This is a genomic window from Prochlorococcus sp. MIT 1304 (genome assembly GCF_047305015.1).
Classification (GTDB): Bacteria; Cyanobacteriota; Cyanobacteriia; order PCC-6307; family Cyanobiaceae; genus Prochlorococcus_A; species Prochlorococcus_A marinus_E.
On the sequence record NZ_CP138974.1, the window covers coordinates 57,672 to 519,044 of the forward strand.

The following is a 461,373-nucleotide window of genomic DNA, read 5'->3' on the forward strand; positions in this document are numbered from 1 at the left end:
CTTTCAAATAATGAGAAATAAAAAAATTAGTATGAAAAATTTTTAAATATTTAAAATTAGAAAAATACTTAATTAAGCTACTTTCTTTTATGAAAAAGAATTTCTTTAAAGATGATTATTAATTAATATGAACTAGCATTAATTTGATAAATTATAAATCGATCAAGAATTGGAATCAGTTAAAAATATAAAAAATTTTTGGCCTTTAATATTTTTGCCATTATTACTTTATTTGGGCGATCGTAGTTTAATAAGTACTGACGAAGGATATTATGCACTCCAAGCAAGATGGATACTTGAAACAGGAAACTGGCTTATACCTCAGTGGTGGGGAGAAGTAACTTTTGATAGGACTATTGGCATTCAATTTTTAATTGCTTTATCTCAAAAAGTTTTTGGTAAAAATGAATTTTCAATATCTTTGCCTACTTCATTAGCTGCAATAATTAATATTTATCTTACTTACAAAATCCATAGAGAGATCTTAGATAAAAAATACTCAATTATTTCGCCAATTATATTAAGTACTTTTTTCCTTTGGATTAATTATGCCCATATGGCAACTCAGGATATGATTTTTAGTTCAATGATAACTTTTGGAATTTATTATTCCTTAAAATCCAAAATCCAGAAAAAGAATATTTATTTTTTCTTTTCTGGCTTTTGGATTGGACTCGCCATAATGATGAAAACTTATATGACCGTTTTACCAATAATCGCTATTTTACCATTTTGGATTGAAAATAAAATAATTTTAAGAAGATATTTTTGGATAGGTTCATTACTTGGCATATTACCTTTTCTATTTTGGAGCTATAAAATTATATTGCTATACGGCTTTCCAGTTTATAACGGATTATATGAAAAGGTTCTTACACTTTCCGGAAATAATACATTCACAAAATCTACATTTTATTATTTATGGAATTTACCACTAAATATATTTCCATGGTCTATCTTTTCTACAGTTGGCCTGGCTATAAACCTCAAAACAACAAATCCTAATATAAAATATTTTTTATTTTTTTATCCATTAACTATTTTATTTTTATTGAGTATTTTCTCTACTAAAACACCATATTATCCAATTCAAATACTACCTTTATTAGCAATTAATACATTCTTAGGCATAAAAACCACTATTGAGAACCAAAACATAATTTTCAAATTTATTAAAAATTTTCATTTTAATTTCATTCCAATAATGTTTATTATCTTAGTTATTGGAGTCAGATTTGATTTCATAAACATTAATTTAGATAAGCAGCAAGAGATTTTTTTATATATTAGTTTTTTAACATTTTCAATAATTTGGTACTCTTTTAATTTTACAAAAAATTTAAAACAAAAACTTTTAATAATTATTTTAGGTCCATATTTATTGATGTCACTAATTGTCCAATCAGGATTATTAAATGATAGAAGTAAAGACCTTAGATTGGAAAGTGAGAGATTAGTAAAGGATGAAAAATTAATTGAAGAAAAAATAGAATTTGTTAATCAAGAGGCATCAAACGCTGAATCTCATTCTAAGATTATTAAGATTGCTTTGTTTATGCCCAAAATTGGAAATGGTATAGACGATATTAGTTTTCTAAAGCATAATCAATATGCTTGGACAACTTCAGAAATCATATTAGAAAAAGAAGCTGAATATGAAATTATAACTAAATCAAAAATATTCAAACCTTGGAAATTGATTAAGAAAATTTAATTTTAAATTAGGTTAATATGCAAAAAACATTTTTAATCGTTTTTATTATTTCTTTAAATTAATGCATAAAAAAGATATATTACCCGTAATACTTTGTGGAGGAAGAGGGAGTAGATTATGGCCACTTTCTAGATCAAGTTACCCGAAACAGTTTATTTCTTTTTCAAGTCAATCAAGTTTTTCTCTTTTACAAAAAACAATTAAAAGATTATCTAATTTTGACAATATTGATAATCCAATATTAATTTGTAATGAGGAGCATAGATTTATAACTGCAGAACAAGTTAAGTCTATAGGTGTAAAACCTAAATCAATTTTACTAGAACCATTTGGAAAGGGCACGACTGCTGCTATTGCATTAGCTGCTCTGAAGGCTATAGAGAATAATACTAATCCAAAACTACTAATACTTTCATCAGATCATGAAATTGGTAATTTAAAAAATTTCAAAGAATCCATTAAAGAAGGCTTGTCTTTTGCTGATGATGGCAGGTTGGTAACATTTGGTATTATGCCAACCTATGCTGAAACAGGATTTGGTTATATAAAAACTAATGAAAAATTAGAGGCAGGTATTATCAAAGGATATGAAATAAAAAAGTTTGTAGAAAAACCTAATTATGAAAAAGCCAAAGAGTTTGTGCGAGATAAACACTACGTATGGAATAGCGGCATATTTCTTTTTAAGGCCACAAAAATTTTAGAAGAAATAAAGAATCATGCTCCTAATACCTATGAAATATGTGCCAAATCGATAAATGTCAAAAATTTAGACTTAGATTTTCAAAGAATTGATAGAAAGATTTTTTCAAATTGTAAAGAAAGCTCAATCGATATTTCCATTATGGAGAAAACCAAACTTGGAACGATGATTCCAATGGACGCTAATTGGCGCGACATTGGTAGTTGGGACCAAGTTTGGGAGAATTCTACAAAAGATAAAAATGGAAATTCGAAGAGAGGAAATGTGATTCTAAAAGAAGTAAAAAATAGTCTTTTTATTTCTGAAAATAGACTAGTTGTTGGTCTAGGTGTAGAGGAATTAATCCTTATTGAAACGAGTGATGCTATTTTGGTACTAAATAAGAGATTTTCACAAAAAGTTAAAAATATAGTTGAGCAATTTGATAAGACAAAGAATTTAGAAGGCTTCGAGCATAAGAAAATTTATAGACCATGGGGGAATTATGAATCACTTGTAGAAGATGAAAAATGGAAAGTAAAAAAAATAATCGTAAAGCCAAATCAATCGCTTTCTTTACAATCACATAAGCACAGATCGGAACATTGGATAGTAGTGAGAGGTATTGCTAAAGTTGAAATCAGTGAAAATATTTTTTATCTGAATGAAAATGAGAGTGCTTATATTCCTAAAAAAGCATTGCACAGGCTATCAAATCCAGGTAATGAAATACTGATAATTATAGAAGTTCAGACAGGTTCATATTTGGGAGAAGATGATATTAAAAGAATTGAAGACTATTACGGTAGAGTTACAAATAAAGATTAATTAATTAATAAATGAGGTATTTGCATCTTAAAAGTTAATTTTGTCTCGAATAGAATATCAAATTTTATACTATAGTAAATTTGAATTCTGTTAAAAAGTCCAAGATTAGTCCAAAGATGTTTAGAATATCCATAAACACAAAACTTTAATATGACAGTTTCAAATTTAACAGATGCAATTCCTGGTTTTGAAGATTTTTCAATTAAGTTCAATAGTATTATTCGAACTAAACAATGGGTAAAGGCACAAAAAGATTTCAACCAATCGAAAAATATACTTACTGTGGGAAATGGTGGTAATTTAGCCGTCTGTGACCATGGAGCCATTGATATAGCGCGTTTAACTAATAAAAATTCAAGCGCTCCAGGTAGTGGAATTCTTGCAAGTTCATTGATTAATGATGCATCTCATGATCTTTGGGTAAAAAACTGGCTATCAATATCTATGAGATCTATGACTGAAGAAAATAAAAAAGAAACTATGATAATAGGAGTATCTTCATCTGGATACTCAAAAAACATCTGTCTAGCATTAGATCTTGCTATAGAGAATGACATGTCTGCCTTGCTAATTTCAGCCCAAAAACCAAAAATAGCAGGGAAGTACAATACCATTATTCTCGATGTTAATGAATTTCATACTAGTGAAGTTCTAACACTTTCTCTCTTTTATCAGTTAATTCATGGAGCAGGCTTTAATTGCCCAACAATATGTGAGTCGTCTGAAAGACAATTGATTTCTGATTACAAAAGACACTAAAATTAACATTAAACTTCCATTAAATACGAAAAATTGATTTTTCAATTTAATATTTATAGTGTTATGAGATTATTTCAAAATTCCCTAATCTGCTTATTTCTTTTTAAATTTTAAACGATTAACCATGATATTTTTAAAATACAATATTAAAGGAAGTTAGTTTTTTATGTCTTCATTTGGGGTAATGTTTCATCATTTTCATGGTGATTATCACAAACCTTCTCAAGGAAGTATAAATAAAAATGATTTTGAAAGAATAATTGATTATCTTCAAAGCAAATATCTAATAATTAATGCAAATTCATATCTAAAGAAAATAATAAATAAATCTCTAAAACCAAATGAAATTTGCCTTACTTTTGACGACGCCCTCAGATCACAATATGATATTGCAATCCCAATTTTACGTCAAAGAAATATATCTGCTTTTTTCTTTATTTATTCATCAGTTTTTTCTAATAATCCATCCAAATTGGAAATCTATAGATATTTTCGCTCAAATTATTTTCAAAGTATAGATCAATTTTATAGTCAATTCTTTGATATAGTAAAAACAAATTTTAGAGATAAATACAACTCAGAATTAGAACAATATAAATCTTTAAATTATCTATCACATTTTCCTTTTTATACTAATTCAGATAAATGGTTTAGATATTTAAGAGATGTTGTTTTAAAAGAATATAATTATGATCAAATAATGCTTAAGATTATGAATAAATGCAATTTTGATAAATCTTCAGCATCAAAAAAATTATGGATAAAAACATCACAACTTAAAGAGATGCATCAAGAGGGTCATATTATTGGACTTCATTCTTATAGTCATCCTACTAAGATTGATAATTTACCTTATCAACAACAAAATGAAGAGTATCAAAAAAATCTTTATCATTTAAAGAAAGTTCTTAATGTAGAAAAAATAGAATCCATGTCCCATCCATGTGGCAGATATAATGGAGATACCTTAGATATTTTGAAGGATATAGGGATAAAGGTTGGATTTAGATCAAATATGAGTATTAAAGAAACCAAAAATTCTCTTGAGATACCAAGAGAAGATCATTCTAATATTCTTAGTAGAATTAAATAATAAATTAAATAATAAATTAATTAAAGAAATTTTAAAAATAACTTTCTAATTTACTCTCTCTTACTGTATCTAGGGTTGCGCAATGAATACCACCACCTTGAGTATAAATATGTCTCATTCTAATAGGTACTACATCAAACTTATTACTTTCTAATAATTTTATTAATCCACTTTGCCGTTCATCAACAATCACGGTTTGAGGATCTACAGATAGAAAGTTTAAACCTACCCAGGGAGAAGACATATCATGTAAATTAGTCTGAAATCCCATTTCTTCTAATTCATAGCCTATTGGATCCCTTACCTCTTTTTGATGTTTTAATTCTGCTTCTGATGTAGGAGCTACATCAGAAAAATATAATTTATCCCAACTTTTAAAAATATTTGGACATGATTTTTCATTTACTCTAGTGTCATTTAAAAGAACAAGTCCTGGCTTTAGACACATTACCGTAGAGTCTATATGGCTAGAACGATAAATATCTCTGGTTGTATGAACTTTGTACTCATCTCCAAGTACACTTTGTAGCCATTTTGCTCCTAACTCGTTACCTGAAGAGGAAATAAGGTAAAGAAGATCTTTACCCATTCTTACAGTATTTGCAGCTTCAAAAATTATTTCTTTTTCAGCTAATTTATGCAATTTCTCTAACCTACCTCCAGTCAGTTCAATATGTTTCTTGTCTTCTTCAGTTAACTCTCTATCATCTTCGGACCTATAATAAGGAGGTTTTACTTCATAATTAAGCATGGGTTTTGGACCGGCTATCCATTTAAATCCTGATTCAAAATATTTATACCAAATAGGATAAAGCGCAGTTGGCTCATAATATCTAGATTCTAAATAGGACGGACTTTCAATAACACTATTTCCAACAACTAAATGAAGATCCCGAGTATTATAAATGTTATTACTTGTAGTTTTCCAAAATGGTGTCCCATACATTTCTGTAAGATCAAATGGGTTTGGACGATGAACAATAACTCCTAGAGACTCTAAGGTTGAAGACAAATTATTAAGGTCTTCTTCTACCTCATCATAGAACCATTTTGGACATGCCTTTTGAGCTAAATCATAAGCTTTAGTAAGTAATTCTTCGCTTGGTTGTTTCTTATTTTTCCATGTTAGTGTTGCCATAGTACCTGTAGAAGTTCCTACAATTATTTCTTTTAGTTTGTCCCATTCATTATGCGAGTTTATTTTTGAAAACACTTTTATATAAAAATTATTTTTCATTCTACATGTTTAGCCCAACCAACTTTAAAAAACAGATTTACTGTTAATTTTTATAAAAATTTTTGAAGGGAAAATAATTACACTCTTCTACTAAGTAAAAATTAATAAAAATTTGTCAGATATTTTTTAAATTATCTTTCTAACTAATTGCGACTAGGGATCCATATGCTGTAGCAATTCTAACTGTTCAATATTTTATCAACCTTTTCCCAAATAACTTCGTAACTATCATTTCCTAAATATGATTCAACTAAACTTTTATCTTCAACATTTGCATCATAAACTCCATTATTTAAAAACTCTTGAAGTTTAAATTCTAATTCCATATTATCTTCACACCAACAAACTCTTTTAGAAGAAATTTCATAAAACTCATTTGTATATTCAGATCTACCCTTTATTGCGAAAATCGGAACATTTGTACATGAAGCTTCAATTAAAGTTGTTGCTGGTGTATCTAGGATTACTGCTCTTGTAAGATTTAACAAATCAATAAATCGACTTTTATAGTTTGTATTAAAACTGTTATTTGAATCATAGGGTAAATGATTGAACATAAAAGTATTATTTGCTTTAATTTCAAATTTATATTTTTTGCAATTCCTTTTTGCTATTTTTAAAAAAGATTTATGAATTTTATAAAGTCTTAAATCAGGATCGCCCAAATCCTGAAAGAAACGAGAAACTCCAAAAAATTTTCCAACACAAAGTAGAATTTTTTCATTAAGATTTGGATTTAAAAAAGTTTTTGGTTTTTTATGCACTGAACCAACTGCATAAAAATTTGGTTTGTTTGGAATCTTTAAGAATTTATCAAAATAATTCTCCAGAACTGATGCAATATTTTCCGTGTAAGCAAGGTATTTATTGCATACTCTTAATTCTGACGACTCATTTAATATATCCCTTTCACTTACAAAGCCGTTTTCTCCATGTTGCCATAAAATAACATTTTTACCATAAGATTTAAATAATAAACAAAGATAAGATTCAAACGGATCTACAACACATGAAGTGATTATAGCTTTCTTAGAATTTAACAATTGTATGCAATAATTTTTCTTTGATATTATGTAAATCATTTCAAACGATATTTTGTCTATTAATTCTGATAAGAAATTATCATAAAAATGATAATTAAAAGAAAAATACTTTTTAAACAAATCGAACAAGATTTTTTTTATAAAAAGATATTTATTCTTTTTAATATTGAATTTATAGTCTCTACTGATTCTTGAAAATAATATTTTTCTATTATCAAGATATATAGGCCAATCATATTCTCCACCCAAAAGAAGATATGAAGATTGATTTACTCCTGAAAATTTTTTTGATTTTTTAAAAAATCTTCTTACATACTTCCATAATTTACTTTTCAATATATTCTCAATTTCTTCCTTTAAAATATAAAATTCTGGAAAAAATATAATTTTCTTTATTGAATTTTCGTTTTTTGAATTAACAAATATATTAAATATCAATTTTCTTGGATTTGGTCTAAAGTCATAAATAAATTTTGATAATATGAAAGACTCATAACAAATTATACTTTTAAAATTAAAACTTAAAATTTCTTTTTTAAATTGATTTAAAAAAAATAAATTTCCTAAAATTATCTCAAGTTGAAATCTAAATCCTTCAGCTATATGTTCAAATTTGTTTGATTGTTTGACTAATCTTGAATCTAAATCATATATAAAATTATTAATCTTTTTTATATAAAATTCTTTATAGTATGATTCTTTATTAGTATCCCATAAATCATAAAAATTTAAAAATTTTAAATTCTTTTTTTCTATAGTGTATAAAGCATCAATAGAGATAGGGAAAACTAAATCATTTTTATTTTTACCAAAATTTTTAATATAGTGTTCCGCATGTTTCTTTGTTTGTATTATGTGAAGAGTATATTTAGAGAAATTTTTATCTTTTAACATTCTTATTAAGTATCTATATAAAATTATATTTTTATATTATCAAACAGCTAAACAAATTAAATCTTGACAAATGAATAAAGACTTTATAATAATTGACAAACCTCAACTTGCAGAACTTGTTATAATTATTGATGGTTACTGGGGATCTGGGAAGTCGCTTTTATTCGCTCTTATTGATGATTTAAGAATTTTTGAAAAATCAATAATCGATGAGACAATAGAACATGCATTAGCATTAAATTATTGTGGAGAGATAAGTGACTTGGGATTAAAAACAATAATTAATCAAAGAAAAGATTTATTAATCTTTAACAATCAAATTGCAAGATGTTCGAATATAAGATTATCTGATCTTACTGGCCCTAGAAATTTTTATGACTTTTTCAGAATTATTAAGGATAGTTTTAAAAAATATAACTCAAAAATACTATCTAGAAAAATTATTTCAGGGAAAATAAATTTACCAATTATGATTCACTGCAGCGTAGGTTCATTAAATAAACTACTCGAACTTTATGGAGAAAAGTTATATTATTCCCATTCATCAAGAAACCCTATTGATGTTTTTGAACATACACTTGAATACTATATAAATCTCTATGATAATCCTTCAATGTTTGATATTCTTTTATGTAAAAGTAAAGACAAACTTTCAATTCCTTGGTTTTTAAAGTCTATAGAAAAAGATATATATGATTTAATTGGAAATTCTTTTGAGGAATTAACTCTTTTGACAATTGCTACATATACAAGAATATTAATAGAAAATAAGAAAAAATTTGATAATCATAAAAATATTAAATTTGTTGACTTTGACAAACTTGTCTCCTCTCCAGAATTACAAATTTTTAATTTCAATAAACATTTTTTAAATAAAGAAAAATTTAAAAAAATCAAATATAAAAAATATAATCTTCCAAGAAACCTAAATAAAATTAGGACTTCTAGAGAGGAAAACTTGATGAAGATAAAAAATTTATCTGTTAAAAAAGAAATACTAAATTATTTTCTAAACTATGTTGAAATATATGAAAAAGAATTTGATTTAATATATTGATGACCCCAATTTTTTATAATGATTATTAAATTTTCCAGAATATTTATTTTTTATTCAACTTCAATTAAGTAATTAAATTTAAAAATTATTTTCATAATAGTAACAAAATAAAACCAACTTATTCCAAACTATAAAACTTTAGTTATTCACCACCTGCTATTGTGATATTTGAAAGAGTTTGAAAAGTATTATCTAAAGAACATATTTGATAACAACATTTCGCAATTTCTTTTGGGTCAGCCAATCTTCCTACTGGAATCAATGTTGCTCTTTGATCAATAGACTCATTATTTTTCTTTTTTAAAATTGGTGTATTCGTAGCGCCACAAATTATATTGTTCAAGAATATGTTATCTCTTGCAATATTCTTAAAATCTTTTGGGAAAAACTCAAGCATTCTTTTACTAGTTGTATAGTTGAATTTATCTTCACCACCTCCAAATTTAGATCCAATTGATGATAAAGACAAAAACCTTCCAAACCCTTTTTTTTTCATATAAGGAATACAACCACTAATTAATAACCAATATGCAAAGACATTTACATTAAAAGAATTATGCATACTTTGTAGATCATTTTTAGATAAACTTTTATTGTCCACATATCCTGGTAAATAAATAATATTGTAAGGTTTAAATTTATTGCTAAAAGCTAGTAAATCATTTATTCCAAAAAGTTGCGTTAAATCACATCTTAAAATATTATTGCATTTATTTTTTACATCCTTAGGCGGAGCATTTTTATTGTATGTTCCATAACAAATATATTTTTGTTTCCAATAAAGATCAAGAACTGCCGAGCCAATTTTAGAATTAACACCTACTATAAGTACTTTTTTTAGGTCTTCCACAACTTCCTCCATTCTTTGGCTTGTTCTAAACCCATGAAATCCCCAGGTACATCACATTTTTTGCATGCTTCAGAAACTTCCCTTTTCGACTCAAGTAAGTTGCTCCTTATTTCATTAGCTCTATCAGACAACCAAATATCATTAATAACATGATGATCCTGAATATTGCCTAAAAGCTCCCCTTTACCCCAATCATGAGGACAAATAAGATAATCGCCATTGTAATCTATAAACATGTTGTAGAAGGGATAATAACAAGGTTTTTTAAGCGGTTCCTTTAATGCAGGGATAGAATAAAGGGCATTTTCCATCATACCTGCGCGATTTGAAAGATTTATACCAAATTCACTTAAAGCTTTTTCGCCATCTTTGTCTTTTGAAAAATATCTCGCTCTTAAAGAATATGATGATTTGTCAACGCCACAATCTTCTAATAGTTTCCCAACTTCTTTTAATCTCTCTTCATTATCGTAAATACTGCACCTAATTGAAGTCAAACCACTTTTAAATAAACTTATAATTCTTTCCCTATTTAATAAATCAGTATTTGTATTAATTTCTATTGTGGATTTTTTATGCTTTTTCCTAATAATACCTATAAGATCTTCTAAATGTTTGGTCAATAGGGGCTCAGAAAATCCGGAGAACAAAAAATAAAAATCTTTATTATATGAAGAGAGCTCCTCTGAAATTTTTTCAATATTTTTTATCGATAAATGATTATTTACATGCTCATAGTCTGGAGATGATCTTGGACAAAAAAAACATTTTCTATTGCACAAACCTGAACTACTAAATTCAATTATGGAAGGTAAAAAATCTGATTTATTTTTTTTTACATTTTCCTGACTTATTATTAGATCATTTTTCCTTGATACATTCTGGTCTACAAGTATTTTTTTCACTTTTTTTTTTGATATCATATTATCTATTTTTATCGCTGTCAATAATGTACTTTTAGAAAAATCCAAATCTAGTAAATAATTTCTGATTCTACAGGGAAATTAAGTTTGGATCTTCCATTTAAATCTTTTAATTCAACAACAACACTTAAACCTAAAACATTTTTATCTTTATCTTTTAAAATTTTGCTTACACTATTTACTGTGCCTCCTGTAGCTAATAAGTCGTCAACAATGACAAAATTATCAAGATTTCTTATGGAATCATCTTGAAGAGAAAGAGAATTAGAACCATACTCTAGATCATATTTATAAGTTGATAGTTTGCCTGGTAATTTACCAGGCTTTCTTGCCAAGATAAGTGGTTTTGATAGCTTATATGCGATAACAGATCCAAATAAAAAACCTCTAGCATCAATTGCTAAAATAGCTTCAGATTTTCGATAAATTTTTTTATCTATCATTGATTCAATCAGTTTATTAAAAATACTTGGATTTTGAAAAACCGGAAGTATATCCCTAAATAAAATTCCCTTTTTAGGAAAATCTGGATAACTTTTAATAGTATTTTTAAGATTTTTTTCAAGCATTATGTAAGATTAGTGAAGAGTTTTTTAAATAATTGAAAAATCAATATGCTGAAATTTTGCATATAGGCATTCTTGGAGCAATGCAAGAAGAAATAGGAAATACAATTAATAATCTTTATAATATAGAAAAAAAAAGATATGGTGATTTAACGATAGTCTCAGGTGAAATAAAAATTGATAAAATAACAAAAAAAAAGCTATTTTTGTCGATAGCATGGAGTGGATGGGGGAAGGTAAGTTCTGCTAGAGCATCTACAAGATTAATTGGTCATAAATATAAAAGAACAAATATTGATTTTCTATTATTTACTGGAGTTGCGGGCAGTGTAGATAGTCATGTAAGACAATGGGATATTATTATCGCTGATAGCTTAATTCAACATGACTTAGATGCAAGACCAATATTTGAAAGATTTCATATACCAGTTTTTAATAAAGATGAATTATCTCCCAAGAAAGAATGGTTAGAATGGATTTTCAAGACTTTAAATAAAAATTTTGAAAGTAAAAAATTAAAATTTTTTAAAAACTTATACAAAGGACAAATCGGCACAGGTGATCAATTTATATCTAATAAAAAAGAAATTTTAGAACTAAAAAAGAATTTACCCAATCTAAAAGCAGTGGAAATGGAAGGAGGTTCCGTAGCTCAAGTAGCGATGCAAGAAGGAATTCCTTGGGTAGTTATCAGAGTTATTTCTGATTCAGCAGATGAATCAGCATCTACTGATTTCAGCACTTTTTTGAAGATCTATAACAAAGTATCTTCAAATCTAATAGAAGTAATCGCAGAAAACTATTTGAAATCTCCAAAGTTTTTCAATGAAAATAACTCAATTAGAATTAATTAAGTGTAATTAATAGCTTCTTGACATAAAAAAGTGAAAGCTAAAAAAAATTAGATTTTTATGGAGCCAAGCGGACTCGAACCGCTGACCCCCTGCATGCCATGCAGGTGCTCTACCAGCTGAGCTATGGCCCCTTTTATCGAAACGGAGTTCGTGTAAATCAAATTAATGAATTTTTGTAAAATATTTAAACCCTTATCACTTTAGGAGATTTGATTTTAGAAATGAAACTAAATTTATAATTTTAAATTTTTTATTACTTTCTACAAAAAACCTTTCTTTCCTAAAAGAACTTTTAACAATCTTTTTATATACCTATAAAAACTATTCTTTTTTTCATAACTTTTCTCTTTAATCCTTGAATCTTTTAAAGCTTTTTTTATTTGTTTATAACCAGATTTAGTTTGCTGTGAAGTTCCAAGAGTAAACACTGATCTAATAAATTCATCCCCTTCAATTAACTTGAACCCTCCAAAAGACATTACATTACTCAGAGTTACCAATGAGAAATTATAAACGTGTGCTAGAACATTATAGTTTTGATAACTGTAACCATATTCAACTTTATTTTTTAGGTCAATCAATCCTGGAACTTCTATATAAACTAGTCCATCAGTTTTTATAATTTTTTTTATTTGTTCAAGCGCTTTTTTTAAATCATTCATATGTTCAAAAACATGACTTAAAATTAAAATATCCGCCTTCCCAAAAGTTTCGAGGCTTTCAATACCCCCAATAACAACCTTAATATTGGTTTTTTCAAAATTTTTAATAGCCTCTGTTGAATAATCGCATCCGTATGCCTGATTATTGATTCCAAATTTGTTCAATTCTTTAACTAACTTTTTTACTCTTAAACCTTCTCCACATCCAACTTCAAAAATTCTAATATTCTCTTTTTTTTGTGATAATAGATAAGGTAAAACAAATGATTGACTCTCTTCTTTTTTAGGGGATGTTTTAAATAAATTTTTATAAATATTTTTTTTCTCTACCCCTCTAATTAAAGGCCAATAAATTTGATCATAAAATAATTGCAACGAATTCTCACTTATAGATAATTTTTGGCTTACCAAACCACAACTTTTACAAATCTGAGTTCCAAAAGGCAAACAAAATCTATCAAATGAACTTAAAGTTTCAAATTCTTTCCCCCCACAAAAACATTCTTTTCTTTCATGTATTAATATTTTGCCCTCATAAACCAAACTATTAAATTTTGATATGGTAGATATTTGAACTTCATTAAGCGGGATTTTTAATGAGCAATGATGAAATTTATTTACCATTTCTTAAAAACACGTAATTAATTTTTAAATGCAGCCAATAATTCATATTACCTTATTGATAGATTACATAAATTAGAAATTTAACTACTGATAAAACAAGAACTTAATTTTAATCAATTAATATGCATTAATTTTTGAAAAATTATATGAAATTTAAAAATTTTTAAATCTTAAAAAGAAAATAATTAAATTAATTCCTTTTTGAGGGAAATTAATATATTAAATACTTTAATCACATATAATTTGATAATGACTAAAAAAGTTGCTCTTATTACGGGAATAACTGGACAGGATGGAAGTTATCTTGGTGAATTCTTGTTATCAAAAGGTTACGAAGTACATGGAATTAAAAGAAGATCTAGTTCTTTCAATACTGAAAGAATTGATCATCTTTACCAAGATCCACACAAAAGCAAATGTAGGTTTTTCTTGCATTATGGAGATTTAACTGACAGCACAAATATTCTAAAGTTAATAGAAAAAATCCAACCAGATGAAATATATAATCTTGGAGCACAAAGCCACGTCGCAGTTAGTTTCGAATCTCCTGAATATACAGCTAATAGCGATGCACTGGGGACCTTAAGAATTTTAGAAGCAGTAAAAATTTTAAAGTTAATAAATAAAACTAAGGTTTATCAGGCAAGTACTTCAGAATTATTTGGTAAAGTACAAGAAATTCCTCAAACAGAATCCACTCCTTTTTATCCTGCAAGTCCATATGGTGTGGCAAAGTTATATGCTTATTGGATTACTGTTAACTACAGAGAATCTTATGGGATGTTTGCATCAAACGGAATATTATTTAATCATGAAAGTCCCAGGAGAGGTGAAACATTTGTTACGAGAAAAATCACAAGAGGTTTAGCAAGAATAGATCAAGGATTAGACGAAATATTATATTTAGGTAATCTAGATGCAAAACGAGATTGGGGACATGCAAAAGATTACGTCGAAGTTCAATGGAAAATATTGCAACATTCTAAACCTGATGATTTTGTAATCGCTACTGGTAGACAAGAAAGTGTTAGAAGATTTGTTGAACTTGCATCAATTGAACTTGGATGGGGAGGCATTATTTGGGAAGGTGAAGGAGAGAATGAAATTGGCAAAAGAAAAGATAGTAGTAAAATTGTTATTAAGGTAGATAAACGATATTTCAGGCCTAGCGAGGTACAAGAATTACTTGGTAATAACTTTAAGGCAAAAAAAATTCTAGGATGGGAATCAAAGATAACTCTAGAAAAGCTTATCAAAGAAATGATCCAAAATGATAAAGAATTAGCTGCTAAAGAATCATTATTAAAAAGGGAAGGTTATAAGATAAATAGCTCAAATGAATAAGAAGATGAAAAAGTTAATTTCTAAGGAAGATAGTTTTTTTGTCGCAGGACACAATGGAATGGTGGGAAGTGCAGTAATACGCAGCTTAAAAAAAAAGGGCTATTGTTCAGAAAAATATAGTGGTAAACTTTTTACCGCAGATAAGAAAGACGTTGATCTTCGAGATTTTAAAAATGTTTTAAAATGGTTTAAGAAAAATAAACCACGTATAGTTATCCTTGCTGCTGCAAAAGTAGGAGGGATCTTAGCAAATCAAAATTATCCTTTTGATTTTATTTCAGATAACTTACGAATACAACAAAATGTTATTGAGTCTGCCTGGGAAACAGGCTGTAAAAGATTCATGTTTCTTGGTAGTAGCTGCATTTATCCAAAGAATTCAAAAACACCTATTAAAGAAGAAGAACTACTAAAAAGTAAGTTAGAAAAGACAAATGAACCTTATGCCATAGCTAAGATAGCGGGAATCAAACTTTGCGAAGCACTAAGAAAACAACATGGTTTTGATGCTATTTCATTAATGCCAACAAATCTTTATGGCACAAATGATAATTATGATTTACAAAATAGTCATGTCCTGCCAGCTTTAGTCAGAAAGTTTTTTGAAGCTAAAATGAAAAGAAAAACATATATAACTTGTTGGGGAACTGGTAATCCCACTAGAGAGTTTCTTCATGTTGACGATTTAGCGGATGCAATAATTCATTGTTTGGAGTTTTGGGACCCAAATCATTCAGATGCGCCCAAAAATTATGCAGGAGAAAAATTAAATTATTTAAATGTAGGTTCTGGATTCGAGATCTCAATAAAAGATCTTGCTCATGAAATTGCAAATTGTATTAACTACAAAGGAAAAATTATATGGGATTCAGAAATGCCCGATGGAACATTTAGAAAAAATTTAGATTGTTCTAGGATTAAATCTTTAGGATGGGAATCAAAAATCTCATTAAAAAATGGTTTGAGAATGACTATTGAAGAATTTAGAAGAAATTTTAAAAACTAAATGTTCACAAAAATTAAGGAGATATTTCTATTTTAAAAATAGTGAAATAAGTTGAATTAAAACTTTGAACTCAATCCCGAGTAATCAAAGTTAAATATATTAAATTTAATTCCTAAACTTTCCTCTGAGGAATTATAAAAAGCACCAATTGAATATGCTCTTCTATTAATATTTAATCCATAATTTGGATTAGAATATTTACCATTATCTAGATTCAAAGTTGTTTCATAGCTAAAAATTAAAGGGCCAAATATTTGCTGTTCTAAACTAATCTTCACATTTGGATTTTTACTTATATTGTCGAAGCTGAAAGGGCTATCACCCTCTTTTAAGACATAGTTAAAGTTAGCCTTAACATATGTATAATCCAAAAGATTGTTTTTTAAGTTGCCTAATGTAATAGATGGACCGGTAGTAAATTTTGAAGCAATCTGACTTGAATCATCACTATAAAAGAATAATCCTGTCTGAAGTCCAGTTTCCCAATCTACCGCTTTTCTTATGACAGTAGGTGAAAACTTATATGTTTTATCTATAGTTTTATCGAGAGGACTACTTTCCCACAATGGTAATTTGTGATTGTATTGCGCTACAAAAGAATTTCGAAATAACTCTTTAAACTCATTTTTAGTCCTGCTTTTTGATTTAAAATGTCCAAAATCATAAATTAAAGACAAATTTGTCTTCTTTTTATTAATTAGCCATGACTTTTTATTACTTATATTAAAACCACTTGCGAAATATATCTCCTCTGTAGCAAAGTCCTTTTTAACTTTCTCCCTAAAAACATTGTAAAACTGTAAATCTAGAAAATTGTTAAAATCGTACTGATTTTGATTCTCGGACGAATTATTTTCTGAATTAAAATAAATTTCTTCATCAAAACGTGAAATTGAATTATTGCCTTCATTTAACAGGCCAATTTCTAATGGAATAAGATTTTGACCAACTTCGTTAGATTCCTTATCTTGATTTAAATCAATTCTTTTTTTTAGGGTAAATTTGGATCTAAAAGATTCATCAAGCCTATCTAAATTAAGGCTATTCAGACTAAGTAAAGAATTTACATCCCATTCATTGATTTTGCCTTTAGTGTTAACATCTAGAGCAAAATAATCCATCGTTGTAGCATCACTTTCGACTTTTCCACTAAAGACAGATGTATTTTTAGCTGTATATGATTTTGTTTTACCTTTTATAGCTCTTTGGACTAAGTAATATGGTTGCAATTTAAAAGAAAAGTTACCAAATAAATTTCTTGATTTACTACCTCTAAAAACATAATATCCATCTTTCTCAGCAAAATCTGCGCCAAGCCCCCATTGAGTGATTGGATCTCTATCAAAGATTGAAGTTCTTCCAATTGGAAACTTGAATTTATTATCTAAATCTATCCAAGTATTTCTACTAATCAATCTTAATTTATCTTCTACTATTTCAGCAGTAAATCCATAACTCTTAAACAGAATTTGTGGATAATTATAAACATCGTTTGTAAAAAATATCTTGTCTGAAGAAAAAGATTCTGAATCAAAGAATAACTTATCTGCTTTATATCTCCATCTAGTTATACCAGGAATACTAAGGTTTAGTTTTGTTATATTGAGACTCTTGTTATCCTCGAAATCATTTACAAAGCCTATATTTGCACTACTTACTTTTTTTAATTCGGTAATGTCGAAATTATCATTTTCATTAATAAATTTTCTATTTTTATCATCTAATTCAATCTTAAAGTCTTCTTCAAAAGTTTTACTATCTAAAACCCCATAAATATCATCAATATATCCTTTATCATTTTTAAGATCATAAAAAAGTTTTTCAGAATTAAAAAATTGAGACCCCCTTTTGAAAGTGACATTACCTATTACTGTTAAAACTCTGTTTTCTATATCGTAAGTAACTAAATTTCCTCCTAAAGTTGCGTTAGAAAAATATATTATTGGATTCCCTTCAGCATAAAAAATATTATTTTTTCTGTATTTATTATCTGCTTCAATTTCAACAAGAAACTTTTCCTGAATATTTGACTTATTTAAGGAGTCTGTTAAATCAGCATTCTCTTGTTTTTCTGCAGTATCATTATCATCAAGTGCTAGAAGATTAAAAAGTGTACCCCCGTTTTTTTTTAAATCACTTAAAAATTTATCTTCAATTTTAGAGTTATTAGAATTATGTTTTAAAGTATTTTTTTTTAAATCGAATTCTGTATTATATTTCTTATTGAGGGATTCTGCTATTGCAAAATTAGAGTATAAATTTAAACAATTAATTATAAATATTCCAGGTAAATAGATTAAAAAATTTCTTAATTTTAACTTATTCAATATTTTCAGAGATTTTATATTTATTATACGTTAAATGATCGATTCTTCTTAAATAAAAAATTACATTTTTCTCCATACAGCAAGTAACTTTCCTTGAATCGAAACTTGATCTTGATCTATAAGAATAGGTTCATAAGCTGGATTAGCGGCCTCTAAAGATATCTGTCTTCCTTTTTTAAAAAAATATTTCAATGTAGTCCCAAGTCCTGGAACCAATGCACTAACAATCATTCCATTTCTCAAAGAATATGAATCTAAAATTGGCTCCATCAAGACCATATCACCATGAGCTATAAAGGCATCAATCATTGAATCTCCGTTGACGCTCAGTGCAAAAATATCCTTCTTTTTCAAAACTTCTGAAATGTCCAAATTTTCTTGTACATCTGAATAAGTATCAATCAAACCCCCTGCAGCAACTGACCCCATAATCGGAACTCCTTCTAAGACTTCATCAATTATTTGCAGAGTTCTAGCTTTTCCTTCTTGCCATGAAATATATCCCTTTTCTTGTAAATGTTTTAATCGACTTTGAATTGGGGCTGGAGACTTTAAGCCCATAGCTTGCATCATCTGTCTGATTGATGGACTATGCTGATATTCTCTCATGTAATCTTTAATCCATCCATAAAGAGCACTTTGAGCAACTGTAAGTTTATCGCCTGAAGAAGTTATCACAGAAAAATTTAATTACTAATACATTTGTACCTTTTTACGAGGTAAAAAGCAAGTTTTTTTTATGCAAGAAGACATGCTAAAAGTGCTTGTTGAGCGTGCATCCTATTCTCTGCCTGATTAAAAATTCTACTATTTTTACTTTCCATCACTTTTTCAGTAATCTCTTTACCTCTATAAGCTGGTAGGCAATGAAGAATAATTGCATCTTTTTCTGCCTTACTCAATAGATTTTCATCAATAGAAAATCCATTAAAATCTTTATCTTTCTCTTCTTTTTGTTTTTCTTCCCCCATAGATGACCAAACATCTGTATAAAGTACATTCGCTCCTGAAACAGCAGAAAAAGGATCATTAGAAATTTTTAATAAATTCTTATTCTTATAAATCTCTCTGGCTTGATTAATCACCAATGAATCTGGTTCATAACCTTTAGGGCAGGCAATTCTAACTTCAACACCTAATAAAGCTCCACATAAAATAAGAGAATTAGCGACATTATTACCATCTCCGACAAATGTCAAAACCACATTTTCAAAATCAAAGTATTCTTCCTTAATAGTCAAAAAATCTGCTAGAGCTTGACAAGGATGTTCGAAGTCTGTGAGGGCATTGATAATTGGCTTTGTGGACCATTTTGCATACTCCTCTAAATCTGAATGCTTAAATGTCCTTATTGCAATTACATCACAATATCTACTCAAGACTCTTGCTGTATCTTTAATTGCCTCACCTCTTCCTATTTGTGATGTGTTAGGGTTAAGATCAATAGTTGTTCCTCCTAATCTCGACATAGCAACTTGGAAGCTTACTCTTGTACGAGTTGAAGATTTATCAAAAATCAATCCTAAAACTTTATTTTTAAGTTTTAGCTCTAGGTCTTCATTCTTAAAGTTTTTAGCAACTTCTAAAATATGATGAACTTCATCTGCAGATATATCAAGGCATGATAAAAAATTATCATTAGAAAGCTTATGGGGCTTTAACATAAATATCTTTGATAAAGTCTCAATTCTACTATGTTGGCATTTTACTTTCCGCAAGTAGAGCTTTCAAATCTTCACCTTCTATAACTTCCTCTTCAAGAATTTTTTGAGAAATAGATTCAAGTAAAGGTAAATTATTTCTCAAAATATTTAAAGCTGTCTCATGAGCATCATCTACTAGATCTCTTACCTCTTTATCTATTGCTTGTGCGGTCGCATCACTTACTGATCTTCTTGGGTTATTCCCATTTCCTAAGAATTGTCCACCTCCTTGCTTGTCATAAGCCAAAGGACCAAGTATGTCACTCATCCCGAAAGTACCTACCATTTGCTCCGCAATATCAGTTGCTCTTTGAAGATCATTAGAAGCTCCAGTAGTTATTTTTCCAAAGACAACTTCTTCTGCAGATCTCCCTCCTAATAAAGTAGCTATTTGTCCTTTCAATTCTTCTTTTGAGTTCAAAAATCTTTCTTCAGTAGGCAGTTGTAATGTATAGCCTAAAGCACTCATCCCCCTTGGTACTATTGAAATCTTAGCCACTTTAGAACCACCAGGCATAAGATGACCTACTATTGCATGTCCAACTTCGTGGTAGGCAACAACTTTCTTTTCATCATCTTGAAGAACTCTACTTTTTTTCTCTAGGCCTGCGACAACTCTCTCTATAGCTTCACTTAAATCTTGTTGCTCAACACTTTTCCTTTTGGATCTTGCTGCGAGTAGTGCAGCTTCATTTACCATATTTGCCAAATCTGCTCCTGCAAAGCCAGAGGTGGCTTGAGCAATAGAATCTAAGTCTATGGAATCAGCTAATTTAACTTTCTTTGTATAAATTTCTAAAATTGTTTTTCTACCAGATAAGTCAGGTCTATCAACTAATACTTGCCTGTCGAATCTTCCAGGCCTTAATAGAGCTGCATCAAGGACTTCAGGCTGGTTAGTTGCTGCAAGAACTATTACTGGTTTATCTGTTGAAGCAAACCCATCCATTTCTGTTAGTAATTGGTTAAGAGTTTGTTCTCTCTCATCGTTACCTCCAACAACTCCCATTGAGCCAGAGCGACTTTTACCAATAGCATCTAATTCATCAATAAAAATTATACAAGGTGCTTTCTTCTTTGCTTGTTCAAATAGATCTCTTACTCTAGCCGCACCAGCACCTACGAACAGCTCTACGAACTCAGAGCCTGAAATAATAAAGAATGGAACCTCCGCTTCTCCCGCAACAGCTTTTGACAAAAGAGTCTTACCTGTCCCAGGTGGACCTACAAGGAGAACACCCTTAGGAATCCTAGCGCCTATATCAGTGTATCTTTCTGGTTTTTTCAAGAAATCTACGATCTCTGTTAACTCATCTTTGGCCTCATCGACCCCAGCAACATCATCAAAGGTTACTTTTGATTCATCATCTGGTACATAAACCTTTGCTTTACTTTTAGTAAAACTAAGAGCTCCTTGAGCACCTCCACCTCCCATACTTCTTCTAGCAAAAAATTGCAGCACAAGGATAAAAATTAAAGGAGGGACAACCCAACTCAGGATAGTTGAGAAGAAATTAGGTTTCTTTGGGGGAGCAGCAGCGAATTCAACCCCCTTACTTTCTAGCCTTTGTGGAAGGTCCATATCAAAAATTGGGGTTGTCGCCAACACAGAAGGTGCCCCTTCTTCAGCTCCATTTAACTCATATCTAATTTGTTCTTGAGTTATATATGCACGCTTAACTTCACCGTCATTAACCTGATCTATAAACAAGGAGTAAGGAACCCTTGGAATTTGCATATTTTGATTAGGGAAAAGACTACTAAATAAAAGTAATGCTCCCACTCCTATTAAAATGATATTTACAATTCCAAAACGTCTATTAGGTTGATTATCGTCTTGTCTTATTGGCATAGTTGTTATCAATTTTGAACTTATTATAAACTAAACGATGAGTTTCCGTACCTGTATTGTTTTTTTTGGGTAAGTACCGTACGGTACTTTTACACATTTAAAAGATCATGAAAAAATTAATTTTTACATAAACTTTTAACGCATATATCATTCCCAATCAAACTAACCTGAGAATTACTTAATTTAATAACTTCATGCATTTCTTCAAATTCAAAATCTCCAAAAGGATGCATACTATTTTCTCCACCTAAAATTTTTGGAGCGATAAAGGTAATAATTTCCTGAATACAGTTAGATTGAATAGCGGCGGTAGCCAAATTTGGACCACATTCCCACAGAACTTTATTACATCCTCTTTTTGCAAGAATTTTTGAAATTAACTCTGGATTATCTGATAATACCTTTTCAACTTCTACACATTTCGGAATCCTTGAGAGGTAGCTTTCATTTGCTGTAGAAGAATCATAAATAACTAAAGTTTTTGCCTTACTACAATCCCAAAGATTAGATTTTGAAGGAAGATCTAAACTTTTTGTGAAAACAACTCGCAAAGGCTCAGGGTTTTTGGAACCTCTAGTAGTCAAAAATGGGTTGTCTCTTCGTAATGTGTTTCCACCAATGATTATTGCGTCAAATTCTGCTCTAAAAGAATGCACTAATGACCTTGATTCATCATTAGTAATCCATTTACTTTTCCCATTTTTTAAAGCTATTCTTCCATCTATACTCATTGCCCATTTAAGAACACCAAATGCCTTTTTAGTAGTGTTCCTATGAATAAAAGCCTTATTTAGATCTAAGGATTCTTTTTTACATAATCCTAAGTTAACTTGTATTCCAGCTTCTTTTAGAAGCTTAATCCCTTTACCAGAGACTCTTTCATCAGGGTCTTCCATAGATATATATACCTTTTTTAACCCAGAGGATATCACCTTATCTACGCATGGAGGTGTTTTACCTTGATGGCAACAAGGTTCAAGATTCACATACATTGTTCCACCTTTAGCATCATTTTTTAAATTATTAAAAGCCATTGCCTCTGCATGAGGCATCCCTGCCTTGAAATGAAACCCTTCTGAAATAAGGCTTCCATTCTTATCAAGTATCACTGCTCCCACCCTCGGATTAGGACTCGTTGTATTTTTGCCTAAAGAAGCCAAAAAAATTGCTCTTTTCATCCATTTTGTATGGCTTAAACTTTTTTCAGACATCTCCAGAAATCAAATTCAGTTTATAGATCTCCACTCTTTAACAAGGAAGGGAGGAACAGGTAACTCAGAAAAAACTCCTGATAAAGATAATCTTAATGGTCTATTTTTATCTAAATTTTTAATCAATTTATCAAGATCGAATTCTGCTGCAGCTTGTCTTCCATCATTTGCTAATTCCACATTAAGTAATGTTTTATCATCTAAAAGCCACTGTTTTCTCCCTGATTCAACCTTTAAGTCAGTAGGATGATCAATCCTGAGATTTCCTGGATATCCTATTACTCTCAAGATCAATTTATCTTCATAAAGAGGGGATTTATAAGCTACTAATTGCCAAGTTTCAAAGTCCAAGTCCCTTAAGAACTCACTGCTAGCATTCATTAATTCCCCATTTATTTCAGTTTCTGCAACTTCTGCAGGTACTTTTAATGGGTTAAAGATAAAGGAAAGTAGTAAAAGTAAAGGTAATATTCCTTTTAAAAAAATATTTTTATTTGATTTTGTAATTTTCTTCATTTTCAGAATCCATCAAGGCGTCTAAAGTTACAGCTGTTCTTACAATAGCTTGATATCTTTTAATTATTTTACGATTTTTTTCTATAACTCGGGATAAATTCAAAGTGTCTTTTTCAGAATAACTAGATGTTAAATCGCTAGAATCTTCTTCAATAAACTCAAATTCACTATCTTTATTAATTAGAGTTAACAATAAATCATGTAATCTCTTTCTCCTTTCAGACAATTAATTTACTATTATAGCTCGAATAATAATAGGATAATTTAATAAAACATTCAAACAATTAAGTTCCATTTCATTAAATATTGATGACTGAAGTTAATAGAAAAATTTATGTAATTGGTATTAATTCTTATAAATTTGAGGATCTATCTTTCAAATTACAAAATTTATTTTTAGAAACAGAAAATATTGCAGTTCCAAATTCATATTTTGAAGAAATTAAATCATGGAGCGAAAATGGTTTATTAAATAAGAAATCATTTTTTTCAAGCAAAAGCAATAACGAACTTGTTAACTGGCTTAGGTCTCAAAAAAATGATGTAATTTTAATTTCGAGGGGAGATCCTCTTTGGTTTGGAATTGGAAGAATACTATTAGAAAATTTTTCAAAAGATGAATTAAGTTTTTACCCTTCAAATACTTGTATTCAATTGGCATTTAGTAAGTTAAAGATTCCATGGCAAGATACTGTTAATGTAAGTATTCACGGCAGAGATTCGACTAAATTAATTGAGGCTCTTAAAGTAAGACCTTCAAGTCTGGCTATCATTACAGAAGCAAATAACAAAAGCTTAGAATTAATCAAAAAAAACCTATCACAATTAAATCTGATTGATTATTATGATTTTTGGCTTTGTGAAGAGATAGGCTTCGATAATGAAAATATAAGAAAATTAAATCTTAAAGAGTCATTGCCTTCTGACATATCAAGTTTGAATATTGTTGTTCTTACAAAAACAAAAAAAAATTACTCAAATAGTAATCTTCCCCTTTTTGGAATCAGTGACCACATATTTAAGACTTTTGATGATAGACCAAACTTATTAACTAAAAGGGAGATTCGTGTTCAAATCTTAGCTGATCTAGAGCTCCCAAAAAATGGCGTAATATGGGATATAGGAGCAGGTTGTGGGTCAATTGGGTTAGAGGCATTAAAATTAAGGCCCAACTTAGATTTGTTTTGTATCGATAAAAGGTTTGGCTCAAAAGCATTAATACTTGAAAACTCAAAAAGGCTTGGCGTTAAACCAAAATTTATTTTTGAGGAAGACATAAATAATATCTTTAAAAAGAGAATTTTAAGTTCTTTTGAAAAACCTAATAGATTAATAATTGGAGGATGCGATAAAAAAACTAAACTCCAGATTATTAGTAAACTAGCTCAAGGGATGGATAATGGAGACATTGTCGTTATCCCAATAATTGATATTCAAACTATTAAAGAATTGAAAGAGGAATTAGAGGACAAAAATTTCAAAACAAATTTAAATTTAATTCAGACCTATAAAAGCTTAAGTATTGCAGAGGGAATGAGACTAGAACCAAATAATCCTGTTTTTCTATTAAAAGGGAAAAAATAAATTTTAATAATTGTTATTTGTCAGGTTTAGCAACATGGGGCAACCCCCAACCTAATTTATTTCTTAAAACTTGGAAAAATTCGTGATCTTCAAGTCTAATAAATTTTACTGAGTGTTTACTTTTTCTAATTAAAACCCTATCTTCAGGCCAAACATAACAACCAGCATTTCCATCAACAACCATTACTAACCTTTCAGGAGTTGCAGGAAAAACAGTTACTGGCTCTGAATCATTAAAAACCAATGCCCTAGATGCCAATGAATGCGGAGCAATTGGAGTTAATTGCACAACTGGACAATCAGGTGTTATAACTGGTCCTCCAGCACTTAAAGAATAGGCGGTAGAACCAGTTGGAGTAGATAAAATTACTCCATCAGCTGAAATATCCACAGGAGCATGTCGCCCTATAGAAATCTCAAAGTGACACATACTAGTTAGAGGTTCTCTATGAAGAGCCATCTCATTAAGGCAAAGAGACTCCCACCTCCTCTGATCATTCCTCATTACACTAACGATAAAGCAAGTTCTTTCTTCAATATCCCAATTTCCAGCAATTATTTTATCTATGGCCTCATCTAGGTTGGATAAATAAGCTTCTGCAAGAAATCCTAAATGACCAGTATTTATCGTAAGAATTGGAATTTTAGCCGGTGCCGTTTGCCTTGCAGCAGAAAGCACAGTACCATCTCCGCCAAGAACAATTGAAAATTCCATTGATGAATCAAACCCCTCTGGAACACAATTCGTATATCCCAAAGGACGAACATGTTGATCTGGATTTGCGAAACCAACCATCCCTCCAGAGCTACTAACTCTTACAACTTCAAAATTAGAGTTTTCCAATTTTTTTTGGACAGAACTTGCAGTTTGAACAGCAAGTTCTTTCCCATCATTAACTATTAGCCCTGCTTTACGTACCAATCAAAAAATTAAAACTAGGACTATCTTAAACTAATTTGTTGGACAATCCTAATTTAAGAATTAAATCCTATTAGAACTGTTCTAAGAATCTAATATCATTTGTATAAAATTTTCTGATGTCATCAATCTGATGTCTTACCATACAAAATCTTTCAACTCCTAATCCTGCAGCGAATCCTGTCCATTTCTCAGAATCTATTCCTAATTTTTCTAAGACCTTTGGATCTACCATTCCGCAGCCCATTACTTCCAGCCATTTACCTTTCCACTGGACGTCTACTTCTGCTGAAGGTTCAGTAAAGGGGAAATAACTAGCTCTAAATCTCACAGGAATATCTCCAAAAAAGGACTTTAAAAATGTAAGAACTGTTCCTCTTGAATGACTAAAATTGATATCTTGATCGATACATAAAACCTCAACCTGATTAAATACAGGGGAATGTGTAGCATCTACAGCATCTCTCCTATAAACCCTTCCAGGGGCAATTATTCTTACTGGAGGAGGATTTTTCTCTAAATACCTTATCTGAACAGGAGAAGTATGGGTCCTCAAAAGTCGATTTTCATCTAAGTAGAAAGTATCCTGCATATCTCTTGCGGGATGATTTTTGGGTATATTGAGAGACTCAAAATTATAAAAATCAGTCTCTATTTCAGGGCCACTTTCAACTGAGTAACCTAAACCACAAAAAATATCAATTATTTCATCTTGGGTTGAAATTAAAGGATGTTTATTTCCAGAGGGAGTTCCAATTGAAGGGATAGTTACATCAATTTTTTCTGTTTTAATCTTCTTATCTAAGGCTTCACTATTCAGTTGACTTTTTCTTTCAGTTATTAGTTCTTGCAAATTTATCTTTATTAAATTTGCCTTCTGGCCAACAATTGGTCTATCAGTAGCAGATAGTTGACCCATTGTTTTCAAGATAATTGATAAATCACCTTTTTTCCCTAGCAATGAAACTCTCAATTGATCAAGTTCTTCATGAGTATTAGAATTATCTATATTATTTTTTGCTGTTAGAGAAAGATTATTTAGTTTTTCCTCAATTTGACTTAATGATTCAATTTGACTCACTGATATAGTAAAAAGAAGTATTGTTTTATCTTACTTAAATATCGTCCATAAATAAAATGTATTAATTAATGAAACCGTTAAATATATTAATTAGTAATGATGATGGTGTTTTCGCAGCGGGGATAAGAGCCTTAGCAAAATCAGCCCAAAAAAGAGGACATAAGGTAAAAGTGGTATGTCCTGACCAAGAAAGATCAGCTACTGGTCATGGTCTTACTTTACAATCCCCACTAAGAGTTGAAAAAGCTGACGAATTATTTGGAGATGGAATTGAAGCTTGGGGATGTTCCGGCACGCCTGCTGATTGTGTCAAATTAGCACTATCTGAACTCTTGGATAATAAACCTGATCTAATTCTATCTGGAATAAATCACGGGCCCAATTTAGGAACAGATATTTTTTGTTCAGGCACTGTTGCAGCAGCCATGGAAGGAACTTTAGAAAATGTTCCTTCCATGGCAATAAGTGTTGCTAGTTTTAAATGGAAGAATTTTGAATATGCAGGAGAAATTGCAATTAATATTGCCGAACAAGCAATTAACGATAATTGGCCAGCTTCACTTCTATTAAACTTGAATATACCTCCTTGTGCGAAAAGCAAAATTAAAGAATTATCATGGACAAGATTATCAGTAAGAAAATATAAAAATCAATTTTCCAAAAGGGAAGACCCAAGGGGTGACGATTATTATTGGTTAGCAGGTGAGGTGGTTTTAGATCTTAAATCAAAAGGTTATGGTCCAAAAAACTGGCCCAGTGACGTATCTCAAATACAAAATAATAAAATATCGCTTACGCCTGTAGAACCAGATTTATTTTGGAGGGGTAATTTAGACGACTTACCAAAAATTAATAATTCATTTGTAAATCCTTCTTAAAAGCCATAAAGAAAAGCAAAGTCCAAAGAAGTGAGCAGCAATAACCTGTGTATTACTTAGAACTGATAATATTTCAAGTCCAGTAATTGGAATATCAGATGTCGCTGTTATCAATTGTCCAGTTGTTTGAGAGGATGCTTGTATAAATAGGGCACCCATAAGAGCTTGATATCCAATTAATCCAAACAAAATTCCTAATAAATCGACTATTAAACCTCTTTTTATTAATTTACTAGTTTGTCCTCTTGAGGGTCTTGCGTTACTTGCGATTGCTCTACCCGTTCTAACTATTAACCAGCCTTGCCAAAGGCTAAAAAGTAGTAAAATCAAGGAAATTGTTGTAAGTGATAGTCCAGGCGCTAAGCTAAGCTGCCCTTCGCTATTATTAACAACATTAGAAAAAAGCAAAACAGCCGCAACAACAACGCCTAAAATGGATTGAACCCAAAAGCGTGTCCATCCAACACGCCGCATTCCAAATGAAAGGGACTGAAAATCAATTTTGTCAGACATTCATTTGATTGAATAAATTGTAATCTATTCAAATTTGCCATCAAAATCATAAAATTGCACGTAATCTTTTGATCTCTTTAATATCGCCATCTGAAGTTAAGAGTCCTACTTCAATAGCTATTGGGAGTTTTGATGGGCTTCATGCCGGCCACAGAAAGTTAATCAAAAGTGTTGTTGAAGACAATCTATATACCCCAACAATTGCAAGCTTTTGGCCTCATCCAAGAGAAGTTCTATATAAAGAGACACGCCTTAGACTTGATTTACCTGAAGAAAAACTACCTATTCTTGAAGATCTAGGGATTGAACAATTAGTTCTGATTCCTTTTGATAAGGAATTATCTAAATTAAGTGCAGAAAGATTTGTAAGAGATATTTTGATAAATCAATTACAGGCAAAAAACATTTCTGTAGGTGCTAATTTTAAATTTGGTTTTAAAAGAAGAGGAGACATAAACACTATAAAAAATATGATTAAAGATACGGATATAAAACTAAAAATTACTCCAATTCTAGAAGACAAAGAAGGTAGAATAAGCAGTAGCAGAATAAGAGATTTATTAGAGAAAAGTGATCTGAAAAATGCTTTCAAAATTCTTAATAGGCCTTATAGTTTTAATGGGAAGGTTGTCAAAGGTAAAGGTATTGGAAAAAGTATAGGTTGGCCCACTGCAAATCTTGAAATAGATGGCAGAAAATTTTTACCTGGAGAAGGAGTCTACGCAGCATGGACGACCATAGAAAATTCCAACAAAAAAATTGAATCTATTATGAATCTTGGCTCTCAACCAACAATAAATCCTTTATTACCATCTGCAGTTGAAGTTCATTTAATAAATAAAGATATAGATCTATATGGTTTAAATCTATCTGTAGTACCGGTTGAAAAGCTTAGATCTCAAATCAAGTTCAACAATATCAAGCAACTTGCTAGTCAAATTAAAAATGATAAAGAGAATGCCCTAGGTATTTTTAAAAATTGTAAAAAATAAATTAAAAATGCTGAATTCTAATACTACAAACACAGAAGATTTAAGAATTTATCAAATTATTGACGCTAATTTAGATAGAGCTAGAGAGGGACTTAGAGTACTAGAGGATTGGGCTAGATTTGGTCTAGGCAAAGAAAAATATGTTGAAAAGATTAAAAATTTTAGGCAAATTTTAGGAAAAAATCATTTAGAAATTTATAAACTATCTAGAAATCACGTTGAGGACAAATGTAAAGGACTGACACATCAAGAGCAAATCAACAGGAAAACTTCTGAGCAAATTATTAGTTCTAATTCAGCCCGAGTTCAAGAAGCATTACGAGTCATAGAAGAATTCTCAAGGCTTCAGAATCATGAGCTTTCAAAAATCGCTTCCGAAATTAGATATGAAATTTATACTATTGAAATTGACTTATTGAGTTATAGCAAGTTTAAGAAGTCGGAGGAAATATTAAAAGAAAATGACTTATATGTAATCACAGATCAAAAAGACAATTTATTAGAAATAATAGAGGAAATTTTAATTGCTGGAGTAAGAATTATTCAACATAGATTTAAAACGGGAACTGATCAAGATCATCTTCAAGAAGCAATTCAGATTAAAAATCTATGTAAAAGATATAATTCTCTTTTTATCGTTAACGATAGACTTGATATAGCTCTAGCATCTAACGCTGATGGGATTCATCTTGGTAAAGACGATTTAGATTTTAAAACCGCAAGGAGACTATTAGGATATTCAAAAATTATTGGTATAAGCGCAAATAATGAAATTGATATTTCTAATGCTCTTAAAGAGGGTTGTGATTACATAGGAATAGGACCGGTATTTGAAACTGCAACAAAGAAGGACAAAAAACCCATTGGTATTGAAAAAATCAAAACATTAACCAAAGATTTAGATATTCCTTGGTTTGCCATCGGAGGAATTAAGTCAAATAATATTTCATATTTAAAAAGCAATGGGTTTAAGAAAGTTGCCTTAGTTTCGCAATTAATGAATTCTGAAGATCCTAAAGAAGACGCTATGATTATCCTAAAAAAGTTGTCTCATGAAAATTAGGGTAAATGGAGAAGAAAAAAAAATAGAACTTGATCAAGAAAATGCTCTATTATCTACAGCTCTTCACCATATGGGATATAAACCAAACACAATTGTAGTGGAGTTAAATAATTTAATTATAAATTCAATGAAATGGGAAAAAGTGAAGCTTAAAGATGGTGATAATTTAGAAATTGTTTCAATAGTTGGGGGTGGTTAAAAGATAATTTCTTTACATATTAAAAATCTTCAGATTTTTTTAAGTTTATGCTTGAAACAATCACCAAATTTCTCCTTTTTTCGTTTTATATTTTTAATACTTAAAAATAACAATGAAAGAAAAAATTGATAGCAACTCAAGGTCTCTAAAGTGGGAGCAAAATGGAGAGTTAGCACATAAAGATCTCTCCGAGCTGATTGAAAGATTAAAAAATGTAGAAAGTGAACATACCTCATCTGAGCTTTCTAGATTAGGTACAAAATCAAACATAAAAGATTAAATTTGTTACTTAGATCTTGTTTTTATAAAAATTTGTACCAAATTAAAAATACTGAATATAAAAATAAATGCCGAAAAGATTTCCAGAGTGGGTAAATACAGAAGTCGTGATTAAAGCAATCAAAATGAGAGAAGAAGGAATGCTATCAAAACAACTAAATTTATGGATAGAAAACCTGTTAGAAATAGAAAAAAAGTGATTATTTAGGAAATACTTTTAATTATTCTCAGAGCGGCCATTGCTGCTCCGTATCCATTATCTATATTCATAACTGCAATACCTGGAGAACAGCTAGATAACATACTATTTAAAGCAGTTTCTCCATCCTTGCTGACTCCGTATCCTACTGAGACAGGTACTGCAATTATCGGTTGAGCCAACAATCCGCCCACAACTGTTGCCAAAGCTCCTTCCATTCCAGCACAAACTATTAATACATCATATTTATTAATTTCTTCTAACTGACTCATCAATCGATGAAGTCCAGCCACTCCAACATCTATAAAAGATTGACAATTCACTCCATAAATTTCGAGCGCTAATTGTGCTTCAAGTGTTACGGCCAAATCGCTTGAGCCGCCTGAAATTATGGCAACTTTTTTATTCGTAATTATTTTATTAAAATTTTTCCCAATTAGTAGGCAATTTGCTTCTTCATGGAATCGTGCATCATCATACAAATCTAAAAGATAATTAGCCTTTTCACTATTAATCCTAGTAATAAAAACAACCTCATTTTTACTTAATACATTTCCACATAATCTTTCTAATTGGTCGATACTCTTATCTTGACCCCAAATAGCCTCAATGAGTCCAAGCCTATCTCTTCTTTGAAAATCAAACTTGATATCAAAATTCATCTTTGTTTATCTAATTCTCCCTCATAAATCAATTCAAAAGGATTATCGCCTACATTTAGAGCAGCTTTAACATTATCTTCAAATTTTTGTTGAACTACATTTACTTCTGACATTGGTATGCTTTTCCATAATTTCTTACTTTTCCAATTTACTAATATTAAAGCTTCTTCTTTTTCTTTATCCCAAAATAATTGTCTACCCAAAAAACCATCTTGAGAAGATAACCATGGCTCCCATATTTCTTTTTCCGCATTAAGCCAAGCTGCTTTTACGTCAGCAGGTACTTTAAGTCTTAATTCTTCTGTAACCATTTCACTTTGAAAATTATCCATTGTAAGAGCTCTTAAATTGGGAATATCAGATTGAACAGTTAAAACTACTAAGCAAATTAATGATAGACAAAATCCTTGAATTTTTTTTTTCAAATTTAAATTAAATCTCATTTTTTTTCAAGAAGAACTACTGAATGGCAACTTATACCCTCTTCTCTCCCCTCTGGACCCAATTTTTCATTCGTAGTTGCTTTAATCCCAATTAAATTTTCATCAATATTTAAAATTTCAGAAATATTTTTTTTCATTAGTTTTATATGTGGCATGATTTTTGGCCTTTCAGCAACAAGAACGCTATCAATATTATTTATTTCCCAACCATCTTGTCTTATTAAGTCAATTACTTTTGATAACAAAAACAAGCTATCAGCATTTTTCCATTTTTCATCAGATGGGGGGAAATACTTTCCTATGTCGCCCAACGAAAGAGCTCCCAATAAAGCATCCATTATTGAGTGACTTAAAACATCAGCATCACTATGCCCATCCAATCCTAAACTTTCAGGGTGATGTAATTTTACACCTCCAATAATTAAATCTCTATCCTCTACAAGTCTGTGAATATCGTATCCATTGCCTATTCTAAATTTCATGAATTGATTATTTTCTTTTATTATTCTCTTACTTTGTGGGGATTTTTTGTAGTTTTCATTTGAAATTAAGTCACTTCTTCTCTCCAATGTTCTTTCAAAACTTTTTCTTCTTCTCCACGATTTAATCTCTTCATGATTACCGCTCACTAGAATATCTGGCACTTTCATATCTTTAAAAGTTATCGGCCTTGTGTATTGAGGATATTCTAATAAAGAAGAATTATGACTCTCATCTACTAAGGAATCTGGATCACCAAGAGTTCCTGGTAATAATCTAGTCAAACCATTAATTATTGATATAGCGGGTATTTCACCTCCAGAAAGTACATAATCGCCTATCGATATCTCTTCATCAGCTAAACATCTAATCCTTTCATCAAAACCTTCATATTGACCACAAATAATTATTATTTGATCCAAAGTGGACCATCTCGCAAGATCCTTTTGCTTTAGTACTTTACCCTGTGGGGTCATCAGCAAAGTTTTACTTTTGGGTAATTTTCTAATTGATTCATATGCCTTATAAATAGGTTCAGGTTTTAATACCATACCTGCTCCTCCTCCATAAGGCTTATCGTCTACTTGTCTGTAAGAACCTTCTCCATATTCTCTCAAATCATGTAAATTTAAATCGATCAAATTCTTATCTAGAGCTTTTGTTATGACCCCTAAATTATTTATCAATTCAAAAGCTTTAGGGAATAATGTAATTACATCAAAATTAAAACCACTCATCTAGAAATCTTCCTCATAACCAAACTCAATTAACCTTGATTCTTTTTTTCTCCAATTTGGAATAACTTTCACAAACAACTCTAAGTGAACTGGACAATCAATTAATTTTGACATATTTGCTCTTGCTGACTGACCAATCATTTTTAACATTGAACCTTTCTTTCCAATAAGAATGCCTTTTTGAGTTGATCTTTCAACAATAATAGTAGCCAAAATAGCTGTAAAAACTTTGCCATTTTTTCTTTTCATTTCCTCCATCTTTTCTATCTTTACTGCCACACTATGAGGTACCTCTTCTCTTGTATTTTTTAATACCTGCTCTCTCACTAAATCAGATAATAAGTTATCTAATGGTTGGTCGCAAATCGTCTCTTCGCCATAAAGTTTTGGTCCCTCTGGAAGAAAATTAAGTGCCATATCGACTAGTTCAGAACATCCCTCTCCTTGAGAAGCACTTACAATTTGAAAGTTTCTATTAATTCCAAAAAATCTTCTATATTGATCTAATCTTAAATTCCTAAATTCTTTATTAACCAAATCCCACTTATTTAATGCCACAATAAACTCAGTTTTATTTGAGATTAGAAAGTTCAAAATATATTCATCACCTCTACCAGGTTCTTCACTTGAATCAATTACAAAAATCACCATATCAACTCCATTAATTGCAGATTTTGCGTTTTTTACTAATATCTCACCAAGTCGATGATGAGGTTTATGAACACCTGGGGTATCAACAAAAATTATTTGTCCATTGTCTGTAGTAAGTATTCCTTTTAATTTATTTCTAGTAGTTTGCGCTATTGGAGAAGTAATTGTTATTTTTTCTCCAATCAATTTATTTATTAAAGTAGATTTACCAACATTTGGCCTTCCTAGTAAAGTTACAAACCCAGATCTATAATTGGCCAAAGACTTTTAATGCATCAATAATAAAATTCTGATCAAAAATGGAAAAAAAAACCATAAATTTTAAAGAAGCTTCGTTCACGCAAGCAATAAACATATCCGCACAATGGTGCAAAGAGTGGGGTGAAGATTTACTCAGTGAAGAGGTTTTAGCAGATAGAATCGGAGAGCTAACTAAAACAAGAAATGGACTTAGAGGATTTTTTGCATACGCTTTATCAGATAAAGATTGTTTTTTGTTAGATAAACTTCCTTTTTCACTAATTTACAAACTGAACGAAGTTGGTGATGCTGTAACAGAAATAGTAGTAAAAAATTTAATAATGAGTTCCGCTCAAATTATTATTCATCGAAGAGATAATAATCATGAATATGAGATATCATCAGAAAACATTTCAGATAGATGTAAGGCTATTTTAAGACTGCTAGAAACTAAGTCAGTTACAAAGTCTGTCAATCAAGTCCTTAGAGACTTAGATGATATGGGCAATAGTTTTGATAATTCAGTAAAGTATGATTCAGAGCAAAAGGAATTTATAAAAAAACAAATTCTTGATATCGCCCATTAAAAAAGCGTAGAAACAAGTCTACGCTTTAGATTAGTTATTTACTTAATGTGTTTAGTCTCTTCTTCCACCGCCTTGTAATGCAATCATTAATCTCAATATAAAAACAAAAAGATTTATATAAGTTAGGTACATACCCAAAGCTCCTGCAAGGTATTGATCATCATTATATCTTCTTGGCATTGTATAGAAATCAACGAAAGACATTGCAACAAATAAGACAGTTCCAAATCCTGCAATTATCAATTCGAGTCCTGAACCTCCAAAAACACCTGGGGCAAAGAATCCTCCAATTAATTGGACAAACATTGCTATGAGGAGACCTATCAATCCAAGACCAACTACTCCGCTTAGTGCTTGACCAACACTATCACTCATTCTTTGGCCAGTGTAAGAGGCGATAACGAAAGTTATACCTGTGGCTAAAGCAGCTGTTCCAACCGAACCAATACCAATTGTTCCTATTGCTAAAGCAACTATTCCACTTAAGGTAAACCCAGTTAACAGACTAAATCCTGTCAAAAGGGGTAGGGCCTTCGCATTATTTGCATTATTTGCAGCACTTGTGGCTATAAAAAACAAAATCAATTCAGCAATTAATGCAACTATTGAAAGAGGCTGAAAAAGCCCAGGATTTGTTGCTATGAGTGAGACACCTGCTAAAACCCCTAAAGAAGTAAGAACCATACCTCCACCTACATAAGGTAGAGCTTTTTGAACAACATTAGGTCCAACAATTGAACTTGTTTGTGCTTCACGAATAGCTTGATTGAAATTACTACTTGCTGGCATTTTTTTTATTAAATATGAGTATATTCTACTTGATTTTTAAAATTTCAGGGTACGGATCTCCAGAGTTATAAAGTTATTGATAAGCCTCAATAATTTTCTGAACTAAAGGATGACGAACTACATCTTCAATATTTAAATAACAAAATTTTATACCTTCAGTTTCAGAGAAAATTCTCGATGCTTCAATGAGGCCGCTTTCCTGATCTTTTTTTAAATCAATTTGTGTAATATCTCCGTTTACAACCATTTTTGATCTCTCTCCTAATCTGGTCAAAAACATTCTCATTTGAGAGCAAGTAGTATTTTGTGCTTCATCCAAGATAATCAAAGAATTGTCTAAAGTTCTTCCTCTCATAAATGCCAAAGGAGCAACTTCAATAATTCCCTTATCAATTAAAGAATTTGTCCTATCAAACCCGAAAATACTATGTAAAGAATCATATAACGGTCTTAAATATGGATCTACTTTTTGTTGCAAATCACCAGGTAGAAATCCCAAACTTTCACCAGCTTCTACAGCAGGTCTGGTTAAAACAATTTTTTCAATTTTTTTCTCGTTCAATAGCCTTGCCGCGCAAACAGTTGCTAAAAATGTCTTACCAGTACCAGCTGGGCCAATTGCGAATGTAAGATCAAAGTTTTCAATGGATTCAACATATTCTTTTTGCCTTATAGTTCTTGGTCTTAAAAATCTTCCTTCTTTGGAACGCGCAAGAATTTTTTTTCCAAGTTCAGCATGCGAAGACGATTCGCCCATATTTAAAGAACTTAAAGCAGCTTTAAGATCTACCTCTGGTACCTCTAACCCTTGTTCCCAAATTGGTCTTGTAAGTTCTACCAATGCTGAGGCTCTCTCAATTTTAGATATGACACCGTTCATCTCAAGTTGTAAACCTCTAATAGTTAGTGATACACCTGTGAGTGACTCAAACTTTTTTAAAAAAGAATTCCCAGGACCAGATAATGCTGTGGCAGCATCAGAGCTTGGCAAATCTATTGTGAAGTGACCAGTTTTGGAAACTTCCCTCATCTAGTTATTGAATAAGAATAAAAATTTATCAAATCACTAGGTTTCAGCTTCATTGCTCTCGCTTTCAGCTTTACTACTATCATTGTCTCCATCTTTAGTTTTAGCCTTAGCTAATTTTTCCTTCTCTAACCTTGCTTTACCAATTGCGATAGAGGGTCTTTCTGTTTTTTCTAATAACCCTCCCTTTTCTAATAAAGTTCTCACAACATTAGTTGGCTGAGCACCTTGAGTAAGTCTTGTTCTTAAAGCTTCTGTGTCAAGCCTGGTTTCCTTAGTTCTTGGATTATAAAAACCTAGTTCTTGTAGAGGTCTACCATCTCTTCTGGAAGTACTATTGCATGCAACAATTCTGAAACTTGCCTCTTTTTTCTTTCCAAAGCGCTTAAGGCGCAATTTAATCATCTTAAATTAATGCATTTTTTATAATAATATCATTTAAAGGTAAAAATATAGAAACTATAAATCGGCAAAACCTTTTTTCTTTTTATTATTTTTTTGTTTTTTCATTGGCTTGTTACCACTCACACCTCCCATTCCTGGCATTCCTCCCATTCCTGGCATTCCTCCCATTCCTGGCATTCCTCCCATTCCTGGCATTCCTCCCATTCCTGGCATTCCTCCCATTCCTGGCATTCCTCCATTAGACATTTGTTTCATAAAACCTCTCATTCTTTGAAAATCAGCTAATACTTTATCTACATCCTTTGCTTCATAGCCGCTACCTTGGGCGATCCTTTGTCTTCTTGAAGGTTGAGCGGCAAGAACTTCGGGTTTTTGTTTCTCCTCAAGAGTCATTGACGAGATCATAGATTCTATTTTCTTAAGTTGATCTTCTCCATCTTTTATCATCCCATCATCTATTTTATTCATTCCAGGAATCAATTTAATCAATCCACCAAGTGAACCCATTCTTTTAATTAATCTCATTTGCTTTACAAAATCATTAAAGTCGAAAGTCGCTTCTTGAAGTTTCTTTTGCATCGCTTCTGCATCAGCAAGTTCAACTTCTTTTTGTGCTTTTTCAACAAGTGTCAATACATCGCCCATCCCTAAAATTCTGCTAGCCATTCTCTCTGGATGAAATGGTTGAAGAGCTTCTATTTTTTCACCTACACCTATAAATTTGATTGGTTTACCACTTATTTTTCTTATTGATAAAGCAGCTCCGCCTCTTGAGTCACCATCCAACTTAGTTAATATCGCCCCTGTGATTCCTACTTTTTCATGAAATGACTTTGTTAAGTCTGCAGCTTCTTGCCCAATCATTGAATCAACAACAAGCAAAACCTCATCAGGATTAGAAACTTCTTTTATTCGAACCATTTCACTCATCATGGAATCATCAATTTGTAGTCTTCCTGCGGTATCAATAATTATCGAATTAAAATCATTTTCGTTAGCAAAATTCAATGCTTCCTTTGCTATTTCTTCTGGTTTGCTATTTTTTTCTTTAGCTGAAAAAACTTCTAATTCATATTGACTTCCCAATGTTTTAAGCTGCTCTACAGCAGCTGGTCGATAAATATCTGCAGCAACCAAAAGAACTTTTTTATCTTTTTCCTTTAAATAAAGTCCTAATTTTCCTGTTGCAGTTGTTTTACCCGCTCCCTGAAGTCCAGCCATCAAAATGACTGTAGGACTATTTTCATTTTCGTTTAATGGAGAATTTTCATTCCCCATAATTTTAATCAATTCTTTATTTACAACTTCTATAAATTTTTGACCAGGGTTTACACCTCTAACTACTTCTTCTCCAATAGCTTTATCTTTAACATCTGTTATAAACTCTTTAACTACGGACAAACTTACATCTGCATCAAGGAGTGCTCTTTTTACCTCCTTCAAGGCATCGTTAATATTATTTTCACTAATTTTTGCTTCGCCTCTTAAACCCTTTACTGCGTCTTCAAAGCGTGACGAGAGTTCATCAAACATTATTAAAAAGTAATTTTAATTATTATAGATGATCTTGAAGTTTGTAATTACAAGCCGCTCACGAAATCAACCAATTTCCATGATTTATTTGAAAACCCTAAAATATATCTAACTTTAAGGGGAGTCAAGGATGTTTCATTAACAAATTCGCCAGAATTTTTTACTATTCTCTCTAGATAATTTAATTCAACCAAAACAACAATCCGCGATGAAGTTTGTGATTCCAAATCAATCTTACGTATTTGGGAATTAATTTCTTTATAAATTCCCTTCTTGATATCGTTTTCTCTCTCTTCTATTGTTCGATCAATCAAACCTTTACTAACAATCTTTGAAAGATTAATTTCACTCTTTCCCGCCAAGTAATTGCTTTTGCTTAGAAGCCATCCATTAATTAAATTCCTAATATCTTCAAGAGAAGGTGAAGGGGAATTAAGTTCTTTGAATTCATAGGAAATAATTGAAGTAGACTTCTCAGGAATAGAATTCAATTTACTTGAAGGATTTTTTTTTATTTCTTGAATAATATTTTTCTCACTAATCTTTTGATTTTTATCTTTGGAAATTAAAGGTTTTTCAGCAATAACTTCCTCCTGAATTGATTTTTTAAAATTATTTCTTAAAAATCCAATCCCAATGCCAAATGCAAATAAGATCAAAAATGCATAAATATAAACTAAATAAGGCGACTGATAAATAATCTTTTTATCATTCAAAAATTCCCCAAAACTAAACTTTAATTCTGCAATTTTTTCAATTAAAAAATTATAAAACTCTATTGGTTTTTTCTTAAAGTATTCCTCATTGAATTCGTTTTCTTTAATCTCAGCATTTTCATAATCTTGTTTTATACCACCAGGCCAAGGTAATCTCCTTTCATCAATATTACCCAACAAATTATCAAAATCTTCAGTCGTTTTTGTAGAGGTTTCCTTCTCAACCTGTTGGTTTTGAAAATTTGACCTAATTGCAATTCTATTTGATTTCTTTTCTAATTTTTCAATAAATTCTTGAATTTCCCTATCTTCAAACCAAGAATCTAAATCCACGTCTTTTGAGTCAATGTCTCTATACCCAACTAAAACATCATTCTGTAGCCAATTTTTACAGTAAGTACAAATCGCTTCTAACTTATTACCAGGATAATTATTAAGCCAATCTTGTAAATTTTCATCAGAACTACTTGAAAACCTTGCAGAGGCCTGGTCAATATCAGCTAAAAGCAAATCTAAACAACCAATTAAAGGCATTGAATCAAGACCGGATAAATTTAGTTTCTTTAAAATTCTCCTCGCTTCAAATAATTTTTCTGGCTTTCTTCTAGAAAAACCAATAGCTGTTAAGGATAGAAAAGCTAAAAATCCTGCTTCTAATGATCCTCTTTTTTGTAATTCAATAAACAAATCAATCTGTTCTTGCACCGTCAAGAATGGCTTAATTTGTTGAAAAAAAGCTTCAAAATCTTGCTGATTTAAATAATCTTTATATACAGATTTATTATCACCTTCTAAACCACCTCTTTTGATTATTAAATTTTCCAACATACTTAACCCTTTTTTATGAGACTCTTGATCATTTAGATCCCTACTAAGTAGATCTAGGATTCTGAAAGGAAGCAAAGCAAGCAAGTCCTCTTCAAGTTCTTTTCTTCTATTCTCAAGCTTTCCCATTCTTTGTAGAAGATGTATACCTTCATGTAAAAAATCTGCGGCATTCGAATAGGATCTTAGTTGTTGTTCTTGAATTGCAGAATCTCTAGCTGTTAAAGCAGCCAATAATGTTAAATCAGCTTCTCTACTACTTCCTAAAGCAGGAGTTTGCGGGGGCTGCAATGCTTTTCTCGTGATTTTAAAAGCTTCTTTTGCTGAACCTGATTCCCAAAGTAGTATTAATCCTGCTACTTCTCTATTTGAGGAAAAATCCAATCCAGAATTCCCATTTAATAACAAGTTTTCGTATTCTCTTCTGCTTTCTGGATCTGTAAGTAGATCGGCAGTGAGGCGAAGCAACTCAGATCTTTGAGTTAAAACTTCATAAGTAAAGCCTTCATCGGGTGTTTTATCTAACCGCAATTGAAACGCCCTTAAAATTTCCTCAGAAGTTGCAGAGGGGCTTACGCCAATTAAACGAAAATGATCTAAAGGAAGTTCCAAGCAAATATCCTATTGAAAATTCTTAGACAAATTTTATCAAGTTAAAAAATTTTTTCACATGGTCTTACAGAGTTATTAAAAAAAATCATGAAAATCGACCTTCACAGCTTAGAATGTTAACAAATCAAAACTTCGTTAAGGTATTATTCTTGGAAACACATGTAGAGAGAATCTCAAATCTTCAAGACATAAAAAAAGCCGAATTAGATCGAGCAACTGGATTATTTCTTTATGAAGACATGACGCTTGGTCGTAGGTTTGAAGATAAGTGTGCAGAAATGTATTACAGGGGGAAAATGTTTGGTTTCGTCCATTTATATAACGGTCAAGAGGCTATAAGCACCGGAGTAATTGGCGCTATGAAAAAGAAACATGATTGGTTTTGTAGTACCTATCGCGATCATGTTCATGCACTAAGTGCGGGGGTTCCCTCATTTGAAGTAATGAGTGAACTTTTTGGTAAAGCTACTGGATGTAGTAAAGGCCGAGGTGGATCCATGCATTTATTTTCAAGAGAGCATCACTTACTAGGAGGATATGCATTTATTGGAGAGGGAATTCCAGTTGCCTTAGGGGCAGCCTTTTCAAGTAAATACAAAAAAGAAGTTGCTGGTAATAGTGATAGTGATGCGGTAACTGCAGCATTCTTTGGGGATGGGACTTGCAATAATGGGCAGTTTTTTGAATGTTTAAATATGGCCCAGTTATGGAAATTACCCATAATTTTTGTTGTTGAAAATAATAAATGGGCTATTGGTATGGCTCATGATAGAGCTACTAGTAACCCAGAAATCTGGAGAAAAGCGTCTGCTTTTGGTATGCACGGCGAGGAAGTTGATGGAATGGATGTGTTAGCAGTGAGAGGAGCAGCACAAAGAGCAATTGAGCGAGCTAGAGCAGGAGAAGGTCCCACACTCTTAGAATGTTTGACTTATAGATACAGAGGCCATTCTCTTGCAGATCCAGATGAATTAAGGTCTGAAAAAGAGAAGGAGTTTTGGGGGAAAAGAGATCCCATTAAGAAATTAGCCAAAGAAATTATTGACGGTAAATTCGCAACGGAAGAAGAATTAAAAGTTATTGAAAAGAAAATTGATGCAGAGATATCTGAGTCAGTTAAAAATGCTATTGAAGCTCCCGAACCACCTTCAGAAGAATTAACCAAATATATTTGGGCAGAAGATTAGATTAAATACTGCTAGGTAATTTTCTAGTTAAATTCCTTAATTTTCTTAGCGCCTTAAGTTCAACTTGTCTTACTCTTTCTCTGGAAACTTCTAATAATCTTCCAATTTCAGCAAGTGTGTGTCTCTCATTTGCATCAAGCCCAAATCTTAATTTGAGAACATGTTGTTCTTGCTCGCTCAAATGACTTAACCACTTACCAAGTTGCTCTTGATGCATTTTTTGTTCAACTTGATCTAAAGGTTCTTCATTATTACTATCAGCAATTAAATCACCTAAAAAGCTTCTGCCGTCATCGCCATTTACTGGAGCATCTAAACTACTTGTCGATAAAGCTTGTCTTAAGACAGAATCCAATTCTTCTACATCAATTTCCATAGCCTCTGCAATTTCAATCCTGCTGGGCATAGCACCAAGTTTATGAGCCAAATCTCTACTAACTTTTCTAATTGAAGCTAACCTTTCACTTAAGTGAACAGGTAAACGAATTGTTCTTGATTGACAAGCAATTGCTCTTGTCATACTCTGTCTAATCCACCAAAAAGCGTATGTAGAAAACTTATACCCCCTTGTCGGATCAAATTTTTCAACAGCCCTCTCCAACCCAAGAGAACCTTCTTGTACTAAATCAAGAAGTTCCAGTCCTTTACCTTGATATTTTTTTGCAACACTGACAACTAATCTTAAATTAGCTTTCATCATTCTTTCTTTAGCTCTTCGACCAATTTTTATTGTTCTTTTTTGCTGAGTTGTAAATTCATTAGTCTTTTCATTTAATTGTCCATCTTCTGTAAGAATCATCATCTTCTGGACTTGATTACCCAACTCAATCTCCTCGGCAGGTGTTAATAAAGGAACTCTACCGATATTTTGCAAATACCAGCTAATAGGATCATTGCTTCTCCTTTTAGGCGGTTCTGCTTGTGTTGGTAATGATGAAATCATTTTTTGACCTAATTTAGGTATTAAAACTTTCCTACACTTTTAATGAAAAAGCCAAATATTTAATGCGCGCTTCAGATTTCAAGTAATATTTGTACACTTATGTGTTTAAAACTATAAATAACTCTCCTAAATTGTTTCTTTCAAGATATTTGTCTCATTTTTTTATTTCTCATTAATTTTGACAATTCGTCACCAATAGCAGATGCATTTGACCCTTTTTTGCACTTTGATGCAGCAAATGAATGCAAAAGTACGTATTTAGCAAAATATTCTGCTGTTATGTTTCTACAAAAGGTTAAATCAATCGCAGAACTCCCTGCTATAAATCCAGATAAAAGATCACCTAATCCAGCTCGAGCTGTCTGTGAATCGGTTCCGAAAAGTTGCCAAACTTTTTTACTATCAGCAACTATGCTATTAGCTCCCTTAAATAAAATACCAATGTTAAATTCTTTTGCTGCATCAAGAGCTAGCCCTAAATTGGTAGAAGAATTGATATTAGGGAATAACCTTCGAAATTCTTTGCTATGAGGTGTAATCCATGTTTTAAATTTTCTCTCTAAAAAGAAATTTGCCCCTAACTTAGATTCCGAAATTCTATTAAGTGCATCTGCATCCAAGATCAATAACCCTCCATAATCCAAAAGATAGTCTTTTGATTTTTGCCAATCATCATTATCAATTCCTATTCCTGGGCCGACAGCTACTGAATCAAATGCACTTAAATCAATATTTTTTAATGCACCAAATAAAGATGCATTTCCATTCTGATTAGACTGCATAATATCCTTTAAAACTATTTCTGGAGCAACTTGCCAAATAGATTCAGCAACTACCTCAGGAAGGACAGCGGAGACATAACCTGCTCCACTTGATATCGCGCCTTTTAATGCTAAGTATGCAGCGCCAGGATATTTTTCACTTCCAGCTATTAATAATGTTCTACCTCTTTTATATTTGTTGGAATTTTTTGGTAAAGAAGGTAAATCAATATTTTTTAAATCTTTGTAAGTAACCTTAAAAATCTTTTTATCAACTTTTGACAGTTTACTAATAGGTACCCCAACATCTATATGGTGCAATTCTCCAATAAAAGGCAATGCAGAATCTTGAGTTAACCCAATCTTATTAAGACCAATTGCCAAGGTATAGTCTGCCTTTACAGCTTTATCTAAAAAAGGCTGTCCTTTATCAGGACATAATCCTGTTGGAATATCAATACTTATTACCTTGCTATATTTGTTATGAAATTTTTGATTAAACAGTTTAATTAATCTATCATCGACTTTTCTTGTTTGATTATTACCAAAAACTGCATCAATCCAAAGATCTTTCCCATTTGCATCAGGAGGCTCTACTAATTTTGTGACACCAATAGATGTAAGATAATTAAGGTGGTCATTTGTTAGTGTTTTTTTTATCGGGAATGGACACCATACTTGAACATAAAAACCTTTCAAAAAAAGCTCTCTAGCTATCACTGCACCATCCCCGCCATTATGCCCAGGACCTATAAAAACAGTTATTCCATTCTTGAGAAGAGGTTTCTTTTTTAGAAGCCATCTACTAATTTGGATACCAGCTTTTTCCATCAATGCTTCTTGTGGCATTCCATCAGAAAACATTTCTTTCTCTACTATCAACATTTGCTTTGAATCAACAATTAAATGTTTAGAATCAATTGTTGGCCATACAATTTCATTCATAATTAGTACAAAGCAATTGAAGAACTGTTCAAAAATTTAAACTTCCATGTTAAAGACACAAAAGGATAAAAAATTAGAGAACTTTTTTTCTTCTAATAATAAAACTAAAAAGAAAAAAAATATTATTGTAGGTCTTTCTGGTGGCGTAGATAGTTCCCTTTCAGCTGCTCTTCTTGTAGAAAGAGGGTGGAATGTTGAGGGACTAACTCTTTGGCTAATAAAAGGACAAGGCTCCTGTTGTTCTGAAGGATTAGTGGATGCTGCTGGCCTTTGTGAAGATTTGGGAATTAATCATAAAATAATAGACTCAAGAGAAATTTTCGAAAGAGAGGTAATTAAAAAAACTACTGAAAGCTATGAGAAAGGATTCACTCCACTGCCATGTTCGATGTGCAACAAGAATGTGAAGTTTGAAGAAATGCTTAATTACGCAGTAAACAAAAAAGACTTTACTCACATTGCGACCGGACATTACGCAAGGATAAAAAAATCATCTTATGCTGAAACACTTGATTGCAAGAGCTTTAAATTTAAGGACTTCCTTCTTCTCAGAGGTGCCGACGAAAACAAAGACCAAAGTTATTTTCTTTATTCTCTTTCACAAGAAGTACTAAGCAGATTAGAATTTCCTCTTGGTGAAATGAAAAAAGAAGAGACAAGAAAGGAAGCCTTGAGATTAGGCCTTAGAACTGCTCAAAAACCAGAAAGTCAAGATTTATGTTTAGTTGAGCATTATGGATCAATGCAGAGATTCATCGACAAACACATTGAACCCAAAGAAGGAGAAATTGTGCATGTAAATGGGAAAGTCCTGGGAACGCACAATGGTATTCAGCACTTCACAATTGGTCAAAGAAAAGGTTTGGGCATCGCTTGGCCGGATCCATTATATGTAAAAAGTTTAGACAGAGTAAAAAACATAGTTTACGTAGCAGATAAAAGTGATTTATTTAATAGAGAAGCAATAATTACTAAGGTTAACTGGGTTTCAATCGAAGAACCTAAACAAGAGATAGAAGTAGAAGCACAAATCAGATATAGAAGTCATCCAGTAAAAGGAACTTTAATACCTTTGAAAAATTTTGATAATCCAACTACAACATTCAAATTAATTTTTGAAGAAAGTCAAAGTTCGGTAACTCCCGGTCAAGCTGCAGTTTTTTATAAAGGAGAAATTTTATTAGGTGGTGGATTAATTAGTTAATTTTCCAAAAGAAATTTAATCCCAAAAACAATATAAACAAAAACAAAATAGGTTTATCTCCAAATTTTGTATAGAAAGTCTTTTCGGATGAAAAATTAGGGAACACTATTTCATTTTTCTCAACATCATAATCTAAAAGTTTAATTATTTTTCCATCATCTTGAACTAAGCCCGAAGGGCCGGTATTTGATACTAGTAAATTATTTTTCTTATTTTCAATACTTCTTAATCTAGCCAAAGATAGGAATTGATTATAAAGCTTAGCTGGATATGGATCTAAATTTGCTGCAGTTATTATTAGTTTTGCTCCGCTATTAATAGCTTTTCTTATTTCTAGTCCATCACTAATTTCGTAACATATAGCTACTGCTAGTGGCGGTGTAAATTTAGGATCAAAAAATCGTGAATCAGAGCCTGGCTGAATTCCTCCTACTGCAGATAATCCTTTTGAAAAACTATCTAGAAATCTAGGTATTTTTTCACCTATTGGAACAAGTCTATTTTTATCTATAAACGAGGTAAAAGATTTATCTCCAATTTGAAATCCGAGTAAAGAACTTCTTAACTCATTATTTGAATTTCTGAAACCTCCAGACAAGGTATTAACCTTAATGGCTTTAGAAAAATAAAAATTATTAGATAGAGTTCCTTCAGGAGCAACAAGAAGTTTCGCTTTATTTGATATAGCATATTTTTGAGCGATAGATAGCTTTTCTTCAATAAATTGATCATTTATTTTTAATTTTTCTCTTGTTGGTATATTAGTTTGCCAAATAGCTACTGGATATTCATAATTTCTTTTTATTGGAGTTTTTAAACCTCCAAATAAATGTAAGAAAATAAAAACCAAAAGTCCTAAAAGAAATATTTTTTTAAAGTAAAGTTTTCTTTCCCATCTACCTTGAATATAAAAAATCCAAAATCCAATCAATATTTGTAATACGCATAAACCACTTGCACCAATCCATCTTGCTAAACCAGCAAGATAAATATCACCTGGGATAAGGCTCTCTCCTAAACCTATCCAAAAAAAAGGAGTTTGAGAAAGTATCAATTCACCCAAACCCCAAGTCAAAGATAAAAAAAATACTTTTACTGCTAAAGATAATATTTTCATTTTGAAAACATCCTCTTTCCAGAGAATAATTTCAACTAACCATCCCCATAAATAAACTAATATCCCACCCAAAAAAGCGCAAAATAGTAATATTAAAGTGGAAATTATTAAACTTGCCAGCCATGAAAACCCGAGCCATGTCAATGGATGAAGATCATAAAGCCAAGAATGACTTATCAAGATAAAGAAAAAACCCCAACAAAAATTTGATATTCTCCTTTTACTTCCCTTCCATAAAATAAATAATGATATCGGCATAAAAAGCAGCCAAAAATGAGTTGAGACTGAAATTCCTCCTAAAATCCCTCCTAAACTAGGGTAAAAATATTGTCTTAGAATTTTAATTTGATTTGGGATTAACAATCTAAAATTACGAAATTAAATTTATAATCACCCATTTATTGTACCTTCATTCTGTAGACTAAGTTTTAGTAACTTTCAAAATTTAAGTGAAAGAAGTATTTATTAGTTTTGCAATTTTTGTTTTTTGTGTTTCATTAACTATTTTCAGTCAATTTAATTCACCTCAAGTTGTTAATGCTGCTGAATCAGAAACTCAGTCAGTTCAAAGAACACCTGTTGCAAAATCATCAAATGTCTCAAATAATAATTTATTTGAACTAGACCCATCAGATCCAAATCCTATACTTTTCGCTATGGCAGAAGAAACACCAATAGACATTAATTCAAGGACAACAGAAAGTGGTCTAATTATTGCAGATATCGTAAACGGGGAAGGAGATGAGGCTAATGCTGGCCAAACAGTTACCGTAGATTACACAGGAACACTAGAAGACGGGACACAATTTGATACCAGTATAGGCAGAGCTCCATTCAGCTTTCCCTTGGGTGCTGGACGAGTAATAAAAGGTTGGGACGAAGGTGTAGCAGGTATGAAAGTTGGAGGCAAAAGAAAATTAACAATACCTCCGGAACTTGGATACGGGAAAAGAGGAGCTGGAAATGTAATACCTGCTAATGCGACATTAATATTTGAAGTTGAATTATTAAAAGTCAATTAAATTAAGTAAGAAAAATATCTAAGACTTTTCAATTTAGTTAATCTCCAAGTAATATATATACAACACCAAATATTTGAAATGTTAAGTAAATTCATCAATTCTTTTCTAGATAAAAAATCCCCAATGACGGTCCATGCTCACTGCGATGGTCCTTGTGGTGTTTACGACCCAGCATCTACGAGAGTTGCAGCTGAAGCAGTTTTATCAATGACAAAAAAACTTATTGCATTAGAAGCTCCTTCTAGCACTGATTCAGCAGAGTGGGCCACATACAGTAATACATTTTCTAGATATGTTGCAGTTAAAGAAGATCAAGCTAAAGAAACAAAGAAAGAGATCCTAATTTTGTGGACAGATTACTTTAAACCAGTTCACTTAGAAACTTATCCAGACTTACATGAAACCATTTGGAAGGCGGCCAAATTATGCAGTGCATGCAAAGTTAATATTGACTTAGCCCAAGCTGAAGAACTCATGAGTTATGTAGAAAAAATTCATAATATTTTCTGGGCTTCAAAAGGAAGATCAGACGCTTTTGTAAAAACTAGTTAATCAGAGTTATTTTCAAAAGTTTTTTTGATTTTATTTTATTTTTTTTAGGTTTAAGAAAAATCGCGATTATTAGTGGTGAATCGATGTTTCCTTACCTAAAAGAAGGTGACATTGTATTTTTTAAAAAATATAAAAAGAATAAATCAATACTTAAAAATCGGCAAATAGTTATTTTTAATCATCCAGTTAAAAATAAAAAACTAATAAAAAGGATAAAGTCAGTAAATCAAAATAACGTTGAGGTTATTGGCGACAATATTAAATTTAGCGAAGATAGTAATAAATTTGGATTAATCAATAAAGAAAAAATAATTGGGATTTTCACCTCTAAATTAATTATTCCTAAATTAAAAAATTTTTTAATTCAAAAAAACAGAAGCACTTCTTTGAGTCCAAAATAATCCCAAAGAAAAGGAAAGCCCTCCTGCTACAGCTATTAATCTTTTAATAAATTTTTGACTCGCTTTAAAGGTAGTAAAAGATATTAAACAAGTAAAAAGATTCATACTTATGAGTGAACCAATCAAATATGAAATCAAATATAAGCAAGCGCTTGTTAAAGGTAGTGCTAAAGCAGGAAGAACTGCAAGAAAATGTGAACCTCCAGCTATACCATGTAGCAAACCTAAACCAGTCAAAGCATGTGAGTGCTTATTCTTATTTTTTTGTTCCTTAACATGAAAATGAAAGTGACGATGGGCAATTCCATTCTCATGCTTATGGGAATGAGAGTGGATACTTAATTGAAAAGAATTTTTTATAGCAAATACTCCAACAATTAGAAGTGAAATTCCAACTAAGAATTCGGCAATACTAGAAAATTTGTTTAATGGCGTAATATCCTTAATAAAAATCGCTAGAAAAGCTAACAAGAGGACTCCAGAAGAATGTCCCAAGCCCCATGAGAAACTATTTTTAAGAGCTTTTTGGGGATTATTAATCGCTGCTGGTGCCATTGCAATTAGATGATCAGCGCCACTAACTACATGAACAAATCCTGCGACTATACCTGTTAAAATTACAGCCTGCATATATATTCAGTACAACTCTGTTTATTCAATTTTATAGCACGATTTGAAGTCAATATTAAATTGAGGTAAATAATTTCTTGAACGATTGTTCAATATCCGTTTCTCTCATAAAAGTTTCACCAATTAATACTCCCTTGATGCCAATAGATCTAAGCGATTCTAAATCTTCGGCACAATTAATTCCAGATTCACTTATGGGAATAATATTTTGTTTTAGAAATATATCTGCATATGTATGCATCAATTCTATTGATGTTTTTAAATCTGTTTTAAAAGTCTTTAAGTCCCTATTATTTATTCCAATCAAATTAAAAGATTTTAACTTTAGAATCCTTTCTAATTCATCTGCATTATGGACTTCAACAAGAACACTCATCTTTAAATTATCAGCTATTTTCTTTAAATAAATTAAATCGTCATCACTTAAAATCGCAGCGATTAATAATATTGCATCAGCACCAGATACCCTTGCTTTATAAATCTGATAAGCAGAAATAATAAAATCTTTGCAGAGTAGAGGGAGATTAGTTGATCTCCTTACAGTTTCGAGTATTTCATAACTACCTTGAAAGAACCTTTTATCGGTAAGTACTGAGATACATGATGCACCTAATCCTTCGTAACAAATTGCTATGTTTTCAGGGTTAAAATCTTTTCTAATAACTCCTTTACTTGGACTAGCTTTTTTTATTTCAGCAATAACTCCTGGTTTTATTTTTGACTCCAAAATATTTTTATAAAAATCTTTGGGAGTTGGAAGTTTTTCAATCTTTTTGATGAGATCTTCTAAAGAGACTATTTTTTTAAAATTCTTAATTTCAATATCTTTGTGCCATACAATTTCTTCCAGAATATTTTTTGCTTGTGCTTCTCTATGAGGTACAGCATATTCTAAATTTTCTACCCTTACTGTTGGATTTGGTGGCCTGCGTCTTATCTCCATTAATTTTAGAAATTATTTTATTTGAGAAGCTGCTTGTTTATATGCGACCTCAACTACTTCACTAAGAGTAGGATGAGTATGAACTTCTTTAGATAATTGAATTACATCTTGGTTCCTTGAAATAGCGTTCGAAATTTCTTGAATTAAATCAGCTGCATGTAACCCAAAAATATGAGCACCTAATACTTTCCCATTATCTTTGTTGAAAATCAACTTTAGCAATCCGTCACTCTCCAATTCAGCCAATGCTTTTGAATTAGCCTTAAAGAAACTTTTGACAACTCCCAAAGTAAAATTTTCTTTTGCAGATATCTCCTCAGCTTCAGCTTCTGAGAGACCAACTGAACTTATCTCTGGGTGAGTAAAGGTTGCTGCAGGTATACTTTTATAGTTAATTCCGACATTACCACCGCAAATATTATCAACAGCAACAGTACCCTGCGCTGCAGCTGTATGGGCAAGCATTAGTTTGCCCGTTACATCTCCAACGGCCCAAATGTTAGGTATTATTTCATCACCATTCTTAACTCTCATCTGATCATCTATAGGAATAAACCCTTTTACTGTTTCGATACCAACCGACTCAAGATTTAAGTTATTACTATTAGGACTTCTGCCAGTAGCAACTAGTACAGCGTCAACTTCTAAAGTTTCTACAACTTCCTTAGATTTTGCATCCGTCAGTTCTATTTTTACAGGACATCCAGGTATTATTTTTGTCGCAAAGACATTTGATTTTGTATCTATATCTCTTGCTTGAATAAGGTTCTTCTTAGCAATTTTAGTGATGTCTGGATCAAATGTTGGCATAATATTTTCCAAAGCCTCGATCATGGTAACTTCACAACCAAGCGCGGTATAAACATCAGCAAATTCTAGTCCTATATATCCACTTCCAATAATTGCTATCCATCTTGGAAGCCACTCAAGTTTAACCGCATCATCACTAGTGAATACGGTCCTATTATCCAAAGTTATTCCACGGGGCACAAAAGGAGAAGAACCTGTTGCTATAACAATATTCTTACATGTAAAAATTTTATCAATTCCGTTTTTATCTCTTACACCTACTTTTTGATTTCCTTCAATTCTTCCAATTCCCAAAATAATTTCAACTCCACTTCTTTTAAGAGTTTTTGTTAAATTTTCTCTAACATTTAAGACTAAATTATTTGCATGATCTGCAATTTTTGATCTCTCGAACCTTACTGGAGAAGCATGAATACCAAATTTAGCTAAATGTTCATAATCAGCTATTTCTCTAACTTTTCCACTTGCAGCCAAAAGAGCTTTAGATGGAACACAACCCTTGTTAACACAAGTACCTCCCATATCAGAAGATTCTACTATTGCGACTTTCAGTCCCTTGCCAGCAGCATGTTTAGCGGCATCAAAACCTCCATATCCTGCTCCTATTACAATTAAATCGAAATCAAAACTTGAATCAGTCACTTTTTATTTATTTATTAGAGGTGTATGCGACTCTTTTTCGTTCTAGTAATAATGGAACTGCAACACAAGCCACATTCAATGATTCTACAAGCTCACTATGCGGAATTGTAATTGTTTCATTAAAAGCTTCTTGAATTTTCTTATGAATACCTTGACCTTCATTACCCAAAATCAAGACAGTAGACTTAGTCCAATCAATTTCCCAGTATGGTTTTGAAGTTTTTTTTGAGCTTTTATTAAAGCTACTAGTGGAAAAAATCTTAAATCCTTCATTTGATAATTCAGATAAAGACTTTAATAAAGAATTTATTATTTCTTCTTCAGTACCCTCATATCTTTTAAATGGGAGATTAAAGACCGCGCCAGTTGATGCTCTTAATACTTTTTGGTTTAATGGGTGCGCACCTCCAGCTAAAAAAATTGCATCGACACCAGCAGCTAAAGCAGTTCTAAAAAGATTACCCATATTCCCAGGATCTTGAATTCTATCAAGAACAAGAATAAAATCATCTTTACTATTGAATTGATAATTAGGTATCGATGAAATTTCTACTAATGCTGCGATGCCATCTGGATTAACTGTTGAAATCGCAGAAGCTAAAACCTCCTCAGAGACCAAAGTTAATAATGATTCATCAAACTGTTTGCTAAGATTTTGGTTTTTTATTAGCCATTTTTCAGTAACTAAAATTTTGGAGGGAGAATTTCCAGACTTAAGCAATTCCTCAATAAGATGGGTACCTTCTATACAAAAAAAATCTTTATCTTTGCGAGAGGATCCGCTTTTAAATGATCTAAATCTTTTAACTAGATTATTGTTTTTACTAGTTATTTTTAAAAAAGTATTTTCTATGAGTAGTTTTAAAAATTCGTTATCAACTACATTTTAATTACATAAATATTTTGATCAATTGTTTATTAAATTTTTATTTCCCAAGAAATAAAAAAATATATTTTCACTTTTAATTAATATTCAAGACGTTACATAGGGTGGACTTACTAATTTTCGTTTGTCATCATGAATCTAATAAATTAAGTCTTAATGATTTGCGGTAGCAAAAATAAGTCATATCTTAAATCACAAAATTTAAAGATTTTTGGCCAAGGCAAATTAAATGGAATCGTTGAAATAAGTGGTGCGAAGAATTCGGCCTTAGTTTTACTTGCTGCATCATTACTAACTAATGAAAGAATAGTTCTTCAGAATGTTCCTCGCCTCACTGACATTGAAAAAATGGCTAATATCCTTAGAAATTTAGGGGTTAAAATAGTAGAAAAAAACAATAGATTAGAGTTAGATTCACAAAATATTTCTATTAAAGAACTTCCATATGAACTTGTTAATGGACTAAGAGCAAGTTTCTTTTGTATCGGTCCACTATTAAGTAAATTTGGAGAAGCTAAAGTCCCTTTGCCTGGAGGGTGCAATATTGGTTCAAGGCCAATAGATGAGCACATTAATGGGCTTAAAGCACTAGGAGCGGAAATTCTTATTGAAGAAGAAATTGTCAAAGCAAATATAAAAGGAGATAAAAGCAGATTAATTGGTACCCATATCAAATTAAAGTGCCCAAGCGTAGGAGCTACTGAAACTTTAATAATGGCCGCATCATTAGCAGAGGGAAGAACTACGATTGAGAATGCTGCAAGAGAACCTGAAATTCAGGATCTATGCCAAATGCTAAATAAAATGGGGGCAAAAATTTACGACTCTGGCAAAGAAAAAATAATTATTGATGGTGTTAATGAGCTGTGTGGTTGTAGTCATAAAGTAATTCCAGATCGAATAGAGGCTGGCACTTTTTTAATAGCTGCTGCTGCGACTTCCTCTTCGATAACAATATCTCCTGTAATTCCTAATCATCTTGAAGCTGTCACGAATAAGCTTCAAGAGAGCGGAAGTAAAATTACGATTAAAGGTAATTCAATTACAATCAACTGTAATAAGATCAAAGGGGTAGATATTGAAACAGCTCCTTTTCCAGGATTTCCAACTGATTTGCAAGCACCATTTACAACTTTAATGGCAATCGCAAATGGTGAATCAAAGATAACAGAAACAATTTTCGAAAATAGAATGAACCATGTTCATTTACTTAACAAAATGGGGGCGAATATAAAATTAAACAAAAACATAGCTCACATCAAAGGTGTTAAAAAATTTAAGGGGATGGATCTAGTTGGATCTGATTTGAGGACTTCAGCTGCATTAATAATTGCTGGGATTATAGCTGAAGGAACTAGTACAATTTCTGGTTTAGAGCATTTGGATAGAGGTTATGAAAATTTTGAATCAAAACTAAAAATATTGGGTATAAAAATTACCAGAGAGTTTAACAAAAAAACTTTGAAAAATAAGGAATTTAAGACGAGTTCAGACCCAGCAGATATTCCTCGATATAAAGCAGCCTAAATTACAAAAAGCTTGAAAACTATATAAATGTTTAAACGTAAGCAATATTAATGAGTGAAATGCAGCCTAAAAATATGATAAACAACACTAAAAAGCGACTTGACCAAATTTTATTTAAACCACTAATCTTGAGATCATTCATACCCATGTTCCGCTATTAGATCCAAATGCTGTCAAAATTGTGACTGCAATGAAAAGATAGGGAGCAAATCTTAAAGATAATTTTTTTGCTTTAATTTTAGACATTTAAGTTTTTTTTTAAATATAACATAATATTACTGAATATGAAGTTTCACTCCCGTAAACAGGCTTTAAACTGGGCAACTGTTACAAAAACGTACCGTATATGTCAATAATATCATTTTAATCTTAATTATTGTCAGAAATTCAATAAATATAATTCTATTTTTTAGCAAAAAGATTAGCAATTAACAAGCGTTATCTTGATAACTGTTCATTGGCAAAAACAATAGTCAATGAGTTGATTTTTGTTATAATAAAAAAGTTCATTTTTGCAAAAGCCTTGGGAGCGTGGTGGAATTGGTAGACGCACCGCACTCAAAATGCGGCACCTTCGGGTATGTCGGTTCAAGTCCGACCGCTCCCACTTTGATGAATACATATAGTAGATTCGATATATCTTTCAAAAAAGGAAAAGGTTGTTGGCTATGGGACAAAACAGGTAAAAAATATCTTGATGCAGTCGCTGGTATAGCAACTTGTAGTCTTGGCCATAGCGATAGAGTTTTAAGAAGAAGGCTATCAACTCAACTAAGAAAGATTCAGCACATTTCCAATCTCTACAACATTGAAGAACAAGAACAATTAAGCAGAACTTTAACAAATATAAGTTGCGCCAAAAGTGTCTTCTTCTGCAACAGTGGTGCGGAAGCAAATGAATCAGCAATTAAATTAATTAAAAAATATGGTAATACAATAAATAAGGGTAAAGAATCGATTATTCTCGCTGCAGAATCCAGCTTTCATGGAAGGACGCTGGCAGCATTGAGTGCTACTGGACAGCCCAAATATCAAAAAGGCTTCGAACCATTGATTCAAGGGTTCAAATTTTTTAAATTTAACAATTTTGATTCGGTAAAAAAATTATTTGAAGAGTGTGAAAATAATAATCAAAAAATTTCAGGCGTTTTAGTTGAACCAATACAAGGTGAAGGTGGCGTAATTCCTGGAAGCAAAATATTTTTTAAAAGTCTGAGAAATATATGTGATGAATATAATTCTCTCCTAATTTTAGATGAGGTTCAAAGTGGAGTAGGTCGAACTGGGAAAATGTGGGGTTATGAGAATTTAGGCATTGAACCTGATGGATTCACCCTTGCTAAAGGATTAGGAGGAGGTCATGCAATTGGAGCATTATTAGTAAAAGAAAAAGCCAATATTTTTTATCCAGGAGATCATGCAAGTACATTTGGGGGTAACCCTTTCGCCTGTAAAGCTGCCCTAACTGTATTAGAAGAAATAAATAGAAGAAATCTTATCAATAATGTTTATCTAAGGGGGGAACAATTAAGTGCTGGATTTGAAGAATTATCAAAAAAATTTCCAAATATTATTACCGGTAAAAGAGGTTTAGGTTTAATACAAGGTCTTGTAATCAATAAAGATTATGTTGATGCAAAAAAAATTACATTAAAAGCTTTTGATAAAGGGTTACTGGTGGTTCCGGCAGGAGGAAATGTTGTAAGGATTGTCCCACCATTAGTTATATCTCGAAGAGAAATTAATATTCTTTTGGATAAGCTAAATTTAATTTTTGGAGAGTTATAGCAATTTAAATTTTGAAAAATGCAAATTTAAAAACTTTTGAATTATTATCACCTAAATATGAAAGGGATAATATCAATTTAGGCTTATCAAGAATTAAAAAAGCACTTCAAAAACTTGGCAATCCTTGCGAGAATATTCCAGCGATACAAATTATTGGAACCAATGGGAAAGGATCAATCGCGGCATATTTAGAAAGTATACTTTTTGAATCTAAAAGGAATTTTGGTGTAACGACATCACCTCATCTCTTGGACATATGCGAGAGAATCAGAGTTAATAAAAAAAATATTAACAAAACTGATTTTGAAAAAATCTATAGATTAATAGAAAAAAAATTTTCAACATTTGAATTAACTCCTTTTGAAAAAATCATTTGCTGCGCACTGAATTTTTTTGACAATAAAAAAGTTGAATTGCTCATTCTTGAAGCTGGCTTAGGGGGAAGATTAGACGCGACAACAGCCCATAAATTTAGACCAATAATTGCTATTGGGAATATTGGCTTAGACCATAAAGAATTTCTCGGAGATACGATTGAAAAAATTGCCGAAGAAAAATTAGCAGTTATTGAAAAAAACGCAATCGTCATCTCATGCAAACAAAATAGTCAAGTTGAAAATTTAATAACCCAAAAAGTTCAAGAGGTTGGAGCAGAAATTATCTGGAAAGATGCAATCACAAGCAGCTTTGAGATTGGATTAAAAGGAATTTTTCAAAAGCAAAATGCCTCAGTAGCTGTTGGTGCAATTGAAGCGCTGAATAATTTGGGATTTAATATAAAAGAGAAATATATATCTGAAGGTCTTAAAAAGACATCTTGGAAAGGTAGGTTAGAAATAATAAATTATTTGAACAAAGAAATTCTTGTAGATTGTGCGCATAATTATCCTGCTGCTAAAGCACTCTCTCATGAGCGAAGCAATTGGGAGAATGAAGATAAAGGAATTTATTGGATTTTGGGTGTCCAAAGACAAAAAGATATTTACGCAATATTAAAAACACTTCTAAAGAAAAGTGATCACTTATTACTTGTGCCAGTCCCAAACCAACCTAGTTGGCAATTAAACGATCTCTCACATATTAAAAAAATTGTCCCTCAAAAAACAATTGAATTTAAAACATTTGAACTTGCCATTGAGTATTTATTTTCCCTAGAAAAATGGCCACCTAATCATCCTGTTCTAACAGGTTCTATTTTTTTAGTTGCTGAATTTATTAAATTTGCGAATAAAGAAAAAAATTAAATTTTAAATTGTTCTTTTACTTCCCAACCTTCCAATTTTCCAGGATTTAAAAGCCCTTTAGGATCAAATCTTAATTTCGCTTTTACTTGATCTGCATCCACTACTCCGAGACCTCCGCCTTCAACTGTTAAAACATGAGGATTAAAAATAAAAGCACCAAGTTTCTTGCAATCTTCCATTATTTCATTTAATTCTTCTGCCCCGTTCCACTTTAATACAGGCAAAGCCGCTAATCGCGGTGATCCTTGTTGAGAAACTGCCTCTAAATGCCAAAGAACTTTTTTACCCCATTTTTTTCTCAAAAAATTAATTAATTCTATTTCATTATTAAGTGGCAAAAGCATCTGTAAATAAGTCCAATTTTTATCCCTAGACCTCATATGAAGAGTTGTATGATTCCATACGACTTCAGAAATTCCATTCACGAGCTTTTCTTCTTCCCCAAGTAGGGTAGATTCAACTTTAAATTTTTTACAAATTAGCTCGATGGTTTTTATTCCTCCAAAAGTAGATTGAATTAATACCTTGTGACTTCTAGATTTACTTTTAAACCATTTTGGCATTTGATCTACAATTTCCTCTTCAAGAATTGCTCCTAATTTCAGGTTGATTGCTGCGCTAGTAAGAGTTTTTAATATTTCTATTGTTTTTTCAAATTCAATACAGTCAATAACTAATGAGTACCACTTACGTTTGATATCAGTAGCAAGTAATAAAGAAGTAATTATTCCATTAGTCCCATAAGCATGATTTAGAGGTTCGGATTCTTCAGCATCAAATTTTAATAATGCAGGTTTTTCATTCATCGTTACTGCCTCTAAACCTATAAGATTTCCTGGGTCTCTTAAAAATCCCCATCTAATGGAACCAATACCTCCTGATCCACCTGCAATAAAACCTCCAATTGTTGCAGTTTTCCAAGTACTAGGAAGTAACCTCAATTCCCTCCCATATTTCTCTAATTGTTTATTCAAATCTCCCATAACACAGCCAGACTGTACTTTTACAAAGCCTGTGGATGGATCAAATTCTTCTAACTTATTGAATTGACTCATCTGCATTACAACTCCTTTAAATAATGGGACAGCTTGTCCATAATTACCTGTACCTGAACCCCTTAAAGTAAGTGGGATAGATAATTCCCAACAAATTTCTGCTACTTCCTTTACCGCTTTGTGATCACTAGGTCTTACCACCAAATCAGCAATACATTCATCTAATTTTTCAGTAAGGATTGGAGAGTAGTTATAAAAATCTTTTGAAAGTCTTTTTACATCAGATTTATTTTCAATAATCTCTAAGTTTTCGACTTCTCTAAATTTGTCTATAAATTTGAGTTTTGATATTGATATCATTAATAAAAATTTTTATGGTTTGTATATAAATTAGCCAATTAACAATATAAATCGCCGTTTATAAATACTTTTCTCTTTAAATTTCTCGAAAAAACATCTGCCCATCTTTGTGCATCTAAAATCACAAAATCAGCAGGACAACCTTTTTTAATTAAACCATCCCATTTTAAATTTAATAATCTGCTTGGAGCTAAAAAAATAGAAGATAGAGTCATTCTCTCCCAGGGATTTAGTTGAAGCATAGGCATCGAGCAAGACAACGTATAAAAAGGGTCAAAATCACCAAATGGGTACCAAGGGTCTTGCACATTATCACTACCAAGAGATACATCAACATGTGAATTTTGTAATTGCTTTATTGGCGCAACTGGTCTTTTTAATGAAGTAGTTTTATTACTTCGATTGAGCAGCCAAAAATTTGTTAGTGGTAAGGCAATAACTTTAATATTTCTCTCAGCCATTTTCTCCCCTAACTTTAAAATCTCTCTATTAGTTAGAGAAATAAGACTACTCAAATGGCTACAAGTGATCGGAATACTATTAATATTTAAATTTTCGATTGTTTCTAATAAAACTTTTATTCCAGCTCCAGGTTCAATAATTGATTCATCTATATGCAAATCAATTTCTAATTTATTTTTACTCGCAAGAAGAAGCATCTTTGCTAGAAATTTGCTTGTGTCTTTTTTATTGAAAGGGGGTACAACAACACCCCCTAAAATGCCTCCATTAGAAGAAAACATTTTTGCCAAATCTTCTCCATCAGTTGTATTCCAAAATTCCAATGGAGCTAAAGCAACGTATTGTAAAGTCAACTCAGATGAAAATTTTTTTTGTAATTTAAAAAGTTCACTCCAAATATCAATAGATTGACCTTTGTATGTATCAATATGACTTCTTATTGCTCGGTATCCATTTTGTATGGCAAGTTTTAATGATTTATCAACTCTTTCAAGAACCTTATCTGTACTTCTAGTTTTATGTTCTTGAAGATTTGCTGATAATGCTCCTCCATAGTTTGATTCCAGATTAGGAAAGGCTGCCCATGTAAATGATTTATCAAAATGCGAATGCGGTTCAACAAATCTTGGGAATAAAATATTTTTTGGTTTTGTAATTTTATTTTTTAAAGGCTTTAACTCAGAAACAAATCCATCCTCCCAACTAATTGAAACTGAACATAAATCCTCTACATCGATAATGAGGTTATCTATATCTTCTATTACAAAAAGACTTCTGGGAATAAGAACCTCAGCTGTGCCGGAATTACTCAAGTTTTTTTAAGTTTTCTTTTATTTTAAATCATAAGAAAATTTTACCGAATTAGAAAATAATTCAAATTTCTCTAAAAGATAAAAATAACTATGAAAAATTACCCTTGAGTTGTTAAATTTATAAATGTGAGGCGGGCGTCGCCAAGTGGTTAAGGCAGCGGCTTGTGGCGCCGCTATTCGGGGGTTCGAATCCCCTCGCTCGCCCTCAAAAATATTGCAGCAAAATTATTTAACTTGTAATTTTGAATTAAAGAATCATAAAAAATTCCTAGCAAAGTGCTAACAAAAACAAAATCAGACGAAATAAAAACTCAAAAGGATTCAACTACTGGCAGTTATTGGATAACCACATTTGGATGCCAAATGAACAAGGCTGATTCTGAGAGAATGGCAGGGACATTAGAGAAAATGGGATACACCAGAGCAGATAATGAATTAAATGCCGATTTGGTCTTGTACAATACATGCACTATTAGAGACAATGCAGAGCAAAAAGTTTATAGCTTTCTAGGAAGACAAGCAAAAAGAAAGCACAAAACACCTAGATTAAAACTTGTTGTTGCAGGTTGCCTTGCTCAGCAAGAGGGAGAATCCTTACTAAGAAGAGTCCCAGAACTTGACCTAGTCATGGGCCCTCAACATGTAAATAACCTTGAGAATCTTCTGGGGAAAGTTGATTTAGGAAATCAAGTTGTTGCTACAGAAGAAACCTTCATATCTGAAGATATAACAAGTGCCAGGAGAGAAAGCTCTATTTGTGGCTGGGTTAATATCATCTATGGATGTAATGAAAGATGTTCATATTGTGTAGTCCCCTCTGTCAGAGGAAAAGAGCAATCAAGATATCCAAATGCGATAAAAAGTGAAATCCAAAAATTAGCTGATGATAATTTCAAAGAAATTACTCTTTTGGGTCAGAACATTGATGCTTATGGTAGAGACCTTCCAGGAACTACAAAAGAGGGTAGAAAAGAGAATACCCTAACTGATCTTTTGTATTATATTCATGATGTTAAAGGAATTCGCAGAATAAGATTTGCTACTAGTCATCCAAGATATTTTTCAAAAAGGTTGATTCAAGCTTGTTATGAACTTGATAAAGTCTGTGAACATTTCCATATCCCCTTCCAAAGTGGAAATGATGAAATTTTAAAGCAAATGTCCAGAGGATATTCTATTAAAAAGTATAAAAATATTATCGAGAACATAAGGTCATTAATGCCAGATGCATCAATCACAGCTGACGCGATAGTTGCTTTTCCAGGAGAAACCGAGAAACAATACCAAGATACATTAAAGCTTATATCAGAAATTGGCTTTGATCAGGTGAATACAGCAGCATACTCTGCAAGACCAAATACGCCTGCAGCAGTTTGGACGAATCAACTTTCGGAAGAGGTAAAAAAAGCTAGATTACAGGAAATTAATGATTTGGTCGAGAAAACTGCTAGGAGTAGAAATCAAAGATATATCGATAATATCGAAAGCGTTTTAATTGAGGGTTTAAATCCAAAAAATTCCTCTCAAATTATGGGAAGAACTAGAACAAATCGATTAACTTTCGTAGAGATTCCCAAAAACATTAACTTTAATTTTTCTTTGGGAGATGAGATAAATGTCAGAATAAATGAAGCAAGACCTTTTTCTTTAACAGGAGAACTTTCTTTATAAAAATTTTTTTTAAATGATCGGGGAAAAGAAAAAATGTATTGGGTTAATATTTGGCGGGCATTCCAATGAACATGAAGTATCGATATCCTCTGCAAAAACAGTTTTTAAAGCATTTAAAGCACAAATAAATAGAGAACGCTTTACAGTTAAAGCCTTTTACATAAACAAATATGGAGATTGGCTTGATAGTGATATTTCAGAAAAAATCCTAACTGGTGAAATTGAAAACTATAAAACAAAAAAACAAGAAATTTTTAATCAAGAAAAAATTAACTTCCTTGACGGAATAGAATTTCAAAATATTGATGTTTGGTTTCCTCTTTTACATGGATTTAATGGTGAAGACGGATCAATTCATGGCTTAATTAGATTTACAAAGAAACCTTTAGTCGGGTGCGGAATTATTGGCTCTGCACTTGGAATGGATAAAATATTGATGAAAACAATTTTCTCAAATCATAAACTGCCACAAGTTAATTACCTAGTTTTTCAAAATGAAGATCTCAACGATAAACAAGTAAAAAATAAAATTATTAATGAAATTTTAAAAAAATTAAAATTTCCTGTTTTTGTTAAACCATCGAACTCTGGATCATCTCTTGGCATCTCCAAAGTCAAAAATGAATCGGAAATATTACTAGCATTAGAAAAGGCTTGGGGAATTGATCCAAGAATCTTAATAGAGGAAGGTTTAGAGGTAAGGGAAATTGAATGCGGAATAATTGGGAATTCAAAACTCATAACCTCTGAAATAGGCGAGGTAAATTACGAAAGTGATTGGTATGATTACGATTCAAAATATCACTCAAATAATAAAATAATTATCCCAGCCGAAATAGATTCTAAAATCACAAACGAAATTAAAGAAATTGCTATTAAAAGTTGTAGAGCACTAAATATTTTCGGTTTTGCAAGAGTAGATTTCTTTTTAGAAAAATCTTCAAATAAAATTTTACTAAATGAAATAAATACAATTCCTGGTTTTACAAAAAACAGTATGTTTCCAATGCTTTGGGAAGCTTCAGGTTTAAAAATTGAACAACTTGTGGCTAAACTGGTAGATATATCTTTAGATTTGTAATTTAAATAAAATGTTGCATGGACTACTTTGGTTACCATTACTTTTAATCTTCATTTTATTAACTGCACTTGGATGGTTAGAAAGAAGAAGGCAAAATCTTTTTAGAAGTTGGGCTAGTGATTCTGAACTGTGCAAGTTGGATAGTTCAGGTGCAGCGTCTTTAAAAAATGGGGAGTTAAAGTGGAGCGCATTTGAAGCTGGCAAATTTGAAGAAAAAGATTGTTTTACGATCAAGAAACTGGAATTAGTTGAACTAATGGCACTAACTTCAGGTGAAGCTCCTCTAACAAGTGAATCTCAAGGTAAGTGCAGGTTGAGATTAGTAGGGGATGGGAAAGAGATGGATGTACCATTTTCAGATGCAGAGCAAGCGAGAGAATGGATGGATCAACTGATGGAAAAAGCTCGATGTGATTTGTGAAAAACAAAAAAGGAATCAAAAATAGAAGCTTTTTTTTTCTAATTTCATTTTTATTTTTAACAAGCTTATTAAGCATAAAAACACTCAAAAAAGTTGATACTCAGGACATTAGGATTTCTGGTAGTGAATTATTTGCGCAAAATGATGTGATACAAAATTCATCTTTAAATTTTCCTATCCGATTAATTTTTGTTGAAACTAATTTGCTAGAAAAAGAGTTAAAACAAAATTTATCTCTCAAGAATGTTTCGGTAAGCAGAGAACTATTTCCTTTTGGTTTGAAAGTTCAAATTAATTCAAGAACTCCAATAGCTTACGGTGAGAGAATATTAAACGACGAAAAAATATTAGGCTTCATTGATAAAGATGGAATTTTTATAAATAAACAAAATGTGGATGAAAAAAATTTGAAAAAATTAACCATAAAAGTTTTTGGTTGGAAAGAAAAATTTAAAAAAATATTATCTGAAATTTTTATTGCCATAGATAATTATGAATTAGAGATAGTTAAAATAACTTTTTCATCCGATGGGTTTCTAACTGTTGAGGAAAAAGATTTAAAAACAATATTCTTAGGATTAAAGCCAAATTTAATCAACAATCAATTTCAAAAAATCAATTATCTTAAAAATGAATTTAAGAAAAATAACTTTTCAAAAAAAATAGATAATATTGATCTTACTAATCCAGATAAACCAAAAATAAAAGTGTTCAAACCCTAATATTTGAAAAAGGATTTTGAGTAATTTTTTTTAATTATTGTAGTGTTGATATGGGTTTTGCATTCAAAACAAAATATTTAATAAATAAATATTTTAAGGATTTTCTTCAACAAATTCCTACATATGAGCGCAGTAAGTTCATAATGCACCCAATACTAGTAAAAGATTCCTATTAAGAGATGAGCTTCGGTAACAATCCAAACTTTGATCAATCGAGAGAAATCCTTCCAAGCCAAAACGCCAAAATAGAAGTTATTGGTGTAGGTGGTGGTGGCAGTAATGCAGTCAATAGAATGATAAATAGTGATTTAGAAGGTGTTTCATTTAGAGTCCTCAATACGGATGCTCAAGCCCTACTACAATCTTCTGCAGAAAGTAGAGTTCAACTTGGACAAAACCTCACTAGAGGTTTAGGTGCAGGTGGGAATCCAAGTATTGGGCAAAAAGCAGCCGAAGAATCCAAAGAAGAGCTTCAACAAGCTTTAGAGGGATCTGATCTAGTTTTTATAGCCGCTGGAATGGGCGGCGGAACTGGTACAGGTGCTGCTCCCGTTGTTGCAGAAGTAGCCAAACAAAGTGGTGCTTTAACAGTAGGAATAGTAACCAAACCATTTTCTTTTGAAGGGAAAAGAAGAATGCGTCAAGCAGAGGAAGGGATCGCAAGACTAGCTGAAAACGTTGATACTCTTATAGTTATTCCAAATGACCGATTAAAAGACGTTATAGCAGGAGCTCCTCTTCAAGAAGCATTTAGGAATGCTGATGATGTTCTAAGAATGGGAGTCAAAGGCATTAGTGACATAATTACTTGCCCAGGATTAGTTAATGTTGATTTTGCAGACGTTAGATCAGTTATGACTGAGGCTGGCACTGCACTTCTTGGAATAGGTATAGGTTCAGGAAGATCGAGAGCTATAGAGGCAGCCCAGGCAGCAATGAATAGTCCTTTATTAGAAGCAGCAAGAATTGATGGAGCTAAAGGCTGCGTTATAAATATTACTGGAGGCAAAGACATGACATTAGAAGACATGACCTCTGCATCTGAAATTATTTATGATGTTGTTGATCAAGAAGCGAATATTATTGTTGGTGCAGTGGTCGATGAGGCGATGGAAGGGGAGATACAAGTTACTGTAATTGCTACAGGATTTGAAACAACTCAACCATTAAACCAGCAAAGAATAAAAAACAGATTATCTAATCAACCCTTATATAATTATTCAGACAATAAAGAATCAGGAGCAAGTATTCCCGAGTTTTTGAGATTAAGGCAAAATAAAAAAGATATAGGTTAAAAGGTAAAATAGAGTGACTCGGTTATCTCGCCTGCCTCAAGCATCCCTTGTGGCTGCTACCTTCCGGTCCTGACCAGGTTTAGGCGTTAAAACCGCGAAAGGCCGAGTCAAAATTATATTAGCAATTCTTGATTAAAAAAGATACATAAAATTATTATGTTACCTTCAGACCTAGTTAATTATAAAAAAAAATCTCGCAAAATCATTGCACTAACTGCTTGGGACTCCATATCAGGATCTATTGCAGAACAAGCAAATGTTGATCTCGTACTAGTAGGAGATTCATTAGCAATGGTCTGCTTAGGATACCAATCAACATTGCCAATAACTTTAGAAAATATAATTTATCATACTAATGCTGTTTCAAGAGGATTTAAGAAAAAAATTGAGGAACAACCTCTAGTCGTTTCAGATATGCCTTTTATGACTTACCAATGTGGCGAGGATAAGGCTGTTGAGTATGCAGGGAAAATCATTCAGAGCACTTATGCAAAAGCTGTAAAAGTGGAAGGAGCTGAACCAGAAATACAAAAAGTTATTTCTAGATTAATAAGAATGGGAATCCCTGTTATGGGTCATATAGGTCTTACACCACAAAGCTATCTAAATATTGGATTAAGAAAACAAGGAGAAAGCTTGGCAAGCCAAGAAAAAATTAAGAAAGAGGCTTCAATTCTTGAAGAATTAGGATGTTTTTCAATAGTTCTTGAACATATTCCTGATTTGCTTGCTAAGGAAATACAAAATTCATTAACAATTCCCACAATAGGTATCGGCGCAGGTAATTATTGCGATGGGCAAGTAAGAGTTACAGCAGATTTGCTAGGCCTCAATGATGATCAACCCCCATTTTGCCAACCAATTATCCAAGGAAAGAAATTATTTAAGGATAAATTAAAAGAATGGGTAGACTCTGAAAGGCTTAGTTAATCTCATCCCACCACTTAAACATAGAGACAAGAATTTGATTACTAAGTTCCATGCCATTAGGCTCACTTAAAAAGAATCTATTCCCCTTTCTTACTAGTAGTCCACTTTCAAGAAATCTCTCCCATTCTTCAACCAATTTACTGAAGTTGCTTTCCAATTTTTTGTTTTCCCAGTTTTGCTCTTTAAACACTTCTTTGATATCTACACCCTCTTTAAGTCTTAATCCCAACATTATTTTCTCATCAAGTTCTTTATAAACAAACCCCTTATTAGTTAGGGATGAATCTAAATTAAATTCGTCTTGTCTTGTTACCCATTCTTTATATTCTTTACTAACTCTTGGTCGAGTAAACTTTTCTCCCCAAGGTGAACTAGTGGAACCTTGACCAAAACTCCACCAGCCTAAACCACTCCAATAAACTCTATTATGTCTCGATTGGTGTCGCGGAAGGCAATAGTTTGAGATTTCATATCTTGAATACCCTGATTTTTTTAAAATTAAATGTGTTGATTCACTATTTCTAAAAGCTTCTTCATCACTTGGAAGTTTTAATTTGCCTAAATTAATTAATTTTTTAAAAACAGTGCCATCTTCAATATTTAAATCGTAAATAGATAGATGAGGTGGTGAAAATGTAATTGCTTTTTTTAAGTCATCTTGCCATTCCTTAAATCCACTTAGTGGCAAGTTTTGAATTAAATCTAGACTCCAGCTTTTTATTAACCCGTTATCATATTCTCTCTTCAACCATAAACAAGATTTCACTGCATCTTCTTTCAAATGACGCCTTCCCGACTTTTGAAGTATCTGATTATTAAAACTTTGTACTCCAAGACTAAATCTATTTATCCCAGCATTTATGAATCCGAAAAGATCATCTTGAGTAAAACTTGCTGGATCAACCTCCATAGTAATTTCAGCACCATAGTCAATTCCATAATTTTCTTTAAAAAGATTAACCAATTCTTTGATTTGGGCAGGATCTAAGATTGATGGTGTACCACCTCCTATATAAATTGTCGATAGAGGTGATTTATGCTTAATTGACAATATTTCTTTATATAAAAATTGCAAATACTCCTGAACTGTTTTGCTTCCATAACCTTTTAAAGTTTCAACTTCGTTTCCTAATGGAATAACTGCAAAATCACAATAAAAACACCTTCTGTGGCAAAAAGGAATGTGCACATAAGCACTTCTTGGAAACTTATTCATAATCTAAATTCATTTTTAAGCTCCAAAAAAGTATTAAGGATCGAAAAAAATAAAATCCTTATTTACTCAATTAATAAATCCTAGTAGATTATAGATATGACAGATATCTTAGTATTAATTTTATTTGTATTGTCTGGGGCTGCTTCAGGGTGGCTTGGTGTTGATTTATTGCCAGTAGACATACTCAAACAGGTATCTAATGTAGAAGGTTTTAGAATTGTTTTAGCAATAATTGGTTTTTTTGTAGGATTAGCAGCTGGTTTTGTATTCCTTCAACTTAGAAAGACTTTTCTTGATCAAATAAGAACAATGCCTACGGACTTACTAATTAGTAGGTCTGTTGGATTAATTTTAGGATTACTTGTTGCGAATCTCCTATTAGCGCCAATACTATTAATTCCCTTCCCTAGAGAGGTTTTTTTCGCAAAACCATTAGCAGCTATATTAAGCAACATTTTCTTTGGTGTACTTGGTTATAAGTTGGCAGATACCCATGGAAGGACATTATTGAGATTATTCAATCCAAATAACACTGATGCATATCTAGTCAATGAAGGAATTCTCCCTGCTGCAAGTCCAAAAATTCTAGATACTAGCGTAATTATTGATGGAAGAATCAATGGTCTATTAAGTTGCGGCTTACTGGAAGGACAATTAATTGTTGCTCAAAGTGTAATTGATGAATTACAAACTTTAGCTGACTCAAGCAGTAATGAAAAAAGGTCGAAAGGCAGAAGAGGTCTCAAGTTATTAAAAGAATTAAGAGATTTATATGGGAGAAGACTTGTAATAAACCCAACAAAGTACGAAGGTAATGGGGTAGATGAAAAACTCCTTAAAATTACCGAGGATATGACAGGAACTTTAATTACGGCTGACTATAATCTCTCACAGATAGCTGAAGTTAAAGAATTAAAAGTTATGAATTTGAGTGATTTGGTTATTGCTTTAAGGCCAGAAGTACAGCCAGGAGAGTCACTTAATATAAAAATCGTGAGAGAAGGTAAAGAGAAAATGCAAGGTATTGGATATTTAGATGACGGCACAATGGTTGTTATTGATGAGGCAAAGAATTTTGTTGGTACCAGATTAGATATTGTCATCACAGGAGCATTACAAACTCCCACTGGAAGAATGGTCTTTGGAAAACTAATAAATAATCCTGAGTCAAACAAATCTTTTAAATCACCAGCGACACAGGGCTAAATCTAGCTAGAATCAATTTAATCTTAATTTTGTGATACAAATGACTGTATCTGCTCCTTATTACGGCGAAAACACCGTTATGAGGACCCCGCCCCCAGATCTCCCCTCTCTTTTACTGAAAGAGCGGATTGTTTATCTTGGTTTACCATTATTTTCAGATGATGATGCAAAAAGACAACTAGGAATGGATGTTACTGAGCTAATCATTGCTCAACTTCTTTATTTAGAGTTTGAGGATCCAGAAAAACCAATCTATTTCTATATCAATTCAACTGGGACAAGTTGGTACACTGGTGACGCCGTAGGTTTTGAAACAGAAGCTTTCGCTATCTGCGATACCATAAGCTACATTAAGCCTCCAGTGCACACGATATGTATTGGACAAGCAATGGGGACTGCCGCAGTTATTCTTTCATCTGGCACTAAGGGACATCGAGCCGCTCTTCCACATGCTTCTATTGTTTTGCATCAACCTATAAGCGGAGCGAGAGGTCAAGCAACCGACATCCAAATAAGAGCTGAGGAAGTTTTGAAAAATAAAAAATCAATGCTGGAGATTTTATCTCGTAATACTGGAAAGACCATCGAAGAACTCTCAAAAGACTCTGACAGGATGAGTTATCTCAACCCACAAGAAGCCCTAGATTATGGAGTTATCGATAGAATACTTACAAGTCAAAAAGATCTACCAAATAAAATTTAACACTCACAAAACTATTTTAAAATCATGCCAATAGGAACTCCAAGCGTGCCTTACAGACTTCCAGGAAGTCAATACGAAAGATGGGTCGACATATATACAAGACTAGGTGTTGAAAGAATTCTTTTTCTCGGACAAGAAGTGAATGATGGTATTGCTAATAGCCTTGTTGCACAAATGCTTTATTTAGATTCTGATGATAATTCCAAACCTATCTATCTGTATATAAATAGCCCAGGAGGATCAGTAACTGCTGGCTTAGCAATTTATGACACTATTAAATACGTAAAAAGTGATGTAGTAACCATATGCGTAGGCCTCGCAGCTTCCATGGGAGCGTTCCTATTGGCCGCTGGTACAAAAGGTAAAAGAGTTGCTTTGCCCCACAGCAGAATAATGATTCATCAACCCTTAGGAGGGACATCTCAACGCCAAGCGAGTGATATTGAAATAGAAGCTAAGGAAATTTTAAGAATTAAAGATATGTTAAACATGTCTATGGCAGATATGACAGGCCAATCATTTGAGAAAATTGAAAAGGATACTGATAGAGATTATTTTCTAAGTGCGGAAGAAGCAAAAAATTATGGATTAATTGATAGAGTAATCACACATCCAAGCGAAGCAAATCAGTCTTAAACTTTCTAAATTAATATTTTAATTTTAATTTTTTAAATTAATAATTTTTTTGGTTTATTGCCACCTTAATGTCTAAAATATTAATTATCAAATGCAAAGAAGCTACAACTAATGACCCAACTCTTTTACGACACAGATGCAGATCTAAGTCTTTTAAATAATAAAACAATAGCGATTATTGGATATGGATCACAAGGTCATGCACATGCCCTAAATCTTAAAGATAGCGGTATGGATGTAATTGTTGGATTATATAAAGGAAGTAAGTCTGAAAGCAAAGCTATTAGCGATGGTCTAAAAGTATTTAGCGTTTCTGAAGCTTGCGAAAAAGCAGACTGGATTATGATTCTCCTCCCCGATGAGTTTCAGAAAGACGTTTACCTTAAAGAAATAGAACCAAACTTAAAAGAAGGAAAGATACTAAGTTTTGCTCATGGCTTCAATATAAGATTCGGACTAATCAAGCCTCCTAGTTTTGTGGATGTTGTAATGATTGCCCCAAAAGGACCTGGACACACTGTTCGTTGGGAATATCAGAATGGTCAAGGAGTTCCAGCACTGTTTGCAGTTGAGCAGGATTCTTCCGGAAGTGCAAGATCATTGGCAATGGCTTACGCTAAAGGGATTGGCGGAACGAGAGCTGGGATTCTTGAAACAAACTTTAAAGAAGAAACAGAAACTGATTTATTTGGCGAACAAGCGGTTTTGTGCGGAGGATTATCAGAACTGGTTAAATCAGGATTCGAAACTCTTGTTGAGGCAGGTTATCAACCCGAACTTGCTTACTTCGAATGCTTACATGAAGTTAAACTTATTGTTGATTTAATGGTGAAGGGAGGCTTATCTCAAATGAGAGATTCCATTTCAAATACTGCAGAATATGGAGATTATGTAAGTGGTAAAAGACTTATCAATAGTGATACAAAGAAAGAAATGCAGAAAATCCTAAAAGATATTCAAGATGGAACTTTCGCTAAGAATTTTGTCGAAGAATGCGATAAGGACAAACCATTAATGACAAAATTAAGAGAGGAGAACTCAAAACATGAAATTGAGAAAGTGGGTAAAAGTCTGCGCTCGATGTTCAGTTGGCTGAAATAAATTTATTTTTAATATTCCTTGGATCGATTGGTTTTGATTTTTTAATCGGCGATCCAAGATTTTTAATCCACCCAGTTCAAGTAATTGGCTTTTACATAAAAAAAATATCTGATTACCTCATAAATAATTGTGGGAAAAATAAAAATATATTGTTTTGGGGAGGTTTGATCGTAGCCATATCAACCATTGGAATGAGTTTTGGTTTAGGTAAATTGATAGAACTCATTTATTTTCAATCAAGAAATAATTTTTTTTGTGGATTGCTAATTTTTTTTGGACTTTCAAGTTGTATTGCGACTAAGGGACTTATTTCAAGTGTTAAAGAAATTGCAGCGCTAGTAGAACGCGAAGAAAATAATGACCAAAATAAAAGAATAATCAAAGAGAAGGTACAAAGGATAGTAAGTAGGGATGTAAGTTCATCTTCTTTAGAACATCTTTTGAGATCAAGTACAGAGAGTCTTACCGAAAATTCTGTTGATGGAATATTTGGGCCATTATTTTGGATTTTTATTGGAATTTTTTTGATGAAATTTTCAATTTTTCTGCCAGGCCCTTTATCTCTTGGTTTTTCTTATAAAGCTATAAGTACTCTAGATTCAATGATAGGTTACAAATATGATTATTTTAGATATTTAGGTTTTTTCAGTGCAAAAATCGAAGATATGTTTACGTTTGTTCCTTCAAGATTAGTTTTAATCACATTACCTTTAGTTAGTCCCAAAATAAATGAGTATGGATCAATCCTAAAAAAAAGCTATCTTGATGGTAAAAAATATGATTCGCCTAATGCTGGGATTTCAGAAGCTATATTTGCTTATATTTCTGGTATAAAATTGGGTGGTAAAAGTAAATATAAAAATGAGATTATTGAGAAGCCAATAATCAATGCGAATGGAGATATTTGCACTGGAAAGAACATCAAATATATTTGTCAATTAATTTTGAGGTTACAATTTTTATGGATAATACTTTTTGTCTTAATTTTTTTTATAATTTAGACCTTAATTTAATAATAAATTAGTTTTAAGATTACTAGAATATGCAAAAAACTTTATGCAAGAAAACGGCGCTTCAATAGAAAATCAAAAAGATGATTTTACTAATACATCATCAACTGATAATGAATACTCAAAATGGGTAGATAACCAGGGAGATGAAGTAAAAAATGTTTTTGGATTTAATAGCAGTGCTGAACTTGTAAATGGTAGAGCAGCAATGATCGGCTTTTTAATGCTCATATTAACCGAGTTAGTTTTTAGCGGCAGACCTGTAACTTCTTCAATTTTTGGTATTAATTAAATATGGAAGCAAAAAAATCTAATCCAATAAAAGTATTCTTATACATATCTGTATGGGTAATTATTTGGGGCACTATAGGATCTTTAGTCGATTTTCCTCTATATAAAAATAAAATCTACTTAGAAGGAAGCATATATCAATATCTTACTTTCACGGTTACAGCGATTATTTCAATTGTATCTGCCAAGTTTTTTTACAAGAAAATTGATTTATAAAAACTTGTACCTGAATTTCTTAATAATTTTTGCTGGTTCTTTACTTTCATTGGACTCGTAAAGTATCCACTGATGAGTCTCAGTATCATGATCACAACCATAATTTACAGATGGGTTATCGTAACTAGAAAGATATGAATGACAAATTTGATCTGCCTCAAAAGCAGAGTCGTAACCTGTTAGAAAATATATCAAAAATAGAACAGTTATTAACAAAAAAAATACTTGAGAAACTAAATTAAACACCTTCATAAGATATTCTAAAGTTTAAATATATCATCTAATAAATTTTTTCGATCTAAAAATATAGCTAACGGCCTAAATTAAATACAAAGTCATGGAATTCTTGATTCTTTAAATACAGGATGACTAGCAATACTAAAATTATATTTAAGCCTATCACAATTGACCCAAAAATGTTTATTTGTTTTTTACCTGGCAAAGTGTAGGTAAATTTCTTGCCTTTAAGAAAACCAGCTAAGCCTTTTTTTTCTTTTATTTGCGTATTTTGAGTATTATTCTTAACTTCATTATCAGAAAAACCTTTTACCATTACAAATTAAATAACAAATTTATAATATTCCAAAAAAATTAATTATTTTAATAATTAACAATTTTTAATCACATATGGGATCATTAGTGAAATTCTCTCATTAGAGAAATTATTAAAAAAATAAGCTTCAATAATTTCCGTTTGCAACCCCAATAAACTTGATTGACATTTGAATCTATTTTGATCAAATACTACTAATTGAAGTTTTTCTATTTCAGAAACTAATTCTTCACATAATTGGGTTCGGGAATCTGCAAAACAATCACTAAATTGTTTTAAAATCTTAGACTTTGTTGGTATTGTTTCTGCCATAAGGAAATTTGATAATAATAAAAGTTTTAAGAATAAAGTAGTTAAAAATTTCATTACTTTTTAAAATTTCAAAATTTTGGATACTTCGGCAGAAGTTTTGGTCATTGATCTAATTGCATTTTATTGCAATAAAAAAAAGATGCTCTAAAAGAGCACCTTGTTATTAAAGGAAGAAATAGATTAAAAAGATTACCCTTGAACTCTATCCTTAAAAAGTTTACCTGCAGAGAATGTTGGAACTCTTTTAGCGGGTATTGCTATTTTTTCGCCTGTCTTAGGGTTTAATCCCTGTCTTGCAGAACGATCTCTTGGTTCAAAAGAGCCAAATCCTAGTAAAGAGACTTTTTTGCCTTCCACTACTGAATCAACAATAGTTTCAATAGCTGCATCGACAACTAAAGAAACATCCGTTTTTGTGAGCTCCGTACGAGCTGCTACAAGATTTACTAAATCAGCTTTGTTCATTGAAATTTAAATTAAAGCTAAGGGTTAAAAAAAGATTTAAATCGAGTTTTAAACCTCGAACTTTCACATCATATGGAGCAAATACAAATACGGCAACCGAAAATGCCGGCGGCGCAAAGCTTTATACAAATTTTAGGGACATTTTTAGCAACATTATTTGTTTTTTGTAGCCACGCTTTTTCATTTATAAAAAATAGCCTCTTCATTTAGAGAATAGCAAAAAGCCTTAGTGGCACTGGATTTAGCATTAAAAATTTAACTTCATTTAGCGAAGGGAAAAAATTTAAAAGGGGGGTGAATTTAAGAATTTGAGCTATTTATTATGTTTTATTAATTTTCAGATATATTTCCTTCTCATCACATGAAAAAACACAATTTGTATTTTGAAATCAAGAAAAAGCTGGTTTTCTTCATTATTAAACTTTCTCTCTAAATCATTTCATTCACTGAATAGATGGATGGATAAATTGCCATAAATGAAAAAATTAATACTGTCCAAGATCTAATAAAGTTGATTAGTGAAGCCTTAAATTTGAGTTTTTTTTCAATTTTGCATCTATTATTCAAATATCAGTAATTTAAATAAATTATCTCAATATTTAAATAATCAATGATTAAGAGAAAGTGATTCATCTCAATAAAGGTAAACCATTTCCTTTAGGGAGTTCTCTAACTTCACAAGGGGTAAATTTTTCCTTAATAGCCACAAATGCTGAATATGTAGAAATATTATTGTTTGAGAGAGAAGACTCTATTTTCCCAAAAAGCATATTCAAATTAGATCAGACTCACAATAAAGGTCCTTACTGGCATGCGGAAATAAAAAATCTAAATGAAGGTTGCATTTATGCTTTTAGAGTGAAACAAAAAAATAATGGAATTAATAATAACTATAAAAAAAAAGTATTACTTGATCCATGTTCAAGGGGTATAACCGGATGGGGGAGTTATAAAAGAGAAAATTCATTAAAAACGCATGAAAATACTAATTCTTGTCTTAAAAGCGTTGTTTGCGATAGGAAATTATTTAATTTTAAGGATTATCCAAGACCAAAACATTCTTGGGAAGAAACAATTATTTATGAACTTCACATCAAAGCTTTTACTGAATCAACTGATAGAGATGAAAGTTGTTTTAAGAAATTTTTAAAAAAAATTCCGTATCTCAAAGAACTTGGTATTACAACAATTGAATTACTTCCAATTTTTTGTTTTGATCCTACTGATGCCCCAAACGGTCTAAAAAATTTTTGGGGTTATAGTCCAATTAATTGGTTTACTCCGCATTTTGAATATCTTTCGAATGAATCCGCCGAAGAGAATAGAGAGGAGTTTAGAAGATTTGTAGAGGAATGTCACAAAGCAGACATTGAGGTCATCTTAGATGTTGTGTATAATCACACCTCCGAAGGTGATTCCAAAGGTCCAGCAATATCTTGGAAAGGTATAGATGAAAATCTTTATTACTTTATTGGAAAAGATAAAAATTATCAGGACGTCTCGGGATGTGGTAATACTATTGCAGCAAACAGAGGATTAGTTAGAAAACTAATAATTGAATCATTAAAATGTTGGGCGAGTGAATTAGGAGTTGATGGTTTTAGATTTGATTTAGGGATTGCCCTATCAAGAGGCGAAAATCTCTCACCACTTGATAATCCTCCGATTTTTGAAGATATAGAATGTGAACCAGAACTTATTGATATAAAATTTATAAGTGAGCCATGGGATTGTGGTGGTTTATATAAATTAGGGGATTTTCCATCTAAGAATACTTTCACTTGGAATGGTCATTTTAGAGATGATTTGCGAAGATTTTGGAAGGGGGATAAAGATACAGCTTGGAATATGAGCGATAAAATCAAAGGCTCTCCATCGATTTATAAAGAAGATAATATTTTCCCAAAATCAATAAACTTTATTACTTCGCATGATGGATTTACTCTGAAAGATTTAGTAACTTTCAATAGAAAACATAATTTTGCCAACAGAGAGCAAAACAGAGATGGTGATAACCATAACAATTCTTGGAATCATGGGGAGGAGGGACCAACTACAAACTTATTAATTAATGATTTAAGAAAAAGACAACAAAAAAATCTTATTCTTAGTTTACTTATCTCTAGAGGTGTTCCAATGATACTTATGGGTGATGAGATAGGAAGATCACAAGGCGGCAACAATAATTCTTGGTGTCAAAATAATTTATTGGGCTGGATGAATTGGGAACATGGTCATCAAGATTTGGAATTATTAGAATATTTTAAATACGTTATAAAAATCAGAAAAGAACTAATAAACATTTTTAATCCACCATTCTTCCCTAAGAATAAAACTAATGAAAATATTCCAACATATCATTGGCATGGAACAAAATTAGATAATCCCGATTGGAGTAGTTGGTCTCACACAGTTGCTTTTAGCATTAACAAAGGAATTACTAATCCACTGGTCTGGATCGGTTTAAATGCATATTCAAAAAGTATCAATTTCCCCTTGCCGAAATGTAAATATAATTGGTTAAAAGTTATTGACACTAGCATGTCTAAAATTTTTGAACCCTTAACTATTGATGAAAAATTTGTTTCAATAAAGAGTAGAAGCTCTTTATTAATAATTTCAGAAGAAGTATTTGGGGCAAAAAATAATTTATTCTAAAGCGGGCGGCGGGAATCGAACCCGCATCTTCAGCTTGGAAGGCTGAGGTTTTACCACTAAACCACGCCCGCATTAAGTAATAGAATTACCATTGCAATAATACATTATCAAACAATCAACAAAGCAAAAAGATTGGAAAATTCACACTCGAAAAAAAATATTACTAGATCAACAACAAGATTAATGTTCTCTTATGGACTAGGAGATGCAGGTACAGGTTTAGTCGCCACGCAATTTGGTTTTTTTCTATTCAAATTCTTTATTTCTGCTGGTTTACCAGTAATAATTGCAGGTTCATTATTAATGTTAATAAAGATATGGGATGCAGTAAATGATCCGTTAATTGGATGGTTAAGTGATCGTACTAAATCAAGATGGGGACCTAGAATCCCATGGATGGTAGTAGCATCTGTGCCCCTTGGTTTCTCTTTAGCTGCGATATGGTGGACACCCGCTGGCTCCGTACTAACCAAGACTATTTACTATGCAATAATTTCTATAATCGTAATGACTGCTTATACGAGTATTAATCTCCCTTTTGCAGCTCTATCTACTGAAATTTCTGAAAAAACAGCAATAAGAACAAGACTAAACGCATCTAGATTTACTGGCTCAATAATTGCAGGACTAACTGGTTTAATAATTGCTGGAGTTGTATTAGGTTCTGAAGGATCAGCAAATAATGAATATTTTTTAATGGGTAAAATAAGCGGATGTATTGCAGTTGCTGCAACATTGATTTCTTGTTGGGGATTAGCTCCATTTGCCAAAAAAGCAAGAATGCCTTCAGGAAAAGTTGAAGCTATTTCACTTCAATTCAAAAGGATCTTCAGAAATAAAAAATTTCTAAAAGTTATTACACTTTATATTCTCCTCTGGTGCGCCTTACAGTTGATGCAAACAGTATCGTTAATCTATGTAGAGGATGTACTGAATGTTCCAACATATATTGCGAAGTGGATCCCGATACCTTTCCAAATTAGCGCTTTAGTGGGTTTACAAATATGGACCAGAGTATCGAATAAATTGAACAGGATTTCAGCTTTAAACTATGGAGCGATTATGTGGATTGTTTCATGTACGGCAGCTTTATTTTTACCTTCACTATCAAAAATTTCAGGAGTTGGAGATAGTTTATTCCTAAATGCCGGCAACATATTTCTCTTCATTCTTTTAATTTTCATAATCTGTCTTATTGGAGTAGGAGCTTCAACCGCTTTTCTTATCCCTTGGTCACTACTTCCTGATGCAATAGACGAAGACCCAGAGAAACCTGCAGGATTATATACTGCTTGGATGGTACTTATTCAGAAGATTGGTATCGCGTTTAGTGTTCAATTATTAGGATTTTTATTGTATTTATCAGGCTATCAATCATGCATTGTTGATAAAGGTGGTCAAAATATTGTTGAACAATGCTACTCAGCACAATTAACTATTAGATTATGTATTGGTTTTATACCCTCAATATTGGTAATAATTGGTCTTTTAATCATGAGAAAATGGGATCGAAAATTAATTACAAACTAATATAAAGATATGTATTCCCATAATTTTTTCAAAAGACTTCTAAGCAGCTTAATCATTGGCGGGCAAGCAATTAATTTTATCTTTAAGGGTAAAATTTCCAAAAATGATCTCTTTGACCAACTTATGGAGTCAGGCCCTGGCAGTTTATTAATTGTATTAATTACAGGAATTGCAGCAGGTACAGTTTTTAATATTCAAGTTGCATCACAACTCACAAGCATGGGGGTTTCAAGTGAAATTGGAGGTTTATTAGCTGTAGGCATGGCGAGAGAAATGGCTCCTCTTCTAACTGCTACTTTAATGACTGGAAAGGTTGCAACTGCATATGCTGCTCAATTGGGTACCATGAAAGTCACAGAACAAATTGAGGCAATAACAATGTTAAGGACCGAACCAGTCCAATATTTGGTGGTCCCAAGATTACTATCAATGGTAATAATGTCTCCAATACAGTGTCTTCTGTTTTTATCTGTAGCTTTATGGAGCGGACAGATTTGGAGCACAATTTTTTATAAAGTTCCTCCAATTGTTTTTTGGACATCTGTAAGATCAGGTAATGTGAGCTTAACCAGCACTGACTTAACTTCAATGTTAATAAAATCTGTAGTGTTCGGACTACTTATTGCAATCATTGCTTGTGGATACGGACTTACGACTAAAGGAGGTCCAAAAGAAGTTGGAACAAGTACAACAGGGGCAGTTGTAATGACTCTCGTTACTGTATCTTTAATGGATGTATTTCTAACACAAATTTTATTTGGATGATCCTATGTTTAACACTAAATCAAAAAAAGAGGAACCAGTAATAATATCTCCATCATTTCAGTTGCCAATCATTCTAATAGTTTTAAGTTTTATGCTTTTGTTTTTGAATATCGGTTCTTTGCCAACAATAGTTTTTGCTTCCTTTAGCTTTTTTTTATTACTTCAATCATTCACCTTAAGAATAAAAGTAACAAATGATGATTTTATCGTTTTACAATTAGGGAAAGAGATTAGAACTTTTCCATTCAAGAACTGGATATCATGGAAATTCTTTTTCCCTATAATCCCAGGTATTTTTTATTTTAGAGAAAAGTCCAGTCCTCATTTATTACCAATTTTATTCAATCCAAAGCAATTAAAAGATGAGCTCATAAAAAAAGTTGACTCCTTGGAAATTAAAAATTCTTAAAGTTAAGATTTTTCCTATTCATCAAAATTATTTAAATGACTAATACAGAAATTTCCGACAATAATCCTGAAAAGGAATTAATAATAGATAAGTCAATTTCAGATGATAAAACCAAGCAAATTAGTAAGAAAAATACAGCGCAAAATAAAAAAAATACACCAATAAACGGCAAACCAACTAAATCTTTTGATGAAATTTCTAATGAAATATTTAGGGATCTCGTCTTAAGAAAAGACAATTTAGTTAGAGAAATAAAAGAGTTAGAAACAAAAAAAAATGAAATCGAAAAAGATATTGAGTCAAATTTTAAAGGACAGTCAGATAATATTGCTAAAAGAGTTAAAGGCTTTCAAGAGTACTTAACTGGCGCTTTGCAGAATCTTTCACAAAACGTAGAAAAACTTGAATTAGTTTCTCAACCTATCATTGTAAAGCCTTCTCCCCTTGATGAGAAAAAGGAAAACAATAGTACAAACAATGTAGTTAATGTTCCCGCTCTTTCTGAAACATTTAAGCCAGATGAAGAGATTATAAAAAGTTGCTTTTCAAGTTTTACAGAACAACCTGATTTTTATGCAGAACCTTGGAAATTAAGGCGGAGTCTTGATTCATCAGATATAGAAATTATGGATGATTGGTTCTTTAACATGGGCGGAAGAGGTTCTCTTGAGAGTAGAGGTTCTCGACAAAAAAATGCCTTATTATCAGCGGGTTTAATATCTATTCTTGGAGAATTATATGGAGATCAGTTTCAGACTCTTATTTTAGCTTCGCAGCCTGAACGATTAGGTGAATGGAGAAGAATTCTTCAAGATTCACTTGGTCTCACAAGGGATGACTTTGGACCTAATAGTGGGATAGTTCTTTTTGAGAGGCCTGAAGGTGTCATAGAGAGAGCTGATAGATTAGAAGCGAATGAAGAATTGCCATTTATTATCATTGATGCGGCAGAAACCTCTGTTGAAATTCCAATACTTCAATTCCCATTGTGGGTTGCATTTGCTGGTTCAGATAATGAAATTTATGATGATCTTGAACTAAACTAAACTTTATGAATATCTTAATAATTTTTGCAAGTTATCTTTTAGGATCACTTCCGACAGGTTTTTTAATTGGAAAATATCTCAAAAATATAGATCTAAGAACTATAGGTTCTGGATCTACAGGTGCCACAAATGTCTTAAGAAATGTCGGGAAATGGCCAGCACTTTTTGTATTTATCATTGACTTAGGGAAAGGCCTTATTGCAGTAAAAATTGCTCAATATTATACAGATCAAGGATTAATTGAAGTTATAGCAGGGATATCAGCTATCTCAGGACATATTTGGCCAATATGGCTTAGAGGTAAAGGAGGGAAAGCTGTTGCAACTGGATTAGGTATGTTTTTAGCTCTTTCTTGGAAAGTTGGACTCGCATCTCTTGGCTTTTTTTTAATAGTCCTAACAAAAACTAAATATGTTTCCTTATCAAGTATTTCAGCTGCAATCTTACTTCCTATTTTTATGTTTTTTTACCTAGGTAAATTTATGCACTCATATTTTTTTATAAGTTTAATTGTGGCATTACTAGTAATCTGGAAACATAGAACAAACATAACAAGATTGCTTAAGGGAGAAGAATCCAAAATTAATCAGACTCAATAGATTTAAATATTTCTATTAGAGCTTTATTAGGATCTATAGCTTTTGATATTGATCTACCAATGACCAACTTAGAAGCGCCATTATCTATAGCTTCATTGGGAGTCATAATTCTATTTTGATCATCTTTGCTGTCAATATTTAATCTAATGCCTGGTGTAATAAGTTCAAAATTATTCTTATAAATATTTCTCAACATTTTTACCTCCCAAGGGGAACAAACACATCCATCTAATCCAGCATCAAAAGACAATTTTGCAAGTCTCAATACATTTTCTTCAATTGAATTATTTCTATCAAGATCAGTTTGAAAATCTTGAAGAGAAAAGCTTGTTAAAACAGTTATTCCTACAACAAATGGAGGCTTAACACCTAATGATTTGGCTCCTTCTAAAGAGGCTTTCTTCGATTCCTTAAGGGCTTTTAGACCTGCTGAAGAATGAATAGAGATTATATCAACTCCTAATTTTGAGACTTGGAAACATGCTGCACGCATGGTATTTGGAATATCATGAAATTTTAAGTCTAAAAAAATTTTTTTATTTAAACCTTTTAATATTTCAATAACTCTTGGACCTTCCCTAACAAAAAGCTCTAAACCAATTTTCACCCACTTAATATCAGGACATTTTTCCAGAAGTAATTTTGCTTGACTTACATCTAATCCATCAATTGCCAATATTATTTTATCTTCTGAATTAAATCTTTTATTCATCAATTTTCAGTTTTCAAACCTCTTAATTATTTTTTTTCCAATTTGCAAAATTTTCCCTTCCAAATCATTTTTTGAATTAAAAACCAAATCAGGATTTATTACTTTCTCACTATCAATTTTTACACCTCCACCTTTAATAGATCTTTTGGATTCGCTGCTAGATTTGAAAAGTTTTAGAGCACTTAACAAGTAAAAAAGCTTAACTGGAAAAACTACTTCTTTTAAAGAAATCTCTGGAATTTCTCCAACTTTTTCTTTGTGTCCAAGGAATAATTTTTCACAGTTTGATTGCGCCTTTAATGCTTTTTCATCCCCATGGAATAAAGTAGTAACTTCTAAAGCCATTCTTCTCTGTAATTCACGAGGATTTGAGTTTTCCAGAAAACTTAAATCTAATTCAGTAAGTAATTCAAAATAGGCAGGTATTAAATTATCAGGTACTTTTTCTAATTTTGAATACATTGAAAGAGGATCTTCAGTCAAACCGACGGTGTTAAATTCAGATTTACTCATCTTCTTAATTCCATCTAAACCTGTCAAAATTGGCAGCAGAACACCAAATTGGGGTTCTTGTTTAAAATGCCTTTGAAGATCTCTTCCTATTGCAATATTAAATTTCTGATCTGTACCTCCAAGCTCAATATCTGCTTGAACGACTACCGAATCGTAACCTTGTAATAGTGGATATAAGAATTCATGCAAAGCAATTGGAACTTGCGAAGTGTACCTTTTATTAAATTCCTCCTTAGCTAGCATTTGACTAACTGTTGCACTCCCCATTAATTCGATTATAGAGTTAAGATTTAATCCTTTTAACCATTCACTGTTATATCTAATTTCTATTCTATCTTTTGAATCAAAATCTAAAATAGATTCATTAGCTGGCTTTCCCATCCCTAGTTGGGTTAAGTATGTTTTTGCATTATCCTTAACTTGTTTTTCCGATAACTGAACTCTTGTTTTGTTTTTTCCGGTTGGGTCTCCAATTTGAGCAGTAAAATCACCAATAATTAGAACTGCAATATGTCCATTATCCTGAAATGCCCTAAGTTTTTTAAACAATATGCTGTGCCCAAGATGAATATCTGTTCCAGTTGGATCGATCCCGAGTTTAACCCTTAATTTTTTATTATTTTTTTTCGCATGATCAATTATCTCCGAAAAGGTTTGATCTGTTCCTTTAATTGGAAAATATTCTTCTATTCCTCTTGACAGCCATGATGGCAATATTAAATTATCTGACATGAATCTTTAACAGTTAAATTTAAGAAGTTTTATCAAGTTCATCCTTCATTCTTATTAAGGTTTTATTCATTTGATCGAACATTTGATCAGGGGTAATCCCAAATTGACTTAGCTGTGTCTTTAATTGTTCTACCGTCATTTTTGCTTGAAAATCTTCAGACAATTCAAATCTCTTCATAAAAACTTTATAGCGATCCATAAGTGATTCCATTTTTTTTATAAACATTTTTTTCCCTTCTCTGTCAAATTTTCCATAATCAGAACCAAGTTTCATAAGTTCTTGGTAATCTGTAAAAAGCTTTTTAGCTTCTTCTTGAACGATGTCTGACTCAAAAAATCCCATTTCTATTTTTTTACTTCGCAAGATTAAGGCTCAATTACAAGATAACAAGAATCTTTTAAATTGATTAGAACATTAATAAATTTTAGTTTATAAATAATTCTTTGATTTATATTTTTTCAGAATTAAATTTAGTAGACATGTTTCATAAATATTGGAAAAATTTAACGTAAATAATATTTCAAAGCAAAATAGACAATTTGAATTATTTGGTTCAAATGTAAATACATCAATTAATTTTCAAAACTCAAATAATCTTAAAATCAAAGGCGAAATCCTAACTGAATGGAGAAATAGAATATATAATCACCAGTACAAAATTTCAAAAGATACTCACAATAAAACTTTTCGCCAAACAAGTCTTCCTATAAGTACAATTTCCAATGAGAGAAAAATTGATCCGTTTTCCTTGCAGCCATTATCATTGAACTTCTGGAGAACTAATCAATATATACACAATGGTCCAGCAATGTATTTTGTAATTGACTCGATGGAGAATTCTAAAATTATCCTTTATATAGGAGAAACAAATTCAGCAAATAAAAGATGGAAGGGAGAACATGACTGTAAAAACTACCTAATGAACTACAAAGAGGCCCTAGCTCATAACAAACTCTCAAGTCACCAAGATATTCGTTTCTTTTTAGATGTCCCAAAAGAAGTAAAATTAAGACGTAAATTAGAACAGCAACTGATATATTTATGGTTACCACCTTTTAATAAAGAAACTCGAGATAGGTGGGCAACCACTTTCATAAACAACTAAAAGTTAATTAAATCCATTTAAAAAATGCAATTTTCCACATTCCAAAAAAATCTAGATAACTGGCAAGGTGCTTCATTAATTTTTGGAGTTTTAGAAGAAGAAATTGCGAGCCAACTTGAAAAAATAAAATTTGTTATTGACCCAAAATTATTACTAAAAAAAGTTTCTCAAAAAAATTTCAAAGGAGAGAAAGGAAAAACTTTAAGCTTTGAATTTCTAGATCAAAAATTAGAAACTTTAATCATAGTTGGTCTTGGCAAATCAAAAGACCTTAATAAAAGTGATATAGAAAACTCTATAGGAAATCTAGTTAGGAAAACCATTGATAAAAATGAAAAAATCAGCATCTTGCTACCTTGGGAATTTATAAATTCACAACTAGAAATAAATCAATTAGCAGAGTCAGCCAGATTATCTGCCTATAAGGACAACAGATTCAACAAGAAAAAAGATGAAAAGAAAGTTCTTAAAGAAATTGAGTTTTTGAATTTAAAAAAATTTGAGAATATTAGCTTTAAAGAGACAGCACAAATATGTGAAGGTGTAGAACTAGCTAGAAGACTTGTAGCAGCCCCTCCAAATAGTCTTACGCCTCAGGAAATGTCTATACAAGCTTCTCAAATAGCTAAAGATCATGGTTTGGAAGTAAAAATTTTAGAGGCAAAAGATTGTGAAGATTTAGGAATGGGTGCATATTTAGCTGTAGCAAAAGGTTCTGATCTAAATCCTAAATTTATACATCTTACTTTAAAGTCAGATGGGCCTATTAAAGAAAAGATTGCGCTTGTTGGGAAGGGTTTAACCTTTGACTCTGGAGGATACAACCTGAAAGTAGGAGCCTCTCAAATTGAGATGATGAAATATGATATGGGTGGAAGCGCTGCTGTTTTAGGAGCAGCAAAAGCACTTGGAGCAATAAAACCAAAGGGACTAGAAATACATTTTATTGTGGCATCCTGCGAAAATATGATAAATGGATCTGCAGTACATCCTGGAGATGTAGTCAAGGCATCTAATGGTAAGACAATTGAAATAAATAACACTGATGCAGAGGGCAGACTCACATTAGCTGATGCTTTAACTTACGCATCAAATTTAAAACCGGATTCAATAATAGATCTTGCCACTTTAACAGGAGCTATTGTTGTGGCATTAGGAAATGACGTAGCTGGATTCTGGAGCAATAATGATGATCTAGCAAATGATCTAAAAGCTGCGTCAGCCCAGGCTGGTGAAGAATTATGGCAAATGCCTTTACAAAAATCTTATAAAGAAGGGCTAAAGTCTCATATAGCTGATATGAAAAATACGGGGCCTAGAGCAGGTGGGTCAATAACTGCTGCTTTGTTTTTAGAGGAATTCTTTGATCCAGAGATTAAATGGGCTCATGTTGATATTGCTGGGACTTGTTGGACTGATAAGAATAAGGGGATTAATCCATCAGGTGCAACCGGTTTTGGAGTTAAAACTCTTGTTCAATGGATTAAAAATAAATAACTAAATTTAAAATTATTCATTCCAAAGATTTGTTGATCTAGCGTTATCACCCCACAATTTATCCAACCTCTGATCTCTCCCACAAGAGAATCTATAAAACTTATACTTTAGTTCATTTTTCTCAGCGAAATCCTGATGATATTCTTCAGCCAACCAAAATTGACTTTTTGATTTTAGTTCTACGGATAATTTTTCTAATGGCACTCGCAACTCATTAGAGGCCGCAACGATAGCATTTTTTGCATCACTTTCCTCAGTTGCATCTTTGAAAAAGATCACTGGCCTATAAGAATCTCCACGATCACAAAATTGACCCTTGCTGTCCAAAGGATCAATATTTCTGAAATAGAGCCTAAGTATCTTTGGTAAAATTACCAATTGGGGATCATAGTCCACCAAAACCACTTCTTGATGTCCTTCATGATTTTCATAGGTAGGATTTTGTAAATCTCCACCTGAATATCCACTTTTTACAAAATTTATGCCCTTTAATGACTCTAAATCATGTTCTAAACACCAAAAACAACCTCCTGCAAGAATCAATTCCTCTGCAAAAGCATTTACAGGGTGGATAAATATTGAAAGAGCAATTATGAGAGGTAAAAAATATTTCATTTTTTTATTATAAAGTTCAAATAATAGAATTAATAATCTCTTTAGCAGCTCTTTGGACTACGCCATTTTCTCCCAATTCTTTTTTTAAAAAAGCATAACCTTTTTTAATTTTTATTTTTTCTGACTTCCTCTCAAGAATCTTACAAGATTTGGAGAAAATTTTCTTTTCGTCAAATTCTCTCTGCACAAACTCAGGGATTATTAATTTATTAACTAACAAATTTACTGGGGAAATAAATCTTACCTTGAAATTGAGAATTTTTTTAGCAATAAAAGCAGTTACCCTGCTAACTCTGTAACCAACGATCTGTGGAATTCCATACAAAGCTAATTCCATATTAACTGTCCCAGATTTACAAAGAGCAATTTTAGTGAGCGAATAAATGTGAGGCTTTAATTTTGTGCTATCTTTTTGAGAAATCACAAATCCTTTAATTTGATATTTTCTTAAGGCTTTTTTGAATATTTCATCAAAAGTACTTCGACAGGAGGGGATAAAGACAACCAAACTTGGATATTTTTGTTGTAATTTTTTAGCCGTTTTCATAAAAGTAGGTAATATATACTTCAATTCTTGAGGTCTTGATGCGGGCATTAAAAGGATGATGTTTTGATCTGGGCGAAGGTTGAGAATAGTTCTAGCATCTTTCTTCAGAGGAAGTTTTTTTGTCAAATCAATCATTGGATGCCCAACCCATAAAACATTTCCACCCCTCTTTTTGTAAAATTCTGCTTCTTTCTTAAAAATCGCAAAAATTTTATCAGAAAATTTTATTAGATTTGTTGTAGTATTATTCCCAATCCTCCAAGCCCACTCTTGGGGAGCAATATAGTAAAAAATTGGAATTTTTGTCTTCGATCTTTTTAATTTAGTACCAATTTTTATATTGGGACCCATATAGTCAATCAATATTAAGCAATCTGGGGGATATTTTTTTAGTAATTTATAGAATCTTTTTTGAATTATTATTGTTGGGAGAATCAGAGGTAAAGCCTCCCAAATTCCTATTGCACTAATTGAAGTAGTATCTTGAAGAATTTTTACACCTTCTTTCTGCATTCTCTCCCCACCTAATCCGCAAATTTCTAAATCTATAGATTTTTTTTTGGCTTCATCTAATAACGCTTTTGATAAAAGACTTCCGTGCAAATCTCCAGAGACTTCTCCAGTACTTATAAATATCTTTTTATTCATAAATTCACTATGGGCATTGGTCCTCTTCTTTCGTTAGATATTGACTCTTTTAAAAAACTACATAATTTTGAAGATGAAAGATCTAATTCTCCTTTCATTACTTTTTCTAATGAACTTGAAATCGACTCATTAGATTTGAAAAGAAGATTCCAAGTACTTTGAAGAATTTTTAAGTCAAAATCTTTATTGTCTAATAAACCACTTCTCTTAATTCCAATTCTATTCAAACCTCTCAATCTTCCTGGATGCCCTTCGGCTAAACAAAAAGGAGGTACATCTCTATCAACTCTAGTCATTCCTCCAATCATTGCTAAATATCCAATTTGTACAAATTGATGAATACCTAAACAACCTCCAATAATAGCTTTATCTTCAATTTTTACATGGCCTGCAACTTGAACACCATTTGATAAAACTATCTTATTACCAAGTTCACAATTATGGCCGATGTGAGTGTAAGCCATCAACAAATTATTATTGCCAATAATAGTTTTTTCGCCTTCATCAGTTGCTTTATTAATAGTTACACATTCTCTGAAAGTATTATTATCTCCAATAATTACTTCGGTAGGGGCCCCTTTATATTTAAGGTCCTGGGGATCAAGACCTATAAAAACACTAGGAAAAACTTTATTGTTCATACCAATTTGTGTTCTTCCAGAAATAACTGCATTCGGTCCTATTTCGGATCCCTTCCCGATAGTCACATCAGGACCAACAACAGCTCCTTGAGAGATAATAACCCCGTCATGTAATTCGGCACTTGGATCAACAAACGCATTTGGGTGAACTTTTGCACCACTAAAGTCTGAGTATGATTCAGTATTTTTAAGGTCCATATCTCTAATCAACTAATGAAAACATTAATTCTCCAGCACAAACCAAATTCCCATCAACGTAAGCTTCACCTTTAACCTTCCCAAATCTTTGTCTTTTAATCGACAATAACTCACAAGAAATTATCAATTGATCTCCAGGCACAACTGGTTTTCTGAATTTAACATTATTGATTCCAGCAAAAACAAAAAGCCCTTTTGGAAGATCGGGCATTTGCGTTACAATAATTCCACCAACTTGAGCCATTGATTCAACAATAAGAACCCCAGGCATCAAGGGTCTCTCAGGAAAGTGTCCCTGAAATTGAGGCTCATTCAGAGTTACATTTTTCACTGCAACAGCTCTCTCCCCTGGAATATTCTCTATAACCTTGTCCACAAGAGCAAAAGGATATCTGTGAGGTAATAAACCTAGTATGTGCTCAGAGGAAAGTTGATTTTTTTCACTGGATAATTTCTTTTCCAAAACAATTAAAAATAAAGTTAATTTTTTAGCGATGAGGCCAACAAAGCGTTTAAAGAATGTGATCCTTTATAGACTAAAATTTGAGCCTTAGGTAACCCTACCAAAGCCAAGTCTCCAATGAGGTCCAAAATTTTATGTCTTATTGGTTCATCATCAAATCTTAATGGTGGATTAACCCATTTTTCATCGTCACATACAAGGGCATTGTCCAAACTTCCGCCTTTTATTAATCCAAGTTCACTTAACTCTTGAAATTGATCTTTAAAACCAAATGTTCTCGCAGGAGCGATCATTTCAACAAAACTTTTTGGATTTAAATCAATCACAAAAGTTTGATTTCCAATTGCTTTATAGGCAAAACTTATAGTGGATATAATTGTAATTTTTTCAGAAGGAGTTGCTGCTATGACTGAGCCTTCTTTATTTAAAATTATTGATTTATTAATTTCTTGAAAGAAATTATCTGGTCTAGGTGCCTTTTTTATCCCTACTTCTTCAAAATCTCTAACCCACTGGATTGCCGATCCATCTAAAAGAGGAATCTCTTTCCCATCAACCTCAATGTGTATATAACTCAAGCCACAACCGGCAAGTGAAGATAATAAATGCTCTATAGTATACAAATTTCTACCCCCTAATTTAACCGCCGTACAAAGCATAGTACTTCCAATTAAATCTTGAGTAAGCTTGAAAATCTCACCAGGTTTTTCCTTAAAAGAAACATAATACCCCTCTTTGTCGTAAGGAGAAATTATAACTCTTGTTTTTTCTCCACTATGAAGACCTATACCTTCTCTAGAGATAACTCCAGCAAGGGTATAGCAGAAATCATAATTAGCAGGCCAAGAAAACACTTAAAACTTCCATCCTACTCCAAGTGTATATCTCGTATCTCCACTTAGGTCCTTGCTGGCAATATCTAACCTTAATGGACCAATTGGCGTTTTAATCCCAACTCCACCTCCAAGCGAATAACCAGAACCTGATTTCTGCAATAATTTACCAGGTTTTCCTGGGACATCATTTTGAGATCCCAAATCACTTCCTGCATCAACAAATAAGGCTCCCGATATCATTCTCCAAACAGGGAATCTATATTCTACGGTGCCTTCAACAAAACTTTTACTTACAGCCAAATCACACGATCCCCATCCTCTAATAGATGATGTCCCTCCCATACAAAATGCTTCGTAAGGAGGTAATTCCCCAAGAATAGTTCCTGCCTTAAGTTGAAACCCAATAGCTTGAGGACACTCTTCACTAGTGGCATCACTAGACCTACATGCTTTCGTTAAATTTACTAATTTTGTTGGTATAAAAAATGAATATGAGGCTCTCATTCTATTAAAAGTTGGAGAATTTTTTCCCATTGAGACAAATTGTTCAGTACCAAAGCTTAATTTGTTTCCTGAAGTTGGATTGGTGGAGTTATTCAAATTATTTCTAGATGCACTTGCAATAACACTAACTAATGTATTTTCATCAGGACATGAACCATCATTTGGAGTAAATCCAATACAAATAATATCGCTTATATTATTTCTGGTTGTGGTTGGCGTCCTATCTCCATAGGGTTTATTATTCCCATCGCCATCAATCATCTTTACTTTTTTAAAATTCATTCCTGCAAGAACTCTCCATTTAGCGATCTTAAATGGATCTCCACCATTTAAGGGCCTTGAGAAAGAAAATCCACCACCTGTATTTTCTAAAACTACTGATGAAAAAGTATCAGAGCTAGATGGAGTTTGATCATCTACTGCATAAAATCTCCCATTTTTTTCACTTTTAAATTCTTGTGGATAATCTCTACTTGCAAAAAGATTTGTTCTAAAAGATGTTTTATGTTTATCACCTTTAATCCAAGGATCAAATAATGAAAAATTATAAGTAGTTGAATATTCTCCAAAATTTAGATTTAAATTTGTAGACCATGCTCTTCCTAGTGCATTTGTTTCCTGCAAACCAATCGTGGCGAAGATTCCTGAGCTATTACTATAACCAAGTCCACCAGTTAATGATCCCGTTCTTTGCTCGCTCAGGTCTAAAAATATTATGACTTGACCAGGATTTACATTGTCAGGACCGAGAGAAACCTTTACATCATCAAATAATGAAGTGGCATAGAGTCTACCAATATCAGCTTCTAAAATTTTTCTATTAAATACTGAACCAGATTGTGTTTTTAATTCTCTTTTTATGACCCAATCTTTTGTTTTCCCTTTTCTTGGTTTTCCATCAATAATAGTTTCACCATCAGAACCTAGAAATCTGTATTTTACGTCAGATATAATGCCCTCAGAAACTTTTAATGTTACTACACCGTTCTCAGAGATTCTTTCTGGGCCAGTTATTCTAGCTAGAGAATAACCCTCTTTTTCATAACGTTTTTTTATTATTTCTATCTTATTTTGAAATTCATTCAGGTTAAGAGTTGTTCCATAATAATTATTAAAAATATCATCTACGTATTCATTAGAGACTAGAGAGTTTTTTGGTTTAAGTTCAACTTTCTTCAAAATTGGATTTGGCACTACTTCTACTATTAGCCTCACGCCTAGTGGCCCCTCTTGGGAATTTATTTTTACTCCTGAAAACCAACCACTTGCATATATTGCATTGAGGTCTTGATTTAATATTTGATTATTAACAATACTTCCAGGCTTTATGCTCATAGAATCATATGCAGCCAATTCAAGTTTTCTTCCCTCAGGATGATTTTCCCAACCTTCGATAATTATTTCTGAGATAAGAACACTTTCTTCATTATTGTCATTATTATTTTCAGCAATAAGAAAGTTCTTCTCTTGTTTGATATCAATCCCATTAAAAAAATCATTATTAGGATTTGGTATTTCTAAGGTTTTTATTAATTGATCAACGTCATTTGGCAAAAACTTAGCCGCAAGTTCTGAATTATTTGATATTAAAATCAAGGGAGTACAGGCAACACTTGTGAAAACCTTTCCAAATTTTGAAGAATGTTTTTGCATGATACTTTTGATGAAAATAAATTAAGTTAATATTTATTCATTTAGGCATAAGAAAATTGTTAATTCTTCGGTGAATTTCACTATAAGCTTCAATTAAACCACCTAAATCATTCCTAAATCTATCTTTATCTAGACTAACGATTGTACCATTTTTTTGGTTTAGATCCCATAATCTACAATTATCAGGACTTATTTCATCTCCCAGAAGAATGTTATTTTTAAGATCATAACCATATTCCAACTTGAAATCTACAAGCTGAAGTTGAATATTTTTAAAGAAACTTTTCAGAATTTCATTAACTTTTAAAGTTAGATTAATTATTAACTCTAAATCATCAGAGCTTAATATGTTCATTAATTTAATTCTATCTTTTGTAATAAGAGGATCATTAAGTTCATCATTTTTAAGGTAGATATCAATTAATGGTTTTGATAGAGAAGTTCCAGGTTTTATAGTCGTTTGTTTACATAAAGAACCATAAGCAGTATTCCTTAGAACAATTTCTAATGGAATTACTTTTATTTTTTTTGCAATCATTGTATTTTCATTTTCGAGTTGAATAAAATGTGTTGGAATATTCTTCTCAATGAGAATCTCAAAAATTCTTGCACTTATTAAGCAATTAAGTTTGCCTTTCCCTTCAAATTTTTCTTTTTTTAAAGCATTAAAAGCTGTAGCATCGTCTTTAAATTCAATTTTTACTTTATCAGCATCATCATGCGTAAATATTTTTTTTGCTTTTCCTTCATATATTAACTCATGTTTATTATTCATTAATTTAAGACCTAATTGTGATTACTAAAAGTACTTTTTGTAATTAACATAATTATTAGAGATCAAGTTCAAAAGATTTGATTTCATTTTAGCTGATTATTTATCGAAACCTCATAACCTTAAAGAAACAACTATATGGGAATTCATTCACCAAGTTCTAAGAGCTTTAGTAGATTAGAAAATATTTTAATAATTGGAAATGGCGGGAGAGAAAACTCTTTAGCTTGGGCTATTCAAAAAAATGAATTAGTCAAAAAAGTTTATTTAGTACCCGGTAACGCTGGTTCAGAAAGAATAAATAAATGTAAAAGAATTAAAATTGATATAAATAATGAAAATGAACTGGTCGAAAAGCTTGATTTTCTTAAAATAGATTTAGTTGTAATTGGACCAGAAATACCTCTTGCGAATGGATTAGCTGATTTACTTCGAAAAAAAGATTTTAAAGTATTTGGTCCTAACAAAGATGGAGCAAAATTAGAATTTAGCAAATCTTGGGCTAAGGAATTTATGCAAAAAGCAAATATTCCAACTGCAAACTTTTGGAAAGTCAACTCTTTAGAAGAAGCCAAAAAAATTATCAATTCATCATCAATCCCACTAGTAGTAAAAGCTGATGGTTTAGCTTCTGGTAAAGGTGTTTTTATTCCTAATTCAAAAGATGAATGCTTCAAAGCAGCAGAATCAATTTTTAATGGTAAATTTGGCAACTCTGGAAATATAGTTGTTTTAGAAGAAAAAATTCAAGGACCAGAAGTTTCAGTTTTTGCTTTATGTGATGGAGAGAGATATACATTACTTCCAACCGCACAAGATCACAAAAGGCTTAACGAGAAAGATAAAGGCCCAAATACAGGAGGTATGGGAGCTTATTCGCCTGCACCATTATTAACACAAGATTACCTTGATAAAATTATCAAAGAGATAATTGAACCTACAATCAACGAACTCAATAAAAGAAATATTGACTATAGAGGCGTAATTTACTTTGGGTTAATGATCACAAAATCTGGACCCAAAGTTATAGAATATAATTGCAGATTTGGTGATCCAGAATGCCAAACAATCATGCCCTTGATGGATCAAAATTTTGTATTTCTTTTAGAAAAATGCTCAATGGGAAATTTGACTGGTGACGAAAAAATTAGTACTTCTGATAAAGTTAGTGGTTGTGTAATAGCGACCTCAAAAGGTTATCCTCACGAATATAAAACTGGTTTTCAAATAAAAATAGGTAAGATTGACTCAAATGATTGTCAAATTTTTGACTCAGGTACTTCTTTAAGTGCAAATGGGAAATTATTAACTGATGGAGGAAGAGTCTTAAGTATTGTCTGTCAAGATAGAGATTTTAATATGGTTTTTGAAAGGGCATACAAAAATTTAAAAGAAATTGATTTTGAAGGTATTTACTTCAGAAATGACATAGGTCATCAAGTCAGAAAAAACTTTTCCAAGGAGAATTAAGCTCATGGTGGATACCAATAATCAAGAAAATAGAAAATACAATATCACTGATAACGAAGTTATGGATAATAACTATTGGATTAATGGAATCCTTGCTTGGTGGAGTGGGTTTAGTTTAAGAACAAAGTTGTTAGCCATAGCAACTCTTGTCGTGAGCCTCCTAATGACAGGAATAACTTTTTTTGCTTTAAATAGTATTCAAAGAGATGCTGGAATGAACGATACTAGATATGCTCGAGATCTTGGCTTATTGTTATCTGGGAATGTTACAGAATTAGTTGCGAATAACCAGAAAAAAGAAATTTCAAATGTAGCTGAAAAGTTTTGGAGGTCAAGTCGAAACCTGCGCTACATATTCTTTACTGATGCTGAAGATATTGTTCAACTTGGGATACCGATCAGTGCGACACCGACAAGCTCAGACAGTCAGTTCCAGCTCACTAGAAGATTAAAATTGCCCTCAGAATTAAAGAAAAGACCACAATTCCCTCTGGTTAGACAGCATGCCACTCCTCAAGGTCAAGTAACAGATGTATTTGTCCCAATGTTGTGGAAGGGCAAATATCTTGGAACGTTAGCTTTGGGAGTCACCCCTAATAAAAAAGCACTAGCAAGTGCTGCTTTAACTAGAGAAGTAACCATTGCAGTTTTTATCTCCATTTGGGTTTTAGTCATACTCGGAGCTGTATTTAACGCTTTAACAATTACTAGACCCGTAAGAGAGTTAGTAAGAGGTGTGAGAGAAATCTCAAGAGGTAACTTTAAGTCCAGAATTTCTTTACCTATGACAGGTGATCTAGGAGAACTCTTAAATGGATTTAACCGAATGGCCACACAGTTAGAAAATTATGATGAAGCTAACATAGAAGAACTAAAAGCAGCACAAATCAAACAGCAATCGCTAATTGCTACAATGGCTGATGGTGCCATATTATTGGACTCAAAAGGTAAGATAGTACTTACTAATCCAACATCAAAGAGATTATTTCGCTGGGAAGGAAGATTCTTAGAAGGTAAATATTTTTTAAATGAAATCCCCGAGATTTTATCTAATGATTTACATACTAATATAGAATCTATTTTAAACAGGGAAAAAGAAAAGGACGATTTAAGATTCAGTTTAGGAGAACCAGCAAGAACCTTAAGGATTGTCTTACAATCAGTTTTAGATACAAATAAAGTTGAATTAAAAGGAATTGCTGTAACTATCCAAGATTTAACTAGGGAAGTTGAACTTAACGCTGCACAAAATAGATTTATTAGTAATGTTTCTCACGAATTAAGGACACCACTTTTTAATATCAAAAGTTATGTAGAGACCTTACATGATTTAAAAGATCAGCTTTCTGATGAAGAACAAATAGAATTTTTAGGAATTGCAAATTCAGAGACTGATAGGTTAACAAGGCTGGTAAATGATGTATTAGATTTATCAAGATTGGAGTCTGGAAAAATTGTTCAGCTAGAGCAAATAGACATAAAACCAGCAATAGAACAAACTCTTAGAAATTATAGACTTAATGCTACAGAAAAAAATGTTTCATTAGCTCATGAAATAGAGGAAACTATACCGCCGATTCTTGGAAATTTTGATTTGCTTTTACAGGTTTTTGATAATTTACTGGGTAATGGTTTGAAATTCAGTCCAAAAAATAGCTCCTTAATTATAAGAGCTTATACTTGGCCGGATTCCTGTCCTGCCTTCCCTCCAAATATTAAAAATAATGCAGCTCCCCAATGTGAATTAGTTTCCCCACTACCAAAAGTAAGAATTGAAATTGCTGATACTGGTTCAGGAATATCTCAGGCTGATCAAGAAAAGATATTTGATCGTTTTTATAGAGTAGAGAATTCCGTCCATACTGAGCAAGGTACCGGTTTAGGTTTATCTATAGTGCGGGGAATAATTGAAAAACATGGTGGTGAGATTCGTATGGCTAGTGAATTAGGAGTCGGAACAACTTTCTGGTTTGATTTATCTCTAGCACAATCTGATAAAGACGAATTGTTGACAAAAGCTCTTCATAATTCGGATTCTTTTTCAGGTTCTGAAATAAAAGAAATTATCTAATTTTTATCTAATCCTTTAAAAACATTTTGAACATTTTGATCAGGTACAACTCTATGAGGGGCACCACTAAATATTTGTTCAAAATTAGAAAAAGAATCTTTTATTTCTGGGCCACTATTTGTAATAATAAATTCTCTAATTCGTTTATCATGCCATGATCCCCGCATTTTAAACACATTTAAAGCTCGTGCCATCTCACCTTTTATTTCTACATATTGAAGTAACAATATCGTATCCGTAATTGTTGAGATATGAGAATCAGTTATAGAGTGGCTCCCCATAAATTCTTCTGCAGTATTAGTAAAAAAGCCTGCTATCTCTTCTTGTTTGGTATAACCGGTAACAGCAATTACAAACTGTCTAAATGCATTTAAACTTACACCCCTGGCTAATGCAGAGAGAGAGTCAATTGCCATTCTTTTTGGTTTAAATTGATTAATTTGCGTTTTAATAATTTGTAAGTGATCTTCTAAACCAGTTGATTCAGGATATGCACAAATAATTTTCAATAATCCATCACTTTCCATTTTTTCAAAGTCTATTCCCCAGCTAGTCGCATTCCTTAGTAATTGAGCCCTAGATTCTTCATATGCAAAAAGTATTGCTCTTTCATTATTATCATAAGCATCTTCAACAAATTTTGATACAAGCATTGTTTTACCTGTACCAGTAGCTCCAGTGGCGAGAATAATGGAATCTTGAAAATAACCTCCTCCACACATATCATCAAGATCTTTAACTCCAGAGCTAATCCTAATATTTGAGGATCTCTGAGTTAATCTCATTGCTCCAAGTGCAAACACACTTATTCCATCGGTTCCCATAGTAAATGGATATTCACCTTTCATATGTACAGTTCCTCTTAACTTCAAAACTTCTAGAGTTCTTCTCCTCTTTTCTGACTCAAGAACATTTCTTAATAAGACAACATTATCAGATACAAATTCTTCTACTCCATATCTAGCAATTGGTCCGTAGTCATCAACCCTTTCTGTAGTCATAACAGTTGTTACACCTATTTCTTTTAATCTTGCTATCAGTCTAAATATTTCTCTTCTAACAACGTAAATAGCATCATATTGTTGAAAGACTGCAGTTATTGAATCTATTGCAACTCTTTTAGCTTTATATTTTCTAATTGCATAACTAATTCTCTCAATAAGACCAGACAAATCAAAGCTACCCGCTACATCCTGACCATCAGGGTCAGGAGAAGCATCCAAAATAAAAAGTTTATTTTGATCAATTAATTCCTGTAGGTCCCAACCAAAACTAGCTGCATTTCTAATAATATCTAAAGGGGATTCTTCAAATGTTACGAAGATTCCAGGCTCATCAAAGTTACAAATTCCATGATGTAAATATTGTAGTGAAAAAACAGTTTTACCAGTTCCTGAGGTACCGCTAACGAGTGTACTTCGAGATACAGGCAGCCCACCCCTGCAAACATCATCAAAGCCCTCTATTCCAGTTGGTAATTTTTGTACTTGCATTTTATTTGATTTGCCAATTTTCTTATCATTCATAGTTTTATCCTAACTAAACAAAATTAAAAAAAATTTTGAATTTATCTTGAAAATAAAGTTTTAAACTATTATTTATTTCCACTATATTCAGTTTCAGTTAATTCATCAAAAAGTAAATCTAAACCAATTAAAACTTTCTCTCTATCTGAAAGATCACCTATTATTTTTCTCACTGGTGGCGGTAAAATTTTAGCTAAGGTTGGGGTGGCTAAAATCTTGTCTTCTTCTGCAAGTTGTGGTTGCTTAAGTACATCAATAACCTTCAAAGCATAAACTCCTTTAAATTCATTTTCTAAAATTTCTCTTAAGGTATTTAAAGCTCTCATCGAATTAGGAGTATTTCCAGCAACATAGAGTTTTAAAATATATGTTTTCCTTGCAGCCATCGTTATAGTTCCTGATTTGATATGAAAGATTTAAAAACCCTTGACTTATTACACTACAAAATAAGAAAATAAACAAACAATTATGATTGCTTGTTGGGCTTAATCAAATTATTAATTTGAGCCTAATAGCGTCTTTAAGATATGACAAACTCTAAAAAATCCTCAAACAATTCTTCTAAAAGTAGTGAATTGTATGCAATAGCAGAAACTTCAGGCCAACAATTTTGGTTCGAAGTTGATAGATACTATGACATAGACAGGTTAAATGCAAAAGAGAAAGACAAGATAACACTTGAAAAAGTTTTACTTTTGAAGGATAAAGACTCAATAAGTGTTGGTAAACCTTACGTTAAAGACGCCAAAATTGAATTAGAAGTGGTCTCTCATAAAAGAGATAAGAAGATTCTTGTTTACAAGATGCGTCCGAAAAAAAAGACAAGAAGGAAGATGGGACACAGACAAGAACTTACAAGAGTTATGGTAAAATCTATTACAATAGGTAAAAGCGCTCCTAAGTCTTCTTCTAAAAAGGAAACTGTCAAAAAGGAAACTAAACCAAAATCCGAAAAATCTACAAATTAAACAATTCTAATGGCACATAAAAAAGGAACAGGTTCTACTAGAAACGGAAGAGATTCAAATTCCAAAAGATTAGGTGTGAAAGCTTATGGCGGAGAAAAAGTAACTGCTGGATCAATTTTAATCCGCCAAAGAGGTACATCCTTTTTGCCTGGTATCAATGTCGGAAAAGGTAAAGATGACACCCTTTTTGCACTCAAAGAAGGAACCGTAAGTTTCGAAAGCATTAAAAGAAATTTAAGAAATAGAAAAAGAGTTAATATAGTTATCTAATTTTCTTATAAGCTCTTGTAGTTATAAGAATAGGATGAAAAACTTCTAAAAAATTTGATTACAGAGTCTCAAAAAATTTTTCAACAATTTGAATGTCGTCGATATGAAACGGATATTCATTTTTTTCTCCCTTGAAAAAATACCAATTAAATAAAGCAATAGAATTAGGATCCATAAACTCATTGAAAATCTCAATTTGTGAAGCTGGATCAGCAAGATGTTCCAAAACATCAAGGCAAATTATCGTATCAAATTTAGATATTTGTGTATCTTGAATTGTCTTGCAAAAAGTAAGTTTTTTTTCGACTCCTAATTTCTTCGCCCTGTATTCAACAAAGTTTCTATTTGTCTCATTAATATCTACAAAAAAAACATGCTCAACTTTTGAAGACATAGCGTTAGCTAAGGCATGCGTTCCAATTCCTCCTCCAAAATCTAAAACCAAATCTCTAGAAAATCTCTGCTGAAGTTTTAAAGTATCAGCGATGTATTCTCTACTCGTGAGATGCCAAGCAGCTAAATCAGCTACATGCCGATCTCCAACTATTTCAGTATAAAAATCCGAAACATCATTCAAAGCATCTCCAGGATGTGAATTTGCCAAATTCATCTTTGCATTTGAAAGGAATCCATCTAAATCACATTCTCTAATAGATAAGTATTCCATTAAATGTGATTTCAAATTAAAAGCATTGTCTAAAAACTCTTTTAAAATAAAATTATTGTTTTTCAATTTCTTTCTCTAAATTTCCAATATCAAAATCATAGGATGGTTATAAATCTTTCTCAAAGTATTCTTAATATTAAAAATGGAAACTAAAGATGGATTCTTAGTAATTAATAAAGATAAAGGATGTACTTCACATGATTGTGTTAAACAAATAAGGAAGTTACTAAATACAAAAAAGGTCGGTCACACAGGAACTCTTGACCCAGAAGTTATAGGAATATTACCAATCGCGATAGGCAGTGCAACAAGATTTATTCAATATCTACCTCAGGGTAAAACTTACATAGGACAAATTAAATTAGGGATAAGAACTAACACTGATGATATTCACGGAGAAATAATTAATCAAAAAAGTTGGCCTAAAATCAGTGATGAAAAATTAGATCAATACTTAAATAGATTTAGGGGAATTATTAAACAAATTCCGCCGAAAGTATCTAGTGTGCACATCAATGGTGAGAGGGCTTATAAAAAATCTTTCAGGAATGAAGTTTTTGAATTAGCACCAAGAGAAGTAAAAATAGACGAACTTACTTTAATGAAATGGGACCAAATAAACGGAATATTAGAAATAAAAGTTAAATGTTCAGCTGGCACATACATAAGAGCAATTGCAAGAGATTTAGGAGAAATTCTTAATTCCGAGGGTTGCCTTCTACAGCTAAAAAGAATTTCAGCTTGTGGCTTTGATGAACAAAACTCGATAAAAATATCTGATATCGAAAAAGATAAAAAAAACTCGAAAAATTTCATTATTCCAACAATTTCTGCTCTTAATCACATTTCATCATTTGTCTTAAGTACCGAAGAACAAATCAATTTTTGGCAAACAGGAAGAGCAATTAGAGTTGATATTAATTACTTTCAGGAAAATAAATCTTTTGACTACAAAAAACCCATAAAAGTAATAGATAAAAAACAAATACTGCTTGGGATAGGTTTCTTAAATGAAGAGCAATCTAATATAAATCCAAAATTAGTCCTTAATGCTAAATAACTTCTATAGGTAATCTTTTCTAAAAGGTTTAACCTGCACACCCTTATAAAAATGCTTTAATATTCTTTCAGCTTTTTGGCCTCTAGACGCCAGATATTTAGCCCCCCACTGACTCATTCCGACTCCATGACCTGATCCTTGTCCAAAAACTATCAACCCTTTCTTTTGAGGAGTATTGTTGTTTAATTCTTCCTCAAAAAATTTAAATCTGATAAAATTACTGTTCAGGCCTACTCTTTTTCTAAAATCTACCCCAGATATTTGATCAGAACCATAAGCCCCAATAAGTTTTATATTTTTTACCCTCCCTGTACTAGTAATATCTAGAATCTCTATATTTTTTAAACCTCCAATCTTTGGAAATAAATTTATTAATTCATTACTCGAAATTTTTTTTTGCCATCTAAATTTTGGATTATTTTTATCAAAATCTTTCACACTTGATAAATATGGATATTTATTTTTCCATACATCTTGACTATTTTCTGTCATTCCACCTGAGCTGCTATGAAACAAAGCATTAATTAATTTATTTTTATAAGTTAAAACCAAAGATCTTGTACTTTTAACGGCTCTGATAGTTTTATAAGTTCTTGATTCCAAGCCATTATAGACTTGATTTTTCTGAGTTGAATCTATATCAAATAAATTATTTCCCTTTTGCTTTAAAGCATAAGTTCTCGAGGCAATTGCTTGTGCCTTTAATGCTTCAATAGGCCATTTTGTTGGCATTTCTGAACCCACTACGCTATTAAGGTATTTTTCTATTCCTAAAACATTTACTACCAATATTTCAGAATCAAGTACAAAGAGATTAAGCTTACCAGCAAATCTCTTCTGACCTACCCAAATACCTCTTCCATCGGAAGAACTTACTTGAAATTTTTGATTACTTTTTAAGTCATATTTTTTTTGTTTATTTCTATCAAAATATAAAATTTTTTTATTTTTCTCATTTTTCAAAGTTAGACCTTTTATTCTTTTGCGTGAAAAAAATTTACCCTCTATTGTTAAAGGAATTGATCTATCTGATCTGATCCTTAAATTGTTATTTTTTGATATCAAAACTCTAATGATTGGTTCTCTGGATGCAAAAACACTTTCACTCTGAAAAATACAAATAAATAAAATACTTATCAGGCAACATTTTCTATAGTTATTTTTAAATTTAAGTATCACTTTGTTTAAAAACAAATGCTTAATTTGCCTAAGTTTGACTAAAAGTCTAAATTTAATCCAGATATAACAATAAAAATATCATAAATAAGTGAATATCACCTTCTTAGGAACAAGCTCAGGTGTCCCATCCTTAACGAGAAATGTTTCTTCCCTAGCACTTAAATTATCACAGTCATCAGAAGTTTGGCTTTTTGATTGCGGAGAAGGAACGCAACATCAAATAATGAAAAGCAATATTAAATCTTCACAAATCAAGAAAATATTTATTACTCATATGCATGGCGATCATATTTATGGTTTGCCTGGACTTTTAGCTACCTTAGGTTTATCAGGAAATAGTGAGGGTATTCAAATTTACGGTCCCTCAGGGTTGCGAAGTTTTATAAATTCATCACTTAAAAGTAGTTTTTGCAAATTGTCTTTTCCATTAAATTTTGTGGAAGTTGAAAATTTTGCATCAGAAAATAAAATCCTATTTGAAAACAACAAAATAAAAGTAAATTGTGCCTGCCTTAAACATAAAATACCTGCTTATGGTTATAGGGTGAGTGAAAAAGATAAACCAGGTATATTTGATATCAAAAAAGCAGAGTCTCTAAAAATAGCACCTGGACCAATTTATTCAGAACTGCAACAAGGTAAAAAAGTCGTATTAGCGGATGGTAGGACATTCGATGGGAAAGAATTCTGTGGACCTCCTAGAAAAGGTGAAAGTTTTGTTTATTGCACAGATACAGTGTTTAGCGAATCAGCTGTTTCACTATCAAAAAATGCCGATTTACTCGTACATGAATCGACTTTTTCAGTGGAGGATGAAAGTATGGCATACGAAAAATTACATTCCACAACAATCATGGCTGCCAAAACAGCATTATTATCTAACACAAAAAAATTAATTATTACTCATTTAAGTCCAAGATATACTAATAAAAACGCAATTACACCAAGCGATTTGCTTAAAGAGGCTCAAAAAGTTTTTCCAAATACTTACCTTGCCAAAGATTTTCTAACGGCAGAAATAAAATAAACTGCAACAGTTCGTTAGCAGGAGCGTTGTAAATGACCAACCCATGAAATAATAGTCTTAGGTTTTTCTATTTGATGTCGATCGAAATGGTCTCTATTTTTTCATCACTACATAAGTCTTGTAAAAGACTATTTATTTTTCTTCCATTAATTATTGGGTTACTTATTAATCCAATATCTGCAAATGCACTCTATCCTAGTGATCCTTCATCAGTTGACGTTCTAAAAGATGATCTTCACGGTGCTGACCTTCATAATACTGAATATGTTAAATATGATTTATCTAATCAAGATTTAGGAGAAGCTAATCTTCAAGGTGCATATATGAGTGTGACGACTGCAAAAAACTCTAGTTTTAAAGGAGCCAATATGACGGACCTTATTGCATATGCAACACGCTTTGATAATGCCGATTTTACAGATGCAAATCTTACCAATGGCGAGCTAATGAAAAGTGTTTTTGATGGGGCAATTATTGATGGGGCAGACTTTACAGATGCAAATCTTGATCTTTCTCAGAGAAAATCATTATGTGAAAGAGCTAGTGGAACTAACTCACAAACTGGAGTTAATACAATTGATAGTCTTGAATGCACTGGCTTAAAAGGTTACATGCCACCAAAGCCAAAAGCATAATATTTAAAGCTAACCAATTTCAGAAGGGAAGATATTACCAGGTTCTTTTGAGCCTGGTTTTTTGCTATACCACCATTCTTGTATATCAGAAGAAAATTTCTTTGAAAAAAGAGTTATTACTGTCTCAACAGGTTTTGATCCAGGCTCCAAAATCTGAACTGAGTAAGATGGACATTTTCTTGAAGCCATATCAGCAACGAACCTAGACCCTATTCTTCTCCAACTAGGCTCCTTACTTCTCCAAGCAAGCCTAGAGCAGGGCCATGGTAACTCTTCCCTATCATAAAGTCTGCAACATGGGCCAATTACCTTATAACTGTACTGACCACCATAACTTGATTGAACACTGCCAGTCTTGAAAAATTCAAATTTATCCATTCACAAAAAAAAAGCCACCTTCATAGAGGGTGGCAGAGAAATTATCAATAATCAACTTAGAAAAGTTAAATTTTTATAATTAGTACAATTCTTCCTCAGCATGAGTTGTAATTGTTACGTCAGATGTTGGATAAGCAACACAAGTAAGAACAAAACCAGCTTCTAGTTGGTCGTCATCCAAGAAACTTTGATCAGACTGATCAACACTACCTGAAGTAACTTTTCCAGCACATGTTGAACATGCACCAGCTCTGCAGGAGTAAGGAAGGTCAATACCTTGTTCTTCAGCCGCATCGAGGATGTATTGGTCATCAGGTACCTCAATAGTTGAATTGAGACCTTCACCTTCGCTGATGAGAGTAACTTTGTAAGAAGCCATTTAAATAAAAAATTGTTGGTAATTAATACCTATCAAATACATTTTTAACATCGATTAGGTCGATATGTGAGATTTTGAAGTAAAAAATGACACAATAAAATGTATGAAAGAGTATCTATAAGAAAAACTTATACTTAGGTTGAATTGCTGGCTTTTTGCGCAGAAATGCATGCCCAATCTTTTCTAGTTGATACATCCAATAATTTCAAGTCATGCTGAATTAATATTTTTATAATTTCATCCTTTTGTGAATTCAGAATTCCACTGAAAATGACTTCCCCATTGTTTCTCAAGCACTTATAGATATTTGGAATCATTCCTTTTATTACTTCAGCAAGAATATTGCATAAAACAAAATCAAATTGTTCGAGTTGATTTTTTAAAATTACCTCATTAAAAGATCCCAAATATGTATTTAATTTGTTTAAATTACCGAAATTTAGTTGGAAATTAGATTTTGTTGAATTTATAGCTAAATAATCATTATCCACGGCACAAACCTCTTTAGCACCAAGTAATCTTGCGGCGACACTCAAAATCCCGCTACCGCTCCCAATATCTAATACCTTTTTATCAGAAAATAAAATATTCTCCATTTTTTCCAAGCAAAGATAAGTTGAAGGGTGACTTCCTGTACCAAAAGCTGCTCCGGGATCAATTTTTATGATTTGTTTATCTTTAAATTTTTTATTTAGATTTATCCAACAAGGCAATATTAAAAAATGATTTCCTACTAATTCAGGAGCCCAATATTTCTTCCAACTTGTTAACCAATCCTCCTGTTTGATAATACTCCATTCAAAAAATTTATTCTTAGGGGGATTAATGTTTAAAAGTTTGATAATTATTTTTTCAAAACTACTTCTAGAACTCTCATCCCAATCATCAATTGGAAGCCATATATTAACTTCTTTTTTATTTTCATTTTTAATTAAATATTCAAATGAAAAACTAAATATTCCCAGCTCATTTAATTTCCAAATAATAATTTCTTCAGAATCACTTTCTATCAGAAAAGTTAGTTTATACCAATCTTTAGTTTCCATTAACTAGTTAAAGCCACTTCATAGAGTAACTGGATTAGCGTTGGTAATCCCATCCACTTCAATAATGGTATCAAGTAACTTATTAGGTATTGGATCATCAATACTTAGAACCATAACAGCTTCCCCTCTTACAATTTTGCGCCCAACTTGCATTGAGGCAATATTTACATTATTGCTACCTAATAAAGACCCCAGCTTGCCAATAATACCAGGCATATCCCTGTGCCTAGTAACCAACATATATCTGCTTGGTGATACATTAACTGGGTATTGATCAATACTAATAATTCTTAATTCCCCATCAGCAAAAATGCTTCCCGCTACGCTATGGTCGCCGTTATCTCCATAAGTGGTTAACTGAAGCGAACCACTAGCAAATTCAGGTCTTGCCTCATCTTTATTCTCGACTACTGAAATACCTCTTGAATCTGCTTCTAGCGAAGCATTTACATAATTAATCCTATCTCCCAAAGCTTTACTTAGAAGGCCTTTTAGACTAGCTATTATTAATGGCTGAGAAGGATGTTGAACAAATTCACCTTGAAGCTTTACTTCTAGTTTCTGTATCTGTCCACCTGAAAGCTGGCTTATAAGCAGACCCATGGTTTCAGCTAACTGCAAATGAGGTTTCAGACTATCCATAATATCAGGGCTCAAACCTGGAATATTTACTGCAGTTCTAGCAGATAAACCAAGCAAGACATCCCTTATTTGTTCCGCAACATCAACAGCTACATTTTCTTGTGCTTCCCGAGTAGATGCTCCTAAGTGGGGGGTAAGAATAAGATTCTTTTCAACCTTCAAAAGTGGTGAATTAGATTCCAAAGGTTCTTTAGAAAAAACATCTATTGCAGCACCTGCAATCAATGATTGATTTAAAGCTTGTGCTAATGCCTCTTCATCAATCAAGCCTCCTCGAGCACAATTAATTAATTTTGCGCTACTTTTCATATTTTTAAGCACATCCATATTGACTAAATTCTCTGTCTCTGGTGTGCGAGGTAAATGCAAAGTTACATAATCGGATTGTTGGAATAAATCTTCTAGATCAGATAGTTTAACTTGGATTTGTTGAGCTCTTTCAGTTGAAACAAATGGATCATATCCGCAAACTTCCATCCCTAATGCATTAGCAACTTTTGCTACATGAGCACCAATTTTCCCTAAACCTACTACACCTAATTTTTTCTTATAAAGCTCATTCCCAACGAATTTCTTTCTCTCCCATTTACCTAACAAAGTACTACTATTAGCAATTGGAATATGCCTAGATAAGGCCAACATCATAGCTATAGTATGTTCAGCCGCTGCTATTGTGTTACCCCCTGGAGAATTAACAACAAGGACTCCTTTTTGCGTAGCAGCCTTAACATCTACATTATCGACTCCAACTCCTGCTCTCCCAATGATTCTCAGTTTACTTGAAGAGTTAATAATTTCTTCGGTCACTTGAGTACCAGAGCGAATCATTAAGGCATCATAATCTCCAATAATGGAAGCTAACTCAGAGTCTGAGATCCCTATCTTGTGATCAACCTGAGCAACTTGTGAAAGAATATCGATTCCTTTTTGATCAATTGGATCTGTAATGAGAACTTTTGTCATTTAAGATTGGTTCTTTAATCTTTTACTTTAACTTAATCTATAGTGTATGTATCTTATTTTATTAATTTGAATAACACACAAACATTTGAGGATTGAAATTTGACTAAAAGTATTGTGATATTTGAAGACATTAATAAATGTATCCAGCTATTTGATGTTTTCAACGAAAAATCAGTAATGCTCTCTGAAGCTATTTTGATCCCACCAATAAGTGAGAAAATATCATCAGACGAAACAGAATTGCTAAATGCGAAAGCAAATATCTTATTCAAATCTCAAAATTTTGAAGATATAAGAATCTTAAATCCTAAACTTGATAGGAAGATCAGGCAAAAAGATATGAGCAGATGGCTAATGCCGTTTGGGTTTATAGCAGGAATAGCTTTTTCTAATATGACAAATTTATCTACCTTCAGCTTTCTTGGTTTAAATAACATCGGGGAATCTCTCATTGGAGGAGTATTAGGAATGGGTTCAGGATATTTAGGAAGCATTGTCTCTTCTGCAAGTATCAACATTAATAGAAATAAAGAGTTAAGATCAATCATTAATTTTAATAAAGAGGGTAAATGGCTTGTTCTACTTGAAAATCAAATTGGAACTGAATTACCTTGGGCTTTGATAAAACAATCAGAAGCAAAAGATATAATTTTTTTAGAAGGCTAAATGATTGACTTAAAAGAAATCTTAATAAATTCAAACTACAAAAAAGAAACTGAGGAATTAATAAATATTGCTAACTTAGCTTACAAACACTGGGAAACTTATTGGACTGGTTTTAATTCAACCTATGTTTGCGAAGAGATTTTAAAAGATTTTGAAAATTTAAATGATTTCAAATTTTTTATTTATGGTGGATTCTCCTCTTCTCAAAGATCTAGGATAGCTTGCTTTAGAGGGGATAATATTCCTGAGGAGGATGCGCTAAAAAGTAATTTTCCAGCTCAAGGAATAAAAATTAATGGGAATTTTTTATTTGATAATGCTACTCAAGACGATTTTAGATCCCTCTTAATTAAAAATGGGGTTAATCAATTAAAAGTTGGGGATATATGGACTATTGGCGATAGGGGAGCACAAGGGATAATTGATAATTTAGATATTGAGCATCTAGATGAAAAGATTTTTTATTTAAGAGACGTAAAAGTAAAAATTAATGTAGTAGGTATAGATGAATTACAAATACCTTCTGGAAGATCAAAAAAACTTGTCAATACAGTAGAAGCCTCAACAAGATTAGATGCTATAGCTTCAGCGGGCTTTAGGGTATCACGAACCAAAATCATTGAAAGGATAGAAAATGGAATGCTCAGATTAAATGGAAGCAAAGTTAATAAACCAACAATTAATCTAAAAATTGGCGACAAACTAGAACTTGAAAATAAAGGATTTATTGAAATTTTAAATTTAGAAATAACCAAAAGAGAACGATGGAAAGTTAAATTACTTAGAAAATGAAACGCAACCTGCTATTTTCTTATAAGGGGAATAAAAAATTTCTTCAATTTGGGCGATTAGCTCAGTGGTAGAGCACTACCTCGACACGGTAGTGGCCACTGGTTCGAATCCAGTATCGCCCATTAAAACTTTTGACGACTTAGGTTAGATCCACAGAAAATAATTTCATTTTTTAGATTATTCAAAAAGATGAAACTTAATCAAATAATTAATCTCCATAAGGGTCTCACTGCATTTGTAGTGATAGGTCTTATGATTTTTTTTGATAATTTTACGATCGCTCCCTACGTTTATTTAGCTCTGCATGGTACTTATGGATTACTTTGGCTTTTAAAAGAAAAGATATTCCCAGATCCTTATTTTAAAGAAAAAATCAATTTTTTAACTTCAGTTACTGGTTTTATTTTCCTTGGTAGTTACTGGGTAGCTCCCTATATTCTTATCTCATCTGAGAAATCTGTTCCAAATATTGTAATAGCTGCTTCTGTATCTATAAATATAATTGGTGTGTTTCTACACTTTGCTAGTGATGCCCAAAAATATTTTTCTCTTAAATTAAAAAAAGATCTAATTAAAGAAGGATTTTTCGAAAATATAAGAAATACAAATTATTTAGGAGAAATACTAATTTATCTATCATTCGCCATCCTCTCAATGAGTTTCGTTCCATTAGTAATTCTTGCAATATTTTTCTCTATAGTTTTTCTACCAAGAATGATAAAAAAAGATAAATCGCTCTCAAAATATGATTCATTCGAAGAATACAAAAAGAAAAGTGGTCTAATATTGCCTAAATTAAATGCCTGATAACAACTTACCCAGTTGGAGGCAAGATTTAAAATCTTCTAGAAACAAAGAGGGCAAATCACCCTCTAATAAATGGATACAGCTTGCAACAGTCAGCGAAGAAAATGAGCCAAGATTAAGAACAGTTGTTTTCAGAGGATGGCATAAAGATAGTTCAATGATAATTTTCACAGATAGAAGAAGTGAAAAAATTGGGCATTTAAAATCCAACCCTAATGCAGAAATATTATGGTTCTTTTTGAAAACCAAATCACAATATAGATTTAAAGGAAAAATACGTGAATTAAGTGATAACAAAAATTATTGGGATTCATTATCAGAAAAATCAAAATCTTCTTGGTTTTGGGGGTCTCCTGGAGAGAAAATAAACCCAAAAGTCCAAACTACTCATGAAAGATTATCCAATCTACCGAAGTCAGAAAATTTTGTGGTTCTTAATTTTGAAATATATTCAGTAGATCTTCTTAAATTAGAACAGCCTGTTCATAAACGATATCTTTGGGAAAAGGTTAAAAAATGGGAAAAAGTTGAAATTAATCCTTAAATATTTCTAAATTGTATATTTAGGTTGAAATACATATAGTGATCAGTCAGTTTAAAAAAAGAAGTAATATTTATATGAATTTCTCAGAAATTCCAGAAAACCCTTTCATTTTTCTATCTTGGGTAACTGCTATAGGGCTTTTTATAAGTCTTTGTGAAGCAACGATTAAGATAAAACTTGAGAAGAGAAACAGTTATAGAAAAAGGTTAGAGCTCATCAATAACCTATATCCTAAAAAGTTAGCTTGAAGTATCTGAAAGTATGTTCGCCTGCAGAAATTGAAATAAGCCACCTTTACTTGTTTCTTCTTTAACTTCGTCTGCTTTCGATTTTTTTGAATTTGTTGAAGGAATGATTTCCTCTTCATCTTCTGATTTCAAAATTCTGATAATGACTTCATCTAAGGAAAAAATACCGGGACCTGTTAGTGCAATTGAAGTTGCTGAAGCGAAATATAAAAGTAAAAGCTCTAGTAAGAAAATATTAAAACCTGAAGTAACAAGTGCATGATATATAGCAACAGAAATTGTTCCAACAATTGCCAAAGCTCCGAATCTTGTTGCTAAGCCGATAATTAATAACCAACTACCTCCTATTTCTGAGAATGCCGCTATATATGATAAAAATATTGGGAATGGGAGATGTAATGGTCTTACAAAAGCATCAGCGAAATTTTCTATGTTTGCTAATTTCTCATAACCGTGATGTATAAGAACAGTTCCAGTTATAACTCTAAGAATTAATAAAGCAGTATCTTTGCTGAACGACTTGGTAAGAATTGTTGAAAGCACTATTAAAAAATTATCCTTAAGTAAAAATAACTAGTCACAGTATCCATCGTGGATTAAAGAGCAAAAGTCGCACCTAAATAAGTATTTATACTTACTTGCCAAAGAGGTTATTTTTCTGATTAGGAATTCAACTAAGTTAAAAATTATTTTTTTGAAAAATTTTCTAATATTCTCTGATTTATTTTTGGAATATTTTCTTTAAATTTAAAAAACCCTCTTTTAGCAAATTTCCAAGCAAATAAATCTTCATCCCTCACAAGATTAAAAATTTTTTTTTGGTGTAAATTTTTAAACTCAGTTATGAAATCATAATTTTCTCCCACTCCAGGATAAATAATATCTATTTCGTTAGTATTTTTAAAATTATTTTCCAAAGAATAAGGATCAATCTGTTCAACATTATCAAATTGCTCTAAAAATTCAGAGACCAAATCTTGTTTAAATTTCAATACAGATTCAGACAATTTAATTTGTCTTTGTTCATTTTTTAAAAGGATAATAAATACTTTTTTATAGCTTGGAAGTAAATTTTTAAGGGTTGCAAGGTGTAGATCATTTTCAAACATAATCAGATTATCTGATTTAGGATCCATATCATTTTTATAAATCTCATCTTCAAATGGTATTTGATTAGATTCTTCAAGAAAAATTTGTTGATTACTTATTTTTTCTACTTTAAATCTATTATTTGAAAACTTTCTGAGGTTTGATGATGAAAAAAGATATTGTTTTCCCTTCGTTTGCAATCCCCCGACCCATCTCCAGCTAAGGAGATTAGATGAAGCATCTCCATCAAAAAGATATTTAAAGAAAAACTTTGCTCCTAATTGCCATGGGAGGCCTAAATTAAATATCCAAGTACTCGCAAACCACATTCTTGTATGATTATGCAAATAGTTGTACTGCTTTAATTCATGTACCCAAGAATTAAAATAATCTAATTCTGTATTGCCATTAATTGCACTTTCATATAACTCATAATCAAAATCGAGATTGTTTTCTGAAATAAAATTTCTCCAAACTTTAGGTCTATTTTCCATCCACCCTTTCCAGTAAACTCTCCAAAATATTTCTTCAACAAATTTAGTTGAATTTTTGATTTTGTACTTACTTTTAATATCATGAATCAGCTCATATTCCGACAATATTCTATGAGTAATGAAAGGCGATAATTTTGAAACTGAACTTTCGTTATTTGGCCCAAAATCAAAATTTCTTAATTTTGCATAATCATTGATTTTGTATTTCGCAAAATTTTCCCAGGTATTTTGAGCTTTTAATAAAAATGACATTTTCTCATAACTTTAAAAAATTTTTTTTGTATTGATGGGAATTTCAAAAATTTGGCTTTAAATTAATCCTTAAAATTTTCTATTTCACTTTTGAGTAAATATGTTTGATTAAAGTATTTAATTTAAACGTCTTATAAGTACATTTTATACTCTTAAATTGCTCTCTGCGTAGGAGGATATTTAGTGGTCAATTACTTTTTAGATCTAATTTTAATTTCAAATCTTTATTTAAATGATTTTTTCTAAAAGATTTTTAAATATTTGTCAAAATTATTATGAATAATTTATTAGTGAGAGATGTTAAGTATCTAGATGAACAATACAGGATAGGTGAAGGCATAATTTCCGATGATGCATTTAAGCAACTTGAAAAGCTCTTTATTCCTGTTGATCAAGAGCCTAACTATTTTAATCAAAAAAATAATAAACTTTTGCCAAAATTAGCCAAAGAAAACTATAAAGAATTTTTGGAAAGTTTGTTAACGAAAACAAGATTAAGCATTCAACCAAAAATTGATGGCTGTGCTATTGCAATTAGATATCTAGATGGCAAGTTTAATAAAGCTATTACAAAAAAAGGATTTGATGTCTCAAGCAAAATTAAACAAATTAAAAACGTCCCCGATTATATTCCTATCAAACGAGATTTTCAAATTAGAGGTGAACTATATGCTACAAACCAAGTTGCCGGCATTTCCCAAAGAATTACAAGAAAATACCTCAATGATAAGAAAGGGATTGGAGAAAGTCTCCGCTTTTGCTGTTTCCAAATACTTAATGGAAGACTTAATCAATACGAAACCCTTAACTATCTTAAAAAATGTGGCTTCAGCACCCCTGACAGTTACTTCACAAATCATACAAGCGAAATCCAAATATATAAAAAAAATTGGTTAGAGAGAAAAATATTTGCGAAATATCCAACTAATGGGATAGTTGTAAAAATAAATAGTAGGAAATTACAGTTACTTAGGGAGAAAAGTTTATCTCAAAATAACGAATGGCAATATGCAATTGAAAAATAATATTAAATAGTACCTTCAATAAGAGCTCACGATAGTGACTTCCAGTATTTACAGTAGAAAAGTAATTAAATTTTGGTTAAATTCCAAAGCAATTTGCAGGATTACTAATGACTGCCACTATTTCAAGACCTAAAATCTCTAACTGGGAAACATCTAATATTCCAAACCTTACAGGCAAAATAGCGCTAATTACTGGTGCAAATAGTGGTCTTGGATACTACACTGCAAAGGCTTTAGCAGAAAAAAATGCTCATGTTGTTATAGCTTGTAGATCACTTGAAAAAGCTAATCAAACTATCAAAAAACTTAAAGGTCTTAATCCTGAAGGATTATTTACACCTTTAGAATTAGATTTGTCAGATTTAAAAAATATTGTTGAAGTTCAGTCCAAAATTTTTGATAATTTTGAAAATTTGGATTTACTAATCAATAATGCAGGCATTATGCATCCGCCTAAAACTCTTAGTGCCCAAGGATATGAAATACAATTTGCAGTTAATCATCTAGCTCACATGCTTTTGACTCTCAAGCTACTTCCAATTATTGAAAAAAAAGAAGAATCTAGAATAGTTACGGTGACTTCAGGAGCACAATTTTTTGGCAAAGTCGGTTGGAAAAATCTGAAAGCCGAGAACTATTACAACAAATGGGAATCTTACTCCAATAGCAAATTGGCAAATGTAATGTTTGCTTTGGAACTAAATGAGAACTTAAAGCACAAAAATATACTTTCTTTAGCTGCTCACCCAGGAATTGCAAAAACAAATCTCTTTACTGCTCAAAAACCTAACCCTGGACCATTAGAAACATTCTCATTGGAATTATTTAGTCCTATTTTTCAAACTGCTGAGATGGGTGCTTTACCTCAGCTTTTTGCAGCTACTTCACCAGACGCAAGAGGCGGTGATCATTATGGTCCTAGATTTAATTTCAGAGGTCATCCAAAACTATCCCCTACTTCTCCTTTCGCTATGAATAAAAAAGAAAGAAAAAATTTATGGGAAAAAAGCCTCGAAATTATTAATAACTTCTTATAAATTTTTCATTTTTACTAACTTGAGAAAATACTTCAAGATATGTAATTCACTCTCTGAGAGTTTCATAAATTCTGTTAAGGCATCGTAATTTTTTTCATCAATTTTTTTTGACAATTGAATAAAACTATCATGGTTTTCATTAACGAAGCGCTCAGCAATCTGAGACGGAGTTAAACCCTTTTCAATTAATTCACCTGGAGCATTTTTCTCCCACTTTTCATAAAACCAAGAGAACCAATATTTTGCAGTATTTTCTTCCATTAATTAACTTTTCTTAGGCGAATGCTATAAATACTGAATAAAAATCTCATGATTGAATTACCCCTTAAACACAATTAATATAAATGCAATTATAAATTTAATGATAGATAATCATTCAAATAAAAGAAATATTAATCTCGTAATTGGATTAGGTAAATCTGGATTTTGGGCTGCCAAGTATTTGAGAAGCATCAATAAGAGAGTAATTGTTTGGGAAAGTAAAAATGGGATAGAATTCTTAGAAAGAAAAACAGCATTAGAAGAGCTTAATATAATAGTTTCTCTAAATAAAGAATTTGTATTTGAAGAGATTCAACCTTTTGTGAAAGAGATTGAATCTGTTGTTGTAAGTCCATCAATACCTTACGACCATAAAACTATTATTGAATTAAAAAAAAAGGGAATTAAAGTAATTGGAGAAATTAATGTTGCATGGGAAATTTTAAAAGACACAAATTGGATAGGTATTACTGGCACTAATGGCAAGACTACTGTTACTCATCTACTAAGCCATATGCTCTGCGATACTGGATTATATGCTCCTTTTGCTGGAAATATTGGTACACCTTTATGTAAATATGCTCACTCCAAAAAACATGAAAAAATTGATTGGGTTGTAGCTGAATTAAGCAGTTATCAAATAGAAATATCTCCAGAAGTAAAACCTAATATTGGAATATGGACAACCTTCACAGAAGATCATCTTGAAAGACATAAAACACTTGAAAACTATTTCAACATAAAAAAAAGCTTGTTAGAAAAATCTGATTTTAGAATTTATAATTATGACGATAAAAACCTAAGAAATCACTACACTTCGCTATCGAGAGGGGTTTGGATAACAACTAGTTTCGATAAATCAAATTTAATTCATTGCGATTATTGGATAGATGATCAAGCATATATCGTTGAGAGAGGGAAGAAATTATTCAAACTTGAACATTTTTCTTTAAAAGGAATGCATAATCTTCAAAATCTTTTATTGGTAATTGCAGCAGCAAGAAAAGTTGGATTATCTGGCAAGAAGATTAAAGATTCTCTATCTAATTACAAACAATTACCCCATAGGATGGAAACGATTTATAAAAACAATGATCTGGAAATCATTAATGATAGTAAAGCTACAAATTTTGACTCATCTATTGCGGGAATAAGTTCAATTGAAGGTCAAATAATAATCATTGCTGGGGGTAGATTAAAAGGGAATGAATATAGTGAGTGGATAAAAGTTTTAAAGAAAAAAGTTAAATGTGTTTTCCTTTTTGGAGAAAGCTCAAAAGTCCTAAAAATGGCGCTTATTAATGAAGGATTTAAAGAAAATATTTTTGAATTTTCTGAACTAAAAGAGCTTTTAAATTTTGTTTTTCATTATTTACAAAATAATAGGGTTGGAACATTATTATTCTCACCTTCATGCTCTAGTTTTGATCAATTTAAAAATTATGAAGAGCGTGGAGATTATTTCAAGAAACTAATAAGTGAAAAATTAAAGGTTAATAAATCCATTCTTTGTTCAAGTATCATTTCTTAATTTCAGGTCGGTCATCACAACCCCTTACCCTCTAGCAAATATTCACATGATTAGTTAGATTTTGACTATGAATTAACTACTAGCAATGAGTGAATCTAACAATTTACCTCAAGCAATAAGTCATAAAAAATTAAGTTATTTGATGCTTAAGGCACAAAAGGATGCTCATTTTTCTGATGAATTAGCAGGAATAGAAAGCCCCGAAAAAAGAGAACTTGAAGAGTTAATTAACAATTGGGAAGCTTCAACTAAGAAGGTAGTCAATGAGTTATCAAAAAGAAAAGAGAATTTACTAAAAGATAAATCACCAAATTCTTTAATTGCACTTGGTGCTATGGAAGTTCACCTTAATATGGCTTTGCAAGCCTTAAATGCATTTAATAAAGGAGTTGATGGGTAAAAGTAAAAGATAAATCATAAGGAAGGCATCGAAAATAAGAGAAAATCTAAGTTTTTTTGAGTATCTATAGAGACATCATCATAATAATTAACTTCAAAACCCAAGCCATCTCCAGATTCGAGAAATATATTTGAATTAGATTCTTTACTTTTTAACAAAAGATTACCTTCTATTATTTGTATCCAATTATATTTATCGATTTTTAATGGCAATTTTTTTTCTTTAATTGGCTTATATTTACAACGCCATAAAGAGATACTTTGATTTAGAAAAAGCTTATTATTTTTTCCGTCTTTGTAATTAAAAATAAGATTGTCCCACAAATTTTCATTTAATGAAATTTGATCATATCGAGGTTTGATATTTTCTTTTTGAGGGTATATCCAAATCTGGAACAACTTACAGTTCTCATTTTCTTCATTCTTCTCGCTATGAGAAATTCCAGTACCTGCAGACATAACTTGTACTTCATCTTTTTGAATTTTTCCAAGATTGTTTAAAGAGTCTCTATGAGTTATTGCTCCTTTTGTTACGACAGTAATTATTTCCATATTTGCATGAGAATGTGTATCAAATCCTGAATTAGGAGAAATAATATCTTCGTTTATAACTCTAATTTTCCCAAAATTATCCCATTTTGGATCTCTATGTTCTGCGAAAGAAAATGAATGCATCGAATTTAGCCATTCTCTAGTCGATCTAAATCGTTCGTGCGATTTCCTTATTTTAATTATTTTAAAAGACATAAATAGTAAGAAATAAATATGGTGTTTTTGTGTAAATTAACTATTTTTGAAAATTATAAATTATTAAAAAGTGAAATTACTTTTTATTTATTTGTTGATTTTACTTTGCGCTTTATTTGCTTTATTAATTATTTTTTTTGCTTCTTCTCTTGTAGAACATTTTTCTGCCTCAACATTCAAGTTTTTTAGTTTATTTAATTGCTTTGAAATTTTCATATTAGGTTAACTTAACAAATAGAAATTAACACATATTTAATGGAATAGCTAAAAATACTGGTTTGCATTTGAGCTTTACTACCTAAAAATAAGATTGGAGGATTGAATTATCAGAACAATATAGTGGGTGTATTGGATTATCTTTGATTGTTTTCTTAATTAAAAGCGGTCCAAGAGGATTATCAAAATTATTTTTCCTAATTGAGTTATATTGCATTATTTTTTTTGATATTCTTTTATTTCTATTTAGAAATTTACCTTTGTTACCCCAACCTAACCATAAATCACAATTTTCACTTTCAGACCAGTGTTTTAAGTTTTTATAAATATGATTATTGTTTAGATAACCCACTGGGTTTTTATGTTTAAAAAGTTTTTCTGGTTTGCTTGAAATAAGGGCAAATAAATTTATTAATTTAACTTTGCCGTAATTATTGTTTTTCGAAATTTTGATTATCTTTCTTGTTGTGTTGTCCAAGAAAACTTCATCCGATAATGAGGGATTTAAACCAATAAAGATAATCTCTTTTTTAGATTTAGCAATCTTGTAACTTAAACTCCATCTATATAGTTTGTTAGCACTTCTTAAACAATTTCTTTCTAGAAATAAATTATTCAACCTAAACCTACACCTCTAGCCATGAGTGTTGCAAACAAAGGTATTGTTGCAAAGCCCACTAATTCAGTAGTAATAATTAGCCTGAACCTCTTAACTAGATTTTCAGATATTTCAGGTAATTTATTCTTACTTAATGGAATGGCCCATAAGATGTAGGTTGTTGTTGGATATAAAGAAAGTAATCCCACCAGAATGTAAAGAGAAACTTTTATCCAAAAAACAGGATTACCTGTATAAAAATCACCTCCTTGACCAAAATACTTAACACGCAAAATCCCAGTAACCAATATTGCAACTCCTGCCAAACCATAGACCACATCTGCAATTATCATTGAAATCGTCTCATTTCTATTAAGACCTACTTTGAGAGTCAATCTTTCAAATAAAAGAGAACCGAAACACAAAATAATTCCTAAATAATGAACATATGCTACTAATGCACTTTTAGCAATTTCACCTGTTAATAAAGTTCCTAATAACATGTAGAAGTCAAAATTTATACAATCCTAACCACCAAACGAAGAATTTGTTTAGAAATAAATTTATAAGTTAAAAAGTAAGGCATTAAATCTAAGACTCTAAATACCTTTTCTGGCCATCTTCAAAAAAATCCTTTTTATTCCATACTTCGATTACATCTGGGAAATGTTTTTCCATACAATTATCACAAACCCCATGACTGAATCTAATATCACTAATTTTCGAAAGATATTTTTCTAAATGCATCCAATCGCCCTCTTTATTTTTCACTTCTCTGCAATATGAACAAACAGATAAAATACCTTCCTGTTTGTGGAAGTTAGACAATGCATCTAGCAAGTTCAATGACTTTTTTCTAAGCTCTAAAAATGAAACTATCTGCTTGGATAATAATTCCATAATATTGAATTGTTGTGTAGTTAGATTTCCTGGCTTTCTATCTATTACACAAAGAGTTCCAAGTTTATTACCATCACTATTTCTAAGGGGAAAACCTGCATAAAAACGAATCTTGGGGTCCCCTGTTACCAATGGATTATTTATAAATCTTTCATCTTGGAAAGCATCATGAATAATTAATGGACTATTTTCTTTTATTGCATGTGTACAAAAAGACCTATCTCTTCTTGTTTCTGATATCTGAAGTCCTATTTTGGATTTAAACCATTGTTTATCTTTGTCTACCAAAGTCATTAAAGAAATAGGCACATTACAGGTTGTAGCAGCAATTTTTGTAATATCGTCATAACATGATTCTGGCTTGGTTCCCAAAATCCTATATTCTGCTAAAGCTTTTAATCTTCTTTCCTCTTCTTCTTTTTTTGATACAAGATTCTGCATTAATCTTCACCAATAATTAAAACTTTAAAATTAAAGTTTCTCCAAAAAATTTATTCCTTCTAATACTTAATAAAAAAAAGATAAACTTATTAATTTGTTACTTTCTGATTTATTACTTATTAATTTATTATTGATTTATTTAACTTTGAGACTGCCATCCCAGCAATCCATCCACTTGTCCAACAATGTTGAAAATTAAATCCACCAGTGATCCCATCAACATCCAAAACTTCTCCAGAAAAAAATAACCCTGGACAAATTAAGCTCTCCATACTTTTAAAATTAACCTCATTAATTTTTACGCCTCCAGAAGTAACAAATTCCTCTCCAAATGGACCTTTACCCGAAATTATATATTCATCCCTCATTAGAGTATTTATCATTTTCTCTCTTTCATCCGCCAGTAAATCAGACCACTTTTTCTCTTTATCAATACCTATTTTCTTTAATAAAAAAATCCATAATCTTTTTGTTAATAGTGGAACAGGTCTACTATTAATGAGATTCATCTTGCCTTTGTTTAATCTTAAATGATTAATTTTTTCTTTTAACTCCTCATAACTTAAAGAAGACCATTTAACGATTAGATTAAATTTATATTTTTGGATATAAAGTTCCCTTGCGGCAATTGATGAAAGTTTTAATACTGCTGGCCCACTAAACCCCCAATGCGTTATTAATAAATCTCCTCTATTTTGAAAATTCTTATTGTTTAATTTAATTTCTATATCTATGCCCTTTATCGAAACCCCTCTACATTCATCCAAATTTGGTTCTTTTGTAGAAAAAGTAAAAAGCGATGGTACAGGTTTAACAATGGTGTGTCCAAGATTTTGAGCTAATTTATATCCGCTTGGATTTCCTCCAGTTGAAAGAACAATATTTTTTGCAGTTACCTTTGCTTTTTTAAGACTAAAAATATTGAATATATTATCTGGAGTTTTTGAAATTTCTTTTACAAAAAATTTTGTTAATATCTCTACGTTTTTTGATAAAGCACTTTTTCTCAAACAATCAATAACATCTGCAGAAGAATTAGACACTGGGAATACTCTTAAATCTTCCTCAATTTTTAATTTTAACCCTTTTTTATCAAACCAATCGTATACATCTCCAGCAGCAAAACGATTAAATGATTCCAAGAGCTGAATTCCACCTCTGGGGTAATTCTCAATAAGTTCATTCGGTATCCATGTCGCATTAGTGACGTTACATCTCCCCCCTCCACTAATCCTTACTTTCTCCATAAGTTTTGAAGTTCCTTCAAGAATTATTATTCTTTTTACTCCATTTTCAGCAGCAGTTATTGCTGTCATAAAACCGGCTGCACCGCCTCCAACAACTGCTAAATCAAAAGGTTCCAAAAACTTATTATTTAATATGCTTCAATCTGATAATAGCAAGGAGTTATAAAGATAAATTAGTCCAAAAACCATAAAAAAATAAATATAAAACTTTAAAACTACATAATAGATAGCTACGATTAGCTAATTTTTAAATTTCTAGAAAAATCAACACAGTCGTAATTTTTATGCTTTAAGTTAATTAAATGTGTATGTTATTTTCTTACGTTAAATATTCTGAGGCCAGTTTTCCTATGACTGGTCAATATACTGCTCTTCTTTTAATAACTTCTGTTATTTGGGTTCTACTTTGGTTTGGATATAGACAAAATAAGATTAATGATGAGATCAAGAAAAAAGAAAAAGAAGAAAGAATTAATGCGAAAGTTCAAAGAAGAAAGAAGTTAGAGAGTTTGTACCCTACTAATAAAAAAACTGTTTAAAGTAAATTATTTTAGAAAATATGAAAAAAAATAATTTCAAATCACTAATTCAGTACTTACCTGGGATTTTTATTCTTATTTATGTATTCTTTTTAGCCTTTACTCAATTTATAAAATAAAATTTTTAAAAATTATTCATTTTGATTGGAATCCTTTCTGCTTTTGGAGCTGCTACATCTTGGACATATGCGTGCTTTATTTGGCGCTCGCAAACTCAAAAATATAAATCAATAGATATTAATTTAATAAAAAATATAATAGCTTTTTTAATTTTTTTACCAGCTTTTATCAATCTAAGTTCTACAACTGAATTAAAAAACATATTTATCCTACTAATTAGTGGAATAATAGGTATTGGTTTAGGTGATACTTTCTATTTAAAGTCACTACAAACAATTGGCACAAGAAAAACTTTATCTATAGAAACTCTCTCTCCGCTAATGGCAGCTTTGTCAGGGGAATTTTTTATTAATGAAAACTTAACAACTAAATCATGGTTTGGAATAATTATAGTAACTATTTCGCTATTCATAATTCTCAGAGAAGGTAACGATTTTAAAGAGGAAAACTCCTCTTTCTCAGAAAAAAATAAGTTTAAGATTTTTGCTTTTCCTTTTTTATCAGTTTTATGTGCTGTTCTTGGAGGTCTTTTATCAAGGATGGTTTTCCTTCAAAGCAATTTATCTCCTTTCCTTACAACTGAAATAAGATTATTAGGTGCAATAATTTTTTTGATTAGTCTAAAAGGATTTAAGATTAATTTTTTCTTGAAAAACATAGACAAAAATCAACAAAAAAGATTTTTTATTTCAATACTTCTTGGAACAAATATAGGAATATTTTTACAACAAGTTGTGTTTAAAACCCTTCCCATAGGGATAGGATGGGCTTTATTAAGCATATCTCCAGTAATTTCTTTATTTTTTGCTAAGACTGAGGAAAGAGAAATTACCAAAAAAATAATATTTTTTACTTGTTTTTTATTTTTTGGGTTGACATTAATAATTCTTTAATCTCTGAGTTAATGTAAAAAATACTCATGTTAATAAAAATCAAATTAAATAAAATTACCCTATAAATACTCAAAACAATGAAAACATTAAAGAAAAAGAGACTAGGCACATTGGAAGTTTATGTTATTTTTTTAAGCTGCATTTATGCAGGCTTTATGGCTTATAAATCTCTATTAAATGTTTTATTTACTTGGAATTAATTAATTCTTTCTAATGATTTAATCAATTTACCTCCATCTTGGTCATCATCATCATTTGAAGCGAAAAATAAAAAAAATATTCCTATAGAAGCTATAGATAGCGATATTGACAAAACAGAAAGCTCATCCATAAATTAGAAATTTTTTTTATGATAAACGAAAAAAAATAAAAGACAGTAAAGAAATACACATTCTCGAAAATAAGTATTTCTTTTATTTGTAAAATGAATAAACACATTCGAACTATTTCGTGAAAGTTCTAATATCTTCCCCTTGTAGTGCAAGCGTAATAATTCAGTATGGAATAAAAAGTTGGCCTATTTGGGAATGTGAGCCAAGCAAATTTCAATGGAATTACCCTGATAAGGAAATTTGCTTAATTATTGAAGGTCAAGCGAAAATAAATACCCAAAACGGTGACATTTACGTGATTAAAGCTGGAGATCTAGTTGAGTTTCCAGCTGGACTTAACTGCGAATGGGAAGTAACCAAAACTATTAAAAAACATTATCGATTGGGTAGCTAAATTTGAGAAAAAAGATTTTTTCTTCTTTACTGTTAAGTCAATGGAGATAAAATATGGTTTATAAATAATTTTTAAAAAGGAAACTCATATTATGCCTTTTACTGATCAAGAATATTTTGAGGTTATTGAAAAAAATGAAATAGTAAAAAAGGCCTTTGAAAATATTAAGCAAATTTGCATTGATTTACAAAAACAAACAAATTGTCCTGAAGAGGATCTAAAAGATTTTCTTGAATTTATTTCTAAACAATGGAATAAGTAATAATTAAAAAGCCTTTTAAGTACTAAATTTAAAATTTCAATTTATTTTTTTGACACAATAAGTTCTAATCTAATTCCTTTTTTGGTTTTGTATTTATACTGGAAGTTCCCTTAGCAGCAGAAACGAAGAAAAAGAAGCCTACAATTCCTGATATACCAAATACCGCAGCCAAAGGATCAAAAGTGAAAGAAAACATAGAATTTATAAAATCAAGATAAATAATAGTTTTTGAATCAAAATTGTACAATTATTGTTAAGTATAAAAAATAACAATAGCGCGATTCATTATGTCATTATTAGTTTCTCAGTAGTTTCAAGAAAATTATTATTCAAATCGATTTTAAGAATAAAAATATCAATACATACCAATAATCTACTCGTGCAAAAGAGAAAAGTTTTTAAAAATATTTGTAGAAATATTGAATAAAACACTACCCAGAGGATCCACAATTGTTGTTTCTTTAGATTAATATCAATTTATGACAGATTTTTACTCAGCTTCGTCCTCAGTAAGCCCTTTTACAGCAGTATTATGGTGCCTTTATCCAGTAGCTGTACTTGTAATTATTGAATTACTTTTGGGGGGTGGGTTTGATGATGACAATAATGACGATCAAGATGGTGGAATGCTTATACCTGCTTACTCTAGATCAGAAGTTTAAATTTTTTAAATTAAATACTCATAAAGAATTTTATTAAATTGGCCAACAATCTTGATATAACTCATATTTCTTTGATTACACTTACCATCCTTACGATTTTCTCTCTAACCTGGCTAGTCTTAAGAACCCTTAAGGAAGGTAGAAAAGCTTTAACAGAAGTAAACAAAGAAAGATAGTGAAATAAAATAAATATTCAAAAATGTAGAATTTGATTAGATTTATAAGTTTTACTAAATAAATAGATATATTCCAAAAATTTAAAAACTTTTCCTTCTAAAAGTTTTGGGAAATCATAAAAAACTTTAATAAATACTAGAATTCGTTTGATTGCTAAGTTAAAAAATTACCAATCTGTTGAAATCCCATTTTTATGAACGGACCTCTTTGTTATTACTTTAATACATAAAAATGCATCTAAATTCTTTACTTTATATATGTTCTATATCTTTATTCGTTTATATATTGGCGCTTTTTTGGAGAGACTTGCCAAATCAAAAAAAGTAAATAAATAATTAATATTAAATTTATTGCTTATCAAAATAAATTGAGTTATTAATTTAATATTGGATTTAATTTTTTTATATAAATGCTGAAAGAATCTTCAAATAACAATAACAAAAATATATTCTCACAGAATTCAAGTATTGCAAAAGAAAAGATGATTTGCAAAGACGGATTCTGTTCATTACCAAATCAAGATGAGATTCCAAAACAAGATTCAAATGATATGAAATTATTTGATCCTATTTAGTAAATAAATAATGTTTTGATAAATTGAAGATTATATTGATATTATTGAATTCTTTGAATTTTTAGTTTATGGTTAATGACTTTTTAAAAGCATATAAAGAGTTTTGGATTAAAGCTACTGACTTCAAAGGATTCACATCTCGATCGGACTGGTGGTTAGTTCAACTAGCAAATCTTATAATTTCTTTCCTAACTATCCCAATATTTTTAAAAACTTTTGGTTTCAATGCTTATGGAATAGTTTGCATCATGCCTCAAATAGCTATTGATATAAGAAGAATCAAAGATTTTGGAAAAGATTGGAAATGGATCTTTATTAATTTAATACCTATCTTTGGATGGATCTTGTGGTTCATCTGGTTAGGCTTCGGTAAGACAGGTAATGGAAAAAATAAACTTATTTAGAAATTAACTCTTAATTTTTTTTCTTTTTTTAAAATCTACAAATCTTATATTGTTTCTTAACTCTATTTGTTTTTCAAGAATCCTAAACACATGCATCTCGCATTCGGTTAATTTAAGAAATTGATCAAGTTTATCTTTATCTTCTTCATCAAAATCCTCCAAAACTCCTGAAATAGCAATCCTATTTCTAAAAATAAAATCCTCTGCTACATCTCGTGGATTCTTTCCTGATTCGAAATCCTGAAAAGCGTCATAAGAATTCAATTCTCTCGTTAACCATACAAACCATGGTTCATTTTTATTATGTTTTTTACTTATGATTTTCTTCATGAAAATTTTTTACTAGTTTAATCATTATTAGTTATTCATTCTTTGACAGCTGTACAATTACTTATTTTTTTTTAAATTAATTTAATTCAAAATAAACTTTATTTTTTTTTTACAAAATAACTAGCAAATTACCCATAAAGCTTCGTAAGGAATGAGTATTTATTACTCATTTTTTTGTTAATGAGATAGCTAGAATTTGTTTTTAGATAAAGTACGTTGTCAATTCCATTTTATGACTTTCCTTCGTCTCCAATTTTAATAATTGGTGCTCTAGGCATTACAGTTGCAATAGCAGTTTTTTTTGTCTCTTTCAAAAAATATTTCAATTCTCCTTTGAACAAAGAGCGTGCAGAAAAGAAAAAATCCTTAATTAAGGAACAAAAAGAATTAAATGAGAGATTAGAAAAAATAGATCAAGATTTGAAAAATTTATAAAAATTACTCTTAATATCAAAGAGTTAATGATCTCGGATTCAAGACCTTATTTTTTTTAACAAGAATTTTGGTCTATAAGAAGTTATGGATAAAGATCATCTTATTGAGTTAATTTCTAATAGTCTTCTTTACGAGAGCAAAAATTCTGACTCTACTAAAAATCTTAGTGACTTTAAAAATTACTTAGAAAGATTAAATCTAGATCAACTGAGAACTATGTCTAAAGAATTTATTCTTTAGTATGATTGTAAAATATTTTATTATTTATTAAATTATCAATACTTTTTAAAAATTGTTAGTATCAAAAAAATAAGAGAAATATGCTTAAAGTCAATAGAGGTGATTTTTTAATAAAGCCATTTTTAAAAAGAAATAATATTAGAGCTTCTTATCAAATTATTTCTACCATCTTCCCAATAATTTCTATTTGGTTAATCGTACACCAAATAATAAATCATCCTTTTTCATTATTGATTAAAGGATTTCTATTGGTACCTTTTGTAGTTCTTCTAACACTATTCTCATCTAGAACATTCTCATTAATGCATGATTGCGGTCATAATTCTCTTTTTACAAAACGTAAATTAAACCGCTTCTTTGGATTTTTACTTGGCTTGGTTAATGGTATCCCTCAGAAGTCGTGGTCAATTGATCATGCATTTCATCATAGAAATAATGGAAATTGGGAAATTTATAAGGGTCCGATAGATGTTTTAAGTCTTGAAGATTATGAATCCCTTTCAAAAAGAGAGCAAATAATTTATAAAGTAAGTCGAAATTGGGTGATGCTTTTCCCTGGCGGTTTTTTTTACTTAGTTTTAAAACCTAGATTAGGACTTGTTTTTATTATTTTTAATTTTAGTAAAGATATATTGGAAGAGACTTATATCAAAATAAAAAACAGAGAAATTTCTCAACTTCTAGCAATTAATTCGAGAGTAAAACCACCTTTTTCTGATTATGGAGATAACTTCAGTGAGCTTTGTGAATTAATAATCAATAATATAGTAGTAATAATAGGATGGATCTTTATGAGTAAATGGTTGGGGTTAGTTTTTTTCTTATCATTTTATTCCATTGTATTAACCTTATCAGCAGCAATTTTAATATGTGTTTTTTTCGTACAACATAATTATGAGAATGCATATGCTAAAAATACAAAAAACTGGGATCTCATCGATGGAGCGATTTTAGGTAGTAGCAATTTAGATATCCCTAATTGGCTAAATTGGTTTTTAGCAGACATATCCTTCCACAGCATTCATCATCTGTCTGAAAGAATACCTAATTACAACTTAAGATCTTGTCATAAAGCAAACATTCATCTGCTCCAACAATCAAAGTTCTTAAAATTAAGCGATTTTTCAAACTGCTTCAAATATATTATTTGGGATAATAAAAATGAAAAATTAATTCCAATAAGTTAATACCTAATTTAACCTTCTTCTCAATTTTCTTTTTATAGGAATACTGCTGTATGCATTAGTACCAATAGATGGAGGCAAGTCATTCTTTAAAGGATGAATAAAAGCATTTGCCATACTCTCTAACATTTTCGAAAGCCAATTAATTACTGATTTCATTTGAAAATCTAAAAGTGTACTTTTTTATCATCTAACTAAATTACTTAAAAGTAAATCAGTCTTTATGCTGATTTTTTTGGAAGATTACCTAATGTGATTACTATTAAATAGTCAAAAGTTTTTTTTCTTTTATCTTTTAAAAGAAGCGTAATACTACCTTTTCAAAGGCAAACTAGGTGAAATATTGTATTAGTAAATAATACTTATTTTTTCTGATTCACTTAATAAATTAAATTATTGAACATAATTTCATGCTATATCTCTATTCCAAATAAATTTAACAATATTATGAATGATTCATTTGTTTCTACCAACCAGAACACAGAAATAGATTCTATTAATTCATATTTTGAGTGTATTACTGAATGCAGTATTGTGGATGGTCATCAAGAATGTATTACACGTTGTTTAGAAATTCATTTAAAGGGGGGTGATCAAAATGAATAAAAAAAATTCACCGCAAAGAAAGACAACTTTAAAATGGAACTCGAATGGAGAGCTTTCGGAAATTGATATGTTAAGAATTTTAGACAAGATATCAGCTTACGAACTTAATCAATGTGAATTAACATGCGATTCTGATCAAAAATAAGAATCTCTTTTTCAATATTTTTACCAATGCTGCTTATAAAAAAGCAGCTTATGTGATTTTTGTAAGATATTAATTTTAATAAACAGATTTCAATCCAGATTTAGAACACTTTCGCAATATCTTAGGTAATTAAAAAAATTAAATTTTTTTTGAACATCTATCTTTTTTTAAGAATGTTTTACTAATTTCTTTTTTTGTTAGTTGAATAGGTTTTACTAAACCTGAATCGCCATGAATTGGACAATAATAAGTCATTAGCATCCACTTTTTTTCTTCATCCATAACTAATTTCTTTTAAATAATGATTAAGTAAATAGGATGAATTATGAAAAAATTGATTTTTTTTAATGTTTTTTTCTTTTTTACTTAATAATTTATAAAAATTTTGAACCTATTCTCACAAAATAGATATAAATACGCATGACTTAAAAAAAGAATCCTGCTATTTATAAATAAATTCAAAATTAATCATGTCTCTAGAATCTATATTGATGGTAGTTGCTCCAATCTGTCTTTTTACGGTAGGTGTTATTGTTTTACCAATTTTAGTAAAGCCACGTAAACAATCTGGGTTACCTAAAAGATATATACGCGGTCTCTAAATTAATTAAGCTTTAAAGAAGAGCAAAGACAATCAGCATTAAAAAGTAAGAAATAATTAAAAAGATTGCGATAAAAAAATAAAAAATGTTTGGAATAAATAGTTTTATTTGAAAATGAAATTAAAATCATAAATACTTTATCGAAAAAAAATTATAAATTATTTTCATTATGCGATCCTTTGATGGATAATAGAATATATAAATTCACATTTATTTAACAAAATTCTTAACTAAAAAAATTTGAGTAATATAAATTTTTCAGGTCTTAAAGGCCAAGCGCTTGTAATAGAGGATAAAGATATTCCAAGCATGAAAGAGTTTCAGGATGTTATCCCAGATCACTACTTTAAGTGCAATACCAAAACTTCATTGAGGTATCTTTTACAATCAGCTTTAATTCAATCATTAGTAGTTGCGATAGGGTTATCTATTCCATTTACCCCCAAAATGATCCCAATTTGGATTATTTACGCATTACTATCAGGTACCACTGCAATGGGATTTTGGGTAATTTCCCATGAATGTGGACATGGAGCATTCTCTAAAAACAAGACATTGGAATCCATAACTGGTTATTTACTTCATTCATTACTTCTGGTGCCTTATTTTTCTTGGCAGCGTTCTCATGCTGTTCATCATCGATTTACAAATAATATAACCAATGGAGAAACTCACGTCCCTTTGGTCATTAAAGGGAATGGAGTTACAGAAAAAGTTGGAGGAGAAAAAGAATTACATTTTTCAAATTCCTTAGGTAAGAAAAATTATGGAATTCTTCAACTTGTTTTACATCTAATATTTGGCTGGCCTGCTTATTTACTTACTGGGAGTACAGGAGGTATTAAGTATGGAACATCAAATCATTTTTGGCCAATTAAACCATTTTCCAAGGCATTATGGCCATCAATATGGGCCAGGAAAGTTTGGATATCAGATATTGGTGTAGGTTTAACATTATTGGGCATTGTTTATTTAGTTTTCAAGTATGGATTATTTCCAGTAATTGCTCTGTATTTTGGTCCTTTATTAGTGGTTAATTGTTGGCTAGTAGTTTATACATGGCTTCATCACACAGATTCAGATGTGCCTCATATTTCAAATACCGAATTTTCCTTTATGAAAGGCGCATTTCTATCTATTGATAGGCCTTACGGTAGAATCCTTAATTTTCTTCACCATAATATAGGTTCTAGCCATGTCGTTCATCATGTATGTCCAACGATACCTCATTATCATGCAAAAAAGGCAACTATCTTAATTAAAAAAGCCTTTAAAAAAGCATATCTTTTTAATCCTGATCCAATACACAAAGCTCTATGGAATATTGCTTGCAATTGCGTTGCTGTTAAGTCAGACATCAAGAGAAGAAGATATGTATGGCAATCTTCATACAAAATGGTGGATTAAAAACAGAATAATCATCAATTTTTTATCACATTAATTTGCGCAAATCTGAAAAGAATATAAAAGAATTAGCAATAACAAATTTTTCATCTTAGAAATATTTACGATTATAAAAATTTTATGAGTGGCGACAATTTGCATGGTAAACAGCCTATTAAATTCTATTCGGAAAAAATAACACTTACAAAAGTAGAATTATTAGAAAAACAGTTGAGTTTAGGCGAAAAAATTTCAGATTTAGATCAAAAGCACAAAGAATGGAGAAAAAAACTTTCAGGTTGATCATTTCATATGATGAATTTTAGTAACTTATTGATATTTATATTTGCCTTATCAAGAAACTTTTCTGTAAATTACTGAAAAATTATTTGCAGGCATATTAATAATATCCTCTTGAAAAAAACCATTTTTCTTACTCTCATCACAAACTTCCTCAAGATTTTTAATACCCCAAAGATCATTTTGCATTTTTAATGAATTATCGAAAAAATAATCACTTTCACTTGTGTGCTTATTACAAATTTTAAATGGCCCATACAAAATCAAAAATTGTCCCTTATTGAGTAATTTTCCTGACTCTCTAAAGAGTGCTACAGTACAAGACCATTCTGCAACATGAATCATATTTATAGAGACTATTCCATGCAAAGAATTAGCTAATTCCAATGGAATTTTCCAAGGAATTTTTTCTACATCAATCTCAAGAGGCTGGGGCATTTTCTCAGTTAAGTCTTCATACTTAATCCAAGAACTTATACTTTTTCTATGCACTAAATCTGGATCACTTGTTTGCCAGATTATTGCAGGAAAGCGTTTTTGAAAAAACACTCCATGTTCACCGCTGCCACTCCCGATTTCCAATACTGAACCTTTTTTAATAATTTTGGATAGTACATCACCAATGCAGTCTCTATTTCTTTGAGTAGCTGGAAAAAAAAGTCTATTATCCAAAATTAAAAAAAAACTTGGGCGATTCAGTAAAGTGAATAGTTCTAAAATCCTGGATTATTTAACCTTTCTCAATTTAGGAGTTTTAAAAAACATTATTTTAAGGCTAAAAAATAATATTGAAATCGTTAGAGCAGGCAAGATATAAAGTATTAAATCAGAACTCATTAGGGAAGGTATCCTTCCAAAAATTAAATGCATGTAGTAAGTCGCGAATGACATGAATTCATATATATCTAATTTATTAATAGCAATTATTTGAACTCTACAAACTACTTTTAGTCAAAATCTAAAAATTCTTATAAAAAGAGTCAGCCTGTATCCCTACTAGCTGACTCTTAATAATATATTAATTTAAATTACTTCTAAATGAGGATATACCTCTTAAAAAAACAAGGTAAAAAGCTTACATTTTTTTTTAAATTTAAAAAATCAGTACAAAAATAAAAACACAGATAAAGTATATTTCGACACATATTTGTAGCAGTTTTAAAATTTGTTCAACAAAAAAAGGAATAATCCCTTATTTTCTTTACATAACTAAATAAATATGTTATATTAGTTAACAATTACCAAAAAAAAATGACTCCAGAAGCAGAACGTTTTAACGGTTGGGCAGCAATGTTAGGGTTTGTTGCAGCAGTCGGTGCCTATGTCACAACAGGCCAGATAATTCCAGGCTGGTTCTAATGAAAAATAACGAGCCAAAAATAGTAGAAAAAGAGAAAATCGTTGCTGAAAAACTTAACGGTAGATTCGCAATGTTAGGTTTTGTCGCTTTAGTTGGAGCATATTTAACTACAGGTCAAATCATCCCAGGTTTTATCTAATATAAGTTTTCAATTTTCATAAAAAGCCTAATCAAAATTAGGCTTTTTTGCAAAAATTTTTTTTTGTTATTAAGGCATAACTTATGCTGAAATTGTTTTGAAAATATTTTTTTTCTAATTTATTATCTATACTCCCGGGAAACAAGTCAAACTAAATGTTATTTAGCAAAAATATGAAATAACATAATTCTCTTCCTAAGAGGATGATGAAGTAAAAATGGTTAATATTAAAAATATATTTTAAAAAGAAATATTAATTTGATCATTTTTTCAACCTTAAGACATAAATTTATGTGTTTGTTGATGCTATCTTTATCGAGATAATTGGAGGATTTAATGAGAGTAAAGCTTGAACCCGAAACAGCATTTATTGGCAAAAAGTTTGCTTATATATTTCTTGGAATAATATTTAGCTTGAATGCCATAACTTTTATTTGGTTTTTCTTATTTTCAAATTTAAAATAAAATCTAAATTTTTTATTTACAAGCTGTAAATAATACAGCTTAAAGCAAAAATTTATGAAAACAGTTATTTATAAACTAAAAAATTCCTGGAATGATCTGTCCTGTTGTTATATAAGCACCTAATAGTGCAACGAAGCCAACCATAGCCCATCTACCATTTACTTTTTCTGCATTTTGAGGATATCCATCGTAAGATACAGTTTCATCAATATAAGGCCTTGTTTCTGATGGGAACATATTCTGTCTTCCACCTGATTCTGTAGTAACTCCTGATTTTGTCATTAAAGATAATAATAATTGTTAATTAAAGTAACACGAATATTAACTTATGTAAACCAATAGCCTCTAGAAATTTACTTGTGAGTATTTCTGGTCCAATGTGTTACAATTCTGTTCAAAAACAATGGTTAGTAATAATTTTTATTTTGATGAATCAACTTATTTATTATCAAATTTGCAGATAAATAACTAAAAATAAGCATTTATACCCACAGTAAGTAATTTTACTTAGTAAACTATTGTTAGCATTTAGGAAGTGCTTAGCTGGTTAAATCAGGTAATCTGAATTAATTAGGTCGTCATGAGCTTGCAGGTGGGATACTTGCAGGCTCTTTCAATTTTAAAAGTAAAAAAAACTAAGCATTTAAATAATTTTTGACGAATTGAATAATATCCTAAAGAAAAGAAACTAATGTCAATGTTTTTTTTATTTGCTAAATAGAAAATAGACTGAAGAAAATGTATGTCTCTAGATTTTATTCTCATTCCATCTTGTATTTTGATTATCCTTTTTCTTTTAAATCGAGAAAATATGATCTACAAAAAAAATCAAAAAGTTAAGTAAGATCATATTCTAAAAAGACTGAATAATAAAGATCGAAAACTGTTTTACCGAAAATAATAATTTTAAAAAAACTACTTTAAAAAAGTTTAAAACCTTAAAGGATTTACTTGAGAAACTATACCAACTTTTTTCTTAAAATTAATTTGTCCCAATATAGTTTTGCATTATTAATTTGATTTAGTTTTTGTTGGCAGTGTACGCAATTGCATTCGTATATTAACGTTTTATTTTTCATGCTTTAACTGTTTTTTTTAAAGAAACCAAATTTCTTCTTTTATTGCAAGTGTTAATAAATTTTTTTTTTGATAAATTATTGAAATTTAAATAATAAAAAGGTTTTTCTTAACTATCATTTTTATATTGGTTTCTAAATCCTCAATATTTTATAATGTTAAAAAAGACAGTAAAAAACAAATAAATTTCTTTTGAAACTTTCAAATCAATCACTAATAAAAAAAACTATTAATAAAATCATTTCTCCTTGGTATTTACTTCCTTTAATTGATAGATGGTTATTAGGGCAAATAATTCCTCCCATGATATTTGCAATTTCTGCTTTCACTGTCATTTCATTATCTGTTGGCGTGATGTTTGATCTTATAAGAAAAATAGTTGAATTTGGCTTACCTTTATTTCTGGCTTTAAAAGTCCTTTTTTTTAGTTTACCCAGTTTTTTAGTTTTATCATTCCCAATGGCAGTTTTGCTTTCAACATTATTAGCCTACGGAAAATTATCAAGCAATTCAGAATTGTTGGCTTTGAAATCTTTGGGTATAAAAACTTCAAGAATCATTTCTCCAGCTATTGCTCTTTCAATATTTATGACAGGATTGACTTTTTACTTTAACGATAATTTAGTTCCTGCGAGTAATAAATTAGCTGAAAAGACATTAAGAGCAGGAATAGGAAGTTCTTTTAGTGCTGAACAACGAAAAGATAATATTATGTTTTCAAGATATGGATCTAGGATAAGTTCATCAAATAAAAAACCTACAAAAACAAATACTTTTCTTACTCATATATTTTATGCTTCATGGTATGAAAACAACATTATGGAGGGTGTTACAGTTTTAGATTTTTCTAGAGAAGATTTTCAACAAATCTTAAAGGCAAAGAATGGAGTATTTGACAAAAAAAGTTCTTCTTGGATATTTTCTGACGGGAATATTGTATCAATTGATCCAAGCGGGCAAACTACAAATATTCAATTCCAAGAATATACTTATCCATTTGTTGAAGGTCCTATGGAGCTAGCAAAGGTGCCTAAAGATGCAAATGAAATGACTTTAAAGCAGGCTATACAAGCAGAAAAGATTTATGAAAAAACTGGAAACTTAAAGGAGATAAGAAGAATTAAAGTCCGCATTCAAGAAAAATTCACTCTACCTTTTGCATGCTTGGTCTTTGGATTAATAGGAAGCAGTCTAGGGTCTAAATCTAATTTAAGATCTTCAAAAAGTCAGGGATTTGGGTTGAGTGTAATTCTTATATTAATTTATTATGTAATGTCATTTTTATTTAGTTCCTTCGGAGTAAAGGGTATTTTACCTCCAATTTTTGCTGCATGGTTACCTGTCTTAATTTCTCTTGGAGGTGGAATTTATTTATTAAGAAGATCAAGTTCTTTTTGATATTTAAATCACATAAATTAAGAATGCAATACAAATTATTTTGCAAAAAATAATTTCTTAAATTTTTATTTCTCGTCTATTTTTTTATAACCATACCAATCAGGATGGTTGTTTTCTTCAATAATGTTATTTTCTTGAGTTAATTCTATTTCCCAAATACCTATCTTTTTTATTGGTTCACAATCATCGCAACTAATTAACATTTCTAAAGATGCAAGATCATCTTTATGCTTTTTTTTACACCCAATAAGCCATTTAGATTTAGCTATATTTTTTGCCTCTAATTTACTTGAAGCTATAACTAATCCAAATTCATGTTTTTCCTGCATAGAAGTTGGATTGTATCCTCCAATATTGACAAACCATAAATTTTTTTTTTGAATTATTTTTTTTACTAATTGCTTTTTCCCTATTTTATTCTTTTCAACATTTATTAAATTAATCTTATGGCCATCTATATATTGTATTTTTTTATAGCTATCAATATGCAAACCTTTTGAAGATCCAAACCAATCCTTTCTTAAAGCATCGTATGTGTCTTCAATTTTAGAGCCAACAACCCATCTAACATCATGTAATTCAATATTAGCTTTTTCTGCTCTATCCCCAAGTACAACCAAATAAAGAAAATTATTTTTTGAATTATTCACTTTCAATAAATCAAATTTACAAAAACTTTAATTTAAATTATAAAAATTTACTTTAAAGATTATTTCTGATAATTCAGAGATTCTGTTAATTAAACCAACCTTTTTTCTTTTCTTTAACTTTTGGTGAAGTCTGAATATTAGGCGCTTCGTCAACTCTACCTTTGATAATCATTAAGGGAACTATTGCCCATAGAGCTAAAAACAAAATCCAGAAAAGGTAGATGTTCATAAAATTAGAAATGAATAACACAATAATAAAATTTATTAAATAAGATTCGTGAGTTTCTTTTTAAAGTTCTAATTTAAATGTATAATTGAGAATTTTTGTTTTAATTAAAGCTAAAAAAAATAATTCATAAATTTAAAACAAGTATTTGTGATACCTTCAGAATAAAAATAATTGAAATATAAAAAATCTATAAATAAATACAAAATAATTGCACTCAACAGAACCACTGCTTTGCTTCAGGAAATGTGGAGTGCAACCTTATAATGACACGATAAAATTCTTTTCGTGAATTTTTATAAATCAAACTTTTGATTATCTAGAATAAAATCAAAAATTAAAAGATCAATGAAAAAATGTGATTTATGTCATAAGCCAGATAAAGTTCATTATAGAGTTAAATCCATAATTCATAAAGAATGGATTTTTTGTTGTAAAGAATGTTGGAATGAAACTTCTAAGCAAAATAATTATTCCTACGGTGGAACAAGAAAGTCAAGATAATAAATTTTCCTAGAAACTAATTTGAAAAATAATAATCAAATAATTAGAGGCTTAGAAATATATAAAATTACTTTCAATAAGTACATGACAAAAAGTAAGCTAAATTTAATATCTTAAAAACAATTATTTATTCTTTATCAATTTTGGCATTTTGTTCATTTTAGGAATTCTATTATTTTTTCTTTCGGAATCTAATACTAATAAATCAAAATAACAAATAAACCAATTATTATTTTTAAAAAAGATTTTAACTTTTAAAAATAATCGTTAATTTCTTTTTTTATAGATTTATATTCGAGATTAATATCTTGAATAAATTCGTCAACTTCTTTTTTTATATTTTTATATTCATCAATTTTTTGTTTGCTTTTGTTATAGAAAATTGATTCAAATTTTCCTGGATTTGCTACCTCAATCCAATATCCTGCTAAACAATAAATTTGGTTAGGAACAAAGTTTAAAATCAATAAATTCTTGGATTTTTTATACTGATTAATAATCTTATTAGCGAAATTACCTTTAGTTTTGTTTGTCCCAAATAGAGTAATATCTTTTGCTAAAGACTTAAAATTCTTAGATAGATTCTTACTCTTTTCAACTGAATTTCTAGAAATTATTTTTTCTAGAGAATAACAATAATCGAAAAAATTTGTATTTTCTTTTTTTGAAGGATATACAGTTATCAAGGAACTTAAAAGTAAAAAAGAAGTTAAAGTTAATTTCTTAAACATTTTTAAATTATATTTACTATTACATAAATATAAAAAGACAATTCATAAATTACTCTTAATTTCCTTAAAAAAATTCACATTAATTCAAAATATTTTCTATTAATAGACTTAAACCACTTTAAGAAAACTTTAAAAGTATTTTGTACTAATTAAGTATTTATCAAATGCAATAATTTTTTTTCTTATAATAAGTTTATGAAAAACTCTTTTTTGAAAAATAAAAGCATCAAATCTTTTTTAGATTTTTTTTCTAGAGTATCAATTTCAGCAATATTTATCTTAGCCATACCAGGCAAAATAAATGATTTTGAACGAACAGTTGAATATATTTCTTCAAAAGGAATTCCTGAAACAATTTCATCTATCCTTCTAGTGGCAGCAATTATATGTCTTATCTTGGGTTCTGGATTTTTCATATTTGGAGAAAAACAAAAAATCGGTTCAGTCTTTTTATTACTATTTCTTATTCCAACAACAATAATTTTTCATTTATTCCCTTTCCATCAAAGAGCAGTATTTATTAATCTCGGATTGACAGGTGGATTAATTATTGCTGCAATAAGGGACCCAAAATAGATATCTTAATTTAAGAAACTTAAATATTTTTTTTTCCATCTCTTAATTCTGGGAAGCAATTCGCAATATTAATTAATTCATAAACCTCTTTGCTATCGTATTTTTTATTAGGAATTCCGCTTCCTACTTCTATGCCTCTTTCTTTCATCTTCTTTAATATCAATTCTTGTCTTTGCATACTTGTCATCGACTTAAATCTTTTAGTTCGTTCTTCTTTATTCACTAGATCTTAATTTAGTTAAACTTTATTTTTATGGTTATATCAATTAGCGATTCATTAAATAAGTAAGAAAGCCAGTAAATGTAAGTAATTTAAATCCAATAAAAAAAGGCAAATATTTTTTGACTTTTTTGCCAACGGGTAATAATTTATTTAATGAATTGATCATGATTTAAATTAAAAATCTAATTATTTTTATTATCCTAACGAATTTTTTTTAGAATTATCCTATTTAGATTTGTACATTTTAAACAGTAGATCTAAACTAGGAGTGTTACGTCCCTTTTTTTATGAATGATAAAGAAACAATAATTTCATTATTAAATGAGTTTGCTAATCCAAAAAAAAATGGCCTCATTTTTTGTTGACAATGCGACTCCAGATTTTTTATTCATAAGACCGAGTGGTAATCCAATAGATGCAAAAGGATTCGAAAAAATGATTACTTGTGATATAGTTCAAGAAAAGGCAGAAATAACCAAAATTCACCGATTCGAATTTTTAAACGAAAATATAGTGATGTGCATTTTTACACTAGGTTGAAATTTTACTTTCAAAGGGGAACCTAATGATGACTTACCAACAGTTACGTCAATTTTTAAAAAAGTAAATAATATTTGGAAAATTCACTGGATGCAAAGATCTAGTGGAAATTCAGATTTATCTTTATGGGATTAGCAAAGTTAATAGCTCTTTTAATAGTACTACTACTTGTAGTTAGTTCTTTTATTGGTTTTATTATTTATTTTATAAAATAAAATAAATAAAGAATACCCAGTAAATATTTCTTTTTTTAAAAAACAATTGCTTCTTTTAAGCTAAGTAATTTGATTTTCAGGTGAAAATAAAAACTTTAGACAGACTAACGCCTATATCTAAAGCCAATAAAGCAATAAGTAAGTTACTCATTTTTTAGAACTCTCAACTATTTTTTTGTAAAGTTCCTCAGAAATAGGTTGCATAACCTTTTAAAAATCTAATTACAAATTAATTATTTTAAAATTAATTTCTCGTTACTAAATATACGAATATATGAATTTTTAAATAGGCAAAAAATATATCCACTATAAGTTCTTCTTATAAAGTATTAATAAATACTTAATCCAAAAACGTCAATAAATGTCCAAACTTTTTTAAAAAAGAAATTAGAAATCTTATTTCAAATAAATAGATCCTCTATAAGTAAGCTTTATCAACTTTTCTTCTTGTTTTCTACAATATACGAATGACTTTCCATTGAAATACATGTTTACCATGATGCAGCTCCTAAATTTGCTCAAGTCCCCGTCCTATGGCTTGAGTCGTACTGCGGTCTATCAGATGGTAGATCGGACGATTTTGTAGTATTCACTACAATCTATTTATATGGTATTTATACTTAGATGTCAACAATTAATAGAAACTAAACTTAAATTTAAAAGTAGATTCGGCTCTCATAAACTCCCGAGCAAGAATATAGAACATATAACTACGAGTAACTCCCATAAAAACTGAAACAAATGCTAGAACTACACAAATAGGGCAATGTGGGAATCCCATTATTTATTATCCAATATAAATTGCAATTCAGTCTCTGCATTAAGAATATCGATTCTTCTCTTGAGGAGTTTAAAAAATTTAATTATTTTTTTCAAAATTAAACCTTCTTTAGGCATCAATAATAATATTATTCTAAGAATCAATATATCAATGAGCAAAAATACTGAATCCATTGATATAACAGAATTTTTGTAGCATAATTATACAATAAACAACTCCAACATATGCTCAGATACTTTTGATCAATTAACCCATAAATGCTTATTCAAAATAAATAGAATAATTGGAGATCTTGTTACCTTGCAGTACTATTTTTCTTTTGATAAAAAAATAGAGCGGGCTAAAGTCCAATACTTCACGAGGATTTAGTCCGCTGCCAAAAGTCAGAGATTGCAAATTTTTATCTCATAATATAAATATATGCTTTGTGAGAAAAATCTTGATTACTTAATAAATTTATTTTGTATATAGCTATTACAAAAATTATGAGTTTATTTAAATTAGTCACTAAATCCTCGTGGAGAAAGCTTTAGTAAATTTATTTTACTTGTTACTAATAAGATCAGCCGAATCTCATTATGGAGAATCATTTGTATCTGTAGAAGTTCCATCTAATTCAATAAAAAGTTTTTCTTGATTTTAGAAAGTTTTTAATACTTAAATTCTTAGCTTTCTGAAAATTGAATAACTAATTTGAGTTAAGTTGGTTAATTATCTCTATTGCAAATAAAGATAAGGTTGTTAATCTTGCACTTAAAGAAGAAACTTAATTTCTTAAACTGATGCAATTTGATCATTTAAATTTCAATGAATATGATGGCCTTATGTCAATAGAAGATTTAAGGGCTTTACGTCTTCGAAAAAAGAAAATTGAAACTGATAAGAAAGCTAGAAAGTATATCCTGGATATAAATCAAAGATATAGAAAAATGAGTACTCGCAAAAGTAATAACTTTTTAAGGAATATGAACCCTTTTAAAAAGGCCGCATAAATTGTTAATCTTGATTTTGTTAATTTGTTTAACTTTGCAACTTTCAGAGTAAGATTTTAATGGTGTTTCTTTGGAAGAGTTTCACCAAGAGGGGTCAATTTTTGGCCCCTTCTTTGCGGAGATATTTTTTAATTGAAACTCGTTATAAAATTCAAGTAATACTTTCTTAAAAGTCGAAAGTGATTTAAATCTTTTGTTTAAAGTTTTTATTACCGCTTAATGAAAACTGTATATCTTAAAGTAAATCCTCTTATAAAAAACAAAAATTTTAGCTTATGCACCATTTCCCATAATTTATTGATTTTTTTCATTTGCGATTTTTAATGGCTTCACCTACAAGTTGGGAATTCTACAAAGAAGTTGAAACTAAGATTCTATGGGTCAATATTTGTACCCAAAATTTAGAAGGAGTAGCTATTTCGATCAATAAATGGTGGAAGACAAGATATCCAGCTTACAAAATCAGAATAGTTTCCAAAAAAGAATTTGAGCTAGTAAAAATGAAAGCTGAGAAAAAGGAGCAATAAAATTATTCTTTGGTAAATATTGATGCTGAATATTTAATTTTTGCAGCTATTATGAAATCAATTAATTAAGGAATAAATGAATTCTGCATTTGCAAAAGTCTCAAATTTGAAAGTTAACAGGGCTTCTAAAATAGTTATTACTCTGGCATCATCAACTTTCTTTTTGTATACCTTGGGTCAAGCACCAATTTTTAAAAATATTCTTACAGGTGCCTTCTCTTGCTCTGGCTAAATAAAATACTTTTTTTATAGAAGCTAAAAAGCTAAATAGACTATGATTGACAGTCGATCTAAACTTAGAGGGATAAACCCCTCTTTTTTAATGTTTAATAGATTTATTGCTGAAAAGATAATGACTCTTCTTATTTCTCTTTTCAGCTGATGAATATTTCTCCGCACCTATTAATTGATGCTGTGATATTAAGCGCTGCCCTTACGATAACTTTGGTATTAAGAGCAAAAGGTAATGCTGCCAGAAAAGAAAAAGAAAATAAATGATTACAAAAGAAGAAGAAAAAGAATTTAAAAAACCTAAATTATATAGATTTTGGAACTTTCTTATTTATGGAAGTTCCATAGCTATTGGAGTTTTCTTAATTTATTTATATTCTGCTTATATCTTTATAAATAAATGACTTACATCTACGGCATAGCGATTACTTATGGGGTTGTGAGTCTTTTATTGCTTGGTGGGTTTGCATACTTTACTTTTAAAAGGAAACGCTAATTTTTAGTATCTCTCAAATAAAAAAATCAAGAGTGCTAATACCTAAAAAATAAGAGGGCATATATTTGCCCTCTTCGAGTCTTATGCACCTCGCTGTCCATAAAGTCGATGAAGTGCTTTTGACTCCTAAATTATTTCTACTCCTACTCAATGGAAAATGATAGTCGTGACAACCACAAAGCACTAATACTCGGGTAATAATACTCTATTAATTTCAGTTGAATCAGAGGATAATTAAGGAGTAGAGATATAGGAGGTTTTATGAGACTTACCACTCCGTTCACTGCCCTAAGAAATGCAACTTCAGATATTTGGAGAGTGCATGATTTCATTTAAATTACCCAAAAAAGAATTAAAAAAATATTGAGAGCAAGAATGCATTGCGCATCCTACTAATAATCATTGCAAAATTTATTGTGATTAATATTTGATCAATTTTTAGGTATTCTTACGCTTGTTTTTATATCTAATCCGTACTAAATCTCAGTTATTAAAAAGGAGGAAAGTAGATGACTAATTTAAGTTTAGAAATTCTTTTTTGGACAATTTTAATTTCATATCTTGGATTAAGATTGAATCAAACTTGGAATGGTTACAGGCAACAACATTAAGGGGGAAAAATGAAACTACAAACACAATTTACTGTTCCCAAAAAAGATTTACAAGATCTTGATTACGTCAGGAAAACGCAAACTTTAGAAAAAACTTTAAAAAAATTTGCATAAATTATCCATCTGAGGAAGATTGTTTAGTTTGTTGCAATTAACCAAAAATAAATAATTATTGTTTGCAAATAAATTCTAATCGTATTTGTTAATTCATTAGCGGAGAGGTTGAATTATGGAATTAAAATTCTGTGCTACAACTATTTTTAGAGAAACTCCCAAAGTAACTTTTTTTGATGCAGGCTTAGATTCAACTAATGGTTGTGATGTTGTTATTCATTCAGGAGAGGCTATATCTCCTCCAGATGAATTTGAGCATGAACAGTACTATGTGCACAATCATCAAATTGATCACAATTTAGTTATTGCTGGTGAGCGAAAATTTATTTTGATAAATCCAACTCGGGACGAGCCCCATCATGTGATTTATCTAAAAAGATCTATGGGAGCACTTGAAATCCCTATCGGAACTTATCATAGGTCAATCTCTGGAAAAGAAGGGAGCATTGTTTTAAATCAACCTATCAGAGATAAATTTCTTGATTCAAAAAAAGAATTTATCCCTCATAAACTAAACAAATAAGGAAATCTTAATCTCCTCAATTAAGTATTTTCTACGATGTTTTTATCTGAAATTCTGATTTGAATTAGTAAAGGTATAGATTTTCCTATGGAAAAATCATTTCTGAATTTTATTTATTGGATCTTGGTAAAGTCAGCTGAAAGTTACTACGGAGATTCATTAAAAACAGAAGTACCATATACACCTTATTTTTAGTTTTGATGGACCTTAACTTTTAATATTAGATTTCTGTTTAAAGAGTTATTAGTTTGGAATTAATTTATCAAAAAACACAATATGGGTTACTTATAGATTCACTACAAAATAATCTCTTACGTTGAATTTCTTTTACTGATTGTGAATAAATTTTAGCGGTAAGGATCGCTCCAAAAGTAACTAAAACTACAATTAGAAGAAGTAGCTCAATTGCGAGGTTGGTCATAAGATTACCCTCCTTAAATTCATATAAAAACCCTACAAAGTCAAAATAGGTATTGAATAGAGTTTAAATTCCTATTTTTAGCAATCGAGATTCTTTGGTACTGGACTAGGTTCACAATTTTCGACGCATTCTTCTAAAGACTTTTCAGAATTACTATTAATTTCGCAACTACGAAGACAGTCATAGAAGGCATACTTGGGGTCTAATTCATTTTTGAAGTGTTTATTTCTAAATGTATTCATGATTAAACTCCCTTTGATTTTTTTTCAAGTTGATTAATTAATTTATCCAACCAAAGAGTATTATTGATCTTTTTTGTGTTTTTAAAGTATTTCGTTTTGTAAGTACTCATGAAGTGAAACCTCCAATCAATGGAACTAATTTAATGGTGATTATTAAAATTTCCTAGAGCAAAAATACTGATTATGAATTTAGTGAAATATTTTAAAAAAGATTATTTTATAGTCTGTATTTTAGGTATTAAAACTCTTGCTTCTTATATAAAACAATACTAGATAACTTCTAAAAAAGGGGGTTAATTATGACTTGCGGAAATCTAATTAAAAATAAAATTCAACATGCATTTGGTAGTTTGTTTGAAACGTTATCAATTGAGAGAAAACTAACTGATGCTCAAATGGAATGTATGCAATTCGGAATTTGTGATTATGCTCCAAGACAAGTTAAGAAAGTTCCCTTTTTTCATTATTAATCTTAATTTATTTTAAACGAAGTTCGATTAGCTCCTTCTCACCCAATCAGGAGATCCACTAAACCAATCAGCAAGATCATCATTTTTGGGATCAAAATGATTTTCAGTTTCTAAACCATCAAGGCCAAGATTCTGGATAAGTCCATTTACTCCATCTGATTTTTGTTTGCCATATCTCCTCAAGCTATTAGCTTTCTTAAGCCATGTCCATATAGTTGAATTATGTTTTGCAAACTTTTCTACATAAATTCTTTCTTCCAATGCAACATGTTCATCTAATGAAATCCTCTTTACGATATCCTTAATTTTTAAACGAGTCTTGTTGGTTAGAAACATAATTCATAAAAGAAGTTAATGTTTTATAAAAGTTTTTTTTATGAATGTCTTGTCAATCTTTATTTCAAGAAAAAGTATTTTTTAGGAGCTTTTCAAGGACAAATATATTTATTTAACAACAGGTGTATTCAATTGGTAAAAAAGACTACTTAATTCGATTTATATAACTTATATAAAAACGAGTTCAATATAAGTTTATCTACATAAATTTAAGATTTAATTTATAAAATTGAATAAGGAAAATTTACAATTACTATCGATCTAAACTAAGAGAAAAAATAACTCTTTTTTTTGACAAAAACTTTTTATGTAATCACAAATGAAAGGTCAATGGACAAACGTTTATAGTGATGATTTACCTCTTAGATCTTGGTGGGTAGATTCAGATAGTGAGTGTGAATATATATCTATAGTTTTACCAGAGGTGTTTGGGATAAATCACTGGATAAGGAGTTTTTCTGAAAAATTAGCCAAACAAAATGTACCTGTATTAGCCTTACCTCTTTATGGTAGAACAGCTCCAAAATTAGATTTATCATATAGAGAAGAAGATTTGAAATTAGGAAGGCATCATAAAAATTTAACCACTTCAAAAAATATTATTAAAGATATTTCTGCAGCTCTAAATTGGGTTAAAGAAAAATATCCAAAAAAGAAAATTTCAATTGTTGGATTTTGTTTTGGGGGTCATGCAGCAGTCATAGCCTCTTCCTTAAAAGGAATAGATATTACATTTTGTTTTTATGGGGCAGGTGTAACCGCGCCAAGAAAGGATACTAATTTTGCACCTATAGATTTACTGGAAAAAGTTTCCGGCAAATTAAACTTCATATGCGGGTCTTCAGATGATTTAATTCCCTTACAAGATAGATTAGAAATAAAAAAAAGATTTAAAAAACTAGATCCGTTAGAAGAGAGATTTATTTATGTCGAAGTTAAAGGAGCTGATCATGGTTTTATGTGTGAGGAAAGAGAATCCTTCCATAAGGATGCATCATTAATAGGTTGGAATTTATTGATGAAAGAATTAAATTAATAAAGTCCAAGAGAATGATTTTGATCAGTGTCTGCACTAATAATTTATAAAGATTAAATAACTTAAAAAGTCAAATCAAGTACTGACAAAAAAGAAAAAAATAAATACTATAAGTCTAAATAATTTTCTAGAAATTCAAATTGATCATGAAAAATCTATTCATAGCATTTGTTTTTGCATTAATGCTTATCAACCCTAGTATTTCAATAGCTGCAGAATCTCCTGTTGATGTACAAGAAGTATTTGTAGGTTCTGAGACTATGGATGGAGATGCTCTTAAATACCCAAAAGGAAAAGCAGAAATAAGATTACAAAGAGTCGAGTTGTCTGAAGGAGGGATAGTTCCGCTCCACTCTCATCCAATTCCATTATTAGGCAATGTTGAGCAAGGTACGATTGTTGTCAAAAGACAAGGGATGGAAGATCTTACCTATACAGCAGGGGATACTTTTATAGTTGGTCCAAAGACACCAAAACATACAATGGGAAATGCAAAAACTGATAACGCAATAGTTTGGTTCGCAGCAATTGGAGCAAAAGATGTTCCAATTTTAATTCCCGCTGAAGGATAAATTTTAATCTTAAATCAATTTTTTTATTTACATTCAAACTAAAATAAGGAGCAGTTAGCTCCTTTTTTTATGACTGCTCAAAATTTTATGAATGTTGTTCGATTTAAATTAAAGTCAGATTGTATAGATCAGTATTTTGAAGTAATAGATAAAACAATTTTTGAGGGGATGACTCAAAGATATATCGCAAAAACTGGAGATTATGATTACTGTTTTGTTGGGATCTGGAAAAATGCAGAAGCTATTGCAGATCAAAGGCCAGCTATGATTGCTCATCTTGATGAGGTTAGAGGATTTATGGAAGAGTTATCTCCTGAACTTGGAGTTACCGATCCCGTTTCAGGAAATATTGTTTCTAAAGTTGGTTATCATGATTGACAGTGTATCTAAAATTAGAAAATAAGTTACTCATTTTTTATGCCCCAAGCCAAAATAGTAAAAAATATGGAATTTGGGCTTGGGTAGGTGCTTTGTATAGTCCCATTATTTTTTGGGTTTTTTTTATTAATTTGCCAAAAGTAGAGTGGAAATATGTCTTTGAATCTAATAAAACAAGAGTTGCGCGCCATCATCGAAAAGCAAAAGATATTGGATTGCCTGGAATACCTTATTGGAGAAATACTGGAACAGGAGCAATACTTTATGTAAATGAAGATGACATAGCATACGCAATGTGCGGTCCTGATTTCTCTTGTTCAGAGAAATTAAATACAAAAAAAGGTATACATTATTTGCCTGTTGCAGGTGGGGCTAAAAGGATTAAAAGTAATGTTATATTTGCTTTAAATAGCTATTGGTGCGATAGCTACGAAATCAACAATTCTGGCAAATGTAGATCAGGTGGTTGGGTTAATGGTTCAGAGAGATAGGATCCTATTTAAGAAATCTTTTAATAAAGAATATTATTGACAACTGATTTACCATTAATGTACTTCTTGAATGCCATAATCTAGATGCTTTTAAATATATTAATTGCCTCATTAATTCCTTTTGTTGTTTGGGTAATTCAAAAAATATCTGGGAATACAGGTCCTAAAGCTTCATATTTGAGAAGGAGAATATTCGCATATGGAATATTAATAATTTTTATTTTTAGCGTTATTGGTTTTATCTCTTTATTTCAAGAGGCACAAGGAAATGGAAAATCAATAGAGATATTATCAAGAGTCTTAGCAAGAGATAGTGTTTTTTGGGCGATATTATTATGGGCTGGTCTATCAAATAAACCAAATGAAGATAAAGGATTTCTTTATTCAATTTGGCAACCATATAAACCTGAATATATTGCAGATAAAAAAAAGATATCTAAATCCCAAAAGAAAATACTTAAGAATAAAGAACCAGACTTTTTAAGTGATGAAACCAAAGAGGGATGGTTGATTGATCAAAAAAATACTTGGTGTAAAAGATTTTATTTAGAGAACAATCCAAATGCAGATTTAAAACAATATGTTGTTGAGCAAACTGGTAAATTGCTTCCTAACCAACCTCCAGAAATAACAAAAGAGCTTAAATTAAAAATAAAAGAGGCAAAAGCAGATTGGAAATATTACATAAATAATGACTGGTTACCTACGGATAAGAAATGGGATTAATGAAACGCTTACTTCTTACACTTCTATTATTTGCTAGTCCTGTATTGGCAGAAAAATATACTATTTATACAACCGAAAGACCGCCAAGTTCATGGTCAGGAATAATTGATTCTGAAGGTTATTATTATTGGTTTACTAATGGTATTCCTCCTGCTGAGAAACATAAGTGCGATATTCTTTCTCAAGGATGTTGGATAAAGACCAATGAAAAAGCAGAAATTATAAGTAAAGACATTATCAAAGTTAATAGATATGGAACAGAAAGATACTTCTGTTCAGAAGAGCATATACAAGCTGTAAATAAAGCTAACCCTAAACCTACATATCTTCGATATAGTTCTCACGATCATGGATATGGAAAATGTACTAAAGATGGCTGGGTAAGATAACGAAATGAAACGCTTTTTACTCTTATGTCTTTTATTTGAATTAATACCATCAGCTCAAGCAAGAGTAGTTTATATAATTAATTTCGGAAGAATAAATATTGAAGAAAGGTGCCAAGACGGGCAAGCAGATCATCAAGTTTGGCGTATGGATGTAAGAGGAAATATTCAAAAAATCAATTTAAAAGGACAAGGAGATAACTACTTTAAAAATCCAGAATTAATTCCAATCGATATTCGTAAAACTGACAAAGGTTATTTATGTAGTCAAAGACAACTTACTAAATCAGAAATTAAGGCATACAATAAAAAATTCAAATGATTTTTATATTTAGCTCAGTCTTGATAGTAAAGGCAGTTCCATTTAACATCAAACAATTAATAACAATCAAAAAATTTTTACAGTGAAAGATTTTTTACAAAAACTTTGGAACACAAATCCGAATTTAGTTCTTGGCACTGGTTCAGTAATTATTTTGATTGGAGGATTTTCTTTTTTTAATCCTGAATTAGGGGTTTCAGACATGGGTATAGAGGAATGTTTAGATCGATCCAACAGAGCCGATAATAGATTTACTGCTGAAAAAATATATAAAAGGTGCATTAGAAATATAAATAAAGAGCTTGCTCTTGAGAAAAAAAATGCATTAGAGAGAAAGAAAAAAAGAGAAGAAGATAAGAAAAAAAGAGATGAAGAACTTAAAGCTCAAAAATTGGCAAACAAGAAGAAATATAAGAATTTGGTAAATAAAAGTTTGATTTTATTTGATAACTCAGATTGGGATTTTGTATCTGATGGGAAAAATTATTATGGTTTTGCAAAAGATAAGAAAAAAATTGGAATGTATTATGTTGTTTTTAGACGATATTTCCTTCCAAAATATGAAGAACCATTATTAACTCCAGAAAATTATTTTACTTTTAATACTTGGGATAGAAATTGGAGAAACTCAATTAAAAATTGGTTTGTTGTTGATTGTGAAAGTAGAAAAACTGCTATTGCAAGAGGAAGCAATAACTATTTTATAAAAAGTGAAGAAGACCCCCTCTCTGCTTTGAATAATATTTTAAAAATAAGTTCTTGGAATGAACCCGCTAAGAAGGGGAAAATGAATTATACCTTTACTAATTATGCTTGCACAGCAGAACAACAATAAAAAACAAATGAAGCAAATAAGACTTGTAACTATCGAGGATATTTAGATTGAAAAAGTTCCTCATTCCTTTACTAGCATTTCTTTCATTACCTATACCAATTAATGCTGAAAAGCTTTGTACATTAACTAGCGAGTTAGATAAGGATGTTGTTATCAAAATGGATGGTGAGTATTTAGGAATGTTTGGTCGCATTACCTATAAAAATAATCCAATGTATCGTATAAGTTTCTTTCATCAGAATGGGTATGGTGGACATAGATATACCATTAGTGAAGATAAAGATCCCAATATTTCATGGGAGGATTTTAAACACCAAAAATATCCTGGGAATGGATTGGCAGTCTTTTTTGTTGGAAATCAAGTAGCTAAAGGTACCCCTGTTGAAAAACGTAAAAAGGGGCAGAAAAGAATGCTTATGCCAAAACTTGGACAAAATATTTGGTACATAAGAAATGAATGGGAAAGAAGAACGGAACCTGACAATTTAAAGGTAATAAGTGCCGCGGAAGGCTTCTTTAAAATTGAAGGAAAGAAATGTAAATTCCCTTATATGTGGTAATAAAAAAGAGAGCTTTTTAAGCTCTCTTAAATACGAAATGTTTAGGTTCGTGACTTACTAACGAAGGAAGCGTTTATTTCTTCCAGATAGATCATTACCCATTTTCATGACCAATGAGATCATTAGTTGAGATTCCTGAACTAGCAAAGTTTTTAGCTCCTGATAGGTACTCCATTTAAAACTATTAATTGTTTTAGAAGTCTTTAAAAGTTTTTTTAAAACTTTTTCAGTTTCACTATCCACTTAATCGTTAGGTATTGCATGACCATTATTGTCATCATCGCTGTTCCAAAGATGGAAAACTCTTCTTAACTTATTTATATCTAAATTAGTTAAAATTTGTTCTTTCATGACTTCGTCAAATTTTGCTTCCAGAAATTCAAATAATCTTTTTTCAAAGTTTTGAAGTCCCACAGCAATTAACTCATCATTCTCTTCCAAGCTCTCAAGTTTTTGCATTACTAAAGAGGTTCGAAGTTGACCTTTTTCATTAGCTTTAACAACAACTTCTTTGCCAATGTATTTTTCAACCTCTGACAAAGGAAATGATTCATTAGGAAAGAGACAAATACCGTTGAAGGAAGGCTCCCTTTTAACCCTCCCTACAGTGTATCCATTTCTCTTCCCATCACGAATATGGTAAAGGATACCGCTAAGAATGACTGTCTCAAAGACAGGCATAATATCTGTTTTCGTTGCCATCGTTTTATGAGGTAACGAGTCCAGAAAAAGAAGGCATTTGGTTGTTGTACTCACTTTTAAGTAAAGCTTCTTGCCAAAGCCTTGAGAACTTTCCGAGATTTTTAGAAACTAAAGTTTCATTAGCTCTTTGGTTCTGAAAGATGCGATCAAATCCTGCTTCTTTAGCATTTTTTCTCGCCATCCAGATTTCAAGAACAACTGAATCATCAAGCCGAATTCCTTGACGGGTTGCCTTTCTGATGTAAGCAGTAAAGTATTTCCTATCACCAAATTGTTTTGGTAAGAGATACTTTTTACATGCTTCTATTGTTCTAAAATCTTCCTCTAAGTATTTAGAGTGAAGAGTTGACATGAGAATTCACCTCCTTTTTTTAAATTGATATTGCTAGAGATATAGATGGTCTCTTCGAAATACTGACGCTCCATCAGAGCAGAGAACTGAGTCAACAGCTTGGTAATGGGTCTTGTCTTTCTTTGACTTAAAAATAAATATATACCAACTTCAATTTTTTGACAATATTTAATTTAAAAATAGCCATGGCGGGCTAATAGAGGGGAGAGTAATGGCGGGCTTATAAGGAGAAGTGACCGATCACGGGCTTATAAGGAGAGGAGTAATGACGGGTTAATAGAGGGAGAGTAATCACGGGCTTATAAGGAGAGGAGTAATGACGGGCTAATAGAGGGAAGATTATAAATACAACAAGTCTTCTTTAATACAACAAGCTTAGCTGGATATCCCTGAAAGATATCACTTCTAAGTACTACCACTAACTCTTTAACTAGACTTAAAAAGTCAAACTATAACTAGGTTTAGAACGAGGGCACCCTATTAGAGGGAAGGAGAATAAAATCTCCCTTTAAAATACTGTTAGCTGGATATCCCTTATTGATATCACTTCTAACTACTACCACTAACTACTTTAACTATATATATGTGATATACAAATTAGTAGTAGAGGTAGGATGAGAGGAGATAGAGAAAATATATCTGTTAAATCAATAATAATTAAACTAATAATTTTTTATCACTCTATCCATCTATCTTCACCAGTAAATATAAGAACAGATCCACAATCAATAGACCCTACAGTTTGTCTATCGTAACCAACATCAACAGCATATTTAAAATTGAATATTTGAGCTTTATTTTTATCACTTAAATTCCAGCATTTTTCTTCATCAAGGAGACTAAGAGGGTAAATAATTATATCGCCTGATTTTGTGTAATATTTATTTCCTGTTTCGTCTGGATATTCTCCCGGTCCTAAAGCAGCTTTGAATATAGCGAAATATGTATCATCCTCCAATTGCAAAACATCATTTTTTTCAGGTTGCCATTTTTCCTTATTTTCATAATCATCAATAACTTCTAGAGGATCGCCAATAAAATATACGCCTTTAGGCAAACATCTTTGCTCATAAATTATTTCTGTATATTTCTTTCCATTTTTTTGGGCTTCTTTTTGATATTTTTTGGAAGCTTTTTTAGCTAATTCATATGATGGAAAATGTTCTTCAGAATAATTACCAGCCATGTTAGCCGCCTCAAGAAAATACCAATCTGGTGCCGGTTGTGTCCCTTTTAAAAGATAAAACTTTTCGTTTAAAAGGAGTGCATTAAACAAGCCTTTTTCTATCAGAAAATTTACAGCTAAAATACATTCTTTACAAGCAACTGCAATTGCAAGTGCTATTGGCAAAAATAAAGTGACAATATAATTTGTACTTTGGTTAAATTTTAAAACTACAAAAGCAATAATTAATGACCACGCAATTATGTATAAAGTTTTTTTCAGTAACCCAGAAACTTTGTAGTTTTGAAGGTTAGTAAATTTAATAAATTTATTTATTCTTCCTTCACCAAAAGAGAAAGATAATCTATACACAAAAACATGAAGAAGGAAAATAAAAATGAAAGGATAAAATTTAATATAAAAAGAATATATTAAAAGCCCTAAAGCTACAAAATCAAGAATGTCTATAGATGGAAAAAAAAGCTTTTTAAAATTCATTTGCCCAATATATTTTTGAAATTAAAACATTTGATCTGCAAGCATATTAGTACTGGTTTCTCTCGTAAAGTTTATCCCTTTTATTTCTAGTGAAGATCTGACTAATTCCCAAGCCACAAAATATCCCTTTGCTAACTCTTTCTGAGAAATTGATTTGGAGAGCGATAAGAATTCTTTTGTAATTGGATCAAGTTTAGAGAAATCTCCTTCTATTGAAATTTCGTTAATATCTGATCCAATATTAATTTCTAAACATTTTGAGCTTAATAATAAACCAATTACAAAATTCAAACGGGTAGCCTCACTTGCCCATTTCTCCGAATTTTTCATATTGGGAAATGGTGGATAACTATTCATAAGATTATCGGCTATTTTCTTACCAAAAGTATTTCCATCAGTAACTATAAAATCTATCTGATCCCATCTTCTATTTAAGCCGCGTCGGATATTTTTACGAATAGTTCGAAAAATATGCCATACAACTAAACCAATAATAATAATTGCAATTATTTGCATAGTAATTTTTTAAATAAATTTCTGAAGAAGATTAAATCATTAAGAAGAACAAGGTTACCCCCATACCCCCTTCGAATTTTCAAAGAAATTTAAAAGATTAATAACAACCTATCTAATAACTAAATAAAAAACAAATGGACAGAACACAACAAATAAAAGAAGCTCACCCTTGGCTTTCCTACGACGAAGTAGTGAAGGTTCTTCTCTATCATCATCAGGGTTCAATGTGGGTACAGAACCTTCAGAGAGACAAGCTTGAGAGGTCGATGGAAGCGTTTACAAAGCTCGTTAAATCTAAGAGTATAAAAGCCCTTAAACCCTTTGTAGAGTACGTTCTAGACGTGTACTACAACGGTGTAGATGAGTATGGCAATCAGATAGAAGAATCAAGTAGAGAAGAGCCTTTCGAGCGTAGATGGGATAAAGCAAGAGCTATCCTTTTGAAGAGCAAATAAGCTTGTTGACTCTTGCCCTTTACCGATGCTATAAATATTAGTACACTTGTACTATATAATTATGGAGGACTTGCAGGAATGGGATTATCTAGAGGACGAAATATTGGTAAGAAAACGACGGAAGATTTGTATTACTTGCAATCACTTCAGGTACAGCACGACAAGTTCTTGTGTCACCATCCTTACCTGTCCCTTTCATCAAAAACTTATTCCTCAAGGAGATCATCTCATTAAAGGATGTAGATATTGGAGAGAGAACAGCAGAATATTTGCTCCAGAAGCAGCTTGAGGATCTGGTACGTAGTTCTATAGAGAGAGCATTCAACCTAGTCTATGACTGGGTTTTACATGCCTAGCTGGTATAAATTTGACAATCTGCTGGTATAAAAGACTCTCTCATTCCCTGAAAAGCATTGCAAATACAAGGTTTGTTAATTTCAAAAAAAGTTTACTTCAAGCGATCTGTTTCTATATTTTTCTAAACTTTCTTAGACCAAATATCTTCGATAAACTAAACAAAACGCTTTGGATTTAGCTGACTTTCTAAAAAAGTTAACAAAATGCCATACCAGCACCATACCAGCAGCCCTAATTCCCGCAAATTATAGACTATGACTGAACCTAATTACTGGCTAATGAAAAGTGAGCCTGATGCTTACAGCATAGATACTTTAAAAAATGACGGTGTAACTTTATGGGATGGAATAAGAAATTATCAGGCTCGAAATTTTATGAGAAAAATGAATAAAGGAGATAAAGTGTTTTTCTATCATTCGAATTGTAAACCCCCAGGTATTGTGGGACTTATGGAGGTAATAGATCTAAATATTGTTGATCCTACTCAATTTGATCAAGATTCAAAATATTTTGATCCAAAATCGAAACCTGATAATCCGAGGTGGGATTGTGTAAAAGTAGAATATAAATTTAAATCAGATAAGATTTTAAGTTTACCTGAATTAAAGATTTTATTTAATGAGGATGAGTTATTAGTCGTAAAAAAAGGAAATAGGTTATCTATATTACCTGTCAGAAATGATACTGCAAAAATACTACTAGAAAAAATATAAAAAATTTTTAATCCTTAAAATTCATTGAAAACATATTGCCAATATAAAGTCTCGTTAAATCCCTATTTTGAAATCCTTTTTGCATCAAAAATCCAGCAATAGCGGCTTGTAGTATTCTGTATTGATCCCAGTTAGGATGATCCTCCACAAATTCTTTCATAGCCTTTTGAAGATTTTCTTGAAGTTCACATTTGAAACTTATTACTTCATCTTTATGATTTAATACTTTTGAATTTTTGTCGTAATTTAACTCTTGCATGTTGAAAAAAGTTTATTGGAATTTAATTCTACAAAATGTAGTTTTCTCCAAAATTACTGAATCGTCAACAAGCATTATTAAGAGACAGTCTCAGGTTATAGAATAATGAGAATTCAGTCATAAATAGGGGATTCAGAAAAATCAATTTTATAAATTTAAATATTACTTAAATATAAAGATTTATATAAAATCAGAAGTTTTCCACATGGTTAAGATCATCAGATATTTTTTTTTAAATACTGTGGAAAAGTTGTGAAAAATTTTTTTTGGGAAGGGGAAATTTTTTCAAAAATTTCCAATTTTATTTATCTTTCAATCCATTGATTCCCACATGTTTTTTATTTCATAAAATAAATTTTGTGCTATTGGTATCGGCCAATACATTTCGAAGGATCTAGTTTGGTCTTGACTTTCAAAAACAAACCTTAAACTCCATTCATTTTTTTTTCCTTCTAAGTGGATATACCAAGGTAATTGTTCTAATTCTAAAGTAATAGATTCTTCATCCATTAGTTCATCTTTGATAACTAATAGTTGTTCATTAATTCTTAAGAGTAGAAGGTACAGTGAATTGAATTCACTTTTTTGTAACTCTATTGACCAATCGTCTACACCAATTAAAAAGCAAAATTTGCCTTTTTTTAAATCTTTAAGTAATCTCCATCTTTTTTGGTCTTTTACCAAAATTAGCCTGGAAGTAAATCTGGTTGATCTTGCTCATCACTTAGTTCAATAATTGACCTTTGAACGGGTTTAATAGTTGATTCTTCTAATAAGCCATCAAAATCATCAAAACGTCTTTGTTTAGCTCTGAAAGCAATTCTGACTGTAGTTAAATATCTATTAGTTGATTTTCTTATCAAGCTCTCACCTCTCTTTGCAAGATCATTAGAATCAATTCCTGCATTGTTAGATATGTTCATTAAAAAAATTTTTTACTATAAGATGTATTTTACAATTTATTCGACCATTTCAAAACATAAATTACAAAAAGAACTTAATTGATTTAAATAATTTCATATGGAAGAAAGTTTATCTGGAACACTTGCTATCGATTTAGGGAACACTAATACTGTTGTTGCTTTTCAAGATCAAAAAGATATAAATTCTGTTTTAGTTGAAATACCAAATATTACATCATCTCCAGGAGTTGTTCCTTCAGCAGTTTGGTTTGAGGAACCTTCAAAGATTACAAAAATTGGTATTAGTGCTCTAAAAATGAGGGATAACTCAAATTCTGATTTATTTTTTCATTCGAACTTTAAAAGATTAATTGGAAATTCTATTGAAAAAATTAACCAAAAAAATATTTTAAATCCTAATGAATGTGGCGAAAAATTTTTTCAAATTTTATGGGCAAACATTCCGCAAAAGTATGAGATTAAAAGACTTGTTTTAACTGCTCCCATAGATACATATAGGGGATACAGAGAATGGTTAGTTAACCTTTGCGAGGAAATATCTGTAGATGAAATAGCCCTTGTTGATGAGCCTACTGCGGCAAGTTTAGGAATAAATGTACCATTTGGCTCAAAAATAATGACATTAGATATTGGAGGAAGTACAGTCGATATGAATATAGTCAAAATAGAGGGAGGAGAGGGAAAATCTGGTCCAATCGCTGAACTATTAAAATTTAAAGGTAATGATGTAAGCTCAATTTCAAAACAAAAAATAAGGTGTGCTGAAATAATTGGGAAAGCAGGTTCAAAAATTGGTGGGAAAGATATTGATCAATGGATCGTTGATTATTTTATTCCAGGTCATAACTATATTAATAATCTTTCTAAAGCAGAAAAAATAAAATGTAAACTCAGCTCATCTGTAATCAAATATGAAACTAAATATCCAATAAAATTATTTACTGAAAAAAATAACGAAAGTGAATTTTATCTTAGTAAAGAAATATTTGAGAAAATACTCATTGAAAATAATTTTCTTAATCACCTTAACTCTTTACTAAAAGATTTATTAAATCAAGCAAGAGGTAAATTTTGCACAGTTGAAGACTTAAATGCAATAGTTTTGGTTGGTGGAGGAACTCAAATACCATTGATTAAAGAATGGATAACAAAAAAAATTCCAAAAATTCAAATAAAATCGCCACCCCCTATTGAATCAATAGCTTTGGGAGCTTTAGCGATGACCCCGGGAGTAAAAATTAAAGATATTTTAAACAAAGGGTTATCTATAAGATTATTTAATAAAAGAGAGCAAAAACACTTTTGGCATCCTATTTTTTGCAAAGGTCAAACATGGCCAACAGAAAAACCCTTTAAACTGATCCTTCAAGCCAGTAAAAACAATCAGAAAATATTCGAAATAGTAATTGGAGAGACACAAAAAGAAAGAGCATATGATGTTATTTTCGAAAATGGATTACCAAAGTTATCAGAGATTCAAAATGAAGAAGAAATTATAAAATGGGGCAAAAAACCACTCAAAATAGTATTAAAAAATAAATCTAATATTGGAGAAGATACTTTAAAACTTTTTTTTAAAATTACGAAAAATGCCGATTTATTGGTTAAGTGTTTTGATGTTAAAGATGAATTTTTTGGAGAATATAATTTAGGAAATATCTATTGAAAGATAGCTATTCAAGAAAAACTCCTTCCTCATTATCAACATTATTTAAACGTAAACTAATACTTTCTATTTTACTAGTTGGTACTTTTTTGCCACAAAAATCTGGCTGAATGGGTAATTCTCTATGACCTCTATCTACCATTACTAATAACATCACCCTTTGAGGTCTGCCCCATGAATATAAAGCATCCATTGCAGCTCTAATTGTTCTACCTGTGTAAATTACATCATCTATTAAAAGAATTTCTTTTTTCTCAATAGGAGTTGGAATATCAGCAGCTTGTATTAGTCGAGTTCCAACTCTATTTTGGTCATCTCTATAAAAAGTTGGATCAATTGTTCCTTTTCTAACTCTTAAACCTGTTCTTGAGAATAATTCCTTTGCTAGGACTTCGGTCAGAGGAATTCCTCTTGTCGGTATACCAATCAATAAAAGGTTATCCAGTTTTTTTACTTTTTCGATAATTTCGCAAGTTAAACGCGAAATAGTTTTTCTAAGTTCAACTTCAGTAAGTATTACAATCTTTTTTGAATTCTTGGACATGATTTATCAAGAAATAAAATTAATCTAATATTTTCATAAATTAGCAAAAGCTAACTATGTTAAATATAAATTGTTAAAGAGTAACGTTTGAAGCTAAATTTAAGATTGGATCAGTTAACAATGAATTTGATCTAAATATGTCAAAGATTAGCAGCAAAAATATAAAAAGTTTAAGTGTTCCTCAGAGCCCTGTAGTTCTTGCAATACTAGATGGTTGGGGATATCGAAAAGAAAAATCAGATAATGCTATAAAAAGTGCCAGTACACCAATCATGGACTCATTGTGGCATGCCTACCCTCATACCCTTATAAGTGCTAGCGGATCTGATGTAGGCCTCCCAGATGGTCAAATGGGCAATTCAGAGGTAGGGCACCTTACCATTGGTTCGGGAAGAATAATACAACAAGAACTTGTAAGGATTTCAAATATTGTAAAAAATAATCAATTAGGCTTGGTCAATGAATTAAAAGAGATGGCTGCTTCATTAAAGAAAAATAATTCTACTTTGCATATCACGGGACTATGTTCTGATGGAGGAGTTCATAGTCATATTGATCATTTATTAGGTTTAATAAAATGGGCATCTGATAATAAACTTAAAAAAGTTGCAATCCATATTATTACTGATGGTAGAGATACTCCTGCAAAAAGTGCTTTGAAATATTTAAATCAAATAGAATCATGTATAAAAAAATATAACGTAGGCGAAATAGCTTCCATATGCGGAAGATACTGGATAATGGATAGAAATCTTTTATGGGATAGAACAGAAAAAGCATATACTAATTTGACTGATCCAGATATTCAAATAACAAATTTTTCTCCCAAGGACTACATAGAAAAAAGTTATGCCAAAAACATAACCGATGAATTTATAGAGCCAATACGAATGTCTGAAAACTATCTTAAAGATGGAGATAGTTTAATTTGCTTTAATTTTCGTCCAGACAGAGCAAGACAAATAGTCAAAGCCCTTTCACTCAATCAATTCTCAGACTTCGAAAGAAAAAATTATCCAAATCTAGAGTTTGTTACTTTTACTCAATATGATCCCAACTTTCCCGTTAAAGTTGCATTCCCTCCTGAATCACTCAATAATTTTATAGGCCAAATAGTTTCAGAAAACGGACTTAAACAATACAGAACTGCGGAAACTGAAAAATATCCTCACGTAACATACTTTTTCAATGGAGGAGTTGAAATACCCTTACCTGGAGAAGAGAGACATTTGATTCCATCTCCAAGAGTCGCAACCTATGATATGAAACCCGAAATGTCTGCTGAGGAATTAACTATTAGTTGCTCTAAAGCAATTAAAAGCGGGAATTATGCTTTTGTTGTAATCAATTTTGCCAATCCTGATATGGTTGGTCATACAGGCAACATGGATGCAACAATTAAAGCTATAGAAAAAGTAGATAAATGTATAGGTCAAATAGTTAATGCTACTGGAGAAATGGGCGGAAGCATTGTTATTACAGCTGATCATGGTAACGCAGAGGTAATGAAAGGATCGGAAGGAGAACCATGGACAGCACACACAATAAATAAAGTTCCATTAATTTTGATTGAAGGTGAAAAAAGAAAAATACCAAATATGGGAAACGAAATTAATTTAAGAGAAAACGCGGGGCTAGCAGATATTGCTCCCACTTTATTGCAATTATTAAATCTACCAGTACCAGGAGAAATGACAGGCAAATCGCTTATTCAAGAAATTGAATTAAAGGGTTATAATAAGGTCGTTCAACACGTTTAGAGTAAATAAAAGTTTTTAAGCAATGATTCAAATTATTAGTTGGATTTGGGTATTTTCTGGAGTTCTTCTCATTCTCTTAGTTTTACTTCATAGTCCCAAAGGTGATGGAATGGGAGGAATAGCCGCTAGTGGAAGCTCTATGTTCAACAGCGCAAGTAGTGCAGAAGCCTCTCTAAACAAAATAACTTGGACTTTTTTAGTGATATTTTTGTCTCTAGCAATTATTCTTAGCGCTGGTTGGATTTCATAAAACTTGAAAAAAGGGACCATTTTGAATGATCCCTTTCAAAAATTTATTGCAAACTATTGTTTAGTTTAGTAATCAAAGTCGCCACCCATACCAGGAGCGCCTGCTGGAGCAGCTGAATCCTTTTTCTCAGGTAAATCTGCAACTATGCATTCGGTGGTTAGAACCATCCCTGCAATTGAAGCTGCATTTTGCAATCCTGAACGTGTAACTTTTGCAGGATCAACTATACCAGCAGAGGACATATCTACATATTCTCCAGTAGCAGCATTGAAGCCATCATTAAATGGTTTAGTTTTTACATTTTCAGCAATCACAGCTCCATTAGAACCTGCATTCTCAGCGATTCTCATAAGAGGAGCAGTCAGTGAAGCTTCAACGATGTTAGCTCCAATTAATTCCTCTCCTTCTAAATTTTTATCTGCCCATTCTTTTAGAATAGGAGATAAATGAGCGAGAGTTGTTCCTCCTCCAGGTACAATTCCTTCCTCAACAGCTGCTTTTGTTGCATTAATAGCATCCTCAAGACGAAGTTTTTTATCCTTCATCTCAGTTTCAGTAGCAGCACCAACCTTAATAACTGCTACACCTCCAGCTAATTTAGCAAGACGTTCTTGAAGCTTTTCTTTATCGTATGATGAATCTGTTTCATCCATTTGCTTCTTAATCTGATCACATCTAGCTTTAACTGCTTGCTCATTACCTTCAGCCACAATAGTTGTAGTCTCTTTGTTGATAGTTATTCTTCTACCAGTTCCAAGCATATCCAAGGTAGCATTCTCTAATTTCAAGCCTGCATCTTCAGTTATAAGTTGTCCATTAGTTAAAACAGCCATATCTTCAAGCATGGCCTTTCTTCTATCACCAAATCCAGGAGCTTTTACTGCAGCAACATTTAACACACCTCGTAATCTATTAACAACAAGAGTTGCTAAAGCCTCTTTTTCAATATCTTCAGCGATAATGACTAGTGGTTTACCAGTTTTAGCTATTTGTTCTAATACGGGAACTAAATCTTGGACTAAGGCTATTTTTTTATCAGTCAGGAGAATATATGGTTCATCTAAAACAGCCTCCATTCTCTCTGTGTCTGTTGCGAAGTAAGGTGAAATATAGCCTTTGTCAAAGCGCATACCCTCTGTAACTTCTAATTCAGTAGTCATTGATTTTCCTTCTTCTAAGGAGATAACACCTTCTTTACCAACTTTATCCATAGCATTGGCAATCATTTGACCTACTTCATCATCGTTCCCAGCCGCTATAGTTCCGCATTGAGCTATGGCATTGCTGTCACTAATAGGTTTGGAATTTTCCTGAATTTTACCAACAAGAAATTCAGTAGCTTTGTCAATTCCTTTTTTCAGGGTAATTGCATTAGCTCCTGCAGCAACGTTTCTCAAACCTGCCTTAACCATTGCATGTGCTAAAACAGTGGCTGTTGTAGTACCATCTCCAGCTGCATCATTAGTTTTTGAAGCAGCTTGTCTAATTAAAGCGACACCTGTGTTTTCAATGTGATCCTCTAACTCGATCTCCTTAGCAATTGTCACACCATCGTTGATGATTTGTGGAGCACCAAATTTTTTTTCTAGTACAACATTTCTTCCTTTTGGTCCGAGCGTTACAGCCACAGACTCAGCAAGGATATCAATTCCTCTCTCGAGCGCTCTACGAGCTTGCTCATTGTAAATAATTCTTTTAGCCATGTTTAGGCAGTAATTTAGTAATAAGTTTTAATAATTTTTAAAAAAATACTTTAGCTTACTACAGCTAAAATATCCTTTTCTGAGAGTAAGACATATTCATCTCCTCCCAATTTGATGTCTGTGCCAGCATATTTGCTGTACAAAACTTTATCGCCAATACTCACTTCTGGAGTTTGTCGAGAACCATCGTCATTAAGTTTGCCAGGACCAACCTGAGCAACCTCTCCAACCTGTGGTTTTTCTTTAGCTGAATCAGGCAAAAGAATGCCCCCAGCAGTTTTTTCCTCAGATGCGGAAACTTTAATAAATATTCTATCTCCCAGTGGTTTTACTGTAGAGACTGTAAGTGAAACAGCTGCCATAAATTAATGGAGGATCATGATTGAGACGCTTTGCGTCATAAAAATAGAAAGAGAAATTCTCTATCCGTATCATCAACAACATAATCTGCAGAGCGGCAATTAAACCATAGTTAAACTGTGCGGGTGGCCGAACCCATTTAACGAATCGACCCATAAGGTGGTAGTATTTTCGGATTATGAGCTGTTTAAAATCAGCTATTCATCACCAATCAATAAAAAATGGTAGCAACTCCATCAACTTCTTCACAAACAAAAGGCGTAGTTCGTCAGGTAATTGGCCCAGTTCTAGACGTAGAATTTCCTGCTGGAAAATTGCCCAAAATTTTAAATGCTTTAAGAATTGAAGCAAAAAATCCTGCTGGACAAGATATAGCGCTCACTGCAGAGGTCCAACAGCTACTAGGCGACCATAGAGTTAGAGCAGTGGCAATGAGCGGCACAGACGGCCTTGTAAGAGGCATGGAAGCAATTGACACAGGAGCACCAATATCTGTACCTGTTGGAGAAGCAACTTTAGGAAGAATATTTAATGTTTTAGGAGAACCAGTAGATGAACAAGGTCCAGTAAATACAAAAGATACTGCTCCAATCCATAGAGCTGCTCCAAAATTAACTGACTTAGAAACTAAGCCAAAAGTTTTTGAAACTGGGATTAAAGTTATCGACCTTTTAGCACCTTACAGACAAGGAGGAAAAGTTGGATTATTCGGAGGTGCTGGTGTTGGGAAAACAGTTCTTATTCAAGAATTAATTAATAATATTGCTAAGGAACATGGAGGTGTTTCTGTTTTTGGCGGCGTAGGGGAAAGAACAAGAGAAGGTAACGATTTATATGAAGAATTTAAAGAATCAGGCGTTATCAATGCAGATGATTTAACTCAATCAAAAGTTGCATTATGTTTTGGACAAATGAATGAACCACCTGGTGCAAGAATGAGAGTAGGCTTATCAGCGCTTACAATGGCTGAACATTTTAGAGATGTAAATAAACAAGACGTTCTACTTTTTGTTGATAACATTTTTAGATTCGTTCAAGCTGGTTCTGAAGTATCTGCATTACTTGGAAGAATGCCTTCAGCTGTTGGATACCAACCAACATTAGGAACTGACGTTGGTGAATTACAAGAAAGAATTACATCTACACTAGAGGGATCAATAACATCTATTCAGGCTGTATATGTTCCTGCTGATGACTTAACAGACCCAGCTCCAGCTACAACCTTTGCCCATCTAGATGCTACCACCGTGCTTGCAAGAGCTCTTGCGGCCAAGGGAATTTACCCAGCAGTTGATCCATTAGACTCAACAAGCACTATGCTACAACCATCAGTTGTGGGAGATGAGCATTACAAAACAGCCAGAGCTGTTCAATCCACTTTACAAAGATACAAAGAACTTCAGGATATTATTGCAATTCTTGGTCTAGATGAGCTTTCTGAAGAAGATAGATTAACAGTAGACAGGGCAAGAAAAATTGAAAAATTTCTTTCTCAACCTTTCTTTGTAGCAGAAATATTTACAGGAATGTCTGGTAAATACGTAAAATTAGAAGATACCATTGCTGGTTTCAATATGATTTTGTCAGGCGAATTGGATGATTTACCTGAACAGGCATTTTACTTAGTTGGTAATATTGATGAAGTTAAAGCAAAGGCTGAAAAAATAAAATCAGAAAAATAAATATTTGAATATAAATATTTAACCTTCAATAATCTCAAAGTAATGACAATTTCCCTAAAAGTTTTAGCTCCTAATAAAAATGTTTATCAAGGCGAAGCTGAAGAAGTAATCCTTCCTAGTACTACTGGTCAACTTGGTATACTACCTGGACATATCTCTTTAGTTACTGCTATAGATATTGGTGTTTTAAGGGTTAGAATAAATTCCCAATGGAAATCAATAGCTCTAATGGGAGGCTTCGCTGAAATTGAATCAGATGAAGTCATAGTTTTAGTAAATAATGCTGAAATTGGATCTGAGATAAATGTTCAGAATGCTGAACAAGACCTTAAAGAAGCAAAATTAGCAATAAGCAAATTTTCTGAAAATGAAAAAAATCCAGAAAAAATTAAGGCCTTGAAAGAGGTTTCGAAGGCTGAGGCTAGGATTCAAGCTGCAAAAAACTAATATTTAAGCGGTTCCACAAAAAGTTACTTCTGGAAACTTTAATTTAGCTTCTTCTAATTTCTTTGTTTTACCTTCTTCTTGCCAATAATTTATTACTTCAGTAGCTTTATTCAATATTTCTACTCTTTCGTTATCTGTAATCCAACCTTTATTTTCTAATTCACTTTTTAATTTTTCCCAAGCATCATCTCTTGGCCAAAAATAATAAGCAGTAAGAGGGCTTGGGCCTCCACCTACTATTTGATCAACTGCTAAAGCAACATTATCAGGCAACCACAATACTTTAATTATGAATCTTCCTTCATCAGGTTTAGGAGTATAACCAGTAGGCACTCCATCTTCATCAATTGTGGCAGCTGCTAATACAGCTGTTGCACCCATCATTCCTGAATTAGGTGAAGGATTTTTAGACTTTAGTGAATCACTGTTTTTTTCCTTTTTTTCTGTTGAATTTTGCTTTAACTTATCTGATGAAGACATTCACTTAATTTGTGTTTAATAAATAATTTATCAGTTTATGGTCACATTTTGATTGATTTATTCAAAATTTCTTGATTTTAGTTATTGATACCTTTTTAAAAGGATTTTTATCTATCATGAGAGACTTCATAAAAATCATAAATAGTAGCTTCCAATGAATCCCAAAGATCTTTGGGAATATCGTTTTCTTCTGCGAACATGCCAAGCTGACTAGCTAAGCCTCTTGCTTGTGAGAGTTTCGAATCATATGAATCGGGCTGGTTCATTTTTGATCTTTAAACTTAATAAAAAATAAATCTATTAACTTGATAAGTCAAATTTCAAAATTCTAAATCAGAAATTTCTTTTAGTGCAGCAATACTTAAAACTTCTGGGTTTTCATCTTTGACAAGGACATCGTCTTCAATTCTTATCCCTATGCCTTTCCATTTCTCATCTATAGGGGGTTGTCCCTCAGGTACTGGGATCCTATCACTTATGTAGATCCCAGGTTCTACCGTAAGAATCATTCCATTCTGTAATGGCACTTCATAGTCCCCCATTCTGTATGCTCCAACATCATGAACATCTAAACCAAGCCAATGTCCAGTTCTATGCATGTAAAGATGTTTATAAGATTGATTCTCAATTATCTCCTCAGTACTGCCTGACAATAAACCAATTTCTTTTAATCCTTCTATAAGAATTGTTAAAGCAACATTATGAACAAGACTAGAATTGGATCCTTTTACAGCACTTTTAATTGCATTTTTCTGCGCACTTAATACGATTTCATAGATAACTTTTTGCTCATTAGAAAATTTACCACCAATTGGAATAGTTCTTGTTATGTCTCCATTGTAATAATCAATTAGTGAGCAACCAGCATCCACTAACAATAAATCTTCCTTCTTCAAGGGCGAGTTATTTGAAGTGTAATGTAAAATACAAGCGTTATCTCCTGATGCAACAATAGAGTTATAAGCTGGTCCTCTTGCCCCTTTTTCCAGAAAAAATCCCTCTAGAAGACCCTGAATTTGTCTTTCATTTTTCTTTGATGAGATTGATTCTCTAACTAATTCATGAGCTTCTGCTGAGATTTGAATAGCCTCTCTCATTCTTTTTATTTCAAATTCACTTTTAATTAATCTCATCTCATTTAAAAAAATTTCTGGAGATTTTATAGAATTTCCACCAATGCCTAATCTTGAGCGGTTTTCAAGTTGTTGTGAAAAAATTTCCAATATTATTTTCTCAACTGATGGATGCTTACCAATAGAAAAAACGAGTTCATCAGAACCATTTATATAGGATGGGAGTAAATCTTTTAATTCGTTTATTGAGTGAGCCTTATCAGCGTTAAACTCTTTTTCAGCACCTTCTAAACCCCATCTAAAGCCATGCCAGACTTCGCTTATAACATCTTTAGGAGCAACAAACATAATAAATCTCTCTCCCTTGGGCTTATGCGATAAGAAAAGAGCAATTGCATCTGGCTCATCGAAACCGGTTAAATACCAAAAATTACTATCTTGTCTAAAAGGATATTCGCAATCAGCATGATGCTTTACAAGCCTAGCACCAGGGATAATAGCAGCTTTTCCATTTAATTTATTTAGGAAGATTTCTCTTCTTTCTTCAAAAACTTTATTTTCAGGTTTAAACATAGATTGTGTATTGGCGTGTTTAAAAAAAAAATGGAAGAATGAATTAATACAGATTTAGTAACTAATCTATTTTAATGGAACCAAGTGTTTACGGTTTAGTTGTTCTTATAATAATTATCTTAATTGGATCAGCATGTTGTTCGGGAGTAGAAGCTGCTTTTTTAGCTGTAAATTCGATTCGAATTTTAGAGATAGCCTCTAAACAAAAACCAAAGAGTTCTGCGAATCAACTCCTTAAACTCAGAAAACATCTTGGAAGGACATTAACTGTAATTACTATTACTAATAATGGATTTAACATAATTGGAAGTCTTATTTTAGGTGTATATGGAGCATTGGTTATTAGTAGTAGTTATGGCCTAACCCTTTTTTCAATTTCTTTTTACATACTAGTCGTATTAGTAGGAGAAGTACTACCTAAGGCTCTTGGTACAAGATTCTCAGTTCAAATAGCATTATTATCAGTTCCTATCTTGAGAATATTGCATACTTTAATGAGGCCATTTTTATTATTAATAGAACAAATATTTCCAGTTATTACGGCAGAAAATGAAATTTCAACAGATGAAGAAGAAATTAGACAAATGGCAAAAATTGGAAGCCAAAAAGGTTTAATAGAAGCTGATGAAGCAGCAATGATATTTAAGGTTTTTCAATTAAATGATTTAAAAGCTAAAGATTTAATGCTCCCTAGAGTATCAGCACCTTGCCTTGATGGGTCTTCGAATCTTGAAGAAATTTCAAAACTTATAATGGACGATAACTCTCCATGGTGGGTTATTTTGGGAGATAAAGTTGACAAAATACAAGGGGTAGTTCCCCGTGAAAGAATGCTAGCAGAGTTAATTAATGGAGAAAATAAAAAATTATTGTCAGAAATTTGCGAACCTGTGGACTACATTCCTGAAATGATCAAGGCAGATCAATTATTAACAAGATTTGACAAGAATCATAAAGGAGTGAAAGTAGTAGTAGATGAATTTGGAGGATTCGTGGGCATTATTGGTGCAGAAGCTGTGTTATCTGTTTTAGCTGGCTGGTGGAAAAAATAAATCATGAAACAATTTAAAATTAATAAAAATTATTTACTTTTAAAAAATTGGTGGGAGACTATTGATCTTACCAACTATGAAAAAAGTTATTTTAATAGAGAAATAATATCTTTTAATCAAAAACTTTTTAGGCTCAAAGAAAAAAAAATAAGAATTGGCGCATATGGTAAATCAGGCGTAGGGAAATCTTCTGTTTTAAATTCTTTATTAGAAAAAGATATATTTAAAACAGATATTATCAATGGGACCACAAGAGAAATTAAGGCTGAAGAATGGAAATTAAAAGATCAATCACTCAACAGTATAGAGTTACTAGATTCTCCAGGATTTGATTTCTGCGATATTAAATTCCCAGATAAAGTTTACTCCTCTATAAATCACTCGGATCTTATTTTATTTATAATTTCGGGAGATTTAAATAGAAATGAGTTACACGAAATCAGCTCTTTTATAAAAGACGGAAAAAAAATTATTTTAATTCTTAACAAAATCGATCTATTCAATAAAAATGAATTAAAAGAAATAATTGAAAATATAAAGTTTAAGCTTCCAAAAGATTTAAATATTCCAATAATCATTAATAATAAAAACAATCTTAAAAATTACATAGCAAAATTAATCAATCAATATGGTGAGATACTATTAACACTAAATTCTATTCAATTAGCTGACAAATTGTTTCTGAAAATAAAAGAGCAAAGATTGAAAAGAAGGCAGAAATTAGCTCAATCAACTATTGGTAAATTTTCGACTATGAAGGCATCCGCGGTAGCTCTTAATCCTTTTATTTTATTTGATGTTGCTGGTAGTTTTGCACTAGATACTGCATTAATTAAAGAATTAAGTAAGATATATGGCTTAAAGTTGCAAGGTGAATCTACAAGAAAAATATTTAAAAATATATCAATTAATAATGTATGTTTGGGAATCACTCAAGTCGGCCTTAATACCTCTTTCAACCTTATTAAGAAACTAATTCTTTTAACAGCACCTTTTACTAACGGGATTTCATTATTACCCTATGGATCAATAGCAATAATTCAAGCTGCAATCGCAATATACTCTACAAAAATTCTAGGGAAATTAGCAGCAAAAGAGATATTTGTAAGAAGCAAAGCTTCTTTTATAGAACCTTCTATTTTGATCCAAAATATGAATTTTAATGACCCAGAGATTTTTAATTACATAAATATTTATTTTTCAAGTAGAAATTTAAATAATAATATTGTTAGTTTTCTTCCCTAAAATTTAAAATGGAAAAAAGCATTGCTTTATTTGGTACGAGTGCTGATCCACCCACGATTGGACACAAAAAAATTCTTGAAGAATTATCCAAAATTTATGCTTTTACCATTAGCTATGTGAGCAACAACCCCCAAAAAAAGCACACAGAGGATATCTCAATTCGTAGCCATTTATTAAAAACTCTTATTGATGATTTAGATAATCCGAAAATTTTATTTAATCAAAAAATAAGTAGCCAATGGGCAATAGAGTCAATCAAAAAATGTAAAGAAATTTATAAATTTAATAATTTAGATTTTGTAATTGGGAGTGATTTAATTAAAGATATTTTCTACTGGAAAAATTTCGACAAAATTATTTTGGAGGTAAGTTTTTTTATAATTTTAAGAGAGGGATATCCTGTTGAATCAAATACTCTTAAAATGTTAGAAACTTATAGAGTTAAATTTAAGATTTCAAACATCAAAACCCCAAACATTTCAAGTTCTAAGTTTAGGTTAAATTTTAATTGTTCTAATTTACCGTCGTCTTTAATAGATATAGTTAAGAATAATAATTTATATGAATCCATCAAATTAGTTGAATGAAATTTTTACTTGCCCAAATAAATCCAGTTGTTGGAGATTTAGAGGGCAATGCACAAAAAATACTTAATATTGCTTCGAAAGCTAGCTCAATTTCTGCTGATTTTGTTCTTACTCCAGAATTGTCATTATGGGGATATCCTGCAAATGACTTACTTTTTAAAAAAAATTTAATCAAAAATCAATCCCAAATTCTTGATCAATTAGCTTTAGATATTAATAAAAAATATGGAAACTTAAGCATCACAGTCGGAATAGCTGAGAAGGTAAATGATTCGTTTTTTCCTAATCTGTATAATTCTATTGCGTTGGTTGAGGGCGGTGAATGGAAAATAATTGCTCGGAAAATTATTCTTCCCACTTATGAAGTATTTGATGAGAAAAGATACTTTAGATCAGAAGAAAAAGTTTCCGTATTGATTAAACAAATTAAAAATAAAACTTGGCGACTTGGCTTTACTATATGTGAAGATTTATGGGTCAATAAAGATATAGAAGGTAGAGGAATCCATAGAAAAAATCCCATTATTGATTTAAAGAAAAAAAAAGTTGATATTTTAGTAAATTTATCAGCCTCCCCATATACTCTGAAAAAATTAGAGCTGAGATCCAAGGTTTCCAGTTTTGCTGCACAATATCTTCAAGTGCCGCTGATTTATGTTAATCAGATTGGAGCAAATGATAATTTAATTTTTGATGGAAATAGTTTTATTCTTGATAAGAATGGATCAAAAATTAAGCAATTAAAATCTTTTTCGGAAGATCTCTCCAGCTGGGAAATTGAGCAAACAAAACCTGAAAAAAATGAATTTAAAAACTCCGAAATGTCATCAATTTTTGATGCATTAGTCCTTGGTGTTAAAGATTATGCAAAAAAATGTGGATTTAAAACAGCTTTAGTTGGATTAAGTGGTGGTATTGATTCAGCACTTGTCTCAGCAATTGCTACAGCAGCTCTAGGAAGTGATAATGTTTATTGCGTTTCAATGCCCTCTAAGTGGAGCTCATCTCATTCAAAGAGTGATGCAAAAGATTTAGCAAGAAGATTAAAGATAAGTTTCAAGAGCATTCCAATTGAAAACTTGATGAGCTCTTTTGAGGAATCATTTATAAAAACCATATCTTTCGAGATGGCTGAAATAACAAATCAAAATATTCAGTCAAGGATAAGAGGCACGCTTCTTATGGCTTTAGCAAATCAAGAAAAGCATTTGTTACTGTCAACAGGAAACAAATCAGAACTAGCCGTAGGATATTGCACACTTTATGGTGATATGAATGGGGGATTATCTGTAATTGGTGATTTATATAAAACTAATGTTTTTAAATTATGCAATTGGCTTGATAGTGAAGATTCAATTAATAGTAGAAAGTTATATATGTTAAATACTAGTGTAGATATAATTGGAGAAAACATACGTACGAAAGCTCCAAGTGCCGAATTAGGTCCTGATCAACTAGATACTGACTCTCTACCACCTTACTCTATTTTAGATAAAATTCTTAAAGGAATTATTGAAGAGAAAAAAGATTTACAACAACTAGAAGAAGATGGTTATAAAAAAGATTTAATTTTAAAAATTATCTCACTCATAAAAAAAGCGGAATTTAAAAGAAAGCAGGCTCCTCCAATCCTAAAACTAAGCAGTCAATCATTAGGAAGTGACTGGAGAGTTCCCATAGCAATATCTTATTAATCACTTTAAGAACACCGTTGGATTTTTTTTAAAGGCCGTTTAACTGAATCAAGGTTGATACCTTTTTTGATAGCAATAATTATGCCTGCAGCTTCTAAATAATTATCAACTTCAAAAAGATTGGGATAACTATAAAACTCATTTGTCACTTTTAATGTATTTGGATTTTTTACAGAGATAATATTTAAACCTTTTTCAATCCCTGCTAGTACTGCTTCTCCTCCTAATGCACCATTAGGAACAACAATCGATTCAATGTGATCAGGGTGGAGTGAGATTAATTTATTTTTAGCAGGCAATTCAACAATATCAGGTGCATTGCTTAACCCAATCAGTACAGATGGTAAAAAAGTGTATCCTATTTCTTCTGCAGCTGCACGAGGATCTAATTTTTCATTCAATTCAATTGGATTTAAAGCAGGTGCATGAGCACAGGGAACTTTTAAAAATTTGCTTATTAAATGACTTATAACTGCTTCGACTCCAGCAATAGGATCAATCCCTTTCCCTTCTCGATAGATATTTGTTTCTAAAGAATCTGGATCATCTGGAAATTTTGCCACAATTGCTATTGCCGTAACTCCTTTTTCTATTAAACATTTTCCAGCATCAATTAGAGTATCTGGATTTTCAATTATGCCACCACTTATTTTTGAAGAATCAGAATCAATAACTATGTTTAATGGCTTTTTTGTAATCGCATAAGAATGAACATTAATCCCTAAAGTAGAGACACATGCATCAGCAACTTGTAAATGTCTTACTAATATTTCTTTTTCAATGGCTGAATCAAAAATTATCCCAATTTTCTGTTGCTTTACCCTCTGTAAAGCGATTTCTCCTTTAGCAAGTCGGTCTAAACTATAACCCTCAACATAAAAAATATTTTTATTTTTTTCAGAAAGAGTACCGCCATTCATAACATTTGGATGAGTAATTAAACACCCACTTGCCGATGCTAATAATTTAGCGGTAGGAAGTGCATCCCCAGCAAAACCGCCTAGTTCACAACCAATACCAGTTGGAACAATGAATATTGTTGGTGAATTTTCCATTATTAAAAATATTTTAAATTTATATTCGTTAATTAGCTAATACAGCCTTAATTTTAAGTTTTTTTGTTCCAAAATAGTCAATAGAATCTTGAATATCAACAATTGACCATCGAATTACATCTCCTTTTTTTTCCAAATTTATAATGATGAATTCCCTTAAATTTTTTAATTTTATTGAAACTGGCCAATCTAAAGAATAATCAATTGAACTTAATTTCATTTTTGATATTTACCAAATTGATCATTATATAAATCATCTTCGACTTCTTTCCCTATAACAATATTCAAATCTGACTTTGGGTATGCTACACACAAAAGTGCAAAGCCCTTTTCCCTTAAATCATCATTCAATCCCATAGCATCTTCTTGATCTACGGATCCTTCCAATATCATGGATGCACAATCTGTACAAACTCCTGAACAACAACTACTTGGCAAATCTATTCCATTCATTTTTGCCGCTGAAATAATATCTTGATCCTCAGAACATAAAAAATTAAAAGTCTTTTGCTCAAATTGAACTTTGATATTATATTCAGGCATATCCTAAATCTTATTGCTAAACTACTGAACCTCCTACAACTTCTAATATTTCTTGTGTAATAGCTGCTTGTCTGGCTTTGTTATAGGTTAGATTCAAAGTACTTGCTAATTCTTTAGCATTATCACTTGCATTATTCATAGCAGTCATCCTGCAAGCAAGTTCTGAAGCTGCCGACTCTTGAAGAGCTCTTAGTACCTGATTCTGTAAATATAATGGTAGTAGGGAATCTAATAGTTGATCAGGACTTTGTTCAAAAACAATATCTGATGGCAACTTCTCTGAATCACTTTTTTCAATATTTGATTTTTCAACAAGTAACTTACTATCTTTTGTGGTCAACCTAAAAATTTCATCGTTTTCCTCAGCGATTCCTTGAGGGTCAAGTGGCAAAAGTGTTTGAACGACAGGGGCACAGCTAACTAAAGTGATGAATTTCGTGTAAATAATTTCTACTCTATCAGAATTTTCTGAGAGAAATTCGGCTAAAATCTCATTTGTAACTCCTTCAGAGTCCTTAACTGTGGGAACCTGTTCTAGTTCTTTGAAAGTACTTTTTATAACATATCTATCCTTTCTATTTTGAAAATATCCAATAGCTTTCTTCCCTACCAAAATTAAATTTGGCTGATACCCTTGTTTGACTAATTCTGCGTATCTTATTTCTACCTTTTTTATAATATTTGTATTGTATCCACCGCATAAACCTCTATCCGCAGTTATACAAACCAAGGAGATACTCTTTACTTCTCTCTTGGATAATAGAGGAGAATCCACAGCCTCAAATTGTACTCTAGATTGAATATTTTCTAAGACTCGTGCAAGTTTATCTGCAAAAGGTCTACTCTTAAGAACTTGATCTTGAGCTCTCCTAACTTTTGCAGCTGCAACAAGTCTCATGGCCTCCGTTATTTTTCTTGTATTTTTAACGGAAACGATTCGATCTCTAATCTCTTTAAGATTTGCCATGGTATCTCCTTAATAAATTTAAACTGTGGCAAGCATTGATGATTTAACTTCATTTATCACTTCTTTTAGCGTCGCTTCTAGTCCATCATTTAATTTCTTTTCTTTAAGAATCTCTTCTATAAATTCCGCTTTATTTAGCTTTAAGTATTCGCGAAGTTCAGTTGCAAATTTAGTAACATCTTCAACAGGAACCTCATCAATAAGACCTTTAACTCCTGCATAAACAACTGCAACTTGTTCTGCAAGGTTCAACGGAGAGAATTGAGGTTGCTTTAATAACTCTCTTAATCTTTTGCCCCGTTCAAGTTGTTGCTGAGTTGCTTCATCAAGATCAGATGCAAATTGAGAAAAAGCAGCTAGTTCATCAAACTGTGCGAGTTCTAATTTTAAAGTTCCTGCAATTTTTTTAATTGCTTTTGTCTGAGCGGCTCCTCCAACACGGCTAACGGAAATACCAACATTAATAGCTGGTCTTAATCCTGAGTTAAATAAATCTGCACTCAAGAATATTTGTCCATCTGTAATTGAAATAACATTAGTTGGAATGTAAGCAGAAACGTCCCCTGCCTGAGTTTCAATAATTGGAAGAGCTGTCATAGATCCCCCTCCCATAGCATCAGAAAGTTTTGCTGCTCTTTCTAGTAATCTACTGTGTAAGTAGAAAACATCTCCTGGATAAGCCTCTCTTCCTGGTGGTCTTTTTAAAAGGAGAGACATTTGTCTATAAGCCTGAGCTTGTTTCGTTAGATCATCATAAATAACAAGTGTTGCTTTACCCTGATACATAAAATGTTCAGCAATTGCTGCACCGGTATAAGGTGCTAAGTACTGTAAAGCAGCTGGTTCTGAAGCTCCTGCACTAACAACTACTGTATAATCTAGGGCTCCCCTCTCTCTTAATACCTCTACTATATTTGCTACTGATGCTGACTTCTGACCAATAGCTACGTAAACACATACTACGTCTTGACCTTTTTGGTTAATTATCGTATCGATAGCAATTGCCGACTTTCCAGTTTGTCTATCACCAATAATTAATTCTCTTTGACCTCTTCCAACAGGAATCATTGCATCAATAGATGTAATACCTGTTTGCATTGGCTCATGCACTGATCTTCTCTTGATTATTCCAGGAGCCATTTCTTCAATCAATCTAGTATCACTTGTTGGAATTTCCCCTTTCCCATCTATTGGTTGTCCGAGAGGGTTAACAACTCTCCCCTGCATTGCTTCACCAACGGGAACAGATGCAATTTTACCTGTGGACTTAACGTTACTCCCTTCTTGGACACCAAGTGCCTCTCCCATCAAAACGGCCCCAACATTATCATCTTCAAGATTTAAAGCTATACCTTCGGTACCATCTTCAAATTCCAATAGCTCACCTGCCATGACCTGATCTAAGCCATATATTCTTGCAATGCCATCACCGATTTGCAGAACAGTTCCTACATTGCTAACACTTACAGATTGGTCATAATCAGTTATTTGTTGTTTTAAGATTGAACTGATTTCATCAGGGCGTATAGATACCATGGATTTAAGAATTTAAGGTTGATTTAAAAGTTACTTGGAAAGGGATAAGCCAAGTTTTCTTATTTGTGAAGCAAGAGAAGCATCAATTACTTTTGATCCTACACTGGCGACGAAACCACCAATAAGAGATGGGTCGATTTTAGTTACAAGTTCTAATTTTTCTGTTCCAGCAATATTGATGATCTTTTTGGTAATTAAACCTTTCTGTTCATCAGTAAGCTCGACTGCAGAAGTAACAGTTGCCAAAGCAATATTACTATTTTCTCGGTAAATCTCTAAAAACCTATCAAGAATTGAAGTAAGAATTCCAATTCTTTGCCTATCGGCCAATAATTTTAAGAAATTCAGTAAAGAAGAATTTACCTTTTTTGAAAAAATTTCATTAATAATTTTCTTCTTAGCATCTGTCTCTAAAATCGGAGAGGATAGTGCCTTCTCCAATTCAGGGGAATTATTTATTAATTCCAGGAGTTGTTTAACTTCAGAAACCATCTCTTCAGTTTGCGAATTTTCATTCACAACTTGAAGTAATGCCTCTGCGTATGGTGTAGTAACTGAATTTAAAAGTGGCATTAGTTCACCTCAATATTGTTAATTGATTGAGTTACCAAATTTTCTTGTGTTGTTTTATCAAGTCGATTTGGGAGAGAATCTAAAGCTTTCTTAATTGCCAGTTCAACAGCTTCTTTTCGAAGTTGAGAAATTGCTCTGGATGCTTCAGAGCTCTCATCAGAGATTGCACTTTGTTTAATTCGTGCCATCTCCTCTATCGCTTTTTTCTCACTTTCCATTCTGATTGATTCAGATCTTTTAAGGGAATCGGCTTTTATTTGAGATGCTTTTTCTTCTGCTGAAGATAAATCTTTCTTCGCCTTTTCTAAAGCTTGAGTTGCATTTAGGAGTCGATCTTCAGCATCTTTTAATTCAAGAAGGATTCCTTCTCTCCTTTTTTGAAGCATTTTACCTAGGAAACCAGGCAAAAATTTATAAAGACCGAAAACTACTACAGCCCAATTAAGGATATTAGTTTCGAATAAATTAAAATTTAATCCAAAACCTTCTGTAGCAAAAAGAGTTAAATTCATTTTTCTAGAATCAATCTATTAACAATAAGTTCGCTTAGAACATCAGCCTGTTTAGAAAGTTGATCACGAGCAGCAGACGTCTGACTTTCAATTTCTAGTCTTGCTTTTTCTTTTGAAGCATTTGCCTCGTTGTTAGCAAGTTCTAGTGCTTCTTTATAAAGCTTGTCAGACTCATCCTCAGCTTCGCTAACAATTCTTTGGGCTTCTGTACGAGCACTTTGAAGCTGAGTTAATAAATCAGCTTCTAATTTTTTAACCTCAGAAAGTTTATTTTTGGCCTCAATAACATTATTACTTACAAACTTTTCTCTTTTTTCTACAACATTGCCAACAGGCTTAAAAAAGAGAGAATTTAATATGTAAGTAAGGGCAACTACTTGTATCGCCATGAGTGGCAAAGTGGCATTTATATCAAATAATCCACCTTCTGTAGCACCAAAAAAATTAAAGGCCAACATATGATTCAGTTGAAGTTAAAGAAATTAAATTAAAATATTGCTAATAAGGATTAGAAGCAATATTAACTTTTAGGAAAAAGGATTCGCAAAAAGTAGTACCAAAGCCACAACTAATCCGTAAATTGTTAATGACTCCATGAAAGCGAAAGATAAAAGAAGAGTTCCTCTGATTTTACCTTCAGCTTCTGGTTGACGGGCAATACCCTCAACAGCTCCTTGAGCTGCGTTACCTTGTCCAAGACCTGGGCCAATAGCACCAAGACCAACTGCTAAACCAGCAGCTACAACTGATGCAGCGGAAGTAATCGAATCCATAATTTTGAAATAAAGAGCTTAATACTTGTGATAATCTTTGTTGTCATACACGCTTGGACATCCTTTGTTTTAAGAATGGGTCTGATATTTTCAGACCTACGCGATTAGATATTTTGCCAGATTACAGACCCTTTGTAAAAGCGTCTGAATGTATCTGGAAACAGCTAATGATGTTCTTCAACAGCTTCTCCGATGTAGTAGGCCGCTAAAGTTGCGAAAATCAATGCCTGAATTGCACTAGTAAATAATCCTAGGAACATAACAGGTATTGGAAGAATTAGCGGAACTAAAAAGACTAAAACACCAACAACAAGTTCATCAGCCAAAATATTTCCAAATAGCCTGAAAGAGAGTGATAAAGGTTTAGTAAAATCCTCTAGAATTTTAAAAGGAAGCATAATCGGAGTTGGGTGAACATAGTATTCGAAGTATCTCCAACCCTTATTACTTAAACCTGCATAGAAATAAGAAAGTGAAACCAATAAAGCCAAGGCTATAGTTGTATTAATATCAGCAGTAGGTGCTCCTAATTCTCCACTAGGTAATTTAATCAATCTCCAAGGAATTAAAGCTCCTCCCCAATTACTAACAAAGACGAATAAAAATAAAGTACCTATAAATGGCATCCAATCTCTGTAAACTTTTTCACCTATTTGCGTCCTAGCAAGATCTCTTATGTAATCCCAAAGAAACTCAAGCAAGTTTTGAAGGCCTTTAGGATCATTTTCCATCTTTTTAGTTCCTAAAGAAATAAAAACTAATAACGCTCCTAGTAAAATCCAAGATGTTAAAAATACCTGCCCATGTAGTCTGATATTTCCAATTTGCCAATAAAGATGTTGACCAACTTCTAATGCTGCAAAATTTGTTAGCAAGGAATTAAAAAACATTTGTTTTGAATAAAAAATTTACTTAAGAACGTGAAAAATAAAGAATGAGTGAAGGCTTGTAAATGAAAAAACCTATCATTGCAGGAAAAATATCCAAAGATCCTAGCTTGCTCGCAAAAATAAAGAGGCAAACTGGAACTAATAGTTGCAATTTTGATACACCTGATGATTCTTTACCAAGTTTACCTATACTTTTTGCAAGTAAACGTAGATAAAAAATACCGGCTATTGCACCTATAAAAATACTAAAACCAAAAGTAAATCCTAGAAAAATTCCAGTTATTGAGGCTAATAAAATAGAAACAATAAAAGTAATTCCAAAAATTGTTAATTGCAATTTTGTGTATTCGTCATTTTGAGAAAGCAATTTATCTATTTGATTGGCAATGCCAGAATTACTTTCTTTGATGATCGAATTATTCAGGGATTGAGGAAATTGAACATTCTCATTAGAAGGATGCTCAAGTTTTTTTCTATTTGAGTCCACTGATGTGAACATAGTTTAGAAACCCTCTCTGAATGGTTTGAAGTAAGTATATAAACTCACGGAATCTATCACGGAGAGGTCCCTTTTAGCTAGTTTTTTTGTATAAAAAATTAATTCTTAAGATTTATGATGAATCTGTAGACCATTTTTTACTTTATTCTTCAAAAATAAAATTTATGAAAAGTATTCTTTTAAATTGCTTAAACACTTTAAAACGTAAATAAAAGACTTGGCAAAATCTCAATTAAACGTCTCAATAGTACATATACATCTAAAAAATTGGAGATAAGTCGAGAAAAAATAAAATATAAAAGAATTTCTAAAAGAAAAAAAACCTTTAGTTCTAACTACAACAAAAATCTTAGCAATTTAATTGACTCTATATTTCCCTTACCTTGGACGATATGGCCTTATGAAGCAAAAATCCTCGTTGTCCTTATTGGAATTTGGTCAATATTAGGAATATGCATATTAGGATCATCAAGTTGGTGGGTGGCTAGTAGAGAAATGGGAAATTGGGCTTACTTCTTAAAAAAACAAATTATTTGGACAATTCCTGGAATTGGTCTTTTTTATTTCGTTCTTAATACCAACATTAGAAATCTTTTAAAGTTTTCAAGAATTATTTTTTATATTTTATTCTTTTTGATTTTCCTAACTAATTTTACTGGAATTACAGTTAATGGATCTTCAAGATGGCTAGTGCTTGGCAATTTACGTCTGCAGCCATCTGAATTAATTAAACCTTTTCTAATTTTGGAAGCTTCTAACCTTTTCGCACATTGGAATCTAGTAAAAAATGATAAAAAATTAATTTCAATAATATCCTTTGGTTTATTAATTTTATTAATACTAAAACAGCCTAATTTAAGTACTGCATCATTAACTGGAATTCTTCTTTGGGTAATGGGTTTATGTGGAGGTGTAAAACTTAGCTCTCTTTTCTCATTTGCTTCAATAGGATTCATTACTGGATGTATTAGCATCCTTAATAACGAATATCAAAAACTTAGAGTTACTTCATTTATAAATCCTTGGAAAGATCAACAGGAAAATGGATTTCAATTGGTTCAAAGTTTATTAGCTATTGGTTCAGGTGGTCTATTTGGCGAGGGTTTTGGATTGTCCATACAAAAATTACAGTATCTACCGTTCATGTATACAGATTTTATTTTTGCCATTTTTGCAGAAGAATTTGGTTTATTGGGGTGTACTTTATTCTTAGGATTGTTAGCAGTATTTTCATATATAAGCCTAAGAATTAGTCTTAAGTGCAGGAACAACTATACAAAATTAGTTGCTATCGGATGTGGTGTATTGTTGACAGGTCAATCAATAATGCATATTGCTGTAGTAACAGGTTCAATGCCTACTACAGGCTTACCACTTCCTTTCATTAGTTATGGTGGCAATTCATTAATAGCGTCTTTTTTTATTGCAGGGATGTTAGTGCGATGTTCATTAGAGTCAACAGGATTCATTGGTATGATTAGTACACGAAAGACTCTTAATTAGTTAGAATTTAAAGGATTTAAGTCAAGCTATCGAATCATTTAATCTATTTATTTCAGAATTATCTCAAAAGGGTAATCTGCTTATGCAGAATGGTCTTAATAATCCTGGCCCATTTACTATATTTCTGATCTTCAGCGCAGGACTTTTAACGAGTCTGGGACCTTGTTCATTATCATTACTTCCAGTCACAATTGCTTATATAGGAGGAACAGAGAAAAATAAATTTAAACTTATTAGTTTTTCAGGAGGAGTTGTTTTTTCACTTGTTGCTCTGGGTTCTGCTAGTGGATTCTTAGGGAAGATATATGGACAAATTCCATCCTATTACACTTCGATTGTTGCCTTGATAGCAATAATAATGGGTTTAAATTTACTAGGAATTGTAAAATTTAAGTTTCCGAATGGGCCTGATTTTAAAATAATTGAAGATAAAATTCCATCCTTTCTGGCGCCATTTGCTATTGGAACTAGTTTTGGACTGGCCTCTTCACCTTGCATTACTCCAGTTTTAGCAACTCTTCTGGTATGGGTATCGCAAGCTAAAAACCCAACAATCTCTATTATTTTTTTATTTTTCTTTGGAATAGGCCAAGTAACTCCACTAATCGTTGCGGGAGCCACTGCAGAAAACTTAAAAAAATTTTTAGAGCTTAGAAAATTTAGTCAAATAATTCCTACTCTTAGTGGGATATTTTTAGTTTCCCTAGGATTATTAAATTTATTTTCAAATTGGATTTAGATGACTATTGTAAAGGATTTAATTTTCAGAATATCAAGTTTAAAATTCGCTATTTCACTCATAATATTCATAGCCATCTCAAGTGGTGTAGGAACTTTCATACCTCAAGGCAGTAATAGTAAATTCTATATTGAAAATTTCGATGAAGCTCCTATTTTTGGATTTTTAAATGGAGAAAAAGTTTTAATACTTCAACTGGATCATATATACACAAGCTTGTGGTTTTTATTTGCATTAATCCTACTTTGCATTTCTCTCGCAGCTTGTAGTTTTAGGAGACAAATCCCTTCCTTAAAAGCTTCATTAAAATGGATTGAATATAAGAGTGAAAAAAAATTTAGAAAACTGCAATTAAATTCAAGTTACCAAATCAATGAAGTTGAAGACCTCATATCAAAAGCTGATTTATTCCTTAAAAAAAGAGGATGGAAAACATACAAATTTAAGAGTCATATTTCTGCGAGAAAGGGTTTAATTGGAAAAATCGGTCCTTTAGTTGTTCATATTGGATTAATAGTCTTACTTATAGGTTCAGCATATGGAAGTTTTACAAGTCAATCAAAAGAACAATATCTGTTGCCTGGAGAAAGCTTGGATCTTATTAATGAGAGCACAAACTCAAAAGCTAATATAAAATTAGTTGATTTTTCTATAGAACGAGAAAGTGATGGTATACCCAAGCAGTTCATTTCAAAACTTGATTTTACTTCTGAAGATTCAAAATTTAATGAAGTAAAAACTGCCAAAGTTAATCACCCAATAAGGTTTAAAGGATTAACTATTTATCAAGCAGATTGGGCCATATCAAATATTGTTTTAGAAATAGATAATATCCTTTACCAATTACAGTTAAAAGAGATTCCGGAAATCGGTAATCAAGTTTGGGGGATTTTAATTGAACTAGGTTCAGAGACAAAAAAAAATTTTCTTTTAACTATAGATAATGAAAATGGTCCACTTAAAATTTCAAATACAGAAAATTTTTCGGGTAATAATCTCTATATCAATGAAAATCCTTTAGAAGTTAATTCTTCGAAAGTATCTCTGAAAAAAATAATCCCCAGCAGTGGATTAATAATTAAAAATGATCCTTCTATACCATTTATTTACTTTTCTTTTATTTTAATAATTTTTGGAACAATAATAAGTCTCATACCAACTAACCAATTATGGATTCTTGTTAATCAAGAATCACAAAGTTTATCCATTGGAGGTCTTAGCAATAAAAATCTAGTTGGGTTTAAAAAAGAATTTTTTAAATTATCAGAAGAAATAAAAAATTTTTAATTTTTTTTCTGTCCACTAAAAATATCTAACTGCATTGAAACATTCCCTCTAGGGTTAAATGCAGCATTTAAATGTATCCAGTGAGGCGAGCCCTCATTCACTAAATCATCCATAATTCTATTTACAACCTCTTCATGTGATATTTTTATATCTCTAAAACTATTAATATAAAGCTTTAAAGACTTCAACTCATATACTTTCAAATTAGGTTGATAAATAATACTTAGCTTTGCAAAATCTGGATAACCAGAAAAGGGGCACTTACATGTAAATTCAGGTAACTGAATAGAAATTTCATAAATTCTTTTTTTATTTGGATTATCGAAACAAATTATTTTTGATTCTTCAATAATTCTTTCACCATAAAGTGGTCTTTGCGTAGAATCATCCAATTTAGCTTTACTCATCTTTAGTAGAACTTATTTATTAAACCTATATAAAAAGATCAAAATCTGCAAAATTCTCAACAAGCTTAAGTATTACAATTGAATAAGTCAAAAGCTATTAAATCTTATTTTTGTATCATTTGTAACATTCATAAAGTCGTTTAAAGGGGTTATATGTGTTTAGTTCAATGTAAAATTAATGGACATTTGTTTGATAACTATCGATAACAATTCTAATAAATCACTTCAACCGAAAACTGCAATTGGAATGTTATGGCTTCAAACACACTTTGAGAATGATCAGTGGGAGGCGTTATCAAATAGTACAGTAATAATTTCTGAAAAAAATTCCAAATTATTAATTGAAGATGCCATGAATGCAGGCCTTGATATTCAATGTTTTTCTGATATTTCAATGTTGGATGTTTTCCCAAAAAACAATTAAAATAATAGTATTCAATCTTTAAACATGAAGAAAATTGAAGCAATCATACGTCCATTTAAACTAGAAGATGTAAAAATTGCATTAGTAAACTCTGGTATCGTTGGAATGACAGTAAGTGAAGTCAGAGGTTTTGGAAGGCAAAAAGGACAAGTTGAAAGATATAGAGGTTCCGAATTCACTGTTGAATTCCTTCAAAAACTCAAAGTAGAAGTTGTCGTAGAAGATGAAAAGGTTAATTCAGTAATTGATGCGATTGCCGAAGCAGCAAAAACTGGAGAGATAGGTGACGGAAAAATATTCATCACATCAATTGATTCTGTTGTAAGAATTAGAACTGGCGATAAAGATGAAGAAGCTCTCTAATTCAGAGAGTTTCATTAACTAAATTTTGTATATATTCTCTATTAATCATTGGATTTGATTCGCTTCTTAAGCTCATCCAAGCTAAATATTCATGATTTCCAGCAGGACCTACTAGGGGAGAAGCTATCAAATTCTTTATATTCCAATGGAAATTATTAGCAGCACAAATAACAGACTCTATTGCTTCAGTATGGAATTTGGGATTGCGAACAACGCCTCCTTTACTGACCTTATCTTTACCTACCTCAAATTGGGGTTTAATTAAAAATATTCCCTCAATACAATCACCTTCTAATAAATTACTTAGAGATTTAAAAACTAACTTTAATGAAATAAAAGACAAATCAGCAACTACAAAATTTGGTAATTCATTACTTCTAGATAAAAGATCGTTAGGTTTTAAATTTCGAATATTAGTTCGTTCAAAAAGTATAACTTTGGGGTTATTTCTAATCTTCCATGCAGTCTGTCCATAACCAACATCTATCCCATAAACTAACTTTGCTCCTTGTTGCAATAAGCAATCAGTAAATCCTCCGGTAGAGATTCCTGCGTCAATACATATTTTATCTTTTACTTTAATTTCAAGTTTTTTAAATGCCTCCAATAATTTTTCGCCGCCCCTTGAAACAAACATAGGTTCGGAATCAATAAAAAATTCAGACCCAATTAATACTTGTTGTCCAGGTTTATCCCATACTTTTCCATTAATATCTCTAACCTTGCCCGCAAGAATTAAACCTTGGGCTTTTTGACGAGTTTCACATAAACCACTTTTTAGAAGATAAAGGTCTAATCTACTTTTTTTAATCATCTATTAATCAATAAAAAAAGACTGAATAATGAACTTCTACAAGATTAAGATCCAAATTCTTTAATACCTTCCAATTTTAAATAAGAACTAAAAAATTACACATTTTATTGATTAAAAGAATTAATGCAAATATTTTTATATTTAAGCTTTCTTAATTAGCCAGAAAAATGTTACATAAGAAAATAATTGTCAGGCAAATATGTTCAATGGCAAGTACATCTTTAAGGTATAGAGCAATAATTCGATTTTGGTTATAAAGTTTAAATTGATAATTAATAAAAATTGTGATCGAGCGTTACACATTACCCGAGATGGGAAAAATCTGGACTGATAGCGCAAAATTCCAGAGTTGGCTTAAGGTTGAAATAGCTGCATGTGAAGCAAATTTTTCCCTAGGAAAAATTCCTGAGAATGCCATGAAAGAGATACGTTCAAATGCAAAGTTTGATGAATCTAGAATTGCAGAAATTGAGAAAGAAGTTAAACATGATGTCATAGCATTTCTTACAAGCGTTAATGAATTTGTAGGAGATTCTGGAAGATATATCCATGTTGGTATGACCAGTAGTGATGTACTTGATACTGGCTTATCTCTTCAGTTAAAAGATTCTTGCGAATTGTTATCAGAAGAAATTGAGAACCTAGAAAATGAAGTCAGATTATTAGCAAGGAAGCACAAAAATACATTAATGATTGGTAGATCTCATGCAATTCATGGGGAGCCAATCTCCTTCGGTTTTAAACTTGCTGGATGGTTAGCAGAAATAATAAGGAACAAAAAAAGATTGTTAACACTGAAAGAATCTGTAGCAATTGGACAAATAAGTGGTGCAATGGGAACTTACGCTAATACGAATCCCAAAGTAGAACAAATAACTTGTGATTTACTCGGCTTAAAACCTGATACAGCAAGTACTCAGGTCATATCGAGAGACAGGCATGCAGAATATGTTCAAACTATTGCGCTAGTTGGCGCTTCTCTAGATAGATTCGCAACTGAAATAAGAAATTTACAAAGAACTGATGTTTTAGAAGTTGAGGAGGGCTTTACAAAAGGGCAAAAAGGAAGTTCTGCCATGCCTCATAAAAGAAATCCTATTAGAAGTGAAAGAGTAAGCGGTTTAGCAAGAATTTTGAGGAGTTACGTCTTAACAGCACTGGACAATGTTCCACTTTGGCACGAAAGAGATATAAGCCATAGTTCAAATGAACGTATCATGTTACCTGACGTATCAATCTGTTTGCATTTTATGCTCAGGGAAATGAAAGATATAGTAAGCAATTTGGAAGTTTATCCAAAAAATATGCTTAAAAATTTAAATATATATGGTGGTGTAATCTTTAGTCAGAAAGTTTTACTTTTGCTTGTAGAAAAGGGGTTGTCTAGAGAAAAAGCTTATAGCTTAGTCCAAAAAAATGCGCATCAGGCGTGGAATACTGAAAATGGGAATTTCAAACAAAATATAGAGAGAGATAATGAAATAATGGATTTTATTGATCAAAGTGACTTGGAAGAATGTTTTAATCCTTCAATTCATCTCAATAATTTAAGTGTAATATGGGAGAAGTTAGGTATCTAGGATTACTGAAAACCTTATCTAAGTTAAACCGGTGTTTTCAGAGGAATAATGACAAAAAACTTTAGGATTGAAAAAGATAGTATGGGAACAATAAAGGTTCCCATTGAAGCTTTGTGGGGCGCTCAAACACAAAGATCGATAATAAATTTTTCTATTGGAGAAGAATTAATTCCAATTGAATTAATTTATTCACTCACCCTCATAAAAAAAGCTGCTTCAATTGCAAATTTCAATTTAGGATTAATAGATAAAAGAAAAAAAGATTTGATTGTAGAGGCATGTACAGAAATACTTGATGGGCTTCATGATTCACAGTTTCCCTTAAAGGTTTGGCAAACAGGTAGTGGCACGCAAACAAATATGAATGTTAATGAGGTAATTTCAAATATTGCAGCTTTAAAAACAAATTCAGAGCTTGGTAGTCATCAACCACTTCATCCGAATGATGATGTAAATAAATCTCAGTCAACAAATGATACTTTTCCTGCTGCTATTCAAATATCAGTTGTTAATGAAATAATCAAAAATTTAGTTCCAACGATAAGAGAACTTACTAAGATCCTTGATAATAAAAGTGAGCAATGGAAAGACCTTATAAAAATAGGAAGAACCCATTTTCAAGATGCAGTGCCCCTTACTTTTGGCCAAGAAATATCTGGATGGTCAGAGCAACTTAAAGATGCTGAGAATGCAATTATTATAAGTCTGAATGAATTGTATTTTTTACCTCTGGGAGGCACTGCAGTTGGAACAGGGATTAATTGTCCAAAAGGATTTTGTGAGGAGTCTATAAAATCAATTTCCGATGATACTAATCTGATGTTCTATAAATCAAAAAATAATTTTTCTATCATGGCCTCGCATGATCGTTTAGCTCAAGTAATGAGTCAGATAAAAATATTAGCAGGTGCTTTATTTAAAATTTCAAATGATATAAAAATTCTATCTTCAGGACCAAGGTCAGGAATATATGAATTAATCATCCCTCAAAATGAACCTGGAAGTTCTATCATGCCGGGCAAAGTGAATCCGACTCAGTGCGAAGCCTTATCAATGGTTTGCACTCAGATAATGGGCCTTGAATATGCAGTTTCAATGGCAAATTCTAGCGGAACTTTGCAGATGAATGAATATAAGCCTCTGATAGGATTTAATATTCTTACAAGTTTAAAATTACTTAAAAATGCAATAGAAAACTTCAGAACAAAATTAGTTTATGGAATGGAACCTAATCAAAAAAAAATGAAGTTTAATTTAGATAATTCACTAATGTTGATTACAGCCATAGTGCCAAAAGTTGGTTATGAAAAAGCAGCTGAAATTGCAAACCTTGCCTTCAAAGAATCATTAAATTTAAAAGAGGCAACACTTAAATTAGGTTATTTAAACGAAGATGAATTTGATGATGCGATGAATATTAATTCAATGATTTAATTAAAAAAATTTAAGAATTATTTTCAATTCTTTTTGTCGCAGGATTAATATCTTCAGAGACTTTTATAAGATCGTTAGATTCAGAAACAGGAAAACGATTAATAGCTTTTAATGCTAACTTTGCTTTACTTTTTAATTTATTACTAACGCCAATACAGTATTGCACTTGAGAAAGAACATCAATTGATCTTCTAATAATCCTCACTACATCACCTTCGTCTAGTGAAGTATTAAAGACCAAATCTTTCCACTTTTTTCCCCTTGCCCATTCAGAAATAATTCCAGTCAACTCTGTTTCTAAATAAATGGGAATTTCAATATGAAACTTATTTTGTTGAGAAGCGACTAATTTTCTTAAACCATCTAATTCATTAAAAACATCTATTACCTTTAAAGAAGGCTTGAAATTACACCAAAGATTAGGCCTCCTCACATCTACACATATAGCTTGAATAATTGCCGCTAAATCAGGAGGATCTAAATCATCTAAATAACCACTAAATAAAACAAGACCAATCCATAATTCATTTTCACTTCTTATTGCACCAACTGTTTGTCCAACTTCTGTCAATTCCAAATTATTTAAACAACCGAAATGATTCAAAATTTTAATCAAATCGGTAAAAGTTCTCCAGTTATGATTTTCTTTATCCTCAAGCAGTTTTTTTCTCATATTTATTTCTTGTTCAACATCAATAATTCTTTTTCTATATTTCTTTAATTTCCTGGAGTCTCCAAATCTATGTGCGGGATGATCAGTAACTGTTTCTTCTAAATTATTAATTTGTTGCTGTTGTGCCAAAACTTCCATTGTCAGATCATATTGTGGAGTTTGTAAATCAATTTTTTTAGAAACTTCTAAAATTCGATCCGCATAATACTGCGACATATCATCTCCCCTAAATACCTCCCCAGAAAAATACATCTTTGGCATTTCAAGTCCTGAGACATCAATTGCATCCAAATCATTAAAAATACTTACTATGTAGGAAGGTTTTATAAGAATAAATAAATTATCAATTGTCAAACACAATAAACTCTTAATTTTTTGGGATTCATATATTTTCTTACAAATTAATCCTGGAACAATTTTTCTTTTAATTTGAGGAGCTTTGATTGAAATTAAGCTTCCATCTTTAATATAAGGGAGTGCATTAGTTATCTCTTCTGATAATTTTTCTGCCGCTTGCCTTTCTAAAATTTTCAAGAGTCTTCTTTCTTCTTTAAGACGATTTTTTAATTTTTCATAGGCATCAAAATCTTTCCATGAAACATTAGATGTAATTTTTTTTAATTCAATTAAATCCTTATCTAAATTTTCAAGAATAATATTCTCACCTGAGGATTCACCTAAATATAAAAAACTACCAAAACTTCTTTTAATTAATTCTTTGGATTTCTCTAAAGTATAACTTTGTAAGAGATTAAGTACCATTCCATAACTAGGCGTGAATTGACTCTCTAAAGAATTTGGTTTGCTAATAGCTAGTGCACTAGCTTCTTTTGCACCTTCAAATCTTGTTTGTAAAGTAACAACATATCCTTGGGTATCTTTTCCTCTTCTTCCAGCTCTTCCTGACATTTGCAAAAATTCACTGCTAAATAATAATCTATGCCCATCTTCTGTCCTTTTAGATAAAGAAGAAATAACAGTAGTTCTGGCGGGCATATTAATTCCTGCAGCAAGTGTTTCAGTCGCAAAAACAACTTTTATCAAGCCTTGCTGAAATAATTCCTCAACCAATTCTTTCCATGCAGGCAATAATCCAGCATGGTGAGATGCAATACCTCGTTTTAATGCCTCGCACTGAGATTTATCTTTAATTGCCTCTTGATTATTTTTAAGATAAACATCTAATTTTTGGGATATCATATTCGCTTCTGAATAACTTACTAAAGTTAAGTCTTTTATATTCTCAATAGCCTTATCACAGCCTCTTCTACTAAAAATAAAATAAATAGCAGGCAACATATTTCGTTCAGCTAGTTTCGAAATCACAAAGCCAATTGAGGGAGACTTTGGTTGCATTATCCTGCCCACTTTTCCTCTCATTTTCTGCCCTTTAGGAGCTCTCCAAATCTTACAGTTTGGATGGATTCCATTACCCTTATTATTTAAAAGTGGATGGAGGCCTTTAATACTACAAAAAATAAAATCAAGTGGGACTGGTCTCTTATCACTATTAATTAGTACTGTAGGACCATGAACTTTTTCTATCCAATTTTGTAGTTGATCTGCATTAGCTATTGTTGCTGATAAAGCTATTATTTGAGTTCTAAAAGGGCAATGGATTATAGTTTCTTCCCAAACTGTGCCTCTCTGGGGGTCATTCATATAATGACATTCATCAAGAATCACAGATTCTAAATTTTCTAAGGGATCATCAAATTCATCAAATTCGCCATAAAGCATGTTCCTAAAAATCTCAGTCGTCATAACTAAGATTGGTGCTTCTCTATTTATACTTACATCTCCAGTTAACAGACCAACTTTATTCTCACCATATTGATTAGCAAAATCTCTAAACTTTTGATTTGATAGGGCTTTTAAAGGTGTCGTATAAAAAACTCTGCTGTCATGCGATAAGCCTCTATATATAGCAAATTCCCCTATCAATGTTTTACCCGAACCTGTTGGTGCCGTTAAAACAACAGAATTTCCGCTATTAATAGCTCGAATTGCTTCTAATTGGAAATCATCTAGCGGAAAGGGGAAATATTCCTCTAAATTAAGCAATAATTGTGATTGAAGAGAGGATGAGTTAACTTCTTAATATATGATCTATATAGATATTAATAAACAAAAAATACCTTGCAAACTTTAATAGTAAATCTAAATCTTTTTAATTAAAGCCACTATATTTAATTTTGCTAAAATGAAAAAAATAAAAATTCCAAAAAATAGAATCCGGAAATTAAAAACATTTTCTTTAGGTAACAAATCATTCGAACTTCAAAGTTTAAATTCGCAAAATAAAAAACTTATAGACTTATGCAGTAATGATTATTTTGGATTAAGTAGGGACAAGGATTTAATAAAAGCTGCTTACGAAATAAGCAATTTAGAAGGTATTGGTTCAGGGAGCTCAAGGTTTATTACAGGATCAAGACCAATACATAAATTATTAGAAACAGAACTTGCCAAGTGGATTGATCAAGAGAAAGTATTACTTTTTCCAAGCGGATTTCAAGCAAATATAGCCGCTATCCAAGCTTTAGCGAACAGAAATAGTATCGTAATAGCAGATAAATTGATCCATAACTCTTTATTGGTGGGAGTTAAGGCTTCTCAAGCAAAACTAGTTCGATTTTCACACAATAATTTAAAAGATTTAGAAGATAAAATTATAAAATCTAACCCCACAAAAAATTCCATTTTAGTTGTTGTCGAATCTCTTTATAGCATGGAGGGATCAATTGCTCCACTCAGAGAAATAACGGAAATTTGCAAAAAAAATAGTGTTCAATTATTAGTTGATGAAGCCCATGCAATTGGGATCTTGGGCTCTGAAGGCAGGGGGCTAAGTTTTAATTGCCGTTCAGATATAACTATGATTACTGGAACTTTTGGAAAAGCATTTGGCAGCGGTGGAGCTTTCTTAGCTTCCAATTCAGAAATTGGTGAATATATTATCCAAACAAGTGGTGCATTTAGGTATACAACCGCCCTTGCGCCACCTTTAGCTGCTGGAGCGCTAGAAGGTTTAAAAAAAATTTTAGCAAATAAAGAATGGGGTAATGATTTGTTATCTTCTGCGAAGATATGGAAAGATGAAATTATTAAAAATTTTAGTTTTCCAGTTCAGGGAGATTCTCACATTCTATCAATTATTGTTGGCCAAGAAGAGAAGGCGATTTATCTACAAAAATATCTTGAGGAAAATGGGTTTTTAGCAATTGCAATAAGACCTCCTACTGTACCAGTTGGGCAATCAAGAATTAGAATAACAATACGAAGAAACTTAGATTTTAATCTGCTACAAAATTTCATTGCAGTATTAAAAAAGTTTAAATGAAACAAATTATTACTCAACATGGGTGGGGACTAAATAAATATTTCTGGGATGATTATAAAGTTGATTTTTTAAATAATAATTGGCATTGGCAAGATAATGAAAGGGGCTATTTTTCAACAAAGAATTATCAAGCAAAATGGATTAAAAACGAATCTAAAAAAGAAATCAGAATGACTTTATGCCATTCATTAGGTTTTCATTTAATGCAAAAAACAATCTTAAAAGAAGCAACTCATATTGTTCTTATAAATTCTTTTAATAATTTTCTTCCTTTAAGTAATAAGAGAAACTTTATTTTGAGGTCTCTAAAAAGAATGGAAACAAAAATCATCAAAGATGATCCTAAGGATATGTTAAAAGAATTTATACATAGATCATTTTTGCCAAATAATATGAACAATAGTTTTAAAAATATCTTTTATAAAAGTTTAGAGAGTTTAAATAAAACTCTTCTTTTAGGTGATTTAAAAAAACTTTATATCAATAGAGATTTTCCAGTATTTTTAAGAAAAGATTGCAAAATAATTTTTATAAAATCAGAAAATGATTTGATTCTCGACAACGAATCAAATAATAACTTTTTAGATTCCTTAAATAAAACACTTGATAGGAAGCCAATTTTAATTAAATTAGCTCAACAAGGTCATTGTTTGAATAATTTAAATTTATACGAGATCTTACTTAATACACTTAATGATTGAAATGGATAGTAAAAAGTGGAATGAGAAAATAAAAAATAATTTCAATGATTCTGCATATCGGTATTTCGAGCATTCAAATATTCAGAAATTTTTTGCAAAAAAGATTGTCCAACTTATCAAAGAATTAAATCCCCAAAAAAAAGGTGAATGGATAGATCTAGGTTCAGGACCAGGAATATTAGCTGATGAAATAGAAAAAAAATTTTCTTCCCAAAAAGTATCCAGAATTGATTTCAGCAAAAAAATGCTTCTTGAGAATAAATTTTCTAGTAAAAAAATTTTATGGGATTTGAATAATGATTTACCTCCTCAAATCAATAACTGTTCTCTATTAACATCTAACTTTTGCATCCATTGGTTAAACAATCCAGAAAAGATTATAAAAAATTGGTTTAGTAAATTAGTATCTGGAGGTTTTTTAATCATTTCATATCCAACAAAAGATTGTTTTCCTGAATGGAAAGATACTTGTAGAAAAATTGATATTGAATATAGTGGTCTTAATTTCCTTTGCTCTAAAGAATTATTAAAAGATTTCAAATCAACTGAAATACATTATTCAGAAAAGTTTAATTATCTTGAAAATTTTGAAGATGTATATAAGCTTTTTAGAAGCATTAAAAATGTAGGAGCACAATCAACAAATTGTAAACGCAAAACCGTGAAGGAGTTAAAAAAAATTCAAAAGTTTTGGCCAAAGAATTACAATAATACAGTGGACCTTTCATGGCAAATTCAGATTCAAATCATAAAGAAATTATGAGTAGTCAGGATAGTATTTTCAAATTTATAATTTGTGGAACAGATACTGATATTGGAAAAACTTTAATAAGCTCTTTTTTTGTTAAAGGATTAAATTCCTTTTATTGGAAGCCTATTCAAAGTGGTATTGAATCGCAAACTGATAGTCAAACTGTTGAAAAACTTGCACAAGTAAATAGAGAGAAAATAATCAAAGAAGCTTATGTCTTTACCAAACCCCTATCTCCTCATTGGGCTGCTGAAATAGATCAAAAAACTATTAACTTTGATAAGTTAAGATTGCCAAAAGTACAAGGCCCATTAATTATAGAAACTGCAGGTGGATTAATGGTTCCAATAACACGCAATTTTTTGCAAATAGATCAAATAAAACAATGGAATCTTCCGGTAATACTTGTATGTAAGAGCTCACTTGGGACTCTCAACCATACCCTGCTTAGTATTGAGGCCTTAAAAAGAAGAAATATTGAAATTTTAGGTTTAGTAGTAAATGGCGAAAAACACCTAGATAATCCAAAAACTCTAGTTGATTTTAGTGGTATTCCATTAATTACCGAATTTCCTTATATAAAAAAAATGGACTCAAATAATTTAGATAAACTATGGGAAGAACTTGAAATTAAAAATAAATTAATCTCACTTTTAAATTCCAAAATAAGTTAAATGAAACCTTTGGATTCAAAAACTCCAAATCAAGATTGGCACCCAAATATTTGGCCACCTTTTACTCAAGTCAATAAGAGTAAGCCGCAAATAGAAGTAACTCATGGTAAAGATGCCCTCCTATTTACTAAAAATCCTAAAAAAGAGCTAATAGATGCAATTAGTAGTTGGTGGGTAACTCTTCATGGTCATAGTAACGAATATATTGCAGATGCCATTTTTAATCAATCAAAAAAACTTGAGCAAGTTATATTTGCTGATTTTTTACATCCACAGGCAAAAAAATTGGCGGAAAGACTTAGTGAATTAACAAAACTAGAAAGATTATTCTTTTCTGATAACGGTTCTACTGCAGTGGAAGTCGCTTTAAAAATTGCCTTCCAATCATGGCAAAATAAAGGAGAGACAAGAACTCAAATAGTGGCTTTTGATGGCGCCTATCATGGCGATACATTTGGAGCAATGGCTTTAGGTGAAAGAAATATTTTTAATGAGAATTTCGATAATCTTATGTTCCCAGTTAGGAGAGTCCCATGGCCTTCAACTTGGATAAATGATGAAGAAGTAGAAAATAAAGAAAATGAGGCGATCCAAAAATTAGAAACTCTACTTAAAACTCCCACAGTAGCAGTGATCCTTGAGCCACTTGTTCAAGGAGCAGGAGGAATGAATATGGTTAGGCCTCAATTTATAAAAAGAGTTTCAGAAATTATAAAAAATAATAATTCTTTGTTAATTGCCGATGAAGTTTTGACTGGGTTTGGAAGATGTGGAAGCCTTTTTGCGTTTCAAAAGGCAAAAATCATTCCAGATTTAATCAGTATTTCAAAAGGCTTAACTGGTGGATTTTTACCAATGGGAATAACTTTATGTAAAGAAAAAATTTTCCAATCTTTTGTTGATGATTCCCCAAGAAAAACTTTTTGGCATGGACATAGTTTTACTGCTAATCCTTTAGGTTGTGCTGCGGCAAACGCTAGTCTTGATTTATTAGAAAAAGAACCACACAAATACCTTTCATTTGAAGAAAAACATTTATCTCATTTAATTAAATTTAAAAATTTACATCATATAAAAAAGATAAGGGTATCCGGCACAATTGCTGCCTTCGATTTAGATATTGGGAACAAAAAAGGTTATTTCAATAATATTGGAAAAGAAATAAAGAGTCTTGCAATGGAGCAAGGTTTATTTATTAGACCCCTAGGGAATGTTATTTATCTCTTGCCACCTCTCTGTATAACCGATGATCAATTAGAAAAAAGTTACTGGATAATAAGGCAAATCTTAGAAAATCTTTAGATACAAATTTAAGGTCCCTGCAGTATTGCATTTTCCACATCTTCTCTATTAATGCAATAGGAAAATAGTCTTTTAGTTTCTTCTCCTTCGCTTTCCCAGATAACACTTAAATCTTCTTGTTCAAAAATAATAGTTGCATTCCAATTTGAAAGTAACAAATACCATTTAGATGGATTATTAATATCCTTCACAGCACCTAAATCAGTTAGCCACAATTCCAATGTTTGCAGTGAATTTTGATTGATTGGTTTTTTAGAGGGATTCACAGACTTTTTTAAATAATTATTTAATTAGCCAAAGCGGTATTGTATCTAATTCTTTTCCAGTAAAAGAAGCAATAAAAATTGAACAAATTAAACTTATAGAAATGATGATAATTAAAAGAAACAACGAAAACAATTCTCCATTTGAAAAAGGTCTTCTATTTCCTATTAAATTTTGATTATTTGAATCGATTACTAAATTATTTAAAACATTAGTATTATTTCTACTTTTGGAGTTTTCTTTTAGTTTGTCATCATATATTTTCCTTAAATTACTATTATTCAAATGTTCATAAGCTTCTAGAACTTCTTGAAATTTAGTTTTAGCAACATCTATTTCTAATGAAGTTGTATCAGGATGCAACTCAATAGAAAGTTTACAAAACGCCTTTCTTAATTCATGATTGGATGCATTTTCATTAACACCTAAAATTTTGTAATAGGAAGTTTCCCCTTTCAAAATAATCTTTTATTAATATTGTAATTCTAATAAATTTTTACTAAATAGAATGTACTTAATGGATAGTTAATATTCGTATTTATAACGAAATGAAAAAACAAAACATCCCAGAAGAAATTCTTTCCTTATTAACTGAAGAAGAGATAAATATGTTTCAAGAGTTACAAATTAAAATTAAAGAATTAAATAATAAAACCAATATCACAAGACTAACTGATGGGGATGATTATTGGGTATCTCAAGTTTTTGACAGCATTTGGCCATTTAAAGCCTTCACGAATATTAATTTTGATAATAAAAAATTTTTAGATATTGGATCAGGTTGTGGCTTCCCAGGTTTAGCTTATGCCATAACTCATCCTAATTCTGAAATATACTTAATTGATTCTTTGAAAAAGAAAACAGATGCAATAAAGATTTTAGTTGAAAAGATCAATTTCAAAAACAATATTCATGTAATCAATGATCGTATTGAGAACTTAGCCCACCATTCGTCAATGAGAAATAATTTTAATATTGCAACAACTAGAGCGGTTAGTAACCCATCAACAGTTTCAGAATATATATTACCAATGTTAAAAAAAGAAGGATTTGGAGTTTTATATTGTGGCAAATGGACGAATGAAGAAAGCAAAAATCTAGATAAAACTTTAGAAATATTAGAAGGAAAAGTTAAAGATAAAAAAGAAATACTATTACCAAGAAATAAAGGCACCCGAAATATTATTCTTATTCAACAAAAAAGGTTATGCCCTGAAATTTACCCGAGAAAAGTTGGCAAACCTGAAAAAAATCCATTATGAAATTATTTCTTTGATAATCTTTTAGAGTTCTTATCTCCAAACTTATCTTTTAAATTTCTCAATTTTCTTATAACTTTTTTTGGGTTTATATGACCTTCTAATACTTTCAATAATTGTCCTTCAGAAACATCTACATCTAGCAAATTTGCGTTGCATCCTGGGAACCAGTGGCTTCCATTACCAAGCAATTGATATCTAGATCTTGCATATCCTTCCATACCTAACCAATCGATTAAATTTGAAAGCCAAAGCAGAACAGGAATATTGATATTCCCCGGCGTATATTCCCAACTTGGTAAATTTCTATTCCAATTTTGATGCCACTCTAAACCTAAGGAATTAATTGATTCCTGCCTTAATCTGTTTATTATCTTAGGCACATACTTCTCAGATTCTGATAACAACGAGACAGCTTCTAAATGCAGAGCAAAATCTGTCTCTTTTGCAATACCTACGCTCAAAGTATGGACATTTTGATTTCTTAAGCAAAAAAGATCATTAAAAACTATAGGATGAAGTGGTTTACAAAATTCCAACATTTTTATTGAGGGAGTATGCAGATGTCCCCCTTTATCAGTGGGACTTATTATGAAAACCCCAAGATCATGCTTATTGGCTAAATTAATAACCTTTGTATTTTCCTGATTAATGAAATACCAGTGCAAATTTACATAATCAAATAAGTTTGTTGATATAGCCTTTTCAATAAGTGACGATTTTCCATGGGTTGAAAATCCTATAGATCCAATTAAATTTTCTTTTTGAAAATTCCTCAAAATATCAATGCAACCTCCATCTCGAATAGCCTGATGCAAATGTTCAGATGTATTAATGCCATGTATGGCTAACAAATCAATTTTTTTAACTTTCAGTTTTTCAATACTTGTCGTAACATCTTTCTCAAAAATTTCTGGATCACTATTTGGTGGAATCTTTGTTTGAATTATATTTGGGATTTTCTTAGTATTCTTGAAACACATACCCAATTGCACCTCAGAAGTTCCATAGTACTTTGCGGTTTCTACATGACTTAAGCCATATTGTGTTGCAAGATCTAATATGTTTTCTACTTTATTTTGTTCTTCAAATGAAACCTCAGAAAAATCTAATTGATCCCAACTTTTTTGAAATCTCATACCACCTAAAGATAAAACAGGAATCTTCAGATTAGTCCTACCAAATCTACGATATTGCATCTTTTTGATATTAGTGCTTATTCATTCTCGGTGGCTTTCCAAATGTTTGAAACATATCCCTATCGAGGCTATTCTCTAAATTATCCAATTCTTCAAATTTGACCCAATGAATACAATCAACAGGACATGTATCTATTGCTTCTTGTATAACATCAGAACTATCTCCATCTTGCCTAATAGCTCGACTTCTACCATGAAATTCATCAACAGTAAAAGTGTTCGAAGCTACGTGGACACAGTACTGACAACCAATACACTTAGCTTCATCAACCCATACAGCTTTTTCGGCTAACTGACCTCCTAATACGGGCTCCCAGCCTGTAATCTCATTATTTTTTTCAGTATTATGAAATGGATTGGTAAAATCCATATCTTGAAATTAGTTTTCCCACTTGGTTAAAACCAATTCAATAGAACCATCATTTTTATTTTTTTGCTCTACTATTTGATATCCATCCTCTTGTGTTTTAGAGATGATTGTTTGGTAAGCATACATTTGTGTAACTTTTGAGATAAATCTTTCAACTGGAATCTCAAATTTCCATAGATCAAGGTCAGTAACTAATTCATAAGCATTAGAATTATTATCCCATTTAAATCCAACTTGGGTATCACCAGGTAAATGCATGCTTATATCAACAGCTGTGAATTGACCCTTGTATCCTTTGACAAACTTTTCTTCTTGATTAATACTATAACCGAAATGATTTAAAGCCTTAATTAATGGCTCTACTTCTTTGAGCTGGGTTTTAATCGTACTAAAATGTGACATTAGATTCGTTGTTTAGTTGTTTTAAGTTTTCATTTTGGTTAGAGATGAAAGCTTCAGATGATTTATTCTTGACTGTTACTTCACCTAAAGCTTCTTCAAGATTTTTTGTAGCTTCATTGCATGAATTACCAGTGAATCCTTCAACAGTCTCTTCAACTCTTCCGTCTTGATGAATTTTGAATCTCAATGTTTTTTGAGGCATTAAATTCAAGTACAGAGTATTTTTACTTTATATAGAATAACGAAAATATTTTGTTTCAGTTGGTACAAGTTAATTAATTTTAATTTTTATATTGAATATCAAATAAATTAAATTTTTATATACTGTTTTTTTTAATAAAAAAAGTTTTTTAATTATAAAAACCTTGCATTCCCATTGAATCAAGGGCAGTTTTTGCTTCTTCCATAACAGATGGTTCTTTATCAAAAAGGGCTATCTTAGTACATTCATCGACGAAACTTTCTTGGAATGTGTTGTTTAATTTTTCGTACAACCTACACAATGACCAAATGCAATTACTTCGCACACCTGATTCATTATCTATCTTTAAACTGATTAAAAGTTGTTCTGCTGCTAATTGAGCGTTTTCAAAAGAAACATTTCCAATTTCAGCTAAAGAACTAGATGACCATAACCTTACTGCAGCAACATCATTCTTTAAAGCATTTATTAATGGTTCTAAAACAATTTGATTATCATAATTAGCCAAACTCCATGCAGTTGCTCTTCTGACATAAGCATTATCATCAGTCTTCAAAAGACAGACAAGTTTTTGGACTGCGCTAGGACATGGATTACGACCTAAAGCGTATACCGCACTCATTCTTTCAACAGGGCAAGGTTGATCAAGTAATGGTAACAAAAGGGGAAAAGATCTTTGATCTCTATACTCACAAAATATTCTTAACCCTTGTATTCTCTCTTCTCTATTACCTTTGAGCATTTTTAAAGCTTCATCACACTCTTGAGTGATATTTAAACCTTTTAAAAAAACATCTTCATCAATTTGCTCTAGAGGATCTATTTCAATCTCCAAAGCCAATTCTCTGGCTAAAACATCTGGATCAATTGCTATTTCAGCTAAACTTTCTTGATTAGGATCCTTATTTTTTGTCATTTTTCAGAATCTAATAATATTAATTGATTGGAGCAGGTGACATCATATCTCCTGGCAACCAAATTCTTGCACTAACTGCAAAAAAGGCAATCCCAAAAAGTGCGACGATAGCGAAAGGTAAAATTTTTGTCTTAATAAAACCCAAAGATTCAAGATTAATTAACACAATGATAACCTGTTAAAGAGACTTTTAAAAAATTTTTTAGGTAATATTCTGCCAGATAATATTATTAATTTCTTGCATTTTGTCTTAACTGACCGCATGCAGCATTTTTATCGAGACCTCTGCTTTTTCGCAAGCTTACAGCGATGCCATTATGAGAGAGTCTAGATTGAAATGATTGAAGATCTTTTAGGCATGCTCTTTGAAATTCAACCTCATCAATTTGGTTGTACTGTATTAAATTTACGTGGCATTGAAACCCTTTCAGCAAATGACTTAATTCATTAGCATGTTCTATTTTGTCGTTAACCCCTCTTAGCATTAAATATTCAAAACTTACCCTCCTGCCAGTATCTCTTACGTATTGTTTACAGTCTTCAATTATATTCTCGATCTCATAGTTTTTTGCACTTGGTATTATTGTTTCTCTTATTTTTTGGTTTGGAGCATGTAGGCTTACTGCTAATGTAAATTGACAATTGCCTAATATTTTAAAAGACTTTGCTGATAATTTATTTATCATTTTTGGGACAGCGACAGTGCTGACAGTTATCTTTCTCTGGCTAATTTTTAAATCCTCATTTATAGATCTAATTGATAAGAGCAAGTCATCAATATTTAATAAGGGCTCACCCATACCCATGAAAACAATATTGGTGACTTTTCTATTCATTTCATTTTCGATAAATAAAATTTGATCTAAAATTTCACTTACTTTTAAAGATCTCTTCAAACCCTCTTTACCAGTTGCACAAAATTTGCAGTCCATTGGGCAACCAACTTGACTTGAGAGACAAGCAGTTAATCTTTTTTCAGTTGGTATACCAACGCACTCAATACTTTCATTATCTTCTGTAGAAAGTAATAACTTTAGAGTACCATCGTTTGCTAAGTTTCTTTCATGAATGCTTAGATCACTTACTTTAAAACCATCATCTTTTAACCTCTTCCTAAAATCTAAAGGTAAGACTTCTATTTGATCAATATTTTTCTTCTTATTTCTATAGTTGTAAATCCAATTATAGATTTGGCGACCTCTAAAACCAGCCTGACCATAATCTAAAGCCACATTTTCTAAATCTTTAATAGTACTCCCAAGAAGATTTTTCAAATTAAGTAGTCTTTATTTCAAAACTATTTTCACCATAACAGCAAACCATGTTTTAAAAAGAATTCTGTAAGAATAAGCGCAATAAAACCAATCATGGCCATTCTTCCGTTAAGTCTTTCGTTATAAAAATGGAATCCATAACGAGGTAATTTTCTTTTGGGGACAATTTCTGGCTTAATCATCACTTACATTTAAAAGAATTTATTCTAGTCAATAAAAATAATAATAGATAATATTTATTCATCAGAAAGAAGACCCTCCTCCTGCAATCCCTCCAATGCCGCAGGATCTGGTAATTGATCTTCAGAAAATTGATTTTCAGCATTAGGCCTTGCAAAGGCTGCAAAATTACTCGAAGAAGGATCGATTCCATGTCGGTTTCTCGTTGTCTCCAAATCTTCATCACTGGGATCATCAAGTATTGCAGTAGAGCTTACAGAAGGTGATTGTGGCATATCAACTGTATAGTCTGGCCTTAAGTTCTGGGCTCTTCTGTATCCACCAGATTCTTCTGCGAGGATATCGGGATGAGGTCCAGCCTCTGAGGATAATTCCTCAACAAAGCCGCTAAAACCAGTACCTGCAGGTATTAATCTACCAATGATAGCATTTTCTTTTAAACCTCTTAACCAATCAGATTTACCTTCAATTGCAGCTTCTGTAAGAACCCTTGTTGTTTCTTGGAAAGATGCTGCTGAAATAAAGCTATCCGTGTTAAGAGAGGCTTTAGTAATCCCCAACAAAACAGGAGTGAATTCTGCCGGAGCTCCCCCTGTAATTGCCATTGCTTGATTTGTATCCTCGACTTGCCTCAACTCTATGAGTTCACCAGGCAAAAGAGTAGTATCCCCAGCATCTTCTATACGGACTTTACTTGTCATCTGTCTAACAATAACTTCAATATGCTTATCATCGATTGCTACACCCTGTGACTTATAAACATTTTGAACCTCACTTACCATACTTCTCTGAAGTTTAGATATAGATTCTCGAGCCGCTTCTATAAGAGGTTTTTGATCTTTTAAATCATTGAAATAGCAATCTAAAAGTTCATGCGGATTAATTGGACCATCAGTTAAAGATTCACCACCTGTGACTTGTTGTCCATCACTAACCATTATATTTTTCCCGATTAATAATTGGTATTCATTAACAAAGTCATCCTTTTCAATTACCGACAACGAAACTGATTCTTCATCATTACCTTTTTTTATCTGAACAATTCCAGATTTTTTACTTAGAATTGCAGAGTCTCTGGGTCTCCTAGCTTCTAACAACTCTTCAATACGAGGTAATCCCTGTACGATATCTCCAGTTTTCTGCCTCTCAAAAACAAGTAAAGCCAAACCATCTCCCCTAAGAACTAAATCTCCGTCTTTAACATGTAAAACTGAATCAGGAGAAACCATATAAGGCCTGCCAAGTCTTAACGTTACTGAACTATTAGAAATTTCTTCTATTTCTCCACAAGAAGTCGATTTTACAGACTTACTAATAGGATCGCCATCAACTACACGATCGCCAATTTTAACTACTGCTTTATCACTTATTTTAATTTTAATTTTATCTTCTTCTCTTTCAACAATTAACCTTCTTATAGGCTCATCTTCAACAACATTTGGTAATTGAACAAATCCTTTCTCTTTACAAAGAATTTGAGTAGTAGCTATTACATCTCCTGCTTTTACTAATTGATCATTCTTGACTTGCAGTTCTGTATGTGTTGAGCCATGACTGGAATCGGATAAAGTATCTCTTCTTACAAGAATAGACTCCAAGATTACTAAATTTAATCTATTAATTGATGCATCATTTTTATCTTCGATCGACTCGACGTCAATAGTCATTTGAGGAGTAGCATCAAAGCTTTCAATACTTAAATGTGTTCTAAGTAATTCAACTCCTTCAACTGATTTTATCAATTCGCCATCTTTGTAGGTAAGCCTTTGTATGGCTTTTAAGCCTAAATGTGGTCCTTTTTCCTGCTTAACATGAGAAAGTTGGGGTAATTCTGCTTGGTCAGGAATAGTAAATTCTTCAACAGTTCTTAATAGTAAGCCTCGACATTTAGGTGTTTCTAATTTTTGAACAAATAGAATTTCTTTATTATCAACACCATCTAAAATCTTCTCACCTGGATTTACAAGATTTCCTTCTTCTGTAAATCTATTCAAAACTTCTTCATCATCACACTCATGAAAAGTTCCATTTCTTACAGTTATTTCACGAAGGATATCATTTTTTTGCGTAACGGTAACAATACCTGATGTTTGACTAAAGATATCTTTTACAACTTCTGTTCCAGCTTCAATCCATTTCATATCTTCGATCATTAGAAGAGATATGTCCTTATTGATTTCATGTGTTTCTTGAGGAATCCAAAGCAATGTCCCTCCTTGACTTACTTCAAAACCATTTTTAGATGATCTTGCTTTTTTGACACTTAATCCTGGTGCATACTTTACAAGACCTCCAGTTTTTGTCCGGAACCTTTCATCTGTTAAGTCAGCTATTACTTCACCATTACTGATTTTACTTCCTGGAGAAATATTTAAACGATAAGATATACCATCACTAGATTCCAAATTATATATTTGACCTGAGTGGGTAGATTCTTCAATTAATTTAAAATTAGTTAAAGACATTGAAGTAGTAACAATCTGAACTTCTCTTGAATCTCCCACTGATTCTCTTAATCGAACTTGTCCGCCAAACTCACTTGATTGACTTGCTTCTGCCAAAACAGTTCCTTCATCTACAGATTTTCCAGATGATATAACCGGTCTTGCATTTGGTGGCAAGTTATAAACATCTCCAGCTAGAACCCATAATCTGCCTAATCTTTGAGCTTTTAAGGTAATATTACCCTGCCTATCTGTTACCTCCTTTGGTTGAATAACCTTGTCATACCGAACTTGACCAGCCAAATCACAGATAACATCTTTTGTTGCTTTTTCAACGCTCTTTTTCACGGTTCCAGCAATAATTTGAGCAACAGTTATATCAGAATTAATTTCTTCACCGTCTTCTACAAATAAAAGCGATCCACTAGAGACCTCAATTTTTTGAGGTTTGCCAGAATTACTTCCTTGAGGAACTATCTTTAGTATGAAATCAACTTCGGCTTGTTTAGCTTCTACGCCATGTGGGGTTCTATAACCTCTAACCTTAGCTTTTGAACTAAATTCAACTTTACCAGTAATTTTTGACCTTACTACTCCACTCTCAGCAGTAGATACACCTCCAGTATGGAAAGTTCTCATTGTCAATTGAGTTCCTGGCTCACCAATAGATTGAGCAGCAATAATTCCAACTGCCTCACCTAAATCAACCAAATGATTATGAGCCAACGCCCATCCGTAACACCTTCTACAAACTGATCTATTAGCTTCACATGTTAATGGGGATCTTATTTTTACTTTATTAATAGATGCTTTCTCAATTTCTCCTGACAATGCAGGATCTATTGCAGTATTTTGGGGAACAACAAGATTTTCTTCAGCATCAAAAATATCCTCAGCTGTAAGCCTACCAAGAAGTCTCGCGCCAAACTTACCATCTTCAGCTTCAACAACTATTGATCGTTCTGTTCCACAATCTTCTTCTCTAACAATTACATCTTGAGCAACATCGACTAATCTTCGAGTTAAATAACCAGAATCTGCAGTTCTTAGGGCAGTATCAACCAAACCTTTCCTTGCTCCATAAGAAGAAATTACATATTCAGTAACAGTGAGACCTTCTCTAAAATTGGTTCTTATAGGCAAATCAATGATTTCTCCTTGAGGATTAGCCATCAATCCCCTCATACCAACAAGTTGTCTTACCTGAGACATATTACCCCTTGCTCCTGAATTAGCCATCATCCAAACGGAATTTAGAGGATCATTTTGATTGAAATTATTCTTGACAGCATCTACCAATCGCTCATTAGTTTCAGTCCAGGTATCTATAACTTTTGTGTGCCTTTCTACTTCGGTAATTTCACCAAGTCTATAGCATTCTTCTGTAGCAGATATTTGTTCTTCAGCTTGTCCTATTAAATCTTGCTTTGCTTCTGGAACTTTTAAGTCATCTACAGAGATAGAGACAGCAGCTTGGGTAGCGTATTTAAATCCTAAATCCTTTAAATTATCTGCCATGGCTGCAGTGACAGCAGTCCCATGAGTTTTATAAGCCCAAGATACTAAATTTTTTAAGGCTTTCTTGTCTACTACCTTATTCTTAAATGATGGTGGGGTTTTAGCGAGAGCAGGCATTGTAAGTGGATTATTCTTTTTAGAGTTTTTAGTAGTTTTACGTACTCTGGATGTTTTTTTAGGTTTAGATGAAGTCATGATTTTTAAGTAAATGAAAATAGTTTTTAAAGATTACGTTTTAGATACAGAATCGATGATGGTATAGTTCATAACCACTCTCCCAACAGTTGTCAGTATAAATCTGCTTATTAAGTTATTATCAGAGTCAAATCTGTCCCTTCTTAAATTCCAGATCTCTAGTCTTGAACTATCTTCTAGCAATTGAGTTTTTTGTGGACTACGCATTTCGTCTTCATCTTCAACCTCTCCATTAAATCTAACCCAAATCCATTCGTGTAGGCTGAGTCTTTTATCTTCAAAAGCAAAAATAACATCTTCTAATGAAGCAAAAGTAGTCTTATTATCTCCGAATTCTGGTTTTTGATAATTCGGTTGCAGAGCCGTTAGATAATAAGATCCCAAAACCATATCTTGTGATGGAGTCACAATTGGTTCCCCGGTAGCAGGAGAAAGAATATTATTACTGGCCAACATAAGCATGCGTGCTTCAGTTTGTGCCTCTAAAGCTAAAGGAACATGTACTGCCATTTGATCTCCATCGAAGTCAGCATTGAATGCAGGACAAACTAAAGGATGAAGTTGTATTGCTCTACCTCCAACTAATTTCGGTTCAAAAGCTTGAATTCCTAAACGATGCAGCGTAGGGGCTCTATTCAAGAGAATTGGATGACCTTCAATTACTTCCTGAAGTACCTGCATAACTTCGTCATCAGCTTTTTGTATTAATTTTTTTGCAGCTTTAATATTATTTACAATATTTTGTCGAATTAATCTATGAATTACGAAAGGTTGAAAGAGCTCTATCGCCATTTCTTTTGGAAGACCACACTGATGCATTTTTAATTTTGGACCCACAACTATTACGGATCTTCCTGAATAGTCAACACGCTTTCCAAGAAGATTCTGTCTAAATCTTCCTTGTTTTCCTTCAATTATGTCACTTAGGGACTTAAGAGCCCTATTATTTGCTCCAACAACAGTTCTTCCTCTCCTTCCATTATCTATAAGGGCATCAACTGCCTCCTGAAGCATTCTTTTTTCGTTTCTTACGATAATTTCAGGAGCTAAAATTTCTTGAAGCCTAGCCAGTCTATTATTTCTATTTATAACTCTTCTATATAAGTCGTTTAAATCTGAAGTTGCGAATCTTCCTCCATCAAGCTGAACCATAGGTCTAAGATCAGGAGGTATAACTGGGATTGCATCTAATACCATCCATTCTGGTTTAGCATTGGTTGCAATGAAATTATCAATAACTCTTATCCTTTTTATAAGTTTTGCCCTCTTTTGCCCTTTGCTGTTAGTAATTTCTTCTCTAAGCTCCTCAGCAACCTGATTTAAATCAAGGTCCTCAAGTAATTGCTTGAGTGCCTCTGCACCAATTCCAACAAAAGGTTCATTTTCGATAGTTGAATCTTCAGCATAAATTTCATCTTCAATTTCCAGCCATTCATCCTCAGTGAGTAATTGCTTATATTTAAGTTCTTTATGATCACCCGGGTCTAAAACAACATAACAATTAAAATAAACTATTTGCTCTACATCTCTAAGAGGGATATCCAAGAGTATCGCAACATAACTAGGTATTCCTTTCAAATACCAAACATGGGAAACTGGCGCAGCAAGTTTTATATATCCCATCCTATGTCTTCTGACTCGACTTTCAGTCACTTCAACCCCACATCTTTCACAAACAATGCCGCGATGTCTTACCCTTTTGTACTTTCCACAATGGCATTCCCAATCTTTTGATGGCCCAAAAATCTTTTCACAAAACAACCCATCCATTTCCGGTTTAAGTGTCCTGTAATTTATAGTCTCTGGTTTAGTGACTTCACCAACTACTTGTCCATTGGGCAATGTCCTCTGCCCCCAATCCATTATTCTTTGTGGAGAAGCTATTGAAATTTTGACGTAATCAAAGTGATTTTCAGTTCTTAAGTTGCTGTTTGTCATTTTTGGCTAATTTAAATTAAAAATGGTTTCAATTTGATATTTAATCTTCCTCATATTCTGAGGTTCCGAGAGATTCGTAAGTAGGTCTTGATGGAGTATTTCTTCTCGGGTTTATATCTTGCATTAGATCTACTTCTTTTCCTTCATCTGTATAAACTCCTATATCCAACCCTAGAGATTGTAATTCCCTCATAAGAACTTTAAATGATTCAGGAGTACCAGGCCTTGGGATCGGTTTACCTTTTACGATTGCATTAAGCGCTTCATTTCTTCCTTGCATATCGTCAGATTTAACTGTTAACAATTCTTGCAGTGTGTAAGCGGCTCCATAAGCTTCAAGAGCCCATACTTCCATTTCTCCAAGCCTTTGTCCACCTTGCTGAGCTTTACCACCCAATGGTTGCTGTGTAACTAAAGAGTAAGGCCCAGTAGATCTAGCATGAATTTTATCATCCACTAAATGAACTAACTTGAGGAAGTGAGAGTATCCAACAGCAACTGGCTGATCGAAAGGTTCCCCTGTCCTACCATCTTTAAGTAATAACTTTCCAGGGTCATCAGGATTGTAAACCCAAGCTTTACCTGGTTGTTTTGAAGCTTCCTCTAAAAATGCTTGAACAGTTTGATGTGACTTTTCAGCTCCATACATTTCATCAAATGGAACGACTTTAACCCGGCAATTTAAATTGGCAGCTGCCCAGCCCATAAGTAATTCAAAAACTTGACCAACATTCATCCTACTTGGAACTCCTAAAGGATTAAGCACTATATCTACAGGGGTTCCATCAGGTAAATAAGGCATATCTTCTCTTGGTAAGATTCTGCTAATAATTCCTTTATTTCCATGCCTCCCGGCCATTTTGTCACCTACTTGAATTTTTCTTCTCTGGGCAACATAAACCCTCACAACCATATTGGCTCCTGGAGGTAATTCATCACCTTGTTCTCTTGTATAAATACGAACATCCAAAACCCTTCCCTTTTCAGTTTTAGGTACTCTGAGGGAATTGTCTCTCACATCTCTAGCTTTTTCACCGAAAATGGCTCTTAACAGTTTTTCTTCCGGTGGTTGGTCTGATTCCCCTTTTGGAGTCACTTTTCCTACAAGGATATCTCCACTCTCTACAAAAGCACCAATCCTAATAATTCCCATCTCATCAAGATTATTCAAGCTTTCTTCCGAAATATTAGGAATCTCTCTCGTTATCTCTTCAGGCCCTAACTTCGTTTGTCTTGCTTCAATTTCATATTTTTCAATATGCACTGAAGTATATAAATCATCAGTAACCATCCTCTCACTCACAAGAATTGCATCCTCGTAGTTGTACCCCTCCCATGGCATATAAGCAATTAAAACGTTTTGGCCAAGGGCAATTTCCCCTCCTTCACATGCAGATCCATCTGCTAAAACTTGACCAGATATAACTCTATCTCCAATTTTCACTATAGGTCTTTGGTTGAGGCAAGTATCTTGATTTGATCTTTGATATTTCTGTAGATAGTGAAAATGTTCATTACCATCCTCATCTTTGACGACAATCTCATTAGCATCTACGTAAGATACAGTTCCATTAACTTTTGTGATGGGAACCATCCCGGAATCTCTAGCAACTTGAGATTCTAAACCTGTACCAACTAAAGGACGTTCTGGCCTGAGCAGTGGAACGGCTTGGCGTTGCATATTTGATCCCATTAGAGCTCTATTAGCATCATCATGTTCCAAGAAAGGAATAAGTGAAGTAGCAACTGAAATCACCTGAACCGGAGAAAGCTGAACGTAATCAACTTGATGAGGTGGAACTTTTTCAAAATCTTGTCGATATCTTACTGGTATTAGATTTGCAATTATGTTTCCGTCCTTGTCAGTTGCGACGTCTCCTGGAGCCACCCTACACTCATCTTCTAAATCAGCAGAAAGATAAACAGGATTACCTTCTTTATCCACTTTACCGTTTTTGACTTCCCAAAAAGGTGTTTCAATGAAACCATATTCATTAACTCTTGCATGGGTAGCTAAAGAATTTATAAGTCCTGCATTAGGACCTTCGGGAGTCTCGATAGGACATAATCTTCCATAATGCGAAGGGTGTATATCTCTTACTGCAAAGCCTGCTCTTTCTCTAGTTAAACCACCTGGACCTAATGCTGAAATTCTTCTCTTGTGTGTTAATTCAGCCAGAGGATTAGTTTGATCCATGAACTGGCTTAATTGACTGGATCCAAAAAATTCCTTTATAGCAGCAACTAAAGGTTTGGGATTTACTAGTTGAGCAGGAGTTAAAGAATCTGTCTCTCCTACAGTCATTCTCTCTTTAATAATTCTCTCTAAGCGATTGAGTCCAACCCTGACTTGATTTTGTAAAAGTTCTCCTACAGATCTAACCCTCCGATTACCAAGGTGATCGATATCATCTAAACTAGCGCCGCCAATGTCCAATTCTAGATTAATTAAATAATCAATGGTAGAGAGGACATCTTCATGGGTAAGTGTTCTCACATTGTCTGGTACGGTTAGTCTCAATTTTTTGTTTATTTTATATCTACCAACTCGTCCTAAATCATATCTTTTTGGATCGAAAAACCTACTGTGTAACAGTTGTTGTCCGCCTGAAACAGAGGGAGGTTCACCAGGACGTAGCTTCTTGTATAGCTCAAGTAATGCCTGGTCTTCTGAATTTATACCCTCGTCATTAGCTGACTCAATGGAGCTTTGATAAAACTCAGGATGCCTTAGTTTATCGACCACATCATTATCTGAAAGGCCCATCGCTCTCATAAGAACATGAGCATTAATTTTTCTAGTTTTGTCAACTCTCACATAAAGTAAATTATTTTTGTCAGTTTCGAATTTTAACCAAGCACCTCTATTAGGAATAACGCTAGCGTTGTAGGTCCTTCGACCATTTTTATCAAGTTCATCTTTGAAATATACACCGGGACTTCGAACAATTTGATTAACAATAACTCTTTCAGCACCATTAATAATGAAAGTTCCTCTTTCAGTCATTAATGGTAGTTCGCCAATAAATACTTCTTGTTCTTTAATTTCCCCTGTCTCTTTATTAATTAACCTGCAAGTTACATACATTTGAGATGCAAATGTAGCATCTCTTCTTTTAGCTTCCTCAACATCATGTCTAGGTCTTTTTAACCTGTACTCTTCACCGATGAAATGTAATTCTAATTTACCTGTGTAATCAGAAATTGGAGAAAAATTTTGTAATTCTTCTATTAAACCCTTTTCCAAAAACCATTTAAAGCTTGCTCTTTGTACTTCAACTAAATCTGGTAGATAAGTAGCTGTTTTTGCTACCTGTAAAGCGCTACTGCTCATCCAAGAAAACCTGCGATTTTGTGAGATTTACTATTTACTATTAATCTACTCAATATTTTAGTTTTTTAACTTTTCACTTAAATGAGATAACCATTAAATCTCGATTTCAACAAAAAATCAATCTAATTTATGTGAATTAAATTTTGTTTAATGCTGACAAATCATTAACTGTGTAAGTTAAAAGCTAAAAATTAAGAAAAATTTCCAGTAATTCCTTATATTAACAGCTGCTCTGTCAAATTAACAAGTCAAATTTAAACAAATCTTCAGCATTCTTAGATGACTCTTTAGCAATTGTGTTTAATTCAGTAGATCTTAAATCTGCCATAAATTTTGCAACATTTTCAACAAATGCAGGTTCATTTCTTTTACCTCTATGAGGGACAGGAGCCAAGAATGGTGAATCAGTTTCGATTAAGTATTTATCATTTGGTACTATTTTGGCACATTCATGAATTTCATGTGCTTTTGGGAAAGTCACTATTCCGCTAAAACTTATGTAAAAACCAAGATCCAAGAATTGCTTCATTTCATTTGGAGTTCCTGTCCAACAATGAAGTACACCATCAGGACATTTCCCTTTATTAGAGAGATCACTACATATCTCAATCATTTCATTTGCAGCATCTCTACAATGGATAATTACAGGCAATTTAAGTTCATAGGCTAACTCCATTTGCGGAATCAGTGCTTCAATTTGCTGAGTTTTATTTTCATTTTTGAAAAAATCCAAACCTAATTCGCCAATAGCTACAACTCTTCTATCTTCTAGAGCTGATTTTCTTAGAAGAGATTTTGAACTTTGTTCCCATTTTTTTGCTTCTAGAGGATGTAATCCAACTGAATAGTAAATTTCATTAAATTCATGAGATATTTTTTTCAACTTAGGAATTTCTGTTAATTCACAACAAGCATGAACTAATTTTTTAATACCTTTTGAACGCAACCTTGAAACAACATCTTCAAGATCTCTTTCAAAATTTTCAAATATTAAGTGACAGTGAGAATCTATGAGTTCTATGTTGCTCATAATTCTGATATGCCTTTTTACTTTGTGGTTAGCGTAGTTTTTACAAAATTGTTAATTTTTGATTTTCTATTAGCTCCATTATTCTTGTGAAGAACATTTTTTTTAACTGCTTTATCAATTAAACTAAAGGCTTTATTAAGGCTTGTAGTAACTAAGTTCTTATTTTCATCATTTGGTTCTTTTTTATATTTTTCGCAATTTTCTAAAGTTTTCTTAGTCAAAGTTCTAACTGTAGATTTATATGACTTATTGATTAAACGATTTCTTTCTGCAATTTGTATTCTCTTTTTTGCTGATTTGTTATTGGCCACAGAGGGTACATAAATAGAAGATTTATATCATAACAAATAAATCGACAACTAATCAATCATATATAATTTAGAAAATTATTAAATTGGGTTTTGAGCCTTTCAATTTGAAAAAATTAAGCATATGAAGATAATAAATAATAAAACAGAAGCTATTGAAGAATTGAAGAGGATTTCTACCCGAACTAATTCAGAAAATAATAATAAGATAAATAAAATTGTTGAAGAAATTCTTCAAGAGGTAAAAATTTCTGGAGATAACGCAGTTGAAAAATATACCAAAAAATTTGATGGTTTCGATCCTAACCCTATGCAAGTGAATGCGGATCAAATAAAGAATGCATGGGATGAAATTGATAACAATTTGAAACGCTCACTTGAGGAGGCTCACAAAAGAATTCAAAAATTCCATGAAAAAGAAATTCCTCAATCTTTCACGATAAAAGGTGAATATGGTGATATTGTCCAAAGAAGATGGAAACCAGTTAAAAATGCAGGTATTTATATTCCTGGAGGAAGAGCTGCTTATCCAAGTACTGTATTAATGAATGCAATTCCTGCAAAAGTAGCAGGAGTAGCTGAAATTATAATGGTATCTCCTGGAAATAAAGAAGGGGAAATAAACAAAACTGTTTTAGCTGCAGCTCACTTATCAGGTATCAATAAAGTATTTAGAATTGGAGGAGCTCAAGCGATTGGTGCATTAGCATTTGGCACAAATCAAATCAACAAAGTTGATGTTATATCAGGTCCAGGGAATATATATGTTACAACTGCAAAAAAACTAATTTATGGCTCAACAGGAATTGATTCATTAGCTGGTCCAAGTGAAATATTAATCATTGCAGATGAAACAGCTCAAAGCACTCATATAGCATCTGATCTACTAGCGCAAGCAGAACATGATCCTTTGGCTTCATCAATACTACTAACTACATCAAAGAACCAGGCAAAAGAAGTTTTAGAAGAACTTTATAAAAAAATTGAGGACCATCCAAGAAAAGAAATTTGCATGCAATCAATCAACAATTGGGGTTCAATTGTGATTTGCGAGAATTCTGAACAATGTGTTGAACTAAGCAATAACTTTGCCCCTGAACACCTAGAAATTCTTACTGTAGATCCAAAAAAAATTCTTGCAGGTATAGAGAATGCAGGAGCAATTTTTTTAGGAAAATGGACTCCAGAAGCTGTTGGAGATTATCTTGCTGGACCAAATCATACTTTACCCACATCAGGTAATTCTAGATTTAGCGGTTCTTTAGGGGTTGAAACTTTTATGAAAAATTCTTCAATAATAGAATTTAATGAAGAAAGTTTAAAAGTTAATAGCCTTGATATTATTAATCTAGCTAAAAGTGAGGGCTTGCATAGTCACGCTAACTCAGTACAAATAAGATTTGAAGATTAGCTAGCTCTTGATGGTGAGTAAACCACTGGAGTATTGTTTTCAATTTTACCAACTAATACTTTATCTGTAAGATCAACGAATAATCCATTTTCTAATACTCCTGGAATATTATTAATCTTCATTTCAATGTCTTTCGGATTATTAATGCCATCATCAAATAATACATCAAGAATTAGATTGCCTTGATCAGTAACAACTGGGCCAGCTTTTTTAGTAGCCATTCTTAAAGTAGAACTACCTTTCATCTCTGAGATAACTTCCTGAACTTGCTTCCAAGCATTTGGAAGAACTTCTACAGGTAAAGGGAAAGATAGATTTAAATTTTGTACAAGTTTAGTTTCATCAACAACAATCAGCAATTGATCAGCTTTAGATGCTACTAACTTTTCTCTCACATGGCATGCTCCTCCTCCTTTAATTAATTGAAATCCTGGATCAACTTCATCTGCTCCATCAATAGCTAAATCAATTTGAGATACAGAAGCTAAATCGATAAGGGGGATATTCAGTTCAAGCGCTAAAACTTCTGATTGAAAAGAAGTTGCAACACCTTTTATATTTTGGAGTTTCCCAGAACGCATTTCATCCGCAAGGCTTTTTATCATTAACGCAGCTGTAGATCCAGAACCTAATCCAAGAATCATGTCACTTTTTACTTCCCTTATTGCTGCATCAGCAACAACTTGTTTCATTTGAGTTTGTGAATCCAAAATCTTTTTCTCTAATTGGTTATAGATTATTAAATTTCAATGGGAGCTTTATGTCAAACCTGGGAGAGGTTCTGGTTTGATATTTATCTGTATCTCTTTATTATCTCTCAAAATATTTAAAAGAAATACTTTTCCTATCTGAGCTTTTTCTACTTCATCTAATAAAGTCTTAGGCTCATTTATAGAGATATTTTCGGCTGCTATTACTAAATCTCCTCTTCTTAAACCAGCTTTTTCAGCGGGGCTATTAGGTATTACTGATTGAATTAGAGCTCCGTTTCTTTCGGGTAATTGAACTAAAGAATTGGGATCTCGATTATGTTCTTTAGCAATTCTAGGATTTAAAGAAATTAATTGTACCCCTAAATATGGATGAATCACTTCCCCATTTTTGAGTAGCTGATCAGAAACACTTTTAGCCAGATTGATGGGAATCGCAAAACCTAGACCTGCTCCAGGGCCACTTCTTACTAATGTATTGATTCCAATTACCTCGCCATTGGAATTTATGAGTGGTCCCCCAGAATTTCCTGGATTTATTGCCGCATCAGTCTGAATAAGATCCAACCTTTTATCTGAAAATCCTAAACTATTAATATCTCTATGCAGGCTGCTTACAATCCCTAAGGTAACTGTTTTTTCAAGACCATAAGGAGTACCAAGAGCTATTGCCCAATCCCCAACTTCAAGATCTTCAGAATTTCCAAGTGGAGCAAAACCAGAATAAGCATCTTCATCAATTTTTACTAAAGCAAGATCAGTTACTGTATCCGTCCCCAAAACTTCACCATCACAAATAGATCCATCTGCCAAAGTAACTGAAACATTATCGACTCTTTCTACGACATGAGCGTTTGTAAGAACCAAACCATTTTCATTAATGATAACCCCAGAGCCTTGTCCTCTCTCCCTTTCAGGAGTAATGCCTTGCTCACCAAGTAAATCCCTTAATAATGGGTCAAGTAAAGTAGGATCAAATTGTTGCCTCTCTACCAAGCGCTCAGTGTCAATTTTTACAACTGCAGGGCCAATATTTTTAACTGCGGATGATACGAAATTATGACTTTCTGAAGATGTTAAAGCTAAAACTTCAGCTTTTTGAGAGAAATTGACTAAACAAAAACAAAAAATAATGAAAATTTGGATTAAATTAATAAATTTAATCTTGATAAATTTCATTTAATTAATAGTTTCTGGAATTCTTTTAAATAATCTAATTGAAGAAACTAATTATTGTTGTTTTTTTGTTTACATCCATAAAATACAAATTTTCAAATTCTTCTATAGAAAAAACCTATTTATGTGTGAAAATAACTTTAAATAAATTTATAAATAAATTTGAATAAAGAAAACAAAAGTAAACTAGAAAAGCTATTAGAAAATGTTGCTAATAAACAGGATTTAGAAATTTACAGTTTAAATATACAAACTAATCAAAATCCAATTGTTATTGAAATAATCATAAAAAAAACAAATGGAAATGACGTTTCCTTAGATGATTGCGCGCTATTTAATACCCCAGCATCTGACGAAATAGAAAAATCAAATCTTTTAAATTGTTCATATGTGTTAGAAATTAGTAGTCAAGGGGTCAGTGATGAATTAACCTCAGAAAGAGACTTCAAAACTTTTAAGGGTTTTCCAGTTAATGTTGAGTTAAACCAAAAGAATTCAAAAATAAAATTCCTGAATGGTTTACTTTATGAAAAGTCTAATGATTATTTAGCCATTAACATTAAAGGTAGGATAAAGAAAATCCCTTTTGATGAAGTATTAAAAATTAGTCTTTGTACCTTAAAAGATTGATTATTTTTCAACCATTATTCAATTTTCCCATCATAGATGGCATTAGTTATTCTCCCAGGTTTAAACAATCTTATTGAAGACATTAGTGAGGAAAAAAAATTACCTCCTAATATCGTTGAAGCAGCCTTGCGCGAAGCTTTGTTAAAGGGATATGAAAAATATAGAAGAACTTTTTACATTGGAGTTAACGAAGATCCATTTGATGAAGAGTACTTCAGTAATTTTGATGTTGGACTAGATCTAGATGAAGAGGGTTACAGGATATTATCTAGTAAAATAATTGTTGAAGAAGTAGAGAGCGAAGATCATCAAATATCTCTAATAGAAGTTAAACAAGTTGCTGATGATGCGCAAATAGGTGACACAGTTGTATTAGATGTCACTCCTGAAAAAGAGGATTTTGGGCGAATGGCTGCTTCAACAACAAAGCAAGTTTTAGCACAAAAATTAAGGGATCAACAACGAAAAATGATCCAAGAAGAATTTGCAGATTTGGAGGATCCTGTTTTAACTGCAAGAGTTATCAGATTTGAAAGACAATCAGTGATTATGGGAGTTAGTTCGGGAATCGGCAGACCCGAGGTTGAAGCAGAACTTCCCAAGAGAGATCAATTACCAAATGATAACTATAGAGCAAATGCAACTTTCAAAGTATTTTTAAAAGAAGTTAGCGAAATTGCTAGAAAAGGTCCACAACTTTTTGTGAGTAGAGCTAACGCTGGTTTAGTAGTTTATTTATTTGAAAATGAAGTACCGGAAATTCAGGAAGGTACAGTAAAAATAGTTGCTGTTTCAAGAGAAGCGAATCCTCCTTCAAGAGCTGTTGGGCCAAGAACAAAAGTAGCTGTTGATAGCGTCGAAAATGAGGTCGACCCTGTAGGTGCTTGTATTGGAGCGAGAGGAGCAAGAATCCAACAAGTAGTTAATGAATTAAGAGGAGAAAAAATTGATGTTATTAAATGGTCATCTGACCCAATACAGTATATTTTGAACTCCTTAAGTCCGGCTAAAGTCGATCTCGTGAGACTTGTTGACCCTGAAGGTCAACACGCGCATGTACTAGTTCCTCCTGATCAATTAAGTCTCGCAATTGGTAGAGAAGGACAAAATGTAAGACTTGCGGCAAGATTAACTGGTTGGAAGATTGATGTTAAAAACTCACATGAATACGATCAGGAAGCAGAAGATGCTGCAGTCTCTGAATTAATTATCCAAAGAGAAGATGAAGAGAAACTCCAGCGTGAAGCTGAGCTTAGATTAGAAGCAGAACAAGCTGAGCGTGCTGCGGAAGATGCAAGATTAAGAGAGCTTTATCCCCTTCCCGAAGATGAAGAAGAATATGGAGAGGAACAATACGAAGGAGAAGAATTAACAGATAATGATCCATTAGAGACTCTTCAAGATACTGACATATCTGCCAAAGAGGAGAAAAAACGGTGATACAACAAAATCCTGTTTTGCGTATGTGCATTTCATGTAGAAAGACATATGACAGGAAAGATCTTTTAAAGATTACTAAAGATCATAAGCAAGGCATCATTCTTCAAAAGGGAATGGGGAGATCAGCTTACATTTGCAAGTCAAAAAAATGCTACTCAGATTCAAAGATTAAAAAAAAGCTTCAAAAAGCTTTAAAAACATTTTTGGAACCTGAATTTGTTGAAATTTTTGAAAAAGAAATTACAAGCTACAATAACTATCCCCATTAAGGGAATATAATTAAATTAAATCCTCTTCTATTTCAAAAGAGTACAAATCAGATTAAATGACTATCAGCGATAAAATCAGAATTTACGAACTTTCCAGAGACTTAAATTTGGAAAATAAAGATATACTGGATGCCGCGCAAAAACTTTCAATTTCTGTAAAAAGCCATAGCAGTTCTATTAGTGCAGAAGAGGCAAAAAAAATTAAAAATCTTATTAATAAAAAGAATTCAGATAAAAAAATACTTTCCATTAATAAACCTTCAATTAAAAAAGATAATTTCAAACAAAACAAATCTCCTTCTATTTCTTCTAAAAAAGAGACACCTCTAAAAGATAATTCAAACAAAAAACCCTTATTGATAAAACCACTAAACAAGCCTGAGAGTGTAAAAATAATTTCAAATCAACTTCAAAATTCTAATAAACCTAATATTGTTAACACTTCACAATCTCGAGCAAATCTTACAAATACAAATATAAATAGTAAAACTTCACAGAATTTAAACCAAGATAAAAAAACTTTCGAAAATAATATAACCCCGCCTATCAAAAGCCCGGCAAAACCACCTATTCAATTAATTGCAAAGCCTAAAAATATAAATAATAATGTTAAATCTAATGAATCTTCCCAGAACATCTCAAGTGCAGGGGATAACAGAAGACTATCAAACAAACCTGATCAAAACACGAACAAACCTAAAACTAAAAATTATGATAGTAAAATAAAAACCCCTGAGCTCGTAGGAGCTCCAATAAGAAGAGAAGATCCAAAAATAAATCCTAATAAGCAAAATAATAAGCAAAACATTGCTTTTAAACAAACTGGCTCAAACAGAATTGGTTCTCCCAACAGACCTGGCATGCCCAATAATAGGCCTGGTTTAAGAAACAAACCTTCAGATCAAGGCAGACCTGGCTCATTTAATAGGCAAGGCAATCCCAATAGACCTGGCATGCCCAATAATAGGCCTGGTTTAAGAAACAAACCTTCAGATCAAGGCAGACATGGCTCATTTAATAGGCAAGGCAATCCCAATAGACCTGGCATGCCCAATAATAGACCTGGTTCTAAATTTAATGGTCAGAATTCCTCTGGGATAAGAAAGCCAGTATCACCTAACGAACTTTTACAACTTCAAAAAAATAATAACTCTGAGAAAGACAACAAAGATAAAAATAATAACGCAAAACAAAATATCAATGGACCTAATCAGAAGGCTAAGGCGCCTAATATGCGTCCAAATGCTACTCCAAGTTCCAAAAAACCTCCTCACAGAGCATTTTCAAATAGTTCAAAGAAACCTGGGAAAACAGACTGGGATGATAGCGCAAAACTTGAAGCATTAAGAAGTAAAAATCCTCAAAAACAAAGGCAGAAAGTTCATATTATTGGTGAAAATGATGATTCATTAACATCTGAAACCAGTGGATATTCAGGTGAGAAAATTTCAATTTTATCGGCAAGTCTGGCGCGTCCTAAGAAAGAAAAGTCTGAAGAAACTAAATCTCAAAAATCTATCAAACAATTTAAGAAGAAGAAAAAAGAGACCACAAGACAAAGGCAGAAAAGGAGAGCAATGGAATTAAAGGCTGCCAAAGAGGCCAAACAAGTAAGACCTGAAATGATAATAGTTCCCGAAGATAATTTAACTGTTCAAGAATTAGCAGATAAATTAAGCCTTGAAAGTTCTGAAATCATAAAATCTCTTTTCTTCAAAGGCATAACCGCAACTGTTACTCAATCACTTGACTTAGCAACTATCGAAACAGTAGCAGAAGAATTTGGTGTGCCTGTTTTACAAGATGATATCCAAGAAGCTGCTGAGAAAACAGTTGATATGATTGAATCTGATGATATTGATAATCTAATAAGAAGACCGCCTGTTATTACAGTGATGGGTCATGTAGATCATGGCAAAACAAGTCTTTTAGATTCCATCAGAGAATCAAGAGTAGCTTCTGGGGAAGCAGGGGGTATCACTCAACACATAGGAGCTTATCAAGTTGAATTTGAACATGAATCTCAAAAGAAAAAATTAACTTTTCTTGATACCCCAGGTCATGAAGCCTTTACTGCAATGAGAGCAAGGGGTACAAAGGTTACAGATGTAGCTGTTCTTGTAGTTGCTGCAGATGATGGTTGCAGGCCTCAAACGCTAGAGGCTATCAGTCATGCAAGAGCTGCAAAAGTACCAATAGTTGTTGCAATAAATAAAATTGACAAAGAAGGGGCTTCTCCAGACAGAGTAAAGCAGGAACTATCAGAAAAAGATTTAATTGCTGAAGATTGGGGAGGCGATACAGTGATGGTTCCAGTAAGTGCTATCAAAAAACAAAACATTGATAAATTACTCGAAATGATCTTATTAGTTTCAGAGGTAGAAGATCTACAAGCTAACCCTGATAGATTTGCAAAAGGTACTGTTATTGAAGCCCACCTAGACAAAGCAAAAGGACCTGTGGCTACTTTGTTAGTACAAAATGGAACCTTGAAATCTGGAGATGTTTTAGCTGCCGGTTCAGTCCTTGGAAAAATTAGAGCAATGGTTGATGAACATGGTAATAGAATCAAAGAAGCAGGGCCATCATTCCCAGTGGAAGCGCTAGGATTCAGTGAAGTACCTACTGCAGGAGATGAATTCGAAGTCTATCCTGATGAGAAAGCTGGTCGAGCCATTGTCGGAGAAAGGGCCACAGATGCTAGAGCCACAAAATTAGCTCAGCAAATGGCCTCTAGACGTGTCAGCTTATCATCCTTATCAACTCAAGCAAATGATGGAGAACTAAAGGAGTTAAACTTAATTCTCAAGGCTGATGTTCAAGGTAGTGTTGAAGCGATATTAGGATCACTAGAACAATTACCAAAAAATGAGGTTCAAGTCAGAGTTCTTTTCTCTGCTCCTGGAGAAATAACTGAGACAGATATCGATCTAGCTGCTGCATCTGGGTCAGTAATCATTGGATTTAACACCTCATTGGCTTCTGGTGCAAAGAGAGCAGCTGATGCTAATGACGTTGATATAAGAGAATATGAAGTAATCTACAAACTCTTAGAAGATATTCAGTTGGCAATGGAGGGGCTACTTGAACCCGATCTCGTCGAAGAATCTTTAGGACAAGCTGAAGTTCGCGCAACTTTCTCAGTTGGTAAAGGAGCTATAGCAGGCTGTTATATACAAACTGGCAAATTACAAAGGAATTGTTCTCTGAGAGTTATTAGATCAGAGAAAGTAATATTTGAGGGTAATTTAGACTCTCTAAAAAGAGCTAAAGATGATGTAAAAGAAGTAAATACAGGATTTGAATGTGGAGTTGGCTGCGATAAATTCTCTTCATGGATTGAAGGAGATGTAATCGAGGCATTCAAATTTGTCACTAAAAAAAGGACTTTATCACAATAATTAAACATCTAGCTTATTAATCTTTATTTCTGTCAAAGATTAATAAAGAAGGAAATACTATACAAGCACCCAACTGTATGAGAAGGTTATTTTGCTGTAATTCAGTTCCGCTTGCAATTCTGGAAAGCATTATGAGAAGTCCTAAAAATGCAGAACCGCTAAAAGCTACCCACAATATTCTTCTCAACCCCTTGAAAGGAGCTTGGGATTCCTTTAATAATTTCTTTTTCAATTCAGGATCTATTTTTGACATAAATTCTTTCAATAATAAAATTAAGTCTATATGAAAAATTCAATCTTTAATTTGGCCGGTATAGCTCAGAGGTAGAGCAACTGTCTCGTAAACAGTAGGTCATTGGTTCAATTCCAATTATCGGCACTTACAAAGCAAATTAAAATGATTAATAAAACATAAAAATTCGTTCAAAGAAATATTAATAACTCTCATAATCGGGCCTTACCTATTCACTTCACTTATTTTGCAATCAGGTTTATTCACTGATAGATCTAGAGAACTAAGAGAGAAAATGGAATATGTTTCATCTCTTGATTTAGTAAAAAATCAAGCGATCATGGTTGATAAAAAAGGAATCAACAACTCTCAATCGCAATCAAAAATTATAAGAATTTCTTTATCAACGCCTAAATTAGGCAGGGGATTAGAAAGTATTAATCAGTTAAAAAAATCTGAATTAGCATGGACAACTGACCTTAAAACATTAAACATTAATGATAATTATTATGAAGTGATATACGAAAATGATGATTTAAATCCATGGAAATTAATATTAAAAAAGTAAATAATGCATATATGTAAATAATGCATATATAATGAGTTGTCGTTTGTAATCTTAAATAATGAGATCTGTTAATACTTGGAATTTAACTAATAATAAACTTCATCAATTATTTAAAGACAATAACGAATTTATTTCTATTAAAGTCCGTGGTAATACTTGGGAGCCAATCACTAGATGGCTAAGATTAGATTCAAGAATTTTTAGAGAAACTACTAGCAAAGCAAGAATAACTTTATGCGATATCGAATCTCTAGCAGAAATTTATAACTACAGATCAATTAGATGGAAAGCAAAAAAACTAACTCCTATTCCCACTAAAGTAATACCACAATCTATTAAAAATATTTTTCGCAAAATACCAATCATAAAACAACTCGCCTATGAACTCGAAATAGTTTTTTATAAATACAGTGAAAATATTTCTGAACATTTAATATCAATAGTGATTCCTGCAAGAAATGAAGCTGGTAATAAAGAACTATTAATTAACGCTTTAAATAAATTCAAAAATATACCAAATAAGTTAGAAATTATATTTGTTGAAGGTAATAGCAATGATAATACATATGACATTTTGAAAGAATTAAAAGAAAATTTCTCAAATTTCTTCAAGATATTTCTTTTAAAACAAACTTCTAAAGGGAAGAAAAATGCAGTCGTGGAAGGGTTTAATATTTCTTCAGGTGAGACTCTCGCCATAATTGATTCTGATTTTACAGTAGATATTGATGACAGTATTGCAGCAATTATGGAATCAACCAAAAATAAAAATATACTTATTAATTGCGCCCGCACAACTTTTCCAATGGAAAAAGATGCGATGAGATGGGCAAATTATATAGGAAATAGACTTTTCGCAATTTTTCTATCAATTCTAATAAATAAGCCCGTATCAGATTCACTCTGTGGAACAAAAGTTTTTTCAAGAAAATTCTTTAAACTTATGAAACAAAACGGAAGTTGGGATTCCAAGTCTGACCCATTTGGAGACTTTACAATAATATTTGAAGCTGCGAAAAATAACATTAAAATACTAAATTATCCTGTTAGATATTACGCTAGAAAATCAGGCGCACCAAATATATCTAGATGGATAGATGGATTAAAACTGCTCAAAGTATGCTGGATTTATATGATTTCTGATATCTAGATTAAATAAAATCTTCGCAAGTATTTTCTTAGGATTTTTAATTTCTCCAAATTAGTAATAAAGTAGTTAGATTCTTAACAGAAATAAATTCATTAAATTTCATAACATGAATTTTAATTTGAAGTTTGAAAAATTAAATAAAAAAAATTACCAAAGAAAGCACTATGGCAAAATACTAACTGTAAGATTGCCATGTAATCCAATATTTCCAATAGGACCTATTTATTTAGCAGACCATATTCATAAATGTTTTCCAGATTTAGAGCAGCAGTTCATTGATCTAGCAATAATTCCATCTAATAAAGTTTCCAAATGTTTAGCTAGAAAAATTGATCAATTTAGACCTCATCTAATCATTTTTTCATGGAGAGATATACAAATTTATGCACCTGTTGATGGTAGAAGTGGAAATCCCCTACAAAACTCTTTTGAAGTTTTCTACTCAAAAAATATACTTAAAAAAATTAGAGGTTCCTGGGGAGGATTAAAATTAATTGCATCGCATTATGGAGAAATATATAGAAATACTTCTTTAGTCAAGATGGGACTAAAAAGAGCACAAAAATATAATAAAAATATAAAAGTAATCTTAGGAGGCGGGGCTGTTAGTGTCTTCTATGAACAATTGGGAAATCTCCTCCCAAAAGGAACTGTTATTTCAGTTGGAGAGGGAGAAAATCTCATAGAAAAAATAATTAAAGGAGATTCAATAGAAGAAGAAAGATGTTACGTTGCCGGACAAAAACCTCGGAGCAAATTAATACATGAACAACCCTCAGGCACTGTTAAAACTGCCTGCGACTATAAATACATTAAATCAAAATGGCCTGAATTTGATTGGTATATAGAAGGTGGCGAATATTACGTAGGGGTACAAACAAAAAGAGGTTGTCCTCATAATTGTTGTTTCTGTGTTTACACAGTTGTGGAGGGGAAGCAGGTTCGCGTTAATCCTGTTAAGGAAGTAATCAGTGAAATGAAGCAATTATATGATCTTGGAGTAAGGGGATTTTGGTTCACAGATGCACAGTTTATTCCAGCCAAAAAACATATTGAAGATGCTAAAACACTTTTGCAAGCAATTAAGGACCAAGGCTGGGACGATATTAATTGGGCCGCATACATCAGAGCAGATAATATTGATGCTGAGCTTGCTCAGCTTATGGTTGATACAGGTATGAGCTATTTTGAAATAGGTATCACCTCGGGATCTCAAGAACTTGTTAGAAAAATGAGATTAGCTTATGACCTTGAAACTGTATTAAATAATTGCAGAATGCTTGTTAAATCAGGTTTCAAGAATCATGTTTCAGTCAATTATTCATTTAATGTTTTTGATGAAACGCCCAGCACCATAAGACAAACAATTGCTTACCATAGAGAATTAGAAAATATTTTTGGTAAAGGCTTAGTTGATCCAGCTATATTTTTTATAGGTTTGCAACCTCACACTCTTCTTGAGAAGTACGCTTTGGAGCATAAAATTTTGAAGCCAAATTATAATCCAATGAGCATGATGCCCTGGACAGCTAGAAAACTTCTTTGGAATCCAGGCTCACTAGGTAAGAAGCTTGGCCAGGTTTGCTTAGAAGCTTTTGATAATACAGAAGACGAATTTGGTAAAACAGTTATCGATATTCTTGAGAGAGACTATGGAAAGTCTTCCTTAAAAGAATCCCTTAAAGTCCGTCCTTTATCAGAAAGAAAATTAGCTCACTCTAAATAATAAATACAACAGTTCTTAATCCTCTTTCTCAATTGAACTAGAAATTCCCTTAGATTTTAATGATTCTGAGTAGAATTCTGCTGGCTCTAAATCACAAACAATGACTAGACCCACGCCCGTATTGTGTGCTTCAAGCATTATTGCTATAGCATCTTGTTCACTTAATTGCGGAACAACTTCTCGCAGTGAAATAGTGACATACTCCATAGAATTAACAGGGTCATTATGAAGTAAAACCTTATATTTTGGAGATTTATTTTTTAATTCAGCGGGTTTCTTTTCAATCACTGCTGAATTATTTGCACTTTGTTCCAACTTTATAGATAGCATCAAACTTTAGAATTTAAATAATAATAATTATTATATATTAATTATTCTTTCCATTGCATCAAGGACGTTTGATCTTGAGTTAAATGCTGACAAACGAAAATACCCCTCTCCTGCCAATCCAAATCCGCTCCCAGGAGTTCCCACTACACCAACTTTTTGAAGAAGGAAATCAAAAAAGTCCCAAGATGACATTTGATCAGGAACTTTAATCCAGATATAAGGTGCATTGTCTCCTCCATACACTTTATATCCTGCATTTTGAAGTTTATTTTTCATAATTTTTGCATTTTCCATATAAAAATCAATCAAACCTTTTACCTGTTTCTTGCCTTCAAGAGAATAAACAGCCTCTGCTCCTCTCTGGACCACATAACTTACTCCATTGAACTTTGTCGACTGTCGCCTATTCCAAAGAGGCCATAAGTCTATTTCCTCATTTGTGGAGCTCAAACCTTTGAGATTTTTAGGTATTACTGTAAAAGCACATCTGACTCCAGTGAATCCTGCATTTTTTGAAAAAGATCTAAATTCAATAGCACAATCCTTTGCTCCCTCAATCTCATATATTGAATGTGGAATATTATCATCTTGAATAAATGCTTCATAAGCTGCATCAAAAAGTATTAGAGATTTGTTTTGAAGCGCATAGTCAACCCACTTTTTCAAGTCTGCTTTATTAATCGTTGCTCCAGTAGGATTATTAGGAAAACAAAGATATAAAATATCAACTTTTTTTTCAGGCAGTTCTGGCAGAAAGTTATTATCCTCGTTTATTGCAAGATATGTCAATCCTTTATAAGTACCATTTTCAAGAGAATCACCAGTTCTGCCTGTCATAACATTACTATCTACATAAACTGGGTAAACAGGATCAGTTACAGCAATTGAATTATCTTTACCAAGAATATCTAAAATATTGCTACTATCGCATTTAGAACCATCAGAAACAAAGATTTCTTCAGATGAAATTTGACAGCCTCTCGAAATAAAATCATGCTCAGATATTTTTTCTCTCAGCCATGAATAACCTTGTTCTGGTCCATAACCTTTGAAACCATCTGTTGTTCCCATTTCATCTAAAGCTTTACCCATAGCCTCTATGCATGCTCTAGGCAATGGTTCTGTAACGTCTCCAATGCCAAGCTTAATAATATCTGCACTCTTATTTGATTGAGAATATGCTTTAACCCTTTTAGCAATTTCAGGAAATAAATAGCCTGCTTTGAGTTTTAAATAATTTTCGTTTACTTGAACCACTTTAGATAAAAAATTTCAACAATATTAGAATAATTGATCAACGTGCTTTAGTGGTGATTAGATGTTAATATTATTTTAGTTATGATTAATCTAAAGGATAATTGTAGCTATGAATTCAATTTCAATTAGTTTGAAAATCGTTTAAAGCTTAATAAATAGCAGAATTCAATCACTTTTAACTTTATTAGTTTCAAAGATAAAAAAACAATAGCTATAAAAATTGTTTTATTAAAAGAAAAAAATCTAATTTTTTAATTTAGATGATTTTCAAAATCCAAATCACTTAGAATCAATTATATGTCTCAGCAAATTATCATCGCTGAGCAGGCTCGAATTGCAGCACTACTCACAGATGATCGAGTTGATGAATTAATCGTCGCACAAGGTCATTATCAAATTGGCGATATTTTTTTAGGAACAGTTGAAAATGTTCTCCCTGGAATCGATGCCGCTTTCATAAATATTGGTGAAAGTGATAAAAACGGATTCATCCATGTTTCAGATTTAGGTCCACTAAGACTAAAAAAAGGGACATTTGGAATAACTGAATTATTAGAACCAAAACAAAAAGTTCTAGTACAAGTAATAAAGGAACCCACAGGATCTAAAGGGCCTAGACTAACTGGGAGTATTTCAATACCAGGAAAATACATGATATTACAGCCATATGGCCAAGGAGTAAATATTTCAAGAAAAATAAATACAGAAACAGAACGAAATCGCTTGAAAGCTCTTGGGGTTTTAATAAAACCTCCAAGCACAGGCTTGTTATTTAGAACAGAGGCTGAAAAGATAAAAGAAGAACTTCTAATTGAAGATTTAGAACAAATAATTCAACAATGGGAAAATATACTAAAAGTTTCTGAAGCTTCTCATCCGCCAAATTTAGTAAAAAGAGATGAAGATTTCTCTCTAAAAATTTTGAGAGATCATATTAAAGAATCAACTAAAAGCATAATTATCGACAGTAAATTTTCAGTTGCAAGGGCAAAAGACTATTTAAAAAATTATGAATCTGATATAAATATTGAATTTCACGATAACAATTCATCCCCACATGTTTTAGATGAATACAAAATTAAGAAAACAATTCAAACAGCCCTCCAACCTAGAGTAGATCTTCCCTCGGGGGGTTATATAATTATTGAACCTACTGAAGCTTTAACTGTAATCGATGTAAACTCTGGATCATTTACAAGATCGGCCAACTCAAGACAAACCGTTTTGTGGACGAATTGCGAAGCAGCAGTTGAAATCTCAAGACAAATGAAGTTAAGAAATATTGGTGGAGTTATTGTAGTTGATTTTATTGATATGGAATCTAGAAGAGATCAATTTCAGTTACTTGAGCATTTTACTTCAGCAATAAAAGATGATTCTGCTAGGCCTCAAATAGCTCAACTTACAGAATTAGGATTGGTAGAGTTAACAAGAAAAAGACAAGGTCAAAATATATATGAATTGTTTGGTAAAAAATGTTCTACATGCGATGGGACAGGGCATGTAGAAAATATATTAAATCAAGAAATTTCTAACTTAAAAATTAAAAATGATGAAAATAAATTTAATCAATCAGACAATCTAAAATCTCAAAATATATATACATCACAATCAACTGATGAGCAGGAAAAAATAATTAACAAGGAATTACTTAACTCCAAAGACCTAAGTAAAGAGAATTCTTCTTATAAAAAAGAAAATGATAATGATAATTTGAACCAATCAAATTCAAAGGAAAAAAATACAATAACAGTTGATCTTACTAATGAAGAAAAAATTGTTTTCAGTCAATTAGGTATTAATCCTCTTATAAAATTAGGTAAAGAATATCTAACTAGCAATAATTTTGTGCGTTTAAAAGACAGTAATAAGGAAAAGGAAAAAACCTTAGATAAAAAGACAAAATCAAAACAAATTAAAAAAAGCTCAAAATCGGGAGAAGAAAAGATTCAAATTACTATTGAAGATAAAGCAAATTCGAAAGACAACTCAACAAATAAAATTAATGAAGTTATATTTACAGAAGAAAAGGACGAAATTGAAGCTACAGATGATCTAAAAAATGCAAGAAAAAAAAGAAGAAGATCTTCAGCAAGTATTGAATAATGTATCCGAAGTTGGGATAGATGAAGTGGGAAGGGGATCAATTTTTGGTCCAGTTTTTTCAGCAGTTGTTGAATTGACTGAAAAAAATAAATTTACTTTAAAAAAATTAGGAGTAACAGATAGTAAAAAATTAACTCCCAAAAAAAGAAAATTACTTTTACCAAAAATTTTATTACTCTCTTCAGATTATGGAATTGGGCAATCTTCGGCCAGAGAAATAGATAAGTTAGGTATCAGAGTTGCTACTGAACTTTCAATGATAAGAGCTTTAAAAAAATTAAAAAAGAAGCCATCTGAATTGTTAGTTGATGGCCCCTTATTATTGAGACCATGGAAAGGAACACAGAAAAATATAGAATCTGGAGACTCAAAGTTTATCTCGATAGCTTCAGCAAGCATAGTTGCAAAAGTTTCTCGCGATAATCTAATGGTGAGGTTAGAAAGAAAGTACTCTGGATACTTGATATTTAAAAATAAAGGATATGGTACCAGAGAGCATCTTTCATTAATTAAAAAAAATGGAATAACTAAACTACATAGGAAAAGTTTTTTAAAGAAATCAAATCTTATTTAATTCACACCAATCAAAAAAATCTTTTACCAGTTGCTGTTGAACCCTCGACTTTATCCCCAACAGAATCCCATTTAATACCGAATGACCAGTAGATTCCAAAATTTTCTTTGGTACTAGCTTGAGCAGAGGGGGTTGGCTAACAGACACCCCTAAAAGCGCCTCACCTTCTAACCCAATATCAGTTGCTTCCAAATTCGCTTTTAAAATAAGATTAAAATCATCAATAATACCTAAGCCATCCAATGTACTTTCAAGGGCACTCATTTTTAAAATTCCATCTTTATTTTCTACCGCAATTGAGACAACAGGTTTAATATCTAATTGAAAAACCTTAAAACTTGTTACTGTATACTTATATCTACCTTCCCCTTCTGGTACTAATTTTTTGGAGTCAAGCATTGCTCCAACAACTCTTTCTTCTTCCAAAAGATATTTAGAAAGATAATCTTTATTACGTGTTACAGAAAGCTTTAATTTCTGTTTAGCATCAAAAGACAATAGCATTTTCTATATTCCTCCAATGCTTATTTGATCACTTTTTTTTTAAGATTAATCATGCGCAAACAAGTTGCATATTTAGGTCCAAAAGGAACATACGCAGAAAAAGCAGCTCATATATTATCAAAGCTTGCCAATTTTCAGACACCTATATTTGTACCATGTAATGGGTTACATTCGGTCATTAAATCGTTAGCGTACAACATTTGTGATGCTGCTGTAGTTCCTATAGAAAATTCCGTAGAAGGGGGCGTTACAGCCACTCTAGATTCCCTTTGGAAATTTCCTGAAATATTTATAAATAAAGCAATTGTTTTACCTATAAAACATGCATTAATTAGTGATGGTGAACTTTCAAATATTTCAGAAGTATTATCTCATCCTCAAGCACTAGCTCAATGCTCAGAATGGTTATCTGAAAATCTTCCAAATGCAATACCTCTTCCAACAAATTCAACATCAGAAGCTGTCAATATGGTTAAGGGAAGTAAATTCAGAGCTGCTATCGGTTCAAAATCATTAATTCAAATTGAAGGACTTAAAGAATTAGCCTTTCCTATAAATGATGTTCCAGGTAATTGCACTAGATTTGTCTTATTAAGTAAGGAATCAAATTCAAATTTAGCTAATATTGCTAGTTTCGCTTTCTCATTAATATCAAATAAACCTGGTGCTTTGCTTAAAGCAATAAATTATACTGCAGATTTTGGGTTTAATATGAGTAAGATTGAATCTAGACCTTCAAAAAGAGAACTAGGCGAATATATAATTTATATTGATTTAGAAATAAATAATCAAAATAACATTGCAAATTTTCTTGAATTGAAAAATAAGCTAGAACCACTTTGTAATAATTTAGTAGATTTTGGAAGTTATTTTTCTAAAAATATTGAACTAAATTAATTTATCCTCTACATTTATAAACTCCAAACTCCATTAAACCTTTTCTAAATGCCCAGTTCATGAGAAGTATTGTTGGAATCTCTCTAATCGACTTCAATATGGCAAATGGGCCAAGTGACAAAATTGCGAAAGGCCTTCGAATGCCTTCAATAATGGAGTCATACCATGAAGGATTTGTATAGGAATTCCAATTTTCAGCAATAACTCTTCCTGAACTATTTTTATTAGATCTGAGAATATTACCGAAATCATTAATGCTAATAAAATTAGGATGTACCCATTGTTCGAGTAATTGTTTAAGAACTAACTTTTCAAAAAATGATGGGGGGTATGCCTCAAGGTCTCTTGAGTTCCAATCAGCCAATGCCAAATAACCATCAGGTCTTAGAATTCTCAGCATTTCATCTGCAAACCTAGTTTTATCATTCATATGTGCACCAGCCTCAACACTCCAGACTGCATCAAATGATCCTTCTTCAAATTTCAAATTTAAAGCATCCATAACTTGGAAGTGGCAATTTAGTCCATTAGGAGTAAGTTCTCTAGCTCTTTTAACTTGAGCCGGACTAATTGTAATCCCAGTGACAATAAACCCATAAGATTCCGCAAGAATCCTGGAACTCCCCCCTATTCCACAACCTACATCAAGAATTCTGGATCCCTTTGGCAATTTATCTAAACCACTCCATTTGACTAATTCATGGACAAACTTAATTTTAGCCTTTCTAAAATCAATATTTTTTCCTGACGGATAATAACCCAAATGTATATGTTCTCCCCACAATCTCTCAAGTAATTTATCCTGTGTCCAGGCATCATATGCAGAAGCCACTGTGCTGGAAGAAATATATTTTCTAGCTTTAATTCTCCAGATTATAGATAGCAATAGTAATAATAAAACTAGTAAAAAAAAAGGGATTAATAATTCAAACATTTAATTTTCTTTTATGTCAGGAAAACTTTCTTTCAATACTGTTCTTGCTGCAAGTTGTTTTCTTGTATGATCAAGCATTTCATATTCTCTTTGCAAACGGGTAAAAGTATTTCTTTCTTCAAGAAGTTTTTGCTGTTCCTCAGCAACAGGTCCGCCCAAATGAGCTCCAATCCAAAATGATAAATCCATTGGGTTATCAGGTAATTTGTCAGGTAGATTTTTCTTGGTATTAGTCAATTTACTTGTTAAATTTATAACATCACTAAGTGCTTCTTTTACTGAGTCTTTTAGAGAATCTAATTTTTGAAAGTCATCAATATTATCATCGCTAATCCAACTAACCATCGCGGAATAAAATGGCGTCGAACGCATAATTTCTAAAACTTGAAATCTTTGTTGTCCGAGAGTGATAATATTACTTCTCCCATCCTCTGCAGTTTGATGTTTTATAATTTGCGCGCAACATCCAACGTTAGCCATACTTTTAGTAGTTGGATCAAACTTGATAACTCCAAACATGGAATCACCTTCAAGAACAGATTGAAGCATCATCCTATATCTCGATTCAAAGATATGCAAAGGCAATACTTCTTGAGGAAAAAGAACTACCTCTGGCAAAGGAAATAAAGGTAATTCCCTTACTGAGAGTTCTCCCATTTAAACCTCATTTCTTATTGTTTATATTAATCAATTTAGGACGGTTTCGGGATTTATTAAAGTTTAACTTCTATATCTACACCACTAGGAAGATCTAGTTTCATTAAAGCGTCAATAGTTTTTGCAGAAGGACTGTAGATATCTATTATTCTTCTATGTGTTCTTGTTTCAAAATGCTCTCTAGAATCTTTGTCAACATGTGGTGATCTAAGGACACAATAAATCTTTCTTTTTGTAGGTAAAGGAATTGGACCAATTGCTGAGGCAGAAGTAGTATCAGCAGTTTGGATTATTTTGTCACAAGATAAATCAAGCATTCTTCTGTCAAATGCTTTCAGTCTTATTCTTATTTTTTGTTGTGCAATTGATGCAGTCATAGTTTCAAATAACTTCTAGTGAAGGGCCATTTTAATAAATGACCCTTATCTATTTATCTATAGTAGATGATTGAGGTTAAATTTTAAATTCAAGTAACTTATTTGAGTATTTTAGAAACAACCCCTGCACCGATAGTACGCCCTCCTTCACGGATTGCGAATCGCATACCTTGTTCAATAGCTACTGGACAAATTAATTCTCCAGTCATCTTAATTCTGTCTCCTGGCATAACCATTTCAACATTAGAGCCATCATCAGAGGTAAATGCGGTAATTTGACCAGTCACGTCAGTTGTTCTGATATAGAACTGTGGTCTATATCCAGCAAAGAAAGGAGTATGTCTTCCGCCCTCTTCTTTTTTGAGAACATAAACTTCTCCTTCAAACTGAGTATGAGGAGTAATAGATCCTTTCTTAACGAGAACCATTCCTCTCTCAATATCCTCTTTCTGTACACCACGTAAAAGTAAACCAACATTATCACCAGCCATTCCTTCATCTAGAAGTTTTCGGAACATTTCTACACCAGTAACAGTTGTTAATCTTGTGTCTCTTATTCCTACTATTTCTACTTCTTCTCCAACTTTAACTTTACCTCTCTCAATTCTTCCAGTAGCAACAGTTCCTCTACCAGTTATAGAGAAAACATCTTCTACTGCCATCAAGAATGGTTTGTCAACTTCTCTTTCAGGCTCAGGAATGCTAGCATCGACTGCTTTCATTAATTCTTCAATCTTTGATTCCCAAGTTGAATCTCCTTCAAGAGCTTTTAAACCAGAAACTTGAACTATAGGAATGTCATCGCCAGGGAAATCGTAGCTATCTAAAAGTTCTCTAATTTCCATCTCAACAAGTTCAATAATTTCCTCGTCATCGACCATATCGCACTTATTGAGAGCAACTACAAGAGCAGGAACTCCAACTTGTTTAGCTAAAAGAATATGCTCTTTTGTTTGAGCCATGGGACCATCTGTAGCTGCACAAACTAGAATTGCTCCGTCCATTTGTGCGGCCCCTGTGATCATATTTTTAACATAATCAGCATGTCCTGGACAATCAACATGAGCATAATGTCTGCCTTCAGTTTCATACTCAACATGAGCTGTATTAATGGTAATTCCACGCTCTCTTTCTTCAGGAGCACCATCAATATCTCCATAGTCTTGAGCTTGAGCTTGACCTTTTTTGGCTAATACATTTGTAATAGCAGCAGTTAGTGTTGTTTTTCCATGATCAACATGGCCAATAGTACCTATGTTGACATGTGGTTTGTTCCTTTCGAACTTCTCGCGAGCCATTTTAAATTAAAGAATCGAGGGTTTAAGAATGTTTTAGTTTAGAGATCAGGAGTTGCCCTGATTCTTGGAAATGATAGCTTCAGCAACATTACGAGGAACTTCCTCATAATTTGCGAACTCCATTGAAAATATACCCCGACCTTGAGTCATTGATCGGAGTTGAGTGGCATAACCGAACATTTCGGCTAAGGGCACTTTGGCCTGTACCTTAGACAATCCATCATCAACAGATTGTCCTTCTACTTGACCTCTTCTAGAGGAGAGATCACCAATTACAGATCCAAGAAAGTCATCAGGACTTTCGACCTCAACTTTCATCATAGGCTCTAATAGGACAGGATTGCATTTTTTAACCCCGTCTTTAAAAGCCATAGAACCTGCAATTTTGAAGGCCATTTCAGATGAGTCTACATCGTGGAATGAACCATCGACTAGTGTTACTTTTACATCAATAAGTGGATAACCGGCAAGAACACCTGATTCACAGGTTTCTTTCATTCCATTAGATGCAGGACCAATATACTCTTTTGGTACAGCTCCGCCAACAATTTTGTTTACAAATTCAAAACCTTTACCAACTTCAGCAGGTTCCATTTCAATAATTACGTGACCGTATTGACCTTTTCCTCCAGTCTGTCTTGCATATTTTCCTTCACCTTTAGAACTAGACCTAATGGTTTCTCTATATGAGACCTGGGGAGCACCTATATTTGCTTCAACTTTAAATTCCCTTAACATTCTATCGACAAGAATTTCTAGGTGCAGCTCACCCATACCTGCAATAACAGTTTGATTGGTCTCAGGGTCTGTACTTACCCTAAAGGTTGGATCCTCTTCAGACAAAGCAGTTAAAGCTTTTGATAATTTTTCCATATCACCTTTAGTTTTTGGCTCTACAGCTACAGAAATAACTGGTTCAGGGATAAACAATGTCTCCAAGACTATTGGATCATCTGTATTACATAACGTATCACCAGTTGTTGTGTTCTTTAGGCCTAATACAGCCCCTAAATCACCAGCCCTCAACTCATCAACCTCCTCTCTTTCATCAGCTTTAAGAATCACTAATCTTGAAATTCTCTCTTTAGCATCCTTGGTAGAATTCATTACATAACTCCCCTTTGAAAGAACACCTGAATACATTCTTACAAAGGTTAATTTACCATAAGGATCTGACATCACTTTGAAAGCTAATGCACTGAAAGGAGCATTATCGTCAGAAGGTCTAACATCTTCTTTGCCACTTGGTAGAACACCTTGTATTGGTTTGACATCAACTGGAGCTGGCAAGTAATCAACAACAGCATCTAACACAAGTTGGACACCTTTATTCTTAAAAGCTGAACCGCATAATACGGGCACTAACCCATGTTTTAAGACACCTTCTCTAATACCTTTCTTAAGTTGTTCTGTGGATAATTCCCCGGTTTCAAGGAAAATCTCAATTAATTCTTCATCATTTTCTGCAACACTCTCCATCAACTTATTTCTCCACTCAGCAGCTTCCTCCTCCATTTCAGATGGAATTGGTGCTTCTTCTATATCAGTACCTAAGTCATTTTTATAAAGATATGCTTTGTTAGCGACTAAATCAATAATACCTGTAAGATCACCTTCAGCTCCAATAGGTAGCTGTATTGGGAGTGCATTTGCCTTTAGTCGATCTTTAATTTGTTTATTAACTTTTAGAAAATCCGCACCAGTTCGATCCATTTTATTAACAAAGACCATTCTTGGGACAGAGTATCTATCTGCTTGACGCCAAACTGTTTCGGATTGAGGTTGAACTCCACCAACTGCGCAAAATACAGCTATGACTCCGTCCAGTACTCGCATTGATCTTTCCACTTCAATAGTGAAGTCTACGTGTCCAGGAGTATCAATAATATTAATTCTGTGATCTTGCCAACTAGTAGATATTGCTGCAGCAGTAATGGTTATTCCTCTTTCTCTTTCTTGATCCATCCAATCTGTTACGGCGGCACCATCATGAACCTCTCCTATCTTGTGAACCACACCTGAATAAAACAAAATTCTTTCGGTTGTTGTTGTCTTCCCTGCATCAATATGAGCGGCTATACCTATATTCCTTACTCGTTCTAGGGGAAAGTCGCGTGCCAATTTTAAAGCTCCAAATAAAATAATTTTTGATAAGTATAGTTCACTCTAAAAGCAAACTTTATTAATAATAAACTACTTAAGCACCTTTTTGATGAAATTAATATCTGTAATGTGCAAAAGCTTTGTTAGCTTCAGCCATTTTGTGAGTGTCTTCTCTTTTTTTAACTGCACTACCAGTTTCATTTGCTGCATCCATCAACTCACCAGCAAGTTTTTGGGACATACTTTTGCCATTTCTTGCACGTGAAAATGTAACAAGCCATCTTAAAGCCATAGCTGTACCTCTCTCTTGGCGTACTTCCATGGGTACTTGATATGTTGCACCACCAACTCTTCTAGCTCTTACCTCCACAAGAGGAGTAGCATTTTTTACAGCTGTTTCAAATAATTCGACTGCATTCCCACCTGTTCTCTCACTTATCAAAGAAAAGGCATCGGACAATATTCTTTGAGCTGTAGATTTTTTACCATGTTTCATCAATCGAGAAATCATCATTGAAGCAAGACGACTATTGAATTGAGGATCAGGAAGAACTGGTCTTTTTACTGCTGCATTACGACGTGACATTTTTTTAGAAAGTGATGTTTACAAATTAATCTTTGGGAGCTTTTGCTCCATACTTAGACCTGGATTGTCGTCTATCTTTGACTCCAGCCGTATCTAGAGTTCCTCTTATTATATGATATCTAACTCCAGGTAAATCCTTAACTCTTCCGCCCCTTAGTAGAACTACAGAGTGTTCTTGCAAGTTATGTCCAATACCAGGTATATAGGCCGTTACTTCGAAACCAGAAGTTAATCTAACCCTTGCAACTTTTCTCAAAGCTGAATTAGGCTTTTTTGGTGTTGACGTATAAACTCTTGTACATACCCCTCTTCTCTCAGGGCAAGATTTTAATGCAGGAGATTTTGTTTTCTTTGTCAGACGTTTTCTTTCTGAACCTACTAATTGGGAGATGGTGGGCATCTAATATTCTTAGTTAAAAATAAACATTTAACTATCATAACCTTTTACGAGCACCAACTAAAAGTTTTTTATTATATTTTTTTTAAAATTTGTCAAATAAAAATTCTTTGGTAAATATTCATTATCTTTAGATTTATTTTCATATTTATTTTTATAATAGAAATACATAAATAACTAAATAGAATTTAATAATCTATGGGAGAGAGTATCAAAAGAATCGTTAGCCCATATCAAGATAGTTATTCCCCAAATGGAATAATTGGGGAGAAAGATGCGTGTGGAGTTGGTTTCATAGCAAATATTAAAGGGGTAGAAAGCAATTGGATCCTTAAACAATCACTTAAGGGGCTTAACTGCATGGAGCATAGAGGAGGTTGTGGAGGTGATAGTGACTCAGGAGATGGAGCAGGCATTTTATGTTCAATTCCATGGGGATATCTAGAAGAGAAAATTAATCTTGAAAATACTCAAGAATTTAATAGAGGTTTAGGCATGGTTTTTATGCCTAATAAAAAAGAAAAAATTGAAATATGTAAATCAATATGTGATGAAGAAGCAGAAAAATTAAAAGTTAACAAAACATATTGGAGAACAGTACCTGTTAATAATGAAATCTTAGGTCCTTTAGCTAAAGCAAATGCTCCATTCATCTGTCAGTGGATTTTATACATAGATAAAAAAAATCATCAGGATGTTGAAAGGCTTTTATTTCAATTAAGGAAAAGAATTGAGAAAAAAATAAGAGAAACTTTTAAAAACGATGTTGGGGATTGTGAATTTTATTTTGCCTCACTAAGTTCTCAAACAGTTGTCTATAAAGGTATGGTTCGCTCTGAAATATTATCCGAGTTTTATCAAGATCTAAAAGAAGAGAGTTTTAAAGTTTCATTTTCTGTTTATCATCGTAGATTTAGTACTAATACACTTCCAAAATGGCCATTAGCTCAGCCCATGAGATTTTTGGGTCATAATGGCGAAATAAATACTCTCTTAGGCAATATTAATTGGGCTAAAGCTTCAGAAACACATATAGATGATTTTTGGGGAGATTTATCTAATGAAATTAAGCCCATTGTAGATGTAAACAAAAGTGACTCATCTAATCTTGATGCCACCCTTGAAATCAATATTCGTTCAGGTCAGCCCATTACTGACTCATTATTAAAACTTGTTCCCGAAGCATTTAGAGATCAACCAGAACTTGAGCAGAGAGAAGATATAAAAGCTTTTTATGAATATTCTGCAAGCCTACAAGAAGCTTGGGATGGTCCAGCACTCCTTGTATTTGCTGATGGAAATTTTGTCGGAGCAACGCTTGATAGAAATGGCCTAAGACCAGCAAGATATTCAATCACAAATGATGGTTTTGTAATAATGGGTTCTGAAACAGGAGTAGTAGATTTAGAAGAAGAAAGAGTAATAGAAAAAGGTCGATTAGGACCGGGACAAATGTTGGCAGTTGATTTTCATCAGAATAGAATCCTAAGAAATTGGGAAGTAAAATCTGAAGCCGCTCAAAGGCATGATTATAAAAATCTTCTCAGTAGTAGAACTATAAAAATTGAAAATAATAAATGGGTTAAAGACTGCAAACTTAAAGACCTTGAGTTGTTGCAACAACAAACTGCATACGGTTTTTCAGCGGAAGATAATGACCTTATCTTAGATTCAATGGCTTCATTAGCTAAAGAGCCTACTTATTGCATGGGTGACGATATCCCATTAGCAGTTCTTTCATCTAAGCCACATATTTTGTACGACTATTTTAAGCAAAGATTTGCGCAAGTTACTAATCCTCCTATTGACCCTCTGAGAGAAAAACTTGTAATGAGTTTAGAGATGCATCTAGGAGAAAGATGCACACCATTTGAAATTAAAGATGCTAAACCTTTTGTTCATTTACAAAGTCCGATTCTTAATGAGGAAGAACTCATTTCCATCAAAAAATCAACAATTAAATCTCAGACAATTTCAAGTTTGTTTGATTTAGAGGAAGGTACTCAAGGCTTAGAGAACCAACTAAATGCAATCTGTAAACAGAGTGAGCTGTCTATAAAAGAAGGTTGCTCTTTAATTATCATTTCTGATAAGGGAATTAATCCTAAAAAGACTTTTATACCTCCTTTACTTGCTGTTGGAGCAATTCATCATTATCTTCTTAAGAAAGAAATCAGGCTAAAAGCTTCTCTAATAATTGAGACCGGTCAATGTTGGAGCACACATCACTTGGCTTGTTTAATTGGATATGGAGCAAGTGCAGTTTGCCCTTGGTTGACCTTCGAAGCAGGTAGACACTGGTTAAAACATCCAAAAACACAAAAACTCATTGATAGCAAAAAAATCAATCCATTATCAATAGTTGATGTTCAAGAAAATATTAAAAAAGCTCTAGAAGACGGTCTAAGAAAAATTCTCTCAAAAATAGGCATCTCACTTTTATCTAGTTACCATGGGGCACAAATTTTTGAAGCTGTAGGCCTTGGATCTGACTTAATAAAAATTGCTTTTGATGGTACAACAAGTCGTATCGCTGGCATAACATTAAAAGAATTAACTAATGAAACACTTTCAATACATACGAAAGCCTACCCAGAGATCGATTTAAAGAAATTAGAATTTTTAGGATTTGTACAATTTAGAAATAATGGAGAATATCATTCCAATAACCCAGAGATGTCTAAAGTTTTACATTCAGCGGTAAAACAAGGGCCAGGATACGATCATTTTGAAACTTACAAAAAACTTATTAGTAATAGACCGACAACATCTCTTAGAGATTTACTAACAATTAATTCAAAAAGAAAAAGTATTCCATTAGAGGAAGTTGAGAGTGTTGAATCAATTTGCAAAAGGTTCTGTACTGGAGGAATGAGTTTAGGTGCTTTATCCAGAGAAGCGCATGAAGTTTTAGCAGTTGCAATGAATAGAATTGGTGGAAAAAGTAATAGTGGAGAAGGGGGGGAAGACCCAGCTCGTTTTAATGTTTTAAATGATATCGATGAAAATACTCAGTCAGCGACGTTGCCATTTATTAAAGGATTAGAGAATGGAGATACCGCATGCTCAGCTATTAAACAAATAGCATCAGGAAGATTTGGAGTTACACCTGAATATCTAAGAAGTGGTAAACAACTCGAAATTAAAATGGCTCAAGGTGCAAAACCCGGAGAGGGGGGACAATTACCTGGTCCAAAAGTTGACTCATACATCGCAAAACTAAGAAATAGTAAACCTGGAGTAGCTTTAATATCTCCTCCCCCGCATCATGATATTTATTCAATTGAAGATTTAGCTCAACTTATCCACGACTTACACCAAGTTCATCCAAAAGCAAAAGTAAGCGTCAAACTGGTTTCTGAAATTGGTATAGGCACTATTGCTGCTGGAGTAAGCAAAGCTAATGCAGATGTAATTCAAATATCAGGCCATGACGGAGGTACAGGTGCTTCACCCTTGAGTTCAATTAAACATGCAGGTTTACCATGGGAACTAGGTGTTGCTGAGGTTCATAAATCTCTCTTAGAGAATAACTTACGCGAAAGAGTAATTTTGAGAACTGATGGAGGTCTTAAAACAGGCTGGGACGTAGTTATTGCAGCTTTACTAGGTGCTGAAGAATACGGTTTTGGTTCTGTAGCGATGATTGCTGAAGGATGCATAATGGCTCGAGTATGTCATACAAACAAGTGTCCTGTTGGAGTTGCCACTCAAAAAGAAGAATTAAGAAAAAGATTTAAAGGTATTCCAGAAAATGTTGTCAATTTTTTCTTGTATATTGCTGAAGAAGTAAGACAGGTAATGAGTAGTATCGGTGTTTCTAATATGAAAGAACTGATTGGTAATCAAGAATTTCTTTCTACAAGAAATATTGATCTTCCAAAAACTTCCAATATTGATCTTTCTTCTTTAGTAAATGATCACTCAACCCCTGATAGATCATGGTTAAAACATTCAAAAACTGCCCACAGTAATGGTTCTGTATTAGAAGACGAGTTTTTGTCGGATACTGAATTTATTGATTCAATTAAAAATCACGAAATATTAACCAAAGAAATTGAGATAAAAAATACAGATAGAAGTGTTTGTGCGAAAATATCAGGCGAAATCGCAGAACTTCATGGCAACACTGGCTTCAATGGCGAACTAAACTTAAATTTCAAAGGATATGCAGGACAAAGCTTTGGTGCCTTTTTATTGAAGGGAATGAATGTTCAATTAATCGGGGAAGCTAATGATTATGTTTGTAAAGGAATGAATGGAGGAATACTAACAATAATTCCACCAAAAATAAATGAAATCTCCTCCGAACAAGTCATCCTAGGAAATACTTGTCTTTATGGAGCAACAGGTGGGAAATTATTTGCATTAGGAAAATCGGGAGAAAGATTTGCGGTTAGAAATAGTGGTGCTACAGCGGTAACAGAAGGAGCAGGTGATCATTGTTGTGAATACATGACTGGTGGGAAAGTTGTTATTCTAGGTTCCACAGGAAGGAATATTGGTGCGGGCATGACTGGCGGAATAGCTTTCATAATCGATGAAAATAATGATTTAAGTAGTAAAGTAAATAAAGAAATAGTAAGCATTCATCAAATAACTTCATCAAAGCAGGAAAATATCTTATTGGAAATTATTAGAGAATATCAAGCAAAAACAAATAGCTTAAAGGCTGCCAAAATAATTGAAAATTGGTCTCATTTTAAGAGCACTTTCAAATTGATTGTTCCCCCAAGCGAAGAAGAGATGCTTGGTATAAAAAAAATGTAAATGCCTTTCTTTGTAAAAACTGAAATTATAAAAAAAGAATACTTAATTAATAATGATTTAAAACGAAAAATAATTAACGAACATATTGATTGGGTAAAAAAATTAAAAAAAGAGGGAATTAATATAAAAAGTGGCTTTTTAGTAGATGAGTTAAATAGGCCAGGTGACGGCGGATTACTTATTCTTGAGATGAATAATTATAGAAATGCACTAAAAATAATTAAGAATGATCCAATGATTAAAAATGATCTAGTTGAATGGAAATTAAATGAGTGGGTAGATCCAAATAAATCAATATAACTATCTTGGATACTTTTTCATAAGTTTTTGAATCTCTTCAGCATGGTAGCTACTACGAGTTAAAGGAGAACTAACTACTTGCATGAAGTTTAAATCTTTTTCCCCGAACGCTTTAAAGTAGTCAAATTTTGAAGGACTTACAAATCTTTTAACAGGTAAATGATTAGGGCCAGGAGATAAATATTGGCCAATAGTAACAATATCAACGAAATTACTTTTTAAATCCTTAAGCAGACTTAAGACCTCCTCGTCTTTTTCCCCTAAACCAAGCATGAAGCCAGACTTTGTATAAATTTTAGGAGAATAGTCTCTGGTTCTTTTGAGCAACTCAAGAGTTCTTTCATATTTGCCTTGAGGTCTTACTTTTTTATATAGCGAAGACACAGTCTCAATATTGTGGTTTAAAACGTTTGGATTTGAATCAAGTACTTTTTCAAGCGCTTTCCAGTTGCCACAAAGATCAGGTATTAGAAGCTCAATAGTAGTTTCAGGAGACTTTTCTCTTATTTGATGAACACATTGAAAAAATTGAGATGCGCCACCATCCTCAAGATCGTCTCTATTAACTGATGTGATTACAACATGCTTAAGCTTCATTCTAAAAACAGCTTCAGCTAAACGATATGGTTCAGTGGGGTCTAAGTCTCTCTTAGATCTATCAAAATCAATATCGCAGTATGGACATGCCCTAGTGCAGCCAGGACCCATTATGAGGAAAGTTGCAGTTCCACTAGCAAAACATTCGCCGATATTTGGACAGCTTGCTTCTTGACATACGGTATTGAGATTTAAATCATTTAATAAATTTGCAGTATTACCAATTCGCTCAACTTGTGGAGCTTTGACCCTTAACCATTCAGGTTTAGAAATTAAACTATTGGGATTATTAGTCACATTAAATCTTCTTGACCTGTAATTTTATTTTACTAAAAACAAGATGAATTAACTATTTATAATTTCAAAGATGAAGCTCATTCAACAGAAGTAAAAAATTGAATTCAACTAATCCTTCTGCAATTTAGAAAATCTTAATAAAATTTACTAGTTACACAACGTTCTTGTTTCATTAACTAAAATTGAATAAGATTTCAGAACGTTATTTTTAATACAGATATCAGAACGTACAAACTTTAAAAATATAGCCTTTAAGATAATAATAATTGCACTATTTTGTACTAAAAAGTGTTTTTTTAATTATTTTTTGGTACAGTAAAAAATATATGTAATAAAACATTGACTTTTAGATTTAAAAGAAAACGTATTTTATTATCTGAAAAAAATAAAATCTCTAAAGCAATCGGTTATGCTAGAGCTACTCATAACGAATATGAATATTTAGAAGAGCAAATAAAATTTTTGAAAGAAGAGGGTTGCAGTTTAGTATTCTCTGAATTTATAAGTTTAGATGAAGAAATCAAACCCCAACTTAATAAAGCTATTAATTCCTTATCAAAAGGCGATCAATTAATAATAACTCAGCTTGACCGAGCATTTAAAAATAAAAAAGAATGTTTAAGGACAATAAATAAACTTATTAATAAGGGTATTCAATTGCGAACTTTAACTGGTTTTTTTGCTGCTAATGAATCCTCTAATGCAAATTCTTCAATTTTTAATATCTTATATGAATTAGATCATTTAGAAGACAAAAGTTTAGGTGAAAGAAAAAAAGAACAACTATTACGCAGAAAATTATCTGGAAATAATTTGGGGGGCAGGCCCAAAATAAGTCCTTTAAAAGAATCTTTAGTAATCAGATTGCGTAATGAAGGATATTCATATCGATCAATCAGATCACAAACTGGAATTGCATTATCAACAATTAGAAGAGTGATTTTAGAGGGAGAATCAACATAAAATGAGTGAGAAAGAAATTGAAAATTTAATAAAAGAAAATTTCAAAGATACAGCATTGCGTATTTATGAATTAGATAATGAAGATAGAAAAAGTTTGTTAGCAGAATATAGAGAGTGGATTATGAATGATATAGATTTTGAAGAAGTAATGATGCTACCTTATGAAGCCTATACTGACAAATTAGATTCTAATTTCTTAGAAGATTCACTTTAGTCCTTAATAGGATATCTCTTATTAAATTCGTATACTTCTCTTGCGATAAACGGTAAAAGGGAAGAATCTTTGGAATATTGTTCTCCATTACAAAAAACTACCAATAAAGTTTGTAGAGATTGATTATTAATCCACCAAGCTGAATCATGTCTAACTTCTGACATTAAGCCTGCTTTACTCCAAAGATTAATACTTTCTGGTAATCCTTCACCCAAAAAACCATCTATTTGATTAAGAGAATCGTTTTTAAGAACAAATTTATTTAAATTTCTTTTTAAAAAACTTCGCAAATTTAAATTATTTTCTTGATAATCAATATGAATCATAATTTCCTCCAAAACCCTTGCAGCTGAATCAGAGTTCATAGCATTTCTATTTTTATTATCATTTCCATAAAATTCTTTCTCACGACCAAATGGTCCATCATCCCAAGTCTTCTGACAGCAATTTATACCAACCAATTCTTCCCAATTTAAATCATGTAGCCAATCATTTATTATACTTCTTTGGTATAGCCAATTTTCCCATAGTTCGCCTTCAATACGAGGTCCACTTGTTGTTCCAGTAAGTAGATCAATTAAAAAGCTTGTTGCATTATTACTGGAGAGAGACAACATTTTCCTTACAGCATCAATAATTTCATCTGATAATAATAAACTTCCTTTTTTAATCCAATAAAATGCAGCAAGGCCATAAACTAGCTTGACTATGCTGGCTGGGTAAACCATTTTTTTGTTATTAATACCAGTTCCAAAACCTTTAAATACAATTTTATTTTCACTTTTATAATTAATCCAAGTTATCGAAATATCTTCTCTTGAAAAATCTTTATTATGAGAGCATACTCTCCTTAAAATATCATTTAAGGCTAAACCCATCTCTTGACTTAAATAGTAAAAGGACATTGTATGGCAATTTATAAAAATCCTATCTCACTATTTAAACAAACTAATTTTTCAAAAACTATTTGGTGGAAATTAAAAGTTAATATTTCTGGATATCAAAATGAAACAGAAGATAAATTAGTTACTGAAATATTTAAAAATAGAATTTTTAGGCTTATTTATCCAAATATTTATCAAAACAACCATAAATTTTCAAGAATACTAGTTCAACTATATGAAGATGGTTACGTCTGTTGGATAAATTTAGATGGATTAATTATTGAGAAATACGAATTAGGAAAACTTGAGTATTCAAAAAAAGAAGACTTCTTTATAAAAGATAAAGTTAACTCAATTTTAAAATGGATCAAGGATCAATCTGATTTAAAGAATAAATATCTTTGGGGAGGTACATTAGGACCCAACTTTGATTGTTCTGGATTAATTCAGACTGCTTTTTTAAAGCATCAAATTTATATACCTCGAGACTCTTTTCAAATAAAAAGTTTTTGTAAGCACCTTTTTTATTACAAAGACTCGTATGCGGCTCTAAGACCTGGCGATCTTTTATTTTTTGGAAATGAAGAAAAATGTGATCATATTGGGATCTACAAAAGAGATGGATTGTATTACCATAGCTCTGGAATGGATTTTGGCAGAAATGGAATAGGATTAGATACCCTTAAAAAGTCTAATGATAAAATCTCATTGCATTATAAATCTAAACTAATTTCGGCAGGAAGAGTAGTTAGAAATTATAGATGGGACCGCACTATACGTTAATAAATAGAGCTCACATTTTAATTTTAAATTAAATTTAAATATTACTTATTCTTTTATTTAGAAATTAACCAGCAGTCCAAATATTTTTAATGATTGGCATGATGGAATCTAAGTGTAATGTCCCAACAAGTAACCAAGCAAAAACAGCTCCTCCACAGCCTCCTAACCAAAATCCACTCGTAAAATCAGCCCAACCAGCTCTTGTAAATAAGTCCTTTGGCGGATTATTAACAGTGGCATCTGGAGGTTGAACATTAGGTGCTTTACCAGGTGCATTGTATAGAACAAAAAGTGCTGTCAAAATATGAACAGCTCCAATAGTAGCGAGAAGTCCAGCTGTTAGAGCAAATTCAGAATTTCTTAATGGGCCAGTCATAGTAAAAGGTCCGTATAGAAGATATCCAAAAGCTGCTCCAGTTTCTAAACCTCTAAAATTAGGAGAAATACCTTCTCTATAAAAAGGTAAATTATTTATAAAGGCTTTTGTAAAATAACCACTATTAACAGGAGTAGCTAAATTACCAACACAAGGATCAGCAACTGTTTTTACTGCCCATTGTTCTGCTACGCCAATATCATTTGGTTGTACAGAAGTATCTATGTATTTCTCATCAAATTTAATAGAACTTGTTGATTCTGAGAATGATTTTTGAAAGTCGCTCATTTTTTTAATAGTTTAGTGTTTGATAATTTATTCAGTTGCTGTAATTAATCTTCCAATCAATACGATAAAAACAGCGGGCATTGCTATACCAATTAATGGAACAAAAATTGAGGGTAAAAGACTTGGTAAATCAGATGGCATAGTTCTTTAAACATCTTTAAACACTTTAGTATTTATCTGCGAAATAGTGTTAATTTTATTACTGGATGATATAAAAATTATTAACTTTTTACATGATAAATTTTTTCGCAATTTTACTTATTATTTTTATAGGAATATTACTTATAGTTTTAAAAAAAAGAAGCTTTAAAAAGTTTATAAATAAAAGAAATACATACTCTATTAAATTAAACAAAAATAATAAATTTTCATCTAATAAAACTAGTTTTTTATACAATAACGAAGAAAAAAAGTACTCAGTGTTTTATAAAAACTCTCAAAAAAATAAAATGCTTAGCCTTTTTCGGGGTAATAAGGAAAATAAATTAAAGGCATTAAAAATTGCGGAAGAATTGGCTGATAAATCAACATTACCAATTTTACGAAAAGGCTTAAGAGATATTTCTCCTGAAGTCGTTGAAATTTCAGCTTTATTAATAAGAAAGTTCAAGTAAACACTCAATTTTGATTTGCACTGTTTATTGATCTAATTCTGTAAATTGGACGACTTTGACTTTCATGATATGTCCTTATTAAAAGTTCGCTCAATAATCCAAAGCTAAATAATTGAACACCAGCAATTCCTAATATTAATGCAAACATCAGCAACGGACGATTTCCAATATCCTCACCCATTATTTTTAAAACTATCAAATAAGAAGTTATCGCAAGGCTACTGAAAATACTTATAATTCCAACGAAACCAAATCCATACATCGGTCTTGTTAAAAATTTAGTCATAAACCAAACAGTTAGTAAATCCATTAAAACTCTAAAAGTTCTATCAATTCCATATTTACTAGATCCATATTGCCTTCTCCTATGATTTACTTTAATTTCTCTAATTCTTGCACCTTCAATATTTGCTAAAACGGGCAAAAACCTGTGAAGTTCACCATATAACTTTATATCTTCTATTATTTCTTTCTTAAACGCTTTTAATGAGCAACCATAGTCATGCAACTTCAAACCTGTTACGTTAGCTATTAACTTATTCGCTATTTTTGATGGTATCTTTCTATTTATTAATTTATCTTTTCTATCAAACCTCCAGCCACATACCAAATCATAACCATCGTTAATTTCTGAAATTAATAAAGGAATATCATTTGGATCATTCTGTAAATCCCCATCCAACGTAATAACAATATCGCCCTTAGAATTATCAAAGCCCGCTGACATTGCTGCAGTTTGCCCATAATTTTTGCGAAGGGAAATTACTGACAACTCTTTAATTTTGAGAGTTAGTTGCTTTAATACTTGATGAGTATTATCTTTAGAACCATCATTTACAACAATCAATTCAAAATTAAATTTATGAAATGACATTACATTTACAACTTCATCCAATAAAAGAGCAATACTCTCACTTTCATTGAAAACAGGGACGATAATAGAAATTAATTGTTTTATATCTGACATTTATATTTAATAATAATTACATAATTTTAACTTAATTTAGAACATTAAAATTAAACAAAAAAAATCACCACAAAAGTGGTGATTCAAATTATTTAGGAAAAATTTAACCAAACTTACCTGAAGTTGATGCGATAACAAATGCACCGAATGTAAGAATGTTTCCAATCGTGAAATGTGCTAGTCCAACTAATCTAGCTTGAACAATTGAAAGTGCAACAGGTTTATCTCTCCAGCCAACAAGGTTAGCAATTGGAGTACGCTGATGTGCCCAAACTAATGTTTCAATTAACTCTTGCCAGTAACCACGCCATGAAATTAGGAACATGAAACCAGTAGCCCAAACTAAGTGACCAAATAAGAACATCCAAGCCCAAGGAGATAAAGAATTTACTCCAAATGGATTATATCCATTAATAAGTTGAGCAGAGTTTAACCAGAGATAATCTCTGAACCAACCCATTAGATAAGTTCCTGATTCGTTAAATTGTGCTACGTTACCCTGCCAAATTGCTAGGTGTTTCCAATGCCAGTAGAAAGTTACCCATGCTAGTAAATTTAATGCCCAGAACATAGCTAAGTACATAGCGTCCCAAGATGAACTATCACAAGTACCTCCGCGCCCAGGTCCATCGCAAGGGAATGCATAACCTAAATCTTTCTTATCAGGAATTAATTTTGTACCTCTAGCATCAAGTGCACCTTTGATAAGGATTAATGCAGTTGTATGAAGACCTAAAGCGATAGCATGGTGAACTAGGAAATCTGCAGGTCCGATGGGTAGGAAAGCACTTAATGCATCTTGTCTATTGATAAGATCCATCCAGTAATGATTACCTGGTAGTGAATTAGCTGCTAGAGATGCTGAACTTGTAGGATCAGATAATAAAGCGTTAAAGCCGTACATCATCTTACCTTGAGCAGCTTGAACGAATTGAGCAAATACTGGCTCTATTAGAATTTGCTTTTCAGGATTACCAAAAGCTACAACGACATCGTTGTGAACATAAATTCCAAGAGTATGAAATCCAAGCAACATTGTTACCCAACTAAGATGACTTATCAAAGCTTCCTTTGTTCCAAGTACTCTTGCTAAAACATTATCTTTATTTAGTTCAGGATCATAATCTCTTACAAAGAAAATGGCTCCATGAGCAAATGCACCAACCATCAAGAACATTGCTATGTACTGATGATGACTATATAAAGCAGATTGTGTGGTGTAGTCCCTGGCAATAAAAGCATAAGAGGGAAGTGCACCCATATGTTGGGCTACAAGAGAAGTTGCTACACCAAGTGATGCTAATGCTAATCCAAGTTGGAAATGTAATGAGTTATTGACAGTTTCATATATTCCATCGTGGTTAATTCCGAAACTACCTTTATGAGGATCATTAGGGTGTCTTGTATTATGAGCTTCTGTAATTTCTTTAAGGCTATGACCAATACCAAAAGTATTTCTATACATATGACCTGCAATTACAAAAACTGTTCCAATCGCAATATGATGATGTGCAATGTCAGTAAGCCATAATGCTTCACTTTGAGGGTGAAGACCACCTAAGAAAGTAAAGATTGCTGTACCAGCTCCCTCAGCTGTTCCAAAAACTTGATCTAGAGAATCAGGATTTTGAGCATATGCTCCCCAGTTTAAAGTAAAGAAAGGAGCTAGTCCTGCAGGGTGTGGAAGCACTGTTAACCAGTTATCCCAACCTACATGTTGACCTCTTGATTCAGGTATAGCAACATGAACTAAATGTCCTGTCCAAGCAATACTACTAAAACCAAATAAGACAGCTAAATGATGATTTAATCTTGACTCTGCATTTTTAAACCAAGCTAAAGAAGGTCTGAATTTAGGCTGTAAGTGTAGCCAACCTGCAAATAGAGTCCAACAAGCCAAAATACTCATAAATATTGAAGCTTGGAAGAGTTGCTCATTGGTTCTCATTCCAATTGTGTACCACCAATGGTAGAGACCTGAGTAAGCTATGTTTACTGGACCACTAGCTCCAGCTTGTGTCATTGCCTCTGTTATGCCAGATCCAAAATGTGGATCCCAAATAGCATGAGCAATAGGACGAACGTGGGTTGGATCAAGTACAAATTGCTCGAAGTTACCTTGCCAAGCAATATGAAACAAGTTACCAGCTACCCAAAGCGCTATTATTGCTAAATGACCAAAATGAGTAGAGAAAAGTTTCTGATAAAGCTTTTCTTCGGTCATACCATCATGACTTTCAAAGTCGTGAGCGGTAGCTATTCCGTACCATATTCGTCTGGTTGTAGGGTCCTGAGCTAGACCCTGGTTAAATGATGGAAATTTTGTTGCCATTGAATTAAAGAGGTGAAGTTCAGGTAATTAGCCCAGGCCGAAAAGGCGAGCATGGAAGAAAGCCCATGTGGTAGCAATACCACCGACAAGGAAGTGTGTTACACCTACTGCTCTACCCTGAGTGATAGATAAAGCTCTTGGTTGAATGGTTGGGGCTACTTTAAGTTTGTTGTGTGCCCAAACAATTGATTCGAATAATTCTTGCCAATATCCGCGTCCACTAAAGAGGAACATTAAACTAAATGCCCATATGAAGTGAGCTCCTAAGAACATCAAACCGTACATGCTTATGGATTGACCATAACTTGTTAATACTTGAGAAGCTTGCGCCCAAAGGAAATCTCTTAACCAACCATTAATAGTAATGGAACTTTGTGCGAAGTTACCACCGGTAAGGCCCCAAACATCACTCTGCATTTTCCAAGAGAAGTGGAAAATAACTATGGATAAACAGTTATACATCCAGAAAAGGGCTAAGAACACGTGATCCCATGAAGAAACTTGACATGTACCACCTCTACCAGGTCCATCACAAGGGAATCTAAATCCTAAAGAAGCTTTATCAGGGATCAACCTTGAACTTCTTGCATAAAGAACTCCTTTAAGAAGTATCAAAACAGTAACGTGAATTTGGAAAGCATGAATATGATGAATCATTAAATCAGCAGTCCCTAATGGAATCGGAGCTATAGCAACCTTTCCACCCACTTCTACTAAACTTCCGTTAAAAACTTCACTCAAAGCTTTGTGAGGTAGAGCTTCTGCAGTACCTGCTAAAAGAGAAGTTCCAACAGCAGATGCTTGAATACTCTGTACCCATTGAGCAAAAATTGGCTGAAGTTGGATTGCAGAATCACTAAACATATCTTGGGGTCTTCCCAAAGCTCTCATAGTATCGTTGTGAATATAGAGTCCAAAACTATGAAATCCTAACCACATACATACCCAGTTCAAGTGACTGATTAGGGCATCTCTTGCTTTAAGAATTCTGTCTAATACATTATCAATATGTTTTGCTGGATCGTAATCTCTGACCATTGCAATTCCAGCATGCGCTCCTGCACCTACTATGAATAATCCACCTATCCACATGTGATGAGTAAATAATCCAAGAACTGTCATGTAGTCAGTAGCTATATATGGATATGGAGGCATCGCATACATATGATGAGATACAAGTATGCTTATTGATCCAAGCATTGCTAGGTTTACCGCAAGCTGGGCATGTCTACTTTCTGCCATGAACTCAAAAAGACCTTGATGACCTTTAGGAGCAGGGAATAATATTGGGTCTCCTTGCTGTGAATCTAATATTTCTTTCATACTATGACCAATACCATAATTGGTTCTATACATATGACCACCAATGATTGCTATTACACCAAAAGCTAAATGATGATGTGAAACATCAGTCATCCATAAACTTCCTGTAACAGGGTTAAGTCCGCCTTTGAAAGTGAGAAAGTCTGAGAAAGCTAACCAGTTTAAGCTAAAGAAATTACCTGTACCACTTGCTAATCCTGGGAATATCTGACCAATAATTTGTGGATCACAGAGTTGATGCGGCATAGGCATATCTGCAATAGTTGCTATCTCTTTACCATTGATGACTAAAGGAGAGCCTGCATCAATTGCATCTAAAAGAGCTGCTGTAGGAGCTCCTATATGAATACAGTGACCAGCCCATGCTAAAGATCCTAATCCGACTAAACCAGCTATATGGTGGTTTAGCATAGACTCAATATCTTGGAACCACTCCATTTTTGGAGCGGCTTTATGATAATGAAAAATTCCCGCATGAAGCATAAGTGCAGCCATTACTACAGCACCTATTGCTAATGCCATCAGTTCACTCTCGTTAGTAATTCCCCATGCTCTCCACATGTGGAATATTCCTGAACTGATTTGAATACCATTGTAGTTAGCACCAAGATCAGCATTAAGCATTTCTTGACCAACAATTGCCCAAACTTGCTGAGCACCTGGCTTGACATGAGTTGGATCAGCTAACCAACCTGAATAATTAGAAAATCTTGCTCCATGGAAAAATGCAGCACTCATCCATATAAAAATGACTGCAAGATGTCCAAAATGAGCTGAAAAGATTTTTCTTGTTGCTTCTTCAGCATCGCCTGTATGCACATCAAAATCATGTGCATCTGCATGTAAATTCCAGATCCAAGTAGTAGTTTTTGGACCCTTAGATAATTTAGTTGACCAGAAACCTGGCTTATCTAATTTGGCAAAATCAATAGGTCTTGGATCGGCCTTAACAGGATCCTCCAAAACCTTTTTGTTTTTTTCTCCACTTTCTGGTGGGCTGATGGTCATCTAGCACCTCGAAAATAATTGACATTAAAGCCGATTGATCGGATCTTGAACTTATTTTTAATGATAATGTTCAAGAAAACGAATCCTTCGAAACTTTAAATATTCGTTTCAAAAATAATAAGGCAAAGATTCTTTCGTTATGCATTAACGTAACAAATGTTCTAATGATTGTTACTATATGAATATTTTGTTAAATTTTAGTCTATGACTAGATTATGAGTATTTTTACTCAAATTTTAAATAAATTTCTTAAATTTTTTTTTATATTTCAAAAGAAATTTCTTAAAATCCAGCGAGAGGATATAATTTCATCGTAACTATCAATAGTTTCTGATTTGAAAGGAATTGCTATAGGTCTATCTAATAATTCAAAAGAAATTTTAAAAAGGCTTAAAAAAACCGAATTTGTAAAAGATATATATATTGCAGGTTCTTCAAAAGATGATGGAATGCAAAATGAACTTATTCAAGTACAAAAACCTAGAGAAATCTTACTTAAAAAATGGCCCGAGATAGATTTAATAATTTTTGTAGGCTCAATTGCTGCATCAATAAGAATAATAAACTCTTTTTTAACCTCTAAAGATCAAGACCCAGGCATTATTGTTATAGATAACAAATGTTCCAAGGTAATTCCTTTAATTGGCTTACATCAGTCAAATTCGCAAAATATTGCATATCAAATTGCTAATTTACTCGGTGGCGAAATAATAGAAACTAATAATTCCAATGATCAAAGCTTCTTAAATCTTGATGCATTTGGAAATCAATGGGGTTGGAAAAGATCTGGCAAAATAAAGGATTGGTCAAAACTAGTAATTAAACAAGCTAAGAACGAAGAAATATTTTGCAAACAATCATCTGGAAATAGCTTATGGAATACTTCAGAATCAGGGGCAATGATTAATCAAATTAATGAAAAAGAAATTGAAAAACTAGATTCAACATTTCATGTGAGTATATTCAAAAATAATGAAAGAAATTGGCATCCTCCCGTATTGTGGATTGGTATTGGATGTGAAAGAAATACAAGCAAAGAGTTAATAGAAAATTCTTTAAATAATTTTTTGGAGTCAAGAAATTTATCACAGCAATCAATTGCGGGATTTGCAACTATTGATATAAAAAAAGATGAAAAAGGGATTTTAGAACTTTCTGAAGAAAAAAACTTGCCTATAAAGTTTTTTAGTAAAGAAGATCTTTCAACAATAATTGTTCCAAATCCATCAAATGTCGTACAAAATGAAATTGGCACACCTTCCGTAGCAGAAGCCTCTTGCTTACTCGCAGCAGGAGAAGAATCAAAATTATTAGAAGAAAAAAGAATTTTTAAAAATCAATTTGGGGCAGTAACTATCGCTGTAGCAGAGTCAAAAAATCAGTATAATCCAACCCATGGTGAAATACATATTATTGGAAGTGGTCCTGGTGATATCTCCTTCCTAACCAGTAATGCAAAAAAAGCACTTTCAAGATGTACTGTCTGGATCGGATACAAAATGTATTTAGATTTAATTAAGCCCTTAAAAAGGAGTGATCAAGTTTTAATTAAAAGTAAACTTACTGAAGAAAAAGAGAGATGTAGTAAAGCAATTAAACTAGCGGAGGAAGGAATAAAAGTGGCTTTAATTTCTTCAGGTGAATCTGGATTTTATGGCATGGCTGGTTTACTTTTAGAATTGCTTCAAAAAATAAAAAAAGAATATAGACCTTACTTTCAAGTACACCCAGGTATAAGTAGTGTTCAATTAGCGGCTGCGATTAGTGGAGCACCACTAATGAATGACTTTTGTTCAATAAGCTTAAGCGATAAATTAACTCCATGGCCTTTAATAGAAAAAAGAATTGAAGGTGCTCTAGTGGGTGACTTTGTAATAGCTTTATTTAATCCTCAATCCATTGAAAGAAATTGGCAATTGAAAAGTGTAATAAATAGATGTTTACAATCTAGGCATATGGATACTCCAGTTTTAATAGCTAGAGAAGTAGGGAGAGAAAATCAAACCAAAAAATTTTTTACTTTAAACACCATTCCTTTTAAAGAGATTGATATGTTAACAGTCATCATTATTGGCAATTCTCAAACAACTTTAGTTGACGAAATTTTTCTGACCCCCAGAGGATATTTACAAAATTAAGTTTAGGTAATTGATAATTTTATAAATAGAATTTTTTTCTTTGCTTTTTCTTTATAAGAATACTAATCTTTGATAATAATGATGCAATAAAAAAAATTGAAAAATATTGGTTTAATTTTGTTTGACATTGATGGGGTAATTCGCAGCGTAGAAAATAGTTACAGACTTTCATTAAAAAAAACAGTTTACAAATTTTCCGGATGGGAGCCAAGTTATATCGATATTGATAATGCAAAAAATGAAGGGATCTGGAATAATGACTGGGATTTAAGTTTAGAACTTATAAAAAGATATATAAAAAAAGAGAACTTAAATCTCAAAATTCCTCCAAGAGAGGAAATAGTAAAGTGTTTTGAAGAGTTTTACTTTGGTGGAGATCCAAATAAAGATAGTAAATATTGGTCTGGTTACATTGCAAATGAGAAGTTATTAGTTGATAAAAAGTTTTTTGATTTAATTCAAGGTAAAGGAATAATCTGGGGTTTTGTTAGTGGTGCAGAGTCTGCTTCTGCAAAATTTGTTTTAGAAAAAAGACTTGGACTAAAATCACCACCATTAATATCTATGGGAGATGCCCCTGACAAGCCTGATCCAAGAGGTTTTATTAACTTATCAAAAAAGCTTGTTGGAGATAAACTTGGCGAATCAAATATTCCCATTGCATATGTAGGAGATACTATTGCAGATATAAATACAGTTATGAACGCTAGAAAGGAAATACCATCTCAGAAATTCATCAGTATCGGAATAGCTCCACCTCATTTACATGTAGATTCTCTATTAGAAGAACGTAATTCTTACGAAACAAATCTAAGGAGTGCAGGCGCTGACTTGATTTTAAATTCTATTTATGACCTTAAAGATATTAATCTTGAATTATTTTAAAACAAATATTAATTAAAAATTTTCTAAATAAATCACGGAGAGGGAGGGATTCGAACCCTCGACAAAAGTTACCTCCTGTAACTCCTTAGCAGGGAGCCGCTTTCAACCACTCAGCCACCTCTCCAGTTCTTATACATTATCAATTTTTCTGCAAACATTCAAAATTTTTTATTTATTCGAAATGTCTAATCTACTTGAACTTTCGGTAATCTATTTTTAAAAGAACAAAGAATTTCCCAGGGGATAGTATTAGATTTTCTTGACCATTCAAGAGGAGAAATTGTTTTATCTCCATCAGATCCTAGTAATACCATGATACTACCAACTTTAATTTCCTTGGAATCTGTTATGTCTACCATCATTTGGTCCATAGTTATAGATCCAACTTGAGGATAAAATTTATTATTATGAATAACTTTAATCTTGCCTGAAAGATTTCTTGGTACACCATCTGCATAACCAATACTTAATACAGCTAACTTAGTTTTTCTATTACTTACAAATTTGCCTCCATAACTTACACTTACCCCTTTATCAATAGTTCTTATAAAAGCTACTTTGACCTTCAAAGATAAAGCTGGTTTAAGTAATAAATTTTTATCTATTTTAGCTAGAGGACTGTATCCGTACATTGAAAGCCCAACACGTACCATGTGAAAATGAAAATCTTTGCTAAGAAGCATGCCCGCTGAATTAGCCAAATGAATCTTAATTTCATTATTTCTATCAAAATTAATTTGCTTTAATAATTCATTGAACTTCAGTCTTTGTGATTGTGTAATACTTTGAGAATCTAATGCGTTATTTTCATCTGCAGATGATAAATGACTATATATTCCTTCTATTGAAATGTTCTCAAAAGATTTTATTTTTTCAAATTGCTGAATAAATTTTTTAGATTCAAATCCTAATCTTGACATTCCAGTATCAACCTTAAGATGTAAAGAAAATTTTAACCCAAAGTGCTTCCCGATATTATTGCAAACTAAACACTCTCTTATACTACTTATAGTTGGCATAAGGTCATTTTTAAAGGATATTATTAAATCTCTTTTTGTATATAGATTTCCTAAAATAAGAATTGGTTTTTTAACTCCAAAAGAACGTAGCTTAATCCCTTCTTCTAAAGTTGCAACGCCTAATTCCGAAGCTCCGCCTTTAATTGCGTAGTCACATACTACTTTTGCATCATGTCCATATCCATCAGCTTTGACAACCGCCATAAATTGACAATTTTTTCTTAATTTTGTTCTTAATTGCCTTACATTTGTCTCCAATGCTTTGCCTTTAACTTCAATCCATGCCCTTTGTTTTGGATCTATATCTTGTTTAAAAAATGAATATTTATCAAAATTAAATTCCTGGTTAGATTTCCGAATTTGCATTAACTTTGCACAATTGTATGCGCTTATTGAAATATACAGTTAGCATGACATGTAAATTGTATTTTGGCATGGGCCAGACTCTAGTTTTAAATGCATCTTATGAACCTTTAAACATCACTTCCTGGCGAAGAGCAGTAATTTTGATGATTAAAGGTAAAGCAGAAAGCTTAGAGGAAGATAAATCATATTCAATACATTGTGGCAGAAAATTGCCGACAGTTATAAGACTTCGCTACTACGTGAAGGTACCTTTTAGAGAGGTTTCTTTAACAAGAAAAAATATTCTTCTAAGAGATAATAATTCTTGCCAGTACTGTAACTATAGAGGTAGTGACCTATCAATAGATCATGTTTTACCGAGAAGTAGAGGTGGCACAGATAACTGGGAAAATGTCACAACAGCATGCCTCAGATGCAATGTACAAAAAGGTAACCGAACTCCAGAAGAGGCAAATATGCCCTTAAAACGTAAGCCTTATCGTCCATTAAGTAATCTAAATTTTGAAGCTACAAGACAAATTGACTCTGGCAAGCATAAAGAATGGAGTAAATACGTAATAGGGGTTGCAATCTAATAAAAAATCTTAATTTACTCCTTTATTAAAATCTTCCATCATTCTTTTTTGTTCTTGCGCTATGCATGCATTAATCACTTCATCTAATTGACCAGCAAGAATTGGCTCAAGAGAAAAATTGGAACCTAATCTGTGATCAGTTGTCCTGTTATCTTTAAAATTATAAGTTCTGATTTTTTCACTTCTATCGCCTGTTCCAACCTGGGAAAGCCTTTGTGATCTCTCTTTTGCATTGGCTTCTTTTAATTGAATTTCATACAATTTAGCTCTTAAAATTTCCATTGCTCGTTCGCGATTTTGCAATTGTGATCTCTCTTGAGTACAAAAAACTCTTATTCCTGTAGGCTTGTGGAGAAGATCAATAGCTGTCTCTACCTTATTAACATTTTGTCCACCTGCACCTCCTGATCTTGCTGTTCCAACCTCTAGATCTGTTGGATCAATTTTAACCTCAACAGGATCAGCCTCAGGCATTACGGCAACTGTAGCAGTAGAGGTGTGGACTCTACCTTGAGATTCAGTAGCTGGAACTCTTTGGACTCTATGTACACCAGCCTCAAATTTAAGTTGACTATATACAGAATCTCCCTTAACAGAGATAACTAACTCCTTAAATCCACCCATATCTGACTCGGAAGCACTAACAGGTTTTACAGACCATCCAATTTTTTGTCCATATCTTTCATACATTCTTGCTAAATCACCAGCCCAAATACAAGCCTCGTTACCTCCAGCACCGGCTCTGATTTCTAACATTACACTTCTTTCATCTCTTGGGTCTTTTGGCAATAAGGCGATTGTAGTTTTTTGAATCAGTTCACTCTTAGATTCCTCTAGTGTTATTAACTCCTCATTTATCAAAGATTCCATTTCTTTATCATTTCTATTCTCTTTTAGTAGATTTTTTGAATCTTCGATTTCTTTATCAGTATCAAGCAACTTATTAAAATCAAGCACCAAAGGTTCCAATTTTGATCTTTCTCTTGCTATTGATTCTAATTTTTTTGGATCATTAGCTATATCAGGATCTGCAAGTTGCACTTCCAAATTTTCAAAACTTTCTGAAGCAGTTTTCAACCTTGCAATTAATGTTGAGTATTCCAATTGAAATTGTGCTTAATTTTGAAAATTCTATTTTTTAGAATCTTTTTCTTCTTTTTGATCTTTTGATTCGGATGAATTAGCTGAACCCATTCCATATTTTTTCATAAACCTATCAACTCTTCCTTCTGTATCAAGAATCTTTTGAGTTCCAGTGAAGAATGGATGATTGCCACTCCAAACATCAACATGTAATTCAGGCTGCGTGGAACCAGTAGTCATTACAACTTCTCCATTACAAATAACTTTTGCATCTGGATACCATTTTGGGTGTATTTCTGATTTTGGCATAATTTAAATTCCTTTAACGTTTTGAGAATTGAGGAGCTTTTCTTGCTTTTTTAAGGCCATATTTTCTTCTTTCCTTAGCTCTAGGATCTCTACTAAGATGGCCTTCCGTTTTTAGCGGTTTCCTATTGTCAGGAGATAATTCGCAAAGTGCTCGAGCTGCACCTTGCTTAATAGCATCTGCTTGACCAGTCAATCCACCACCAAAAACATTTACATACATATCATAAGAATTTTCAAGGCCTAATGTTTGCAAAGGTGCTTTTATTGAATTTAAGTGTAGAGGATTAAAGTTTAAGTAATCATCTCCAGCACGACCATTAATTTTTATTAGACCATTTCCTGGAATCAAGCGAACTCTAGCTACTGAAGTTTTTCTTCTTCCAGTTCCCCAATACACAGCTTTGTTTTTTATTTGACTATTCATTTTGATAAATTAACTATTTAATAATACAGGATTCTGAGCAGCATGAGGATGATCAGCACCTTTATAAACTTTTAGTTTTTTAAATTGCTGTCTCCCTAAAGAGTTATGAGGCAGCATACCCTTAACAGCTTGTTCGATTATTCTTTCAGGAATTCTTTCTTGTAAAGACTCAAATTTTTCAATTTTCATTCCTCCTGGTCTTCCAGAATGTCTCCTGTACAATTTTTGTGATGCTTTTTTACCTGTTACTTCAACTTTCTCGGCATTTACTACAATGACAAAATCTCCAGTATCTAGATGAGGTGTAAATGTTGGTTTATTCTTACCTCTTAATACAGTCGCAATTTCTGTAGCAAGTCTTCCAAGCGTCTTATCTTTTGCGTCAACTAAAAACCAATTTCTTTCAATTGTTTCTAAAGATGGAGTAATTGTTTTATTCATTTACCAAATTTCTGCGAATAAAATTTAAATTAGTCTTAAATTCTACCTTACTGAAGGAATATTAAACAACAGTTTTGAATGATTTACACAAAAAATTCGCTTAATTAAACCTTACTTAAGAAAAACCCTTAATTATAAATACAGGAAAAAAATCATTGTTATTAATCTTTTTAAAAACATTTTCTTCATAAACAGCATTTACAAAACATAACCCCTTAGCTGGAGCAGATTCTTTAACATCATTTTTCTTTTTGTTTACCCATCTATCTGTAAAAATTTCTGGCGATATTTTATTTTCTCCAACTAAAACTAGTTGACCAATAATTAGGCGAACCATTCCATATAAAAAACCAGTAGCTTTAATATCAACAAAAATCAAATCTTCTACTCTTTTTATATCTATATTTTTTATTTTTGTAATTGAGTTTGTTCTATTACTACCAGTTTTCTGAAAAGCAAAAAAATCATGTTCTCCTATCATTTGCCTTGATGCATTTAACATTAAAACTTCATCTAATACTTTTTGATATCTATGCCATGACCAATTATCGATGAACAAGTTTGGAAATTTACTGTTATTAATGACATATCGATAGTGTCTATACAGAGCTGAATAGCATGCATGCCAGCTATCTTTTACCTCAATTGATTCCAAGATCCTAATTGATGAGGGTAAAAGACTATTTAAGACATCAGAATAACTATTTCCTGGAACAACACAATCAACATCACAGTGTACTACTTGACCTGATGCATGAACACCAGCATCAGTCCTCCCTGCTGCAAAAGTCTGCACTGTATGATTTGTAATCTTTAAGAGAGCTCTGTCTAAAATTTCTTGAACAGTAGTTGCATTTTTTTGTTTTTGCCAACCTGAATAATGAGATCCATCATATTGGACTAGTAAAGCTACCCTTTTCAAAAGTTATTTTTTAGTAAAAGCCCATTTAATTAACTAACTTAAACAAGCTCGATTATAGCCATCTGAGCGTTATCACCTTTTCTAGATACAGTTCTAACAATGCGTGTATATCCACCATTTCTATCTCCATATCTTTCCTTCGCTTTTTCAAATAATGAATGAACTAATTTTTTATCATAAATGTATCCAATAGCCCTTCTCCTAGAAGCCAAACTTCCCTCTTTGGCGAGTGAAATCATTCTTTCAGCTTCATTTCTTAAAGCTTTTGCCCTAGCTTTTGTTGTCGTTACTCTACCTTCTCTAATTAATTGTGTAGTTAAACCTCTCAGAAGTGCTTTCCTCTGATCAGCAGGTTTACTTAATAATGGAATTCTAAGTTGGTGTCTCATAATCTTAAAAATTGTTAAACAGATGTTCTGCTTTGTGGAATAGAAATGCCAATGCGCTCAAGAGCTTCAATCACCTCATCTGCAGATTTAGAGCCAAAGTTCTTAATTTCAAGAAGATCTTCATAGCTAAAGCCCATTAAATCTGAAACTGAGTTAACTTGCGCCCGTTTCAAACAATTATATGCTCTAACGGACAAGTTTAGTTCCTCGAGAGGAATTTGAGCTTCAGGAGATGGTTCAGGTTCTTCAGGGATTTCTTCAACCATTGTTACAGTAGCGAGGGGTTGGAAGAGTTCTATTAATTGGTTTGCAGCTTCAGCAATAGCATCGTCAGGACTGGTTGAGCCATCTGTTACTACTTCCATTTTTAATCTTTCTCTTCCCGTTCCGCCTTCTGCTACAGCAGTTTCATCAATCGTAAAGTTCACTCTCTTCACCGGCATAAATACAGCATCTATTTGAAGCAAATCAATGGCAGTTGTCTCTTCACTCTTTCGGTCGACGGGTCTATATCCAACGCCTCTTTCAACATGGATTTCCAACTCTAAGTTATGACCCTCCTGAATAGTCGCAATCGGTTTTTCGCCGTCAACAATTTCAACTTGAGAGGAGAATTGAATGTCATTAGCCTTCACCTCCATTGGACCACTAGCTACTAACCTGCCGATTTCGAGCTCTGGATTAGTGCTATTTATTGATAGTTGCTTGCAATTAAGAAGAATATCTAAAACGTCTTCTCTAACTCCAGGAATAGTGGCATATTCATGATTAATTCCTGCTATTCTTACTGCAGTAACTGCACTCCCTTCAAGTCCTCCCATAAGGACTCTTCTAAGAGAATTACCCAAAGTTGTAGCTTGTCCCCTTTCTAGAGGGCCAATTAAAAAAGTTCCTGTTTGGGAGCGATCATCTGCTATTTGATGGTCGATTCTTTCAATCTGGTATTGCAACACGGAAAATAATGAGGTTAAGAGGTTTTTAGGGGGGTGAGAATGGTTAAGATCTAAACGCGTCTCCGTTTAGGTCTTCTACATCCATTATGAGGTAATGGAGTTACATCTCTTATTAGAGTTATTTCTAATCCGGCCACTTGTAAAGCTCTTATGGCCGTTTCCCTACCTGCGCCCGGCCCTCTAACTAGTACTTCTATTTGTCTCATACCTTGATCAAGTGCTCTTCTAGCTGCAGCTTCGGCAGCTGTTTGAGCAGCAAACGGCGTCCCTTTCCTAGCGCCTTTAAATCCACTTGCGCCTGCAGAAGACCAAGAAATTACATGACCAGAGGTGTCAGTAATTGAGACGATAGTATTATTAAATGTGCTTTGGATGTGTACCACACCATTTGGTACATTACGTTTAGATTTCTTTGAACCTGTTTTTTTTACTGTAGCTGGCATGATTTTTTAAGTTAATACTTCAATTTGTAAATAGATTTAGTTAATTATTTTTTTCTACCGGCAACCGTTTTCCTAGAACCCCTTCTTGTTCTTGCATTGGTTCTAGTTCTTTGACCCCTTACTGGAAGACTCATTCTATGTCTTCTTCCTCTTACGCACCCTATATCTTGTAGACGTTTTAAAGCCATTCCTTCTTTTCTTCTCAAATCCCCTTCTAAAGTGAATTCTTCTGTGGCACCTCTTAGTTTTTGGACATCAGAATCTGAAAGGTCTTTGACGCGAGTATCGGGGTTTACACCCGTATTAGCAAGAATTAGCTTTGATCTCGTTAAACCAATTCCATAGACGTATGTAAGTGCAATTTCAACTCGCTTTTCGCGAGGTATGTCAATTCCTGCAATCCTGGCCACGTGTTTTGAATAAATGAAAGTTTAAATTTGAGGGTTTAAATTTAACCCTGACGCTGTTTATTGCGAGGTCTTTTCTTGTTAATAACATAGATTTTACCTCTTCTCCTCACGATCTGATCGTCAGGACTAATTTTTTTGACTGAAGATCGGACCTTCATAGGGGTTTAACAAATATAACGTTAATATTACATTCTACATCATCATCAAGCCATTTTTTGTTTGATATCAGATGAAATAGTTTTTAAATCTCTATCAGCATCAATATATTCTATCAATGAGAGATCCTTAAAATATTGAATTAATGGTTCTGTAGTTTTTTTATAAATATCAACTCTTGTTCTAATTGTCTCTTCAGTATCATCTTTTCTACCTCTTAAAAGCAAACGCTTAATTAGTACTTCTTCTGGAATATCTAGATAAAAAACTAATTCCAAAGGTTGATTTATTTCATTCAAGACTTCATTCAATGAATTTGCTTGAGATAAATTTCTTGGGTAACCATCTAGAATCCAACCTTTATTATCCTTGACTAAATTTTGTCTTACTATCTTTAATACGAGTTCATCGCTAACGAGTTCCCCTCGATTCATAATATCTTTTACCTGAATACCAAGGGCAGTATTCATTTCGATTTCTTTTCTTAATAATTCACCCGTAGAGAGGTGTAAATAAGAATTACTTTGACTTATCAATTCTGCTTGAGTCCCTTTCCCTGCTCCAGGGGCTCCTAAAAATAGTATATGTTTCTTCATTAATTGTTAATTAATCCCTCATACCTTTGTGAAATAACATAAGTTTGAATTTGCTTAGCAGTATCTATAGCAACACCCACAAGAATAAGTAATGAAGTTGCTCCTAGACCTTGAAAGGTCTGAACATTTGTAGCTCTCTCTACTGCAGCAGGGATTATAGCGACTGAACCCAGAAATAATCCTCCCAATAAAGTCAACCTATTTTGTATACCTGATAGGTAGTTTGCTGTATTAGTTCCTGGTCTAACTCCCGGTATCGCTACTCCTCCTTTCTTTAAATTCGAAGCTACATCAACTGGATTGATGGTAAGAGATGCATAAAAATAGGAAAACCCCAAAATCAAAGAGAAGAATGTAAGAGCATATGGCCATGGATTAGAAGATCCTGGATTTAAACTACTGGCTAACTTAATTAAGACTGGATTACCCGTAACATTTGCAATAGTTATAGGTAAAAAGATTAAAGCAGATGCAAATATGATAGGCATGACTCCTCCTGCATTTAATTTCAAGGGTAAATAACTTTGCCTTGTAGGAAGTAGTGTTGAAGTTCCTATCTGCCTTTTTGCACTAACAATAGGAATGCGTCTTGCTCCCTCTTGGACAAAAATGATCCCAACAATTGTCAGTAAAAATACTCCAAGTAAAACTGCTATACCTAAAACATCTCCTCTATCGCCAGTTTGAGCTTTTTCAATGGTTGAACTTAGAGCCTTAGGTAAAGTCGAAACAATATTCAAAAAAATTACCAATGAAGCTCCTTGACCTATCCCTTTCTCCGTAATAATTTCACTAAACCACATTACTAACATTGAGCCAGTAACTAAGGCAATGGAGGTTTGCAGGACAAAGGTAGTTTCACTTATTCCCTGAATAGCATATTGTTTGAGAATTAAGGAAAAAATTATACTTTGCAAAAAACCCCACCCTAATGAAACATATCTAGTTATTTGAGCAATTTTTCTTCTTCCCGCTTCTCCTTCATTCTTTTGTAAATCTTCAAGAACAGGCAATGAAGCTGTGAGAAGCTGAATAATAATTGATGCGTTGATAAAGGGAAGTATGCCTAATGCGAATATTCCTAAAGTTGAAATTCCTCCTCCAGTAAAAATATCTAAAAAACCTATTAATTGCCCCCCCTGATCTATAAAACTTTTAAAAGCAACCCTATCAATACCAGGCATAGGGATATATATACCAAGTCTTACTAAAAGGAGGAGACCTAAAGTAGTTAAAACTCTACTCCTTAGCTCTTTATTTAAAAATAATTGAGAAAGTATTTCAGAAGCGCTAGGATTTCTACTTTTGTTGACAAACATTTTAAAGCTTACCTAAATTTTTAGTAAATTTATTTATTATTTATAAGCTCGCAGGATCCACCTGCGTCCTCAATTTTTTGTTTTGCAACTTTTGTAAATGCATGAGCTTGAACTTTTAACTTTACATTAAGTTTTCCGTTACCAAGAATTTTTAAAGGGAATTTTGGCTTGAAGATTAATCCTTTCTTAACTAGTGAGTCTAGGTTAACAGTATCGTTATCTTTGAAATCATTTAATTTTTCTAAATTAATTATGGAAAAGTTTTTTTGATTAATTATTTCAAAGTGCTTTAATTTTGGAACTCTTCTATATAAGGGCATTTGGCCACCTTCAAAACCTGGACGTGTAGGTCTTCCAGAACGTGACTTTTGTCCTCTCATTCCAAAACCACATGATGCACCCTGACCGGCTGCAATGCCTCTACCCTTTCTTAATTTTTTCTTTCTCGAGCCAGAGTTTGATTTAAGTGTATTTAATGTTGAAGTCATAATTTTAAGAATAGAGCTGTTCAAGTGAGATGCCTCTTTCCTTAGAGGCAGATTTGTGTGTTCTTAATTGAGAAAGAGCTACCATAGCAGCTCTAGCATTATTCAAAGGTGTTTTGCTACCCAATCTTTTTGCTAAAACATTTTTTATGCCGGCTAATTCTAAAACAGTTCTTATTGAACCACCAGCAATTACACCTGTACCTGGGGCAGCTGGTCTAATTAGAACATTAGCAGCACCATCTCGACCTAAAGATAAAGTCGGTATTGAATTATTTGGTGTTAAAGGAACCCTAACAAGATTCTTTTTACCATCTGAAACTCCCTTTCTCACCGCACCAATAACATCCCCTGCCTTACCAACTCCAACTCCAACTTGACCTTTTTCGTTACCTACTACAACAATTGCTCTAAAACTCATTTTTTTCCCCCCCTTAACAGTCTTAGAAACGCGTCGAATTTGAACAACTCTTTCTTGCCAATCAGAATCTCTCTCTAGATTTTTTGAATCACCTCTTCTATTTCTTTTTCGATCATTACGATTATTCTTTTTTTGTTCTACGGGCGTAGCTCCAGGAACATTATCGTTCTTGGATTGAATTTCTTGTTTTGTTGGAGTGTCAGTCATAGTAAAAAATTAAGAGTTAGAATTCTAAGCCAGCTTCACGAGCAGCATCTGCAAGTGCCTTTACTCTCCCGTGATATAAATTACCTCCACGGTCAAAAATTACTTGCTTAATACCTTTTTTTATCGCTCTCTTTGCTAATAATTTTCCAACAATTGAAGAAGAATTACAATCAGAAGGTAATTTCTCAGATTTTTCTCTTAGTTCTTTATCAACAGTTGAAGCTGAGCAAATAGTTGTTTGAGCGCTATCATCTATAACCTGAGCATAAATATGGTTATTAGAGCGAAAAACAGACAATCTTGGACGAGTTGCATCTCCAATTAAGAATCTCCTTAATCTTCGATGTCTTTTTTGGGTTTGTAATTTCCTGGAAAGTTTGGTCATTTTTTTAGTTGGAATTATTTTTTGCCAGATTTACCAGCTTTTCTGAGAATTCTCTCATCATGATATTTAATTCCTTTTCCTTTATATGGTTCTGGAGGTCTAATTGATCTGATTTTTGCTGCTTCATTACCAACAATTTCCTTATCAATTCCAGATACAGTAACGTTTGTATTACTCTCAACCTTGTATGTTATACCATCAGGGGGGATCATTTCTATAGGATGACTATATCCTGCACTAACAACTAGATTTTTACCTTTTACTTGTGCTCTCGATCCAACGCCTACAATTTCAAGTTTTTTTGAAAAACCTTGACTAACCCCTTTAACCATATTTGCTATTAAAGCTCTACATAAACCATGTCTTTGCCTTGAGAAAATTTTGGTAGTAGTGGGACTTACGATAACAGTATTATCTTTTTTATCAAAACTAACTCCTTCTGGCATCTGACGTTTTAACTCACCCTTAGGACCTTTAACTGTAACTGTTAATCCATCAAAATCAACAGATACTTTGTCTGGTATCAGTACTGGTGTTTTTCCAATTCTTGACATGATTAATCCTCCTTAATAAACATAGCAAAGTACTTCACCACCTATACCTTGCTTCCTAGCATCACGATCACTCATGACACCTTTAGAAGTAGATATAATAGCAACTCCAAGACCTCCTAGTACTTTTGGTAAAGCTCTAGTATTTTTATAAATTCTCAAACCAGGTTTACTAACTCTTTGCATGGATCGAATAGTAGGGAATTTATTCTTGCCACTATATTTCAGACCAAGTATTATTTGTGACTTATAGCCTTCACCTTCTTCATTAATGTCAGAAATAAAACCCTCTTTTTGAAGTACTTTTGCAATACTTAGGGACATTTTTGAACTTGGGATTGATGTGGTTGTATGCTTTTTTTGACTCGCATTTCTAATTCGAGTAAGCATATCTGAAATAGGATCGTGATTTGACATGGTTTTAATTTAATTCTTACTAAAAGGCATTCCTAACTCTTGCAAGAGAGCTTTACCCTCTTGATCTGATCTCGCACTAGTGACAATAGTTATATCCATACCTCTTATTGAATCTATTTTATCAAAAGAGATTTCAGGAAAAATTAATTGCTCTTTCACTCCAACGGTGTAATTCCCCCTCCCATCAAAACTTTTTGGATTAACTCCTCTAAAGTCTCTTATTCTTGGTAAAGCTAGATTTATAAATCTCTCTAAAAAGGAATACATCCTGTCACCTCTCAAAGTTACAGTACAACCAATTGGCATACCCTCACGAATTTTAAAACCCGCGATAGCTTTTTTGGCCCTAGTTACTAGTGCCTTTTGCCCTGTAATTGTTGCCATTTCATTCAAGGAAGCCTCTAAAGCTTTTGAATTTGAAGCTGCCTCACCAAGACCTCTGTTAACGTTGACTTTGACAACTTTAGGTACTTGATGAATATTTTTAAGACCAAGGTCTTTTAAAAGTTTTGGTCTAATTGATTCTTTGTAGCGATTTTTTAGAGTCATAATTTTTTTGTTAATTCTGGTCTTTGTCAGAATTGATAAATTAGAAAAAGTTTAAATCTGGTTTCTGATGAAAAATTAATCAATTACTTCACCAGTCTTCTTCAGTCTTCTTTTCTTAACTCCCTCTTTATCAATAAAATATTCAATCTTACTTGTAAGATTTTTTTCCTTTGAGAAGAACATTACATTTGATGCATGTAAAGATGCCTCCTCTGTAAGTATTCTCCCAGTTTCCCCTTCCTGAGTTGGTTTTACATGTTTAGTCCTAAGGTTTATTCCCTTAACTACTACTCTATTTTCAAGAGGAATAGTTTTTAGAACTTCTCCTGTTTTCCCCTTTTCCTTGCCATTAATTACTTTTACTAAATCTCCAGTTTTGATTCTCATTTTTATTCTTTGGAAATTCTTCTTTTGTTTTAATGAATCCAACATTTAAATCACCTCCGGAGCAAGAGAAACAATTTTTGTATAATTTTTATCCCGCAGTTCTCTGGCTACAGGACCAAAAACTCTAGTACCTTTTGGATTCTTATCCTCATTAATCAAAACAGCAGCATTATCATCAAATCTGATTGAATTACCAGTATTTCTTCTTAATGTTGCTTTTGTTCTAACGATGACGGCTTTCACAACTTCAGATTTCTTAACTCCCATATTCGGAAGAGCATCTTTAACAGTTGCTACAATTACATCCCCAACATGTGCGTATCTTCTATTAGAACCTAAGACCCTAATACATTGAAGTCTTTTCGCTCCGCTATTATCAGCAACTGTTAAATAGGTTTCTTGTTGAATCATTTTTTAACCTCCTTAGCCTGGCTTGTTTTATTCAGAATCTCTTCAATTGCCCATCTTTTATGGGCGCTAAGCGGTCTAGTTTCTCTTATTTTAACTCGATCACCTAAAACACATGTATTTTCTGGATCATGCGCCTTATATCTCGTAGTCCTACTTACAATTTTTTTATAAGTGGGGTGTGGATATCTATTAATAACAGCAACAACAACTGTTTTATCCATTTTGTCGCTGACAACAGTACCAATTCTTTCTTTAAGTGCCATAACTAATAATTAATCAGAAGTAGTTTTAGAAGCAGATTGAGTCTTACTAAGAGTTAGTAATTGCGCAACTTGTTTCTTGATGATTTTAAATTTATGAGTTTCATTAAGCTGTCTCGTAGCTTGCTTGAATCTCAATTCAAAAAGATCTTTTCTTAATTGGCCAATCTTTTCAGTAATTTGATCGGAATTTAATTTTTTAAATTCTTTAAGAGACTCTGAGTTTTTCATTGTTTAACCTCCTCTTGAGATTTTTTACTATTTTTTGTATTTTCTTGGGAGGAAACTTCAAGATTTTTATCAATGGAGATAAATTTTGTTTTTACAGGAAGTTTGTATTGAGCCAGACGCATAGCTTCCTTTGCAGTTTCCTCAGTGATATCCTCACCCCCCATTTCAAAAAGTATTCTTCCAGGTTTTACAACTGCGACCCAAAACTCTGGATTACCTTTACCAGAACCCATTCTAGTTTCAGCAGGTCTCATGGTTACAGGTTTATCAGGAAATATTCTTATCCAGATTTGACCACCACGTTTGATATATCTTGTCATAGCTCGTCTACTCGCCTCTATTTGTCGTGCAGTGACCCAACCACAGTCTTGAGCTTGGAGAGCAAATTGACCGAATGCAATAGTATTACCTTTTGAGGCTACCCCTCTCATTCTGCCTCTGTGTTGTTTACGGAATTTAGTACGTTTTGGACTAAGCATTTTTATACCTCCTATGAATTCTCATTTGAACGATCCTCAAATTGCTGAGGTCTTCTACTTGCTTTCCTCTTAGGGCTCGCACCCACAGGTATAGTTTGTTCTTCTTTAGGAAGAACTTCACCTTTGAAAACCCAAACTTTAATGCCTAGAACTCCGTAAGTTGTATTAGCTTCACGTGTTGCATAATCAATTTCAGCTCTCAAAGTATGTAAGGGTACTCTACCTTCTCTCGTCCATTCTGTTCTAGCTATTTCAGCACCATTTAACCTTCCACCTACTTGAATTTTGAGGCCTAAGACTCCAGCCCTTTGAGCCCGTTGTAAGGCCATCCTTATAGTTCTTCTAAAAGCGACTCTTTTTTCTAGTTGTTGCGCAATATATTCTGCTAGTAAAAAAGCATCTGCATCTACGCGTTCAACTTCAACAACATTAATTCTGACTTGCCTAGTCCTATCTCCTATAGTTTTTTGAATGCCAGATCTTAATTCTTCAATACCACTTCCTTGTCTTCCAACTATAACTCCTGGTCTTGCTGTTTTTAATTCAAGTTCCAGTTGGTCAGCTTTTCTAGCTATTAAAACATCGCTAATTCCTGCTGCACCATATTTTTTTTGTATGAAAGTACGAATTTTAAAATCTTCTTGGAGAAGAATTGGATATGTTTTAGAAGTAGCAAACCACTTAGAGCGATGCTCTTGTGTAATGCCTAATCTCAGTCCAGAAGGATGTATTTTGTGTCCCATTAGTTTTGTACCTCCGCATTAGTTTGGGTAGGAGCAGATTCTACAGAAATACTTATATGGCAAGTCTGTTTTTTAATTGAAAAAGCTCGACCTTGAGCTCTGGGCCTATACCTTTTCATTACAGGACCACTATTAGCCCATGCAGAGGAAATAACTAAGGTAGATGGATCCATTCCAAGGTTATGTTCTGCATTGGCAACCGCAGATCTTAGAACTTTAGTAATAGGGTCTGTAGATCTGTAAGGCATAAATTCCAACATAATCAATGCATCTCTATAGGACCTACCCCTTATCTGATCCAAAACTCTTCTCACTTTAGAGGCTGATCCGCGAACATAGTTCCCATGTGCAACGGCTGTTTTTTGTGTTTCAGGTGTTGTTGTCATGATTTTGCTCCTTTCTTATCTCTTATATGACCTCGGTAAGTGCGTGTAGGAGCAAATTCACCGAGTTTATGACCAATCATTTGTTCAGTAATAAATACTGGAATGTGAGTCTTGCCATTATGAACAGCGATTGTATGACCGATCATTAAAGGTAAAATCGTAGAGGATCTCGACCAAGTTTTGATAACAGACTTATCATTATCAGTATTTTGTTTTTCTACCTTTTTGAGCAAGCTATCTGCTATGAAAGGTCCTTTTTTTAGTGAGCGTCCCATAATTATGTAATAGAAATTGAAATAATAGATGAAGTAATCAAGAGTCTCTTCCTCCTCTACTCCTCTTAGAAATGCGACGACGTCTTCGAACTACTAATTTATTACTTGGTTTGTTCTTTTTACGTGTCTTTAATCCAAGAGCTGGTTTGCCCCAGGGAGTAACTGGGCCTGCTCTACCAATTGGTGCTTTTCCCTCTCCTCCTCCATGTGGATGATCACATGGGTTCATTACACTACCTCTTACTTGGGGCCTTCTACCAAGCCATCTTCTTCTTCCTGCTTTACCTAAGCTAGTATTTCTTATTTCAGAATTACCAACTTCTCCAAGAGTTGCATAGCATTCCTTTCTTACAAGTCTTACCTCGGTAGATGGGAGTTTTAACGCAACATAATCTCCCTCTTTTGCCATAACTTGAGCACTAGCTCCTGCGGATCTAACCATCTGAGCACCTCTACCCGCATATAACTCAACACAATGAACACTTGATCCTAATGGCATAACAGAAAGTGGCATTGCATTTCCATCTTCAATTGGAACACTTTCTCCAGATATGACATTTTGTCCGACTTTTACGCCTGCTGGAGCGATAATATATCTTTTTTCGCCATCTTCGTAGAATAATAGTGCTAATCTTGCATTTCTATGAGGATCGTAATGTATAGCTGCAACTTTAGCGTTAATGTTTCTTTTATCTCTTCTAAAGTCGACTAATCTATATTGCCTTTTGTGACCACCTCCACGATGACGACAAGTAATAACTCCACGATTATTCCTACCTTTAACCCTATGTTTTGAAACTATTAGTGATCTTTCAGGTTTTGAACTTGTTATTTCACTAAAGTCAGTAACCACTCTCTGCCTAGTACCAGGTGTATAAGGTTTAAATTTACGGATTGCCATGATTAAAACTCCTTAAGATTCTGGAAATAGTTGGATTTTGTCTCCTTCGGCAAGACGTACAATTGCCTTTTTGACCTGAGAACGTTTACCGGAAAATTTTCCGACTCTTCTTGTTCTCCTAGGAGGATTCATAGTGTTTACTCCTATGACTTTAACACTGAACAAGGCTTCAATAGCTGCCTTTATTTGTGGTTTTGCCGCTCTATGATCAACTTCAAAAGTATATTGGTTAAAATCTAGTGCATTTGTAGCTTTCTCAGTAATAACTGGCTTTCGTATTACATCTGCTAAACGAGAATTGAATAATTTACTCATGATGCATAAACCTCCTGAATTTTATCTATCGCTGATTGACCTATTACCAATTTATTTGCGTTGAGAATATCAAATACATTTAATTGATCAGCGGCGATTAATTTTACTTTCTCAATATTATTAATGGATTTTTTTATAATATCGGACGGACTATCAAGAATAACCAAAACTTTTTCAGTTTTTTGTATACCTAATCGAGCAAGGCCATTGATGATGTCACTTGTTTTAGGCTGCTTTAGAGTAGATCCAAAATCTTCAACAGCCTTAATATCAGATACTCTAGACATAAGTGCTGTTCTAAGAGCTAATCTACGCTCCTTACGATTCATATCAAGATTGTAAGAACGTGGCTTAGGTCCAAAAATAATTCCGCCACCTGGTCTCAAGGGTGTCCTTATTGAACCTTGACGAGCTCTTCCTGTACCTTTTTGTTTGTATGGCTTTCTACCGCCCCCGCGCACTTCAGATCTTGTCAAAGTTGATGCTGTCCCCTGTCTTTTATTTGCTAGCTGCCTAAGGACTGCTCTATGTATTAGGTCTGCAGAAGAAGTTTTTTTAGCAACTGCTAAATCAAGAGAAACTTTGCCAGATTTTTTACCATCCCACTTAAGAGTTTCAAGTGTTGTCATGATTTTTCACCTCCTTTTTTGCCTACAATATTATTTGGCTTAATATTTATTATTGAGCCTGGTTTACCTGGGACAGAACCCTTTACTACAAGCAAATTTTTCTGATCATCAATTTTTAGAACTAACAAACCTTTAGTAGTAATTTGTTTTCCTCCATATCTTCCTGCCATTCTTTTTCCAGGATAAATTCTGCCTGGAGTTGTTCCTGCACCTGTAGATCCAGGTGCTCTATGATTTTTTGAACCATGACTCATTGGACCTCTGCTAAAACCATGTCTTTTCTGGTAACCAGCAAAACCTCTACCCATAGATTTACCACTGATATCAACTTTTTGACCAACCTCAAAGTTTTTTACAGTTATTTGATTTCCGATTTCATAAGATGAAGTTTCTTCAACCCTATATTCTTTCAAATGCTTTAAAAGTTCTTCACCTGATTTCAACAAATGTCCCTTTTCAGGCTTACTTATGTGCTTATCTTTGGACAAGCCATAACCTATTTGAACGGCAGTATAACCATCCAAAGCGGTTGTTTTCAATTGAGTGATACGGCAAGGACCAGCCTCAATAAGAGTAACTGGCACCGAATTACCTTTTTCGTCGAAAAGTTGGGACATGCCCAATTTCTTTCCTAAAATTCCTATAGACATAAGACTAAATTAGGCTAGCTCGTAATGATTTTTAAATTATCTAAAACCTTTAATTATTAAGGTGAAGTTAATAAAAAAACAATTAATAAGGTTGAGACTTATCTGAAAATCTAGATAGTTTCTCCGGGGATAAACCCACCTGTGTTTTTTAACGAAACGCTAAAAAATGTGAAATCTTACAGAGGCTCGGCTAGCTTGCGAGCTTAAAAATTCACTGAGTTACAATTGTACATCATCAAGTACCATAAAATAAAATAAAATACAAATAAAGGAAATTTTTATGCCATTACTTCTCACAGGGAAAAAATTTCATAACGATTTAAAAACTAACAAATGTCTTGCAATCTTTGCTCCTCTTGAAGGTGGTTATGAAACTCGTCTTTTGAGGAGAATGAGGGCCAAAGGCTTTAAAACTTTTATAACCTCAGCAAGAGGGCTTGGAGATCCAGAAGTCTTCTTACTCAAATTGCATGGAGTTAGACCACCGCACCTTGGTCATCAAAGCGTAGGAAGAAATGGAGCACTCGGGGAAGTTCAACAAGTTATCCCACAAGCTTCTGAGTTATTTAATGAAAATGATAAAAATAAATTACTTTGGTTATTAGAAGGTCAAGTACTTTCTCAATCTGAATTAGAGAGCTTAATAGAGATTTGCACTAAAGATAATAAACTAACGATAGTTGTTGAAATGGGGGGTTCAAGAAAACTTGAATGGAAGTCGTTAAGTAATTATATTTTAGATGAATTTGAAAATTAAATCGTTTGATTATAACTAAGAATAAAAAAGATAAATGGATTAAATTAATTTGTGGTGCAAGTAATGAAGATATTGTTGCCATAGAAGATTTATGTGCAATTTATACTGCTGCAGGTGTCGACTACATAGATGTTGCCGCAGAAGAATCTATAGTACACGCAGCAAAAAAAGGAATCGAGTGGGCAAAAAAAGTCTTTAAAAACTCCCCTGGATTAATGATAAGCATTAGTGATGGAAATGATATCCACTTTCGTAAAGCAAAATTTGATCCATTGAAATGTCCCCCTAAGTGTCCAAGACCGTGCGAAAAAGTATGCCCCACCTTTGCAATTGATAATTCTGGGATCAAAAAGAGTAAATGTTATGGATGTGGAAGATGTTTGAATAGCTGTCCCCTAAATCTAATTAGTGAATATGAATATAATTTGTCAAAAGATGATTTAGGATCAACACTTCAGAAAATAAAACCTAATGCAGTAGAAATTCATACAGAAATCAATCGCCTAGATTCTTTTGCAAAAGTTGTCAGTATCATTAAAAGTTCTAGAAAAAAATTAGACAAGATATCTATCAGTTGTGGATTAAATCAATCTTTCAAAAAATCACAAGAGCCCGAAGATCTTTTGAAAGCTCTTTGGGAAAGATATGAAATTCTTAAAAAACTTGATATTCCCCTTATTTGGCAGCTAGATGGAAGGCCAATGTCTGGAGATCTTGCTCCTTCAACGAGTAGAGATGCTGTAGAGTTGTTTGAAAAAATAGGTTCAGATCTTCCACCTGGATTAATTCAATTGGCAGGAGGAACAAATGAAAAAACTCATGAATTTTTGAATTCAAACAATCTTCCAGACGGAATAGCATTTGGAAGTGCTGCAAGAAAAATTATGCAGCCCCTTATTGAATTTGCTCACAAAAACAACAAAAAACTCTATGAATATCCTGAAAGAATGGCTTTAGCGATCAAAAAAGCTAAAAAATTTCTAGAGCCATGGAAATCGAGCTCATTCAAATAATATTTTTATTTTTCAAAACTAGCGCCATGTTTATAAAAACTTTGTATTTTTTGGATAGAAAAAAATCTTTTAATGTATTAAAATAAAAAATCAATGGGCCGTCGCCAAGTGGTAAGGCATCGGGTTTTGGTCTCGACATTCCTAGGTTCGAATCCTAGCGGCCCAGTTCTAATATTTAATAGGTGTCTTCTCAAAAAATATTTCTATTTGATTTCGATGGAGTAATAGTTGATGGAATGCAAGAATATTGGCATAGTTCCTTGCTGGCCTGTGAAAGATATCTAAATTCACCCTACATCTCTGTTGATCAAAAACTTTATAAAAGAGTACCAAATTCTTTTAAAGAAATGCGGCCTTTGGTTAAATATGGTTGGGAAATGATTCTAATTGCTCACGAAATTATAAAATCAGAAAATCAATTAAAAAATGATAATAAAGATGATTTCATTAATAATTATCATCAAAATTGCCAGAGGATATTAAATGAAAATTCCTGGATTGCCGAAGATTTACAAAAAATGTTAGATCAGTCGCGCAAGTACCAAATTGATAAAGATTTTAAATCGTGGGTAAATTTACATAATCCGTTTTTTGAAATTATAAATTTCATGAAAAAATTAAGGAGAAAAGAAATAAAAACAGGAGTCATAACAACAAAAGGAAAGATATTTGCAGAAAAAATCCTTAAACAATTAAATATTTTTCCAGAATATATTTTTGGTTATGAATCCGGAACTAAAATCAAAATAGCTAAAAAGCTTACAAAAACTTATGAAATTTTAGGCTTTATAGAAGATAGAAAAAAGACTCTAATAGAAATTAAAAAAAATTCAGAAACTTCTCACATTCCATGCTTCCTAGCTGATTGGGGATATTTGAAAGAATCAGATAGATACAATTTAAGTAATGAAATCAAATTATTAAAGTTAGACAAGCTTGAGGAATTAGTTGCAATTTAAAGATGATAAGCTAAAGTACAGATGTACTATAGTTTTATTTATAAAGTTTGGTTTAAATAAAAATTTCCAAATTTAGAATAATTACAAGAACTTTAACCGATAAATCAAACAATGAGCCTTGAAGAAAAGAAAACAACTGAATCAAAAGAAAAAGACAAGGCATTAAGTCTTGTCTTAGGTCAAATAGAAAGAAATTTCGGAAGAGGATCAATAATGAGACTTGGTGACGCCTCAAGAATGAAAGTTGAAACAATATCTACTGGAGCGCTGACCTTAGATTTAGCATTAGGAGGAGGATATCCAAAAGGAAGAGTAGTAGAAGTTTACGGACCAGAAAGTTCAGGAAAAACTACATTAACACTTCACGCGATTGCGGAAGTCCAAAAGAATGGAGGAGTAGCTGCATTTGTAGATGCTGAGCATGCACTCGATCCAGTTTATGCAGCCTCTCTAGGAGTTGATGTTGAAAATTTGTTAGTTTCACAACCAGATACTGGTGAAATGGCTCTAGAAATAGTTGACCAACTTATAAGATCAAGTGCAGTAGATCTTGTTGTTGTTGACTCGGTCGCTGCACTAACCCCAAGAGCCGAGATAGAAGGAGAAATGGGAGATCACGTAATTGGAAGCCAAGCAAGGCTAATGAGTCAAGCAATGAGGAAAATAACAGGGAATATTGGCAAATCTGGTTGTACGGTAATATTCCTGAATCAATTACGCCTAAAAATTGGAGTTACGTACGGCAATCCAGAAACAACCACAGGAGGTAATGCATTAAAATTTTATGCCTCAGTGAGACTTGATATCAGAAGAATTCAAACTCTTAAAAGAGGTACTGAAGAATATGGTATAAGAGCAAAAGTGAAAGTAGCAAAAAACAAAGTTGCACCACCATTTAGAATTGCAGAGTTTGATATTCTCTTCGGAAAAGGTATTAGTACAACAGGATGTTTATTAGATTTAGCAGAAGAAACTAATATCATAATAAGGAGAGGTGCTTGGTATAGTTATGAAGGAGAAAATATTGGACAAGGGAGAGATAACACAATTATTTGGCTTGATCAAAACTTAGAAATTAGGAATAAAGTAGAATCCATGGTTAAGGAGAAATTAACAGAAGGGACTGAAGTAAGTTCTAATTCAATGAAAGCATTAAATAGTAATCCAGCTAATACAATCGCTGTTAATGATATAAAAACAGTAGCTTAGATTTATAAAGAATCAGCTAAAGTCCACCACCCAGCAGCAGGGCCTATAAATCTCACGACAATCCATAAGATTACTAACCCTCCGATCCCAAACCAACTGGCCTTAATACTTAATTTAATTAGGTTATCTCTTTGATTGATTGTAAAAGGTAGCCATTCAAATAATCTTGGAGAATCATCAAATTTAGTTTTAGTATTATTTTTTTTTGGAGGTAAACCAAGTGTTTTGCGTCTTTTTGCTTCTCCCATATTTCATTAGTTATTTACAAAATCATAACCTAATCGAAAGGTAACATATAGTTAATTTTTTTTGAGGGTTGAATGTTTTGCAAAAGTAATCTTCCCCAGTTTCTTTTATTTACCCTTCCATCTAAAATTATTAACTTACCTGAATTTCTTCTTAAAGGAGAAACAGCTCTTTCAAGTTTTATTCTTGCTTGAGGAAGAAAGAAGTCTCTAAACCAATCCTGAGAAAGCTTGTTTTTATAAGAAACCGTAATTGCATTAATAGGTTCTGACATATTTGGAATCGGAAGTAAAGGAATGATAATTTGTTCTGGAATTTGAATTAAAAAAGAATTAATAATCCACCAATCAAAACTAGAGCAAAGAATTTCATTTTTACCAGAGGGAATTGTCTCTAGCAATACCCTCTTCCCGTACTTAGAAGCTAATTCTGTAGCAAGGTTTGTTTTTAAATCAATATCATCAGATAAAACTACAGTCAAACCCTTTCTAAAAAGTATTAACTTTTTGCAAGTATCCAAGATTGAGTTAGTAAAAAGAGGATTATTAGGAAGCAACTGTTTAGGAGGTATATATAATTTAATCTTTTTCTCTTCAAAATTACTTTTAAAATTAATAACTAAGTCAATATCTAAACTAATTTTTTTTAGATACATTTGGAAAAAATTATCTTTTCGCAATGCTGATAAAAAAACAAATTTATTATTCAAAAAAAGTTTCTTAATTTGAGAAAGTTCATCTATTGGCTGCAAATACAAATTCCAATCTAAATTTATATCATTTAATTTTACCCAGCATGCCCAGCCTTGAGATAATGCTTTATTAACGCTAAAAAATTTATCTGAGAAAAAAGAATTTTCATAAAAAAATTTTGAAAAGAAACTAATTTCATTTTCATCTAAATTGATATAACTATTTCCTAAGACCTTTCTCGAGAAAAACTTTTTCTTCAACGAATCATATACTTTTAAAAATTCTTGATTGATTAATTCAAATTCTTTAAAGTTTTTTGTCCAATCCTTTTTAAGTAAGGAAATCCTAAAGTGATTTTTTAAATCCTCTTTTATATCCTCAATTCCAGAATAAACTATTCTATGGTTTGTAAAATTATAAAAATTGGGATCATTAAGTAAATCTTGAATTGTTATCAAGCGGACATAATAATTTGAAAAAATAAATTGATCATTTTTGAAAATAAAATTAAAGCCTAGATTTTTCAATGAATCAATCTGAAATTGGCTTATAAATTGAATTTTTTCTCTAGATAAAATAAAAGTTGAATCCTCTTCCTTTAAAAATAGAGAAATCAAAATTGGAGGTAACCAATCATAGCTAGAGAAAATTTCTGAATTAATTAAATATGTAGAATCATTTTCAATACATTTGGAAATTATCCTCCCAAAAGAATATATATGTTTCCAGCTAATACTTTGATCTTTCAAAAAAATTTTCAAATATTGATGACTTAAAATTTCAAGCATTTATAATTTATTTAATTTCAAATACATACAAAAATTTATGAACCTAATATACAAAAAATTGGTATCAATATAAGAGGGTCTTGAATTAATCAATCAATGAAAATTGGAATAGTAGGATTAGGGTTAATTGGCGGTTCTTTAGGATTAAAACTCCAAAGTCTAAACCATACAATTTATGGAATAGCAAATAATGAATTTAATGAAAAAAAAGCTAAAGATAAAAAACTTGCAAATTATGTTAGCTGTGATCTGAGCTTATTAAAAAAATGTGAGCTAATAATTTTGGCATTGCCTATCAAAGATTTGATCAATCCTTCACAACGATTAGTAGCATCAATACCACAGGAGACAATACTAACTGATGTAGGCTCTGTTAAAGAACCAATTGTAAATACATGGGAAAATTTACATCCTCTATTTATTGGATCTCATCCAATGGCAGGAACAGAAAGAAAAGGAGTTGATTCAGGTTTTGAAGGTCTTTTCAAAAATTCAAAATGGATTATTACCCCAACACAAAATAGTGATTTAAATGCAGTCAGAACCATTTCCAAGCTAATAACTTCAATGGATTGTGAAATTTGCCAAGCTTCGCCAAAAGAGCATGATGAAGCAGTATCTCTAATTTCTCATTTACCTATATTTGTAGCTTCTGCCTTAATTCAAACTGCGCATACAAACAATAATCAATCTTTATTAGATCTCAAACAGAAACTGGCTGCTACAGGGTTTGCTGATACTTCCAGAGTTGGCGGCGGTAATGAACAACTTGGTTTAGATTTAGCTATTAATAATCAGATTAATGTCTTAAATGCCATAAATAATTTTAAAAATAATCTCAATATACTAGAGTCTCTTATTAAAGAAAAAAATTGGGAGTTACTTTCTAGCAAACTTGCTGAAGCAAAAGAAATCAGAAAAAATTTTATAAACTAAAATTTTTTATACCTCTAGAAGCTAAAATTTGCCTTGAAACCATTAATGCAGACTGACTAACACCTGCAGTGCCCTCTCCAGGATAAATCGAATCTCCACATAGCCATAAACCTTCAAAAGGTGTCCTACTTGATAGTCCAAATAAACCAAAAATATCAGGATTCTGGCCAAGCCCACCTACTATTCCATTAGGTCTATTTGTCCATTTTTCAAATCCCAATGGAGTTGCTAATTCCCTATGTAGCCAATTTTCAGGATCAATATCAAATTGACTTTCCAATTCAAGCGATAATTTTTTCATGAAATCATTTTTCTTTTTTAAATAAGTTTGTTTATCTAGATCAAACCAATTTTTAGTCTTGGTAAAGATACTCGCGATTAAAGTAACCTCACCATTAGGTGCTCTTCCATCACCATCATCACTAATAGATACAAATACCGAAGTAAATTCTTTGGACACAAATTGATAATGATTGGAGAAAGTTTTTTTAATATGTTCTCTTTTTAATGCTGAATAAAAAACTACAGCTCCACTTGGATCAGGCAAATTATTGATTCGATTTTGATACTTCTTTTTTCTTTTTAAAGGATCTTTCAAATGATTGAGCAAAGATTGTGGAGGCGCGGTATAAATCAAATCTTTTGCTTGGTAAATAAAAGATTTTTTTTTCGAATTAGCAGATACTTTCCAACACATATTTTCCTCATCAAAATTTATAGAATTAACTTTTTGTCCAAAAATTAGATTAGCTTCAGTTTTCCTCAATGAACTTTCTAATGATTCACTTAAAGACTGCATAGATTTTTTAAGATGCCACAGACCATGTGGCTGTTGACACATTTGAAGAACAGTAGATCCATATAATGCGGCTGTATTATGAACGTCCTCTTGAGAATAAAGTTTTAATTGAAGATTTAAGAATTTTATCAAGCGCTCATTATTGGATAATCCACATATTCGCAACAAATCAAAAATAGTTGATTTTAGTAAGATACCTGTGACGAGATTCGACGGTACTAGTGCTTTAAGAAGTTGAGAAAAATCCCAAAAATTACTTACTGGTAATACAGGATTATTGTTGGCAAATATCCAATTACTTTGATGAATGAGAGCACAAAGCTTCCAAAATTTACCACTCCCTGGAAACTGCATTTCTTGTTCAGCAATCCATTTACTTTTTTCATACCAAATAGGTATGGGCTTACCTCCATCATTTAAATCAACTATGCAAGCAGGATCTAAAATTGTCGCTTCAGGAGATGGAATATCTAAAAAATTAAAAATTCTCGAATGTATTCCTCCTTTCTCTAAACCCGCAACTTGAGTTGCACCAACATCAAAAATATAATTTTTTCTTTTGAAAGTACCTGCACATCCTCCTGATTGAGTATGAGATTCGATTAAATTAACTGATAAACCTTGTTTTGATAAAATCGCAGCAGAAGTTAATCCTGCTATACCCGCGCCAACAACAATAACTTCGGAATTTCTCATTGAAAATGCAAAAATTATCACCCATTGAAGTTAACGAAATTTGTGATGAATTAGGTGAAACCTATCCAAAAAGTATTGAACAAGTACATGGAGGTGACATTCATAGTGCCTGGCAAATAGAATTCTCAAACAGAAAGTTATTCCTTAAAAAAAATATTAGAAACAAAAAATTTCTTGAATTTGAAAAATATTGCCTTCAAAATTTGAGAAAGTTTATTAATCAAGAAAACTTAGTTGTTCCTGAAGTTATTGCATATAAAAATATTAAAAATGTAGAAATTCTCTTAATTGAATGGATAGATATGCATAACTCTGACCAAAAAAAGCTTGGAAAAGGTTTGGGTGAAATGCACCTAAAATCAGCTGAATCTAATCCCAAAATGTTTGGGTCTCCAGTTGAGGGTTTTATCGGAACAACAGATCAGAAAAAAGGCTGGAAAGATAATTGGATAGATTGTTTTTTAAACTTAAGAATAATACCTCAATTATTACTTCTTGAATCGACGATTTTAGATAAAGAAACTATAAATAAAGTTCAAGATAAAATTAAATCAGAATTACTTAATCATAAACCAATAAATTCTCTAGTTCATGGTGATTTATGGTCAGGAAATGTAGGAACAGAAAAAAATGGTAAGGGAGTTATCTTTGACCCTGCATCTTGGTGGGCAGATAATGAGGTAGATTTAGCTATGACGAAGCTATTTGGAGGTTTTAGAAAAGAATTTTATGAAGAATATCATAGAATTCTTCCTATAAAAAACGGATTTGAAAAAAGAATTATTATTTATAATTTTTACCACATATTGAATCATGCCAATATGTTTGGAGGAGGGTATTTAAAGCAAGTTAAAGATTACGTAAAAGCAATACTAAATATGTAAATCTTTAACTAACCTAAATATGTCTTTTTAAGATTTTGTAGCTTATCCAAAACAGCTTCACGATTTTCACTGGTACGAAGATTTTGCCAGCTCCACTGACCAACAACAATGACGCCTAATAATTCTAGTAAACCAGGGAGAATTGGGAAAAAGTTTATCGTGTCAATGACAACTTTTATTATTATCTGAGCAATTACGACAACAGCTATTATGCCTGCCGCCTTGCCATACTTACCCATTTGAGTCCAATCAACATTACCAAGGGTTTCATTGACTTTTCCCATAACATCAGAGTACTTCTCTGAAAAGCTTTTGGTTTCTGAGCTTGTATCGGAGCCGGAGTCTTGATTTGACTCTGGAGTGTTATCACTCATGAATTCAGTAAACTTAATATATGAACCAGACAGTATCGGAAAAAACGTCTGTTGACTACCTTTTTGTTGTGTAAAATTCCGAACCGAAACATTTTGTATTTTTTTATAGACGTTGTTATAAATAGTTTCTGGAGATATTTAAACTTAAAATTGATTTATAAAAACTTCACATTATCGTCTAGCTCTAACAAAAACATTAATAAATCACATTAATACGAGAAATTTAAAAGACTAAAATTTTTATTTTAATTATTATGTTTTTAAAGTTTAGCTTGCAAAAATTTAAGTATAAATATGTCCAACGATATCAAATTTAACTTCTTAAGCTCTGATGAAGAAGAAAGATATCAAAAACATTTAACCCTTAAAGAAATAGGTTATGAGGGTCAACTAAATCTTAAAAACAGCTCAGTATTATGCATTGGAGCAGGTGGACTTGGGTCTTCGGTTTTGCTTTATCTTGCCGCAACAGGAATTGGGAGGATTGGAATCGTAGATAACGATCAAGTCGAAAAGTCTAATCTCCAGAGACAGATAATTCATGAAACAAAAACTATTGGCAATCTGAAAATTGATTCTGCCAAGGAAAGAATTAAAAAATTGAATCCTAATTGTGAAATATTAACCTTTCCAGAAAGAATTAATCCTAAAAATGCCCTTGAATTAATAAATAAGTTTGATGTTATTTGTGATTGCTCGGATAACTTTAGTACAAGATATTTGATAAATGATTCATGTCTGATATTAAATAAACCCCTTGTATTTGGAAGTGTACAAGGCTTCGAAGGACAAGTAAGTGTTTTCAATTTATACAAAAATAGTCCTAATTTAAGAGACTTACTTCCAGAATCACCTTCAAAAAATGCTGCCCCTAGTTGTGCAGAATACGGCGTTGTAGGCGTTTCAACAGGTTTAATAGGAATTCTTCAGGTTAATGAAATAATCAAAATCATTTTGAAAAAAGGTGAAACTTTGGATGGGAAAATTTTAATTTTTGATCTATTAAAGATGAATATAAAAAAATTAACTCTTAAAAGTGATCAGTTAAATAAACGAATTAAAAATCTGTCTCAAAATGAGGACTTCTATAATAGCGATGAATATTGTGAAAAAAATAATGAAATTAATACTATTAATGCTAATGACTTTAATAATTTATATAAAGCAAAACGCAACAAAATTCTTTTAATTGATGTTAGAGAAAATGAAGAATTTTCTACTTCTGCAATAGAGGGATCTATATCAATTCCCTTAAGGCATTTGGACCAAAATTCTGACTTAAAATTTATTCAGAAAGAAAGTTTAGGCAAAGAGGTTTTCACTATATGTAAATCGGGGAAACGTTCTGAAGAAGCATCAAGAATCTTGTCTAAATTCAAAATTCAGTCAAGATCTATTGAAGGCGGCATTGAAAAGGTAAGAAAAATATTGTGCAACTAATAATTTTAAGAATATTTAGTAATCTACACCTCTTTTCAAATCAACTCCAACATTTGCATAATGCTTATGACAAACCATTTCAGAGTAGACATCAGCAAGATCAAAATATGAAGGTTCATTTTTACATCTCCCAGTAATAACAACTTCTGTGTCTGCTGGTTTTTTTAAGAGTGTTTGATGTATCGATTCAACAGGTAGCAACTCTAAATCAACTGTTGGATTCAATTCATCTAATATGATTGTTTTATACAACCCAGACAAAATAGCAGCTTTAGCAATTTCCCATGCTCTTTCAGCCTCAACATAATCAATCGGTTGTTGCTGCCCTCTCCAGACGATAGCATCTCTGCCTGAACGCAAATGATCTACTAAATGAGGGTAACTCTCTCTCAAAGCTTCTATGGCAGCATCTTCGGTATAACCATTCCCACCTTTTAACCACTGTAGTATTAAAACTCTATGACTTTTATCTTGAGATATTCCTTTACCGATAGCTTGAAGAGCCTTACCAAGTGCACTTGTGGATTTACCCTTTCCTTCACCTGTATAAATCTCAATTCCACCACTAGAACTACTTTGTCTGGTTTGTGTTGATAAGTTTCCTGTCAAACGTGGTCTCATTTCTGAATGGAGTTGGGATATTCTTACCAAAGCGGAAGGGGCTGCCCTTCCAGTAATAATTATTTCTAATCCATCTGGACGATTTTGAAGAGACTCAACTACTTCATTGATATTAAGCATTCCTAAATCAAGAACTGGATTCAACTCATCTAGTACAACAACAGAATAAAGAGAACTAGCAATTGCTCCTTTAGCGATATTCCAACCTCTCTCAGCCTCACCAACATCAAACTTTGTGACTTGGTCAGCAGTAAAAAATTCAGATCTTCCTGTCCTAACATGGTCAATTAAGTGTGGAAAGCCTCTTTGCAAAGCCTCTATAGCCGAATCCTCGTCGTATGGCCTCTCAGGACCTTTTAAAAATCTTAGAAGTAAAACTCTTGACTGTCTTTTTTCGCATATACCTAATCCTATTGTTCTGAGAACTACTCCCAAAGCAGCCTGACTTTTTCCCTTACCCTCTCCATCATAAATATGTAATTGACCTTTTGATCTTTCCTGACTGTCACTTGCAGTGACAATGCCAATTCCTCTATTTCTACTCGTATTCGCCAATTGAACAAAATTAGTAAATTTAATCTAAGATATAGATAAGAATATTATTAAAGATTTAATAATAAATTCAACCTATTCATAGGTAATTTGAATTTTAAAGTAATTAGCATGTTCAATCAACTAGAAATTCTCTCTGATGAACAAAGTGAAAAGCTTTATACAATTAGAAGATACATTAAGAATCTTGATAGTGTTTGTATTGCTTATTCCGGAGGAGTTGACAGTACATTAGTAGCATCATTAGCATTCGAGCAATTAGGCAGCAAAGCAATTGCTATAACTGGTGTTTCTCCTGCGTTAGCCAATACTCTTCGTGAAGAAGCAAGGAGGCAAGCAAAATGGATTGGAGTAAAGCATTTAGAAATTAAAACATCTGAATTGGACCAATCAAGTTATAGTAAAAATCCTAAGGATAGGTGCTTTGCATGCAAAAAAGAGCTTCACAAACATACAACCTACCTCTCTAAAAAACTTAATTACAAGATTGTTTTAGATGGAGTCAATTTGGATGATCTTAAAGATTACAGACCAGGTATGCAAGCCTCAAAACAAGCAGGAGTTATCTCTCCCCTTGCAAAATTTAAAGTTTCAAAACAAGACATTAGGGATATATCAAGAGCATTGGGTTTTCCTTGGTGGGATAAACCTGCTCAACCTTGCTTATCATCAAGATTTCCTTATGGCCATGAAATAACTAATGAAAGGCTAAAAATGGTTGAAAAAGCAGAAGAATATCTTAAAGACTGTGGATTATCGGAGGTTAGAGTTAGATGCCAAGGCTTAACTGCAAGAATAGAAATTCCCAAAGATGAATTAAAGCATTTTTTTACCAAATATAATTTTAGTGAGTTAGTTCAATATTTTTCTAATTTAGGATTTAATTGCACAAGTTTAGATCTTGAGGGACTAGTAAGCGGAAAATTAAATAGGTAAATATTGTCAAACAACTGTTCTGATCTGTTTAGAGACTGCTGAAGGTGGATTTCGCTCAATGACACGCAAAGAATGTTCTTTAGCCATCAAAGATTCAATTAAATATTGACTAGCCAGTTCAGGCATCATATTTTTACCACATGTAAAAATATCGACTGCCGAATAATTAGATTCAGGCCAAGTATGTATTGAAATATGAGATTCTGCCAGTAATGCAATTGCAGTAACCCCATGAGGCTCAAATTTATTACTAATCAAATTCAAAATGGTTGCATTTGCCAATTTAGCAGCTCTATTTAAAATACATCGTAAAAAGGATTCATCATTTAATTTTTCGCGATCGCATCTATAAAGTTCCAACAAAAGGTGTTTACTTTGATGACTTAATTTTTGCTCATTACTTAACGAACTTAAAATTTGACTTTTTTTGTAGATTTCCATTTAAGAAATTTATATGAAATTAAGATTAGCTAAAAATAATGCCTTTTAAAAATTATAAATGAATCATTTGTGAAGAGCCTATGAAAGACTGATTGAATTTATCTAAATGTGTCGCACTTATAAAACATTGACTATCTTTACCAACAGAATTTAATAACAAATTTTGCCTAGTTAAATCTAATTCAGCTAAGACATCGTCCAATATCAGTATTGGAGGAATATTTAATGTTTTATTCAATAAATCGAGTTCAGCCATCTTTAAAGCCAAGATAAAAGTCCTTTGCTGTCCTGAGGAACCATATTTTCTAACTGAAACATTATTGATTAGAAACTCAATATCATCACGATGTGGTCCAAAATTACATTTACCAGTCAATGCTTCTATTGAACGCTGATTTAAGAGTTGATCTGCTATTTTTTTACTAATAACTTCTTCTTCTTCTTCTTCTGGACTTATATTTTGTATCCCCGAAAGATAATTTATGTCTATTTGCTCTTGAGATTTGCTTAGATGATTATGCCAATATTCAACATATGGTTTTATTTTTAATAAAGCTCTTCTTCTACGCCTAAAAATTCTTGTACTAATTATTGACATTTGAATATCAAAGCTTTCAACAATATCTGTGGATTGGGTTTTTAAGAAACTTTCTGAACGCCAAAAATGACTTCTTTGTTTTAAAAGCCTGTTAAATCTACTTATCAGGTCTAAATATACTGGTTCAAGCTGAGATACGACTTTATCAATCCACGTTCTTCGATAACTGGGCTCACTTCTAACGATATCTATATCATTAGAACAGAAACATACACTTCGGATATAGTTCTTTATTTCACTTTGTTTTTTCAAGATTGATTCATTTACATAAATTCTTTTAGGGCCTTTTCGGAATAAATTTAACTTTAAATCGTCTTTAAAATTTATCTGTCCTATAACTACAGCCAGATCACTGTCGTTCTCTATTAAATCTTTATCGCTTAGTGCTCTATTAGATTTTAATTGACTTAAAAATTCTATGGATTCAAGTAAATTTGACTTGCCAACACCATTGCAGCCAAGAACAATTGCTCTTTGTTCTTTTAGATCAATTTCAAAACTTTTATGGTTTCGAAAATTTTTAATTTTTAATTTATTTAAAAAAATTTTTTTTGTGCATTCATTAATTAAATTAGCTAAGTTTAAAATATTTAGATTTTCTTTAAAGAAATTGAAAAATTAAAGGGCATGTAGCTCAGTTGGATAGAGCATCAGATTCCGGTTCTGAGAGTCGGGGGTTCGAATCCCTCCATGCTCGTAAAATGATTTTTAAAGTTTATATCCCATTACTCTTATTCCATTGGGATCTAGTATGAATCCATTTTCCTCTAAACTTATAAAAGAAGATACTGGAGCCTGTACAGAAATACTACATCCTGGCATTTCTCTATTTATTTTCTCAAGAGTTACTTGAAGCAATATTGAATAATAAATTTGCTGATTTTTCCCTGGCAATGCGCTTAAATTCCATAAGTTAGCATTCAATCCCTTATCGGACGTAACCCTTACAAAGCCATATAATTTATTTTTTAATTCACTCTGTATGGTAAAAAAGAAATTACTTTTCTTAATAGCCTCAGAAAGTGGCTTAATTGGAAATGTCTCGCAACCACAATTGGCTAAAAGTTTGTTAACTTCTTTAGCTAAGGGGATTTGAGAAGAATTAACAAAATAACCTTCTGGAAGAACAAGTTTTTTTTTAGAAAAATATTGCAATTATCAACCTGTATTTCTCATGCCAGCTGCTATCCCATTAATAGTTAAAAGTGCACCCCTTAATAGTTCACTTCTGCTGTAAGCTCTTCTGGATTCGTCCTTATCTATAAGGAATTCGCTTATTGGAGGTTGTCTTGTCTGGTCTCTTAATCTTCTTAGAAGTGAAACCTGCAAAAACCCTAATGGAATTATTGTCTTATTTCTCAAGCTTACTGATGATTTCAAGTCTCTATCAGATTCTAGGAGCTTATTTTTACCAGTAATTTCAAGTATTAAAGATTTTGTAAGATTATATTCTTTAGAAATTACTTCAAAAATATTATCAAAAGAGTCTTTATTTTCTTTGCTGCCAAGAGTATCAACATAATATCTAGCAACTTCCAGATCCACCTTCGATAATGTCATTTCCACTTTAGATATAAGCATCCTAAAAAATGGCCATCTTTGATGCAGAACTCTTAATAGTTCAATTTGTTGTGGATCTGAATTTAATTCAGCTGACAAAGCAGTGCCTACTCCAAACCAACTTGGCAAAAGAAATCTACTTTGTGTCCAGCCAAATACCCATGGAATAGCTCTTAAACTTGACAAATCTTTTGCACCTTTTTTTCTTCTAGCAGGCCTACTAGATATCTGTAATTTACTTATTTCTTCTATCGGAGTGACCTCTTGAAAGAAATTTAACAAATCAGGATTCTCATGCACTAATTTTCTGTAATGAGATCTTGATGTTTCTGCCAGCCTAGACATTAATTGATTCCATTCTGGCGTAGCGTCAAGTCTACTATTTACCAAACTATTTTGAATTACCGCTGTAGTTACAGTCTCAAGATTGTATAAAGCCAGTTCGGGAAGACTATATTTGGAAGCTAAAACTTCACCTTGTTCTGTTATTTTTATTCGTCCTTTTAAAGTGCCGCTTGGTTGAGCTAATATTGCCTGATATGCTGGTCCGCCTCCTCTACCAACAGACCCTCCTCTTCCATGAAAAAGTCTTAGCAATATGTTATTTCTACTTGAGAGATTTTGAAGAGCTATTTGGGCTCTATGAATTTCCCAATTACTAGAAACAAATCCTGAATCTTTATTACTATCAGAATATCCAAGCATTAATTCTTGTAGAGGTTTAAAAGATTCTCCTACTTTTGGCAATAATGATTTATAGAAATCTAATTTAAACAACTTTTCCATTACTTCTGGTGCTCTTTGAAGATCTTCCACAGTTTCAAAAAGAGGAACAACTAATAATTTTGACTTTTGTGAATCTTGATCAAGAAGTCCCATTTCTTTTGCAAGTAAGAGAACTTCAAGCAAATCAGATGCACTATGACTCATTGAAATTACATAAGAATGACAAATGCGACTTCCAAATTCTTGCTGTAGTCTCTTAACCATCTTAAAAACTGAAAAGGTTTCTTCTGTAGTTTTTGTCCAGTTAACGTCAGATGGAATTAAAGGCCTTTTTGTATTTAATTCGTCTATGAGCCATTTAATTTTCTCTTCCTCAGACATTTGGTCATATTGAACAGACAAATCAAGATAATTTGTAAGCTCTTGAATAGCATCACTATGCCTTGTACTCTCTTGACGAATATCTAAACTTGCTAAAGAAAATCCAAAAATATGAACCTGAGTAAGTAAGTTATTTACAGAATCGCAAGTTAAATCTGTACTAATTAAGCTATTTTTAATCAGCTCAAGATCATATGTAAATTCGTTTACTGACTTGTAATATAAATTTTCAACTTTATCTATATTTTTGTTATCAATTTCCCCCTCAAAGTCAAATTTCCACCCACTATCAGCTAATAAATTATTTCTTTCTTGTGTTAACCTTAATTTCTCTAAAATATAACTTAATTTTAATCTGTAAGGTTCTGATCTATACCTTGTAGCTCTAGCTTCATATATTTCAGGGAACTTAACCCTGTCAGTTTCGAGTGATTCTAATAAGGAGGAACTTACTTGACTCCATTGCATAGATACACTTAATTGATCTCTAAGATTAGACGTCGCAACAATATATCTATCCAACATCAACTGCCTTTGGTAACATGCAGTTCGCCATGTTATATCAGGAGTTACTGATGGATTACCGTCCCTATCAGAGCCTACCCAAGAACCGAAGTTACAAAAAGATTCTGGGGGCAACTGAACATCTGGATAATTTTCGGTAAGTGCTTCAGTAATCCTGCCTCTCAATTGAGGCATCGCATTAAATAAAACTTGCTGAAAATAATGCAATGAATAATCAACTTCATCTAAAACTGAAGGTTTAAATTGATGCAATTCATCTGTTCTCCACCAAAGCCTTACTTCCTCTTTTAATTGGGTTTTTAGAGAAATTTTTTCATCTTTTGTCAGAAATTGCTCAATCTGTATTTTTTTTAACAAATTTGCTACTCTGGTTTGCTTATGTCTAATCGTATGTCTTACTATCTCGGTCGGATGCGCAGTAAAAACTAAACGAATATCCATTTCCTGTAATAACTCCTCTAATTTTCCTGGTGGTACATTTAATTTTCTCAGCCTGTAAAATAATTCTCTAAAAGTTACTGGAGCATTTTGCCTAGCCAATGCTGGGGCAAAAGGATCAAGATTGTCTGGCGATTTTTGAACATCCTTATTAGTAAAGCTTTGAATATATCTATCTTCCTCAACTCTTTGTTCCAAAATATTTACGAGTTGAAAATATAATGAAAACGCCCTTGCAGCAGCTATGGATTCTGCTAAATCCATAGAATTTACAATATCAACTATTTCATTTTTAAAAGTTTTTGAACTATTACCATCAATTTGTTTTGAATAACTTAATTCTTTAAGCTGTATCAATCTCTCTGCTTGATCATCTGGGCATTCTTCTCTGAGCACAGATTCCCAGAGATCTTCAATTAGAAGACGATTTTTATCAAGTGGATCATTGTTACTTATCAGATCCACATTATTATTTTTTATCTGTCGAAAAGATTCCATATAATCATTATGTCACAAGTGAAAATGTTCAGATCAAATGTTTAATTAAATAATCAAACATTCATGGCCTCACTCCTAATCATATCCTCCATAGAAATTTTCATTATCTGCTCAATAGAAAGACCTTTTTCATATTGATTTATCCATTTCATAGATTGATTGCCTTCTTCAAGCACTTTATAGATAGGATCTAAAAGAGGTTTCATACCATAATTTTCTGCTGTGGATGATAAATCTGATAATAAGTTTTGAATCCATTCTCTACAAATAACTCTTTTTCCGTCTTGCCAATGAATTAATTCTGAATTAAGACTATCTTTAGCAGCATTAATTTCATTTTGATCACATATTTCTGACAACTCATCCATAGAAAAAGTACTAGCTTTCATAGGATCTAAGGTATTTATATTTTCAAAAAGATTTAAGATCCTAAGTTCTATCATGGCGGTTATCCCTAGAAGCAGATTAATATCGTAAACAAAATCACAAATTCTTAATTCCAAACGGTCAAGGATTAAAGGTCTTTGGGGACCATTTGGTCTGATTGAAGACCAAAAATGCCTAATATTTTGCATGTTTTTATTAGATATATTTTCCTCTATCCAATCGATATAAGAATTATGATTTAAAAAAAAAGGAACGCTACTAGGTGTTTTAGGAAATTGGATCCATCTCTGAGAGTGATTATTCGTAATTTTATTATTTAAAAAAGGTGAGCTAGCACTTAATGATAGATATAAAGCAGCCTCAGATCTTATAAGTCTTATAGCTGTAAAAAGTTTATCTAAATCATCTATTCCTATGTTTATATGGACACTAGAAGTTGCAATAGATATTCCATAATTATCTTGAATAAATTGATGATAAACGTTGTCAATATCAGATCTTTGAAATTGAATATCGTGATTAAAACAAAGAGTGGACGAAGGAATGATTGTTAAATTTTTTGTATTTAGCCACTTCCTTAGCTTTTTTCTTGGAGTTATTAATTTCTCATATAAAGAACCGTAGTCTTTTTCAGGTGTTGTTATGTATTCAACGTTTCTGTTATCTGGCTCTTTTACAAAATCAGGAAATTTTTTCTCAATTTCAGCCGAAACACCAATATGAGAATTTAAAGAACCTGTGAAAAGTTCCACCTCAAAACCTTTATAAAGATTATTTTGACTCATTTATTTATCCAAACAGGCTAATGCTTTAAGTATTCCCTTTGCTTTATTTATCGTCTCTTGATATTCATTTTCAGGAAAAGAATCAGCAACTATTCCAGCTCCTGCTTGCACTGACACATCATATTTCCCATCTCTTGAGGGTTTAACTATCATGGTTCTTATCGTAATTGCTGTATTTAATGCACCATTAATATCAATAGATCCGTATACACCAGCATAAGGTCCTCTAGCATCTTTTTCAAAATGCTTAATCAATTGCATAGCTCTTATTTTTGGGGCGCCAGTCACAGTCCCAGCAGGAAAGGATGCTTTGAGCAAATCCCATACATCAGCATTATTTTTTAAGATTCCCTCAACTTGACTGACTATATGCATAACATGTGAATATTTCTCAATAATCATTAAATCCTTTACCTTGACAGTACCAATTTCACAAACTCTTCCAAGATCATTTCTTCCAAGATCAATCAACATTACATGCTCAGCTATCTCTTTGGGATCCTTTAATAATTCCTTTTCTAATTCCAAGTCTTGTTGATTATCAATACCTCTTGGTCTCGTGCCAGCTATTGGTCTTAAGCTTGCAACAATCTGACTATTTTTATTTTTTTCTGCTTTAACCATTACTTCAGGACTTGAACCTATCAGATACCATGAGCCGAAATCAAAAAATGACATGTAAGGAGATGGATTAACCATCCTCAGACTTCTATATAAGTTAAAGGGATCATTATTGACTTGAGTTTGAAATCTTTGACTTATAACTATTTGGAAGATATCTCCCTTTCTTATGTATTCTTTTGCAGAGAGAACTGCATCCTCAAAATCTTTTTTCTCCCAATTACTTTCTAAATCTAAATTTAAATTATCATTTTCATTCCAATCTAAAAACTCATTTTCTTTTAGAGGAACTCTCATTAAATTTCTAGTTTCCTGAATTTTAGATATTGAGTTTAGATACAACTCTTCAATTGAAGACTCTTGAGAAGAAGTTGTATCTGCATAAACCACCGCAGTAATACATCTTTTTATTTGATCAAAAACAACTAATTGATCAAAAAACATCCAGGAACCTTGAGGGATATTGTTTTCTGGCATTTCATTTATTGGAACGCTTGGCTCTATTCGATTTATTAATTCATAACCCCAAGAGCCATATAACTGTCCAATTGATGGTAATTCTTCAAGCATGGTTGACTTATATTCCATTGTCCAACTTTTTAAAATATCAAAAGGATCACCTTTATGTGTTTCAGTTTTGCCATTATTCCAAGTTTTAACTATTTCTTCTCCATAACAAACTGCCTCCCAAAGAGGTTTAGTAGCAACAATACTCCACCTGCCCAAATTCTCCCCACCTTCAACAGATTCAAGAAAAACACCATGGGAATCTTTTGAAGATAATTTTAACCAAGTTGATAATGGAGTCTCCAAATCAGCTGGCCAAGTTTCTACTATAGGTATAAAATTTTTACCTTCTTTATAAGCCTTTAAAAAACTAATTTTCTGTGAGCTGATCATATTAATAATGTCAGCCCAAATTATAATTATTTTCTTCTTTTATATCAACTTTAAGGAAGTTAATCAAAAGTATTCTTAGTTGTAAATTTCAAACCAGCAGGATTAGGATTCTCACCTATTCTTCTAGGATTATGTCCTACTTTCTCTCTGCCTTCATTTACTTTTTCAGGGAAAACACCATCCTTTGGGTGTAAAAATTCAATATCACCACCTGGGAAAATTCGGTAGATTTTAAAATCTTCAATTCTTGGCTTGAAGGCTCTTAATTGTGTTCCTAATGCAAGACATTGTTCTTTTCTTGCAAAGTACATTAAATTATCGCCTTCATGCATAATAGCGGCTCCACCGGTAGGCAATTCAAATGCTTGTTCCTTTGAACTTTTCCAAACAATTGCATATTTTTCTTCCGTTTCTGCTGAGTTTAATAAACCACCAGTACTTCCTATATGCTTTGGAAATTGACCAACTAAAGTTTCAGTCATCCTTGATTTTGAGTTATTTATAATAAGAAATTAGCATTCATATTTTGCAAAATTCAAAATTTACAGGGAATTTTCTACATTATTTAATATATGGCAAATTTATTTCTCATTTATTTTGAATCTGAAATCGGGAAAAATACTGTCAAACCTGTGTCACGCCTTTTTGTGACATGCCCTCCTAAACTAGCTAACAACTTTTGAGTAGCATTTTGACTAAGTTGTAAACTACCTGTTTGAGGGTTCCAATTTAAAACAGGACCAATGTCAGAACCATTATCTTTTTTAAGAATTTCTTTTTGATTACTTTCTAATTTCTGTACTTTTAATTGAAGTTTAAGTTTTTGACCAGCTGGTCTTAATTCTAAAATTAATGTACTGCCTTCTTTTAATCCTCTAGTATTTTTATCAATTAATCCACTTAACATTAATTCCAATTTTTCAGAATCACTCAAAATTTGCGGAAGTTGATTAGGAATATCAATCTTTAAAGAAATCCCTCGTCTGTTTAATTGTTTATTCCATAATGGAGAAAGCTTGTTAAAAATTTCGGCTAAATTAATTTTTGCCAGGTTATTTAGTGACGGAACTTCATTACTCACTAATTCTGCTGCATTGAAGATTAAACCAAACCTATCAATTTGCTCATTACATTCATTATCTATTTGAATTAAACGATTTTTCATTGATTCATCCATCTTATATTTTTTTAAAGTAGAACTTATGAGGGTTCTTATTGTTGCTAAGGGCGTTCTTACTTCATGAGATATGGCGCGTAATAATTTTGCTTCAGTTATTTGAACATTTTTTTCATCATTTTTTACAGAATTCTGAATATTATGATTTGGCCCTATGTTTGCCAATTTTGCCGATAATATTGGCCAAAATAATTTTTCAAATTGATTATTTATATTAAGGTTTCCTAAATTATTGATTGCATTACGAAATTTTACTCCTTCCTCATAATTTTCTTGATTTAATTTTTCATGCATTAATTCAATTGAAAGTTTTAGACTTTCTTCATCACACTTCATTAATAAACTTTTCTTATCCTTTTCTCCCACAATTGACAATATGCATTGAAAATTTGGGGTGATTATCATCAAAAAAGGTTCATAACCATCTTCTTGACTAAGATTTAAAACTTTATAATTACTAACTAAATCGAAATCTTTTTTTATCTTATCTGAATTATTGACTGGTAAAAAACCTGCATTCTCATTTTGAAAGTATGGAAACCCCTCAGGAGACCAAAGCCATCCATGAAGTTGATTTAAGAATTTTTTTTCATTAAAAGCTGGCAAAGGCGAGGCGACCCAAATCCCCCCATCTTTATAATTCTGAGATAGAAAATCTTTTTGAATAACTTCTAAAGAAGCCCACCACATTCTTCTGGATATATCATCCTCTACATATATAGTCTGGACTCCTTTAATCAAAAGGTCTTGAAGTTTTTTTATAGTTATTTGTGATTTCATCAACTTCTTAGTGATCTAGAACGTTTCAATATAGATAAAGCAAATCCAATAGATATAAAATTAGTCACCAATGAGGTTCGACCATAGCTCATAAAAGGAAGGGGAATTCCAGTAACTGGTCCTAATCCAATAGTCATAAATACATTAATGATTATTTGAAATAAAAAAGTTGAGGCTATTCCAATAACAATTAGAGATTCATAGTTAGTCCTAGCAATTGTTGCAGTATTAATGAGTTTTTTAATTAAAAAAAAGAACAAAAATAAAACTATAACGCACCCCACAAAACCTAATTCTTCCCCTAAAGCACTGAATATAAAATCAGTATGTTGTTCAGGTATAAATTGCAAATTAGTCAGCTTACCTTGTAGTAAACCAGTCCCAAATAATCCTCCAGAACCAATTGCAATTTTACTCTGTATCAAATGATATCCTCCACCTAATGGATCTCTACTTGGATCTAAAAATAAAACTAATCTATCTTTTTGATATTCTTTTAAGCCATATTGCCACAAAATTGGTGTAAATTTTGCCACTAATAAATGGAACGAAATAGCGAGAGCAGAAGAAATAATTTTCTTTTTTGAAGATCTATAAGCAAGATATCCTATAGCTGGAATCCAGAAAATAAGAAGATTTGGTAAGGTTAGATATAGTATTGATGTGATAATACAAAACACTAATATCAAAATCCACTCTATGGGCATTTGAGACCAATAGAGCATGACACCTGTCAAAACAATTAAAACTAAAGAGGTACCTAAGTCCGGTTGAAAGAAAATTAATAACCAAGGAATAACAACTACTAATAAGGGCAATACTAAATCTCTTATTGTTTGGATTATTTTTTTGTCGAGTACTAAAGCAAGAGTTAATACACTACTAAGTTTAGCTACCTCTGAAGGCTGAAAAGAAAAGATGCCCAAGTTTAGCCATCTTTGAGCTCCAGAAACTGAAATCCCAAAAAAATAAATAAGTAATAAGGATATTAGAGTACAAAAATAAAATGGAACTACATACTTTCTAAGTCTCTCTAACGGTATATAAGAAATAAAAAATGCTAAGAAATAACCTAAAAAACCAGTTAAGATATGAGCTAGATAGTTCGATACTAAAAAATCACCCTGAATACTTTTTATCAAAAAACCCGAAATAATAACTAAAAACAGGGGAACAATAAGTAGTGGAGAAAATAAAAAACCTCTATTAAAGTTGTCTTTTTTTTGTAAAAATCCTCTGTTATTTAATAAAGAAATTCTCTTAAACATCAATAAGTATTAACAAATTGGTTCTTAATTAATTGAGCTAAATTACCAAATACTAAAGAGCTTTCTTTATTCGGCTGGCTTATTGAGATTGGTACACCTTTATTACTATCATCAACGAGAGGGATTTCAATAGGAATTTGAGCTAATAATGGTAAGTCATTTTCTTTAGCTAATGTTTGTCCTCCACCTTTGCCAAAGATTTCATATTTTTTACCTGGCATATCTGGCGGAATAAATACTGACATATTTTCTACAATTCCTAGTAAAGGTACTCCGAGTTGTTTAAACATTGCTAATCCCCTCCTTGCATCTTGCAAAGATACTTGTTGAGGAGTAGTGACAACTATAGCTCCAGAAATAGGCACAGATTGAGTAAGAGATATTTGAGCGTCTCCTGTTCCCGGAGGCAAATCAATAACCAAAAAATCAAGATTATTCCATTCAACTTGGTACAAAAATTGTCTGATAATACTATTAAGCATTGGTCCTCTCCATATAACAGGCTGGCCTTCTTCTATGAGGAAACCCATTGACACAAGTGAAATTCCATATTTATTTATTGGTATTAACCTTTGATCACTGCCACTTCCTTCAGTAACCTTTGGATTCTGTTCGGCAACTCCCATCATTGAGGGAGTATTAGGTCCATATATATCGGCATCCAGCAAACCAGTTTTCAAGCCTAATTTAGCCAGAGAACAAGCGAGATTAACTGCAATGGTACTTTTCCCAACTCCACCTTTACCACTGCTAACAGCTATGATATGGCGAATTCCATCAATCTTCTGCAACTCAGGAGCATTACTTTGATTTTGAGATTCTGTTTTGGAAGGATTATTATCTACTTCTATTTGAACATCATCAATATCTTCAAAATCCAGTAAAACGCCTCTAACCTCTTGAACAATTCTATCTCTCTGGGAATTTGCAAACGATGGTAATGATAATGTTACTATTACTCTCGGTATAGTTACTCTTACATTTTTAATCCAAGCTAATTCAATTACATTTTTCTTTGATCCTGCATCTAGAACTTTTTGCAAAGCAAAATTCGCATCTTCTATTGTGGTCATTAAATTTTTAAATATTTTGACAAGGTAGTCGACTGTTTAAAAGATTAAGAACTATGTCGAACTATCAAATAATAGGCAATAAGGACCCCCTAAGAGAAATTATAAAGAGAAACTTATAATTAACCAAAAAAAATTTTTTCTTCAAGATTTACTAAATACATGTTGAAAGAACCTCCTAAAAACTCGAGAGAAAAAACTAAAAATCTCTTATTAACTCTACAAGACAAAATTTGTTCAGGCCTTGAAAATGTAGATGGCAAAGGGAAATTTACAGAGGAATCCTGGCTAAGAGACGAAGGTGGCGGTGGAAGATCAAGAGTATTGAAAAATGGTTCTATTTTTGAGCAAGCAGGTGTTAACTTCTCGGAAGTACAGGGAAAAGAATTACCTCAATCTATAATCTCTCAAAGACCCGAAGCAAAAGGTCATGAATGGTTTGCCACAGGAACTTCTATGGTTTTGCATCCTAAGAATCCCTACATTCCTACAGTGCATCTGAATTATCGATATTTCGAAGCTGGTCCTGTTTGGTGGTTTGGGGGAGGTGCAGATTTAACCCCTTTTTATCCTTATCTTTCTGATGTAAGGAATTTTCATAATGAACATAAAAAAGCTTGTGAGAAAGTTGATCAAGATTTGCATAAAGTTTTCAAACCATGGTGTGATGAATATTTCTTCTTGAAGCATAGAAATGAATCTAGAGGCATAGGAGGTATTTTTTATGATTATCAAGATGGTTCAGGCAATATTTATAGAGGAAATAATCAAAAAGGAGAAGCATCAAAAGCTTCACAAAATATTGGCAGATCTAATTTAAATTGGGATGATTTATTTTCATTAGCGGAAAACTGTGGGCAGGCATTCCTCCCTTCATATTTGCCTATTATTGAAAAAAGAGCTTCTCAAGCATATTCATCGAAGGAAAGAGAATTCCAGCTATATCGAAGAGGTAGATATGTTGAATTCAATTTAGTTTGGGATAGAGGGACAATTTTTGGACTGCAAACAAATGGCAGAACTGAATCTATATTAATGTCCTTACCGCCTTTAGCTAGATGGGAATATGGATATAAAGCTAGAAAGAATTCTCGAGAGGAATTTCTTACATCAATATTTACAAAACCCCAAGATTGGTTAAACGATAAAGAGTTAGAGAAATTCTGTATAGAGAATAATATTTTTGATTAAAAATTATCGTATAAACTTTTAAAGTATCTAAATAGGTGTTTTAAATAAAGAGCCGTCACTTTTCAATTGAAGTTTTTCTCCGAGTTCATTTTCTAAAGAGATTAATTCATCCCTATGGGCTCTAAGTCTCATAAAAGTTGAATCATTTTCATTTTCGTTGATCAACCTTAATTCAAATTTCTCCTCTCTTGCTGATTTTTTAAAATAAACAATTCCAGATAAAGGTCCACCAATCAATCCCAAAAGAATAGGCCACCAACCCAATTCAGGATATATTTGAATAATTACTAATCCCAAAGCACATGAACCAAAACCGCCAAGAAAACCTAAAAAAATTGCTAAAAATTTACTAGAAACAACTTGACCCTTGAATGTTAAAATTCTTTGTTCAAAATCTCCTCCTGTTTGCTTCCATCCCCTCAAATTAAGCCATTCACATAAGCCATTTAAAACTTTAATTGGCTGCTGAGAAGATGAAATCTCAACTATGGTTGTTCTATCTTTACTGGAAGCCCTAAGAAAAAAAAATAATCCTATAGCCAAGAGAATTGTCAGCAATAATGTTGAATTTAAGGAATATGACATTAAATAATTTTTCTAGTAACTCGAGAATAAAAATTAAAGTTACATCATATTATAATTTTTTTGAATTATTCTGTAAAATATTCCTATTAGACAAAATTTCTTAATTAAATAAAATCTTAAGTAATATTCTAAATTTTAAATTTCTTTAAATACTTATTAACAATGACCATTGAAAATAAAAATATTGATCTTCTTTATAGCGATTTAACAGTAGATTTATACAATCTTTATAAAAAATCATCCTACCTAGCTATTGATACTGAAGCAATGGGTTTAATTCATGGAAGAGATAGACTCTGTTTAGTACAAATATGCAATGAATTTAAAAGAACATCGTGTATAAAAATCGAACTTAATACATCTTCTTCACCTCATTTAAAAAAACTTCTTGAAGATGAAAAAATTACTAAAATATTTCACTACGCGAGATTTGATGTAGCAGCTCTAAAATGCAATCTTGAAATTAATACAAAAAATATTTTTTGTACAAAAATTGCTAGTAAGTTGGCAAGAACTTATACAAATAAACACGGTTTAAAGGATTTAATTAATGAATTGTTAGGCATAGAACTAGACAAAAGCTCGCAAAGTAGTGATTGGGGTAGCAACGAAGATTTAACAAAAGATCAATTAGATTATGCAGCAAATGATGTTAGATATTTAATTGAAGCTATGCATAAATTAAAAGTTATCCTAGAAAGAGAGGATAGATATGAATTAGCTCAAAAATGTTTCGAAACAGTTTCTGTACATGCTGATTTAGACATACTAAAATTCTCAAATATATTTGAACATTAAGAATCAATCTTCAGTTAAAAAATTATCTTCACCATCAAGAGTTTCCATAAGCTTATCAAGTATTCTTGAAGAACTTAATTTATCTCCATCATTTTTTTCACAAATTTTTAAAACATTTTGCGCAACTTGTATTTTTTCTTGAATAGTTTTCGAGCCTTCTTTTGCAATTTGAATTTCTACTTTCTTTTTTGCAGAAGATAAGCTTATACTCATAAGTTTTGCAATCTCTGCACAAATTTTTAGATATTGCCGATCATTTATTGAATACATAAAAGAATTAATAATAAATAAGTTTGTGCCATTTACTAAGATAACAAATGAAGGTTTATGGCATCTACGATTTTCTTACTTGCTCCGGGTTCCCCCATTCTTTTTTTTCCAATTTTTGCTTGTTCTAACCTATCAACTTTTCCTTTCAAAAGTAAACTTAAACGTTTTAAAAGAATTTTTTTGTTCTTGCAAACTAGAACACTACCTCCCAATAATCTTGATTGCCTTTTTGCAAATGATTTTGTAAATTGTGGTCCAGGTCCCGGTAGAGAAAGAGATGGAATTCCAAGGCCAGCAATTTGCTCTGTAGCAGTTCCTGCATTAGACAAGCCAACTTCTGCCATATTAGCCCATGAATTGAATTTACCTTTTCCAATTACTACATATTTATCTTTCTTCTTCCATACTGAATCTTCTTCAATAAGAAATTTAACTTTACTTTGTTTTTTAAAACCATATTTATTTAAATAATTTTGAATTTGAATCACATTCGCATTAATGCTCAAAGGCAAAAGTATTAACAAATCCTTTGATAAATCAAAATCTTGCAAACAATTTAGAAAATTATCAAGATTTTTGAGAGCTTCAGGGTATCTACTTCCAATTAATAAAATAATCCTTTTAAAAGAAATAATATTTGATATCTTATCGTTTGCTACGTTAACAAAATCCATCATTGGATTACCCAAGTATTTTGCATCAATATTTTTTTTATACAAATTACTGGCTGTAATTTTATCTCTCATAATTAAATTTTTACATCTTGGAGATTTCATTAAAAACATTTCCCATGGATCCCATTCAGAACCTTTCAACTTATGATAAAAATCGCTTAAATCCCAACCTGGCCCACTACTCCAAGTATGATCACTTTTGGGAGTTCCAATGAAACTAAAGTCGCATTCTGAACTCCAAGCGTAGAGTAACGGTAAGAAATCGCCTACTGCAATAATTTGGCAGTTATGTTTTGACTTCTGTTTTACAAGTAGAAAATTTCTTAAATTATCGATTAAAAATCCTGCAAACAAATCAAGCACAAATCCCTTCAAACTTTGATTACTAAAACCTCCACTAGGCAGCTCTTTTAAATATCCTATTTTACGAAAATTTTTTGATTTTATGGAATTAAATACATCTCCATTTCCTACTAACGGTAAAACTTCAATATTTTTATTTTTAATTTTTAGTAATCTTTTTATTATTTCCGATGCGATTACATCTTCTCCATGACCATTGCATATGAATAATAGAGAATGAGACACCTTACTGTTAAGATCATAAAAAGACTCAATCGAATCTTTTTCGGCGGCATGGCCAAGTGGTAAGGCAGAGGATTGCAAATCCTTTATCCCCAGTTCGAATCTGGGTGCCGCCTTATTTAATTTTTTTACGCATTGAATTATGAAGTTTTCTAAGAACTTCAATTTCAAATAAAGGGTATAAACTTTCAATTACTTATTGATATATAGAAAAATAATCTTTTCTTTATTTTTTTTAAATAATACCCGATATCCATTAATAAATAAAATTTAATTGATTTATTAATTATTTTCATAAGATTATTAATATAAGAATTTGAATTATTTTAGTAATCATTATCTGCTACACACATTCCTAAACATCTAACACCATTTGATGCAGTTCTTTTGCAATGATTACATAAAATGGGGTCCTTCTCTGAAGTAAGGTTAATTTTTGAATTATTTTGGCCTTTAATACTTATTAACTCTTGTGTTGAATCAAATAGAGTCATTCTTGGAATCATCACTTGAATCGATACTAACAACAAGTGAAGCATTAGTGTTGGAGGAAGGTATATCCATAATTTTTACAGTTTCTTTAGGCTCATCAATAACTTGATTTTCTTCAGTACTTTCATCCACAGCACAAGCTTCAAGAGCCTCTCGAAGTAGTGAATCAAAAGTTGCTCCAGGCAATCTATGTCTTGCAACCTCAAGAAAAGTTCTAGGTAACGATTCAGATGCAGCATCTCTTAAAGCAGGATTATTCTTTCTATGTTCTTGTTCTTCTTCTATTGATTTAATAAACCTCAGTGTGACATCTCTTTTGGTAGAAGCTTTTATCAAGGTATCGTTTTCCGGATTGCTAACATTAGGTTCATTTTCGAGATCGCTAAGTCTTTTTTCCAAACTATTTAAAACTTCATTAGCTTCTTTACTAATATGCGCTAATTGACCATCGGACAAATTAGGTAAATCAGCAACAAAAACTTTCCCATGATCCCTTAGTGTTAAGAAAGTTGGCCTTGGGCCTTGAGCCTGTCTACCAATTGATTCAGAATTATTACCTATTGGTCTTTTTGGAGGTGTAGGACCAGCTGAACTACGTCTACGAGTAATTCTTTGATTATTTGCAAATGGCATTGAATAAAGATTAAATCTTAATACTTAAACTTCCGATATAATTCGGCTGTAATTTTATTATATTACACCCAACTTTTTCATTTGGGTATAAAAAATAATTTTTTAAAACTCATTTAAAAAAGATAAAAAAATTTAAGTTAAAATTTCTGGTAAAAATTTACTAATTGTTGAATCATTTTTTCGAACTATCTTTCCAATTTCCCAACTATCTATACCATAATCTTTGCAGATACTTAATATCGCGTCCTTAAATTGTTTATCAATAATTAAACAAAATCCAACTCCAAGATTAAAAGTATTCCAAAAATCTCTTTCAGGAATAGATCCTTTCTCTTTTAAGAATTTAAATAAAGTAGGTATTTGCCAAGAACTGGTATTGATATAAGGAATAAAATCAGAAGGAATACATCTTGGTAAATTTTCTGGAATTCCTCCTCCAGTTATATGAGACATTGCTTTAATTTCAATATCTTCAGATAACATTTGGTTAATCACATTATTGTAAATTTTTGTAGGTTTTAATAACTCATCATAAAAATTTAAGTGAGAAACTTTTTCAAATTCTTTATCTATTTGATTATTGTTTTGAATAATTTTTCTTACTAAACTAAAGCCGTTACTATGAACTCCATTACTTTTTAAAGCAATTATTAAGTCATTTTCAGAGACTTTTTTACCATTAATAAGCTTATCCTCATCAACTATTCCAACACAAAATCCTGCAAGATCATACTTATTTTTTGAATAAAATCCAGGCATTTCAGCAGTTTCTCCGCCAAGTAATGAACAGTTATTTTCTCCGCATCCATGTGAAATTCCCTGAACAACCCTCAATAATTGTTTCTTATCAAGCTTACCTGTAGCAATATAATCTAGAAAAAATAAAGGTCTTGCACCACTAGTAATAATATCGTTCATGCACATAGCAACTAAATCAATGCCAACCTCAAAGTGAAAGTTTTTACTTTGAGCTAATTCTAATTTTGTTCCAACACCATCAGTCCCTGAAACAAGAACTGGTTTTTTAAAACTATCGATAGGAATTCTAAACAAACCTCCGAACCCGCCAATACCCTCAATCACATTAGATGTATGAGTTGCTTCAACTGCCTGTTTAATTTCGGAAACAAATTCTCGCCCAGCTTCTATATCAACACCTGATGTTTTGTAATCCATGAAATAAAAATGATAGACTTTACCTATATAGATATTCCTCCTAAGATTACTTTTGTCCAGTAATTATTTATCAAATAGATTTATTTTTTAAAAACAAAGTGAAGAAAGTAATCATAAGGAAAACTGAAGAAATAGAAAATTGGAGGAGAAATATAAATAGTGAAATTAACTTCATTCCAACAATGGGTAATCTTCATGATGGTCATATTAAACTAATATCAACAGCAAAAAATGACAATTCCAATGTTAATTTAGTAAGTATTTTTATTAATCCACTTCAATTTGATAACAAGTTAGATTTAGAGAATTACCCTCAAACAATTGATAATGATATAAAAATCTCCTTTTCAAATGGCGCAGATGCTATCTTCATACCAAGTTATGAAGATATATATCCACCGAATAATAAAAATATTAAATTCCTAAAAGCTCCAAAAGAACTATCTTCTGCATTATGTGGATTAAATCGAATTGGACATTTTGATGGCGTTTGTACAGTAGTTTATAGATTACTTAATCTCATAAAGCCAAAAAATCTTTACTTAGGAGAAAAAGATTGGCAACAACTTTTAATTTTAAAAAATCTAGTCCTTAGAAAAAATTTAAATGTTGCTATTAGATCCATACCTACACAAAGAGATTTTGATGGAATTCCTCTAAGTTCACGTAATGTACATTTATCAAAAAACGAAAGAAAATTGATTAGTTTTTTTTCAAGTGAGTTATTAGAAGCAAAAAAAATTTTTCAACAAGATAAAAAGATCAATTTAAACCAAATAATTAAGAAGTTATCAGCAAAAAAAATTTCAGTTGAATATTTAGAACATTTACACCCTCATACACTCCAAAAAGCAAGACCTGAGGATAATATTTCGTTATTGGCTGGTGCGATAAGATGTGGGGAGACAAGATTAATTGATCACGTTTTTTTAATGAAAAGAAGGCCTATTATTGCAATTGATGGTCCTGCAGGTTCAGGTAAAAGTACTGTAACAAAGTTAATAGCGAAGAAACTTAATCTCTTATATTTAGATACTGGCGCAATGTATAGGGCATTGAGTTGGCTTATAATAAAAGAAAGTGTTGATTATAAAATAGAAAAAAAATTGCAGAATATTCTTAAAGATATATCTATATTTTTCAAGTCGAATACAAATTCACATCAGGATGTTTATGTTAATAACTACTGTGTTACTAAAGAAATTAGGTCGCAAAAGATAAGTTCCATCGTTTCTAAAATTTCCTCAATAAAAGAAGTAAGAAAATTTTTAGTAGCCGAACAAAGAAAAATTGGAGAATCAGGCGGACTTGTAGCTGAGGGAAGAGATATAGGAACTACTGTTTTTCCTCATGCAGAACTTAAAATATTTTTAACTGCTAGCATCGATGAAAGAGCAAAAAGAAGAAAATATGATAAAAATAGTAAAGACTCACAAGAAATAGACCTTTATACGTTAAAAGAACTTATAAAGAAAAGAGATTTTGAAGATTCCAATAGGGAAATTTCTCCTCTAATAAAGGCGAATGACGCAATAGAAATTATTACGGACGGATATACAATTGATGAGGTAGTGGATAAAATTATTGACCTTTATAATGATAGGATTCCTAAAGAGACTGAGATCAAATAAATTCAAGAAATACTTCCCAAAAAACCGGTTACAGAGTCTTCTAAAATATCAAGAACATAATCGAAGCCCTCATCACCTCCAAAATATGGGTCAGGAACTTCTTGTTCATTAAAAACAGATCTAAAATCTTGTATTTTTTTGATTGATGCAAAGCCAGTTGAAGCTGTGCTATTTTTAAGATTTTGAATATTTCTAAAATTTGAATCGTCCATCGCAAGAATATAGTTAAATTTGTCAAAATCTTCGATAGTAATTTGACGAGCCCTGCTTAGGATATTTATATCTCTTCTTTCAGCCGCAATTCTCATCCTAGAGTCAGCTTTTTTTCCAATATGCCAACTCCCAGTTCCAGCAGAATCTACAATAAAGCCATCTGTTAATTCCTTCTTTTCGAGTAGACTTATAAAAATAGCTTCTGCTGCTGGAGACCTACAAATATTTCCCAAACATACAAAAAGAACGGAAATTTTATTCATATGATTTCAAATTCCAGTAAATTATAAGACTTTTAAGTAGTAAATAAAACTTCTTCAATTAAAGATTCAGTAAATTCTTTACCAAACAAACTCGACAACATTGGCCTTGCTGGATCGTTATCTCTTCTATAATTCAAATATTCATTTTGACCGTTTATTAATTCTTTTTGCAGTTCAAGATTTACTTCTTTGCTTTCGAAAAGAATTTCCAAATACAAATCAAGATATTCCTTAAATGAGGTATAAAGTTGATTAGTAATTAAAAAATCACTTCTTTCTTCTTTTGGTAATTTTGACCATATTACGCCTGGAGAAAAAAATCTAGCTACATCCGCAGACATTTTTTCAGCTAGTGGCAGTGATGAATGACAATGATTTTTAAGTTTTATGAGTTTTTCTAGTAACTCATTATTGTATTGTTTTTGTATTTTTAATGAAGGCTGAAAATCTAACACTAATAAATGACTATTAGGAAGAGAAACAAAATCTACTCCAAAAAAAGGGACGTTATAAATAGTATTAGGAATAATTAAAAAATTTAGAACAGAGTAATTAGGACTATTTATACAAACTGCCCTTGCGAATTGAATTCTTTTTTTATGCGTTACACCCCAAGTAGATAGATTCACATTTTTTTTTAATTTTTTTGAACCATAAGTTGAATCTTTATAAGAATATTCCGAGGGTATTTTTTTTTCTAAACAGTTATATTTACTTAAATTATTTGTTAAATATTTTAAAAAATTATGCCATCTCCAATCTGGCCTGTAAAAAATAGTATCTTGTATTAACATTCAATGAATAATCTCATTATTTAATGTAAAAAGAAATTTATTGATAAATTTTTTTGTCCATTTTTCTCCAAAAAAAGATTTAAACAATTTATCTGCAGGGTCTTTTTCAAAACTATACTTATCATATTTAATTTGATTAATCTTTATTTCTTCTGCATTTAAAAATTGATTAACAGGATTCGATTTATTAATGTTCAAATAATTTTTTACAAATGAATGGAATATATTATTTAAATCTCTATCAAGATTTAATTTATTTCCTCTACATATAATCACCCATGGGGAAAAATACTTTTTTGAATCATATATATTCTTCATTTTATTATTATCAAATGCAGAATATTTTTTCTTAATACTACCTAAACTTGAACAATATTTTTCAAGATATTTGTTTTCTTGAATTAAAGGTTGATAATCAAGTATTGCTAATAACTTTTGAGAATTTCCAAACCATAAAATATCAGCTCCTAAAATAGGCATTTCACTATTAAAATTAGGATATGCGACCGTATTAAACACTTGCAGTTTTTTGCCACCATCTAATCTTGTTATACGCCACTTTCTATATTCGGAAGATGAAAAAAGCCAATTTTTAATAATATATTTTGAGTCTTCATTATGATGTTCTTTAAATTCACCAGATATTTGTACTTCATGTCCATTTAATTCATCAATATTGGTTTTAAGGAAATCAACTAATGAATCAAACATAAATTTTAGGTCTCGGTACTTCCTTTCCTAACTTTTTTTGTAATGTAATTAAATACAATTTTGCCTAAAACAGCAATCAAGTTACCTTCAAGCTCCTTAAACATTTTCATATTGTAAGTAAAAGCTTGATTAGCTTCATCAATAATTTGATCAGCCGTCTTTTGATTTATTGGAAGTTGATTCAAAGTAAGGGAATATTCTTCCTTGAATTTCTTTTCATCAGCAATTAATTCAAACTCATAAAAATTTAAACCATCATTTCCCTGCAAATTTAATGCTTTTTTAGCGATCCTTTTCAAGATTTGCCCCCCAGATAAATCTCCTATATAGCGAGTATAGTGATGACCAACTAAGAGCTCTGGTGAATTTTTTGCGACCTCTCGGATTCTTTCAACATATTCTTTTGCTGAGTGAGAAATATTAATTTCATTCTTCCAGTTTTCACCAAAATAAAATTTAAGATCATTTACAAGAGTTTCTTTCCTGAATAATGATTTAAAACCTATAGGTTTTATTACGGGATGTTCCTCATTGACCAGTCTTTCAATTTCTTCTTCCATAGCTTCATAAACAAAATATAAATCGCTAATTAATTTTCTATAAGATTTTTTTTCAACAACTCCTTTTAAAAAACAAGCCACAAAGCCAGTATTTTCTGCCATAGTATGGGATTTTTTTGTCCCTTCTCTTAATTGTCCTGCAAGAGCAACTGCCATATATTTTGAATTATTTTTGTAAGTGTATTTAATCTACAAGGAAAATACATAAAACAGCTAATTTTTGTTACCAGCGGATGTTGTAGAGAATAGCTTATAAAGTTCTTTACAAACCAAAAAAAGGTTATCTTTTTGTTCCTTTTGCGGTAGATGAGTACCAGTCATTTCCCAATCACCAATAGTAGCCACTCTCCATCTCTCGGAGGGAACAATCATTCCTCGCATTATTATTCCCAACAATTTCGGAACTCTGCCATTATTATCATTTTCAATTCTTAATTGTAAGAGTATTGCTCTACATTCAATGAGAGGACTCCAACCAGGGAAATGAAACGCAAAATCAATACTATCTTGCATAGATTCATTATTTGAATTGTCCCAGGGACTAAAGTTTACGCTTGCATCTGGAAAATATTTCCGAAACAAAGCTGCAGTGGAAGCAATTTTATTAGCTATTTCAACATTACTTACATTTGAACTCGCATTCATAAGTAGCTGACTATTTTTTTGAAAATGACATAATTTGCTGTAACTTGCTTATTAACTACTTTTTCTTTTAATAAAGATGTTGAAATGCTGATCAATAAACTATTCTCTATTCACATTTGAATAATAAATTTCTAGGTTTTAATGAAAATAACTCATCGCAAATTACAATACGAGGAACTTCAATGAGTTATCTTTTATTAATTCAATGCTATGCCAAAATTTGAAAAATTAACTTTACCTAATGAAGGCGAAATAATAACTTTTAATCAAGGCAAACCTAATGTTCCTAATAATCCAATTGTCCCATTTATTCGGGGTGATGGTACTGGAGTTGATATTTGGCCTGCAACTCAAATCGTTCTTGATTCAGCTATTAAAAAAAGCTACAAAGATGAAAGAAAAATTAATTGGTTTAAAGTCTATGCAGGCGATGAAGCTTGTGAACTTTATGGAACATATAACTATCTCCCTCAAGATACTATTGAAGCAATCAAACACTTTGGTGTAGCCATCAAAGGGCCTTTAACGACTCCCATCGGAGGAGGTATTAGATCTCTTAATGTTGCATTAAGGCAAATATTTGATTTATATAGCTGTGTTAGGCCATGTAAATATTATTCAGGAACTCCAAGCCCTCACAAAAATCCTCAAAATTTAGACGTTATTGTTTATAGAGAAAATACTGAGGATATCTACATGGGAATTGAATGGGAAGCGGAGGATAATAATTGTCTTGAATTAATTAATCACTTAAATAACGTTGTAATACCAAAAAGTAAAAATTTAAAAAATAGATCTATACCCGACGGATCAGGTATTGGAATAAAACCAGTGAGTAAATCTGGTAGCCAAAGGCATATTAGAAAAGCTATTGAACATGCCAAAAGATTATCAGGAGATAAAAGGCATGTGACTCTTGTACATAAAGGGAATATTATGAAATATACAGAAGGTGCATTTAGAGATTGGGGATATGAATTAGCAGTAAATGAATTTAGAGAAGATTGCATTACAGAAAGAGAAAGCTGGATTTTAGATAATATTCAGAAAAATCCAGAAATTACAATTGAAAATAATGCTCGAAAAATTGAACCGGGTTTTGACAAGCTTACAAATAATAAAAAAGCATTCATTTGCGAAGAAATTAAAGAAGTTATTGCATCAATATCAAATTCTCACGGAGATGGAAAATGGAAAGAACTTATTCTTGTTGATGATCGGATAGCTGATAGTATATTTCAACAAATTCAAACTAGACCTCAAGAATATTCAATTCTTGCAACCTTAAATCTCAATGGAGACTATGTTTCTGATGCAGCTGCAGCAATTGTTGGTGGCCTAGGTATGGCTCCTGGTGCAAATATTGGAGATAATGCAGCAATTTTCGAAGCTACGCACGGTACTGCGCCAAAACATGCAGGTTTAAATAAGATTAATCCAGGCTCAGTGATTCTTAGTGGTGTAATGATGCTTGAATATTTTGGTTGGGATGAGGCAGCTAACTTAATTACTAATGGTTTAAGTAAGGCAATAGAGCAAAAAAAAGTCACCTATGATCTAGCACGCTTAATGGAACCAAAAGTAGAGCCCTTATCCTGCAGCAGTTTTGCTGAAGAAATTATCTCAAATTTCTAATTTTAAAAATTATTTTTATTTTCAAAAACTTTCCAAATATTAACCAGTGAATCTTTAGTGCCAATGTTTCCAGGATGAGTAACAATTGGAAGTTTTTCGCCATTTTTTAGATTGTAGGTCACCACTGAAATGCCTTTTAAAATCTGGCCTCTAAGATAAACATAATCTGCATTAAGTCCTTTACTAAGAATCAAATTTGTTGTTATTCCACCTTTTGAAATCAAATATCCTATTTCATACTTCACATCCGCGACTAATTCAGCAATAAAACAAGCAAGTAAATTATAAAAATTAAATAGTTCAGAAGCATCTAAAGACATAAATTTTCTTGAAGTAAACAAAACAGGAGTTTTCCCTTTCTCAAAAGAAAATCTAATTTCTTTCAAAAATTTATTTTTAAACAAATTCCTTCGCTTCTGATTATTATCTGATGAAGTAATTTCAAAGAATTCAAAAACATCTAATTCAACTGGATTGCAATTACTTATATCTAATAAATTATTCAATTGTATTGTTGTAAGTTCTACATAAGATCCAACAATTATCAGTCCTGGAAGGAAACTCTTTTCTTTATTTCTTATTCTTAAATTGGAGAAAAATATTTCACTCTTAGAGACACTTTTTTTCTCAGAAATTGAACTTATAAAACTTGCTGCAGTTCGAAAAAGGAATCTTTTTTCTTTAATTAATTTTTTAATTACTTTAGAAAATTTTTTTAGTTGAGAATAATTTTCTACATCTACAACTACATGTTTATTATTCTTCAAGTTCTTTAGTGTTTTAAAAACAATATTATTTTCTTCATCATTTAGCATTTCGATATCTGACAATAAAAGATTTTGTATATCGTCAAAATTTATTTGCGATTTACTCTGCTGAAATAAAAGATTCTTGACATTACTTGTCTCATATCCAAAAATTTTATCTTTTGCAAAAATTGTTTGACTAATAGGAGTTTTATCAACAAAATGAGATCCATTAATTGTGAATCTTTTACCCTCTATAAAGGCTGGAATATGAAAAGTAGCATCAAAAGGACCTAAGCAACTATTTAGAGCAATTGGCTCTAAAAAGTTATGTCCTCTAAGAGTAGAGTCTCCTCTACTTATAAAAATAATTTCTTCTTCATAGGCTTGAGAAGTAATTACAGTCTTAAGATTTTTGCAAATTTCCTCTATTGTTAATTTCGCATCATTTTCCGATAGTGACCTTGTGTTAGTCAAAATAAAAAATAAATTAGATTTAGATTCAAAACCTTCGACTAAAGTTGAGCAGTCCCACTTAAGCAGTAATAAGCAATCGTGAACAGTTTGAGAACCTGTGGGATCATCATCTATAACGACAAATTTCATAAGTATTTCAAAACTACTTAAGAGATTTTATTTGTATTGAAGCATTGAACCTCTTACTATCATTTGAAGGAATCATAATGTTTCTAAATCCATCAACAAAAGAATTTCGAGGACTAGTCCAAGGTTCCAGACATATCATTCTTCTTGGAGGATCACTCCAAACAACGCCTAAATCAAAAGGATATGGATGGTTTAAAGTTACCTCTCTTTTAAAAATCTTATCTCGAAAAGAGCTTCTACCCGAAGTATACATAAGTAGATCAACTCCTAAATTAATTTTTTTTAATTCATCCAAAGTATTGCTTATAGTATTTCTTTCTTGATCCTGACAATTAAGTGGATTATCAACAAACTCTAAATTTTTGAAATCTGAAACATTAAAATAAGGATGCAAACCAAAATTTATAGGCATAGCAAAATCTGTTTTGTTATGGATTGTAATTTCAAATTCTAAAAAGTTAATTTTTAAGGTAACTTTAATTTTTAGTTCGAAATCGAAAGGATAATATTTTTTGGTTTGTTTAGATTCATTTAAGAATAAGCATAAAAATTTTTCATTTTCATTGAAGGAGTATTGCCATTGCAAATCCCTGGCGAAACCATGTTGTGGTAATTGCAAATAACCATTTCCAAAAATTGAACTAGAGGTATTGAGATTTCCACAAATTGGAAACAAGATTGGAATGCCTCCCCTAATACTTTTTGTCTTGTCCATAAATCTTGTTTCATCGAAATAAAGTATTTCATTACCATCCGAAACCCAATTTGTAATAACTCCTCCTCTTTTAGGACAAAATTTAATGTAATTATTTTTATCTAATTGAAAGACAAAAATTCCTTGGTCATTATTTGATAATTCAAGTTTCACGATTATTGCTTAAAGAGAATCAACCCAATCTAAAATATGCTGATTAACTAATTCAGGTATCTCATCATGAGGGCAATGTCCTGCGTCAAGAATAATTTCTTTTGTATTCTTTGGTGTAAATTTTTTATATAGATTTCTTTTTTTTGGAGTGTTCATCCAGGGATCTTTCCCTCCCCAAAGAAGTAATAATGGTGCATTTAGTTTTGCGAATAGCTTATCCAACGGCAACCCCTGAGGACCTGATGGGTTAAATACACTCCTAAAAACATTAAAAGCTCCGAAATCTAATGAAGGCTTCCTTATTGACTCAACTAAAAAATCATCAACATTTTTTTTATCAACATACACTTGATTTAAAGTTTTTTTTATATTTTTTGGATTTCTCATATTCTCAAAAATCAAACGTTGAAGAACAATATTTTTCAAAAATATGCCAGCAACTGTTTCAATTGAAGTTTGCAACATATTCTTTTTGATAGTTTTTTCTTCACTAAAATATCCTGCAGCATTCAGTAATATCACCCCTGCATTTAGATCATTTAATTCTGCACCAGCTGCTAATGCTGCATAACCACCTAATGAATTTCCAACGACAATTGTAGGTTTTTTTATTTTCTCTTGTACATAAGCAACAACCTGATCTTTCCATAAAGATCCTGAGTATTCAACATCTTGGGGCTTAGGACTTTTTCCAAATCCAAGAAGATCCATCGCATGAACTTCATATTTGCTACTCAAAATAGGGATATTGAATCTCCAATGATCCGTAGAGGCACCGAAACCATGAATTAATAAAATTGCACATTCTTTTGATGTTTGCTCAGGCTTGGCAGAAATAGTATGTATTGGGTAATTTAAAAAATTCCAGTCATAATTTACATCACTATCTATCAGAGCTGATTTTTCCATTTAATGAAAATATTATATTAGTTAATACTAATAAAATTATTTCCTAAAGAAGACCTACAGGATCAGCAGCAACATCATCTGAAATTTTATTGCCATCATTTGGTGGCTTATCTTTTAGAACAATTCTCAAGAGAACAGGTGCAAGAAATGTAGTTCCAATAACCATTAATAAAATAGCTGCTTCAAGAGAAGGAGTTAACAACTTAGCGCTTGTTCCTAGCCCAAGGAAAATTAAACCAACCTCTCCTCTAGGCATCATGCCCAAACCTACAACTAATCGATTAGTAGGTTTATCACTCGAAAATACCCATCCGGCAGCAATTTTTCCAATAATTGCTACAACTAATAAAAATCCTGCAACTACAAGAGCTGACCTACTTGTTGGATCAAGTGGATTAATAACTGATAAATCCATTCCAGCTCCAACTAATACGAAGAAAATAGTTGCGAATAACGATACTAAAGGTAAAACGGATTGTTGAATTGCGTGATTATTTTTAGAACTACTAAGAATTAGTCCAGCTGCAAAAGCACCTAAAGCTGCTTCCAATCCAATGGCTGTTGCGACAAAACAACACAGCACAAGTATCACAAAAGAAGCTACCACTACAGCTCCAGGAGCCTTTAATCTATCTAATAACCAATCAAACCCTGGGGCTGCTGTTCTACTTAATGCGATAGCAGCAATAACAAATACTACAGCTGCAGCAACTAATTTAACAATAGGAGCAATTTCTAAAGTACCTCCTGCAGCAAGAGCCACAACAACAGCCAGAATTACAATTCCCAAAATATCGTCTAATACTGCTGCACCAATAACAATTTGTCCTTCTCTGGTTTTTAAATATCCCAACTCACCAAAAACACTAGCAGTAATTCCTATACTTGTTGCTGTCATAGATGCTCCAGCAAAAACTGCTGGAATTAGATCTACCTGGAAAATAAACATTAATCCAAGAGTTCCAAAGGCAAAAGGTAAAATTACACCAGCCATAGCAACTGTAAAAGCTTGAGCTCCTACAGCTACTAATTCCTCTAACTCACTTTCTAATCCTGTCAAAAATAAAAGAGCATATAATCCTAGAGTTGCTACTGCTTGGAGGGATGGAAAACTTTCGAAATAAACATCAGGTACTGCTTCTGGGGGGATTGACGCCAACGAGCTAATAACATTTACAAGTCCTTCATTTAATTCGGTTCCTGCCGAGGGCGGTATCAACAAATGGAATCCTGATGCTCCTATTACAACCCCTGCAAGCAGCTCACCTACTATCGTTGGTAAACTCAGTCTTACTAATACTTCTGCTAATGCTCTTGCAGCTAAAAATATCAGTAGAAACCTTATAACTCCTATCAAAGTTTCAGCAACTTCTAAATCATGTGCACTTAATTCAGCAAGTAAAGGATACATATGAAATGAGAGAAAAAATAAACTACATAATTGGAAGATAGTTTATAGAGGGCCCACTTTACGAAATATGTAAAAAAAAAGCAAAAATACTCAACAAGTGTGGATCTGAAGTTACAACAAAGAAATTTTCAAAAAAATAGCTATTGTCTGTTATATGGCTAATCCAATGAAATCCAACGAACCCTTCGATCTACGCTTGCCAACTCCCGGCTGCTACTTAGATCCTGAAAAGGCTGGTATGGATTCTGATGCTGTTTTTCAAGGAATGACAGCTCATCTATTTTATACCCTTGGAAAGTTAGCTACTTCTGCAAGTCCACACGACTTGTACATGGCTTTAAGTTATGCAGTTAAAGATAGGCTAATGACAAGATATTTAGCCAGTCAAGAAGTCATAAGAAAAAAACCACAAAAAACAGTCGCCTACTTATCAGCAGAATTTTTAATAGGCCCTCAATTAAGTAATAATCTTCTAAATCTTGGAATAACTCAAGAGGCAGAAGATGCTTTAAAAAGATTTGGCATTGAATCATTGTCAACAATTCTTGAAGTTGAAGAGGAGCCTGGATTAGGAAATGGTGGACTTGGCAGGCTTGCAGCTTGTTATATGGAATCATTAGCATCTCTACAAGTTCCAGCAGTTGGTTATGGTATTAGATATGAATTTGGAATATTCAATCAGTTAATTAGAGATGGTTGGCAAGTTGAAGTAACTGACAAATGGTTAAAAGGGGGGTGGCCATGGGAACTTCCACAACCAGACGAATCATGTTTTGTTGGTTTTGGAGGCAGAACTGAAAGTTATAGAGATGATAAAGGAAACTACAGATCAAGATGGATTCCCTCTGAACATGCTATTGGAGTCCCTCATGATGTTCCAGTTCTAGGATATAGAGTAAATACATGTGACAGATTACGATTATGGAGAGCTGATGCAACTGAAAGTTTTGACTTTTACGCATTCAATATTGGTGATTATTATGGTGCAGTAGAAGAAAAAGTTGCATCAGAAACTCTTTCAAAAGTTCTATATCCAAATGATGGAACTGACGAAGGTAGAAGATTAAGACTCAAACAACAACACTTTTTTGTAAGTTGTTCTTTGCAGGATATGTTGAGAAGTCTAGAAAAAAGATCAATACCAATAACAGAATTTCCTAAGCATTGGACGGTCCAATTAAACGATACACATCCTGCTATTGCAGTTGCAGAATTAATGCGACTTCTTATAGACCAATATCAAATAGGTTGGGAGAAAGCTTGGAATATAACAACCTCCTCAGTTGCTTATACCAACCACACACTACTTCCAGAAGCTTTAGAGAAATGGGATTTAGGTTTATTTAATGATCTTCTTCCTCGCCATCTAGAAATTATTTATGAAATTAATTGGAGATTTCTACAACAATTAAGACTGCGTTATCCAGGTGATGACAAAATCCTTCAAAAACTCTCAATAATTGATGAAGAAGGCTTCAAATCAGTTCGCATGGCTCACTTGGCTACAATTGGAGCCCATCATATAAATGGTGTTGCAGCTCTTCACTCAGATCTTATAAAAAGACAACTTATGCCTGAATTTGCAGCATTATGGCCTGAAAAATTTACAAATGTAACTAATGGGGTTACTCCAAGAAGATGGGTTGCCTTATCTAATCCATCATTATCTAACCTTCTTGAAGAAGAAGTTGGTCCGAATTGGATTACAAATATGGAACTTCTTAAGAAGTTAGAAGAAAAAAAAGATGACAACAATTTTTTAGAAAAATTTGAGGAAACTAAACTTAATGGCAAAAGAAAATTATCTAGTTTTGTCCATTCAAAAACTGGAATACTTGTAGACCCATCAAGTTTATTTGATGTTCAAGTAAAAAGAATACATCAATATAAACGGCAACATTTAAACGCTCTTCAAATTATTGCTCAATATTTAAGAATCAAAAATGGTACAAACAAATTTGAAGTCCCAAGAACAATAATATTTGGAGGTAAAGCTGCACCAGGATACTTTATGGCAAAGCTGATGATTAGATTTATAAATGGTATTGCTGACGTAGTCAATTCCGATCCAGATATGGATGGTCTATTAAGAGTTGTTTTTCTACCAGACTATAACGTTAAACTTGGTGAAATAGTTTATCCTGCAACGGATCTTTCAGAACAAATTTCAACTGCTGGGAAAGAAGCATCTGGGACTGGAAATATGAAATTTGCAATGAATGGAGCTTTAACTATTGGAACCTTAGATGGAGCTAATGTTGAATTAAGAGATCTTGTGAAAAAAGAGAATTTCTTCCTTTTTGGTAAAACAGAAAGCGAAATTATGGATTTAAAAAACAATAATTATTCCCCAAAAACTTTTATTAATCAATGTCCAGAACTTAAAGAGGTATTACGCCTCATTGAAATAGGTCACTTTAGCAATGGGGATAAAGAATTGTTTAAACCTTTATTAAATAGCTTGACCGGACATGATCCATTCTTTGTTATGGCGGACTTTGAAGACTACCTAAACAAACAGGATGTAGTCAGTGAATGCTGGAATAATAAAAAAGCTTGGAATAAAATGGCATTATTAAATACTGCTAGATCAGGATATTTTTCTTCTGATAGGTCTATTAGAGAGTACTGCGAATCTATTTGGAAAGTATCTCCAATGCCAGTTGAAATTACTTGTGATGTCGAAGAGTTAACTAATTAATATTTTTTTTATCTGGTGAATCTGGAGTTTGATGAAATAATCTATTCAAAATTAATCGATCCATATTTAATGGGTCTGGGGCTAATTCATTTGCAATTTCTTTAAATTTAGATTCAATATTGTTAGAAATTTTTGTATCAAATATTCTTTCCATTAATGCTTCAATTGAATATAAATAGGCATTAACACTTTCAAGTTCATCTAAAGCTTCAGTAATTTCTCTATCAGAAATATGTTTTTCTGCTGGAGCGATGTCTTCATTTGATTCTTTTTCAGATAATTCTCTCTGCAACTCTTCAGTAATTTTTGTACAAAGACTTCTGAAAGATTGAATGGATGCCCAATTCAATTCTTGTTGCTGCTTAAAAGTAGGAAATTCTCTAATCAGACGATCATGCTCTTTATAAAATCTCTGACAATCAGAGCATTGACAGGGTTCTTCAGCCAAAAGAAAATAAAACTCTTTTTATATCATCTCACTATTTGGGCAAAATTGTAGGACCATCCAATAATTCGTCATTTTCATCGAGTGAATCTGGACTATCTGGTAATGGTATCTCGATACTAGTAACCAAATTAATAACATCTCTTAATCTCATAGAATCGGCAAACCATCCCATTGCTTGCTCGGCATCGCCTCTTTTTTCAGCATCATTTGCTTGATCTTCGTGAGCTTCAGCTAACAGAGCAAGCCAGCACAGGCACCTTGCTTGAACTATTGAAAGATCTAAATCATTAGGTTGGGATTTAGAAATACGCTCATGCTCTTGTTGAATTAAAAGCTTTAAACGCATATCATGCAACTTAGCCATAAAAGATTTATTACTATCTATACGCTAGCTAGAGAGTAGCAATTTTGCACACATACTACATATAGTTTTTTATTTTTACGGGACTGGCGGGAGTCGAACCCACGACCTACGGTTTAGGAAACCGTTGCTCTATCCTGCTGAGCTACAGCCCCAATAGATGATTTTTGGAGTATTAAGGACTATGCTAAATGAAAGCAGGAGAGGCAATCGCAAGAAAGTTTTATTTTGGAAACAAAATAAAACTTTCTTGAGGAAAGTCCGGGCTCCCAAATGGTCAGGCTTGCTGGGTAATTCCCAGTGCGGGCAACCGTGAGGATAGTGCCACAGAAACATACCGCCTAATACTTTATATGTATGGCAAGGGTGCAAGGGTGTGGTAAGAGCGCACCAGCAACATTGAGAAGTGTTGGCTAGGTAAACCCCGGCTGGGAGCAAGGCTTAGTAGATTTATGACCATTACACAATCTACTTTGAAGCGCCGCTTGAGACTGTGAAGTAATTCCAGTCCTAGATAGATGATCGCCCATCTTAATTAAGATGAACAGAACCCGGCTTACGACCTGCTTTCTAATTGTTTTGATTATTAAAATCAGATGACAAATATAATTAACACAAAGAGAATTAATCAAATAACTACTTTTTTAAAGTCTTTAAATATAAAATCAAAAAGATTTTCTGAAATAATTGAAACTCAAAACATTTCAGTTATTCAAGATTTTAACCAAGCATTTATCCATTCCTCTGAGGACAAAATAATAAATTATGAAAAACTAGAATTTTTCGGAGATGCAGTACTCAGATTAGCTGCTTCTAATTTTATTGAAAAAAAATATCCTCAATTAAGTGTAGGAGAAAGATCAGAGCTAAGAGCACAAATTGTAAGTGATGAATGGCTAACTAAATTAGGGAGAAAAATTGAAATAGATAAATTAATAATTAAAGGACCTAAAGCTCTTGGTGATGAAAATTCAAAAAATACTATTATTGGAGAGGCTACAGAAGCTTTAATAGGTGCTGTTTACAAGTGCTTTAATTCAATTCAGGAAATAAACCTTTGGTTAGATAATATTTGGGAGGAAGATTCAGAACAATTTTTAAAAGCTCCATATAAATACAAATCTAAGACAGTATTGCAAGAGTGGTGTCAAAGTAAAGGTTTTGATTTGCCAGTCTATAAAATAATGGAAGTCTCAAAAAAAAATGGAGACCTTAAAAGATTTTCTTGCGATATTTTTATTGAAGGATTAAAAGAATCATCTGCATTCGGGAAGTCCCATAAACAAGCAGAAACAAATGCAGCTAGAGTTTTGATAGAAAAATTTATAACTAAAGGTAAAATCTAATTTTTAAACTATTTCTAAATTCGTTAGCTGAAAAGTTATGAGCTTATCCCAATTACCTCCTTCAAACAATACTGCTGCTCTTTTTTTGGTAACTCTTTGTACAAAACCTTTATATCCTCTGTATATAGAATTAGTGTCTTTTACAACAACAAAAGAACCGGGAAGTATGGGTTTAGTAGATAATTCCATAAAACACTCTTTTTAATACAATATATGATAAATAAAAATGAATGGTTGACTGTTGGATTGATAACATCATGTCATGGAATTAATGGACAGGTAAAGGTTAAATCTCTAAGTGATTTTGAAGAAAGATTTTTAAAACCTGGAATGCGATGGTTGCAAAAAGAAAATGAACCCCCTTCAAAAATAGAACTTATATCTGGTTTCAAACAGCCTGGTAAAGAAACCTTCATAGTTAAGTTACAAGGAATAAATACAAGAAATGATGCAGAGCAACTGAAAACATTTAAAATTCTCGTAAGAACTGACAAACTACCCAAATTAAAAAAGGAAGAATTTCACTTGTTAGAACTAATAAATCTCGAGGTCAAGACTTTAGAAAACGATGAATTAAAAACAATTGGGAAAGTTATCAATTTAGAAAATGAGAAAAATAATTTACTTATTATTGAACTATTTAAAAATCAAAAAAAAGTTCTAATACCATTTGTAAAAGAAATCGTGCCATTAGTAGATATAAAAAATCAATTTGTAATCATCAATCCTCCAAATGGACTTTTAGAGCTTTAAATTAAAAATATCAAAATTTGCAAGAAGCTAATTATTCCACAGTTACACTTTTAGCTAAATTTCTTGGTTGATCCACGTCAAGTCCCCTGTGAGCTGCAATATGGTAACTCAATAATTGTAAAGGCAATATATTAAGTAGAGGTGAAATCAATTCATTAGAAGAAGGAACTTTCATTAAATAATCAAAGATTTCAGTTCCATTACATTCAGGAGCAATCCCAATCAAATATGAATCTCTAGCTTTTGCTTCTTGAGCATTACTGATAACTTTATCAAAAACTTCACCAGGAGAGGCAATAGAAATTACAGGTACTTTTTTATCTAATAAAGCTATTGGACCATGTTTCATTTCCCCAGCAGGATATCCAGCTGCATGAATATAACTAATTTCTTTAAGTTTTAAAGCACCTTCAAGAGCAATTGGATAATTTATTCCTCTTCCTAAAAAAATAACATCTTTTATATTAAAAAAGTCATGCGCTAGCTTTTCTGACGATTTATTATGTTTGTGTAAGAGATCTTCCAGTAATGGCGGAAGTTTTATAAGTTCGTTTATTAATTTACCTATTTCGTCAGGACTTTGATTACCTTTTATTTGAGCAAATTTTATAGCTAATCCATAAAACGAAAGTAACTGAGCAAAAAAAGTTTTTGTTGCTGCAACTCCAACTTCTATTCCTGCACAGATATCAATAATATTAGAAACCTGCCTTCCGATGGAACTCTCTTTCCTATTTGTTATTGCAATAAGATTGGGTTTGAATTTTTTATCTTCAATTGAAGAACGTCTTTTAATTTCCATATCGATAGCCGCAATTGTATCAGCAGTTTCTCCAGATTGAGTGACTCCAATAGTTAATGTATTTGGCAATAGTGGAGGGGGAGAATATCGAAATTCGCTTGCATAAAAAACATTTGTAGGGATACCTGAGAATTGTTCTAATAAAAAACTTCCAACCATTGCAGCATGTTTACTTGTACCACAGGCAATAATTTCAATTCTTTCTATTGATTCAAAAAACTCTGTATCAAATGGATATTTGATTTGATATTGACCATTATCTAAGTTCTTAATTAAATAATTTTCCAACCAATTTTTTGCAGTCTGTGGCTGATCATATATCTCTTTTAACATATAGTGTTTGAAATTCATCTTATCCATTATTTGCTCTGAGACCTTTAAAGAAATTGGATTTCGATATTGTCTCTCGTTGCTTGAGTCATATATTTCAATTCCAAGCGGAGTCAACAAAGCTATTTCTTCATCCTCCATAGGCAAAATAATATTCGTAAAATTCGCAATGGCAGGCGTATCACTAGCACAAATAAATTCTCCTTCACCCAAACCTATAATCAAAGGCGCTTGTCTTCTTGCAACTACCAAAGAGGTTGGAGCACCAGACCATAAAACTGCTAAAGCATAAGATCCTTCTAAATCAGATATGACATTTCTTACAGCTACTAATAATGTTGAACCATTATTCTCAAGATTAAGTTTATTTAATGTATTTAACTCTCTTTGAATTAGATGAGGAATCACCTCGGTATCTGTATCAGAATTAAAAATAATACCCTCTTCCTCTAATTTATTTTTTAAATCTTGGAAATTTTCAATAATACCATTTTGAACAACTGCTATATTTCCTGAACTATCTGTATGAGGATGTGCATTTTTAACCTCTGGCTTGCCATGAGTTGCCCATCTGGTATGACCTATTCCAACAGTTCCAGGAATATTATGGTCATTAAGATTACTTATTAAATTCTTGAGTTTTCCTTTTGCTTTATTACAAGAAATAAAATTTGTTTCGGAATTTATTATTGCAATACCTGCAGAATCATAACCTCTGTATTCAAGTTTTTCTAAACCATTTATTAATAATGGCAAAGCTTTTTTGTATCCAGTTACAGCAACTATTCCACACATACGAATTTTTTTTTCAATTATATTGAAATAAAATGCGTATTTACTAAAAAATGGACTCTCTTAAAACTGCACTATAAAAAGAGTTAATATGCTAAACCCATACTCCTAGAAGTCTCATCTCCTAAATAAACACGAATACTTAAGAAGTCTGTTGGGCATGCCGTTTCACATCTTTTGCAACCTACACAATCTTCTGTTCTTGGAGATGAAGCTATTTGGCCAGCTTTACAGCCGTCCCAAGGAACCATCTCTAAAACATCAAGAGGGCAAGCCCTTACACATTGGGTACAACCAATGCAAGTGTCATAAATTTTAACTGCGTGTGACATGTAAAAATTGTCTTTTGAACCTCGTTTTATAATACTATTGTCTTACAAAGAAATTAAAAAAATTAAGATATGCTTCACTCTTGTTAACTCTAGGGCATAAAATCATATAGATAATTAGTAATTTCCATAAACTATGTCACAAGAAATCCTCGAAAAAGTCTGTTCTATTGTTTCAGAACAATTAAGTGTTGAAGCAGGAGAAGTAAAGTCAGATTCAAACTTCCAAAATGATTTAGGTGCAGATTCTCTAGATACTGTTGAACTCGTGATGGCTTTAGAAGAAGCCTTTGATATTGAAATTCCAGATGAAGCAGCTGAAGGAATCGCAACTGTCGGCGATGCAGTAAAATTCATCGAAGAAAAAAAAGGTTAATAAAGAATGCCAAATTTCCATCGAGTAGTTATTACTGGTATCGGAGCGGTAACTCCAATTGGCAATAACATTGATGAATATTTAGTCGGTCTTCAAAAAGGTACCAATGGGGTTTCAGATATTACTCTCTTTGATCCTGAACAACATCCCTGCAAATTTGCTGCAGAAGTAAAAAATCTTCAATCTGAAAATTTTATTGAAGCTAAAGAATCGAAAAGATGGGATCGTTTTTCCCAGTTTGGAGTTATTGCTGCAAAGCAAGCCTTTAACGATTCTGGACTTGAAATCACTGAAGCTAATGCATCAAGAATTGGAGTGATTATTGGTTCTGGTGTTGGAGGCTTACTAACTATGGAAAGTCAAGCTCAAATATTGAGTCACAAAGGTCCTAAAAGAGTAAGTCCATTTACAGTCCCAATGATGATTCCAAACATGGCCACTGGATTGGCTGCAATCGCTTTGGGTGCGAAAGGACCTAGTTCCTCTGTTTCCACCGCTTGCGCTGCCGGTTCAAATGCAATTGGTGATTCTTTTAGATTACTCCAACTTGGAAAAGCAGATGCAATGATCTGTGGGGGAGCAGAAGCAAGTATTACGCCTCTCGGAGTAGCTGGTTTTGCAAGTGCCAAAGCTCTTTCCTCCAGAAATGAAAGCCCTCAAACTGCTAGCAGACCTTTTGATGCAGAAAGAGATGGATTTGTTATTGGAGAAGGATCTGGAATTCTTGTTTTAGAAACTTTAGAAAATGCACAAAAGAGGAATGCTAGAATTTATGCAGAAATAGTTGGATATGGAACAACATGTGATGCTCATCATATTACTGCTCCATCTCCAGGCGGGGTTGGAGGCGCCGAAGCTATCAAATTAGCAATTGAAGACGCTTCTCTTAGCCTTGAAAATGTTGATTACATAAATGCTCATGGAACAAGTACATCAGCTAATGATAAAAATGAAACTTCTGCAATTAAATCTATTTTTAGAGACAGATCTTACCTCATTCCTGTAAGCTCTACTAAGTCGATGACTGGTCATCTCCTAGGAGGCTCAGGAGGTATAGAAGCTGTAGCTTGTATACTTTCTTTGACACATAATTTTATCCCTCCTACAATTAACTACGTCAATCCAGATCCTGAATGTGATCTTGATTATGTACCAAATAATGCAAGAGAAGCTCAAGTAAGAGTTACTCTTTCTAATTCTTTCGGCTTTGGTGGTCACAATGTTTGCCTTGCTTTTAGCAAAATGAATTGAAGACAACCAATTCTGTATTTCCAACTTAACTTTTTTTTAAAACAATGGTCGCTGCATCTGTTTCATTAGAATCACTTTGTGTAAATAGTATAAGAATGCTTGCTGTAGATGCAGTAAATAAATCTAATAGTGGTCATCCTGGTTTGCCAATGGGATGTGCTCCTATGGGTTATGCATTATGGCAAAACATACTTAATCACAACCCTAATAACCCAAAATGGTTCAACAGAGACCGTTTTGTATTATCAGCTGGTCATGGCTGTATGCTGTTATATTCCTTACTTCATTTGACAGGATATAAATCAGTCTCAATAGACGATATTAAAGAATTTAGGCAATGGGGATCAAAGACTCCTGGGCATCCAGAAACATTCGAAACTGAAGGTGTTGAAGTTACAGCAGGGCCTCTTGGAGCCGGAATTTCAAATGCAGTTGGTTTAGCAATAGCTGAAACTCACTTGGCAGCTAAATTTAATAAGCCTGATTGTAAGATCGTTGATCACTATACTTACGTCATAATGGGTGACGGCTGTAATCAAGAAGGCATCGCATCTGAGGCCTGCTCACTAGCTGGTCACCTTAAGCTTGGAAAATTAATTGCACTCTATGACGATAATCAAATTACAATTGATGGGCGAACCGATGTTTCTTTTACTGAAGATGTATTAAAAAGATACGAAGCTTATGGATGGCATGTACAACATGTGGAAGATGGGAATCATGATGTTAAAGGAATAACTGAAGCTATCGAAAAAGCAAAATTAATCACAGACAAACCTTCAATTATAAAAATTTCTACAACAATAGGTTATGGTTCGCCTAATAAATCAGATACTGCTGGAATTCATGGAGCAGCTGTTGGAGAAGAAGAAGCTGCTTTAACTAGAGAGTTTCTAAATTGGGAATATCCTCCATTTGAAATACCAGATGAAGTATATGCCCATTTTAGAAAATCAATAGACAAAGGAGGAAGCCTAGAGAAAGAATGGGATTCTAAATTTGAAGAATATCAAAGCAAATATCCTTCTGAAGGAGCCGAGTTAAACAGAATGTTGAAAGGACAATTACCTGAGAATTGGGACTCAGATCTCCCTTCTTATACACCAGAAGATAAGGGTTTAGCAACCAGAAAGCATTCGCAAATATGTCTGGGTGCTCTAGGTCCTAACCTACCCGAATTAATTGGTGGTTCAGCAGATTTAACTCACTCCAACTACACAGATATCAAGGGAGAATCCGGGTCATTCCAGCCTCATAGTCCTGAAAAAAGATATTTGCACTTTGGTGTGCGAGAGCATGCAATGGCAGCTGTACTTAATGGAATTGCCTATCACAATAGTGGTCTTATTCCTTATGGTGGAACCTTCCTTGTTTTCGCTGATTATATGAGAGGTTCAATGAGACTTTCGGCACTAAGCGAACTAGGAGTGATCTATGTATTAACCCATGATTCAATTGGTGTAGGAGAAGACGGCCCAACACATCAACCTATTGAAACTATCCCTTCTCTTCGTGCTATGCCTAACATGCTAGTTTTCAGACCAGGAGATGGAAATGAGACAAGTGGTGCTTATAAGCTTGCTATTCAAAATCGAAAAAGACCTTCTGCCCTTTGTTTAAGTAGACAAGGAATGCCAAATCAAGAAAACACTTCGATCGACAAAGTTGCTCTTGGAGGATACGTAGTTTCCGATTGCGAAGGAACACCAGATCTAATATTTATTGGTACTGGAAGCGAACTGAATCTTTGCATTGAAGCAAGTAAGGAAATTTCAAGCTTAGGGAAAAAGGTTAGAGTTGTTTCTATGCCATGTGTAGAACTTTTCGAAGAGCAAGAAGATTCTTACAAAGAAAGTGTTTTACCAAGTAGTGTGAAAAAGAGAGTTGTGGTAGAAGCTGCCCATTCATTTGGTTGGCATAAATATACAGGTTTTGATGGAATTTGTATTACTATGGATAGGTTTGGTGCATCAGCACCAGGTGGAGAATGTATGAAAAATTTTGGATTTACAGTCGAAAACGTAGTTAATAAGACGAAGGAAATTCTATAACTATTAATAATTGATAACTAAGCTGAAGTACTACATTCTTCAAGTTTATCTTTTAACTGATCAAGAGATTCATCTGAAATCTTTGAATTCATTGGACAATGTTTTGGACCACACATTGAACAAAACTCAGCCTTTTTAAAGATTTCTTCAGGTAGTGTTTCATCATGGTACTGCTTTGCCCTCTCTGGATCTAAAGAAAGTTCGAATTGTTTATTCCAATCAAAGTTATACCTTGCATGACTAAGTTCATCATCTCTATCACGAGCACCAGCTCTATGTCTTGCTATATCAGCAGCGTGAGCGGCTATTTTATAAGCAATTAATCCTTCTCGTACATCTTCTGCATTTGGGAGGCCTAGATGTTCTTTTGGGGTTACGTAACATAACATAGACGTTCCATACCATCCTGCCATAGCCGCCCCAATAGCACTTGAAATATGGTCATAACCAGGAGAAATATCTGTAACTAATGGACCAAGTACATAGAAAGGAGCTTCTGAACATTCTTCCATTTGCTTTCTCACATTAAACTCAATTTGGTCCATAGGTACATGACCAGGGCCCTCAACCATTACTTGAACATTATGTTCCCATGCTCTTCGAGTAAGCTCACCTAAGGTCTTCAATTCAGCTAGTTGAGCATCATCAGAAGCATCATGCAAACATCCAGGCCTTAGTGAATCTCCTAGAGAAAAAGTACAATCATATTTCTTAAAAATCTCACAGATATCATCAAACCTTGTATAGAGGGGATTTTGCTTAAAATGATGTAGCATCCATTGAGCTAAAATACCTCCCCCTCTACTGACAATTCCAGTGATTCTTCCTTTAACTTTTGGTAAATGCTCTATTAATAGACCAGCATGAATAGTTTGATAATCTACTCCTTGCTGGCAATGTTTTTCAATAATATGAAGAAAATCGTCTTCTGTTAGTCTATCGATTGAACCATGTACACTTTCTAATGCTTGATAAACAGGAACAGTTCCTATGGGAACTGGAGATTCTTGAATAATTGCTTGCCGCACTTCATCTAAATTTACTCCTCCCGTAGAAAGATCCATAACCGTATCAGCACCATATTTTACAGCTAGTTTAAGCTTTTCTACTTCTTCATTTATATCACTTGCATTGGGAGAAGCACCAATATTGGCATTAACTTTGCATCGAGAAGCAACCCCTATAGACATTGGCTCAAGATTCAAATGATTAATATTAGCTGGAATAATTAATCTTCCTCTTGCCACTTCCTCCATTATTAAAGAAGGAGGTAGATTCTCTTTTTTAGCAACAAAATCCATTTCTTCGGTGATATATCCGTTTCTCGCAAAGTTCATCTGAGTTACATTGTCTTTCCCAAGGCGAGGCTTAATCCAAGAACTTCTCATAATTTCCTAATTTTAAAAGTATTATTACTAAAGTTTGATCAAATCTCCACTTCCCTGCTTCAAAATTAATGATTCAGGTTCAAAGGGTATGATCTCAGCTAAGTTAAATTTCTTAGCACCCCTAGTATTAACCTTATTATTAGCTCTTTTCTAAAAAATAGTCATCTCATATTGCGGGAAAATAAATAAAACAGTTTATTTAACTTTTTTTATAAGACTTAATCTTGTTTAAAATATCTTTTCTATCCAATTGTCTGCTAATAACCCGCTCCAAAATAATTAGGATCCCCATTAAGCCAATAGGCAAATAAAAAATCTTCCTAGAATTATCCCTAAATATCAATCCCATAGAAGATATAAGGATCATGAAAGGAGCCACAAAAGATAAAATAAATCTTTTATTAATTTTCATGTTCAAATAGTATTAATTTTTTCATTGTTTAATTTTACTATGGATTCTGTTATGACTTTAATTCCAACAGCAATCGCTCTTTCATCCGGATTAAATTTAGAACTATGAAGAGGAGCACATCCATTTGAATTAGAAACGCCAAGCCTAAACATGGCTCCTGGAATATCATTTAAGAATTCAGCAAAATCCTCCGCTCCTAATGATGGTTTTTGTAATTCGATAACATTTTCTTGACCCAAAACCTTAATTCCCGAATCTCTGAGGACTCTATTAATTTCAGAATTATTATTAACTGCCGGAGTGATTTCTCTAAATCTTACTTTTGCTTCAGCTCCGCAACCATTGGCTAAAGAAGTGATATTTTCATTTAGCCAATTACCAATATTCGTAAATACTTTACGATTAGTACATCTAACTGTACCAACTAAATTAACCTTCTCTGCAAGAACATTGAATGCATTACCACCATTTATCTTCCCAAAAGTTATTACTATAGGATCTAAAGGGTCTAACTTCCGTGTTATTGATTCTTGAATTCCCGAGACAACTTTAGAGGCTACCCAAATGGCATCAACCCCTTCATGAGGTCGAGCACCATGGCCTGATTTTCCTTTAATCTCAACATTAAGTTCTGCAGCAGCTGCAGTTAAACTTCCCTCTTTGATGCCAATAGTCCCTACAGATAAATCGGGGTAGACATGAACTCCCAAAATATTGGTTAAACCATTAGTTGCACCATCTTTAATCATCCATCTAGCTCCACTTGCAATTTCTTCAGCTGGCTGAAAAATTATCCGAGTCCCAAAATTTAGTTTTAAATCCTTAATAATTTTTGCCACACCCAATCCAATCGAGATGTGCAAATCGTGACCACAGGCATGCATAACACCATCTACTTTTGAAGAAAAACTTAGTTTAGTTTCCTCAAATATTGGCAAAGCATCCATATCCACTCTTAAGCCTATAATACCGTTTTCTACGGGCCCAAAATCAGCGATAACTCCAGTCCTGCCTATAGATTCTCTAACATTCCAACCTATATTTTTTAAAAAACCACTGATCAAAATTGCTGTTTGATTTTCAAGTCCACTTAATTCCGGATGTGCATGGATATGTCTTCTTAAATGAATTAATTCATCAGTAAACGAATCAATTTTTTTATGAAACTGATCTCTATTCATTACTTATTTTAAATCGATAAAATTCATTAAATCTTTAATTGGTTGTGGAGGCCATCTTCTTATTGTTTTTAGCCATTCTTCATCACCATATCTAGGATCTAATTCAGTTACCGCTATCCAATTACTCTCTGCTTTCCCAGATTCACCCTTTGACCAATTCAAGGCTGTTAAAGCTGCCCTAGCATCTGCAAAAGTTGGATAACGTCTTATTAATTTTTTTAATTCTTTTTCAGATTCATCAATATTCCCCAACTGAAAATCTGCTAACGCCACACTTGACCTAGCCATGGCAAATCCAGGATTATATAAAGCAGCTTTTGAAAATAAATCTCTTGCTTTATCCCAATGTGAAGTAGATCCTTCTACATTAGCCAAATTATATAATGCAGAGAAGTTTTTACTATCTTGCGAAATAACAAACATATAATCTTTTTTCGCTTGCGACCATAAACCCAATGCTTCTTCTGCGATTCCCCTGTTGATGTAAGGATCTATTTCACTAGGATTTAAACTTATTGCCTTATTTTGGTCATCTATTGATCCGTTAACATCTCCTATAACAAGTCTTACGTTACCTCTATTGCTATAACCTGCAGCATCATCAGGATAAGAATCGAGATATTGATTCCATTCTTGTAAAGCGAGATTAAATTTTCCGCCTGAACTTAGATCTAATGCATCTTTAAACAAATCCCCTCTCAAAGATAATGAATAGCATGGTGCAATATAAAAAATATTCAAAAAAATAAAAATCAATAAAAAACAAACCTTTACTTTTCTAAAAGTCATCATTTTTTGAATCAATGTACTTTTTTCCTAAAGCAGTAAGCAATCTTCCTCGAGGAGTTCTAGTGAGGAAACCAATTTTTATAAGATATGGCTCAACTACAAATTCTAACATTGAAGAATCATCACCCAAGCCTGCTGCAATTGAATCAAGGCCAATTGGAATATTATTGTTTTGGTTAATAAAAGATAAATAGTGTCTATCTAAAGAATCCAATCCTTTATCATCTATTTGGTAAGAATTTAAGGCTTTTTTTATTAAATTCACGGAGATAGTATTGGTTTTCATAACAACTTGAGCATAATCTCTCACTCGTCTTAATAACCTTAAAGCAATTCTTGGAGTCCCTCGAGATATCTTTGCTAAATCATAGGATGCTTCATCATCTAAATTGAGATTTATTAATCGGGAGAAATTAAGAAGAATTTGTTTTAATTCATCATAATTATAAAATTCAATTTTCTGAGATATACCAAATCTATCTCTTAGAGGTGCACTTATTGAGGCTAATTTAGTTGTCGCGCCAATCAGAGTAAACCTAGGAAGATTAATTGTTCTGCAACGGGTTCCTTTGTTAGCTCCCATAGTTAAATCGAGTCTAAAATCTTCCATTGCAGAATACAACAACTCTTCAGTTAACCTATTTAAGCGATGTATCTCATCGATAAATAAAACTTCACCTTCTTTTAATCCAAGAAGTAAACCTACAATATCTCTTGGTCTTTCAATTGCTGGTGCAGTAGCTATCTTACATTTTGTATTCAATTCATGGGCTATCAAAAAAGCAAGAGTCGTCTTACCTAGACCAGGCTGTCCATATAAAAGAATATGTTCCAAGGGTTCTTTTCTAAAAATTGATGCATCTATAGCTATTCTTAAAGAAGATTTAAGTTGTTCTTGGCCAATAAATTCTTTTAAAGTAAGAGGCCGGGCCAAGTTAAGATTATTATTTCTCTTTTCTTCTGGAATGATTTTTGAATCAACTAACCTCAGCTCTTTTTTCCGAAGAGGTAAGTCATTATCGCCTATATTAGAGGATATTATTGCCATAATGAAAGGTTAATTGCAATTGTTCTGAGTAGAAAGACTTTTTACAACTAAAATGGCAAAAAATTCAAAAAAAGTTAAAAGCAATACTAATAAAGCAAATAATTTTAAACTTCTAGCTGAGAATAGATATGCAAAATTTCAATATGCAATATCTGAGACAATCGAAGCTGGAATTGAGCTTTTAGGGACTGAAGTAAAGTCCATTAGAAACGGAAAAGCAAATTTAAGAGACGGATACTGTTCATTCAGGGATGGTGAGATCTTATTATTAAATGTTCACATTTCACCACATAAAAATGTGGGATCTTTCTTTAATCATGATCCATTAAGAAATAGAAAGTTGCTATTACATAAAAAAGAAATAATAAAAATGAAATCTAATACTGAAAAAAAAGGAATGACTATTGTTCCATTATCTCTTTATTTAAAAGGTTCATGGATAAAAATAACTTTAGGAGTCGGAAAAGGGAAAAAATTGCATGATAAACGACAAGACGAGAAACAAAAAAGTATTAAAAAAGAAATCAACTCTGCACTAAAAAGATAAAAATATTATGCACAATTATTGAGACTATCAATCTAAAGTGACTGAATTTGGAGGTGGGGAAGGATCTGGATCTGCAATTAACATATGCTGTAATACAGTTTCAGGCCTCTCACTATCTCTCCAGCGAATTTTGTATGCAGGCATTTTTGTTCCCCTACTTGTAGTTTGCTCTACTGGTTCAATAACCCATCCTCTTCTTGATCGGCCTTGAGGATTTCTTTTTACTACTGCATCCGCATGTTTGAAACGGAAACCAACACGTTCACCACTCATTTAAAAAATTTCGTATTGGAATAATTTATCTATTTTACTTCATTCAAGGGTAATTTTTCACTTTTTTTGGAAGATATTTCTGGTTTTAACAATGGGAAAGGGATTACATCTCTAATCGATGCGCTGTTAGTAATTAACATAATTAATCTATCAATGCCTATGCCTAATCCTCCAGTAGGCGGCATACCAATCTCTAAAGCATTCAAGAAATCTTCATCTATACAGTGAGCCTCCAGATCTCCTTTATCTCTAAGAGATTGCTGTAATTGCATTCTTTCTCTTTGATCGACTGGATCTATTAACTCACTAAACGCATTTGCCAGCTCTCGACCAACAATGAATAGTTCAAATCTCTGAACTATTTCTTTATTATCAAAATGAGGCCTAGCTAAAGGAGAAATTTCAACAGGATAATCGATAACAAAAGTGGGTTCTATAAGTTTTGATTCAACTTTTTGCTCGAAGACCTCATTTAAAAGTCTTCCAATAGTATTTACTTTATTAGAGAAATCAACATTTATATTTTTAACGGCTTTTTTTGCTGCTAGAAAGTCTCCGTTGAAAGAATGAAAATCAATCCCTGTATATTTTTTGACAATATCTTTCATGGATATTCTTAACCAAGGTTTTGAAAAATCAATTTCTTTATTTTGATAATTTATAGTTAAAGACCCACAGGCATCAGCTAGAATATCTTTAATCAATTCTTCAGTTAAATTCATCATATCGACATAATCAGAATAAGCTTCATAAATTTCAACTGAGGTGAATTCAGGATTATGTCTTGTACTTATCCCCTCATTACGAAAGATTCTTCCTAATTCATATACTTTCTCAAATCCTCCAACAACCATTCTTTTTAAATGTAATTCTGTCGCTATTCTTAGATAAAGCGGAATATCTAAGGTATTGTGATGAGTTATAAATGGTCTTGCTTCGGCACCACCAGCTTCAGATTGCAGAATTGGAGTCTCTATCTCTAAAAAATTTCTATTATCTAACCATTTTCTTATAAAACTTATACATTTTGCTCTTGTTTTAAATACATTTTTAGAGTGAGGATTCACTATTAAATCTAGATAACGTTGTCTATATCTTTTTTCAATATCGGTCAATCCATGCCATTTATCTGGCAATGGTTGTAATGATTTCGATAACATTTCCCATTTTTCTACTTTAATTGAAAGCTCGCCTTTATTAGTTTTTTTAATAGTTCCGTATACGCCTATCCAATCACCAATGTCTACTATTTCCTTGATATCTTCAAAAGAGAGTAATTTTTGTTTTTCTAAATTTAAATTAATAATCCTTTTTTCTAGATAAAGCTGAATCTGGCCATCCTGATCGCTTATTGTAAAAAAGGCAATTTTACCCATTACCCTTTTTGCCATTACTCTACCAGCCAGAGAAACACTGAAGTTTTCCTCTTGACCATTTTCTAAATAATCAAATTTTTGAATAAGAAAACTGGTAGTATGTGATACCCTAAAACTCTGCGCGTAAGAAGCAAAACCTTTACTAACGAGTGAACTAGCTTTTTGTAAGCGTGCTTCTTTTATTTCAGACAAAATTTATTTAAATATATTTGTTTTATTTAATAAAATTATCAAACTATGGCTCAACTTGCCAAAGATGTTGCTGTTTCACCAACTCTCTGGGATGCGTAACCAATCCCTCTAACAGTTAATATTAATTCTGGATTTCTTGGATCTGGTTCCAACTTACCTCTTAATCTAGCAACGTATACATCTACAACTCTTAAATCAGCAGCTCTACGAGGAGGATAACCCCACAGCTGTTCTAATATTTCTGCTCGCGGTACAACTTTCCCAGGCTCATCAAATAATAATTCTAGGAGACTAAATTCAGTATAAGTTAGACTAATTCTATCTCCAGCTCTAGAAACTTGTCTGCGATTAGTATCAACAACTAAACTTCCAAATTTCATAACTCCTTTACCTGAAGGAACTTCTTTGGTTTCAGTAACCGATATACTTGGGCCCATTCTTCTCAAAATAGTAGCTATCCTAGCCTCTAACTCTTTTGGACTAAATGGTTTAGATAAGTAATCATCAGCCCCTAAATCCAAGCCTGCGACTCTCTCTGAAATAGCCTCTAGAGCGGTTAAAAATATTATTGGTACTACTGATTCAGCTCTAATTCTTCTACAAACAGCAAATCCATCCATTTTTGGAAGCATAACATCAAGAACTATTAAATCTGGCGAATCCCTGTGGAAAGATTCAATAGCTTCTTCGCCATTAGTGGCTGAATAAACTTGATATCCAGCTAGTTGAAGCCTTGTAACTAATACCTTCAAAACTGCTGGTTCATCATCAACAACTAAAATTCTTGCTTTTGACATAGTTAAAAAAGATTTCTCGATATTTCAAAGCAAAGAACTATTGCATTGAATATTTATTCTAACAATTAAAAATATAACATTACGAACCCTCATAGAGATATTTCGAGGGTTTAAAAAAAATTCAAAATAATTTGAAGATAAAATTTTTCAAGGCACTTTTTGATTTTTGAAAAAATTTATTCATGCAATTTTATTCTTGAAAATTTAAACATTCTTAAAAGTTGAGAGCAAATAAAGGGAGCCAACAAACCTGTCAAAAAAACTTCAGATAAGATATTTTTAATACCTGATATAAACATTAAAGAGTAACTTTCTGAAAAATTTTTAAACAAAATTTGTGAAAGGTGAAAAGTTCCGCATAAAAAACTTCCAAAAGAACAAATCAAACCATGCCTAAAATGACCCACCAACATATCATTATTTAATTTAATTCTCCCAAACAAAAATCCACAAAACATTAAGCCTGGTATTTGAGAGAAATTATTATCTAAAGTTAAAGAATCTAAAATTAGACCTAAAAACAAACCAAATACTAATCCATTAACTGATCCATTAATCATTGACCAGGGCAATAACCAAAATAACGGCCAATATGGCTGAACTCCTAAAAATCCAAGCCAATTAGGATGCCACAAAAAGATAATAGGAATAAAAATGAAGCTTATTATAGATAATTTGTTTGTAAAAATTTTATTCATTAAATATTTTTTCTCAAAATTTGCACCCAATCAATTATGTTAGGTTTTGCTAAAAGCGAAATTTTTGCCGTTTTTTTTGATTGCAATGTCTTATCTATAGATTGGACAATCCCAATGGGGATATTTGGAGGTAATAAAGAACTAGCAGGAGAGGATGATACATAATCTCCGACTTTTATATCAGCATCTTTTGAATACAGTATTAGGCTAGGATGATCATCGCCTGAACCAACCAATAGTCCATTAGTTTGACTTCTATCAACCCATACTCCTAATTTACTCTCTGGAGAAGTTAATAATATTACTGAAGAAGTAAATAGAGAAGTATTGTTTACTCTTCCTAATAATCCACCTGGACCAGTAACAATATTACCAATTTCCACTCCATCTTTTGAACCTTTGTTTAAAGTTATTTGTCTCCACCAACCTCCTGTTTTTCTCGAAATAACTGCTGCTGAAATATTTTCATTATTAGATGATTCTTGAAGAGATAAAATTTTACGCAATCTTATATTATCCTTTTTAATGAGGTTTAATTTTATTAAAGATTCTTGGTCTATGCTCTTAAGAATAACTTCTTTTTGAGATTGACTAGGCCAAAACGGCTTTGAAATAAAGTAAAAAAAATCTTTATATAAAGATCCTTTTGAAATCCTCACAAAGACTAAAAATAAAAAAATTCCAAAAAATATCCAACTTTTCTTTTGATGCCACCAACGACTAGAGGAAACTCGTCGGATATCAAACATATTATTAATCTCTTATCGCGTTCCTTATAAAGTCTGGAGTATCAACAACTCTCTTAAGTTTTTTAAAATCGTCCAGAACCTCCCCACAACCATTAACTACACAAAGCAGTGGATTTTCTGCTATGTGAGTAAAAATTCCCGTTTCATCGCTCAATAAATCATTAATGCCTCTTACTAAAGCTCCACCTCCCGCAAGCATAATTCCCCTATCAACAATATCTGCGGCAAGTTCAGGTGGAGTTCTCTCTAAAGTTCTTTTTACAGCTTCAACTATCTTGCTAAGTGTCTCAGCCATAGCTTCTCTGATTTCTCCTGATGTCAAAGTGACTGATCTCGGTAGACCAGATAAAAGATGTAAACCTCTAACTTCTAAGGTAGTTTTATCAAAATCATCATCAGGAAATGCAGATCCAATTTTAATTTTGATATCCTCTGCAGTTCTCTCTCCAACCACTAAATTGTGAACTTTTTTAAGATACAGCGCAATTGACTCATTTATTTCATCTCCAGCTATTCGAACAGATTCACTCAATACAGTTCCACCTAAACTTAATACTGCAACCTCAGTAGTGCCTCCACCAATATCGACAATCATAGTTCCAATTGGCTCAGTAACTGGTAGTGATGCTCCTATTGCTGCTGCGACAGGTTCATCAATTAAGTGAACCTCTCTAGCACCAGCTAATCCAGCTTCTCTTACTGCTCTTCGCTCTACACTAGTAACTCCGCTTGGAATACCAATCACTATTCTTGGGGCTACAATTCCCTTACCTTCGTTACATTTTTGAATAAATGTTTTTATCATTTGTTCTGCAGCATCAAAATCTGCGATAACCCCATCTCTCAGCGGTCTTACGGCTCTTATATTGCCAGGGGTTCTTCCAAGCATCAACTTTGCTTCTTTACCAACAGCTAATGGAATCCCTTCCTCTAAATCCATAGCTACCACAGAAGGCTCTTGTAAAACGACCCCCTTTCCAGATACATGTATTAGAGTATTGGCAGTTCCCAAATCTATGCCAATATCTCTAGAAAATTTAAATCTGTTAAAAATCACAATAAGAATTCTTTTACAAATAATATATCTATTTTTTGGTAAGCTCTCATAATTCTTGAGTTTAGTTATGAATAGCACGCAAAACTTTGAGCAGAATCTGGAAATATGAGTAGTATAAAAAAAAAAAATTATGGAAATTAACACTATTAATCTAGTTGGCAGAGCAGGAAGAGAACCAGATGTCAGATATTTTGAATCTGGTAGTATCGTAGCTAATTTCACACTTGCAGTTAACAGAAGAAGCAGAGATGAAGAACCAGACTGGTTTAATTTAGAAATATGGGGTAAGCAAGCGCAAATTGCCGCAGATTACGTTAAAAAAGGTTCTTTAATTGGAATTACAGGAAGTTTTAAAATTGATAGTTGGAAAGATAAAAATACTGGCGAAGATAGATATAAACCAGTTGTGAGAGTAGATAGATTAAACTTACTTGGCTCCCGAAAAGAATCTGATAATAATGGATATTCTAACAATAGTAATAGTTCAAGTGAAATCCCCTTCTAAGCCCTATTTTTCTTTATAAATCTACTAATTATTTTGATAAAAAAATATAAAAAAAGTAAAATTAAAATTGGTTTTACAAAAATCTTGATTTGATCAATGTAAGTTTTGATAATTGGGTAATTTTCACCGAATAAAAAACCTGCATAAGTGAGAAGCGCTACCCATATAAAACTACCAAATGTAGTCCAAATCAAAAATTTTCTTACTGGCATAAGTTCTATGCCAGCAGGAACTGAAATTAACGTTCTTATACCTGGTACTAATCGTCCCCAAAACACCAGTGAAACCCCATATTTCTCAAACCACATCTTACTTTTCATTAAATCTTTAGAAGAAATTCCCAAGTATTTCCCTTTATTATCAAGAAAATTTGCAAGTCTTTTTTCATTTACTAATCTGCCTAAGTAATACCAAGGCAATGAACCTAGTATTGTTCCCAATAAACCCCAGAAAATTAAAATATAAAAGTTTAATTTTTCTTGATAAACAAAAAAGCCTCCCAAGGGCATTATTATTTCTGATGGGATTGGGGGAATTATATTTTCTAAAAACATAGCCAAACATATAGTAAGGTATGCAACAGCAGAATTCTTCTCAACCGCCAAACTTATATAATCGGGAATCGAGGTAAGAAAATTTACAAAAATTAAGTTCAAACTTAGTATCTATAAAATTCTGATTTATATGGTCCCTCAACCGAAACACTAATATAATCAGCCTGTTCTTTAGTTAATTTTGTTAATTTTGCCCCTATTTTATCTAAATGTAATCTGGCCACCATTTCATCAAGATGTTTTGGTAGAACATAAACTTCTTTAGCATATTGCTCCGACTTATTAAAAAGTTCAATTTGAGCTAATACTTGGTTAGTGAACGAATTACTCATAACAAAACTTGGATGCCCAGTTGCACAGCCTAGGTTAACTAATCTACCTTCTGCTAAAAGAATAATTTTATTTCCGCTCGGTAAAGTTATATGATCAACCTGCGGCTTAATATTTTCCCATTGATAATTCTTTAAAGAGGCAACATCAATCTCATTATCAAAATGCCCAATATTGCAAACTATAGCCTCATCCTTCATTTTGACTAGATTTTCATGGGTTATTACCTGATAGTTACCAGTGGCCGTAACAAATATATCTATATCTTCAACAACATCTTCTAACCTGACAACGCTGTAACCTTCCATGGCTGCTTGAAGGGCACAAATTGGATCAATTTCTGCAACTTTTACAATGGCACCAAGTCCTCTCAATGACTGTGCTGAACCTTTACCTACATCTCCAAAACCCATTACTAATGCAGTTTTTCCAGCAATCATTACATCGGTGGCACGCTTGATACTATCAACTAAAGATTCTCGGCAGCCATATAAATTATCAAATTTGCTTTTTGTCACTGAATCATTAACGTTTATAGCTGGGAAAGGTAAAGCATTTTGCTTTTGAAGTTGATAAAGTCTTGCTACTCCAGTTGTAGTTTCTTCAGTGACACCAATGATATTACTCTTAATTCTAGAATAGAATTCACCATCATTTTTCAACTTAGACTTAATAGAGTTGAATAAAGCAATTTCTTCTTCGTTACTCGGGTTATCTAAAACAGATAAATCTTTTTCTGCTTTACTACCTAGTATCAATAAACCAGTTGCATCCCCCCCATCATCAAGAATCATATTTGGGAAGTCTGAACCCCAATCAAGGATATAGTGGGTATATTGCCAATATTCATCCAGAGTCTCACCTTTTTTTGCAAATACAGAAATTCCTTGATCTGCGATTGCTGCAGCTGCATGATCTTGAGTTGAAAAAATATTGCATGAAGCCCATTTCACTTCTGCACCAAGATCAACAAGAGTTTCTATTAAGACTGCTGTCTGAATAGTCATATGAAGGCTTCCAGCTATTTTTGCACCTTTCAATGGCTTTTCAGATTGATATTTATCTCTAAGTGCCATTAATCCTGGCATTTCAGTTTCGGCAATTTTAATTTCTTTACGACCAAAATCTGATAGTGAAATATCAGAAATGATGAATTTCGGTGTTGATGTTTTAACTGAATTTGCAATAACCATTTCTATCGGAATCTATACCCATTAAACTATAAGTGATTTTTGCATAATTTTGTGTTTGTTGAGAATTTAAAAGAGACTTTAAATTTAGGAATAAAACTCTCACACAATTTAAATCCCCAATCGATTGTTTTATTACAAGGTCCAATTGGGGCCGGGAAAACTTCATTTGTGCAAGGGATTGCTAAAGGCTTATTAATCACTGAGGATATTACAAGCCCTACATTTGCTTTATCGCATCACTATAACTCCGGAAAAATTCCGCTAATTCACCTTGATTTATACAGATTAGAAAATGTTTCTTTAGCAAAAGAAGTTTTTTTCTCAGAAGAAGAAGAGGCAATACAAAGACAAGCTATTTTAGTTATTGAATGGCCAGAATTAATAGAACCAATTATCCAAAATTTCTGGAAAATAGAAATTAGTTATGCAAAAAATTACGGAAGACACTATGAAATAAGAGATCCTAAAAATTTATTAACATTCTCGTAATATGGCTGTTGCTCGATGGCGCCTTCACCAAGACAAGTTAATAATCCACAAGCACCTGCAAACTTAATGCAATCTTCTATCTCTTGTTCATTTGAAGGATAACCAGAAGAAATTAATTTTGAAATTAACCCAGCTAAAAAAGCATCTCCTGCTCCAGTTGTATCAACAATTTCTTGCGAAGAAGGAGTTTCGGTAATTCCCTGCAAACCATTTATGTACCATGTAACAGGATTTTTTCCATCAGTTATTATTACATCTGGTCTATTAGACAATTGTTGAGATATTAGGAAGGGATTTTCATCCTCAAAAAACAAAGTTGCTTCCTCCTTAGCAAGTTTTAAAACATTTGCATGATTTAAAAATTTCTTGATTAAATTAACTCTAGTGGCTTGACTAATTTCTGATGAAAAACTTGAATGATCCCAAAAGACCTGTCTCCAATTCAAATCAATAACTATTTTTACATCAAATGCTTTAGCCCCTTCAAGAAGAAAAAAAATAGTCTCTGATGATATTGGAGATGATAATAAGATCGTTCCTGTAACCAGATATTTTGTTTCTAGAAAAGATTTCTCCAAATTTAAAATTTGTTTTGCGATTAATTTCTTACTAAGAACTTCGTCTGCAAAGCATGAATAAGAACTTTCCTCAAAGCCCGAAAAAAAACGTTCTCCAAATTGATCTCTATCTACATTAACTACGCGAGTAGATGAATCATTATCCAATTGCAAGAAATCTAAATTAACGTCCAATTTATTAAATTGCGTAATAAATTTTTTTCCATAATCATCACTACCCAAACATCCTATAAATACTGAATCTATTTTTAATTTTCTTAATGCACAAGCAACATTCGCTGGGGCCCCACCTAAAAAATCTGTAAATCCTTGATTAGACTTATTTCTGATTCTGTCAATTAAAGCCTCTCCAATACATATGACCTTTTTATTTTTCATTAATTGACGTTTATTCTCAACTAAGAATAATTTATTAAAAACGAATAATTGTTTTTTGAATTAAAGTTTAATTAACCTCACATTAATAGTGTCTTTGAATAAATCTGAAACTTGGAAATGGAAAAATTGGGAAATTTCTTGGTCTTTGTCAAAAAATAGTACTTCTGAAAAAAATACTAAAATTTTATTAGTTCATGGATTCGGGGCATCAAAAAAACATTGGAGACATAATCAAGATTTTCTCGGTAAATTTTCTAACTGCTACGCAATTGACCTATTAGGATTTGGGAAAAGCAGTCAGCCCAGTGCTTTATTAAATTACGAACCTGATAAAAAAAACTCAATTAAATATTCATTTGACTTATGGGGCAATCAAATATCAACATTTTGTGCAGAGGTCATAAAATCTCCTGTTTACTTGGTAGGAAATTCAATTGGTGGGGTTATTGCATTGAAAGCTGCTGAAATCCTTAAAGATAATTGCAAAGGTGTCATTTTGATTGATTGCGCACAAAGAACTATGGATGATAAACGTTTAAAACAAAGCGATATCTTAATGAATCTACTGAGACCCGTCCTTAAAACGATCGTCAGACAAAGAGTAATTAGTAATACACTTTTTACAAGGGCTGCTAATCCAAAAGTTATAAAAAAAATACTTGAACAAGCTTACCCTTCAGGAAAAAATATCGATGAAGAATTAATTGAAATACTTTATAAACCTTCACAAAGGAAAAACTCTAAAGAAGCATTTCGTGGTTTTATCAACTTATTTGATGACTATCTTGCTACTGACCTTTTCGATAAGGTTGATGCTCCTATCCAATTGATTTGGGGAGAAAAAGATCCTTGGGAATCGTTAAATGAAGCAAAAGAGTGGAAGCAACAATTCAGTAATATTCAAAGATTAGATATTATTCATGGTGCTGGTCATTGTCCTCATGATGAAGAACCCGAACAAACAAATGAATTAATAAATGAATTTATTCAAGAAACGAAGTAAGCTTCTACATTATGACTAAGTCTTCTCAAGCCTCTTAAACCATCACGTTCTAGGTTTCTTACTCGATCTCTACTTATTCCTAGGACCCTTCCTATACCTGTAAGAGACATTGGCTCATCACCATCCATCCCGTATCTCATTCTTAAAACCCTACATTGCAGATCAGGTAATTGATGTAAAAGAGAATGAAGATCACCTCTCATACAATCCATCTCAATTTGTTCGTCTGGCAAATCCTCGCCCCCTGCAAGTAAATCTAGTAAAACAGTATCTTCACCATCACCTACCTTGGTTTCAAGACTAACTGGCTGCCCAGCTTTGCACATTAAGTCTTTAACGTCATCTTCTGGAAGCTCTACGTATTTCGCAAGTTCACTTACAGTTGGAGTTCTAGACATTTCTTGACTGAGCTCTCTTTGACCCTTTTTTAACTTATTCAACATTTCGGTAATGTGGATAGGCAACCTAATCGCCCGACTCTTTTCAGCTATTGCTCTAGTAATACCTTGTCTAATCCACCAATATGCATATGTTGAAAACTTGTAGCCTCTCGCTGGATCAAATTTTTCAACTCCTCTAACAAGTCCTATAGTTCCCTCCTGAATTAAATCTAAAAGTTCCATATTTCTTTTTGTATATTTTTTTGCAACGCTCACTACCAATCTTAAATTTGCTGCAACCATTCTTTCTTTAGCTCTCTGTCCAGCTCTCAATCTTTTTTTTATTACTGAAGTAGACAAGTTTAATTTCGTCGATAATTCATCAATACTGGGTTTATCTCCTGTTAATTCGCTGATTTCTAATTCAGCTCTTTCAACTTGCATATACTCTTGAACTTGTCGACCTAGAGTAATTTCTTGCTCATGCGATAGTAAGGGAACTCTTCCTATATCCCTCAAATATGATCGAACAAGATCTACATCATTACTTGCTTTTAAACTTGCGATTGACGTTAGTTTATTTTCACTTATTGTTTCAGAGGACATGAATGCTAAATGATGTTTTGTAAACAATACCATTAAGAAATGTAAAGTTAAACAAAAAAATCCACATTTTTACAAAAATGAGAATAAATACCTAGTCAATTTAAGTCAATGATGAGTTTAATAGCCATTTTGCTGTACTGAGGTAAATAAATACACCAGCAATATCAGTCACGGTTGTAATGAAAGGGGAGGACATTAGGGCTGGATCCAATTTCATTTTGTCAAACAACAAAGGGAGAATCGCTCCAGTTGTAGCAGCTAAAGTTGTTATGGATATCAAACTTATTCCCACTGCAGAGGCGATTAGAGGCCCTTCTCCTTGCCACCAAGCAAAGGGAAATACTACAAGCATCATGAAAACACCTAAAAGAGCGCCGGTTATTGCTTCTTTAACTACTGCCCTAATAGCACCAAGAGACTTCAATTTTTGAGTACTTAAACCTCTAATGACAACAGTTGAACTTTGAGCACCAACATTTCCCCCAGTACCTATAAGTAGTGGAATAAATGCAGCTAATAAAACTATTTCTTTTAATATTTGATCATTCATAGCTATAACTTTTGTCGTTAAACCATTTGCTAAAACCAAAATTAACAACCATAAAATTCTTCTTCGGGCAATCGTAAACAAACTACTTTGGAAATAATCATCTTCATCTCCAGGTTGTACTGCCCCCGCTGCATAAATGTCTCTTGTTGCTTCTTGTTCTATGACATCAATTAAATCATCAACAGTTACAATCCCAACTAGTCTTTTTTCTTTATCAACAACTGGCAGAGCTAAAAAATCATATCTTTGTATTGCTCTCGCAACCTCTTCTTGATTCGTATTAGTTGAAATATTAACTACATCTCTTGTCATAACGTCACCAATTGGCCTAGAAGGATCTGCAGTTACAAGGTCTCTTAAAGAAAGGATACCAGTTAAATGTCTTTCTTTGTCCGTGACATATAAGCTATAAATAGTTTCAGTAAATGGGGCTCTTTTTCTCACTAAAGAAAGAGCCTCAGCTGCTGTTTGCATCTCTTTAAGGTCTATAAATTCAGTCGTCATTAATCTTCCGGCAGTTTCAGGCTCATATCCAAGTAATTCAGCTGTTACTTTCCTTTCTCCAGGACTAAGAGCAGACAAAAATTTTCGTACAACTTTTGCAGGTAATTCATCAAAGAGTTGAACTCTATCATCAGGAGACATTTTTTCAACGATTTCTAAAACCTCTCCTGAGCGCAGTCTTTCTAATAATGTTTGTTGAACTACTGGATCTAAATATTCATAAACCTCAATCGCCTCATTTTTCTTTAATAATCGAAATGCTAATGCCTGCAATATTAGTGGAAGGCTTCCAATAGCATCTGCAATATCAACAGGTTGGGATGGCTCTAAAAGTAATTTTGCCTCATCATAATTTCCCGCGATGAGCAATTCCTCAAGTTGAATAGTAATGTTTTCTCTTGTACTTAAATCTGAAGATAACGATGTAACTGTTTCAAGATTATTTTCTTTCATAAATATAATCCCTTATCAAAGTAACAACACCATTATATGAAATCTAAGTAATTTTTCTACTGATCCAGAACCCGAAAATCATTGTTAGTAAATTTAAGATAATGATTAAATTAAAAAAAATTATAAATTTTATCCAATCCCCTTGATTTAAAATTTTATACAAAAAATATATAAATCCGCTAAAGGATGTAAAGCAAGAAAAAAAACCACTAAACAAAATTTTTTCATTTGAATAACTTAATCTTTTACTAACAAAAAAACCCACTAAAAATGATCCAATTATTGAAATAAAAAAATTGTTATTTAAAGTTAATCTGAAAAAAGTAGCTAGATAAGCGGCTAAAAAAATATAAATAAAATTATTTATTTTCACTTTAAAAAAACTGAATAAAAAAATAACCCAAATAAAAGAAAAGAAATGAAAAAATTATCACTTCAATATAGTGAAAAAATAATCTCAGGAATTTTCTCTTTTTGAATAAAATAAATAGTTGATAGATAAAGGAGGAAAATGTACTAAAACATCCTAAGAAACCGCTGTAAAATAAAACTAAAATTTCGTTATTCATAAAATTTAAAGCTACTAGAATTCCTAAAACAAAAGATGATAAAAAATTTACTATTGAAGTATTCTGAATATTAAAACCAATACTTTTTTTAAAATTATTTTGTATGTATATTCTTAGGATTAATCCTAAAGTACTGCAGATTAAAATTATACTTATTGAACTAAAATCCAAAATTTACATTTTTATCCAACCTTTTAAAATCCTATTGGGATCATCTAAAAATTTATTCGAAGCTAATTCAACCCTTACCCACGTTTCACTTTTGCTTACTTTCCAATTACGTAATACTGATAAAGTTGTACCTATATCAAGAACAAATAATTCCTTCGCATAAATTTCTGGACAAGAATAAAGAGAAGTTTTGGAACTCAATATAATTTCATTTGTGTTTTTGGGAAACTTATTTTGATTTAAACTTTTTTGAATTCCACCGGCAGGTAATGTAATTGGAGCAATTAATGCAAAAGTAATTAAACAAAAATTCTTGAGAACATGATTAATCATATGTCTAATGTTGCCATATCTAAGTTACTACTATGAGTTTCAATAAATTCTCTTCTTGGTGCAACCTTATCTCCCATTAAAATATTAAATATTCTGTCAGCTTCAAGTGCATCTTCAATTTCAACCCTTTTCATCATCCTCGTTTGAGGATTCATAGTTGTATCCCATAATTGTTTTGGCATCATTTCACCTAATCCCTTAAATCTTTGGATATTATAATTTGCATTTTCTCCAAAACCTTGAATTGTATCCTTTAATTGATTCTCGTTATAACAGTAATTATGATTCTTTCCTCTTTCAACTTTATAAAGAGGAGGACAAGCAATGTATATAAAACCTTTCTCAACAAGTTCTCTTTGATATCTATAAAAAAATGTCAACAATAAAGTTCTTATATGAGCACCGTCAACATCAGCATCCGTCATAATTACAACTCTATGATATCTCAAAGAGCTTTCGTCAAACTCCTCTCCTTTTATTCCTAATCCTAGCGCTGTTATTAATGACTGTATTTCTGTATTTTTATATATTTTAGTATCATCAGTTTTTTCAATATTAAGAATTTTACCCCTGAGAGGCAAAATAGCCTGAAAATTTCTATCTCGACCTTGTTTTGCAGAGCCACCAGCTGAATCTCCTTCAACTATGTATATTTCTGATTCTGATGGATCTCTAGAACTACAATCTGCTAATTTTCCAGGTAATGTAGAACTTTCGAGAACACTTTTTCTTCTTACTAATTCTCTAGCCCTTCTCGCAGCTTCTGCTGCATTAAATGATTGAATTGCTTTTTCAAGAATCAAGTCCAAAATTCCAGGATTGAATTCCATATATTTTGTGAGAGCCTCACCAATGAGAGAATCCACAATTCCTCGTACTTCAGTATTTCCTAATTTTGTTTTTGTTTGTCCTTCAAATTCGGGATCTGGAACTTTTACTGATAAAACAACAGTCAAACCCTCTCTAATATTTTCACCAGCTAAATTTTTTTCAATATCTTTTCTTTTACCTCTCTTTTTTGCAAGATTATTAAAAGTTCTTGTCAGAACAGTTTTTAGTCCTTCAATATGAGTTCCTCCATCAATAGTTCTGATATTATTTGCAAATCCCAAAATATTATCTGAATATACATCTGAACACCATTGCAAAGCTGCTTCCACATATACATTTTCTTTCTGTGAGTCAACATAAATTATTTCAGGATGAATAGACTCTTTTTCAGCATTCATGTATTCAACATATTCTTTAATACCTCCTTGATACAAATAAATTTCTTCTTTAAAAGAACCATCTGATAATTGATTTCTCTCATCTCTAAAAACAATTTTTACTCCGCCATTCAGATAAGCCAGTTCCCTTAATCTCGATGAAAGAAGAGCATATTCAAATTCAATTCCTCCAGAAAAAATCGTTTTGTCAGGTTTAAAGCAAATAGTTGTTCCTTTCTTAGATGATTTGCCAGTCTGCTTTTTACTTTCCAATTCACCCTTTGATATACCTTTTTCAAATCTTTGATTAAATTCGCTTCCATCCCTATAAACAGTCACCTTAACCCATTCGCTTAGGGCATTTACTACAGATATTCCTACTCCATGCAAACCCCCTGAAACTTTATAACCACCACTTCCAAATTTACCTCCTGCATGAAGAACAGTTAGAACAGTTTCTAGGGCACTTTTCCCTGTTCTTGGATGAATATCTGTTGGGATACCTCGTCCATTATCAGAAATTAAAGCAGAACCATCTGCTCGAAGAACTATTTCTATATGATCACAATGTCCTGCAAGTGCTTCATCAACCGAGTTATCAACTACCTCATATATTAAATGGTGTAATCCCCTAGGTCCCGTTGAACCTATATACATTCCAGGGCGTTTACGAACAGGTTCTAAACCCTCTAAAACCTGAATTTGCTCCGCCCCATAATCATTAGAGATTTTATTAGATCTTTTGTCCTCACTCATTTAATATAAAAAAAAATACTAAACTTTTAAAATGTTATTTTTAAAAGGTCTTTCATTAAACTTACCACCGCAATAAGGTAAAGGCTCGGAAATCAATGAAAAAATTAAACACTTTAATTATATAGCTAATATTTTTTTCTTCAGAAATTCATATGTCTTCACATCCACCTCATGTAATAGTTTTAATTGGGCCTACTGCAAGTGGCAAAACAGAATTAGCTATTGAAATTGCAGAATATTTTAAAACTAATATACACAATATCGATTCAAGGCAAATATATAAGTCCATGGATATTGGAACAGCCAAGCCATCTAAAATCCAACAAAAAAAAATACGGCATTTTTTAATAGATATTGAAGAACCTATCAATCCAATTAATGTAAAACAATTTCAAGAAATTGCTCAGAAATCGATCAAAGAAGAAATTAAAAAAGATAAATTACCTTTTCTTGTTGGAGGAAGTGGTTTGTATATGAACTCAATAACAAAAGGTTTTTTCGTACCAGATGTCCCTCCTCAAAATAATTTAAGAAAACAATTAGAAGAACTTGGTCAGGAAAAATGTTGGGACCTGTTAGAAAATTGTGATCCATTATCAACAAAAAAAATCAATTTTGCTGACCACGTTCGAACAATAAGAGCTTTAGAAGTCTTCTACGTAACAGGTAAGCCTTTATCAACTCTGAAAGTTCAGAAACCACCTAACTGGAAAATCTTAGAGCTTGGATTAGACAGAGGTAATTTAAAAGAAAGAATTTTTCAAAGAACAAAAAATATGTTTTTATCTGGAATAATTGATGAGACGAATCACCTTATCTCTAAATACGGATTTGATTTGCCAATATTAGAAACAATTGGCTATCGAGAAGCTAGAAATGTTTTAAATAACCATTCAACAATTGACAAAGCGATTGAGTTAACTGCAACAAAAACAATCCAATTTGCCAAAAGACAAAAAACTTGGTTTCGTAATAAAAATAATCCTCTTTGGCTTAATAACAAAAACCCGCTAAAAGATGCAATAATTAAGATAGAGTCTTTTTTAAGCTAACTTTATAAAAATAGATTTTGTTCATCATCCAATCAATTTATTTAATTAACTGAATGCCCCCACGCCCACGCTTTGACCGAAGAGCTCCAGTTAGAGAGCTACCAAATATAAATGAAAGAATAAAATACCCTCAATTGAGAGTCGTTGATTCAGATGGAAAACAATTAGGCGTCATAGATAGATTAAAAGCATTAGAAATCGCATCTCAAAGAGAACTTGATTTAGTTTTGGTGAGCGAAAAAGCAAATCCTCCTGTTTGTAGAATCATGGACTATGGGAAATATAAATTTGAACAAGAAAAAAAAGCTAAAGAAGCAAGAAAAAAATCTCATCAAACAGAAGTTAAAGAAGTAAAAATGAGGTACAAAATTGACAAGCATGATTATGATGTGCGGATTGGTCAAGCTACTAAATTTCTAAAATCGGGAGACAAGGTAAAATGCACTGTAATTTTTAGGGGAAGAGAAATTCAACACTCAAATTTAGCTGAGACTCTTCTTTTAAGAATGGCTAATGATTTAGAAGAGCAATCAGAAGTTCAACAAAAACCAAAAAGAGAAGGAAGAAACATGATTATGTTTTTAAGTCCCCGTAAAACTCCTCTCATTAAAAAAGATGATGCGTGATAAACTTTTATCAAAAAATATGACGAATGTTAAAGTGTCACTATATCAAAAAATAAATTAGTAAGGATTTTTCTAAAGTGAGATTCCATATTCAACAAGAAAGTGATATCCCAGCATCGACACAACTATACAATCAAATCTGTTTTGCAATTGCTGCAAGACATTATCCTCCAGGTCACAGACTTCCGAGTACAAGGCAACTTGCAATGCAAACTGGACTTCATCGAAATACTATAAGCAAAGTATACAGACAACTTGAAATAGATGGAGTTGTTGAAGCAATAGCTGGATCAGGTATCTATGTAAGAGATAATCTTACTAAAAGAGAATTTAAAAAATCTTTTTACTCAAAGGATAGAATAAGCAAACCACCTGATCAAGAAGCAAAAAAGGTTATTGACAACTTGATAAATTTAGGATGCAGTTTACAAGAAACGAGGGATTTATTAACCAATGAAATTGATTGGCGTATCAAGTGTGGATCAAGAATCATAGTCAGTACACCTAGAGAGGATATTGGCGCTTCTATGTTAATAGCAGAAGACCTTTCTACAACAGTTAATGTACCAGTAGAAGTTGTTCCAATGGAAGAATTAGAAAAAGTATTGAGTAATTCAAATAGTGGTACTATTGTAACAAGCAGATATTTTTTACAGCCTTTAGAAAAAGTTGCTAATCAACATGGGATTCGAGCTATTGCAGTTGACTTGAGCGATTTCCAAAAGGAATTGAAAATTCTAAAAGAATTAAATGCTGGGAGTTGTGTAGGTATTGTTAGTATAAGTCCTGGTTTATTGAGGGCAGCAGAAATCATAATACATAGTATGAGAGGTAGTGAATTAATTCTTATGACTGCAATCTCAGACAATAACAGTAGATTACTATCACTTTTAAAGGCTTCTAGCCATATAGTTTGTGATGGACCTAGTTTATCAGTTGTAGAAAACGCATTATTAAAAAATCGTTCTCAGCTAATGAGATTGCCTCAAATAATATGTGCTAGAAATTATTTAAGTATCGAAACAATAAATCAATTAAAAAAAGAAATAGGAGTTATTAATTAGAATAAGATGCTAAAAACTTTTAAATCAGATATAGAAATCATTAGAGAGAGAGATCCTGCCGCTAGAGGAATAATAGAAATATTTCTTTGCTACCCAGGCTTTCAATCAATAGTTATTCATAGGTTTACGCATAAATTATGGCAATTAAATATTCCTTTAGTACCCCGCTTAATGAGTCATCTTAATAGGTTAGTAACAGGTATTGAAATCCATCCTGGGGCAAAAATTGGTAAACGGGTTTTCATAGATCATGGAATGGGCGTTGTAATTGGAGAAACAGCTGAAGTAGGAAATAATTGTCTTCTATATCAGGGAGTTACATTAGGAGGCACTGGTAAAAGCCATGGGAAAAGACACCCAACCTTAAAGGAAAATGTTGTAGTTGGGGCAGGAGCAAAAATTCTTGGATCCATCACAGTAGGATCTAATACACGTATCGGCGCAGGCTCAGTAGTTGTTCGAAATGTAGAGGGGAACAGTACTGTTGTTGGGGTCCCTGGCAGGGTAGTGCATCAAAGTGGTGTCAAAGTAAATCCCTTAGCTCACTCTGCCTTACCAGATGCAGAAGCTAATGTGATAAAAAATTTAATGGATAGGATAGACTCTCTTGAAAATGAAATTCTTAAATTACAAAAAACCCTACAATGTTTAGCGAACTCAGAGTCTATTGATATTTCTAAACTCGGTGATTCTCAAAATCTTAAAGACAAAGAAATTTTTGAATTTCTTGGAGATGATTAAAAATTGATTTAATTTTTTTCATTTACGTCAGTTTTAGGTTGAAACATAAACATTGAATAAATAACATTTCTTCGCATATTAGTCATCATTTCAAGAAACATATCATATCCTTCATTTTTATATTCAATTAATGGATCTTTTTGACCATAACCTCTCAATCCGACTGATTCCCTCAAGGAATCCATGGATTGAAGATGTTCTCGCCATAAATTATCGATTTGCTGCAAAATGAAAAATCTTTCAGCTTCTCTCATCAATCCTGGACGAATCTTTTCTATTTGTGATTCCTTTAGATCATAAGCTATTCGTAATTGCTCTTGAAGATAATTTTTTAATTCTTCTATTGATAGTAAATTAATATCATCAGATTTAAGATCATCTAACAAATATATAAATTCTTTGACTTTAGAAATTAATTGATCAATATTCCATTCTTCAGGAGGAAGATCAGGATTAATATAAGCATCTACAATTTCAATCATTGTCCTTTCTCCATAACCTATTACTTGTCTCTTTAAATCAATTCCTTTCAATACTCTTAGTCTTTCGCCATAAACTGCTTTTCTTTGATTATTCATTACCTCGTCATATTCAAATACTTGTTTTCTAATATCGTAATAATAGGTTTCAACTTTCTTTTGAGCACTTTCTAGAGACCTAGTAAGCATTCCTGACTCAATAGGCATATCTTCATCAACCCTAAAAGCATTCATTAAATTTGCTACTCGATCGCCCCCAAAAATCCTTAATAAATTATCATCTAAAGATAAAAAGAATCTTGTACTTCCAAGATCACCTTGCCTTCCCGCTCTTCCTCTTAATTGATTATCCACTCTTCTTGATTCATGTCTCTCAGTACCAATGACATGTAAACCGCCAGCTTCTCTTACTTTTTCTTCTTCATGAATCAAAACTTTTTCATATTCTTTTTTTACATCAGACAAGGATTCTCTCAAAAGCTTAATCGAGTTATCATCAGTTGGTGCTTTTTCTGCAGCTGTAGCTATTCTGTCATCAAGCTCCAAAACAGAAAGTTGTCTGTCTCCCCAACTTTTAACAAGTTCATCAGATAAAACAGAGAGTTTCTTTTCAAATGCTTCATCGAGCTTACAAGGGAAAAGACTAGTTGAAGAATTTGAAATATTCTTTTTCAAATTTGTAACAGCTTTTTTAGAAAAACCACCTTTAGATTTTGAACTTCTTTGTTTAGGAATTGGTGGCTTATGCTCATTATCAGGTTTGACTAACAAAGGAACTAAAATTTCTTTTAATTTAAGCCTTGCCATATAGTCACTATTACCGCCAAGAATTATATCTGTTCCCCTTCCAGCCATATTAGTCGCGATAGTAACAGCTCCTGCTCTTCCTGCCTGAGCAACAATTTCAGCCTCACGTTCAACGTTCTCTGGCTTAGCATTTAATAAATTATGTGGGATTTTCTCTTCAGATAAAAGTGAACTTAATAATTCACTTTTTTCAACACTTGTCGTACCAACTAAAACAGGTCTACCTTCTCTATGAATTTGTGCAGTTTCTTTAGCAACGGCTTTCCATTTACCAATCTCTGTCTTGAATACTTGATCAGACCAATCTTGCCTCTTTCTTGTTTGATTTGTAGGTATAACTGTTGATTCTAATTTATAAGTTTTTTCAAATTCAACCTCCTCAGTTTTTGCGGTCCCCGTCATTCCTGCTAAACCAGGATATAAAAGGAAAAAATTCTGATAAGTTATGGAGGCTAAAGTTTGAGTCTCAGGCTGAATTTTAAGACTCTCTTTTGCTTCAATTGCCTGATGTTGTCCATCACTCCAACGTCTTCCTGGCATTACCCTTCCAGTAAATTCATCTACTATGACGGCCTCTTCGTTCTTAATAATATAATTTACATCTTTAATAAATAATTCTTTTGCTTTTAAAGCGTTAGTTATATAATGCGCCCAAGGATCTTGAGGATTATATAAATCACTAACTCCCAAATACTCTTCACATTTTGCAAAACCCTGATCAGTTAATATACAACTTCTCTGTTTTTCATCAACTTCATAATCCCCTTCTGGATCAATACCATCTTTACTTAATTCTTTTGCTTTGAGCAATTCCAGAGATAATTCTGCTGCTTTTTGATATTTTTCCTGTGGTCTTTCAACTTGGCCAGAAATGATTAGAGGCGTTCTTGCTTCATCAATTAATATTGAATCAACCTCGTCAATTACGCAGTAATTAAATTTTCTTTGAACTACCTCATTAATATCAGTAGCCATATTATCTCTTAAATAATCAAATCCCAATTCTGAATTTGTGGCATAAGTTATATCACAATCATAATTTTTCTTCCTCTCAAGTGGATTCATATCTTGCTGAATCAAACCAACTGATAAACCCAAAAAACGATGAACTTGTCCCATCCACTCTGCATCTCTTCGAGCTAAATAATCATTTACCGTAACAACATGAACACCTTTTCCAGTAAGAGCATTTAGATAACAAGGTAATGTTGCGACAAGAGTTTTTCCCTCTCCAGTCTTCATCTCAGCAATTTGACACTCATTTAAAACTATCCCGCCTATTAACTGAACATCAAAATGTCTCATATCGAGAACACGTTTACTTGCTTCTCTCACGATTGCAAAGGCTTTAGGAAGAAATTCTTCTAGGAGTTCTTTTTGTTTTTTTAAATCTAATTCTGCTGAAATAGTTGATTTAAGATTTTGAGTTTCTTTTCTCAGCTCATCATCAGTCAATTGAGAAATTTCTTCTTCTAAAAAATTTATCTCTTCCACTATTGGTTGATAGCGCTTTAACTTTCGTGTATTCGGGTCTCCCAACAAAAGTTTTAGCATAAGTCAAAGTCCTTAAAAAATTAATCTTATTACAAACATTATAAATTAGTGCGTTACAACAGAATGAAGAAAACTCTCATCTCTTTATTTTATAGAAACGATCGATTATGGTATTTAGATTGAAGTCACAAAAATAACCTATTAGGCATCACTTCTCAAAAATCTTTTTAATAAATGAAAGAAATATCTCTAATCAAACATGGCAAAGGAGCTTTAGGGTTAAGGATTTTTGGATTAGGTCCCAATCTTAAACCAACAAATGGATTAATTAAGCTACAAAAATTACTAGATACCAATGCTTTCTGGGCAAAAAATAGAACAATTAATGATCTAAGAAAATGTCTCGCTAACAGTGATGTCGTAATAAGTCTTTGGGTTGGTGAGGAAATAGTTGGTTTTGGTAGAGCTTTAACTGATGGGATTTACCGCGGAGTACTTTGGGATATTGTTATAGATCAAAATCATCAAGGCAAAGGTTTTGGCACATTAATTTTAAACAACCTTTTATCTTCTAAAAAAATTAAAAATACAAAAAAATTATATTTAATGACAACAAATAAGAAATTATTTTATTCTCAATTTGAATTTAAAGAAGTTACTTCTCAAAATTTATTGATTCGTGAAATATAAAGCACTTTGTTTCTAGAGAAACAAAATCAAGATACAAATTTACTATAAATCCATCTTATAAAAGGTCCTAAAATAGGAACTGGTCCAAAAGTTGGTCCGCAAAAATCAAAGTAATCTCTGTGCTCTTTGATTAATCCATTTTCACCAAATAATAAACGAGTAGTTCCAGGATAAATAAATTCTTTACCCATAATTTTTAAACCCATTGTCCATTCAACAAATCCACAATCCCCAGTTATGGAAATTGCATGAGTTTCTAAAAAAACATCATCACATCTTTTAACTAGCTTTTCTTGAGCTTTAACATAAGAATCTAAGCCCTCTGTTGCCTGAGTTGGGTCTATAAAAATAACATTCTCATTATAAAATTCAGCCCATTTTTGCTTTGTTGGCGCATCCGTACCATAAGGTTTAGTAAATAATCCCTTTAAATCCTCAATAGAAATTACTCTTGTCATTACAATATGCTAATTACAAATACTTTAAGGGATACAAATATTAAAAGCGGATGAAGAGATTCGAACTCTCGACATTCTCCTTGGCAAGGAGATGCTCTACCACTGAGCTACATCCGCATAGCTTTTTTATTTTATCTCAAAGAAGGGATTAATGATAAAAATAATTAAATTTTTTCAATTAATTTAAATTTTTAATTAAGGATCCCATCTCAATTGCTTGTAAAGCATAATTCCAACCAAGATTATTTTTAATCCCTGCTCTTTCTAAAGCCTGCTGCATAGTATCAGTAGTTAAAACACCAAAAATAATTGGAATGTTATTTTCATTTGAAACTTGTGAAATACCTTTGCTCGCCTCAGATATAACTACATCATAGTGGGAAGTTTCGCCACGGATCACTGCCCCAAGAGCAATTACAACGTCATAACTCTTTTTTTTCATGAGGGTTTTAGCTGCAATTGGTAATTCGAATGAACCAGGAACCCAAACAATATCTACTTGATTGCTTAATTCAGAAGTATCTAAACCATGTCTTTTTAAACAATCAAGACAACCAGATAGAATTTTATTTGTAATTAAATCATTAAATCTTGCTATTACAATCCCAACTTTTAAAGTAGAGGCATTAGTAAAAGAACCCTCAAAAATAGCCATTAAATTTTACTTAGATATATTAATAGACTCTCACGAAAAGGTATCAAGTTCAAACTAATGAAGAAACAATCCCTGTAACAAAAACCAAAACAACCCAAACAGCAGCAATAGAATAAATTTTTCTCCTACTTTCTCGCTGTCCTTCCTCAGTAGAAGGTTGAGTCACATATAAAACGGGTACTCCAACTACCGCAATTAAAGATGCAAATAGTAGAGCATTTACGAAGAAAAAGTTAACAGCCTGCATAATTCAGTCTTAGTTTTCAATTATTATAAATACTATAATCTCATGAAAATGATAATTTTTAGAGAAAATTTACATACTTTAGCCACTTTAAATGCAAAAAAAAAATTTCTACCTAATATCTATTTAGGAATTAAAAAAGTATGCAAGAAGATTTGATAATTCAAAAGAATTTATTTGCGATTGGTAATGATAATAATAAGCAAAAGGAAAAAACAAAAATTCCAGAAGATTTATCTTTAGAAGATTTAAAAAAAGAATCGCAAAAAAGACCCAGACAAAGAAAAAATTCAACTAATTTAATAAATAAATTCAAGACTGATTTAATTTCAAATAAGAAAAATGTTTGCATCAATGAAGAATCTTATAGCTATAAAACAGTTTCAAAACTGAAATTAACACCTGTAATGAAGCATTATGTAACTCTAAAAGAAGAAAATAAAGATAGGTTATTACTTTATAGATTAGGAGATTTTTTTGAATGTTTTTTTGAGGATGCTGTATTAATATCTAATCTTTTAGAAATAACGCTTACCAGTAAAGATGCTGGCAAAGAGATTGGTAAGATCCCTATGGCAGGGGTTCCCCATCATGCAATGGACAGATACTGTGCTGATTTAATTAAAAAAAATTATTCTGTGGTTATATGTGATCAATTAGAAAAAAGTTCTGGAAATTATGGGACTCCAATTAAAAGAGGAATAACACGAATAATTACTCCTGGAACTGTAATTGAAGAGGGGATGTTGATAGCAAAGAAAAATAATTGGATTACTGCTATTTACTTATCAGAAGAAAACTCAAATGAATCTTATGAATGGGGTATATCAAAAGCTGATGTAAGCACAGGAGAATTAATAACTTTAGAAGGCCAATCTCTATCAAAACTATTTGATGAAATTATTAAATTAGATTCTTCAGAAATCATTGTAGGAAGCAATGCAGTAAGAAATTTATTAATTAAAGGAAATAGTCAAATTACATATACTGTTTCTCAAGAGACTAATTTTGGAATTAATGAAGCAAATTATCTAATAAAAAATTATTTCCAAATTGCAAACTTAGAGGGAATAGGACTTAAAAATTTAAAAAATGCAACTAGATCACTTGGAGGTTTATTAAATTATTTAGAAAAAATTAATCCTTCAAATTTAGATAAAGATTCTTCTGTAAAAATCTCATTAGACTTTCCACAAATCCAATATGGTCACAACAAATTAATTATTGATTATCAAACTCAAAAAAACTTAGAAATCAAAAATACACAACGAGAAAACAATTATGTAGGTTCGCTACTATGGAGTATTGATAGAACTTATACTTGCATGGGCGCAAGGTGTTTAAGAAGGTGGATAGATTCACCACTATTAAACGTTAATGAAATTTATAAAAGACAAAATATATTTACAAACTTTTTTGAATCTAAGAAATTACGTACAGATACCCAAAATTTACTTAGAGCAATGGGGGATTTAGAAAGACTTGCAGGTAGAGCTTGTGCAGGTCATGCAAGTCCAAGAGACTTAATTGCAATAGCTGAAGGTTTAAAAAAATTGCCTAGACTAAAATCCATAATTGAATTATTTAAATATGATCTCCCAAATTGGACTGATCAACTTATAAATATTGATGAAGGACTCTTAGAATTAGCTGATACTATAAGTTTTAAACTCGTAGAAAATCCTCCTCTAAGTATTAGTGAAGGAGGCATGATCCACGATGGAGTTGACAATATATTAGATGGTTTACGCAATTTAATGGATGATTACTCAGAGTGGCTAAATAAAGAGGAATTAAAGGAAAGGAAAATTAGCAAAATTTCAAACCTAAAAATTCAATTTCATAAAAATTTTGGTTATTACATTTCTATAAATAAGTCAAAAGTTAATTTAGCTCCACAACATTGGATCAAAAGGCAAACACTTACTAATGAAGAAAGGTATATCACTTCAGAAATTAAAAATAAAGAAAATAAGATTTTCCAAATAAAAAGTAGAGCTTCATCAAAAGAATATGAAATTTTCTGCGAATTAAGAAATATAGTTGCTGAAAAAACAAAACAAATAAGATCAATCGCAAAATCCATAGCATCTCTTGATGCATTGCTTGGTTTATCAATTACTTCAATAGAAAACAATTTTATAAAACCTTTATTAATACCAATAAATGATTCAATGACAAAAAATAGTACAAAAATTATCGCAGGAAGAAATCCAATTGTAGAGCAATTGTTAAGTGATAAAAAGTTTGTAGCAAACGATATTTCTTTTGAGGATAATCAAAAATTAATTATATTAACCGGTCCCAATGCAAGCGGAAAAAGTTGCTTTATAAGACAACTTGGTTTAATACAAATTCTCGCACAAATTGGTAGCTTTGTTCCTGCTAATAATGCTGAAATCAAGATTGCAGATAGGATTTTCACAAGAATTGGGGCAGTTGATGATCAATCATCTGGGCAATCAACATTTATGGTAGAAATGTCTGAAACTGCATCAATTCTAAATCAAGCAACTTCTAACTCACTAGTTTTACTTGATGAGATAGGCAGAGGGACATCTACTTTTGATGGACTTTCAATAGCTTGGTCAGTAAGTGAATATCTTGCAAAAAAAATTCAATGTAATACTATTTTTGCTACGCACTATCATGAGCTTAATTATTTAAAAAATTCAAATAAGAATATACAAAATTTTCAAGTTTTAGTAGAACAAAATGACGATCAGCTAATTTTTAGCCACAGAATTGTTAGAGGGGGCTCAAACAAAAGCTATGGCATAGAAGCAGCTAAATTAGCAGGAGTTCCAAAAGAAGTTATAGAAAAAGCAAAATCAGTTTTAAATTCTTTAGAAGAAAATAACAAGTTAAATCATAATATTAAGTAGATTTTTGACGTTTATATAAAATTAATACTTTTTAAAGAGTCTCCCTTAATAAGGCGTTAACCGTAGCAGCTGCCATTGCAGCACCTCCTCTAGTTGAATTCAAAACAATTCTAGGAAGATCGGTAGAAATAAGTTTGTTTTTGCTTTTCTCTACTCCAATAAATCCAACAGGCATTCCGATAATTAAACTAGGTAAATCTTTTGCATTTTCTAAAATATCAATTAAATAAGTTAACGCTGTAGGCGAACTGCCAATAACTACAATAGGTGATTTACCTCCAGAATTCATAGCGGATAACTCCTTCCAGCCTTCACTTAAGCCATATGCAGTTTTAGTTAAGTTTGTATGATTATTTTTTTCAAACCACATTCTAGCGGTGAATACTTTATTCCTAGTAGTATTTTCTGCCATATTTTTTATTGCTGCTGCTGCCATATCAGTATCAGTTAAAATCGGAGCACCATTTTTAAGTGCCTGAAGCCCTTTTTCGCAAGCACCATCACTAAAATTTACTAGATTTTGAACTGAAAAATCTCCTGAAGTATGGACTAATCTCTCTAACACTTTTTTTTCCAAATAATTTAGATCATTGGCTAATAAATGAGATCTTATGAATCTGATGCTTTCCAAAAAAATTGGATGATCTACTACCATTAAATTTAATTTGTGTTAGAAGTAATCATAGTTAATATATGATTTTTATTGAGCTATTATGCCAATACAAATATTATGGGGTAATGATTTAAATGCTCAAAATACATTTATCCAAAAATTAATTGATAAGGAAGTATCCAAAGAATGGAAAGAAATAAACGTAACAAATTTAAATGGAGATGATGATGAGCAAGTAAATAAAGCTCTTGATGAAGTTCTTACACCTCCTTTTGGAGAGGGATACAGAATAGTTACATTGAAAAATAATCCAATTTTTACTTCCAAAAATGAGGATCTAAGAACTAAATTTGAAAAAATTCATGACAATATACCTCAAAATACTTATTTCATTTTACAAAATACAAAAAAACCAGACTCAAGACTAAAGAGTACTAAATTTTTACAAAAACTTATCAAAAATAATTTAGCCAAAGAAAAGTCATTTTCTTTACCAGAAATCTGGGACTATGAAGGACAAAAAAGATTTTTAGAAGATGCAGCAAATGAAATGAATATCAAAATTGATAAAAATGCAGCTGAATTAATAATTGATTCAGTTGGCAATGATAGCTATAAACTAATAAATGAATTAGCTAAAGCAAAAACATACCTTTCAGCAGTATCAAGTGATTCGAATTCACAACTTTTTCTTAAAAGTATTGATGTAAAAAAAATATTTAGTGATCATCAATCCAATATATTCAAAATCATTGATCTTCTCTTACAAAAAAATATTAATGAAAGCCTCATAGAAATAAATTATTCTTTACAGAAAGGAGAACCTGCTTTAAGACTAAATGCAGGTTTAATTAGTCAAATAAGAATTCATACCATTATAAAATTGGCAATTAATTCAGGTAACGATAATGAAGAAAAAATTTGTAATCTTGCAGGCATTTCTAATCCAAAACGAATTTTTTTTATTCGAAGAAAAGTCAAAAATGTATCTCAAGAATATTTAATTAATTTAATGAGTAACTTACTAGATATTGAAACATTACTAAAACAAGGTAATAATCCTATAAATGTTTTTACGGAGAAATTAATTAATTTAAGTTAACCAAATTATAAGTTTAAGAATTTACATTATGATTTAAATATGGCTTTACTAGTAAAAAAATTTGGCGGTACTTCTGTAGGTGATATTAGAAAAATTAAAAATATTGCAAGTAGCATCTGTCAAAGTAAAGAAGCAGGAAATGAAATTGTCGTAGTTGTCTCTGCAATGGGGCAAACTACAGATGATTTAAATTGTTTAGCGGAATCAATTAGTAAAAATCCTAATCGAAGAGAATTGGATATGCTTCTCTCAACTGGAGAGCAAGTAACCATAGCTCTTCTCTCAATGGCATTAAACGAATACGGAATACCTGCAATTTCAATGACCGGTAGCCAGGTTGGAATTATTACTGAATCAATTCACGGGAAAGCGAGAATTCTGGATATTAAAACAGAAAGGATCCAAAATTATATAAATCAAGGTTTTGTAGTTGTAGTAGCTGGATTTCAAGGAACAACCTTAAGCCATACGGGTTCAATGGAAATTACAACTTTGGGTAGAGGTGGTTCAGATACTTCGGCAGTAGCTTTATCAACAGCTTTAGGAGCTGAGACGTGCGAAATTTATACAGACGTTCCAGGGGTTCTTACTACTGATCCAAGAATTGTGCCTAATGCAAAACTCTTAGATGAAATTAGCTGCGAGGAAATGCTTGAACTTGCAAGTGTCGGTGCGTCAGTTCTGCATCCAAGAGCAGTAGAAATTGCTCGCAATTATGGAATTAAATTGTGTGTCAAATCAAGCCAAAGTGACTCAAGTGGGACTCTCCTAGAAAGTCAAATCAAAGCTCTCCCGCTAAAAAGAGGAAGCTTAGAATTAACAAAAACAGTCAATAGTCTTGAGGTATTAGAAAACCAGGCAGTATTCAGTCTCTCAAATATTCCTGATAGGCCTGGGATTGCTGCACAAATATTTGAAAAACTTTCAGAAGCAAGTATTAGTGTAGATTTAATAATACAAGCGACAAATGATGGGAATAAAAACGATATTACATTTACTGTTAGTGAATTAGAAGTTAAAAAGACTGCAGAACAATGTGAACTTATAACTAGTCAATTAGGAGGAGAATATAACTTAAAAACAAACATGACTAAATTAAGTATTCAAGGAGCAGGCATTATGGGCAGACCTAGTGTTTCAGCTGATTTATTTGATACTTTATCTCAAGCGAATATCAATGTCAGGTTAATAGCTACTAGTGAAATTAAAGTCAGCTGTGTAATTGAAATCAATAATATACCAAAAGCTATTAGATTTGTTGCTGAGAAATTTAAGTTATCAGATACACAAATATTTGTTAATCCAATCAATAAAAAACAAGATCAACCTGAAGTAAGAGGAATTGCATTAGATAAAAACCAAGTTCAAGTAAGTTTTCGAAAACTGCCTGATCGTCCAGGTGTAGCAGCATCGATATGTTTAGCATTAGCTGAAAATAATTTACTTATCGACACTATCGTTCAGTCTGAAAGAATTTCCTCTTTAAAAACTAAGGATATTAGTCTTACAATGAATAAACAAGATAGAGAAAAAGCTAACTTAGTTTTTGAGGCCTTAACAAAAAAATTACCCGGATCATACATTGAAGATGGCCCTGCTATAGCCAAAGTAAGTACTGTAGGAGCGGGAATGGCATTTAAGGTTGGAACGGCTGGAAAAATATTTAGAGCATTAGCTGACCAAAAAATCAATATTGAAATGATTGCCACTAGTGAAATCAGGACTTCATGTATTGTCTTAGAAAAAGATTGCGACAAAGCAGTTAATGCGATTCATAATCATTTCGAATTAGACAAATAAGTTTCTTTTTAATTATTTCTTGCCAATTTTTGTCTTAATTTTTTGATTCTATCCCTCAAATTTGCTGCTTCTTCAAAATTTAACTCTTTTGCAGCATCTTTCATTTTAATTTCTAACTTTTCTATTAAGTCAGGCAATTCTTCGAGCAAACATTGATTATCACTGGAACCGAGAATTGCGTCAGTTTTATTATTAACTATATTTATTAAATCTTTAGATAAACCACCAGCATCTAATTTTCTGGAAAGTTCTAGAAAAGATAATATTGAATTTTCAATTTTTTTGCCTGCAGGTTTTGGAGTAATACCATTGACTTGGTTATATTTTTTTTGAATAGTTCTTCTTCTTTCAGTTTCAGAAATTGCTCTTTTCATTGAATCTGTGAAGTTATCTGCATAAAGCAAGGCAACACCTTCAACATGTCTTGCAGCTCTTCCAATTGTTTGAATCAATGACCTTTCAGCTCTGAGAAAACCTTCTTTATCAGCGTCTAAAATGGCAACTAGAGATACTTCAGGAAGATCTAGTCCCTCTCTTAATAAATTAACTCCTACCAAAACATCATATTCGCCCATTCTGAGGTCTTGAATAATTTCAATTCTTTCAATTGAATGGATTTCGGAATGCAAATATCTAACTCTTACTTTATTTTCAGATAAAAAATCAGTTAGATCTTCAGCCATTCTCTTGGTAAGTGTTGTCACTAGCACTCGTTGATTCTTTTCAGCTCTAATTCTTATTTCAGATAACAGATCTTCTATTTGGCCCTCACTAGGTCTTACATCAATTACAGGATCTAATACCCCAGTTGGTCTTATAACTTGCTCAATAAATTCACCATCACATTGATCTAATTCCCATTGACCCGGAGTTGCACTTATAAATAATGTCTGTTTTGATTTTTCCCAAAACTCTTCACATTTTAAAGGTCTATTATCTGCAGCACTGGGCAATCTAAACCCATGATCTATTAGAACTTTTTTTCTAGATTGATCACCGTTGTACATTGCATGAAGTTGAGGACATGTCACATGACTCTCATCAACTACCAACAACCAATCTTTGGGAAAGTAATCTATTAAGCATTCTGGTGGTGAACCTTCCTCCCTGCCTGATAAATGACGAGCATAATTCTCAACGCCATTACAATAACCAACCTCTTTGAGCATTTCTAAATCATATTTTGTGCGTTGTTCTAGACGTTGAGCCTCTAATAATTTTCCTTCGTATGTAAATTTATCTAGTTGAGTTTTTAATTCACTTCTAATTGCACTTATTGCACTCTCAAGTCTTTCTTTTGGGGTCACAAAATGCTTCGCTGGGTAAACGCTAACTTGTTCCAAACTTTCAAGTATTTCTCCTGTAGTAGGGTCAACATATCTAATAGCTTCGACTTCGTCACCAAATAATTCGATTCTAATTAATCTATCCTCATAAGCTGGACCGATTTCTAAAACATCACCTTTAATTCTGAATCTACCTCTAGTAATTTCAATATCATTTCTAGTATATTGATTTTCAACGAGAGACCTTAAATAAGAACGTAGATTTATTGATTTTCCCACTTCAAATTTAACTGCAGCTTTTAAATACTCACTCGGTATACCAAGACCATAAATACAACTTATTGAGGCTACAACAATTACATCTTTTCTTTCAAATAATGAGCGTGTTGCAGAATGCCTAAGCATATCTATTTCTTCATTAATTGAAGCCGTTTTGGCTATGTAAGTATCACTTACAGGTACATAAGCTTCAGGTTGATAATAATCGTAATAAGAAATGAAGTACTCAACAGCATTTTTTGGGAAAAATTCCCTTAATTCATTACATAGTTGTGCAGCTAACGTTTTGTTATGGGCTAATACAAGTGCTGGTCTTCCTGTTTGCTGAATTACATTAGCAATAGTAAATGTTTTACCAGTTCCAGTAGCTCCTAAAAGAGTCTGAAACTCTTTACCAGTATTTACCCCTTTAACTAATTTTTTAATAGCTTCTGGTTGATCTCCATTTGGTTCGTAAGGAGCTTGAAGCTTATAGTTGTTCATCAACCTAATAGCAAAAAGGTAATGCTATACTAAGAAATTTTTTCTCGAATTATTGAATTTTTCAAAGATTCTTTTAAACCTCTAACAACCGCAATCATCGATATTAAATCATCTAATTTATTAACTACAGATCCAACGCCAACTGCTGAAGCTCCAGAGGATATTGCTAGTGGACAAGTTACTTGGCTTAATCCAGAGGCACTCATGATTGGTATATTCAGAGATTGTTTCTTAAATTCTTGATGAATTGCATAGGTAGCTGCAAGAGTTGGTACTGATTTTTCAAAAAAGCCCTGAATTCCTGAAGAGTAAGGAGTAGAACTGGTGCCACCTTCTGTTTGAATAATGTCAACACCTTCTTCTACTAGCCTTATAGCAAGATCAACTTGTTTATCAATAGGCATAGTATGAGGAACAGTTACTGATAAAGGAATATTAGGCAATAAATCCCTCGTCTCTTTTGTTATGTTTAAAACTTTTTTATCTGAAAAATTAATACCTTTTTCATAAAAAGTATCGTAATTTCCTATTTCAATTAATGATGCTCCTGCTTTTACAGAATCTTGAAAAGATTGAGGCACTACTGAACTAACACAAACGGGAAGTGTTGAATTCTTAAGTGCTAAATCAACTAGTTCAGGTTTACAAGCAATATCGACAAGATCTGCACCTCCTAATGAAGCAGCCTCAACAATTATTTTCACAGATTGAACATCGAAATTATTCAATCCTGAAATAACTTTGAGTAAGGATTTGCTTCTTAACTCTTCTTTAATTTTTTGTGGCAAAAGATTAATCAGACTCATTTACTTAATGAATTTATTACCCGATTGTGACATTGTTTTAGTAAAACAGTGCATTTTTTAAAAAATATTATCTGAGCAACACAAAATGACTGATAAAAAATTAAGTCAGAAAAATTGGTCACCATGGCATCATCAGCTTCATAAGGAGATTCTTACCAAAAAAATATTAATTCCCAAAGGATCCAATATTTTAATAAGTGTTTCCGGGGGTCAAGACTCAATGACCTTATTAACCTTAATTAATGACCTAAAAAAACTACATAACTGGTCTATTAGTGTTTGGCATGGTGATCATCAGTGGCACGAAAAATCATCACTATATGCTCTTGAATTAAAAGATTATTGCGAAGATAAAAATATTTCATTCTCTTATGATCAAGCAAATAAAGAAAGTATTTCTTCAGAAGAAAAAGCACGAGAATGGAGATATAAAAAATTATGTGAAAGAGCCAAAACTTTATTAAATACAAACCAGCAAAAACATAATATTTATTTGTTAACTGGTCACACGAGTAGTGATAATGCAGAAACATTTATCCTAAATTTATCTAGAGGAAGCAATTTTGCTGGCCTGAGTAATATTGAAAGTAAAAGATTAATTGAAAATCAAATTTTTTTAATAAGACCAATATTAATTTTCAGTCGGGAAGATACAAAACAATTTTGCAATGATATGAAGATCCCAGTCTGGGAAGATCCTACAAATTCAGATCTTAAATTAAAAAGAAATTTAGTAAGAAAAAAAATTATTCCTACCTTAGAAGTCATCTATCCTGGTTGTTCTGAAAGGATAAATAATTTTTCCCAAAAAATGAGCAATTACAATAATGAACGTAATGATCTTAGTGAACTAGCATACCTGTATTGTAGAGATGTAAAAGGTATCGATAGGAATCTCCTAAATGGTATGTGTATTCAAGCGAGGTGCACAATCTTAAATAGATTTTTAAAAGAAATATCTGCAAAGCAGTTTAGTTCTAAAAATCTCACAAAATTGGCAACTTCAATTTATGAAAAAAATAAAGGGCAAATTAATCTTCAAGAGTTTTTAAAAATTGTTTGGGATAAAAACTATATAAATTTTGAAAAAAGTTAAGATGTTACAGCAGATCTTCTTCTTCTAGTTCTACCCTCAAATGAATCTTCTGTAACAGTCTCAGCTGATGGATTCTGTGAACCTTTTGGACTTTTTTGGGCATTGTGTGGGTTATTTGAACTATTAGGATGATTATTGTTTGATTTCTTATGGAAGTTATTATTATTTCTATTTCTATTAGAGAAATTTTGCTCTTCGGTAATCTTTGGAATATAAGCACGAGTTCCACTTGGAGCAGGTTGAACTAAACACAAAATAAGCGGTTCAACTTGTAATTCTCTTCTCATTCTTCTCGATAAACCATTTTCAATTTCTCTTTGTACACCAATCCAATCTACCTCAAAATTATTCGGACCAGTTTGTCTGGATAATTGTTTCCATCTATTTTCTAAGACCCAGCTTATTTCTCGTTCTGTCCACATAGACATTTTTCTTGGCTCTGCCGTAGTAACAACTCCTCTTAAATTAACTCTGGGAGGCGCAACCATCTTCCCATCTGTACTAATAGGAGCTAAAACAGTTACTACACCATCCCCAGCTAATTGCTGCCTTTCCTTCAACACTCGAGCATCTACTATCCCATTTCGTGAGTTATCAAGCAGTTCAACACCAGCTTTTACAGGATCACCTTTTTGAATAGAATTAGGTGTTAACTCAACTACATCTCCATTTTCAATAATTAAGATATTGTCCTTAGGAACCCCCATAGTTTGTGCACTCTTGCCATGACAAACAAGCATTCTATGTTCTCCATGAACAGGAACAAAAAACTTAGGTTTTGCGAGAGCCAACATTAACTTTTGATCTTCTTGAAAACCATGACCAGAAACATGAATATTCTCACCCTTTCCATAAACAACCTTTGCTCCAAGTTTCATTAATCTATCTATTGTATTAACAACAGAAATAGTATTACCAGGAATTGGGCTGGCTGAGAATATTACTGTATCAGTAGTCTTAAGACGAACATGCTGATGTTCACCACGAGAGATTCTGCTTAACGCTGCTAAGGGTTCTCCTTGGCTTCCCGTCATTAATAATAAGGTCTCCCTATCTGGCAAATCTCTAATTTGCTTGATAGGAACAAACAAATCATCTGGGCATTTCATATAACCAATATCTCTTGCCTTAGCAATGACATTTATCATCGATCTACCTAACAAACCAACCTTTCTTCCATGTTTCATAGCCAATTCTAAGATCATTGTCACTCTATGAACAGAACTAGCAAAAGTGGTAAGGATAACTCGTTCTTTTGCCTCAGCAATATGTTTTTCTAAAGAGGGATAGATAGTCTTCTCAGAAGGACAAAAACCTGGAACTTCGGCATTAGTCGAATCACTGAACATGCATAAAACACCCTTCTCTCCGTAATGCACCATTCTTTCAATATCAAATTGCTCTCCATCTACTGGCATATGATCAAACTTAAAATCTCCCGTGAAAATAATTGTACCAACAGGTGTTGTAACTGCTAAAGAAAAGCTATCGCAAATAGAATGAGTATTTCGAATAAATTCAACGGAAAAATGTTGTCCTACTTTTACAACATCTCTTGGATTTACTGTCTGTATAGTTGTTCTATCAGATACCCCTGCTTCCTCCATTTTTCCTCTAAGCATTGACATTGCCAGTCTTGGGCCATAAATAATCGGAATATTAAAATGCTTTAGATGATGAGAAATGCCTCCAATGTGATCTTCATGCCCGTGAGTGACAATCATTCCTTTTATTCTTCTTTGATTTTCTTTTAAAAAAGTTGTGTCAGGCATAACAACATTTACGCCATGCATACCATCAGATGGGAAAGCTAGGCCAGCATCAACAAGCATTAATTCTTCACCATATTCAAAAACGCAAGTGTTTTTTCCTATTTCATGTAGTCCTCCAAGAGGTATTACTCGTAGAGCTGGCGTATTACTTTTAGATCTAGATGAATCATGAGTAGATCTATTTACAGTTGAATTTGTACTTGATTGCATAATTTTGAAAATTTATGAAGGCCTGCTTGTAATCAAATAAGGTTTATTTAAATTTAATTATCAAGTTAAATATAATCCCTATTATAGGGATTTCAGGATAAAAGATAGTTGCTTTTTCATGTCATTGGTTAATGGTGACAAAGGACTTCTAGGATTACCTACATCCCATCCAGATAGCTCCAAAGCAGCCTTAATTGGGATTGGATTAGTAGTCATAAAGAGTGCTTTGAAAAGAGGCTGAAGTTTTTCATGAATAGCAAGAGCATTGGAAACCTTTCCACTTTGAAAAGAATAAATCATCTCTTTCAATTGCAATCCAACTAAATGACTTGCAACACTTACTACTCCTACAGCACCTACAGATAACATTGGAAGCAACAATGAATCGTCGCCACTATATACAGAGAGTTCAGAGCCACAAATAGCTCTTAGTTCTGTTACTTCTTCTATTCTACCGCTTGCAGCTTTAATACTGAGAATATTTGAGAAATCCATAAGTTTCTTCACAGTATCAGGTAATAAATTGCATCCTGTTCTACCAGGAATGTTGTAGAGCATAAGAGGCAAATCCTTTGCAGATTTAGCAATAGAACTAAAATGTTTATAAAGACCTTCTTGAGGCGGCTTATTGTAATAAGGAACAACAACCAAAGCACCGTCGGCACCAGAGTCATAAGCTTTTTTTGTAGCTTCCACAGCTTCGCTTGTACAATTGCTACCAGTGCCAACTATTACTTTACAGCTTGCATCCAAAGATCCTTTTACCGCAATAAATAACTCATGCTGTTCAGCCCATGAAAGAGTCGGAGATTCTCCAGTAGTACCGCATAACACAATTCCATCGGAACCGTTCTCGAAAAGATAATTTGAAAGTTTTATGGCTAGTTCATAATCAACATCTCCATTCTCAGTGAATGGAGTAACCATTGCAGTCAATATTCTTCCAAATAGTGGATTATTACACTCAGTTTTGTCTGTAATCATTTTTTTGGAATTAATAACTCAGCTATTTGAACAGCATTCAGAGCTGCTCCTTTTCTTATTTGATCTCCACATAACCATAATTCTAATCCATGAGACTGACTTATATCAGTTCTTAGCCTGCCAACAGCAACATTATCCCTTCCCATAACGTCATTTGGCATTGGAAATCTATTATTTTTGTAATCCTCAATAACTTCAATTCCAGGTGATTTTTTTAATTCTTCAAGAGCATCTTTAGGCTCAACTTCATCGGCAAATTCAATATTTATCGATTCAGAATGTGCTCTCAGTACTGGGACTCGAACACATGTAGCAGAGAGCTTTAAATCAGCAATATTTAATATTTTCCTGGTCTCATTAACCATTTTCATCTCTTCTTCGCAGTAATTATTTGAAAGCATAGGGGAATTATGTAAAAACAAATTAAAAGCAAGGGAGTATGGCAAAACTTCACTTTTTTGAGGATTTCCTTGAAGATATTGTTCAGTTAAAAGTTTTAGTTCCTCCATCGCCAGTTGGCCTGCACCACTAACAGATTGATATGTTGAGACAATAACTCTTTGAATAGTCGAAAGTTTGTTTAATGGAGCTAAAACTAATGTCAACAAAATGGTAGTGCAGTTTGGATTCGCTATTACCCCATCATGATTAAGTACTTCACTACCATTAACTTCAGGAACTATAAGAGGAACGTTCTTATCTAGTCTGAAAGCACTTGAATTATCTATCAGTAAAGCATTTTGATCAATAATGGTAGACAACCATTTTTTTGAAATACTTCCACCAGCTGAAGCCAAAACCAAATCAAGATTCTTAAATTCTTCCTTAGTTGTTTTTTTTGTAACTAATTCTTCATCTTTCCAAATAATTTTTTTTCCTTCTGACCGCTCTGATGAAAGCAATACCAATTCTGATATTGGGAAATCACGTTGTTCAAGAATTTTTAGCAATTCAGATCCCACAGCACCTGAAGAACCTAAAACAGCAACTTTTAATGGCCTATTAGGCAAATACGGAGATTGTCTCACACTTTAAAATGATTTTTATAAATAGATTGACTATTTTTTTTACTTTATCAAAAAATTAACTTTCAAGGAAATCACATAATGTGAAATAATTAAGACTCTGCTCATAGTAATAACTTAGAAAAACATGGCTAAAGATGCACTAATAGTCAAAACAACACCTCTGCCTCAAAGTAGAATTTCATTCGAATTAGAAATACCATCTGAGACATGCAAAACGTGTGTAAATGAAACAATCAGTACCATTAGTCGTTCGGCTAAAATTCCAGGGTTTAGACTTGGTAAGATTCCTAAACAAGTCTTAATCCAAAGAATTGGTATCACACAATTACATGCTTCTGCTCTAGAAAAAATCATTGATAAATCCTGGCAAGAAGCATTAAAAATCAAATCCATAGAGCCACTTAGTGAGCCAGAGTTGGTAGATGGATTTGAATCTTTACTTGCAAAGTTTAGTCCTGAAAAATCACTTAAAGTTACTCTTCAAACTGATGTTGCACCCGAATTAAAACTAAAAAAATCAAAAGGACTCAGTGTTGAAATCTCAAAAACTAAATTTGATCCAAAGTCAATAGATGAAGCTCTAGAAAAATCTAGAAATCAGTTTGCAAACATTATTCCAGTTACCAACAGAGCAGCAAAATTAGGGGATATTGCTGTAGTTAGTTTCAAAGGTAAATATAAAGATTCTGGTAAAGAGATTGATGGTGGTACTAGTGAATCAATGGATCTTGAGTTAGAAAAGAACAAAATGATTCCAGGCTTCGTTGAGGGAATCGTAAAGATGAAAATTGGTGATACTAAAACACTTAACCTTAAATTCCCTGAAGATTATTCTCATGAAGATTCAAGAGGCAAAGAAGCAATCTTTGAAGTAAATCTTAAGGATCTTAAGGAAAAAGAATTACCTGAGCTTAATGACGATTTTGCAAAACAATCTGGAAATAAGGAATCATTAAAAGAGTTAAAGAAAGATATTGAAAAACAACTTAAAGATAATTTTGAAAAAACTCAAAAAGATATCAAAATTGAAGCTTTACTAGATGCCTTAACAAACGAATTGGTTACTGAAATTCCAAAATCTATGATTGATCTAGAAGTGAGAAATAATATTGAACAAACAGCGCAAAGATTTGCTCAACAAGGTCTTGATGTTAAATCTACTTTCACTCCTGAATTAGTAAAGTCATTAGCAGAGTCTACAAGACCTCAGGCTGAAAAAAATGTTCAAAGAAATTTAGCTCTTAAAGCATTAGCAGAAAAAGAAAACATAACAATTGATAAAAGTGAAATTGATTTAAAAATGAAAGAATATGATGATGTAATCTCTCAATCCTCAAAACAAATAGATATTAAAAAATTAACAGAAGTTATAAGTAACGATTTACTCAAAGAAAAGTTAATAATTTGGCTTGAAGAAAATTCTGAAGTAAATGAAAAAACTACAAAAACTTCTAAAGCAACCAAAACCTCTAAAACAACAAAAGCTACAAAAACTGCGACAAAAACTACAAAAACTACAAAAACTACAAAAACTCAAAATAAAAAAGAAAAAAAATAATTTATGAAATTTCCTACTAATTAAACAAAAACCCCTTAAATTATCTATAAGGCGAAAACTAATTTGTGAACTCAGAAAAAAAACATTTAATCCAAAGCTCAATAAGTTCTTACGAAAGTAATAATAAAACTATTGCTGCTGTTCCTACTGTTATAGAACAATCAGGTAGAGGAGAAAGAGCTTTTGATATATATTCAAGATTATTGAGGGAGAGAATAATTTTTTTAGGTACTGGAATAAATGATCAAGTTTCTGACTCACTTGTTGCACAATTATTATTTCTTGAAGCTGAAGATCCTGAAAAAGACATACAAATATATATCAATTCTCCTGGAGGCTCAGTAACCGCAGGAATGGCCATTTACGATACTATGCAACAAATATCTCCAGATGTAGTGACAATATGCTTTGGAGTAGCTGCAAGTATGGGGGCATTTCTACTTTCTGGAGGAGCAAAGGGGAAAAGATTGGCTTTACCTAATTCTAGAATTATGATTCATCAGCCTCTTGGAGGTGCACAAGGTCAAGCAGTAGAGATAGAAATACAAGCTAAAGAGATACTTTTTCTAAAGAAAACATTAAATTCGCTTTTAGCCGAACATACCGGTCAACCTTTAGAAAAAATTAATGAAGATACAGAAAGAGATTACTTTTTATCTCCCTCAGAAGCAGTCGAATATGGATTAATTGATAAAGTTATCAAAAAGTGACAAGGAATACTGATTTTTTAAGAATATGATGACGAATTGATATTTATAAGCAATCCTAGTGAATAGGGAATATTAAACACCTTACACTTTAAAAACTTATAATCGATGGCTAAATTCGACGCCCATCTTAAATGTTCATTTTGCGGGAAATCACAAGACCAAGTAAGAAAGCTTATTGCTGGTCCTGGGGTTTATATCTGTGATGAGTGCATAGATCTTTGTAATGAAATTCTCGATGAAGAACTACTTGATAATCAAGCGAACACTAATAACTCTCCGCAAGTAAAAAAGAAATTACCAACTGATAATCCAAAAAAATCTGTTCCTTTAGAATTAACCTCTATTCCTAAGCCATTAGAAATTAAAAGTTTTCTAGATAATCAAGTTGTTGGACAAGAATCTGCAAAAAAAATATTATCTGTAGCCGTATACAATCACTACAAGCGATTAGCTTGGAAATTTAAAGAAGAAAATAAAAATAGCAATTCAAAAGATTCACAAGCAACTAAATTACAAAAATCAAATATTTTACTCATCGGCCCTACTGGAAGTGGGAAAACATTATTGGCGCAAACTTTAGCAGAGTTTCTGGATGTTCCTTTTGCAGTAGCTGATGCAACGACTTTGACAGAAGCTGGATATGTTGGGGAGGATGTTGAAAATATACTTTTAAGACTTCTACAAAAATCAGAAATGAATGTAGAACTAGCTCAAAAAGGAATAATTTATATTGATGAAATAGATAAAATTGCGAGAAAAAGCGAAAATCCTTCAATTACTAGAGATGTCTCTGGTGAAGGAGTACAGCAAGCATTATTAAAAATGCTTGAAGGAACAATTGCTAATGTGCCACCACAAGGAGGAAGAAAACATCCTTATCATGACTGCATCCAAATTGATACGAGTCAAATATTATTTATTTGTGGGGGAGCTTTTATAGGTTTAGAGGATATCGTTCAAAAGCGAATGGGTAAACACTCTATAGGATTTACCACCAATTCAGATCAAAACAAAGTTGATACAAAAAAAATAGTAGATCCAAGAGATGCCCTGAAAAATCTAGAATTAGATGACTTAGTGAAATATGGCCTAATTCCAGAATTTATTGGAAGAATTCCGGTTTGTGCTGTATTAGATCGTCTTACAAAGGAAACTTTAGAATCTATTTTGACTCAACCAAGAGATGCATTAGTAAAGCAATTCAAAACTTTGCTAAGTATGGATAATGTTGAATTATCGTTTGAGCCTGATTCTGTTGAAGCAATAGCAAATGAGGCATATAAAAGAAAAACAGGTGCAAGAGCATTAAGGTCAATAATTGAAGAGCTAATGCTAGACATAATGTACACTTTGCCTTCTGAAGAAAATGTAAAAGAATTCACAATTACGAAAAAAATGGTAGATAATTTGTTCTCATCTAAAATTGTTAAACTACCTTCAGGATCAAAAAGAGTCATTAAAGAGTCTGCATAAAATTAGAGTTTAATTTTTTTAATTTAATCCCGAATTTTTCTAATGAATGAAAAATAAATGCCAAATATACATAAGCCTTTTCATCAAAAATATAGACCAAACAACTTAGACGAACTGGTTGGGCAAAAATTTATATCCATTACACTCAAGCAAGCACTATTAACAAAAAAAATTGCTCCTGCATATCTTTTTAATGGTCCAAGAGGCACTGGAAAAACATCTAGTGCAAGAATATTTGCAAAATCACTAAATTGCCAGGCATTCGACCAACCTACGATAACTCCTTGTTGTAAATGTGACTTATGCAGACAAATTACAGATGGGAGCGCTCTAGATATTATCGAGATTGATGCAGCATCAAATACAGGAGTAGAAAATATAAGAGAAATTATAGAAAGAGCGAGATTTGCACCTACTCAAGCGAGATGGAAAGTATATGTTATTGATGAATGTCATATGCTTTCAACAGCAGCTTCAAATGCTTTACTAAAAACTATTGAAGAACCGCCCTCAAGAGTTGTATTTATCCTGGCGACGACAAATCCTGAGAGAGTATTAAGTACAATAAAAAGTAGATGTCAAAAGTTTGATTTTAGAAGAATAAGCCCTAGTGATATTTTTCAACATTTATCAGAAATCGCCGAAAAAGAATCCATTAAATACGAAGTTCAGGCCTTAAAAATGATTGCAAAAAGATCTAATGGAGGTATGAGAGATGCACAAAGCCTCCTTGAACAATTGAATCTTTTACCAGAAGGGATAACAATTAATAATATCCAAAACCTCCTAGGGGAAGTATCAGAAAATGAATTAACAAATCTGATTAAATCATTGGTTGAGAATAATCCAGAGTCATTAATTATCACATGCAACAAATTATATGATGCTGGCAACGAACCTCTTCAAATAATTATCGGATTATTGAATATAACAAGAGATCTACTATTACATACTACAAATAATAAATACTCAGATCTTTATTATACGTCTGATGAATTTCAAGATGAATTGAATAAAATCTCAAAAACAATAAATAAATCAACAATAATTAATTGGCATAATAATCTGAGAAATATTGAATATCAAATCAAATCAAGTGATAATCCAAGGCTTTGGTTTGAAATACATTTAACTGGCCTTCTAGGTAATCAAGAGATAAATAGTTCTGAGAATAAGCAAAGTAAAAATAATAAGACTAAGGAGAATCATGAAAGTAGAGAAAACATTCCAATTGTTAATAAAGAAAATATTTCTAATGAAATTCAAAAACCAAGTATCAAGAAAAATATAACTCGCGATGAATTAATTGAAAAAAAAGACGAAAAATTTGAAAAATTTGAAGTTCTTGAAAAAGAAAGTATTGAAAATATTTCTGACAATAACCAAAATAATCCAGAATCAAATAATTTAAATGATAAATGGGAATTAATTCTTTCTAAAGTTGAGTTACCATCAACAAGAATGTTACTTTCACAACAAGCAGAACTTGAAAGTATTGATTCCGAGAAAATTACAATTGCATTATCTCCAAACTGGGAAAGTATGATAAAAAGCAGAAAAGTTATAATTGAAAATTCTGTCAGGAAGATATTTGGAGATCAAATAATACTTAATTTTTCAACCAAACAATTAAATAAAAATAAACCAACAAAGACTTCAGAAATAACACAAAATGAAGTAAATAAATTTCGACCAATAAAAAAAATAGAAACACAAACTAATGCATCAACAAAAATATCTAACGAGGAAACTTATGATGATAGTTCAAAAAACTTAGCAAATTTTTTCAATGGAGAAATTATAGACCTTGATGAATAAATTAAACTCCAGTATGAAGAGTTTTGCGCCAGAGTATCTTTTTAGGAAAAATAGACATCTTTATTGTTACCCAAGGGATTACTAAAAACCAATGTGATAAATAAAAAACCGATAAAAATACCATCAAAAAATTGCTTTTTTGCAAAACAGGTACTTCACTTTTGCAAGAAGAACCATACCAAAAAGCAATGCCAGATAACATAAAAGCTGTAATTGAAATAGGCCAGTAAATTGGTGAATCTAATAAAGCAATACTGAAAACCAAATCAAAAATAGAAATGATGGGTAGTGCATATTGCAAAACGAAGAAGTAAGTTAAATCAAATTTTTGCAAAGAATCAATTTTGTTGGTAAACAATTGATCTCCATAATCAAAAAATCTCTGCAAACCCCCCTCTGCCCATCTTTGCCTTTGCGCTATTAAAGCATTTAAATTCTCAACTGCTTCCTCCATTACTGGAGGATCCCATAAGATTCCAATTCTAGATTTTGATAATAATAATCTTAAACTCAAATCAAGATCATCTGTAACTGTATCTTCATTGAAAGAACCACATGCCAATAATGTATCTTTCTTAATTAATTGGCCATTTCCCCTTAATTCAGAAACTCCAGCAACTGATAATCTGCCATATTGAAAGATTGCGTCCATAGCCATCTCCATTGACTGACAAGAAGTTAAAAAATTCTTACTTACATTTGTTACTGATTTTCGTAGTTGAACTGCAGACCATTCACCATCTTCTACAAAACTAAATAACCTCATCAAAGAATCTTGTTTTAATTCAGCATCAGCATCCAAAACTAATAACCATTCACCATGAGAAAACTTTAGTGCATAATTTAAAGCTCCTGACTTTCCTCCTCCTGCGTTTGGAGAACGACTTACGACTTTTAGCTTTTCATATTGTCTAGATAATCTATCTAAAATTAAAGGCGTTTTATCAGAACTACCATCATCGATTATGTAAATATTTAATTTATTGATTGGATAATCTAAACTAAATAATCTTTCAACTAATCTTGCTATGACATTCTCTTCATCTCTAGCAGCGACAAGAATATCAAGCGAAGGTAACTCTTTATTACTAATTCTTCTGCCAACAGTATTTGAGACGTTGTTCCTTTTGAAATTTTTAGAAATCACTATTGAACCGTAAAAAACAATCACAAAAGAGAGAATCAATATAACTTCAAAGAAATTTTTGATATTGAAAGCGTGAGGAATAAGAGCTACAAAAAAACAAGCGCTAAGAAATATAAACGACTTCAATCTTCTATTTTTATAAAAACCCTGACTCATAAAAATAAATTTTTAATTACTGAACTTTCATTGAGACAATATCTCAATTTTTTTCAGTTTTACATCTCGATAGTAATGATTCAATATTTGTTCATAAGAGAATCCTAATTTAGCCATTTCAATTGCTCCTGACTGAGATAAACCTACACCATGACCGAAGCCTCCTCCTTTCAAAAGCCATAAATCATCACTTAATTTATTAATAGTAAACAAATTACTAGGTATAAAATTTAATACCCGTCGAATATCATCTTTAACTAGAACAATAGATTTGTTAACTTTGTCCGTTTGTATTTCCAATTTTATCACTCTGCCACTAGACCCACGTTCAATAGAATTTAAATCCATAACATCATCATTAACATTTATAAGATTGTTTTGAATTAACTTTTCTTTAATTTCAAGACTAGAAATTTTCTTCTTCCATCGAAAAAGAGAATGATTACTCCCATAAAACTGTTCTTTATCAAAATCTAAAAAATTATTTAAATCAGATTCATTTGTAATTGGAAGTTTAAAAAATTTATTTAATGATTTAGAACCATCAATGATTGAATTGAAATAAGAATAATCTTGAATTTGCCAAGACTCGCCTGCAGTAGCAGATACTCCACCATTAGAACCATGGTAAAAAGCATTTATTGGTTTATTTCCATAAGTGAGAATTAAATTTGAAGTTGCTTCTATAGCTTTTTGTATGTTTTTATTTGAAATTTTAGAAGGCTTATAAACTTGACATTGAGTGCTTATACATAAATGATAATTATCCATATTAAATCTATCGGAATTAAATATGCCCCAAGTTCTTGCAATAACTGCTTGAGCCTTGAGTGCTTCTAAAGGAGAATTCGGTCCAATTTCATAGGGCAAAACACCTGCCAAATATTCGTCAAATTCAATTTTTTGAACTAATGTCCAAGTTCCATATGAATCTTTTATTAAATAAAAATGTTTACCAAAATTGACACCATTGATCTGTATTTCCTCTTGAGCATAAATATATATAGGTCCTTCAAGTTTCATAACACTATATTCATTTCTAAGGACAGGAGTAATTTGATAATTTTTTATTTTTCTGGAAATCTTATTTTTTAATTCAAAATCTGGCAGATCCCCTTTAAAGGGAATCCATACTTCCCAATTTTTAGGGTAAGCAACACTCGTCTCAAACCCCTTATTTTTAAGTTTTTCTGCTTGTTTTTTTGCTGATTCATAACTAGCAAAAGGACCAAAAACAATTCTTTCGATTGTTTTTGGATTTTTGATGGGTATATCCACCCAGCTAATATTAATCTGTTTTGATTTATATTTAATACCGTTGGATGATATCAGGTTTAAAAAACCTTTATCTGTGACAAAATTAATATTCTTTTTTTTTGAAAAACTGTCATTCTCCCCGCCTAAATATTGCTTTAAACCAATTAAAAATTTTCCTTTTTTAATTTCATCATTTAGTTCAACCTTTAGCAATTCTTCTCCTTTTACATTTGCAGTAAATTTAGTGTTTATTGTTAACAGAGAAATACAGCCTAAAAATAAGTTTAAAAAGGCAAATTTAAGTTTCATAAATTAGAACTTTCCTTATCAATTAAAAAATTTAATTTGCACCAATACGTATAAAGGTTTAGATTATTCTAATTAAACACATCTGACTTAAATGTCTAAACTAAAAACCCGTAAATCAGCTGCCAAACGATTTAAAGCTACTGCAACGGGTAAATTCATGAGAAGGAGAGCTTTCCATAATCATTTACTTGATCATAAAAGCTCAAAATTAAAAAGACATCTATCAACAAAAGCAGTAGTTGATGAAAGAGATGCTGATAATGTAAAATTAATGATTCCATACGCATAAATCTTTAACCAATTTTTATTAAATATTCATGGCACGCGTAAAAAGAGGCAACATAGCCAGAAAAAGAAGAAACAAAATCTTAAATCTTGCAAAAGGTTTTATAGGAGGCAACAAAAATCTTTTCAGAACAGCAAACCAAAGAGTTATGAAAGCTCTTTGCAATGCTTATAGGGATAGAAGAAGAAGAAAAAGAGATTTTAGAAGACTTTGGATTTCTAGAATTAACGCATCTGCCAGGATAAATGGAACAAACTATAGCAAGTTAATAAATGGAATGAAAAATGCAGAAATTATTATTAACAGAAAAATGCTTGCTCAATTAGCTTTAAATGATCCCAAATGTTTTGAAAAAATTGTTTCTTCCGTTAGTAATTAGAAAAAAAAGAATATAATTTATAAAAGTAATTATAAATAATGGAAATTTCTTCCTTTCAATCCTATTTGATAATACTTTTTGTTGTATTAATAATAATTTCTATTTTTGTATTCAGACAATTTTTAAAAACAAGAAGTGAAGAATTAAATTTAGTAAAATTCGAGCAGAAAGGTTTAGATTCTCTCAACAAAGCTACAGAATTATATGAATTTGGGTCTATTCAGATAAAAAAAAGATTATATGCTGAAGCAACTAAAACTTTTTTAAAAGCAGTTGAAAATTATGAAAATGAACCTGATGAAGCCAAGGCCATAATAAATAATGCTTTGGGATTTTCTTATGCTGCTCAAAATGAATTTAAAAAAGCAATTAAACACTATAACTCTGCAATAAAATCACTCCCGGAATATCCTATAGCCCTTAATAACCTCGCATCAGCACAACAGCGTTTACTGGAATACGACTTGGCATATGCCACTTATCAAAAGGTTTTAGTCATAGATCCAAAAAACAAAACAGCAATTAAAAAAAGTAAGGAGTTAGAAAAAAGAAATAATTACAAACCTTACAAAGGTATTAAAGATAAGGGATTTTAAATATGAAAAATTATTCGTCTTTAATAATTGGAGGAAAAAAATTTTCCAGTAGATTAATGGTAGGTACTGGCAAATATAAATCTTCTCAAGATATGGTAGAAAGTCTGTCAAATTCTGAAACAGAAATTATAACCGTTGCTGTTAGAAGAATTAAAAATGAGCAGTCAGGAGAAAATTTACTCGAAAAGATCAACTGGGAAAAATACTGGATGCTTCCTAATACAGCTGGTTGTGTTAATTCCGATGAGGCAGTCAGAATAGCAATTTTAGGTAGAGAACTTGCAAAATTATCTGGTCAAGAGGAAAATAATTTTGTGAAGTTAGAAGTTATTCCTGACAAAAAGTATTTGCTACCAGATCCAATAGAAACTCTTAAAGCAGCCGAAATTCTAATAAAAAAGGGTTTCGCTGTACTACCTTATATCAATGCAGATCCTATTCTTGCAAAAAGACTAGAAGAAATAGGTTGTGCAACTGTAATGCCATTGGGCTCTCCTATAGGCTCAGGGCAAGGTTTGTTAAATTTATCAAATATAAGGATTATTATTGAGAATGCAAAAGTGCCAGTCATAATTGACGCAGGAATTGGGGTACCTAGTGAAGCTTCTCAAGCTATGGAAATTGGAGCTGATGGTGTCTTAATCAATAGTGCAATAGCACAAGCTGCAAATCCCCCTCTAATGGCTCAAGCAATAAATTATAGTGTGAAAGCTGGTAGGCAAGCTTTTCTGGCAGGAAGAATTAAAAAACAAGACTTTGCAGTAGCAAGTTCGCCGGAAAAAAATATATCTATCTAATTCTCTAAATTGAGAAAAGTTTAAAAAGAAAGTAAAAATTTAATATTTGCTTTTATTTATCCTATTAAGAAAGAAGATTTGAAACTATTTACAATGTTTTTTCGCAAAGTGGAAGCACGCTGTAGTAATTTAATAAATATATTATGAATCTTTTAATTCTGGAGTTCTGAGTGAAAGTTATTGTTCTAGGTGGAGATGGTTTTTGCGGTTGGCCTTGTGCGGTGAATTTAGCAGAGCAAAATCATGATGTAATTATTGTCGACAATTTAAGTCGTAGAAAAATTGATATTGATCTAGAGGTAGAATCTTTAACTCCAATTTCTTCTATAACAGAACGACTTTCTGCATGGGAAGAAACTGGAGGTAAGCCTATGAGATTTCTTAACATGGATATCTCTAAGCAATATCAAAAATTACTCAATTTGCTCATTGATGAAAAACCAGATTCCGTGATCCATTTTGCAGAACAAAGAGCAGCACCATACTCGATGAAATCGAGTTTTACCAAAAGATATACAGTAGATAATAATGTTAATGGCACCCACAACCTACTTGCTGCGATAGTAGAGAGTAATTTAGATATTCATGTTGTTCATTTAGGAACAATGGGAGTCTACGGATATGGATCACATAGAGGTGCAACAATTCCAGAAGGTTATCTAAAAGTTGAAGTTCCACAACCTGATGGAAGCCGCTTTGAAGAAGAAATATTACACCCTGCAAGCCCAGGTAGTGTCTACCATATGACTAAAACTCTAGATCAATTATTATTTCTTTACTACAACAAAAATGATCTTGTAAGGATCACTGATCTACATCAAGGCATTGTTTGGGGAACAAATACAGAAGCAACTTTAAAAGATCCTAGATTGACAAACCGATTTGACTATGACGGAGATTATGGAACTGTTTTAAACAGATTTCTAATGCAAGCTGCAATTGGATATCCATTAAGTGTTCATGGGACAGGAGGGCAAACAAGAGCATTTATACATATAAAAGACTCTGTAAAATGCGTACAACTTGCTCTTGAAAATCCTCCAAAATCTGGAGAAAGAGTCAAAATCTTTAATCAAATGACTGAGAGTCATCAAGTTGGAGAACTAGCTAAAAAAGTTGCTTCTCTAACTGGAGCTGATATCAATTATTTACCAAATCCAAGGAATGAAGCAGTAGAAAATGATCTAATTGTTGATAATAAATGCTTTATAGAATTAGGTTTAAACCCAACTACTCTTGATAATGGCCTATTAGAAGAAGTTGTTGAAGTTGCTAAAAAATACTCCAATAGATGTGATCTTAATCGCATACCTTGTGTTTCATCCTGGACAAAAAAACAAGCTGAGGCTATAAAGACTAATTAAAATTTTTGAAATAGTTACCTTAAGAAAGTGAAAATTGCATTGTTTACTGAAACTTTTTTACCTAAAGTTGACGGCATAGTCACAAGACTGACTAAAACAATTGAATTTTTAATAAAAAATGGTGATGAAGTTATAATATTTTGTCCAGAGGGGTGTCCAGAATCATACATGGGAGCAACTGTAGTGGGAGTTGCTGCAATGCCATTACCCTTATACCCAGAGTTGAAGCTTGGTTTACCAGGTCCTGCAGTCTCAGATAAGTTAGAAAAATTTAACCCAGATTTGATACATGTTGTTAATCCAGCTGTACTTGGCTTAGGTGGCATATGGTTGGCGAAAACTAATAATATTCCTTTAATTGCTAGCTACCATACTCATCTTCCGAAATATCTGGAACATTACGGTATGGGTATGCTAGAGCCACTTTTGTGGGAATTACTTAAAGCAGCTCATAATCAAGCCTTGTTAAATTTGTGTACTTCCACCGCTATGGTCAATGAATTAAAAGATAAAGGTATTCAAAGGACTGCTCTTTGGCAAAGAGGAGTAGATACTTACAGTTTCAGACCAGATTTAAGAAGTGAGAAAATGAGAGATAAATTATTTGGAAAATATAAAGATGCTAATTATTTGTTGATTTATGTAGGAAGATTATCAGCAGAAAAACAAATTGAGAGAATTAAACCAGTCTTAGAAAGTATCCCTAATGCTTGTCTAGCACTTGTAGGTGACGGACCGTATAGAAACCAACTTGAAAAAATCTTCGAAAATACCAAGACTAATTTCATAGGATATTTATCTGGTGATGAACTTGCTAGCGCCTATGCCTCTGGAGATATATTTTTATTTCCCTCTAGTACAGAAACTCTTGGTTTAGTTTTACTCGAAGCAATGGCCGCAGGATGTCCAGTTATCGGAGCCAACAAGGGGGGGATTCCAGATATAATTAGCGATGGGATTAATGGTTGTTTATATGATCCAGATGAAAAAGATAATGGGGTACAAAGTTTGATTGAAGCAACAAAAAAAATCCTTGAGAATGAAGATAAAAGAGAAATTATGAGAAAAGAGGCACGAAACGAAGCAGAAAAATGGGATTGGAATCAAGCAACCTTACAACTGCAAAATTATTATTCAGATACGCTCAAAGAAATAGATTAAATTTGATCTAAATTATTATGCTACGTGCGGGGGAGTAGGATTACTATATGAACTTAGAGGAAGTATTAGAGTAGCTATATTTTGATTCTTTTCAGGCCTTTTTTTCTTTGAGAATTTTTTACCAAAAGGTACTCTGATAACATTAGTTCCCTCAATGGAACGAATATTTGAGTTATCTCCAGAAAAATTATTTACAAAATTTGGTAAGTTGACGTTTTTAACTGGCAGTTGCTTAACATTACCAGATTTAAAATCTTTGGTCATAGCTTCAAATACCCCAAAAAATTTGATGCTCAAATATCCTAATAAAAAAATTTAAAAAAATTCTATAAGAAAATATTAAATTTTTATTCACATTGATAATAACTAAGTAAATACAGGGACGCTAGTCCTTTAAGCACATTTTTTTTCTTCTAAAGTCTCATTTTGATTTACATTACAAGAACAAATTAAATTTCGATCGCCATATGCATTATTGATTCTAGAAACTGAAGACCAAAACTTAGTATTTGTTGGAGTTTTATAAGGGAAAGAAGCCTTTTCTTTTGAATAAGGATATTGCCAATTATCAGCAATTAACTCTTTCAGAGTATGGGGAGCATTACTTATTACATTATTATTTTTTAATTCATGATTATTTTCTATTTCACTGATTTCTTCTCCAATCAATAGCATAGCCTCACAAAATCTATCTAATTCTGCCAAACTTTCACTTTCAGTAGGCTCTATCATTATGGTTTCTGGAACAGGCCAACTAATAGTTGGGGCATGAAAACTATAATCAATTAATCGTTTAGCTAAATCATTGACACTCAATCCAGTTTTGGATTTTAAATCTCTAAAATCTAAAATACATTCATGTGCGACAAAATTATTTTTTCCTTTATAGAGAATCTTGAATTTATGTTTTAAGGAATGCGCAATATAATTTGCAGATAGAATTGCGTGCGAAGTTGCTTTCCTTAACCCACTAAGACCTGCCATTTTTATATACATCCAACTTATTGGAAGAATACTTGCACTCCCATGCTTGGCAGAAGATACGAAATTAAAACTATTAGATAAATTATTATCCATTAAAAAATGAGTAGGAAGGTATGGGCTTAAAGTTTCTGATGCAGCAACTGGACCTACTCCTGGACCACCACCTCCATGTGGAATGCAGAATGTTTTATGTAAATTCAAATGACAAACATCAACGCCATAATTTCCAGGTTTGCATAATCCAACCTGAGCATTCAAATTTGCTCCATCTAAATAAACAAATCCTCCCACAGAATGAATCAAATCACATATCTTTCTGATTTGTAATTCAAAAACTCCATGAGTAGAGGGATAAGTCAACATAAGAGCCCCTATTTGGTTGTCAAATTTCTTGACCTTGAGTGACAAATCTTGATAATCAATATTTCCTTCGTCATCACATTCAACAGTTAACACTTCAAAACCTGCCATAACTGCACTAGCAGGATTTGTTCCATGAGCACTTTTTGGAATTAAACATTTTTTTCTTAACAGTTCACCTTTTGATTCAAAATAAGAATTAATTGCCAATAAACCTGCAAACTCTCCTTGAGAGCCTGCATTTGGTTGAAAAGAAACTGATTTTAAACCAACAATCTCACTTATCCATTTTTCTAAGTCAGATATAATTTTTGAATAGCCTTTAGTTTGATCTGGTGGGGAAAAAGGATGCATGGAAGATAAATTAGCCCAAGAGACTGGATTTAACTCTGCTGCAGAATTTAACTTCATGGTACAGCTTCCCAATGGCATCATCCCATCTACCAAAGAAAAATCTTTTTCTGCAAGTCGAAATATATATCTCATTAATTCAGTTTCACTTTGGTAATTTGTAAATATATCTTGCTGCATCCATGCACTGGATCTCAAAGCTAAACTTTCAAGATGAAAATCTTTATCAAATTTTATATGCTCTAAATCTTCTTCTTTTTCTATAATGTTTGCTATGAAAGTCAAAATATCTTTTATTTCTTTTTCATTACTAAGCTCATCTAAAGAGATCCCAAAGCCAGTTGAATTTTCAATAGTTGATCCTAACGGCAAAATTCTTAAGTTATAGCCATTTTTTAAAGCTTCATTATGGATCCTATGGGAGTGCTCAGAATAAACATCAACACTATCAAATCTAATCCCATCAGGAATATCAAAACCCAAAGCAGCTAAACTTGATTCTAAATTTATTCTCAACTCAACTAATCTCTTAGCTATTTTAGTTAATCCAGAGGGTCCATGATAAATAGCATAAAAAGAAGAAATTATGGCTAACAAAGATTGAGCAGTGCAAATATTACTAGTGGCCTTTTCCCTTCTAATATGTTGCTCTCTTGTTTGCAATGCTAGTCTTAGAGACTTTTCTCCATTTTTAGATAGAGTTTGCCCAACAATTCTTCCGGGTATCAGCCTTTTATATTTTTCGCTACAAGCAAAATATGCTGCATGGGGGCCACCAAAACCCATTGGAACACCAAATCTTTGCATACTCCCCACTGCTACATCAACACCAAATTCAGAAATTGGTTTAATCAAAACTTGTGCTAGTGGATCAATACATGCCGTAACGATAATTTCTGATCTATGTGCTTGGGATATTAAGAATGTGGGATCATATAATTCCCCATTTTTACCAGGTAATTGCAACAACATTCCAAAAACATCATCATGATTAGGAAGTTTGCTTTGAGTAAAGCGTTTTAAGGATATTCCCAAAGGTTTTGCTCTGGTTTGTAGAACATTAAAAGTATGATCAAAAACATTTGATTCCACTAAGTACACTTTTGAAGATTTATTTTTTCTTGCGGAAAAACTCATGGCCATAGCTTCTGCAGCAGCAGTACCCTCATCCAACAAAGATGCATTGGCGACAGGGAATCCTGTTAGTTCACAAACAATAGTCTGAAAATTAAATAGAGCTTCTAATCTTCCTTGTGCAATTTCTGCTTGATATGGAGTATAAGACGTGTACCACCTTGGATTTTCAAGAACATGTCTTTGGATTACTTTAGGCATGTGATTGTCATAATAACCAAGGCCTATAAGTGATCTAATTTTGGTATTTTTATTCGCAATCTCTTCTAATTCATTTAAAGCTTCAATTTCTGAACAACCTTGGGGCAATATTTCTGAAGATTTGTCTTTAATCTGAATATCTTCGGGAATAACTTGATTTATAAATTGATCAATATTATTAAAACCAAGCTTGTTCAACATAATTCTTTCATCATTATCTCCTAACCCAAGATGCCTATCTATAAACAAATCAGACCCAAATTTGGATGTCATATTAAAATGTTTTTCTTTAAAATAGCTCCTTTTAAAAAGTTTGTCTTATTTTGGTACAACCTTTGATTGGTATTCCTCAGAAGTCATCAAATCAGCAATTGATGCTTTTGATTCTGGTTTCAAAATGACTAACCAACCGTCTCCAATCGGATCACTCTGCAAAAGCTCAGGGTTCTCAATAACACTTTCATTTACAGATACTATTTCCCCAGAAAAAGGTAGATAGACTTCCTCAACGGCCTTAACTGATTCTATTGTTCCAAAAGTCTCGCCTTTCTCTAAAGTCGCACCTTCATCAGCTAATTCAACAAAAACAATATCTCCTAATTGATCTATAGCGAATTCACTAACTCCAATTTTTAATAATCCATTTTCTTCCAAGACATATTCATGAGTATCAGCATAGTTGAGGTTGTCTGGAAATTTGTAAGACATGATTAAGTAGATAAAGGAAGTAGAGAATCCTTTGAAATTAATTTTTCCTGTAGTAATTCAGATAATAATCGAATTAATGCAATTTTGATGTGAGCTATGTTAGAACCACCTTGAACAAAAATATTGTAAGGATCTCTTAGAGGGGCATCAGCAGAAAATTCACTTGTACTACCTTCAATAAAGGTACCTCCTGCCATTAATAATTTTGAATCATATCCATCCATTGATGATGGAACAACATTCAGAAAAGAATCTACTGGTGAAGAATTTTGAAAAGATTGACAAACTTTTTGTACCAAATATGGATTATTCAATCTTACTGACTGAATAAGATCAGATCTATAAGTTGCTGGCTCTGGTAAAACCTTAAATCCCAAATTTTTAAAGACTGCTGCGACCATATCAGCACCTTTAAGTGATTCGTGAACAATTTGTGGTGCTAAAAACAAACCCTGCAAAATTAATCTTCCTAGTCCAAAATTTATTCCTGCAGAAGAACCAATGCCTGGTGAGGTTAATCTAGAACATGCCATCTCAACCAACTCTGCATCTCCTGCAACGTACCCGCCAGTAGGAACTATTGTTCCTCCCAAATTTTTAATCAATGATCCAGCAATTATATTTGCCCCTTTAGAAATTGGTTCACTATCTTCAACAAGCTCCCCATAACAGTTATCAACAAAACATATACAGTTAGGATCAAGAGAATGAATAAGACTACAAATTTTCTCTATCTGATGATTCGTGAGAGACTTTCTCCAACTATATCCACAACTTTTTTGTATGAATACTAATTTGCATGAATTTTCTTTAAAAAAATGAACAATTTTTTCTTCAAAAGAATCAAAATTCTCGCAGATATTTACTTGCTTATATTCAATGTCAAAATCTTTAAGTGACCCTTTTCCTACTCCCCTTATTCCTATGACTTCTTCTAACGTGTCATATGGTTGTCCTGTAAGAGATAACATTACATCTCCAGGTCGAAGAATTCCAAATAAGACAGAACTTATTGCATGGGTTCCACTTACAAATTGCATCCTCACAGCAGCCTTTTCAGCAAGAAACAATCTTGCAAAAACCGCATCAATTTTTTCTCTAGATATATCATCATGACCACTACCAGAAGATTGATTGAAATGACTAGTAGAAACTTTTTCTTCCTTAAAAATTGTCAAAATATTTTCTAATTTCTGGAAAACCTGATTGGACCTTTCTTGGAAAACTTTACTTAAACTCTCTTCGACAGAAAGAACAGCGTTTTCAGCCAGTTTTAAGTTATTGTCAAGAGTCATTTATTATGAAATTTAATGTTATTTTTCAGAAGCTAAATTTCTTAATTCTACGAGGAAAGCATTAGGTCCCCTGCCCTGAAAATAAGAAAGTTTTTTTGAAGCCTCATATAAATCAAGAAGTTCTCCATCTAATTCTTCTGCCGTATAATCTCTAATTCCTGCAATTACCTCAGCAAAACGCTCTCTACGGGCAGATTTATTGACAGCATAGGCTTCCATTACCTGCATTTTACATGATCTCCAAGCCTTATTCTGACAAAAATGCACTGAAAGAGCATCACTTAAAGCAGAGGCTTCTTCATCTTCTATGTACCAATCAAAAGATGAAGGTAGAGGTTTTAATCCTGAAAATATCTCGAATAACTCACCGGCCGATAATGGATTACCAGAATCATTTTTTAAGGGTACTGCAGACTCTTCCAAAGATTTCCATAACTCTGGGTAATCACATTCAAAACGATCCCTGATTTTTTCTATACCTTGATCAAGAATCGTATTAACTTGAGCCAAAGCAAGAAAAACTTCAGGACCTGGCGAAGATAACTTACCATTCCTAAGATTAGAAATTTGCGAATTATGAACTTTACCTAAATCAAGAACTTCAGAAAGTAATGGCAATACTCTGTGAGACCATCCATTTCTTTCATGCCAGAGGTGTATCAAATGAGCCATAGCCCTTCGACCTCTAGATAATTTATCGCGATATCCGAGACTCACAGATAATTAAACTTATCAATAGTATAGTATGATAATATTACATATCGGTAATTTTGAAAATAGTATTTCAATATCATGAATTCAGTAATTTTCCAAGAAACAGCAAAATTAAAAAAACCTGTTCCAGCTGAAAAAGTTATAGAACTCTCAGAAAAATTACTGGAACCTTCCAGTCATTCAAAAAGATATCCTCCAAGACTACATAAAACGTGGGGAACAATAGTTTTTATGGTTACAATTCATATTCTTTCTCTTATAGCTATACAACCAAAATTTTGGAGTCTCCCTGCAGTCACTTCATTATTATTTTTTTATTGGGTAACTGCTTGTTTAGGAGTCACCCTTGGATATCACAGATTGTTATCACACAGATCGTTTGTTGTACCAAGATGGTTAGAAAGATTTTTTGCTACCTGTGGAGCCATAAGTTGCCAGCATGGACCAATAGATTGGGTAGGTTTACATAGGCATCACCACTCTTTTTCAGATACTGAAGTAGATCATCACAATAGTAAAAAGGGGTTTTGGTGGAGTCATATGGGCTGGATGTTTAAAGACGTAGAAGCACTAAAAGCTGTTCCAAAACTAAGTGCAGATTTAATCAAGGATCCATACTATAGATTTTTAAATAAATATTTTTTATTCTTACAAATTCCTATTGGACTTTCTTTGTACGCAATAGGTCAAAAATTAGGAGTTGGAGGATGGGCTCTAGTCCTTTGGGGAATTCCATTGAGGCTTGTGGTTGTTTATCACGTAACTTGGTTAGTCAACTCGGCGACACATTGTTGGGGTAAAGCACCATTTGAAAGTGGTGATTCATCTAAAAACAATGCATGGGTTGCTGCATTAACTTTTGGAGAAGGTTGGCATAATAATCATCATGCATTTCCCAATTCGGCAAAACAAGGATTATTTAGAGGTCAGATAGATATAACATGGGAACATATTAAGATTCTTGCGAAATTTGGTCTTGCAAAAAAAGTAAAGTTACCCTCTAGGTCTTATTATTAACTATATTGTTCAATATTTTCATGGCTAAAAGAGTACAAGTCGCATTAACTGAATCAATCGCATCACTAGGTAAAGAGGGAGACCTAGTTGAAGTAGCACCTGGATACGCAAGAAATTTTCTATTACCTTATGGCAAGGCAATGAATGTAACACCAGCAGTCCTTAAACAAATTGAAAGGAAGAAAGAAAAAGAAAAAATCGCTGCTGACAAATTAAAGCAAGAGGCTTTAGATTTCCAAACTGCATTATCTACAATAGGTAGGTTCACTATCAAAAAACAGGTTGGAGAAGATGGAGTCCTTTTTGGAACGGTTACCAATGGGGATGTTGCCGAAGCAATAGAAGCGGCAACTAAAAAAGAAATTGATAGAAGAAACATTACTGTTCCTGATATTCATAATTTAGGTTCCTTTACTGCAAAAATAAAATTGCATCCAGAAGTAAATGCAGAAGTAAATATTGAAGTAACAAGTTAATCAATTTGTTGCATTATTTTGAAAAGTAGCCAGAGTATATATCTAAGCAATTCAAAGATATGGTTTCCGTACCTTTTCCAAATAATGGGCAAAATAAAAATTTTAAAAAGGATTTTAATAGTGAAAATGCTGGATTAGTTCCTCCTCAAAACGTTCAAGCAGAGGAAGCTGTTCTTGGTGGCATACTTCTTGATCCAGACGCGATCGGAAGAATTGCAGACTTAATTAAACCTGAAGCTTTTTATATAAATGCCCATCAAGAGATTTATAGAACAGCATTAATGTTGCATACCCAGGGTAAACCAACTGATTTAACATCAATGAGTGCTTGGTTAGCAGATAATGGATCACTAGAAAAAATTGGAGGAAACAGCAAACTGGTAGAACTAGTTGAAAATGTTTCCTCTACAGCTTCCATAGAACAAGTTGCTAATTTAATTAACGACAAATTCCTGAGAAGGCAACTTATCAGATCTGGAAATGAAGTGGTTCAACTAGGTTTTGATCAAACTCAAGATACTAATGAAGTTTTAGATAAAGCAGAGCAAAAAATATTTGAAATCAGTCAAGAAAAACCTTCAAAAGGTCTGACTCAAGCAGCTGAAATCCTTACAAGTACTTTCAATGAAATAGAGTCAAGATCATTAGGTACTTCAGTAGCTGGTATTCCAGTAAATTTCTACGACCTTGATGCGATGACTCAAGGTTTTCAAAGAAGTGATTTAATAATTGTTGCTGGAAGACCTTCAATGGGGAAAACTTCAATAGTTCTTAATCTGGCTAAAAATGTTGCACAATCGCAAGATTTACCTGTGTGTGTATTTAGCCTTGAAATGAGTAAAGAACAATTGACATATAGATTGCTCTCTATGGAAGTTGGAATCGAGAGTGGCAGGCTAAGAACAGGAAGATTACAGCAAGATGAATGGCCATTACTCGGAGAAGGTATCAATTCATTAGGTCAATTACCAATATTTATAGATGACAAGCCTAACTTAAGTGTTTTAGAGATGAGATCTCTGTGCAGAAGATTAATAGCTGAACAAAAAAAAGAACTTGGATTAATTGTGATTGATTACCTCCAGTTGATGGAGGGATCAACCCCTGATAATAGAGTGCAAGAACTTTCACGAATAACAAGAGGTCTTAAAAGCATGGCCAGAGAATTAAAAGTACCAGTAGTAGCTTTATCTCAGCTTAGTAGAGGGGTAGAGTCTAGAACAAATAAAAGACCAATGTTAAGCGATCTAAGAGAATCAGGATCTATTGAACAAGACGCAGATTTAGTATTAATGATTTATAGAGATGAATACTATAATCCAGAGACTGAAGATAGAGGAATTACAGAAATCATTGTCACTAAACATAGAAATGGACCCGTAGGAACTGTTAAATTATTATTTGAACCTCAATTTACTAGATTTAGGAATTTAGCTAATTAAATCGATCCTAAAATGCAAGATCATCACTCAACAAATGAATCTTTTGATGTCATCGTTATTGGTGGTGGACATGCAGGATGCGAAGCAGCCATAACAACAGCAAAATTGGGATTTTCTACAGCCTTATTTACAATTAATTTAGATAGGATTGCCTGGCAACCTTGCAACCCTGCAGTTGGCGGACCGGCAAAAAGCCAGTTGGTACATGAAGTTGATGCATTAGGTGGAATTATTGGTAAATTAGCTGATGAGACAGCTATACAAAAAAGAATATTAAATGCAAGTAGAGGCCCAGCTGTATGGGCATTAAGAGCTCAAACAGATAAAAGAGAATACTCAAAAAAGATGATTGAAATACTACAAAATACAGATAATTTATCTTTAAAAGAGGCAATGATTACTGAACTGGATATTGCAAAAACTGAAGAAATTGGATTGAACTCAAAAAGAACCGTAAAAAAAAGAATAAAGGGTGTAAGGACTTTCTTTGGTAGTTATTATTCAGCAAGATCAGTTATCATCACAGCTGGTACGTTCTTAGAAGGAAGAATATGGATAGGAAATAAATCAATGTCAGCTGGTAGATCGGGCGAACAAGCAGCAAAAGGTCTTACTGAAAATTTGCACGAAATTGGTATTAAAACAGAACGTTTAAAAACAGGAACTCCAGCAAGAGTTGATAAAAGAAGTATCATTTTTGATGACTTAGATATTCAACCAAGCACTGCAGCAGATAAATATTTTTCGTTTGACCCAGATATAAAAAATAATATGCCTCAAGTTAGTTGTCACATAACAAGAACAACTACCAAAACACATCAACTAATTCGAGACAATTTACATTTAACTCCTATTTACGGCGGTTTTATTGATAGTAAGGGGCCAAGATATTGTCCATCAATTGAAGATAAAATCGTTAAATTTGCTGATAAAGAATCACATCAAATTTTCTTAGAACCAGAAGGAATTAATACACCTGAAATATATGTACAAGGATTTTCTACAGGTTTACCCGAAAATATTCAATTAGAACTTTTAAGAACCTTACCAGGATTGAATGAATGTAAAATGTTGCGACCAGCATATGCTGTGGAGTATGACTATATACCTGCAACACAGCTCCAAACATCACTCGAAACGAAAGAAATTGAATATTTATTTAGCGCGGGACAAATTAATGGGACTACTGGTTATGAAGAAGCAGCAGCACAAGGATTAGTTGCAGGAGTCAATGCGACAAGAAAACTAAGCAAAAAAGATCCAATAATCTTCACAAGAGAAAGCAGTTATATAGGAACAATGATCAATGATTTAATTACCAAAGATCTCAAAGAACCATACAGAGTTTTAACTAGTAGGAGTGAATATAGGTTAACTCTTAGAGGAGATAATGCGGATAGGAGATTAACACAATTAGGCTATCAAATAGGGCTAATTAATGAGAAAAGATGGTCGGCTTATCAAGAAAAAATGAAACTTCTCGAGGAAGAGAAATTTAGATTAAATAAAACTCGTTTAAAAAATACCGAGGAAATATCAAAAAAAATAGAATTAGAAACGGGATCAAAGATCAAAGGCTCAATAACTTTGAAGGAACTCTTAAAAAGACCAGATTTTCATTATTCAGATCTAATTAAATATAATTTGACTGAAAAAAATCTAGGTTCTTCAATACAGGAAGGTGTTGAAATAGATATTAAATACGAGGGTTATCTAAAAAGGCAAAAAAACAACATTGAACAAATAAATCGTCAAAGCTGTAAATCTCTGCCTCAAGAAATAAATTATGAAAAGATAGAAACATTATCTTTAGAAGCTAGAGAAAATTTGAATAAAATAAAGCCAAAAAATTTTGGTGATGCCTCAAAAATTCCTGGAGTAAGCAAAGCTGATTTAACTGCATTACTTGTTTGGCTAAAAATAAGAGAAATAAAAAAAGAAAAGGCAAATATTTTTATCGAAAAAAAGTTATCATCTAAAAAGCATTCCGTCTGAGCACTGAATAATAAACTTTTTAACTCACCAAATATCTTATGGGAAGAAAAAGCCTCTACTTTTTTAGTGAAAAATTCACTACCAAAAATATCTGGTCCATGGAAATTAATGTTGCTTGGGGATGGAAGTCCAACTAGACATTTACAACTTTTAACTAATCAAGAGACAAAAATTAAGTTAATTTCAATGCGAGTTGATCCTCTTTTCATTGAAGAAGGTCCTAAAGAATTAAATCAATTAAATGGACCTTTAATTAGAAGACAAGTATGGATTAAAAACAATAATAAAAACCTAGCATGGGCTGAAAGTTGGTGGAATGCAGAACAAGTTAATGAAAATTTAAAAGCCAAAGAAGAACCAATCTGGAAAAATTTAACACAAGACAGATCAGAATTGTTTAGAGAAGTTGACCGAATTTCACTTGTTAATTCAAATTGGTTAGAAGATCAATTTTGTTGTAAAGGCCCATTCTGGTCAAGAAATTATAGATTTTTCCGAGACAAAAAACCCTTAACAATTATCAGAGAAGTCTTCAATCCACATTTAGAAACTTTATTAGGCTATTCAGGAATTAAAGAATTTACAAAACTATACTCTTCTTCTTCTTGATCTGGGAAGATTTCTTGATTTTGATTGAACTTGTTGAATTGATGGATCTCTCGAAGTATTATTCTCATTTTCTGAAGCTCTTTGCCATCTTTCAACTTTGAAATCCATTTCATCTGGCCAATCTTCGTCCTTACTCTCTTTCACATAAGGTAATTTTTTTTGGTCAGTTGTCTTTAAATTTTTTGGTTGCCTTAAAGATATTGCTTCTAAAGGTCTTTTTGAATGCTGTGTAGATGATTCATAAGAATTTGAATCTCTTGAAAATGTCTTAATATCGCCTTGATCATCGTAAAAATTCTCATCATTCCAATCATCATTTTCTTCATCAAAAAATAAATCCACTTTTTCAGATACCCATCTTCCTACTCTTTTAACACTCTTACTTGTTATTCCTTGAAAATCTGAGTTCCTTCTTTTACCTGGCCTAGCACCAGATACTCCATCAACGAATTGTCTTCCAGTTTCAAAAATTTTATCAACTTGTTTATCAACAATATTTCTATCAAAACTATTTCTAAGATTTCTAATTTTCCTTGAATCCATAAATTATTGTTCTTTTTAAAATATAAATTACATTAAAAAAATAAATAATTCCAAAGATAGAAACAAAAACACATCTAATTATTTCTAATCAAACAAAATTAAACACTTTTTATTCCATGATCCATTAAAGAAATTTACACAACATTTTTTACAGGCTATATTCTTTATTCTTTTTCTATAAAAAAATTTCTCACCACAATTTTGACAAGTTCCTATATATTTTAATTCTCTCCTTTCTATAGGAAATGAGTGCCTTACAGAAATTTGAAAATTCTTCTCTTTCTCATTAATTTGATTCATCTTTTCTAGGAAATTTGGACCATGTATCTCATTTTTCTTTAATATCCTATCTACCCATGCATGAATCATTTCATGACACAAAGTACTATTTATTTCACTAGTGGATAATTTACTCAAGATAGGTTTCGATAAGATAATTTCAGAATCTATAAAACCATTAATACGTTTTCTTTTATAAAAACCAGCAGTAGTTTTTAATCTATTATCACTCCATCTAACTTTTACTAAAGGGTGATTATTAACCGTTAAAGAATTTTCAAAATATTGGCTATTGAATCTATGGAATAAGGGTAAAAGAGGAATTACCGGCATTATGGATTAAAATTAGTATTATTTTGACAAAAAAAGCCATCAAAAACGATTTCTTTTCTTAAAGTAATAAAAAACTTAAATTAACATGGATGCAACACTAGTTAAAGATATCGGAATTAAATCATTATTAGTTGGCGGAGCTGTACTAGTTTCTTTTTGGACTTTTAATGCAGTCAAATTAGTTATAAGCGCCAGAGGAATTAATCCATTAGTAAGAAAGTTTTTCGATCAAATAGCCGCTGGCAGAATTGATGCAGCTTATGGTTTGACTACAAAAACTTATAAAACTCATGTAAAACGACAAGACTTTCTTAAATTTTTAGCTAGTCTTAATCTCAATAAATACAGAAATTTAAAATCAGGAAGGCCTAGAGTCCAAGAAGATCAAATCATAATAACTTTGAATTTAAAATCAGAAGATAAACAAGATGAGCTCCCATTAGATTTTACTTTTGCAAAAACTGACAATGATTGGAAAATAGACAGAATAGCTAAAGTGAATTAATAATTTCTTGTGAGGCAGAAAGAATTGTTTAAAGAAGAAATAATACATCAATTAGAATTACACCCAAGTAGATTAGATAAAGAAAAAATCATCTCAGAAGCAATGGAAGATGGTCTAGATGATTTTTTTGAAGGTATACGTATGGCACTTGATCCATTGGTAACTTTTGGTGTAAAAATTGTCCCTGAGAAAAAGACTGAAAAAAGTCAAAATTTTTTATGGCAAGATTTTAGGAAATTAGCCAATAAGCTTATTCAAAGAGAACTTACTGGTCACGCTGCTCGCGATGCAATTCTTACAGCTATGGAATTAGCAACAAAAGAAGAGTGGAATGGATTTTATAGACGAGTTTTAATTAAAGATCTTAGATGTGGTGTATCTGAAAAAACAATCAACAAGATAGCAAAAAAATTTCCCAAATATGCTATTCCTATTTTTTCTTGTCCTTTAGCTCATGACAGTGCAAATCACGAAAAAAAAATGATAGGAAAAAAGCAAATTGAAATCAAATTAGATGGAGTACGCGTCTTAACCATTATTAGACAAAATAAAGTAGAAATGTTTTCTCGTAATGGGAAACAATTCCATAATTTTGGTCATATTATTTCAGAAATAGAAAATGCTTTAAAAGAAGACCCAGCACCTTATGACTTAGTACTCGATGGTGAAGTGATGAGCGCTAACTTTCAAGATTTAATGAAACAGGTACATAGAAAAGATGGCAAACAAACTAAAGACGCAGTTCTCCACCTATTTGACTTATGTCCCCTTGAAAACTTTCAAAAAGGGAGATGGAACACTAGTCAAACAAAAAGAAGTTTATTAGTAAAAGAATGGGTAGCAAAACATTCTATGCTTCTAAAACATATACAAACACTTGAATGGGAAAATGTAGATCTCGACACTATTGAAGGACAAGAAAGATTTGTAGAGCTGAATAAATCTGCTGTAGAAGGTGGGTATGAAGGAGTAATGATTAAAGATCCTGATGCTATGTATGAATGTAAAAGAACACACAGTTGGTTAAAAGCAAAACCTTTCATTGAAGTCACTTTAAAAGTTGTATCGGTTGAGGAAGGTACAGGTCGCAACAAAGGGAGACTGGGGGCAATCCTGGTAGAAGGAGAAGATGATGGGTATGAATACAGTCTTAGTTGCGGAAGCGGATTTAGTGATATCCAACGAGAAGAATATTGGTCTAAACGTAATCATCTTGTTGGTCAACTTGTAGAAATCAGAGCTGATGCAAAAACCAAATCAAAGGATGCAGTGGCTTTTAGTCTTAGGTTTCCTAGATTTAAATGCTTTAGAGGATTTAAAGATGGAGAAAAAGTTTAAATTTTAAAAATAATATTCAACAAAGTAGTCAAAGAAAAATGTGGTTTTTAAATAAAAAAAAGAAAAATCTTGGCTATAACATATAAGAATAATTATCAGAACTTTTTGAAAGACTTATGACGAAGAAAAAAGTTTTCAACTTCGTAAAAACACCTTGTGGACAGGCAAAATATATCGAATTAGAAGCCAACAAAACTTTACTAGGTAAATTGAGGCTTTTGTGGTTTGTCTTAATTGCATCAATTAGAGATTGGAGTATTAAAGAGTAAATTCTCAAGATTTTTCAAAATATTCTCTTGAGTATTGAGCTGAAAAATATACAACTAAGAAAGTTGAAATAATTCCAATGCTGGTAATATATAAATTATTTGGTGATTGCACATTTTTTAACTCCTGAATACTTTTTGCCAAACTGCCTATTGAGCAATAAAGAACAGTTCCTGGAATTATTCCAAGAAGACCAAGAGCAAAATCTCTAAATTTAATATTATTCAAGCCATAAAAATAATTAAGAATACTGAAGGGAAATATCGGAGATAATCTCGCTAAAAAAATTAATTTAAGTCCGCCTTTTTCTACTACTTTTTCCATGACACTTAATTTTGGATAACGGCTAAAAAGATTTTTTAGCTTTTTTGCAAAAAAACTCTTTGATACAAAAAAAGCAACTGATGCTCCTATGAAAGCGGAAATGAAAACGATAATTGATCCTAAATATGAGCCATATAAAAAACCTGATAATAAAGATAACCAAGAGGCTGGAAGTATTAATAAAACAGTAAAAATATAAATACAAGCAAACGAAAAGATCCCAAAGCCAGTATTAAAAAAAAAAGATAAATTATAAATATTTTCAAGAAATATATTCATTCTCAATTCAAAAGTTCGAGTTTTTTTGTAATTCTTTCCTTTTGTACAGAACCCTCATTTAATTTAAATCTGCATTCGTCAACAATATCTTTTGGAGCCTTATCAACGAAATTTTTATTAGATAATCTCTTATTTAAATTTTCTAATTCAATAGTCACCTTTTTTAAATCCTTGGTTAACCTTTCCTTTAATGCATCTATATTTACAAAATCCTGAAAAGGTAAGTAAACCTCTAAATCACTAATTATCCCGGAAAATGATTTAGCAAACTCTTTTTTATCAACAGCATTATTTTTAAAAATAAATACTTCAGAAGATTTAGTTAAGGTTTGAATATCACCAACTAAAGTTTTTAAAAAATCAATCAATTCATCATTGTCAGAAATTAAATATACAGGACCTTTTTCTGATGGCTTAAGACCTAATTCAGATCTCAAATTTCTAATCAGCCTAATAATTTCAAAGAGTTGTTGGAAGGAATTATCAAGTTTATTATCAACAAATTTATTTTCATGAATTGGCCATTTTTGAAGAGATAATAATGCATTGTCTGGTTTCAGTTGCAGCACATGCCAAAGCTCCTCGGTAATGTGCGGCATAAAAGGATGAATCATTACCAAAATATCATTGAGCACTTTTATTAAAACTTTTTCAGATATTTGTCTATTTTTGGTCTCTTTATTATTAAACCTTTGTTTAGCAAATTCTACATACCAGTCACAAAAATCATTCCAAGTAAATTCATATAGAAGTTTCGCAGATTCTCCCAATTTATATTCTTTTAATAAAGCAGTGACTTTTATATTTACCTGATTCAATTTCGATAAAATCCACTTATCACATAACTCTAAAGAATTTTCATCACTCTCATTAAAAGAATAATTATTATTAGAAGTTTTATTAATTAACACAAATTTAGTTGCATTCCATAATTTATTCGCAAAATTTCTTGAAGCTTCAACAGTTGAAGACGTATCTTTTTTCCTATCAAAATCAAGCCGAATATCTTGTCCAGCGCCTGCAACTTCTCGAATTAAAGCAAATCGTAGAGCATCAGAACCATATTTATCAATTAATAGTATTGGATCAATACCATTACCTGAACTTTTACTCATTTTTTTATTGTTTTCATCTCGAACTAGACCATGAATATAAACATCCTTAAAAGGAATATTATTTGTAAAAGTATTCCCCATCATTGTCATTCTTGCAACCCAGAAGAAAATAATATCGAAACCAGTAACAAGAACACTATTTGGATACCATTTTTTGAAATCCGGATCATTTGTATTTGGCCAACCAAGGGTTGAGAAAGGCCATAAACCACTTGAAAACCATGTATCCAAAACATCTTTATCACGAACCAATTTAATATTTAATCCAAATTTTTTATTAGCTTCGATTAGGGCATCCTCTTCATTTCTCGCAACGATATATGGAGTATTTTGTTCTATTGAGTCTTGAGATTCATCTAAAACATACCAGGCTGGTATTTGGTGCCCCCACCACAATTGCCGACTGATACACCAATCATTAATATTCTCTAACCAATCCTTATAAACTTTCTCCCAGCGCGGAGGAATAAACGATGGTTTTTTAGAATCAATTTCATTAAGACATCCTTGTGATATACCATCCATTTTCAAAAACCATTGTGTTGACAATAAAGGTTCAATTGGCACCTTACCTCTATCAGAAAAAGGAACAGTATGTTTATAATCCTCTATCTTTGTCAAAAGACCTAAGTTATCCAATTCTTTGATAATTTTCTTTCTAGCCTCATATCTTTCCAAATTTTGAAAAATACCTGCATTAATATTTAAAGTTCCATCTTTGTTCATTACATTAATTTGTTTTAAATTATGCCTTTTTCCTATTGCAAAATCATTTGGATCATGAGCTGGAGTAACCTTCACACAACCTGTACCAAAATCTTTATCAACATGTGAATCAGCAATAATAGGTATTTCCCTATCAACGAAAGGAACTTTTACTTTGGCACCAATAAATTCTTTATATCTATCATCATCAGGGTTAACTGCCACAGCGGTATCACCCAAAAGAGTTTCTGGCCTTGTTGTTGCAACTTCTAAGTACTTATCTAACTGTTCACCACTTTCAGAAATTAAAGGGTATTTAAAATGCCATAAATGACCATTTACTTCTTGCATTTCAACTTCAAGATCACTTACGGCAGATTGAGATTCAGGACACCAATTAACCAAATATTCGCCTCTATAAATTAAATTCTTTTTATAAAGTATATTAAAAGCCTCAATGACTGCTTCATTTAATTTTTGATCAAGAGTAAATCTTTCTCTAGTCCAGTCAACTGAGTATCCTATTCTTTTTAATTGAGAAACTATTCTTCCACCACTTTGTTCTTTCCAGTTCCATGCTCTTTTAAGAAATTCATCTCTTCCAATATCCTCGCTTGTTTTGCCTTCACTTTTTAATTGTTTTTCGAGAATAGTTTGAACAGCTATTGAAGCATGATCAGTTCCCGGTAAACACAAAACATTCTTACCCAAAAGTCTTTGAAAACGTACTACAACATCTATCAAAGCCGTATTAAATGCATGCCCCATATGCAAAGATCCAGTTACATTTGGTGGCGGAATAACAACACAAAAAGACTCACCATCATCCTCAGGATTAGGACTAAACGCCTCTAGGCTTTCCCATTTTTCTTGCCACTTTTTCTCTACTTCAAAAGGTGAATAATTCTCTAAAGATAATTGATCATTCATCTCTGTCATGTCCAAATTTTATTTCAATAAACTTTTTGTTTATTTTATCTTGAGAGCAACCAATTAATGAAAATAATATTAGTTTGCAAAAAAAGACACATCCATTCTACAAAAGTTTGAAGCCAGAACCGCAGGAACAACGTTTTGCATTTTTTGGTGTTGAAATAAGAAATCCACCACCGCTCAAATCGCCGTAATAATCTAATTTTAAATCTTTAAGTAAATTAAACTTTTTTACATCCGCGTATAAAGTTACTCCTTCAGTTCTTGAAATAGGGGATCCATTACATGTACCTGGTCTTAATTTAATATGCATCCATCCTTCGGAACAATTATTATCCTCTACTAAATCAATGGACATTTCTCCTGGATAACCTCCAAAAGAAGCTTGCCTAGATAGTTCTGAAGCAGCGCTTTGACTGATTGCAAGATTGACGATCTCAGTCATTAGAAAAATAATAAATGGGCGATCCAGGGTTCGAACCAGGGACATCCTGCTTGTAAGGCAGGCGCTCTACCGCTGAGCTAATCGCCCTTATAATAAATCATTCTAATAGATGAAGTTGAAAAATTTATACTAAGTATTTAAATATTTCATGATTGAGGCAAAATTAAATTAATAAAATATATCCTATGTCCTCAAACGATAGATATAACTTACAAAAAAATTCCGATTTAGAGACTTTAGAAAGCTTTAAAATTTTAATATCTAATATCAAATCATTAAAAGATAAAACTTGGGGATGCCCTTGGCAAAAAATACAGTCTCATAAATCGTTGATCCCATTTTTACATGAAGAAAGTAATGAGTTAATAGATGCGATATATGAAAAAAAGGCGGATAACATATGTGAAGAGTTAGGAGATCTTTTATTACAAGTAATGCTTCATGCTGAAATCGGTTACGAAAAAAAAGAATTTGAACTAAATGATGTTATTAAAAATCTAAACAAGAAAATTATTAATAGACATCCATATATTTTTAAAAAAAAAGAAAAAGTATCTCTTGAAAAATCACAACAGATTTGGGAAAAAATTAAAAATACAGAAAAAGAAAAACCTCATATGGAATCATCAATTAGTAAAAATTTAAATATAAAAATCAAAAATTTACCACCAATGGTTGGAACAGATCAAATCACTAATGTTGTTAAAGAATATGGTTTTAAATGGGAGAGTACCGATCAGATTTTTGAAAAATTAGAAGAAGAGATTAATGAATTAAAGGAAGCAATTAAAAGTAATAATGATTCAGAAATAACAAATGAATTTGGGGATATTTACTTTACCCTTCTGAATCTCTCAAACTTTTTAAAAATAAATCCTGAATCAGCTCTTCAAAAAACTAATAAAAAATTTTTAGACAGATTTTCAATCATTGAACATCATGCAGGCGATAATATTAAAAAACAAACTCCTAAAGAATTTCAACGGCTTTGGCAAATAGCCAAGCGAAAACTTAAAGGAAAAATTCTTAAAAGCAAATGACTAATATTCAAACATGGATAGATGAATATCATAAAGGCTCAAGATTCGGTCTAAATGGAGATGTTTTAATTAAACAAAAATCACAATATCAAGAAATTATTGTTATTGAAAATGAATACTATGGCAGAGCTTTAATGCTTGATGGTTGTTGGATGACATCACTAAAAGACGAAAAATATTATCATGAGTGTCTTGTGCATCCAGCATTAAGTAGCATTGACGAAAAATCTAATGTACTAATTATTGGTGGAGGAGATGGCGGTACAGTAAGAGAATGCGTTAAATATGCTCAAATATCAAAAATTGATCTAGTAGAAATTGATGAGGAGGTAATCAAAATATCTAAAAAATTTTTAAAAGAAATAGGAGGCGAAGCATGGCATGACAAAAGATTAGAAATACATGTTGATGATGGTGTTAAATGGGTAAAAAAAACAAGAGATAATTATTACGACGTTATTTTTATAGATTGTTCAGATCCCTCTGAATTTTCAAATTTATTATTTTCAGATTCTTTTTATAAAGAATGTAAAAGAATACTTACACCAAAAGGGATATTAGCAACGCAAAGCGAATCTCCTGAATCCTTCAAAAATATTCACATAAATATTTTGAAAACTTTAAAAAATATATTTAAAGTTTCTGAAACTATGTATTCCTTTGTGCCTATATATCCAAGCGGCATTTGGAGTTGGACATTCGCTTCTTCAGAGGATCTAAATTTATCAAAGCAAAATTATGATGAAATCCTAAAAATTGAAAAAGGATGTGAAATTTGGAATTTAAATTTTCAAAATGCAGCATTCAAAATGATGCCAAATAAAATTATAAAAGAACTAGATTCATAAGATGACAAAAAATTTATTTAATAACGAAAATGCAATTTATATGGGATCAAAAAGAAATCCCAAGAATTGCTCAATTGGTATATTTGGAGTTAATTACGACGGGACATGTTCGTTTAAACCAGGAGCAAGATTTGGTCCAGAAGCGATAAGACAAGTCAGTTCTTGTTTAGAAACATACTGTCCAAAACTAAACAAAGATTTAGAAGATATTATGTATGTTGATTTTGGATCAATACTAATTGATAAAAATGACTCAAAGTCCGTTATTGAATCAGTTAAATCTGCAACAAATTATTTAATTAGTAGACGCCTTAGTCCTATTATGCTTGGAGGCGAACACTCTATTACAAGAGGTGCTATTGAAGCTTTAGTAAAAAAATATCCAGATTTGATATTGGTTCAACTTGATGCTCATGCAGATTTAAGAGAATCATATATAGGAAATGAACATAGTCATGCTTGTACTATGAAAAGATGCTTAGAAGTACTACCTGAAAAGAAAATTTTGCAAGTAGGAATTAGAAGTGGGACTAAGGAAGAATTTGAAATTATGCATAACAACAACCAATTAGTTAACTTTTGTCCAGGAGGAAATGTACATGAGTTAAAACAAGCTCTTCTACCATACTCTAAGTCTCCCATCTATTTAACAATAGATTTAGATTGGTTTGATCCCAGTTTATTAGCAGGGACGGGCACTCCAGAACCGGGAGGATTTTTTTGGAATGATTTTGAAGAAATACTGAAAACTCTAAAAGGTTTTAGAATTGTGGCTTCAGACATTGTGGAATTATCTCCAGAAATTGATAAAAGCGGAGTAAGTAGCATTGTTGCAGCCAAAGTACTTAGAAGCTTAATTTTGTCATTAGAAAATATGCAATAAAAAATTTCTAAACTACAGTGGAAAAATACTAAATACAAACTAAATATTTCATGGATTTGCGAAAAAGTCCTCTTTATTCAAAATATATTGAATCCAATGCAAAATTAGTCGATTTTGCAGGTTGGGAAATGCCTATATCATTTTCAGGATTAATTAAAGAGCATGAATCAGTTAGATCTTCAGCAGGATTATTTGATATTTCTCACATGGGTGTGATATCTGTTAAGGGAATCAATCCAAAGGATTATATTCAAAAATTTTTTCCAACTAATTTATACTCCTTTTCTGAAGGTCAGGGGCTCTATACAGTTATGCTTAATGATAAAGGAGGAATAATAGATGACTTAATAATTTATGACCTTGGTATTCAAGAAAATGACATAACAGAATTATTGTTAATAGTTAATGCAAGTAGATATGAAGAAGATTTTCAGTGGATAAAAAATAATTTAAATAAAGATGAAATTTCGATAACAAACTTTAAAAAAGCCAAAGTACTTTTAGCACTACAGGGAAAAAAATCATTCGATTTATTTGAAGAATGGATTGATTCTTCGATCTCACATATCCCTAACTTTGGATGCGAATATAAAATTTTTGAACATATTTCACCTAAAGAAAAAATTTTCTTTTCAAAGACAGGATATACGGGGGAAAATGGTCTAGAAATACTTTTATCTAAAAAAGCAGCAATTAATTTATGGGACTTCTCAATTTCCAAAAATGTTGCACCTTGTGGTTTAGGAGCTAGAGATACTCTTAGACTGGAAGCAGGCATGCATCTTTATGGTCAAGACATAAATGAAGAAACTTCTCCATATGAAGCAGGGTTAGGCTGGCTAGTACATCTAGAAAATAATCACGAATTCTTTGGAAGAAGATTTCTTGAAGAACAGTCAAGATTAGGTATTCAAAAAAAGTTAGTTGGTCTTTTTATAGAAGGTAAAGCAATAGGAAGAAAGGGTTGCACAGTTCTTAAAGGCGAAGAAAATATTGGGACTATCACAAGCGGAAGTTGGTCGCCAACTAAACAACAAGCTATAGCTTTTGCATACATCAACACTTCGCATGCACTAATAAATAATGAAGTTCAAGTATTAATTAGAGGCAAAAAATTCAAAGGGGTTATAACAAAAAGAGCGTTTTATAAAAAAAATTATTAACTAAATTTACCCTTGAAGAATTATTATAAGTTATTGATAAATAAATCATACTTAGATGAGAAACAAAATTTGCAAAGAACTCAATAATACAGATATTGGTAAATTAGTTAATTTATGCGGATGGGTAGATAGAAGAAGAGATCATGGTGGTGTAATTTTTATTGATTTAAGAGACCATAGTGGATTCCTACAAATAACAATTAATCCCGATGATGGTGCAGCTCTATTTAAACAGGCAGAAACTCTAAGAAATGAGACAGTAATAATGGTTAGCGGAATTATTAATGAAAGGCCCAAAGATTCCATAAATACAAATTTAAGTACTGGAGAGTTAGAGCTTAAGGTTAAAGATTTGCAAATTCTCAACCAGATTAAAAAAAACTTACCTTTTCCAGTGTCTATTCATGATTATGAAAATACAAAAGAAGAACTCAGATTAAAATATAGGTACCTTGATTTAAGAAGGGGAAAATTACTAGAAAATTTAAAAACAAGACATAAGATTATTAAAGTTGCTAGAGAATTTCTTGATAATTTTGGATTTACAGAAGTTGAGACTCCATTACTTACAAAATCAACTCCAGAAGGCGCACGCGATTTTCTTGTTCCTGCACGTCTTTCAAATGGAGAATTTTTTGCTTTACCTCAATCCCCACAACTATTTAAACAACTTTTAATGGTTGGAGGCCTGGACAAGTATTATCAAATCGCAAAATGTTTCCGTGATGAAGACTTAAGGGCAGATAGACAGCCAGAGTTTACTCAATTAGATATTGAGATGAGCTTTATTAGTGAAGAAGAAATAATTTCTTTTAATGAAAGTCTCATAAAAAAAATATGGAAAGAAGTTTTAAATATTAAATTTAATAATGCTTTTCCAAGAATGTCATGGCAGGAAGCAATGGATAATTATGGCACTGATAGACCAGATACTAGATATCAAATGTTATTAAAAGATTTAGGAGGAATATTAGGTGATATTGGATTTAATATTTTTACCAAGGCAATTAAGTCTGGAGGTTATATAAAATCCATAACAGTAAAAGGAGGTAATTCAAGTATTAGCAACGTAAGAATTAAACCAGGTGGTGATATCTTCCAAGTAGCTAAAGATGCAGGAGCTGGAGGTTTGGCCTTTATAAGGGTTAAAGGAGATGAGCTTGAGACTATTGGGGCAATTAAAAATAATTTAAGTGAAGAGCATATAGCTGATATTTTAAAAATCACAGAAGCAAAAGATGGAGACTTAATCCTTTTAGGAGCTGGAGATAAACTAATTGTCAATCAGTCATTAGATAGGGTCAGACAATATATCGCAAAAGACTTAAATCTCATTGATAAAAGTAAATGGAATTTCTTATGGGTAACTGACTTCCCGATGTTTGAGAGAAATGAAGAGGAAAATAGATATGAAGCTTTGCATCATCCTTTTTGTTCTCCAAAAAATATAAAATCAAAAGATTCTGAAAACTTGAAAAAAGAAATTGAGAGCTCTACAGCAAATGCTTATGACTTAGTTCTTAATGGATTGGAGTTAGGAGGTGGCTCTTTACGTATTCATGAAGCGAACTTACAAAGAGAGGTTCTTAAAATGGTAGGACTTACTGATAAAGAAATTGATGAAAAATTTGGATTTTTAATAGAAGCATTAGAAATGGGTGCTCCTCCTCATGGTGGAATAGCGTTTGGATTAGATCGTATTACCATGCTGATCATTGGTACAGATTCAATCAGAGAAACAATTGCTTTTCCAAAAAATCAGCAAGCAAAATGTCTTCTCACAAATGCACCTTCAAATGTCTCTGAATCACAATTAAAAGAATTAGATATTGAAATAACAATTGATGAATAAGAATATATATGGATGTACTAAAAGTTTTTTGTTTAAATAAAATATAAGGAGGCTGTGCTTAATTAAAAATATTTAATGTCAAAATTTGTATTTGTCACCGGAGGAGTTGTTTCTAGCATTGGAAAAGGAATTGTAGCTGCAAGCTTAGGAAGATTATTAAAGTCCAGAGGATATAGTGTTTCAATATTAAAACTAGATCCATATCTAAATGTTGATCCAGGCACAATGAGTCCTTTCCAACATGGAGAAGTATTTGTAACCGAAGATGGGGCTGAAACCGATCTAGATTTAGGTCACTATGAAAGATTTACTGATACTGCAATGACTAGGTTAAATAGTGTGACTACGGGATCTATCTATCAAGCAGTTATCAATAAAGAAAGAAGAGGTAGTTATAACGGTGGAACTGTGCAAGTAATACCTCATATAACAGGAGAAATAAGAGAAAGAATTCATAGAGTAGCCGCCAACAGTAATGCAGATATTATTATTACTGAAATTGGTGGAACAGTTGGTGATATTGAATCTCTACCTTTTTTAGAGGCAATAAGAGAATTCAAAAATGATGTCAATAGGAACGATGTTGCATACATTCACGTAACATTACTTCCTTACATCAAAACCTCTGGCGAAATAAAAACTAAACCAACACAGCATTCAGTTAAAGAATTAAGATCAATTGGAATTCAGCCAGATTTACTTGTATGCCGAAGTGATAAATCTATCAATGAAGCTCTAAAAAAGAAGCTTAGTGGTTTTTGCGGTGTCAGTATTAACTCTGTAATTGAAGCTTTAGACGCAGACAGTATTTATTCGGTACCTCTTTCTTTAAAAAAAGAAGGTTTATGCAAAGAAACCTTGAATTATCTAGAACTTGAAGATAAAAAATGTGATTTGAAAAATTGGGAGCAACTAATACACAACCTAAGAAATCCTGGAGGTCCAATCAAAGTTGCTTTAGTAGGTAAATATATTGAACTTGGAGATGCATATTTATCTGTAGTTGAAGCTTTAAGACATGCATGCATTGAACAAAAAGCTTTATTAGATTTACATTGGGTGAGTGCTGAAATGATAGAAAAAAATTCAGCAGAAACTTACTTAAATGAAGTTGATGCAATTGTCGTACCCGGAGGATTTGGCAATAGAGGAGTCAATGGAAAAATTGCGGCTATAAAATTCGCAAGAGAAAATAAAATTCCCTTTTTAGGTTTGTGCCTTGGTATGCAATGTGCAGTTATTGAATGGGCCAGGAATGTAGCTCATCTTCCAGATGCATCTAGTTCAGAACTAGACCCAAACACTCCCAATCCAGTGATACATTTATTACCAGAACAGCAAGATGTAGTTGATTTAGGTGGAACAATGAGACTTGGAGTATATCCATGTAGATTGACAAAAAATACAACTGGAAAAAACTTATATGATGAGGATGTTATTTATGAGAGACATCGACATAGATACGAATTTAATAATTACTATAAACAAAGTTTTTTAGATTCTGGATACAAAATTAGTGGTACATCACCAGATGGCAGATTAGTTGAGTTAATTGAGTTGGAAAATCATCCTTACTTCTTAGCATGTCAATATCATCCCGAGTTTTTATCAAGACCTGGCAAACCTCATCCTTTATTTAAAGGTTTAATAAAAGCCTCTCAAGATAAGTTAACTCAATCAAATTAATATTCTTTATTTTTTTGAATGAAAAAATGACAAATTTTTTACCATTAGTCGAACAATTTCATTCATTACAAGGTGAAGGTTATCACGCTGGAAAAAGTGCTTTTTTTGTAAGATTAGCTGGATGTAAAGTTGGATGTTCGTGGTGCGATACCAAGAATTCATGGGACGAGAAAAAATACCCTTCTATATCAATTGAAAAAATAATAGATCGAATAAAAATTGCCAGAGAAAAAGGAGCATCTTTTTGCGTTATTACTGGTGGTGAACCTTTACAACATAACTTAGATAATTTTTGCAAAGCTATAAAAAAAATGACTATGGGAGAAGAACTAAAGCCAATGAAGATTCATATTGAAACAAGTGGAGTTAATTCGATATCGGGAAGCTATGACTGGATTACTTTATCTCCTAAAAGACACTCACCTCCAAAAAGTTATTTTTTAAAAAACTGCAATGAAATCAAAATAATCATAAATGAAATAGAAGATATTGAATTTGCTATACAAATAAAAAAAGAAACTTTAAAACAATATCACCCCTCTAAAAGCGAAGATGGCTTAAAAAAAGAAGATAAAATTTTTTATTTACAGCCAGCATGGAACAATGCGAATGGTTTTTCTCTTGCTATTGATTTCGTAAAAAATAACCCCGATTGGAAATTGAGCCTTCAAACTCACAAATACTTAAAAATTAATTGAAATCATATGAATCTTAAAAATAAATCGATAGTAGTTTTATTATCTGGAGGTTTAGATTCTTCTACAGTTACTGGTATCGCAAAAAAATCCGAAGCTAAAATTTTTGGCCTTTCATTTGACTACGGTCAACGTCATAAAAAAGAATTAAATTCTGCATCAATAATTGCAAAACACTTTGATATCGAAGAATTTAAAATCATTAAGCTTGACTTATCTTTATGGGGAGGCTCGTCATTGACTGATTCTCAAAAAAATATTCCGATAGAAGGAGTACAAGCTAATAAAATTCCTAATACTTATGTTCCCGGAAGAAATACTATATTTATTTCCGTTGCACTAAGTTATGCCGAAGCAATAGATGCTGATTTTATAGGATTAGGAGTTAATGCACTTGATTATTCAGGTTATCCAGATTGCAGACCTGACTACATTAAAAAATTTCAAGAATTAGCAGATTTAGCCAATAAAAGAGGAAGAGAAAATAATCCAATAAAACTTTGGACACCACTATTAGATTTAAATAAAGAGGAAATTATTAAATTAGCTTTTGATAATCATGTCCCTTTTGATAAAACATGGAGTTGTTATTCGGGTAATTCAAAACCATGCGGTAAGTGTGATAGCTGCAGAATTAGAAATGCCGCTTATGAAAAATGGCTTAATAACAAAAATAAAAAATGAAAATAAAAAAATTAATTCTAGAAAAATGGATAGATCCAGCACTGATTACGCATCATCTAACAAAAAAATTCGGAGATAAAGGGTTAGCTTGGCTAGACAGTGATGGTAAAGAAAATGGGGAATGGTCAATAATAGGAATAAAACCTAAAAAAATAATACAATCAAGAGATATCAATAACTTAGACAAAACTAATAATCCATTTAACAATTTAAAAAATATTGAAAAAGGATTTTGGATCGGATGGTTAAGTTATGAAGCTGGAGTTTACATAGAACCCAAAAACCCATGGCGAAAATCTAATATGGCAACTTTATGGATTGCGTCATATGATCCAATCATTAAATGTAATCTAATAAAAAAAGAAATAATTATCGAAGGCACAAACTCATCTGAACTGATGAAATTTAAAAATACAATAGACAATATAAAAAATATTGAAGAAGAAAATATTATTAAAACAAATTTAAATTTTGATTTTTCAAAAATAAATTTGGACGAAATGGCTGAAAAATTTCAGAAAAATATTCTAAAATTAAAGAAATTAATTTCTGAAGGGGATATATTTCAAGCAAACCTAACAACTAAATGCGAGATTGAATCTTCCAAAAATTATAATCCTTTAGATATTTATTTAAAAATAAGAAGGAAATTAAGAGCTCCATTTGGAGGAATAATAATCAATAATGATAATCATAATGAGGCGGTATTATCTACCTCCCCAGAAAGATTTATAAAAATAGATAATAAAAGTTTTGTAGAATCAAGACCTATTAAAGGAACTAGATCCAGAGATAAGGATTTAAATCAAGACGCACTAAATGCTATCGATTTAATAACGAACGAAAAAGATAGAGCCGAAAATATTATGATTGTTGACCTAATAAGAAATGATTTAAGTAAAGTTTGCGAAACAGGAAGTATTATGGTGCCAGAAATATTAAAACTTGAAAGTTTCTTAAAAGTTCATCATCTAACTTCAGTAATCAGAGGCAAATTAAAAAAAAACAAGAACTGGATTGATTTACTAAAAGCTTGTTGGCCAGGGGGCTCAATAACTGGAGCACCTAAATTAAGATCATGCCAGAGACTTTTTGAATTAGAAGAATATGAACGCGGACCATACTGTGGCTCGTTTTTGAAGCTTGACTGGAATGGAGAGTTTGACAGCAATATACTAATAAGATCATTTTTAATTAAAGACAAAAAAATCAGTATATATGCTGGTTGCGGAATAGTTATTGACTCAAACCTTGAAGAGGAAACTAATGAACTAAAGTGGAAACTTTTACCGTTAATTGATTCACTAAAATGATTGATACATTAGGCTGGTACAAGGATCAATGGTTGGATATTGATAGAATATTTATTGCTGCTAATAATAGAGGATTAAAATTTGCTGATGGTATATTTGAAACCATTTTGATAAAAGAAAATAAACCTATTCTTTTAGATGACCATCTGAAAAGGTTAGAAAAAAGTAGCAAGATTTTAAATATTAATCTCAAAATAAATAAATTAACTTTGAGACAACTTATTAACGATGGAATTAGAAAGTTATCGCTTAAAAATGATCAATTTGCTTCAGTAAGAATAAACTATAGTCGAGGAACTAATAAAGGTAGAACACTAACAATTGATAGCACTTCAAAGACAAAAGATTTGGATAATTTATGGCTTGAGTTCTATAAAATAGAGCCAAATTTTAATCCGATAAGTGTTTGCATTAGTCAAAGGGAAAAAATAAATGAATTTAGTCTTATAAGTAAATGCAAAACATTTTCATATAATCAGGCAATACAAGTTTTGACAGAAGCTCATGAAAAATCATTTGATGATTCTATCCTTTTGAATACGTCAGGTGAACTTTGTTGTGGAAGTACATTTAATCTTCTAATTAAAAGAAATAATCAATGGATAACTCCTAGAAAAGAGAGCGGCTGTTTAGAGGGGATTATGGTTTCTAAAGCTTTAAGATTGAAAATTGTCAAAGAAGAATTAATTGTTCCAGAATTTCAAAATGATGACATAATATTTGCAATTAATAGCTTATCTTGCAGACAAATTTATCAAGTCAATGATTTAAAGCTTTACCCTAAACTCGATCCAATTTACTTTTGGGACTTATTGTATAGTTGAACTTTATTAATATCTGGTAAATCGACATCAGATACTTTCGTTATATCGTTATTAACCTTAAATTCAACAATTTTTCCAATAATGATAATCGATGGAGATAAAAATTCTTTATCTTTGATTTTATCTGGGAGATTATCTAAATTCTCAATCAAACATTTTTGATTTTTTAAAGTAGCCTCTTGAATAACAGCGCATTTAGTATTCCTATCTAAACCACCTAGTATTAATTCTTCAACAATAAATTCAATATTTTTTATACCCATAAAAATTACTAAGCTATCTGATGATTTAGCTAGATCTCTCCAATTAACACTCTTTCTTTCCTTATCAACACGTTCATGACCAGTTACGAAAGTCACGGAACTAGCAGCATCTCTATGGGTTAATGGAATACCAAAATATGTGGGGGCAGCTATCCCAGAAGTAATGCCAGGAACAATTTCAACTGAAATTCCATTTTTTTCTAAAATCGATACCTCTTCACCACCCCTAGAAAAAACGAATGGATCTCCACCTTTAAGCCTTACAACATTTTTGCCTTCTTTTGCCAATTTCAAAATAAGAGCATTAGTTTCAGCCTGAGGTACAGAACACTTCCCAGCTCTTTTGCCAACATGAAAAATTGCTGTATTTTTTCCTGCTTCTTTAGTTATTTCATCTGGGATTAAAGCATCATGTACTAATGCATCACAGTTTTTGATTAGACGTAAAGCTTTTAGAGTTAGGAGCTCAGGGTCACCAGGACCAGCTCCAACTAAATAAACAATGCCAGGCACATTAATCTCCATTAACAAGTATGGTAATAGAAGTTAATCGCAATGAAGGTAAATATTGTGAAAAAAAGTTTATTGAAGCCAAATAAAAAATTTACTCTTCTGAGTGCTTTTATCACCCTTCTCAATGATCGATTAAGTGAAAGTATATTATTACCCATTTTACCCTCCTTTGTTTTACTCTTTGACTCTAAAGCTAGTACATATGGCTTATTATCATGTACTTACCAGTTAGCCCAATTTACAGCTTCTCCTTTTATAGGACTTATGAGTGATAGATACGGTAGAAGACCTGTCACTCTTTTTTGTATTACAGGTTCAGTAATAGGAATATCAATATTATCTTTTACAGTTCTTTTTAATTGGTCTAATTCAATAGCCTCTATCCCGCTATTTTTATTATTCTTAGCGAGACTCATTGACGGCTTAAGTGGTGGAACTGCAGCCACAGCAACAACTATTCTTGCAGACATTTCAAGCCCTGAAAAAAGAGCAAAAACATTTGGTCTTATTGGTGTAGCTTTTGGTTTAAGCTTTTTCTTAGGTAATATTTTCGTTGTAATATTTGCAAAAAATACAAACAATAACTTTATCATTCCAGTGTTAATAGCCTCAATGATTCCAATAATAAATTTCTTACTTGTATTTTTTTACTTACCAGAAACCAAGCCTAAAAGCGACTCAAATAAAACAAAAACTATTTTAAAAAACCCTTTAAAAGAGCTATTTACAGTTTTCAAAGAAGAAAAGATTAAAAAATTATCATTAGCTTTTTTTATTTACTTTATTGCTTTTACTGGATTGACCAATATCCTTATATTTTTCCTTCAAGAATCCTTAAACTGGACGACAAAAGCATCAAGTGGAACTCTGGTTGTAGTTGGAATCATTGCGATTATCGTACAGGGAGGACTAATTGGGCCTCTAGTAAAGAAATTTGGCGAAATGCGATTAACACTTATTGGGTCAGGCTTTATTCTTGTGGCATGTGCTCTTTTAATAACTGCCCCAAAAGATAATGCGACAATTAATATTTATTCAGCTGTTTCATTTTTAGCCGTTGGGGCAGGGTTAATTACGCCCACCTTAAGAGCATTAATATCGAAGAAATTAGAAGTTGATAAACAAGGATCAATTTTAAGTAATCTTCAGGGTTTACAGAGCCTCGGAGGAGTTTTAGGAATTGCAATGGCAGGAAGGGTTTATGATGGTTTTGGTCCTAAATCACCTTTTATCGCTGGTTCCATAATCTTACTTTTCATGATATATCTTATTGCAGAGGGTAAAAGTAATAATTCTTTTAAAAATCAAAAATCAAAAGCATTTTAATGAAAATCCAGGCTGATATTTTTATTAATAGAGAATTAAGTTGGATTGAATTCAATAAAAGAGTACTCCTAACTGGTATGGAAAAGGAGTACAAAATCCTAGATAAAGTTAAATTTTGTTCAATTTTTAGTAACAATCTAGATGAATTTTTTATGGTAAGGGTAGCCTCATTAAAAGCTCAAGTTGAAGCAGGAATTACAAAAAAAAGTGTTGATGGACTTACCCCTCAAGAGCAATTAACAAAAATAAATAAAGAAGTAAAGAATTTAACTGCCCTACAAGAAAACTATATAAATAATGAACTAAATTATGAATTAAAAGAAAAAGGTATAATTTTAAAAAAATATAATGACCTAAGTGAAAATGAAAGAAATTGGTGCGATAACTACTTTACTTCATCTATTTTCCCTTTATTAACTCCATTAGTTGTTGATCCAGCACATCCATTTCCTTTTATAAGTAATTTAAGTCTAAATTTAGCAGCTCTTATAAGGGATGGGGAAAATTCTAAAAATCAGTTTGTCAGAGTAAAAATACCAACAAAAAATATAAGTAGATTTATACAAATTCCTAATGAAATTATTAAACATGGTGATGAAAGTAAATATTTTTTTATAAGTGTGGAAGATTTAATTGGGAATAATATAAACACTTTATTTAACGGAATGGAATGTATAAATTACTCTTTTTTTAGAGTTACAAGGGATGCAGATTTAGAATTAAAAGAACTTGAAGCTGATGATCTTCTTTTAGCAGTTGAACAAAGTTTGCAAAAGAGAAGATTAGGTGGAGACGTAGTTAGATTAGAAGTTGAATCGGATATGCCAGAAAATATTCTGAAATTACTCATTGAAAGTATTTCAATACAAAAAGAGTATATTTACTTTTGCAAAAGTTTTTTAGGCCTTGACGATTTCAATCAGCTTACAAGAATTAATAGAGATGATTTAAAAGAAAATCTGCTAATTGGGAAAACTCACCCGAAATTAAAGAATTTAGATTTACCTTCAAACAAAAACTTTAATTCTATTTTTAATATCCTTAGGAAAAAAAATATTCTGCTTCATCATCCATACGACTTGTTTAGAACTTCAGTTGAAGAATTTATAAACAAAGCAGCTGATGATCCACTTGTAATGGCTATAAAAATTACTTTATATCGAGTTTCCAAGGATTCCACTATCATTTCAGCTTTAATGAGAGCTGCAGAGAATGGTAAAGAAGTAATGACTCTTGTTGAGCTAAAAGCAAGATTTGATGAAGACAATAATATTCAATGGGCAAAACAACTTGAACAAGCTGGAGTTCATGTTGTATATGGAATCATAGGATTTAAAACTCATACAAAAATAGCTTTAATAGTAAGAAAAGAAAAAGGACGATTAAGGAATTATTTCCATATTGGAACAGGTAACTATAACTCTAATACTTCAAAATTTTATACAGATTTAGGATTACTTTCAACTGATCCTGATATTGCATCTGATTTACTTGGGCTATTTAACTACTTATCAGGTTTTTCTAAACAAAAAAGTTATCAAAAGTTATTAGTTTCTCCCTCATCTATGAGAGAGAAATTTATATTTCTGATAAAGAGAGAAATTAAAAATGCAGAGGAAGGCAAAAAAGCGGAAATAATTGCAAAAATGAATTCTTTAGTTGACCCAGAAATAATTAAACTTCTCTATTTAGCTTCAGACTCAGGTGTAAAAATTAGCCTCATCATAAGAGGTATTTGTTGCTTATACCCACAAAGAAAAAATTTAAGTGAAAATATTAAAGTCATAAGCATTATTGGCCACTTTCTTGAACACTCAAGAATTTTTTGGTTTAGTAACAACGGTCAAAGTGAGGTTTTTATTGGGAGTGCTGATTGGATGAGAAGAAATCTTGATAGAAGAATAGAAGCTGTTACTCCAATAGAGGATTATGACTTGAAATCTAAAATATACTCACTTTTGCAAACCTACATTAAAGATAACTACTTTTCTTGGATAATGAAGGAAGATGGTTCTTATTCGAAATATGAATTAGATTCTTCAAATAATCGTTCGCAAATTGACCTCATAGAAAAACAAAATTAATATTGATTTTTACAACATTTAAAAAAATACTTAAAATTTTAAATTTTTTTAATTTTTAGAAAATTGAGTCATACCAATCGATTTCAAGAAATAAGCGTTTTAAAAAAAATTTTTGTCTTTAAAATTTCAACGCAAAAGTAGTTTTTATTCCAATTTCAGTGCTAGCTTTTTAAAAAATCCATTATTTAGGAGGCCAGGGTGATGGGGATCCCTCTGGAATCTGCAAAAAGCTCTTCAGATAATAATTTTGATGAGCCAAGATTACCAAACACTGCGGGCAAGTCTCGCAAATCGAAATCCAGTCTTACGGCAAAACAAAGCCAAAAAAAATCTGGCAGACTCGCTTCAGATTCTATTGGCTATTACTTAAGTAGCATTGGAAGAGTACCTCTTTTGACTCCAGCAGAGGAAATAGAGTTAGCTCATCATGTTCAGAACATGAAAAAGTTGCTACAGATTCCTGAAACTGATAGAACCCAACGAAATCTTTATCAAATTAAGATTGGCAAAAGAGCAAGAGATAGAATGATGGCAGCTAATCTAAGACTCGTTGTCTCGGTTGCAAAAAAATACCAAAACCAAGGGCTTGAATTATTAGATCTTGTCCAGGAAGGAGCTATTGGCCTTGAAAGAGCTGTAGATAAATTTGATCCTGCTATGGGATATAAATTCTCAACTTATGCTTACTGGTGGATTAGACAAGGAATGACGAGGGCAATTGATAATAGTGCTAGAACGATCCGTTTGCCTATTCACATAAGTGAAAAACTGTCCAAAATGAGAAGAGTCTCTAGAGAATTATCACATAAATTTGGCAGACAACCTACAAGATTGGAAATGGCAACTGAGATGGGAATTGATCAAAAAGATTTAGAAGATTTAATTTCTCAAAGTGCTCCATGCGCCTCCCTAGATGCACATGCAAGAGGGGAAGAAGACAGAAGTACTCTTGGTGAACTCATACCTGATCCAAACTGTGAAGAGCCTATGGAGGGTATGGATAGAACTATTCAAAAGGAGCATTTAGGAACTTGGCTTTCTCAATTAAATGAAAGAGAGCAAAAAATCATGAAGCTAAGGTTTGGGCTAGATGGTGAAGAACCATTAACACTCGCAGAAATAGGAAGACAAATTAATGTTTCACGAGAAAGAGTAAGGCAACTAGAAGCTAAAGCAATATTAAAGCTTCGAGTAATGACGACTCATCAAAAAGCAGCTTAATCAAATTGATAAAATTTACTGTAATCTTATTATATTTATTTTCAATTTTTTTAATATCAATAGTTTTTAAAAAATATAATGAAGGTAGCAGAGAAATCGTCAGAAAAATAATACATATTGGAATAGGACCTTTAATACCAATTGCTCAATTTTTAAAAATTAATCAAAACTCTGCTCTAATTTTTACAGGAATTGTTTCATTAATGGTTTTCATCAATTACAACTATAAATTATTTCCAACAATTGAGGATGTTGAGAGAAAAAGTTATGGGACATTATTTTATTGTCTAAGTTTATTTATTTTGATTTATCTTTTCTGGGATAAAGATCCATATGCACTAATTAGTGGATTTTTCATAATGACTTTTGGTGATGGATTAGCTGGATTATTAGGAAAAAGCTTTAACTCAAAGAGTTGGATTTTTTTTGAACAAAAAAAATCTTTATATGGAACCATAACAATGTTTTTAACAAGTTTGATAGTAGTTTGCTCAATAGGATACTCTCAGCAAAATAGTCTAAATTTAAATTATTTTACAATAGCTTTTATTGCGACTTTGCTCGAACAATTTAGTGTTCTAGGAATAGATAATTTCATTGTTCCAATCTCTTCAGCATTATTTTTTAATTTTTTAATAACTAGCTAAGTGAATCGTATAAAATAGCTATTAATTTTTTTGTTGTTTCTATATCTATACATGCATCTGTAATGCTTCTACCAAACTGGAGATCTTCTTTTTTTAAAAGTTTTTGATTTCCTTCCTTCAAATGACTCTCAAGCATAACTCCTAAAATATTTTTTTCACCATTACTAATTTGAGAAGCCACATTTTTTAGCACTTCCGACTGTTTTCGGAAATCTTTATTGGAATTTCCATGACTACAATCAATCATCACTTTATGGGGAAGACTACATTGCCTCAATTCTGCTGAAATTCTTTGTATATGATCATTTTCGAAATTTGGGCCTTTTGAACCACCCCTTAAAACTATATGTCCATCTGGATTTCCTGTAGTATTAACTATAGAAGCCATTCCATTTTCATTTACACCTAAGAAGTGATGGGATTTTGAAGCTGACTGCATTGCATTAATTGCAGTAGTAAAAGAACCATCCGTTCCATTTTTAAAGCCTATAGGCATTGATAATCCTGATGCCATTTCTCTATGAGTTTGACTTTCTGTAGTCCGCGCACCTATGGCTGTCCAACTTATTAAATCGGCAATGTATTGAGGAACAATTGGATCTAGTAATTCTGTAGCAGAAGGTATACCACGAGTTGCTAAATATGAAAGCAAACTTCTTGCTCTTCTTAAACCAGTATTAATATCATAAGAATCATCTAGATGAGGATCATTTATCAATCCCTTCCAGCCAATAGTTGTTCTTGGTTTTTCAAAATATACTCTCATAATTATTTCTAATTTATCTTTATACATTTCTCGGAATTTTTGAATATATTTTGAATATTCCTTTGCCGCCTCAAGATCATGAATTGAACATGGACCCACAATGACTAAAAGCTTCTGATCATTATGATGCAAAATATTTTGTATCGATCTTCTTGTTTTAGATACTGTATTAGCAGAGTCGTGATCTAAAGGTATATCATTATGTAATCTGCTTGGAGGTATTAATGGACGTGTTTCAAGAACATGTAAATCTGATGTCTTTTCTAAAGCTGAATTATTTGATGATGTCATCATTGATTAATTAAGGAGTTTGAATATTTAAAAAAGCATTTATGAATACTCTCCTTTTCAATATTAAAAATAACAATAGATTAGGCATTAAACCTTACTAATGAAGAATATGGAAACATTGCTAAAAAATTATGCAGATCATGTAGCTGAAAGAGCTGCCAAAGGTATACCTCCTTTACCTTTAAATGCTGAACAAACAAATTGTATTACAAAATTATTAGAAAAAGATAGTACTTACGATTCATCTTATTTACTTGATTTACTAATAAATAGAGTACCCCCAGGAGTTGATGAAGCTGCTTACGTAAAAGCAAGCTGGCTTACGGCTATTGTTAATTCCGAAAAATATTGCAAATCGATTAATCCCGAAAAAGCAATTGAAATACTAGGAACAATGATAGGCGGATATAATGTAAATTCTTTGGTTGAAATACTTAAAGGAGAAAATAGTTTACTCGCAAAAAAAGCGGCAGAAGTTTTAAAAAATATTATTCTTGTGTACGACTCGGCTAATGAAATTTATGAATTATCTCAAAATAATATTTATGCAAAAGAAATTGTAAATAGTTGGGCAAATGCAGAATGGTTCATAAATAAAAAAGTTCTGGAGAAAGAGATTACTTGTTTAGTATTTAAAGTTGACGGTGAGACAAACACAGACGACTTATCTCCAGCTGTACATGCAACAACACGCCCAGATATTCCAATGCATGCATTAGCTATGTTGGAATTTAAAAAACCTGATGGACTAAAGATTCTTAATAATTTAAAAAAACAAAATTTACCAATAGCTTATGTTGGAGATGTTGTTGGAACAGGGAGTTCTAGAAAATCTGCTATTAATTCACTCATTTGGCATATAGGAGAAGATATCGCTTTTGTTCCTAACAAAAAAACCGGTGGAATAATAATTGGCAGCAAAATAGCCCCAATTTTCTTCAATACTGCACAAGATTCAGGAGCTTTACCAATAGAAGCTGACGTATCTCAAATGAAAACAGGAGATGTTATTAAAATATATCCCTATAAAGGCATTATTAAAAAAATTGAAAAAGAATCAAATACTGAAGAATTAATAAGCAAATTCGAGTTATATCCTTCAACTCTTACTGATGAAATTCAAGCTGGCGGAAGAATTAATCTTATGATTGGAAGATCTCTTACGGACAAAATTAGAAACAAACTAGATTATCAACCAAGTGAAATATTTACTAGACCACAAAATCCAACTGAAAGTAGTGCCGGATTTACCCAAGCTCAAAAAATAGTAGGCAAAGCATGCGGTTTAGATGGAGTTAGGCCAGGAATGACCTGTGAGCCAATTATGACCACAGTTGGTAGTCAAGATACTACTGGGCCAATGACTAGAGATGAATTAAAAGAACTAGCTTGTTTAGGATTTACTGCAGATTTAGTGATGCAAAGTTTTTGTCATACAGCTGCATATCCTAAACCAGTAGATTTACTTACCCATAAAGAATTACCTGATTTTATATCTCAAAGAGGTGGAGTAGCTCTTAAACCTGGAGATGGCATCATTCATAGCTGGCTTAACAGAATGCTTCTCCCTGATACTGTTGGCACAGGTGGAGATAGTCATACAAGATTTCCTCTTGGCATTTCATTTCCTGGAGGCTCTGGCATTGTTGCATTTGCCGCTGCAATAGGATCAATGCCATTAAATATGCCGGAATCTGTGCTGGTTAAATTTAAGGGAGAATTATTACCAGGAATTACTCTTAGAGATTTAGTTAATGCAATCCCTCTCTTCGCAATTAAAGAAGGGCTATTAACTGTTGAGAAAGAAAATAAGAAAAATATATTCAACGGGAAAATTATGGAAATTGAGGGATTACCAAACCTAAAACTTGAACAAGCTTTTGAACTTACTGATGCTACTGCAGAACGCTCATGCGCTGGTAGCACAATACTTTTATCCCAAGAAACTGTTCAAGAATATTTAAAAAGCAATATTTGCCTGCTAGAAAAAATGGTCGAGAGCAATTATGAAGATTCAAAATCGATTTCAAGAAGAATAAATGATATGAAAAATTGGTTAAAAAAACCATCATTAATTCAACCAGATTCAAACGCTCAGTATGAAGAAATCATTGAAATTGATTTAGCAAAAGTAACACAACCTATAGTTGCTTGTCCTAATGATCCAGATAATGTAAAAGAAATCACTGATGTTGCAAATACAAATATTGACGAGGTTTTTATAGGTTCTTGTATGACAAATATTGGTCATTACAGGGCAGCTGCAAAAGTGCTTGAAGGAGTACAAAATTTAAAAGCTAAATTATGGATTTGTCCACCAACAAAGATGGATGAAGAAACTCTAAAAGCTGAAGGCTACTATAAAATATTTGAAGATTGTGGAGCAAGATTAGAGTTGCCAGGCTGTTCTTTATGTATGGGAAATCAAGCTAGAGTTGAAGAAGGTTCTGTAGTATTTTCTACAAGTACAAGAAATTTTGACAATAGACTTGGCAAGAATGCGCAAGTATTTTTAGGGAGTGCAGAATTGGCAGCAGTTTGTGCACTGCTTGGAAAAATACCTGAAATTGAAGAATATCAGGATATTACTAAAAATAAAATTAATCCATATTCAGATGAACTTTATCGCTATCTTCAATTTGATGAAATACACGATTTCAGCTTGACAAAGTAATCATGGACCATGCCAAACTTTATAAAAGATAATATTCAAAAAACAAGTAATAATTCTTCTCGTAGCATCAAAAAATTATTAAAACAAAGATCTCTAGTCGTTGCATTATCGCTCTTATTAACAGGTCTAGGGGCTTCAATTACAAGCATATCTTTTAAAACTGGAATCTATTTTTTTAATAATTGGAGATTAGCATTATTAGACCAATTCTCATCTATTGCGGTCTTACCTATTTTTGGAGCTCTTGGGGGAGCTATTGCAGGATATTTGATCAAAAATATAGCACCTGCCGCAAAAGGTTCAGGTGTGAGTCAAATCATGGGTTTCTTAAGACATAAAAAAGTTCCAATGAATTTAAAAGTAGGATTAGTAAAGCTCATATCAGGAATTATTGCGATTGGTAGCGGATTCCCTTTGGGTCCAGAAGGTCCATCAGTTCAAATGGGAGGATCAGTAGCTTGGCAAATGGCCAAGTGGCTCAAAGCTCCTACAGCTTTTAGAAGAGTAATAGTAGCAGCAGGTGGTGGTGCTGGGATAGCTGCAGTATTTAGCGCTCCATTAGGAGGGTTTATCTATGCAATAGAGGAGTTATTAAACTCTGCTAGACCAGTAATTTTATTATTAGTAGTAATTACAACTTTTATTGCAGATTCGTCTGCTGATATTATTCAAGCATTGGGTTTAGATCCTAAAGCAGGAGGCTTTGATTTTAACCTCGGATTTTTGATTCAAAAAGAATATGACCCATCAGTTTTTTTCTTACCTGTAGATTTTATTTACTTAGTTTTATTAGGAATAATTATTGGAATATTTGCAGAATTGTACAGCAGATATGTTTTGTTAATGCAAAATCTTGGTAAAAAGTGGTACAAAAATAAATTTGTTTTAAAAATGAGTATCTGTGGATTTATTTTAGGAAGTATCTACTCTTTTTTACCCAGTACATTTCATAATTTAGATGAATTACAGAAAATAATAGCTGAACAAAATACAAGTATTGGAATTGCTTTATTAGCAGTTTTAGTGCTATTTATCACAACAGGTTTAGCTGCAGCATCCGGAGCTCCTGGAGGATTATTCTACCCAATGCTTACTTTAGGAGGATCAATCGGACTAATAATGGGGAGCTGGGTAGAAATTGCTACAGGACATGCACCGAGTACATACATTTTTGCGGGAATGGGAGCTTTCGTAGCAGGATGTTCTCGAACGCCAATAACAGCAATGTTTTTAGCTTTTGCTTTAACAAAAAATTTATTAATAATGAAACCTGTGTTAATCAGCTGCATTGCCAGTTTCTTGGTAGCAAGAGCTTTTAATGAAGAATCAATTTATGAAAGACAAATACAAATAGAATTAGAAGACTAAAAAACTATTTTCAATCAAAAACAGCAGTTTTGCTGTTATAGACAAATACTTGATGATTTAAGTGTAATCTAACTGCTCTTGCTAAAGCTATTCTTTCAATATCTCTCCCTTTTCTAATCAAATCATCAACTTCATCCCTATGACTTACATTGACTGTGCATTGCTCTATTATCGGGCCTTCATCAAGATCTTCAGTAACGTAGTGAGCAGTAGCACCGATTAATTTAACACCTCTCTTCCATGCTCTGTGATATGGTTGCCCACCCTTAAATGCAGGTAAGAAAGAATGATGAATATTTATTATTGAAGAAAACTTTTTTAAAAAAGAGTCACTCAAAATTTGCATATATTTGGCTAATACAACAAGATCAATGTCATATTCTTTTAGTAAATTTAAAAATTGATCTTCAACAACAGTTTTATCAGTTTTAAAGGTATCAATATGGACAAATTTTGCACTAAAGTCATTTGCAATATTTTCAAGATGAGAATGATTTGAAATTATTAAAGGAACTTTCATTTTGAGTTCTCCATTTCTTACTCGCCAAAGTAAATCAATCAAACAATGATTTTGTTTACTCACGAAAATAGCAACATTTGGGATTTCATCAGAATAATTTACGTTAAATTGTCCATTTACTGCATCTGCAATTTTTTCAAATTCTTTATAAATTTCATCCCTATTAAGAGATTCATTGTTACTATTCCATTCAATTCGACTAAGAAACAAACCTGCATCTTGATCTGTATGATGATCAGAATGTTTTATGTTGCCACCGTAATTTGAAATCCAACTTGTAAGTAAACTTACAAGGCCAGGACGATCGGGACAGACAATTTTGAATATAATTGAAGGATGTTCCAAAAATCTTTAACTATTAAGTCAAATAAGCAAGCATATCTAATATATCAATGAAAAGCTTAAAAGAAAATTTTCAAAAAGCAAACATAGTTATTATTGGAGCCGGGATTATTGGAAAATTTAACGCTTTAGAATTATCAGAATTAGGTTTCCAGGTAACGATAATAGATCCAACTCAACTCAAAAATAGTAGCAATGCAGCTTTGGGTTTGCTAATGGGTAATATGTATCAAAAAAGAAGGGGGAGAAGCTGGAATCTCAGGAAACAAAGCATTGAATTATGGCCACAATGGATTAAGTTCCTACAAAAATTTAATTATGAATTAAATATCGAAAAACCATTAATACAACTAACTACTAATGAAGAAAAGTTTAAAAAATTAGAGAAATTTGTTTTTGAAAATAATGATCCAACGTTATTAATTCTAGAAAGAGACTCAATATTAATCAAGAATATAAATAAAGCCTTCCAAACAAAAAATATAAAAGGAATAATCTCCTTCAAAGATGGAAGAATAAATGCTTTATCGTTACTTCAAACATTAGATAAATATCTAAAACATAAAAAAGTAAATTATTTACAAGGAGAAATAATAAAAATAAGAAAATCAAACAATCAATGGATTTCTACAACAAGGAATAATGAAAATATCAAATCTGACATGGTTATTTTATGTAATTCACTAAAAGCGATTGACTTAATAGATAGCCGATCTCACAACATCAAATTAAAGCCTGTTTTAGGTCAAGCTATAGAAATTGAGATTAATGATGCAGAAGTTGATTTGTTATCGCTGCCAAAACAATTCAATATAAATGGTAAAAATATAATTTCAAAATCAAAAAATAAGCTAATTATTGGATCAACTGACGAATATAGTACTAAGCCAGAAAAAAATACATTTGAAAAACTCACAAATTTTCTCGATAAAAAACCAAATTGGCTAGAGAAAGGAAAAATTTCTAAAAAGTGGTACGGAATTAGGTCAAGACCAGATGGTGAACCTTCACCAATAATGAAAAATCTTGAAGATGGGCTAATTATATGTACAGGTTTTTATAAAAATGGGTTTTTATTGGCTCCCGCTTGTTCTAAATGGGTTGCTAATGAAATTAAAAATTACCTTTACTAATCTTTTGTTTCAGTGAAGTCTGCATCAATTACATCATCTCCACCTTTTTCATTTGAATCACTCTCATCAGGACCGCCTGCTGCACCAGGTGATGGTGCCTGATTACCTGGTTGCTGATAAACAGATGAACCAACTGCATAAAGTTCTTGCTGGAGTTCTTCAAGAAGTTTTTTCATTGAATCAAAATCTTCTTTTGAAGTTGCTTCTTTCAAAGCATTACTTTTTTCTTCAACTTTAGACTTTGCTGCAGCATCAATTTTGTCTCCCAACTCACCAAGTTGCTTTTCTGTCTGGTAAACAAGTGTTTCAGCTTGATTTTTTAAATCAATTTTTTCTCTTTTTTCTTTATCTGCAGATGCATTTGATTCAGCATCTTTTACCATTTTTTCTACTTCATTGTCAGATAGAGTAGAAGCACCAGTGATAGAAATACTTTGCTCTTTACCACTTCCTTTATCTTTAGCAGTAACACTAAGAATTCCATTTGCATCTATATCAAATGTAACTTCAATTTGCGGCACCCCTCTTGGTGCTGAAGGTATTCCATCCAATCTGAAGGTTCCTAAGCTTTTGTTATCAGAAGCCATTTCTCTTTCACCCTGTAAAACGTGTATTTCAACATTTGTTTGACCGTCTACAGCAGTTGAATATGTTTCAGATTTCTTTGTAGGTACGGTAGTATTTCGATTTATCATTTTTGTCATTACTCCGCCTAGAGTCTCTACACCTAGAGAAAGTGGAGTAACGTCAAGCAATAATATATCTTTAACTTCTCCTGCTAAAACTCCTCCCTGAATTGCAGCTCCAACAGCTACTACCTCATCAGGATTAACGGTTTGATTTGGTTCTTTACCAATTATTTTTTTAACTAAATCTAGAACAGCAGGTATTCTAGATGAGCCTCCGACCATAACAACTTCATCAATTTCACTAGTAGAAATTTTTGCATCGCTTATAGCTCTCTCAACTGGGGTCTTACACCTATCAATTAAAGAAGCTGCTAGTTCCTCAAACTTTGCTCTAGTAAGGTTCAAATCTAAATGTTTTGGCCCTTCAGGCGTGGCTGTAATAAAAGGTAAATTTATCTCACTTTGCGTAGCATTTGAGAGCTCTATCTTTGCTTTTTCTGCAGCTTCAGTCAATCTTTGCAAAGCTTGCTTATCTTGTCTGAGATCAATTCCCTCATTTGATTTAAAGGTATTAGCTAAGTGATCTACAATACATCTATCAAAATCATCACCACCTAAATGTGTATCTCCAGAAGTAGATAGAACCTCAGTTACTCCATCACCTGCTTCAATAACTGAGACGTCAAATGTTCCTCCCCCTAAATCAAAAACAAGAATTTTTTCATTTTCTTTATCCAAACCATATGCTAAAGCCGCAGCGGTTGGCTCATTAACAATTCTGAGCACTTCTAAACCTGCAATCTTTCCAGCATCTTTAGTAGCCTGTCTTTGTGAATCATTAAAATAAGCTGGAACTGTTATTACAGCTTGTGTAACTTTTTCACCAAGGTATTTACCCGCATCATCTGCTAACTTTCTTAAAACTTGAGAACTTACCTCTTCAGGAGAAAACTGCTTATCCAAAATAGGGCATTTTAATTTGACACTAGAACCAGATTTTTCAACAGAATAGCTAACTTCTTTAGATTCTTCATTAACTTCATCAACCCTTCTTCCAACAAATCGTTTTGCTGAATAAAAAGTATTTTCAGGGTTCATTACAGCCTGTCTTTTAGCTATTTGTCCAACAAGCTGATCTTGATTTTTTGTATATGCAACAACTGATGGAGTAGTTCTGAAACCCTCAGCATTTGCTATTACAGTAGGTTTACCACCTTCCATTACAGCAACACAACTATTAGTTGTTCCTAAATCGATTCCTACAACCTTACCCATGGGTATACTCTTTGTATTTGTTACTCTCCATAATCGGTCATTGACGTCATTATTGTTACTCAAAGATGGGGTGTGGTTCCCGAACAGATCATTATTTTAAAGAAAAATTCTAAACATGATTTCAAGTAAGACATCTTTTATAGCATTAATCGGCAATCCAGTAAGCCATTCCTTCTCGCCGATTATGCAAAATGCTGCATTCCAATATTTAGGCTTAGATTTAATTTATTTTGCTATACCTTGCAAAGATGAAGATCTAGAATTGGTTTTGAATTCTTTGAAAAAAATTAATTGCAAAGGTTTAAATATTACAATTCCCCATAAAGAAAAAGTATTTAACTTATGTAGTGAAATTTCACCTATAGCAAGAAAACTTAAAGCCATTAATACCCTGAAATTAAATTCTGAAAATGAATGGAGCGCAACTAATACCGATTTAGAAGGATTTATTTATCCATTAAAAAATTTAAACTTAGCGAAGAAAAAATCAATAGTTCTTGGCTCCGGGGGTGCAGCAAAATCTGTTATTCAAGGTTTAATAAATTTAAATCTTTCAAAAATTTCAGTAATAGGACGCAACAAATCATCACTAGATGAATTAATAAAAAACTTTGGAAATCAAATTGAACTTCACAGCTTCTTAAGTAACGATAATCAAACTCAAAATTTAATTGAAGAAGCAGATTTAATTATAAATACAACACCAGTAGGAATGAAAACAGCTAAAAATGAAATGAATTTATTGCCATATGGAGATTATTTTTGGAGATCTCTTAACTCAAAAACTATTGTTTATGATTTAATATATAATCCCGCTCCGACTCATCTATTAAAATTTAGCGCCAATAAAGGATGCATGACTATCGATGGTTTGCAAATGCTTGTTGCTCAGGGATTGAAATCATTATCATTTTGGACAAATGGCTTAGAAGTACCATTTCATATCATGAATGATGCTCTCAAAAATCATCTTTAAAATAATGCTAATTTTCAAGGAACTGCACATCATGATGTATCGTTAGATATGAACAGACGCTCATGACATCATTTATATGAGCCAAAGACCTTGTCTGAAACTATGAACGATCAACAATCTTATTACGAAACGATGTATATCCTCCGTCCAGATATTGCGGAAGATGAAGTAACTACCTACATTGATAAATACAATAAGCTTTTAGAAGAATTTGGTGGCACCATCCTCGATAGTCAAATGAGGGGTAAAAGAAGATTAGCCTATCAAATAGCAAAACATAGAGAAGGTATTTACGTCCAGCTAAGTCATCAAGGAGATGGACAACATATTTTCAAAATCGAAAAAGCAATGAGACTAAGTGAAGATGTTATAAGATACATGACCGTTAAACAAGAAGGGCCCTTGCCAACTCCAAGACCTTCTTCGAAAAGTTCAACTAAAGCAGATGATAAAGAAAATCCAGAAACTAAAGTTGAACCTAAGGAAGAACAACCAGTAATAAGCGCAAATACTTCAACTTCAGAAAAAGATGATACTGAAACCAGAGAAAATGCAGAATCTTAAATGTTAATCTTTTGTTTTTGAATTTAATTCAGCCCATATTTTATTAGACATACCCCACATGTAAATAAAACCCTCTGCTAAAGAATGATTAAAAACATCTTCTTCGCTATAAGTTGCCAAATCCTCTCTATAAAGTGAGTTATTTTCCGACATTCTACCGATTACTATTGCGTTCCCCTTATGAAGTCTAATCTTTACTCTTCCATTAACTGCTGTTTGAGTCGACGAAATAAATGAATCTAAACTATCTTTAAGAGGTCCAAACCAAAAACCTTGATAGACAAGTTGACCCCATTTTTTTTCAACTATTCCTTTAAAATCGACAACGTCTGGATTTAATGTGATGCTTTCTAATTCTTTGTGAGCTTTGATTAAAAGCAAGAGGCCTGGCGTTTCGTAAATCTCTCTACTTTTAATTCCTACTACCCGGTCTTCAATCATATCAATTCTTCCAAAACCATGCTCTCCTGCGAGAACATTAGCTTTTTTAATAATCTCTACGGGGGTTAGAGATTCATCATTAATTCCAACAGGAAACCCATTTTTAAAAATAATTTCTACTTCTTGAGGAGAATCCGGTGAATTCTCAATAGATGATGTCATTGCAAAAATATCTTCAGGTGCTTCTTTCATTGGGTCTTCTAATATGCCTGCTTCAATACTCCTACCAAGTAAATTAACATCTATTGAATATGGTGATTTTTTTGATACTGGTGCGGGAATACCAAACTTTTCTCCGTACTCTATTGCCTCTTCCCTACTCATATTCCATTCCCTTGCAGGAGTAATTATTTTTAAATCAGGACCTAAAGCATTTATTGCTAAATCAAATCTAACTTGATCATTCCCTTTACCAGTGCATCCATGAGCAACTGCATCAGCACTAATCTCTCGAGCAATATTTACAAGATTTTCTGCAATTAAAGGCCTAGCAAGAGCTGTAGATAAAGGATATTTATCTAAATATAATGCGTTTGCTCTAATGGCTGGAAAAGCGTATCTTTCAACAAAACTATTAACTAAATTGCCAACAATTGATTGAGATGCACCAGAATTTAAAGCTTTTTGCCTAATAAGTTCTAAATCCTCGCCTTGACCAAGATCTGCAACAAAAGTAACCACTTCTGAAACTCCATATTCTTTCTTTAAATATGGAATACAAACGCTCGTATCTACGCCGCCAGAATAAGCTAGCACAACTTTTTTTACCTGCTGCATCTAAATTTGCTCCATAAATTTAAATTTTTTGACGTAATTAAGAATTTGAAAACTTATTAAAGACTAATACTATTGTAACTAAAAGAGCTGGACCAAAAACCAATAATAAGAGAAGAAAGTTATTAATTATTAAAACATTGGGATTCAAATATCCAATAAGTTTTAATAATCCAGACAGAAACAATGAAATTAGCCAGATAAAAAAGTATTTTAAATTTCCTTTATCAAACAAAGTTTTTAGTATGCATCATTATGTATTATTTTATATATAGAACATTATTTATAATGGATTCAAACAAACTAAAACTTAGATTAGACGATATCTCTGAAGACAATCCAGCTTTAACTTGCTACCACAGAGATGATCCAGCTCCTGTGTTGCCATTAAGAGAGGAGCCTGATCTACTATCTTGGCTTGAAAATACAGGTAGACTCGTTGCAGAAAAAGATGGAGATTCCCAAGAGATTAGTACAATAGAGGAAGAAGAACTTTCAGCACTAATGGGAGAAAAAGAAGATTATAAAACTGAAGAAGATCCTTCATTAGAAGATGATTGGGAAGATTAAAAAGTTTAACTTTAAATCTTTATTTATATTAAATACTTTTGCTTTAATAGTTACCTCCTATCTTTTTAATAATTTTATTTTTACAGGAGTATACATATTATTCTTCTTTATTTCTATTTTTATAACGAAAAATGGTCTAAAGATTATCAAAAAATTTAATTTCCTTCAAAATATTAGGGATGAAGGCCCAACTAATCACTTTAAAAAAAGTGATACCCCAACAATGGGTGGGATTTTTATGATAATCCCTTTTTTAATTCTGCTTTTAATAATAACTATCAATTTAAGTTCTCTAAAATTAATTCTTTTATTACTTACTGTTTTTGGTTTCTTTATTACAGGATTTTTAGATGATTATTTAAGCATTAAAAAAAGAGAGAACACAGGTTTAAAAACAAAAGAGAAATTTATCTTACAAAGTGTCATCTCAATAATTTTTATATTGTTAGCCTACGAAAAAAATTTAATCAGTCCATTAATAACAATTTCTGACTCCTGGGCTATAAATATGAATATTTTCATATTGCCAGTTGCTTTTTTAGTACTTGTCGGCATAAGTAATTCAGTAAATTTAACTGATGGACTAGATGGATTAGCAGCTGGATGCAGTGGGATTGTCTTTTATGGATTAGGAACAGAAATATTACTGAAAGGACAGCAAGAACTTTTTGTTTTTAGCATTTTATGTTTTTCGATGTCAGGCATATGCTTAGGTTTTCTCAAGTACAATAGTTATCCTGCAAAAATATTTATGGGTGATACCGGATCTCTAAGTATAGGAGCTATCCTAGGTTCTATAGCGTTATTAACCAATAGCATTTTTACCTTATCTATTTTCTCAGGAATATTTATTATTGAATCGTTATCAGTAATTATTCAAGTAGGGTTTTTTAAAATTACAAAAAAATTATTTCATAGAGGTAAACGCATATTTTTAATGGCTCCACTACACCACCACTTCGAACTTAAAGGAGTGAAGGAAGAAAAAATAGTAGAAAATTTTTGGAAAATCAACATTTTACTTGTAATTTTAGGTATAGTTTTAAAAATCAATCTTTGAAAAATTTGTTATGAATTTTTTTACATGGAAAGATAATGGATTAACAAGTGACTGCTCAAGTCTTGATGCAATGGCATCAAGATTTGAAGAAACTGCCAACTTAATGAAAAAACTTTCTAAAAAGGGCTTTAAACTAAAGAAAACTCAAAATAATCAACTAATTCTTCACCCTGATCCTGAGGTTTTTGATCAATGGGGTTTTATAAGTGAGGAAGTCCCTTTTAAACAACTTTGTTTAATGTCAGATGAAGAATAACTAGTTGAACTTGAAAATTCTTCAGTAAGTACTGATAAATAATTACGTACATGAGTGTTCCAACTAAAGTGCCTGTTAACACCCTCAATTCCATTTCTGCTCCATATTTTCCACTGATTATTATCTGATATTCCTTTTTCAAGAATAACTTTCAACTCATCAATATCAGTAACATCCACTAGAAGTCCATTTTCACATTTTGAACGAATTTCTTTAGGACCTCCATCATTTGTTGATATTATTGGTAATCCACATGAAGAAGCTTCAAGAAGAGTTAAACCAAAAGGCTCTGTTAAAGCTGGATTTACAAATACACCACCTCTGCTGGCAGCCCACCGATATAAAGATGGAATCTGATTTGGAAGATGTTTTTTTGGATAAGCTACCTTTCCATACAGATTATATTTATCAATTGTTTCAAAAATATTATTGAAAACATCTTTTTGTTGAGGGTCAAGTTTTGAAGTACTATCTCTACAACCCAAAATCAAAATTAAATTAGTTTTTCTTTTTAATTTTTCAGATCTTCCATAAGCTTCAATCAAAGATGGAATATTTTTTCTTCTTACAGCTCTAGAAATAGTCAAAAATGGAGGTTTGGAAGAATCCTTAAGAAAAGGTTTCATCATGTTATCAATTTCAGCTGTCTCTGTTGTCGAGTGAATATGGTGAAACTTATTATGATCAACACCAGGCGGAATAACTTTAGCTTTATGAGGTGAAAAAGAAGAATATTGGGAATATTGATACACTGACTCTTGTTTAGTGCTTGTAACGACAATATCTGCAGATTTCAATGCTTTTTCTTCTGCATCAATTCTTTTACTTATAGAATAGAGTTTTTCTATTTGATTATTTTTTAAACCAGTATCAAGCAATTTCCTTTGTTTCTCTCTTCCTAGAGAATGACCAGTAAAAATAAGAGGAACGTTTAGGGATTTACTGAGTTTAACTCCTACATAACCAGCATCTGCATAATGTGCATGAATGAAATTAGGCTTTTTGTTTTTTTTATAGTAAGAGATCAGTTTTTCAGTTAAATAATCTAAGTAAGGCCAAAGCAATTCCTTTCTTAAATATTTGTTAGGTCCAAAGTTGAATCTTAAAATTCTTACTCCAGGTTCTACAAATTCTTCTTCTTGAGAATACTCATGATCTACTTTAGGGTCGTTAATTAAACGAGTAACTAAATCTACTTGATCAACTTCTGAAGTATTTGCCAAACTTTTAATTAACTCTAATACGTATTGTGTTTGACCACCTGTATCTGCATCTCTACCTAATTCAAGATTTTTAGAGCGTATAAGGCCGTGTAAATGTAAATGTAAAAATTTAAACCTCATTCAGCAAATCCTCCTTTCAAGGCTCTTAATACAAATAAGCTGAAATTTGCAAAGAAAATATTAAGAAAGCATTATGATTTTAAAAATTTATTTAATACAAAGGTTTTGTAAAAGCAGTTGCAACCTGAAATAATACCCCTTAAAAGAAGAATTTGGTTTTATTCAGATAATTAAAAATACAAAGAAATACAACAAGAATTTTTTAATTTAAGACCTTTTTAAGATATTTTGCTGTATGACTTCTAGGATTTTTAGCTACATCCTCAGGAATACCTTCTGCAATGATTTCTCCTCCTTTATCCCCTCCATCAGGACCTAAATCGATAATCCAATCTGAACATCTAATAACATCTAAATTATGTTCAATAACAATTACTGAATTACCTTTATCTACCAAACGTTGTATCACATCCATTAATTTATGAACATCATAAAAACTTAATCCTGTAGTTGGTTCATCAATCAAATATAAAGTTTTTCCAGTAGCCCTTTTGGACAATTCCGTAGCTAACTTAACTCTTTGAGCCTCTCCACCGGATAATGTAGGAGCTGGTTGACCTAATTTGACATATCCTAAACCGACATCTACCAATGTAGATAATCTATCAGCAGCTTGAGGTATTGCAGAGAATGTTTCTGCAGCTTGTTCAACAGTCATCTCTAAGACATCAGATATATTGAAACCTTTATATTTCACCTGAAGAGTTTCCCTATTAAAACGAGCTCCTTTACATACTTCACATTGAACATACACATCAGGTAAAAAGTTCATTTCAATTACATTTACTCCCTGACCCTTACAAGCTTCGCATCTTCCTCCTTTCACATTAAAGCTAAATTGACCAGCCTGATAGCCTCTTGCTTTTGCTTCAACTGTAGCAGTAAATATCTGCCTTATAGGATCAAAAGCACCAGTATATGTAGCAGGATTTGATCTTGGAGTTCTTCCTATTGGAGATTGATCAATAACGATAACTTTATCAATTGCCTTTATACCCTTTAACTCTTTTACGCCTTGAGGAAAAGGGACTTTTAATCCTAAAGAATGACATAATGCAGGATGAAGTAATTCATTTATCAAAGTACTCTTCCCACTTCCACTCACGCCAGTAATAGAAACTAACCTTCCTAAAGGAAATTCAACAGAAATATTTTTTAAATTATTTTTAGAGCAATTATTTAAAATTAAACTTTTTTTTACAGATGATCTACGTTCTTTTGGAGTAGGAATCGACTTTCTACCACTGAGATAAGCTCCAGTTAATGACTTTTCTGAATTTAAGACATCTTGATAAGATCCCTTAGCAATAATTTCCCCACCATAAACACCTGCCCCTGGACCAATATCTACTAAATAATCTGCGGATTTCATAGTATCTTCATCATGTTCAACAACAACCAAAGTATTTCCCAAGTCTCTTAAGCTTTTTAATGTTTCTAATAATCTGTCATTGTCTCTCTGATGCAAACCTATACTTGGTTCATCTAATACATACAAAACCCCAGTAAGACCTGCTCCTATTTGTGTAGCCAATCTAATACGCTGAGCCTCACCACCAGACAAAGTCATAGCTGGTCTATCTAAAGTTAAATAATCTAAGCCTACATTAATTAAAAACTTCAAACGTAAACGAATCTCTTTTAAAACCAATTCACCTATCTGCTTTTGTTTTTCTGATAAAGATATATTTTTTTTCTTTGTATTACTCAAACCCATGAGGAATTCTATGTGATTTAGGGTTTCAGAAACACTTATAGAAGTTAAGTCAGTAATATTATATGGACCAATTTTAACGGCCAAAGCCTCAGGTCTTAATCTTTTTCCAGAACATGTCTTACAGGGAACTAATTCTAGATACTTTTCTAATTTTTGTTTAACTGATTCACCATTGGCTTCATTGAATTGCCTTTCTAAAATTGGTAAAATTCCTTCAAAAGGTCTTTCAAAACCACTAGAAGTTTTAAAACGACTATCAGCTTGAATTAATATTGGTTTATCTGATCCCAAAAGTAGAACTTGTTTTTGCAAATCACTTAAATCTTTCCAAGGAGTTTTTAATTCAAAACCATAAGCTTGTCCTACAGAATAAAGTAATGAGAAATAATAAGTATTATCTTTCTCACTCCAAGGAGCTATTGCAGCATAAACAGGCAATGTTTTATCAGGTATAACTCTATCCGCAGTAAATTTTTTTAAATAACCAATCCCATGACAATCTGGACAAGCACCATATGGGCTATTAAAAGAAAATAATCTAGGAGAAAGTTCTTCAACAATAGAGCCATGTACAGGACATGCATAATTTTCTGAGTAAAGTTTCTCTCTCTCTAAGTTAGAAGGTAAATTTTCTCCTTTTTTTGGGACAACTTCTACTATTGCTAAGCCATCTCCTCTTTTGAGACAAGTTTGAAGAGAATCATTTAATCTTTCTTGTATTCCTTCTCTTGCAATTAATCTATCAACTACTACCTCAATATTATGAATTTGATTTTTATCTAATTCAATACTATCAGCAAGTTCTCTTACTTCCCCATTGATTCTAACTCTGGCAAATCCTTCAGCAGCTAGTCCACTTATTAATTTTGTATGTGTTCCTTTCTTACCTCTTACAACAGGAGCCAACAATTGGTACCTTGTTCCTTCTGGCAAAAGAAGAATTTGATCCACCATTTCATCAATTGTTTGAGGCGAAATTGGAATCCCGCAGTGGTGACAATGCGGCTCACCAGCACGACCAAACAATAATCTTAAATAATCTTGTATCTCTGTTACTGTTCCAACTGTTGATCGAGGATTATGACTTGTAGATTTTTGATCAATTGAAATGGCAGGTGATAAACCCTCAATATTGTCAACATCTGGTTTATCTACTTGACCCAAAAATTGTCTTGCATATGCAGAAAGACTCTCAACATATCTTCTCTGACCTTCAGCAAAAATAGTATCAAAGGCTAAAGAACTTTTACCACTTCCACTAACACCCGTAAAAACTATAAATTTATTCCTAGGTAGAGAAAGATCAATATTTTTTAAATTATGCTGACGAGCACCTCTAATATTAATTGAATTATCTTCTTCAAAACTACTATCAACTTTATTAACCATGTTTAAATCTAATTAATGATTTAAAACAGCTATTATAGTAGAATTTTTTCTGTTTTACGCAGCTGAGCGATCAAGGAGTCTAGAAGCATATTCGATTACTTCGCAAGAACCTCCACCTATAAGTTCGATCAGTTCATTTTTTCTTTGATTTTTAGTAGTTAGTTTTGCAATTGAAGTATAAGTTATTCCATTAATTACGTTTTTGTTAACTTTAAAATGAACTGATCCCCTAGCAGCTAGGAATGGTTGATGTGTAATACATAAGACTTGTTGATTTTTAGAAATTTCTTTTATAAGCTCAACCAAAGAAAATAGAGATTTACCACTTAAACCACTATCAATTTCATCTAAAAAGAAAGTGTTGGGTTGTTTAGAAATACTAGATTTAATAGCTAATAAAAATCTTGACATTTCTCCGCCAGAAATAACATTTGATAATGGAGCAAGCTTCTGATCAGGATTAGCCGAAAACAAAAAATTTATATCGTCAATTCCATCGCCAGAAGGCTTACATTCAGAAAATTGAATTAAAAAATTTGCATTTTCTAAACCTAGATTGCTTAAAATTAACATTACTGAATTTTGTAACTGCTTAGCAATTTTTTTTCTTTCAATAGATTGAATAACAAATAAAGAATTTAGATTACTTTGAAAATTCTCAATTTGAGCTTTAATCCTGCAAATCTCATTACCTTGATCATTTTGTTGAAAATACATCTTTAATTGATCGCGTTTTTCAATTAATTGAGTTAAATCTAACGCAAAAGTTCTCTCTAAGTTTTTTAAAAAGAATAATCTTTTTTGTATTTCTGGAAGATTAGATTCATAACTTTCTATTTCTTGCAAATATGATTTTAAATCAAAAATTAAATCTTCAACATCAGCATGAATATTGAATAACTTCTCTCTAAATTTTTGAATCTTTAAATCAAAATCTGCTGTTTTATTTAAAATCTTTAGTGATTGATTTATAAAAGAAGTTACTGAAGGTTCATCATGACTGAAATTATTTAAATTTTCTAATGATGATTTAATTGAATTATTAATTTCAAGATTATTTACAAGTTTATTTTCTAATAACTCTAGTTCTAAAATTTCCTCACTTGAATTTAAATCAGCTTCCTCTAAACTCTTCAACATGTGTTTAATTGCCAAGTTTTTTTCTTCTTGATTCCTAGAAAATTCTATTTTTTCATCCATTAAGGCTTTTAAAACTTTAATCTCTCCCCATATATTTTTAATCCTTTCGCTAGTATCTCTAAATTCTTGAGAACATAAGTCATCAATAATTAGTCTTCTTTTATCAAGAGAATCAAAGATAAAAGTGTCAGATTGACCTGCAAAATCAATTAAAAATCCTCCAAGTTTTTCTAATGATTGTCTATTAATTGGTAAATCATTAAGGCTATATTTGGTTAAGATTTTATTATTTTTTTTATAAGATTTTCTTTTAATTTGTAGTTCTGAAGAAGTTATTTCAAAACCATTACGAATTAACCAATTATTGATTTGAATAGAAGAAGAAAATATCGCCTCAATAACGCAAAAATCTTTTCCTGGACGTATTAAATGTTTTAGAGGTATATTAGTTCCACCAAATAAAGCATTGAGGGAATCCAAAATTAATGATTTTCCTGAACCTGAATCCCCAGTTATGATATTCAAACCTTTTTCGAAATTAATTTCTATAATCTCTATTAAGGCAATATTTTCTATTTTTAGTTGTACTAACATGATAAATCTTCCATATAAAAAAATTAACTTCTTTTTTAAAAAAATAAAGGTTTTAAATATATAAAGTTATGAAAGAAGATTTTACTGATTTTATTGAGGTATCTGGACTCTTAAATTACGATCCGGATACAATTTCTAAAATTTACAAAAAAAATCCTAAAAGACTTTTAAAAAGACTTTGGCAAACACTCATACCTATTTTTGCTTACATTTTCTCCGTGGGATGGGATAAATTCACTGGAAGATTAAAAAATGAACAGCAAGCAAGATTTAGAGCACGAGAATTAACAAATTTATTAGTAGAACTTGGGCCTGCATTTGTTAAGGCAGGCCAAGCTTTATCAACAAGACCAGATATAATCCCAGGGATTCTTCTAGAAGAATTATCTGAATTGCAAGATCAACTCCCCGGGTTTGATGGCAATAAAGCTATGGAGTTAATAGAAGAAGATTTAGGATACAAAATAAATGAGATTTTTTTAGAAATTGATAAAGAACCAATTTCCGCTGCTTCTTTAGGGCAAGTACATAAAGCGAAATTAAAAAACGAAGAGATCGTTGCAATAAAAGTTCAAAGGCCAGGATTGAGAGAACAAATAACCTTAGATCTCTATATAGTTAGAAATATTGCTTATTGGCTAAAAAACAATATCGGATTAATAAGAAGTGATCTAGTTGCTTTGATTGATGAATTAGGCAAAAGAGTTTTTGAGGAGATGGATTATCTAAACGAAGCTGCAAATGCAGAAAAATTTAGAGATATGCACAAACATAACAAAATGATTGCTGTACCAAAAATTTATAAAGAAATAACATCAAGAAGAGTATTAGCAATGGAATGGATAGACGGTACAAAATTAACAAATTTAGAAGACGTAAAAAAATTAGGAATTAATCCTGATGAAATGATTGATATAGGAGTGCAATGCAGTTTAGAACAGCTTTTAGAACATGGTTTTTTTCATGCAGACCCACATCCAGGTAATTTATTAGCCTTAGAAGATGGAAGATTATGTTACTTAGATTTTGGAATGATGAGCGAGGTTTCTAGAGAATCAAGATCGGGATTAATTCAAGCAGTAGTACATTTAGTAAATAAAAACTTCGATAAATTGTCTCAAGATTTCGTAAAATTGGGATTTTTATCAGAGGAAGTTAATCTAGAGCCCATTGTTCCAGCATTTCAAGATGTTTTCATTAACGCCGTTGAACAAGGAGTGTCGAAAATGGATTTTAAAAGCGTTACAGACGATATGTCTGGTGTTATGTATAAATTCCCTTTCAGACTACCACCATATTACGCGCTTATAATTAGGTCATTACTTACATTAGAAGGAATAGCTTTAAGCGTAGATCCAAACTTCAAGATATTAGGCGCGGCTTATCCATATTTTGCAAGAAGATTGATGGAAGATCCTGATCCACAATTAAGGGAAAGTCTTAAAGAAATGCTTTTTGATAATAAAAAATTTAAATGGGACCGTTTAGAAGATCTACTTTCTAACGCTGCAAAGCAAACAAATCTCGATTTAGAAAAACTTTTAGACGAAGTTATAAATCTTCTCTTTTCTCCAAATGGAGGATTTCTTAGAAATGAGATAGTTGAAGGTTTAACAAATCAGATAGATTTATTTAGTCTAAAAATATTGAAAAGTTTGAATAACTACCTTCCACAATCAATTAAATTAAATACTATCAACGAGAATAATAACTTAAATGACCTTATAATGTACGTAGAGCCATTGAGAAACTTCTTAGAGATTTTACAAAAAGTCCCCGGGTATTCAATTGATATTTTTCTAAAAAGGGTTCCAAGACTAATAAATGAACCTTATACAAAAGAAATGGGTATAAAGATTGCAAAAAAAGTAACTGAAAAAGGAGTAGTAAGACTTGTTAAGATTGCTGCTGGTGCAAATATCTAAATGAAGTTTAGCAAAATTTTAATATTTAAAATATTTTTTATTTTAGTAATTTCTCCATTATTTTTAAATATTCCAAAAGCTAATAGTGCTGAAGAAATTAAGATCACATACAGCATATTTTCTAGAACAATTAAAGTGGCTTCTTTAAAAACTTTTGCTACAGAAGGTAAATCCACAAAAAAATTAAGGAGAATTTTGAAAGCAACAGGATCTCCCGATAAAGAAATTAGAACAGTTTTAAAAAAAGATTTTGAAGTTCCTATTACCATTGCAAGCAAACTTGTATACTCTGAAATAGGAGATGTTTTTTTAACAAGACTTTCATCTATTATTCACCCACCTAGAGCAACTGATGAAAGAACAGGCATGCTAGCCCTTAGAGCAAGCGTGATTCAAGGTATTAATATAGGAAATGGAAAAATAAATCTAATAAATTTTTTTGAAGCATATCCAACTAAAACTGTAATTTTAGATGTTAGCGCTTTGAGCAAAGTTATGAATAAAGTAGAATCGATTTCAGAACTATTAACCTTTTTTACCAATTCCCCTTTAGAAAAAATCAAAACAAATTAAACAACCATGGTGTTATTAGATAAAATCAAAAATAAACTGCGTTTTAATTATAGAAAAAAAAGATGGCCTGGCCTTATAGAAGCTTATAAACAATATCTCCCAGTAACGAAGAAAACTCCTATTATTTCCCTCAATGAAGGAAATACACCACTGATCTTAAGCGAATTAATTAGCAACTTAATTGGAAATGGAACAAAAGTTTTTTTAAAATATGATGGCCTTAATCCAACAGGATCTTTTAAAGATCGTGGTATGACTATGGCAATTAGCAAAGCAAAAGAAGAAGGGCGTGAAGCAGTTATTTGTGCAAGCACTGGAAATACCTCTGCTGCTGCTGCTGCATATGCTTCGAGAGGAGGATTAAAACCTTATGTATTAATACCAGAAGGATTTGTTGCACAAGGAAAACTTGCTCAAGCATTAATGTATGGCGCTGAGATAATATCTATTAATGGAAACTTTGATAAGGCCCTTGAAATTGTTAGAGATTTATCCTCAGAACATCCAGTAGAACTTGTTAATTCGGTTAATCCATATCGAATACAAGGACAAAAGACAGCAGCTTTTGAAATAGTTGATGACTTAGGTTATGCTCCTGATTGGCTTTGTATTCCAATGGGCAATGCAGGAAATATAACTGCTTATTGGATGGGATTTAAAGAGTATTCAAAAATTAAAAAAAATTTGAAATTACCAATAATGATGGGTTTTCAATCCGAAGGCTCTGCTCCATTAGTAAAAAATATAATAGTTAAAGATCCGGAAACAATTGCAACTGCAATCAGAATTGGGAATCCTGTAAATAGAGAAAAAGCAAAAAAAGTAAGAAAGGAGAGTAAAGGAGATTTTCAGTCAGTTACAGATAAAGAAATAATCGATGCTTATAAAATCCTTGCCAAAGAGGGGGTTTTTTGTGAACCTGCCAGTGCAGCATCAGTTGCTGGACTGATTAAAAATAAAAATAGAATTCAGAAAGAATCGACTATTGTTTGTGTTCTGACTGGAAATGGCTTGAAAGATCCTGATTGCGCTATTAAAAATAATGATGCTATTTTTAGGAAAAATATTGAACCTTCATTAAAAAATATAACTAAAATCTTAGGATATTAAAATCCAAAAAAAATATTGTCTGTGGAAATCAATTAAAAACAAACCTCATTTGTTGAAAAGTACATAACAAGAAATTCTATTTGTTGAATAAATTTAAAATTTTCAAAAAAAGAAAAAAATATTCAACAAATAAAAAATTTTTTACACATATTCTTTTCTTCGTAAACTACCTCGACAAGGTATTTAATTTAAGAATTCCACAGTTCCCACAAGAACTACTACTACTAATTTTTTTATTTTATTATTTATTTATATATTTAGAAAAATTAAAAAATAAATTTATTGAATTTAATTTACGAAAAAAGTATATTGTATTTGTAAAAAGTTCCAAATTCTGATGGAAATTATTTGTAATCAAAATGAATTAAATAATGCTATACAACTAGTAAGCAAGGCAGTTGCTTCAAGGCCAACGCATCCAATTCTTGCAAACATACTTTTAACAGCTGACCAAGGAACTAATAAAATAAGCGTCACAGGATTTGATTTAAATTTAGGAATTCAAACTTCTTTTGATGGAACTATTAAAAATAGTGGAGCAATTACGATACCTTCAAAACTTTTATCCGAAATAGTAAATAAATTACCTAATGAAACTCCTGTTTCTCTAGAAGTAGAAGAGAATTCAGATAACATCCTAATAAAAAGTGACAGAGGTTCTTTTAATCTAAAAGGGATACCCTCTGATGAATACCCCAATTTACCATTTGTTGAAAGCGGCACTTCTTTGAATATTGATCCTAGTTCTTTTTTAAAGGCTTTGAAATCTACCATTTTTGCCAGTAGTAATGATGATTCAAAGCAACTACTCACAGGTGTCAATTTTACCTTCAAACCAAATTATTTGGAGTCTGCTTCTACAGATGGCCATAGATTGGCTGTAGCTTTAATTGGTAATGAAGAAGATATTGAAAATAAAGAAAACTTATCTTCAAATGTTGATAATTTATCGGTAACCATCCCAAATAGATCATTAAGAGAAATTGAAAAACTAGTATCCTTGAGAAGTTCAGAAAAATCAATTAAGCTTTTCTATGACAAAGGTCAAGTAGTATTTATATCTTCTAATCAAATAATTACTACAAGAACCTTAGAAGGTACTTATCCTAATTATTCACAATTAATTCCTGATTCTTTTTCAAAAATTCTTAATTTTAATACAAAAAAATTAATTGATGCTTTAGAAAGAATTGCTGTTTTAGCTGATCAGCAAAGTAGTGTTGTAAAGATTAAATTAGATGATACAGATTTAGCTTCAATCAGCGCAGATGCTCAAGACATTGGAAATGCAAATGAATCAATACCTGTTTCTTATTCTGGAGAAAATTTTGATATTGCATTTAACGTAAGATATTTGTTAGAAGGTTTAAAAGTTATTGCTTCTGAAAATGTACTTTTAAAATGTAATATTGCAACTACTCCAGCTGTTTTTGTACCAGAAGATAATCTTAATTCTTTTACTTATCTAGTTATGCCTGTGCAGGTTCGTTCTTAATTTGAAATTACCTAAAGAAATTTTATTAAGTGAATTACTAAATTATAGTGTTAAGGGTAATATGGTCCTTAATTATGGAAATGGTGAAAATGTTTGGATGCACCCTCCGGTTCACCGGATTCTAGGATGGTACTCTCGTCCTTCAAATTTAGGTTTAAAAAGAAATGTTTGGCGATTAAATCAAATTTCTCAAATAATAGATAATGAAATTTATGTCAAAGGCGATCCTGCTATTTCGGATTTAGCAACTTTAAATAGGTTCCCTACTTTAATAGAAGCTAATCTTATTAATATAAATGGATCAAAAATAGGAGTCATTGCAGATTTTTTATTTGAAATAAAAACGGGAACAATTAAATATTACTTGGTTTCTAGATCTAATCCTAAGATTCCAGGTTCTAGTAGATGGAAATTGACTATTGATAATATTATAGATCAACAACCGGGATTGGTATTCTGTGAAAGTAATTCTTTAGATGATTTATCTTTAATAAAATCAAGTATTAAAAATGAATTTATGCAAAAAGGGAAAAAAATTTTTGATAGATTTGATGATATGAAAAATATTGCTTCTAATAGATTAGAGGAATGGCTTGAAGAAGATGAAGATATTAGCCAAAACTTAGATTTTAAACAAAAAAGTTTTTATAATAATGACAGAACACCTATCTCGTCTAGTGAAAAAAAAGAAGATGACCCTTGGATATAAATAATGATAAATCAAGAAAATAATGATCTATATGATCTTAATGAAGCACTACAAGTTGAAAATTTAACACTTAATGATTACGAAGAAATTTGCAAAAGATTAAAGAAAAAACCTAACAGAACAGAATTAGGCATGTTTGGCGTTATGTGGTCCGAACATTGTTGTTATAGAAATTCAAAACCTTTACTATCTAAGTTTCCCACTAAAGGTAAAAATGTTTTAGTTGGACCTGGAGAAAATGCTGGAGTTATTGATGTTGGAAATAATCAAAAACTTGTTTTTAAAATAGAAAGTCATAATCATCCTTCTGCTATTGAACCTTTTCAAGGAGCAGCAACAGGGGTAGGAGGAATTCTAAGAGATATATTTACAATGGGTGCAAGGCCCATTGCAGTCTTGAATTCATTGAGATTCGGCAATCTTGATAAATCATCAAATGTTGATTTACTACGAGGAGTTGTATCCGGTATTGCACATTATGGAAATTGCGTAGGTGTGCCGACTGTTGGAGGTGAAATTGACTTTGATGATAGTTACTCTGGAAATCCTTTAGTGAATGTTATGGCTTTAGGACTTTTAGAGACCGAAGAAATCGTTTGTTCTGGAGCTAAAAATGTAGGATCACCAGTCTTATATGTTGGTAATACAACTGGCAGAGATGGTGTTGGTGGTGCTAGTTTTGCTAGTTCAGAATTAACTACAACTTCATTGGATGATAGACCTGCAGTTCAGGTAGGTGATCCATTTGTTGAGAAAAGTCTTATTGAAGCTTGTTTGGATGCTTTCAAGACAGGGGATGTTATTGCAGCTCAAGATATGGGTGCTGCAGGTTTAACATGCAGTAGCGCGGAAATGGCTGCAAATGGAAATTTAGGGATTTCAATTGATTTAGATTTGGTCCCTTCCAGAGAAGATGATATGTCTTCATACCAATATTTATTATCTGAATCGCAAGAAAGAATGTTGTTTGTCGTTAAAGAAGAAAAAATTAATGATCTTATTGAAAAATTTAATAAATGGGGATTATATGCCAGTGTTATTGGTGAAGTGATAGGAACTAATGAGGTAATTATTTCTCATAAAGGTAAAATTGTGGCTCAAATACCTACTTCTGCCTTATCTGATGATACTCCTGTAAATTTCCATAATGTGATTAATAACCCACCCGACGATCTTTTAAATAAATGGGAATGGAAAGAAAATGATTTACCAGAAATTCATGAGCAAAAAATATTTTCATTGAAGGAAAATAAGAAATTTTCTTTTCAAGAAATCATTTTAAAACTACTTTCTAATCCATCAATAGCTTCTAAACGATGGATTTATAAACAATATGACTCTCAAGTTCAAGCAAATACAGTTTTTAAACCTGGAAAATCAGATGCAGCCGTAGTAAGACTAAGGGAACAATATAAAAAAAATAAAAGTAAAGTATTTTCTGGTGTCGCTGCTTCAGTTGATTGCAATAGTAGATGGGTTGCGCTTGATCCTTTTAGAGGATCTATCGCTGCCGTTGCAGAGTCCGCTAGAAACGTTAGTTGTGTTGGTGCTGAACCTGTAGCAATTACAAATAATTTAAATTTTTCTTCCCCTGAGAGTGAAATAGGATATTGGCAACTCTCATCTTCATGTAATGGAATTACAGAAGCTTGTAAAGCTTTAGAAACTCCTGTTACAGGAGGTAATGTATCTTTATATAATGAATCTAAAAACAAAGATAATCTAATTACTCCTATCAATCCTACTCCTGTTATTGGAATGGTTGGAAAGATAGATAATATCGAAAAAGCTATAAGTTGTGAATGGAAAAATATTGATGATCAAATCTGGTTAATTGGCTCCTATAAATCAGATACGACAATTGCAGCTAGTTCTTATTTGGAATATTTTCATGGAGAAATTACTGGTCGGCCTCCAAAAATAGATTTGTTGGATGAAAAGTTTTGCCAGAGTTTTTTAAGAAATGCGATTTTAAATAGTCTTGTAGTTTCTTCTCACGATATTAGCGATGGCGGTTTAGCTATAGCTTTAGCAGAGTCTTGTATTTTATCTGCAAAAGGTGCAACGATAGAATTAAAAAAAGATATAAACAGAGAAGATAATTTATTGTTTGCAGAAGGAGGTTCTAGAATTATTTTTTCAATAAACAAAATTAAACAAAATGAATGGCTTAATTATTTAAAACAAAATCAAATAAACTTTCCATCAAGTGTATATGTAAAAAAAATAGGACATGTGTCTAGTGAAACTCTTAAGATAAATATCCAAGATAAAAATATTTGCAATATTAGGGTTGAGGAATTATCTGAAAAATTTAATAATAGTATTTCAGATTACTTTTAAATATGAAAAACATTTCTCAACTATTAAAATTTTTAAGATATTAAGTTATGTGCGGAATAGTTGGAATCGTTTCTTCAGATGATGTAAATCAGCAAATTTACGATAGTCTTTTGCTTTTGCAGCATAGAGGTCAAGATTCAACAGGTATAGCTACAATGGAAAATACTGTTTTCCATATACATAAGGCTAAAGGTCAGGTTAATACTGCTTATAGAACGAGAGATATGAGGAATTTAATCGGCAAAATTGGATTGGGTCATGTTAGGTATGCAACAAAAGGATCAGCAGAAAGTGTAGAAGAAGCACAGCCTTTTTATGTTAATGCTCCTTATGGAATTGTTTTGATACATAATGGAAATTTGACGAACACTAGAGTTCTAGAAAAACAATTATTTAATATTGATAAAAGGCATACAAATTCTTCAAGTGATACTGAAATGTTGTTAAATGTATTTGCGACAGAATTACAAGAACAAATTCATAATCAAGAATTAGAACCTGATATTATTTTTAGTGCCGTTAAATCTTTACATAAAAGAATTCAGGGATCATATGCTTCAATTGCATTAATTTCAGGACATGGTTTATTAGCATTCAGAGATCCCTTCGGTATTAGGCCTTTAGTCATAGGAAAAAGATTTTCGTTAACTACAAAAAAAGAAGAGTGGATGGTTGCTAGCGAATCTCTAGTTCTTGAGAATAACGATTATCAAGTAGTGAGAGACGTAGATCCTGGAGAAGCTGTTTTTATAAATCTTAATGGTGAGTTTTTTTCTAAGCAATGTTCTGAAAATCCAATGTTATTTCCTTGTTCTTTTGAATATGTTTATTTAGCTAGACCAGATTCAATAATGAATGGAATTTCAGTATATAAAGCTCGCTTAAAGATGGGAGATTATTTGGCAGAAACAATAAAACAGACAATTAATTCTGGAGACGTTGATGTAGTTATGCCTATTCCTGATTCTTCTAGACCTGCTGCAATGCAAGTTGCAAGACAGTTAGGGATTGAATATAGGGAGGGTTTTTTTAAAAACAGATATGTTGGCCGAACATTCATAATGCCTGGTCAACAGAAACGTAAGAAATCTGTAAGACAAAAGTTAAATGCAATGAGCGCAGAGTTTAAAAATAAAAATGTATTAATTGTTGATGACTCGATAGTAAGAGGTACCACTTCAAAAGAAATTGTCCAGATGGCTAAAGATGCAGGAGCAAATAAGGTTTTCTTCACATCAGCAGCCCCTCCTGTTCGTTTTCCTCATGTTTATGGAATTAATATGCCGAATAGAGATGAATTAATAGCTCATGACAGAACAATAGCTGAAATTGCTGATCATCTTTCAATTGATAACCTTGTTTATCAAAGTGTTGAAAGTTTACGGAAATCTATAATAAGTGATTCTCCTATTCAGGATTTGGAGATGAGTTGCTTTACCGGGTCTTATGTAACCGGAACAGTAAATCAAGAATACTTAAATTGGGTTGAAAATGAATATAAATCTTAGTCGATAAAATTTTCAAGTCGGAAACAATTTTCAAGATATTCATCTTTGTCTAAGTTTAAAAAATCTATTAAAAATTTTGATTTATTTGGTTTGAAATTTAATTTATTTAGGTCTAATCTTGCAGATTTATTTTTATTAGTTTCAATATCAAGATAATGGTTACTTGTTACTATTTTAAAGAAGCAATCGTTTTTAAGTTGGGTTTTTTCATTTAAGTAACCCAAGCTGTATTCATTGGAATAATAAATTTCATTACTATTTATACAAAAAATTTTTCCTTGTCTAGATATTAAAAAAATATTTTCTCCATTATCAAATGGACAACAAGATACGATTGTTTCACTTGGTAAAAGTTTTGCGAGTATTAATCCTTGGGATTGTTTAGAAGTTGGCGTTAAAATTTTATTTGATAAATTAAATCTAAAAATTCTTCCTATCGAGGTTAAAATTATTAAATCTTTGTTTTTATTAGAAATAAATGAATCAATTGTTTTTAAATTATTTTTTAATTTTGTAATTGTGAAAGATCTATTACTTTTAATCATATCTTCATCAAATAATACTTTTTTAAATCTTCCATCTGAATTCAAGATGCATAAATAATTTTTAATTTCTTTTTTAATTGAATGAAAGTTTATTATTTCACTAGGATGAATATTTCCAAGTATTTTATTGTCTAATTTATAGTCATTATTTACATTTGACTCCCAATCAATATTAAAAACTTTTCCTGTATTTGTGATGCCAATTAATTTTATATTTTTTTCAATATTGCATATAAATTTTTGAATATTTTTATTATCTATAAATTTATTTACAACTTCAAATGATTTCTTGTAATTACCTAAAATCATTTTCTTTAAGTAAAGTCTATTGTCAATGCATAATTTAGTTTTTTTATTTATGAATTCCTCTAATATCTGATTATTGAGATTTTCTAGTTCTTTATTTTGATTGATATTTTTAATTACTTTTGTTTTACGTTTAACATTGTATTTCTTCTTTAAGATTAATAGCTCTTCTATAAGTAATTCGAGTAATAATTCTCTTTCGTTTAATAATTTTTGAAAATAACTCTTTTTTTCTTCCAAATTTATTATTTCATTATCAATTTGATTCTTTTCTAGATTTGTTAATTTTCTTAGTGGCATATCTAAAACTGAACTTGCTTGTTTTTCACTTAGGAAAAAATTTTTAATTAATTTCGATTTAGCTTCTACAGAATTTTCTGATTCTTCAATAATTGCTACAACTTTTTTTATGTTTTTTGTGGCTTTAGATAAACCTTCTAATATTTCTAGTTTTTCAAGAGTGTTTTTTAGAAAATAAAAAGTTCTTTTTCTAATTGTTTCTTCTCTAAATTCGAGAAAAAAGTTGAGATATTTTTTTAGGCTTAATTGTACAGGCTTGCCTTTAATTAAAGCTAAGAATATCGCACCAAAGTTTGTTTGAAGAGTTGTTTTTTTATATAAATTAGAAATAACAAGTTCAGAATTAGAATCTTTTTTTAGCTCTATTACAATTCTCATTCCATCTCTATCGCTTTCGTCTCTAATATCAGAGATTCCATGAATTTTACCTGAATTGACAAGTTCTGCGAGTTTTTCAATCCAACCTGCTTTACTAATTTGGTAAGGAAGTTCTGTAATTATTAGCGCATTCTTTTTATGTTTACCTTTGCCTAAATTTACTTCTTCCATATTTATAACTCCTCTTATTGTTAAAGATCCTTTTCCTGTTTCATAAAGTTCTTCTATTGCTGCACTATGAATTAGCTCTCCTCCAGTAGGAAAATCAGGTCCTTGAATAATTTTAGAAAGTTTTTTATTACTAATATCATTATTTTTTACTAAAGCAACTAAGCTATCTACAATTTCGCCTAGGTTGTGAGGGGGTATGTTTGTTGCCATGCCGACAGCAATACCTGATGAGCCGTTTAACAATAAAAATGGAAGTTGGGCCGGAAGAACATCTGGTTCTGTTTGAGAACCGTCAAAGTTATTCGAAAAACTTACTGTTTCTGATCCAATTTCTTCAAGAAAACCTTTATGAGCTATCGAAGCTAATCTGGTTTCAGTATATCTCATTGCTGCTGGCGGATCGTTATCTACAGATCCAAAATTTCCATGGCCGTCAAGAGTAGGATATTTTGTAGAAAAATCTTGTACTAGCCTTACTAATGCATCATATACTGCCTGATCTCCATGAGGATGGTACTTTCCAAGTACATCTCCTACAACTCTCGCACACTTTCTAAATGGCTTATCAGGTGTTAAACCTAACTCGTACATTGCAAATAGTATTCTTCTTTGCACAGGCTTAAGGCCGTCTCTTGCATCGGGTAGAGCACGTCCAACTATTACGCTCATTGCATACTCCAAATAAGAACGTTGCATTTCTTCTTGAAGTGAGATAGAAGTGAAGTTTTTCTTATCCATTAGAACGTAAAATTGAAAAAATATTGATTAATTAAATTAAGACTAATAGGTAAAACAATATTTACCAGTATTGAAAATTAAGATGATTCAGTTATTTTGGATTTTGCTAGTATTACATCTTTTTTAAGCTGTTCATTTTGTAAAAGAATTTCTGTAGAGGATTGTAATTTCTCTCCCCACAACTGTTCTTTTCTATAATCATAATTGACGTATCTAGGATCTTTAGCCAAAGCTTTTTTTGCTAGCTTAATTGCTAACTTAGTATCATTATCCCTAACGCATGAGGCCAGTCCTAGCAATGGTTCAGCATTTTCCTGAATTGCGATTGCACTTTTAAAAAGTTTGATTGATAGATTTATATTGTTTTTCTCAAAATAAGCTAAACCTTGATTATTAATTGCTTGCCAGAAATCAGGTTTAATTTTGATAGATTTTTCAAACAATTTGATAGCTCCCAAGTAATTTTTTTCTATTAAAAAAATATTTCCTAATTGAAAAATAGCTTTGTGGTTATTAGGTTCTATCTTTATTCCTTTTTCTAAAGCATTCTTTGCCTTTTTTTGTTGTGATGTTTTTAAGTATATATTACTTTTAGTAAAATATATTTCGCTAATATTTGCGTTTAGCTGCTCTGCTTTATTTAGAGAATTTAATGCGTTTTTGTATTGTTTGCTAGCTATTTGTGCTTCAGCTAAAATTAACCAAAGCTTTTCATCTTTTGAATTTATTTTCACAGATAATTTAGCTAAGCTAAGGCTATCTTCATATTGTCCAAAATAAAGAAGTTGATATGCATTTTTACCAATATATAAACTTTGCTTTTCTAAATTTTTTATTGTTGGGTAATAATAATAAGGAACAATTGCTTGAACTTTTTTTATTTGTAAAAAGTAAAAACTGATTAAGGAGATCCAGAGTATTCTTTGTAAAAACTTTTTCATATATTAGTTTCGTTATTTTTTAGATTTGCTTGTATGTTTCTTTTCCACATCCATGGTTTAATTCTTTTTAATGTAGTGCCTTGAAGATTTTCTTTCCAAGTTTCATCGTCCCAAGTTAGGGCATCAATATTAAGATTTGTAATCCATTCTTTAGGTGTGGTTTCACAATTATTGTTGAATGGCACTGATTTATTCCATGGGCATACATCTTGACAAATATCACAACCAGCGACCCATCCATCTAAGTTTTTTTCTATTTTCTTTGGAATAGTTTTGCCTCTGCTCTCTATTGTGTGATATGCAATGCATAGATCCGATTGTATTACAAACGGTTCTACTATTGCCTTTGTGGGACAATGTTCAATGCACAAATCACATTTCCCACAAAGCGATTGATGAGGTTTATCTGATATTAAATCTTTTGTGAGAATCATAAATCCTAAAGTAAACCAAGAACCGTTGTTTTTGCTTATTAAATTACTATTTTTACCTATCCAACCAATCCCTGCCTCCTCAGCCCATGCTTTTTCAAGAAGCGGAGAGGTATCAACACATATTTTCCATTTGCAATCAGGAATTTCTTTGTTGATCCATTTACCAATATTCTTTAATTTTTTGTGAATCACTTTATGATAATCCTCTCCTTGGCCAAATTTAGCTACCTTGAGAAAATTATTATTGTTGTTTTGTGAATTAATGTAAGTATATCCAACGCTTAAAACACTTTTTGCCTCTTCAAAAAGTGAGCCTATATTTCTTCTCCTTTCTGCTTCCATCCATTTCATTTCTGCATGGTAATTATTTGATAACCATCTTTCTAATGCATTATTTCTTAATTTTATACGCGAACTACCTGGTATTGAAGCTATTCCAGCAATTGTAAAACCTTCAAAAATAGCTCTTTCTTTTAACTTTTTACTAATTTCTTTTTTGTCTTGAATCCTATTAATCATTTCATAATTTTTTATAGCATTTCTCTTAAGACTTATTTTGGAGAATAAACTTATAAATAAAAAGGATATATTTTAAAAAAAATATATCCTAACTCAGTAAAAACAGTTAAATTATTAGTAATGTTAATATAGTTAGAAAATTTATTTTGGTTGAATCTAATCAAAATCAAGATTCCAATTTAGGATCTAGGCTTCAACAAGACCTAAAAAATGATCTTATTGCTGGGTTGTTAGTCGTAATACCCTTGGCAACAACAATCTGGCTTTCATCATTAGTTAGTAAATTTGTTTTAACATTAGTTACTTCAGTTCCAAAGCAACTAAATCCTTTTATTACTTTAAATCCTTTATTACAAGATTTAATTAATCTTACTTTAGGTTTAACTGTCCCTTTACTTGCTATCTTGCTTATAGGCTTAATGGCGAGAAATTTCGTTGGAAGATGGTTATTAGAATTTGGGGAAGGTACTTTATCAAAAATCCCAGTTGCTGGAGCGGTTTATAAAACCCTTAAACAATTGCTAGAAACTTTTTTAAGCAATAAATCTAATAGATTTAGAAGAGTTGTTTTGGTTGAATATCCTCGTGAGGGACTATATAGTGTAGGCTTTGTAACTGGAGATGTAGGTCCTTCTCTACAGCCAGAATTAGCAGAAAAGTTACTTAGTGTTTTTATACCTACTGCACCAAACCCAACTACTGGGTGGTATACACTCGTTCCAGAGTCATCTGTAAAAGATTTGGATATTTCTGTTGAAGATGCTTTTAGAACAATAATTTCTGCTGGGATAGTTAATCCAGATGAGAAGAATAATACTACAAATCCAACATTTTCAAAATTGTTTTCTCAATTACGAGCTTCCACTAATACTTCTTCTTAATTGATGCATAATAGATCTCTTTCTAGAGAATTATCTTTAATTTCTCTTGGCCTCATAAAAGATAAAGGTGATTTGAAATTAAATAAATTTCAGATAGAAGAAATTTTTGAATCTGCTTTGGATTCCCTAATAAAGTATTGCAGAGAGGAATTAGATAATTGTGAGTCAGAGTTAGAAAATGCTTCACAGAAAATATTAGATAGTGAATTGCAAGAAGGTGTTGATTCCTCTTATTCAAATGTGCGAGATGAGTTAAAAAAATCACTTATAAAAATTGAAACTGTAATGAATACACTCTCAATAACTCTAGATTTCCCAAAATTAATTGTTTCTAGCGGCCAGATTGATATTAGAGAGGATGTGAATCAAAGGATTTGTAATATAATTAATAACCTTAAAAGTATTGATTCTGATATTGATCAGGCAATGGATGGCTGGAGATTAAAACGATTACCGAGAATTGATAGGGATATTTTGCGTCTAGCTTATGTGGATATCAATTTTTTGAATACACCTGTAGCTGTTGCTTGTGATGAGGCTGTTAATTTAGCTAATAAATATAGTGACTTGCAAGGAAGAAAATTTATTAATGGAGTTTTAAGGAGATTACAAACAATTTAATTACCAAGATTATTTGATATAAATAAAGAGTATTTTAAAATATTAAATACGAATCATTAATAATGACTAATATTGAATCCGATAATTCTCGTGAGTGGGCTGCACAAGCTTATGCACTTTTAAAAAAACAACAGGTAGAGCAAAAGCAAGAATTACAGAAACAAGAAGAGCAAAAGCAAGAATTACAGAAACAAGAAGAGCAAAAGCAAGAATTACAGAAACAAGAAGAGCAAAAGCAAGAATTACAGAAACAAGAAGAGCAAAAGCAAGAATTACAGAAACAAGAAGAGCAAAAGCAAGAATTGATTGATATTACTAATAAAGAAAATATTTCTATACAGTCTAAAACTATTACTGAACCTCAATTAGGAGAATTTGATGATAATTTTACTTGGTCTGCAATGGTATTAGCTGCTCAAGGAAAAAAAATAAATCAAATATCGATTGATGAAATTGATTGGTTAACTAAATTACGGAGAGGATTAGAAGAAACCCGAAAAGGATTTGTTACTGAATTATTGGATAAATTAGGAGATGATCCTTTGACTCCTGAAGCTCTTGATGATTTAGAGACTTTATTAATAAGAGCTGATGTAGGAATTGATTCAACAGATAAAGTTATAAGTTCTCTAAGAACAAAATTAAATGAGGAAGTTTTGGGTGCAGAAGCAGGAATTAAATTCTTGAAGAAGGAATTAAAATTAATTATCGATAAACCAATAAAAAGTTCTGGCACTGATCTTTTAGTTCCCCAAAAGGGTAAATTAAATGTCTGGTTATTAGTAGGAGTTAATGGTGTTGGTAAAACTACTACATTAGGAAAACTAGCATATTTGTCATCCAAAAGTAATTACAAAACTTTGATAGCTGCAGCTGATACTTTTAGAGCGGCTGCAGTAGAACAACTTAAAGTATGGGGAGATAGAAGTAATGTTGAGGTCATCTCTAATCAATCAAAAAATGCTGATCCAGCTGCTGTAGTTTTTGATGCAATTAATTCTGCAAAAAAAAGAAATGTTGATTTATTACTTGTTGATACAGCTGGTAGATTGCAAACAAAAAATAATTTGATGGATGAATTAGCGAAAATAAAAAAAATTATTGATAGAAAGGTTCCAGATGCAATTGTTGAATCATTATTAGTTTTAGATGCAAGTCAGGGTCAAAATGGCTTAAAGCAAGCAAAAAGTTTTGCTAAATCAGCAGATTTAAGTGGTGCAATTATTACTAAATTAGATGGAACTTCTAGAGGTGGAGTCTCTTTAGCAGTATCTGAAGAAGTAAATTTACCTATAAGGTTTATTGGAGCTGGAGAAGGAATAAAAGATTTGAGACCATTTAATAGTTATGAATTTGTGGAGGCTATGCTCGCTGATAAATAAAAATTTAATTAATTTTTTCTAAAAATTAAAATTTAATGTTAAAACATACTTATCTATTAAATTTGTTTTGACAAATAATCAAAAAGAAAAAATATTTTCGAACAAATTTATTCAACAATTTTTAGATAATGAATCCAACTTAACTTTAAAAAATAATTATAAATTTGATGAAATTGCTTCTTCATTAGCATATTATTTAAAATCATTTTCCAACATAAATAAGTTACTTGATTATGTATGTTTAATTTTTAAACATATTTTTTCTGAGAATATAATCTTAATTATTCCTTTAAATTATGAGGGGGAGATATGGAACGAAAATATAAAAATTTCCGATAATGATCAATTTTTTACAACTTTAGAGAAAATTAATGGTTTTTTGAATAAATTTAATTTTTCAAAAAATTTTAAAATAAAAGATATTCATACTTTTGAAAATACTTTAAAAAATAACTTTAAAGAATATAAAATTGAAACTAAAAAAATACTATCTAGAGGTAAATGTAGAGGATTTATATATATTTTTAGCAAAGATATTTCTGGCCCGTCGATTACTGAGGATAGTTATTTTAATTTTGTTGAGAATTGTCTAGCGGTTGGATTAGAAAATCACTTCTTAATAAAAACAAAAAAAAAGCATGAAAACGTAGATAGAGAAATTTCTACCGGTGCTGAAATTCAATCTCAATTACTCCCGGAGTATTGTCCAACTATCCATGGTTTAGACCTCGCGGCTCACTGCAGACCAGCTCTCCAGCTTGGTGGGGATTACTATGATTTTATGTGCTTAAAGACAAATATTTCTGAAAAAAGAAAAGAAAAATCAAGATGGGCTTTTGTAATAGGTGATGTCATGGGTAAAGGTATTCCTGCCGGTCTTTTAATGACTATGTTAAGAGGAATGCTACGTGCAGAGGTTCTTACAGGTCTGCCTCCAGATAGAATTTTGTATGATTTGAATCAACTAGCAATAAATGATTTAGATCAATCGCATAGATTTGTGACATTATTTTATTCAGATTATGACCCTAGAACTAGAAAATTAAGATTCGCTAATGCAGCACATAATCCTCCTTTGCTTTGGAAAAATTCAGATCAGAAAATTATAAAATTAGATGCAGAGGGATTTGTACTTGGACTACAAAAAGATGCTGAATATCATTGTGGTGAAATTAAGCTTAATGACAATGATCTAGTTTTTTATTATACAGATGGAGTAATTGATACTTCTAATTCTTTAGGGCAAAGATTTGATGAGGAAAGGTTAATTAAAACACTTGCAAAATTATGCAAGCAATCTTATACATCTCAAGAAATTTTAAATAAAATATTCAAAAAGTTAGATGATTTTACAGGTCAAAATAGACATCTGGAAGATGATGCAACGATGGTAATTTTTCAATTGAAATAGATATTTTTGTCACTTATATAAAAAAATGCTTTATTAGAGATACTTAAAGTTAATAATTAATATGGCAAAAGTTTGGAGTAAAAGATTTGACAATGCACTTGACCCCTTTATTGAAAAATTTAATGCCTCAATTGGTTTTGATAAAAAGCTTATTTTAGAAGATTTAGATTGCTCGATTGCTCATGCGAAAATGCTTGGCAAAACAAAAGTTTTATCACCTTCTGAAACTTTGCAAATTATTAATGGACTTGAGTCAATAAAAGTTGAGTATTTGGAGGGTAAATTTTCTCCTAGCCTACCTTCTGAAGATATTCACTATTGTATAGAACATAAACTGATAAGTTTAATTGGTGAAACTGGTAAAAAGTTACATACTGGTAGAAGTAGAAATGATCAAGTTGGTACAGATATAAGATTGTGGCTGAGAAAAGAGATTGATAATATTGAAATTTTAATTGCCGATTTGCAAAAATCCTTCTTAAATCTCGCTAAAGCAAATATTTATACTTTGATTCCTGGATATACCCACATGCAAAGAGCTCAACCATTATCTTTGGCTCATCATTTATTGGCTTATATAGAAATGCTCCAAAGAGACCGTGAAAGGTTTAAAGAAGTACGCGGAAGAGTAAATATTTCTCCTTTAGGAGCTGCAGCATTAGCTGGAACAAAAATAAAAATAGATAGGCACTTTACAGCTGCAGAATTGGGCTTTGAAAAGATTTATAAAAATAGTATTGATGCTGTTAGCGATAGAGATTTTTGTATAGAGTTTGTTTCTACATCTGCTTTATTAATGTCTCATTTAAGTAAAATTTCAGAGGAAATAATTTTATGGGTAACTGATGAATTTTCTTTTGCAAAGTTAACAGATAAATGTGCCACAGGAAGTAGCTTAATGCCGCAGAAGAAAAATCCCGATGTTCCAGAATTGATAAGAGGTAAGACGGGAAGAGTGTATGGACATCTTCAGGCATTATTAACTATGGTCAAAGGGGTACCTCTCTCATACAATAAAGATTTTCAAGAGGATAAAGAGCCAATATTTGATACTGCAGAAACAATTTCTTCTTGTATTACGGCAATGACTATTCTACTCAATGAAGGTATCGAATTTAATATTCAAAATTTATCTGATTCTGTAGAAAATGATTTTTCTAATGCTACTGATCTAGCAGATTATTTAGTTAGTAAAGATGTTCCTTTTAGAACAGCCTATCAAGTTGTTGGTGAAATAGTTAAATATTGCCTGAAGAGAAAAATGTTGTTCAAAAACCTCAAAATTGATGAATTTAAAAAATTTCATCCCGAATTTGATGAGGATGTTTTTGTGGACCTTAAACCTTTTAATGTCGTTAAATCAAGAAATAGCGAGGGTGGAACAGGTTTTGCTCAGGTAGAAAAAGAGGTAAAAAATTGGCAAAAAAAATTGTCAATTTGAATCTCAATTATTTTTCTACAACAAGGGTATGCTTTGAAGTAGAATAGTAGGGCAACGTTACGAGACTACCTATTGTAGTTTTTTTATAAGGTAAATTTTCTTTGTTGAGTTTAAAGTGAGTATTTTTGTTGGCAATTTGCCGTTCCGCGCAGAGCGTGAAGATGCTATACAATTGTTTGCCCCTTTTGGTGAAGTTTTAAATTGCTCTCTTCCCTTGGAGAGAGATACTGGGAGAAAAAGAGGATTCGCATTTATTGAAATGGCTGATGAGGCGATTGAGTCAACAGCTATTGATGGTTTGCAAGGTACGGAACTTATGGGTAGGCCATTAAGAATTAATAAAGCTGAGCCAAGAGGTTCAGGTGGTTCACGTAGAGGAGGAAGAGGCGGCGGTTACGGCGGCGGAAATAGTGGCGGCGGTTATGGTGGCGGCGGCTATGGTGGCGGAAATAGTGGCGGCGGCTATGGTGGCGGCGGCTATGGTGGCGGAAATAGTGGCGGCGGCTATGGTGGCGGCGGCTATGGTGGCGGCGGCTATGGTGGTGGCGGCTATGGTGGCGGCGGCTATGGTGGCGGAAATAGTGGCGGCGGCTATGGTGGCGGTAATTCTGAATCCAATAGCTCTAATATTAATAAATCTTCTGGAGCAGAAGGTTGGGAAGATAGAAGTTATGGAAATTCTTCTGAAAATTCTGAATATGAAAGCGGTAGGAGTAGGAGAAAAAGGGGAGTCTCCAATGAGAGCAATGCTTCAAACGAGGCAGATTAGAAACCCATTTCTTGAAGGGCTGACGTTAATTTAAATAGATATTCAATATCTAATTCCTTTTTTATAGATTTTTTTGAAATTTGATTTCTCCAAATTTTTGCTTTTGGTATACCTTCGACTAAATTTATAAGATGTTTACAAATATCCCAAGATTTTCCTCCATTACTTATATGAGCTTCTATGTATGGAATTAAGGAGAATATAATATTAGAAGCAGATTTGTTTTTTTTATTAATTCCATAAATTTTTTGATCAATTTCAGACCATCTTAAGGGATGTTTATAAATTGACCGTCCAATCATTACCCCATCAAAATCATTTAAGGCTTTTAATGATTGATCGATATTTGTTAAACCCCCATTGATTTCTATTAACAATTCTGGATTTGATTTTTTTAATTTTTTAACTACATCATAATTTAGTGGAGGTATGGTCCTGTTTTGTTTTGGATTTAGACCTTTTAATATTGCTTTTCTTGCATGAACTGTAAATCTGTCCGCACCAGCATTTGCGATAATTCTTACGAAATTATTCAAGTTAACGAAACTATCATCATTATCTACACCGATTCTGTGTTTGATCGTAACCGGTAAGTTGCAATTATTTTTTAAAGATTCTATACATTTTGCTACTTTTTCAGGATCTTTCATAAGAGAAGCGCCAAAATTTCCAGAACAAACCCTAGGACTGGGACAACCAACATTAAAGTTTATTTCGTCATAACCCCAATCCTGTGCCATTTGGGCTGCTTCTTTGAGGATTTTAGGGTCGTCCCCACCAAACTGAATCGATATCGGGTGTTCTTCACTATTAAAGTCTAAAAAATATTCTTTTTTATCCGTATAAACTAAACTCTGGGCCACAATCATTTCCGTATACAATAGAGCTTCAGAACTTATTTTTCTCATTATCATTCTGAAGTGCTTATCAGTACAATCCATCATTGGAGCAATACTTAATTTGTGAATATTTTTAATAGAATTAGGCTGAATGAAATTCATTGCTTTTTTGTAATTTAAATATATGAATCAATTTCTATCAAGAAGAACTTTTATTCTAATTCCTACTATGTCATTCTTAAAAATAATCTTTAAGCCCATGCAAGTATTAGCATCTTCACTTGCTTCTAAAGAAGAGTGGAATTTTTCAAAAGACGAATGGAAAGCTAGGCTTAGTCCTGAAACTTATTATATTTTGAGGGAGGAAGGGACTGAAAGAGCTTTTAGTAGTCAACTAAATAATGAGAAGAGAAAAGGGAATTTTCATTGTGCAGGATGTGATTTACCACTTTTTTCCTCAGATAAAAAATACGATAGTGGTACAGGATGGCCAAGTTTTTGGGATTCAATTGAAGGATCAGTAGAAACAAAAGTTGATTTCAAGTTAATTGTCCCAAGAACCGAATATCATTGCTCTCGATGTGGAGGTCATCAAGGACATGTCTTCAATGATGGGCCGCCTCCCACTGGTAAAAGATACTGTAACAATGGATTAGCATTAAAATTTGTTCCTGATTAAATATTTGTGCGGCCTTCCGCAACTTGTTTTGTGCATCACTTTATTGGAGAATAGTTTTATTAAATTTTAGAAAAATGATTGAAAATCAATCAGACAATATTGATAATAAGGAAATTGATGTTTCTATTCAGGATAATGCTCCTGAAGATAAATCATCTATGCAAAATTCAACAACCGAAAATGATGAATTATCTTCTCAAAAAACAGAAGAAATAAATACTGAAGAATTAAAAAATACTATTTCAAATAATGATGCAAGATTGGAACAATTAGAAAAAGAGCATGAAACATTAAAAAATCAATATGTAAGAATTTCAGCAGATTTTGATAATTTTAGAAAAAGGCAGTCAAGGGATCAGGATGATTTAAAAATCCAACTTGTTTCAAAAACTTTAACTGCAATACTCCCTATTGTTGATAATTTTGAGAGAGCAAGACAACAACTTAAACCAGAAAGTGAAGAAGCTCAAGCTCTTCATAGAAGTTATCAAGGATTGTATAAACAATTGGTAGAAGTTTTAAAACAACAGGGAGTCTCACCCATGAGAGTTGTAGGTCAACAATTTGATCCAAATTTGCACGAAGCTGTATTAAGAGAGCCTAGTGAAGAGTTTGAAGAGGATTTTATTATTGAAGAATTGCAGCGAGGATATCATTTAGAGGGTAAGGTTTTGAGACATGCATTGGCTAAGGTTTCTATGGGACCTGGTAAACAAAAATCACAACAGGAAGTAGAAAAGGATACAGTTGAAGGGGATGTTGATTCAGATGCAAATACTTCTGAAGATGTATAAATTCCAAATTCTTATTTAAGCATTATCTAATGGCTGATTTTTACCAAATACTTGGAGTTTCAAGAGATGCTGATGCAGATACTCTAAAAAGGGCTTATAGAAAGTTAGCGAGACAATATCATCCTGATGTTAATAAAGAACCTGGTGCTGAAGATAAATTTAAAGAAATTGGTAAGGCTTATGAAGCATTAGCTGATCCTGAAACAAGAGCTAGATACGATCAGTTTGGAGAGGCCGGCCTTGGAGGTGCAGCCGGAATGCCTGATATGGGCGATATGGGTGGCTTTGCAGATTTATTTGAAACTTTTTTTAATGGCTTTGGTGGACAAAATCCTCAGGGTGGAAGAACTCAAAGAAGAGGCCCTCAACAAGGAGATGATCTCAGGTATGACCTTAATGTTGACTTTAAAGATGCAATATTCGGCCAACAAAGAGAAATTAAAATTCCTCATCTTGAGACATGCGAAGTCTGTAGGGGAACGGGAGCTAAGCCAGGTACCGGACCAAAAACTTGTTCAACATGTGGGGGAAGTGGACAAGTAAGAAGAGCTACGAGAACACCTTTTGGTAATTTTACACAAGTTGCTGAATGCCCTTCATGCAATGGAGCTGGTCAGATAATTGCAGATCCATGTGTAAGTTGCGGCGGTAATGGAGTAAAGCAAGTTAGAAAAAAATTAAGAATTAATATTCCTGCAGGAGTTGATACAGGTACTAAATTAAGAGTTTCCGGAGAGGGTAATGTTGGTTTAAAAGGGGGTCCACCTGGAGATCTTTATGTTTTTATCAAGGTTAAGAATGATTCAAAACTTAAAAGAGATGGTGTGACTATTTACTCAGAAATAGATGTGAGTT

The 461,373-nt window shown here is 32.0% G+C and carries 488 protein-coding genes, 13 tRNA genes, 2 other RNA genes, 2 pseudogenes and 1 riboswitch (1 of these 506 cut by a window edge); of the genes and pseudogenes, 235 read left to right on the top strand and 270 right to left on the bottom strand.

Annotated elements, in window-relative coordinates:
- The first annotated feature begins 169 nt into the window (after window positions 1-169).
- The 4 genes from SIB45_RS00305 to SIB45_RS00320 all read left to right on the top strand — a co-directional run bounded on the left by SIB45_RS00305 (window position 170) and on the right by SIB45_RS00320 (window position 5,076).
- Window positions 170-1,714 carry an ArnT family glycosyltransferase gene (locus SIB45_RS00305; RefSeq protein ID WP_011863364.1) on the top strand — a complete coding sequence of 515 codons (1,545 nt, stop codon included), beginning with the start codon at window positions 170-172 and terminating at the stop codon, window positions 1,712-1,714.
- Window positions 1,715-1,775: 61 nt separating this feature from the next.
- Complete coding sequence (locus tag SIB45_RS00310; protein ID WP_011863365.1) at window positions 1,776-3,224, top strand: mannose-1-phosphate guanylyltransferase/mannose-6-phosphate isomerase; 1,449 nt, start codon at window positions 1,776-1,778, stop codon at window positions 3,222-3,224.
- A gap of 150 nt (window positions 3,225-3,374) precedes the next feature.
- Window positions 3,375-3,983, top strand: coding sequence for a hypothetical protein (locus tag SIB45_RS00315; RefSeq protein WP_011863366.1), 609 nt, complete (start codon window positions 3,375-3,377; stop codon window positions 3,981-3,983).
- A gap of 166 nt (window positions 3,984-4,149) precedes the next feature.
- The gene (locus SIB45_RS00320; RefSeq protein WP_011863367.1) at window positions 4,150-5,076 is read left to right on the top strand and encodes a polysaccharide deacetylase family protein; all 927 of its coding nucleotides are present in this window, start codon (window positions 4,150-4,152) and stop codon (window positions 5,074-5,076) included.
- Between the two features lie 31 nt (window positions 5,077-5,107).
- Here SIB45_RS00320 and SIB45_RS00325 read toward each other — a convergent pair whose 3' ends face one another.
- Window positions 5,108-6,313, bottom strand: coding sequence for a hypothetical protein (locus SIB45_RS00325; RefSeq protein WP_011863368.1), 1,206 nt, complete (start codon window positions 6,311-6,313; stop codon window positions 5,108-5,110).
- 179 nt (window positions 6,314-6,492) lie between these two features.
- Window positions 6,493-8,250 carry a hypothetical protein gene (locus tag SIB45_RS00330; RefSeq protein WP_011863369.1) on the bottom strand — a complete coding sequence of 586 codons (1,758 nt, stop codon included), beginning with the start codon at window positions 8,248-8,250 and terminating at the stop codon, window positions 6,493-6,495.
- A 70-nt stretch (window positions 8,251-8,320) separates the two neighbouring features.
- Between SIB45_RS00330 and SIB45_RS00335 the strand changes: the two genes are divergently transcribed.
- A complete protein-coding gene (locus SIB45_RS00335) occupies window positions 8,321-9,307 on the top strand; it encodes a P-loop NTPase fold protein (protein WP_011863370.1) in 987 nt (328 codons plus the stop codon).
- Window positions 9,308-9,449: 142 nt separating this feature from the next.
- On the opposite strand, the gene SIB45_RS00340 is transcribed toward SIB45_RS00335, so the two are convergent.
- The 3 genes from SIB45_RS00340 to SIB45_RS00350 form a co-directional block, all read right to left on the bottom strand.
- Window positions 9,450-10,169: an SDR family oxidoreductase gene (locus SIB45_RS00340; protein WP_041484717.1), complete on the bottom strand. Its 720-nt coding sequence runs from the start codon at window positions 10,167-10,169 to the stop codon at window positions 9,450-9,452.
- The gene (locus SIB45_RS00345; protein ID WP_187146053.1) at window positions 10,145-11,062 is read right to left on the bottom strand and encodes a radical SAM/SPASM domain-containing protein; all 918 of its coding nucleotides are present in this window, start codon (window positions 11,060-11,062) and stop codon (window positions 10,145-10,147) included. Before SIB45_RS00345 ends, SIB45_RS00340 begins: the two co-directional genes overlap by 25 nt.
- A gap of 68 nt (window positions 11,063-11,130) precedes the next feature.
- Window positions 11,131-11,649, bottom strand: coding sequence for an adenine phosphoribosyltransferase (locus tag SIB45_RS00350; RefSeq protein ID WP_011863373.1), 519 nt, complete (start codon window positions 11,647-11,649; stop codon window positions 11,131-11,133).
- Window positions 11,650-11,681: 32 nt separating this feature from the next.
- Between SIB45_RS00350 and SIB45_RS00355 the strand changes: the two genes are divergently transcribed.
- Entirely contained in the window at window positions 11,682-12,500 is an 819-nt protein-coding gene (locus tag SIB45_RS00355; protein ID WP_011863374.1) for a 5'-methylthioadenosine/adenosylhomocysteine nucleosidase, read from the top strand.
- Between the two features lie 58 nt (window positions 12,501-12,558).
- On the opposite strand, the gene SIB45_RS00360 is transcribed toward SIB45_RS00355, so the two are convergent.
- Together SIB45_RS00360 and SIB45_RS00365 are read right to left on the bottom strand one after the other, a co-directional pair.
- Window positions 12,559-12,631: transfer RNA gene (locus tag SIB45_RS00360), tRNA-Ala, on the bottom strand.
- 129 nt (window positions 12,632-12,760) lie between these two features.
- On the bottom strand, window positions 12,761-13,786 hold the full coding sequence (locus SIB45_RS00365) for a class I SAM-dependent methyltransferase (protein WP_011863375.1): 1,026 nt from the start codon (window positions 13,784-13,786) through the stop codon (window positions 12,761-12,763).
- 249 nt (window positions 13,787-14,035) lie between these two features.
- Here SIB45_RS00365 and gmd point away from each other — a divergent pair, with 249 nt between their 5' ends.
- Both gmd and SIB45_RS00375 read left to right on the top strand, forming a co-directional pair.
- Window positions 14,036-15,130: a GDP-mannose 4,6-dehydratase gene (gmd, locus tag SIB45_RS00370; protein WP_011863376.1), complete on the top strand. Its 1,095-nt coding sequence runs from the start codon at window positions 14,036-14,038 to the stop codon at window positions 15,128-15,130.
- Between the two features lie 4 nt (window positions 15,131-15,134).
- Window positions 15,135-16,136, top strand: coding sequence for a GDP-L-fucose synthase family protein (locus tag SIB45_RS00375; protein WP_041484777.1), 1,002 nt, complete (start codon window positions 15,135-15,137; stop codon window positions 16,134-16,136).
- Window positions 16,137-16,192: 56 nt separating this feature from the next.
- Here the strand turns inward: SIB45_RS00375 and SIB45_RS00380 are convergent, their stop codons facing one another.
- The 7 genes from SIB45_RS00380 to SIB45_RS00410 form a co-directional block, all read right to left on the bottom strand.
- Complete coding sequence (locus SIB45_RS00380; RefSeq protein ID WP_011863378.1) at window positions 16,193-18,463, bottom strand: DUF3769 domain-containing protein; 2,271 nt, start codon at window positions 18,461-18,463, stop codon at window positions 16,193-16,195.
- A 60-nt stretch (window positions 18,464-18,523) separates the two neighbouring features.
- Window positions 18,524-19,141, bottom strand: coding sequence for a transcriptional repressor LexA (gene lexA / locus SIB45_RS00385; RefSeq protein WP_011863379.1), 618 nt, complete (start codon window positions 19,139-19,141; stop codon window positions 18,524-18,526).
- A gap of 59 nt (window positions 19,142-19,200) precedes the next feature.
- A complete protein-coding gene (gene argF / locus SIB45_RS00390; protein WP_011863380.1) occupies window positions 19,201-20,127 on the bottom strand; it encodes an ornithine carbamoyltransferase in 927 nt (308 codons plus the stop codon).
- 28 nt (window positions 20,128-20,155) lie between these two features.
- Complete coding sequence (gene ftsH / locus SIB45_RS00395) at window positions 20,156-22,018, bottom strand: ATP-dependent zinc metalloprotease FtsH (RefSeq protein WP_011863381.1); 1,863 nt, start codon at window positions 22,016-22,018, stop codon at window positions 20,156-20,158.
- 116 nt (window positions 22,019-22,134) lie between these two features.
- A complete protein-coding gene (gene ribD, locus SIB45_RS00400; RefSeq protein WP_011863382.1) occupies window positions 22,135-23,229 on the bottom strand; it encodes a bifunctional diaminohydroxyphosphoribosylaminopyrimidine deaminase/5-amino-6-(5-phosphoribosylamino)uracil reductase RibD in 1,095 nt (364 codons plus the stop codon).
- A gap of 15 nt (window positions 23,230-23,244) precedes the next feature.
- Entirely contained in the window at window positions 23,245-23,745 is a 501-nt protein-coding gene (locus SIB45_RS00405) for a DUF3122 domain-containing protein (protein WP_011863383.1), read from the bottom strand.
- Window positions 23,720-23,971, bottom strand: a complete 252-nt coding sequence (locus tag SIB45_RS00410) for a hypothetical protein (RefSeq protein WP_011863384.1) — start codon at window positions 23,969-23,971, stop codon at window positions 23,720-23,722. Before SIB45_RS00410 ends, SIB45_RS00405 begins: the two co-directional genes overlap by 26 nt.
- Window positions 23,972-24,054: 83 nt before the next feature.
- On the opposite strand from SIB45_RS00410, the gene SIB45_RS00415 reads away from it, so the two are divergent.
- Window positions 24,055-25,329: a bifunctional cobalt-precorrin-7 (C(5))-methyltransferase/cobalt-precorrin-6B (C(15))-methyltransferase gene (locus SIB45_RS00415; RefSeq protein WP_011863385.1), complete on the top strand. Its 1,275-nt coding sequence runs from the start codon at window positions 24,055-24,057 to the stop codon at window positions 25,327-25,329.
- A gap of 13 nt (window positions 25,330-25,342) precedes the next feature.
- On the opposite strand, the gene SIB45_RS00420 is transcribed toward SIB45_RS00415, so the two are convergent.
- Complete coding sequence (locus tag SIB45_RS00420) at window positions 25,343-26,251, bottom strand: NAD(+) kinase (RefSeq protein WP_413682130.1); 909 nt, start codon at window positions 26,249-26,251, stop codon at window positions 25,343-25,345.
- 70 nt (window positions 26,252-26,321) lie between these two features.
- Window positions 26,322-27,329, bottom strand: a complete 1,008-nt coding sequence (gene pheS / locus SIB45_RS00425) for a phenylalanine--tRNA ligase subunit alpha (RefSeq protein ID WP_413682131.1) — start codon at window positions 27,327-27,329, stop codon at window positions 26,322-26,324.
- A gap of 68 nt (window positions 27,330-27,397) precedes the next feature.
- Between pheS and surE the strand changes: the two genes are divergently transcribed.
- Complete coding sequence (gene surE / locus SIB45_RS00430) at window positions 27,398-28,207, top strand: 5'/3'-nucleotidase SurE (RefSeq protein ID WP_011863388.1); 810 nt, start codon at window positions 27,398-27,400, stop codon at window positions 28,205-28,207.
- Here surE and SIB45_RS00435 read toward each other — a convergent pair.
- Entirely contained in the window at window positions 28,187-28,720 is a 534-nt protein-coding gene (locus tag SIB45_RS00435; protein ID WP_011863389.1) for a DUF3611 family protein, read from the bottom strand. The genes surE and SIB45_RS00435 overlap by 21 nt on opposite strands.
- A 68-nt stretch (window positions 28,721-28,788) precedes the next feature.
- Here SIB45_RS00435 and SIB45_RS00440 point away from each other — a divergent pair, with 68 nt between their 5' ends.
- From SIB45_RS00440 to SIB45_RS00460, 5 genes are all read left to right on the top strand, one after another.
- Complete coding sequence (locus SIB45_RS00440) at window positions 28,789-29,712, top strand: bifunctional riboflavin kinase/FAD synthetase (RefSeq protein ID WP_011863390.1); 924 nt, start codon at window positions 28,789-28,791, stop codon at window positions 29,710-29,712.
- Window positions 29,713-29,719: 7 nt separating this feature from the next.
- The gene (locus SIB45_RS00445) at window positions 29,720-30,775 is read left to right on the top strand and encodes a thiamine phosphate synthase (protein WP_011863391.1); all 1,056 of its coding nucleotides are present in this window, start codon (window positions 29,720-29,722) and stop codon (window positions 30,773-30,775) included.
- Window positions 30,765-30,974, top strand: coding sequence for a sulfur carrier protein ThiS (gene thiS, locus SIB45_RS00450; protein ID WP_011863392.1), 210 nt, complete (start codon window positions 30,765-30,767; stop codon window positions 30,972-30,974). Before SIB45_RS00445 ends, thiS begins: the two co-directional genes overlap by 11 nt.
- A gap of 112 nt (window positions 30,975-31,086) precedes the next feature.
- Entirely contained in the window at window positions 31,087-31,254 is a 168-nt protein-coding gene (locus SIB45_RS00455) for a hypothetical protein (protein ID WP_011863393.1), read from the top strand.
- 67 nt (window positions 31,255-31,321) lie between these two features.
- Window positions 31,322-31,453, top strand: a complete 132-nt coding sequence (locus SIB45_RS00460) for a hypothetical protein (RefSeq protein ID WP_011376917.1) — start codon at window positions 31,322-31,324, stop codon at window positions 31,451-31,453.
- A gap of 4 nt (window positions 31,454-31,457) precedes the next feature.
- Here the strand turns inward: SIB45_RS00460 and larB are convergent, their stop codons facing one another.
- From larB to era, 4 genes are read right to left on the bottom strand one after another with little or no spacing between them, the layout of a single operon-like run.
- Window positions 31,458-32,114, bottom strand: a complete 657-nt coding sequence (gene larB, locus SIB45_RS00465; protein ID WP_011863394.1) for a nickel pincer cofactor biosynthesis protein LarB — start codon at window positions 32,112-32,114, stop codon at window positions 31,458-31,460.
- Entirely contained in the window at window positions 32,111-32,557 is a 447-nt protein-coding gene (locus SIB45_RS00470) for a TIGR03792 family protein (RefSeq protein WP_011863395.1), read from the bottom strand. Before SIB45_RS00470 ends, larB begins: the two co-directional genes overlap by 4 nt.
- On the bottom strand, window positions 32,554-33,774 hold the full coding sequence (gene trmD, locus SIB45_RS00475) for a tRNA (guanosine(37)-N1)-methyltransferase TrmD (RefSeq protein WP_011863396.1): 1,221 nt from the start codon (window positions 33,772-33,774) through the stop codon (window positions 32,554-32,556). The genes SIB45_RS00470 and trmD overlap by 4 nt, the downstream gene beginning before the upstream one ends.
- Entirely contained in the window at window positions 33,775-34,686 is a 912-nt protein-coding gene (gene era, locus SIB45_RS00480; protein WP_011863397.1) for a GTPase Era, read from the bottom strand.
- 38 nt (window positions 34,687-34,724) lie between these two features.
- Here era and SIB45_RS00485 point away from each other — a divergent pair, with 38 nt between their 5' ends.
- Window positions 34,725-35,252, top strand: a complete 528-nt coding sequence (locus SIB45_RS00485; protein WP_011863398.1) for a hypothetical protein — start codon at window positions 34,725-34,727, stop codon at window positions 35,250-35,252.
- A 51-nt stretch (window positions 35,253-35,303) separates the two neighbouring features.
- On the opposite strand, the gene SIB45_RS00490 is transcribed toward SIB45_RS00485, so the two are convergent.
- From SIB45_RS00490 to SIB45_RS00510, 5 genes are all read right to left on the bottom strand, one after another.
- A complete protein-coding gene (locus tag SIB45_RS00490; RefSeq protein ID WP_011818901.1) occupies window positions 35,304-36,041 on the bottom strand; it encodes a Bax inhibitor-1 family protein in 738 nt (245 codons plus the stop codon).
- A gap of 73 nt (window positions 36,042-36,114) precedes the next feature.
- The gene (locus SIB45_RS00495; RefSeq protein WP_011863399.1) at window positions 36,115-37,071 is read right to left on the bottom strand and encodes a PhoH family protein; all 957 of its coding nucleotides are present in this window, start codon (window positions 37,069-37,071) and stop codon (window positions 36,115-36,117) included.
- 36 nt (window positions 37,072-37,107) lie between these two features.
- Window positions 37,108-37,473, bottom strand: coding sequence for a 30S ribosomal protein S16 (gene rpsP / locus SIB45_RS00500; protein WP_011863400.1), 366 nt, complete (start codon window positions 37,471-37,473; stop codon window positions 37,108-37,110).
- Between the two features lie 54 nt (window positions 37,474-37,527).
- Entirely contained in the window at window positions 37,528-39,006 is a 1,479-nt protein-coding gene (ffh, locus tag SIB45_RS00505; RefSeq protein ID WP_011863401.1) for a signal recognition particle protein, read from the bottom strand.
- A gap of 47 nt (window positions 39,007-39,053) precedes the next feature.
- Entirely contained in the window at window positions 39,054-41,159 is a 2,106-nt protein-coding gene (locus tag SIB45_RS00510) for an IMS domain-containing protein (RefSeq protein ID WP_011863402.1), read from the bottom strand.
- Between the two features lie 113 nt (window positions 41,160-41,272).
- Here SIB45_RS00510 and pdhA point away from each other — a divergent pair, with 113 nt between their 5' ends.
- The gene (gene pdhA, locus SIB45_RS00515) at window positions 41,273-42,346 is read left to right on the top strand and encodes a pyruvate dehydrogenase (acetyl-transferring) E1 component subunit alpha (RefSeq protein ID WP_011863403.1); all 1,074 of its coding nucleotides are present in this window, start codon (window positions 41,273-41,275) and stop codon (window positions 42,344-42,346) included.
- Window position 42,347: 1 nt separating this feature from the next.
- Here pdhA and SIB45_RS00520 read toward each other — a convergent pair whose 3' ends face one another.
- Window positions 42,348-43,289, bottom strand: a complete 942-nt coding sequence (locus SIB45_RS00520; RefSeq protein ID WP_011863404.1) for an RpoD/SigA family RNA polymerase sigma factor — start codon at window positions 43,287-43,289, stop codon at window positions 42,348-42,350.
- 140 nt (window positions 43,290-43,429) lie between these two features.
- Window positions 43,430-44,995, bottom strand: coding sequence for a bifunctional ADP-dependent NAD(P)H-hydrate dehydratase/NAD(P)H-hydrate epimerase (locus SIB45_RS00525; RefSeq protein ID WP_011863405.1), 1,566 nt, complete (start codon window positions 44,993-44,995; stop codon window positions 43,430-43,432).
- Window positions 44,996-45,041: 46 nt separating this feature from the next.
- On the opposite strand from SIB45_RS00525, the gene mnmA reads away from it, so the two are divergent.
- A complete protein-coding gene (gene mnmA / locus SIB45_RS00530; protein ID WP_011863406.1) occupies window positions 45,042-46,199 on the top strand; it encodes a tRNA 2-thiouridine(34) synthase MnmA in 1,158 nt (385 codons plus the stop codon).
- On the opposite strand, the gene SIB45_RS00535 is transcribed toward mnmA, so the two are convergent.
- Window positions 46,192-47,496 (bottom strand): acyltransferase, encoded by a 1,305-nt coding sequence (locus SIB45_RS00535; protein WP_225866350.1) that lies wholly within the window; start codon window positions 47,494-47,496, stop codon window positions 46,192-46,194. The two genes, mnmA and SIB45_RS00535, sit on opposite strands and share 8 nt — an antisense overlap.
- A 269-nt stretch (window positions 47,497-47,765) precedes the next feature.
- Between SIB45_RS00535 and SIB45_RS00540 the strand changes: the two genes are divergently transcribed.
- The 3 genes from SIB45_RS00540 to sodX all read left to right on the top strand — a co-directional run bounded on the left by SIB45_RS00540 (window position 47,766) and on the right by sodX (window position 49,291).
- Window positions 47,766-48,338 (top strand): FKBP-type peptidyl-prolyl cis-trans isomerase, encoded by a 573-nt coding sequence (locus tag SIB45_RS00540; protein WP_011863408.1) that lies wholly within the window; start codon window positions 47,766-47,768, stop codon window positions 48,336-48,338.
- Between the two features lie 78 nt (window positions 48,339-48,416).
- Window positions 48,417-48,890 (top strand): superoxide dismutase, Ni, encoded by a 474-nt coding sequence (sodN, locus tag SIB45_RS00545; protein WP_011863409.1) that lies wholly within the window; start codon window positions 48,417-48,419, stop codon window positions 48,888-48,890.
- Window positions 48,891-48,949: 59 nt separating this feature from the next.
- A complete protein-coding gene (sodX, locus tag SIB45_RS00550) occupies window positions 48,950-49,291 on the top strand; it encodes a nickel-type superoxide dismutase maturation protease (protein WP_413682148.1) in 342 nt (113 codons plus the stop codon).
- On the opposite strand, the gene SIB45_RS00555 is transcribed toward sodX, so the two are convergent.
- The 4 genes from SIB45_RS00555 to SIB45_RS00570 are packed head-to-tail and all read right to left on the bottom strand — an operon-like array spanning window position 49,250 to window position 53,169.
- Complete coding sequence (locus tag SIB45_RS00555) at window positions 49,250-49,921, bottom strand: hydantoin utilization protein A (RefSeq protein ID WP_413682132.1); 672 nt, start codon at window positions 49,919-49,921, stop codon at window positions 49,250-49,252. The genes sodX and SIB45_RS00555 overlap by 42 nt on opposite strands.
- 55 nt (window positions 49,922-49,976) lie before the next feature.
- Window positions 49,977-50,864, bottom strand: a complete 888-nt coding sequence (trpC, locus tag SIB45_RS00560; protein ID WP_011863412.1) for an indole-3-glycerol phosphate synthase TrpC — start codon at window positions 50,862-50,864, stop codon at window positions 49,977-49,979.
- Window positions 50,865-50,876: 12 nt separating this feature from the next.
- On the bottom strand, window positions 50,877-52,316 hold the full coding sequence (gene lpdA, locus SIB45_RS00565; protein ID WP_011863413.1) for a dihydrolipoyl dehydrogenase: 1,440 nt from the start codon (window positions 52,314-52,316) through the stop codon (window positions 50,877-50,879).
- A gap of 7 nt (window positions 52,317-52,323) precedes the next feature.
- The gene (locus tag SIB45_RS00570; RefSeq protein WP_343287544.1) at window positions 52,324-53,169 is read right to left on the bottom strand and encodes an RNA methyltransferase; all 846 of its coding nucleotides are present in this window, start codon (window positions 53,167-53,169) and stop codon (window positions 52,324-52,326) included.
- A gap of 189 nt (window positions 53,170-53,358) precedes the next feature.
- On the opposite strand from SIB45_RS00570, the gene murA reads away from it, so the two are divergent.
- The 4 genes from murA (at window position 53,359) to SIB45_RS00590 (ending at window position 57,761) form a co-directional block, all read left to right on the top strand.
- The gene (gene murA / locus SIB45_RS00575) at window positions 53,359-54,729 is read left to right on the top strand and encodes a UDP-N-acetylglucosamine 1-carboxyvinyltransferase (RefSeq protein ID WP_011863415.1); all 1,371 of its coding nucleotides are present in this window, start codon (window positions 53,359-53,361) and stop codon (window positions 54,727-54,729) included.
- Window positions 54,730-55,254: 525 nt separating this feature from the next.
- Window positions 55,255-55,336: transfer RNA gene (locus tag SIB45_RS00580), tRNA-Leu, on the top strand.
- A 5-nt stretch (window positions 55,337-55,341) separates the two neighbouring features.
- Entirely contained in the window at window positions 55,342-56,517 is a 1,176-nt protein-coding gene (locus tag SIB45_RS00585) for an aspartate aminotransferase family protein (protein WP_041484719.1), read from the top strand.
- A gap of 11 nt (window positions 56,518-56,528) precedes the next feature.
- A complete protein-coding gene (locus tag SIB45_RS00590; protein WP_011863418.1) occupies window positions 56,529-57,761 on the top strand; it encodes a bifunctional folylpolyglutamate synthase/dihydrofolate synthase in 1,233 nt (410 codons plus the stop codon).
- On the opposite strand, the gene SIB45_RS00595 is transcribed toward SIB45_RS00590, so the two are convergent.
- Together SIB45_RS00595 and SIB45_RS00600 are read right to left on the bottom strand one after the other, a co-directional pair.
- Window positions 57,758-59,116, bottom strand: coding sequence for an FAD-binding oxidoreductase (locus SIB45_RS00595; RefSeq protein WP_011863419.1), 1,359 nt, complete (start codon window positions 59,114-59,116; stop codon window positions 57,758-57,760). The genes SIB45_RS00590 and SIB45_RS00595 overlap by 4 nt on opposite strands.
- Window positions 59,117-59,154: 38 nt before the next feature.
- Window positions 59,155-60,390 carry an amidohydrolase family protein gene (locus tag SIB45_RS00600; protein ID WP_011863420.1) on the bottom strand — a complete coding sequence of 412 codons (1,236 nt, stop codon included), beginning with the start codon at window positions 60,388-60,390 and terminating at the stop codon, window positions 59,155-59,157.
- 131 nt (window positions 60,391-60,521) lie between these two features.
- Between SIB45_RS00600 and SIB45_RS00605 the strand changes: the two genes are divergently transcribed.
- The 6 genes from SIB45_RS00605 (at window position 60,522) to ftsZ (ending at window position 65,580) form a co-directional block, all read left to right on the top strand.
- A tRNA-His gene (locus tag SIB45_RS00605) sits at window positions 60,522-60,594 on the top strand.
- A gap of 72 nt (window positions 60,595-60,666) precedes the next feature.
- Complete coding sequence (gene miaB, locus SIB45_RS00610; RefSeq protein WP_011863421.1) at window positions 60,667-62,061, top strand: tRNA (N6-isopentenyl adenosine(37)-C2)-methylthiotransferase MiaB; 1,395 nt, start codon at window positions 60,667-60,669, stop codon at window positions 62,059-62,061.
- A 13-nt stretch (window positions 62,062-62,074) separates the two neighbouring features.
- Window positions 62,075-63,142, top strand: coding sequence for a D-alanine--D-alanine ligase family protein (locus SIB45_RS00615; protein WP_011863422.1), 1,068 nt, complete (start codon window positions 62,075-62,077; stop codon window positions 63,140-63,142).
- 10 nt (window positions 63,143-63,152) lie between these two features.
- Window positions 63,153-63,563 carry a hypothetical protein gene (locus tag SIB45_RS00620; RefSeq protein WP_011863423.1) on the top strand — a complete coding sequence of 137 codons (411 nt, stop codon included), beginning with the start codon at window positions 63,153-63,155 and terminating at the stop codon, window positions 63,561-63,563.
- Window positions 63,560-64,285, top strand: a complete 726-nt coding sequence (locus SIB45_RS00625; RefSeq protein WP_011863424.1) for a cell division protein FtsQ/DivIB — start codon at window positions 63,560-63,562, stop codon at window positions 64,283-64,285. Before SIB45_RS00620 ends, SIB45_RS00625 begins: the two co-directional genes overlap by 4 nt.
- 179 nt (window positions 64,286-64,464) lie before the next feature.
- The gene (gene ftsZ, locus SIB45_RS00630) at window positions 64,465-65,580 is read left to right on the top strand and encodes a cell division protein FtsZ (RefSeq protein WP_011863425.1); all 1,116 of its coding nucleotides are present in this window, start codon (window positions 64,465-64,467) and stop codon (window positions 65,578-65,580) included.
- A 12-nt stretch (window positions 65,581-65,592) separates the two neighbouring features.
- Here ftsZ and ffs read toward each other — a convergent pair.
- Window positions 65,593-65,689, bottom strand: an RNA gene (ffs, locus tag SIB45_RS00635) — signal recognition particle sRNA small type.
- 47 nt (window positions 65,690-65,736) lie between these two features.
- Between ffs and panB the strand changes: the two genes are divergently transcribed.
- Window positions 65,737-66,510, top strand: a complete 774-nt coding sequence (panB, locus tag SIB45_RS00640; protein WP_011863426.1) for a 3-methyl-2-oxobutanoate hydroxymethyltransferase — start codon at window positions 65,737-65,739, stop codon at window positions 66,508-66,510.
- Here the strand turns inward: panB and hemW are convergent.
- A complete protein-coding gene (gene hemW, locus SIB45_RS00645) occupies window positions 66,503-67,726 on the bottom strand; it encodes a radical SAM family heme chaperone HemW (RefSeq protein ID WP_011863427.1) in 1,224 nt (407 codons plus the stop codon). The genes panB and hemW overlap by 8 nt on opposite strands.
- A 96-nt stretch (window positions 67,727-67,822) precedes the next feature.
- Between hemW and SIB45_RS00650 the strand changes: the two genes are divergently transcribed.
- From SIB45_RS00650 to SIB45_RS00680, 7 genes are all read left to right on the top strand, one after another.
- Entirely contained in the window at window positions 67,823-68,932 is a 1,110-nt protein-coding gene (locus tag SIB45_RS00650) for a PIN/TRAM domain-containing protein (RefSeq protein WP_011863428.1), read from the top strand.
- A 40-nt stretch (window positions 68,933-68,972) separates the two neighbouring features.
- Window positions 68,973-69,635: an ATP-dependent Clp protease proteolytic subunit gene (locus SIB45_RS00655; protein WP_011863429.1), complete on the top strand. Its 663-nt coding sequence runs from the start codon at window positions 68,973-68,975 to the stop codon at window positions 69,633-69,635.
- 24 nt (window positions 69,636-69,659) lie between these two features.
- Window positions 69,660-70,271, top strand: a complete 612-nt coding sequence (locus SIB45_RS00660; protein WP_002807795.1) for an ATP-dependent Clp protease proteolytic subunit — start codon at window positions 69,660-69,662, stop codon at window positions 70,269-70,271.
- 111 nt (window positions 70,272-70,382) lie between these two features.
- Entirely contained in the window at window positions 70,383-71,372 is a 990-nt protein-coding gene (gene ilvC, locus SIB45_RS00665; protein WP_011863430.1) for a ketol-acid reductoisomerase, read from the top strand.
- Complete coding sequence (gene cbiB, locus SIB45_RS00670; protein WP_011863431.1) at window positions 71,360-72,373, top strand: adenosylcobinamide-phosphate synthase CbiB; 1,014 nt, start codon at window positions 71,360-71,362, stop codon at window positions 72,371-72,373. Before ilvC ends, cbiB begins: the two co-directional genes overlap by 13 nt.
- 55 nt (window positions 72,374-72,428) lie before the next feature.
- The gene (locus SIB45_RS00675) at window positions 72,429-72,674 is read left to right on the top strand and encodes a chlorophyll a/b-binding protein (RefSeq protein WP_011863432.1); all 246 of its coding nucleotides are present in this window, start codon (window positions 72,429-72,431) and stop codon (window positions 72,672-72,674) included.
- Window positions 72,675-72,676: 2 nt separating this feature from the next.
- Window positions 72,677-72,889: a hypothetical protein gene (locus SIB45_RS00680; protein ID WP_041484720.1), complete on the top strand. Its 213-nt coding sequence runs from the start codon at window positions 72,677-72,679 to the stop codon at window positions 72,887-72,889.
- Here SIB45_RS00680 and SIB45_RS00685 read toward each other — a convergent pair.
- The 4 genes from SIB45_RS00685 to SIB45_RS00700 all read right to left on the bottom strand — a co-directional run bounded on the left by SIB45_RS00685 (window position 72,884) and on the right by SIB45_RS00700 (window position 74,219).
- Window positions 72,884-73,141 (bottom strand): hypothetical protein, encoded by a 258-nt coding sequence (locus tag SIB45_RS00685; RefSeq protein WP_011863433.1) that lies wholly within the window; start codon window positions 73,139-73,141, stop codon window positions 72,884-72,886. The two genes, SIB45_RS00680 and SIB45_RS00685, sit on opposite strands and share 6 nt — an antisense overlap.
- A gap of 58 nt (window positions 73,142-73,199) precedes the next feature.
- Window positions 73,200-73,442 carry a hypothetical protein gene (locus tag SIB45_RS00690; protein ID WP_011863434.1) on the bottom strand — a complete coding sequence of 81 codons (243 nt, stop codon included), beginning with the start codon at window positions 73,440-73,442 and terminating at the stop codon, window positions 73,200-73,202.
- A 54-nt stretch (window positions 73,443-73,496) separates the two neighbouring features.
- Window positions 73,497-73,754, bottom strand: a complete 258-nt coding sequence (locus tag SIB45_RS00695) for a hypothetical protein (protein ID WP_225866351.1) — start codon at window positions 73,752-73,754, stop codon at window positions 73,497-73,499.
- A gap of 189 nt (window positions 73,755-73,943) precedes the next feature.
- Window positions 73,944-74,219 carry an HU family DNA-binding protein gene (locus SIB45_RS00700; protein ID WP_002806330.1) on the bottom strand — a complete coding sequence of 92 codons (276 nt, stop codon included), beginning with the start codon at window positions 74,217-74,219 and terminating at the stop codon, window positions 73,944-73,946.
- Between the two features lie 624 nt (window positions 74,220-74,843).
- Here SIB45_RS00700 and SIB45_RS00705 point away from each other — a divergent pair.
- Complete coding sequence (locus SIB45_RS00705; protein ID WP_413682133.1) at window positions 74,844-76,877, top strand: glycogen debranching protein; 2,034 nt, start codon at window positions 74,844-74,846, stop codon at window positions 76,875-76,877.
- Here the strand turns inward: SIB45_RS00705 and SIB45_RS00710 are convergent.
- Window positions 76,878-76,948 (bottom strand) — tRNA-Gly (locus SIB45_RS00710).
- 112 nt (window positions 76,949-77,060) lie between these two features.
- Between SIB45_RS00710 and SIB45_RS00715 the strand changes: the two genes are divergently transcribed.
- From SIB45_RS00715 to plsY, 5 genes are read left to right on the top strand one after another with little or no spacing between them, the layout of a single operon-like run.
- The gene (locus SIB45_RS00715) at window positions 77,061-78,407 is read left to right on the top strand and encodes an MFS transporter (protein WP_011863437.1); all 1,347 of its coding nucleotides are present in this window, start codon (window positions 77,061-77,063) and stop codon (window positions 78,405-78,407) included.
- Between the two features lie 9 nt (window positions 78,408-78,416).
- Window positions 78,417-79,172, top strand: a complete 756-nt coding sequence (locus SIB45_RS00720) for an MlaE family ABC transporter permease (RefSeq protein WP_011863438.1) — start codon at window positions 78,417-78,419, stop codon at window positions 79,170-79,172.
- Between the two features lie 4 nt (window positions 79,173-79,176).
- Window positions 79,177-79,581: a DUF3119 family protein gene (locus tag SIB45_RS00725; protein WP_011863439.1), complete on the top strand. Its 405-nt coding sequence runs from the start codon at window positions 79,177-79,179 to the stop codon at window positions 79,579-79,581.
- Window positions 79,582-79,616: 35 nt separating this feature from the next.
- On the top strand, window positions 79,617-80,627 hold the full coding sequence (locus SIB45_RS00730) for a DUF3086 domain-containing protein (RefSeq protein ID WP_011863440.1): 1,011 nt from the start codon (window positions 79,617-79,619) through the stop codon (window positions 80,625-80,627).
- Window positions 80,628-80,632: 5 nt separating this feature from the next.
- Entirely contained in the window at window positions 80,633-81,226 is a 594-nt protein-coding gene (gene plsY / locus SIB45_RS00735) for a glycerol-3-phosphate 1-O-acyltransferase PlsY (RefSeq protein WP_011863441.1), read from the top strand.
- On the opposite strand, the gene pyrF is transcribed toward plsY, so the two are convergent.
- Genes pyrF through SIB45_RS00750 form a run of 3 tightly spaced genes read right to left on the bottom strand, consistent with a single transcriptional unit; the run spans window position 81,210 to window position 83,526 of the window.
- Window positions 81,210-81,938 (bottom strand): orotidine-5'-phosphate decarboxylase, encoded by a 729-nt coding sequence (pyrF, locus tag SIB45_RS00740; RefSeq protein WP_011863442.1) that lies wholly within the window; start codon window positions 81,936-81,938, stop codon window positions 81,210-81,212. The genes plsY and pyrF overlap by 17 nt on opposite strands.
- A 6-nt stretch (window positions 81,939-81,944) precedes the next feature.
- A complete protein-coding gene (gene tyrS, locus SIB45_RS00745; protein WP_011863443.1) occupies window positions 81,945-83,183 on the bottom strand; it encodes a tyrosine--tRNA ligase in 1,239 nt (412 codons plus the stop codon).
- Window positions 83,184-83,202: 19 nt separating this feature from the next.
- Entirely contained in the window at window positions 83,203-83,526 is a 324-nt protein-coding gene (locus SIB45_RS00750; RefSeq protein WP_002807348.1) for a DUF1825 family protein, read from the bottom strand.
- Between the two features lie 151 nt (window positions 83,527-83,677).
- Here SIB45_RS00750 and SIB45_RS00755 point away from each other — a divergent pair, with 151 nt between their 5' ends.
- Window positions 83,678-84,289, top strand: a complete 612-nt coding sequence (locus tag SIB45_RS00755; protein ID WP_011863444.1) for a hypothetical protein — start codon at window positions 83,678-83,680, stop codon at window positions 84,287-84,289.
- Window positions 84,290-84,313: 24 nt separating this feature from the next.
- Complete coding sequence (locus SIB45_RS00760; protein WP_011863445.1) at window positions 84,314-85,786, top strand: leucyl aminopeptidase; 1,473 nt, start codon at window positions 84,314-84,316, stop codon at window positions 85,784-85,786.
- Between the two features lie 12 nt (window positions 85,787-85,798).
- On the opposite strand, the gene msrA is transcribed toward SIB45_RS00760, so the two are convergent.
- From msrA to purC, 7 genes are read right to left on the bottom strand one after another with little or no spacing between them, the layout of a single operon-like run.
- Window positions 85,799-86,401, bottom strand: a complete 603-nt coding sequence (gene msrA, locus SIB45_RS00765; protein WP_011863446.1) for a peptide-methionine (S)-S-oxide reductase MsrA — start codon at window positions 86,399-86,401, stop codon at window positions 85,799-85,801.
- A gap of 16 nt (window positions 86,402-86,417) precedes the next feature.
- Window positions 86,418-87,596, bottom strand: coding sequence for a lipid-A-disaccharide synthase (lpxB, locus tag SIB45_RS00770; RefSeq protein ID WP_011863447.1), 1,179 nt, complete (start codon window positions 87,594-87,596; stop codon window positions 86,418-86,420).
- A complete protein-coding gene (gene lpxA, locus SIB45_RS00775) occupies window positions 87,593-88,435 on the bottom strand; it encodes an acyl-ACP--UDP-N-acetylglucosamine O-acyltransferase (RefSeq protein WP_011863448.1) in 843 nt (280 codons plus the stop codon). Before lpxA ends, lpxB begins: the two co-directional genes overlap by 4 nt.
- Window positions 88,436-88,439: 4 nt before the next feature.
- The gene (fabZ, locus tag SIB45_RS00780; protein ID WP_011863449.1) at window positions 88,440-88,898 is read right to left on the bottom strand and encodes a 3-hydroxyacyl-ACP dehydratase FabZ; all 459 of its coding nucleotides are present in this window, start codon (window positions 88,896-88,898) and stop codon (window positions 88,440-88,442) included.
- A gap of 17 nt (window positions 88,899-88,915) precedes the next feature.
- Window positions 88,916-89,752 carry a UDP-3-O-acyl-N-acetylglucosamine deacetylase gene (lpxC, locus tag SIB45_RS00785; RefSeq protein WP_011863450.1) on the bottom strand — a complete coding sequence of 279 codons (837 nt, stop codon included), beginning with the start codon at window positions 89,750-89,752 and terminating at the stop codon, window positions 88,916-88,918.
- Window positions 89,753-91,891 (bottom strand): BamA/TamA family outer membrane protein, encoded by a 2,139-nt coding sequence (locus tag SIB45_RS00790; protein WP_011863451.1) that lies wholly within the window; start codon window positions 91,889-91,891, stop codon window positions 89,753-89,755.
- Between the two features lie 37 nt (window positions 91,892-91,928).
- Complete coding sequence (gene purC, locus SIB45_RS00795; protein ID WP_011863452.1) at window positions 91,929-92,666, bottom strand: phosphoribosylaminoimidazolesuccinocarboxamide synthase; 738 nt, start codon at window positions 92,664-92,666, stop codon at window positions 91,929-91,931.
- 135 nt (window positions 92,667-92,801) lie between these two features.
- Between purC and purD the strand changes: the two genes are divergently transcribed.
- A complete protein-coding gene (purD, locus tag SIB45_RS00800) occupies window positions 92,802-94,133 on the top strand; it encodes a phosphoribosylamine--glycine ligase (RefSeq protein ID WP_011863453.1) in 1,332 nt (443 codons plus the stop codon).
- A 4-nt stretch (window positions 94,134-94,137) separates the two neighbouring features.
- Window positions 94,138-96,204: an ATP-binding protein gene (locus SIB45_RS00805; protein WP_011863454.1), complete on the top strand. Its 2,067-nt coding sequence runs from the start codon at window positions 94,138-94,140 to the stop codon at window positions 96,202-96,204.
- On the opposite strand, the gene kaiC is transcribed toward SIB45_RS00805, so the two are convergent.
- Both kaiC and kaiB read right to left on the bottom strand, forming a co-directional pair.
- Complete coding sequence (gene kaiC, locus SIB45_RS00810) at window positions 96,201-97,730, bottom strand: circadian clock protein KaiC (RefSeq protein ID WP_011863455.1); 1,530 nt, start codon at window positions 97,728-97,730, stop codon at window positions 96,201-96,203. The two genes, SIB45_RS00805 and kaiC, sit on opposite strands and share 4 nt — an antisense overlap.
- A gap of 68 nt (window positions 97,731-97,798) precedes the next feature.
- Window positions 97,799-98,116, bottom strand: coding sequence for a circadian clock protein KaiB (kaiB, locus tag SIB45_RS00815; RefSeq protein WP_011863456.1), 318 nt, complete (start codon window positions 98,114-98,116; stop codon window positions 97,799-97,801).
- Between the two features lie 141 nt (window positions 98,117-98,257).
- On the opposite strand from kaiB, the gene rplU reads away from it, so the two are divergent.
- Together rplU and rpmA are read left to right on the top strand one after the other, a co-directional pair.
- Window positions 98,258-98,698 (top strand): 50S ribosomal protein L21, encoded by a 441-nt coding sequence (gene rplU / locus SIB45_RS00820; protein ID WP_011863457.1) that lies wholly within the window; start codon window positions 98,258-98,260, stop codon window positions 98,696-98,698.
- A 9-nt stretch (window positions 98,699-98,707) separates the two neighbouring features.
- Window positions 98,708-98,968 (top strand): 50S ribosomal protein L27, encoded by a 261-nt coding sequence (gene rpmA / locus SIB45_RS00825; protein WP_011863458.1) that lies wholly within the window; start codon window positions 98,708-98,710, stop codon window positions 98,966-98,968.
- Here the strand turns inward: rpmA and SIB45_RS00830 are convergent.
- Window positions 98,961-99,635, bottom strand: a pseudogene (locus SIB45_RS00830) (class I SAM-dependent methyltransferase). The gene rpmA and the pseudogene SIB45_RS00830 sit on opposite strands and share 8 nt — an antisense overlap.
- A gap of 142 nt (window positions 99,636-99,777) precedes the next feature.
- Here SIB45_RS00830 and truB point away from each other — a divergent pair.
- On the top strand, window positions 99,778-100,695 hold the full coding sequence (gene truB, locus SIB45_RS00835) for a tRNA pseudouridine(55) synthase TruB (protein ID WP_011863460.1): 918 nt from the start codon (window positions 99,778-99,780) through the stop codon (window positions 100,693-100,695).
- 3 nt (window positions 100,696-100,698) lie between these two features.
- On the opposite strand, the gene SIB45_RS00840 is transcribed toward truB, so the two are convergent.
- On the bottom strand, window positions 100,699-101,874 hold the full coding sequence (locus SIB45_RS00840) for a SpoIID/LytB domain-containing protein (RefSeq protein WP_011863461.1): 1,176 nt from the start codon (window positions 101,872-101,874) through the stop codon (window positions 100,699-100,701).
- 88 nt (window positions 101,875-101,962) lie between these two features.
- Here SIB45_RS00840 and rnz point away from each other — a divergent pair, with 88 nt between their 5' ends.
- Together rnz and SIB45_RS00850 are read left to right on the top strand one after the other, a co-directional pair.
- On the top strand, window positions 101,963-102,901 hold the full coding sequence (gene rnz / locus SIB45_RS00845) for a ribonuclease Z (RefSeq protein WP_011863462.1): 939 nt from the start codon (window positions 101,963-101,965) through the stop codon (window positions 102,899-102,901).
- Window positions 102,902-102,975: 74 nt separating this feature from the next.
- Entirely contained in the window at window positions 102,976-103,536 is a 561-nt protein-coding gene (locus SIB45_RS00850; RefSeq protein ID WP_011863463.1) for a pentapeptide repeat-containing protein, read from the top strand.
- 9 nt (window positions 103,537-103,545) lie between these two features.
- Here SIB45_RS00850 and SIB45_RS00855 read toward each other — a convergent pair whose 3' ends face one another.
- From SIB45_RS00855 to serA, 4 genes are all read right to left on the bottom strand, one after another.
- Window positions 103,546-103,914 (bottom strand): hypothetical protein, encoded by a 369-nt coding sequence (locus SIB45_RS00855; RefSeq protein WP_011863464.1) that lies wholly within the window; start codon window positions 103,912-103,914, stop codon window positions 103,546-103,548.
- A gap of 79 nt (window positions 103,915-103,993) precedes the next feature.
- Entirely contained in the window at window positions 103,994-104,293 is a 300-nt protein-coding gene (locus SIB45_RS00860; RefSeq protein WP_011376994.1) for a ferredoxin, read from the bottom strand.
- A 134-nt stretch (window positions 104,294-104,427) separates the two neighbouring features.
- Window positions 104,428-105,339 carry a 50S ribosomal protein L11 methyltransferase gene (prmA, locus tag SIB45_RS00865; protein ID WP_011863465.1) on the bottom strand — a complete coding sequence of 304 codons (912 nt, stop codon included), beginning with the start codon at window positions 105,337-105,339 and terminating at the stop codon, window positions 104,428-104,430.
- 18 nt (window positions 105,340-105,357) lie between these two features.
- Window positions 105,358-106,944 (bottom strand): phosphoglycerate dehydrogenase, encoded by a 1,587-nt coding sequence (serA, locus tag SIB45_RS00870; protein ID WP_011863466.1) that lies wholly within the window; start codon window positions 106,942-106,944, stop codon window positions 105,358-105,360.
- A gap of 99 nt (window positions 106,945-107,043) precedes the next feature.
- On the opposite strand from serA, the gene SIB45_RS00875 reads away from it, so the two are divergent.
- From SIB45_RS00875 to SIB45_RS00895, 5 genes are all read left to right on the top strand, one after another.
- A complete protein-coding gene (locus SIB45_RS00875) occupies window positions 107,044-107,610 on the top strand; it encodes a hypothetical protein (RefSeq protein ID WP_032520207.1) in 567 nt (188 codons plus the stop codon).
- Window positions 107,611-108,402 carry a photosystem II S4 domain protein gene (locus SIB45_RS00880; protein ID WP_011863468.1) on the top strand — a complete coding sequence of 264 codons (792 nt, stop codon included), beginning with the start codon at window positions 107,611-107,613 and terminating at the stop codon, window positions 108,400-108,402.
- A 50-nt stretch (window positions 108,403-108,452) separates the two neighbouring features.
- Window positions 108,453-108,524, top strand: a tRNA-Val gene (locus SIB45_RS00885).
- A 67-nt stretch (window positions 108,525-108,591) separates the two neighbouring features.
- The gene (locus tag SIB45_RS00890; protein ID WP_011863469.1) at window positions 108,592-109,209 is read left to right on the top strand and encodes a DUF1295 domain-containing protein; all 618 of its coding nucleotides are present in this window, start codon (window positions 108,592-108,594) and stop codon (window positions 109,207-109,209) included.
- Window positions 109,202-109,753 carry a pyridoxamine 5'-phosphate oxidase family protein gene (locus SIB45_RS00895; RefSeq protein ID WP_011863470.1) on the top strand — a complete coding sequence of 184 codons (552 nt, stop codon included), beginning with the start codon at window positions 109,202-109,204 and terminating at the stop codon, window positions 109,751-109,753. The genes SIB45_RS00890 and SIB45_RS00895 overlap by 8 nt, the downstream gene beginning before the upstream one ends.
- Window positions 109,754-109,992: 239 nt before the next feature.
- Here SIB45_RS00895 and SIB45_RS00900 read toward each other — a convergent pair whose 3' ends face one another.
- Complete coding sequence (locus SIB45_RS00900) at window positions 109,993-110,544, bottom strand: DoxX family protein (protein ID WP_011863472.1); 552 nt, start codon at window positions 110,542-110,544, stop codon at window positions 109,993-109,995.
- A gap of 143 nt (window positions 110,545-110,687) precedes the next feature.
- On the bottom strand, window positions 110,688-111,836 hold the full coding sequence (locus SIB45_RS00905) for an FAD-binding domain-containing protein (protein ID WP_011863473.1): 1,149 nt from the start codon (window positions 111,834-111,836) through the stop codon (window positions 110,688-110,690).
- A 275-nt stretch (window positions 111,837-112,111) separates the two neighbouring features.
- On the opposite strand from SIB45_RS00905, the gene SIB45_RS00910 reads away from it, so the two are divergent.
- Together SIB45_RS00910 and SIB45_RS00915 are read left to right on the top strand one after the other, a co-directional pair.
- Complete coding sequence (locus SIB45_RS00910; RefSeq protein WP_011863474.1) at window positions 112,112-112,861, top strand: NAD-dependent DNA ligase; 750 nt, start codon at window positions 112,112-112,114, stop codon at window positions 112,859-112,861.
- Window positions 112,862-112,968: 107 nt separating this feature from the next.
- The gene (locus SIB45_RS00915) at window positions 112,969-113,898 is read left to right on the top strand and encodes an oxidoreductase (protein WP_011863475.1); all 930 of its coding nucleotides are present in this window, start codon (window positions 112,969-112,971) and stop codon (window positions 113,896-113,898) included.
- On the opposite strand, the gene SIB45_RS00920 is transcribed toward SIB45_RS00915, so the two are convergent.
- On the bottom strand, window positions 113,893-114,159 hold the full coding sequence (locus SIB45_RS00920; RefSeq protein ID WP_011863476.1) for a hypothetical protein: 267 nt from the start codon (window positions 114,157-114,159) through the stop codon (window positions 113,893-113,895). The genes SIB45_RS00915 and SIB45_RS00920 overlap by 6 nt on opposite strands.
- Before the next feature lie 100 nt (window positions 114,160-114,259).
- On the opposite strand from SIB45_RS00920, the gene murD reads away from it, so the two are divergent.
- Complete coding sequence (gene murD, locus SIB45_RS00925; protein WP_011863477.1) at window positions 114,260-115,690, top strand: UDP-N-acetylmuramoyl-L-alanine--D-glutamate ligase; 1,431 nt, start codon at window positions 114,260-114,262, stop codon at window positions 115,688-115,690.
- Between the two features lie 85 nt (window positions 115,691-115,775).
- On the top strand, window positions 115,776-116,090 hold the full coding sequence (locus tag SIB45_RS00930; protein WP_011863478.1) for a hypothetical protein: 315 nt from the start codon (window positions 115,776-115,778) through the stop codon (window positions 116,088-116,090).
- 14 nt (window positions 116,091-116,104) lie between these two features.
- Here the strand turns inward: SIB45_RS00930 and SIB45_RS00935 are convergent, their stop codons facing one another.
- The 6 genes from SIB45_RS00935 to SIB45_RS00960 form a co-directional block, all read right to left on the bottom strand.
- Window positions 116,105-116,764 (bottom strand): pirin family protein, encoded by a 660-nt coding sequence (locus SIB45_RS00935; protein WP_041484722.1) that lies wholly within the window; start codon window positions 116,762-116,764, stop codon window positions 116,105-116,107.
- Between the two features lie 159 nt (window positions 116,765-116,923).
- On the bottom strand, window positions 116,924-117,052 hold the full coding sequence (locus SIB45_RS00940) for a hypothetical protein (protein ID WP_011863480.1): 129 nt from the start codon (window positions 117,050-117,052) through the stop codon (window positions 116,924-116,926).
- Between the two features lie 82 nt (window positions 117,053-117,134).
- Complete coding sequence (locus SIB45_RS00945) at window positions 117,135-117,671, bottom strand: DUF1643 domain-containing protein (protein WP_011863481.1); 537 nt, start codon at window positions 117,669-117,671, stop codon at window positions 117,135-117,137.
- The gene (locus tag SIB45_RS00950; protein ID WP_011863482.1) at window positions 117,668-118,153 is read right to left on the bottom strand and encodes a DUF2214 family protein; all 486 of its coding nucleotides are present in this window, start codon (window positions 118,151-118,153) and stop codon (window positions 117,668-117,670) included. Before SIB45_RS00950 ends, SIB45_RS00945 begins: the two co-directional genes overlap by 4 nt.
- An 88-nt stretch (window positions 118,154-118,241) precedes the next feature.
- On the bottom strand, window positions 118,242-118,991 hold the full coding sequence (locus SIB45_RS00955; RefSeq protein ID WP_011863483.1) for a GAF domain-containing protein: 750 nt from the start codon (window positions 118,989-118,991) through the stop codon (window positions 118,242-118,244).
- A gap of 119 nt (window positions 118,992-119,110) precedes the next feature.
- Window positions 119,111-120,355: an NAD(P)/FAD-dependent oxidoreductase gene (locus SIB45_RS00960; RefSeq protein WP_011863484.1), complete on the bottom strand. Its 1,245-nt coding sequence runs from the start codon at window positions 120,353-120,355 to the stop codon at window positions 119,111-119,113.
- Window positions 120,356-120,546: 191 nt separating this feature from the next.
- Between SIB45_RS00960 and SIB45_RS00965 the strand changes: the two genes are divergently transcribed.
- On the top strand, window positions 120,547-120,777 hold the full coding sequence (locus SIB45_RS00965; protein ID WP_225866352.1) for a hypothetical protein: 231 nt from the start codon (window positions 120,547-120,549) through the stop codon (window positions 120,775-120,777).
- Between the two features lie 140 nt (window positions 120,778-120,917).
- Complete coding sequence (locus tag SIB45_RS00970) at window positions 120,918-121,790, top strand: EamA family transporter (RefSeq protein ID WP_011863486.1); 873 nt, start codon at window positions 120,918-120,920, stop codon at window positions 121,788-121,790.
- Between the two features lie 196 nt (window positions 121,791-121,986).
- Here the strand turns inward: SIB45_RS00970 and SIB45_RS00975 are convergent, their stop codons facing one another.
- Window positions 121,987-122,121 (bottom strand): hypothetical protein, encoded by a 135-nt coding sequence (locus tag SIB45_RS00975; RefSeq protein ID WP_011863488.1) that lies wholly within the window; start codon window positions 122,119-122,121, stop codon window positions 121,987-121,989.
- 119 nt (window positions 122,122-122,240) lie between these two features.
- On the opposite strand from SIB45_RS00975, the gene SIB45_RS00980 reads away from it, so the two are divergent.
- Complete coding sequence (locus tag SIB45_RS00980) at window positions 122,241-122,516, top strand: cupin domain-containing protein (RefSeq protein ID WP_011863489.1); 276 nt, start codon at window positions 122,241-122,243, stop codon at window positions 122,514-122,516.
- A 91-nt stretch (window positions 122,517-122,607) separates the two neighbouring features.
- Entirely contained in the window at window positions 122,608-122,778 is a 171-nt protein-coding gene (locus tag SIB45_RS00985) for a hypothetical protein (RefSeq protein ID WP_011863490.1), read from the top strand.
- A 64-nt stretch (window positions 122,779-122,842) separates the two neighbouring features.
- On the opposite strand, the gene SIB45_RS00990 is transcribed toward SIB45_RS00985, so the two are convergent.
- On the bottom strand, window positions 122,843-122,974 hold the full coding sequence (locus SIB45_RS00990) for a hypothetical protein (RefSeq protein ID WP_263890670.1): 132 nt from the start codon (window positions 122,972-122,974) through the stop codon (window positions 122,843-122,845).
- Window positions 122,975-123,257: 283 nt separating this feature from the next.
- Between SIB45_RS00990 and SIB45_RS00995 the strand changes: the two genes are divergently transcribed.
- The 4 genes from SIB45_RS00995 (at window position 123,258) to SIB45_RS01010 (ending at window position 124,595) form a co-directional block, all read left to right on the top strand.
- Complete coding sequence (locus SIB45_RS00995; protein WP_011863492.1) at window positions 123,258-123,440, top strand: hypothetical protein; 183 nt, start codon at window positions 123,258-123,260, stop codon at window positions 123,438-123,440.
- Window positions 123,441-123,478: 38 nt separating this feature from the next.
- Window positions 123,479-123,616 carry a hypothetical protein gene (locus tag SIB45_RS01000; protein ID WP_187146054.1) on the top strand — a complete coding sequence of 46 codons (138 nt, stop codon included), beginning with the start codon at window positions 123,479-123,481 and terminating at the stop codon, window positions 123,614-123,616.
- A 410-nt stretch (window positions 123,617-124,026) separates the two neighbouring features.
- Entirely contained in the window at window positions 124,027-124,191 is a 165-nt protein-coding gene (locus SIB45_RS01005; RefSeq protein WP_011863493.1) for a hypothetical protein, read from the top strand.
- Between the two features lie 68 nt (window positions 124,192-124,259).
- Complete coding sequence (locus SIB45_RS01010; protein ID WP_011863494.1) at window positions 124,260-124,595, top strand: DUF805 domain-containing protein; 336 nt, start codon at window positions 124,260-124,262, stop codon at window positions 124,593-124,595.
- A gap of 3 nt (window positions 124,596-124,598) precedes the next feature.
- Here the strand turns inward: SIB45_RS01010 and SIB45_RS01015 are convergent, their stop codons facing one another.
- Window positions 124,599-124,925, bottom strand: a complete 327-nt coding sequence (locus SIB45_RS01015) for a hypothetical protein (protein ID WP_011863495.1) — start codon at window positions 124,923-124,925, stop codon at window positions 124,599-124,601.
- 216 nt (window positions 124,926-125,141) lie between these two features.
- Between SIB45_RS01015 and SIB45_RS01020 the strand changes: the two genes are divergently transcribed.
- The 3 genes from SIB45_RS01020 to SIB45_RS01030 all read left to right on the top strand — a co-directional run bounded on the left by SIB45_RS01020 (window position 125,142) and on the right by SIB45_RS01030 (window position 126,787).
- A complete protein-coding gene (locus SIB45_RS01020) occupies window positions 125,142-125,360 on the top strand; it encodes a hypothetical protein (protein ID WP_011863496.1) in 219 nt (72 codons plus the stop codon).
- A gap of 84 nt (window positions 125,361-125,444) precedes the next feature.
- On the top strand, window positions 125,445-125,600 hold the full coding sequence (locus SIB45_RS01025) for a hypothetical protein (protein WP_011863497.1): 156 nt from the start codon (window positions 125,445-125,447) through the stop codon (window positions 125,598-125,600).
- Window positions 125,601-125,680: 80 nt separating this feature from the next.
- A complete protein-coding gene (locus SIB45_RS01030; protein ID WP_011863498.1) occupies window positions 125,681-126,787 on the top strand; it encodes a fatty acid desaturase in 1,107 nt (368 codons plus the stop codon).
- Window positions 126,788-126,790: 3 nt separating this feature from the next.
- Here SIB45_RS01030 and SIB45_RS01035 read toward each other — a convergent pair whose 3' ends face one another.
- Complete coding sequence (locus tag SIB45_RS01035) at window positions 126,791-126,943, bottom strand: hypothetical protein (RefSeq protein ID WP_011863499.1); 153 nt, start codon at window positions 126,941-126,943, stop codon at window positions 126,791-126,793.
- Window positions 126,944-127,231: 288 nt separating this feature from the next.
- Here SIB45_RS01035 and SIB45_RS01040 point away from each other — a divergent pair, with 288 nt between their 5' ends.
- Entirely contained in the window at window positions 127,232-127,390 is a 159-nt protein-coding gene (locus SIB45_RS01040) for a hypothetical protein (RefSeq protein ID WP_179853340.1), read from the top strand.
- Window positions 127,383-127,535, top strand: coding sequence for a hypothetical protein (locus SIB45_RS01045; RefSeq protein ID WP_187146055.1), 153 nt, complete (start codon window positions 127,383-127,385; stop codon window positions 127,533-127,535). The genes SIB45_RS01040 and SIB45_RS01045 overlap by 8 nt, the downstream gene beginning before the upstream one ends.
- Before the next feature lie 138 nt (window positions 127,536-127,673).
- Here the strand turns inward: SIB45_RS01045 and SIB45_RS01050 are convergent, their stop codons facing one another.
- Complete coding sequence (locus tag SIB45_RS01050) at window positions 127,674-127,817, bottom strand: hypothetical protein (protein ID WP_011863501.1); 144 nt, start codon at window positions 127,815-127,817, stop codon at window positions 127,674-127,676.
- A 560-nt stretch (window positions 127,818-128,377) separates the two neighbouring features.
- Here SIB45_RS01050 and SIB45_RS01055 point away from each other — a divergent pair.
- Entirely contained in the window at window positions 128,378-129,544 is a 1,167-nt protein-coding gene (locus tag SIB45_RS01055; protein ID WP_011863502.1) for a fatty acid desaturase, read from the top strand.
- A 117-nt stretch (window positions 129,545-129,661) separates the two neighbouring features.
- On the top strand, window positions 129,662-129,823 hold the full coding sequence (locus SIB45_RS01060; protein ID WP_011863503.1) for a hypothetical protein: 162 nt from the start codon (window positions 129,662-129,664) through the stop codon (window positions 129,821-129,823).
- A 51-nt stretch (window positions 129,824-129,874) separates the two neighbouring features.
- Here SIB45_RS01060 and SIB45_RS01065 read toward each other — a convergent pair whose 3' ends face one another.
- Complete coding sequence (locus SIB45_RS01065) at window positions 129,875-130,492, bottom strand: DUF938 domain-containing protein (RefSeq protein ID WP_011863504.1); 618 nt, start codon at window positions 130,490-130,492, stop codon at window positions 129,875-129,877.
- A gap of 579 nt (window positions 130,493-131,071) precedes the next feature.
- Here SIB45_RS01065 and SIB45_RS01070 point away from each other — a divergent pair.
- Together SIB45_RS01070 and SIB45_RS01075 are read left to right on the top strand one after the other, a co-directional pair.
- Complete coding sequence (locus SIB45_RS01070) at window positions 131,072-131,179, top strand: high light inducible protein (RefSeq protein WP_011132751.1); 108 nt, start codon at window positions 131,072-131,074, stop codon at window positions 131,177-131,179.
- Complete coding sequence (locus SIB45_RS01075; protein WP_011863505.1) at window positions 131,179-131,319, top strand: high light inducible protein; 141 nt, start codon at window positions 131,179-131,181, stop codon at window positions 131,317-131,319. Before SIB45_RS01070 ends, SIB45_RS01075 begins: the two co-directional genes overlap by 1 nt.
- 540 nt (window positions 131,320-131,859) lie before the next feature.
- On the opposite strand, the gene SIB45_RS01080 is transcribed toward SIB45_RS01075, so the two are convergent.
- Entirely contained in the window at window positions 131,860-132,066 is a 207-nt protein-coding gene (locus SIB45_RS01080) for a high light inducible protein (RefSeq protein ID WP_011863507.1), read from the bottom strand.
- A 987-nt stretch (window positions 132,067-133,053) separates the two neighbouring features.
- On the opposite strand from SIB45_RS01080, the gene SIB45_RS01085 reads away from it, so the two are divergent.
- On the top strand, window positions 133,054-134,259 hold the full coding sequence (locus SIB45_RS01085; RefSeq protein ID WP_011863508.1) for an LptF/LptG family permease: 1,206 nt from the start codon (window positions 133,054-133,056) through the stop codon (window positions 134,257-134,259).
- A gap of 65 nt (window positions 134,260-134,324) precedes the next feature.
- On the opposite strand, the gene SIB45_RS01090 is transcribed toward SIB45_RS01085, so the two are convergent.
- The gene (locus SIB45_RS01090) at window positions 134,325-134,909 is read right to left on the bottom strand and encodes a DUF1543 domain-containing protein (protein WP_413682134.1); all 585 of its coding nucleotides are present in this window, start codon (window positions 134,907-134,909) and stop codon (window positions 134,325-134,327) included.
- A gap of 85 nt (window positions 134,910-134,994) precedes the next feature.
- Window positions 134,995-135,138, bottom strand: a complete 144-nt coding sequence (locus tag SIB45_RS01095) for a hypothetical protein (RefSeq protein WP_187146056.1) — start codon at window positions 135,136-135,138, stop codon at window positions 134,995-134,997.
- A 345-nt stretch (window positions 135,139-135,483) separates the two neighbouring features.
- On the opposite strand from SIB45_RS01095, the gene SIB45_RS01100 reads away from it, so the two are divergent.
- Entirely contained in the window at window positions 135,484-135,639 is a 156-nt protein-coding gene (locus SIB45_RS01100; protein ID WP_011863511.1) for a hypothetical protein, read from the top strand.
- 254 nt (window positions 135,640-135,893) lie between these two features.
- Here the strand turns inward: SIB45_RS01100 and SIB45_RS01105 are convergent, their stop codons facing one another.
- Entirely contained in the window at window positions 135,894-136,370 is a 477-nt protein-coding gene (locus tag SIB45_RS01105; RefSeq protein ID WP_011863512.1) for a hypothetical protein, read from the bottom strand.
- A 195-nt stretch (window positions 136,371-136,565) separates the two neighbouring features.
- On the opposite strand from SIB45_RS01105, the gene SIB45_RS01110 reads away from it, so the two are divergent.
- Window positions 136,566-136,946, top strand: coding sequence for a DoxX family protein (locus SIB45_RS01110; protein WP_011863513.1), 381 nt, complete (start codon window positions 136,566-136,568; stop codon window positions 136,944-136,946).
- A 19-nt stretch (window positions 136,947-136,965) separates the two neighbouring features.
- On the opposite strand, the gene SIB45_RS01115 is transcribed toward SIB45_RS01110, so the two are convergent.
- The gene (locus SIB45_RS01115; protein ID WP_011863514.1) at window positions 136,966-137,169 is read right to left on the bottom strand and encodes a hypothetical protein; all 204 of its coding nucleotides are present in this window, start codon (window positions 137,167-137,169) and stop codon (window positions 136,966-136,968) included.
- A gap of 345 nt (window positions 137,170-137,514) precedes the next feature.
- Between SIB45_RS01115 and SIB45_RS01120 the strand changes: the two are divergent.
- The 4 genes and pseudogenes from SIB45_RS01120 to SIB45_RS01135 all read left to right on the top strand — a co-directional run bounded on the left by SIB45_RS01120 (window position 137,515) and on the right by SIB45_RS01135 (window position 140,456).
- A pseudogene (locus SIB45_RS01120) lies at window positions 137,515-137,844 on the top strand (DUF3804 family protein).
- A gap of 1,643 nt (window positions 137,845-139,487) precedes the next feature.
- Window positions 139,488-139,697, top strand: a complete 210-nt coding sequence (locus SIB45_RS01125; protein WP_011863518.1) for a hypothetical protein — start codon at window positions 139,488-139,490, stop codon at window positions 139,695-139,697.
- A 323-nt stretch (window positions 139,698-140,020) separates the two neighbouring features.
- Window positions 140,021-140,224 (top strand): hypothetical protein, encoded by a 204-nt coding sequence (locus tag SIB45_RS01130; protein WP_041484723.1) that lies wholly within the window; start codon window positions 140,021-140,023, stop codon window positions 140,222-140,224.
- 76 nt (window positions 140,225-140,300) lie between these two features.
- A complete protein-coding gene (locus tag SIB45_RS01135) occupies window positions 140,301-140,456 on the top strand; it encodes a hypothetical protein (RefSeq protein ID WP_011863520.1) in 156 nt (51 codons plus the stop codon).
- A gap of 638 nt (window positions 140,457-141,094) precedes the next feature.
- On the opposite strand, the gene SIB45_RS01140 is transcribed toward SIB45_RS01135, so the two are convergent.
- A complete protein-coding gene (locus SIB45_RS01140) occupies window positions 141,095-141,283 on the bottom strand; it encodes a hypothetical protein (RefSeq protein WP_187146057.1) in 189 nt (62 codons plus the stop codon).
- A 508-nt stretch (window positions 141,284-141,791) separates the two neighbouring features.
- Here SIB45_RS01140 and SIB45_RS01145 point away from each other — a divergent pair.
- The gene (locus SIB45_RS01145; protein ID WP_011863523.1) at window positions 141,792-142,199 is read left to right on the top strand and encodes a hemagglutinin; all 408 of its coding nucleotides are present in this window, start codon (window positions 141,792-141,794) and stop codon (window positions 142,197-142,199) included.
- Window positions 142,200-142,461: 262 nt separating this feature from the next.
- Here SIB45_RS01145 and SIB45_RS01150 read toward each other — a convergent pair whose 3' ends face one another.
- Both SIB45_RS01150 and SIB45_RS01155 read right to left on the bottom strand, forming a co-directional pair.
- Window positions 142,462-142,620 carry a hypothetical protein gene (locus tag SIB45_RS01150; protein ID WP_187146058.1) on the bottom strand — a complete coding sequence of 53 codons (159 nt, stop codon included), beginning with the start codon at window positions 142,618-142,620 and terminating at the stop codon, window positions 142,462-142,464.
- A 77-nt stretch (window positions 142,621-142,697) separates the two neighbouring features.
- Entirely contained in the window at window positions 142,698-142,862 is a 165-nt protein-coding gene (locus SIB45_RS01155; RefSeq protein WP_187146059.1) for a hypothetical protein, read from the bottom strand.
- A gap of 299 nt (window positions 142,863-143,161) precedes the next feature.
- Here SIB45_RS01155 and SIB45_RS01160 point away from each other — a divergent pair, with 299 nt between their 5' ends.
- On the top strand, window positions 143,162-143,332 hold the full coding sequence (locus tag SIB45_RS01160) for a hypothetical protein (protein WP_011863524.1): 171 nt from the start codon (window positions 143,162-143,164) through the stop codon (window positions 143,330-143,332).
- Window positions 143,333-143,359: 27 nt separating this feature from the next.
- On the opposite strand, the gene SIB45_RS01165 is transcribed toward SIB45_RS01160, so the two are convergent.
- Entirely contained in the window at window positions 143,360-143,668 is a 309-nt protein-coding gene (locus tag SIB45_RS01165) for a hypothetical protein (protein WP_011863525.1), read from the bottom strand.
- A 319-nt stretch (window positions 143,669-143,987) separates the two neighbouring features.
- Between SIB45_RS01165 and SIB45_RS01170 the strand changes: the two genes are divergently transcribed.
- The 9 genes from SIB45_RS01170 to SIB45_RS01210 all read left to right on the top strand — a co-directional run bounded on the left by SIB45_RS01170 (window position 143,988) and on the right by SIB45_RS01210 (window position 148,974).
- Complete coding sequence (locus SIB45_RS01170) at window positions 143,988-144,704, top strand: dienelactone hydrolase family protein (RefSeq protein ID WP_011863526.1); 717 nt, start codon at window positions 143,988-143,990, stop codon at window positions 144,702-144,704.
- 146 nt (window positions 144,705-144,850) lie between these two features.
- A complete protein-coding gene (locus tag SIB45_RS01175) occupies window positions 144,851-145,276 on the top strand; it encodes a cupin domain-containing protein (RefSeq protein ID WP_011863527.1) in 426 nt (141 codons plus the stop codon).
- A gap of 69 nt (window positions 145,277-145,345) precedes the next feature.
- Window positions 145,346-145,654, top strand: a complete 309-nt coding sequence (locus SIB45_RS01180; RefSeq protein ID WP_011863528.1) for a hypothetical protein — start codon at window positions 145,346-145,348, stop codon at window positions 145,652-145,654.
- Window positions 145,651-146,145 (top strand): hypothetical protein, encoded by a 495-nt coding sequence (locus SIB45_RS01185; protein ID WP_413682135.1) that lies wholly within the window; start codon window positions 145,651-145,653, stop codon window positions 146,143-146,145. Before SIB45_RS01180 ends, SIB45_RS01185 begins: the two co-directional genes overlap by 4 nt.
- 84 nt (window positions 146,146-146,229) lie before the next feature.
- Entirely contained in the window at window positions 146,230-146,871 is a 642-nt protein-coding gene (locus SIB45_RS01190; protein ID WP_011863530.1) for a DUF1651 domain-containing protein, read from the top strand.
- On the top strand, window positions 146,871-147,260 hold the full coding sequence (locus SIB45_RS01195; RefSeq protein ID WP_144038821.1) for a hypothetical protein: 390 nt from the start codon (window positions 146,871-146,873) through the stop codon (window positions 147,258-147,260). Before SIB45_RS01190 ends, SIB45_RS01195 begins: the two co-directional genes overlap by 1 nt.
- A gap of 4 nt (window positions 147,261-147,264) precedes the next feature.
- Window positions 147,265-147,579: a hypothetical protein gene (locus SIB45_RS01200; protein ID WP_011863532.1), complete on the top strand. Its 315-nt coding sequence runs from the start codon at window positions 147,265-147,267 to the stop codon at window positions 147,577-147,579.
- A gap of 82 nt (window positions 147,580-147,661) precedes the next feature.
- Window positions 147,662-148,414 carry a hypothetical protein gene (locus SIB45_RS01205; RefSeq protein ID WP_011863533.1) on the top strand — a complete coding sequence of 251 codons (753 nt, stop codon included), beginning with the start codon at window positions 147,662-147,664 and terminating at the stop codon, window positions 148,412-148,414.
- 47 nt (window positions 148,415-148,461) lie between these two features.
- Window positions 148,462-148,974, top strand: a complete 513-nt coding sequence (locus SIB45_RS01210; RefSeq protein WP_011863534.1) for a hypothetical protein — start codon at window positions 148,462-148,464, stop codon at window positions 148,972-148,974.
- A 57-nt stretch (window positions 148,975-149,031) separates the two neighbouring features.
- Here SIB45_RS01210 and SIB45_RS01215 read toward each other — a convergent pair whose 3' ends face one another.
- The 5 genes from SIB45_RS01215 to SIB45_RS01235 all read right to left on the bottom strand — a co-directional run bounded on the left by SIB45_RS01215 (window position 149,032) and on the right by SIB45_RS01235 (window position 152,207).
- Complete coding sequence (locus SIB45_RS01215) at window positions 149,032-149,217, bottom strand: hypothetical protein (RefSeq protein WP_011863535.1); 186 nt, start codon at window positions 149,215-149,217, stop codon at window positions 149,032-149,034.
- The gene (locus tag SIB45_RS01220) at window positions 149,218-149,730 is read right to left on the bottom strand and encodes a hypothetical protein (RefSeq protein WP_011863536.1); all 513 of its coding nucleotides are present in this window, start codon (window positions 149,728-149,730) and stop codon (window positions 149,218-149,220) included. It abuts the gene before it with no gap.
- Entirely contained in the window at window positions 149,681-150,028 is a 348-nt protein-coding gene (locus SIB45_RS01225; RefSeq protein WP_011863537.1) for a hypothetical protein, read from the bottom strand. Before SIB45_RS01225 ends, SIB45_RS01220 begins: the two co-directional genes overlap by 50 nt.
- Before the next feature lie 676 nt (window positions 150,029-150,704).
- Complete coding sequence (locus SIB45_RS01230) at window positions 150,705-151,691, bottom strand: hypothetical protein (protein WP_011863538.1); 987 nt, start codon at window positions 151,689-151,691, stop codon at window positions 150,705-150,707.
- A gap of 21 nt (window positions 151,692-151,712) precedes the next feature.
- A complete protein-coding gene (locus SIB45_RS01235; protein WP_011863539.1) occupies window positions 151,713-152,207 on the bottom strand; it encodes a hypothetical protein in 495 nt (164 codons plus the stop codon).
- A 266-nt stretch (window positions 152,208-152,473) separates the two neighbouring features.
- Here SIB45_RS01235 and SIB45_RS01240 point away from each other — a divergent pair, with 266 nt between their 5' ends.
- The 3 genes from SIB45_RS01240 to SIB45_RS01250 all read left to right on the top strand — a co-directional run bounded on the left by SIB45_RS01240 (window position 152,474) and on the right by SIB45_RS01250 (window position 153,732).
- Window positions 152,474-152,662 (top strand): hypothetical protein, encoded by a 189-nt coding sequence (locus SIB45_RS01240; protein ID WP_225866353.1) that lies wholly within the window; start codon window positions 152,474-152,476, stop codon window positions 152,660-152,662.
- 61 nt (window positions 152,663-152,723) lie between these two features.
- The gene (locus tag SIB45_RS01245; RefSeq protein ID WP_071813384.1) at window positions 152,724-152,951 is read left to right on the top strand and encodes a hypothetical protein; all 228 of its coding nucleotides are present in this window, start codon (window positions 152,724-152,726) and stop codon (window positions 152,949-152,951) included.
- A gap of 322 nt (window positions 152,952-153,273) precedes the next feature.
- Window positions 153,274-153,732: an EVE domain-containing protein gene (locus SIB45_RS01250; RefSeq protein ID WP_011863541.1), complete on the top strand. Its 459-nt coding sequence runs from the start codon at window positions 153,274-153,276 to the stop codon at window positions 153,730-153,732.
- Between the two features lie 7 nt (window positions 153,733-153,739).
- Here SIB45_RS01250 and SIB45_RS01255 read toward each other — a convergent pair whose 3' ends face one another.
- From SIB45_RS01255 to SIB45_RS01265, 3 genes are all read right to left on the bottom strand, one after another.
- On the bottom strand, window positions 153,740-153,991 hold the full coding sequence (locus SIB45_RS01255; protein ID WP_011863542.1) for a DUF2811 domain-containing protein: 252 nt from the start codon (window positions 153,989-153,991) through the stop codon (window positions 153,740-153,742).
- A gap of 312 nt (window positions 153,992-154,303) precedes the next feature.
- On the bottom strand, window positions 154,304-154,675 hold the full coding sequence (locus SIB45_RS01260; protein WP_011863543.1) for a DUF1818 family protein: 372 nt from the start codon (window positions 154,673-154,675) through the stop codon (window positions 154,304-154,306).
- Between the two features lie 2 nt (window positions 154,676-154,677).
- On the bottom strand, window positions 154,678-154,914 hold the full coding sequence (locus SIB45_RS01265) for a DNA-directed RNA polymerase subunit omega (RefSeq protein ID WP_011863544.1): 237 nt from the start codon (window positions 154,912-154,914) through the stop codon (window positions 154,678-154,680).
- A gap of 97 nt (window positions 154,915-155,011) precedes the next feature.
- On the opposite strand from SIB45_RS01265, the gene SIB45_RS01270 reads away from it, so the two are divergent.
- Window positions 155,012-156,580 carry an Hsp70 family protein gene (locus SIB45_RS01270; RefSeq protein ID WP_011863545.1) on the top strand — a complete coding sequence of 523 codons (1,569 nt, stop codon included), beginning with the start codon at window positions 155,012-155,014 and terminating at the stop codon, window positions 156,578-156,580.
- Window positions 156,581-156,587: 7 nt separating this feature from the next.
- Here the strand turns inward: SIB45_RS01270 and pyrR are convergent, their stop codons facing one another.
- On the bottom strand, window positions 156,588-157,124 hold the full coding sequence (pyrR, locus tag SIB45_RS01275; RefSeq protein ID WP_011863546.1) for a bifunctional pyr operon transcriptional regulator/uracil phosphoribosyltransferase PyrR: 537 nt from the start codon (window positions 157,122-157,124) through the stop codon (window positions 156,588-156,590).
- A gap of 137 nt (window positions 157,125-157,261) precedes the next feature.
- Here pyrR and gpmI point away from each other — a divergent pair, with 137 nt between their 5' ends.
- A complete protein-coding gene (gpmI, locus tag SIB45_RS01280; RefSeq protein WP_011863547.1) occupies window positions 157,262-158,884 on the top strand; it encodes a 2,3-bisphosphoglycerate-independent phosphoglycerate mutase in 1,623 nt (540 codons plus the stop codon).
- A 22-nt stretch (window positions 158,885-158,906) separates the two neighbouring features.
- Window positions 158,907-159,134 carry a preprotein translocase subunit SecG gene (gene secG / locus SIB45_RS01285; protein ID WP_011863548.1) on the top strand — a complete coding sequence of 76 codons (228 nt, stop codon included), beginning with the start codon at window positions 158,907-158,909 and terminating at the stop codon, window positions 159,132-159,134.
- Window positions 159,135-159,199: 65 nt separating this feature from the next.
- Here the strand turns inward: secG and groL are convergent, their stop codons facing one another.
- Complete coding sequence (gene groL / locus SIB45_RS01290; protein WP_011863549.1) at window positions 159,200-160,837, bottom strand: chaperonin GroEL; 1,638 nt, start codon at window positions 160,835-160,837, stop codon at window positions 159,200-159,202.
- A 50-nt stretch (window positions 160,838-160,887) separates the two neighbouring features.
- Window positions 160,888-161,199 carry a co-chaperone GroES gene (groES, locus tag SIB45_RS01295; protein WP_002806275.1) on the bottom strand — a complete coding sequence of 104 codons (312 nt, stop codon included), beginning with the start codon at window positions 161,197-161,199 and terminating at the stop codon, window positions 160,888-160,890.
- 219 nt (window positions 161,200-161,418) lie between these two features.
- Here groES and atpD point away from each other — a divergent pair, with 219 nt between their 5' ends.
- Both atpD and atpC read left to right on the top strand, forming a co-directional pair.
- Window positions 161,419-162,879, top strand: a complete 1,461-nt coding sequence (gene atpD, locus SIB45_RS01300) for a F0F1 ATP synthase subunit beta (protein WP_011863550.1) — start codon at window positions 161,419-161,421, stop codon at window positions 162,877-162,879.
- A gap of 42 nt (window positions 162,880-162,921) precedes the next feature.
- Window positions 162,922-163,326 (top strand): ATP synthase F1 subunit epsilon, encoded by a 405-nt coding sequence (gene atpC, locus SIB45_RS01305; RefSeq protein ID WP_011863551.1) that lies wholly within the window; start codon window positions 162,922-162,924, stop codon window positions 163,324-163,326.
- 3 nt (window positions 163,327-163,329) lie between these two features.
- Here the strand turns inward: atpC and SIB45_RS01310 are convergent, their stop codons facing one another.
- From SIB45_RS01310 to SIB45_RS01320, 3 genes are all read right to left on the bottom strand, one after another.
- Window positions 163,330-163,806: a 30S ribosomal protein PSRP-3 gene (locus SIB45_RS01310; RefSeq protein WP_011863552.1), complete on the bottom strand. Its 477-nt coding sequence runs from the start codon at window positions 163,804-163,806 to the stop codon at window positions 163,330-163,332.
- Window positions 163,807-163,913: 107 nt separating this feature from the next.
- Entirely contained in the window at window positions 163,914-164,072 is a 159-nt protein-coding gene (locus SIB45_RS01315; RefSeq protein WP_011863553.1) for a hypothetical protein, read from the bottom strand.
- A 54-nt stretch (window positions 164,073-164,126) separates the two neighbouring features.
- Window positions 164,127-165,452, bottom strand: coding sequence for an aminopeptidase P N-terminal domain-containing protein (locus SIB45_RS01320; RefSeq protein ID WP_011863554.1), 1,326 nt, complete (start codon window positions 165,450-165,452; stop codon window positions 164,127-164,129).
- A gap of 74 nt (window positions 165,453-165,526) precedes the next feature.
- On the opposite strand from SIB45_RS01320, the gene SIB45_RS01325 reads away from it, so the two are divergent.
- Genes SIB45_RS01325 through SIB45_RS01340 form a run of 4 tightly spaced genes read left to right on the top strand, consistent with a single transcriptional unit; the run spans window position 165,527 to window position 170,030 of the window.
- Entirely contained in the window at window positions 165,527-166,504 is a 978-nt protein-coding gene (locus SIB45_RS01325; RefSeq protein ID WP_011863555.1) for a CNNM domain-containing protein, read from the top strand.
- 3 nt (window positions 166,505-166,507) lie between these two features.
- Window positions 166,508-167,749, top strand: coding sequence for a GTP-binding protein (locus tag SIB45_RS01330; RefSeq protein ID WP_011863556.1), 1,242 nt, complete (start codon window positions 166,508-166,510; stop codon window positions 167,747-167,749).
- Window positions 167,750-167,757: 8 nt separating this feature from the next.
- Window positions 167,758-168,336 carry a nicotinate-nucleotide adenylyltransferase gene (locus tag SIB45_RS01335; protein ID WP_011863557.1) on the top strand — a complete coding sequence of 193 codons (579 nt, stop codon included), beginning with the start codon at window positions 167,758-167,760 and terminating at the stop codon, window positions 168,334-168,336.
- Complete coding sequence (locus SIB45_RS01340) at window positions 168,333-170,030, top strand: NAD+ synthase (protein ID WP_011863558.1); 1,698 nt, start codon at window positions 168,333-168,335, stop codon at window positions 170,028-170,030. Before SIB45_RS01335 ends, SIB45_RS01340 begins: the two co-directional genes overlap by 4 nt.
- Before the next feature lie 5 nt (window positions 170,031-170,035).
- On the opposite strand, the gene SIB45_RS01345 is transcribed toward SIB45_RS01340, so the two are convergent.
- The 11 genes from SIB45_RS01345 to SIB45_RS01395 form a co-directional block, all read right to left on the bottom strand.
- On the bottom strand, window positions 170,036-171,085 hold the full coding sequence (locus SIB45_RS01345; RefSeq protein WP_011863559.1) for a DUF3326 domain-containing protein: 1,050 nt from the start codon (window positions 171,083-171,085) through the stop codon (window positions 170,036-170,038).
- 28 nt (window positions 171,086-171,113) lie between these two features.
- On the bottom strand, window positions 171,114-171,305 hold the full coding sequence (locus SIB45_RS01350; protein ID WP_011863560.1) for a hypothetical protein: 192 nt from the start codon (window positions 171,303-171,305) through the stop codon (window positions 171,114-171,116).
- Window positions 171,302-171,628, bottom strand: a complete 327-nt coding sequence (locus SIB45_RS01355; protein WP_011863561.1) for a 2Fe-2S iron-sulfur cluster-binding protein — start codon at window positions 171,626-171,628, stop codon at window positions 171,302-171,304. Before SIB45_RS01355 ends, SIB45_RS01350 begins: the two co-directional genes overlap by 4 nt.
- A 16-nt stretch (window positions 171,629-171,644) precedes the next feature.
- Window positions 171,645-172,595, bottom strand: coding sequence for a F0F1 ATP synthase subunit gamma (locus SIB45_RS01360; protein WP_011863562.1), 951 nt, complete (start codon window positions 172,593-172,595; stop codon window positions 171,645-171,647).
- 18 nt (window positions 172,596-172,613) lie between these two features.
- Window positions 172,614-174,131: a F0F1 ATP synthase subunit alpha gene (gene atpA / locus SIB45_RS01365; protein WP_011863563.1), complete on the bottom strand. Its 1,518-nt coding sequence runs from the start codon at window positions 174,129-174,131 to the stop codon at window positions 172,614-172,616.
- A 30-nt stretch (window positions 174,132-174,161) separates the two neighbouring features.
- Window positions 174,162-174,704 carry an ATP synthase F1 subunit delta gene (gene atpH / locus SIB45_RS01370; protein WP_011863564.1) on the bottom strand — a complete coding sequence of 181 codons (543 nt, stop codon included), beginning with the start codon at window positions 174,702-174,704 and terminating at the stop codon, window positions 174,162-174,164.
- Window positions 174,704-175,216 carry a F0F1 ATP synthase subunit B gene (locus SIB45_RS01375; protein WP_011863565.1) on the bottom strand — a complete coding sequence of 171 codons (513 nt, stop codon included), beginning with the start codon at window positions 175,214-175,216 and terminating at the stop codon, window positions 174,704-174,706. Before SIB45_RS01375 ends, atpH begins: the two co-directional genes overlap by 1 nt.
- The gene (locus SIB45_RS01380) at window positions 175,213-175,674 is read right to left on the bottom strand and encodes a F0F1 ATP synthase subunit B' (RefSeq protein WP_011863566.1); all 462 of its coding nucleotides are present in this window, start codon (window positions 175,672-175,674) and stop codon (window positions 175,213-175,215) included. The genes SIB45_RS01375 and SIB45_RS01380 overlap by 4 nt, the downstream gene beginning before the upstream one ends.
- Window positions 175,675-175,743: 69 nt before the next feature.
- Window positions 175,744-175,989 carry an ATP synthase F0 subunit C gene (gene atpE / locus SIB45_RS01385; RefSeq protein ID WP_002805169.1) on the bottom strand — a complete coding sequence of 82 codons (246 nt, stop codon included), beginning with the start codon at window positions 175,987-175,989 and terminating at the stop codon, window positions 175,744-175,746.
- A 164-nt stretch (window positions 175,990-176,153) separates the two neighbouring features.
- Window positions 176,154-176,879, bottom strand: coding sequence for a F0F1 ATP synthase subunit A (gene atpB, locus SIB45_RS01390; protein ID WP_011863567.1), 726 nt, complete (start codon window positions 176,877-176,879; stop codon window positions 176,154-176,156).
- Between the two features lie 22 nt (window positions 176,880-176,901).
- Window positions 176,902-177,378, bottom strand: a complete 477-nt coding sequence (locus SIB45_RS01395; protein WP_011863568.1) for an ATP synthase subunit I — start codon at window positions 177,376-177,378, stop codon at window positions 176,902-176,904.
- 267 nt (window positions 177,379-177,645) lie between these two features.
- Between SIB45_RS01395 and SIB45_RS01400 the strand changes: the two genes are divergently transcribed.
- The 3 genes from SIB45_RS01400 to SIB45_RS01410 all read left to right on the top strand — a co-directional run bounded on the left by SIB45_RS01400 (window position 177,646) and on the right by SIB45_RS01410 (window position 180,907).
- Complete coding sequence (locus tag SIB45_RS01400; protein ID WP_011863569.1) at window positions 177,646-178,881, top strand: FtsW/RodA/SpoVE family cell cycle protein; 1,236 nt, start codon at window positions 177,646-177,648, stop codon at window positions 178,879-178,881.
- 82 nt (window positions 178,882-178,963) lie between these two features.
- On the top strand, window positions 178,964-179,620 hold the full coding sequence (locus tag SIB45_RS01405; protein WP_011863570.1) for a cytochrome c biogenesis CcdA family protein: 657 nt from the start codon (window positions 178,964-178,966) through the stop codon (window positions 179,618-179,620).
- Window positions 179,621-180,907: a cytochrome c biogenesis protein ResB gene (locus SIB45_RS01410; RefSeq protein ID WP_011863571.1), complete on the top strand. Its 1,287-nt coding sequence runs from the start codon at window positions 179,621-179,623 to the stop codon at window positions 180,905-180,907.
- Here the strand turns inward: SIB45_RS01410 and queF are convergent.
- Window positions 180,904-181,314 carry a preQ(1) synthase gene (gene queF, locus SIB45_RS01415; RefSeq protein ID WP_011863572.1) on the bottom strand — a complete coding sequence of 137 codons (411 nt, stop codon included), beginning with the start codon at window positions 181,312-181,314 and terminating at the stop codon, window positions 180,904-180,906. The two genes, SIB45_RS01410 and queF, sit on opposite strands and share 4 nt — an antisense overlap.
- 178 nt (window positions 181,315-181,492) lie before the next feature.
- Between queF and SIB45_RS01420 the strand changes: the two genes are divergently transcribed.
- On the top strand, window positions 181,493-181,738 hold the full coding sequence (locus SIB45_RS01420) for a hypothetical protein (RefSeq protein ID WP_011863573.1): 246 nt from the start codon (window positions 181,493-181,495) through the stop codon (window positions 181,736-181,738).
- A gap of 24 nt (window positions 181,739-181,762) precedes the next feature.
- Window positions 181,763-182,101, top strand: a complete 339-nt coding sequence (locus tag SIB45_RS01425; RefSeq protein WP_011377098.1) for a P-II family nitrogen regulator — start codon at window positions 181,763-181,765, stop codon at window positions 182,099-182,101.
- 1 nt (window position 182,102) lies between these two features.
- Here the strand turns inward: SIB45_RS01425 and SIB45_RS01430 are convergent, their stop codons facing one another.
- Window positions 182,103-182,915, bottom strand: coding sequence for a TlyA family RNA methyltransferase (locus tag SIB45_RS01430; protein ID WP_011863574.1), 813 nt, complete (start codon window positions 182,913-182,915; stop codon window positions 182,103-182,105).
- A 284-nt stretch (window positions 182,916-183,199) separates the two neighbouring features.
- Between SIB45_RS01430 and purB the strand changes: the two genes are divergently transcribed.
- Both purB and SIB45_RS01440 read left to right on the top strand, forming a co-directional pair.
- On the top strand, window positions 183,200-184,495 hold the full coding sequence (gene purB / locus SIB45_RS01435) for an adenylosuccinate lyase (RefSeq protein WP_011863575.1): 1,296 nt from the start codon (window positions 183,200-183,202) through the stop codon (window positions 184,493-184,495).
- Between the two features lie 48 nt (window positions 184,496-184,543).
- Window positions 184,544-185,929 (top strand): class II fumarate hydratase, encoded by a 1,386-nt coding sequence (locus tag SIB45_RS01440; RefSeq protein WP_011863576.1) that lies wholly within the window; start codon window positions 184,544-184,546, stop codon window positions 185,927-185,929.
- 10 nt (window positions 185,930-185,939) lie between these two features.
- On the opposite strand, the gene SIB45_RS01445 is transcribed toward SIB45_RS01440, so the two are convergent.
- Window positions 185,940-188,666: a DEAD/DEAH box helicase gene (locus SIB45_RS01445; protein ID WP_011863577.1), complete on the bottom strand. Its 2,727-nt coding sequence runs from the start codon at window positions 188,664-188,666 to the stop codon at window positions 185,940-185,942.
- A 139-nt stretch (window positions 188,667-188,805) separates the two neighbouring features.
- Between SIB45_RS01445 and SIB45_RS01450 the strand changes: the two genes are divergently transcribed.
- The 5 genes from SIB45_RS01450 to bioA are packed head-to-tail and all read left to right on the top strand — an operon-like array spanning window position 188,806 to window position 193,373.
- Complete coding sequence (locus tag SIB45_RS01450) at window positions 188,806-189,945, top strand: aminotransferase class I/II-fold pyridoxal phosphate-dependent enzyme (RefSeq protein WP_011863578.1); 1,140 nt, start codon at window positions 188,806-188,808, stop codon at window positions 189,943-189,945.
- Window positions 189,942-190,646 (top strand): hypothetical protein, encoded by a 705-nt coding sequence (locus SIB45_RS01455; RefSeq protein WP_011863579.1) that lies wholly within the window; start codon window positions 189,942-189,944, stop codon window positions 190,644-190,646. The genes SIB45_RS01450 and SIB45_RS01455 overlap by 4 nt, the downstream gene beginning before the upstream one ends.
- Entirely contained in the window at window positions 190,639-191,409 is a 771-nt protein-coding gene (locus SIB45_RS01460) for a methyltransferase domain-containing protein (protein WP_011863580.1), read from the top strand. Before SIB45_RS01455 ends, SIB45_RS01460 begins: the two co-directional genes overlap by 8 nt.
- Entirely contained in the window at window positions 191,406-192,071 is a 666-nt protein-coding gene (gene bioD / locus SIB45_RS01465; RefSeq protein WP_041484782.1) for a dethiobiotin synthase, read from the top strand. Before SIB45_RS01460 ends, bioD begins: the two co-directional genes overlap by 4 nt.
- Entirely contained in the window at window positions 192,072-193,373 is a 1,302-nt protein-coding gene (gene bioA, locus SIB45_RS01470) for an adenosylmethionine--8-amino-7-oxononanoate transaminase (protein ID WP_011863582.1), read from the top strand. It begins immediately after the preceding gene.
- 8 nt (window positions 193,374-193,381) lie between these two features.
- Here bioA and SIB45_RS01475 read toward each other — a convergent pair whose 3' ends face one another.
- Window positions 193,382-193,639 (bottom strand): DUF3143 domain-containing protein, encoded by a 258-nt coding sequence (locus SIB45_RS01475; protein WP_011863583.1) that lies wholly within the window; start codon window positions 193,637-193,639, stop codon window positions 193,382-193,384.
- 16 nt (window positions 193,640-193,655) lie between these two features.
- The gene (locus SIB45_RS01480; protein WP_011863584.1) at window positions 193,656-194,096 is read right to left on the bottom strand and encodes a J domain-containing protein; all 441 of its coding nucleotides are present in this window, start codon (window positions 194,094-194,096) and stop codon (window positions 193,656-193,658) included.
- A gap of 89 nt (window positions 194,097-194,185) precedes the next feature.
- On the opposite strand from SIB45_RS01480, the gene rsmG reads away from it, so the two are divergent.
- On the top strand, window positions 194,186-194,899 hold the full coding sequence (rsmG, locus tag SIB45_RS01485; RefSeq protein ID WP_011863585.1) for a 16S rRNA (guanine(527)-N(7))-methyltransferase RsmG: 714 nt from the start codon (window positions 194,186-194,188) through the stop codon (window positions 194,897-194,899).
- A 2-nt stretch (window positions 194,900-194,901) separates the two neighbouring features.
- Here rsmG and SIB45_RS01490 read toward each other — a convergent pair whose 3' ends face one another.
- The 13 genes from SIB45_RS01490 to rpsT form a co-directional block, all read right to left on the bottom strand.
- Complete coding sequence (locus tag SIB45_RS01490; RefSeq protein WP_011863586.1) at window positions 194,902-196,095, bottom strand: aldo/keto reductase; 1,194 nt, start codon at window positions 196,093-196,095, stop codon at window positions 194,902-194,904.
- A 10-nt stretch (window positions 196,096-196,105) separates the two neighbouring features.
- On the bottom strand, window positions 196,106-196,465 hold the full coding sequence (locus SIB45_RS01495; protein ID WP_011863587.1) for a ferredoxin: 360 nt from the start codon (window positions 196,463-196,465) through the stop codon (window positions 196,106-196,108).
- A gap of 9 nt (window positions 196,466-196,474) precedes the next feature.
- On the bottom strand, window positions 196,475-196,867 hold the full coding sequence (locus SIB45_RS01500; protein WP_011863588.1) for a DUF1257 domain-containing protein: 393 nt from the start codon (window positions 196,865-196,867) through the stop codon (window positions 196,475-196,477).
- Window positions 196,854-197,069 (bottom strand): DUF2997 domain-containing protein, encoded by a 216-nt coding sequence (locus SIB45_RS01505; protein ID WP_011863589.1) that lies wholly within the window; start codon window positions 197,067-197,069, stop codon window positions 196,854-196,856. The genes SIB45_RS01500 and SIB45_RS01505 overlap by 14 nt, the downstream gene beginning before the upstream one ends.
- A 148-nt stretch (window positions 197,070-197,217) precedes the next feature.
- Complete coding sequence (locus tag SIB45_RS01510) at window positions 197,218-197,985, bottom strand: HEAT repeat domain-containing protein (RefSeq protein ID WP_011863590.1); 768 nt, start codon at window positions 197,983-197,985, stop codon at window positions 197,218-197,220.
- A gap of 19 nt (window positions 197,986-198,004) precedes the next feature.
- Window positions 198,005-198,151 (bottom strand): hypothetical protein, encoded by a 147-nt coding sequence (locus SIB45_RS01515; protein ID WP_011863591.1) that lies wholly within the window; start codon window positions 198,149-198,151, stop codon window positions 198,005-198,007.
- Window positions 198,152-198,215: 64 nt separating this feature from the next.
- Window positions 198,216-199,259: a 23S rRNA (adenine(2503)-C(2))-methyltransferase RlmN gene (gene rlmN, locus SIB45_RS01520; protein ID WP_011863592.1), complete on the bottom strand. Its 1,044-nt coding sequence runs from the start codon at window positions 199,257-199,259 to the stop codon at window positions 198,216-198,218.
- A 29-nt stretch (window positions 199,260-199,288) separates the two neighbouring features.
- On the bottom strand, window positions 199,289-199,441 hold the full coding sequence (locus tag SIB45_RS01525; protein WP_011863593.1) for a high light inducible protein: 153 nt from the start codon (window positions 199,439-199,441) through the stop codon (window positions 199,289-199,291).
- Window positions 199,442-199,495: 54 nt separating this feature from the next.
- A complete protein-coding gene (locus SIB45_RS01530; RefSeq protein WP_413682136.1) occupies window positions 199,496-203,596 on the bottom strand; it encodes a DNA-directed RNA polymerase subunit beta' in 4,101 nt (1,366 codons plus the stop codon).
- 33 nt (window positions 203,597-203,629) lie between these two features.
- Window positions 203,630-205,534 (bottom strand): DNA-directed RNA polymerase subunit gamma, encoded by a 1,905-nt coding sequence (locus tag SIB45_RS01535; RefSeq protein ID WP_011863595.1) that lies wholly within the window; start codon window positions 205,532-205,534, stop codon window positions 203,630-203,632.
- 40 nt (window positions 205,535-205,574) lie between these two features.
- Entirely contained in the window at window positions 205,575-208,868 is a 3,294-nt protein-coding gene (rpoB, locus tag SIB45_RS01540; RefSeq protein WP_011863596.1) for a DNA-directed RNA polymerase subunit beta, read from the bottom strand.
- A 235-nt stretch (window positions 208,869-209,103) separates the two neighbouring features.
- Window positions 209,104-209,898: a TatD family hydrolase gene (locus tag SIB45_RS01545; RefSeq protein WP_011863597.1), complete on the bottom strand. Its 795-nt coding sequence runs from the start codon at window positions 209,896-209,898 to the stop codon at window positions 209,104-209,106.
- A gap of 17 nt (window positions 209,899-209,915) precedes the next feature.
- A complete protein-coding gene (rpsT, locus tag SIB45_RS01550) occupies window positions 209,916-210,209 on the bottom strand; it encodes a 30S ribosomal protein S20 (protein ID WP_011863598.1) in 294 nt (97 codons plus the stop codon).
- 121 nt (window positions 210,210-210,330) lie between these two features.
- On the opposite strand from rpsT, the gene hisD reads away from it, so the two are divergent.
- A complete protein-coding gene (gene hisD / locus SIB45_RS01555; RefSeq protein ID WP_011863599.1) occupies window positions 210,331-211,617 on the top strand; it encodes a histidinol dehydrogenase in 1,287 nt (428 codons plus the stop codon).
- On the opposite strand, the gene rpiA is transcribed toward hisD, so the two are convergent.
- Window positions 211,614-212,309, bottom strand: coding sequence for a ribose-5-phosphate isomerase RpiA (gene rpiA / locus SIB45_RS01560; RefSeq protein ID WP_011863600.1), 696 nt, complete (start codon window positions 212,307-212,309; stop codon window positions 211,614-211,616). The genes hisD and rpiA overlap by 4 nt on opposite strands.
- A gap of 66 nt (window positions 212,310-212,375) precedes the next feature.
- Window positions 212,376-213,506, bottom strand: coding sequence for a trypsin-like peptidase domain-containing protein (locus SIB45_RS01565; RefSeq protein ID WP_011863601.1), 1,131 nt, complete (start codon window positions 213,504-213,506; stop codon window positions 212,376-212,378).
- 159 nt (window positions 213,507-213,665) lie between these two features.
- Between SIB45_RS01565 and rimP the strand changes: the two genes are divergently transcribed.
- Genes rimP through infB form a run of 4 tightly spaced genes read left to right on the top strand, consistent with a single transcriptional unit; the run spans window position 213,666 to window position 219,243 of the window.
- On the top strand, window positions 213,666-214,133 hold the full coding sequence (gene rimP, locus SIB45_RS01570) for a ribosome maturation factor RimP (RefSeq protein ID WP_011863602.1): 468 nt from the start codon (window positions 213,666-213,668) through the stop codon (window positions 214,131-214,133).
- A 36-nt stretch (window positions 214,134-214,169) separates the two neighbouring features.
- On the top strand, window positions 214,170-215,573 hold the full coding sequence (nusA, locus tag SIB45_RS01575; protein WP_011863603.1) for a transcription termination factor NusA: 1,404 nt from the start codon (window positions 214,170-214,172) through the stop codon (window positions 215,571-215,573).
- Window positions 215,570-215,842, top strand: coding sequence for a YlxR family protein (locus SIB45_RS01580; RefSeq protein WP_011863604.1), 273 nt, complete (start codon window positions 215,570-215,572; stop codon window positions 215,840-215,842). Before nusA ends, SIB45_RS01580 begins: the two co-directional genes overlap by 4 nt.
- Window positions 215,843-215,898: 56 nt before the next feature.
- Window positions 215,899-219,243 (top strand): translation initiation factor IF-2, encoded by a 3,345-nt coding sequence (infB, locus tag SIB45_RS01585; protein WP_011863605.1) that lies wholly within the window; start codon window positions 215,899-215,901, stop codon window positions 219,241-219,243.
- Window positions 219,244-219,259: 16 nt separating this feature from the next.
- On the opposite strand, the gene SIB45_RS01590 is transcribed toward infB, so the two are convergent.
- Window positions 219,260-219,496: a DUF3493 domain-containing protein gene (locus tag SIB45_RS01590; protein ID WP_011863606.1), complete on the bottom strand. Its 237-nt coding sequence runs from the start codon at window positions 219,494-219,496 to the stop codon at window positions 219,260-219,262.
- Window positions 219,497-219,550: 54 nt separating this feature from the next.
- Here SIB45_RS01590 and SIB45_RS01595 point away from each other — a divergent pair.
- From SIB45_RS01595 to SIB45_RS01610, 4 genes are all read left to right on the top strand, one after another.
- A tRNA-Thr gene (locus SIB45_RS01595) sits at window positions 219,551-219,622 on the top strand.
- Window positions 219,623-219,722: 100 nt separating this feature from the next.
- Window positions 219,723-220,043: a hypothetical protein gene (locus SIB45_RS01600; RefSeq protein WP_011863607.1), complete on the top strand. Its 321-nt coding sequence runs from the start codon at window positions 219,723-219,725 to the stop codon at window positions 220,041-220,043.
- A gap of 58 nt (window positions 220,044-220,101) precedes the next feature.
- Window positions 220,102-221,193: a glycosyltransferase family 2 protein gene (locus tag SIB45_RS01605; protein WP_011863608.1), complete on the top strand. Its 1,092-nt coding sequence runs from the start codon at window positions 220,102-220,104 to the stop codon at window positions 221,191-221,193.
- Between the two features lie 106 nt (window positions 221,194-221,299).
- A complete protein-coding gene (locus SIB45_RS01610; protein WP_011863609.1) occupies window positions 221,300-222,919 on the top strand; it encodes a photosystem II high light acclimation radical SAM protein in 1,620 nt (539 codons plus the stop codon).
- Window positions 222,920-222,934: 15 nt separating this feature from the next.
- Here the strand turns inward: SIB45_RS01610 and clpS are convergent, their stop codons facing one another.
- Both clpS and SIB45_RS01620 read right to left on the bottom strand, forming a co-directional pair.
- Window positions 222,935-223,249 (bottom strand): ATP-dependent Clp protease adapter ClpS, encoded by a 315-nt coding sequence (clpS, locus tag SIB45_RS01615; RefSeq protein WP_041484725.1) that lies wholly within the window; start codon window positions 223,247-223,249, stop codon window positions 222,935-222,937.
- A gap of 30 nt (window positions 223,250-223,279) precedes the next feature.
- Window positions 223,280-224,506 (bottom strand): LL-diaminopimelate aminotransferase, encoded by a 1,227-nt coding sequence (locus tag SIB45_RS01620; protein WP_011863611.1) that lies wholly within the window; start codon window positions 224,504-224,506, stop codon window positions 223,280-223,282.
- A 297-nt stretch (window positions 224,507-224,803) separates the two neighbouring features.
- Between SIB45_RS01620 and SIB45_RS01625 the strand changes: the two genes are divergently transcribed.
- Together SIB45_RS01625 and SIB45_RS01630 are read left to right on the top strand one after the other, a co-directional pair.
- Window positions 224,804-226,612: an Rne/Rng family ribonuclease gene (locus SIB45_RS01625; protein ID WP_011863612.1), complete on the top strand. Its 1,809-nt coding sequence runs from the start codon at window positions 224,804-224,806 to the stop codon at window positions 226,610-226,612.
- Complete coding sequence (locus tag SIB45_RS01630; protein WP_011863613.1) at window positions 226,569-227,186, top strand: ribonuclease HII; 618 nt, start codon at window positions 226,569-226,571, stop codon at window positions 227,184-227,186. Before SIB45_RS01625 ends, SIB45_RS01630 begins: the two co-directional genes overlap by 44 nt.
- Here SIB45_RS01630 and SIB45_RS01635 read toward each other — a convergent pair.
- Window positions 227,172-227,690: a DUF1997 domain-containing protein gene (locus SIB45_RS01635; protein ID WP_011863614.1), complete on the bottom strand. Its 519-nt coding sequence runs from the start codon at window positions 227,688-227,690 to the stop codon at window positions 227,172-227,174. The genes SIB45_RS01630 and SIB45_RS01635 overlap by 15 nt on opposite strands.
- Window positions 227,691-227,741: 51 nt before the next feature.
- On the opposite strand from SIB45_RS01635, the gene pheA reads away from it, so the two are divergent.
- Complete coding sequence (gene pheA, locus SIB45_RS01640; protein WP_413682137.1) at window positions 227,742-228,587, top strand: prephenate dehydratase; 846 nt, start codon at window positions 227,742-227,744, stop codon at window positions 228,585-228,587.
- A 1-nt stretch (window position 228,588) separates the two neighbouring features.
- Here the strand turns inward: pheA and SIB45_RS01645 are convergent, their stop codons facing one another.
- The 7 genes from SIB45_RS01645 to rpsL all read right to left on the bottom strand — a co-directional run bounded on the left by SIB45_RS01645 (window position 228,589) and on the right by rpsL (window position 234,942).
- Complete coding sequence (locus SIB45_RS01645) at window positions 228,589-229,521, bottom strand: methyltransferase domain-containing protein (protein ID WP_413682138.1); 933 nt, start codon at window positions 229,519-229,521, stop codon at window positions 228,589-228,591.
- A complete protein-coding gene (locus SIB45_RS01650; protein WP_011863617.1) occupies window positions 229,522-230,178 on the bottom strand; it encodes an LON peptidase substrate-binding domain-containing protein in 657 nt (218 codons plus the stop codon).
- Between the two features lie 56 nt (window positions 230,179-230,234).
- Entirely contained in the window at window positions 230,235-230,555 is a 321-nt protein-coding gene (rpsJ, locus tag SIB45_RS01655; protein ID WP_002807536.1) for a 30S ribosomal protein S10, read from the bottom strand.
- A 98-nt stretch (window positions 230,556-230,653) separates the two neighbouring features.
- Window positions 230,654-231,853, bottom strand: coding sequence for an elongation factor Tu (gene tuf / locus SIB45_RS01660; RefSeq protein WP_002806605.1), 1,200 nt, complete (start codon window positions 231,851-231,853; stop codon window positions 230,654-230,656).
- Between the two features lie 45 nt (window positions 231,854-231,898).
- Complete coding sequence (fusA, locus tag SIB45_RS01665) at window positions 231,899-233,974, bottom strand: elongation factor G (protein ID WP_011863618.1); 2,076 nt, start codon at window positions 233,972-233,974, stop codon at window positions 231,899-231,901.
- A 97-nt stretch (window positions 233,975-234,071) separates the two neighbouring features.
- Window positions 234,072-234,542: a 30S ribosomal protein S7 gene (gene rpsG, locus SIB45_RS01670; RefSeq protein ID WP_002806267.1), complete on the bottom strand. Its 471-nt coding sequence runs from the start codon at window positions 234,540-234,542 to the stop codon at window positions 234,072-234,074.
- Between the two features lie 25 nt (window positions 234,543-234,567).
- Window positions 234,568-234,942, bottom strand: coding sequence for a 30S ribosomal protein S12 (gene rpsL / locus SIB45_RS01675; RefSeq protein WP_011863619.1), 375 nt, complete (start codon window positions 234,940-234,942; stop codon window positions 234,568-234,570).
- Window positions 234,943-235,137: 195 nt separating this feature from the next.
- Here rpsL and gltB point away from each other — a divergent pair, with 195 nt between their 5' ends.
- Both gltB and SIB45_RS01685 read left to right on the top strand, forming a co-directional pair.
- Window positions 235,138-239,709, top strand: coding sequence for a glutamate synthase large subunit (gene gltB / locus SIB45_RS01680; protein WP_011863621.1), 4,572 nt, complete (start codon window positions 235,138-235,140; stop codon window positions 239,707-239,709).
- A complete protein-coding gene (locus SIB45_RS01685) occupies window positions 239,710-240,009 on the top strand; it encodes a YciI family protein (protein WP_011863622.1) in 300 nt (99 codons plus the stop codon).
- Here the strand turns inward: SIB45_RS01685 and lipA are convergent, their stop codons facing one another.
- Complete coding sequence (gene lipA / locus SIB45_RS01690; protein ID WP_011863623.1) at window positions 240,010-240,903, bottom strand: lipoyl synthase; 894 nt, start codon at window positions 240,901-240,903, stop codon at window positions 240,010-240,012.
- Window positions 240,904-241,242: 339 nt separating this feature from the next.
- Here lipA and SIB45_RS01695 point away from each other — a divergent pair, with 339 nt between their 5' ends.
- On the top strand, window positions 241,243-241,866 hold the full coding sequence (locus tag SIB45_RS01695) for a recombinase family protein (protein ID WP_011863624.1): 624 nt from the start codon (window positions 241,243-241,245) through the stop codon (window positions 241,864-241,866).
- 1 nt (window position 241,867) lies between these two features.
- Window positions 241,868-242,080 carry a hypothetical protein gene (locus SIB45_RS01700; RefSeq protein ID WP_011863625.1) on the top strand — a complete coding sequence of 71 codons (213 nt, stop codon included), beginning with the start codon at window positions 241,868-241,870 and terminating at the stop codon, window positions 242,078-242,080.
- Here the strand turns inward: SIB45_RS01700 and SIB45_RS01705 are convergent.
- A complete protein-coding gene (locus SIB45_RS01705; protein ID WP_011863626.1) occupies window positions 242,077-242,985 on the bottom strand; it encodes a serine hydrolase in 909 nt (302 codons plus the stop codon). The genes SIB45_RS01700 and SIB45_RS01705 overlap by 4 nt on opposite strands.
- A 3-nt stretch (window positions 242,986-242,988) precedes the next feature.
- Here SIB45_RS01705 and SIB45_RS01710 point away from each other — a divergent pair, with 3 nt between their 5' ends.
- Window positions 242,989-243,747: a C40 family peptidase gene (locus tag SIB45_RS01710; protein WP_011863627.1), complete on the top strand. Its 759-nt coding sequence runs from the start codon at window positions 242,989-242,991 to the stop codon at window positions 243,745-243,747.
- Between the two features lie 64 nt (window positions 243,748-243,811).
- On the opposite strand, the gene SIB45_RS01715 is transcribed toward SIB45_RS01710, so the two are convergent.
- Together SIB45_RS01715 and SIB45_RS01720 are read right to left on the bottom strand one after the other, a co-directional pair.
- Complete coding sequence (locus SIB45_RS01715) at window positions 243,812-244,411, bottom strand: photosystem I reaction center protein subunit XI (RefSeq protein WP_011863628.1); 600 nt, start codon at window positions 244,409-244,411, stop codon at window positions 243,812-243,814.
- A 27-nt stretch (window positions 244,412-244,438) separates the two neighbouring features.
- Window positions 244,439-244,552: a photosystem I reaction center subunit VIII gene (locus SIB45_RS01720; protein WP_011863629.1), complete on the bottom strand. Its 114-nt coding sequence runs from the start codon at window positions 244,550-244,552 to the stop codon at window positions 244,439-244,441.
- Between the two features lie 92 nt (window positions 244,553-244,644).
- Between SIB45_RS01720 and SIB45_RS01725 the strand changes: the two genes are divergently transcribed.
- Window positions 244,645-245,025: a hypothetical protein gene (locus tag SIB45_RS01725; RefSeq protein ID WP_011863630.1), complete on the top strand. Its 381-nt coding sequence runs from the start codon at window positions 244,645-244,647 to the stop codon at window positions 245,023-245,025.
- Between the two features lie 4 nt (window positions 245,026-245,029).
- Here the strand turns inward: SIB45_RS01725 and SIB45_RS01730 are convergent, their stop codons facing one another.
- From SIB45_RS01730 to psaA, 3 genes are all read right to left on the bottom strand, one after another.
- A complete protein-coding gene (locus tag SIB45_RS01730) occupies window positions 245,030-245,992 on the bottom strand; it encodes a glycosyltransferase family 2 protein (RefSeq protein WP_011863631.1) in 963 nt (320 codons plus the stop codon).
- 103 nt (window positions 245,993-246,095) lie between these two features.
- On the bottom strand, window positions 246,096-248,324 hold the full coding sequence (psaB, locus tag SIB45_RS01735; RefSeq protein WP_011819135.1) for a photosystem I core protein PsaB: 2,229 nt from the start codon (window positions 248,322-248,324) through the stop codon (window positions 246,096-246,098).
- A 27-nt stretch (window positions 248,325-248,351) separates the two neighbouring features.
- A complete protein-coding gene (gene psaA, locus SIB45_RS01740) occupies window positions 248,352-250,655 on the bottom strand; it encodes a photosystem I core protein PsaA (protein WP_011863632.1) in 2,304 nt (767 codons plus the stop codon).
- 335 nt (window positions 250,656-250,990) lie between these two features.
- Between psaA and cobJ the strand changes: the two genes are divergently transcribed.
- Both cobJ and SIB45_RS01750 read left to right on the top strand, forming a co-directional pair.
- Window positions 250,991-252,793: a precorrin-3B C(17)-methyltransferase gene (gene cobJ, locus SIB45_RS01745; protein ID WP_011863633.1), complete on the top strand. Its 1,803-nt coding sequence runs from the start codon at window positions 250,991-250,993 to the stop codon at window positions 252,791-252,793.
- Window positions 252,794-252,889: 96 nt separating this feature from the next.
- On the top strand, window positions 252,890-253,678 hold the full coding sequence (locus SIB45_RS01750; RefSeq protein ID WP_011863634.1) for a TIGR01548 family HAD-type hydrolase: 789 nt from the start codon (window positions 252,890-252,892) through the stop codon (window positions 253,676-253,678).
- Window positions 253,679-253,713: 35 nt separating this feature from the next.
- Here SIB45_RS01750 and SIB45_RS01755 read toward each other — a convergent pair.
- Both SIB45_RS01755 and alr read right to left on the bottom strand, forming a co-directional pair.
- Window positions 253,714-253,802, bottom strand: a tRNA-Ser gene (locus SIB45_RS01755).
- A gap of 61 nt (window positions 253,803-253,863) precedes the next feature.
- Window positions 253,864-255,063: an alanine racemase gene (gene alr / locus SIB45_RS01760; protein WP_011863635.1), complete on the bottom strand. Its 1,200-nt coding sequence runs from the start codon at window positions 255,061-255,063 to the stop codon at window positions 253,864-253,866.
- A 17-nt stretch (window positions 255,064-255,080) separates the two neighbouring features.
- On the opposite strand from alr, the gene SIB45_RS01765 reads away from it, so the two are divergent.
- On the top strand, window positions 255,081-255,638 hold the full coding sequence (locus SIB45_RS01765; RefSeq protein WP_011863636.1) for an HNH endonuclease: 558 nt from the start codon (window positions 255,081-255,083) through the stop codon (window positions 255,636-255,638).
- A gap of 9 nt (window positions 255,639-255,647) precedes the next feature.
- Here SIB45_RS01765 and prfA read toward each other — a convergent pair whose 3' ends face one another.
- The 30 genes from prfA to rplC form a co-directional block, all read right to left on the bottom strand.
- Window positions 255,648-256,742 (bottom strand): peptide chain release factor 1, encoded by a 1,095-nt coding sequence (gene prfA, locus SIB45_RS01770; RefSeq protein WP_011863637.1) that lies wholly within the window; start codon window positions 256,740-256,742, stop codon window positions 255,648-255,650.
- Between the two features lie 27 nt (window positions 256,743-256,769).
- Window positions 256,770-257,030, bottom strand: coding sequence for a 50S ribosomal protein L31 (rpmE, locus tag SIB45_RS01775; RefSeq protein ID WP_011863638.1), 261 nt, complete (start codon window positions 257,028-257,030; stop codon window positions 256,770-256,772).
- A gap of 13 nt (window positions 257,031-257,043) precedes the next feature.
- Window positions 257,044-257,454 (bottom strand): 30S ribosomal protein S9, encoded by a 411-nt coding sequence (gene rpsI / locus SIB45_RS01780; protein WP_011863639.1) that lies wholly within the window; start codon window positions 257,452-257,454, stop codon window positions 257,044-257,046.
- A 9-nt stretch (window positions 257,455-257,463) separates the two neighbouring features.
- Window positions 257,464-257,895, bottom strand: coding sequence for a 50S ribosomal protein L13 (gene rplM, locus SIB45_RS01785; protein ID WP_011863640.1), 432 nt, complete (start codon window positions 257,893-257,895; stop codon window positions 257,464-257,466).
- 115 nt (window positions 257,896-258,010) lie between these two features.
- Window positions 258,011-258,817 (bottom strand): tRNA pseudouridine(38-40) synthase TruA, encoded by an 807-nt coding sequence (truA, locus tag SIB45_RS01790; RefSeq protein WP_011863641.1) that lies wholly within the window; start codon window positions 258,815-258,817, stop codon window positions 258,011-258,013.
- 38 nt (window positions 258,818-258,855) lie between these two features.
- A complete protein-coding gene (rplQ, locus tag SIB45_RS01795) occupies window positions 258,856-259,206 on the bottom strand; it encodes a 50S ribosomal protein L17 (RefSeq protein ID WP_011863642.1) in 351 nt (116 codons plus the stop codon).
- Window positions 259,207-259,220: 14 nt separating this feature from the next.
- Window positions 259,221-260,159 carry a DNA-directed RNA polymerase subunit alpha gene (locus SIB45_RS01800; protein WP_011863643.1) on the bottom strand — a complete coding sequence of 313 codons (939 nt, stop codon included), beginning with the start codon at window positions 260,157-260,159 and terminating at the stop codon, window positions 259,221-259,223.
- A gap of 50 nt (window positions 260,160-260,209) precedes the next feature.
- Window positions 260,210-260,602: a 30S ribosomal protein S11 gene (rpsK, locus tag SIB45_RS01805; RefSeq protein WP_011863644.1), complete on the bottom strand. Its 393-nt coding sequence runs from the start codon at window positions 260,600-260,602 to the stop codon at window positions 260,210-260,212.
- 44 nt (window positions 260,603-260,646) lie between these two features.
- Window positions 260,647-261,012, bottom strand: coding sequence for a 30S ribosomal protein S13 (gene rpsM / locus SIB45_RS01810; RefSeq protein WP_002807728.1), 366 nt, complete (start codon window positions 261,010-261,012; stop codon window positions 260,647-260,649).
- Window positions 261,013-261,053: 41 nt separating this feature from the next.
- A complete protein-coding gene (rpmJ, locus tag SIB45_RS01815; RefSeq protein WP_011377173.1) occupies window positions 261,054-261,170 on the bottom strand; it encodes a 50S ribosomal protein L36 in 117 nt (38 codons plus the stop codon).
- Window positions 261,171-261,215: 45 nt separating this feature from the next.
- Window positions 261,216-261,764 carry an adenylate kinase gene (locus SIB45_RS01820; protein ID WP_011863645.1) on the bottom strand — a complete coding sequence of 183 codons (549 nt, stop codon included), beginning with the start codon at window positions 261,762-261,764 and terminating at the stop codon, window positions 261,216-261,218.
- Complete coding sequence (secY, locus tag SIB45_RS01825; protein WP_011863646.1) at window positions 261,764-263,083, bottom strand: preprotein translocase subunit SecY; 1,320 nt, start codon at window positions 263,081-263,083, stop codon at window positions 261,764-261,766. Before secY ends, SIB45_RS01820 begins: the two co-directional genes overlap by 1 nt.
- A gap of 29 nt (window positions 263,084-263,112) precedes the next feature.
- Window positions 263,113-263,571: a 50S ribosomal protein L15 gene (gene rplO, locus SIB45_RS01830; protein WP_011863647.1), complete on the bottom strand. Its 459-nt coding sequence runs from the start codon at window positions 263,569-263,571 to the stop codon at window positions 263,113-263,115.
- Between the two features lie 4 nt (window positions 263,572-263,575).
- Window positions 263,576-264,196 carry a 30S ribosomal protein S5 gene (gene rpsE / locus SIB45_RS01835; protein ID WP_011863648.1) on the bottom strand — a complete coding sequence of 207 codons (621 nt, stop codon included), beginning with the start codon at window positions 264,194-264,196 and terminating at the stop codon, window positions 263,576-263,578.
- Window positions 264,197-264,212: 16 nt separating this feature from the next.
- Window positions 264,213-264,581 carry a 50S ribosomal protein L18 gene (gene rplR, locus SIB45_RS01840; RefSeq protein ID WP_011863649.1) on the bottom strand — a complete coding sequence of 123 codons (369 nt, stop codon included), beginning with the start codon at window positions 264,579-264,581 and terminating at the stop codon, window positions 264,213-264,215.
- A 14-nt stretch (window positions 264,582-264,595) separates the two neighbouring features.
- Entirely contained in the window at window positions 264,596-265,135 is a 540-nt protein-coding gene (gene rplF, locus SIB45_RS01845) for a 50S ribosomal protein L6 (RefSeq protein WP_011863650.1), read from the bottom strand.
- Window positions 265,136-265,147: 12 nt separating this feature from the next.
- Window positions 265,148-265,549 carry a 30S ribosomal protein S8 gene (gene rpsH / locus SIB45_RS01850; protein ID WP_011863651.1) on the bottom strand — a complete coding sequence of 134 codons (402 nt, stop codon included), beginning with the start codon at window positions 265,547-265,549 and terminating at the stop codon, window positions 265,148-265,150.
- A 9-nt stretch (window positions 265,550-265,558) separates the two neighbouring features.
- Window positions 265,559-266,098, bottom strand: coding sequence for a 50S ribosomal protein L5 (gene rplE, locus SIB45_RS01855; RefSeq protein ID WP_011863652.1), 540 nt, complete (start codon window positions 266,096-266,098; stop codon window positions 265,559-265,561).
- A gap of 75 nt (window positions 266,099-266,173) precedes the next feature.
- Window positions 266,174-266,530 carry a 50S ribosomal protein L24 gene (gene rplX, locus SIB45_RS01860; RefSeq protein WP_011863653.1) on the bottom strand — a complete coding sequence of 119 codons (357 nt, stop codon included), beginning with the start codon at window positions 266,528-266,530 and terminating at the stop codon, window positions 266,174-266,176.
- Window positions 266,531-266,896 carry a 50S ribosomal protein L14 gene (gene rplN, locus SIB45_RS01865; RefSeq protein ID WP_002807235.1) on the bottom strand — a complete coding sequence of 122 codons (366 nt, stop codon included), beginning with the start codon at window positions 266,894-266,896 and terminating at the stop codon, window positions 266,531-266,533. It lies immediately after the preceding gene.
- Window positions 266,893-267,159: a 30S ribosomal protein S17 gene (gene rpsQ / locus SIB45_RS01870; protein WP_011819162.1), complete on the bottom strand. Its 267-nt coding sequence runs from the start codon at window positions 267,157-267,159 to the stop codon at window positions 266,893-266,895. Before rpsQ ends, rplN begins: the two co-directional genes overlap by 4 nt.
- A 9-nt stretch (window positions 267,160-267,168) precedes the next feature.
- Window positions 267,169-267,387, bottom strand: coding sequence for a 50S ribosomal protein L29 (gene rpmC, locus SIB45_RS01875; protein ID WP_011863654.1), 219 nt, complete (start codon window positions 267,385-267,387; stop codon window positions 267,169-267,171).
- Window positions 267,384-267,866: a 50S ribosomal protein L16 gene (rplP, locus tag SIB45_RS01880; RefSeq protein ID WP_011863655.1), complete on the bottom strand. Its 483-nt coding sequence runs from the start codon at window positions 267,864-267,866 to the stop codon at window positions 267,384-267,386. Before rplP ends, rpmC begins: the two co-directional genes overlap by 4 nt.
- Before the next feature lie 11 nt (window positions 267,867-267,877).
- Window positions 267,878-268,609, bottom strand: a complete 732-nt coding sequence (rpsC, locus tag SIB45_RS01885; protein ID WP_011819165.1) for a 30S ribosomal protein S3 — start codon at window positions 268,607-268,609, stop codon at window positions 267,878-267,880.
- Window positions 268,609-268,995, bottom strand: coding sequence for a 50S ribosomal protein L22 (gene rplV / locus SIB45_RS01890; protein ID WP_011863656.1), 387 nt, complete (start codon window positions 268,993-268,995; stop codon window positions 268,609-268,611). Before rplV ends, rpsC begins: the two co-directional genes overlap by 1 nt.
- Entirely contained in the window at window positions 268,992-269,270 is a 279-nt protein-coding gene (rpsS, locus tag SIB45_RS01895; protein WP_011819167.1) for a 30S ribosomal protein S19, read from the bottom strand. Before rpsS ends, rplV begins: the two co-directional genes overlap by 4 nt.
- A 37-nt stretch (window positions 269,271-269,307) precedes the next feature.
- Window positions 269,308-270,171 (bottom strand): 50S ribosomal protein L2, encoded by an 864-nt coding sequence (gene rplB, locus SIB45_RS01900; protein WP_011863657.1) that lies wholly within the window; start codon window positions 270,169-270,171, stop codon window positions 269,308-269,310.
- A gap of 12 nt (window positions 270,172-270,183) precedes the next feature.
- A complete protein-coding gene (locus SIB45_RS01905) occupies window positions 270,184-270,486 on the bottom strand; it encodes a 50S ribosomal protein L23 (protein ID WP_011863658.1) in 303 nt (100 codons plus the stop codon).
- Complete coding sequence (rplD, locus tag SIB45_RS01910; protein WP_011863659.1) at window positions 270,483-271,115, bottom strand: 50S ribosomal protein L4; 633 nt, start codon at window positions 271,113-271,115, stop codon at window positions 270,483-270,485. Before rplD ends, SIB45_RS01905 begins: the two co-directional genes overlap by 4 nt.
- Complete coding sequence (rplC, locus tag SIB45_RS01915; RefSeq protein WP_011863660.1) at window positions 271,112-271,765, bottom strand: 50S ribosomal protein L3; 654 nt, start codon at window positions 271,763-271,765, stop codon at window positions 271,112-271,114. The genes rplD and rplC overlap by 4 nt, the downstream gene beginning before the upstream one ends.
- 280 nt (window positions 271,766-272,045) lie before the next feature.
- On the opposite strand from rplC, the gene ndhN reads away from it, so the two are divergent.
- The 5 genes from ndhN (at window position 272,046) to recA (ending at window position 275,703) form a co-directional block, all read left to right on the top strand.
- A complete protein-coding gene (gene ndhN, locus SIB45_RS01920) occupies window positions 272,046-272,522 on the top strand; it encodes an NAD(P)H-quinone oxidoreductase subunit N (RefSeq protein WP_011863661.1) in 477 nt (158 codons plus the stop codon).
- 5 nt (window positions 272,523-272,527) lie between these two features.
- Window positions 272,528-273,535 (top strand): LdpA C-terminal domain-containing domain, encoded by a 1,008-nt coding sequence (locus SIB45_RS01925; RefSeq protein WP_011863662.1) that lies wholly within the window; start codon window positions 272,528-272,530, stop codon window positions 273,533-273,535.
- A gap of 94 nt (window positions 273,536-273,629) precedes the next feature.
- Window positions 273,630-273,701: transfer RNA gene (locus tag SIB45_RS01930), tRNA-Gln, on the top strand.
- Window positions 273,702-273,717: 16 nt separating this feature from the next.
- Entirely contained in the window at window positions 273,718-274,494 is a 777-nt protein-coding gene (locus tag SIB45_RS01935; RefSeq protein ID WP_011863663.1) for an HAD family hydrolase, read from the top strand.
- A 111-nt stretch (window positions 274,495-274,605) separates the two neighbouring features.
- Window positions 274,606-275,703 (top strand): recombinase RecA, encoded by a 1,098-nt coding sequence (gene recA, locus SIB45_RS01940; RefSeq protein ID WP_011863664.1) that lies wholly within the window; start codon window positions 274,606-274,608, stop codon window positions 275,701-275,703.
- A 2-nt stretch (window positions 275,704-275,705) separates the two neighbouring features.
- On the opposite strand, the gene SIB45_RS01945 is transcribed toward recA, so the two are convergent.
- The gene (locus SIB45_RS01945) at window positions 275,706-275,951 is read right to left on the bottom strand and encodes a DUF2839 domain-containing protein (RefSeq protein ID WP_011863665.1); all 246 of its coding nucleotides are present in this window, start codon (window positions 275,949-275,951) and stop codon (window positions 275,706-275,708) included.
- 29 nt (window positions 275,952-275,980) lie between these two features.
- A complete protein-coding gene (locus SIB45_RS01950) occupies window positions 275,981-277,429 on the bottom strand; it encodes a DNA helicase (protein ID WP_011863666.1) in 1,449 nt (482 codons plus the stop codon).
- A 96-nt stretch (window positions 277,430-277,525) separates the two neighbouring features.
- On the opposite strand from SIB45_RS01950, the gene SIB45_RS01955 reads away from it, so the two are divergent.
- Complete coding sequence (locus SIB45_RS01955; protein WP_011863667.1) at window positions 277,526-278,365, top strand: prephenate/arogenate dehydrogenase; 840 nt, start codon at window positions 277,526-277,528, stop codon at window positions 278,363-278,365.
- On the opposite strand, the gene crtD is transcribed toward SIB45_RS01955, so the two are convergent.
- Entirely contained in the window at window positions 278,355-279,860 is a 1,506-nt protein-coding gene (crtD, locus tag SIB45_RS01960; RefSeq protein WP_011863668.1) for a C-3',4' desaturase CrtD, read from the bottom strand. The genes SIB45_RS01955 and crtD overlap by 11 nt on opposite strands.
- A 5-nt stretch (window positions 279,861-279,865) precedes the next feature.
- Between crtD and SIB45_RS01965 the strand changes: the two genes are divergently transcribed.
- On the top strand, window positions 279,866-280,744 hold the full coding sequence (locus SIB45_RS01965; protein ID WP_011863669.1) for a fructosamine kinase family protein: 879 nt from the start codon (window positions 279,866-279,868) through the stop codon (window positions 280,742-280,744).
- Window positions 280,745-280,752: 8 nt separating this feature from the next.
- On the opposite strand, the gene SIB45_RS01970 is transcribed toward SIB45_RS01965, so the two are convergent.
- Window positions 280,753-281,118, bottom strand: a complete 366-nt coding sequence (locus SIB45_RS01970) for a CAAD domain-containing protein (RefSeq protein WP_011863670.1) — start codon at window positions 281,116-281,118, stop codon at window positions 280,753-280,755.
- 294 nt (window positions 281,119-281,412) lie between these two features.
- Between SIB45_RS01970 and moeB the strand changes: the two genes are divergently transcribed.
- Window positions 281,413-282,558 (top strand): molybdopterin-synthase adenylyltransferase MoeB, encoded by a 1,146-nt coding sequence (moeB, locus tag SIB45_RS01975; RefSeq protein WP_011863671.1) that lies wholly within the window; start codon window positions 281,413-281,415, stop codon window positions 282,556-282,558.
- A 15-nt stretch (window positions 282,559-282,573) separates the two neighbouring features.
- Here moeB and SIB45_RS01980 read toward each other — a convergent pair whose 3' ends face one another.
- On the bottom strand, window positions 282,574-283,734 hold the full coding sequence (locus SIB45_RS01980; RefSeq protein ID WP_011863672.1) for a cob(I)yrinic acid a,c-diamide adenosyltransferase: 1,161 nt from the start codon (window positions 283,732-283,734) through the stop codon (window positions 282,574-282,576).
- Window positions 283,735-283,842: 108 nt separating this feature from the next.
- Here SIB45_RS01980 and larE point away from each other — a divergent pair, with 108 nt between their 5' ends.
- On the top strand, window positions 283,843-284,667 hold the full coding sequence (gene larE / locus SIB45_RS01985; protein WP_011863673.1) for an ATP-dependent sacrificial sulfur transferase LarE: 825 nt from the start codon (window positions 283,843-283,845) through the stop codon (window positions 284,665-284,667).
- A gap of 6 nt (window positions 284,668-284,673) precedes the next feature.
- On the opposite strand, the gene speD is transcribed toward larE, so the two are convergent.
- Together speD and recF are read right to left on the bottom strand one after the other, a co-directional pair.
- The gene (gene speD, locus SIB45_RS01990; RefSeq protein ID WP_011863674.1) at window positions 284,674-285,108 is read right to left on the bottom strand and encodes an adenosylmethionine decarboxylase; all 435 of its coding nucleotides are present in this window, start codon (window positions 285,106-285,108) and stop codon (window positions 284,674-284,676) included.
- A 52-nt stretch (window positions 285,109-285,160) separates the two neighbouring features.
- Entirely contained in the window at window positions 285,161-286,198 is a 1,038-nt protein-coding gene (gene recF / locus SIB45_RS01995; protein ID WP_041484727.1) for a DNA replication/repair protein RecF, read from the bottom strand.
- Between the two features lie 131 nt (window positions 286,199-286,329).
- Here recF and SIB45_RS02000 point away from each other — a divergent pair.
- Window positions 286,330-286,403 (top strand) — tRNA-Arg (locus SIB45_RS02000).
- Window positions 286,404-286,414: 11 nt separating this feature from the next.
- Here the strand turns inward: SIB45_RS02000 and SIB45_RS02005 are convergent.
- The 8 genes from SIB45_RS02005 to SIB45_RS02040 all read right to left on the bottom strand — a co-directional run bounded on the left by SIB45_RS02005 (window position 286,415) and on the right by SIB45_RS02040 (window position 296,825).
- On the bottom strand, window positions 286,415-286,861 hold the full coding sequence (locus SIB45_RS02005; RefSeq protein WP_011863676.1) for a hypothetical protein: 447 nt from the start codon (window positions 286,859-286,861) through the stop codon (window positions 286,415-286,417).
- Between the two features lie 3 nt (window positions 286,862-286,864).
- Window positions 286,865-289,834, bottom strand: coding sequence for a phosphoenolpyruvate carboxylase (gene ppc / locus SIB45_RS02010; protein ID WP_011863677.1), 2,970 nt, complete (start codon window positions 289,832-289,834; stop codon window positions 286,865-286,867).
- 53 nt (window positions 289,835-289,887) lie between these two features.
- Window positions 289,888-291,006 (bottom strand): glutamate--cysteine ligase, encoded by a 1,119-nt coding sequence (gene gshA, locus SIB45_RS02015; protein ID WP_011863678.1) that lies wholly within the window; start codon window positions 291,004-291,006, stop codon window positions 289,888-289,890.
- Window positions 291,007-292,527, bottom strand: coding sequence for an anthranilate synthase component I family protein (locus SIB45_RS02020; RefSeq protein ID WP_011863679.1), 1,521 nt, complete (start codon window positions 292,525-292,527; stop codon window positions 291,007-291,009).
- 59 nt (window positions 292,528-292,586) lie between these two features.
- On the bottom strand, window positions 292,587-293,009 hold the full coding sequence (locus SIB45_RS02025) for a photosystem I reaction center subunit II PsaD (RefSeq protein WP_011863680.1): 423 nt from the start codon (window positions 293,007-293,009) through the stop codon (window positions 292,587-292,589).
- Window positions 293,010-293,119: 110 nt separating this feature from the next.
- Entirely contained in the window at window positions 293,120-294,484 is a 1,365-nt protein-coding gene (locus SIB45_RS02030) for a sensor histidine kinase (protein WP_011863681.1), read from the bottom strand.
- Complete coding sequence (gene rodA, locus SIB45_RS02035) at window positions 294,484-295,752, bottom strand: rod shape-determining protein RodA (RefSeq protein WP_011863682.1); 1,269 nt, start codon at window positions 295,750-295,752, stop codon at window positions 294,484-294,486. The genes SIB45_RS02030 and rodA overlap by 1 nt, the downstream gene beginning before the upstream one ends.
- Window positions 295,752-296,825 carry an Mrp/NBP35 family ATP-binding protein gene (locus SIB45_RS02040; protein ID WP_011863683.1) on the bottom strand — a complete coding sequence of 358 codons (1,074 nt, stop codon included), beginning with the start codon at window positions 296,823-296,825 and terminating at the stop codon, window positions 295,752-295,754. Before SIB45_RS02040 ends, rodA begins: the two co-directional genes overlap by 1 nt.
- 159 nt (window positions 296,826-296,984) lie before the next feature.
- On the opposite strand from SIB45_RS02040, the gene hemF reads away from it, so the two are divergent.
- A complete protein-coding gene (hemF, locus tag SIB45_RS02045; protein WP_011863684.1) occupies window positions 296,985-298,013 on the top strand; it encodes an oxygen-dependent coproporphyrinogen oxidase in 1,029 nt (342 codons plus the stop codon).
- Between the two features lie 27 nt (window positions 298,014-298,040).
- On the opposite strand, the gene SIB45_RS02050 is transcribed toward hemF, so the two are convergent.
- Entirely contained in the window at window positions 298,041-298,598 is a 558-nt protein-coding gene (locus SIB45_RS02050) for a cofactor assembly of complex C subunit B (RefSeq protein WP_011863685.1), read from the bottom strand.
- A gap of 162 nt (window positions 298,599-298,760) precedes the next feature.
- On the opposite strand from SIB45_RS02050, the gene SIB45_RS02055 reads away from it, so the two are divergent.
- Entirely contained in the window at window positions 298,761-299,396 is a 636-nt protein-coding gene (locus SIB45_RS02055) for a ribonuclease D (protein ID WP_011863687.1), read from the top strand.
- A 3-nt stretch (window positions 299,397-299,399) separates the two neighbouring features.
- Here the strand turns inward: SIB45_RS02055 and SIB45_RS02060 are convergent, their stop codons facing one another.
- Window positions 299,400-299,666 carry a hypothetical protein gene (locus tag SIB45_RS02060; RefSeq protein ID WP_011863688.1) on the bottom strand — a complete coding sequence of 89 codons (267 nt, stop codon included), beginning with the start codon at window positions 299,664-299,666 and terminating at the stop codon, window positions 299,400-299,402.
- A 35-nt stretch (window positions 299,667-299,701) separates the two neighbouring features.
- Window positions 299,702-300,928, bottom strand: a complete 1,227-nt coding sequence (locus SIB45_RS02065; protein WP_144038822.1) for a lipid-A-disaccharide synthase-related protein — start codon at window positions 300,926-300,928, stop codon at window positions 299,702-299,704.
- Between the two features lie 42 nt (window positions 300,929-300,970).
- Between SIB45_RS02065 and SIB45_RS02070 the strand changes: the two genes are divergently transcribed.
- Window positions 300,971-301,041, top strand: a tRNA-Cys gene (locus tag SIB45_RS02070).
- 210 nt (window positions 301,042-301,251) lie between these two features.
- Here the strand turns inward: SIB45_RS02070 and SIB45_RS02075 are convergent.
- From SIB45_RS02075 to purM, 3 genes are all read right to left on the bottom strand, one after another.
- Window positions 301,252-301,419: a hypothetical protein gene (locus SIB45_RS02075; RefSeq protein WP_187146060.1), complete on the bottom strand. Its 168-nt coding sequence runs from the start codon at window positions 301,417-301,419 to the stop codon at window positions 301,252-301,254.
- Window positions 301,406-302,050 carry a hypothetical protein gene (locus SIB45_RS02080; protein WP_011863691.1) on the bottom strand — a complete coding sequence of 215 codons (645 nt, stop codon included), beginning with the start codon at window positions 302,048-302,050 and terminating at the stop codon, window positions 301,406-301,408. The genes SIB45_RS02075 and SIB45_RS02080 overlap by 14 nt, the downstream gene beginning before the upstream one ends.
- Window positions 302,051-302,182: 132 nt before the next feature.
- Window positions 302,183-303,226, bottom strand: a complete 1,044-nt coding sequence (gene purM, locus SIB45_RS02085) for a phosphoribosylformylglycinamidine cyclo-ligase (RefSeq protein ID WP_011863692.1) — start codon at window positions 303,224-303,226, stop codon at window positions 302,183-302,185.
- Window positions 303,227-303,324: 98 nt separating this feature from the next.
- On the opposite strand from purM, the gene SIB45_RS02090 reads away from it, so the two are divergent.
- On the top strand, window positions 303,325-304,857 hold the full coding sequence (locus SIB45_RS02090; protein WP_011863693.1) for a bifunctional pantoate--beta-alanine ligase/(d)CMP kinase: 1,533 nt from the start codon (window positions 303,325-303,327) through the stop codon (window positions 304,855-304,857).
- Window positions 304,858-304,859: 2 nt separating this feature from the next.
- Here the strand turns inward: SIB45_RS02090 and SIB45_RS02095 are convergent, their stop codons facing one another.
- From SIB45_RS02095 to SIB45_RS02115, 5 genes are read right to left on the bottom strand one after another with little or no spacing between them, the layout of a single operon-like run.
- A complete protein-coding gene (locus tag SIB45_RS02095) occupies window positions 304,860-305,333 on the bottom strand; it encodes a low molecular weight protein-tyrosine-phosphatase (protein WP_011863694.1) in 474 nt (157 codons plus the stop codon).
- Window positions 305,334-305,365: 32 nt separating this feature from the next.
- The gene (locus SIB45_RS02100) at window positions 305,366-306,127 is read right to left on the bottom strand and encodes a phycoerythrobilin:ferredoxin oxidoreductase (protein ID WP_011863695.1); all 762 of its coding nucleotides are present in this window, start codon (window positions 306,125-306,127) and stop codon (window positions 305,366-305,368) included.
- The gene (locus SIB45_RS02105) at window positions 306,128-306,838 is read right to left on the bottom strand and encodes a 15,16-dihydrobiliverdin:ferredoxin oxidoreductase (protein ID WP_011863696.1); all 711 of its coding nucleotides are present in this window, start codon (window positions 306,836-306,838) and stop codon (window positions 306,128-306,130) included.
- Window positions 306,839-306,843: 5 nt separating this feature from the next.
- Window positions 306,844-307,554 (bottom strand): heme oxygenase (biliverdin-producing), encoded by a 711-nt coding sequence (locus tag SIB45_RS02110; RefSeq protein WP_011863697.1) that lies wholly within the window; start codon window positions 307,552-307,554, stop codon window positions 306,844-306,846.
- A 57-nt stretch (window positions 307,555-307,611) separates the two neighbouring features.
- Entirely contained in the window at window positions 307,612-308,043 is a 432-nt protein-coding gene (locus tag SIB45_RS02115; protein WP_011863698.1) for a hypothetical protein, read from the bottom strand.
- Window positions 308,044-308,253: 210 nt separating this feature from the next.
- Here SIB45_RS02115 and SIB45_RS02120 point away from each other — a divergent pair, with 210 nt between their 5' ends.
- Window positions 308,254-309,678, top strand: coding sequence for an NADP-dependent isocitrate dehydrogenase (locus tag SIB45_RS02120; RefSeq protein ID WP_011863699.1), 1,425 nt, complete (start codon window positions 308,254-308,256; stop codon window positions 309,676-309,678).
- Window positions 309,679-309,680: 2 nt separating this feature from the next.
- Here the strand turns inward: SIB45_RS02120 and SIB45_RS02125 are convergent, their stop codons facing one another.
- The 4 genes from SIB45_RS02125 to SIB45_RS02140 are packed head-to-tail and all read right to left on the bottom strand — an operon-like array spanning window position 309,681 to window position 314,218.
- Window positions 309,681-311,030: a four-carbon acid sugar kinase family protein gene (locus SIB45_RS02125; RefSeq protein ID WP_413682139.1), complete on the bottom strand. Its 1,350-nt coding sequence runs from the start codon at window positions 311,028-311,030 to the stop codon at window positions 309,681-309,683.
- Window positions 311,031-311,043: 13 nt separating this feature from the next.
- Window positions 311,044-311,898 (bottom strand): galactose mutarotase, encoded by an 855-nt coding sequence (locus SIB45_RS02130; protein WP_011863701.1) that lies wholly within the window; start codon window positions 311,896-311,898, stop codon window positions 311,044-311,046.
- A 9-nt stretch (window positions 311,899-311,907) separates the two neighbouring features.
- Entirely contained in the window at window positions 311,908-312,807 is a 900-nt protein-coding gene (locus SIB45_RS02135) for an alpha/beta fold hydrolase (protein ID WP_011863702.1), read from the bottom strand.
- A gap of 43 nt (window positions 312,808-312,850) precedes the next feature.
- Window positions 312,851-314,218: a cation:proton antiporter gene (locus SIB45_RS02140; protein WP_011863703.1), complete on the bottom strand. Its 1,368-nt coding sequence runs from the start codon at window positions 314,216-314,218 to the stop codon at window positions 312,851-312,853.
- Between the two features lie 154 nt (window positions 314,219-314,372).
- Here SIB45_RS02140 and SIB45_RS02145 point away from each other — a divergent pair, with 154 nt between their 5' ends.
- Complete coding sequence (locus SIB45_RS02145) at window positions 314,373-316,919, top strand: glycogen/starch/alpha-glucan phosphorylase (protein WP_011863704.1); 2,547 nt, start codon at window positions 314,373-314,375, stop codon at window positions 316,917-316,919.
- Here the strand turns inward: SIB45_RS02145 and SIB45_RS02150 are convergent.
- The 3 genes from SIB45_RS02150 to SIB45_RS02160 all read right to left on the bottom strand — a co-directional run bounded on the left by SIB45_RS02150 (window position 316,912) and on the right by SIB45_RS02160 (window position 317,883).
- Window positions 316,912-317,367, bottom strand: a complete 456-nt coding sequence (locus SIB45_RS02150) for a hypothetical protein (protein ID WP_011863705.1) — start codon at window positions 317,365-317,367, stop codon at window positions 316,912-316,914. The genes SIB45_RS02145 and SIB45_RS02150 overlap by 8 nt on opposite strands.
- A gap of 31 nt (window positions 317,368-317,398) precedes the next feature.
- Window positions 317,399-317,731, bottom strand: coding sequence for a hypothetical protein (locus tag SIB45_RS02155; RefSeq protein WP_011377237.1), 333 nt, complete (start codon window positions 317,729-317,731; stop codon window positions 317,399-317,401).
- A gap of 78 nt (window positions 317,732-317,809) precedes the next feature.
- Window positions 317,810-317,883: transfer RNA gene (locus SIB45_RS02160), tRNA-Arg, on the bottom strand.
- A gap of 38 nt (window positions 317,884-317,921) precedes the next feature.
- Here SIB45_RS02160 and rnpB point away from each other — a divergent pair.
- Window positions 317,922-318,303, top strand: an RNA gene (gene rnpB / locus SIB45_RS02165) — RNase P RNA component class A.
- A gap of 21 nt (window positions 318,304-318,324) precedes the next feature.
- Window positions 318,325-319,074 carry a ribonuclease III family protein gene (locus SIB45_RS02170; protein WP_011863706.1) on the top strand — a complete coding sequence of 250 codons (750 nt, stop codon included), beginning with the start codon at window positions 318,325-318,327 and terminating at the stop codon, window positions 319,072-319,074.
- A 3-nt stretch (window positions 319,075-319,077) separates the two neighbouring features.
- Here the strand turns inward: SIB45_RS02170 and SIB45_RS02175 are convergent, their stop codons facing one another.
- Window positions 319,078-319,263 (bottom strand): NAD(P)H dehydrogenase subunit NdhS, encoded by a 186-nt coding sequence (locus SIB45_RS02175; RefSeq protein WP_011863707.1) that lies wholly within the window; start codon window positions 319,261-319,263, stop codon window positions 319,078-319,080.
- Window positions 319,264-319,287: 24 nt separating this feature from the next.
- Between SIB45_RS02175 and rimM the strand changes: the two genes are divergently transcribed.
- On the top strand, window positions 319,288-319,827 hold the full coding sequence (gene rimM / locus SIB45_RS02180; protein WP_011863708.1) for a ribosome maturation factor RimM: 540 nt from the start codon (window positions 319,288-319,290) through the stop codon (window positions 319,825-319,827).
- Window positions 319,828-319,858: 31 nt separating this feature from the next.
- On the opposite strand, the gene glmS is transcribed toward rimM, so the two are convergent.
- Complete coding sequence (glmS, locus tag SIB45_RS02185) at window positions 319,859-321,754, bottom strand: glutamine--fructose-6-phosphate transaminase (isomerizing) (RefSeq protein WP_011863709.1); 1,896 nt, start codon at window positions 321,752-321,754, stop codon at window positions 319,859-319,861.
- A gap of 83 nt (window positions 321,755-321,837) precedes the next feature.
- Window positions 321,838-322,083, bottom strand: a complete 246-nt coding sequence (gene psaC / locus SIB45_RS02190; protein WP_007099573.1) for a photosystem I iron-sulfur center protein PsaC — start codon at window positions 322,081-322,083, stop codon at window positions 321,838-321,840.
- A 133-nt stretch (window positions 322,084-322,216) separates the two neighbouring features.
- Between psaC and acpP the strand changes: the two genes are divergently transcribed.
- The 3 genes from acpP to tkt are packed head-to-tail and all read left to right on the top strand — an operon-like array spanning window position 322,217 to window position 325,758.
- Window positions 322,217-322,456, top strand: a complete 240-nt coding sequence (gene acpP / locus SIB45_RS02195) for an acyl carrier protein (protein WP_002808065.1) — start codon at window positions 322,217-322,219, stop codon at window positions 322,454-322,456.
- Between the two features lie 6 nt (window positions 322,457-322,462).
- Window positions 322,463-323,707: a beta-ketoacyl-ACP synthase II gene (gene fabF, locus SIB45_RS02200; RefSeq protein ID WP_011863710.1), complete on the top strand. Its 1,245-nt coding sequence runs from the start codon at window positions 322,463-322,465 to the stop codon at window positions 323,705-323,707.
- A 44-nt stretch (window positions 323,708-323,751) separates the two neighbouring features.
- Entirely contained in the window at window positions 323,752-325,758 is a 2,007-nt protein-coding gene (gene tkt, locus SIB45_RS02205) for a transketolase (RefSeq protein ID WP_011863711.1), read from the top strand.
- A gap of 17 nt (window positions 325,759-325,775) precedes the next feature.
- Here the strand turns inward: tkt and thiC are convergent, their stop codons facing one another.
- The 4 genes from thiC to ruvB all read right to left on the bottom strand — a co-directional run bounded on the left by thiC (window position 325,776) and on the right by ruvB (window position 330,576).
- Window positions 325,776-327,146: a phosphomethylpyrimidine synthase ThiC gene (gene thiC / locus SIB45_RS02210; RefSeq protein ID WP_011863712.1), complete on the bottom strand. Its 1,371-nt coding sequence runs from the start codon at window positions 327,144-327,146 to the stop codon at window positions 325,776-325,778.
- Window positions 327,147-327,180: 34 nt separating this feature from the next.
- Window positions 327,181-327,279: riboswitch (TPP riboswitch) on the bottom strand.
- A 281-nt stretch (window positions 327,280-327,560) separates the two neighbouring features.
- Entirely contained in the window at window positions 327,561-328,739 is a 1,179-nt protein-coding gene (locus SIB45_RS02215) for an amidohydrolase (RefSeq protein ID WP_011863713.1), read from the bottom strand.
- 3 nt (window positions 328,740-328,742) lie between these two features.
- Window positions 328,743-329,531 (bottom strand): tetratricopeptide repeat protein, encoded by a 789-nt coding sequence (locus SIB45_RS02220; RefSeq protein ID WP_011863714.1) that lies wholly within the window; start codon window positions 329,529-329,531, stop codon window positions 328,743-328,745.
- A complete protein-coding gene (gene ruvB, locus SIB45_RS02225; RefSeq protein WP_011863715.1) occupies window positions 329,518-330,576 on the bottom strand; it encodes a Holliday junction branch migration DNA helicase RuvB in 1,059 nt (352 codons plus the stop codon). The genes SIB45_RS02220 and ruvB overlap by 14 nt, the downstream gene beginning before the upstream one ends.
- A gap of 52 nt (window positions 330,577-330,628) precedes the next feature.
- On the opposite strand from ruvB, the gene smpB reads away from it, so the two are divergent.
- The gene (gene smpB, locus SIB45_RS02230) at window positions 330,629-331,123 is read left to right on the top strand and encodes an SsrA-binding protein SmpB (protein WP_011863716.1); all 495 of its coding nucleotides are present in this window, start codon (window positions 330,629-330,631) and stop codon (window positions 331,121-331,123) included.
- 27 nt (window positions 331,124-331,150) lie between these two features.
- Here smpB and SIB45_RS02235 read toward each other — a convergent pair whose 3' ends face one another.
- The 6 genes from SIB45_RS02235 to SIB45_RS02260 all read right to left on the bottom strand — a co-directional run bounded on the left by SIB45_RS02235 (window position 331,151) and on the right by SIB45_RS02260 (window position 336,265).
- Window positions 331,151-331,396 (bottom strand): hypothetical protein, encoded by a 246-nt coding sequence (locus SIB45_RS02235; RefSeq protein WP_011863717.1) that lies wholly within the window; start codon window positions 331,394-331,396, stop codon window positions 331,151-331,153.
- 29 nt (window positions 331,397-331,425) lie between these two features.
- Entirely contained in the window at window positions 331,426-332,964 is a 1,539-nt protein-coding gene (lysS, locus tag SIB45_RS02240) for a lysine--tRNA ligase (protein WP_011863718.1), read from the bottom strand.
- Window positions 332,965-333,014: 50 nt separating this feature from the next.
- On the bottom strand, window positions 333,015-333,761 hold the full coding sequence (gene rpaB / locus SIB45_RS02245; protein ID WP_011863719.1) for a response regulator transcription factor RpaB: 747 nt from the start codon (window positions 333,759-333,761) through the stop codon (window positions 333,015-333,017).
- Window positions 333,762-333,937: 176 nt separating this feature from the next.
- Window positions 333,938-334,459 carry a hypothetical protein gene (locus SIB45_RS02250; RefSeq protein ID WP_041484784.1) on the bottom strand — a complete coding sequence of 174 codons (522 nt, stop codon included), beginning with the start codon at window positions 334,457-334,459 and terminating at the stop codon, window positions 333,938-333,940.
- Window positions 334,459-335,208 carry a rod shape-determining protein MreC gene (mreC, locus tag SIB45_RS02255; RefSeq protein ID WP_011863721.1) on the bottom strand — a complete coding sequence of 250 codons (750 nt, stop codon included), beginning with the start codon at window positions 335,206-335,208 and terminating at the stop codon, window positions 334,459-334,461. Before mreC ends, SIB45_RS02250 begins: the two co-directional genes overlap by 1 nt.
- A 4-nt stretch (window positions 335,209-335,212) precedes the next feature.
- Window positions 335,213-336,265, bottom strand: coding sequence for a rod shape-determining protein (locus tag SIB45_RS02260; RefSeq protein WP_011377257.1), 1,053 nt, complete (start codon window positions 336,263-336,265; stop codon window positions 335,213-335,215).
- Window positions 336,266-336,395: 130 nt separating this feature from the next.
- On the opposite strand from SIB45_RS02260, the gene SIB45_RS02265 reads away from it, so the two are divergent.
- Window positions 336,396-336,770: a single-stranded DNA-binding protein gene (locus tag SIB45_RS02265; RefSeq protein ID WP_011863723.1), complete on the top strand. Its 375-nt coding sequence runs from the start codon at window positions 336,396-336,398 to the stop codon at window positions 336,768-336,770.
- Here SIB45_RS02265 and SIB45_RS02270 read toward each other — a convergent pair.
- Both SIB45_RS02270 and ahcY read right to left on the bottom strand, forming a co-directional pair.
- Complete coding sequence (locus SIB45_RS02270; protein WP_011863724.1) at window positions 336,767-337,426, bottom strand: DedA family protein; 660 nt, start codon at window positions 337,424-337,426, stop codon at window positions 336,767-336,769. The genes SIB45_RS02265 and SIB45_RS02270 overlap by 4 nt on opposite strands.
- Before the next feature lie 2 nt (window positions 337,427-337,428).
- Window positions 337,429-338,847: an adenosylhomocysteinase gene (ahcY, locus tag SIB45_RS02275; RefSeq protein ID WP_011863725.1), complete on the bottom strand. Its 1,419-nt coding sequence runs from the start codon at window positions 338,845-338,847 to the stop codon at window positions 337,429-337,431.
- A 51-nt stretch (window positions 338,848-338,898) separates the two neighbouring features.
- On the opposite strand from ahcY, the gene tsaE reads away from it, so the two are divergent.
- The gene (tsaE, locus tag SIB45_RS02280; protein ID WP_011863726.1) at window positions 338,899-339,336 is read left to right on the top strand and encodes a tRNA (adenosine(37)-N6)-threonylcarbamoyltransferase complex ATPase subunit type 1 TsaE; all 438 of its coding nucleotides are present in this window, start codon (window positions 338,899-338,901) and stop codon (window positions 339,334-339,336) included.
- On the opposite strand, the gene SIB45_RS02285 is transcribed toward tsaE, so the two are convergent.
- Window positions 339,294-340,292, bottom strand: coding sequence for a carbohydrate kinase family protein (locus SIB45_RS02285; RefSeq protein WP_011863727.1), 999 nt, complete (start codon window positions 340,290-340,292; stop codon window positions 339,294-339,296). The two genes, tsaE and SIB45_RS02285, sit on opposite strands and share 43 nt — an antisense overlap.
- Before the next feature lie 88 nt (window positions 340,293-340,380).
- Between SIB45_RS02285 and SIB45_RS02290 the strand changes: the two genes are divergently transcribed.
- Window positions 340,381-341,295, top strand: a complete 915-nt coding sequence (locus SIB45_RS02290; protein WP_011863728.1) for an alpha/beta fold hydrolase — start codon at window positions 340,381-340,383, stop codon at window positions 341,293-341,295.
- Here the strand turns inward: SIB45_RS02290 and SIB45_RS02295 are convergent.
- From SIB45_RS02295 to gyrB, 6 genes are all read right to left on the bottom strand, one after another.
- Window positions 341,280-342,281, bottom strand: coding sequence for an RpoD/SigA family RNA polymerase sigma factor (locus tag SIB45_RS02295; protein ID WP_041484731.1), 1,002 nt, complete (start codon window positions 342,279-342,281; stop codon window positions 341,280-341,282). The genes SIB45_RS02290 and SIB45_RS02295 overlap by 16 nt on opposite strands.
- 100 nt (window positions 342,282-342,381) lie before the next feature.
- A complete protein-coding gene (gene mgtE / locus SIB45_RS02300) occupies window positions 342,382-343,788 on the bottom strand; it encodes a magnesium transporter (RefSeq protein ID WP_011863730.1) in 1,407 nt (468 codons plus the stop codon).
- A gap of 43 nt (window positions 343,789-343,831) precedes the next feature.
- Complete coding sequence (locus tag SIB45_RS02305; protein ID WP_011863731.1) at window positions 343,832-344,161, bottom strand: CrcB family protein; 330 nt, start codon at window positions 344,159-344,161, stop codon at window positions 343,832-343,834.
- A 1-nt stretch (window position 344,162) separates the two neighbouring features.
- Entirely contained in the window at window positions 344,163-344,528 is a 366-nt protein-coding gene (locus SIB45_RS02310) for a FluC/FEX family fluoride channel (protein ID WP_041484732.1), read from the bottom strand.
- 3 nt (window positions 344,529-344,531) lie between these two features.
- A complete protein-coding gene (locus tag SIB45_RS02315; RefSeq protein WP_011863732.1) occupies window positions 344,532-344,861 on the bottom strand; it encodes a hypothetical protein in 330 nt (109 codons plus the stop codon).
- Window positions 344,858-346,825 carry a DNA topoisomerase (ATP-hydrolyzing) subunit B gene (gene gyrB, locus SIB45_RS02320; protein ID WP_011863733.1) on the bottom strand — a complete coding sequence of 656 codons (1,968 nt, stop codon included), beginning with the start codon at window positions 346,823-346,825 and terminating at the stop codon, window positions 344,858-344,860. The genes SIB45_RS02315 and gyrB overlap by 4 nt, the downstream gene beginning before the upstream one ends.
- 152 nt (window positions 346,826-346,977) lie before the next feature.
- Here gyrB and miaA point away from each other — a divergent pair, with 152 nt between their 5' ends.
- From miaA to cysE, 4 genes are all read left to right on the top strand, one after another.
- Window positions 346,978-347,877 carry a tRNA (adenosine(37)-N6)-dimethylallyltransferase MiaA gene (miaA, locus tag SIB45_RS02325; protein ID WP_011863734.1) on the top strand — a complete coding sequence of 300 codons (900 nt, stop codon included), beginning with the start codon at window positions 346,978-346,980 and terminating at the stop codon, window positions 347,875-347,877.
- Between the two features lie 53 nt (window positions 347,878-347,930).
- Window positions 347,931-348,503, top strand: coding sequence for a translation initiation factor IF-3 (gene infC, locus SIB45_RS02330; protein WP_011863735.1), 573 nt, complete (start codon window positions 347,931-347,933; stop codon window positions 348,501-348,503).
- 77 nt (window positions 348,504-348,580) lie between these two features.
- Window positions 348,581-349,567, top strand: coding sequence for a GntR family transcriptional regulator (locus SIB45_RS02335; protein WP_011863736.1), 987 nt, complete (start codon window positions 348,581-348,583; stop codon window positions 349,565-349,567).
- A 6-nt stretch (window positions 349,568-349,573) separates the two neighbouring features.
- Complete coding sequence (gene cysE / locus SIB45_RS02340; RefSeq protein WP_011863737.1) at window positions 349,574-350,308, top strand: serine O-acetyltransferase; 735 nt, start codon at window positions 349,574-349,576, stop codon at window positions 350,306-350,308.
- Between the two features lie 8 nt (window positions 350,309-350,316).
- Here the strand turns inward: cysE and secA are convergent, their stop codons facing one another.
- On the bottom strand, window positions 350,317-353,148 hold the full coding sequence (gene secA, locus SIB45_RS02345; protein WP_011863738.1) for a preprotein translocase subunit SecA: 2,832 nt from the start codon (window positions 353,146-353,148) through the stop codon (window positions 350,317-350,319).
- 174 nt (window positions 353,149-353,322) lie between these two features.
- Between secA and SIB45_RS02350 the strand changes: the two genes are divergently transcribed.
- Entirely contained in the window at window positions 353,323-353,778 is a 456-nt protein-coding gene (locus SIB45_RS02350) for a GNAT family N-acetyltransferase (RefSeq protein WP_011863739.1), read from the top strand.
- A gap of 26 nt (window positions 353,779-353,804) precedes the next feature.
- On the opposite strand, the gene SIB45_RS02355 is transcribed toward SIB45_RS02350, so the two are convergent.
- The 4 genes from SIB45_RS02355 to psbZ all read right to left on the bottom strand — a co-directional run bounded on the left by SIB45_RS02355 (window position 353,805) and on the right by psbZ (window position 355,138).
- Window positions 353,805-354,236 (bottom strand): nuclear transport factor 2 family protein, encoded by a 432-nt coding sequence (locus tag SIB45_RS02355; protein WP_011863740.1) that lies wholly within the window; start codon window positions 354,234-354,236, stop codon window positions 353,805-353,807.
- Between the two features lie 45 nt (window positions 354,237-354,281).
- Window positions 354,282-354,353: transfer RNA gene (locus SIB45_RS02360), tRNA-Gly, on the bottom strand.
- Window positions 354,354-354,414: 61 nt separating this feature from the next.
- Complete coding sequence (ribH, locus tag SIB45_RS02365; RefSeq protein WP_011863741.1) at window positions 354,415-354,891, bottom strand: 6,7-dimethyl-8-ribityllumazine synthase; 477 nt, start codon at window positions 354,889-354,891, stop codon at window positions 354,415-354,417.
- 49 nt (window positions 354,892-354,940) lie between these two features.
- Window positions 354,941-355,138 (bottom strand): photosystem II reaction center protein PsbZ, encoded by a 198-nt coding sequence (gene psbZ / locus SIB45_RS02370; RefSeq protein ID WP_002807211.1) that lies wholly within the window; start codon window positions 355,136-355,138, stop codon window positions 354,941-354,943.
- 140 nt (window positions 355,139-355,278) lie between these two features.
- On the opposite strand from psbZ, the gene mutS reads away from it, so the two are divergent.
- A complete protein-coding gene (mutS, locus tag SIB45_RS02375) occupies window positions 355,279-358,020 on the top strand; it encodes a DNA mismatch repair protein MutS (protein ID WP_413682140.1) in 2,742 nt (913 codons plus the stop codon).
- A 31-nt stretch (window positions 358,021-358,051) separates the two neighbouring features.
- Here mutS and SIB45_RS02380 read toward each other — a convergent pair whose 3' ends face one another.
- On the bottom strand, window positions 358,052-358,675 hold the full coding sequence (locus tag SIB45_RS02380; protein WP_011863743.1) for a precorrin-8X methylmutase: 624 nt from the start codon (window positions 358,673-358,675) through the stop codon (window positions 358,052-358,054).
- A 58-nt stretch (window positions 358,676-358,733) separates the two neighbouring features.
- On the opposite strand from SIB45_RS02380, the gene holA reads away from it, so the two are divergent.
- Both holA and SIB45_RS02390 read left to right on the top strand, forming a co-directional pair.
- Window positions 358,734-359,735 (top strand): DNA polymerase III subunit delta, encoded by a 1,002-nt coding sequence (holA, locus tag SIB45_RS02385; protein WP_011863744.1) that lies wholly within the window; start codon window positions 358,734-358,736, stop codon window positions 359,733-359,735.
- 39 nt (window positions 359,736-359,774) lie between these two features.
- The gene (locus SIB45_RS02390; protein WP_011863745.1) at window positions 359,775-361,535 is read left to right on the top strand and encodes an aspartate kinase; all 1,761 of its coding nucleotides are present in this window, start codon (window positions 359,775-359,777) and stop codon (window positions 361,533-361,535) included.
- A gap of 8 nt (window positions 361,536-361,543) precedes the next feature.
- On the opposite strand, the gene uvrB is transcribed toward SIB45_RS02390, so the two are convergent.
- Window positions 361,544-363,583, bottom strand: coding sequence for an excinuclease ABC subunit UvrB (uvrB, locus tag SIB45_RS02395; RefSeq protein WP_011863746.1), 2,040 nt, complete (start codon window positions 363,581-363,583; stop codon window positions 361,544-361,546).
- Between the two features lie 29 nt (window positions 363,584-363,612).
- Window positions 363,613-364,389 (bottom strand): DUF561 domain-containing protein, encoded by a 777-nt coding sequence (locus SIB45_RS02400; protein ID WP_011863747.1) that lies wholly within the window; start codon window positions 364,387-364,389, stop codon window positions 363,613-363,615.
- Between the two features lie 85 nt (window positions 364,390-364,474).
- Between SIB45_RS02400 and tilS the strand changes: the two genes are divergently transcribed.
- A complete protein-coding gene (tilS, locus tag SIB45_RS02405; RefSeq protein ID WP_011863748.1) occupies window positions 364,475-365,485 on the top strand; it encodes a tRNA lysidine(34) synthetase TilS in 1,011 nt (336 codons plus the stop codon).
- Here the strand turns inward: tilS and SIB45_RS02410 are convergent.
- From SIB45_RS02410 to SIB45_RS02420, 3 genes are all read right to left on the bottom strand, one after another.
- Window positions 365,482-367,467 carry a ribonuclease J gene (locus SIB45_RS02410; RefSeq protein ID WP_011863749.1) on the bottom strand — a complete coding sequence of 662 codons (1,986 nt, stop codon included), beginning with the start codon at window positions 367,465-367,467 and terminating at the stop codon, window positions 365,482-365,484. The two genes, tilS and SIB45_RS02410, sit on opposite strands and share 4 nt — an antisense overlap.
- A gap of 81 nt (window positions 367,468-367,548) precedes the next feature.
- The gene (gene dapA, locus SIB45_RS02415) at window positions 367,549-368,451 is read right to left on the bottom strand and encodes a 4-hydroxy-tetrahydrodipicolinate synthase (protein ID WP_011863750.1); all 903 of its coding nucleotides are present in this window, start codon (window positions 368,449-368,451) and stop codon (window positions 367,549-367,551) included.
- The gene (locus SIB45_RS02420) at window positions 368,448-369,479 is read right to left on the bottom strand and encodes an aspartate-semialdehyde dehydrogenase (RefSeq protein WP_011863751.1); all 1,032 of its coding nucleotides are present in this window, start codon (window positions 369,477-369,479) and stop codon (window positions 368,448-368,450) included. Before SIB45_RS02420 ends, dapA begins: the two co-directional genes overlap by 4 nt.
- Before the next feature lie 124 nt (window positions 369,480-369,603).
- On the opposite strand from SIB45_RS02420, the gene tig reads away from it, so the two are divergent.
- The 4 genes from tig (at window position 369,604) to SIB45_RS02440 (ending at window position 375,038) form a co-directional block, all read left to right on the top strand.
- Entirely contained in the window at window positions 369,604-371,037 is a 1,434-nt protein-coding gene (gene tig / locus SIB45_RS02425) for a trigger factor (RefSeq protein ID WP_011863752.1), read from the top strand.
- Between the two features lie 65 nt (window positions 371,038-371,102).
- A complete protein-coding gene (gene clpP / locus SIB45_RS02430) occupies window positions 371,103-371,747 on the top strand; it encodes an ATP-dependent Clp endopeptidase proteolytic subunit ClpP (RefSeq protein ID WP_011819266.1) in 645 nt (214 codons plus the stop codon).
- 105 nt (window positions 371,748-371,852) lie between these two features.
- Window positions 371,853-373,220 (top strand): ATP-dependent protease ATP-binding subunit ClpX, encoded by a 1,368-nt coding sequence (gene clpX, locus SIB45_RS02435; RefSeq protein WP_011863753.1) that lies wholly within the window; start codon window positions 371,853-371,855, stop codon window positions 373,218-373,220.
- A gap of 57 nt (window positions 373,221-373,277) precedes the next feature.
- Window positions 373,278-375,038 carry a DNA polymerase III subunit gamma/tau gene (locus SIB45_RS02440; protein ID WP_011863754.1) on the top strand — a complete coding sequence of 587 codons (1,761 nt, stop codon included), beginning with the start codon at window positions 373,278-373,280 and terminating at the stop codon, window positions 375,036-375,038.
- Window position 375,039: 1 nt separating this feature from the next.
- Here the strand turns inward: SIB45_RS02440 and SIB45_RS02445 are convergent, their stop codons facing one another.
- Both SIB45_RS02445 and SIB45_RS02450 read right to left on the bottom strand, forming a co-directional pair.
- Entirely contained in the window at window positions 375,040-376,341 is a 1,302-nt protein-coding gene (locus tag SIB45_RS02445) for a glycosyltransferase family 2 protein (RefSeq protein WP_011863755.1), read from the bottom strand.
- Window positions 376,342-376,368: 27 nt separating this feature from the next.
- The gene (locus tag SIB45_RS02450; RefSeq protein WP_011863756.1) at window positions 376,369-377,907 is read right to left on the bottom strand and encodes a SpoIID/LytB domain-containing protein; all 1,539 of its coding nucleotides are present in this window, start codon (window positions 377,905-377,907) and stop codon (window positions 376,369-376,371) included.
- Window positions 377,908-377,998: 91 nt separating this feature from the next.
- Between SIB45_RS02450 and rpmI the strand changes: the two genes are divergently transcribed.
- The 6 genes from rpmI (at window position 377,999) to SIB45_RS02480 (ending at window position 382,490) form a co-directional block, all read left to right on the top strand.
- A complete protein-coding gene (gene rpmI / locus SIB45_RS02455) occupies window positions 377,999-378,196 on the top strand; it encodes a 50S ribosomal protein L35 (protein ID WP_002806185.1) in 198 nt (65 codons plus the stop codon).
- A 28-nt stretch (window positions 378,197-378,224) separates the two neighbouring features.
- Window positions 378,225-378,572, top strand: coding sequence for a 50S ribosomal protein L20 (rplT, locus tag SIB45_RS02460; RefSeq protein ID WP_011863757.1), 348 nt, complete (start codon window positions 378,225-378,227; stop codon window positions 378,570-378,572).
- Between the two features lie 38 nt (window positions 378,573-378,610).
- Entirely contained in the window at window positions 378,611-379,168 is a 558-nt protein-coding gene (locus SIB45_RS02465; RefSeq protein WP_011863758.1) for a tetratricopeptide repeat protein, read from the top strand.
- Window positions 379,169-379,170: 2 nt separating this feature from the next.
- Window positions 379,171-379,965 (top strand): thiazole synthase, encoded by a 795-nt coding sequence (locus tag SIB45_RS02470; RefSeq protein WP_011863759.1) that lies wholly within the window; start codon window positions 379,171-379,173, stop codon window positions 379,963-379,965.
- A gap of 170 nt (window positions 379,966-380,135) precedes the next feature.
- Window positions 380,136-381,329, top strand: a complete 1,194-nt coding sequence (locus SIB45_RS02475) for an NAD-dependent epimerase/dehydratase family protein (protein ID WP_011863760.1) — start codon at window positions 380,136-380,138, stop codon at window positions 381,327-381,329.
- A 27-nt stretch (window positions 381,330-381,356) separates the two neighbouring features.
- Window positions 381,357-382,490 (top strand): glycosyltransferase family 4 protein, encoded by a 1,134-nt coding sequence (locus SIB45_RS02480; protein WP_025980084.1) that lies wholly within the window; start codon window positions 381,357-381,359, stop codon window positions 382,488-382,490.
- Window positions 382,491-382,505: 15 nt separating this feature from the next.
- Here SIB45_RS02480 and SIB45_RS02485 read toward each other — a convergent pair whose 3' ends face one another.
- The 5 genes from SIB45_RS02485 to SIB45_RS02505 all read right to left on the bottom strand — a co-directional run bounded on the left by SIB45_RS02485 (window position 382,506) and on the right by SIB45_RS02505 (window position 388,240).
- Complete coding sequence (locus SIB45_RS02485; protein ID WP_011863762.1) at window positions 382,506-382,754, bottom strand: hypothetical protein; 249 nt, start codon at window positions 382,752-382,754, stop codon at window positions 382,506-382,508.
- 129 nt (window positions 382,755-382,883) lie between these two features.
- A complete protein-coding gene (gcvP, locus tag SIB45_RS02490) occupies window positions 382,884-385,793 on the bottom strand; it encodes an aminomethyl-transferring glycine dehydrogenase (protein ID WP_011863763.1) in 2,910 nt (969 codons plus the stop codon).
- A gap of 45 nt (window positions 385,794-385,838) precedes the next feature.
- Complete coding sequence (gene gcvH, locus SIB45_RS02495) at window positions 385,839-386,228, bottom strand: glycine cleavage system protein GcvH (protein ID WP_011863764.1); 390 nt, start codon at window positions 386,226-386,228, stop codon at window positions 385,839-385,841.
- Window positions 386,229-386,230: 2 nt separating this feature from the next.
- Window positions 386,231-387,523 (bottom strand): aminotransferase class I/II-fold pyridoxal phosphate-dependent enzyme, encoded by a 1,293-nt coding sequence (locus SIB45_RS02500; protein ID WP_011863765.1) that lies wholly within the window; start codon window positions 387,521-387,523, stop codon window positions 386,231-386,233.
- 18 nt (window positions 387,524-387,541) lie between these two features.
- Window positions 387,542-388,240, bottom strand: a complete 699-nt coding sequence (locus SIB45_RS02505) for a hypothetical protein (protein WP_011863766.1) — start codon at window positions 388,238-388,240, stop codon at window positions 387,542-387,544.
- A 75-nt stretch (window positions 388,241-388,315) separates the two neighbouring features.
- Here SIB45_RS02505 and SIB45_RS02510 point away from each other — a divergent pair, with 75 nt between their 5' ends.
- The 5 genes from SIB45_RS02510 to SIB45_RS02530 all read left to right on the top strand — a co-directional run bounded on the left by SIB45_RS02510 (window position 388,316) and on the right by SIB45_RS02530 (window position 393,776).
- Window positions 388,316-389,254 carry an acyl-CoA desaturase gene (locus tag SIB45_RS02510; RefSeq protein ID WP_011863767.1) on the top strand — a complete coding sequence of 313 codons (939 nt, stop codon included), beginning with the start codon at window positions 388,316-388,318 and terminating at the stop codon, window positions 389,252-389,254.
- Between the two features lie 20 nt (window positions 389,255-389,274).
- Window positions 389,275-389,730 (top strand): 50S ribosomal protein L9, encoded by a 456-nt coding sequence (gene rplI, locus SIB45_RS02515; RefSeq protein WP_011863768.1) that lies wholly within the window; start codon window positions 389,275-389,277, stop codon window positions 389,728-389,730.
- A 59-nt stretch (window positions 389,731-389,789) separates the two neighbouring features.
- Window positions 389,790-391,172, top strand: coding sequence for a replicative DNA helicase (gene dnaB, locus SIB45_RS02520; RefSeq protein WP_011863769.1), 1,383 nt, complete (start codon window positions 389,790-389,792; stop codon window positions 391,170-391,172).
- A 12-nt stretch (window positions 391,173-391,184) separates the two neighbouring features.
- Window positions 391,185-393,167 carry a tRNA uridine-5-carboxymethylaminomethyl(34) synthesis enzyme MnmG gene (mnmG, locus tag SIB45_RS02525; protein WP_011863770.1) on the top strand — a complete coding sequence of 661 codons (1,983 nt, stop codon included), beginning with the start codon at window positions 391,185-391,187 and terminating at the stop codon, window positions 393,165-393,167.
- Between the two features lie 66 nt (window positions 393,168-393,233).
- Complete coding sequence (locus SIB45_RS02530; RefSeq protein WP_011863771.1) at window positions 393,234-393,776, top strand: chorismate lyase; 543 nt, start codon at window positions 393,234-393,236, stop codon at window positions 393,774-393,776.
- Here the strand turns inward: SIB45_RS02530 and SIB45_RS02535 are convergent.
- Window positions 393,756-394,319 (bottom strand): hypothetical protein, encoded by a 564-nt coding sequence (locus SIB45_RS02535; RefSeq protein ID WP_011863772.1) that lies wholly within the window; start codon window positions 394,317-394,319, stop codon window positions 393,756-393,758. The two genes, SIB45_RS02530 and SIB45_RS02535, sit on opposite strands and share 21 nt — an antisense overlap.
- A gap of 84 nt (window positions 394,320-394,403) precedes the next feature.
- The gene (locus tag SIB45_RS02540) at window positions 394,404-394,931 is read right to left on the bottom strand and encodes a SprT family zinc-dependent metalloprotease (RefSeq protein WP_011863773.1); all 528 of its coding nucleotides are present in this window, start codon (window positions 394,929-394,931) and stop codon (window positions 394,404-394,406) included.
- Between the two features lie 85 nt (window positions 394,932-395,016).
- Between SIB45_RS02540 and SIB45_RS02545 the strand changes: the two genes are divergently transcribed.
- The 3 genes from SIB45_RS02545 (at window position 395,017) to SIB45_RS02555 (ending at window position 397,043) form a co-directional block, all read left to right on the top strand.
- Window positions 395,017-395,436 (top strand): hypothetical protein, encoded by a 420-nt coding sequence (locus SIB45_RS02545; protein WP_011863774.1) that lies wholly within the window; start codon window positions 395,017-395,019, stop codon window positions 395,434-395,436.
- 24 nt (window positions 395,437-395,460) lie between these two features.
- On the top strand, window positions 395,461-396,774 hold the full coding sequence (locus SIB45_RS02550; protein WP_011863775.1) for an RNA ligase family protein: 1,314 nt from the start codon (window positions 395,461-395,463) through the stop codon (window positions 396,772-396,774).
- A 116-nt stretch (window positions 396,775-396,890) separates the two neighbouring features.
- Window positions 396,891-397,043, top strand: coding sequence for a hypothetical protein (locus SIB45_RS02555; RefSeq protein ID WP_011863776.1), 153 nt, complete (start codon window positions 396,891-396,893; stop codon window positions 397,041-397,043).
- 4 nt (window positions 397,044-397,047) lie between these two features.
- On the opposite strand, the gene SIB45_RS02560 is transcribed toward SIB45_RS02555, so the two are convergent.
- From SIB45_RS02560 to SIB45_RS02575, 4 genes are all read right to left on the bottom strand, one after another.
- On the bottom strand, window positions 397,048-397,644 hold the full coding sequence (locus tag SIB45_RS02560; RefSeq protein ID WP_011863777.1) for a TVP38/TMEM64 family protein: 597 nt from the start codon (window positions 397,642-397,644) through the stop codon (window positions 397,048-397,050).
- Between the two features lie 2 nt (window positions 397,645-397,646).
- Window positions 397,647-400,403, bottom strand: a complete 2,757-nt coding sequence (locus tag SIB45_RS02565) for a valine--tRNA ligase (RefSeq protein ID WP_011863778.1) — start codon at window positions 400,401-400,403, stop codon at window positions 397,647-397,649.
- 97 nt (window positions 400,404-400,500) lie between these two features.
- Window positions 400,501-400,887 carry an AIR synthase gene (locus SIB45_RS02570; RefSeq protein WP_011863779.1) on the bottom strand — a complete coding sequence of 129 codons (387 nt, stop codon included), beginning with the start codon at window positions 400,885-400,887 and terminating at the stop codon, window positions 400,501-400,503.
- A tRNA-Val gene (locus tag SIB45_RS02575) sits at window positions 400,858-400,929 on the bottom strand. Before SIB45_RS02575 ends, SIB45_RS02570 begins: the two co-directional genes overlap by 30 nt.
- A 98-nt stretch (window positions 400,930-401,027) precedes the next feature.
- Between SIB45_RS02575 and mazG the strand changes: the two genes are divergently transcribed.
- The 10 genes from mazG (at window position 401,028) to SIB45_RS02625 (ending at window position 411,830) form a co-directional block, all read left to right on the top strand.
- Window positions 401,028-401,882 carry a nucleoside triphosphate pyrophosphohydrolase gene (mazG, locus tag SIB45_RS02580; RefSeq protein WP_011863780.1) on the top strand — a complete coding sequence of 285 codons (855 nt, stop codon included), beginning with the start codon at window positions 401,028-401,030 and terminating at the stop codon, window positions 401,880-401,882.
- Window positions 401,879-402,730 (top strand): polyamine aminopropyltransferase, encoded by an 852-nt coding sequence (speE, locus tag SIB45_RS02585; protein ID WP_011863781.1) that lies wholly within the window; start codon window positions 401,879-401,881, stop codon window positions 402,728-402,730. The genes mazG and speE overlap by 4 nt, the downstream gene beginning before the upstream one ends.
- A gap of 1 nt (window position 402,731) precedes the next feature.
- On the top strand, window positions 402,732-403,613 hold the full coding sequence (gene speB / locus SIB45_RS02590; RefSeq protein WP_011863782.1) for an agmatinase: 882 nt from the start codon (window positions 402,732-402,734) through the stop codon (window positions 403,611-403,613).
- Window positions 403,614-403,663: 50 nt separating this feature from the next.
- Complete coding sequence (gene gcvT / locus SIB45_RS02595) at window positions 403,664-404,776, top strand: glycine cleavage system aminomethyltransferase GcvT (RefSeq protein WP_011863783.1); 1,113 nt, start codon at window positions 403,664-403,666, stop codon at window positions 404,774-404,776.
- Window positions 404,777-404,831: 55 nt separating this feature from the next.
- Complete coding sequence (gene aspS, locus SIB45_RS02600; RefSeq protein ID WP_011863784.1) at window positions 404,832-406,628, top strand: aspartate--tRNA ligase; 1,797 nt, start codon at window positions 404,832-404,834, stop codon at window positions 406,626-406,628.
- Between the two features lie 75 nt (window positions 406,629-406,703).
- The gene (locus SIB45_RS02605; RefSeq protein WP_011863785.1) at window positions 406,704-408,314 is read left to right on the top strand and encodes a CTP synthase; all 1,611 of its coding nucleotides are present in this window, start codon (window positions 406,704-406,706) and stop codon (window positions 408,312-408,314) included.
- Between the two features lie 26 nt (window positions 408,315-408,340).
- The gene (locus tag SIB45_RS02610) at window positions 408,341-409,012 is read left to right on the top strand and encodes a 7-carboxy-7-deazaguanine synthase QueE (protein WP_011863786.1); all 672 of its coding nucleotides are present in this window, start codon (window positions 408,341-408,343) and stop codon (window positions 409,010-409,012) included.
- A 6-nt stretch (window positions 409,013-409,018) separates the two neighbouring features.
- Window positions 409,019-409,693, top strand: coding sequence for a 7-cyano-7-deazaguanine synthase QueC (gene queC / locus SIB45_RS02615; protein ID WP_011863787.1), 675 nt, complete (start codon window positions 409,019-409,021; stop codon window positions 409,691-409,693).
- Window positions 409,690-411,006, top strand: a complete 1,317-nt coding sequence (locus SIB45_RS02620; RefSeq protein WP_011863788.1) for an anthranilate synthase component I family protein — start codon at window positions 409,690-409,692, stop codon at window positions 411,004-411,006. Before queC ends, SIB45_RS02620 begins: the two co-directional genes overlap by 4 nt.
- On the top strand, window positions 411,003-411,830 hold the full coding sequence (locus tag SIB45_RS02625; protein ID WP_011863789.1) for an aminotransferase class IV: 828 nt from the start codon (window positions 411,003-411,005) through the stop codon (window positions 411,828-411,830). Before SIB45_RS02620 ends, SIB45_RS02625 begins: the two co-directional genes overlap by 4 nt.
- Here SIB45_RS02625 and cobA read toward each other — a convergent pair.
- Window positions 411,803-412,606, bottom strand: coding sequence for a uroporphyrinogen-III C-methyltransferase (cobA, locus tag SIB45_RS02630; protein ID WP_011863790.1), 804 nt, complete (start codon window positions 412,604-412,606; stop codon window positions 411,803-411,805). The two genes, SIB45_RS02625 and cobA, sit on opposite strands and share 28 nt — an antisense overlap.
- 57 nt (window positions 412,607-412,663) lie before the next feature.
- On the opposite strand from cobA, the gene SIB45_RS02635 reads away from it, so the two are divergent.
- The 4 genes from SIB45_RS02635 to SIB45_RS02650 all read left to right on the top strand — a co-directional run bounded on the left by SIB45_RS02635 (window position 412,664) and on the right by SIB45_RS02650 (window position 417,884).
- Complete coding sequence (locus tag SIB45_RS02635) at window positions 412,664-413,932, top strand: MFS transporter (RefSeq protein WP_011863791.1); 1,269 nt, start codon at window positions 412,664-412,666, stop codon at window positions 413,930-413,932.
- Complete coding sequence (ppk1, locus tag SIB45_RS02640; protein WP_011863792.1) at window positions 413,932-416,016, top strand: polyphosphate kinase 1; 2,085 nt, start codon at window positions 413,932-413,934, stop codon at window positions 416,014-416,016. The genes SIB45_RS02635 and ppk1 overlap by 1 nt, the downstream gene beginning before the upstream one ends.
- 201 nt (window positions 416,017-416,217) lie before the next feature.
- A complete protein-coding gene (locus SIB45_RS02645) occupies window positions 416,218-417,237 on the top strand; it encodes an RpoD/SigA family RNA polymerase sigma factor (RefSeq protein ID WP_011377332.1) in 1,020 nt (339 codons plus the stop codon).
- 5 nt (window positions 417,238-417,242) lie between these two features.
- Window positions 417,243-417,884: a diacylglycerol/polyprenol kinase family protein gene (locus tag SIB45_RS02650; protein ID WP_041484734.1), complete on the top strand. Its 642-nt coding sequence runs from the start codon at window positions 417,243-417,245 to the stop codon at window positions 417,882-417,884.
- Here the strand turns inward: SIB45_RS02650 and SIB45_RS02655 are convergent.
- Window positions 417,877-418,944 (bottom strand): 3-deoxy-7-phosphoheptulonate synthase, encoded by a 1,068-nt coding sequence (locus tag SIB45_RS02655; RefSeq protein WP_011863794.1) that lies wholly within the window; start codon window positions 418,942-418,944, stop codon window positions 417,877-417,879. The two genes, SIB45_RS02650 and SIB45_RS02655, sit on opposite strands and share 8 nt — an antisense overlap.
- 97 nt (window positions 418,945-419,041) lie before the next feature.
- Between SIB45_RS02655 and acnB the strand changes: the two genes are divergently transcribed.
- Window positions 419,042-421,615, top strand: a complete 2,574-nt coding sequence (gene acnB / locus SIB45_RS02660) for a bifunctional aconitate hydratase 2/2-methylisocitrate dehydratase (RefSeq protein ID WP_011863795.1) — start codon at window positions 419,042-419,044, stop codon at window positions 421,613-421,615.
- Window positions 421,616-421,624: 9 nt separating this feature from the next.
- A complete protein-coding gene (locus SIB45_RS02665) occupies window positions 421,625-422,983 on the top strand; it encodes a ClC family H(+)/Cl(-) exchange transporter (RefSeq protein ID WP_011863796.1) in 1,359 nt (452 codons plus the stop codon).
- Window positions 422,984-422,993: 10 nt separating this feature from the next.
- On the opposite strand, the gene purU is transcribed toward SIB45_RS02665, so the two are convergent.
- Complete coding sequence (purU, locus tag SIB45_RS02670) at window positions 422,994-423,848, bottom strand: formyltetrahydrofolate deformylase (protein ID WP_011863797.1); 855 nt, start codon at window positions 423,846-423,848, stop codon at window positions 422,994-422,996.
- 47 nt (window positions 423,849-423,895) lie between these two features.
- On the opposite strand from purU, the gene SIB45_RS02675 reads away from it, so the two are divergent.
- Entirely contained in the window at window positions 423,896-424,978 is a 1,083-nt protein-coding gene (locus SIB45_RS02675) for an FAD-dependent oxidoreductase (protein WP_011863798.1), read from the top strand.
- Here the strand turns inward: SIB45_RS02675 and dnaK are convergent.
- The gene (dnaK, locus tag SIB45_RS02680) at window positions 424,975-426,882 is read right to left on the bottom strand and encodes a molecular chaperone DnaK (protein ID WP_011863799.1); all 1,908 of its coding nucleotides are present in this window, start codon (window positions 426,880-426,882) and stop codon (window positions 424,975-424,977) included. The two genes, SIB45_RS02675 and dnaK, sit on opposite strands and share 4 nt — an antisense overlap.
- Before the next feature lie 115 nt (window positions 426,883-426,997).
- On the opposite strand from dnaK, the gene SIB45_RS02685 reads away from it, so the two are divergent.
- Window positions 426,998-427,858 carry a shikimate dehydrogenase gene (locus SIB45_RS02685; protein ID WP_011863800.1) on the top strand — a complete coding sequence of 287 codons (861 nt, stop codon included), beginning with the start codon at window positions 426,998-427,000 and terminating at the stop codon, window positions 427,856-427,858.
- Window positions 427,859-427,960: 102 nt separating this feature from the next.
- Window positions 427,961-428,422 carry a 30S ribosomal protein S6 gene (gene rpsF, locus SIB45_RS02690; RefSeq protein ID WP_011863801.1) on the top strand — a complete coding sequence of 154 codons (462 nt, stop codon included), beginning with the start codon at window positions 427,961-427,963 and terminating at the stop codon, window positions 428,420-428,422.
- Window positions 428,423-428,425: 3 nt separating this feature from the next.
- On the opposite strand, the gene SIB45_RS02695 is transcribed toward rpsF, so the two are convergent.
- A complete protein-coding gene (locus SIB45_RS02695; protein WP_011863802.1) occupies window positions 428,426-429,640 on the bottom strand; it encodes an argininosuccinate synthase in 1,215 nt (404 codons plus the stop codon).
- Between the two features lie 285 nt (window positions 429,641-429,925).
- On the opposite strand from SIB45_RS02695, the gene SIB45_RS02700 reads away from it, so the two are divergent.
- The 3 genes from SIB45_RS02700 to SIB45_RS02710 are packed head-to-tail and all read left to right on the top strand — an operon-like array spanning window position 429,926 to window position 431,523.
- Window positions 429,926-430,207 (top strand): DUF3134 family protein, encoded by a 282-nt coding sequence (locus SIB45_RS02700; protein ID WP_041484736.1) that lies wholly within the window; start codon window positions 429,926-429,928, stop codon window positions 430,205-430,207.
- A complete protein-coding gene (mraY, locus tag SIB45_RS02705) occupies window positions 430,191-431,267 on the top strand; it encodes a phospho-N-acetylmuramoyl-pentapeptide-transferase (RefSeq protein WP_011863804.1) in 1,077 nt (358 codons plus the stop codon). Before SIB45_RS02700 ends, mraY begins: the two co-directional genes overlap by 17 nt.
- Window positions 431,268-431,277: 10 nt before the next feature.
- Entirely contained in the window at window positions 431,278-431,523 is a 246-nt protein-coding gene (locus SIB45_RS02710) for a hypothetical protein (RefSeq protein ID WP_025882542.1), read from the top strand.
- On the opposite strand, the gene SIB45_RS02715 is transcribed toward SIB45_RS02710, so the two are convergent.
- From SIB45_RS02715 to SIB45_RS02725, 3 genes are all read right to left on the bottom strand, one after another.
- Entirely contained in the window at window positions 431,457-432,866 is a 1,410-nt protein-coding gene (locus SIB45_RS02715) for a glycosyltransferase (RefSeq protein ID WP_011863805.1), read from the bottom strand. The genes SIB45_RS02710 and SIB45_RS02715 overlap by 67 nt on opposite strands.
- A 202-nt stretch (window positions 432,867-433,068) precedes the next feature.
- Window positions 433,069-435,972: an excinuclease ABC subunit UvrA gene (gene uvrA / locus SIB45_RS02720; RefSeq protein ID WP_011863806.1), complete on the bottom strand. Its 2,904-nt coding sequence runs from the start codon at window positions 435,970-435,972 to the stop codon at window positions 433,069-433,071.
- A gap of 54 nt (window positions 435,973-436,026) precedes the next feature.
- A complete protein-coding gene (locus SIB45_RS02725; protein WP_011863807.1) occupies window positions 436,027-437,706 on the bottom strand; it encodes an AAA family ATPase in 1,680 nt (559 codons plus the stop codon).
- Between the two features lie 68 nt (window positions 437,707-437,774).
- On the opposite strand from SIB45_RS02725, the gene SIB45_RS02730 reads away from it, so the two are divergent.
- The 7 genes from SIB45_RS02730 (at window position 437,775) to purF (ending at window position 447,369) form a co-directional block, all read left to right on the top strand.
- Window positions 437,775-439,631, top strand: coding sequence for an ABC1 kinase family protein (locus SIB45_RS02730; protein ID WP_011863808.1), 1,857 nt, complete (start codon window positions 437,775-437,777; stop codon window positions 439,629-439,631).
- The gene (locus SIB45_RS02735) at window positions 439,632-440,204 is read left to right on the top strand and encodes an alpha/beta hydrolase (protein WP_011863809.1); all 573 of its coding nucleotides are present in this window, start codon (window positions 439,632-439,634) and stop codon (window positions 440,202-440,204) included.
- Between the two features lie 6 nt (window positions 440,205-440,210).
- On the top strand, window positions 440,211-441,314 hold the full coding sequence (gene thrC / locus SIB45_RS02740; protein WP_011863810.1) for a threonine synthase: 1,104 nt from the start codon (window positions 440,211-440,213) through the stop codon (window positions 441,312-441,314).
- A 337-nt stretch (window positions 441,315-441,651) separates the two neighbouring features.
- Window positions 441,652-442,809 (top strand): DNA polymerase III subunit beta, encoded by a 1,158-nt coding sequence (gene dnaN / locus SIB45_RS02745; protein WP_011862028.1) that lies wholly within the window; start codon window positions 441,652-441,654, stop codon window positions 442,807-442,809.
- Between the two features lies 1 nt (window position 442,810).
- Window positions 442,811-443,518 carry a PRC-barrel domain-containing protein gene (locus SIB45_RS02750; protein ID WP_011862029.1) on the top strand — a complete coding sequence of 236 codons (708 nt, stop codon included), beginning with the start codon at window positions 442,811-442,813 and terminating at the stop codon, window positions 443,516-443,518.
- Window positions 443,519-443,521: 3 nt separating this feature from the next.
- Window positions 443,522-445,861: a phosphoribosylformylglycinamidine synthase subunit PurL gene (purL, locus tag SIB45_RS02755; protein ID WP_011862030.1), complete on the top strand. Its 2,340-nt coding sequence runs from the start codon at window positions 443,522-443,524 to the stop codon at window positions 445,859-445,861.
- Window positions 445,862-445,908: 47 nt separating this feature from the next.
- Entirely contained in the window at window positions 445,909-447,369 is a 1,461-nt protein-coding gene (gene purF, locus SIB45_RS02760; RefSeq protein WP_011862031.1) for an amidophosphoribosyltransferase, read from the top strand.
- Here purF and SIB45_RS02765 read toward each other — a convergent pair.
- The 3 genes from SIB45_RS02765 to queG form a co-directional block, all read right to left on the bottom strand.
- Window positions 447,366-449,807 (bottom strand): DNA topoisomerase (ATP-hydrolyzing) subunit A, encoded by a 2,442-nt coding sequence (locus SIB45_RS02765; protein ID WP_011862032.1) that lies wholly within the window; start codon window positions 449,805-449,807, stop codon window positions 447,366-447,368. The two genes, purF and SIB45_RS02765, sit on opposite strands and share 4 nt — an antisense overlap.
- 77 nt (window positions 449,808-449,884) lie before the next feature.
- A complete protein-coding gene (locus tag SIB45_RS02770) occupies window positions 449,885-450,748 on the bottom strand; it encodes a tetratricopeptide repeat protein (protein ID WP_011862033.1) in 864 nt (287 codons plus the stop codon).
- On the bottom strand, window positions 450,745-451,701 hold the full coding sequence (gene queG, locus SIB45_RS02775) for a tRNA epoxyqueuosine(34) reductase QueG (RefSeq protein WP_011862034.1): 957 nt from the start codon (window positions 451,699-451,701) through the stop codon (window positions 450,745-450,747). Before queG ends, SIB45_RS02770 begins: the two co-directional genes overlap by 4 nt.
- Before the next feature lie 146 nt (window positions 451,702-451,847).
- Between queG and SIB45_RS02780 the strand changes: the two genes are divergently transcribed.
- From SIB45_RS02780 to SIB45_RS02805, 6 genes are all read left to right on the top strand, one after another.
- Window positions 451,848-452,582 carry a DUF502 domain-containing protein gene (locus tag SIB45_RS02780; RefSeq protein ID WP_011862035.1) on the top strand — a complete coding sequence of 245 codons (735 nt, stop codon included), beginning with the start codon at window positions 451,848-451,850 and terminating at the stop codon, window positions 452,580-452,582.
- A 3-nt stretch (window positions 452,583-452,585) separates the two neighbouring features.
- The gene (gene nusB, locus SIB45_RS02785) at window positions 452,586-453,203 is read left to right on the top strand and encodes a transcription antitermination factor NusB (protein ID WP_011862036.1); all 618 of its coding nucleotides are present in this window, start codon (window positions 452,586-452,588) and stop codon (window positions 453,201-453,203) included.
- A 62-nt stretch (window positions 453,204-453,265) separates the two neighbouring features.
- Entirely contained in the window at window positions 453,266-454,585 is a 1,320-nt protein-coding gene (gene ftsY / locus SIB45_RS02790) for a signal recognition particle-docking protein FtsY (RefSeq protein WP_011862037.1), read from the top strand.
- Between the two features lie 67 nt (window positions 454,586-454,652).
- A complete protein-coding gene (locus tag SIB45_RS02795; RefSeq protein WP_011862038.1) occupies window positions 454,653-455,996 on the top strand; it encodes a PP2C family protein-serine/threonine phosphatase in 1,344 nt (447 codons plus the stop codon).
- A 61-nt stretch (window positions 455,997-456,057) separates the two neighbouring features.
- Window positions 456,058-457,437: an argininosuccinate lyase gene (gene argH / locus SIB45_RS02800; RefSeq protein ID WP_011862039.1), complete on the top strand. Its 1,380-nt coding sequence runs from the start codon at window positions 456,058-456,060 to the stop codon at window positions 457,435-457,437.
- A gap of 115 nt (window positions 457,438-457,552) precedes the next feature.
- Window positions 457,553-458,206 carry an RNA recognition motif domain-containing protein gene (locus SIB45_RS02805; RefSeq protein ID WP_011862040.1) on the top strand — a complete coding sequence of 218 codons (654 nt, stop codon included), beginning with the start codon at window positions 457,553-457,555 and terminating at the stop codon, window positions 458,204-458,206.
- Here SIB45_RS02805 and dusA read toward each other — a convergent pair.
- Window positions 458,203-459,207, bottom strand: a complete 1,005-nt coding sequence (dusA, locus tag SIB45_RS02810; RefSeq protein ID WP_011862041.1) for a tRNA dihydrouridine(20/20a) synthase DusA — start codon at window positions 459,205-459,207, stop codon at window positions 458,203-458,205. The genes SIB45_RS02805 and dusA overlap by 4 nt on opposite strands.
- A gap of 22 nt (window positions 459,208-459,229) precedes the next feature.
- On the opposite strand from dusA, the gene msrB reads away from it, so the two are divergent.
- From msrB to dnaJ, 3 genes are all read left to right on the top strand, one after another.
- Entirely contained in the window at window positions 459,230-459,724 is a 495-nt protein-coding gene (msrB, locus tag SIB45_RS02815; protein WP_011862042.1) for a peptide-methionine (R)-S-oxide reductase MsrB, read from the top strand.
- Between the two features lie 74 nt (window positions 459,725-459,798).
- A complete protein-coding gene (gene grpE, locus SIB45_RS02820; RefSeq protein WP_011862043.1) occupies window positions 459,799-460,518 on the top strand; it encodes a nucleotide exchange factor GrpE in 720 nt (239 codons plus the stop codon).
- Window positions 460,519-460,547: 29 nt separating this feature from the next.
- Window positions 460,548-461,373 carry the 5' portion of a molecular chaperone DnaJ gene (gene dnaJ / locus SIB45_RS02825; protein WP_011862044.1) on the top strand. 299 nt of this gene lie beyond the right edge of the window, so 826 of the gene's 1,125 nt are visible here — the first part of the coding sequence; the start codon lies at window positions 460,548-460,550; the stop codon falls past the right edge of the window.

What these genes read in the sequence shown, in the direction of transcription:
- SIB45_RS00310 (WP_011863365.1), top strand. Translation starts at nt 1,776, where the DNA reads ATGCATAAAAAAGATATATTACCCGTAATACTTTGTGGAGGAAGAGGG.
- SIB45_RS00315 (WP_011863366.1), top strand. Translation starts at nt 3,375, where the DNA reads ATGACAGTTTCAAATTTAACAGATGCAATTCCTGGTTTTGAAGATTTT.
- SIB45_RS00320 (WP_011863367.1), top strand. Translation starts at nt 4,150, where the DNA reads ATGTCTTCATTTGGGGTAATGTTTCATCATTTTCATGGTGATTATCAC.
- SIB45_RS00325 (WP_011863368.1), bottom strand. Translation starts at nt 6,313, where the DNA reads ATGAAAAATAATTTTTATATAAAAGTGTTTTCAAAAATAAACTCGCAT.
- SIB45_RS00330 (WP_011863369.1), bottom strand. Translation starts at nt 8,250, where the DNA reads ATGTTAAAAGATAAAAATTTCTCTAAATATACTCTTCACATAATACAA.
- SIB45_RS00335 (WP_011863370.1), top strand. Translation starts at nt 8,321, where the DNA reads ATGAATAAAGACTTTATAATAATTGACAAACCTCAACTTGCAGAACTT.
- SIB45_RS00340 (WP_041484717.1), bottom strand. Translation starts at nt 10,169, where the DNA reads ATGGAGGAAGTTGTGGAAGACCTAAAAAAAGTACTTATAGTAGGTGTT.
- SIB45_RS00350 (WP_011863373.1), bottom strand. Translation starts at nt 11,649, where the DNA reads ATGCTTGAAAAAAATCTTAAAAATACTATTAAAAGTTATCCAGATTTT.
- SIB45_RS00365 (WP_011863375.1), bottom strand. Translation starts at nt 13,786, where the DNA reads ATGGTAAATAAATTTCATCATTGCTCATTAAAAATCCCGCTTAATGAA.
- gmd (WP_011863376.1), top strand. Translation starts at nt 14,036, where the DNA reads ATGACTAAAAAAGTTGCTCTTATTACGGGAATAACTGGACAGGATGGA.
- SIB45_RS00375 (WP_041484777.1), top strand. Translation starts at nt 15,135, where the DNA reads ATGAAAAAGTTAATTTCTAAGGAAGATAGTTTTTTTGTCGCAGGACAC.
- argF (WP_011863380.1), bottom strand. Translation starts at nt 20,127, where the DNA reads ATGTTAAAGCCCCATAAGCTTTCTAATGATAATTTTTTATCATGCCTT.
- ftsH (WP_011863381.1), bottom strand. Translation starts at nt 22,018, where the DNA reads ATGCCAATAAGACAAGACGATAATCAACCTAATAGACGTTTTGGAATT.
- ribD (WP_011863382.1), bottom strand. Translation starts at nt 23,229, where the DNA reads ATGTCTGAAAAAAGTTTAAGCCATACAAAATGGATGAAAAGAGCAATT.
- SIB45_RS00405 (WP_011863383.1), bottom strand. Translation starts at nt 23,745, where the DNA reads ATGAAGAAAATTACAAAATCAAATAAAAATATTTTTTTAAAAGGAATA.
- SIB45_RS00415 (WP_011863385.1), top strand. Translation starts at nt 24,055, where the DNA reads ATGACTGAAGTTAATAGAAAAATTTATGTAATTGGTATTAATTCTTAT.
- surE (WP_011863388.1), top strand. Translation starts at nt 27,398, where the DNA reads ATGAAACCGTTAAATATATTAATTAGTAATGATGATGGTGTTTTCGCA.
- SIB45_RS00435 (WP_011863389.1), bottom strand. Translation starts at nt 28,720, where the DNA reads ATGTCTGACAAAATTGATTTTCAGTCCCTTTCATTTGGAATGCGGCGT.
- SIB45_RS00445 (WP_011863391.1), top strand. Translation starts at nt 29,720, where the DNA reads ATGCTGAATTCTAATACTACAAACACAGAAGATTTAAGAATTTATCAA.
- thiS (WP_011863392.1), top strand. Translation starts at nt 30,765, where the DNA reads ATGAAAATTAGGGTAAATGGAGAAGAAAAAAAAATAGAACTTGATCAA.
- SIB45_RS00455 (WP_011863393.1), top strand. Translation starts at nt 31,087, where the DNA reads ATGAAAGAAAAAATTGATAGCAACTCAAGGTCTCTAAAGTGGGAGCAA.
- SIB45_RS00460 (WP_011376917.1), top strand. Translation starts at nt 31,322, where the DNA reads ATGCCGAAAAGATTTCCAGAGTGGGTAAATACAGAAGTCGTGATTAAA.
- larB (WP_011863394.1), bottom strand. Translation starts at nt 32,114, where the DNA reads ATGAATTTTGATATCAAGTTTGATTTTCAAAGAAGAGATAGGCTTGGA.
- SIB45_RS00470 (WP_011863395.1), bottom strand. Translation starts at nt 32,557, where the DNA reads ATGAGATTTAATTTAAATTTGAAAAAAAAAATTCAAGGATTTTGTCTA.
- trmD (WP_011863396.1), bottom strand. Translation starts at nt 33,774, where the DNA reads ATGAGTGGTTTTAATTTTGATGTAATTACATTATTCCCTAAAGCTTTT.
- SIB45_RS00485 (WP_011863398.1), top strand. Translation starts at nt 34,725, where the DNA reads ATGGAAAAAAAAACCATAAATTTTAAAGAAGCTTCGTTCACGCAAGCA.
- SIB45_RS00490 (WP_011818901.1), bottom strand. Translation starts at nt 36,041, where the DNA reads ATGCCAGCAAGTAGTAATTTCAATCAAGCTATTCGTGAAGCACAAACA.
- SIB45_RS00495 (WP_011863399.1), bottom strand. Translation starts at nt 37,071, where the DNA reads ATGAGGGAAGTTTCCAAAACTGGTCACTTCACAATAGATTTGCCAAGC.
- rpsP (WP_011863400.1), bottom strand. Translation starts at nt 37,473, where the DNA reads ATGATTAAATTGCGCCTTAAGCGCTTTGGAAAGAAAAAAGAGGCAAGT.
- ffh (WP_011863401.1), bottom strand. Translation starts at nt 39,006, where the DNA reads ATGTTTGATGAACTCTCGTCACGCTTTGAAGACGCAGTAAAGGGTTTA.
- pdhA (WP_011863403.1), top strand. Translation starts at nt 41,273, where the DNA reads ATGTTAACAAATCAAAACTTCGTTAAGGTATTATTCTTGGAAACACAT.
- SIB45_RS00520 (WP_011863404.1), bottom strand. Translation starts at nt 43,289, where the DNA reads ATGATTTCATCATTACCAACACAAGCAGAACCGCCTAAAAGGAGAAGC.
- SIB45_RS00525 (WP_011863405.1), bottom strand. Translation starts at nt 44,995, where the DNA reads ATGAATGAAATTGTATGGCCAACAATTGATTCTAAACATTTAATTGTT.
- mnmA (WP_011863406.1), top strand. Translation starts at nt 45,042, where the DNA reads ATGTTAAAGACACAAAAGGATAAAAAATTAGAGAACTTTTTTTCTTCT.
- sodN (WP_011863409.1), top strand. Translation starts at nt 48,417, where the DNA reads ATGTTAAGTAAATTCATCAATTCTTTTCTAGATAAAAAATCCCCAATG.
- SIB45_RS00555 (WP_413682132.1), bottom strand. Translation starts at nt 49,921, where the DNA reads ATGCAGGCTGTAATTTTAACAGGTATAGTCGCAGGATTTGTTCATGTA.
- trpC (WP_011863412.1), bottom strand. Translation starts at nt 50,864, where the DNA reads ATGGAGATAAGACGCAGGCCACCAAATCCAACAGTAAGGGTAGAAAAT.
- murA (WP_011863415.1), top strand. Translation starts at nt 53,359, where the DNA reads ATGATTTGCGGTAGCAAAAATAAGTCATATCTTAAATCACAAAATTTA.
- SIB45_RS00585 (WP_041484719.1), top strand. Translation starts at nt 55,342, where the DNA reads ATGAATACATATAGTAGATTCGATATATCTTTCAAAAAAGGAAAAGGT.
- SIB45_RS00595 (WP_011863419.1), bottom strand. Translation starts at nt 59,116, where the DNA reads ATGATATCAATATCAAAACTCAAATTTATAGACAAATTTAGAGAAGTC.
- SIB45_RS00615 (WP_011863422.1), top strand. Translation starts at nt 62,075, where the DNA reads ATGATCGGGGAAAAGAAAAAATGTATTGGGTTAATATTTGGCGGGCAT.
- SIB45_RS00620 (WP_011863423.1), top strand. Translation starts at nt 63,153, where the DNA reads ATGTTGCATGGACTACTTTGGTTACCATTACTTTTAATCTTCATTTTA.
- ftsZ (WP_011863425.1), top strand. Translation starts at nt 64,465, where the DNA reads ATGAGCTTCGGTAACAATCCAAACTTTGATCAATCGAGAGAAATCCTT.
- panB (WP_011863426.1), top strand. Translation starts at nt 65,737, where the DNA reads ATGTTACCTTCAGACCTAGTTAATTATAAAAAAAAATCTCGCAAAATC.
- hemW (WP_011863427.1), bottom strand. Translation starts at nt 67,726, where the DNA reads ATGAATAAGTTTCCAAGAAGTGCTTATGTGCACATTCCTTTTTGCCAC.
- SIB45_RS00650 (WP_011863428.1), top strand. Translation starts at nt 67,823, where the DNA reads ATGACAGATATCTTAGTATTAATTTTATTTGTATTGTCTGGGGCTGCT.
- SIB45_RS00655 (WP_011863429.1), top strand. Translation starts at nt 68,973, where the DNA reads ATGACTGTATCTGCTCCTTATTACGGCGAAAACACCGTTATGAGGACC.
- SIB45_RS00660 (WP_002807795.1), top strand. Translation starts at nt 69,660, where the DNA reads ATGCCAATAGGAACTCCAAGCGTGCCTTACAGACTTCCAGGAAGTCAA.
- ilvC (WP_011863430.1), top strand. Translation starts at nt 70,383, where the DNA reads ATGACCCAACTCTTTTACGACACAGATGCAGATCTAAGTCTTTTAAAT.
- SIB45_RS00675 (WP_011863432.1), top strand. Translation starts at nt 72,429, where the DNA reads ATGCAAGAAAACGGCGCTTCAATAGAAAATCAAAAAGATGATTTTACT.
- SIB45_RS00680 (WP_041484720.1), top strand. Translation starts at nt 72,677, where the DNA reads ATGGAAGCAAAAAAATCTAATCCAATAAAAGTATTCTTATACATATCT.
- SIB45_RS00685 (WP_011863433.1), bottom strand. Translation starts at nt 73,141, where the DNA reads ATGAAGGTGTTTAATTTAGTTTCTCAAGTATTTTTTTTGTTAATAACT.
- SIB45_RS00690 (WP_011863434.1), bottom strand. Translation starts at nt 73,442, where the DNA reads ATGGTAAAAGGTTTTTCTGATAATGAAGTTAAGAATAATACTCAAAAT.
- SIB45_RS00695 (WP_225866351.1), bottom strand. Translation starts at nt 73,754, where the DNA reads ATGGCAGAAACAATACCAACAAAGTCTAAGATTTTAAAACAATTTAGT.
- SIB45_RS00700 (WP_002806330.1), bottom strand. Translation starts at nt 74,219, where the DNA reads ATGAACAAAGCTGATTTAGTAAATCTTGTAGCAGCTCGTACGGAGCTC.
- SIB45_RS00715 (WP_011863437.1), top strand. Translation starts at nt 77,061, where the DNA reads ATGTTCTCTTATGGACTAGGAGATGCAGGTACAGGTTTAGTCGCCACG.
- SIB45_RS00720 (WP_011863438.1), top strand. Translation starts at nt 78,417, where the DNA reads ATGTATTCCCATAATTTTTTCAAAAGACTTCTAAGCAGCTTAATCATT.
- SIB45_RS00725 (WP_011863439.1), top strand. Translation starts at nt 79,177, where the DNA reads ATGTTTAACACTAAATCAAAAAAAGAGGAACCAGTAATAATATCTCCA.
- SIB45_RS00730 (WP_011863440.1), top strand. Translation starts at nt 79,617, where the DNA reads ATGACTAATACAGAAATTTCCGACAATAATCCTGAAAAGGAATTAATA.
- plsY (WP_011863441.1), top strand. Translation starts at nt 80,633, where the DNA reads ATGAATATCTTAATAATTTTTGCAAGTTATCTTTTAGGATCACTTCCG.
- pyrF (WP_011863442.1), bottom strand. Translation starts at nt 81,938, where the DNA reads ATGAATAAAAGATTTAATTCAGAAGATAAAATAATATTGGCAATTGAT.
- tyrS (WP_011863443.1), bottom strand. Translation starts at nt 83,183, where the DNA reads ATGTCAGATAATTTAATATTGCCATCATGGCTGTCAAGAGGAATAGAA.
- SIB45_RS00750 (WP_002807348.1), bottom strand. Translation starts at nt 83,526, where the DNA reads ATGGGATTTTTTGAGTCAGACATCGTTCAAGAAGAAGCTAAAAAGCTT.
- SIB45_RS00760 (WP_011863445.1), top strand. Translation starts at nt 84,314, where the DNA reads ATGCAATTTTCCACATTCCAAAAAAATCTAGATAACTGGCAAGGTGCT.
- msrA (WP_011863446.1), bottom strand. Translation starts at nt 86,401, where the DNA reads ATGAAATATTTTTTACCTCTCATAATTGCTCTTTCAATATTTATCCAC.
- lpxB (WP_011863447.1), bottom strand. Translation starts at nt 87,596, where the DNA reads ATGAATAAAAAGATATTTATAAGTACTGGAGAAGTCTCTGGAGATTTG.
- lpxA (WP_011863448.1), bottom strand. Translation starts at nt 88,435, where the DNA reads ATGGACCTTAAAAATACTGAATCATACTCAGACTTTAGTGGTGCAAAA.
- SIB45_RS00790 (WP_011863451.1), bottom strand. Translation starts at nt 91,891, where the DNA reads ATGCAAAAACATTCTTCAAAATTTGGAAAGGTTTTCACAAGTGTTGCC.
- purC (WP_011863452.1), bottom strand. Translation starts at nt 92,666, where the DNA reads ATGAATAATAAACATGAGTTAATATATGAAGGAAAAGCAAAAAAAATA.
- purD (WP_011863453.1), top strand. Translation starts at nt 92,802, where the DNA reads ATGGGAATTCATTCACCAAGTTCTAAGAGCTTTAGTAGATTAGAAAAT.
- SIB45_RS00805 (WP_011863454.1), top strand. Translation starts at nt 94,138, where the DNA reads ATGGTGGATACCAATAATCAAGAAAATAGAAAATACAATATCACTGAT.
- kaiC (WP_011863455.1), bottom strand. Translation starts at nt 97,730, where the DNA reads ATGAATGATAAGAAAATTGGCAAATCAAATAAAATGCAAGTACAAAAA.
- kaiB (WP_011863456.1), bottom strand. Translation starts at nt 98,116, where the DNA reads ATGGCTGCAAGGAAAACATATATTTTAAAACTCTATGTTGCTGGAAAT.
- rplU (WP_011863457.1), top strand. Translation starts at nt 98,258, where the DNA reads ATGACAAACTCTAAAAAATCCTCAAACAATTCTTCTAAAAGTAGTGAA.
- rpmA (WP_011863458.1), top strand. Translation starts at nt 98,708, where the DNA reads ATGGCACATAAAAAAGGAACAGGTTCTACTAGAAACGGAAGAGATTCA.
- truB (WP_011863460.1), top strand. Translation starts at nt 99,778, where the DNA reads ATGGAAACTAAAGATGGATTCTTAGTAATTAATAAAGATAAAGGATGT.
- SIB45_RS00850 (WP_011863463.1), top strand. Translation starts at nt 102,976, where the DNA reads ATGTCGATCGAAATGGTCTCTATTTTTTCATCACTACATAAGTCTTGT.
- SIB45_RS00855 (WP_011863464.1), bottom strand. Translation starts at nt 103,914, where the DNA reads ATGGATAAATTTGAATTTTTCAAGACTGGCAGTGTTCAATCAAGTTAT.
- SIB45_RS00860 (WP_011376994.1), bottom strand. Translation starts at nt 104,293, where the DNA reads ATGGCTTCTTACAAAGTTACTCTCATCAGCGAAGGTGAAGGTCTCAAT.
- prmA (WP_011863465.1), bottom strand. Translation starts at nt 105,339, where the DNA reads ATGGAAACTAAAGATTGGTATAAACTAACTTTTCTGATAGAAAGTGAT.
- serA (WP_011863466.1), bottom strand. Translation starts at nt 106,944, where the DNA reads ATGACAAAAGTTCTCATTACAGATCCAATTGATCAAAAAGGAATCGAT.
- SIB45_RS00880 (WP_011863468.1), top strand. Translation starts at nt 107,611, where the DNA reads ATGATTGACTTAAAAGAAATCTTAATAAATTCAAACTACAAAAAAGAA.
- SIB45_RS00890 (WP_011863469.1), top strand. Translation starts at nt 108,592, where the DNA reads ATGAAACTTAATCAAATAATTAATCTCCATAAGGGTCTCACTGCATTT.
- SIB45_RS00895 (WP_011863470.1), top strand. Translation starts at nt 109,202, where the DNA reads ATGCCTGATAACAACTTACCCAGTTGGAGGCAAGATTTAAAATCTTCT.
- SIB45_RS00905 (WP_011863473.1), bottom strand. Translation starts at nt 111,836, where the DNA reads ATGTCATTTTTATTAAAAGCTCAAAATACCTGGGAAAATTTTGCGAAA.
- SIB45_RS00910 (WP_011863474.1), top strand. Translation starts at nt 112,112, where the DNA reads ATGAATAATTTATTAGTGAGAGATGTTAAGTATCTAGATGAACAATAC.
- SIB45_RS00915 (WP_011863475.1), top strand. Translation starts at nt 112,969, where the DNA reads ATGACTGCCACTATTTCAAGACCTAAAATCTCTAACTGGGAAACATCT.
- SIB45_RS00920 (WP_011863476.1), bottom strand. Translation starts at nt 114,159, where the DNA reads ATGGAAGAAAATACTGCAAAATATTGGTTCTCTTGGTTTTATGAAAAG.
- murD (WP_011863477.1), top strand. Translation starts at nt 114,260, where the DNA reads ATGATAGATAATCATTCAAATAAAAGAAATATTAATCTCGTAATTGGA.
- SIB45_RS00930 (WP_011863478.1), top strand. Translation starts at nt 115,776, where the DNA reads ATGAGTGAATCTAACAATTTACCTCAAGCAATAAGTCATAAAAAATTA.
- SIB45_RS00935 (WP_041484722.1), bottom strand. Translation starts at nt 116,764, where the DNA reads ATGCATTCATTTTCTTTCGCAGAACATAGAGATCCAAAATGGGATAAT.
- SIB45_RS00940 (WP_011863480.1), bottom strand. Translation starts at nt 117,052, where the DNA reads ATGAAAATTTCAAAGCAATTAAATAAACTAAAAAACTTGAATGTTGAG.
- SIB45_RS00950 (WP_011863482.1), bottom strand. Translation starts at nt 118,153, where the DNA reads ATGTTATTAGGAACTTTATTAACAGGTGAAATTGCTAAAAGTGCATTA.
- SIB45_RS00955 (WP_011863483.1), bottom strand. Translation starts at nt 118,991, where the DNA reads ATGCAGAATCTTGTATCAAAAAAAGAAGAAGAGGAAAGAAGATTAAAA.
- SIB45_RS00965 (WP_225866352.1), top strand. Translation starts at nt 120,547, where the DNA reads ATGTTATTTTCTTACGTTAAATATTCTGAGGCCAGTTTTCCTATGACT.
- SIB45_RS00975 (WP_011863488.1), bottom strand. Translation starts at nt 122,121, where the DNA reads ATGGATGAGCTTTCTGTTTTGTCAATATCGCTATCTATAGCTTCTATA.
- SIB45_RS00985 (WP_011863490.1), top strand. Translation starts at nt 122,608, where the DNA reads ATGCCTTTTACTGATCAAGAATATTTTGAGGTTATTGAAAAAAATGAA.
- SIB45_RS00990 (WP_263890670.1), bottom strand. Translation starts at nt 122,974, where the DNA reads ATGTTTTCTTTCACTTTTGATCCTTTGGCTGCGGTATTTGGTATATCA.
- SIB45_RS00995 (WP_011863492.1), top strand. Translation starts at nt 123,258, where the DNA reads ATGACAGATTTTTACTCAGCTTCGTCCTCAGTAAGCCCTTTTACAGCA.
- SIB45_RS01005 (WP_011863493.1), top strand. Translation starts at nt 124,027, where the DNA reads ATGCTGAAAGAATCTTCAAATAACAATAACAAAAATATATTCTCACAG.
- SIB45_RS01010 (WP_011863494.1), top strand. Translation starts at nt 124,260, where the DNA reads ATGGTTAATGACTTTTTAAAAGCATATAAAGAGTTTTGGATTAAAGCT.
- SIB45_RS01015 (WP_011863495.1), bottom strand. Translation starts at nt 124,925, where the DNA reads ATGAAGAAAATCATAAGTAAAAAACATAATAAAAATGAACCATGGTTT.
- SIB45_RS01025 (WP_011863497.1), top strand. Translation starts at nt 125,445, where the DNA reads ATGGATAAAGATCATCTTATTGAGTTAATTTCTAATAGTCTTCTTTAC.
- SIB45_RS01030 (WP_011863498.1), top strand. Translation starts at nt 125,681, where the DNA reads ATGCTTAAAGTCAATAGAGGTGATTTTTTAATAAAGCCATTTTTAAAA.
- SIB45_RS01035 (WP_011863499.1), bottom strand. Translation starts at nt 126,943, where the DNA reads ATGAAATCAGTAATTAATTGGCTTTCGAAAATGTTAGAGAGTATGGCA.
- SIB45_RS01040 (WP_179853340.1), top strand. Translation starts at nt 127,232, where the DNA reads ATGAATGATTCATTTGTTTCTACCAACCAGAACACAGAAATAGATTCT.
- SIB45_RS01045 (WP_187146055.1), top strand. Translation starts at nt 127,383, where the DNA reads ATGAATAAAAAAAATTCACCGCAAAGAAAGACAACTTTAAAATGGAAC.
- SIB45_RS01050 (WP_011863501.1), bottom strand. Translation starts at nt 127,817, where the DNA reads ATGGATGAAGAAAAAAAGTGGATGCTAATGACTTATTATTGTCCAATT.
- SIB45_RS01060 (WP_011863503.1), top strand. Translation starts at nt 129,662, where the DNA reads ATGAGTGGCGACAATTTGCATGGTAAACAGCCTATTAAATTCTATTCG.
- SIB45_RS01070 (WP_011132751.1), top strand. Translation starts at nt 131,072, where the DNA reads ATGACTCCAGAAGCAGAACGTTTTAACGGTTGGGCAGCAATGTTAGGG.
- SIB45_RS01075 (WP_011863505.1), top strand. Translation starts at nt 131,179, where the DNA reads ATGAAAAATAACGAGCCAAAAATAGTAGAAAAAGAGAAAATCGTTGCT.
- SIB45_RS01080 (WP_011863507.1), bottom strand. Translation starts at nt 132,066, where the DNA reads ATGACAAAATCAGGAGTTACTACAGAATCAGGTGGAAGACAGAATATG.
- SIB45_RS01095 (WP_187146056.1), bottom strand. Translation starts at nt 135,138, where the DNA reads ATGAACATCTACCTTTTCTGGATTTTGTTTTTAGCTCTATGGGCAATA.
- SIB45_RS01100 (WP_011863511.1), top strand. Translation starts at nt 135,484, where the DNA reads ATGAAAAAATGTGATTTATGTCATAAGCCAGATAAAGTTCATTATAGA.
- SIB45_RS01105 (WP_011863512.1), bottom strand. Translation starts at nt 136,370, where the DNA reads ATGTTTAAGAAATTAACTTTAACTTCTTTTTTACTTTTAAGTTCCTTG.
- SIB45_RS01110 (WP_011863513.1), top strand. Translation starts at nt 136,566, where the DNA reads ATGAAAAACTCTTTTTTGAAAAATAAAAGCATCAAATCTTTTTTAGAT.
- SIB45_RS01125 (WP_011863518.1), top strand. Translation starts at nt 139,488, where the DNA reads ATGCAATTTGATCATTTAAATTTCAATGAATATGATGGCCTTATGTCA.
- SIB45_RS01130 (WP_041484723.1), top strand. Translation starts at nt 140,021, where the DNA reads ATGGCTTCACCTACAAGTTGGGAATTCTACAAAGAAGTTGAAACTAAG.
- SIB45_RS01135 (WP_011863520.1), top strand. Translation starts at nt 140,301, where the DNA reads ATGAATTCTGCATTTGCAAAAGTCTCAAATTTGAAAGTTAACAGGGCT.
- SIB45_RS01140 (WP_187146057.1), bottom strand. Translation starts at nt 141,283, where the DNA reads ATGAAATCATGCACTCTCCAAATATCTGAAGTTGCATTTCTTAGGGCA.
- SIB45_RS01145 (WP_011863523.1), top strand. Translation starts at nt 141,792, where the DNA reads ATGGAATTAAAATTCTGTGCTACAACTATTTTTAGAGAAACTCCCAAA.
- SIB45_RS01150 (WP_187146058.1), bottom strand. Translation starts at nt 142,620, where the DNA reads ATGACCAACCTCGCAATTGAGCTACTTCTTCTAATTGTAGTTTTAGTT.
- SIB45_RS01155 (WP_187146059.1), bottom strand. Translation starts at nt 142,862, where the DNA reads ATGAATACATTTAGAAATAAACACTTCAAAAATGAATTAGACCCCAAG.
- SIB45_RS01160 (WP_011863524.1), top strand. Translation starts at nt 143,162, where the DNA reads ATGACTTGCGGAAATCTAATTAAAAATAAAATTCAACATGCATTTGGT.
- SIB45_RS01165 (WP_011863525.1), bottom strand. Translation starts at nt 143,668, where the DNA reads ATGTTTCTAACCAACAAGACTCGTTTAAAAATTAAGGATATCGTAAAG.
- SIB45_RS01170 (WP_011863526.1), top strand. Translation starts at nt 143,988, where the DNA reads ATGAAAGGTCAATGGACAAACGTTTATAGTGATGATTTACCTCTTAGA.
- SIB45_RS01175 (WP_011863527.1), top strand. Translation starts at nt 144,851, where the DNA reads ATGAAAAATCTATTCATAGCATTTGTTTTTGCATTAATGCTTATCAAC.
- SIB45_RS01180 (WP_011863528.1), top strand. Translation starts at nt 145,346, where the DNA reads ATGACTGCTCAAAATTTTATGAATGTTGTTCGATTTAAATTAAAGTCA.
- SIB45_RS01190 (WP_011863530.1), top strand. Translation starts at nt 146,230, where the DNA reads ATGCTTTTAAATATATTAATTGCCTCATTAATTCCTTTTGTTGTTTGG.
- SIB45_RS01195 (WP_144038821.1), top strand. Translation starts at nt 146,871, where the DNA reads ATGAAACGCTTACTTCTTACACTTCTATTATTTGCTAGTCCTGTATTG.
- SIB45_RS01200 (WP_011863532.1), top strand. Translation starts at nt 147,265, where the DNA reads ATGAAACGCTTTTTACTCTTATGTCTTTTATTTGAATTAATACCATCA.
- SIB45_RS01225 (WP_011863537.1), bottom strand. Translation starts at nt 150,028, where the DNA reads ATGTCAACTCTTCACTCTAAATACTTAGAGGAAGATTTTAGAACAATA.
- SIB45_RS01230 (WP_011863538.1), bottom strand. Translation starts at nt 151,691, where the DNA reads ATGAATTTTAAAAAGCTTTTTTTTCCATCTATAGACATTCTTGATTTT.
- SIB45_RS01235 (WP_011863539.1), bottom strand. Translation starts at nt 152,207, where the DNA reads ATGCAAATAATTGCAATTATTATTATTGGTTTAGTTGTATGGCATATT.
- SIB45_RS01240 (WP_225866353.1), top strand. Translation starts at nt 152,474, where the DNA reads ATGGAAGCGTTTACAAAGCTCGTTAAATCTAAGAGTATAAAAGCCCTT.
- SIB45_RS01245 (WP_071813384.1), top strand. Translation starts at nt 152,724, where the DNA reads ATGGAGGACTTGCAGGAATGGGATTATCTAGAGGACGAAATATTGGTA.
- SIB45_RS01250 (WP_011863541.1), top strand. Translation starts at nt 153,274, where the DNA reads ATGACTGAACCTAATTACTGGCTAATGAAAAGTGAGCCTGATGCTTAC.
- SIB45_RS01255 (WP_011863542.1), bottom strand. Translation starts at nt 153,991, where the DNA reads ATGCAAGAGTTAAATTACGACAAAAATTCAAAAGTATTAAATCATAAA.
- SIB45_RS01265 (WP_011863544.1), bottom strand. Translation starts at nt 154,914, where the DNA reads ATGAACATATCTAACAATGCAGGAATTGATTCTAATGATCTTGCAAAG.
- SIB45_RS01270 (WP_011863545.1), top strand. Translation starts at nt 155,012, where the DNA reads ATGGAAGAAAGTTTATCTGGAACACTTGCTATCGATTTAGGGAACACT.
- pyrR (WP_011863546.1), bottom strand. Translation starts at nt 157,124, where the DNA reads ATGTCCAAGAATTCAAAAAAGATTGTAATACTTACTGAAGTTGAACTT.
- gpmI (WP_011863547.1), top strand. Translation starts at nt 157,262, where the DNA reads ATGTCAAAGATTAGCAGCAAAAATATAAAAAGTTTAAGTGTTCCTCAG.
- secG (WP_011863548.1), top strand. Translation starts at nt 158,907, where the DNA reads ATGATTCAAATTATTAGTTGGATTTGGGTATTTTCTGGAGTTCTTCTC.
- groL (WP_011863549.1), bottom strand. Translation starts at nt 160,837, where the DNA reads ATGGCTAAAAGAATTATTTACAATGAGCAAGCTCGTAGAGCGCTCGAG.
- groES (WP_002806275.1), bottom strand. Translation starts at nt 161,199, where the DNA reads ATGGCAGCTGTTTCACTTACAGTCTCTACAGTAAAACCACTGGGAGAT.
- atpD (WP_011863550.1), top strand. Translation starts at nt 161,419, where the DNA reads ATGGTAGCAACTCCATCAACTTCTTCACAAACAAAAGGCGTAGTTCGT.
- atpC (WP_011863551.1), top strand. Translation starts at nt 162,922, where the DNA reads ATGACAATTTCCCTAAAAGTTTTAGCTCCTAATAAAAATGTTTATCAA.
- SIB45_RS01310 (WP_011863552.1), bottom strand. Translation starts at nt 163,806, where the DNA reads ATGTCTTCATCAGATAAGTTAAAGCAAAATTCAACAGAAAAAAAGGAA.
- SIB45_RS01315 (WP_011863553.1), bottom strand. Translation starts at nt 164,072, where the DNA reads ATGAACCAGCCCGATTCATATGATTCGAAACTCTCACAAGCAAGAGGC.
- SIB45_RS01320 (WP_011863554.1), bottom strand. Translation starts at nt 165,452, where the DNA reads ATGTTTAAACCTGAAAATAAAGTTTTTGAAGAAAGAAGAGAAATCTTC.
- SIB45_RS01325 (WP_011863555.1), top strand. Translation starts at nt 165,527, where the DNA reads ATGGAACCAAGTGTTTACGGTTTAGTTGTTCTTATAATAATTATCTTA.
- SIB45_RS01330 (WP_011863556.1), top strand. Translation starts at nt 166,508, where the DNA reads ATGAAACAATTTAAAATTAATAAAAATTATTTACTTTTAAAAAATTGG.
- SIB45_RS01335 (WP_011863557.1), top strand. Translation starts at nt 167,758, where the DNA reads ATGGAAAAAAGCATTGCTTTATTTGGTACGAGTGCTGATCCACCCACG.
- SIB45_RS01340 (WP_011863558.1), top strand. Translation starts at nt 168,333, where the DNA reads ATGAAATTTTTACTTGCCCAAATAAATCCAGTTGTTGGAGATTTAGAG.
- SIB45_RS01345 (WP_011863559.1), bottom strand. Translation starts at nt 171,085, where the DNA reads ATGGAAAATTCACCAACAATATTCATTGTTCCAACTGGTATTGGTTGT.
- SIB45_RS01350 (WP_011863560.1), bottom strand. Translation starts at nt 171,305, where the DNA reads ATGAAATTAAGTTCAATTGATTATTCTTTAGATTGGCCAGTTTCAATA.
- SIB45_RS01355 (WP_011863561.1), bottom strand. Translation starts at nt 171,628, where the DNA reads ATGCCTGAATATAATATCAAAGTTCAATTTGAGCAAAAGACTTTTAAT.
- SIB45_RS01360 (WP_011863562.1), bottom strand. Translation starts at nt 172,595, where the DNA reads ATGGCAAATCTTAAAGAGATTAGAGATCGAATCGTTTCCGTTAAAAAT.
- atpA (WP_011863563.1), bottom strand. Translation starts at nt 174,131, where the DNA reads ATGGTATCTATACGCCCTGATGAAATCAGTTCAATCTTAAAACAACAA.
- atpH (WP_011863564.1), bottom strand. Translation starts at nt 174,704, where the DNA reads ATGCCACTTTTAAATTCAGTTACTACACCATACGCAGAGGCATTACTT.
- SIB45_RS01375 (WP_011863565.1), bottom strand. Translation starts at nt 175,216, where the DNA reads ATGAATTTAACTCTTTTTGCTACAGAAGGTTTTGGATTAAATTTTAAT.
- SIB45_RS01380 (WP_011863566.1), bottom strand. Translation starts at nt 175,674, where the DNA reads ATGTTGGCCTTTAATTTTTTTGGTGCTACAGAAGGTGGATTATTTGAT.
- atpE (WP_002805169.1), bottom strand. Translation starts at nt 175,989, where the DNA reads ATGGATTCGATTACTTCCGCTGCATCAGTTGTAGCTGCTGGTTTAGCA.
- atpB (WP_011863567.1), bottom strand. Translation starts at nt 176,879, where the DNA reads ATGTTTTTTAATTCCTTGCTAACAAATTTTGCAGCATTAGAAGTTGGT.
- SIB45_RS01395 (WP_011863568.1), bottom strand. Translation starts at nt 177,378, where the DNA reads ATGTTCACATCAGTGGACTCAAATAGAAAAAAACTTGAGCATCCTTCT.
- SIB45_RS01405 (WP_011863570.1), top strand. Translation starts at nt 178,964, where the DNA reads ATGCAGAATGGTCTTAATAATCCTGGCCCATTTACTATATTTCTGATC.
- SIB45_RS01410 (WP_011863571.1), top strand. Translation starts at nt 179,621, where the DNA reads ATGACTATTGTAAAGGATTTAATTTTCAGAATATCAAGTTTAAAATTC.
- queF (WP_011863572.1), bottom strand. Translation starts at nt 181,314, where the DNA reads ATGAGTAAAGCTAAATTGGATGATTCTACGCAAAGACCACTTTATGGT.
- SIB45_RS01420 (WP_011863573.1), top strand. Translation starts at nt 181,493, where the DNA reads ATGGACATTTGTTTGATAACTATCGATAACAATTCTAATAAATCACTT.
- SIB45_RS01425 (WP_011377098.1), top strand. Translation starts at nt 181,763, where the DNA reads ATGAAGAAAATTGAAGCAATCATACGTCCATTTAAACTAGAAGATGTA.
- SIB45_RS01430 (WP_011863574.1), bottom strand. Translation starts at nt 182,915, where the DNA reads ATGATTAAAAAAAGTAGATTAGACCTTTATCTTCTAAAAAGTGGTTTA.
- SIB45_RS01440 (WP_011863576.1), top strand. Translation starts at nt 184,544, where the DNA reads ATGACAAAAAACTTTAGGATTGAAAAAGATAGTATGGGAACAATAAAG.
- SIB45_RS01450 (WP_011863578.1), top strand. Translation starts at nt 188,806, where the DNA reads ATGAAAAAAATAAAAATTCCAAAAAATAGAATCCGGAAATTAAAAACA.
- SIB45_RS01455 (WP_011863579.1), top strand. Translation starts at nt 189,942, where the DNA reads ATGAAACAAATTATTACTCAACATGGGTGGGGACTAAATAAATATTTC.
- SIB45_RS01460 (WP_011863580.1), top strand. Translation starts at nt 190,639, where the DNA reads ATGATTGAAATGGATAGTAAAAAGTGGAATGAGAAAATAAAAAATAAT.
- bioD (WP_041484782.1), top strand. Translation starts at nt 191,406, where the DNA reads ATGAGTAGTCAGGATAGTATTTTCAAATTTATAATTTGTGGAACAGAT.
- bioA (WP_011863582.1), top strand. Translation starts at nt 192,072, where the DNA reads ATGAAACCTTTGGATTCAAAAACTCCAAATCAAGATTGGCACCCAAAT.
- rsmG (WP_011863585.1), top strand. Translation starts at nt 194,186, where the DNA reads ATGAAAAAACAAAACATCCCAGAAGAAATTCTTTCCTTATTAACTGAA.
- SIB45_RS01490 (WP_011863586.1), bottom strand. Translation starts at nt 196,095, where the DNA reads ATGCAATATCGTAGATTTGGTAGGACTAATCTGAAGATTCCTGTTTTA.
- SIB45_RS01495 (WP_011863587.1), bottom strand. Translation starts at nt 196,465, where the DNA reads ATGGATTTTACCAATCCATTTCATAATACTGAAAAAAATAATGAGATT.
- SIB45_RS01500 (WP_011863588.1), bottom strand. Translation starts at nt 196,867, where the DNA reads ATGTCACATTTTAGTACGATTAAAACCCAGCTCAAAGAAGTAGAGCCA.
- SIB45_RS01505 (WP_011863589.1), bottom strand. Translation starts at nt 197,069, where the DNA reads ATGCCTCAAAAAACATTGAGATTCAAAATTCATCAAGACGGAAGAGTT.
- SIB45_RS01510 (WP_011863590.1), bottom strand. Translation starts at nt 197,985, where the DNA reads ATGACAAAAAATAAGGATCCTAATCAAGAAAGTTTAGCTGAAATAGCA.
- SIB45_RS01525 (WP_011863593.1), bottom strand. Translation starts at nt 199,441, where the DNA reads ATGATTAAGCCAGAAATTGTCCCCAAAAGAAAATTACCTCGTTATGGA.
- SIB45_RS01530 (WP_413682136.1), bottom strand. Translation starts at nt 203,596, where the DNA reads ATGACTTCATCTAAACCTAAAAAAACATCCAGAGTACGTAAAACTACT.
- SIB45_RS01535 (WP_011863595.1), bottom strand. Translation starts at nt 205,534, where the DNA reads ATGACAAACAGCAACTTAAGAACTGAAAATCACTTTGATTACGTCAAA.
- rpoB (WP_011863596.1), bottom strand. Translation starts at nt 208,868, where the DNA reads ATGAGCAGTAGCGCTTTACAGGTAGCAAAAACAGCTACTTATCTACCA.
- SIB45_RS01545 (WP_011863597.1), bottom strand. Translation starts at nt 209,898, where the DNA reads ATGAGCAACATAGAACTCATAGATTCTCACTGTCACTTAATATTTGAA.
- hisD (WP_011863599.1), top strand. Translation starts at nt 210,331, where the DNA reads ATGAAGATAATAAATAATAAAACAGAAGCTATTGAAGAATTGAAGAGG.
- rpiA (WP_011863600.1), bottom strand. Translation starts at nt 212,309, where the DNA reads ATGAAACAAGTTGTTGCTGATGCAGCAATAAGGGAAGTAAAAAGTGAC.
- SIB45_RS01565 (WP_011863601.1), bottom strand. Translation starts at nt 213,506, where the DNA reads ATGAAATTTATCAAGATTAAATTTATTAATTTAATCCAAATTTTCATT.
- nusA (WP_011863603.1), top strand. Translation starts at nt 214,170, where the DNA reads ATGGCATTAGTTATTCTCCCAGGTTTAAACAATCTTATTGAAGACATT.
- infB (WP_011863605.1), top strand. Translation starts at nt 215,899, where the DNA reads ATGACTATCAGCGATAAAATCAGAATTTACGAACTTTCCAGAGACTTA.
- SIB45_RS01590 (WP_011863606.1), bottom strand. Translation starts at nt 219,496, where the DNA reads ATGTCAAAAATAGATCCTGAATTGAAAAAGAAATTATTAAAGGAATCC.
- SIB45_RS01605 (WP_011863608.1), top strand. Translation starts at nt 220,102, where the DNA reads ATGAGATCTGTTAATACTTGGAATTTAACTAATAATAAACTTCATCAA.
- SIB45_RS01610 (WP_011863609.1), top strand. Translation starts at nt 221,300, where the DNA reads ATGAATTTTAATTTGAAGTTTGAAAAATTAAATAAAAAAAATTACCAA.
- clpS (WP_041484725.1), bottom strand. Translation starts at nt 223,249, where the DNA reads ATGCTATCTATAAAGTTGGAACAAAGTGCAAATAATTCAGCAGTGATT.
- SIB45_RS01625 (WP_011863612.1), top strand. Translation starts at nt 224,804, where the DNA reads ATGTCTCAGCAAATTATCATCGCTGAGCAGGCTCGAATTGCAGCACTA.
- SIB45_RS01630 (WP_011863613.1), top strand. Translation starts at nt 226,569, where the DNA reads ATGCAAGAAAAAAAAGAAGAAGATCTTCAGCAAGTATTGAATAATGTA.
- SIB45_RS01635 (WP_011863614.1), bottom strand. Translation starts at nt 227,690, where the DNA reads ATGCTATTGTCTTTTGATGCTAAACAGAAATTAAAGCTTTCTGTAACA.
- pheA (WP_413682137.1), top strand. Translation starts at nt 227,742, where the DNA reads ATGCGCAAACAAGTTGCATATTTAGGTCCAAAAGGAACATACGCAGAA.
- SIB45_RS01645 (WP_413682138.1), bottom strand. Translation starts at nt 229,521, where the DNA reads ATGTTTGAATTATTAATCCCTTTTTTTTTACTAGTTTTATTATTACTA.
- SIB45_RS01650 (WP_011863617.1), bottom strand. Translation starts at nt 230,178, where the DNA reads ATGGGAGAACTCTCAGTAAGGGAATTACCTTTATTTCCTTTGCCAGAG.
- rpsJ (WP_002807536.1), bottom strand. Translation starts at nt 230,555, where the DNA reads ATGACTGCATCAATTGCACAACAAAAAATAAGAATAAGACTGAAAGCA.
- tuf (WP_002806605.1), bottom strand. Translation starts at nt 231,853, where the DNA reads ATGGCTCGCGAGAAGTTCGAAAGGAACAAACCACATGTCAACATAGGT.
- rpsG (WP_002806267.1), bottom strand. Translation starts at nt 234,542, where the DNA reads ATGTCACGTCGTAATGCAGCAGTAAAAAGACCAGTTCTTCCTGATCCT.
- rpsL (WP_011863619.1), bottom strand. Translation starts at nt 234,942, where the DNA reads ATGCCCACCATCTCCCAATTAGTAGGTTCAGAAAGAAAACGTCTGACA.
- gltB (WP_011863621.1), top strand. Translation starts at nt 235,138, where the DNA reads ATGGGAGAGAGTATCAAAAGAATCGTTAGCCCATATCAAGATAGTTAT.
- SIB45_RS01685 (WP_011863622.1), top strand. Translation starts at nt 239,710, where the DNA reads ATGCCTTTCTTTGTAAAAACTGAAATTATAAAAAAAGAATACTTAATT.
- SIB45_RS01700 (WP_011863625.1), top strand. Translation starts at nt 241,868, where the DNA reads ATGAGTGAGAAAGAAATTGAAAATTTAATAAAAGAAAATTTCAAAGAT.
- SIB45_RS01705 (WP_011863626.1), bottom strand. Translation starts at nt 242,985, where the DNA reads ATGTCCTTTTACTATTTAAGTCAAGAGATGGGTTTAGCCTTAAATGAT.
- SIB45_RS01710 (WP_011863627.1), top strand. Translation starts at nt 242,989, where the DNA reads ATGGCAATTTATAAAAATCCTATCTCACTATTTAAACAAACTAATTTT.
- SIB45_RS01715 (WP_011863628.1), bottom strand. Translation starts at nt 244,411, where the DNA reads ATGAGCGACTTTCAAAAATCATTCTCAGAATCAACAAGTTCTATTAAA.
- SIB45_RS01720 (WP_011863629.1), bottom strand. Translation starts at nt 244,552, where the DNA reads ATGCCATCTGATTTACCAAGTCTTTTACCCTCAATTTTTGTTCCATTA.
- SIB45_RS01725 (WP_011863630.1), top strand. Translation starts at nt 244,645, where the DNA reads ATGATAAATTTTTTCGCAATTTTACTTATTATTTTTATAGGAATATTA.
- SIB45_RS01730 (WP_011863631.1), bottom strand. Translation starts at nt 245,992, where the DNA reads ATGTCAGATATAAAACAATTAATTTCTATTATCGTCCCTGTTTTCAAT.
- psaB (WP_011819135.1), bottom strand. Translation starts at nt 248,324, where the DNA reads ATGGCAACAAAATTTCCATCATTTAACCAGGGTCTAGCTCAGGACCCT.
- psaA (WP_011863632.1), bottom strand. Translation starts at nt 250,655, where the DNA reads ATGACCATCAGCCCACCAGAAAGTGGAGAAAAAAACAAAAAGGTTTTG.
- alr (WP_011863635.1), bottom strand. Translation starts at nt 255,063, where the DNA reads ATGCAAATTCGGAAATCTAACCAGGAATTTAATTTTGATAAATATTCA.
- SIB45_RS01765 (WP_011863636.1), top strand. Translation starts at nt 255,081, where the DNA reads ATGCGCTTATTGAAATATACAGTTAGCATGACATGTAAATTGTATTTT.
- rpmE (WP_011863638.1), bottom strand. Translation starts at nt 257,030, where the DNA reads ATGCCAAAATCAGAAATACACCCAAAATGGTATCCAGATGCAAAAGTT.
- rpsI (WP_011863639.1), bottom strand. Translation starts at nt 257,454, where the DNA reads ATGAATAGTCAAATAAAAAACAAAGCTGTGTATTGGGGAACTGGAAGA.
- rplM (WP_011863640.1), bottom strand. Translation starts at nt 257,895, where the DNA reads ATGAATAAAACAATTACTCCATCTTTAGAAACAATTGAAAGAAATTGG.
- rplQ (WP_011863642.1), bottom strand. Translation starts at nt 259,206, where the DNA reads ATGAGACACCAACTTAGAATTCCATTATTAAGTAAACCTGCTGATCAG.
- rpsK (WP_011863644.1), bottom strand. Translation starts at nt 260,602, where the DNA reads ATGCCAGCTACAGTAAAAAAAACAGGTTCAAAGAAATCTAAACGTAAT.
- rpmJ (WP_011377173.1), bottom strand. Translation starts at nt 261,170, where the DNA reads ATGAAGGTCCGATCTTCAGTCAAAAAAATTAGTCCTGACGATCAGATC.
- SIB45_RS01820 (WP_011863645.1), bottom strand. Translation starts at nt 261,764, where the DNA reads ATGAAGAAACATATACTATTTTTAGGAGCCCCTGGAGCAGGGAAAGGG.
- secY (WP_011863646.1), bottom strand. Translation starts at nt 263,083, where the DNA reads ATGTTTGTCAACAAAAGTAGAAATCCTAGCGCTTCTGAAATACTTTCT.
- rplO (WP_011863647.1), bottom strand. Translation starts at nt 263,571, where the DNA reads ATGACTTCAACATTAAATACACTTAAATCAAACTCTGGCTCGAGAAAG.
- rpsE (WP_011863648.1), bottom strand. Translation starts at nt 264,196, where the DNA reads ATGACTGACACTCCAACAAAACAAGAAATTCAATCCAAGAACGATAAT.
- rplR (WP_011863649.1), bottom strand. Translation starts at nt 264,581, where the DNA reads ATGACCAAACTTTCCAGGAAATTACAAACCCAAAAAAGACATCGAAGA.
- rplF (WP_011863650.1), bottom strand. Translation starts at nt 265,135, where the DNA reads ATGTCAAGAATTGGAAAAACACCAGTACTGATACCAGACAAAGTATCT.
- rpsH (WP_011863651.1), bottom strand. Translation starts at nt 265,549, where the DNA reads ATGTCAAATCACGATCCTATTTCAGATATGCTTACTCGAATTAGAAAT.
- rplE (WP_011863652.1), bottom strand. Translation starts at nt 266,098, where the DNA reads ATGACTCTAAAAAATCGCTACAAAGAATCAATTAGACCAAAACTTTTA.
- rplX (WP_011863653.1), bottom strand. Translation starts at nt 266,530, where the DNA reads ATGTTGGATTCATTAAAACAAAAGAAGAATTTCCAAAGAATAAAAATG.
- rplN (WP_002807235.1), bottom strand. Translation starts at nt 266,896, where the DNA reads ATGATTCAACAAGAAACCTATTTAACAGTTGCTGATAATAGCGGAGCG.
- rpsQ (WP_011819162.1), bottom strand. Translation starts at nt 267,159, where the DNA reads ATGGCACTTAAAGAAAGAATTGGTACTGTTGTCAGCGACAAAATGGAT.
- rpmC (WP_011863654.1), bottom strand. Translation starts at nt 267,387, where the DNA reads ATGAAAAACTCAGAGTCTCTTAAAGAATTTAAAAAATTAAATTCCGAT.
- rplP (WP_011863655.1), bottom strand. Translation starts at nt 267,866, where the DNA reads ATGCTTAGTCCAAAACGTACTAAATTCCGTAAACAACACAGAGGCAGA.
- rpsC (WP_011819165.1), bottom strand. Translation starts at nt 268,609, where the DNA reads ATGGGACACAAAATACATCCTTCTGGACTGAGATTAGGCATTACACAA.
- rplV (WP_011863656.1), bottom strand. Translation starts at nt 268,995, where the DNA reads ATGACAACAACACCTGAAACACAAAAAACAGCCGTTGCACATGGGAAC.
- rpsS (WP_011819167.1), bottom strand. Translation starts at nt 269,270, where the DNA reads ATGGGACGCTCACTAAAAAAAGGACCTTTCATAGCAGATAGCTTGCTC.
- rplB (WP_011863657.1), bottom strand. Translation starts at nt 270,171, where the DNA reads ATGGCAATCCGTAAATTTAAACCTTATACACCTGGTACTAGGCAGAGA.
- SIB45_RS01905 (WP_011863658.1), bottom strand. Translation starts at nt 270,486, where the DNA reads ATGAGTAAATTATTCAATTCTCGTTTAGCAGATGTAATACGAAAGCCA.
- rplD (WP_011863659.1), bottom strand. Translation starts at nt 271,115, where the DNA reads ATGACAACACTTGAAACTCTTAAGTGGGATGGTAAAAAATCTGGCAAA.
- rplC (WP_011863660.1), bottom strand. Translation starts at nt 271,765, where the DNA reads ATGTCTATAGGAATTTTAGGAAAGAAATTGGGCATGTCCCAACTTTTC.
- ndhN (WP_011863661.1), top strand. Translation starts at nt 272,046, where the DNA reads ATGCCATTACTTCTCACAGGGAAAAAATTTCATAACGATTTAAAAACT.
- recA (WP_011863664.1), top strand. Translation starts at nt 274,606, where the DNA reads ATGAGCCTTGAAGAAAAGAAAACAACTGAATCAAAAGAAAAAGACAAG.
- SIB45_RS01945 (WP_011863665.1), bottom strand. Translation starts at nt 275,951, where the DNA reads ATGGGAGAAGCAAAAAGACGCAAAACACTTGGTTTACCTCCAAAAAAA.
- SIB45_RS01950 (WP_011863666.1), bottom strand. Translation starts at nt 277,429, where the DNA reads ATGCTTGAAATTTTAAGTCATCAATATTTGAAAATTTTTTTGAAAGAT.
- SIB45_RS01955 (WP_011863667.1), top strand. Translation starts at nt 277,526, where the DNA reads ATGAAAATTGGAATAGTAGGATTAGGGTTAATTGGCGGTTCTTTAGGA.
- crtD (WP_011863668.1), bottom strand. Translation starts at nt 279,860, where the DNA reads ATGAGAAATTCCGAAGTTATTGTTGTTGGCGCGGGTATAGCAGGATTA.
- SIB45_RS01965 (WP_011863669.1), top strand. Translation starts at nt 279,866, where the DNA reads ATGCAAAAATTATCACCCATTGAAGTTAACGAAATTTGTGATGAATTA.
- SIB45_RS01970 (WP_011863670.1), bottom strand. Translation starts at nt 281,118, where the DNA reads ATGAGTGATAACACTCCAGAGTCAAATCAAGACTCCGGCTCCGATACA.
- moeB (WP_011863671.1), top strand. Translation starts at nt 281,413, where the DNA reads ATGTCCAACGATATCAAATTTAACTTCTTAAGCTCTGATGAAGAAGAA.
- larE (WP_011863673.1), top strand. Translation starts at nt 283,843, where the DNA reads ATGTTCAATCAACTAGAAATTCTCTCTGATGAACAAAGTGAAAAGCTT.
- speD (WP_011863674.1), bottom strand. Translation starts at nt 285,108, where the DNA reads ATGGAAATCTACAAAAAAAGTCAAATTTTAAGTTCGTTAAGTAATGAG.
- ppc (WP_011863677.1), bottom strand. Translation starts at nt 289,834, where the DNA reads ATGGAATCTTTTCGACAGATAAAAAATAATAATGTGGATCTGATAAGT.
- gshA (WP_011863678.1), bottom strand. Translation starts at nt 291,006, where the DNA reads ATGAGTCAAAATAATCTTTATAAAGGTTTTGAGGTGGAACTTTTCACA.
- SIB45_RS02020 (WP_011863679.1), bottom strand. Translation starts at nt 292,527, where the DNA reads ATGATCAGCTCACAGAAAATTAGTTTTTTAAAGGCTTATAAAGAAGGT.
- SIB45_RS02025 (WP_011863680.1), bottom strand. Translation starts at nt 293,009, where the DNA reads ATGACTGAAACTTTAGTTGGTCAATTTCCAAAGCATATAGGAAGTACT.
- SIB45_RS02030 (WP_011863681.1), bottom strand. Translation starts at nt 294,484, where the DNA reads ATGAAATCACAAATAACTATAAAAAAACTTCAAGACCTTTTGATTAAA.
- rodA (WP_011863682.1), bottom strand. Translation starts at nt 295,752, where the DNA reads ATGTTTAAGAGAATTTCTTTATTAAATAACAGAGGATTTTTACAAAAA.
- SIB45_RS02040 (WP_011863683.1), bottom strand. Translation starts at nt 296,825, where the DNA reads ATGACCACAATAGAAGATGCGAATTTTGCTTTGCAAAAAGTTCTAGAT.
- hemF (WP_011863684.1), top strand. Translation starts at nt 296,985, where the DNA reads ATGTTGAAAGAACCTCCTAAAAACTCGAGAGAAAAAACTAAAAATCTC.
- SIB45_RS02050 (WP_011863685.1), bottom strand. Translation starts at nt 298,598, where the DNA reads ATGTCATATTCCTTAAATTCAACATTATTGCTGACAATTCTCTTGGCT.
- SIB45_RS02055 (WP_011863687.1), top strand. Translation starts at nt 298,761, where the DNA reads ATGACCATTGAAAATAAAAATATTGATCTTCTTTATAGCGATTTAACA.
- SIB45_RS02060 (WP_011863688.1), bottom strand. Translation starts at nt 299,666, where the DNA reads ATGTATTCAATAAATGATCGGCAATATCTAAAAATTTGTGCAGAGATT.
- SIB45_RS02075 (WP_187146060.1), bottom strand. Translation starts at nt 301,419, where the DNA reads ATGACTCTATTTGATTCAACACAAGAGTTAATAAGTATTAAAGGCCAA.
- SIB45_RS02080 (WP_011863691.1), bottom strand. Translation starts at nt 302,050, where the DNA reads ATGCCATTTGCAAATAATCAAAGAATTACTCGTAGACGTAGTTCAGCT.
- purM (WP_011863692.1), bottom strand. Translation starts at nt 303,226, where the DNA reads ATGGATTACAAAACATCAGGTGTTGATATAGAAGCTGGGCGAGAATTT.
- SIB45_RS02095 (WP_011863694.1), bottom strand. Translation starts at nt 305,333, where the DNA reads ATGAATAAAATTTCCGTTCTTTTTGTATGTTTGGGAAATATTTGTAGG.
- SIB45_RS02100 (WP_011863695.1), bottom strand. Translation starts at nt 306,127, where the DNA reads ATGTTAATACAAGATACTATTTTTTACAGGCCAGATTGGAGATGGCAT.
- SIB45_RS02105 (WP_011863696.1), bottom strand. Translation starts at nt 306,838, where the DNA reads ATGTTTGATTCATTAGTTGATTTCCTTAAAACCAATATTGATGAATTA.
- SIB45_RS02110 (WP_011863697.1), bottom strand. Translation starts at nt 307,554, where the DNA reads ATGGCAGTTGCTCTTGCAGGACAATTAAGAGAAGGGACAAAAAAATCC.
- SIB45_RS02115 (WP_011863698.1), bottom strand. Translation starts at nt 308,043, where the DNA reads ATGAATGCGAGTTCAAATGTAAGTAATGTTGAAATAGCTAATAAAATT.
- SIB45_RS02120 (WP_011863699.1), top strand. Translation starts at nt 308,254, where the DNA reads ATGCCAAAATTTGAAAAATTAACTTTACCTAATGAAGGCGAAATAATA.
- SIB45_RS02125 (WP_413682139.1), bottom strand. Translation starts at nt 311,030, where the DNA reads ATGAAATTTGTCGTTATAGATGATGATCCCACAGGTTCTCAAACTGTT.
- SIB45_RS02135 (WP_011863702.1), bottom strand. Translation starts at nt 312,807, where the DNA reads ATGGAAAAATCAGCTCTGATAGATAGTGATGTAAATTATGACTGGAAT.
- SIB45_RS02140 (WP_011863703.1), bottom strand. Translation starts at nt 314,218, where the DNA reads ATGTATCCTTTACTTGCTGAATTAAGTGCACATGATTTAGAAGTTGCT.
- SIB45_RS02145 (WP_011863704.1), top strand. Translation starts at nt 314,373, where the DNA reads ATGGCTAATCCAATGAAATCCAACGAACCCTTCGATCTACGCTTGCCA.
- SIB45_RS02155 (WP_011377237.1), bottom strand. Translation starts at nt 317,731, where the DNA reads ATGGCTAAGTTGCATGATATGCGTTTAAAGCTTTTAATTCAACAAGAG.
- SIB45_RS02170 (WP_011863706.1), top strand. Translation starts at nt 318,325, where the DNA reads ATGACAAATATAATTAACACAAAGAGAATTAATCAAATAACTACTTTT.
- SIB45_RS02175 (WP_011863707.1), bottom strand. Translation starts at nt 319,263, where the DNA reads ATGGAATTATCTACTAAACCCATACTTCCCGGTTCTTTTGTTGTTGTA.
- rimM (WP_011863708.1), top strand. Translation starts at nt 319,288, where the DNA reads ATGATAAATAAAAATGAATGGTTGACTGTTGGATTGATAACATCATGT.
- glmS (WP_011863709.1), bottom strand. Translation starts at nt 321,754, where the DNA reads ATGTGTGGAATAGTTGCTGTAACTGGATACAAAAAAGCTTTGCCATTA.
- psaC (WP_007099573.1), bottom strand. Translation starts at nt 322,083, where the DNA reads ATGTCACACGCAGTTAAAATTTATGACACTTGCATTGGTTGTACCCAA.
- acpP (WP_002808065.1), top strand. Translation starts at nt 322,217, where the DNA reads ATGTCACAAGAAATCCTCGAAAAAGTCTGTTCTATTGTTTCAGAACAA.
- fabF (WP_011863710.1), top strand. Translation starts at nt 322,463, where the DNA reads ATGCCAAATTTCCATCGAGTAGTTATTACTGGTATCGGAGCGGTAACT.
- tkt (WP_011863711.1), top strand. Translation starts at nt 323,752, where the DNA reads ATGGTCGCTGCATCTGTTTCATTAGAATCACTTTGTGTAAATAGTATA.
- thiC (WP_011863712.1), bottom strand. Translation starts at nt 327,146, where the DNA reads ATGAGAAGTTCTTGGATTAAGCCTCGCCTTGGGAAAGACAATGTAACT.
- SIB45_RS02215 (WP_011863713.1), bottom strand. Translation starts at nt 328,739, where the DNA reads ATGAATAGAGATCAGTTTCATAAAAAAATTGATTCGTTTACTGATGAA.
- SIB45_RS02220 (WP_011863714.1), bottom strand. Translation starts at nt 329,531, where the DNA reads ATGATGACTTTTAGAAAAGTAAAGGTTTGTTTTTTATTGATTTTTATT.
- ruvB (WP_011863715.1), bottom strand. Translation starts at nt 330,576, where the DNA reads ATGGCAATAATATCCTCTAATATAGGCGATAATGACTTACCTCTTCGG.
- smpB (WP_011863716.1), top strand. Translation starts at nt 330,629, where the DNA reads ATGGCAAAAAATTCAAAAAAAGTTAAAAGCAATACTAATAAAGCAAAT.
- SIB45_RS02235 (WP_011863717.1), bottom strand. Translation starts at nt 331,396, where the DNA reads ATGAGTGGTGAACGTGTTGGTTTCCGTTTCAAACATGCGGATGCAGTA.
- rpaB (WP_011863719.1), bottom strand. Translation starts at nt 333,761, where the DNA reads ATGTCAAAAGCAAGAATTTTAGTTGTTGATGATGAACCAGCAGTTTTG.
- SIB45_RS02250 (WP_041484784.1), bottom strand. Translation starts at nt 334,459, where the DNA reads ATGAATAAAATTTTTACAAACAAATTATCTATAATAAGCTTCATTTTT.
- mreC (WP_011863721.1), bottom strand. Translation starts at nt 335,208, where the DNA reads ATGTTTGATATCCGACGAGTTTCCTCTAGTCGTTGGTGGCATCAAAAG.
- SIB45_RS02265 (WP_011863723.1), top strand. Translation starts at nt 336,396, where the DNA reads ATGGAAATTAACACTATTAATCTAGTTGGCAGAGCAGGAAGAGAACCA.
- ahcY (WP_011863725.1), bottom strand. Translation starts at nt 338,847, where the DNA reads ATGGTTATTGCAAATTCAGTTAAAACATCAACACCGAAATTCATCATT.
- SIB45_RS02285 (WP_011863727.1), bottom strand. Translation starts at nt 340,292, where the DNA reads ATGAAAAATAAAAAGGTCATATGTATTGGAGAGGCTTTAATTGACAGA.
- SIB45_RS02295 (WP_041484731.1), bottom strand. Translation starts at nt 342,281, where the DNA reads ATGTCCTCTGAAACAATAAGTGAAAATAAACTAACGTCAATCGCAAGT.
- mgtE (WP_011863730.1), bottom strand. Translation starts at nt 343,788, where the DNA reads ATGAAAGAAAATAATCTTGAAACAGTTACATCGTTATCTTCAGATTTA.
- SIB45_RS02315 (WP_011863732.1), bottom strand. Translation starts at nt 344,861, where the DNA reads ATGATTAATCATGTTCTCAAGAATTTTTGTTTAATTACTTTTGCATTA.
- gyrB (WP_011863733.1), bottom strand. Translation starts at nt 346,825, where the DNA reads ATGAGTGAGGACAAAAGATCTAATAAAATCTCTAATGATTATGGGGCG.
- miaA (WP_011863734.1), top strand. Translation starts at nt 346,978, where the DNA reads ATGTCTTCACATCCACCTCATGTAATAGTTTTAATTGGGCCTACTGCA.
- infC (WP_011863735.1), top strand. Translation starts at nt 347,931, where the DNA reads ATGCCCCCACGCCCACGCTTTGACCGAAGAGCTCCAGTTAGAGAGCTA.
- cysE (WP_011863737.1), top strand. Translation starts at nt 349,574, where the DNA reads ATGCTAAAAACTTTTAAATCAGATATAGAAATCATTAGAGAGAGAGAT.
- secA (WP_011863738.1), bottom strand. Translation starts at nt 353,148, where the DNA reads ATGCTAAAACTTTTGTTGGGAGACCCGAATACACGAAAGTTAAAGCGC.
- SIB45_RS02350 (WP_011863739.1), top strand. Translation starts at nt 353,323, where the DNA reads ATGAAAGAAATATCTCTAATCAAACATGGCAAAGGAGCTTTAGGGTTA.
- SIB45_RS02355 (WP_011863740.1), bottom strand. Translation starts at nt 354,236, where the DNA reads ATGACAAGAGTAATTTCTATTGAGGATTTAAAGGGATTATTTACTAAA.
- ribH (WP_011863741.1), bottom strand. Translation starts at nt 354,891, where the DNA reads ATGGCTATTTTTGAGGGTTCTTTTACTAATGCCTCTACTTTAAAAGTT.
- psbZ (WP_002807211.1), bottom strand. Translation starts at nt 355,138, where the DNA reads ATGCAGGCTGTTAACTTTTTCTTCGTAAATGCTCTACTATTTGCATCT.
- mutS (WP_413682140.1), top strand. Translation starts at nt 355,279, where the DNA reads ATGCAAGAAGATTTGATAATTCAAAAGAATTTATTTGCGATTGGTAAT.
- SIB45_RS02380 (WP_011863743.1), bottom strand. Translation starts at nt 358,675, where the DNA reads ATGGTAGTAGATCATCCAATTTTTTTGGAAAGCATCAGATTCATAAGA.
- holA (WP_011863744.1), top strand. Translation starts at nt 358,734, where the DNA reads ATGCCAATACAAATATTATGGGGTAATGATTTAAATGCTCAAAATACA.
- SIB45_RS02390 (WP_011863745.1), top strand. Translation starts at nt 359,775, where the DNA reads ATGGCTTTACTAGTAAAAAAATTTGGCGGTACTTCTGTAGGTGATATT.
- uvrB (WP_011863746.1), bottom strand. Translation starts at nt 363,583, where the DNA reads ATGAACAACTATAAGCTTCAAGCTCCTTACGAACCAAATGGAGATCAA.
- SIB45_RS02400 (WP_011863747.1), bottom strand. Translation starts at nt 364,389, where the DNA reads ATGAGTCTGATTAATCTTTTGCCACAAAAAATTAAAGAAGAGTTAAGA.
- tilS (WP_011863748.1), top strand. Translation starts at nt 364,475, where the DNA reads ATGACTGATAAAAAATTAAGTCAGAAAAATTGGTCACCATGGCATCAT.
- SIB45_RS02410 (WP_011863749.1), bottom strand. Translation starts at nt 367,467, where the DNA reads ATGCAATCAAGTACAAATTCAACTGTAAATAGATCTACTCATGATTCA.
- dapA (WP_011863750.1), bottom strand. Translation starts at nt 368,451, where the DNA reads ATGATTACAGACAAAACTGAGTGTAATAATCCACTATTTGGAAGAATA.
- tig (WP_011863752.1), top strand. Translation starts at nt 369,604, where the DNA reads ATGGCTAAAGATGCACTAATAGTCAAAACAACACCTCTGCCTCAAAGT.
- clpX (WP_011863753.1), top strand. Translation starts at nt 371,853, where the DNA reads ATGGCTAAATTCGACGCCCATCTTAAATGTTCATTTTGCGGGAAATCA.
- SIB45_RS02440 (WP_011863754.1), top strand. Translation starts at nt 373,278, where the DNA reads ATGCCAAATATACATAAGCCTTTTCATCAAAAATATAGACCAAACAAC.
- SIB45_RS02445 (WP_011863755.1), bottom strand. Translation starts at nt 376,341, where the DNA reads ATGAGTCAGGGTTTTTATAAAAATAGAAGATTGAAGTCGTTTATATTT.
- SIB45_RS02450 (WP_011863756.1), bottom strand. Translation starts at nt 377,907, where the DNA reads ATGAAACTTAAATTTGCCTTTTTAAACTTATTTTTAGGCTGTATTTCT.
- rpmI (WP_002806185.1), top strand. Translation starts at nt 377,999, where the DNA reads ATGTCTAAACTAAAAACCCGTAAATCAGCTGCCAAACGATTTAAAGCT.
- rplT (WP_011863757.1), top strand. Translation starts at nt 378,225, where the DNA reads ATGGCACGCGTAAAAAGAGGCAACATAGCCAGAAAAAGAAGAAACAAA.
- SIB45_RS02465 (WP_011863758.1), top strand. Translation starts at nt 378,611, where the DNA reads ATGGAAATTTCTTCCTTTCAATCCTATTTGATAATACTTTTTGTTGTA.
- SIB45_RS02470 (WP_011863759.1), top strand. Translation starts at nt 379,171, where the DNA reads ATGAAAAATTATTCGTCTTTAATAATTGGAGGAAAAAAATTTTCCAGT.
- SIB45_RS02485 (WP_011863762.1), bottom strand. Translation starts at nt 382,754, where the DNA reads ATGACCAAAGATTTTAAATCTGGTAATGTTAAGCAACTGCCAGTTAAA.
- gcvP (WP_011863763.1), bottom strand. Translation starts at nt 385,793, where the DNA reads ATGACATCCAAATTTGGGTCTGATTTGTTTATAGATAGGCATCTTGGG.
- gcvH (WP_011863764.1), bottom strand. Translation starts at nt 386,228, where the DNA reads ATGTCTTACAAATTTCCAGACAACCTCAACTATGCTGATACTCATGAA.
- SIB45_RS02500 (WP_011863765.1), bottom strand. Translation starts at nt 387,523, where the DNA reads ATGACTCTTGACAATAACTTAAAACTGGCTGAAAACGCTGTTCTTTCT.
- SIB45_RS02510 (WP_011863767.1), top strand. Translation starts at nt 388,316, where the DNA reads ATGAATTCAGTAATTTTCCAAGAAACAGCAAAATTAAAAAAACCTGTT.
- rplI (WP_011863768.1), top strand. Translation starts at nt 389,275, where the DNA reads ATGGCTAAAAGAGTACAAGTCGCATTAACTGAATCAATCGCATCACTA.
- dnaB (WP_011863769.1), top strand. Translation starts at nt 389,790, where the DNA reads ATGGTTTCCGTACCTTTTCCAAATAATGGGCAAAATAAAAATTTTAAA.
- mnmG (WP_011863770.1), top strand. Translation starts at nt 391,185, where the DNA reads ATGCAAGATCATCACTCAACAAATGAATCTTTTGATGTCATCGTTATT.
- SIB45_RS02535 (WP_011863772.1), bottom strand. Translation starts at nt 394,319, where the DNA reads ATGGATTCAAGGAAAATTAGAAATCTTAGAAATAGTTTTGATAGAAAT.
- SIB45_RS02540 (WP_011863773.1), bottom strand. Translation starts at nt 394,931, where the DNA reads ATGCCGGTAATTCCTCTTTTACCCTTATTCCATAGATTCAATAGCCAA.
- SIB45_RS02545 (WP_011863774.1), top strand. Translation starts at nt 395,017, where the DNA reads ATGGATGCAACACTAGTTAAAGATATCGGAATTAAATCATTATTAGTT.
- SIB45_RS02555 (WP_011863776.1), top strand. Translation starts at nt 396,891, where the DNA reads ATGACGAAGAAAAAAGTTTTCAACTTCGTAAAAACACCTTGTGGACAG.
- SIB45_RS02560 (WP_011863777.1), bottom strand. Translation starts at nt 397,644, where the DNA reads ATGAATATATTTCTTGAAAATATTTATAATTTATCTTTTTTTTTTAAT.
- SIB45_RS02565 (WP_011863778.1), bottom strand. Translation starts at nt 400,403, where the DNA reads ATGACAGAGATGAATGATCAATTATCTTTAGAGAATTATTCACCTTTT.
- SIB45_RS02570 (WP_011863779.1), bottom strand. Translation starts at nt 400,887, where the DNA reads ATGTCCCTGGTTCGAACCCTGGATCGCCCATTTATTATTTTTCTAATG.
- mazG (WP_011863780.1), top strand. Translation starts at nt 401,028, where the DNA reads ATGTCCTCAAACGATAGATATAACTTACAAAAAAATTCCGATTTAGAG.
- speE (WP_011863781.1), top strand. Translation starts at nt 401,879, where the DNA reads ATGACTAATATTCAAACATGGATAGATGAATATCATAAAGGCTCAAGA.
- speB (WP_011863782.1), top strand. Translation starts at nt 402,732, where the DNA reads ATGACAAAAAATTTATTTAATAACGAAAATGCAATTTATATGGGATCA.
- gcvT (WP_011863783.1), top strand. Translation starts at nt 403,664, where the DNA reads ATGGATTTGCGAAAAAGTCCTCTTTATTCAAAATATATTGAATCCAAT.
- aspS (WP_011863784.1), top strand. Translation starts at nt 404,832, where the DNA reads ATGAGAAACAAAATTTGCAAAGAACTCAATAATACAGATATTGGTAAA.
- SIB45_RS02605 (WP_011863785.1), top strand. Translation starts at nt 406,704, where the DNA reads ATGTCAAAATTTGTATTTGTCACCGGAGGAGTTGTTTCTAGCATTGGA.
- SIB45_RS02610 (WP_011863786.1), top strand. Translation starts at nt 408,341, where the DNA reads ATGACAAATTTTTTACCATTAGTCGAACAATTTCATTCATTACAAGGT.
- queC (WP_011863787.1), top strand. Translation starts at nt 409,019, where the DNA reads ATGAATCTTAAAAATAAATCGATAGTAGTTTTATTATCTGGAGGTTTA.
- SIB45_RS02620 (WP_011863788.1), top strand. Translation starts at nt 409,690, where the DNA reads ATGAAAATAAAAAAATTAATTCTAGAAAAATGGATAGATCCAGCACTG.
- SIB45_RS02625 (WP_011863789.1), top strand. Translation starts at nt 411,003, where the DNA reads ATGATTGATACATTAGGCTGGTACAAGGATCAATGGTTGGATATTGAT.
- ppk1 (WP_011863792.1), top strand. Translation starts at nt 413,932, where the DNA reads ATGAAAATCCAGGCTGATATTTTTATTAATAGAGAATTAAGTTGGATT.
- SIB45_RS02645 (WP_011377332.1), top strand. Translation starts at nt 416,218, where the DNA reads ATGGGGATCCCTCTGGAATCTGCAAAAAGCTCTTCAGATAATAATTTT.
- SIB45_RS02655 (WP_011863794.1), bottom strand. Translation starts at nt 418,944, where the DNA reads ATGATGACATCATCAAATAATTCAGCTTTAGAAAAGACATCAGATTTA.
- acnB (WP_011863795.1), top strand. Translation starts at nt 419,042, where the DNA reads ATGAAGAATATGGAAACATTGCTAAAAAATTATGCAGATCATGTAGCT.
- SIB45_RS02665 (WP_011863796.1), top strand. Translation starts at nt 421,625, where the DNA reads ATGCCAAACTTTATAAAAGATAATATTCAAAAAACAAGTAATAATTCT.
- SIB45_RS02675 (WP_011863798.1), top strand. Translation starts at nt 423,896, where the DNA reads ATGAAAAGCTTAAAAGAAAATTTTCAAAAAGCAAACATAGTTATTATT.
- dnaK (WP_011863799.1), bottom strand. Translation starts at nt 426,882, where the DNA reads ATGGGTAAGGTTGTAGGAATCGATTTAGGAACAACTAATAGTTGTGTT.
- SIB45_RS02685 (WP_011863800.1), top strand. Translation starts at nt 426,998, where the DNA reads ATGATTTCAAGTAAGACATCTTTTATAGCATTAATCGGCAATCCAGTA.
- rpsF (WP_011863801.1), top strand. Translation starts at nt 427,961, where the DNA reads ATGAACGATCAACAATCTTATTACGAAACGATGTATATCCTCCGTCCA.
- SIB45_RS02695 (WP_011863802.1), bottom strand. Translation starts at nt 429,640, where the DNA reads ATGCAGCAGGTAAAAAAAGTTGTGCTAGCTTATTCTGGCGGCGTAGAT.
- SIB45_RS02700 (WP_041484736.1), top strand. Translation starts at nt 429,926, where the DNA reads ATGGATTCAAACAAACTAAAACTTAGATTAGACGATATCTCTGAAGAC.
- mraY (WP_011863804.1), top strand. Translation starts at nt 430,191, where the DNA reads ATGATTGGGAAGATTAAAAAGTTTAACTTTAAATCTTTATTTATATTA.
- SIB45_RS02710 (WP_025882542.1), top strand. Translation starts at nt 431,278, where the DNA reads ATGAATTTTTTTACATGGAAAGATAATGGATTAACAAGTGACTGCTCA.
- SIB45_RS02715 (WP_011863805.1), bottom strand. Translation starts at nt 432,866, where the DNA reads ATGAGGTTTAAATTTTTACATTTACATTTACACGGCCTTATACGCTCT.
- uvrA (WP_011863806.1), bottom strand. Translation starts at nt 435,972, where the DNA reads ATGGTTAATAAAGTTGATAGTAGTTTTGAAGAAGATAATTCAATTAAT.
- SIB45_RS02725 (WP_011863807.1), bottom strand. Translation starts at nt 437,706, where the DNA reads ATGTTAGTACAACTAAAAATAGAAAATATTGCCTTAATAGAGATTATA.
- SIB45_RS02730 (WP_011863808.1), top strand. Translation starts at nt 437,775, where the DNA reads ATGAAAGAAGATTTTACTGATTTTATTGAGGTATCTGGACTCTTAAAT.
- SIB45_RS02735 (WP_011863809.1), top strand. Translation starts at nt 439,632, where the DNA reads ATGAAGTTTAGCAAAATTTTAATATTTAAAATATTTTTTATTTTAGTA.
- thrC (WP_011863810.1), top strand. Translation starts at nt 440,211, where the DNA reads ATGGTGTTATTAGATAAAATCAAAAATAAACTGCGTTTTAATTATAGA.
- dnaN (WP_011862028.1), top strand. Translation starts at nt 441,652, where the DNA reads ATGGAAATTATTTGTAATCAAAATGAATTAAATAATGCTATACAACTA.
- purL (WP_011862030.1), top strand. Translation starts at nt 443,522, where the DNA reads ATGATAAATCAAGAAAATAATGATCTATATGATCTTAATGAAGCACTA.
- purF (WP_011862031.1), top strand. Translation starts at nt 445,909, where the DNA reads ATGTGCGGAATAGTTGGAATCGTTTCTTCAGATGATGTAAATCAGCAA.
- SIB45_RS02765 (WP_011862032.1), bottom strand. Translation starts at nt 449,807, where the DNA reads ATGGATAAGAAAAACTTCACTTCTATCTCACTTCAAGAAGAAATGCAA.
- SIB45_RS02770 (WP_011862033.1), bottom strand. Translation starts at nt 450,748, where the DNA reads ATGAAAAAGTTTTTACAAAGAATACTCTGGATCTCCTTAATCAGTTTT.
- queG (WP_011862034.1), bottom strand. Translation starts at nt 451,701, where the DNA reads ATGATTAATAGGATTCAAGACAAAAAAGAAATTAGTAAAAAGTTAAAA.
- nusB (WP_011862036.1), top strand. Translation starts at nt 452,586, where the DNA reads ATGCATAATAGATCTCTTTCTAGAGAATTATCTTTAATTTCTCTTGGC.
- ftsY (WP_011862037.1), top strand. Translation starts at nt 453,266, where the DNA reads ATGACTAATATTGAATCCGATAATTCTCGTGAGTGGGCTGCACAAGCT.
- argH (WP_011862039.1), top strand. Translation starts at nt 456,058, where the DNA reads ATGGCAAAAGTTTGGAGTAAAAGATTTGACAATGCACTTGACCCCTTT.
- dusA (WP_011862041.1), bottom strand. Translation starts at nt 459,207, where the DNA reads ATGAATTTCATTCAGCCTAATTCTATTAAAAATATTCACAAATTAAGT.
- msrB (WP_011862042.1), top strand. Translation starts at nt 459,230, where the DNA reads ATGAATCAATTTCTATCAAGAAGAACTTTTATTCTAATTCCTACTATG.
- grpE (WP_011862043.1), top strand. Translation starts at nt 459,799, where the DNA reads ATGATTGAAAATCAATCAGACAATATTGATAATAAGGAAATTGATGTT.